The organism is Citrifermentans bremense, from assembly GCF_014218275.1.
Lineage (GTDB): Bacteria > Desulfobacterota > Desulfuromonadia > Geobacterales > Geobacteraceae > Geomonas > Geomonas pelophila.
Genome location: NZ_AP023213.1, coordinates 970,001 through 1,421,791, shown reverse-complemented (window position 1 = coordinate 1,421,791; position 451,791 = coordinate 970,001). Strand labels below are relative to the sequence as shown.

General features: G+C 60.8%; 418 protein-coding genes, 4 tRNA genes, 2 rRNA genes, 1 other RNA gene and 1 pseudogene (2 of these 426 only partly in view). 130 read left to right on the top strand and 296 right to left on the bottom strand.

What is annotated here, in order from left to right; translation table 11 throughout:
- The 3 genes from GEOBRER4_RS06275 to GEOBRER4_RS06265 all read right to left on the bottom strand — a co-directional run.
- On the bottom strand, positions 1 to 1,396 hold the 5' portion of the coding sequence (locus GEOBRER4_RS06275; RefSeq protein WP_185244684.1) for a cation-translocating P-type ATPase. Its footprint begins 1,448 nt before the window's first position; 1,396 of the gene's 2,844 nt are visible here — the first part of the coding sequence; it begins with the start codon at positions 1,394 to 1,396; its stop codon lies beyond the left edge, outside the window.
- Positions 1,397 to 1,707: 311 nt separating this feature from the next.
- Positions 1,708 to 3,462: a two-component system histidine kinase PnpS gene (pnpS, locus tag GEOBRER4_RS06270; protein WP_185244683.1), complete on the bottom strand. Its 1,755-nt coding sequence runs from the start codon at positions 3,460 to 3,462 to the stop codon at positions 1,708 to 1,710.
- Positions 3,459 to 4,136 carry a response regulator gene (locus tag GEOBRER4_RS06265; RefSeq protein WP_185244682.1) on the bottom strand — a complete coding sequence of 226 codons (678 nt, stop codon included), beginning with the start codon at positions 4,134 to 4,136 and terminating at the stop codon, positions 3,459 to 3,461. Before GEOBRER4_RS06265 ends, pnpS begins: the two co-directional genes overlap by 4 nt.
- 567 nt (positions 4,137 to 4,703) lie before the next feature.
- Here GEOBRER4_RS06265 and GEOBRER4_RS06260 point away from each other — a divergent pair.
- The 4 genes from GEOBRER4_RS06260 (at position 4,704) to GEOBRER4_RS06245 (ending at position 8,240) form a co-directional block, all read left to right on the top strand.
- Entirely contained in the window at positions 4,704 to 5,642 is a 939-nt protein-coding gene (locus tag GEOBRER4_RS06260) for a nucleoside recognition domain-containing protein (RefSeq protein ID WP_185244681.1), read from the top strand.
- 320 nt (positions 5,643 to 5,962) lie between these two features.
- On the top strand, positions 5,963 to 6,403 hold the full coding sequence (locus GEOBRER4_RS06255; RefSeq protein ID WP_226377904.1) for a peroxiredoxin: 441 nt from the start codon (positions 5,963 to 5,965) through the stop codon (positions 6,401 to 6,403).
- Between the two features lie 74 nt (positions 6,404 to 6,477).
- On the top strand, positions 6,478 to 7,911 hold the full coding sequence (locus tag GEOBRER4_RS06250; RefSeq protein ID WP_185244680.1) for a phytoene desaturase family protein: 1,434 nt from the start codon (positions 6,478 to 6,480) through the stop codon (positions 7,909 to 7,911).
- A gap of 80 nt (positions 7,912 to 7,991) precedes the next feature.
- Complete coding sequence (locus GEOBRER4_RS06245) at positions 7,992 to 8,240, top strand: hypothetical protein (protein WP_185244679.1); 249 nt, start codon at positions 7,992 to 7,994, stop codon at positions 8,238 to 8,240.
- Here the strand turns inward: GEOBRER4_RS06245 and GEOBRER4_RS06240 are convergent.
- Positions 8,237 to 9,079, bottom strand: coding sequence for an SDR family NAD(P)-dependent oxidoreductase (locus GEOBRER4_RS06240; RefSeq protein WP_185244678.1), 843 nt, complete (start codon positions 9,077 to 9,079; stop codon positions 8,237 to 8,239). The two genes, GEOBRER4_RS06245 and GEOBRER4_RS06240, sit on opposite strands and share 4 nt — an antisense overlap.
- Before the next feature lie 145 nt (positions 9,080 to 9,224).
- The gene (locus GEOBRER4_RS06235; protein ID WP_185244677.1) at positions 9,225 to 9,698 is read right to left on the bottom strand and encodes a VOC family protein; all 474 of its coding nucleotides are present in this window, start codon (positions 9,696 to 9,698) and stop codon (positions 9,225 to 9,227) included.
- A 635-nt stretch (positions 9,699 to 10,333) separates the two neighbouring features.
- Here GEOBRER4_RS06235 and GEOBRER4_RS06230 point away from each other — a divergent pair.
- Positions 10,334 to 12,943 (top strand): CHASE domain-containing protein, encoded by a 2,610-nt coding sequence (locus GEOBRER4_RS06230; protein WP_185244676.1) that lies wholly within the window; start codon positions 10,334 to 10,336, stop codon positions 12,941 to 12,943.
- An 80-nt stretch (positions 12,944 to 13,023) separates the two neighbouring features.
- Here the strand turns inward: GEOBRER4_RS06230 and GEOBRER4_RS06225 are convergent, their stop codons facing one another.
- Positions 13,024 to 13,449 carry a rhodanese-like domain-containing protein gene (locus GEOBRER4_RS06225; protein WP_185244675.1) on the bottom strand — a complete coding sequence of 142 codons (426 nt, stop codon included), beginning with the start codon at positions 13,447 to 13,449 and terminating at the stop codon, positions 13,024 to 13,026.
- Positions 13,450 to 13,796: 347 nt separating this feature from the next.
- On the opposite strand from GEOBRER4_RS06225, the gene GEOBRER4_RS06220 reads away from it, so the two are divergent.
- Positions 13,797 to 14,237 (top strand): hypothetical protein, encoded by a 441-nt coding sequence (locus GEOBRER4_RS06220; RefSeq protein ID WP_185244674.1) that lies wholly within the window; start codon positions 13,797 to 13,799, stop codon positions 14,235 to 14,237.
- A gap of 786 nt (positions 14,238 to 15,023) precedes the next feature.
- On the opposite strand, the gene GEOBRER4_RS20340 is transcribed toward GEOBRER4_RS06220, so the two are convergent.
- From GEOBRER4_RS20340 to GEOBRER4_RS06145, 15 genes are all read right to left on the bottom strand, one after another.
- A complete protein-coding gene (locus GEOBRER4_RS20340; protein WP_226377945.1) occupies positions 15,024 to 15,209 on the bottom strand; it encodes an organomercurial lyase in 186 nt (61 codons plus the stop codon).
- An 18-nt stretch (positions 15,210 to 15,227) separates the two neighbouring features.
- Positions 15,228 to 15,446, bottom strand: coding sequence for a hypothetical protein (locus GEOBRER4_RS06210; protein ID WP_185244672.1), 219 nt, complete (start codon positions 15,444 to 15,446; stop codon positions 15,228 to 15,230).
- Between the two features lie 505 nt (positions 15,447 to 15,951).
- Complete coding sequence (locus GEOBRER4_RS06205; RefSeq protein WP_185244671.1) at positions 15,952 to 16,899, bottom strand: transposase; 948 nt, start codon at positions 16,897 to 16,899, stop codon at positions 15,952 to 15,954.
- A 330-nt stretch (positions 16,900 to 17,229) separates the two neighbouring features.
- Positions 17,230 to 17,811, bottom strand: coding sequence for a hypothetical protein (locus GEOBRER4_RS06200; protein ID WP_185244670.1), 582 nt, complete (start codon positions 17,809 to 17,811; stop codon positions 17,230 to 17,232).
- A gap of 296 nt (positions 17,812 to 18,107) precedes the next feature.
- Positions 18,108 to 18,683, bottom strand: a complete 576-nt coding sequence (locus GEOBRER4_RS06195; RefSeq protein WP_226377903.1) for a transposase — start codon at positions 18,681 to 18,683, stop codon at positions 18,108 to 18,110.
- A gap of 379 nt (positions 18,684 to 19,062) precedes the next feature.
- Positions 19,063 to 19,551: a hypothetical protein gene (locus tag GEOBRER4_RS06190; protein WP_185244669.1), complete on the bottom strand. Its 489-nt coding sequence runs from the start codon at positions 19,549 to 19,551 to the stop codon at positions 19,063 to 19,065.
- On the bottom strand, positions 19,512 to 19,985 hold the full coding sequence (locus tag GEOBRER4_RS06185; protein ID WP_197971395.1) for a type II toxin-antitoxin system HicB family antitoxin: 474 nt from the start codon (positions 19,983 to 19,985) through the stop codon (positions 19,512 to 19,514). Before GEOBRER4_RS06185 ends, GEOBRER4_RS06190 begins: the two co-directional genes overlap by 40 nt.
- Positions 19,982 to 20,230 (bottom strand): type II toxin-antitoxin system HicA family toxin, encoded by a 249-nt coding sequence (locus tag GEOBRER4_RS20335; RefSeq protein WP_185244668.1) that lies wholly within the window; start codon positions 20,228 to 20,230, stop codon positions 19,982 to 19,984. Before GEOBRER4_RS20335 ends, GEOBRER4_RS06185 begins: the two co-directional genes overlap by 4 nt.
- A gap of 299 nt (positions 20,231 to 20,529) precedes the next feature.
- A complete protein-coding gene (locus tag GEOBRER4_RS06175; RefSeq protein ID WP_185244667.1) occupies positions 20,530 to 22,299 on the bottom strand; it encodes an ATP-dependent nuclease in 1,770 nt (589 codons plus the stop codon).
- 230 nt (positions 22,300 to 22,529) lie between these two features.
- Positions 22,530 to 23,240: an HNH endonuclease gene (locus GEOBRER4_RS06170; protein ID WP_185244666.1), complete on the bottom strand. Its 711-nt coding sequence runs from the start codon at positions 23,238 to 23,240 to the stop codon at positions 22,530 to 22,532.
- Between the two features lie 566 nt (positions 23,241 to 23,806).
- A complete protein-coding gene (locus GEOBRER4_RS06165) occupies positions 23,807 to 24,298 on the bottom strand; it encodes a transposase (RefSeq protein ID WP_185244665.1) in 492 nt (163 codons plus the stop codon).
- 343 nt (positions 24,299 to 24,641) lie between these two features.
- Positions 24,642 to 25,184 carry a hypothetical protein gene (locus GEOBRER4_RS06160; RefSeq protein WP_185244664.1) on the bottom strand — a complete coding sequence of 181 codons (543 nt, stop codon included), beginning with the start codon at positions 25,182 to 25,184 and terminating at the stop codon, positions 24,642 to 24,644.
- A 149-nt stretch (positions 25,185 to 25,333) separates the two neighbouring features.
- Positions 25,334 to 25,831, bottom strand: coding sequence for a hypothetical protein (locus GEOBRER4_RS06155; RefSeq protein ID WP_185244663.1), 498 nt, complete (start codon positions 25,829 to 25,831; stop codon positions 25,334 to 25,336).
- Positions 25,832 to 26,010: 179 nt separating this feature from the next.
- Complete coding sequence (locus GEOBRER4_RS06150) at positions 26,011 to 26,376, bottom strand: hypothetical protein (protein ID WP_185244662.1); 366 nt, start codon at positions 26,374 to 26,376, stop codon at positions 26,011 to 26,013.
- Between the two features lie 67 nt (positions 26,377 to 26,443).
- Positions 26,444 to 26,875: a hypothetical protein gene (locus GEOBRER4_RS06145; protein WP_185244661.1), complete on the bottom strand. Its 432-nt coding sequence runs from the start codon at positions 26,873 to 26,875 to the stop codon at positions 26,444 to 26,446.
- 607 nt (positions 26,876 to 27,482) lie between these two features.
- Here GEOBRER4_RS06145 and GEOBRER4_RS06140 point away from each other — a divergent pair.
- The 7 genes from GEOBRER4_RS06140 (at position 27,483) to GEOBRER4_RS06110 (ending at position 34,848) form a co-directional block, all read left to right on the top strand.
- On the top strand, positions 27,483 to 29,393 hold the full coding sequence (locus GEOBRER4_RS06140; RefSeq protein ID WP_185244660.1) for a sulfurtransferase: 1,911 nt from the start codon (positions 27,483 to 27,485) through the stop codon (positions 29,391 to 29,393).
- Positions 29,394 to 29,465: 72 nt separating this feature from the next.
- Positions 29,466 to 30,305 (top strand): hypothetical protein, encoded by an 840-nt coding sequence (locus GEOBRER4_RS06135; RefSeq protein WP_185244659.1) that lies wholly within the window; start codon positions 29,466 to 29,468, stop codon positions 30,303 to 30,305.
- 222 nt (positions 30,306 to 30,527) lie between these two features.
- Complete coding sequence (locus GEOBRER4_RS06130; protein WP_226377902.1) at positions 30,528 to 31,244, top strand: TVP38/TMEM64 family protein; 717 nt, start codon at positions 30,528 to 30,530, stop codon at positions 31,242 to 31,244.
- Positions 31,241 to 31,951, top strand: coding sequence for a glycosyltransferase family 2 protein (locus GEOBRER4_RS06125; RefSeq protein WP_185244657.1), 711 nt, complete (start codon positions 31,241 to 31,243; stop codon positions 31,949 to 31,951). Before GEOBRER4_RS06130 ends, GEOBRER4_RS06125 begins: the two co-directional genes overlap by 4 nt.
- Before the next feature lie 54 nt (positions 31,952 to 32,005).
- Complete coding sequence (locus tag GEOBRER4_RS06120; protein ID WP_185244656.1) at positions 32,006 to 32,887, top strand: sulfurtransferase; 882 nt, start codon at positions 32,006 to 32,008, stop codon at positions 32,885 to 32,887.
- A gap of 6 nt (positions 32,888 to 32,893) precedes the next feature.
- Positions 32,894 to 33,376, top strand: a complete 483-nt coding sequence (locus GEOBRER4_RS06115; protein WP_185244655.1) for a hypothetical protein — start codon at positions 32,894 to 32,896, stop codon at positions 33,374 to 33,376.
- Positions 33,376 to 34,848: a glycosyltransferase gene (locus tag GEOBRER4_RS06110; protein WP_226377901.1), complete on the top strand. Its 1,473-nt coding sequence runs from the start codon at positions 33,376 to 33,378 to the stop codon at positions 34,846 to 34,848. Before GEOBRER4_RS06115 ends, GEOBRER4_RS06110 begins: the two co-directional genes overlap by 1 nt.
- Here the strand turns inward: GEOBRER4_RS06110 and GEOBRER4_RS06105 are convergent.
- Both GEOBRER4_RS06105 and GEOBRER4_RS06100 read right to left on the bottom strand, forming a co-directional pair.
- On the bottom strand, positions 34,826 to 36,079 hold the full coding sequence (locus GEOBRER4_RS06105; RefSeq protein ID WP_185244654.1) for a glycosyltransferase 87 family protein: 1,254 nt from the start codon (positions 36,077 to 36,079) through the stop codon (positions 34,826 to 34,828). The two genes, GEOBRER4_RS06110 and GEOBRER4_RS06105, sit on opposite strands and share 23 nt — an antisense overlap.
- 324 nt (positions 36,080 to 36,403) lie before the next feature.
- Positions 36,404 to 36,835 carry a hypothetical protein gene (locus GEOBRER4_RS06100; RefSeq protein WP_185244653.1) on the bottom strand — a complete coding sequence of 144 codons (432 nt, stop codon included), beginning with the start codon at positions 36,833 to 36,835 and terminating at the stop codon, positions 36,404 to 36,406.
- Positions 36,836 to 37,113: 278 nt separating this feature from the next.
- On the opposite strand from GEOBRER4_RS06100, the gene smpB reads away from it, so the two are divergent.
- The 8 genes and pseudogenes from smpB to GEOBRER4_RS06065 all read left to right on the top strand — a co-directional run bounded on the left by smpB (position 37,114) and on the right by GEOBRER4_RS06065 (position 42,681).
- Positions 37,114 to 37,587 (top strand): SsrA-binding protein SmpB, encoded by a 474-nt coding sequence (gene smpB, locus GEOBRER4_RS06095; protein ID WP_185244652.1) that lies wholly within the window; start codon positions 37,114 to 37,116, stop codon positions 37,585 to 37,587.
- 37 nt (positions 37,588 to 37,624) lie between these two features.
- Positions 37,625 to 37,975, top strand: a transfer-messenger RNA (tmRNA) gene (ssrA, locus tag GEOBRER4_RS06090).
- Between the two features lie 770 nt (positions 37,976 to 38,745).
- Positions 38,746 to 38,952 (top strand): annotated as a pseudogene (locus GEOBRER4_RS20420) (NAD(P)H:quinone oxidoreductase); the annotation flags it as partial.
- The gene (locus tag GEOBRER4_RS20330; RefSeq protein ID WP_442778117.1) at positions 38,859 to 39,257 is read left to right on the top strand and encodes an MFS transporter; all 399 of its coding nucleotides are present in this window, start codon (positions 38,859 to 38,861) and stop codon (positions 39,255 to 39,257) included. The pseudogene GEOBRER4_RS20420 and the gene GEOBRER4_RS20330, both read left to right, overlap by 94 nt.
- 1 nt (position 39,258) lies before the next feature.
- The gene (locus GEOBRER4_RS06080) at positions 39,259 to 39,951 is read left to right on the top strand and encodes a VIT1/CCC1 transporter family protein (RefSeq protein WP_185244651.1); all 693 of its coding nucleotides are present in this window, start codon (positions 39,259 to 39,261) and stop codon (positions 39,949 to 39,951) included.
- 149 nt (positions 39,952 to 40,100) lie between these two features.
- Positions 40,101 to 41,000, top strand: a complete 900-nt coding sequence (locus GEOBRER4_RS06075; RefSeq protein ID WP_185244650.1) for a YceI family protein — start codon at positions 40,101 to 40,103, stop codon at positions 40,998 to 41,000.
- A 197-nt stretch (positions 41,001 to 41,197) separates the two neighbouring features.
- On the top strand, positions 41,198 to 42,268 hold the full coding sequence (locus tag GEOBRER4_RS06070; RefSeq protein ID WP_185244649.1) for an ADP-ribosylglycohydrolase family protein: 1,071 nt from the start codon (positions 41,198 to 41,200) through the stop codon (positions 42,266 to 42,268).
- A 20-nt stretch (positions 42,269 to 42,288) separates the two neighbouring features.
- Complete coding sequence (locus GEOBRER4_RS06065) at positions 42,289 to 42,681, top strand: M20/M25/M40 family metallo-hydrolase (protein ID WP_226377900.1); 393 nt, start codon at positions 42,289 to 42,291, stop codon at positions 42,679 to 42,681.
- A 6-nt stretch (positions 42,682 to 42,687) separates the two neighbouring features.
- Here the strand turns inward: GEOBRER4_RS06065 and GEOBRER4_RS06060 are convergent, their stop codons facing one another.
- The 7 genes from GEOBRER4_RS06060 to GEOBRER4_RS06030 all read right to left on the bottom strand — a co-directional run bounded on the left by GEOBRER4_RS06060 (position 42,688) and on the right by GEOBRER4_RS06030 (position 50,505).
- Complete coding sequence (locus tag GEOBRER4_RS06060) at positions 42,688 to 43,944, bottom strand: amidohydrolase family protein (protein WP_185244648.1); 1,257 nt, start codon at positions 43,942 to 43,944, stop codon at positions 42,688 to 42,690.
- Positions 43,945 to 44,138: 194 nt separating this feature from the next.
- Entirely contained in the window at positions 44,139 to 44,543 is a 405-nt protein-coding gene (panD, locus tag GEOBRER4_RS06055) for an aspartate 1-decarboxylase (protein ID WP_185244647.1), read from the bottom strand.
- 5 nt (positions 44,544 to 44,548) lie between these two features.
- Complete coding sequence (gene panC / locus GEOBRER4_RS06050; RefSeq protein WP_185244646.1) at positions 44,549 to 45,388, bottom strand: pantoate--beta-alanine ligase; 840 nt, start codon at positions 45,386 to 45,388, stop codon at positions 44,549 to 44,551.
- Entirely contained in the window at positions 45,385 to 46,188 is an 804-nt protein-coding gene (gene panB / locus GEOBRER4_RS06045; RefSeq protein WP_185244645.1) for a 3-methyl-2-oxobutanoate hydroxymethyltransferase, read from the bottom strand. The genes panC and panB overlap by 4 nt, the downstream gene beginning before the upstream one ends.
- Before the next feature lie 335 nt (positions 46,189 to 46,523).
- On the bottom strand, positions 46,524 to 48,515 hold the full coding sequence (locus GEOBRER4_RS06040; RefSeq protein WP_185244644.1) for a methyl-accepting chemotaxis protein: 1,992 nt from the start codon (positions 48,513 to 48,515) through the stop codon (positions 46,524 to 46,526).
- A gap of 114 nt (positions 48,516 to 48,629) precedes the next feature.
- Complete coding sequence (locus GEOBRER4_RS06035; protein ID WP_185244643.1) at positions 48,630 to 49,715, bottom strand: 6-phosphofructokinase; 1,086 nt, start codon at positions 49,713 to 49,715, stop codon at positions 48,630 to 48,632.
- Between the two features lie 136 nt (positions 49,716 to 49,851).
- Positions 49,852 to 50,505: a peroxiredoxin-like family protein gene (locus GEOBRER4_RS06030; RefSeq protein ID WP_185244642.1), complete on the bottom strand. Its 654-nt coding sequence runs from the start codon at positions 50,503 to 50,505 to the stop codon at positions 49,852 to 49,854.
- A 183-nt stretch (positions 50,506 to 50,688) separates the two neighbouring features.
- Here GEOBRER4_RS06030 and GEOBRER4_RS06025 point away from each other — a divergent pair, with 183 nt between their 5' ends.
- The 3 genes from GEOBRER4_RS06025 to GEOBRER4_RS06015 all read left to right on the top strand — a co-directional run bounded on the left by GEOBRER4_RS06025 (position 50,689) and on the right by GEOBRER4_RS06015 (position 52,015).
- Entirely contained in the window at positions 50,689 to 50,913 is a 225-nt protein-coding gene (locus GEOBRER4_RS06025) for a hypothetical protein (protein ID WP_085813369.1), read from the top strand.
- Between the two features lie 77 nt (positions 50,914 to 50,990).
- On the top strand, positions 50,991 to 51,449 hold the full coding sequence (locus GEOBRER4_RS06020; protein WP_085813370.1) for an iron-sulfur cluster-binding oxidoreductase: 459 nt from the start codon (positions 50,991 to 50,993) through the stop codon (positions 51,447 to 51,449).
- A gap of 2 nt (positions 51,450 to 51,451) precedes the next feature.
- A complete protein-coding gene (locus GEOBRER4_RS06015) occupies positions 51,452 to 52,015 on the top strand; it encodes a hemerythrin domain-containing protein (RefSeq protein ID WP_085813371.1) in 564 nt (187 codons plus the stop codon).
- Positions 52,016 to 52,195: 180 nt separating this feature from the next.
- Here the strand turns inward: GEOBRER4_RS06015 and GEOBRER4_RS06010 are convergent, their stop codons facing one another.
- The 8 genes from GEOBRER4_RS06010 to GEOBRER4_RS05975 form a co-directional block, all read right to left on the bottom strand.
- Positions 52,196 to 53,506: a homoserine dehydrogenase gene (locus GEOBRER4_RS06010; protein WP_085813372.1), complete on the bottom strand. Its 1,311-nt coding sequence runs from the start codon at positions 53,504 to 53,506 to the stop codon at positions 52,196 to 52,198.
- Between the two features lie 96 nt (positions 53,507 to 53,602).
- A complete protein-coding gene (gene nusB / locus GEOBRER4_RS06005; RefSeq protein ID WP_012531453.1) occupies positions 53,603 to 54,040 on the bottom strand; it encodes a transcription antitermination factor NusB in 438 nt (145 codons plus the stop codon).
- Positions 54,041 to 54,508, bottom strand: coding sequence for a 6,7-dimethyl-8-ribityllumazine synthase (gene ribH / locus GEOBRER4_RS06000; RefSeq protein ID WP_085813374.1), 468 nt, complete (start codon positions 54,506 to 54,508; stop codon positions 54,041 to 54,043). It abuts the gene before it with no gap.
- A 148-nt stretch (positions 54,509 to 54,656) separates the two neighbouring features.
- Positions 54,657 to 55,859, bottom strand: coding sequence for a bifunctional 3,4-dihydroxy-2-butanone-4-phosphate synthase/GTP cyclohydrolase II (locus tag GEOBRER4_RS05995; RefSeq protein WP_185244641.1), 1,203 nt, complete (start codon positions 55,857 to 55,859; stop codon positions 54,657 to 54,659).
- Positions 55,860 to 55,967: 108 nt separating this feature from the next.
- Positions 55,968 to 56,612 carry a riboflavin synthase gene (locus GEOBRER4_RS05990; protein WP_185244640.1) on the bottom strand — a complete coding sequence of 215 codons (645 nt, stop codon included), beginning with the start codon at positions 56,610 to 56,612 and terminating at the stop codon, positions 55,968 to 55,970.
- Between the two features lie 12 nt (positions 56,613 to 56,624).
- Positions 56,625 to 57,734 (bottom strand): bifunctional diaminohydroxyphosphoribosylaminopyrimidine deaminase/5-amino-6-(5-phosphoribosylamino)uracil reductase RibD, encoded by a 1,110-nt coding sequence (gene ribD, locus GEOBRER4_RS05985; protein ID WP_185244639.1) that lies wholly within the window; start codon positions 57,732 to 57,734, stop codon positions 56,625 to 56,627.
- A gap of 9 nt (positions 57,735 to 57,743) precedes the next feature.
- Positions 57,744 to 58,196 carry a transcriptional regulator NrdR gene (nrdR, locus tag GEOBRER4_RS05980; RefSeq protein ID WP_085813378.1) on the bottom strand — a complete coding sequence of 151 codons (453 nt, stop codon included), beginning with the start codon at positions 58,194 to 58,196 and terminating at the stop codon, positions 57,744 to 57,746.
- Positions 58,193 to 58,648, bottom strand: a complete 456-nt coding sequence (locus tag GEOBRER4_RS05975; protein ID WP_185244638.1) for a deoxycytidylate deaminase — start codon at positions 58,646 to 58,648, stop codon at positions 58,193 to 58,195. Before GEOBRER4_RS05975 ends, nrdR begins: the two co-directional genes overlap by 4 nt.
- Positions 58,649 to 58,829: 181 nt before the next feature.
- Here GEOBRER4_RS05975 and GEOBRER4_RS05970 point away from each other — a divergent pair, with 181 nt between their 5' ends.
- Complete coding sequence (locus GEOBRER4_RS05970; RefSeq protein ID WP_185244637.1) at positions 58,830 to 61,094, top strand: Tex family protein; 2,265 nt, start codon at positions 58,830 to 58,832, stop codon at positions 61,092 to 61,094.
- An 82-nt stretch (positions 61,095 to 61,176) separates the two neighbouring features.
- Here the strand turns inward: GEOBRER4_RS05970 and GEOBRER4_RS05965 are convergent, their stop codons facing one another.
- The 21 genes from GEOBRER4_RS05965 to tssJ all read right to left on the bottom strand — a co-directional run bounded on the left by GEOBRER4_RS05965 (position 61,177) and on the right by tssJ (position 83,080).
- Complete coding sequence (locus GEOBRER4_RS05965) at positions 61,177 to 61,623, bottom strand: hypothetical protein (protein WP_185244636.1); 447 nt, start codon at positions 61,621 to 61,623, stop codon at positions 61,177 to 61,179.
- 243 nt (positions 61,624 to 61,866) lie between these two features.
- Positions 61,867 to 62,451 carry a phosphatase PAP2 family protein gene (locus GEOBRER4_RS05960; RefSeq protein ID WP_226377899.1) on the bottom strand — a complete coding sequence of 195 codons (585 nt, stop codon included), beginning with the start codon at positions 62,449 to 62,451 and terminating at the stop codon, positions 61,867 to 61,869.
- Between the two features lie 173 nt (positions 62,452 to 62,624).
- The gene (locus GEOBRER4_RS05955) at positions 62,625 to 62,915 is read right to left on the bottom strand and encodes a DUF2325 domain-containing protein (protein ID WP_085813383.1); all 291 of its coding nucleotides are present in this window, start codon (positions 62,913 to 62,915) and stop codon (positions 62,625 to 62,627) included.
- A gap of 58 nt (positions 62,916 to 62,973) precedes the next feature.
- Positions 62,974 to 63,717, bottom strand: coding sequence for a DUF3793 family protein (locus tag GEOBRER4_RS05950; RefSeq protein WP_185244634.1), 744 nt, complete (start codon positions 63,715 to 63,717; stop codon positions 62,974 to 62,976).
- Between the two features lie 195 nt (positions 63,718 to 63,912).
- On the bottom strand, positions 63,913 to 64,317 hold the full coding sequence (locus GEOBRER4_RS05945) for a hypothetical protein (protein WP_185244633.1): 405 nt from the start codon (positions 64,315 to 64,317) through the stop codon (positions 63,913 to 63,915).
- 21 nt (positions 64,318 to 64,338) lie between these two features.
- Positions 64,339 to 64,872, bottom strand: a complete 534-nt coding sequence (locus tag GEOBRER4_RS05940; RefSeq protein WP_185244632.1) for a DUF4123 domain-containing protein — start codon at positions 64,870 to 64,872, stop codon at positions 64,339 to 64,341.
- A 35-nt stretch (positions 64,873 to 64,907) separates the two neighbouring features.
- The gene (locus GEOBRER4_RS05935; protein ID WP_185244631.1) at positions 64,908 to 66,959 is read right to left on the bottom strand and encodes a type VI secretion system Vgr family protein; all 2,052 of its coding nucleotides are present in this window, start codon (positions 66,957 to 66,959) and stop codon (positions 64,908 to 64,910) included.
- Positions 66,923 to 67,843 carry an ankyrin repeat domain-containing protein gene (locus GEOBRER4_RS05930; protein WP_185244630.1) on the bottom strand — a complete coding sequence of 307 codons (921 nt, stop codon included), beginning with the start codon at positions 67,841 to 67,843 and terminating at the stop codon, positions 66,923 to 66,925. The genes GEOBRER4_RS05935 and GEOBRER4_RS05930 overlap by 37 nt, the downstream gene beginning before the upstream one ends.
- Positions 67,844 to 67,907: 64 nt before the next feature.
- On the bottom strand, positions 67,908 to 68,678 hold the full coding sequence (locus GEOBRER4_RS05925; RefSeq protein WP_226377898.1) for an ankyrin repeat domain-containing protein: 771 nt from the start codon (positions 68,676 to 68,678) through the stop codon (positions 67,908 to 67,910).
- A gap of 61 nt (positions 68,679 to 68,739) precedes the next feature.
- The gene (locus tag GEOBRER4_RS05920; protein ID WP_185244628.1) at positions 68,740 to 69,846 is read right to left on the bottom strand and encodes a hypothetical protein; all 1,107 of its coding nucleotides are present in this window, start codon (positions 69,844 to 69,846) and stop codon (positions 68,740 to 68,742) included.
- A gap of 48 nt (positions 69,847 to 69,894) precedes the next feature.
- Entirely contained in the window at positions 69,895 to 70,932 is a 1,038-nt protein-coding gene (gene tssG, locus GEOBRER4_RS05915; RefSeq protein WP_185244627.1) for a type VI secretion system baseplate subunit TssG, read from the bottom strand.
- A gap of 14 nt (positions 70,933 to 70,946) precedes the next feature.
- Positions 70,947 to 72,719, bottom strand: a complete 1,773-nt coding sequence (gene tssF, locus GEOBRER4_RS05910) for a type VI secretion system baseplate subunit TssF (protein ID WP_185244626.1) — start codon at positions 72,717 to 72,719, stop codon at positions 70,947 to 70,949.
- Between the two features lie 7 nt (positions 72,720 to 72,726).
- The gene (tssE, locus tag GEOBRER4_RS05905; RefSeq protein WP_185244625.1) at positions 72,727 to 73,209 is read right to left on the bottom strand and encodes a type VI secretion system baseplate subunit TssE; all 483 of its coding nucleotides are present in this window, start codon (positions 73,207 to 73,209) and stop codon (positions 72,727 to 72,729) included.
- A gap of 2 nt (positions 73,210 to 73,211) precedes the next feature.
- Positions 73,212 to 73,709, bottom strand: a complete 498-nt coding sequence (locus GEOBRER4_RS05900) for an Hcp family type VI secretion system effector (protein ID WP_185244624.1) — start codon at positions 73,707 to 73,709, stop codon at positions 73,212 to 73,214.
- A 13-nt stretch (positions 73,710 to 73,722) separates the two neighbouring features.
- Positions 73,723 to 75,210, bottom strand: coding sequence for a type VI secretion system contractile sheath large subunit (tssC, locus tag GEOBRER4_RS05895; protein WP_185244623.1), 1,488 nt, complete (start codon positions 75,208 to 75,210; stop codon positions 73,723 to 73,725).
- An 11-nt stretch (positions 75,211 to 75,221) separates the two neighbouring features.
- On the bottom strand, positions 75,222 to 75,752 hold the full coding sequence (gene tssB / locus GEOBRER4_RS05890; protein WP_185244622.1) for a type VI secretion system contractile sheath small subunit: 531 nt from the start codon (positions 75,750 to 75,752) through the stop codon (positions 75,222 to 75,224).
- Between the two features lie 23 nt (positions 75,753 to 75,775).
- On the bottom strand, positions 75,776 to 77,092 hold the full coding sequence (tssA, locus tag GEOBRER4_RS05885) for a type VI secretion system protein TssA (RefSeq protein ID WP_185244621.1): 1,317 nt from the start codon (positions 77,090 to 77,092) through the stop codon (positions 75,776 to 75,778).
- 11 nt (positions 77,093 to 77,103) lie between these two features.
- Positions 77,104 to 80,508, bottom strand: coding sequence for a type VI secretion protein IcmF/TssM N-terminal domain-containing protein (locus GEOBRER4_RS05880; protein ID WP_185244620.1), 3,405 nt, complete (start codon positions 80,506 to 80,508; stop codon positions 77,104 to 77,106).
- Between the two features lie 15 nt (positions 80,509 to 80,523).
- On the bottom strand, positions 80,524 to 81,183 hold the full coding sequence (locus GEOBRER4_RS05875; protein WP_185244619.1) for a DotU family type IV/VI secretion system protein: 660 nt from the start codon (positions 81,181 to 81,183) through the stop codon (positions 80,524 to 80,526).
- A gap of 20 nt (positions 81,184 to 81,203) precedes the next feature.
- On the bottom strand, positions 81,204 to 82,592 hold the full coding sequence (gene tssK, locus GEOBRER4_RS05870; protein WP_226377897.1) for a type VI secretion system baseplate subunit TssK: 1,389 nt from the start codon (positions 82,590 to 82,592) through the stop codon (positions 81,204 to 81,206).
- Positions 82,592 to 83,080: a type VI secretion system lipoprotein TssJ gene (gene tssJ, locus GEOBRER4_RS05865; protein ID WP_185244617.1), complete on the bottom strand. Its 489-nt coding sequence runs from the start codon at positions 83,078 to 83,080 to the stop codon at positions 82,592 to 82,594. The genes tssK and tssJ overlap by 1 nt, the downstream gene beginning before the upstream one ends.
- Before the next feature lie 280 nt (positions 83,081 to 83,360).
- Here tssJ and tatA point away from each other — a divergent pair, with 280 nt between their 5' ends.
- Positions 83,361 to 83,558 (top strand): twin-arginine translocase TatA/TatE family subunit, encoded by a 198-nt coding sequence (gene tatA / locus GEOBRER4_RS05860; RefSeq protein ID WP_185244616.1) that lies wholly within the window; start codon positions 83,361 to 83,363, stop codon positions 83,556 to 83,558.
- A 54-nt stretch (positions 83,559 to 83,612) separates the two neighbouring features.
- Entirely contained in the window at positions 83,613 to 84,113 is a 501-nt protein-coding gene (mobB, locus tag GEOBRER4_RS05855) for a molybdopterin-guanine dinucleotide biosynthesis protein B (protein WP_185244615.1), read from the top strand.
- A 96-nt stretch (positions 84,114 to 84,209) separates the two neighbouring features.
- On the opposite strand, the gene GEOBRER4_RS05850 is transcribed toward mobB, so the two are convergent.
- The gene (locus GEOBRER4_RS05850) at positions 84,210 to 87,068 is read right to left on the bottom strand and encodes an MASE3 domain-containing protein (RefSeq protein WP_185244614.1); all 2,859 of its coding nucleotides are present in this window, start codon (positions 87,066 to 87,068) and stop codon (positions 84,210 to 84,212) included.
- A 319-nt stretch (positions 87,069 to 87,387) separates the two neighbouring features.
- On the opposite strand from GEOBRER4_RS05850, the gene nifV reads away from it, so the two are divergent.
- The 12 genes from nifV (at position 87,388) to GEOBRER4_RS05790 (ending at position 100,437) form a co-directional block, all read left to right on the top strand.
- Positions 87,388 to 88,533 carry a homocitrate synthase gene (gene nifV / locus GEOBRER4_RS05845; protein WP_185244613.1) on the top strand — a complete coding sequence of 382 codons (1,146 nt, stop codon included), beginning with the start codon at positions 87,388 to 87,390 and terminating at the stop codon, positions 88,531 to 88,533.
- 32 nt (positions 88,534 to 88,565) lie between these two features.
- A complete protein-coding gene (gene modA / locus GEOBRER4_RS05840; RefSeq protein WP_185244612.1) occupies positions 88,566 to 89,318 on the top strand; it encodes a molybdate ABC transporter substrate-binding protein in 753 nt (250 codons plus the stop codon).
- A 69-nt stretch (positions 89,319 to 89,387) separates the two neighbouring features.
- Positions 89,388 to 90,071 carry a molybdate ABC transporter permease subunit gene (gene modB, locus GEOBRER4_RS05835; protein ID WP_085813403.1) on the top strand — a complete coding sequence of 228 codons (684 nt, stop codon included), beginning with the start codon at positions 89,388 to 89,390 and terminating at the stop codon, positions 90,069 to 90,071.
- Between the two features lies 1 nt (position 90,072).
- The gene (modC, locus tag GEOBRER4_RS05830; protein ID WP_185244611.1) at positions 90,073 to 91,140 is read left to right on the top strand and encodes a molybdenum ABC transporter ATP-binding protein; all 1,068 of its coding nucleotides are present in this window, start codon (positions 90,073 to 90,075) and stop codon (positions 91,138 to 91,140) included.
- Between the two features lie 368 nt (positions 91,141 to 91,508).
- On the top strand, positions 91,509 to 92,378 hold the full coding sequence (gene nifH, locus GEOBRER4_RS05825) for a nitrogenase iron protein (protein ID WP_085813405.1): 870 nt from the start codon (positions 91,509 to 91,511) through the stop codon (positions 92,376 to 92,378).
- Between the two features lie 142 nt (positions 92,379 to 92,520).
- Positions 92,521 to 93,966, top strand: coding sequence for a nitrogenase molybdenum-iron protein alpha chain (nifD, locus tag GEOBRER4_RS05820; RefSeq protein WP_185244610.1), 1,446 nt, complete (start codon positions 92,521 to 92,523; stop codon positions 93,964 to 93,966).
- A 190-nt stretch (positions 93,967 to 94,156) separates the two neighbouring features.
- Positions 94,157 to 95,626, top strand: a complete 1,470-nt coding sequence (nifK, locus tag GEOBRER4_RS05815; protein ID WP_185244609.1) for a nitrogenase molybdenum-iron protein subunit beta — start codon at positions 94,157 to 94,159, stop codon at positions 95,624 to 95,626.
- A 127-nt stretch (positions 95,627 to 95,753) separates the two neighbouring features.
- Positions 95,754 to 98,510: a bifunctional nitrogenase iron-molybdenum cofactor biosynthesis protein NifEN gene (locus tag GEOBRER4_RS05810; RefSeq protein WP_185244608.1), complete on the top strand. Its 2,757-nt coding sequence runs from the start codon at positions 95,754 to 95,756 to the stop codon at positions 98,508 to 98,510.
- Between the two features lie 18 nt (positions 98,511 to 98,528).
- Positions 98,529 to 98,918, top strand: a complete 390-nt coding sequence (gene nifX, locus GEOBRER4_RS05805) for a nitrogen fixation protein NifX (RefSeq protein WP_185244607.1) — start codon at positions 98,529 to 98,531, stop codon at positions 98,916 to 98,918.
- Between the two features lie 92 nt (positions 98,919 to 99,010).
- On the top strand, positions 99,011 to 99,274 hold the full coding sequence (gene fdxB / locus GEOBRER4_RS05800; protein ID WP_185244606.1) for a ferredoxin III, nif-specific: 264 nt from the start codon (positions 99,011 to 99,013) through the stop codon (positions 99,272 to 99,274).
- Between the two features lie 28 nt (positions 99,275 to 99,302).
- Positions 99,303 to 99,632, top strand: coding sequence for a NifB/NifX family molybdenum-iron cluster-binding protein (locus GEOBRER4_RS05795; RefSeq protein WP_185244605.1), 330 nt, complete (start codon positions 99,303 to 99,305; stop codon positions 99,630 to 99,632).
- Positions 99,633 to 99,642: 10 nt separating this feature from the next.
- The gene (locus tag GEOBRER4_RS05790) at positions 99,643 to 100,437 is read left to right on the top strand and encodes an NAD(+)--dinitrogen-reductase ADP-D-ribosyltransferase (RefSeq protein ID WP_185244604.1); all 795 of its coding nucleotides are present in this window, start codon (positions 99,643 to 99,645) and stop codon (positions 100,435 to 100,437) included.
- A 1-nt stretch (position 100,438) separates the two neighbouring features.
- Here the strand turns inward: GEOBRER4_RS05790 and draG are convergent, their stop codons facing one another.
- The gene (draG, locus tag GEOBRER4_RS05785; protein ID WP_185244603.1) at positions 100,439 to 101,338 is read right to left on the bottom strand and encodes an ADP-ribosyl-[dinitrogen reductase] hydrolase; all 900 of its coding nucleotides are present in this window, start codon (positions 101,336 to 101,338) and stop codon (positions 100,439 to 100,441) included.
- A gap of 366 nt (positions 101,339 to 101,704) precedes the next feature.
- On the opposite strand from draG, the gene GEOBRER4_RS05780 reads away from it, so the two are divergent.
- Entirely contained in the window at positions 101,705 to 102,583 is an 879-nt protein-coding gene (locus tag GEOBRER4_RS05780) for a radical SAM protein (RefSeq protein WP_185244602.1), read from the top strand.
- A gap of 2 nt (positions 102,584 to 102,585) precedes the next feature.
- Positions 102,586 to 103,386 (top strand): GNAT family N-acetyltransferase, encoded by an 801-nt coding sequence (locus tag GEOBRER4_RS05775; protein ID WP_185244601.1) that lies wholly within the window; start codon positions 102,586 to 102,588, stop codon positions 103,384 to 103,386.
- A gap of 75 nt (positions 103,387 to 103,461) precedes the next feature.
- Here the strand turns inward: GEOBRER4_RS05775 and GEOBRER4_RS05770 are convergent.
- A tRNA-Gly gene (locus GEOBRER4_RS05770) sits at positions 103,462 to 103,536 on the bottom strand.
- Positions 103,537 to 103,670: 134 nt separating this feature from the next.
- Between GEOBRER4_RS05770 and GEOBRER4_RS05765 the strand changes: the two genes are divergently transcribed.
- From GEOBRER4_RS05765 to GEOBRER4_RS05755, 3 genes are read left to right on the top strand one after another with little or no spacing between them, the layout of a single operon-like run.
- Entirely contained in the window at positions 103,671 to 104,294 is a 624-nt protein-coding gene (locus tag GEOBRER4_RS05765) for a hypothetical protein (RefSeq protein ID WP_185244600.1), read from the top strand.
- Entirely contained in the window at positions 104,294 to 104,728 is a 435-nt protein-coding gene (locus tag GEOBRER4_RS05760) for an acyl-CoA thioesterase (RefSeq protein ID WP_185244599.1), read from the top strand. The genes GEOBRER4_RS05765 and GEOBRER4_RS05760 overlap by 1 nt, the downstream gene beginning before the upstream one ends.
- A complete protein-coding gene (locus GEOBRER4_RS05755) occupies positions 104,725 to 104,934 on the top strand; it encodes a hypothetical protein (protein WP_185244598.1) in 210 nt (69 codons plus the stop codon). The genes GEOBRER4_RS05760 and GEOBRER4_RS05755 overlap by 4 nt, the downstream gene beginning before the upstream one ends.
- A 34-nt stretch (positions 104,935 to 104,968) precedes the next feature.
- Here the strand turns inward: GEOBRER4_RS05755 and gluQRS are convergent, their stop codons facing one another.
- From gluQRS to GEOBRER4_RS05735, 4 genes are all read right to left on the bottom strand, one after another.
- Positions 104,969 to 105,901, bottom strand: coding sequence for a tRNA glutamyl-Q(34) synthetase GluQRS (gene gluQRS, locus GEOBRER4_RS05750; RefSeq protein ID WP_185244597.1), 933 nt, complete (start codon positions 105,899 to 105,901; stop codon positions 104,969 to 104,971).
- Between the two features lie 95 nt (positions 105,902 to 105,996).
- Positions 105,997 to 106,308 (bottom strand): pyrimidine/purine nucleoside phosphorylase, encoded by a 312-nt coding sequence (gene ppnP / locus GEOBRER4_RS05745; RefSeq protein ID WP_085813419.1) that lies wholly within the window; start codon positions 106,306 to 106,308, stop codon positions 105,997 to 105,999.
- A 27-nt stretch (positions 106,309 to 106,335) separates the two neighbouring features.
- Positions 106,336 to 106,683, bottom strand: coding sequence for a hypothetical protein (locus GEOBRER4_RS05740; protein WP_085813420.1), 348 nt, complete (start codon positions 106,681 to 106,683; stop codon positions 106,336 to 106,338).
- Positions 106,684 to 106,915: 232 nt separating this feature from the next.
- Entirely contained in the window at positions 106,916 to 107,455 is a 540-nt protein-coding gene (locus GEOBRER4_RS05735) for a PEP-CTERM sorting domain-containing protein (protein WP_185244596.1), read from the bottom strand.
- Positions 107,456 to 107,830: 375 nt separating this feature from the next.
- Between GEOBRER4_RS05735 and GEOBRER4_RS05730 the strand changes: the two genes are divergently transcribed.
- Positions 107,831 to 108,427, top strand: a complete 597-nt coding sequence (locus tag GEOBRER4_RS05730) for a PEP-CTERM sorting domain-containing protein (RefSeq protein ID WP_185244595.1) — start codon at positions 107,831 to 107,833, stop codon at positions 108,425 to 108,427.
- Between the two features lie 273 nt (positions 108,428 to 108,700).
- Here the strand turns inward: GEOBRER4_RS05730 and glnA are convergent, their stop codons facing one another.
- The 3 genes from glnA to GEOBRER4_RS05715 form a co-directional block, all read right to left on the bottom strand.
- Complete coding sequence (glnA, locus tag GEOBRER4_RS05725; protein ID WP_085813423.1) at positions 108,701 to 110,113, bottom strand: type I glutamate--ammonia ligase; 1,413 nt, start codon at positions 110,111 to 110,113, stop codon at positions 108,701 to 108,703.
- A gap of 40 nt (positions 110,114 to 110,153) precedes the next feature.
- Positions 110,154 to 110,492: a P-II family nitrogen regulator gene (locus GEOBRER4_RS05720; protein WP_012531513.1), complete on the bottom strand. Its 339-nt coding sequence runs from the start codon at positions 110,490 to 110,492 to the stop codon at positions 110,154 to 110,156.
- Positions 110,493 to 110,875: 383 nt separating this feature from the next.
- Positions 110,876 to 112,957 (bottom strand): glutamine synthetase III family protein, encoded by a 2,082-nt coding sequence (locus tag GEOBRER4_RS05715; RefSeq protein ID WP_226377944.1) that lies wholly within the window; start codon positions 112,955 to 112,957, stop codon positions 110,876 to 110,878.
- 381 nt (positions 112,958 to 113,338) lie between these two features.
- Here GEOBRER4_RS05715 and GEOBRER4_RS05710 point away from each other — a divergent pair, with 381 nt between their 5' ends.
- Positions 113,339 to 114,049: a M23 family metallopeptidase gene (locus GEOBRER4_RS05710; protein WP_226377943.1), complete on the top strand. Its 711-nt coding sequence runs from the start codon at positions 113,339 to 113,341 to the stop codon at positions 114,047 to 114,049.
- Between the two features lie 182 nt (positions 114,050 to 114,231).
- Here GEOBRER4_RS05710 and hrpB read toward each other — a convergent pair whose 3' ends face one another.
- The 9 genes from hrpB to GEOBRER4_RS05665 form a co-directional block, all read right to left on the bottom strand.
- Positions 114,232 to 116,712 carry an ATP-dependent helicase HrpB gene (gene hrpB, locus GEOBRER4_RS05705; protein ID WP_185244592.1) on the bottom strand — a complete coding sequence of 827 codons (2,481 nt, stop codon included), beginning with the start codon at positions 116,710 to 116,712 and terminating at the stop codon, positions 114,232 to 114,234.
- 7 nt (positions 116,713 to 116,719) lie between these two features.
- Positions 116,720 to 117,394: an HAD family hydrolase gene (locus tag GEOBRER4_RS05700; protein WP_185244591.1), complete on the bottom strand. Its 675-nt coding sequence runs from the start codon at positions 117,392 to 117,394 to the stop codon at positions 116,720 to 116,722.
- Positions 117,395 to 117,417: 23 nt separating this feature from the next.
- Complete coding sequence (locus GEOBRER4_RS05695) at positions 117,418 to 118,176, bottom strand: phosphatase PAP2 family protein (protein ID WP_226377896.1); 759 nt, start codon at positions 118,174 to 118,176, stop codon at positions 117,418 to 117,420.
- Positions 118,177 to 118,387: 211 nt separating this feature from the next.
- A tRNA-Glu gene (locus GEOBRER4_RS05690) sits at positions 118,388 to 118,462 on the bottom strand.
- 43 nt (positions 118,463 to 118,505) lie between these two features.
- A tRNA-Gln gene (locus tag GEOBRER4_RS05685) sits at positions 118,506 to 118,579 on the bottom strand.
- A 41-nt stretch (positions 118,580 to 118,620) separates the two neighbouring features.
- The gene (locus tag GEOBRER4_RS05680) at positions 118,621 to 119,172 is read right to left on the bottom strand and encodes a 2-oxoacid:acceptor oxidoreductase family protein (protein WP_185244590.1); all 552 of its coding nucleotides are present in this window, start codon (positions 119,170 to 119,172) and stop codon (positions 118,621 to 118,623) included.
- A 75-nt stretch (positions 119,173 to 119,247) separates the two neighbouring features.
- The gene (locus GEOBRER4_RS05675; RefSeq protein ID WP_085813430.1) at positions 119,248 to 119,988 is read right to left on the bottom strand and encodes a thiamine pyrophosphate-dependent enzyme; all 741 of its coding nucleotides are present in this window, start codon (positions 119,986 to 119,988) and stop codon (positions 119,248 to 119,250) included.
- 19 nt (positions 119,989 to 120,007) lie between these two features.
- Positions 120,008 to 121,078 carry a 3-methyl-2-oxobutanoate dehydrogenase subunit VorB gene (locus GEOBRER4_RS05670; protein WP_185244589.1) on the bottom strand — a complete coding sequence of 357 codons (1,071 nt, stop codon included), beginning with the start codon at positions 121,076 to 121,078 and terminating at the stop codon, positions 120,008 to 120,010.
- 111 nt (positions 121,079 to 121,189) lie between these two features.
- On the bottom strand, positions 121,190 to 121,393 hold the full coding sequence (locus tag GEOBRER4_RS05665; RefSeq protein ID WP_085813432.1) for an indolepyruvate ferredoxin oxidoreductase subunit alpha: 204 nt from the start codon (positions 121,391 to 121,393) through the stop codon (positions 121,190 to 121,192).
- A 194-nt stretch (positions 121,394 to 121,587) separates the two neighbouring features.
- Between GEOBRER4_RS05665 and GEOBRER4_RS05660 the strand changes: the two genes are divergently transcribed.
- Positions 121,588 to 122,097 carry a MucR family transcriptional regulator gene (locus tag GEOBRER4_RS05660; protein ID WP_185244588.1) on the top strand — a complete coding sequence of 170 codons (510 nt, stop codon included), beginning with the start codon at positions 121,588 to 121,590 and terminating at the stop codon, positions 122,095 to 122,097.
- A gap of 185 nt (positions 122,098 to 122,282) precedes the next feature.
- Here GEOBRER4_RS05660 and GEOBRER4_RS05655 read toward each other — a convergent pair whose 3' ends face one another.
- Positions 122,283 to 123,083 carry a pseudouridine synthase gene (locus GEOBRER4_RS05655; RefSeq protein WP_185244587.1) on the bottom strand — a complete coding sequence of 267 codons (801 nt, stop codon included), beginning with the start codon at positions 123,081 to 123,083 and terminating at the stop codon, positions 122,283 to 122,285.
- Positions 123,084 to 123,323: 240 nt separating this feature from the next.
- Between GEOBRER4_RS05655 and GEOBRER4_RS05650 the strand changes: the two genes are divergently transcribed.
- Positions 123,324 to 124,589: a DUF445 domain-containing protein gene (locus GEOBRER4_RS05650; protein ID WP_185244586.1), complete on the top strand. Its 1,266-nt coding sequence runs from the start codon at positions 123,324 to 123,326 to the stop codon at positions 124,587 to 124,589.
- 245 nt (positions 124,590 to 124,834) lie between these two features.
- On the opposite strand, the gene GEOBRER4_RS05645 is transcribed toward GEOBRER4_RS05650, so the two are convergent.
- The gene (locus GEOBRER4_RS05645) at positions 124,835 to 125,794 is read right to left on the bottom strand and encodes an acetyl-CoA carboxylase carboxyltransferase subunit alpha (RefSeq protein ID WP_185244585.1); all 960 of its coding nucleotides are present in this window, start codon (positions 125,792 to 125,794) and stop codon (positions 124,835 to 124,837) included.
- A 140-nt stretch (positions 125,795 to 125,934) separates the two neighbouring features.
- Positions 125,935 to 129,405 carry a DNA polymerase III subunit alpha gene (dnaE, locus tag GEOBRER4_RS05640; protein ID WP_185244584.1) on the bottom strand — a complete coding sequence of 1,157 codons (3,471 nt, stop codon included), beginning with the start codon at positions 129,403 to 129,405 and terminating at the stop codon, positions 125,935 to 125,937.
- A 399-nt stretch (positions 129,406 to 129,804) separates the two neighbouring features.
- On the opposite strand from dnaE, the gene GEOBRER4_RS05635 reads away from it, so the two are divergent.
- From GEOBRER4_RS05635 to GEOBRER4_RS05625, 3 genes are read left to right on the top strand one after another with little or no spacing between them, the layout of a single operon-like run.
- On the top strand, positions 129,805 to 130,035 hold the full coding sequence (locus tag GEOBRER4_RS05635; RefSeq protein WP_185244583.1) for a CDGSH iron-sulfur domain-containing protein: 231 nt from the start codon (positions 129,805 to 129,807) through the stop codon (positions 130,033 to 130,035).
- Positions 130,036 to 130,088: 53 nt separating this feature from the next.
- Positions 130,089 to 130,271: a hypothetical protein gene (locus GEOBRER4_RS05630; RefSeq protein ID WP_185244582.1), complete on the top strand. Its 183-nt coding sequence runs from the start codon at positions 130,089 to 130,091 to the stop codon at positions 130,269 to 130,271.
- Positions 130,272 to 130,289: 18 nt separating this feature from the next.
- Positions 130,290 to 130,988, top strand: coding sequence for a pirin family protein (locus GEOBRER4_RS05625; RefSeq protein WP_185244581.1), 699 nt, complete (start codon positions 130,290 to 130,292; stop codon positions 130,986 to 130,988).
- A 112-nt stretch (positions 130,989 to 131,100) separates the two neighbouring features.
- On the opposite strand, the gene hisS is transcribed toward GEOBRER4_RS05625, so the two are convergent.
- The 3 genes from hisS to GEOBRER4_RS05610 all read right to left on the bottom strand — a co-directional run bounded on the left by hisS (position 131,101) and on the right by GEOBRER4_RS05610 (position 136,346).
- Positions 131,101 to 132,351, bottom strand: coding sequence for a histidine--tRNA ligase (gene hisS, locus GEOBRER4_RS05620; protein WP_404813877.1), 1,251 nt, complete (start codon positions 132,349 to 132,351; stop codon positions 131,101 to 131,103).
- 209 nt (positions 132,352 to 132,560) lie between these two features.
- Positions 132,561 to 133,937, bottom strand: a complete 1,377-nt coding sequence (locus GEOBRER4_RS05615) for a GGDEF domain-containing response regulator (protein WP_085813442.1) — start codon at positions 133,935 to 133,937, stop codon at positions 132,561 to 132,563.
- Between the two features lie 75 nt (positions 133,938 to 134,012).
- A complete protein-coding gene (locus tag GEOBRER4_RS05610) occupies positions 134,013 to 136,346 on the bottom strand; it encodes a DNA internalization-related competence protein ComEC/Rec2 (protein ID WP_185244579.1) in 2,334 nt (777 codons plus the stop codon).
- 397 nt (positions 136,347 to 136,743) lie between these two features.
- Between GEOBRER4_RS05610 and GEOBRER4_RS05605 the strand changes: the two genes are divergently transcribed.
- Positions 136,744 to 137,202 (top strand): hypothetical protein, encoded by a 459-nt coding sequence (locus GEOBRER4_RS05605; protein ID WP_085813444.1) that lies wholly within the window; start codon positions 136,744 to 136,746, stop codon positions 137,200 to 137,202.
- 35 nt (positions 137,203 to 137,237) lie between these two features.
- Here the strand turns inward: GEOBRER4_RS05605 and GEOBRER4_RS05600 are convergent, their stop codons facing one another.
- From GEOBRER4_RS05600 to sppA, 13 genes are all read right to left on the bottom strand, one after another.
- Positions 137,238 to 138,125 (bottom strand): radical SAM protein, encoded by an 888-nt coding sequence (locus GEOBRER4_RS05600; protein WP_185244578.1) that lies wholly within the window; start codon positions 138,123 to 138,125, stop codon positions 137,238 to 137,240.
- A 141-nt stretch (positions 138,126 to 138,266) separates the two neighbouring features.
- Positions 138,267 to 138,794, bottom strand: a complete 528-nt coding sequence (locus tag GEOBRER4_RS05595) for a hypothetical protein (protein WP_185244577.1) — start codon at positions 138,792 to 138,794, stop codon at positions 138,267 to 138,269.
- A 341-nt stretch (positions 138,795 to 139,135) separates the two neighbouring features.
- On the bottom strand, positions 139,136 to 140,383 hold the full coding sequence (glyA, locus tag GEOBRER4_RS05590; RefSeq protein WP_185244576.1) for a serine hydroxymethyltransferase: 1,248 nt from the start codon (positions 140,381 to 140,383) through the stop codon (positions 139,136 to 139,138).
- Positions 140,384 to 140,477: 94 nt separating this feature from the next.
- Positions 140,478 to 140,933 (bottom strand): ribose 5-phosphate isomerase B, encoded by a 456-nt coding sequence (rpiB, locus tag GEOBRER4_RS05585; protein ID WP_185244575.1) that lies wholly within the window; start codon positions 140,931 to 140,933, stop codon positions 140,478 to 140,480.
- Between the two features lies 1 nt (position 140,934).
- Positions 140,935 to 142,167, bottom strand: a complete 1,233-nt coding sequence (fabF, locus tag GEOBRER4_RS05580) for a beta-ketoacyl-ACP synthase II (protein WP_185244574.1) — start codon at positions 142,165 to 142,167, stop codon at positions 140,935 to 140,937.
- An 86-nt stretch (positions 142,168 to 142,253) separates the two neighbouring features.
- Entirely contained in the window at positions 142,254 to 142,487 is a 234-nt protein-coding gene (gene acpP / locus GEOBRER4_RS05575) for an acyl carrier protein (RefSeq protein ID WP_085813450.1), read from the bottom strand.
- A 139-nt stretch (positions 142,488 to 142,626) separates the two neighbouring features.
- Complete coding sequence (gene fabG, locus GEOBRER4_RS05570) at positions 142,627 to 143,367, bottom strand: 3-oxoacyl-[acyl-carrier-protein] reductase (protein ID WP_185244573.1); 741 nt, start codon at positions 143,365 to 143,367, stop codon at positions 142,627 to 142,629.
- On the bottom strand, positions 143,364 to 144,299 hold the full coding sequence (gene fabD, locus GEOBRER4_RS05565) for an ACP S-malonyltransferase (protein ID WP_085813452.1): 936 nt from the start codon (positions 144,297 to 144,299) through the stop codon (positions 143,364 to 143,366). Before fabD ends, fabG begins: the two co-directional genes overlap by 4 nt.
- Positions 144,300 to 144,367: 68 nt before the next feature.
- Positions 144,368 to 145,348: a beta-ketoacyl-ACP synthase III gene (locus GEOBRER4_RS05560; RefSeq protein WP_185244572.1), complete on the bottom strand. Its 981-nt coding sequence runs from the start codon at positions 145,346 to 145,348 to the stop codon at positions 144,368 to 144,370.
- Positions 145,345 to 146,403, bottom strand: coding sequence for a phosphate acyltransferase PlsX (gene plsX, locus GEOBRER4_RS05555; protein WP_185244571.1), 1,059 nt, complete (start codon positions 146,401 to 146,403; stop codon positions 145,345 to 145,347). The genes GEOBRER4_RS05560 and plsX overlap by 4 nt, the downstream gene beginning before the upstream one ends.
- Before the next feature lie 54 nt (positions 146,404 to 146,457).
- Positions 146,458 to 146,640: a 50S ribosomal protein L32 gene (gene rpmF / locus GEOBRER4_RS05550; protein WP_015721360.1), complete on the bottom strand. Its 183-nt coding sequence runs from the start codon at positions 146,638 to 146,640 to the stop codon at positions 146,458 to 146,460.
- A gap of 14 nt (positions 146,641 to 146,654) precedes the next feature.
- Positions 146,655 to 147,191, bottom strand: a complete 537-nt coding sequence (locus GEOBRER4_RS05545; RefSeq protein ID WP_185244570.1) for a YceD family protein — start codon at positions 147,189 to 147,191, stop codon at positions 146,655 to 146,657.
- A 105-nt stretch (positions 147,192 to 147,296) separates the two neighbouring features.
- Complete coding sequence (gene sppA, locus GEOBRER4_RS05540; RefSeq protein WP_185244569.1) at positions 147,297 to 148,178, bottom strand: signal peptide peptidase SppA; 882 nt, start codon at positions 148,176 to 148,178, stop codon at positions 147,297 to 147,299.
- A 223-nt stretch (positions 148,179 to 148,401) separates the two neighbouring features.
- Between sppA and GEOBRER4_RS05535 the strand changes: the two genes are divergently transcribed.
- Entirely contained in the window at positions 148,402 to 148,866 is a 465-nt protein-coding gene (locus tag GEOBRER4_RS05535) for a metallophosphoesterase family protein (RefSeq protein WP_085813457.1), read from the top strand.
- On the opposite strand, the gene GEOBRER4_RS05530 is transcribed toward GEOBRER4_RS05535, so the two are convergent.
- From GEOBRER4_RS05530 to GEOBRER4_RS05475, 12 genes are all read right to left on the bottom strand, one after another.
- Positions 148,863 to 149,252, bottom strand: coding sequence for a hypothetical protein (locus GEOBRER4_RS05530; protein ID WP_085813458.1), 390 nt, complete (start codon positions 149,250 to 149,252; stop codon positions 148,863 to 148,865). The two genes, GEOBRER4_RS05535 and GEOBRER4_RS05530, sit on opposite strands and share 4 nt — an antisense overlap.
- A 146-nt stretch (positions 149,253 to 149,398) precedes the next feature.
- Positions 149,399 to 149,788 (bottom strand): response regulator, encoded by a 390-nt coding sequence (locus GEOBRER4_RS05525; RefSeq protein WP_185244568.1) that lies wholly within the window; start codon positions 149,786 to 149,788, stop codon positions 149,399 to 149,401.
- A gap of 16 nt (positions 149,789 to 149,804) precedes the next feature.
- On the bottom strand, positions 149,805 to 150,734 hold the full coding sequence (locus GEOBRER4_RS05520; RefSeq protein WP_185244567.1) for an ABC transporter substrate-binding protein: 930 nt from the start codon (positions 150,732 to 150,734) through the stop codon (positions 149,805 to 149,807).
- Between the two features lie 49 nt (positions 150,735 to 150,783).
- Positions 150,784 to 152,958, bottom strand: coding sequence for a porin family protein (locus GEOBRER4_RS05515; RefSeq protein WP_185244566.1), 2,175 nt, complete (start codon positions 152,956 to 152,958; stop codon positions 150,784 to 150,786).
- 18 nt (positions 152,959 to 152,976) lie between these two features.
- Positions 152,977 to 154,002 (bottom strand): DmsE family decaheme c-type cytochrome, encoded by a 1,026-nt coding sequence (locus tag GEOBRER4_RS05510; RefSeq protein WP_185244565.1) that lies wholly within the window; start codon positions 154,000 to 154,002, stop codon positions 152,977 to 152,979.
- A 1-nt stretch (position 154,003) separates the two neighbouring features.
- Complete coding sequence (locus GEOBRER4_RS05505; RefSeq protein WP_185244564.1) at positions 154,004 to 154,834, bottom strand: ABC transporter ATP-binding protein; 831 nt, start codon at positions 154,832 to 154,834, stop codon at positions 154,004 to 154,006.
- 184 nt (positions 154,835 to 155,018) lie between these two features.
- The gene (locus tag GEOBRER4_RS05500) at positions 155,019 to 155,447 is read right to left on the bottom strand and encodes a hypothetical protein (protein ID WP_185244563.1); all 429 of its coding nucleotides are present in this window, start codon (positions 155,445 to 155,447) and stop codon (positions 155,019 to 155,021) included.
- 54 nt (positions 155,448 to 155,501) lie between these two features.
- Positions 155,502 to 155,906, bottom strand: coding sequence for a CoA-binding protein (locus GEOBRER4_RS05495; protein ID WP_185244562.1), 405 nt, complete (start codon positions 155,904 to 155,906; stop codon positions 155,502 to 155,504).
- 22 nt (positions 155,907 to 155,928) lie between these two features.
- A complete protein-coding gene (locus GEOBRER4_RS05490; protein WP_143424266.1) occupies positions 155,929 to 156,024 on the bottom strand; it encodes a twin-arginine translocase TatA/TatE family subunit in 96 nt (31 codons plus the stop codon).
- A 17-nt stretch (positions 156,025 to 156,041) separates the two neighbouring features.
- Entirely contained in the window at positions 156,042 to 156,983 is a 942-nt protein-coding gene (locus GEOBRER4_RS05485; RefSeq protein ID WP_185244561.1) for a tetratricopeptide repeat protein, read from the bottom strand.
- 13 nt (positions 156,984 to 156,996) lie between these two features.
- Positions 156,997 to 157,812 carry a hypothetical protein gene (locus GEOBRER4_RS05480; protein WP_185244560.1) on the bottom strand — a complete coding sequence of 272 codons (816 nt, stop codon included), beginning with the start codon at positions 157,810 to 157,812 and terminating at the stop codon, positions 156,997 to 156,999.
- Positions 157,790 to 158,947: an acetoin utilization protein AcuC gene (locus tag GEOBRER4_RS05475; RefSeq protein ID WP_185244559.1), complete on the bottom strand. Its 1,158-nt coding sequence runs from the start codon at positions 158,945 to 158,947 to the stop codon at positions 157,790 to 157,792. Before GEOBRER4_RS05475 ends, GEOBRER4_RS05480 begins: the two co-directional genes overlap by 23 nt.
- 237 nt (positions 158,948 to 159,184) lie before the next feature.
- Here GEOBRER4_RS05475 and GEOBRER4_RS05470 point away from each other — a divergent pair, with 237 nt between their 5' ends.
- The 3 genes from GEOBRER4_RS05470 (at position 159,185) to GEOBRER4_RS05460 (ending at position 162,000) form a co-directional block, all read left to right on the top strand.
- Positions 159,185 to 160,405, top strand: a complete 1,221-nt coding sequence (locus GEOBRER4_RS05470) for an ammonium transporter (protein WP_185244558.1) — start codon at positions 159,185 to 159,187, stop codon at positions 160,403 to 160,405.
- Between the two features lie 135 nt (positions 160,406 to 160,540).
- Positions 160,541 to 161,392 (top strand): response regulator, encoded by an 852-nt coding sequence (locus GEOBRER4_RS05465; RefSeq protein ID WP_185244557.1) that lies wholly within the window; start codon positions 160,541 to 160,543, stop codon positions 161,390 to 161,392.
- A gap of 335 nt (positions 161,393 to 161,727) precedes the next feature.
- Complete coding sequence (locus tag GEOBRER4_RS05460; protein WP_085813470.1) at positions 161,728 to 162,000, top strand: PilZ domain-containing protein; 273 nt, start codon at positions 161,728 to 161,730, stop codon at positions 161,998 to 162,000.
- Between the two features lie 57 nt (positions 162,001 to 162,057).
- Here GEOBRER4_RS05460 and hypE read toward each other — a convergent pair whose 3' ends face one another.
- The 15 genes from hypE to GEOBRER4_RS05385 all read right to left on the bottom strand — a co-directional run bounded on the left by hypE (position 162,058) and on the right by GEOBRER4_RS05385 (position 178,799).
- A complete protein-coding gene (gene hypE, locus GEOBRER4_RS05455; RefSeq protein ID WP_185244556.1) occupies positions 162,058 to 163,068 on the bottom strand; it encodes a hydrogenase expression/formation protein HypE in 1,011 nt (336 codons plus the stop codon).
- A 78-nt stretch (positions 163,069 to 163,146) separates the two neighbouring features.
- Positions 163,147 to 164,238, bottom strand: a complete 1,092-nt coding sequence (gene hypD / locus GEOBRER4_RS05450) for a hydrogenase formation protein HypD (RefSeq protein WP_185245287.1) — start codon at positions 164,236 to 164,238, stop codon at positions 163,147 to 163,149.
- A complete protein-coding gene (locus GEOBRER4_RS05445) occupies positions 164,238 to 164,468 on the bottom strand; it encodes a HypC/HybG/HupF family hydrogenase formation chaperone (protein WP_085813472.1) in 231 nt (76 codons plus the stop codon). Before GEOBRER4_RS05445 ends, hypD begins: the two co-directional genes overlap by 1 nt.
- Before the next feature lie 125 nt (positions 164,469 to 164,593).
- On the bottom strand, positions 164,594 to 166,870 hold the full coding sequence (gene hypF / locus GEOBRER4_RS05440) for a carbamoyltransferase HypF (RefSeq protein WP_185244555.1): 2,277 nt from the start codon (positions 166,868 to 166,870) through the stop codon (positions 164,594 to 164,596).
- A gap of 7 nt (positions 166,871 to 166,877) precedes the next feature.
- Positions 166,878 to 167,732: a hydrogenase nickel incorporation protein HypB gene (gene hypB / locus GEOBRER4_RS05435; RefSeq protein WP_185244554.1), complete on the bottom strand. Its 855-nt coding sequence runs from the start codon at positions 167,730 to 167,732 to the stop codon at positions 166,878 to 166,880.
- Between the two features lie 132 nt (positions 167,733 to 167,864).
- Positions 167,865 to 168,032, bottom strand: coding sequence for a twin-arginine translocase TatA/TatE family subunit (locus GEOBRER4_RS05430; protein ID WP_185244553.1), 168 nt, complete (start codon positions 168,030 to 168,032; stop codon positions 167,865 to 167,867).
- Between the two features lie 17 nt (positions 168,033 to 168,049).
- Positions 168,050 to 168,529 carry a HyaD/HybD family hydrogenase maturation endopeptidase gene (locus tag GEOBRER4_RS05425; protein WP_185244552.1) on the bottom strand — a complete coding sequence of 160 codons (480 nt, stop codon included), beginning with the start codon at positions 168,527 to 168,529 and terminating at the stop codon, positions 168,050 to 168,052.
- Positions 168,530 to 168,646: 117 nt separating this feature from the next.
- Positions 168,647 to 170,326, bottom strand: a complete 1,680-nt coding sequence (locus GEOBRER4_RS05420) for a nickel-dependent hydrogenase large subunit (protein ID WP_085813477.1) — start codon at positions 170,324 to 170,326, stop codon at positions 168,647 to 168,649.
- 36 nt (positions 170,327 to 170,362) lie between these two features.
- Positions 170,363 to 171,703: a Ni/Fe-hydrogenase cytochrome b subunit gene (hybB, locus tag GEOBRER4_RS05415; RefSeq protein WP_185244551.1), complete on the bottom strand. Its 1,341-nt coding sequence runs from the start codon at positions 171,701 to 171,703 to the stop codon at positions 170,363 to 170,365.
- A complete protein-coding gene (gene hybA / locus GEOBRER4_RS05410; protein WP_185244550.1) occupies positions 171,703 to 172,632 on the bottom strand; it encodes a hydrogenase 2 operon protein HybA in 930 nt (309 codons plus the stop codon). The genes hybB and hybA overlap by 1 nt, the downstream gene beginning before the upstream one ends.
- Positions 172,616 to 173,722 (bottom strand): hydrogenase small subunit, encoded by a 1,107-nt coding sequence (locus GEOBRER4_RS05405; RefSeq protein WP_185244549.1) that lies wholly within the window; start codon positions 173,720 to 173,722, stop codon positions 172,616 to 172,618. Before GEOBRER4_RS05405 ends, hybA begins: the two co-directional genes overlap by 17 nt.
- Before the next feature lie 221 nt (positions 173,723 to 173,943).
- On the bottom strand, positions 173,944 to 174,276 hold the full coding sequence (hypA, locus tag GEOBRER4_RS05400; protein ID WP_185244548.1) for a hydrogenase maturation nickel metallochaperone HypA: 333 nt from the start codon (positions 174,274 to 174,276) through the stop codon (positions 173,944 to 173,946).
- Positions 174,277 to 174,346: 70 nt separating this feature from the next.
- The gene (locus tag GEOBRER4_RS05395) at positions 174,347 to 175,219 is read right to left on the bottom strand and encodes a sensor histidine kinase (RefSeq protein ID WP_226377895.1); all 873 of its coding nucleotides are present in this window, start codon (positions 175,217 to 175,219) and stop codon (positions 174,347 to 174,349) included.
- A gap of 342 nt (positions 175,220 to 175,561) precedes the next feature.
- Positions 175,562 to 176,938 carry a sigma-54-dependent transcriptional regulator gene (locus GEOBRER4_RS05390; protein WP_185244546.1) on the bottom strand — a complete coding sequence of 459 codons (1,377 nt, stop codon included), beginning with the start codon at positions 176,936 to 176,938 and terminating at the stop codon, positions 175,562 to 175,564.
- Between the two features lie 16 nt (positions 176,939 to 176,954).
- Positions 176,955 to 178,799: an MEDS domain-containing protein gene (locus GEOBRER4_RS05385; protein WP_185244545.1), complete on the bottom strand. Its 1,845-nt coding sequence runs from the start codon at positions 178,797 to 178,799 to the stop codon at positions 176,955 to 176,957.
- 290 nt (positions 178,800 to 179,089) lie between these two features.
- Between GEOBRER4_RS05385 and GEOBRER4_RS05380 the strand changes: the two genes are divergently transcribed.
- On the top strand, positions 179,090 to 179,320 hold the full coding sequence (locus GEOBRER4_RS05380; protein WP_226377894.1) for a hydrogenase maturation nickel metallochaperone HypA: 231 nt from the start codon (positions 179,090 to 179,092) through the stop codon (positions 179,318 to 179,320).
- A 100-nt stretch (positions 179,321 to 179,420) separates the two neighbouring features.
- Here the strand turns inward: GEOBRER4_RS05380 and GEOBRER4_RS05375 are convergent, their stop codons facing one another.
- The gene (locus GEOBRER4_RS05375) at positions 179,421 to 180,125 is read right to left on the bottom strand and encodes a spermidine synthase (protein ID WP_085813486.1); all 705 of its coding nucleotides are present in this window, start codon (positions 180,123 to 180,125) and stop codon (positions 179,421 to 179,423) included.
- A gap of 15 nt (positions 180,126 to 180,140) precedes the next feature.
- Positions 180,141 to 181,061, bottom strand: coding sequence for a ribosome small subunit-dependent GTPase A (rsgA, locus tag GEOBRER4_RS05370; RefSeq protein ID WP_185244543.1), 921 nt, complete (start codon positions 181,059 to 181,061; stop codon positions 180,141 to 180,143).
- A gap of 282 nt (positions 181,062 to 181,343) precedes the next feature.
- On the opposite strand from rsgA, the gene GEOBRER4_RS05365 reads away from it, so the two are divergent.
- Positions 181,344 to 181,781 (top strand): GSU0071 family protein, encoded by a 438-nt coding sequence (locus GEOBRER4_RS05365; protein WP_085813488.1) that lies wholly within the window; start codon positions 181,344 to 181,346, stop codon positions 181,779 to 181,781.
- Positions 181,782 to 181,789: 8 nt separating this feature from the next.
- Here the strand turns inward: GEOBRER4_RS05365 and GEOBRER4_RS05360 are convergent, their stop codons facing one another.
- From GEOBRER4_RS05360 to buk, 5 genes are all read right to left on the bottom strand, one after another.
- Positions 181,790 to 182,404 carry an HAD family hydrolase gene (locus tag GEOBRER4_RS05360; protein ID WP_185244542.1) on the bottom strand — a complete coding sequence of 205 codons (615 nt, stop codon included), beginning with the start codon at positions 182,402 to 182,404 and terminating at the stop codon, positions 181,790 to 181,792.
- 46 nt (positions 182,405 to 182,450) lie between these two features.
- A complete protein-coding gene (locus tag GEOBRER4_RS05355) occupies positions 182,451 to 184,655 on the bottom strand; it encodes an alpha/beta fold hydrolase (RefSeq protein WP_185244541.1) in 2,205 nt (734 codons plus the stop codon).
- Positions 184,652 to 185,404, bottom strand: a complete 753-nt coding sequence (locus GEOBRER4_RS05350) for a glycerophosphodiester phosphodiesterase (RefSeq protein ID WP_226377893.1) — start codon at positions 185,402 to 185,404, stop codon at positions 184,652 to 184,654. The genes GEOBRER4_RS05355 and GEOBRER4_RS05350 overlap by 4 nt, the downstream gene beginning before the upstream one ends.
- 283 nt (positions 185,405 to 185,687) lie before the next feature.
- Positions 185,688 to 187,196, bottom strand: a complete 1,509-nt coding sequence (locus tag GEOBRER4_RS05345) for a phosphate acyltransferase (protein WP_185244540.1) — start codon at positions 187,194 to 187,196, stop codon at positions 185,688 to 185,690.
- Positions 187,180 to 188,265 carry a butyrate kinase gene (gene buk / locus GEOBRER4_RS05340; RefSeq protein ID WP_185244539.1) on the bottom strand — a complete coding sequence of 362 codons (1,086 nt, stop codon included), beginning with the start codon at positions 188,263 to 188,265 and terminating at the stop codon, positions 187,180 to 187,182. Before buk ends, GEOBRER4_RS05345 begins: the two co-directional genes overlap by 17 nt.
- Positions 188,266 to 188,726: 461 nt before the next feature.
- On the opposite strand from buk, the gene GEOBRER4_RS05335 reads away from it, so the two are divergent.
- A complete protein-coding gene (locus GEOBRER4_RS05335; protein ID WP_185244538.1) occupies positions 188,727 to 190,784 on the top strand; it encodes a methyl-accepting chemotaxis protein in 2,058 nt (685 codons plus the stop codon).
- 116 nt (positions 190,785 to 190,900) lie between these two features.
- Here GEOBRER4_RS05335 and GEOBRER4_RS05330 read toward each other — a convergent pair whose 3' ends face one another.
- A complete protein-coding gene (locus GEOBRER4_RS05330) occupies positions 190,901 to 191,365 on the bottom strand; it encodes a pyridoxamine 5'-phosphate oxidase family protein (RefSeq protein WP_185244537.1) in 465 nt (154 codons plus the stop codon).
- Between the two features lie 201 nt (positions 191,366 to 191,566).
- On the opposite strand from GEOBRER4_RS05330, the gene GEOBRER4_RS05325 reads away from it, so the two are divergent.
- The gene (locus GEOBRER4_RS05325) at positions 191,567 to 192,061 is read left to right on the top strand and encodes a chemotaxis protein CheW (protein ID WP_085813495.1); all 495 of its coding nucleotides are present in this window, start codon (positions 191,567 to 191,569) and stop codon (positions 192,059 to 192,061) included.
- A 165-nt stretch (positions 192,062 to 192,226) separates the two neighbouring features.
- Here GEOBRER4_RS05325 and GEOBRER4_RS05320 read toward each other — a convergent pair whose 3' ends face one another.
- The 4 genes from GEOBRER4_RS05320 to GEOBRER4_RS05305 all read right to left on the bottom strand — a co-directional run bounded on the left by GEOBRER4_RS05320 (position 192,227) and on the right by GEOBRER4_RS05305 (position 194,997).
- Complete coding sequence (locus tag GEOBRER4_RS05320) at positions 192,227 to 193,105, bottom strand: Rossmann-like and DUF2520 domain-containing protein (RefSeq protein WP_185244536.1); 879 nt, start codon at positions 193,103 to 193,105, stop codon at positions 192,227 to 192,229.
- Positions 193,106 to 193,254: 149 nt separating this feature from the next.
- A complete protein-coding gene (locus GEOBRER4_RS05315; protein WP_185244535.1) occupies positions 193,255 to 193,482 on the bottom strand; it encodes a CPXCG motif-containing cysteine-rich protein in 228 nt (75 codons plus the stop codon).
- Positions 193,483 to 193,639: 157 nt separating this feature from the next.
- Positions 193,640 to 193,894 (bottom strand): DUF3553 domain-containing protein, encoded by a 255-nt coding sequence (locus GEOBRER4_RS05310; RefSeq protein WP_185244534.1) that lies wholly within the window; start codon positions 193,892 to 193,894, stop codon positions 193,640 to 193,642.
- Between the two features lie 236 nt (positions 193,895 to 194,130).
- Positions 194,131 to 194,997: a L,D-transpeptidase gene (locus GEOBRER4_RS05305; protein ID WP_185244533.1), complete on the bottom strand. Its 867-nt coding sequence runs from the start codon at positions 194,995 to 194,997 to the stop codon at positions 194,131 to 194,133.
- Positions 194,998 to 195,205: 208 nt separating this feature from the next.
- Between GEOBRER4_RS05305 and mobA the strand changes: the two genes are divergently transcribed.
- Positions 195,206 to 195,823 carry a molybdenum cofactor guanylyltransferase gene (gene mobA / locus GEOBRER4_RS05300; protein ID WP_185244532.1) on the top strand — a complete coding sequence of 206 codons (618 nt, stop codon included), beginning with the start codon at positions 195,206 to 195,208 and terminating at the stop codon, positions 195,821 to 195,823.
- Between the two features lie 40 nt (positions 195,824 to 195,863).
- Here the strand turns inward: mobA and GEOBRER4_RS05295 are convergent, their stop codons facing one another.
- Both GEOBRER4_RS05295 and GEOBRER4_RS05290 read right to left on the bottom strand, forming a co-directional pair.
- A complete protein-coding gene (locus GEOBRER4_RS05295; RefSeq protein ID WP_185244531.1) occupies positions 195,864 to 196,532 on the bottom strand; it encodes a hypothetical protein in 669 nt (222 codons plus the stop codon).
- A gap of 130 nt (positions 196,533 to 196,662) precedes the next feature.
- A complete protein-coding gene (locus tag GEOBRER4_RS05290; RefSeq protein ID WP_185244530.1) occupies positions 196,663 to 197,580 on the bottom strand; it encodes a PLP-dependent cysteine synthase family protein in 918 nt (305 codons plus the stop codon).
- 211 nt (positions 197,581 to 197,791) lie between these two features.
- Here GEOBRER4_RS05290 and GEOBRER4_RS05285 point away from each other — a divergent pair, with 211 nt between their 5' ends.
- From GEOBRER4_RS05285 to GEOBRER4_RS05275, 3 genes are all read left to right on the top strand, one after another.
- On the top strand, positions 197,792 to 198,289 hold the full coding sequence (locus tag GEOBRER4_RS05285) for a nucleoside 2-deoxyribosyltransferase (RefSeq protein ID WP_185244529.1): 498 nt from the start codon (positions 197,792 to 197,794) through the stop codon (positions 198,287 to 198,289).
- Between the two features lie 109 nt (positions 198,290 to 198,398).
- Entirely contained in the window at positions 198,399 to 198,836 is a 438-nt protein-coding gene (locus GEOBRER4_RS05280; RefSeq protein WP_185244528.1) for a hypothetical protein, read from the top strand.
- A 169-nt stretch (positions 198,837 to 199,005) separates the two neighbouring features.
- Positions 199,006 to 200,235 carry an MFS transporter gene (locus GEOBRER4_RS05275; RefSeq protein WP_185244527.1) on the top strand — a complete coding sequence of 410 codons (1,230 nt, stop codon included), beginning with the start codon at positions 199,006 to 199,008 and terminating at the stop codon, positions 200,233 to 200,235.
- Between the two features lie 172 nt (positions 200,236 to 200,407).
- On the opposite strand, the gene GEOBRER4_RS05270 is transcribed toward GEOBRER4_RS05275, so the two are convergent.
- The 4 genes from GEOBRER4_RS05270 to GEOBRER4_RS05255 all read right to left on the bottom strand — a co-directional run bounded on the left by GEOBRER4_RS05270 (position 200,408) and on the right by GEOBRER4_RS05255 (position 207,942).
- Complete coding sequence (locus GEOBRER4_RS05270; RefSeq protein ID WP_226377892.1) at positions 200,408 to 200,911, bottom strand: DUF4124 domain-containing protein; 504 nt, start codon at positions 200,909 to 200,911, stop codon at positions 200,408 to 200,410.
- Between the two features lie 67 nt (positions 200,912 to 200,978).
- On the bottom strand, positions 200,979 to 201,479 hold the full coding sequence (locus GEOBRER4_RS05265) for a zinc ribbon domain-containing protein (protein ID WP_185244526.1): 501 nt from the start codon (positions 201,477 to 201,479) through the stop codon (positions 200,979 to 200,981).
- A gap of 245 nt (positions 201,480 to 201,724) precedes the next feature.
- A complete protein-coding gene (locus tag GEOBRER4_RS05260; protein WP_185244525.1) occupies positions 201,725 to 206,179 on the bottom strand; it encodes a translocation/assembly module TamB domain-containing protein in 4,455 nt (1,484 codons plus the stop codon).
- Positions 206,176 to 207,942: an autotransporter assembly complex protein TamA gene (locus GEOBRER4_RS05255; protein ID WP_185244524.1), complete on the bottom strand. Its 1,767-nt coding sequence runs from the start codon at positions 207,940 to 207,942 to the stop codon at positions 206,176 to 206,178. Before GEOBRER4_RS05255 ends, GEOBRER4_RS05260 begins: the two co-directional genes overlap by 4 nt.
- Positions 207,943 to 208,520: 578 nt before the next feature.
- Here GEOBRER4_RS05255 and GEOBRER4_RS05250 point away from each other — a divergent pair.
- Positions 208,521 to 209,033 (top strand): GNAT family N-acetyltransferase, encoded by a 513-nt coding sequence (locus GEOBRER4_RS05250; protein ID WP_085813510.1) that lies wholly within the window; start codon positions 208,521 to 208,523, stop codon positions 209,031 to 209,033.
- Positions 209,030 to 210,241 (top strand): M20 family metallopeptidase, encoded by a 1,212-nt coding sequence (locus GEOBRER4_RS05245; protein ID WP_185244523.1) that lies wholly within the window; start codon positions 209,030 to 209,032, stop codon positions 210,239 to 210,241. Before GEOBRER4_RS05250 ends, GEOBRER4_RS05245 begins: the two co-directional genes overlap by 4 nt.
- A gap of 12 nt (positions 210,242 to 210,253) precedes the next feature.
- Here GEOBRER4_RS05245 and GEOBRER4_RS05240 read toward each other — a convergent pair whose 3' ends face one another.
- Both GEOBRER4_RS05240 and GEOBRER4_RS05235 read right to left on the bottom strand, forming a co-directional pair.
- On the bottom strand, positions 210,254 to 210,970 hold the full coding sequence (locus tag GEOBRER4_RS05240; protein ID WP_226377891.1) for a c(7)-type cytochrome triheme domain-containing protein: 717 nt from the start codon (positions 210,968 to 210,970) through the stop codon (positions 210,254 to 210,256).
- A 141-nt stretch (positions 210,971 to 211,111) separates the two neighbouring features.
- Positions 211,112 to 211,414, bottom strand: a complete 303-nt coding sequence (locus GEOBRER4_RS05235; RefSeq protein WP_185244522.1) for a hypothetical protein — start codon at positions 211,412 to 211,414, stop codon at positions 211,112 to 211,114.
- Between the two features lie 279 nt (positions 211,415 to 211,693).
- Between GEOBRER4_RS05235 and GEOBRER4_RS05230 the strand changes: the two genes are divergently transcribed.
- Positions 211,694 to 212,860 (top strand): exo-beta-N-acetylmuramidase NamZ family protein, encoded by a 1,167-nt coding sequence (locus tag GEOBRER4_RS05230; protein ID WP_226377890.1) that lies wholly within the window; start codon positions 211,694 to 211,696, stop codon positions 212,858 to 212,860.
- Between the two features lie 99 nt (positions 212,861 to 212,959).
- The gene (gene murB, locus GEOBRER4_RS05225; RefSeq protein ID WP_185244520.1) at positions 212,960 to 213,943 is read left to right on the top strand and encodes a UDP-N-acetylmuramate dehydrogenase; all 984 of its coding nucleotides are present in this window, start codon (positions 212,960 to 212,962) and stop codon (positions 213,941 to 213,943) included.
- Here the strand turns inward: murB and GEOBRER4_RS05220 are convergent.
- The 12 genes from GEOBRER4_RS05220 to GEOBRER4_RS05170 all read right to left on the bottom strand — a co-directional run bounded on the left by GEOBRER4_RS05220 (position 213,915) and on the right by GEOBRER4_RS05170 (position 227,311).
- Positions 213,915 to 216,356 carry a response regulator gene (locus GEOBRER4_RS05220; RefSeq protein WP_185244519.1) on the bottom strand — a complete coding sequence of 814 codons (2,442 nt, stop codon included), beginning with the start codon at positions 216,354 to 216,356 and terminating at the stop codon, positions 213,915 to 213,917. The two genes, murB and GEOBRER4_RS05220, sit on opposite strands and share 29 nt — an antisense overlap.
- A 167-nt stretch (positions 216,357 to 216,523) precedes the next feature.
- Positions 216,524 to 217,201, bottom strand: a complete 678-nt coding sequence (locus GEOBRER4_RS05215; RefSeq protein WP_185244518.1) for a PilZ domain-containing protein — start codon at positions 217,199 to 217,201, stop codon at positions 216,524 to 216,526.
- Positions 217,202 to 217,328: 127 nt separating this feature from the next.
- Positions 217,329 to 218,024, bottom strand: coding sequence for a lipid-binding SYLF domain-containing protein (locus GEOBRER4_RS05210; RefSeq protein ID WP_185244517.1), 696 nt, complete (start codon positions 218,022 to 218,024; stop codon positions 217,329 to 217,331).
- Between the two features lie 124 nt (positions 218,025 to 218,148).
- The gene (locus tag GEOBRER4_RS20205; protein ID WP_264177098.1) at positions 218,149 to 218,274 is read right to left on the bottom strand and encodes a hypothetical protein; all 126 of its coding nucleotides are present in this window, start codon (positions 218,272 to 218,274) and stop codon (positions 218,149 to 218,151) included.
- Between the two features lie 274 nt (positions 218,275 to 218,548).
- The gene (locus GEOBRER4_RS05205; RefSeq protein ID WP_012531618.1) at positions 218,549 to 218,749 is read right to left on the bottom strand and encodes a cold-shock protein; all 201 of its coding nucleotides are present in this window, start codon (positions 218,747 to 218,749) and stop codon (positions 218,549 to 218,551) included.
- 204 nt (positions 218,750 to 218,953) lie between these two features.
- The gene (locus tag GEOBRER4_RS05200) at positions 218,954 to 219,733 is read right to left on the bottom strand and encodes a hypothetical protein (RefSeq protein ID WP_185244516.1); all 780 of its coding nucleotides are present in this window, start codon (positions 219,731 to 219,733) and stop codon (positions 218,954 to 218,956) included.
- 143 nt (positions 219,734 to 219,876) lie between these two features.
- Entirely contained in the window at positions 219,877 to 220,635 is a 759-nt protein-coding gene (locus GEOBRER4_RS05195; protein WP_185244515.1) for an NADH-quinone oxidoreductase subunit B family protein, read from the bottom strand.
- A 60-nt stretch (positions 220,636 to 220,695) separates the two neighbouring features.
- A complete protein-coding gene (locus GEOBRER4_RS05190; RefSeq protein WP_185244514.1) occupies positions 220,696 to 222,207 on the bottom strand; it encodes a hydrogenase large subunit in 1,512 nt (503 codons plus the stop codon).
- Positions 222,204 to 223,637 carry a proton-conducting transporter transmembrane domain-containing protein gene (locus tag GEOBRER4_RS05185; RefSeq protein ID WP_185244513.1) on the bottom strand — a complete coding sequence of 478 codons (1,434 nt, stop codon included), beginning with the start codon at positions 223,635 to 223,637 and terminating at the stop codon, positions 222,204 to 222,206. The genes GEOBRER4_RS05190 and GEOBRER4_RS05185 overlap by 4 nt, the downstream gene beginning before the upstream one ends.
- A 4-nt stretch (positions 223,638 to 223,641) precedes the next feature.
- Positions 223,642 to 224,283 carry a hydrogenase gene (locus GEOBRER4_RS05180; protein ID WP_085813524.1) on the bottom strand — a complete coding sequence of 214 codons (642 nt, stop codon included), beginning with the start codon at positions 224,281 to 224,283 and terminating at the stop codon, positions 223,642 to 223,644.
- Positions 224,284 to 224,287: 4 nt separating this feature from the next.
- Positions 224,288 to 225,196 carry a respiratory chain complex I subunit 1 family protein gene (locus tag GEOBRER4_RS05175; protein ID WP_185244512.1) on the bottom strand — a complete coding sequence of 303 codons (909 nt, stop codon included), beginning with the start codon at positions 225,194 to 225,196 and terminating at the stop codon, positions 224,288 to 224,290.
- A 135-nt stretch (positions 225,197 to 225,331) separates the two neighbouring features.
- A complete protein-coding gene (locus tag GEOBRER4_RS05170; RefSeq protein ID WP_185244511.1) occupies positions 225,332 to 227,311 on the bottom strand; it encodes a proton-conducting transporter transmembrane domain-containing protein in 1,980 nt (659 codons plus the stop codon).
- Between the two features lie 416 nt (positions 227,312 to 227,727).
- On the opposite strand from GEOBRER4_RS05170, the gene GEOBRER4_RS05165 reads away from it, so the two are divergent.
- Genes GEOBRER4_RS05165 through nrfD form a run of 3 tightly spaced genes read left to right on the top strand, consistent with a single transcriptional unit; the run spans position 227,728 to position 230,224 of the window.
- Positions 227,728 to 228,204 (top strand): cytochrome c3 family protein, encoded by a 477-nt coding sequence (locus GEOBRER4_RS05165; protein WP_085813527.1) that lies wholly within the window; start codon positions 227,728 to 227,730, stop codon positions 228,202 to 228,204.
- Positions 228,201 to 228,983, top strand: coding sequence for a 4Fe-4S dicluster domain-containing protein (locus tag GEOBRER4_RS05160; RefSeq protein ID WP_185244510.1), 783 nt, complete (start codon positions 228,201 to 228,203; stop codon positions 228,981 to 228,983). Before GEOBRER4_RS05165 ends, GEOBRER4_RS05160 begins: the two co-directional genes overlap by 4 nt.
- A gap of 5 nt (positions 228,984 to 228,988) precedes the next feature.
- Positions 228,989 to 230,224 carry an NrfD/PsrC family molybdoenzyme membrane anchor subunit gene (nrfD, locus tag GEOBRER4_RS05155; RefSeq protein WP_143424334.1) on the top strand — a complete coding sequence of 412 codons (1,236 nt, stop codon included), beginning with the start codon at positions 228,989 to 228,991 and terminating at the stop codon, positions 230,222 to 230,224.
- An 83-nt stretch (positions 230,225 to 230,307) separates the two neighbouring features.
- On the opposite strand, the gene GEOBRER4_RS05150 is transcribed toward nrfD, so the two are convergent.
- The 7 genes from GEOBRER4_RS05150 to GEOBRER4_RS05120 form a co-directional block, all read right to left on the bottom strand.
- Entirely contained in the window at positions 230,308 to 232,308 is a 2,001-nt protein-coding gene (locus GEOBRER4_RS05150; RefSeq protein ID WP_085813530.1) for a proton-conducting transporter transmembrane domain-containing protein, read from the bottom strand.
- A 2-nt stretch (positions 232,309 to 232,310) separates the two neighbouring features.
- Complete coding sequence (locus GEOBRER4_RS05145; RefSeq protein ID WP_085813531.1) at positions 232,311 to 232,988, bottom strand: PTS sugar transporter subunit IIA; 678 nt, start codon at positions 232,986 to 232,988, stop codon at positions 232,311 to 232,313.
- A gap of 243 nt (positions 232,989 to 233,231) precedes the next feature.
- Complete coding sequence (locus GEOBRER4_RS05140) at positions 233,232 to 234,755, bottom strand: NapC/NirT family cytochrome c (protein WP_185244509.1); 1,524 nt, start codon at positions 234,753 to 234,755, stop codon at positions 233,232 to 233,234.
- 338 nt (positions 234,756 to 235,093) lie between these two features.
- Positions 235,094 to 235,987 carry a GTPase Era gene (gene era, locus GEOBRER4_RS05135; RefSeq protein WP_185244508.1) on the bottom strand — a complete coding sequence of 298 codons (894 nt, stop codon included), beginning with the start codon at positions 235,985 to 235,987 and terminating at the stop codon, positions 235,094 to 235,096.
- A 210-nt stretch (positions 235,988 to 236,197) separates the two neighbouring features.
- Entirely contained in the window at positions 236,198 to 237,229 is a 1,032-nt protein-coding gene (locus GEOBRER4_RS05130; protein WP_185244507.1) for an elongator complex protein 3, read from the bottom strand.
- Entirely contained in the window at positions 237,226 to 237,924 is a 699-nt protein-coding gene (gene rnc, locus GEOBRER4_RS05125) for a ribonuclease III (protein WP_185244506.1), read from the bottom strand. Before rnc ends, GEOBRER4_RS05130 begins: the two co-directional genes overlap by 4 nt.
- 201 nt (positions 237,925 to 238,125) lie before the next feature.
- Positions 238,126 to 239,778 (bottom strand): methyl-accepting chemotaxis protein, encoded by a 1,653-nt coding sequence (locus GEOBRER4_RS05120; protein WP_185244505.1) that lies wholly within the window; start codon positions 239,776 to 239,778, stop codon positions 238,126 to 238,128.
- A 286-nt stretch (positions 239,779 to 240,064) separates the two neighbouring features.
- Here GEOBRER4_RS05120 and tmk point away from each other — a divergent pair, with 286 nt between their 5' ends.
- From tmk to metG, 4 genes are all read left to right on the top strand, one after another.
- Complete coding sequence (gene tmk / locus GEOBRER4_RS05115; RefSeq protein ID WP_185244504.1) at positions 240,065 to 240,742, top strand: dTMP kinase; 678 nt, start codon at positions 240,065 to 240,067, stop codon at positions 240,740 to 240,742.
- Positions 240,743 to 241,705 (top strand): DNA polymerase III subunit delta', encoded by a 963-nt coding sequence (gene holB, locus GEOBRER4_RS05110; protein WP_185244503.1) that lies wholly within the window; start codon positions 240,743 to 240,745, stop codon positions 241,703 to 241,705.
- Positions 241,706 to 241,840: 135 nt separating this feature from the next.
- Complete coding sequence (locus GEOBRER4_RS05105; protein ID WP_185244502.1) at positions 241,841 to 242,776, top strand: PSP1 domain-containing protein; 936 nt, start codon at positions 241,841 to 241,843, stop codon at positions 242,774 to 242,776.
- Complete coding sequence (metG, locus tag GEOBRER4_RS05100) at positions 242,773 to 244,302, top strand: methionine--tRNA ligase (RefSeq protein WP_185244501.1); 1,530 nt, start codon at positions 242,773 to 242,775, stop codon at positions 244,300 to 244,302. Before GEOBRER4_RS05105 ends, metG begins: the two co-directional genes overlap by 4 nt.
- A 188-nt stretch (positions 244,303 to 244,490) precedes the next feature.
- On the opposite strand, the gene GEOBRER4_RS05095 is transcribed toward metG, so the two are convergent.
- Positions 244,491 to 245,081, bottom strand: coding sequence for a YdcF family protein (locus GEOBRER4_RS05095; protein WP_185244500.1), 591 nt, complete (start codon positions 245,079 to 245,081; stop codon positions 244,491 to 244,493).
- 106 nt (positions 245,082 to 245,187) lie between these two features.
- Here GEOBRER4_RS05095 and rpmB point away from each other — a divergent pair, with 106 nt between their 5' ends.
- Positions 245,188 to 245,379 (top strand): 50S ribosomal protein L28, encoded by a 192-nt coding sequence (gene rpmB / locus GEOBRER4_RS05090; RefSeq protein WP_012531640.1) that lies wholly within the window; start codon positions 245,188 to 245,190, stop codon positions 245,377 to 245,379.
- 72 nt (positions 245,380 to 245,451) lie between these two features.
- Here the strand turns inward: rpmB and GEOBRER4_RS05085 are convergent, their stop codons facing one another.
- From GEOBRER4_RS05085 to GEOBRER4_RS05055, 7 genes are all read right to left on the bottom strand, one after another.
- Positions 245,452 to 245,835 (bottom strand): RidA family protein, encoded by a 384-nt coding sequence (locus GEOBRER4_RS05085; protein WP_185244499.1) that lies wholly within the window; start codon positions 245,833 to 245,835, stop codon positions 245,452 to 245,454.
- A gap of 32 nt (positions 245,836 to 245,867) precedes the next feature.
- Positions 245,868 to 248,018 carry a RelA/SpoT family protein gene (locus tag GEOBRER4_RS05080; protein WP_185244498.1) on the bottom strand — a complete coding sequence of 717 codons (2,151 nt, stop codon included), beginning with the start codon at positions 248,016 to 248,018 and terminating at the stop codon, positions 245,868 to 245,870.
- A gap of 123 nt (positions 248,019 to 248,141) precedes the next feature.
- On the bottom strand, positions 248,142 to 248,348 hold the full coding sequence (gene rpoZ, locus GEOBRER4_RS05075; RefSeq protein WP_085813544.1) for a DNA-directed RNA polymerase subunit omega: 207 nt from the start codon (positions 248,346 to 248,348) through the stop codon (positions 248,142 to 248,144).
- A gap of 28 nt (positions 248,349 to 248,376) precedes the next feature.
- Positions 248,377 to 248,985, bottom strand: a complete 609-nt coding sequence (gene gmk / locus GEOBRER4_RS05070) for a guanylate kinase (protein WP_185244497.1) — start codon at positions 248,983 to 248,985, stop codon at positions 248,377 to 248,379.
- Between the two features lie 55 nt (positions 248,986 to 249,040).
- Complete coding sequence (locus GEOBRER4_RS05065; protein WP_185244496.1) at positions 249,041 to 249,919, bottom strand: YicC/YloC family endoribonuclease; 879 nt, start codon at positions 249,917 to 249,919, stop codon at positions 249,041 to 249,043.
- Positions 249,920 to 249,949: 30 nt separating this feature from the next.
- Positions 249,950 to 250,939 carry a UDP-glucose 4-epimerase GalE gene (gene galE / locus GEOBRER4_RS05060; protein WP_185244495.1) on the bottom strand — a complete coding sequence of 330 codons (990 nt, stop codon included), beginning with the start codon at positions 250,937 to 250,939 and terminating at the stop codon, positions 249,950 to 249,952.
- A 308-nt stretch (positions 250,940 to 251,247) separates the two neighbouring features.
- Positions 251,248 to 251,613 carry a hypothetical protein gene (locus GEOBRER4_RS05055; protein ID WP_185244494.1) on the bottom strand — a complete coding sequence of 122 codons (366 nt, stop codon included), beginning with the start codon at positions 251,611 to 251,613 and terminating at the stop codon, positions 251,248 to 251,250.
- Between the two features lie 318 nt (positions 251,614 to 251,931).
- On the opposite strand from GEOBRER4_RS05055, the gene GEOBRER4_RS05050 reads away from it, so the two are divergent.
- A complete protein-coding gene (locus GEOBRER4_RS05050) occupies positions 251,932 to 252,096 on the top strand; it encodes a hypothetical protein (RefSeq protein ID WP_185244493.1) in 165 nt (54 codons plus the stop codon).
- Positions 252,097 to 252,185: 89 nt separating this feature from the next.
- Positions 252,186 to 253,163, top strand: coding sequence for a CHAD domain-containing protein (locus GEOBRER4_RS05045; RefSeq protein ID WP_185244492.1), 978 nt, complete (start codon positions 252,186 to 252,188; stop codon positions 253,161 to 253,163).
- On the opposite strand, the gene GEOBRER4_RS05040 is transcribed toward GEOBRER4_RS05045, so the two are convergent.
- The 10 genes from GEOBRER4_RS05040 to GEOBRER4_RS04995 form a co-directional block, all read right to left on the bottom strand.
- The gene (locus tag GEOBRER4_RS05040; RefSeq protein ID WP_185244491.1) at positions 253,075 to 253,995 is read right to left on the bottom strand and encodes a M28 family peptidase; all 921 of its coding nucleotides are present in this window, start codon (positions 253,993 to 253,995) and stop codon (positions 253,075 to 253,077) included. The two genes, GEOBRER4_RS05045 and GEOBRER4_RS05040, sit on opposite strands and share 89 nt — an antisense overlap.
- A gap of 22 nt (positions 253,996 to 254,017) precedes the next feature.
- The gene (locus GEOBRER4_RS05035; RefSeq protein ID WP_185244490.1) at positions 254,018 to 254,596 is read right to left on the bottom strand and encodes a DUF4124 domain-containing protein; all 579 of its coding nucleotides are present in this window, start codon (positions 254,594 to 254,596) and stop codon (positions 254,018 to 254,020) included.
- A 350-nt stretch (positions 254,597 to 254,946) separates the two neighbouring features.
- A complete protein-coding gene (locus GEOBRER4_RS05030) occupies positions 254,947 to 255,108 on the bottom strand; it encodes a DUF6290 family protein (RefSeq protein WP_185244489.1) in 162 nt (53 codons plus the stop codon).
- Positions 255,109 to 255,149: 41 nt separating this feature from the next.
- Complete coding sequence (gene sucD / locus GEOBRER4_RS05025) at positions 255,150 to 256,022, bottom strand: succinate--CoA ligase subunit alpha (protein ID WP_185244488.1); 873 nt, start codon at positions 256,020 to 256,022, stop codon at positions 255,150 to 255,152.
- A gap of 12 nt (positions 256,023 to 256,034) precedes the next feature.
- Complete coding sequence (gene sucC / locus GEOBRER4_RS05020) at positions 256,035 to 257,204, bottom strand: ADP-forming succinate--CoA ligase subunit beta (RefSeq protein ID WP_185244487.1); 1,170 nt, start codon at positions 257,202 to 257,204, stop codon at positions 256,035 to 256,037.
- 497 nt (positions 257,205 to 257,701) lie between these two features.
- Positions 257,702 to 259,021: a dicarboxylate/amino acid:cation symporter gene (locus tag GEOBRER4_RS05015; RefSeq protein ID WP_185244486.1), complete on the bottom strand. Its 1,320-nt coding sequence runs from the start codon at positions 259,019 to 259,021 to the stop codon at positions 257,702 to 257,704.
- Positions 259,022 to 259,372: 351 nt separating this feature from the next.
- Positions 259,373 to 260,776, bottom strand: coding sequence for a sigma-54-dependent transcriptional regulator (locus GEOBRER4_RS05010; RefSeq protein ID WP_085813555.1), 1,404 nt, complete (start codon positions 260,774 to 260,776; stop codon positions 259,373 to 259,375).
- Positions 260,777 to 260,778: 2 nt separating this feature from the next.
- Positions 260,779 to 262,641 (bottom strand): transporter substrate-binding domain-containing protein, encoded by a 1,863-nt coding sequence (locus tag GEOBRER4_RS05005; protein ID WP_185244485.1) that lies wholly within the window; start codon positions 262,639 to 262,641, stop codon positions 260,779 to 260,781.
- A gap of 220 nt (positions 262,642 to 262,861) precedes the next feature.
- Positions 262,862 to 264,847 (bottom strand): heterodisulfide reductase-related iron-sulfur binding cluster, encoded by a 1,986-nt coding sequence (locus GEOBRER4_RS05000; protein WP_185244484.1) that lies wholly within the window; start codon positions 264,845 to 264,847, stop codon positions 262,862 to 262,864.
- Positions 264,848 to 264,895: 48 nt separating this feature from the next.
- Positions 264,896 to 265,846: a YbgA family protein gene (locus tag GEOBRER4_RS04995; protein ID WP_185244483.1), complete on the bottom strand. Its 951-nt coding sequence runs from the start codon at positions 265,844 to 265,846 to the stop codon at positions 264,896 to 264,898.
- Between the two features lie 353 nt (positions 265,847 to 266,199).
- Between GEOBRER4_RS04995 and GEOBRER4_RS04990 the strand changes: the two genes are divergently transcribed.
- Positions 266,200 to 270,084 (top strand): hybrid sensor histidine kinase/response regulator, encoded by a 3,885-nt coding sequence (locus tag GEOBRER4_RS04990; RefSeq protein ID WP_185244482.1) that lies wholly within the window; start codon positions 266,200 to 266,202, stop codon positions 270,082 to 270,084.
- A gap of 17 nt (positions 270,085 to 270,101) precedes the next feature.
- Here the strand turns inward: GEOBRER4_RS04990 and fusA are convergent, their stop codons facing one another.
- Positions 270,102 to 272,186, bottom strand: coding sequence for an elongation factor G (gene fusA, locus GEOBRER4_RS04985; protein WP_185245285.1), 2,085 nt, complete (start codon positions 272,184 to 272,186; stop codon positions 270,102 to 270,104).
- 342 nt (positions 272,187 to 272,528) lie between these two features.
- On the opposite strand from fusA, the gene GEOBRER4_RS04980 reads away from it, so the two are divergent.
- Positions 272,529 to 272,984 carry a BON domain-containing protein gene (locus tag GEOBRER4_RS04980; RefSeq protein WP_185244481.1) on the top strand — a complete coding sequence of 152 codons (456 nt, stop codon included), beginning with the start codon at positions 272,529 to 272,531 and terminating at the stop codon, positions 272,982 to 272,984.
- A gap of 449 nt (positions 272,985 to 273,433) precedes the next feature.
- On the opposite strand, the gene GEOBRER4_RS04975 is transcribed toward GEOBRER4_RS04980, so the two are convergent.
- Positions 273,434 to 273,736, bottom strand: a complete 303-nt coding sequence (locus tag GEOBRER4_RS04975; RefSeq protein WP_185244480.1) for a YkgJ family cysteine cluster protein — start codon at positions 273,734 to 273,736, stop codon at positions 273,434 to 273,436.
- Between the two features lie 262 nt (positions 273,737 to 273,998).
- On the opposite strand from GEOBRER4_RS04975, the gene GEOBRER4_RS04970 reads away from it, so the two are divergent.
- A complete protein-coding gene (locus tag GEOBRER4_RS04970) occupies positions 273,999 to 274,433 on the top strand; it encodes a pyridoxamine 5'-phosphate oxidase family protein (protein WP_085813561.1) in 435 nt (144 codons plus the stop codon).
- 293 nt (positions 274,434 to 274,726) lie between these two features.
- Positions 274,727 to 275,575 carry a DUF3943 domain-containing protein gene (locus tag GEOBRER4_RS04965; protein ID WP_185244479.1) on the top strand — a complete coding sequence of 283 codons (849 nt, stop codon included), beginning with the start codon at positions 274,727 to 274,729 and terminating at the stop codon, positions 275,573 to 275,575.
- A 44-nt stretch (positions 275,576 to 275,619) separates the two neighbouring features.
- Here GEOBRER4_RS04965 and GEOBRER4_RS04960 read toward each other — a convergent pair whose 3' ends face one another.
- The 7 genes from GEOBRER4_RS04960 to GEOBRER4_RS04930 form a co-directional block, all read right to left on the bottom strand.
- On the bottom strand, positions 275,620 to 276,171 hold the full coding sequence (locus GEOBRER4_RS04960) for a dihydrofolate reductase family protein (protein ID WP_185244478.1): 552 nt from the start codon (positions 276,169 to 276,171) through the stop codon (positions 275,620 to 275,622).
- A gap of 1,141 nt (positions 276,172 to 277,312) precedes the next feature.
- Positions 277,313 to 277,642, bottom strand: a complete 330-nt coding sequence (locus tag GEOBRER4_RS04955) for a hypothetical protein (RefSeq protein ID WP_185244477.1) — start codon at positions 277,640 to 277,642, stop codon at positions 277,313 to 277,315.
- Positions 277,643 to 277,921: 279 nt separating this feature from the next.
- Entirely contained in the window at positions 277,922 to 278,158 is a 237-nt protein-coding gene (locus GEOBRER4_RS04950; RefSeq protein WP_185244476.1) for a hypothetical protein, read from the bottom strand.
- Between the two features lie 8 nt (positions 278,159 to 278,166).
- Positions 278,167 to 278,562, bottom strand: coding sequence for a hypothetical protein (locus GEOBRER4_RS04945; protein WP_185244475.1), 396 nt, complete (start codon positions 278,560 to 278,562; stop codon positions 278,167 to 278,169).
- 190 nt (positions 278,563 to 278,752) lie between these two features.
- Positions 278,753 to 279,505 carry a hypothetical protein gene (locus GEOBRER4_RS04940; RefSeq protein ID WP_185244474.1) on the bottom strand — a complete coding sequence of 251 codons (753 nt, stop codon included), beginning with the start codon at positions 279,503 to 279,505 and terminating at the stop codon, positions 278,753 to 278,755.
- A 115-nt stretch (positions 279,506 to 279,620) separates the two neighbouring features.
- Positions 279,621 to 280,424 carry a DUF2971 domain-containing protein gene (locus GEOBRER4_RS04935; protein ID WP_185244473.1) on the bottom strand — a complete coding sequence of 268 codons (804 nt, stop codon included), beginning with the start codon at positions 280,422 to 280,424 and terminating at the stop codon, positions 279,621 to 279,623.
- 170 nt (positions 280,425 to 280,594) lie between these two features.
- Complete coding sequence (locus GEOBRER4_RS04930; RefSeq protein ID WP_226377889.1) at positions 280,595 to 280,945, bottom strand: hypothetical protein; 351 nt, start codon at positions 280,943 to 280,945, stop codon at positions 280,595 to 280,597.
- A 246-nt stretch (positions 280,946 to 281,191) separates the two neighbouring features.
- On the opposite strand from GEOBRER4_RS04930, the gene mobF reads away from it, so the two are divergent.
- Together mobF and GEOBRER4_RS04920 are read left to right on the top strand one after the other, a co-directional pair.
- Positions 281,192 to 284,380, top strand: a complete 3,189-nt coding sequence (gene mobF / locus GEOBRER4_RS04925; protein WP_185244472.1) for a MobF family relaxase — start codon at positions 281,192 to 281,194, stop codon at positions 284,378 to 284,380.
- 304 nt (positions 284,381 to 284,684) lie between these two features.
- A complete protein-coding gene (locus GEOBRER4_RS04920) occupies positions 284,685 to 285,071 on the top strand; it encodes a DUF6290 family protein (protein WP_185244471.1) in 387 nt (128 codons plus the stop codon).
- Positions 285,072 to 285,313: 242 nt separating this feature from the next.
- On the opposite strand, the gene GEOBRER4_RS04915 is transcribed toward GEOBRER4_RS04920, so the two are convergent.
- Complete coding sequence (locus GEOBRER4_RS04915) at positions 285,314 to 286,015, bottom strand: hypothetical protein (protein ID WP_185244470.1); 702 nt, start codon at positions 286,013 to 286,015, stop codon at positions 285,314 to 285,316.
- Positions 286,012 to 286,524, bottom strand: coding sequence for a hypothetical protein (locus GEOBRER4_RS04910; RefSeq protein ID WP_185244469.1), 513 nt, complete (start codon positions 286,522 to 286,524; stop codon positions 286,012 to 286,014). The genes GEOBRER4_RS04915 and GEOBRER4_RS04910 overlap by 4 nt, the downstream gene beginning before the upstream one ends.
- Positions 286,525 to 286,755: 231 nt before the next feature.
- Here GEOBRER4_RS04910 and GEOBRER4_RS04905 point away from each other — a divergent pair, with 231 nt between their 5' ends.
- Positions 286,756 to 287,034 (top strand): helix-turn-helix transcriptional regulator, encoded by a 279-nt coding sequence (locus GEOBRER4_RS04905; protein WP_185244468.1) that lies wholly within the window; start codon positions 286,756 to 286,758, stop codon positions 287,032 to 287,034.
- Positions 287,035 to 287,107: 73 nt separating this feature from the next.
- Here GEOBRER4_RS04905 and GEOBRER4_RS04900 read toward each other — a convergent pair whose 3' ends face one another.
- The 15 genes from GEOBRER4_RS04900 to GEOBRER4_RS04830 all read right to left on the bottom strand — a co-directional run bounded on the left by GEOBRER4_RS04900 (position 287,108) and on the right by GEOBRER4_RS04830 (position 301,749).
- The gene (locus GEOBRER4_RS04900) at positions 287,108 to 288,352 is read right to left on the bottom strand and encodes a tyrosine-type recombinase/integrase (protein WP_185244467.1); all 1,245 of its coding nucleotides are present in this window, start codon (positions 288,350 to 288,352) and stop codon (positions 287,108 to 287,110) included.
- A 181-nt stretch (positions 288,353 to 288,533) separates the two neighbouring features.
- Positions 288,534 to 288,620, bottom strand: a tRNA-Leu gene (locus GEOBRER4_RS04895).
- 18 nt (positions 288,621 to 288,638) lie between these two features.
- Positions 288,639 to 288,920, bottom strand: coding sequence for an integration host factor subunit beta (locus GEOBRER4_RS04890; protein ID WP_085813564.1), 282 nt, complete (start codon positions 288,918 to 288,920; stop codon positions 288,639 to 288,641).
- 50 nt (positions 288,921 to 288,970) lie between these two features.
- Positions 288,971 to 290,725 (bottom strand): 30S ribosomal protein S1, encoded by a 1,755-nt coding sequence (locus GEOBRER4_RS04885; RefSeq protein ID WP_185244466.1) that lies wholly within the window; start codon positions 290,723 to 290,725, stop codon positions 288,971 to 288,973.
- Positions 290,726 to 290,793: 68 nt separating this feature from the next.
- Entirely contained in the window at positions 290,794 to 291,645 is an 852-nt protein-coding gene (locus GEOBRER4_RS04880) for a 4-hydroxy-3-methylbut-2-enyl diphosphate reductase (RefSeq protein WP_185244465.1), read from the bottom strand.
- A gap of 2 nt (positions 291,646 to 291,647) precedes the next feature.
- The gene (cmk, locus tag GEOBRER4_RS04875) at positions 291,648 to 292,349 is read right to left on the bottom strand and encodes a (d)CMP kinase (protein WP_085813567.1); all 702 of its coding nucleotides are present in this window, start codon (positions 292,347 to 292,349) and stop codon (positions 291,648 to 291,650) included.
- Positions 292,346 to 293,635, bottom strand: a complete 1,290-nt coding sequence (gene aroA / locus GEOBRER4_RS04870; RefSeq protein WP_185244464.1) for a 3-phosphoshikimate 1-carboxyvinyltransferase — start codon at positions 293,633 to 293,635, stop codon at positions 292,346 to 292,348. The genes cmk and aroA overlap by 4 nt, the downstream gene beginning before the upstream one ends.
- Before the next feature lie 196 nt (positions 293,636 to 293,831).
- Positions 293,832 to 294,692, bottom strand: coding sequence for a prephenate dehydrogenase (locus GEOBRER4_RS04865; protein ID WP_185244463.1), 861 nt, complete (start codon positions 294,690 to 294,692; stop codon positions 293,832 to 293,834).
- A 12-nt stretch (positions 294,693 to 294,704) separates the two neighbouring features.
- On the bottom strand, positions 294,705 to 295,784 hold the full coding sequence (gene pheA, locus GEOBRER4_RS04860) for a prephenate dehydratase (protein WP_185244462.1): 1,080 nt from the start codon (positions 295,782 to 295,784) through the stop codon (positions 294,705 to 294,707).
- Positions 295,785 to 295,891: 107 nt separating this feature from the next.
- A complete protein-coding gene (locus tag GEOBRER4_RS04855; RefSeq protein WP_185244461.1) occupies positions 295,892 to 296,635 on the bottom strand; it encodes a hypothetical protein in 744 nt (247 codons plus the stop codon).
- A gap of 175 nt (positions 296,636 to 296,810) precedes the next feature.
- Entirely contained in the window at positions 296,811 to 297,968 is a 1,158-nt protein-coding gene (locus GEOBRER4_RS04850; RefSeq protein ID WP_185244460.1) for an ABC transporter permease, read from the bottom strand.
- Between the two features lie 342 nt (positions 297,969 to 298,310).
- Positions 298,311 to 299,477 (bottom strand): ABC transporter permease, encoded by a 1,167-nt coding sequence (locus GEOBRER4_RS04845; protein WP_185244459.1) that lies wholly within the window; start codon positions 299,475 to 299,477, stop codon positions 298,311 to 298,313.
- Positions 299,478 to 300,167, bottom strand: a complete 690-nt coding sequence (locus GEOBRER4_RS04840) for an ABC transporter ATP-binding protein (RefSeq protein WP_185244458.1) — start codon at positions 300,165 to 300,167, stop codon at positions 299,478 to 299,480.
- Positions 300,168 to 300,169: 2 nt separating this feature from the next.
- Positions 300,170 to 301,387 carry an efflux RND transporter periplasmic adaptor subunit gene (locus GEOBRER4_RS04835; RefSeq protein ID WP_185244457.1) on the bottom strand — a complete coding sequence of 406 codons (1,218 nt, stop codon included), beginning with the start codon at positions 301,385 to 301,387 and terminating at the stop codon, positions 300,170 to 300,172.
- Positions 301,388 to 301,467: 80 nt separating this feature from the next.
- The gene (locus GEOBRER4_RS04830) at positions 301,468 to 301,749 is read right to left on the bottom strand and encodes a DUF503 domain-containing protein (RefSeq protein WP_085813575.1); all 282 of its coding nucleotides are present in this window, start codon (positions 301,747 to 301,749) and stop codon (positions 301,468 to 301,470) included.
- Positions 301,750 to 302,198: 449 nt separating this feature from the next.
- On the opposite strand from GEOBRER4_RS04830, the gene rdgC reads away from it, so the two are divergent.
- Positions 302,199 to 303,389: a recombination-associated protein RdgC gene (rdgC, locus tag GEOBRER4_RS04825; protein WP_185244456.1), complete on the top strand. Its 1,191-nt coding sequence runs from the start codon at positions 302,199 to 302,201 to the stop codon at positions 303,387 to 303,389.
- A gap of 163 nt (positions 303,390 to 303,552) precedes the next feature.
- Here the strand turns inward: rdgC and mnmA are convergent, their stop codons facing one another.
- Positions 303,553 to 304,620, bottom strand: a complete 1,068-nt coding sequence (mnmA, locus tag GEOBRER4_RS04820; RefSeq protein WP_185244455.1) for a tRNA 2-thiouridine(34) synthase MnmA — start codon at positions 304,618 to 304,620, stop codon at positions 303,553 to 303,555.
- Between the two features lie 221 nt (positions 304,621 to 304,841).
- Between mnmA and GEOBRER4_RS04815 the strand changes: the two genes are divergently transcribed.
- Positions 304,842 to 305,669: an HDOD domain-containing protein gene (locus tag GEOBRER4_RS04815; RefSeq protein WP_185244454.1), complete on the top strand. Its 828-nt coding sequence runs from the start codon at positions 304,842 to 304,844 to the stop codon at positions 305,667 to 305,669.
- Positions 305,670 to 305,693: 24 nt separating this feature from the next.
- Here the strand turns inward: GEOBRER4_RS04815 and GEOBRER4_RS04810 are convergent, their stop codons facing one another.
- The 8 genes from GEOBRER4_RS04810 to GEOBRER4_RS04775 all read right to left on the bottom strand — a co-directional run bounded on the left by GEOBRER4_RS04810 (position 305,694) and on the right by GEOBRER4_RS04775 (position 315,570).
- Positions 305,694 to 306,119, bottom strand: coding sequence for a (deoxy)nucleoside triphosphate pyrophosphohydrolase (locus tag GEOBRER4_RS04810; protein WP_185244453.1), 426 nt, complete (start codon positions 306,117 to 306,119; stop codon positions 305,694 to 305,696).
- A 100-nt stretch (positions 306,120 to 306,219) separates the two neighbouring features.
- Positions 306,220 to 307,350 carry an ABC transporter permease gene (locus GEOBRER4_RS04805; protein WP_085813580.1) on the bottom strand — a complete coding sequence of 377 codons (1,131 nt, stop codon included), beginning with the start codon at positions 307,348 to 307,350 and terminating at the stop codon, positions 306,220 to 306,222.
- A 10-nt stretch (positions 307,351 to 307,360) separates the two neighbouring features.
- On the bottom strand, positions 307,361 to 308,494 hold the full coding sequence (locus GEOBRER4_RS04800; RefSeq protein ID WP_185244452.1) for an ABC transporter permease: 1,134 nt from the start codon (positions 308,492 to 308,494) through the stop codon (positions 307,361 to 307,363).
- Positions 308,491 to 309,645 carry a hybrid sensor histidine kinase/response regulator gene (locus GEOBRER4_RS04795; protein WP_185244451.1) on the bottom strand — a complete coding sequence of 385 codons (1,155 nt, stop codon included), beginning with the start codon at positions 309,643 to 309,645 and terminating at the stop codon, positions 308,491 to 308,493. The genes GEOBRER4_RS04800 and GEOBRER4_RS04795 overlap by 4 nt, the downstream gene beginning before the upstream one ends.
- Positions 309,642 to 312,407 (bottom strand): PAS domain S-box protein, encoded by a 2,766-nt coding sequence (locus GEOBRER4_RS04790; RefSeq protein ID WP_185244450.1) that lies wholly within the window; start codon positions 312,405 to 312,407, stop codon positions 309,642 to 309,644. Before GEOBRER4_RS04790 ends, GEOBRER4_RS04795 begins: the two co-directional genes overlap by 4 nt.
- 192 nt (positions 312,408 to 312,599) lie before the next feature.
- A complete protein-coding gene (locus GEOBRER4_RS04785; protein WP_185244449.1) occupies positions 312,600 to 313,559 on the bottom strand; it encodes an ABC transporter ATP-binding protein in 960 nt (319 codons plus the stop codon).
- 72 nt (positions 313,560 to 313,631) lie between these two features.
- Positions 313,632 to 314,555, bottom strand: coding sequence for an ABC transporter ATP-binding protein (locus GEOBRER4_RS04780; RefSeq protein ID WP_185244448.1), 924 nt, complete (start codon positions 314,553 to 314,555; stop codon positions 313,632 to 313,634).
- Between the two features lie 13 nt (positions 314,556 to 314,568).
- A complete protein-coding gene (locus tag GEOBRER4_RS04775) occupies positions 314,569 to 315,570 on the bottom strand; it encodes an HlyD family secretion protein (protein WP_185244447.1) in 1,002 nt (333 codons plus the stop codon).
- A 122-nt stretch (positions 315,571 to 315,692) separates the two neighbouring features.
- On the opposite strand from GEOBRER4_RS04775, the gene GEOBRER4_RS04770 reads away from it, so the two are divergent.
- From GEOBRER4_RS04770 to GEOBRER4_RS04760, 3 genes are all read left to right on the top strand, one after another.
- Positions 315,693 to 316,268 carry an ANTAR domain-containing response regulator gene (locus GEOBRER4_RS04770; RefSeq protein WP_185244446.1) on the top strand — a complete coding sequence of 192 codons (576 nt, stop codon included), beginning with the start codon at positions 315,693 to 315,695 and terminating at the stop codon, positions 316,266 to 316,268.
- Between the two features lie 229 nt (positions 316,269 to 316,497).
- Positions 316,498 to 317,340, top strand: a complete 843-nt coding sequence (gene htpX, locus GEOBRER4_RS04765; protein ID WP_185244445.1) for a zinc metalloprotease HtpX — start codon at positions 316,498 to 316,500, stop codon at positions 317,338 to 317,340.
- Between the two features lie 12 nt (positions 317,341 to 317,352).
- Positions 317,353 to 318,276, top strand: a complete 924-nt coding sequence (locus GEOBRER4_RS04760) for a TerC family protein (RefSeq protein ID WP_185244444.1) — start codon at positions 317,353 to 317,355, stop codon at positions 318,274 to 318,276.
- A 134-nt stretch (positions 318,277 to 318,410) separates the two neighbouring features.
- Here the strand turns inward: GEOBRER4_RS04760 and GEOBRER4_RS04755 are convergent, their stop codons facing one another.
- The 6 genes from GEOBRER4_RS04755 to GEOBRER4_RS04730 form a co-directional block, all read right to left on the bottom strand.
- Positions 318,411 to 319,718 (bottom strand): hemolysin family protein, encoded by a 1,308-nt coding sequence (locus tag GEOBRER4_RS04755; RefSeq protein ID WP_185244443.1) that lies wholly within the window; start codon positions 319,716 to 319,718, stop codon positions 318,411 to 318,413.
- Positions 319,719 to 319,901: 183 nt separating this feature from the next.
- Positions 319,902 to 320,402 carry a chemotaxis protein CheX gene (locus GEOBRER4_RS04750; RefSeq protein WP_085813590.1) on the bottom strand — a complete coding sequence of 167 codons (501 nt, stop codon included), beginning with the start codon at positions 320,400 to 320,402 and terminating at the stop codon, positions 319,902 to 319,904.
- 84 nt (positions 320,403 to 320,486) lie between these two features.
- The gene (locus tag GEOBRER4_RS04745) at positions 320,487 to 321,692 is read right to left on the bottom strand and encodes a methionine adenosyltransferase (protein WP_185244442.1); all 1,206 of its coding nucleotides are present in this window, start codon (positions 321,690 to 321,692) and stop codon (positions 320,487 to 320,489) included.
- A gap of 157 nt (positions 321,693 to 321,849) precedes the next feature.
- A complete protein-coding gene (locus GEOBRER4_RS04740; RefSeq protein ID WP_185244441.1) occupies positions 321,850 to 322,245 on the bottom strand; it encodes an FxsA family protein in 396 nt (131 codons plus the stop codon).
- 11 nt (positions 322,246 to 322,256) lie between these two features.
- Positions 322,257 to 323,633 carry a sigma-54-dependent transcriptional regulator gene (locus tag GEOBRER4_RS04735; protein WP_085815145.1) on the bottom strand — a complete coding sequence of 459 codons (1,377 nt, stop codon included), beginning with the start codon at positions 323,631 to 323,633 and terminating at the stop codon, positions 322,257 to 322,259.
- A gap of 41 nt (positions 323,634 to 323,674) precedes the next feature.
- Positions 323,675 to 324,868 (bottom strand): pyridoxal phosphate-dependent aminotransferase, encoded by a 1,194-nt coding sequence (locus GEOBRER4_RS04730; RefSeq protein WP_185244440.1) that lies wholly within the window; start codon positions 324,866 to 324,868, stop codon positions 323,675 to 323,677.
- Positions 324,869 to 325,046: 178 nt separating this feature from the next.
- Here GEOBRER4_RS04730 and GEOBRER4_RS04725 point away from each other — a divergent pair, with 178 nt between their 5' ends.
- Complete coding sequence (locus GEOBRER4_RS04725; RefSeq protein WP_185244439.1) at positions 325,047 to 326,330, top strand: O-acetylhomoserine aminocarboxypropyltransferase/cysteine synthase family protein; 1,284 nt, start codon at positions 325,047 to 325,049, stop codon at positions 326,328 to 326,330.
- A 168-nt stretch (positions 326,331 to 326,498) separates the two neighbouring features.
- Here GEOBRER4_RS04725 and GEOBRER4_RS04720 read toward each other — a convergent pair whose 3' ends face one another.
- Together GEOBRER4_RS04720 and GEOBRER4_RS04715 are read right to left on the bottom strand one after the other, a co-directional pair.
- Positions 326,499 to 326,993: a YchJ family protein gene (locus tag GEOBRER4_RS04720; RefSeq protein WP_085813595.1), complete on the bottom strand. Its 495-nt coding sequence runs from the start codon at positions 326,991 to 326,993 to the stop codon at positions 326,499 to 326,501.
- 37 nt (positions 326,994 to 327,030) lie between these two features.
- On the bottom strand, positions 327,031 to 327,321 hold the full coding sequence (locus GEOBRER4_RS04715; RefSeq protein ID WP_085813596.1) for a Dabb family protein: 291 nt from the start codon (positions 327,319 to 327,321) through the stop codon (positions 327,031 to 327,033).
- 203 nt (positions 327,322 to 327,524) lie between these two features.
- Between GEOBRER4_RS04715 and GEOBRER4_RS04710 the strand changes: the two genes are divergently transcribed.
- Positions 327,525 to 328,259 (top strand): DUF4350 domain-containing protein, encoded by a 735-nt coding sequence (locus GEOBRER4_RS04710; RefSeq protein ID WP_226377888.1) that lies wholly within the window; start codon positions 327,525 to 327,527, stop codon positions 328,257 to 328,259.
- 23 nt (positions 328,260 to 328,282) lie between these two features.
- Positions 328,283 to 328,657 carry a desulfoferrodoxin gene (locus GEOBRER4_RS04705; RefSeq protein WP_085813598.1) on the top strand — a complete coding sequence of 125 codons (375 nt, stop codon included), beginning with the start codon at positions 328,283 to 328,285 and terminating at the stop codon, positions 328,655 to 328,657.
- Between the two features lie 80 nt (positions 328,658 to 328,737).
- On the opposite strand, the gene GEOBRER4_RS04700 is transcribed toward GEOBRER4_RS04705, so the two are convergent.
- Both GEOBRER4_RS04700 and GEOBRER4_RS04695 read right to left on the bottom strand, forming a co-directional pair.
- Complete coding sequence (locus GEOBRER4_RS04700; RefSeq protein WP_185244437.1) at positions 328,738 to 330,204, bottom strand: DEAD/DEAH box helicase; 1,467 nt, start codon at positions 330,202 to 330,204, stop codon at positions 328,738 to 328,740.
- Between the two features lie 170 nt (positions 330,205 to 330,374).
- The gene (locus tag GEOBRER4_RS04695; protein ID WP_185244436.1) at positions 330,375 to 330,947 is read right to left on the bottom strand and encodes a hypothetical protein; all 573 of its coding nucleotides are present in this window, start codon (positions 330,945 to 330,947) and stop codon (positions 330,375 to 330,377) included.
- Positions 330,948 to 331,161: 214 nt separating this feature from the next.
- Between GEOBRER4_RS04695 and GEOBRER4_RS04690 the strand changes: the two genes are divergently transcribed.
- The 3 genes from GEOBRER4_RS04690 to GEOBRER4_RS04680 all read left to right on the top strand — a co-directional run bounded on the left by GEOBRER4_RS04690 (position 331,162) and on the right by GEOBRER4_RS04680 (position 335,308).
- Positions 331,162 to 332,607 (top strand): ATP-binding protein, encoded by a 1,446-nt coding sequence (locus GEOBRER4_RS04690; RefSeq protein ID WP_185244435.1) that lies wholly within the window; start codon positions 331,162 to 331,164, stop codon positions 332,605 to 332,607.
- A complete protein-coding gene (locus tag GEOBRER4_RS04685) occupies positions 332,604 to 333,275 on the top strand; it encodes a response regulator (RefSeq protein ID WP_185244434.1) in 672 nt (223 codons plus the stop codon). The genes GEOBRER4_RS04690 and GEOBRER4_RS04685 overlap by 4 nt, the downstream gene beginning before the upstream one ends.
- A 374-nt stretch (positions 333,276 to 333,649) precedes the next feature.
- Positions 333,650 to 335,308 (top strand): methyl-accepting chemotaxis protein, encoded by a 1,659-nt coding sequence (locus GEOBRER4_RS04680; protein WP_185244433.1) that lies wholly within the window; start codon positions 333,650 to 333,652, stop codon positions 335,306 to 335,308.
- A gap of 91 nt (positions 335,309 to 335,399) precedes the next feature.
- Here GEOBRER4_RS04680 and GEOBRER4_RS04675 read toward each other — a convergent pair whose 3' ends face one another.
- From GEOBRER4_RS04675 to GEOBRER4_RS04660, 4 genes are all read right to left on the bottom strand, one after another.
- Positions 335,400 to 335,720, bottom strand: a complete 321-nt coding sequence (locus GEOBRER4_RS04675; RefSeq protein ID WP_318842566.1) for a hypothetical protein — start codon at positions 335,718 to 335,720, stop codon at positions 335,400 to 335,402.
- A 1-nt stretch (position 335,721) separates the two neighbouring features.
- Positions 335,722 to 336,372 (bottom strand): CBS domain-containing protein, encoded by a 651-nt coding sequence (locus tag GEOBRER4_RS04670; protein ID WP_185244432.1) that lies wholly within the window; start codon positions 336,370 to 336,372, stop codon positions 335,722 to 335,724.
- A 90-nt stretch (positions 336,373 to 336,462) separates the two neighbouring features.
- Positions 336,463 to 337,053: a DUF4124 domain-containing protein gene (locus GEOBRER4_RS04665; protein ID WP_185244431.1), complete on the bottom strand. Its 591-nt coding sequence runs from the start codon at positions 337,051 to 337,053 to the stop codon at positions 336,463 to 336,465.
- Positions 337,054 to 337,194: 141 nt separating this feature from the next.
- On the bottom strand, positions 337,195 to 338,070 hold the full coding sequence (locus tag GEOBRER4_RS04660) for a methylenetetrahydrofolate reductase (RefSeq protein WP_185244430.1): 876 nt from the start codon (positions 338,068 to 338,070) through the stop codon (positions 337,195 to 337,197).
- 276 nt (positions 338,071 to 338,346) lie between these two features.
- Between GEOBRER4_RS04660 and GEOBRER4_RS04655 the strand changes: the two genes are divergently transcribed.
- Entirely contained in the window at positions 338,347 to 339,981 is a 1,635-nt protein-coding gene (locus GEOBRER4_RS04655) for an ABC-F family ATP-binding cassette domain-containing protein (protein WP_185244429.1), read from the top strand.
- A gap of 84 nt (positions 339,982 to 340,065) precedes the next feature.
- On the opposite strand, the gene GEOBRER4_RS04650 is transcribed toward GEOBRER4_RS04655, so the two are convergent.
- The 9 genes from GEOBRER4_RS04650 to GEOBRER4_RS04610 form a co-directional block, all read right to left on the bottom strand.
- Positions 340,066 to 341,529, bottom strand: a complete 1,464-nt coding sequence (locus GEOBRER4_RS04650) for a B12-binding domain-containing radical SAM protein (protein WP_185244428.1) — start codon at positions 341,527 to 341,529, stop codon at positions 340,066 to 340,068.
- Positions 341,526 to 343,490, bottom strand: a complete 1,965-nt coding sequence (locus GEOBRER4_RS04645; RefSeq protein WP_185244427.1) for a tetratricopeptide repeat protein — start codon at positions 343,488 to 343,490, stop codon at positions 341,526 to 341,528. Before GEOBRER4_RS04645 ends, GEOBRER4_RS04650 begins: the two co-directional genes overlap by 4 nt.
- Positions 343,491 to 343,505: 15 nt before the next feature.
- Entirely contained in the window at positions 343,506 to 344,255 is a 750-nt protein-coding gene (locus tag GEOBRER4_RS04640) for a class I SAM-dependent methyltransferase (protein WP_185244426.1), read from the bottom strand.
- Positions 344,252 to 345,376, bottom strand: a complete 1,125-nt coding sequence (locus GEOBRER4_RS04635) for a DegT/DnrJ/EryC1/StrS family aminotransferase (protein WP_185244425.1) — start codon at positions 345,374 to 345,376, stop codon at positions 344,252 to 344,254. Before GEOBRER4_RS04635 ends, GEOBRER4_RS04640 begins: the two co-directional genes overlap by 4 nt.
- Positions 345,377 to 345,590: 214 nt before the next feature.
- Positions 345,591 to 346,982 (bottom strand): NDP-hexose 2,3-dehydratase family protein, encoded by a 1,392-nt coding sequence (locus GEOBRER4_RS04630; RefSeq protein WP_185244424.1) that lies wholly within the window; start codon positions 346,980 to 346,982, stop codon positions 345,591 to 345,593.
- Entirely contained in the window at positions 346,972 to 347,925 is a 954-nt protein-coding gene (locus tag GEOBRER4_RS04625) for a glycosyltransferase family 2 protein (protein WP_185244423.1), read from the bottom strand. Before GEOBRER4_RS04625 ends, GEOBRER4_RS04630 begins: the two co-directional genes overlap by 11 nt.
- A 739-nt stretch (positions 347,926 to 348,664) precedes the next feature.
- On the bottom strand, positions 348,665 to 349,273 hold the full coding sequence (locus GEOBRER4_RS04620; RefSeq protein ID WP_085813616.1) for a MarC family protein: 609 nt from the start codon (positions 349,271 to 349,273) through the stop codon (positions 348,665 to 348,667).
- Positions 349,274 to 349,431: 158 nt separating this feature from the next.
- Positions 349,432 to 350,421: an NAD(P)H-quinone oxidoreductase gene (locus GEOBRER4_RS04615; RefSeq protein ID WP_185244422.1), complete on the bottom strand. Its 990-nt coding sequence runs from the start codon at positions 350,419 to 350,421 to the stop codon at positions 349,432 to 349,434.
- Between the two features lie 101 nt (positions 350,422 to 350,522).
- Complete coding sequence (locus GEOBRER4_RS04610) at positions 350,523 to 350,861, bottom strand: hypothetical protein (RefSeq protein ID WP_226377941.1); 339 nt, start codon at positions 350,859 to 350,861, stop codon at positions 350,523 to 350,525.
- A gap of 176 nt (positions 350,862 to 351,037) precedes the next feature.
- Here GEOBRER4_RS04610 and GEOBRER4_RS04605 point away from each other — a divergent pair, with 176 nt between their 5' ends.
- The 5 genes from GEOBRER4_RS04605 (at position 351,038) to GEOBRER4_RS04585 (ending at position 355,090) form a co-directional block, all read left to right on the top strand.
- Positions 351,038 to 351,781, top strand: coding sequence for a YebC/PmpR family DNA-binding transcriptional regulator (locus tag GEOBRER4_RS04605; protein ID WP_185244420.1), 744 nt, complete (start codon positions 351,038 to 351,040; stop codon positions 351,779 to 351,781).
- 111 nt (positions 351,782 to 351,892) lie between these two features.
- A complete protein-coding gene (ruvC, locus tag GEOBRER4_RS04600) occupies positions 351,893 to 352,387 on the top strand; it encodes a crossover junction endodeoxyribonuclease RuvC (RefSeq protein WP_185244419.1) in 495 nt (164 codons plus the stop codon).
- A 95-nt stretch (positions 352,388 to 352,482) separates the two neighbouring features.
- Complete coding sequence (ruvA, locus tag GEOBRER4_RS04595; RefSeq protein WP_085813621.1) at positions 352,483 to 353,082, top strand: Holliday junction branch migration protein RuvA; 600 nt, start codon at positions 352,483 to 352,485, stop codon at positions 353,080 to 353,082.
- A 105-nt stretch (positions 353,083 to 353,187) separates the two neighbouring features.
- Positions 353,188 to 354,201, top strand: coding sequence for a Holliday junction branch migration DNA helicase RuvB (ruvB, locus tag GEOBRER4_RS04590; protein ID WP_085813622.1), 1,014 nt, complete (start codon positions 353,188 to 353,190; stop codon positions 354,199 to 354,201).
- 184 nt (positions 354,202 to 354,385) lie between these two features.
- Positions 354,386 to 355,090, top strand: a complete 705-nt coding sequence (locus GEOBRER4_RS04585; protein ID WP_185244418.1) for a DnaA/Hda family protein — start codon at positions 354,386 to 354,388, stop codon at positions 355,088 to 355,090.
- A gap of 193 nt (positions 355,091 to 355,283) precedes the next feature.
- On the opposite strand, the gene ettA is transcribed toward GEOBRER4_RS04585, so the two are convergent.
- The 9 genes from ettA to trpB all read right to left on the bottom strand — a co-directional run bounded on the left by ettA (position 355,284) and on the right by trpB (position 365,353).
- Entirely contained in the window at positions 355,284 to 357,185 is a 1,902-nt protein-coding gene (gene ettA / locus GEOBRER4_RS04580) for an energy-dependent translational throttle protein EttA (RefSeq protein WP_185244417.1), read from the bottom strand.
- Positions 357,186 to 357,394: 209 nt separating this feature from the next.
- On the bottom strand, positions 357,395 to 358,345 hold the full coding sequence (locus GEOBRER4_RS04575; protein WP_185244416.1) for a hypothetical protein: 951 nt from the start codon (positions 358,343 to 358,345) through the stop codon (positions 357,395 to 357,397).
- A 72-nt stretch (positions 358,346 to 358,417) separates the two neighbouring features.
- Positions 358,418 to 359,044 carry a hypothetical protein gene (locus GEOBRER4_RS04570; protein WP_185244415.1) on the bottom strand — a complete coding sequence of 209 codons (627 nt, stop codon included), beginning with the start codon at positions 359,042 to 359,044 and terminating at the stop codon, positions 358,418 to 358,420.
- 65 nt (positions 359,045 to 359,109) lie between these two features.
- On the bottom strand, positions 359,110 to 360,681 hold the full coding sequence (locus GEOBRER4_RS04565; RefSeq protein ID WP_185244414.1) for a hypothetical protein: 1,572 nt from the start codon (positions 360,679 to 360,681) through the stop codon (positions 359,110 to 359,112).
- Between the two features lie 60 nt (positions 360,682 to 360,741).
- Positions 360,742 to 361,116 carry a hypothetical protein gene (locus GEOBRER4_RS04560; protein WP_185244413.1) on the bottom strand — a complete coding sequence of 125 codons (375 nt, stop codon included), beginning with the start codon at positions 361,114 to 361,116 and terminating at the stop codon, positions 360,742 to 360,744.
- Between the two features lie 65 nt (positions 361,117 to 361,181).
- A complete protein-coding gene (locus GEOBRER4_RS04555) occupies positions 361,182 to 362,216 on the bottom strand; it encodes a hypothetical protein (protein WP_185244412.1) in 1,035 nt (344 codons plus the stop codon).
- Between the two features lie 401 nt (positions 362,217 to 362,617).
- The gene (locus GEOBRER4_RS04550) at positions 362,618 to 363,115 is read right to left on the bottom strand and encodes an LEA type 2 family protein (RefSeq protein WP_185244411.1); all 498 of its coding nucleotides are present in this window, start codon (positions 363,113 to 363,115) and stop codon (positions 362,618 to 362,620) included.
- 118 nt (positions 363,116 to 363,233) lie between these two features.
- Entirely contained in the window at positions 363,234 to 363,923 is a 690-nt protein-coding gene (locus GEOBRER4_RS04545; RefSeq protein ID WP_085813631.1) for a transglycosylase SLT domain-containing protein, read from the bottom strand.
- Between the two features lie 239 nt (positions 363,924 to 364,162).
- Complete coding sequence (gene trpB / locus GEOBRER4_RS04540) at positions 364,163 to 365,353, bottom strand: tryptophan synthase subunit beta (RefSeq protein WP_185244410.1); 1,191 nt, start codon at positions 365,351 to 365,353, stop codon at positions 364,163 to 364,165.
- Positions 365,354 to 365,619: 266 nt separating this feature from the next.
- On the opposite strand from trpB, the gene GEOBRER4_RS04535 reads away from it, so the two are divergent.
- Together GEOBRER4_RS04535 and GEOBRER4_RS04530 are read left to right on the top strand one after the other, a co-directional pair.
- Positions 365,620 to 366,096 (top strand): tRNA (cytidine(34)-2'-O)-methyltransferase, encoded by a 477-nt coding sequence (locus GEOBRER4_RS04535; RefSeq protein ID WP_185244409.1) that lies wholly within the window; start codon positions 365,620 to 365,622, stop codon positions 366,094 to 366,096.
- A gap of 12 nt (positions 366,097 to 366,108) precedes the next feature.
- A complete protein-coding gene (locus GEOBRER4_RS04530; protein ID WP_185244408.1) occupies positions 366,109 to 366,432 on the top strand; it encodes a cupin domain-containing protein in 324 nt (107 codons plus the stop codon).
- A gap of 10 nt (positions 366,433 to 366,442) precedes the next feature.
- Here GEOBRER4_RS04530 and GEOBRER4_RS04525 read toward each other — a convergent pair whose 3' ends face one another.
- Positions 366,443 to 367,027 (bottom strand): exopolysaccharide biosynthesis protein, encoded by a 585-nt coding sequence (locus GEOBRER4_RS04525; protein WP_185244407.1) that lies wholly within the window; start codon positions 367,025 to 367,027, stop codon positions 366,443 to 366,445.
- Between the two features lie 225 nt (positions 367,028 to 367,252).
- Here GEOBRER4_RS04525 and GEOBRER4_RS04520 point away from each other — a divergent pair, with 225 nt between their 5' ends.
- Positions 367,253 to 367,753, top strand: coding sequence for a rubrerythrin family protein (locus tag GEOBRER4_RS04520; protein ID WP_085813636.1), 501 nt, complete (start codon positions 367,253 to 367,255; stop codon positions 367,751 to 367,753).
- Between the two features lie 76 nt (positions 367,754 to 367,829).
- On the opposite strand, the gene GEOBRER4_RS04515 is transcribed toward GEOBRER4_RS04520, so the two are convergent.
- The 11 genes from GEOBRER4_RS04515 to GEOBRER4_RS04465 all read right to left on the bottom strand — a co-directional run bounded on the left by GEOBRER4_RS04515 (position 367,830) and on the right by GEOBRER4_RS04465 (position 378,665).
- Positions 367,830 to 368,567, bottom strand: coding sequence for an alpha/beta hydrolase (locus GEOBRER4_RS04515; protein ID WP_185244406.1), 738 nt, complete (start codon positions 368,565 to 368,567; stop codon positions 367,830 to 367,832).
- Between the two features lie 33 nt (positions 368,568 to 368,600).
- Complete coding sequence (locus GEOBRER4_RS04510) at positions 368,601 to 370,280, bottom strand: sensor histidine kinase (protein ID WP_185244405.1); 1,680 nt, start codon at positions 370,278 to 370,280, stop codon at positions 368,601 to 368,603.
- 208 nt (positions 370,281 to 370,488) lie between these two features.
- Entirely contained in the window at positions 370,489 to 371,382 is an 894-nt protein-coding gene (locus GEOBRER4_RS04505) for a sensor domain-containing diguanylate cyclase (protein ID WP_185244404.1), read from the bottom strand.
- Between the two features lie 175 nt (positions 371,383 to 371,557).
- Positions 371,558 to 372,397, bottom strand: a complete 840-nt coding sequence (locus GEOBRER4_RS04500) for a formate/nitrite transporter family protein (RefSeq protein ID WP_185244403.1) — start codon at positions 372,395 to 372,397, stop codon at positions 371,558 to 371,560.
- 16 nt (positions 372,398 to 372,413) lie between these two features.
- Positions 372,414 to 372,713, bottom strand: a complete 300-nt coding sequence (locus GEOBRER4_RS04495; protein WP_185244402.1) for a hypothetical protein — start codon at positions 372,711 to 372,713, stop codon at positions 372,414 to 372,416.
- A 76-nt stretch (positions 372,714 to 372,789) separates the two neighbouring features.
- On the bottom strand, positions 372,790 to 373,710 hold the full coding sequence (locus tag GEOBRER4_RS04490) for a TerC/Alx family metal homeostasis membrane protein (RefSeq protein WP_185244401.1): 921 nt from the start codon (positions 373,708 to 373,710) through the stop codon (positions 372,790 to 372,792).
- A 219-nt stretch (positions 373,711 to 373,929) separates the two neighbouring features.
- A complete protein-coding gene (locus GEOBRER4_RS04485) occupies positions 373,930 to 374,733 on the bottom strand; it encodes a substrate-binding domain-containing protein (protein WP_185244400.1) in 804 nt (267 codons plus the stop codon).
- Between the two features lie 128 nt (positions 374,734 to 374,861).
- Positions 374,862 to 375,602, bottom strand: coding sequence for a succinate dehydrogenase/fumarate reductase iron-sulfur subunit (locus GEOBRER4_RS04480; RefSeq protein ID WP_185245282.1), 741 nt, complete (start codon positions 375,600 to 375,602; stop codon positions 374,862 to 374,864).
- Between the two features lie 23 nt (positions 375,603 to 375,625).
- Positions 375,626 to 377,539, bottom strand: a complete 1,914-nt coding sequence (locus GEOBRER4_RS04475; RefSeq protein ID WP_185244399.1) for a fumarate reductase/succinate dehydrogenase flavoprotein subunit — start codon at positions 377,537 to 377,539, stop codon at positions 375,626 to 375,628.
- Between the two features lie 9 nt (positions 377,540 to 377,548).
- Positions 377,549 to 378,214 carry a succinate dehydrogenase cytochrome b subunit gene (locus GEOBRER4_RS04470; RefSeq protein WP_085813645.1) on the bottom strand — a complete coding sequence of 222 codons (666 nt, stop codon included), beginning with the start codon at positions 378,212 to 378,214 and terminating at the stop codon, positions 377,549 to 377,551.
- Between the two features lie 238 nt (positions 378,215 to 378,452).
- The gene (locus GEOBRER4_RS04465) at positions 378,453 to 378,665 is read right to left on the bottom strand and encodes a hypothetical protein (RefSeq protein ID WP_143424273.1); all 213 of its coding nucleotides are present in this window, start codon (positions 378,663 to 378,665) and stop codon (positions 378,453 to 378,455) included.
- On the opposite strand from GEOBRER4_RS04465, the gene tgt reads away from it, so the two are divergent.
- The 3 genes from tgt to mazG all read left to right on the top strand — a co-directional run bounded on the left by tgt (position 378,655) and on the right by mazG (position 381,018).
- Positions 378,655 to 379,761, top strand: a complete 1,107-nt coding sequence (gene tgt, locus GEOBRER4_RS04460) for a tRNA guanosine(34) transglycosylase Tgt (RefSeq protein WP_085813646.1) — start codon at positions 378,655 to 378,657, stop codon at positions 379,759 to 379,761. The two genes, GEOBRER4_RS04465 and tgt, sit on opposite strands and share 11 nt — an antisense overlap.
- 4 nt (positions 379,762 to 379,765) lie before the next feature.
- Positions 379,766 to 380,125, top strand: coding sequence for a c-type cytochrome (locus GEOBRER4_RS04455; protein ID WP_185244398.1), 360 nt, complete (start codon positions 379,766 to 379,768; stop codon positions 380,123 to 380,125).
- Between the two features lie 98 nt (positions 380,126 to 380,223).
- A complete protein-coding gene (mazG, locus tag GEOBRER4_RS04450) occupies positions 380,224 to 381,018 on the top strand; it encodes a nucleoside triphosphate pyrophosphohydrolase (RefSeq protein WP_185244397.1) in 795 nt (264 codons plus the stop codon).
- Between the two features lie 218 nt (positions 381,019 to 381,236).
- Here mazG and GEOBRER4_RS04445 read toward each other — a convergent pair whose 3' ends face one another.
- The 16 genes from GEOBRER4_RS04445 to GEOBRER4_RS04370 all read right to left on the bottom strand — a co-directional run bounded on the left by GEOBRER4_RS04445 (position 381,237) and on the right by GEOBRER4_RS04370 (position 401,074).
- Positions 381,237 to 381,836: a methylated-DNA--[protein]-cysteine S-methyltransferase gene (locus tag GEOBRER4_RS04445; RefSeq protein ID WP_185244396.1), complete on the bottom strand. Its 600-nt coding sequence runs from the start codon at positions 381,834 to 381,836 to the stop codon at positions 381,237 to 381,239.
- Positions 381,833 to 383,401 (bottom strand): murein biosynthesis integral membrane protein MurJ, encoded by a 1,569-nt coding sequence (gene murJ / locus GEOBRER4_RS04440; protein ID WP_185244395.1) that lies wholly within the window; start codon positions 383,399 to 383,401, stop codon positions 381,833 to 381,835. The genes GEOBRER4_RS04445 and murJ overlap by 4 nt, the downstream gene beginning before the upstream one ends.
- Before the next feature lie 89 nt (positions 383,402 to 383,490).
- Positions 383,491 to 384,657: a class II aldolase/adducin family protein gene (locus GEOBRER4_RS04435; RefSeq protein WP_185244394.1), complete on the bottom strand. Its 1,167-nt coding sequence runs from the start codon at positions 384,655 to 384,657 to the stop codon at positions 383,491 to 383,493.
- Between the two features lie 19 nt (positions 384,658 to 384,676).
- Positions 384,677 to 386,416, bottom strand: a complete 1,740-nt coding sequence (locus tag GEOBRER4_RS04430) for an aldehyde ferredoxin oxidoreductase family protein (RefSeq protein WP_185244393.1) — start codon at positions 386,414 to 386,416, stop codon at positions 384,677 to 384,679.
- A gap of 118 nt (positions 386,417 to 386,534) precedes the next feature.
- On the bottom strand, positions 386,535 to 387,608 hold the full coding sequence (locus tag GEOBRER4_RS04425; protein ID WP_185244392.1) for a mannose-1-phosphate guanylyltransferase: 1,074 nt from the start codon (positions 387,606 to 387,608) through the stop codon (positions 386,535 to 386,537).
- Between the two features lie 139 nt (positions 387,609 to 387,747).
- Positions 387,748 to 388,905 (bottom strand): Na+/H+ antiporter NhaA, encoded by a 1,158-nt coding sequence (locus GEOBRER4_RS04420; protein ID WP_185244391.1) that lies wholly within the window; start codon positions 388,903 to 388,905, stop codon positions 387,748 to 387,750.
- The gene (locus tag GEOBRER4_RS04415) at positions 388,906 to 389,280 is read right to left on the bottom strand and encodes a phosphomannose isomerase type II C-terminal cupin domain (RefSeq protein WP_185244390.1); all 375 of its coding nucleotides are present in this window, start codon (positions 389,278 to 389,280) and stop codon (positions 388,906 to 388,908) included.
- Positions 389,281 to 389,303: 23 nt separating this feature from the next.
- A complete protein-coding gene (rfbD, locus tag GEOBRER4_RS04410) occupies positions 389,304 to 390,137 on the bottom strand; it encodes a dTDP-4-dehydrorhamnose reductase (protein ID WP_185244389.1) in 834 nt (277 codons plus the stop codon).
- A 24-nt stretch (positions 390,138 to 390,161) separates the two neighbouring features.
- A complete protein-coding gene (gene rfbB, locus GEOBRER4_RS04405; RefSeq protein ID WP_185244388.1) occupies positions 390,162 to 391,229 on the bottom strand; it encodes a dTDP-glucose 4,6-dehydratase in 1,068 nt (355 codons plus the stop codon).
- Between the two features lie 169 nt (positions 391,230 to 391,398).
- Positions 391,399 to 393,453, bottom strand: a complete 2,055-nt coding sequence (locus tag GEOBRER4_RS04400; RefSeq protein WP_185244387.1) for an LPS-assembly protein LptD — start codon at positions 393,451 to 393,453, stop codon at positions 391,399 to 391,401.
- A gap of 70 nt (positions 393,454 to 393,523) precedes the next feature.
- A complete protein-coding gene (locus GEOBRER4_RS04395) occupies positions 393,524 to 394,798 on the bottom strand; it encodes a bifunctional folylpolyglutamate synthase/dihydrofolate synthase (RefSeq protein WP_185244386.1) in 1,275 nt (424 codons plus the stop codon).
- A 308-nt stretch (positions 394,799 to 395,106) separates the two neighbouring features.
- Entirely contained in the window at positions 395,107 to 395,955 is an 849-nt protein-coding gene (gene accD, locus GEOBRER4_RS04390; RefSeq protein WP_185244385.1) for an acetyl-CoA carboxylase, carboxyltransferase subunit beta, read from the bottom strand.
- A 133-nt stretch (positions 395,956 to 396,088) separates the two neighbouring features.
- Complete coding sequence (gene trpA, locus GEOBRER4_RS04385; protein WP_185244384.1) at positions 396,089 to 396,895, bottom strand: tryptophan synthase subunit alpha; 807 nt, start codon at positions 396,893 to 396,895, stop codon at positions 396,089 to 396,091.
- Positions 396,896 to 397,114: 219 nt separating this feature from the next.
- On the bottom strand, positions 397,115 to 399,319 hold the full coding sequence (locus GEOBRER4_RS04380; protein ID WP_185244383.1) for a methyl-accepting chemotaxis protein: 2,205 nt from the start codon (positions 399,317 to 399,319) through the stop codon (positions 397,115 to 397,117).
- A 4-nt stretch (positions 399,320 to 399,323) separates the two neighbouring features.
- A complete protein-coding gene (locus GEOBRER4_RS04375; RefSeq protein WP_185244382.1) occupies positions 399,324 to 399,683 on the bottom strand; it encodes a cytochrome C in 360 nt (119 codons plus the stop codon).
- A gap of 74 nt (positions 399,684 to 399,757) precedes the next feature.
- Positions 399,758 to 401,074: a cytochrome C gene (locus tag GEOBRER4_RS04370; RefSeq protein ID WP_185244381.1), complete on the bottom strand. Its 1,317-nt coding sequence runs from the start codon at positions 401,072 to 401,074 to the stop codon at positions 399,758 to 399,760.
- A gap of 261 nt (positions 401,075 to 401,335) precedes the next feature.
- Between GEOBRER4_RS04370 and GEOBRER4_RS04365 the strand changes: the two genes are divergently transcribed.
- From GEOBRER4_RS04365 to GEOBRER4_RS04355, 3 genes are all read left to right on the top strand, one after another.
- Positions 401,336 to 403,183, top strand: coding sequence for a cytochrome c3 family protein (locus tag GEOBRER4_RS04365; RefSeq protein WP_185244380.1), 1,848 nt, complete (start codon positions 401,336 to 401,338; stop codon positions 403,181 to 403,183).
- 7 nt (positions 403,184 to 403,190) lie between these two features.
- Positions 403,191 to 403,721 (top strand): epoxyqueuosine reductase QueH, encoded by a 531-nt coding sequence (locus GEOBRER4_RS04360; protein WP_185244379.1) that lies wholly within the window; start codon positions 403,191 to 403,193, stop codon positions 403,719 to 403,721.
- A gap of 98 nt (positions 403,722 to 403,819) precedes the next feature.
- Complete coding sequence (locus tag GEOBRER4_RS04355; RefSeq protein WP_185244378.1) at positions 403,820 to 404,032, top strand: DUF2905 domain-containing protein; 213 nt, start codon at positions 403,820 to 403,822, stop codon at positions 404,030 to 404,032.
- Positions 404,033 to 404,168: 136 nt separating this feature from the next.
- On the opposite strand, the gene hpnI is transcribed toward GEOBRER4_RS04355, so the two are convergent.
- Genes hpnI through GEOBRER4_RS04340 form a run of 3 tightly spaced genes read right to left on the bottom strand, consistent with a single transcriptional unit; the run spans position 404,169 to position 408,578 of the window.
- Positions 404,169 to 405,323, bottom strand: coding sequence for a bacteriohopanetetrol glucosamine biosynthesis glycosyltransferase HpnI (hpnI, locus tag GEOBRER4_RS04350; protein WP_185244377.1), 1,155 nt, complete (start codon positions 405,321 to 405,323; stop codon positions 404,169 to 404,171).
- Positions 405,317 to 405,904, bottom strand: coding sequence for a class I SAM-dependent methyltransferase (locus GEOBRER4_RS04345; protein WP_185244376.1), 588 nt, complete (start codon positions 405,902 to 405,904; stop codon positions 405,317 to 405,319). Before GEOBRER4_RS04345 ends, hpnI begins: the two co-directional genes overlap by 7 nt.
- A gap of 22 nt (positions 405,905 to 405,926) precedes the next feature.
- Complete coding sequence (locus GEOBRER4_RS04340; RefSeq protein ID WP_185244375.1) at positions 405,927 to 408,578, bottom strand: MMPL family transporter; 2,652 nt, start codon at positions 408,576 to 408,578, stop codon at positions 405,927 to 405,929.
- A gap of 233 nt (positions 408,579 to 408,811) precedes the next feature.
- Here GEOBRER4_RS04340 and shc point away from each other — a divergent pair, with 233 nt between their 5' ends.
- From shc to GEOBRER4_RS20325, 6 genes are all read left to right on the top strand, one after another.
- Positions 408,812 to 410,854 (top strand): squalene--hopene cyclase, encoded by a 2,043-nt coding sequence (gene shc, locus GEOBRER4_RS04335; RefSeq protein WP_185244374.1) that lies wholly within the window; start codon positions 408,812 to 408,814, stop codon positions 410,852 to 410,854.
- Between the two features lie 13 nt (positions 410,855 to 410,867).
- On the top strand, positions 410,868 to 411,863 hold the full coding sequence (gene hpnA, locus GEOBRER4_RS04330; protein ID WP_185244373.1) for a hopanoid-associated sugar epimerase: 996 nt from the start codon (positions 410,868 to 410,870) through the stop codon (positions 411,861 to 411,863).
- A gap of 94 nt (positions 411,864 to 411,957) precedes the next feature.
- Entirely contained in the window at positions 411,958 to 413,865 is a 1,908-nt protein-coding gene (dxs, locus tag GEOBRER4_RS04325) for a 1-deoxy-D-xylulose-5-phosphate synthase (protein ID WP_185244372.1), read from the top strand.
- A 119-nt stretch (positions 413,866 to 413,984) separates the two neighbouring features.
- Positions 413,985 to 414,983: an adenosyl-hopene transferase HpnH gene (gene hpnH / locus GEOBRER4_RS04320; protein WP_185244371.1), complete on the top strand. Its 999-nt coding sequence runs from the start codon at positions 413,985 to 413,987 to the stop codon at positions 414,981 to 414,983.
- Positions 414,984 to 415,483: 500 nt separating this feature from the next.
- Positions 415,484 to 416,053, top strand: coding sequence for a PEP-CTERM sorting domain-containing protein (locus GEOBRER4_RS04315; RefSeq protein ID WP_226377886.1), 570 nt, complete (start codon positions 415,484 to 415,486; stop codon positions 416,051 to 416,053).
- A gap of 30 nt (positions 416,054 to 416,083) precedes the next feature.
- Positions 416,084 to 416,284, top strand: coding sequence for a GSU3473 family protein (locus GEOBRER4_RS20325; RefSeq protein WP_404813875.1), 201 nt, complete (start codon positions 416,084 to 416,086; stop codon positions 416,282 to 416,284).
- 391 nt (positions 416,285 to 416,675) lie between these two features.
- Here the strand turns inward: GEOBRER4_RS20325 and GEOBRER4_RS04310 are convergent, their stop codons facing one another.
- Entirely contained in the window at positions 416,676 to 417,098 is a 423-nt protein-coding gene (locus tag GEOBRER4_RS04310; protein ID WP_085813677.1) for a cupin domain-containing protein, read from the bottom strand.
- Positions 417,099 to 417,270: 172 nt separating this feature from the next.
- Between GEOBRER4_RS04310 and GEOBRER4_RS04305 the strand changes: the two genes are divergently transcribed.
- Positions 417,271 to 417,825, top strand: coding sequence for an NADPH-dependent FMN reductase (locus tag GEOBRER4_RS04305; protein WP_185244370.1), 555 nt, complete (start codon positions 417,271 to 417,273; stop codon positions 417,823 to 417,825).
- A gap of 83 nt (positions 417,826 to 417,908) precedes the next feature.
- Here GEOBRER4_RS04305 and GEOBRER4_RS04300 read toward each other — a convergent pair whose 3' ends face one another.
- The 3 genes from GEOBRER4_RS04300 to GEOBRER4_RS04290 form a co-directional block, all read right to left on the bottom strand.
- The gene (locus tag GEOBRER4_RS04300; RefSeq protein ID WP_226377885.1) at positions 417,909 to 418,523 is read right to left on the bottom strand and encodes a C40 family peptidase; all 615 of its coding nucleotides are present in this window, start codon (positions 418,521 to 418,523) and stop codon (positions 417,909 to 417,911) included.
- A gap of 476 nt (positions 418,524 to 418,999) precedes the next feature.
- Positions 419,000 to 419,209, bottom strand: a complete 210-nt coding sequence (locus tag GEOBRER4_RS04295; RefSeq protein ID WP_085813680.1) for a hypothetical protein — start codon at positions 419,207 to 419,209, stop codon at positions 419,000 to 419,002.
- A gap of 196 nt (positions 419,210 to 419,405) precedes the next feature.
- Positions 419,406 to 419,618 (bottom strand): GSU3473 family protein, encoded by a 213-nt coding sequence (locus GEOBRER4_RS04290; RefSeq protein ID WP_185244368.1) that lies wholly within the window; start codon positions 419,616 to 419,618, stop codon positions 419,406 to 419,408.
- 474 nt (positions 419,619 to 420,092) lie between these two features.
- On the opposite strand from GEOBRER4_RS04290, the gene GEOBRER4_RS04285 reads away from it, so the two are divergent.
- The 4 genes from GEOBRER4_RS04285 to GEOBRER4_RS04270 all read left to right on the top strand — a co-directional run bounded on the left by GEOBRER4_RS04285 (position 420,093) and on the right by GEOBRER4_RS04270 (position 425,487).
- On the top strand, positions 420,093 to 422,750 hold the full coding sequence (locus tag GEOBRER4_RS04285) for an OmcA/MtrC family decaheme c-type cytochrome (RefSeq protein WP_185244367.1): 2,658 nt from the start codon (positions 420,093 to 420,095) through the stop codon (positions 422,748 to 422,750).
- A gap of 159 nt (positions 422,751 to 422,909) precedes the next feature.
- Entirely contained in the window at positions 422,910 to 424,211 is a 1,302-nt protein-coding gene (locus GEOBRER4_RS04280) for a porin (protein ID WP_185244366.1), read from the top strand.
- Positions 424,211 to 424,645, top strand: a complete 435-nt coding sequence (locus GEOBRER4_RS04275) for a cytochrome C (protein ID WP_185244365.1) — start codon at positions 424,211 to 424,213, stop codon at positions 424,643 to 424,645. The genes GEOBRER4_RS04280 and GEOBRER4_RS04275 overlap by 1 nt, the downstream gene beginning before the upstream one ends.
- A complete protein-coding gene (locus GEOBRER4_RS04270; RefSeq protein WP_185244364.1) occupies positions 424,633 to 425,487 on the top strand; it encodes a cytochrome C in 855 nt (284 codons plus the stop codon). Before GEOBRER4_RS04275 ends, GEOBRER4_RS04270 begins: the two co-directional genes overlap by 13 nt.
- 117 nt (positions 425,488 to 425,604) lie before the next feature.
- Here GEOBRER4_RS04270 and GEOBRER4_RS04265 read toward each other — a convergent pair whose 3' ends face one another.
- The 3 genes from GEOBRER4_RS04265 to GEOBRER4_RS04255 form a co-directional block, all read right to left on the bottom strand.
- Positions 425,605 to 427,218: a glycerol-3-phosphate dehydrogenase/oxidase gene (locus tag GEOBRER4_RS04265; RefSeq protein ID WP_185244363.1), complete on the bottom strand. Its 1,614-nt coding sequence runs from the start codon at positions 427,216 to 427,218 to the stop codon at positions 425,605 to 425,607.
- 244 nt (positions 427,219 to 427,462) lie between these two features.
- On the bottom strand, positions 427,463 to 428,950 hold the full coding sequence (gene glpK, locus GEOBRER4_RS04260) for a glycerol kinase GlpK (protein WP_185244362.1): 1,488 nt from the start codon (positions 428,948 to 428,950) through the stop codon (positions 427,463 to 427,465).
- 17 nt (positions 428,951 to 428,967) lie between these two features.
- Positions 428,968 to 429,561, bottom strand: a complete 594-nt coding sequence (locus GEOBRER4_RS04255; protein ID WP_226377884.1) for a hypothetical protein — start codon at positions 429,559 to 429,561, stop codon at positions 428,968 to 428,970.
- Between the two features lie 341 nt (positions 429,562 to 429,902).
- Between GEOBRER4_RS04255 and GEOBRER4_RS04250 the strand changes: the two genes are divergently transcribed.
- Genes GEOBRER4_RS04250 through GEOBRER4_RS04240 form a run of 3 tightly spaced genes read left to right on the top strand, consistent with a single transcriptional unit; the run spans position 429,903 to position 432,705 of the window.
- Positions 429,903 to 431,252: a hypothetical protein gene (locus GEOBRER4_RS04250; RefSeq protein WP_185244361.1), complete on the top strand. Its 1,350-nt coding sequence runs from the start codon at positions 429,903 to 429,905 to the stop codon at positions 431,250 to 431,252.
- Positions 431,249 to 431,725, top strand: a complete 477-nt coding sequence (locus GEOBRER4_RS04245; RefSeq protein ID WP_226377883.1) for a cytochrome C — start codon at positions 431,249 to 431,251, stop codon at positions 431,723 to 431,725. Before GEOBRER4_RS04250 ends, GEOBRER4_RS04245 begins: the two co-directional genes overlap by 4 nt.
- 14 nt (positions 431,726 to 431,739) lie before the next feature.
- On the top strand, positions 431,740 to 432,705 hold the full coding sequence (locus GEOBRER4_RS04240; protein ID WP_185244360.1) for a CxxxxCH/CxxCH domain c-type cytochrome: 966 nt from the start codon (positions 431,740 to 431,742) through the stop codon (positions 432,703 to 432,705).
- A 93-nt stretch (positions 432,706 to 432,798) separates the two neighbouring features.
- On the opposite strand, the gene GEOBRER4_RS04235 is transcribed toward GEOBRER4_RS04240, so the two are convergent.
- The 3 genes from GEOBRER4_RS04235 to GEOBRER4_RS04225 all read right to left on the bottom strand — a co-directional run bounded on the left by GEOBRER4_RS04235 (position 432,799) and on the right by GEOBRER4_RS04225 (position 437,873).
- Positions 432,799 to 433,527 (bottom strand): Lcl domain-containing protein, encoded by a 729-nt coding sequence (locus GEOBRER4_RS04235; protein WP_185244359.1) that lies wholly within the window; start codon positions 433,525 to 433,527, stop codon positions 432,799 to 432,801.
- A 147-nt stretch (positions 433,528 to 433,674) separates the two neighbouring features.
- The gene (locus GEOBRER4_RS04230) at positions 433,675 to 435,798 is read right to left on the bottom strand and encodes a multiheme c-type cytochrome (RefSeq protein WP_185244358.1); all 2,124 of its coding nucleotides are present in this window, start codon (positions 435,796 to 435,798) and stop codon (positions 433,675 to 433,677) included.
- A gap of 896 nt (positions 435,799 to 436,694) precedes the next feature.
- Positions 436,695 to 437,873, bottom strand: coding sequence for an MFS transporter (locus tag GEOBRER4_RS04225; RefSeq protein WP_185244357.1), 1,179 nt, complete (start codon positions 437,871 to 437,873; stop codon positions 436,695 to 436,697).
- 170 nt (positions 437,874 to 438,043) lie between these two features.
- Here GEOBRER4_RS04225 and proC point away from each other — a divergent pair, with 170 nt between their 5' ends.
- From proC to GEOBRER4_RS04210, 3 genes are read left to right on the top strand one after another with little or no spacing between them, the layout of a single operon-like run.
- Positions 438,044 to 438,847 (top strand): pyrroline-5-carboxylate reductase, encoded by an 804-nt coding sequence (gene proC, locus GEOBRER4_RS04220; RefSeq protein ID WP_185244356.1) that lies wholly within the window; start codon positions 438,044 to 438,046, stop codon positions 438,845 to 438,847.
- On the top strand, positions 438,844 to 439,128 hold the full coding sequence (locus GEOBRER4_RS04215) for an acylphosphatase (protein ID WP_185244355.1): 285 nt from the start codon (positions 438,844 to 438,846) through the stop codon (positions 439,126 to 439,128). The genes proC and GEOBRER4_RS04215 overlap by 4 nt, the downstream gene beginning before the upstream one ends.
- On the top strand, positions 439,121 to 439,624 hold the full coding sequence (locus GEOBRER4_RS04210; RefSeq protein ID WP_085813696.1) for a DsbC family protein: 504 nt from the start codon (positions 439,121 to 439,123) through the stop codon (positions 439,622 to 439,624). The genes GEOBRER4_RS04215 and GEOBRER4_RS04210 overlap by 8 nt, the downstream gene beginning before the upstream one ends.
- 171 nt (positions 439,625 to 439,795) lie before the next feature.
- Here GEOBRER4_RS04210 and GEOBRER4_RS04205 read toward each other — a convergent pair whose 3' ends face one another.
- On the bottom strand, positions 439,796 to 441,136 hold the full coding sequence (locus GEOBRER4_RS04205) for a radical SAM protein (protein WP_185244354.1): 1,341 nt from the start codon (positions 441,134 to 441,136) through the stop codon (positions 439,796 to 439,798).
- 162 nt (positions 441,137 to 441,298) lie between these two features.
- Here GEOBRER4_RS04205 and GEOBRER4_RS04200 point away from each other — a divergent pair, with 162 nt between their 5' ends.
- Together GEOBRER4_RS04200 and GEOBRER4_RS04195 are read left to right on the top strand one after the other, a co-directional pair.
- Positions 441,299 to 442,972, top strand: a complete 1,674-nt coding sequence (locus GEOBRER4_RS04200) for a B12-binding domain-containing radical SAM protein (RefSeq protein ID WP_185244353.1) — start codon at positions 441,299 to 441,301, stop codon at positions 442,970 to 442,972.
- Positions 442,973 to 443,162: 190 nt separating this feature from the next.
- Entirely contained in the window at positions 443,163 to 443,426 is a 264-nt protein-coding gene (locus GEOBRER4_RS04195; RefSeq protein WP_185244352.1) for a hypothetical protein, read from the top strand.
- A 4-nt stretch (positions 443,427 to 443,430) separates the two neighbouring features.
- On the opposite strand, the gene GEOBRER4_RS04190 is transcribed toward GEOBRER4_RS04195, so the two are convergent.
- The 6 genes from GEOBRER4_RS04190 to GEOBRER4_RS04165 all read right to left on the bottom strand — a co-directional run.
- Entirely contained in the window at positions 443,431 to 444,885 is a 1,455-nt protein-coding gene (locus GEOBRER4_RS04190) for an aminoacyl-histidine dipeptidase (RefSeq protein WP_185244351.1), read from the bottom strand.
- Between the two features lie 106 nt (positions 444,886 to 444,991).
- The gene (locus GEOBRER4_RS04185; protein WP_185244350.1) at positions 444,992 to 445,798 is read right to left on the bottom strand and encodes a M48 family metallopeptidase; all 807 of its coding nucleotides are present in this window, start codon (positions 445,796 to 445,798) and stop codon (positions 444,992 to 444,994) included.
- 42 nt (positions 445,799 to 445,840) lie between these two features.
- On the bottom strand, positions 445,841 to 447,211 hold the full coding sequence (locus GEOBRER4_RS04180; protein ID WP_226377882.1) for a DUF3943 domain-containing protein: 1,371 nt from the start codon (positions 447,209 to 447,211) through the stop codon (positions 445,841 to 445,843).
- Positions 447,212 to 447,758: 547 nt separating this feature from the next.
- A complete protein-coding gene (locus tag GEOBRER4_RS04175; RefSeq protein ID WP_185244348.1) occupies positions 447,759 to 449,450 on the bottom strand; it encodes a methyl-accepting chemotaxis protein in 1,692 nt (563 codons plus the stop codon).
- A 163-nt stretch (positions 449,451 to 449,613) separates the two neighbouring features.
- A 5S ribosomal RNA gene (gene rrf, locus GEOBRER4_RS04170) occupies positions 449,614 to 449,730 on the bottom strand.
- A 136-nt stretch (positions 449,731 to 449,866) separates the two neighbouring features.
- Positions 449,867 to 451,791: ribosomal RNA gene (locus tag GEOBRER4_RS04165) — 23S ribosomal RNA — on the bottom strand (it continues 1,032 nt past the right edge of the window).

Below are 451,791 nucleotides of genomic sequence, written 5' to 3'. Positions count from 1 at the left end.
CCCCCTCCCCCTCCCGGTGCACGGTCGCCATTCTCTTTCTCTGCGCATCGAAAGGGATCTCGCGCAGGCGCGGCAGGCGGGCCGACTCCGCTTCGAGGTCGACACCTCCCTTTCTAGCCGCAACCTTCAGGGCGGCCTCGGTCGGGTCCCCGACCACGGTCCATGCCGAACCCTCGACGGCGGGCGCTACCACGCGGGCGTCGTTGCAAAGCCCGGCGGCGACGAGCAGGCGGCGCATCGCTCCGCGTGCCGGCCTCTCCACGAAACCGTCCCCAGCGACTATCTCGCCTGTCGGGGCGTATCCCGCTCCGGTGACGGTATAGGCCCCTGCCGGAAGCCAGATCTCGCGCACCGTCATCTCGTTCTGGGTAAGGGTGCCGGTCTTGTCGGTGCAGATCACCGTGCAGCAGCCGAGTGCCTCCACCGAGGAAAGCCGCTTCACCAGCGCGTTCCTTTTGGCCATCCTCTGCACCGCCATGGCGAGCGAAAGGGTCACCGTCGGCAAGAGCCCCTCCGGGACGAAGGCGACCACCATCCCCACGGCGAAGATGAAGCCGGCGTGGATCTCGCGTTTCAGGATCATAACGGAGAGGAGGAAGAAGACGACGCCGATGGCGAGCGCCAGGAAGGAGATCAGGCGGGTCATCCGGTTGATTTCCTGCTGCAGGGGAGAGGGGGTGTCTGCGGTGGCCGAGGTGAGGCGCGCGATCCCGCCGAACTCGGTGTGCATGCCGGTGGCGAAGACTACGCCGCGGCCGGTGCCGGAGACAACGCTGGTCCCGGCGAAGACGAGGTTCGGGGACTCGTTTCTGGAAATGGACTCGTCCGGCACGGGGTCGGCCGTCTTTCGCGCCGGGTGCGACTCGCCGGAGAGGGTCGACTGGTCCACCCTCAGGTCCCATTCCTCGACGAGCCTGAGATCCGCCGAGCAGCGGTCACCCTGGGAGAGGAGCACCAGGTCCCCGGGGACCAGTTCCTCGGCCGGGACCAGCCGCTCCTCCCCGTCGCGCAGGACGGTCACCTGGGCCGGCAGGAGTCTCTTCAGCGCCTCCACCGCCTTCTCGGCGCGGGACTCCTGCCAGAAGGAGAAGACCGCGTTGATCACCACCACCGCCCAGATCGCCCAGCCGAGTTCCGGCATCCCGCCGACGAACGCCATGGCGCCGCCGGCCCAGAGAAGGAGCGCCATCAGGTGGGTGAAGTTGTCCAGAAGCCTCAGGTAGAGCGACCTTCCGGGAGGGACGCTGATGGCGTTTGTGCCGTAGCGCAAAAGACGCGCCGCGGCCTTCCCAGAGCTGAGACCCTTTGGATCCGAGTCGAGCGTCCGGTACAGTTCGGGGAGGCGCAGCCGATGCCAGAGGAAATCCTCCTGTGGCTGGGGATCTGCCTGCTTCATGGGACTGTCCCGGCCGACGGCGAAAGCGCCCCGTCCGCGCAGTGCAAGAAATGGCTGCCCTAGAGGCAGCATCCACAAGGACCCAACTACTGTAATAGGAATTAAAAGGGAGTCAAACGCGCTTTAATGGGTCGGGGAACGGCACAAACACCGAAGTCAAAACCTCTCACGCGGAAAAGGCAAAAAAGACACGGATTGTGCGGATCAACCTTTAGGATTTCCGTCTTGCAGGCGTTATCCGTGAAGTTTCCGTTTGATCCGCGTGATCCGCGTGAATGCCTTTGACTCTAAAACAAAAGCGATCTCCAACCCTATTGCTTCAGGGGCAGCGTGAAGCTGAACACCGAGCCCTTTCCCTGCGTGCTCTTCACCTCCAGCGTGCCGCCGTGGGCCTGCACGATGTGCTTCACGATGGAGAGCCCGAGCCCGGTCCCACCGTTGTCGCGGCTTCTCGCCTCGTCCACCCGGTAGAAGCGCTCGAAGAGGCGCGGCAGGTCCTTTTCCGGAATCCCGATCCCAGAGTCCCGCACCGAAACCCGCACAAGGTCCCCTTCCTGCGCCGTCTCCACGCTTACCGAGCTCCCGGCCTCGCTGTACTTGATGGCGTTGTCCAAAAGGTTGATCAGCACCTGCTCCAGGCGGCCGCGGTCCGCCTGTACGGTCAACCCAGCCTCCCCCGCCGGCTGCTCCAGTTCGACCCCCTTTTCCTCCCCGCGCTGCCCCACCAAAAGGAGCGCCTGCCGGATCGCATCGTCGAGCGCCACGGGTTTCAGCTGCATCCCCATCTCACCGGACTCAAGCTCAGAGAGGGTGAGAAGGTCGCGGACCAGGCCGGAGAGTCGGTCGGCGTGGTTCTGGATGATCTGCAGGAAGCGCTCGGCCCGCTGCGGGTCGGCCGCCAGCGCCCCGGAGAGAAGCGTCTCGGCGTACCCCTTGATCACCGTAACCGGCGTTCTCAACTCGTGCGAGACGTTCGCCACGAAGTCGCGGCGGATCTTCTCCACCCTCTTGAAGGCGGTGATGTCGTGGAACACCGCCACCGCCCCCTGCAGCCTCGCCCCCTCTTTCAAGGGGACCCAGTGCACCAGCACCGTCTTCCCCCCGGCAAGTGCTATCTCCTGGTGCCGCTCCTGCCGCTCCGAGAGTGCCTCCCGGCAGGCGGCGTAAAGGTCTGGGTGGCGGGTGATCTCCAGAAGCGGCCTTCCCTGCACCTGCGCGCTAGTGGCGAACATGGCGCAAAAGGCGGGGTTCACCAGGGTCACCACGGCGTCCGGGTCGGTGACCATCACCCCTTCCCCCATGCCGTTCAGGATCGCGTCCAGCTGGTTCTTTTCCGAGGAGATCAATTCCAGCTGCTGCTCGATCCGGCCGGACATCTCGTTCAGTACCTGGGCCAGTTCGCCCATTTCGTCCTGGCTCTGCACGGTGATCCGCGCGCCGAACTCCCCGCGCCCGATGCGATGGGCTCCGGTGGCAAGCCTCCTCAGGTTCCTGGAGTTGAGGTTGGAGAGGAAGTAGGACAAAAGGAGCGAGGCGAGGACCGCGACGGCGAGGGCGGCGCCGAGACTTCTCCTCAGGCGCTCCTTGGCCTGCTCCAGCTCCGAGAGCGGAAGCGCCAGCCGGACCACCCCCTGGTTCCCGAAGGAAGCGGCGACGTAGAGCATGTCGGTGTGCAGCGTCGCGGAGTAGCGGATGGCGCTCCCGATCCCCTCCTTGAGCGCCTGCCGCACCTCGGGACGGCCGCCGTGGTTTTCCAGCTTTTCCCATTCGCCCGGGGTCAGGTCCGAGTCCGCGACGACGACGCCGTCTCCGGCTATGACCGTCACCCGCGACCGAATCGCCTTCGACAGCGCCCTCGTCAAAGCCGGCGCGTCCTGTTTCAGGTCCCGGATCTCCTTTTGCGCCATGAGCGAAGCGATGCGGGCCTCGTCCTCCAGATGCTGCCGGGTCCCCTGGGTCATCGAGGTCTCCTGGCTCGCGGCGAGGTAGAGGTAGAGCCCCGCCCCCAAGAGGAGCACGAGCAGCAGGTAGGAGCCCATCAGCTTCCAGCGAAAGCCCCCCTTCATGACTCCTCCAGCTTGTAGCCGAAGCCGCGGACCGTCTTGATCAGCTCCCCCGCGGCACCAAGCTTCGTACGCAGGCGGGTCATGTGCGTGTCCACGGTGCGCGTGTCGCCGAGATAGCTGTACCCCCAAACATTCTGCAAAAGGAGCTCCCGGCTCTGCACTCGCCCGATGCGCTCCGCCAGGTTCATCAGGAGCTTGAATTCAGTAGAGGTGAGCTGCACCTCCTCCCCGGCCACCCGCACCAGGTGGCGCTCCACGTCGATTAAGAGGGTCCCCAGCGTGATGGTGGCCCCTTCGGCAGCGGGAAGCTTGCGCCTCAAGACGGCCCGCACCCTCAGCATCAGCTCGCGGGTGGAAAAAGGTTTCACCACGTAGTCGTCGGCCCCCATCTCGAACCCTACCACGCGGTCGATCTCCTCCCCTTTCGCGGTGAGCATGATGACCGGGATCCCCGCTGTATGCTCGGCCCTCTTCAGGGTGCGGCAGACCTCGGTCCCCATCATCCCCGGCAGCATCAGGTCCAAAAGTATCAGGTCCGGCTTGCTGCGGCGCGCCTCGGCAAGCCCGGTGGCGCCGTCATGCGCCACGAGGCAGGAATATCCCTCCTGCTCCAGGTGGAACACCACCAGTTCGGCAAGGTCCTTCTCGTCCTCTATCACCAGTACGGTCGGCATTGAAACGTCCTTTCGTCAGCGACTTCCGTCGCCAGGCACTTTAAAAGGGGGATTTACAGGATTTGCAGCCCCTATGCAAAGCTGAGGCTATTACATTGCCAAGCCGAGGCTATTACCTTTCCCCTTTGCTAGGGCGCCCCCATTACGACCCCCCCTTTGCGACAGGCCTGCGCGCCGTAGCGCTTCGGTCTGCGAAGGTGCGAGGGGGGACAGGGGGGATTTGCTCCTTGTTGCCACATTCGAAATCTCTCTCCCAGGATCGAAAACCGTCTCCAATATTTCTTTCGTTACCACCGGAAGATTATTTCTAACTGGCCTGAATGTATTGCTTTGTTGGCGAATAGGCAAGCTGAAAAGCGCCGTATTACCTTATGCGCGCCTGCAAGCTATGTGGGCTCAGTTCAGCGAGGTGTGGCAAGAGTTTTGGAGAGCGCGCGGCAAAGGGAAAGAATCGCCGACACCATAAGCGCTATCGAGCCGATCTTGCTGGCAAAACGGGACGATTTACCGTATATTCCCAAAACTTTTCTTTTAATGATGATCCTTCCCTCATCGTGGAGCGACTGCATGGAAGTAGCGATACGGATCATACTGCTCTCGGGCAAGTCGGCGCTGGATCTGGCGCTTTACACCCTGTTGCCGGTCCTTGTGGTCATGATGGCCATGATGAAGCTCGCGGAGGCGCGGGGTCTCCTCGCCCTGGTCGCCAGGTGGCTTCGCCCCGTGCTCAAGATCTTCGGCGTCCCCGGTGCCGGGGCGTTCGCCATGCTGCAGCTCCTTTTGGTGAGCTTCGCCGCGCCGGTCGCCACCTTCTCGGTGATGGAGAAGGACGGGACCACCCGGCGCGCCATCGCGGCCACGCTGGCCATGGTGCTCACCATGTCCCAGGCGAACGTGGTTTTCCCCATGGTCGCCGCGGGACTCGACCTTGCGACCATCATGATGACCTCGCTCGTGGGTGGACTCGCGGCGGCGGCGCTCACATATTACCTTCTCACCCGTTCGCTGGGAAACGAGGGAGGGGAGCATGAAGACCACGGCGTCCCGGCCGCTGCCGGCAAGAAAAGCACCGCCCTGAACCTGATGATCGTCGGCGGCCAGGAGGCGGTACAGGTCATCATCGGCGCCATCCCCATGTTGATCCTGGCCATCTTCCTGGTGAACGCGTTGAAAGAGATAGGCGCCATAGCGCTTTTGGAAGCGGCGCTGCGCCCCTTTTTCGCCCTGATCGGCTTCCCCGCGGTGGCAGTACTCCCCTTGGCCACGAAATACCTGGCGGGAGGGACCGCCATGATGGGGGTGACCCTCAACCTGGTGAAAGAAGGGGCCATCACCGTCGCCGAATTGAACCGGATGGCGGGTTTTCTCACCAACCCCTGTGACATCGTCGGCGTCGCCGTCCTCGCTTCCGCCGGCACCCGCTGCAGTTCCGTGGTCCGTCCCGCCGTCATCGGCGCCCTCTTCGGGATCCTGCTGCGCGGCGTGCTGCATCTCCTTATCTTCTAGATCCCGGGGCGGCATCTTGCCGCTTCGTTTCCCCCTCCCCATGCCGCCTCTGGCGAGTCCAGGGCAAAGGGGCCTCGCCCCTTCCAGCCTTGACTGGGCCACAAAGACCGTTACATTCTAATAATATTTTAACCCTGCCATCCTTCATGCAGTGTCCGCGTAGCACCCGTCGGCAACAGCGCGCCATATGCCAGGGGGCGTCTTTTCCTTTATGCCCCTTTCGTTCTGTGCTAGGCTGACCAGTATTCGGCTGCAAATTTAAAGCGTTACCGAGGTCACCCGTGTGAAAATCGATTCTGGGAACCCTGGCCACCTCCGCCATGGTGGCACTGGGAAGCATCGGCACCAAAACCCCGGCAGCAGGCGATCCGGCGCCCCCTTTCGAGGCGCCTTCCACCGTGGGCCAGATCAGGCTCACCGACTTTCAGGGGAAGAAGCACGTGGTCCTCGCCTTTTATTTCGCCGACTTCACCCCCGGCTGAACCACCGAAGTACAGGCTTTTCAGGACGGGATCGGCCGTTTTGAAGAGCTGGGCGCCCAGGTCCTGGGCGTGAGCAGTGACGACCTCGAAACGCACGCGCAGTTTGCCAGGGAGCATGGGCTCTCATTCCCGCTGGTCTCCGACCGGGGGGGAGCGGTGCAGAAGCTGTATGCGCCGGGGAGGGTGACCTTTCTGATCGACAAGAAAGGAGAGATCCGCCAGGTCCAGGCCGGGCAGCCCGACATCCCCCGCTTGCTGGAGGAACTGGAGAGGCTTTGACCTGAAACCGAAAGGCGGTGCTTTGATTTTGGTTTTGTAAGTGCTTTCGATTCTGGTTTCAACTGGAGGAGATCATGCCGCCAAACACTTCCCCCGATGCCGTCGTGGTCGGTTCCGGTCCCAACGGCCTCGCCGCCGCAATCACCCTGGCGCGCGCCGGACTCTCAGTCACCGTCTTCGAGGAATACCCCACCATCGGCGGCGGAACCAGGACCGAGGAACTCACCCTCCCCGGCTTCTGGCACGACGTCTGCTCCGCCGTCCACCCTCTGGGCGTCGCCTCACCCTTCTTTTTATCGCTCCCCCTCCACGAACACGGGCTGGAATGGATCTACCCGGAGGTTCAGCTGGCGCATCCCCTCCCGGACGGGACCTCCGCCCTTCTCTACCGCTCCCTCGACAAGACCGCGGAACTCCTGGGTAGCGACGGCAGAGCCTACCTGCGGCTCATGTCCCCGCTGGTCAGGCAGTGGACGGAGCTTGCGCCGGACCTCCTGGCGCCGCTGCATTACCCGCAGCACCCGCTTGAGATGCTCCTCTTCGGCCTGCGCGGTCTCATACCGGCAAAGCGGATGAGCGAAGAATGCTTCAAGGAGCCCGCAGCGCGTGCCCTTTTCGCCGGGATGTCGGCGCACTCCTTCCTGCCGCTTACCGAGCCTTTATCCTCCGCGTTCGGCCTCATACTCGGCGCACTGGGGCACGTCGCCGGGTGGCCGGTGGCGAAGGGTGGCTCCCGCATGGTGTCCGCGGCCCTTGCCTCCTATTTCCGCTCTCTCGGAGGGGAGATCGTGACCGACGCCTGGATCGCCTCGCTGAACGACCTCCCCAAGTCCCGTCTCACCATGCTCGACCTGGCGCCGCGGCAGCTGCTTAAGATCGACGCCCCATGGCCTGAGCGGTACCGGCGCAAACTGGAGACCTTCCGCTACGGCCCCGGCGTCTTCAAGATCGACTGGGCTCTGGACGCTCCCATACCTTGGGCCTCGGAAGGGTGCCGCCTGGCGGCTACCGTGCATGTGGTGGGGACCCCGGAAGAACTTTCCCGCGCCGAGCGCGAAGTCTCGGAAGGAACGCATCCGCAGCACCCCTTCGTATTGCTCGCCCAGCCGACGCTTTTCGACCCCGGCCGGGCCCCATCGGGAAAGCACGTGGGGTGGGCCTACTGCCATGTCCCCCACGGCTCCACCGTCGACATGACCGAGCGCATTGAAGCGCAGGTTGAGCGCTTCGCACCCGGCTTCCGCAGCCTCGTGCTGGCCCGCCATACTTTCAACTGCATGGAGCTTGAGCGCTACAACCGCAACTTGATCGGAGGGGACATAAGCGGCGGGGTACAGGACCTGCGCCAGTTCCTGGCGAGACCGATGCTCTTCTCGCCGTACCGGACGCCGCTCAAGGGGCACTACCTCTGCTCTTCGAGCACCCCGCCGGGCGGAGGGGTCCACGGCATGTGCGGCTACCATGCCGCAACACTCGCCCTGGAGGACCTCAAGACAGCGCGGGGATAAAGAAGTCCTGAAGCTGGAGTTTGCGCGCACGAACGGAGCCTTGGCGCCTGAACCGGCTGATGGGAGAAGGAGACGGTGCTATGTCAAAGACGGAAGAGATAACGGTCAACTGTTACGCCGGCTACAAGGCCGACGAGAGGCCCACTTCGTTTGAACGAGGCGGGACCGTCCACGCGGTGGCCGAGGTACTGGACCGCTGGTACGACCAGGACGGCAACTACTTCAAGGTACGGGCCGAGGATTCAAAGGAGTACCTGCTGCGGCACGACCTGGACCAGGACCGCTGGGAACTGGTAACGGACAAGGAAGAAAGCCGGGATCAGCCTTAGCCCCCGGCCCCGGTCCATTTGAAGCTGAGCTCACGCAGGCGCCTTCTGGCTTCGAGGTCGTAGGCCTGCTCCGCGACACGCGACTCCCTGCCCTGATCGAAATAGACCCCGCTGACCCCTTTCAGATCCTCGGTGAGCACCAGGCGCTCCACGTGAGCCGCCCCTTCCTCCACCGTGGTGCGCGCGGCACCGAACCACTCCCGCACCATGTTGGTGTCCATGAGCGAGGCGGGGTGCAGGACGTTGGCCGTCACCCCGGTCCCGGCCAGTTCTTCAGCCAGGTCCATGGTGAACATGATCAGGGCCTGCTTACTCTGGGCGTAAGCGCGCATGCCGTCGTACTCCTTTTCCAGCATCACGTCGTGGAAATCTATGTCCCTTTGCGCCACCGAAGCGACGTTAACGATGCGCGCCTCTCCCGCCTCCGTTGCCGTGCGGCGCAAAAGCGGCAGGAGCCTGCGGGTGAGAAGGAACGGCGCTAGGTAGTTGACGGCGAAGCAGAGCTCGAAGCCGTCGGAGCTTACCTGGCGGTGCGAAGGGTCGGGGCCGGCGCCGGCGCCGGCGTTGTTGATCAAGACATCCAGCCGGGAACACCTCTTCAACACCAAGGCGGCAAGGGCGTCTACCTCGTCCAGCGAGGAGAGGTCCGCATTGTAGTAGTAGAGGCGGTCGTTGCCGGTCGCCTTGTGTATCTTCGCCTGCACCATCCGCCCCTTGTCCCGATCCCTGCCGTGCAAAAGCAGCGTCGCCCCCTTCCCCGCCAGATCGGTTGCGACCTTTTCCCCCAGACCGTCGGTGGCGCCGGTTACCATGAAAACCATGTCTTTTATCTCTCGCATGCTACCTCCAAAGGCGGCCAAGAATAGTGATGACAGCCCGGCTCCATCACCTGATGGAGTATAGCGCCGGAATGAAAAAACGCCCACGGCCGGCATGCGAAGCGCACGGCCATGGGCGTCCTTTTGCAGCGGCAAAGGAAAGCTCTTACCCTTTAGACATCTCCGAGAATGCCGCCTTTGCCCCCTCGCTGATCTCTTCCGGGGTGAGGTCCCTGGTGTGAGTCGCGAGCATCCAGTTGTAACCGAACGGGTCCAGCAGCGACCCGGCGCGGTCCCCCCAGAACATTTCCTGCACCTCCATTTCGACCGAGGCTCCCGCTTCCACTGCCCGCCTGAAAGCGGCATCCACGTTCTCTACGTAGATGTAGAAGCTGACCGGAGAGCCCCCCATGCTTTCCGCACTCTTACAATTTTGCTGCGGGAATTCGTCCCCCATCATGATGATGGAGTCGCCCACCTGCAGCTCCGCATGCATTATCCCGTTTCCGTCCGGGCCAGGCATGGCGTACCTTTCCTTGGCGCCGAACGCGTTTTTGTAGAACTCGATCGCCTTGCGGCAATCCTTGAACATGAACATCGGTGTTACGCTATGATAACCTTCCGGAATGGGTCTTACCATGACAAACCTCCTGTTTCTTGACGGTTTTGCCTCATGCCACCATTCAAGGATAGGTCTTACGACGTGACGATGTCAAGGGAGGCATCAGAGATAGATTAAATTATTTTAAATTTTCAAGTTGACATCTCGACATTTGATTTTATACTGGGTCCCTCAGCGCCGGCATCGATGACCGCCGAACAAACAGCTAAACGAGCCCAAGGCAGTAAGGAGCAGATCATGACAAAATGCCCGGAATGTGAAGGTAAGAAGGTAGTTGCATGTGCCAAATGCGACGGAAAAGGGAACAAGTACTTCGTGCCCGTGCTCGACATATGGGAATACGACTGCGATTGCTACGGAAGCGGCGTGGTGACCTGCTCCGTGTGCAACGGGCTGGGTTACGTTACCCACAATGAGATGGTACTCCCCCACTCGCCTCGCGTTGATCTGAGCTACTTATCTCACTGAATCCCGTCGGGTCCTCGAGGATCTGTTTTACATACCAAAGCCCCTGCTTCCTTCATGGAATGGGGGCTTTGCTTATACCGTTTCTGTCCGGATAGCAGTGGTATCATTGTATTTCGCGCCTGTTCCAGTAAAATTAGTCGGCAACAAACTCCCCAGGCAGCAGCCGTGACCACAGGGAAAAACGCATGCCGATGCCCCCACCCCCAGCCGACACCCCACCTTCTGAAACCCTTTGGGCGAAGACCGTTCATGTTTTGCCGTACCTGGTCATGGCCCTTTCCTTTCTCATGACCTTCTTCTTCTGGCGCCAGTACGATCATTCCCTGAACGTCAGGTCCCAGGTCGTGTTCAAGGACCGGGCCGACGAGATCATGGCCAAGTTCTTCACCAGGATGACGGATGACGAACAGATCCTCAGGGGAGCGGCGGGGCTCTTCAACGCCAGCGAGAACGTGACGCGCGACGAGTGGCGGCGCTATGCCCTGTCGCTTTCGCTTGATAAGCACTTCCCCGGCTTCCAGGGATTGGGCTTTACCGAAGTGGTACATCCAAAGGACCTGGAGCGCCATATCCAGCGGGTAAGGGGAGAAGGGTTTCCTGATTACAGGTTGTGGCCGGAGGGAAAGCGGCGGGAATACACAGCCATCATCTACCTTGAGCCCTTCGACTGGCGCAATCAGCGTGCCTTCGGCTACGACATGTTCTCCGATCCGTTACGGCGAGAGGCGATGTCGAAAGCCCGCGACCTGGGAGAGGCAGTGACCACCGGTCCGGTGACGCTGGTGCAGGAAACGAAGGCGGACAAGCAGACCGGGGTGCTGATGTACATCCCCGTGTACCAGCGGGGCCTCCCCTTGGAGACGGTAGAGGAGCGGCGGAGCGCGGTGCAGGGTTATGCATTCAGCCCCATCAGGATCAAAAACTTTCTCTCAGCGACCTTCCCCAAGATGCCGAATGACATAGGCTTCAGGATATACATCGACAAGGAGCCGACACCTGCGCGGCTACTCTATGACTCCGTCGCCGACTCCAACATGGAGCTGCCGGAAAGCTACCGGGGCGAACTGCAGACTACCCGGTCTTTTCAAAGGTTCGGCCAGAACTGGCTGTTAACCTTCCAGTCGCTGCCGCAGTTTGCGCAAGAGCAGAGAAAAAGCCAGTCAAGGGGCTACCTGATCGTCGGCATCACCGTCAGCATCCTTTTGTCGGTGATCGCTTTCATGCTCCGTTCCGCCCATGCCGGCGCCATTGCCGCAGCGCAGGCGCTTAAGGAAAGCCGGGAACTGTATCGCAGGATCTCGGAGGACAGCCCGGCGTATATCGCCACCTTCCTTCCCGACGGCGCGCTCACCTATGTTAACCCCGCCCTGGCAAACGACCTGCGCCAGCCCCAGGAAGAGCTTGTCGGCAGAAGCTTTTTCGAATTTATCCTCCCCGAATACCAGGGGCCGGTCCGGCAGGGACTGAACACTCTTTCGCCACAACACCCGACCCAGACCATGGAACAGGCGCTTAAAGGCCCCAACGATGCGGTGATCTGGCATGAATGGACCCATCGCGCGGTGTTCGACGAGCACGGGGGGATAGCCGAGTTTCAGGCGGTGGGGCAGAACATAACCGAGAGGAAGAAAGCGGCCGAAGAGCGCGCCCGCCTGGAACAGCAGATGCTGCACACGCAGAAAATGGAAAGCCTGGGAGTTTTGGCCGGCGGCGTGGCGCATGATTTCAACAACATCCTGATGGCCATCATAGGGAACGTGGACCTGTCGCTGATGAAGATAGAGGAGGCCTCCCCCATCACGGCGAACCTGCGCAACATCGAGAAGGCAGCGATGAGGGCGGCGGACCTTGCCAAGCAGATGCTTGCCTATTCCGGCAAGGGGAGGTTCGTCATAGAAAAGGTGGACCTGAACCGGCTGATCGAGAAGCTGCACCCGATCCTCGAGCCGTCGCTGCCGGACAACGCCGTCCTTACGCTGAAGCTCCACAAACCGCTCCCGGTGGTCGAAGCCGACGCCAACCAGATGCGGCAGATACTGATGAACCTGTTCATGAATTCAGTGGAGGCGCTGGGCGAGAACGGCGGCGAGATAACCATCCGCACCGATGACCGCGAGTTGGACCGGGAAAGCCTGAAGGATCTGCTGTTGGGAGAAGACATGGCCGAAGGGCGCTACGTGGTGCTGGAGGTTGCGGACACCGGCTGCGGCATGGAAAAGGAGGTACTCGACAAGGTCTTCGACCCCTTCTTCACCACCAAGTTCACCGGCCGGGGGTTGGGTCTTGCCGCGGCCCTGGGCATAGCCAGGGGTCACAAGGGGGGGATAAGGATAACGAGCGAGCCCGGCAAAGGAAGCGTCTTCCAGGTGCTGCTCCCCACCTCCGAGGCGCCCCCACAGGAGGCTTCGGTCCCGGAGAGGATCGAGGATGGCTGGAGCGGCGCGGGAAACATCCTGCTGGTCGACGACGAGGAGGTGGTAAGGACCATCGGCTCCGAGCTCCTGAAAGAGCTCGGCTTCACCACGGTTCTTGCCGAGAGCGGCGCCGAAGCGATAGAGATCTTCAAGGGGAACCGGGACCTCCGCGCCGTGATCCTGGACCTGACCATGCCGGGGATGGACGGCGAGGAATGCTTCCGGGAACTGCGGCGGATCGATCCGGAGGCGAAGGTGATCGTGTCCAGCGGGTTCAGCGAACAAGACGTGGTGCAGAAATTTCCCGGCAAAGAGCTCGCAGGGTACATCCAGAAGCCGTACACCCTCAAGGCGCTGAAGGAAGTGATGCGGAAGGTGTAGCATCCGCCCCCAGGGCGTCAGTCCCGCCAGCGAACCGGCTTTGTGGCCGAAGGCAATCCGGCCACAAAGCTCGTTCTTTTTTACTTTTTGGTATCGTCAAGCGTCAACTGCTTGAAGGGCCACCCCTGCATCCCGTCTTCCAGGATGAAAAGGCGCTTTTCTTCGATCCCCTTCCCTTTCAGATGGTCGTAGGTGTTTTTCGCGCCACCGCCGCCACGGGGGCAGACGATGACTATGTCTTCCCGCCCGGCGGTAAGCTGGGGCAGCACTGCATCGAGCTTCTTCTTGTCCTCGGCGCTTTTCACCGGGTAGGCGTTTGTTTCCAGCGAGTTCTTGAAGTGGTGTTTCCGGAACTCCTCGGGAACCTGGATGTCGACGATCTTCACCGGTTTGCTGCCCTCCAGCCACGTTTTAAAAACGGTGGGCTCCACGTAGTTGTAACTCGCAGCTATGGCCGTCGACACAAGTGCCAATGACAAAGCAGGGTAAATCAGCAGTCTTTTCATACTCTCTCCTCAAGTTTATTTGCAGCGTGCAGCGCAGCCCAACATAGACCACGCTCTATCCGCTTGCTCACCCCAACAAAAATAGATAAGGCTCTGGAAATATATTGAGCTTGCGCAATGAGGTCAAGTTCATATTATCGATACTTTATCTGCATTTTATCGGTTTTATTAATACCTAGATTTGTTCAGGAGAGATTTTCAGAGCTACCAGGAGTCGGCCGAGTTTTCTGCCCTCTGAGCTTGCATTGCGTGTACGGCGATGTATGCTCAACGGGTCTTTTAAATTAGCGATGTTTAATTCAACCCCAGAATCCTACGCTTCGCTATTGCGAAGGAAGGAGGTGCACGTGAGTCAAGGAATCTTACGGAACTACAGGAATGTCCCACCTACGAAATTTCACTCGTTCAACCAGAAGGTGGCAACTGCTCTGGCTGACAAAACCAGGATTCCGGATTCGACTTGGGCAGCGAACCCGTCGTTGCTCCAATCGTATCTCGCCGTATCGGCGAAGCACGATGCCGTCTATCATGAGTCCATGTTGGGCAGTAAGCTGGTGATCGCGGAACGCGAAGTCCTCCAGTCACAGCTTGTGATTTACCTTGACGAGATCGCCCTTATCCTGGAAATGGCCGCGGTGCACACTCCCGATATCCTTATCGCATCGGGGTTCGAATCCGTCAAAGACAGGAGGTTGCACAACAGGGGCAGGGCGGTTCCGGCAACTCCCGAAGCCCCTAACGCAACGCCAGCGGAACATGGTGAAGGTGGGGACGGTACAGCAACCTGATCCCTCTTCGATTGCGACAAGTAACACGCTTTTAGATGACAAAAAAGCCGGGGCGCTGTCAGGCGCCCCGGCTTTCCTTTTTCCCAATTTCCCCTCTGGAATCGGCCATCCCTTGTGCCGTAGGTGTTGCCGCCCCACCCTTTTCCCGCCTCACGTGGACTACAAGTCCTGACACGAGTCGCACAACTTGTCGATCGCGACATACAAGCGGCAAACTGCGAGTTGTAACTTATCAACTGCGATCTGTAAGCTGTAAACCGCGATAGATTAAATACAAGGAGCGATTTACAACTTGTAAACCGTAGTTTATTAAATGTGAATCGCAATTTGTAACTTATCGATCGCGATTTGGAAGTTATGAATTGCGATTGAAAACTTACCAACTGCAATATACAAGTTGTAGCTCGCGATTTATAAATTGTTGATCGCGGTTTAGAAGTTGTCGATCGCAGGTTACAAGTTGTAGATCGTGATTTAGAAGTTACAGACAGCGATTTGGAAGTTATCGGCCGTTTCGGGTGATAAGGGCCGTTTCCTGCGCCTTTGCCCTACTCATTCCGGCATCCAGAAGGGGCCCTCTTTCCCCAGTTTCTTTAGCGACGCTACCAATTGGCTGGCGTGCTCGTGGATACGGGAGAGATAATCAGGCTGCAGGCGACTCGTGCAAAGGGGGCCACTGAAGACTTCCGCCCAGGTGGACAAGGGCATGATGGAGTCAGCCGAATCTGGATTGTAAAGCGCCCAATTCTTCACATGATCTTCCGACCGGAAGAGGTTCATGCGGCTTCAACCCGCGCCCCAGCTCACTGCTCCCGTCAAGACCTTCGCAAAGGGGAGATTCATGTGTCCGACGGCGGTAGGGGGATCAACCTCGAGGATCTCGTCGTCACGCATGCGGATGCGGATCGGGTCCCCGCAATCGAGGCATCTGGTTTCGATGTGGATCTCTTTACGAGGGAAAAGCCAGCGCACGGCCAGCACTTCGAGCCCTCACTGGCCGTACCATTTCTGTTCCCCTTCGATGGTCACGAGGTATTGGGTCGGCAGGTTGGAGAAAGGGGCCCAGGACTCGACGTAGTCCGTGTCTTTGGCAAACCAGCAGCCGATGGAAGATTCCGCGGCCTGGTGCTGCGCCTGTCTGGCTTCTTCAGGTGACACTCCGAGAATTGCAGCGAGCTCCGTATAATGAGGAGCCCGTCCGCTCTTCATGAAATGCTCCAAGACAGCAGTGTATGCTCGTTGCACCAATGTAGCGTCCATGCTGTTTCCTCCCATGTGTCGGTGAATGATGGCAGAACGGATCAGTCCACGTGTCTGTGCCAACCGAAGCCTTGGCGAGGTTATGAGTTTATCACAATGCGAGGGCGCCGCTTGAGTGTGGGTGTAGAAGAACGCGGAGAGCGTCCGATGGAGGTCCAGAGAGATCAGTAGAGGGGGCAATCTTTCGTCTGTTATCGCTTTTTGAAGCAGCTACGTGTGGGCCCGTCCGCCCAGGTTTTTCGGGCGGCAGGTCGGCGTCCATGAGGCATGGCTGGCAACTCTGGCTGACAACTAGAGCACCAAAGGGGTCAGAGCTTGAATTTGCCCCTACCGAGTTCATGAAGGATCTCGCGCATAATGAGCTGCAATTCTGAGTTCGACATCAGCAATTTTTCCAACTTGGTACTAACCTTTGAGACCCCCGAATAGCTTAACTCAAAGAGCACCAAAGGGGTCAGAGCTTGAATTTGCCCCTACCGAGTTCACAAAGGATCTCGCGCACAATGAGCTGCAATTCTGAGTTCGACATCAGCAATTTTTCCAACTTGGTACTAACCTTTGAGACCCCCGAATAGCTTAACTCAAAGTAGCCACCGATTTCGGACAATCTGGCGCCGGAATAACGGTGGCAAAGGTGGATCGCAACCTGCCTGGCCAGCTGTGGCGCCAAACCTTTCTCATCCACTTTGGAAATTATATTCTCGATGCCATATCGATGGTGAAGTGCTTTGACTGCCGGTAGATCTGCCCTTGCACGCTCATTATCTACATAATCAGCCATTATCTCTTCAATGAAGTCGGGACTTCCCAAGACTGCACAGGCGACGGCACCAGCCAACGGGGAAACGTACTCCTTCCCAAGCAGGTCCTCAACAAACTCACGGTATCGGTTGGCGGCTTCACTGCTTTGGCAAAGAAGGCCACGGATGAATCTGCAGGTAAGCCAAGCGGGCTCAGGAATTTTGCCGATATAGGCGAGGTAGCTCGACCACTGATAGGTTGCCGGCTCCTTTGTCATACCAGCACGGACAGGGTTGAGATGCATATACCGCGACAACTCTAGAGCATACTGATCAGCTTCAACGAGGATGGCTTTAAACCTGCCTTGGAAGAGATGCCCTGCCCTTTTGCGTTTAACATTGAAGTAGGTGGTGTAGGACCCATTTAGAAGGTGCAGGATCTGTGAGAGATTAGCATGGGGAGTTTCGAGAAGAAGATGGTAGTGGTTAGTCATGAGGCAATAACCGTGAATGACTGCGCCATGCCGATCTACAGTGGAAGCCAAGTATTCCAAAAATTTGAGGCGGTCCCGTGCACTTTTGAAAATGTCGCACTTCTCATCACCTCGAGAGGTAACGTGGTAGAAAGCTCCAGGAAAGTCGATACGGAGTGGTCTTGCCATGGCCAGCCTCCTCTATATGAGGAGTTATACATTTATCCACGGCAAATTCAAGCTCTGACCCCTCTGCCCCCTTGGTTGCAATCGCGATATTGGTTGAACACAGTCGAGGTGGATGCAAAACCAGTAAGTAACGTCTCAAGCTCTCTCCAGAATGGCGGAAAATCCATCATGATCATTCATCCTTCCTCTGCGGTAACGGTGCGGAAGTTGACGGAGCGGATCGTCCCGTTCGAACTGCCTTGGTACCTTTGTTGCTGAAATATCACTAAGTTGAACCTGCCCCCTCTCCCCCTTTTACTGGTTAAATTCATCAATCCAGTATCGCAAGGCTCACTGTGCAGTTATAATGGGAAGATGCTGTTTGAGAATTTCAGCAAGTGACTCAATGTACTTGTTCTGATGCCCGTTGCCAGGGAATGGTAGAGTATACGTTTCTGTGTGTATTCCGGATTTGTCGATCGCCTCCAGTACCTGCGCTTCAATTCTCTTCAGTACAGTAACAACCACGACCGGCTGCATCTGCTTGATACGTTCGGACAAGTGAGGAATGCTAGAGTGGAGCAACTGTTCTCTATCGATACATGGTAGCTTGTTTACTGAGGTCTTTGTCAGGTCGTCTAAATAACAGCCACAATCCTTAAAGTATTCAAGAAAATGTCCAGTGCTGTCGAATTTGAGTCCGAACGCGTTCTCAAATGCCCTCCTTGTGTGGCGCGTCATACCACTACCCGTATAGAAGAATTTGCAGCTTGATGGTGGTGATTCAGCAACCAGCAGAATCCTCACATTTGATGGCAGATACGCTCTCCGTATTTCTTCATTACTCATTTTCTTTTCCAGCTGACGAGATATCTTCTGGCTGATAAGACCCGGTGCATCTTCATGGTGTGTCTCTGAGGTGGCCTGTGTCATCGGGACATCGCCTCCTTAAAGTGCATGAATGAAAAGTAGAGTAAGGTAGGGAAGAAGTGAGGGTTGGTTACGCAACTTTTATACTATCCGCTTCCTTTGAAACCGCAAGCCTTGAGGCCATACAATTCAAGCGGCATTGACCCTTGAATTGCCTCCCTGACAAAATCATAATTTCTGCATCATCCTCAGCAGACCAAGGGCCGTCATTCCCGTGTCCTTGTAATACCAGTTCCGTGCCTAAGCCTGGGGGTCAGGTCTTGTTTCTTGATTTTGCCGAGCAGCCTAAACAAACTAATTCAAGAATAAAGACCTGACCCCCAGGCCCCGGAAAGTCGATACGGAGTGGTCTTGCCATGGCCAGCCTCCTCTATATGAGAAGTTATACATTTATCCACGGCAAATTCAAGCTCTGACCCCTCTGCCCCCGGAATTTTGCCGATATAGGCGAGGTAGCTCGACCACTGATAGGTTGCCGGCTCCTTTGTCATACCAGCACGGACAGGGTTGAGATGCATATACCGCGACAACTCTAGAGCATACTGATCAGCTTCAACGAGGATGGCTTTAAACCTGCCTTGGAAGAGATGCCCTGCCCTTTTGCGTTTAACATTGAAGTAGGTGGTGTAGGACCCATTTAGAAGGTGCAGGATCTGTGAGAGATTAGCATGGGGAGTTTCGAGAAGAAGATGATAGTGGTTCGTCATGAGGCAATAACCGTGAATGACTGCGCCATGCCGATCTACAGTGGAAGCCAAGTATTCCAAAAATTTGAGGCGGTCCCGTGCACTTTTGAAAATGTCGCACTTCTCATCACCTCGTGAGGTAACGTGGTAGAAAGCTCCAGGAAAGTCGATACGGAGTGGTCTTGCCATGGCCAGCCTCCTCTATATGAGGAGTTATACATTTATCCACGGCAAATTCAAGCTCTGACCCCTCTGCCCCTCTGACCCCTCTGCCCCTTTGGTAGAAAGCTCCAGGAAAGTCGATACGGAGTGGTCGTGCCATGGCCAGCCTCCTCTATATGAGGAGTTATACATTTATCCACGACAAATTCAAGCTCTGACCCCTCTGCCCCTCAAAAAGCGTCAGGTGACAAAGCAAAAAGGCTCCGGCTGGCTCTGGCGAGCCAACCGAAGCCTTGGCAAACGTTGGTGGAAGCGGTCGTCCATCGCTTTCAAGCGCTAAACGCCTATCTTACAACAATAATCCTGGGAAGCCCAAAGATACTCTCAAGCCCCCCCACAGGACGCATCAAGATTTAGCCTTGCCTCTTGCTCTTTTCTTTTTAGGTGGATCTTCGACTTCTACAAATCTTGCTATTTCTGCTGGTGGAACAACGATATCACGGAGGCCCATCTTTGCAAGGGTGTCCGTAATGTATTGAGAGACAATAGGACTGATCTGGGAAAATGGCAAAGCCCAGAATCTGATGTCCTCAACAACGGCAACTTCTGTGTCATTAGAAGGAGTAACCGAAAATAGACCTTCGAACATACATTCACAGAAAAAAGCGACTTCTTCCGTATCTTTGAGTTTACCTACAACCTTCATACCTAACCGCAGAGTATATTTATCTCCAGGCTTAAGTGTTTTTATATCAGAAGGTGCATGCAACTCATTGGTGATCTGAAGATCACCACCCGAATCAGGTTCGAGTTCAAGAACTCTCTCCGCGTTGCAACTCCGCAACGTGTAACTAACTAGTGAGACATCCGGGCCGAGATGTTTTTTGCCGTCCATTCGTCTCCTCCAGAAGAAAAAGTAAAGGGCATAGATTTCTGTTCACTATGGTAATGATTGTGGGTATGGCTATGGTGTTCAATAACCGTATTGTTTGTGTTGGTAAGGTATGTTTCGATTGACTTCGAAACAAGTTCATTCAAAGAAATTTTTTCCGTAAAGGCCCTTATAGAAGCTTTACGATGCAGCTCTGATTTGACTCTCACGTTAAAAGAACCCTTAAACGGATGATCTGGCTCTTTTCCAATCTCTTTACATGTTTCTATATAGTCATTGACTGCTGATATAAATTCGTTTTTCAATTCTTTGATGTTATCTGCTTCATATGTGATAACATCATTGATGAAAAGAATTTTCCCGAACAGGCAATTATCCTTAACACTAATTTGAATTGACCCTGAATACCCTTGATATTCAAAAATATCGTTCATCATAGAAATCCTCCATCCTCAAGGCCGGTGATAATTAGATCTATAACATACTCCTTCAGTATGTTACCAGGGTGAGGTTTGTGCACTGTAATTAATACCTTTTTTGCCTTGTGATAAAATTTTCGGCGTGAGCCGTCCCCTTTCAACAATTCAAACTCGAAATGTTGCAGTAGAGAAGTAGCCTCAGACCACGTGAAATCTTTCGGCTTGGCTTTCAGCCGCTTTAGGAGTTTTTCATATCTTGACATGAAGGACCTTTCGGGGACGGAGTGTCATTATTACACCATAATACAACTTTTTTGCAACTGAATTATAGTTGCTACCTCACATCCTTGAACCTGAACGCTGTAAGTATCTATAATTACAACACCTGATCGCCACTACCATAGGTTTTTCCCAAAGACTTCCCCGTGCTGCGAAGAGTGACCTTGCCGCAGACTTGAATCATTGCATAATGCGCAAGTTGGTCTGGAGTAGCTCTGACAAGCTTGTTAAAAAAGCCCAAAGTGCATGTATTTTTTTGAATGCCATGTTTAGTCAAATCATTCTATCCATTTCTAAAATCTTCGAGAGATTCTAATAGCTCCACCAGATCTGGAGCTATCTCGTCTTTATGCATAGCTTCGATAATACGCGAATCAGTAAGAGATATGCCCAACAGCGACTGTATTTGATCACGCAGCATTCTTAGCACCTCCTTCCCGGGGAGAAGAACCAGCCTAAGGGATAAATCATTCCACTTGGGTGTGAACCGGGCGATGGTTTCAAGAGTAATATCTGCCTGATCTTTACCGTTAGCGCGTAGGAAGACGTTTCGGCGTGCAATAATCTGTGATTGGATTTCATCCTTCAGCGGATCTGTCAGCTTTTGTAACAACTCATAGGTATCTGGTAGCGAAGGAATTTCTTCACCATCACGCGCGACACGCTCAAGCACTGCTCGTTTGATGGCACGATCAAGTGCCGAAGGAACAAGTAGATAGTTCTCAATTTCCTTGTACTGGTGCACATGTGCAAGACTGAGATGTTGTGATAGACAAGACTTTACCTTTTCGATTTCTTCATCACAAAAGTAATCTCGGTCATAAACAGCTCCGATTATCAATGGGGCACCAAGCGCATCAGCAATCCCAGCGGCGAGGGTTGTTATCCTAGACCAAGATCCAAAACCTCCTGATTCTAACGGAGTGATACCCACTCCAGCGCTCAATTCCAAAAGGCCAAGTTTTCGGGCAAACCTGCGTAGCAGGCGAAAGTCATCTGTCCCTTCAAGAAATAGAACATGTCTATTGCGAGCAAGAGCTGTTAGCGTGATGTTCTGGACCGACCCGACTGCTTCCAAGGCACGTTGTACTCCGGTCACGTCTCGGAGTCGCTCGCCTGATCTTTTGTTTTTGTCTATGAACACAAGCTCACTAGGGTCAGCCTCTGCCATAATCTCGGTTGAGTGTGTTGCCAACAAGACATCAGGCCCTGCATCTCTTAACACAGCCAATAGCTGGCGTTGAATATCAGGATGGAGATAAACTTCAGGCTCATCAACTACAACCAACGACGTTCCCCTTGCACGAGACAGATGTGTCAAAAGTTGACACCATATCTGGAAGCCAAAGCCCACCCAATAGAGTTCTCTGGTCATTCTATCTTCAATGCAAAACATACTCAATTCGCCGACCATTTTGTCGCCGATTTCAGGCGGATTTATAGTCATTCCTGGCCATGTCGCGCTAACAAGACCGGCGAATGCATCAAAGTCCTCTGGAAAATAATGCCAATAGTTTCTAAAATGTCTTGAAGCGCGATGAGTGGAAAGCCCGCTTACAATCGTACTTTTCTCGCGCAGTTGCTCTCTATGTTCAACGGGCCCAAGAACAGGCACCACAGTTAAAGTTATGGGAAACTTTCTCTTGAATATTGAAACAGATGTTATTGGGTATCCTTGCGCATCAGGAACGAGGAAACAACCACCATCTTTTGGAAAGACTAGGTGAAGTTTGTTTCCGTTGCTCAGTTTGAAAGTAACTTGTGAATCATCTAGTGAATAATCTGTATGAACATTTTCCAAGGATATTGGCAAGCTATCTTCAGGGACATTATAGGCTAACCTCCGGCCGGACTCGAAATCTACAGGACTCGGAGTTTTGGTTCGAGCGATTCGGAGTCCGCTTGCCAGCGCACGTAGGGCACCGATTATTGTTGACTTGCCAGAATTGTTTTGACCGACCAGTATGTTGATTTGATGGAGATTTAAAGTGAATTGTTTTAATGCTTTAAACTGCATGAACTGAATGGTTACAATGCGAGCATCATTATTCACTGTTTTTTCCTTATGCTGTTCGGTGTGGGAAGACTGGGGGGCACCCATTAAAAAGGCTGTCCGTTATGTGGCAATCCAGCATTGCCAACAATGGTTTTGTCTCTTGCTATGCCAGGAGGTGCCTTTTTGATGATTATCAGGTCTTATTTCTTGAATTTAGAAGCCCGCTGGTGGTGGTAATGTCAAGATTCAAGACCTGCCCCCCAGGCCACGTAACCGTACCTACTAACTCATTCGTCACACAATGGCCCAAAAATTTTCCTCTTGTGCCTCTTGATGTATGAAACAAACTCCTTATGCTCCTGGACCCATTCATCACTTTTAACGCTTCTGATTTTTTTGATATAAAACCTTTCGGATGTCCATGATTTCTTTGAATTGCAGCTTTTACATGCTAAAGCAATGTTCGCTGGCCAGTGAGAGCCACCTGACGATAGCGGCATAAGGTGATCTATGGTAAACTTCTCAGCACCCGAACTATATATTGGACACATGCAGTAATAACACAATCCTACTTGCAGCTTATATATTATCTCCAAGTCTGTTGTGTCATATGATCCAGAGGCCTCATTCTCTAGAAGAATTCGAGTTTTCCTAAGCCTTCTGAGCTTTATCCCATTTTTAATTTTCTTAAAAACATTATCCACATCTATCCAAAGTTCATCAGAGATGAAACAACGGAAATTATGACGATCAGGAACAGTTTGATAACACTTACACAAGCCTCCGCTGACTATAAATGGGCCGCCACAAACAAGACAGGCAATGATTCTGTTGTTGTTGCATGCCTCTAGTAGATTCATGCGGATAATGTATCGCATAAAGCCATTGGCAATTTCCTCGTTAAAAACGATATTCATCCCTTGGTCAGCAAACATCATCTCATAGCTATCCAGTCCTTTGCGGTCAAACCACTCTGTGAAATCTAAGGTCGGTTCCATGCCTTGCACCCAGTAAGCTCATCGTATCGGTCAAGAAGCCTGGGGGTCAGGTTTATTCTTGAATTCCAGCCATCGGCAAATGGGAAAATCAAAAACAAGACTTGCCCACCCTATTCACGGCTCTTAGTCTCCCCACCTGGGGCCTGGGGGTCATGGGGCCTGGGGGTCACCCATTAAAAGGCTGCCGGTCAAGGGCAAAAACGTCCCGTAAGCAAGAAGGTGTTTCTTCAAGCCCTGCTGTTGTCGGTCGTCGCCATCCGTACATTGCCGTTATTTCGTTCACTTCGGATGTCAGCCTTTGCTGCACCCAGTCACCCATCAGGATCAAGGCCACTTAGGAAGTATGCGAAGCTTGGCCCCTTCCGCTTTTTGCGGACCAGAAAACCTTCGGTTCCAGGCCGTGTCCAATCGATTGTTTCAGGTCTAATGGTTGTTAACCAGCCCCTTGCTGGCTCACGGCATGGCAGTAAAGACGTCGATAACCTAGTATGTCTGGGAGGAGCGGCTGCCAATCAGGTCTCGTGGTTTTCCCAACCCCTAGGCGGGCTCACCGCTCCAGCCAGTTCCTATGTGAATATCTTTTCCTGCACAAATTCGACTTGGTCCCGCATGATGTGGTACGCGGCCCTCGCCAGTTTGTGTGCAAGCGCTGTATGGGCTACCATGAAGTTGGTCTTTCTCAACTTGCGGTTGTAATAGGCTCTGGCTCTTTCATCATAGCGTCGTGCAAATTCAGCAGCTTCAGAAAAGGCCCAAGAGAGGTACTTGTTGCCGTTCTTCTTGTTGCCTTTTCCTTTTGTCTTTTCGTTGCTAGTCCACCGTGAGGAGACAAGTCGACAGTATGAGGCATAGTTGCCGACATTTTGAAACCGATCCACCGGACCAGTTTCGAGCATGATGGTTAAAGCTATGATCTTGCCGATGCCAGGAACAGTGAGTAACAGTTTGTACCTGTCCTCCAGTTTAAGCTTTCTCTCGATCACAGCCTCGATGCTGTCCCACTCCTTGTAGAGTGCCAGCGAATAACTCAAGTCGTTGGACAATCGTTGTGATGTCATTAGGCAGCTTCTCATGGAAGATGCGCTTCCCCTTACCGTCGATGATTGCCAAATAGCTGTTGGTTGAATGGAGATCTATTCCAGAGTACAGTTTCATCGGGCACCTCCTGATGTTACGAGATTGGCGTCTCGGTAACAGCATATCAGGAAGATGTTTGCTCTCTTGCTATGCAAGGAGGTGCCTTTTAGATGATTATCAGGTCTTGTTTCTTGATTTTGGGTGCTGCCTAAACAAAACAATTCAAGAATAAAGACCTTCCCCCTGCCCGTACAACATTGGCTTAAAAAAAAATGGAGATTGATTCCTCCCGTCCGGATTGTCCAACAAAATGAATTAACTTCTCTAGACTCTATGATATTCATTGTAGTGAATATTAGAAGGCATGGGCTCTATAGCCCAGTCACATCTGACCCCTCTACCTATATTAATAGCATCATTAAATGCTAACCTTGGGAGATATTCGTGATCAATTCTCGCGTACTCCATTTGTTTGTTTTTTAAAGGAGCAAGACCAAATTTGTCTTTAAATGCATGCAACATCGCCGCTTCAGTGTCCTTATGTCTACAATGATTGTTGCCTGTGCATTTTGGAAGACAAAAGGCTATTTCCAAGGGGAATTCACTCATAATCTCTGACATATTACCGAGCCAGTTCCGGTGCTGCTCTATTCTGGTTTTAAAATTGCCCTCACCGATGTAGAGAACTGGAGATATGGCCTTAGGATATTTTATTGCAAAGTACCCAGCGACCCTTATTACATACACAGAACTAGACAGGTCCGATTCTGATATTTCCAATTTTCCCAACTGGGGCAGTACATCTTTTTTCCACTTAGATCCTATTTCATATGTTATCCAATGCCAGTTGATATTTATTTGTGCCATTTCTCCCCCTTTCAGTGTGTTTTGACCAACGAAGCTTGGGGGTCAGATCTTGTTTCTTGAATTTTTGAGCCAGCTTGGCTAACGGCATTGTTTAGATTAAAGACCTGCCCCCAGGCCTCCACTCTACTCTGCCCATCCCTGGTCCGAAACTATTGTGAGGTACATTCAGCTTGAGCAGCCTTGACAGCCTCGGTTATGTCAACAACTTCTGGATCATCCCAAACAGAATCCCTAAGGTGAACAATTGTAGCATTTACATGCTCTCGAAATTTGCCGAATTGATGCACAGAACTATGTGGTATTAAACAGGCTTTTAGGACTGTAAAGTCCTCCCTGAACAGGACTCCAGCAAGGAAATCGAAGTGGCAATGAGATAGGCCTCTTATAGCACTTAATTGCCTAGATTTGTTGAGGTGAGTAACACGGCGACCCTTTATTTCATATTTTCTGCCTTCTGTGTCAACGGCATCATATCCTGTGGTTGATTTAGGTGCCAACGAAAGACTCAAGGCTGTTGAGACAAGACGTTCAGCGTAATCGGCAACGGGATTGTTTGTGCTTCTTATCAGACCTCGTTCCTTAAGCAAGTGGAGAATTTCACAGTACATCGTGAAAAGCTGTGGCGATCTTACCTCACTTATATCCACATTAAACTCCTATACCAGCTAAATTGCGAAAGCTTGAGGTCAAGTTTCGCTTCTTGCTCATTTACAACTACGGAGAGAGCGAAGTGGACACGTATAAGTTTATAAAATTCAGTAAGAAGAAACTTGTAATCTTATACGCTTCCCCCTGGTTTCCCTGGTCCCCTGACTCGCTTAGTTTTCTATACCTGCTCCATCAGTAGAACTCCAACAACATCAGAACGACCTGACGCTCTAATGTATGGCTCCATTTCTCTAGGGATTGTAAGGTAGCGTAGGGCTTTATATCTTCCTACATATTCCCAAGCATTGACGGCCCGCTTCATGAATATAGGAATAGGTGAAAGCTGTTGTCCTAGCATCTTGCCAGCACTTTCTATGATCGGTCCTTGTCCCACTAAGATTACCTTGGGAGCATTAGGATTGTATTTATCCGTAAGGCATGCGGCAACAACTTCACCACCTTTGGTAGGTAGGTATGACTGCACGCTGCCTCCTAAAACCGCATTTATTTCGGCCCTGGTATATTTCGTACCTTCTTTAAACATATAACCTCCTGACTACCAGCAGTTTTTGCGAGCCTTAGGTTCAAGCCTGCTTCTTCCTCTTTTACAACTACGGCACGGCCCATTCAAAACTCTGCATCCAGTTTTCGCCTCCGTCGCCTCCGTCGGAACCTTTGTACTTGTAGGTGAACTTCAGTACCATGCCTTGTTCCACTGGAATCGGAAGTTTTACGCTGAAGGGAAATATCACATCCTGTTTGACCTGGTACGGGATGAAGCACACATTACGCGCTCTCGTCTTGCCCGCGGCATCGACTGCTGCAACCCAAATCTCGATCCCGTCCATGAATGCGTAGCGGAGATTTTTTGCTACACCATCTACAACCGTCTCCATTCCCGCCTGTTTGATCTCCCAGGCCAAGGCCATGTCGAACTGCGAATAATGGTACGGCAGCGACTTCAACCGTTCACTGTTCACATCGCTGTGCGTCGTGCAACCGCTGCAAAAGATCGTCAACAGAAACAGCCAAAGCTTTCGCATTTAATCCACCTCGGGACACAACTTCTCTGCTTCTATATCGGCCTCACGCGAACGACAATCTGTAAACACTATGAGATATACCCCGGCGATTAACCCTCTGGAATATTTTTAATATTAAATATTTCTACTACTTATAATTGTTCATGACAGGGAGCGCCTGCACTTCGTGAGGAAGAGATAGCTATTCGATAAAGTGCTTCCTTTTTCCTGCGATGGCATTCAGCTTATAGTCGATGCCAATCCCACAGCCATCCGACTGAATCCCAACTACCACGGGAAAGTTGCGATTTCGTCCCCATTGCTCTAGGGCTAGGCTTCCACTGTCTCCCTCCTTAGCTAAACGCAGCCCGCATCTTAGCAAAGCATTATAATCATTTCCGAGGTCAGGGGCCGGCTCGGCTCCTGTCGTCGATCACCAGAGCTGGCTCGTTTGCCCCAACTTTATCCAGCGTTATGGGAAAAAACGATAACATTGTCATTGTTTTACAAATATATCAATTTGACATTGTTAGGGGGCCTTGATAGCTTCGCGCCGCACGAGATGGGCACGTCGGTTTGTTCTTCGCAGTTACTGCGATTTTATGGATTAATTCTGAGGAGGAAGGTAATGAAACATGTAGTGAAGAGCATGCTGCTCATGATGCTCTGTGTGCTGCTCCTTGCCGGGTGCGGCAGCAGCGTCACGGACAAAACCGCCAACAAGGCGAAACTCGCCGCCGCGGCAACGGAGTTTCCCAACGCTGATCTTCTGGTCTCCGCCGATTCGGTGCAGCAAAGCCTGCAGGCCGCCGACCTCCTGATCATCGACGCGCGCTCGGCTTCGGCCTACGCGGCAGGACACGTCCCAGGTGCCATCAACCTGCAGCACAGCGCGTTCTGGACCAAGGGGGCCGGCCTCAAGGATACCGACACCCTGGCCGCCCAGCTGGGTGCTGCCGGCATCACCAGAGAGCAAAAGATCGTCATCTACGACAACACTACGGCCTCGTGGGGGGCTGCCGGGCGTCTCTTCTGGATGCTCGAATACTTGGGGAGCACCAACGTCCACATCCTCGACGGCGGTTGGGACAAGTGGGCCGCCGACGGGCGTCCCACCCAGAGCGCCACGGTAACCCGCGCCGCCGCGACCTTTATCCCCAGCGTGCAGAGCTCGCTCAAGTCGACCTCCTCGAAGATCGCGAGCCGCCTCTTCGACAACGATTTCGCCGTGATCGATACCCGCACCGATGAGGAATTCTCCGGGTGGCAGCTTTACGGCGAGACCCGCGGCGGACATATCCCGCGCGCGGTGAACCTCCCGTATGCCTGGTACTACAACACCGACAAGTCCACCATCCGTTACCAGCAACTGAAGTCGATGCTGGAGTCCCGCGGCATCACCCCCGACAAGGAGGTGACCGCCTACTGCACCGCGGGTATCCGCAGTGGCTATGCCTACTTCCTGCTCCGCCTTATGGGTTACGGCAAGTGCTCCAACTACGACGCATCGGCCTGGGACTGGGCAGACAACACATCGTACCCGATGGAGAAGGCGACCAACTACGCCGATGCCGTCTACCCGGCATGGGTCAAGGCGCTGATCGACTACCATAAACCCGGGAGCACCTCGGCCGCGCCGCCGCAGTACTCTTACGACCGCAACCACAAGTACGTGATTTTCGAAACCCAATGGGGGAGCTTCGAGGACATGGCCAATGGGTGGGCCGACAACTCTTACCTCCTCGGACACATCCCCGGCGCCATCCACTCGAACTCCGACGTCTATGAAAACGGCTACCCGCGCTGGTTCCTGCTTCCCGACGCAGAGCTGAAAACCGCGCTTGGGAGCATGGGGATCACCCCCGACACCACCGTCGTCGTCTACAGCGACTCGAACATCTTCGCGGCGCGCCTTTGGTGGATCCTCAAGTACGCGGGGGTCACCGACGTACGCTTCTTGAACGGCGGCATCCAGGCGTGGCAGGCCGCAGGGTACCCGACCGAGACTACCATCAACACCCCGGTCGCCACCACCTACACCGGCGCAACCAAGCCTGCGCTCCTCGCCACCACCTCGTATGTGGAGTCGGTCTACAACACGACCGCGAAGATGGTCGACGTGCGCGCCGGCAGCGAGTATGCCGGCATGATCAGCGGCTACGGCTATGTGGTGAACAAGGGACGCATCCCGGGGGCTGTCTGGGCCTACAACGCGGACGACTCCGCCGGGATCTACGTGGACGGCGACGCCACCCTGAGAAGCTACGAGGAGGTCAAGTCGCTCTGGAGCGGCCTCGGCATCGACTTCGGCCAGGAAACCATCTTCTACTGTGGCAGCGGCTACCGCTCCGCACTCGCCTACCTCTACGCCCACCTGATGGGGTACACCAACATCCGCAACTACTCGGACGGCTGGGAAGGGTGGTCCACCAACTACGTGAAAGATGACGCCTACCTGGCGAGCCCGTCCGTCCCGGGAAGTACCGACGGCTGGCGGCAGGACCCCTCCGGCCGTCCCGTCGCGACCGGCGGACTGTAAGACGAACCCGTGCATCTTCAGTAGGGAAGGCGCCGCTTTCGGCGCCTTCCTTTTGAGAACAGGAAGGAAATCATGAAAACGCTTCTCGCATCGCTGGCCGTAGTCGCACTTCTGGGCGCCTTCCAGGTGTCGTCCTGCTTCGCAGGGGCCTGGACCGCCAACAAGGGGGGCTTCTACGAAAAAGGCTCATTCAACTTCTACTACGCGGACAAGAACTTCGACCGGGACGGCAACCGCAGGGATCTCTCCGACCGCGGCGAGTTCACCGACTACAACCTGAGCAACTACTTCGAGTATGGCATTACCGACAGCCTCACCGTGCTTAACTCCATCTCCTACAAATGGCTGGAGAACGACAACGACCTGAGCCGCGCCACGGCGCACGGCATCGGCGACGTCGACTTGGGCGCGCGCTACCGCCTCTTCCAGAACGACGCGGTCGGCGTCATCTCTACGCAGCTCCTCGTGAAGGTTCCCGGCGGCTACGACAGGAACGACCCTCTTCCCATGGGCAACGACCAGTACGACACCGAGCTGCGCCTGCTCTACGGTCGCTCGCTCTACCCGAAACTGCCGGGCTACGCGAACCTCGAGATCGGCTACCGCCTGCGCGCCGGCGACCCCTCCGACGAACTCCGCTACCTCGTCGAGATCGGCTTCGACCTGGGCAAGAACTTCTTCACCCGCGCGAAACTCGACGGCATCTACAGCATCGACAACGGGAGCAAGGTGGACGGCTCAGGCAACCCGACCACGACCAACAACTTCGACCTGGGCAAGCTCGATCTGACCCTGGGCTATCAGGTCACCCCGTCGATGGGCGTCGAGCTCGGCTACCGCCCCGACCTCTACGGTCAGAACACCGCGGCCGGAGCAAACTACTCCGTGGCGCTCTACTTCAAGACGCCGTAGGGGGGGCGCCATGGCGACGGGAAAAACGGCGGTCCGTCCGGGCCTTGTTAAACTGCTTGCCGAAACGAAAAGCGGTTGTACCAACTGCGGCGTCTGTGTTGGGGATTGCACCTTCCTGAAAAAAGAAGGGACCCCCGGACAGATCGCCGGACCGGCGGCCTCCTTACCTACGTGAACCGCCTACTGCTCAAGAAAAGCTTCAAACAAAAGGAGGGATTTGCCGTGTCGCGGGAACGTAACCATGCCGTGGCAGCGGGGGGGCGCGGGAAGACCCCCTGGCAGCCGGTTGTGCTGATTGCCCTGCTTACTGCCGCCGTAGCGGGCGTTCAGCTGTCGGGAGCGAGCGAGTATCTCCAGCAGGACCGCCTGAAGGTCTTGATCGCCTCATACGGGACCCTGGCCCCGTTCATCTACGTCCTGATCTACTCCTTGGCGCCGGTCCTTTTCCTGCCTGCGCTGCCGCTCACCCTGGTAGGGGGGATCGTGTTCGGCCCCGTCTGGGGCGTGGTCTACACCATCGTCGGCGCGACCATAGGGGCCTCGCTTGCCTTCCTGGTCGCTCGCTACGCGGCGCGCGACTGGGTAGCGTCAAGGCTCACCGGTCCCAAGTGGGAGAGGCTCCAGAGCGAGGTGGCGCTGCACGGCTGGAAGGTAGTCGCCTTCACCCGACTGATCCCGGCCTTTCCCTTCAACCTTTTGAACTACGCCTTCGGGCTTACGAAGATCCGCTTCGCCCACTACGTGCTGGCTAGCTTTGTCTGCATGCTGCCGGCGACCGTCGCCTTCATCGTCTTCTCCAGCTCGCTGCTCGATCTTCTGAGCGGCCGCGTTTCCCCCGCGGCCCTGGCGGGGATTGGCCTCGTTTTGGCTGTTGTCCTGGTTCCGGTGTGCTATCGCCGCCGCAAGGCGAGCCAGGGAGGTTTGGCAGCTACCGAATGAGGGATGCAACCGAAACAGCTTTGGTGATACCGGCCCGGAACGAGGAGGCTGCGCTGCCGGGTGTGCTGGCCCGGGTTCCTGCCGGGATCTGCCGCGTCATCGTGGTCGATAACGGCTCCAGCGATGCGACGGCGCAGGTTGCGGCCTCCTTCGGAGCGTCGGTGGTGTACGAGCCGGTGCCGGGTTACGGCCGGGCCTGCCTCGCCGGGCTGGCCGCTTTGCGCGAAAACCCGCCGGCCATAGTCGCCTTTGTCGACGCGGATGGCAGCGATGATCTGTCGCTGTTCCCGGAACTGCTCGCCCCGGTCTGTGCCGGGGAGGCCGATCTCATGCTGGGGGGGCGCGTCCCGGTGGAAAACGGTGCGCTCAGCTTCCAGCAGCGCTTTGGTCACCTCCTGGCCACCTCGCTGATCCGGCTTTTCTGGGGGCACCGTTTCCGTGACCTGGGGCCCATGCGGGTGATCAGCTGGGATGCATTGGAGAGGCTGTCCATGCAGGACAGGGCATTCGGCTGGACCGTCGAGATGCAGGTCAGGGCGGTGCGCCACGGGCTGAATATCGGCGAGGTTGACGTACCGTACCGCCGGCGCAGCGCCGGCGTATCTAAGATCAGCCGGACCGTGAGCGGCACCGTGCAGGCAGGTTGCACCATCCTTTGGGTGATAGCGCGTGAACTTCGCGCGGAGCTTGCTGGAAGAAAAAGATAAGGGATTTAACCGCATCGGCGACGCGTGCGGGTACAGGAGACCAGGAGATAGTCGATGTCTAAAATCATTCGGATGATACAGACGGTGCGTAGTCCGCGCCTTGTGACCGCTGTTTTGGCGGTAATTCTTGTGCAGGTCTTTCTCCCTTTGTCCGCAAAAGCGGCGGACCTGGGGCTCATCGATGCCTCCCGACTGAAGGGGAGCGCCGGCAACTGGGTCATTCTCGATGCCCGTCCCCGCTCTGAGTGGCTGGCCGGCCACATCCCGGGTGCCATCTCCTTTTCCTGGGACGAATACACCCGTACCGACGCGCGTGGCGTGAAGTACAGCTCCTTTCCACCCAACGAGCTGGCCGCCCTCCTGGGGGCGATGGGGATTTCCGAGCGCACCCCGCTCGTCATCTACGGTGATGCGGACAAGAGCTGGGGAGGCGAAGGGTACGACGCCTGGCTGTTCTCGTGGCTCGGGCACAAGGGGCCGGTCCGCCTGTTGAACGGGGGCATCCAGACATGGCGCGGAGTGGGACTCCCGCTGGTCGCGGGAGCGGAGCAACGGCAGGCCAAGAGGGTCCCCTACCAGGTCCAGGTCAAGCCGCGGACCGTAATCTCGACCGAAGAACTGCAGGGACAGAAGGATGCCTGCACCGTGATCGACGTACGTTCCACCTTCGAGTGGCTGAAGGGGAGGATCCCCGGTGCGGTGCATATCCCCTGGGACGACTTCTACACCGGGAAGGAACGCAGGCCCCTGAACGCGACTGAGCTGCGGAAGCTTCTGACCAAACAGGGTGTTGACCTCAAAAAGCCGGTCGTGTATTACTGCCTGGGCGGCGTTCGTTCCGGCTATGCCTGGACTGTGCACCAGTTGGCGGGGCTCCCCGAAGCGAGAAATTACAAGGGGGGATGGGAGGCCTGGGATAAGAGAGAAGGGCGCTAGCTCATTTTGCGTATGTTTTCACTGACTAGACCGATGATGCTGCCGGCGCTATTGCTGCTCTTCTGGACCGGTACCGCCGAGGCGGCGTCGGGCCAGAAGAGGCTGCTCCTCTTCGCCAAGGACCCCGCCACCTGGTCCATCGTCAAGGGTGGTGCCCACGGCACGATGAGCTACCGCGAGGCGAGCGGCGCCTTTACCCTGACGGCATCCGGTCTCGCACCGCGCTCCCCCTACGCCTTGGTGCGCTACCAGGAGGCCCAGTCCCGCGGCGAAATCCTGGGCAGAGGCGCTAGCGACACGGAAGGGAAGCTCGCGCTGCAGGGGATCTGGCACACCTGGGTCGGCAAGTTTTGGGTGGTCTCGGGAGAGGATGTGGCCGGCGCGCCCGGTTCCGCCGCCTCCCCGAGGGCGTGGAGGCCCGAGCGCTACCTGTTTGAGGAAAAGCCTCTAGGCGTCCCCTGCGTCTGCCACGAACCTGAGGAACCCTGATGCCGCTGCTTCCCCCCATTTTGACCGCACTGCATTTCTGCGCCCTGCTAGGCCTCTGCCTGTACGGCGCGCACCGGCTCTGGCTGCTCAAGTGCCTCTGTTTCGATACTCACGACGTTGCGCCCCCTCCGCCACCGTTCACGACGCAGGAAGGTTTTCCTCGCGTCACCGTTCAGCTCCCCCTCTACAACGAGCGTTTCGTGGTGCGACGCCTGATCGACGCCGCCGCCTCGCTGCACTGGCCTGCCGACCGGCTAGAGATCCAGGTTCTGGACGATTCGAGCGACGACACGCGGTCCCTGGTGGACGAGCGGGTTCTTTACTGGCGTGGGAGGGGAGTGGACATCCAGGTGCTGCGGCGCGCCCACCGCGCAGGCTTCAAGGCGGGCGCCCTCGCCGAGGGGATGCGTCATGCGCGCGGGGAATTCCTGGCCCTGTTCGATGCCGATTTCATCCCGGCCCCGGACTTCCTGCAGCATACCGTGCCATGGTTCCGCGACGGCAGGGTCGGCATGGTTCAGGCGCGTTGGGGCTTTTGCAACGCCGATCATTCCTGGTTCACGGGGGTGCAGGCCCTGCTGCTCGGGCCCCACTTCAGCATCGAGCACCGGGTTCGCTACCTGAAGGGGCTCTTCTTCAATTTCAACGGTACTGCCGGGGTCTGGCGCAGGAGCGCCGTCGAAGAGGCCGGCGGGTGGCAGTCGGACACCGTCACCGAGGATCTCGACCTCAGCTACCGGGCCCAGCTTGCCGGGTGGCGCTTCGTCTACCGCGAGGAATGCACCGTTCCTTCCGAGCTTCCGATCACTGTCGGCGCTCTGCGCAGCCAGCAGCAGCGCTGGGCCAAAGGGTCGATCCAGACCGCCCGGAAGATCCTGCCCCGTCTGCTCGCCTCGAAGCTTCCCGTAGCCGTCAAGCTCGAGGCTGTTGCCCATCTTACCGCCAACTGCTACTGGCTCCTGGGCGTCGTGGTCATGCTAACCCTGTACCCGGCGGTAACCTTCCGGGTCGGCATTGGGCTGCATCAGATCCTGCGCATCGATCTCCCGCTTTTCCTCGGCACGAGCGGCGCCATCACGGGATACTTTCTCTATTATGCCGCCCGTAGCGGGACGCTCAAACCTGGGCAGCTCTGCCTGCTCCCGGCGCTTGCCATAGGCCTCGCGCCGAGCATCTCGCTGTCGGTACTGAAGGGGATGGTCTCCTTCGGCGGCAGTTTCGAGCGCACCCCGAAGTTCGGTGTGCGTGGGCGGGAGCGGGTCCCGGGGCTCGCCTTTCTCTACCGTCAGCGCAGCCTCCCATACCTTGTGCTGAACGTGCTCCTGTTCAGCTTCTCCCTGCTGCCGGTCGCCTTCGCCTGGGAACGCGGTGCCCTCGGCGCCATCCCGCTGTTTCTCCTGTTCCCGGTAGGTTTCGCTCTCGTGCTCCTGAAGGACCTGGACGAGCTGTTCATCTCCCGGCGGGCAAGCTGACCTGGCGGCTGCTCGATAGTAATTTCCCCATGCCCCACGCCGTGACCGGTGCCATGAACACCGCGGCGGTCACCCATCCGCTCTCGATCCACTGTCCCAAAATGAAATACGGGAGCTGCACCCAGTAGGTGAGTAGTACCGCCCAGCAAAAGACGATTCCCGCCGGTCCGGCTGCGAAAGGAAGCAGGGTCGCGAGGGTAACGGCGTACCACGGCTGCAGGGTCGGGGTGGTGAGCAAAAGAGCCATGGTGACCGCGTAGCAGGTGTAAAGGGCGCGCCTAGCCCGCGTCGCCAGAGGGGACGCGTCCTGCGCAACGGCCGCGCGCCAGGTCAACGCGGCAATGCAGCCCAGCAAAAGCGCCACCAGTGCGAGCCGCGCGAGGCTCCCGGACCCGGTGGCGCTGCGCAAAACGTTGAAGGCGAAGCCGGCGAACTCCCAGTTCTTCGCGTAGGCACCCAGGCTGTCGAGTATTCTCACGAGGTCCGGCAGGAACGGGACCGAGAGCAGCGCAAATCCTCCGCAGAACCCGGCCAGGAAGTGCGGGCGTCGGGGGCGCGGAGCAAGCAGGATGAGCACCGGCCCCAGTACCAGCGGGAAAAGTTTGACGAGGGCCGCCGCGGCGAAGACGGCCCCGGAGCCGGCCGCGCCCGTCCGCCTCCCGCCGTAGCTGAGCAGCAACAAAAGGGCCGCCAGAAATAGTGCCATGCCGGCCCCGTCCACATGCCCGGATCCTGCGATCTCCAGTACGGGCAGCGGATTCCAGGCGTACAGCACCGCTCGCCAGATCGGCAAATCCAGCTTCTGCAAGAGGAGGATCATCATTGCGCAGAGAGCGAGGTCGATCAGCACCAAGAACGCCTTAAGGCCGGTTACCGTTCCCCCCAGCGCCGTGCCCGCCGCGAAGACGAATTGCGCGGCAGGCGGGTAGATGGTGGTGTACTCCTTGTGGTTGATGGCGGCGTGGATCGGTTTCAGTTTCGCCGGCGGTACCACGGCGGCGGGAGCGGCGGCATAAGGGTTAATCCCGGAGAGGACATTGTGGCCGTCCCAGACGTAGCGGTAGATGTCGTCCGACAACTGCGCCGGGGCCAGCACGAACATGAGCCGCAGGATGAGGGCTACCCCCAAGATGAGAGCCGGCGACCAGGCATACGGACGCTGCTCCCCCCGGTACAATACAAACGCGAGCACCATGGTCGCTGCAGCAGAAATCCCTACCAGTAGCGGCACTGCCAGTCGCAGTTCTGGCTCCTGTGCCAGAAAAAAAAGTAGGGTAGCCAGCGACAGGGGGATTGTCACGCTGGTAATGAGAGGGGGGCTACCTGTTGCTGCAGTCTTTGTGGGATTATCTGTTTTTTGCTGTAACAACAGGAGCACCTTAGTATGTGATTGGTGGGGTTCAAAGCAGTAACGGCAGCATTTTGTTTGATGGCCAGCGGTTAACTGCTGAAGATGAGGTGCTGGAGGCTGCATTGGCAGCCCGGCAGCTTAACTCTCCGATGCCACCATAAATCGGAGCCTCGGGGTCAAGTCTTGCTTCTTGCTCATTTACAACTACGGCACAGCCCATTCGAAACTCTGCATCCAGTTTTCACCTCCGTCGCCTCCGTCGGAACCTTTGTACTTGTAGGTGAGCTTCAGTACCATGCCTGGTTCGACTGGAATCGGAAGTTTTACGCTGAAGGGAAAGATCCCATCCTGTTTGACCTGGTACGGGATGAAGCATACGTTACGAGCTCTCGTCTTGCCCGCAGCATCGACTGCAGCGATCCAAACCTCAACCCCTTCCATGAAGGCGTAGCGGAGATTTTTTGCCACACCATCTACAACCGTCTCCATTCCCGCCTGTTTGATCTCCCAGGCTAAGGTCATGTCGAACTGCGAATAATGGTACGGCAGCGACTTCAACCGTTCACTGTTCACATCGCTGTGCGTCGTGCAACCGCTGCAAAAGATCGTCAACAGAAACAGCCAAAGCTTTCGCATTTAATCCACCTCGAGATACACATTACTGCGTCTACATCGGCCTCACGCGAACGACAATCTGTAAACACACTATGAGATATACCCCGGCGATTAACCCTCTGGAATATTTTTAATATTAGATATTTCTATGTTTTTAATCCACAGGCACAGACGTGGCAGGTGATGATTCTCCGGGCGGTACTTAGCGGTGTGGGCAGCTTGGGATCTGGAAGGGCCGGTAAACGTCCACAGTTTTTACCCCTGTCTTTTTGTCCGGTGATCTGGTAGTATCTCACTTTATGGGTGAGAAGCTGATCTGCAACAACAAGAAAGCCTTCCACGATTATTTCATCGAGGAGCGTTACGAGGCAGGGATGGTGCTGCAGGGGACCGAGGTGAAGTCCCTGCGTAATGGCAAGGCGAACTTGAACGACTCCTTCGCCATGGTGAAAAACGGCGAAGCCTTCCTGCACAACTTCCACATCAACCCCTACGATTTCGGGAACCGGGAGAACCACGACCCCGACAGGATGAGGAAGCTTTTGCTGCATAAGAAGGAGATCGTGAAGCTTTTTGCCAAGATCCGCGAGCAGGGGTACACCCTGATCCCCTTGCGGGTTTACTTCAAGGACGGCAAGGTGAAAACCGAGTTGGGGCTGGCCAAGGGTAAGAAGAACTACGACAAGCGCGAAGTCATGAAAGAGAAGGACATGCAGCGCGACATAGTCCAGGGGCTGAAAGACAGAAACAGGGGTGCGAGAGACAGGGAGTAACGGCTGTCCAAGAGATGCCGATTTTAAAAAGATTTATGGGGGTGTAAAGGTTTCGACGGGGGTAATAAGCAAAGGTTGCATGCCGAGGTCCGGGTGGCTCGTTAAACAATCCGGGACGCATTAAGCGCCGACAATTACGATTACGCTTTAGCAGCTTAATAACCTGCTAACGTTCTACCTCGCTTCTCCCACGGGGGAGGATAGAACGTCATTCAGTGGGATAGTTTCAGGGAGAGTCCGTGGCCCTGCGGCGAAATTTAGCGGAACCGCCGATCAGGAATCCCGGCCTGTGGAGTCCTGAGAGGTTAAATTAAAAACAGGTATAAGCATGTAGACGCCTTTTGTGTACGACTTTCGGACGCGGGTTCGATTCCCGCCACCTCCACCAATTGAAGGTCCACCAAGGACCGGAGCAGTACGAAAAGCCCTGATAATTTCAGGGCTTTTTCTTTTTCTATTATCCAGGATAGTGCACTGGTGTATCCTGAAATCCTGTGCTTTTTGGGGTATGTAAAGACTATACATACCCCAAAGGGAAATCGGATCCCCCATAAGGTGAGGTAAGTGCCAGTGCCGAAAAGAATTGTCCCCCTTTCTGAGCAGCAAGTACGTAAAACGAAACCGAGGGTATCAATAGGCACGCTTACAGGCCTGAAACAATGGAGCAACAAACTCTCAGCAGAGTTTGAACAGCTAACTTACTAGAGTTGCCGCCCGCACGCGCCAGGCGGAAGGCGGAAACATCCGCAAAGCAAGGCTGCTCGTCGCTCCAAGGCAATCAATTGCCCTCTTCCAAAGGGAAACCACCCGCAACAACTGCTCCAGTGCCTAGTTACGATGTCAAACAGATTTTTGGGCTATGCAACATTCGTCAGAAATCGCTGCAAAAACCCGAAGTCCAGAATCCGTACCCTCCTCGACCGAAGGTTTACGGATGGTATAATCCATATCCGTTAACCGTCTATGTTTTGCCCATACTGCAGTCAAACATCTAATGATCGGAGGAGACCATGAAAGTACTCGTGGTTTACTATTCAATGTACGGTCACATACACCGGATGGCAGAGGCGGTGGCCGAAGGGGTCAGGGAATTGCCAGGAGGGGGTGGCTGTATTAAAGCGTGTACCTGAAACCCTCCCTGATGACGTGTTGGAGAAAATGGGAGCAATAGAGGCGCAGAAGGCATTTGCTCATGTACCCGTCTGCACAGTTGAGGTACTCCCCGACTACGACGCGATAGTCTTCGGGACCCCGACCCGTTTTGGCAACATGTGCGGACAGATGCGGCAATTCCTCGACGCTACTGGCGGTCTCTGGCTGCAAGGGGAGCTGGTCGTGAAGGCAGGAAGCGTCTTCGCCAGCTCGGCTACCCAACATGGCGGCCAGGAATCGACTATTCTTACGTTCCATACCTTCCTCCTCCAGGTCGCGACGGAGCGTTTTTCTGGAGTGTCTTCTATGACCCCGCCGTTCCCGGCCGTTTCGTCGAAACCTTCAGCAATGAAACCTGGGTTGAGCACCTGAGGCAGCATGACCGCATAACCAAGGCCGATCGTCAGGTGGAGGACGCGGTGCGGGCGTTCCAGATTGATGGGGAACCGCCCAAAGTTGAGCATCTGATCCATGCGGATTTAGACGATGGAGCCAATTACAAAACCACAGGTGGGTAGGATGCCTAAACATCTTGAGCAGCACTATGCAACCAGAATCGGTTGGCTGCGGGCAGCGGTGCTGGGCGCAAACGACGGCATTCTTTCTACGGCAAGCCTCGTTGTGGGGGTGGCAGCCGCCAACGCAGTGCGCGGTAATGTGTTCTTAGCGGGGGTAGCGGGCTTGGTGGCAGGTGCCATGTCAATGGCGGCGGGAGAGTATGTGTCCGTCAGTTCACAGTCCGACACCGAGAAGGCCGACCTTGACCGTGAGCGACGTGAGCTTAAGACGGACATTTTGACTGAGTGCCAGGAGTTGGCGGCCATATATGTCAGGAGAGGACTTGATCCCTCAATCGCAAGGCAGGTCGCCGAGCAGCTTATGGCACACGATGCGCTAGAGGCACATGCGCGCGATGAACTGGGAATTTCGGAAATAGTCATCGCCCGTCCCCTGCAGGCGGCACTGGCCTCTGCAGTAACTTTTTCAGTGGGTGCAGCCTTGCCGCTACTCATCGCCTTGATCAGTCCATCTGCCCATTTCATTCCCGTGGTGGCAGGCGGCTCACTTTTGTGTCTGGGGATTCTGGGCGCTTTGGCCGCACGAGTCGGGGGGGCAAGCGTTGTTGTCGGGGCAGTTCGTGTTGCTCTGTGGGGAGCCCTGGCGATGGCGGTCACGGCGGCAATAGGCGCCCTTTTCGGCACGGCGGTCTGATTGTCACCTGCTGTTCGCAGCAATTCACGGTCATTTTTTTTGCGGGCCCCTTCCTGAAACAGAAAGGCCCCGGAGAGGATGTTGTCTATGTGACGACCTGGCTGACCTACAGGTTCTAGTCTAACATCGCGCGAGAAGGAGCGAGTGCCATGAGCCATACCTTGTCATCCAACCAAATGATGCTGCGCCTCCAGAACGGTGCTGTGGTGATCGATGTGATGACGCCGGAGGATTATGCCGCCTGTCATGTGGCCGGTGCCCTGAACGCCTGTGTCTATGAGGTTGCCTTTATCGATCAGATCGCCGAACTGGTCCCTGATCGAAATCGGGAACTGATCCTCTACGACGCTACCGGCACGACCCGATCTGCAGAATTGGCCTGCGAACGACTGCAGCAAGCCGGTTACGCCAAGGTCTCGGTGCTGGCCGGCGGGCTTGCCGCTTGGCGCAAGGAAGGACTGCCGCTCGAGGTGGAAGAAACGGCGGCCTCATTGGGGTTGCGGGATGGCCCCTACCGGGTCAACACAGAAAAAAGCACCCTGGAGTGGATCGGCCGAAACCTGAACAAACGGCACTACGGCAGCATCGGCATCAAGGCGGGAGAACTGTCCATCACGGGTGGAAAGCTCTCCCGAGGGTATATCGAACTGGACATGACCAGCATTTCCAATCTGGATCTGCAGGATGGCGGTTGGCGCGATGTGTTGATCCGCCACCTTAAATCTGACGATTTCTTCGCTGTGGATCGTTTTCCGACAGCTTCGTTCACCTCGACGGGATGGGAAACCAGGGAAGAGAATTCGTTAAACGCAGTCAAAGGGATTGTCACAGGAAAGTTGAAAATAAGAGATATCACCCGGGAGATCCGCATCCCTGCGACCATCGCTCCGCAAGATGACGGCAGCATCCAGGCTCATGCAGCCTTCGATCTCGATCGTACCCTCTGGAATGCCTGCTACGGATCGTGCAGGCTGTTCGAGCGACTTGGCATGCATTTCGTGGATGACTTGATCAGCCTTGAGCTGTTTGTAGTGGCGGGTGCATGGTGAGAGTCGGGGGCAACATGCGAGGAATTTAGTACTTGACGACTCCATGATTCGGCAGGGAATAAACTGTTGCCGGAATGCCGTAACATGCTAAATTTACGACTGTTAAAATGCGCAAGGAACATTGACTCTTTGCTTATAATTGGTATTTTTCGCCAATATGGTCCGAACACATGTCCTGGTAGAATGAGGTGTTCACTATGCCTGAAACAACTAAGGATCGCGCGGCTGGTGCCATCATGGGCGCCTTTATTGGGGATGCCCTTGGGCTCGGGCCGCATTGGTATTACGACCTTGCCGAACTGCGCCGCGATTACGGCGAATGGATAACCGGGTACACCGATCCCAAACCCGGTCGCTACCACGCCGGACTAAAGGCTGGCCAGCTCTCCCAGGCGGGGTTCATCCTCAAGTTGTTGCTGGCCTCACTGGTTTCCTGCGGAGGCTATGACGAGGCTGACTTTTGTCGCCGCATGGATAAGGATCTGCTGCCGCTTCTTGATGGCACCCCCATCAGCGGCCCGGGCAGCTACACCAGCCAGTCCATCCGCGAGCTGTGGCGGCAAAGGGTCGAGCAAAGACTGCCTTGGGGGCAGACCGGTGGACATGCTGACACTACCGAAGCGATAGAGCGCACCCTTGCCCTGGCGGTGCGTTACGCGGCTGCCCCAGCGCAGCTTGCCGCCGCCATTACCGGCAATACCCTCCTCACCCAAAACGACGACGTAGTGGTATCCATGACCGTAGCCTACGGCGCTGTGCTGGGGCAGCTGGTACAGGGACACCCCCTGGACGCGCACCTGTCCAACCGACTGATGAAACTGGTTAAAAACGGGGCGCTCCCGTTTCATGCCGTCACCAGCGACAACTTGGGGCCGCCGCGACCCGGTGCTCCGGACCCGCCACGCGCCGGACGATTCGCCTCACCCGATGCCCTGCTTACACCGTCCTACATGGCCGCGGCTGCTGCCGATCCCGCGATCCGCATCGAACCGGCCTGGAAGGTATCGATCGTCTACGGCATGCCGTGCGCCATCTATCATCAGTTGCCGGCGGCCTATTACCTTGGGGCGCGCTACAGCGACGATTTTGAATCCGCCCTGCTCCATGCGGTGAACGGCGGCGGCCAGAATCAGGCGCGCGCCATCCTGACCGGTGCGCTGGTCGGCGCGCAGGTGGGTCTCTCGGGCATTCCACAGCGCTTCCTCGACGGTTTGGAAGACTGCGCCACACTGTCCGGGTTAGCGGCAGAGCTAGGTGCGCAAGCCTAAAGTTCAGGAGTATTATATGGGTGTCGGCAAAACCGGCGTTGTCGGCCTGCTCCGCAACGGCGATGGGCCTACGGTCATGCTGCGAGCCGATATGGACGCGTTGCCGGTCGAAGAAGCCGGATCTGCCGTATGCCAGCAAGGTAACCGCCACCGATCGAGAGAGTAATACCGTTCCGGTCTCGCATATGTGCGGCCATGACATGCATGTGACGTGGCTCTGTGGTGCCGCGAAATTGCTGGCCGACGCACGCTCAACCTGGCGCGGTACCTTGATGGCGGTATTCCAACCCGGAGAAGAAACGGCGGAAGGTGCGCAAGCGATGACGCCTGCACCCGCGTTCCGCCAGCGCAACCTGATAAACGAAAAGCCCCCGTTTCCCGAGGGCTTTTCTTATTTTCAAGTGACCAGCTAACTGCGACTACGGTTTCGGGTACTGCTCTCCTGCGACGTAGACCTGCTCCAGGCGCCCTTTGGTGAGGAGGGCGGTGTGGATGGTGGCCTCGCTTGCGCTGCCGCAGGAAAGAACCTGGAAGTCGGCGCGCTTGCCGACTTCGAGCGAACCGGCGCTCCCCTCTATCTGCAACGCGCGGGCTCCCCCGATGGTGGCCATGGCAATCAGCTCCTCGGGGCTGAAGACGCCTGGGGCCTGCTGCTGCAGGTAGCGGAGCTCGTCCCAAAGGGAAAGGGAGTCGTTGCTGGCGAGCGAGTCGGTCCCAAGGGCGAGGGAAAGTCCGGCGCTCTTCAACAGCTTGTGCGGGGCAGAGCCTACGAAAAGACGGTCGTTGCTGCGGGGACAGAGCACCACGCTGCACCCCTTTTCCTTCAACACCCTCACATCGTCCGGGGTGACGTGCACGGCATGGACCGCGAGGGTGGAGGGGTCGAGGACGCCGAGATCGAGAAGGAAGCGGGTGGAAGTTGTGTGCATCGGGTGCGGCAGGTACTGTTCCCAGTGTGCCATGGGGTAGATCAGTTCGGCGATATCCCCCGTGGTGTCATGCATGAAGGAGGCTTCGTCCGCCGTCTCCGAGAGATGGATCGCCTTGGGAATGGCCCTCTTCACCGCCAGCGCGTGCAAGTCCTGCAAGAGCTGCGGCGAGACGGTGTGCGGGGTGTGCGGAGAGATCGCCGGCAGGAGCGTCCCGGAAAGTGCGTCTAGCGTGGCCTCGATGCGCCGCAGCAGGTTTTCGCCCTGCAAGGGGTCGTGCCCTATCGCCTCCAGGAACACCCTGCCGGAAAGCTGCGTGTCGCGGTAGAGGGGGGCCAGGGAAAAGTCGGAGAGGATGTCGCCGACCGAGGTGGTGCCGGATTCCAGGCAAAGCCGAATCCCCTCCCGGACCGAGTGCTCCATTTCGCCGGGCAAAAGGGCGCGCTTGATCTTCACCACCTGCTGGATCCATTCGACGTAGCGCTTCGGGAGGTAGTCCAGGTCCTTGCGCAGCTTCCAGGCGGGGAAATGGGTCAGCTCCAGGTGCGTGTGCGCGTTGACGAGCCCCGGCATGATCACGCACCCCGGCAGATCGGTGACCGGGGCGGAGCAGGCGGCCTGAACCTCGTGCAGGGTCCCGACGGCTGCTATCACCCCGTTCTCCACCGCGACGGCGCCGCCGGCGACGGGAGGAGAGGATACGGGGATAAGGTATGAGGCGGCGTATATTCTCTTTTTCGAACCCAAGGAGAGACCCCCAAAAGCGTTGACTGCAGACGTGACCTAAAGGAAATGGAGCCGCGCAAGCCTGCGACTGAACAATAGGATGCTGAACCAATAAAAATGGGGACGCCGACGGAAACGGGCAGTCTCTTTTAAAGCAGACCCCACAGATTCTATCAGCGTCCCTGTTTTTTGCTTCGGGTGCCCGGGAAATTACCCTAGTTCTTCCAGTGCACGCTCTTCAGGGTCGCCTGGCCGGCCACTTCCTTGCGGCTTTCGAGCATACGGTTCTTGTCGTCCACGAAGACGAGCTTCGGCTCGTGGGCCATGGCCTCGGCGTTGTCCATGTTGACGAAGCTGGCGATGATGACCAGGTCCTGCGGGGCCACGAGCCTTGCGGCGGCGCCGTTGATGCAGATGACGCCGGAACCGCGCTCGCCCTCGATGGCGTAGGTCTCGAAACGGCTCCCGTTGGTGACGTCCCAGATGCAGACGGCCTCGTACGGGATGATGTCGGCCGCTTCCATGAGGTCGAGGTCGATGGTGATGCTTCCCTCGTAGTGAAGGTCCGCGCCGGTTACGGTGGCCCTGTGGATCTTGCTCTTCAGCATCTTCCTGTCCATATCTTCTAATCCTCCCCTAGTATGCTGTTGTCTATCAATCGTACCGAACCCACCCGCACCGCCAGTGCGAGGAGCGTCCTCTCATCCGCCTTATCCAACGGGAGCAGGCTGTCCTGGTCCCTGAACTCAAGGTAGTCGATCTGCGGCGACTTCTCTGCCTCGATCACGGCGACGGCGGCCTTTTTCAGCGCAGCGACGTCCCGCTCCCCTCCCCTGAAAGCCTTCTTCGCTGCAGCTATGGAACGGGAGAGGCAAAGCGCCTGTTCCCTTTCCGCGGGGGAGAGTTTGGTGTTCCTGGAGCTCATGGCGAGCCCGTCTTTCTCCCGCACGATCGGCATCCCCACGATCTCGACGTCGAAGTTGAAGTCCTGCACCATGCGCCTGATGACGGCGAGCTGCTGGAAGTCCTTCTTGCCGAATAGGGCGACCTTCGGGGCGACGATGTTGAACAGCTTGGCGACCACGGTGGTGACGCCGCGGAAATGGCCCGGCCTGCTGGCGCCGCAAAGGTGCGCGGTGATCTCCTCGACGTTCAGGTAGCTCTGGTACCCCGCGGGGTACATGTCGGCGGCGGTGGGTGCGAAGATGACGTCGACGCCGGCCTTCTCGGCTATCTCCTTGTCGTGCTCGAGGTCCCGCGGGTAGCTGTCCAGGTCCTCGTTGACGCCGAACTGGGTGGGGTTGACGAAGATGCTCGCCACCACGAACTTAGCGCGCTTGCGCGCTTCCACCATGAGGGAGGCATGCCCCTCGTGCAGGTAACCCATGGTGGGAACCAGGGCGATCTCGCCCCGCCTTTCCCTCGCGTACTGCTGCATCTGCGCGACCGAATGGATGACTATCATTTGAAACCGTGCCTTTCTTCCGGGAATGTGCCGCCTTTTACCTCGGCTATGTAGTTGGAGCAGGCCTCGCCGATCAGGGGGGCGAGTTCCGCGTAGCGCTTGACGAACTTCGGGGAGTACTTGCTGCAAAGGCCCAGGATGTCGTGGATCACCAGCACCTGGCCGTCGCAGTGCGGCCCCGCCCCGATGCCGATGGTCGGGATGGTGAGCTCCGCGGTGATCTTCTGCGCCAGCGACATGGGGATCCCTTCCAGCACCACGGCGAAGGCCCCGGCACGCTCGACGGCCAGGGCGTCGGCCATGAGCTTCTCGGCCTGCTCCTCCCCCTTGCCCTGCACCTTGAAGCCGCCCATGCGGTGCAGCGACTGCGGGGTGAGGCCGATGTGCCCCATGACCGGCACGTCCATGTCGGTGATGGCGCTTATGGTTTCCGCCACGTTGACGCCCCCTTCGAGCTTTACGGCCGCGGCGCCGCCATCCTTCACCAGGAGGCCGGCGTTCAGCCTCGCGCTCTTCAGATCGGTCTGGTAGGAGAGAAAGGGAAGGTCCGCCACCACGAACGCCTTGGGGCGCGCCCGCATCACGGCGCGGGTGTGGTAGATCATGTCCTCCATGGTGACCGGCAGCGTGTTGTCGTACCCTGCGACCACGACCCCCACCGAGTCCCCCACGAGGATCATGTCGATGCCGCAGGCATCCATGATCCCGGTCATGGGGAAGTCGTAGCTGGTCAGGACCGCTATCTTTTCCCCTTCAGCCTTCATCCTTTGAAAATCGAGGATGGTTTTCTGCTTCTGCATCTATCCGCTACCCCCGCGGGTTTCCCCGCCCCGTTTCTGCACGGGCAAAATGGTATACGCTGCTTCAAAACAAGGTGTCGCCGCAGCCGGCAATCGCCTGCAAGACAAAAAAAAACGCCTTCTGGTAGGAAGACGCTGTCAAATAGCGGGATGCGCGCAAAAACGGCGCAAGACGCTCTCCAAGCTATCGCTTCCCGTACCGGTTCCTTGCGAAATCCAGGCGGTATGTATCTTATTCCGGTGTCCGTCGCGGCTCCACTTGACTATAGCGGGCCAAACACCGTTAGTGAATTAACACAGGGACATATAAATGTCCAGTCATTTCTCTTTGCGGCCTATTCCGCGCTGGCCCTCATCTGTTCGAGCTCGTTCACAACGGCGCCGCTTTCGTTCTGGCGCTGCTCGATCCCGTCGAAGATGCCATCGGCCATCCTGGCGACGTAATCTATCGCCCCCTTGATCTCGTTGCTGTCGGCGGTCTGCCTGCCGACCGACGAGGCGACGCTGTGGCTCATCTCCTTCACGTCCTCGAGAGCCCGCGCCACGGTCTTGGTCGCCTGCGCCTGCTCCTTCGAAGCCTTGAAGATCTGCATGGTCATGGAGCTCACGTCCTCGATGGAGCGGCTCACCAGTTGCACCGAGGTCGCCTGCTCCTGGGTGGCGAGCTTGATCTGCTGGGTCATGTCCAGCGCCTTCTGCGAGCTGTCCAGGATGCTCGTCAGGGAGGCGCCGGTCAGCTGGCCTAACTTCACCCCTTTCTTCACCAGGTCCTTTGTGGCGGTGACGTTGTCCGCGGCGGTCCTGGACTCGGTCATGATCTCCTCGATGATCCCGGTGATCTCGCCGGTGGAGAGCCCGGTCTGCAGGGAGAGGTTCCGGATCTCGTCGGCGACGACGCCGAAGCTCTTGCCGTATTCCCCCGCCTGGGCCGCGATGATGGAGGCGTTCAGGGCCAGGAGGTTGGTCCTCTTGGTGATGTCGTTGATGACGCTGACGAACCCTTCGATCCTGCCGCTGTTGGCGCTGAGCCGCTTGATCCCCTGGTAGGAAAGGTCGACCGAGCGCTGGATCTCGGCGAGGGCATCCACCGTCTCGCGCACGATCTGCGTCCCCTGCTCGGCATGTTCCTTAACCCGGACGGAGAGGCCGTGCGAGTGCCCGGTGCTCTTTTCCACCTGCCTGAGCGTGGTGGTGATCTGCTCCATGGCGGAGACCGACTTGTAGACCGAGTCGGAGAGCGCGTCCATGTTCTGGGTGATCTGGTCGGTGGCGATGGAGATCTCCGCGGCGGAGACGCTGGCGCCGTCCACCGATTCCATCATCCCGTGCGCGGCGGCGTCGATCTTCAGCGCCCCGTTCGCCAGGGAATCGGCGGCGCTTTTGAGGCGGAAGAGGTTCGAGGAGTAGTTCTCCCTCTTCATCAGGGTCTCGGAGAAGGTCTTACCCAGCTCCAGGGTGAGGAGGTCTATGGACTGGAGCAGGCTGATCCGCATCAGCGCGGCGGCCGCCTGGTCCGCAAAGAGCCGGATGGTGTCGACGTCGGTGTCGTTCAGAGCCCGGTGGCTCTTCTTGTTGTCGAGGCCGAAGACGCCTATGGTCTCGCCCTTAAGGACGATGGGGCAGAGGATGAAGGTGGTGGAGCGCAGAGGCTCGATCCCGTTGAAGGGGGGCTGCAGCATGAAGTCTGCGGGGTAGTCGGTGATGTTCTCTATGAAGTAGACCTGCTTGTCCTGGAAGCTCTTGAAGATGACGCCGGATCGGCCGTCCAGCGGGATGGTCACCTCGGGCCCGACCGGCGCCTCGTTCCCCGCGGTCACTGCGAAGTAGAGGTTCTTTCGCTCCGGGTCCGCCATCAGGACGTTGACTCGCTCGTAGCCGAGCACCTCGTGCAACCCCTCGACGCAGAGCGCCAGCACGTCGTCCTTTTGCACCGCCTTCTGGATCCGGCTGCCGATCTTGTGGAAGTTCTTTATGTTGTTGTCCAGCACCTTGTAACGGTTCTCGAACAGCTTCTTCTGGGCGTCGACTTCCTGCACCAGGGCGTCGAGCCTCTCCCCTTTTTGGTGCAGTTCGTCCACGGCGCGGCCGATGAAATGGCCGAACACGGCGAGGACGCAGGCGGTGCCCCCGCCCATGTAGATGTAGAGCGCCATACCCTGCGCGCTTTGCTTCATCTCGGCAAAGGCCTGGACGGCTAAGGGGACGTTGGGGTCGGAGAAAAGCATCAGGCGCAGCAGTATCCAGCCAAGCGGTGCCGATATGCCAAGGAAAAAGCCGATGAGCGCGTATTTCACACTTCTGTTGGCATCGGCGAATGGGTTCTTCATGTTCAGGGCACCTCTTTGCTCCCGCTCGACGCACAGGGGCGCGATGCGGGATTTTTCACGGTCTGCTCCAGGTTCCGCAGTCTAGAGCAGACATTAGTCAAAGTCAACAGTAACTTACCTCCCCAGCATGATGCCGAGCGCCTCGGCGTGGCGCACCATCTCGCCCCCAGGATCGATGAGGTTGAGGCTCCGTATCGCGTCCTCGATCGGCACCGAGGTGATGTGGCGCCCCTTGAGGCAGACCATGTGGCCGAAGGCCTCGCTCTCGATCAGTTCCACCGCCTTCACCCCGAAGCGGCTTCCTATGCAGCGGTCGAAGGTCGAGGGAGACCCGCCGCGCTGCAGATGCCCCAGCACCGTGACCCTGATGTCCATCTCCAGCACCCCGCCGAGCTCCCGGGAAAAGGCTTCCCCTACCCCGCCCAGGCGCTCCACGACGGATTTCCCCCCCGCGGCCTCCTTGACCACGCGCCCGCCTCCCTTGGGGAAAGCGCCTTCGGCCACGACCACCACGCTGAAGCGGCGGCCGCGGCGGCCGCGCTCGAGGATCGCCTGGGAAACCTTCTCGATGTCGTAGGGGATTTCCGGAACGAGGATCACGTCGGCGCCGCCGGCTATCCCGGACTCTAGGGCGATCCATCCGGCGTAGCGTCCCATGACCTCCAGCACCATGACCCGGTGGTGGCTCTCCGCGGTGGAGTGGAGCTTGTCGAGCGCCTCGGTTGCGGTCTCGAGCGCCGTGTTGTAGCCGAAGGTGACGTCGGTTTCCAGAAGGTCGTTGTCTATGGTCTTCGGGACCCCCACGATGGGGACGCCCCGGCGCATCAGCTCCTGGGCGATCTTCAGCGAGCCGTCCCCCCCGACGACGACCAGAGCCGAAAGCCCCAGGTGCTTTATGCGGGAGCAGACCTCGTCGGAGACGTCGACCAGTTCCACTTTCCCTTCGCGCACCATCGGGAAGGCGAAGGGGTTTCCCCTGTTGCTGGTGCCGAGTATGGTGCCCCCCAAGGGGAGGATGCCGCGCACCTCTTCGAGCCCGAGACAGCGGCACTTCTCCGGGTGCAGGAACCCGTCGAAGCCGTCCTCTATACCGACCACCTTCCAGCCGCGGCCGACCGCCGACTTGACCACCCCCCTGATCACTGCGTTAAGCCCGGGGCAATCCCCTCCCCCGGTGAGTATTCCGATTCTTTTGGACACCTGGCCTCCCCCTTCGCTGAAGCTACGGGGGACATGGCCCCCCTTCAAAAAAAATACAGCCCCCAACTCTTCCCAACTCGCCCTCTCATCCAGCTCTCCCTCGCCCTCTGGGAGAGGGGTGGGGTGAGGGATAGACTTAAGCGTGCTTCGCCCCCAGCACATCCAGTATTGCCTGCGGCTCCAGACGGTTCCTAGGGTCGCTGTCCACGTAGCTCAGGATGACACGCCGGTTTTGCCCGATCACGAAGGTTCCCGCTAAAGGAAGCTCCCACGACTGGTCGGCGTTGTACTCTGGAAGGTTCACCCCCAAGGAGATGTAGAGCTCGCGCACCCAGTCCGGAAGCCGGTACACGAGCCCGTAGCTGCGGGCGACCTGGTTTCCCAGGTCGCTCAAGACCTCGTACTGCAGGAAGTTCTTCAAGAGCGTCGCCTGGGTCTTGTCCGGGCTCTGCGGCGAGACCGCGATGAGCGCCGCCCCAAGGTGCAACACTTGCGGGAGGATCTTCTGGTAGGCCCTCAACTGAAGGCTGCAGTATGGTCACCAGATCCCCCGGTAGAAGGTGAGCACCACGGGCCCGTTGGTAAGCGCATCGGAGAGCCTGACCGGTATCCCCACCGCGTTGGGCAGGGTGAAATCGGGGGCCTCGCCGCCGGCCTTTGGGGCTCCTGCCGTGCTGGCACAGGCGGCAATATCCCGGTACGCCTTGTCGAGGAGTTCCGCCTTTTCTGGGGAATTCGCGCGGTAGGAATGCTCCAGCGCAGCTATCTGCGATCTCAGGTCATGTTCCATCGCCGCCTCCATTTTTTGTTTTAGCCACCAATTCTACGCGCATTCATGAAGAGGTCAATGATTCTCCGATCATAGAGCCATTTTCCAAGGCATGCGGAGAATCGTATATTTTTGACCCATGTCATAAACAATTTTCCTTGGCGGCGCTATCTTCAGTTCAACGAAACGCACAGGAGGGAGCAGATGGAATTCAAAAACGGCTTAGGAGATGCGGCGATACAAAACGTGATAGCAAGCCACCCCGGGATCGGCGAGATCCTGAACCGCTACGAGATCGGTTGCGTCACCTGCAAGGTCGGTATCTGCCTTCTGAAGGACGTGGTATCGATCCACGGGCTGACCAAGGAGCAGGAAGCCTCGGTCGAAAAAGAAATAAATGACTATTTGGATCAAAAAGCGGAAAATTAGCCGGTGCCTGAAGGACTTGGGCACCATCGACATAACCGGCACCATTCAAAATAATTACAATAACAGGAGATAAGAACATGGCACATGCAGGATGCGGCTGCCCGGGCAGCATGGCAAGGGTTATCGAGAGGAACGAGGCAAACGAGCAGGAGACCACGGTTAAGGCGGCTTCGGAATTGCGGCAGTGGCCGGTGCAGCTGCACCTGGTCCCCCCCACCGCCCCCTGGTTCCAGGACAGCGACATACTGATCGCGGCGGACTGCGTCGCCTTCGCGCTGGGAAGCTTCCACAGCGACCTTTTGAAGGGAAAGGCACTGGCGATAGCCTGCCCGAAACTCGACGACAGCACCCCCTACGTGGAAAAACTGGCGACGATCTTCAGGGAAAACGAGGTAAAGAGCATCACCGTTGCCATCATGGAAGTCCCCTGCTGCCGCGGTCTGGACATGATGGTGCGTCAGGCGCTCACGCTCTCCGGCAAGGAGATACCGCTCGAGACCGCGGTGATCGGCATCAACGGGGAGAGGAGGAACTAGGGATGAAACGGGACATCACCCAGAGGCTCAAGGACGAACACCAGCTGATACTGCGCATGCTCGCCCTTTTGGAGCAGAACGCGAAACGCACTGAAGAGGGCACCTTCAAGAATTACCGGTTCTACCTGGACGGGGTCGACTTCATCAGGAATTACGCCGACCGTTTCCACCACGCCAAGGAGGAGGATGTCCTGTTCGAAGCCCTGGTGGCAAACGGCATGCCCAAGGCCAACAGCCCCGTGGCGGCAATGCTGATGGAGCACGACCTGGGAAGGGCCTTCGTGAAGGGGATGGAGGAGGCGGCGACCCGCGCCTTAGCCGGCGAAGCGGGACAGGAAGAGGCCATAGTCGCCAACGCGAGGGGGTACCTGGAGCTTCTGCGGGATCATATCGCCAAGGAGGACGACATACTCTACCCCCTGGCGGAGCGGGTGCTCCCGGAGGAGATGCGCGAGGACATCGTGGCGGGGTACCGCGCGGCCGAGGAAAAGTCGGCAGCAGGGTTCGAGGCGCATTACAGGAGCGTGGTGGAGAAGTACGAGGCGGAAGCGAAAAACCAGGCCTAAGGCAAGGCAAAAGGCACTCACCACAGAGGTACACAGAGGAACCACTGAGGCAAGACAAAAGCAAAAACCTTCTGAACGCCGTTCCGAGTCTTTTTGAGCTACGGGTTTAGCGGGTTTGAAACAAAAAAGGGCGGGGTCAATTGACCCCGCTCTTTTTGCTTTTGCACTCGCCTTCTTTATCTATTCGAGGTTGTCCTCAATCCTGATGAAGGTGCTCTTGCCGCGGATGACCTCGAAGGTGTCGATCTCGGCAAGGGAGCGGCGTACGTCCGCTTCACGCGCCTCGTGGGTCATGATGACGATGGGAACCACTTCGCTGGCGCTCCTCGCGCTCTGCAGCATGGAGGCGATGCTGATGCCGCTGGCGCCCAGGGCTCCGGCGATGCGCGCCAGCACGCCGGGACGGTCCAGGGCCTGGAAGCGGATATAGTACTTGCTGACGATCTCGCCCATGGGCTTGATGGGGAGGTTGCTTACCTTCTCGTCGAGGTAGCCAAGAGGCGCGCAGCGGCGGGAGATGCCGACGCCCATGTTGCGGGAAAGATCGATGACGTCGCCAACGACGGCGCTCGCGGTGGCGTCCATCCCGGCGCCCCTGCCGTAGAACATCACCGGGCCGATGAAGTCGCCGGTTAGCCTGATGGCGTTGAACACGCCGTGCACGTCGGCCAGCGGGTAGTCGATCGGGATCATGGTCGGGTGCACGCGCGCCTCGATCTGGCCTCCGTCCATCTTCCCTATCGCCAGGAGCTTGATCCTGTAGCCGAAGGACTTGGCGAAGTCGACGTCCTCGGAGGAGATCGAGGTGATCCCTTCGGAGTAGATGTCCTTCAGGTCGATCTTGGTGCCGAAGCAAAGCGAAAGCAGGATGCAGAGCTTGTGCGCCGTGTCGACCCCCTCGATGTCGAAGGTGGGGTCAGCCTCGGCGTAGCCAAGCTCCTGGGCGCTCTTCAGCACCTCGGAGAAGTCGGCCCCGTCGTGGGTCATCCGGGTCAGGATGTAGTTGCAGGTGCCGTTCACGATGCCGAGCACGGTGGAGAAACGGTTCCCGGCGAGGTTCCCCTTGATGGCGGAAAGGACGGGGATCCCGCCGCCCACCGCTGCCTCGAAGAGGACCTCGACGCCGTTTGCCTTGGCGGCAGCGTAGATCTCCTCGCCGTGCACGGCGAGAAGCGCCTTGTTGGCGGTAACCACGTGCTTGCCGTGGGAGATGGCCTTAAGGACGAAGCTGCGGGCGGGCTCGTAGCCGCCGATCAGCTCGATGATTATGGAGATTTCCGGATCGGTCAGCACTTCCTCGGCGTTGCGGGTGAGGACGATCCCTTCGGTGCTGACGCCGCGGTCGGTGGTGATGTCGAGGTCGACGATGCTCTTCAGGGAGATCCGGGTGCCGGTTTTCTCCGTCAAGAGCGCGCTGTTCGCGGCAAGAAGCTTTACCACACCGGCGCCGATGGTGCCGAAACCGAGAAGGCCAATCTTTATCTCTTTCATAATCCCTCGTTGGTCAGTACATGATAATTTTTTACAGCTGGCTAAACAGAGGAGGTCGCGCATCGCCCGCACCCTTTCGGCGCGGACTCGCTGCGGCTACTCTTTGTCCGTCACAGTCGAGGCGATCTCGTCGAGAATGCCGTTGACGAAGGAGGCGGAATCGTCGGCGCCGAACTTCTTGGCGACCTCGATGGCCTCGTTCATGGTGACGTTCTTCGGAATGTCCGGGCGGTACAAAAGCTCGAACACGGCCAGGCGCAGGATGTTGAGGTCCACGCGCGCCATGCGGGCCATGCTCCAGTGCTTGGACTTCTCCGCGATGCGGCTGTCGATCGCCTGCAGGTTGCTCACCACACCGTTCACCAGCTCGGAAGCGAAGGCGTAAGCCTTGGAGTTGACCGAGAGGGTCGGCTCCTCACCCTCGCTGAAGCTCTCGGTGATCCTCTTCAGCGTGGTGTTGGCATCCTGCAGCACCAGGTCCTTGGAATAAAGCGCCTGCAGCGCAAGTTCTCTACCTTCTCTGCGTGTCGTCAATTATTTCATCTCCTTGAAGACGTTGGCGGTTTCGATCACGGTCATGGCGGCGTCGAAGCCCTTGTTGCCGGCCTTGGTCCCGGCGCGCTCGATCGCCTGCTCGATGGTGTCGGTGGTCAGCACTCCGAAGGCCACGGGGACGCCGGTGGCAAGCGATACGTGGGCGATCCCCTTGGAGACCTCGGAGGACACGTAGTCGAAGTGGGGGGTGGAGCCGCGGATCACGGCGCCCAGGCAGATGAGGGCGTCGTAGTTGCCGGTAGCGGCCATCTTCTGCGCGGTGAGCGGGATCTCGAAGGCCCCGGGGACCCGGACCACGGTGATCTGCGCGTCGTCGGCGCCGTGGCGCAGCAGCGCGTCGAGTGCCCCTTCGAGCAGGCGCTCGCCGATGAAGCTGTTGAAACGGCCGACTACGATACCGAACCTGAGCCCCTCGGCGTTGAGTTTTCCCTCTACATATTTTGGCATAGTCACTCCTGGTAAATCCAGATTGAGATTAAGATTAAGATTGAGTTGAGACTAGAAAACAAGATTGAGACTAAGATTAAGATTGAGCCTAAGCCTTTTCTAAATCTTAATCTTTATCTGCTTTATCTCTTTTGCCTTATCTCTGCCTTTAAATATTCTCCAGCAGATGCCCCATCTTCTCGCGCTTGGTCTTCAGGTACTTCTCATTGCACTTGGAAGCCGGGATCTCGATGGGAACGCGCTCCACGATGTTGATGCCGTACCCCTGGAGACCGATGAGCTTCTTCGGGTTGTTGGTCATGAGCCGGATCTTCTTCACGCCCAGGTTCACCAGGATCTGCGCGCCGATGCCGTAGTCCCTGAGGTCCGCCTTGAAGCCGAGCGCCAGGTTCGCCTCCACGGTGTCGTGCCCCTGGTCCTGCAGCGCGTAGGCCTTCAGCTTGTTGGTGAGCCCGATGCCGCGCCCTTCCTGGCGCATGTAGAGGATGACCCCCTTCCCTTCCTTCTCGATCCGCTCCATGGCGCTGTGCAGCTGGTCGGCGCAGTCGCACCTGACACTGCCGAAGACGTCCCCGGTGAGGCACTCGGAATGGACCCGCACCAGCACCGGCTCGTCACCCTTGATGTCCCCCTTGACCAGGGCCAGGTGCTCCAGCTTGTCGATGTCGTTTTCGAAGGCCACGGCGCGGAAGCTGCCGTACTGGCTCGGGAGCGCGACGTCGACGGAGCGGCGCACCAGCGACTCGTGCTTCAGGCGGTAGGCGACGAGGTCGGCCACGGTGCAGACCTTGATGCCGTGCTCCTTGGCGAACTTCTTCAATTCGGGCATGCGCGACATGGTGCCGTCGTCGTTCATGATCTCGCAGATGACGCCGGCAGGCTCCAACCCGGCCAGACGCGCGAGATCGACCGAGCCCTCGGTCTGCCCGGAGCGGACCAGGACGCCGCCGTTGCGGGCCCTGAGCGGGAAGATGTGGCCCGGCCTGGCGAGGTCGGCCGCGGTGGCATCGGGTGCCACGGCGGTGAGTATGGTATGGGCGCGGTCCGCCGCCGAGATGCCGGTGGTGACCCCCTTCTTCGCCTCGATGGAAACGGTGAAGGCGGTGCCGAAGGATGAAGTGTTGGTCTGGACCATCGGCTGCAGGTCGAGACGGTCGCAGCGCTCCGAGGTCATGGTAAGGCAGATCAGGCCGCGGCCGTATTTCGCCATGAAGTTGATGGCCTCCGGCGTGACGCACTGGGCCGCCATGGTGAGGTCGCCCTCGTTCTCGCGGTCCTCGTCGTCGGCGAGGATGACCATCCTGCCGGCCCTGATCTCCTCAATCGCTTCCTCTATGCTTGCAACAGACATGTTTTTTAACCTCTCTTACTCTGAGCGGGAATGGATGCACCAGCTCCGGTAACTGAATCTAGATCGTCGACCATAACAAAAAAAGGGGCAAAGTGAAAGAGAAAGCCGTTACAGGAACCCTGTTTTTGCCAGCAGGTCCAGCGTCACTCCTTCGCCGCTCCCCTCCCTCCCCAAGAGCAAGCGCTCGAGGTAGCGGCACAAAAGGTCCGTCTCGATGTTGACCTCGTCCCCCACCCGCTTGGAGATGAGCGTGGTCTTTGCCGCGGTGTGCGGTATCACGTTGATGCTGAAGCTGTCGGGGCCGGCCGTGTTCACGGTGAGGCTGATCCCGTCGATGGCGACCGAGCCCTTGGAGGCTATGTACTTGCCGAACTCGCGCGGGAAGCGGAAGGAGAAGACGATGTTGCCTGCGACCTCCCGGCGCTCGATCACGGTGGCGACGCAGTCGACGTGCCCGGAGACCAGGTGCCCGTCCAGTCGGTCGGAAAGCCTCATGGCGCGCTCCATGTTGACCGGAGAGCCGCTTTTCAGGTTCTTGAAGCCGGTGCGGTCGATGGTTTCGGGGGAGATGTCGAAGGTCACCGCGCCCCCCCCTTTGCGGACCACGGTGAGGCAGGCGCCGTTGACTGCGATCGAGGCGCCGATGGGGACTTCGTCCAAGGGGAGCGACGTCTTAACCGTGAGGCTTCCCGAGGCGCCCCGCTTCTCGATGGAGACCAGCTCGCCAACCGTTTCTATCAAACCTGTGAACATGAAGAAAAACCTCTAATGGTTCTGACTTTTTGGTTTTACCGGGATGCCTTCCACCAGGAGGTCGACCCCCACCCGCTTTACCCTCACCTCTTCGAGAGCGATGGCGTCCGCCATGAGGAACGCCCCCTCTCCTGCGAAGAGTCCCATGCCGGCCCCTCCCACGAGCTTCGGCGCCAGGAAGATCATGCATTTGTCGATGAGCCCGGCACGAAGGGTTGCGCCCGCCAGGTGACTGCCACCTTCGAGCAGCATGGACTGCACGCCGCGCGCCCCCAGCTGCGCGAAAAGGTCGGTGAGATCGACACGTCCATCTGTCTCGCGGCAGCTGAGGACCTCGGCGCCGCGCGCCCTGAGCGCCTCCATCTTCGCCTGGTCCGCGCTGCAGGTGGCTATGACGGTTCCGGCTTTCGACTGCACATCGAGGATCGCTGCATGAAGCGGTATCCTCAGGGTCGAGTCGACGATCACCCGCAGCGGGTCCTTGCCGCCGGGGACCCTGCAGGTCAGAAGGGGATCGTCCTTCACCACGGTTCCGACGCCGACCATGATGGCGTCGAGGCGCCCGCGCAGCCGGTGCACCTCGCGCCGGGCACGGTCGCCGGTCACCCACTTGGAATCGCCGCTTACCGTCGCGCTTTTGCCGTCCAAAGTCAGCGCGCTCTTCAGCACTACGAAAGGGAGCCTGGTCTGGATCCACTTGATGAAGGGGAGGTTCAGCTCGCGGCTCTCCTCTGCCAAAAGCCCGACCTCGACCGCTATCCCCGCCTCCCGGAGCATCTCTATTCCCCTGCCGGAGACCCGCGGGTTGGGGTCGACCATGGCCACGAAGACCCGGGCCACTTTCGCCTCGATGAGCGCCTTGGCGCAGGGAGGTGTCTTGCCGAAGTGGGAGCAGGGCTCGAGCGTCACGTAGGCGTCGGCACCGGCCGCCTTCGCGCCGGCGGCGGCAAGTGCATGCACCTCGGCGTGCGGGGTCCCCGCCTTCTTGTGCCAGCCGCGCCCGACCACCTCGCCGTCGCGGACAATGACGCAGCCGACGGCGGGGTTGGGGGCGGTCTTGCCGACTCCCTTTCTCGCCTCGGCAAGCGCGAGCCGCATCATTTTAAGGTGTAGGTCAGACATCTCTCCCCCCTACTTCTTCAAAAGGTCCTGCAGCTCTTCCATGAACTCGTTGATGTCCTTGAAGGAGCGGTAGACCGAGGCGAAGCGGACGTAGGCGACCTGGTCGATGCCGTGCAACTCCGACATGATCCACTCGCCGAGCGTGGTGGTGGGGATCTCCCTCTCGCCGCTTTCCTGCAGGCGCGTCTCCAGGCGGTCGACCATCTTCTCGATGGTCTCCACCGAGACCGGACGCTTCTCGCACGCCTTCTGGATCCCGTTGACGAGCTTCATCCGCTCGAAGGGCTCGCGCCTGCCGTCCCTCTTGGTGACCAGGGGGAGGACCTCCTCGACCCGCTCGTGAGTGGTGAAACGCTTGCCGCACGACTCGCACTCGCGCCGGCGCCTGATGGCGGCTCCCCCCTTGTCGGGTCGGGAGTCGACTACCTTGCTGTCGGAGAAATTGCAGAACGGGCACTTCATGACTGGGGCTCCTCGTATTTCTCGACGAGGATACCGGACTCCCGGATCATCTCCTCGGCAAGCTGGTCCGGGTACCCCGAGAGGTACACCACGCGCTTGATCCCGGAGTTGATCACCATCTTCGAGCAGATGATGCAGGGCATGGTGTTGCAGTAAAGGGTCGCCCCCTCTATGGAGGTGCCGTGCTTCGCCGCCTGGATGATGGCGTTTTGCTCGGCGTGGAGGCCGCGGCAGAGCTCGTGGCGCTCGCCGGACGGGATCCCCATCTTCTCCCTGAGGCACCCTATGTCGAGGCAATGGGCGGTCCCGGATGGTGCACCGTTGTAGCCGGTGGCAAGGATGTTCTTGTCCTTGACCAGCACCGCCCCCACCTGCCGCCTGAGACAGGTGGAGCGCTTGGCTACCAGGCGTGTGATTTCGATGAAATACTCATCCCAACTCGGACGGCCCATAAATAGTCCCTCTCATTTGAAATTTGGCCAGAATAGCCGTTTTCACCGGTCCGGTCAAGAAGCGTGAGAGGGGCGCCGGGCGCTTGCAGCCGTGAAAGCACGGCGTTACGGGAAAGTTCTTGCCCGATGCTCGCAAAGAGTGTTAGAAGTACCCTCTTTTTCGGGAGGAGAAACAGTGAGCATGCACGCAACAGACACACCTCAACTGCTTGAAATCATAGTCGAAGAAAGCGGGCTGCCGCGCGGCGGCGTGCTCCAGACGGTGGCGCTTTTGAACGAGGGGGGGACCGTCCCCTTCATCGCGCGCTACCGCAAGGAGCAGACCGGGGAGCTGGACGAGGTCCAGATCCGACAGATCGAGGACCTGCTGATCTACCACCGCGAGCTTGCCGAGCGCAAGGCCACGGTGCTGAAAAGCATCGAGGAGCAGGGAAAACTGACCCCGGAGCTCTCTGCCCGGATCGCAGCCTGCCGCAAGAAGACCGACCTGGAGGACCTGTACCTCCCCTACAAGCCGAAGCGCCGGACCAAGGCCACCATCGCGCGGGAGAGGGGCCTGGAGCCCCTGGCCGAGCTGATCTCGGCGCAGGAGTTGACGGCGGGAAGCCCCGCAGAGGCGGCGGCCCCCTTCGTCAACGCCGAGCTGGGGGTGCCCGATGCGGAGGCGGCCCTGGAAGGTGCTGCCCACATCATAGCCGAGCAGCTTTCCGAGAACGCGGAGCTGCGCGGCATGGTGCGCGACCTGACCAGGGAGCAGGGGATATTCGGCTCGCAGCTGATCGGCGAAGGTGCCGACCGGGACGGAAAATTCCAGATGTACTACGACTACCAGGAGCCGCTGAAGTCGATACCGTCCCACCGCATGCTCGCCATGCGGCGCGGCGAAAAGGAAGACGTGCTGAGGCTCACCCTGCTCGCGCCGGAAGAGGAGATCGTCGGGAGGCTCAAGGGGGCGCTGGTCAAGCGGGAGAGCATCTTCAAGGGGATCCTGGAAGCGGCGGCCGCCGACGCCTACAAGCGGCTCATCGCCCCCTCTATCGAGGTGGAGCTGAGACTGGAGGCGAAGACCCGCGCCGACGAGGCGGCCATCGCCGTCTTCGCGCAGAACCTGAAGAACCTGCTGCTCCTTCCCCCGGCAGGAGGAAGGCGGGTGCTCGGCATCGACCCGGGGCTAAGGACCGGCTGCAAGCTCGCCGCGATCAGCGAGACCGGGCGCTTTTTGGAGCATGTCACCATCTACCCGCATACCGGTGGGGCCAAGGCCGAGGCGGCAGGCGCGGAGCTTATCGGGATGGTCAAGCGCAACGACTCACTTCTCATCGCCATCGGCAACGGCACCGGGGGGCGCGAGACCGAGATCTTCGTGCGGGACGCCTTGAGGAAGGCGGGGATAAAAGCGGACACCGTGATGGTGAACGAGGCCGGTGCCAGCATCTATTCGGCCTCGGAGATCGCCAGGGAAGAGTTCCCCGAACTCGACCTCACCGTCCGCGGCGCCATATCCATCGGGAGGAGGCTCCAGGACCCGCTCGCCGAGCTGGTGAAGATTGATCCCAAGAGCATCGGGGTGGGACAGTACCAGCACGACGTGAACCAGACCCTGCTGAAAAAGGCGCTGGACGCGGTGGTGGAATCCTGCGTCAACTTCGTCGGCGTCGACCTGAACAGCGCGTCCTGGGCTTTACTCTCCTACGTCGCCGGCCTCTCCGAGAGCCAGGGGCGGGCCATAATGCGGCACCGGGACGAGCATGGGGCGTTCGCGTCGCGGCAGGCGCTTTTGAAGGTGGCGCGCTTCGGCCCCAAGGCCTTCGAGCAGGCGGCGGGCTTTTTGAGGATCAGGGGGGGCGAGAATCCGCTGGACAACACGGCGGTGCACCCGGAGAACTACGCGGTGGTCGAGAAGATGGCGGCCGACCTGGGTGTGAGCCTGCCACAACTGGTGGCGGACCCGGGGCTTTCGGCCGGTATCAAAATCGAGCGCTACGTGACCGACACCATCGGCATCCCGACGCTGCGGGATATCCTGGCGGAGTTGAAGAAACCCGGGCGCGACCCGCGCGAGCAGTTCCAGAGCGCTAGCTTCCGCGAGGACGTCGTGACCATCGCCGACCTCAAGGAGGGGATGATCCTGCAGGGGGTGGTGACCAACGTGGCCGCCTTCGGCGCCTTCGTTGACATAGGGGTGCACCAGGACGGGCTGGTGCACGTAAGCCAGCTCTCGCACCGGTTCACCAAGGACCCCAACGATGCGGTAAAGGTCGGAGAGATCGTGAAGGTGAAGGTGCTTTCGGCCGATCCGGAGAGAAAGAGGATCTCGCTCTCGATAAAGCAGGCGGAACCGGAGAAAGCGCCCAAGGTCCCGGAGGCGAGAAGGCCACAGCAAAAGGAAAAGCCGGCGAACGATCAGTCGGCGTGGGAGAAGGCGGGTTTCCGGGTGAAGAAGTAAGCACGGAAGCTAGTGCCGGGAAAAAGGAAAAGGGGATGGAGCCTGGAGGGCTCCATCCCCTTTTTACTGCGTGCAGGTTGATCTAGCAGGCGCTTCTCAAAAGCTTGCGCCCGGTCTTGAAGACGACCTCGATCTTTCCTGCCTGCGACGAGGCTATGACGCCGATCCCGAAGGTGGAGTGCGCGATAAGGGTGTTGGCCCGGAATTTCCCCTCCATGTTGTAGGGGACGGCGAGATCCGGGTCGAGCGGGCTGATCATCTCCTCCCAGACCGCCTCGTCGGAGATGGCCGGCGCCTTGACCGCCCTGGCGCGAGGCGCTTTGGCCTCTTTGGCCGCCTTGGGTGCCTTCGCCGCGGTAACCTTGGGCTCTTTGGCAGGACGATGGTTGTGCTCGCTGCCGCAGGTATTGCACTTTACCCTGACCACCTGGCCGTCAACCATGGCGATGATGGTGTGGTTGAGAAGTGCCTTGCACCGCGTGCACTGCGAATCGACCATGTCTCCTGCCGCTAAAACTCTTTTTTGCATTGGGCCTCCCTGACCTTTGTTGCTCAAACAAAAAGGGCTTAACCGTCGGCGGCTAAACCCTTTCCATTGCGTTATAGGAACACGGGCCCGGCTTGGATCCCGCATCTGTACGAATCGTTGGTTTAAGCGTTTTATGTCGTTGATGTGCTGTTGAAATATAGGGGAATTCGGCAGCAGATGCAAGGAAAAAGCTGCCGGTGCGCTGCTGAGAGGTGCGCCGGGCGGGCCTGCGGGGAGCCGTCATTAGCGATCGCACGGGAGCTGCAGGGGGTCACGGATCAGCAGACGGCAGCATGCCGCCTCGAGCGCGACGCCGAAGCAGGTGCCGGCGATGACGTCGCTCAGGAAGTGGTAGTTGGTCGCCACCAGGGCGCAGCCGAGGAGGGCGGCCGTCAAGAGGCAAAAGGGGCGGGTCTTCGGGTAGAAGCGCCAGACCGCCGCGATGATGGCGACTATGACCAGCATGTGCCCCGAAGGGAAGCCGTCGTACCTCTCCCGCATCTGGAAGAAGTAGAAGCCGTAAAGATCAGGGTGCTGCAGCCAATACCTGGTGTTGATGCGGCCGAAGGCGATCTTCAGCACCATCTTGGACAGGTAGGACAGGGGGGCCACCCAGAGCACCAAGTAGCAGAAGAAGGTGGTCGCGTCGTAAATGCCTTTCCTGGACCGGACCAGGTACACCGAAAGCGAGGCCAGCATGGATAAAAGCACCACCACCAGCAGCAAATCCGGCATCTCGGAGGTGAGCTTCGACCAAGAGGTGTTGGCGTAAAGATGGTTCTTTACGAACAGCGCCAGCGGCACATCGAAGTACAAGATGGCGAGCATGGTGATCGATGCAGCGCCAATGCCCCATCCGAGCGTTTTTTGAAATGTGCCGCACCGGCTTGTATGCATGTAACCCCGGGTAGCTTAGGATTCGACAACCACATACTCGTACCACAACCTGCGGCAAATATGAAGTCAAACTCGGCAAATACCGCTGCCGGGACGGGGAGCCACTACTGTTCCCGGTTCGCGATGCACTTCAGGCAGTTTCTGAAGGTGCAGACTCCGCAGGCATGGTGCATGAAAACCGGTATGTCCATCGCCTTGGCCACCTGCATCGCCTCGATCTTCACCCGGTGCGACACTTTGTTGGTGAAGATGACCATGGCGTCGGCTTTCCTGAGTTTCGCCGCGATGTTGGTCTGCGAGCTGCTGAAGACCTGCAGCGACACTCCGGCCCGCTCCGCCTCTTCCTGATAATGTTTACCTAGGCGGTCCATGCCGCCAATGAGAGCTATACACATATCGTCCTCCTTCGTAAAAGCACGCGCCGGTGCCACGGAACGGTTCTGACGTTCACTTTCAAGCTGCCGACAAAAAAAGCTGCTGCGCCTGCGTCGATTCACCGCAGCCGTTGTTCTTTTTCAGGCAGTCGAGCGGGTTGCAACCCGAGGCGAGCTGCAGCGACATCTCACAGCGGCATTTGCGGTGGTTCTCCGCCAGCTCCAGGCTCGGCGCAGGGTTGCCGAAGATCTTCCACGGGCCCTGGCAGGTGAAGGAGAGCGGCGCCCACCCCATGAACCCCACCACGTCCTTCAGCGGGTACCCCAGGAACACGCCGATCTCATGGGGGAACCCTTCCACCTCGAGGCGGTGCTCCAACTCCGAGAGCACCGCCTCGAAACGGTCGGGCTCGGCGTACCCCGCCTTGCGCAGAATGACCCGCACACTTTTTTGCGCCAGCAAGGAACCCAGCGCGTCCCGGGAGTAGAGAAGAAGAAGCACAGAGGTCCCGCGGTCAGCAAGCACCCGCACCTTGAGCCCGCTTGCCTCGATGAGCGCTGAACCATGCTCCTTCCAGAGCAGGTAAAGGTTGCGGCCGCAGGAGCGGCGCTTGTTGGCCAGGCAGACGAGATTGGCGGGCTTGGCTCCCCGTAACACCTCGGCCAGTTCGAGGGCGAGGAAAGAGGCGAGACAGTCGCGGTCTTCGGTATAAAGCCTGGAGAAATCCTGCCACCCCGGCCTTGCCCCGCGTGCAGCAACCGCTGGTACAGTTGCTTCACTCCTGTCCAAAGGATGGTTTTCCCTATTACCTATTGCAGCCATAACCCCTCCACCGATTCTGCCCAAGTCATAGCAACCTACCGCACCGATCAAAGTTGCCGCGGCCCGGGTCAATCCCTTAAGCCGGCGTGCATTTTCTGCGATAATGAAAACTGTTATCACTTATAGTGGGGTTTTGTTTCGGTGTCAAGATGTAATTGTGAGGGAGTCGGAGAAAACATGACTGGGACTACTGGATCAGTGCGATCTGGCCCAAGGCACACTGAGCTTTAGGGCCTGCAACAGTGCCTTGTCGGCTGACGCTGTGTTTTCGGGGTCGCCTATCAAGGTTTCCACCCACTTGTTCATCGCGTGGACTTTGCGCACCTCTGGCAAGGAACCGGCAAGCAGTGCCTGGAGCTCGTCGCTTTTTTCTTCGAAATCGGCGCCGAGATACCACAAGGCCAGGGCGTAGGAGGCTATCCCCTGCTCGGTCACCAGTCCTCTCGCCCCGGCCATTGCCATCGCGAGGGATAGAAACTGGTGGCGCTCGGATTGGTCTATCAGCACGTAGTCCTGCAGGTCCCGTGAGAATGCGGCATCCAGTTTCGCCAGGAAAGCAGCACGTGCCAGTTCATCTATCTTGTCGGATCTGATGTCCATGCCCTATCCTCCCATTCACAGCTACCCCAAGGATACCGATTCCTTGCGCAGTTCGTCGTCGACCAGCTGCATCCTGGCCAGGCTTCCAAGAACGACATCCTCGACCAGGTACTGCTGCACCGGCCCAAAGCACTCTCGCAACTCTTTCCTGCTGCATCCTGACAAGTAGATTGCCAGCAGCTTCGGGTCGTAGAAGCGAAAATACAGCGGACGCCCTGTGGCCTCATCAGCGACCTTGGCCAACCGCCGGAAGTGGCACCGAAGCTCCGTGAAACGGCTGCCGGTTTTCCCGTAAATCCCCCAGCCCCTTCCCCACCCGTTGCCCAGAAGCCAGTCGGTGAACGGTGCATCCCGCTCGAGTAAGGCGAGACGGGGGGCCACCTCCGCCATATCAGGCGCCAACTCTCCGGCATAGAGGCAGACGTGCCGAGGTTGGAAGGATGCCAGATATCGGGTCAGGCCCGTTACCGTCGCGCCGTCGACGATGGCAAAGACGGTTGTGGGCTCACCGGAGAAGAGCTCGTTTTTCAGTGCGGTAATAGTGGAATTTGTCATCTTTTCCAGTCTCACGGACCGGCAGTTTCCGGCTCTCAAACGGTACAGAACATCTTGTGCTCCCTTGCCGCCGATTTCAGCGACGCCGCCTGGGGACCCGCCGTTGGCGGCTTGCCTTGCATCGTGCAGTCGGCTTTTGCGCCACTCCCCCCGTCGGCTTCCTTCGGCGGCTGCGGGAGGTCAGGCGCGGCTCCCGAACCGAACCCAGCCGTCCCACCCTGATTGATAAGGACGCAAGGCCCGACAATGCTGACACCGGCCGGACCGATGTCGATGAAACTGGCACCGACCTTGAGCGAGATCCGGGCCCCTGACTCGACGATGAGCCTGGTTCCCGCCTTCAGGTGGATCTCCTCTCCCGCGGCCAGCGCATGCTTCCCGCCCACCTTCTGCTGCAGGTCTGAGCCGACGGTGAGTGAGACGGTTCCGGTCACCTTCTCGTTGCGGTCTCCCGCCACGGTGAGATGCTGGTCTCCCGACACTTTCCGATACTGATCCCCCACGACGATCTGGTGTCGATCCTCCCCCACCCATTCCAGGGAGTCGCCATTCACCCGGTTGTCCTGCCTCTTTTCGGCGTGGATGAAGAGCTGCTCTTCACCCTTTTTGTCCTCGAAACGGATCTCGTTGAACCCCTCCCCCTTGGGGGAGGATTGAGACTTGATGCAGCTTTTGGTCTTGTGTGCGGGAAGGGGGTACGGCGGCAGGTTCACCCCGTTGTAGAGCTGTCCCACTATTATGGGTCGGTCCGGATCCCCTTCCAGGAAATCAACGACGACCTCCTGCCCTACGCGAGGCAGCTGGAGCGCACCCCACCCGTTTCCCGCCGACAGCTGGCTCACCCTGATCCAGCAGGAACTTTTGTCGTCGCTCTTTCCGGCGCGGTCCCAGTGGAACTGAACCTTCACCCTGCCGTACTCGTCGGTGTAGATCTCCTCACCGGGCGGCCCGACAACCATCGCGGTCTGGGTCCCATTTATCACCGGCTTCGGGGTGTGGCGGCGCGGACGGTAGGGGGTCTTGTGGGGGAGACACTGAAAGCTGTTTCCATAGACAAACCCGCCGTCGTCGCCATAACCTTCACTTGCCTCATGATGCACCGACGCCAGGAGATAATCCTGTGCGTTCAGATCCTGGCGAGGATGTCCCTCGAGGGTAAATCTGAAACCTGAGGCAAAACCGCGGCAGTCACTGGTGCCGGTGATCCCGATTGAGTGGGCTTCGTCTTCTTCCATGCGTACTTTTGCCAATGAGTCGCCAGCGGCTTTGTTGTCATAGCGCCCGGGGTGTTCATAGATCTCGCGATTTCCGATCTGCCTTTTGTCCCTTCCCTGCGCTTCCACCACCAGGCTCGCTTTGGGGATTTTAAAGTTGAAGTCGCCGGCGATGTACCTGGAGGCTCCGATCTGCCTGCTGATTTCAAAGGAGGTGATCACGTCCTTCTCCCTGACAGCACCGGCGCTTAGTTGACAAGACGCGGTCTTTTGCCCGGGGCATGGCTTGTGCGCTCCGGGGGCGTCGGCAAGCACCAGGGTATGCTTGTCGTTCTCGTGCGCGAAGAAATAGAAGATCCCCTCCTCTTCAAGCAGGCGGGAGACGAAATCGTAGTCGGTCTCACGGTACTGGACGCAGAATTCACGAGGGGTGTAGCTGGAGATGAGCTCGAGACGGAAGTTGCCGAAACCGTGCCCCTTGAATACCTCCTCAACGATCTCGACTGCAGACCGGTTCTGGAAGATCCTGCAGTCGGATCTTTTGGTCAAAACCCACAACCACGGGACCAGGGTGGCACGGTAGGAGCTGAACCTCGCGTCGCTCCCCTCTTCGCCACCGCCTCTGCCTTGCGAAAAGCTGGAGATGATTCCGTTCAGGTACCTCTTTCCGCCGTCTGCCAGCCGGATGGTAACGGTCGCGCCTTTGCCGATTATGCGGTCGAAAGGTACCGCGTGGTTCTCAGAGAGCATCGAGAGCTCGAAGCTGAACATCTTCGAGAGCCCTTCAGCGCCGCTTATTGCCGTCAGTAACAATACGTCAGGCCCAAGCGGAGTCGCTATCGAGATGAGCTTTTCCTGCTGAGTGTAGGGCATAGGCGTTCCGAGTTGGGCCGGGGGTAATTGTGGATCCTGGCTGCGGGGCGAGCTAGTGCTGATACATTCTCGCATCCGCGTCTGTTTTCCCATTGCGCCCTCACTTCTTCCGGGGATTGCGGAGGGAAAACGGCGCCACGCGCTTGCATCAGTTCCTTCAGGCGCAGCACCTTCTCGTAGGCGGGGCTGCCGACCTTGTACTTGTTCAGGTGGGACTGCACTGAATAAGCGGGCGTCATACCGTCATGAGCCTCGACTTTCACGGAGGCACCGCGCCAGACAAGCCAGTGAGCCAAGTCGTAATCCTTGGCATCCATAGCCCGCATCATTACGGTGTAGTCGGCATTGTCAGTACAATCGATCGGTGCTCCGCGGTTAAGAAGAAGATCCAGACAGGCGGGACGAGGCTGGATCACGAAATGGAACATCATCTTTTTCAATATGCTTTTCGACAAAGTAGGGACAGGTCTAAGATCAAGGAGAAACTTCATCATGGTGACATCGTCGAGCGTGATGGCAAATTGAAAAGCCGCTCCGTAACCCAGTGCGGCTAGTTCAGGGTCGGCCCCAACGTCCAACAAAGTACGTACGGCATCAGGGTTCTTAGCTGCGATAGCATAGTGCAGCAGCCTCAGACGATAATACGAACTTATCATGGGACCTTCATCATTTGGATCAGCTCCCTTTTGAACCCATTCTTTTGCTTTAGACGTGTTACCTGTCAGCGCTGCATCCAGCAATGATATCGTTTTTGGATTTTCAAAGTAGTATTCAGGTGGTCTCAAGTTAAACGAAGGCTCCGTGCTCGCACGAGTTGAGATCATAAATATGATTCCGATTATTTTGAAAATAAAAATTTCACTACCAATTAAAGCAGGGAGCATTTTTATTTCCTCCTGTTATGGCGGCTCATCTTGCTTTTCAAGAAAGCAGCCAATGCTGCAGGAGCTAGTGTTGGTACAAACTTGGATCGTCTTTTATTCCCCGTTTTGCCCTTACTTCAGCAGGGGTAGGTGGAGGGAAAACAGCACCACGTTCTTGCATCAGTTCCTTCAGACGCAGCACCTTGTTGTACGTGGGGCTGCCTACCTTGTACTTCTTCAGGTGAAACTCCACAGAATATGCCGGTGTCATGCCGCACCTTGTCTCGATGTGGACAGAAGCGCCACGTAACAAGAGGGACTCCACCATGTCGTAATTCTCTGCATCCATCGCCCGCATCATGGCTGTGAAATCGGCGTCATCGGGGTAATCAATTGGTGCACCACGATCGAGTAAAAGATCAAGACAAGCAGACCGATTATGAGTTGCTGCCACGAGCATCATATCTTTGAGTGTTTCGCTGCTCAAAGTTTTGACTGGACGGTGATCCAGAAGCAATGACATCATCTCGACATCTTGATGTGTGATCACGAACAGAAAAGCAGGGCCAAATCCTCGTACACTCATTTCAGGATCAGCCCCCACATCTAGTAAGATACGAACAGCAGCAGGTTTTTTCGCAGCGATGGCGTAGTGCAGCAATCGCAGACGATTGTACTCACTGTCTAACGGCCCTTCATCGTTCGGATCTGCTCCTTTTGTCACGTAGTCTTTCGCAGCGGTTGCATCACCGGACATAGCTGCAGTCAGCAGTTTGAGAGTCTGAAGATCTTCAAAATAATACTGAGGCGACCTCAAATTGAAGGAATTTTCTGAGTTTGCGCAGTTTGTCATCATCGAAAAAGCTCCTATTATTTTGACAGAACACCACAGGCAGCGCACTAGAGATTGCATTATTTTATGCCCTCCTGTTATCGCTACAGTTTTTCAATGTGGCTTCGTCGGAAGTCTTGCCCTTTTCCGTCGCAGCTATTACCTCATCCATTCCGTGAAGATAGCTGTCATAGCTTTCCGAACCGAGTATTTTACCCTCAGTTTTCAAACTCCTGTAAGCGGCCTCGTCATGAAATGGCGCCAAATCTCGTTTGGTTCCCACTGCCTCATTGGCAAGGAGTGACAAACCTCTGGACTCCACAAAATTCTCCTGTGTTTTGGTCAGCACTTCATCTTTTACTCTAACCGCCGTAATTTTTTCAGCCTCGGCCGCCGTGTGTTCGGAGTCCTTGGAATACCGGGCAACTGTGGCAGGATGAAGACCCGCTGCGTTGTACGTAGATGCTGAAAGGCCACTCCCACCTTGGACGGCACTGGCTAAACCACCACCTAACGAATGTCCGACTATATGAATACTAACTTTCATTGCAGCCAACAGATTACCCATCTGCACTGCCTTCTGGTAGTAAAGCGACTTATGGTTAGCATCTTGGCTGAAATTGTTGTTCCAATCCTCTTCTTGGGGTGTTGACCCTCTTAAAGCCAGCACTGCCTTAGGTGCGGCATTACTCCCCCATACCGTGGGGTCTTTCAAATAGATTGCAGCTCTAAAGTTGCTGTCAGGCGGCGCTAGTATCTTATCGTGAAGTCCCATCTCCTTAAGTTGCTCTGGTGTTGGCCTCAAAAACCCCGGGGGTGGGTTGGCGCGCAGCTCGGCAGGCGCCTTAGGATCATTGGCGAGATATACGTGCTTCGCGCAGCGCATGTATTCAACCTCGTCCATATCCTTCCGCAGCCTGGCCGCCTCGGTCGCGTGCTTCGGGCAGGCGACTAATTCTCTGCTCACCAAATCAAGGCGCTCCTTGCGTCGCGCCGCCTTAGCATTAGTGATGCACTCCTGCGTGGTTGAAACCGGCATAGATGAAAGATCTCCCAGGATCGATTCGCGCGCTACCATGTATTCGTGCTGACGCATGGCGGCGGTTTTGCCCTGCTCCGCTTTCTGGAGGTCGCGGGACATCATCCTTGCGAGATGTGGCGCCGCAACTCCTTTTATCGCATCTACAAGCATGACCGCTCCTCTTTCGCGACTTGCTGTTGGCCTTAGGTAGGTTCTTTACTACCGGACATGGGAGCTCTGTGGCTGCTCCCGAAGTGTCACCAGAGGATCGACAGGCAGCGTCGTCCCCGGTGTCTTCATCCACATCGACCAGCCAAGCCTCGGAGCCTCCTGCCCCGCAGCCCCGAGAACCAGAGGCGGTACTTCTTCCTTTTTCAGCACCAGCCGCACCTCGAACTCGTACTCCGCGCCAACCAGATACCTGACCAGTGCGACCAGTGAAGCCAGCCTCTCGCTGCCGGGAAGCAGATCGTTGAACTCCCGGAAGGACATAGGACCAAGACAGAGGCGGAAGGTCGCCTGGGCCTCCCAAACTGCGCCGCCACAGCAGGCATTCTTGCCAAGCTCGCAGTTGTATTGCCCGATGATCGGCCGGTCCTCCGGTTCCAAAGTGATGAGCCGGGGCACGAACTGCTCCACTGCCACAGCAAGGCCTGACTGGTACTGAACCACCGCGGCGAGCATTCCCGCGGTCGGGATCCTTCGGGCTATCTGCCCGCAAAAGAAAAGCGGTGCCCGCTCAACGGAGCAAGCTCCGGCTGACCCCGGCATTCCAAGCCCGATGAGACTGAGCAGATAGTTGGAAAAGCGGTCCGTGTTGTCGCGTTTCTTCCCCGCCATGACATGGCTTACCTTCCATGCCAGGTAAAACAGCGAGATGAGCCGGTGATGGAAGAGATCGTAAAAGGCGGTCATTGCCGGATCCTTCGCCCGGTTCCGCTCCAGCGCCATTTCGTGGTACCAATCGGGGAGCGCTCCTGCCGGGCCGACCACCCCCAGAAACGCCACTTCCATCTGCGGGGGAACTCCGTCCCTCCCCTCCTCCAGGTTCGCTATGTCGCTGGCTGGAAACGAAAAACCGGTACTGGCGCAGAACCGGACCGGCTCAACTTCCGGACTGAAGACGTGCCCGAGGTCGCCGCCTGCAAAACGGCTGCGCTCCAGGTAATTAACGGCCTGGAAAAAGGAATAGCGGTAGAACTCCCGGAACAGGCGCCTTCTAGCTTCGGGGCGCTCTTCGGACCCGGCAGGATGCATGGTCTGACCTCCCGTTACAGCAGCACCCGGTCCCCGTTCCTCGGCGCCCATTTCTTGATGACTTCCTTGCGCTGGCGGCTTTTGGCCACCAACTGCACGAAAGAGTTCAGCGAAACGTACTCTCCCAGGAACCGCTCCAGGACCGAGGCGAAAAGGTAGACACCGCTCCCGACGAACTGCCGCTCGTCGAACTCGATGGTCACTTCGACGCCACGGCAAAACAGTGCGCCGATTCTCCTGGTGACGTGCCTTGATGCTACCGAGACGATTCCGCTTACCTGTTGCCGCGTCGTAAGGGAATCTTCGATGTCGTAAAGCCTCAGCATCTCATTGAGCGCAGCCCCGTCCGATTCCAGAAGCGAAAGGTGGTTGAGGCAAAGATGCGAGAGGAGGCGCCACTGCAAAGCCCCGGACAGCTTCGGGCGACGCGCTGCAGTCGGTCTCACCATGGTGTGAATCGACTCGATCGGCGCAGCTGCCTCGGTGTCGAAATCGCCCGCCGGATCCCCCCAGGGGAGCGTGCCAGGAAGATCGCGGTTGCTGCAGGTTGCCCGCACGGTCACAGTTTCATCGGGCGGGTCAGTGGGATCGGAAGCGAAATCGCAAAAGGAGAGAAAGACCTCGGTCCCGCTATCCCCTACCTTCCCCGAAGGCCTGCGCTGCATCTGCCACCACAACCCCTCGATGCAGCCGACGTCTCCTCCCTCGGGACGGGTCATTTCGTAGAGGGGCCAATACACCCTGGCCTCCGGAAGGGCTGCATCAGAGACGCCACTAACCCGGTCGATGCTGAAGATCTCCACAGATTCCGGGCTCCGCAAATCGGGGACCACCCGGTACTCGGTCTGACGGTGTTCGATCCGGATCGGCTCGGCTATCTTGCTGAAAAGGTTGACAGCTGGGGTGGCATGGAGACAGAAGGTGTCGGCGCGGACAGGGAGGGAAGCTTCCGCCGGGCGGCCCAGGTATATGTTCAGATCCAGGGTGTCCCCGAAATCGGCGAGGGCCGTGGACGACAGCCCAGCCACATCGAAGAAGAGGTACTTCTCCGGAAAGGTGAAGTACTCCAAGAGCAGGCGGTAACCCTTGAACGACTGCCTTGGGAAAGGAAGCAGCATCTCGTCTTCGCCAAATCCCACCGGGCGAACGGAATTCTGCGCCAGCGCCACCGGGGGAACCTTTTTACCGACCGCGACGCATTCGATGCGGGAGACGTTGTTGAGCAACTGCTCGTAGAGTTGAAAGGTGTGCTGGCGCTGGCCGTTGAGGTAGAAACGGACAGTTTCGGAGGGAAAAGTGGCGAAGGTTAGCTTGTAGTGCAGCTTGAGCCTGATGGTAATGGCCTGTTCCACGAACGTGGCGCTAACCACTTCCATAGGCCAGAGCGTCACCGGATAGGCGGTGGCGAACCGGCAGCGAACACCATCAACCGGCCGCGAAAAGAGGTGTGTCCCTTTCGGGATCAGGTACCCCGCATCCGGGATGTTCTTCAGCAGGGGCAAAAATCTAACCACCGAAAGGGAAGGTATCGGGTTCGTGCAGTGCGGGTAAAGAACGTTCAGAAGGGACTGCGTGATCTCGGGCAAATCGTCGTCGAGCTTTTTGTGCATCCTGGCGCAGATAAGGGCAAACGCCTCGATCAGCCTCTCGACATGCGGGTCCTCGCACCGGTCCGGCTCCAGCAGAAGTCTTCCCGCAACGGCCGGGTATTTCCGGGCGAATTCGCCCCCCATCTCCCGGATGAAGCTGAGTTCTCTTTCGTAATAGTCGAGGAAATCATCATCCATCTCTTGCTCACTTGAACACGGAATAGGCGCCGCTGTTGATGTCGAAGCAGGTGGCGAAGGTCACAGGGGAAGGGTGCGGCTCGATCAGCAAGAGCCCCTCAACCCTGAACTGCAGGGTCCGGCCCGCATCAGTCAGGTCATCGACCCGGACCACGACCTCTCTGAGACGAGGTTCGAAAGAGAGCAGCAACCTCTGTATCTCCAGCCGGATCTGTTCCCTGGCGACGGCGGTGCGGGGATTATGCGTGCTGAAATCCCTTGTGCCATAGCTGAGAATGGAATTCTGCGACTGTCGCCTGCGGTCCGGCGCGAGCGGGATACTCCTCCTCGTGTTGAGAAGGTTTTCCAGGTCGCGCAGCAGGGAGTCCAGCACTTCCACTGGAAGTCCGCGCCGATTTCGGACAGGCCCATCGCCCGCCGGGGCGGCAGCGACGAGCCTGTCCAGCAGCGATCGCTTGAGATAGGGGATGCTTCCCCTGCGGGCCGGCAACTTCAGACCTTCTTGTTGGTTTCGAGGTTCCAGCCGGCCGCGATCTGGCCGCCGCCCGAACCGTCGGCGCGGTTTTGCTGGGTGTAGGCCAGCTCGATCTTGCCGTAATTGAATGATATTTCTTCAAGGGGGAGGCTTTCGTCGGCGTGCGAAGTGCCGCCGGGGCGGTTCATGCTGATGATGACGTTGCTGAGCTTGTACTCCATGTATTTCAGCTTGTCGCCTCCGGCCCGGCAGAGTTCCAGCGTCACTGTGGGGATGTGCCTACCGGTGGCGCAGGCTTCGAAAAGTTTCGGGGAGGCCTTGTCCAGCGCCTTCACGATGTTGAAGTCCGAAAAGTTCGCCCGCTCGGATGAGGCGCCGCCGGCAGTGCTGGCGGAACCGCTCGGGCGCTGCATGACGGAGAAGTTGTAGGAGAGGATCTCGATCCATTCCTTGTGCTTGTCGTCCGTGCTCTCTCCGGGTATCCCTTCTATCTTCAGGAACGCGTCAAATGCCATGGCTGCATCCTCCTCATTGCCTTGCCGGTGCCGGCAGGCTGGCCACAAGCCTCAGGGAGACGGTGAGCTCGTCAAGCTGAAAGTGCGGCTTCAAAAATGCGACGGCGCGGTAGGCGCCTGGCTTGGCGGGATCTTCGAACACCTCCACCCTGGCCTCCCGCAGTGGGTAGCGCGATTTCATCTCCTGGCCGGCATCGTCGTCCAGTAGCACGTAATTGCTGATCCAGCGGTTCAGGTAGTCTTCCACGTTTTTCCTGGTGTCGAAGCTACCCACCTTGTCGCGCATCAGCGCCTTCAGGTAATGGGCGAAGCGGGAGACGGCGAGGATGTACTGCAACTGGGCCGACAGCCGTGCATTCGCGTTAGCCGCGTCGGAGTCGTAGGTCTTGGGACGATGGGCGCTTTGGGCGCTGAAGAACGCGGCGTTGTCGGTTCCCTTGCAATGGACCAGCGGAACAAACCCAAGGTCCGCCAGTTCCTTTTCGCGCCGGTCGGTGACGGCGATCTCCGACGGACACTTCTGGGCCAGTTCCCCCTCACCGGTCTTGAAGCAGTGGACGGGAAGGTCGCTGACGAGCCCGCCGCCCTCCACCCCCCTGATCGCCGCGGCCCAGCCGTATCTTGCGAAGGCCTCGGTCACCCGTTCCGCCAGCCTGTATGCCGCATTGCCCCAGAGATACTTGCAGTGATCGGTGCCGTCGACATCCTCCTCGAACTGGAACGATTCCACCGGCTCGCCATCTTGACCGTAGGGGAGCCGCATCAGCACCCGTGGCAGGCAAAGCGCCACGTAGCGCGCGTCTTCGGAGATCCGGAACGATTTCCACTTGGCGTACTCCGCCCCCTGGAAGATCTTCGCCAGGTCCCTGGGCCTGTCCAGTTCGCCGAAGGCTTCCATGTTGAAAAGCGAGGGAGATGCGGCGGTCAAAAGCGGTGCATGTGCGGCAGCCGCGACTTCCGACATCCGTGTCAGCAAAGAGAGATCCTGAGGCGTGTTGCCGAATTCGAAGTCGCCCACAAGGCAACCGTAGGACTCTCCCCCGTAGCTGCCGAACTCCTCCTCGTAAACCTTCTTGAAGAGAGCGGACTGATCGAACTCCGCCGCCTTCTCCATGTCCTGCACGAGGTCCTGGCGCGAGACGTTCAGGACCCTTATCTTGAGGTTCGCTCCGGTTTCGCTCTGGCGCACCAGGTGTTCAAGCCCGCACCAGGATGCTTCCAGCTTCTGGAAATCGGGATGGTGGATGATCTCGTTCACCTGGTCCGAGATGAGCGCGTCCAGCTGGGCGATCCGCCGGTTGATCATCTCTTCCGTGTCGCGGGTTACCGTCATTTCCCCCTGAAGTACCTGCTGCGCCAGCTCGCCCACGAGGTCCGCCGCGTGCTCATGGCGGCAGACGCCGCGGGCAAGGCGTCCTTCCTCTATGATGAGCTCCAAAAGCCCTTTTCGGGGTGTCTGCTCCGCGTACTGCACTTCCGGCTCCCTCACTTGTTCTCCCATGGTCTCCCCCTTTATCCGGCGCTTTCGGTGTCGGGTCCCTTGGCGGTCTTCGCCTCCTCGCAGATCAGCTTCAGCCTCTCCGGGCTGGAAAGCGCATCCTGCAGCAGCTGTTCCAGTCGGTCGTTTCCGTCCAGCCTCCCGAGGAGATCCGAGAGCCTGTTGCGCGCCTCGATGAGCCTCCTGAGCGGTTCCACCTGCAGGGCCACCTTCTCGGGATGAAAGTCATCGAGGCTTTTGAAGCGGAGGTCGACGGCGAGCTGGGACCCCTCTACAGCCAACCGGTTCGTGACGCGGAACGCCGCTCTGGGCCGCATCCCCTCCAGCACCGAATCGATGTTGTCGCGGTCCACCTCCACGAAGCTCCGCTCCTTCAGCTTCGGCAAAGGGTGCTCCGGCTTTCCCGACAGGTCGGCGAGGACCCCCACCACGAAAGGGATCTCCTTCGTCTCCATGCCGCCGCCGGTCTCTACGTCGTAGGTGATGCGGACCCGCGGCGCCCGCACTCGTTCCAGCCTGTGTTGCAGGCTTTCGGATTTTGTCATGGTCTCTCCTTTTGCCTGAAAATTCAGATCCGGTAAGGGATCCCCTTGGTGACGTCGAGGGAACAGATCCGTTTGAACAGGACCCGCGACAAGGTAAGGTCTTCATCAGGGAGCCCGCCCGCCTGCAGGCACTGGTAGTAGGCGTGCAGCACCTCGGCGATCCACACCGGCGATTCCCAGCGCTCCAGCTTCAGCTCCTCGATCATGTCGTGCAACTCCTCCACGATCGGCCTGGCGAGGTCAGCCCTTCCCGCTCTCAGGCAGAGCTTCACCATCAGCAGGCGGACCCGGTTGCGGTCACGGGTGGATTCGCAGCCGTTGCCGGTGTAGAGCAGCATGCTCAAGGCCGCTTCAAGACGTCCCCCCTCCAGCATGGCGAGGCTCTCACCCCACAAGGAGGTCTCCAGTTGCTCCGGGGCGCGGGACAGGGGGGCGGCGTCGACACCGCAGAGTTGCCGAAGCGCCGGTGCGGCGACGCTTTCCTTCTCCTTCTCTTCTGTGCCATGCGCTTCGCTCTCCAGTGCTTCTGCCTCCTTGGCGCAAGGGGCATCCTCGCCGTAGCACTTGCGCGCCAGCATCAGGCAGCTGTTCATGGCGCCCCCCAAGGAGGATAGGCTCGGGGCCGAGGAGGGGAGCCACTTCGCCTCGATCTCCCATTCCAGCGCCTGGAGGCTCTCCTGGCAACGCTGCAGGCTTTCCAGCAGTTTGTCCGAGAAGGGGCCGCGGGATTTTTCCACCGCGGCGTCGAACTCCTCTGCGGTGAGGGCCCCCTCGGAGATGCGCGTGTCCCGTCGGCTCTTCCTTTCTTCCTCCACCTCGCCGTAATCGTTCCTGGTATCCGCCTCATAGCCAACACCCCGCGACTGGTTCCATTTGAGCCACGAGTACCCGGGCGTAACCAGCGGATCGGTGAGAGGGATCTTCTTCACATGCGTCGCCACCTTCTCGTTGAGAAAATCGAGCGGGGCTGCCCGGTATTCCAGTTCCTCGTCGCTGCTCAAAGGGTAAATCGAGTCCCAGTACTGCTCCATGAGCTCCCTGAGCAGGCGCAGCCCCGCATCGAAACCGGGAAACCCGTCCACAACGATAAGCGACTCGCAAAGCCATACCGCTATCTGCAGGTCTTTGCTCTTGCTGGAAAGGGCGGGGACGCAGAGCTTGATCACCTTGTTCCAGTCCGCAGCTTTTACATCATGGCGCCAGTCCCCGTGGGCCACTGCATCATCGCTGCGGCGGGCTTCCATTATCTCCTCGTAGAAGGAGGTGTAGCGCAGATCGGTTCCCGCCGGTGCCTTTTCGCTGATGGGAGCAAGCAGCTCGTCCAATGCCAGGTCTTGCATGATTGTTCCTCCTAGTCCCAACACTCCGCCACCTTGCGGGGTACCCGTTCCGGGAGCGCCTCCTCCTGTCCCGACAAGACGTCGCCGATGCCGAAGATCTGGTAATTGACCTTGATGAACCGGATCCCCATCTTCTCCAGGGCCTGGCGCTCGGCGGGAAACTGGCTGGGGTAAAAGGTGCGCCTGCCGCCGTGGAAGTCCTTTAAGAAAGCGGCAAACCCGCGGGATCCCGGGTAGCGCCTGGTGAGGACCGTGTCGCCGACATCGATCTGGAACAGCACCTCCCCGCAGCTGTCGGGCGACCAGACGAAGGGCCTGCTCACCGGGTAGTTCATGTTCGACATCACCTGTGATCCCGACGCGCATTGCAGTTCGAGCCGAGTTCCCTGCGGCTTCACGAGTGCCTCCGCGTTGGCGTCGGTGGGAAGCCCCTTGATGGTTACCTGGTAGCTCGCCTTGGGCGCGGCTGAGGCTGCAACCCTGGTCTTCGCTCCCTTGGCAAGAAAGGTGTAGAACTCGGAGCTGAACGGGACCGAGCCCCCGAGGACGGCCCTCGCGTAGTAACCGCGCCCAGGGCTCCACCCCAGGAAAGGATCCGCGAACTGGCCGACGTAGCGCCACACCGGCCCATCCTTCCCCAGGAGGTACTGCAGCGTCTGCTCATCGCTTGTCCCCTGCACTTCCCTCAGCACCTTCTCTTCCCACTGTGCCTGCAGCTCGCAGGCGGTTTCCATCCTCACGAAGGTCCCGTAAAAGGCTATGGGGCCGGAAACCAGCCGCAAGAAGGTGTCGTCGCCGTCGGCCTGCACCAGGAGTGCGTTAAGCCGCTGCGCGGCATCGGCGGCAAGAAACAGGGGAGACTTGTTGACCTCGCGTGAGTTCGCGAACGCCTCGCGCGCCATCTGGAGCGCGAGCGATCTGGATTTGGCGACGGGTGCTACACGAGCCAGCGCATCGAAGTACTCCTTGGCCACATCGGCGCCTGGAACCCCTTCAGGGCCGCTCCTCTTCCCGTTCGCCAGTCTCTTCAGCCGCTCGGCTACACCACCGGTTGGGTCCGCAGTTGAAGATGCAACGCCTGCAGCCGGTCCCGCTGCCCTTAAGAGCTGGAAACGGTAAAGCTGCATGATCCAGGCGGGAAGATGGCCCCCTCCGGCCAGAGGCTGAAGCTCCGCCAAAGCCCTCTTCATGAAAGAGAGGTAGGGGCCCTTGTCACCCGCCATGTTGGCTGCCGCGAAACGCCACTCCTTGGACGCCAAGAGGCGCTGGTCCCCTTTGGGGAACTCCCAGGCGAAGCGCCGCCAGGCGTTGAAGCAGGCCGCTCGGTACTTCGCCTCGAATTCACCCTTCTCCCGCGCCAGTACACCCGGCTCGGGATGGGCTGCCGATATCTGCGCCAGCAGCAGACGGAGCTCCTCCCTACCCTTCCCGGTCAAAGACGGAGGGATGAAAGGCTCTTGCGGCAGCTGCCTCGACCCTGCCCAAAACTGCTGCAGCGTGACCGCCGCCTCGGGGTGCAGACGGTCTACGAATTCCAGCAGCCAGGAGAGCCCGCTCCCGTTTACCAGGTACGCCTGCTTCAGCAGCGTTTGCAGCCAATCCAGCTCCTTTTTGATCCCATCGCGGTCGGCGCGCCAGTTGAGGTAGTCGAGGTAGAGGCTTCCAAACGAGGGGCCGCCGGCGTGCTGGGACAGCAGTAGCAGCGGGTTGTCGGGGAGAGGCCGCGACGCCAGCGCCCGGGAGTTCTCTCCCTCGAGCCGCCCCTTCAGCAGGTTGCAGCGGCGGCTGAGGTGCAGGACGCAGGTTCCAAAGAGCTGGTCCGTCGTGCCGGGGGAAAAACTGGAAACGGTATCGGCAAGGCTGCGGTCGAAAAAGACCAGGAAACGGTCCCGGAAACCGTTGCAGAAGCGAACTTTAAGCTCCGACTCGAGCTCCTTGCTGCGGTTGAGCCCAAAGCGCGGGATCCACCACTTGCGGTTTTGCTGCTCCACCTGGGTAATCATGCTGCTCAACCGTCCCATTGCGGCCAGGTCGAGCGGGACAGCTCCCTGCAGCTGCGGCGCACGCGACACGAGCTGTGACGCGTCCCGGATCACCCTCATGTTCTTCGCGAAGGAGTAGCTCAGCATAAGGCAGAGTGCCACTCCGGTCAGGCTCCAGGCAACCAGCGCCAGGTTGACCGCCAGCCTCTGCCGCCTTAATGCCAGCGCTCCCGGACTCCACAGCCCCCGGTCGCCTGGAAGCACCCTCTCGAAGAAATCGTGCAGGAACAGCGGGGGTGCCGATGGGGAGAGGTCTCCTGCCGGCAAGGAAGCGCCGGCAGCGTTGGCGCTTGAAAAGTAGATGCCGCGCAGAAGGGGAGTCTCCTGGTAATGGTTGGCGCCAAAGGCCGTCTGCACGAAGGCATTTAGAGGGGCGTACAGGGCCCGGACCCGGTCGGGGAAGAGCAGGAAATCCGCGTCTTTTTCTCCCGGTTCCCTTTGCTGCAACAGGATCAGGCGCAGGTGCCTCAGCTCTTCGTCGAGACCCTGGAAGAAGCGCTCCATGAAAAGCGGGAGCTCAGTCGCCAGCTCCCCCCTTGCCAGCCCCATGGGTTGATCGAGGGCCGAGGCGGGGAGCGCCGCGCAAAAAGGCGCCATCCCCGGGATCAGGTCGGACTTGGTGATCAGGAGATAGACCGGGAAGCTGATCCCCAGCACGCGGATCATCTCGTCGACGCGTGACCGGAGCGCACGGGCATACTTCTCCAGCTCCTCTTGTGAGCCCCCCGCCAGCTTGTCCGCCGGAAGGGTCAGGATCACGCCGTTCAGAGGGTCTTTGTGCCGGTATTTCTTCAACAGCCGCAGTAGCCGGCGCCATTCCGCCTCACCGCGCTCCGCCTCCACCGGGACGGCGTACCTCCCGGCCGTGTCCAGCACCACCCCCTGCTCGTAGAACACCCAGCGGCAACTCCGGGTCGGAGCTGCCACGTGCTCCGCCTCAGCGAACGGGGAACGAAGGCGCGCATGCTTCAAAGCCGCGCTTTTCCCGGAACCGCTCTCGCCCAGGACCAGGAACCAGGGAAGCACGTAGAGCGGGTTTCCCTCCTGGCTCAGATGCGACCGCCTCAAGGTCTCCACGCCGCTGGCCCAGTTCTGCTGCAGGTCCTCGAGCAGATCCTGCGCCACAGCCTCTTCGGGTGGTTGCGGAGGGCCCGCCTCTGCCGGCGCCTCCCGCCGGTCCCTCACCATGAGCACCGCCTTCTTGAGCAGGACCAGGATGCCCCAGACGGCAAGGACGATGAAGGGAAGAAAGACGCCGATGCGCCAAGACCAGGTCAACAGCGGAAACATGACGAACGAGATCATCAGGAAGGGGAAGAGGGCCGCGGCGAAAAGGACGTACTTGCAGCAGACGAGGATGGTCTCTTTCTTCAAGATGCACCTCCTCTCCTAAAGATACGGAAGGACCAGGCCGTTTAACAGGTGGCGGTAGATGAGAAACAACACCGCGAACAGGATGACGGGCGCTGCGATCAGCATGGCGGTCACAGGGGCCACGCCGGTCGGAGTCTTTCCGGGGGAGGCCGCGCGGCTGGGGGGGGTGGCACCTGGGAAAAGCTCCCGCTGTTCCAACGACGGAACGCCAGACGGGGTCCCCAGCAACAACTTCAGATTCTCCTGCTTCAGGTGCTCGAGCCTCGCGTCGTCTCCAGGCCCGATATAGCGCCCCTTGAAGCCCAGGGCCAGGCAGAGGTAATAGACTTCCCGCACCTCACACCGCGCCCCCAGGGCCTGCAGCCGCTCGAAGAGCTCCACCCCCGCCTCAGTGGTTCGGTAATAAAGCCGCTGCAGCTGCTCCCTCTGCCAGAGTTGCTTCTCCTGCCAATCGGAGGCGAGGAGCGTCTCGTCAACCCAGGCGCAGACCGCAAAACGAGCGAGGTCGTAATCCTCACCCTGCGCCGCCTGCCTCCCGCAGCCTTGCTCCGACTGCAGAAGCAATTGCGCTATGTCCGCCTTCACCTGCCGGTAGCTCTGGGGCGTGTCACTGCAGGCGGCGCGGAAGTCGACCACGTAGGCTACGAGAGGCATGAAAGAGTCGATCAGTCGCATGGCGCATCCTTTCGAAGCCTTTAGGACCTCGCAACGATCATTAGCTGCACCTGTAGGTCGGCTGGGGCCTGGTCCCAACTGAGCGCTATGTTGCTGTACTTTCGCACCTGCTCCCACTGTTCGCAGCGACTGTCTATGCTGAAAAAGAGAGAGCAGGAACGGTGCGGCAATTCGCGGGGAGGATCTACGAGATGCTCGAGGGCGATACCAGGTAGCGCCTGGGAGATCAGCAGCGGCAGCCGCTCCCGCGCGCTCAGCTTCGCTGCGGTCGCGACTGAGGAAAGGACCAGCTTCGGGTCCTCGTCCGTGTTCAGCACCAGGTAGAACCTGCTGTGCCCCTCGAAGTGCGAGGGCTTCAGGGTGCAAGCGAACCAGGTCCCGTCAAAGGTGAGGGTCAGGGCGTATTCCGGCCCCGCGGTCACCTCGTTCAAAAGCGTCAGGATCAGGTCACGCCCCTGCCGGAAGGTGGCTGCTAGGTCGCGGTGCCGGTACTGCGGCATGACCGCGCCCAGGGCTGCCGGTTCACCGAAGGAACCGACGGTTTCGGAGAAGCAGGCAAGCTCCGCCGCCAGTTCCCCCAAAAGCCCGTAAACCTGCCAGGGGTGCACCTCGCGCGCCTGGATCCAGTGGCTGAGCCTCGCGAGATGACGGCTGACGGTCCTGAGGGCGAGGAGGAAGACTAGGTCTTTGGAGCCGAACTCGGCCGACTGGATCCCCCTCTCTTTCTTGTACCCTTCCAGCCAGCGGCAGCGGGAGGCAAGTTGTTCCCGTATTTCCTGGAGCAGGTCAAAGAGAGCGGATGAGCCGGCCACGGTGATGCAGGGGGGGATGAAGTCGCCGGAGAGTGCGGCGGTTTGCCCCTGCTGCACGAGTCGGCCAACCGGTATGAGCAGGTAATCCCCCAGCGCCTCCAACTCGCTCTCCCAGAAAAGCTTCAGGGCGAGGCTCATCTGCCGCACCTCGGCCTGAGTTCCACCTGCGTGCAGATCTGCACAAGGCGCGGCGTCGGCCTCGACGACGAAGCGCGTGGCGACCTGCGAGAGGGGTTCACCGGTGAGCAAGGTGGTGACATTATGGCCGGCAGGGCTCCATTTTTTGAGGCCGAGGTATACAGTGCAGGCATCTTTTCCCCGCAAGGCCTCTTCCAGTACCGGCCTCGACTCCACCCGAGCGTTTTCCTGGACAACGGCGTAGGTGCCGTCGGGAAAAAGGAAGGCACCGGTGATCTTGAGGCTCGTTATCCCGCCGTTCAGGCACCTGATCTCCATCCGCTGCACGCCCCAAAAGTCGGGCATGAGAGCAAACTGGTACGGAGCCAGCTGCGACTGCAGCGCGCGCTCTGAGAGCTGGAAATGCTGGGGATGCAGAAACAGTCCCTGGTGCCAGAATACCGGTCTCTCTATTGCCATCATTCCACCCTCACCTGTCGTATTTCCTGTGCCCCCAGTTCGATATGCAGCACGCTCTCTCCCCCGGTCTCCGGGATGGCCGCCAGTGCGGTCACATTTCTCCTGCCTGTGCTGTAGTAGCCGGTCGCGATACCTAAGTAACGTGCGCCGGGAAGCCTCTCGCGCATCTCCGTGAGCCGCTGCCCAGGCTGCACCACGACCTGCCGTGCGTTCAGCACCGCAGCGTCGAACCTGCCGCATTCAAGGAGTTTCGGCACCCCCCCGCTTCCCTGGGCCAGGCGCGTGAAACTCTCGGGATCGTCCAGCTGGTATAGGCAAAGCACGAGGGCATGGGAATTCTTCTCGTAGCGGTTAAGTTGTGGGTCAGAAGCGATCTGGACCCGGACAAGGTTCTTCGCGACGCTTGTCCGAGCGCCGGTTGCTCCCCCCCGTACCGAGCAACCGCTACCAACTAAGAGCATGATCACCAGAACGAAGATCCTTTTCATGATCACTCCATCGGCCGTCAGGGCCGAGACAACGGAGCCCGCATCTGCAGCCCTGGAAATAAATGCTGTATTATCGAGATGTTGAAGCACAATTCCAGCTCCGCGCCCGACGTCAGAGAAAGATTAGCATAAATTTATTAACTGCAAACTTCACGCTGTCATTTTTATTTGGGGAAAATTGGAGGGAAAGAGCCAGATTCTGCTGCCTCAACGCGCCTTAATTGTGGTATAAACGGTGCTGTCTCAGAAACCACATGAGGAAGCAATCGGGAGGTGTCAAATGTTTGGATTCGGCATGCCGGAGCTCATCGTCATTCTGGTCATCCTGCTGGTGGTTTTCGGCCCCGGAAAGCTGCCGCAGTTGGGGGCGTCGTTGGGAGGGGCAATCAGGAATTTCAAGAAGGCTCAGCAAGAAGACGGCAAGGTGATAAACCCGCCGGGTGAAGGGAAGCAGGATCAGAGCGAAAAGGACCAGTAACAGCGTCCTGCAGCCGGTCCGGGAACGACGGGCTTGGGTCCCGGAGGAGTATTCATGGTAAAGGCAGTTTCATTCGTCGCGAAATCCGGGACGGGCAAGACCACTTTGCTCGAAAAGGTGATCGTGCATCTGAAGTCGCGCGGCTACAAGGTGGGCGTCATCAAGCACGATGCGCACCGCTTCGACATCGACCATCCCGGAAAGGACAGCCACCGGCTCACCGCGGCAGGCGCCGACACGATGCTGATTTCGTCGCCGGAGAAACTGGCGCTGGTGAAAAAGCACAGCCAGTCTCCTCCCATAGAGGAACTGATCGAAACCTATTTCTCGGACATGGACATCGTTCTCACCGAGGGGTTCAAGAAGAGCGGGATGCCGAAGGTAGAGGTTAACCGCCAGGAAAGAAGCGCGGCCCTTCTCTGCCGGGGCGAGTCCCACGACCCGACGCTCGTGGCGGTCGCAAGCGACGCGAAGCTGGAACTCGACGTGCCGGTCCTCGACCTGAACGACGCCGGGGCCGTTGCCGATTTCATCGAGGCGACCTTCCTCAAGTGAAAGTTGCGGCGTGACAGGAACAAACGACAATAAGAAACCCGACAGCCAGATGACTGCCGGGTTTTTTCTTTACTGCCCGTTAACCAGCGGGGTCGATCACTCGCTAATCAACCCCTTCACCTTTTCGATGCACTCCCTGAAGTCGATGGGCTTCGAAATGTAGTCGTCCATCCCTGCGTCGAGGCAGCGGCGCTCGTCCTCTTTCATCGCGTGAGCGGTCATGGCGATGATGGGGATGCGCGCCCCCTGCTCCTGCTCACGGATGGCGCGGGTGGCCTGGAAGCCGTCCAGGCGCGGCATCTGCACATCCATCAGTATCAGGTCGTACCCCCCCTGCCGCCACATCTCAACGACAGTTTCGCCGTCCTCGGCGAAGTCCACGGCGAATCGCAGCCTCTGCAGCATCGTCGCCAGTACCTGCCTTATAGTGGCATCGTCTTCTGCGATCAACAGACGCAACCGGCTCAACTCAGAGTTACAAGTACCCGGTACTACAGTATCGCCGCCGACTGCCTCAGTGCCTGCCACCTCGGCAGGTTCGTCACAGGCTTCTGCAGTACCGAGGCGCACGGTGAAGGTGAAGGTGCTCCCCTCCCCCTCTCCGCTTTCGAAACCGATGCTCCCCCCCATCCGCTGGACGATCTCCTTGCTGATGGCAAGGCCAAGACCGGTCCCCCCATAGTGGCGGGTATTGGAATCGTCGACCTGGCTGAAAGCCTGGAAGAGCAGGTGCCTCTTCTCCTTGGGGATGCCGATCCCTGTGTCGCTCACACTGAAGCGTACCAGCGGTTCTCCCTCGGGCGTTTTACCCGCCGGCTCGACCTGCACCGTCACGCGCCCCCGGTCGGTGAACTTCACGGCGTTGCCGACCAGGTTGGTCAGTACCTGGCGCAGCCGGACCTGGTCGCCGACCACATGCCGGGGGAGGTCTTGCGCCAGTTCGAGAACCAGCTCGATCCCCTTGCGTTTCGCCTCGGGAGCGAGGATATCGACCGATTCGTTCACGCAGCCAGCCAGGGGGAAAGGATGCTGATCCAGCGAGAACTTGCCCGCCTCCACCTTGGCCAGGTCCAGGATGTCGTTCAGCATCCGCAACAGCGAGCGACCGCTGCGGTAGGCGGTCCGGATGTAATCGCTTTGCCGCGGGTCGGAAGGGGCTTGCAGGGCCAGGTCCAGCATTCCCAGCACCCCTGTCATCGGGGTTCTGAGCTCGTGGCTCATGTTGGCGAGGAACTGGCTCTTGGTCCTGCTTGCCGCCTCTGCCGCCTGCTTGGCCTGGTGCAGTTTCTCCTCGGTAGTCTTGCGCTCCATGGCGATGGAAACCTGGTCCGCCACCGCCTTCATGAGCGAGAGGTCGTCATCGCTGAAGGTGTTCCTGGTCCTGGTCCCGAAGGAGAGGGTCCCCAGGACCCGCCCGTGCGACATGAGGGGATGGCAGGCATAGGCCTTGATGCCGAGCGCCCGCACCAGTTCGGTGCGCGGATCGGGCACGTCCGGGATGTTCTCTGCCACGATGCGGCAGGCATCCCTGGCAGCGCAGCCGCAGACCGCCACCCCGTATTCCAGCGACTGCAGGGTCTGAGCCACCTCGGAGCTGATGCCGGCGCAGGAATTCAAGAGCAGGCATCCGGCATCGTCGTCTACCAGGAAGTTGAAATAGGCCTCGCATTCTACATAGGACATGACCTTCTGACACAATTCGTCGACCAGTTGCTGCGGCGCGTCGCTCTCAAGGAGCCTGCTTGCGTTGGAGGCCAAAAGGTCCAGGCGCAGGTTCCCTCTTTGCAGGGCGGCCTCACTTTCCCTGCGCTCGGTTATATCGACGGCCATGCAGACCACGAAGCGCCGGCCGTCCACGAGGCTTCCCGGCGAGGAAGCGCTGATATTCCAGTAACGGGAGCGCCCGTCGCGGGTGAGGATAGGCATCTCCCACCTGATGCTCTGCCTTTTCCCGGCGTAGAGCTCACTCACCGCGGCGCGAACAGCGTCGCCGTCGGCGCCCGGGACCGCGCGGTCGAGCCAGGCCGCGAGGGTCGGAATATCTTCCAGTGCGTAGCCGGTGAGCTCGGTCCAGGAACCGCTCACCTGCAACACCTCGCCATCCTCCGCGTGCATGATGACGGGAATGGGCGCGTCCGCTATGGATCTGCGAAACTGCTCTTTGCTGAGCTCGAGGCTCCGGAACAACAGGGCTGCGGGGTCCTTGATCCCGGTCACGACGATGGCCCGATACACCAGAAAGGCAGAGAGGAGGAGAAAGAGATGCCCCAAAAGGTTTGCGGGACCATAAACACTGACGTACTTGGTGAAGGCCACATCAGCCGCAGCCGCAGCCGACAGCGACCAGATGAGGGCCCGCAGGACGCGACTATCGAAGAACTTCTTCTTGGCAAGCAGGAGCATGATGGCAGCTGCCAGGACGGCGATTATGACGTATTCGCTGTAAACCTTGAACGGCGTCAACCCTGCTCCTTCTATGAAGCAGTCAGGGAAGTTGCCCGTGAATACGGCGCTGACCATCAAGGCGGTGATGCCGGTGAATGCAATCAGCGTAGCTGCCACATTAAGCCTGCGGGCAATGAACACAGGGGCGATGAGGAAGGAGAGGCTGAACACGTAGCGCGAAGCTATCCAGAACTGGGTGGGGAGGTTGGCGTTATATCCCGGGAATATCGACAACCCCTTGTACGCCAGAGTGTGCAAAAGCTCAAAGGTACTGGAAGAGAGAAAGGATATGGCGAGAAACAAGAAGTAGTGATTGTCCAGCTGCCGGCGTGAGTTCCATGCCACCACGAAAGAACCTAGCAGTACCAGGATGCAGAATATTTCCACCAAGGCATGAAACAAGAGGTAGGAACTAAGACTGCTGACATAAAGTCCGCAGGCTGCAAACGCGAACACAAAGAAAGGAATTGCCGTCTCTCTCTGGGAGCTATCTTGTGTCCTTGTTGCCATGCCATACCCCGTTTTTATAGTTCCTGCTGCGTTGAATACCGAAGAAGATTAAGACAAGGGAAATAGAATGTCAAAGGATTCCGGGCTTGTTTGCAGTGTAGCCTCCTGTTCCGATTGCCCTTCTGCCACTACTTTAAGCTGACAGCCCACAGATGCATCGGTCCGGAACAGACGGCGCGGCTTTGCCCCGGCTCCTGCGCCACTAAAAAAGCCTTATTCCACGCCGCTTTACCCGAACTCAGCTTCGCAAAGCAGATCCGCTGGCATACCTTCTGCTATCCCTGCCCCAAAGGGAACCACGGACCTTCGGGAGGCGACGATGAATGTACTGCCAGCAAAACCCGTCTTCATTGGCGACACCACCCTCCGGGATGGCGAACAGACCGCCGGTGTCGTCTTCAGCGCCAAGGAAAAGATAGCCATAGCCAGAAAGCTCGACGCCATGGGGGTCCACGAACTGGAGTGCGGCATCCCGGCCATGGGTAAGGAAGAGCGCAGTTCGATACGGGCCCTGGTGGACCTGGGGCTCTCCGCAAGGCTCATCACCTGGAACCGGGCGCTGATCCCGGACATCGACGCCAGCATCTCCTGCGGCATCACCGCCGTCGACATTTCCCTTTGCGTCTCCGACATCATGATCGAGAACAAGATCAACAAAAGCCGCGAATGGGTAAAGGAGCAACTCAGGCGCGCGCTTGGCTTCGCCAAGAGCCGCGGGCTCTACGTCTGCGTCGGCGGCGAAGACGCGAGCCGCGCCGACCTCTCCTTCCTTGGCGAGCTCATGCAGATCGCCAAGGAAAACGGCGCCGACCGGTTCCGCTTCTGCGACACGCTCGGGATTCTCGACCCCTTCACCATGCAGGAAAAGGTGGCGGCCCTTACGGCAGCAGTACCGCAGTTCGACGTCGAGGTGCATGCCCACAACGATCTCGGGCTGGCGACAGCCAACGCACTGGCGGGGTTCAGGGGTGGGGCGAGCTACATAAGCACCACGGTGAACGGCCTCGGTGAGAGGGCGGGCAACGCAGCTCTCGAAGAGGTGGTCATGGCGCTCAAGGTCGCTTGCGGCATCGACGTCGGCATCGACACCAGGCGCCTGTCCGCCATCTCCCGGCTGGTGGGAAAGGCGTCGAACCGCGGAGTTCCCGCCTGGAAAGCGGTGGTCGGGGAGAGGGTTTTTTCCCACGAATCAGGGGTGCATGCGGACGGAGTCCTGAAGAACCCGGCCATTTACGAAGTGTTTCCGCCGGAGGAGGTAGGGCTCAGCCGGCATATCGTTGCCGGCAAACACTCGGGGACTAACGGCATCGTCGAGTGTTATCGGCAGATCGGCATCCCGCTTTCGATCGAGGAGGCGCAGAAGCTGATGGCCAGGGTGAGGAGCGCCTCGCAGCTGATCAAGGGGCCGCTACAGCCACAGGATCTGATCCGATTGCACGAAACCCTCACCCTAGCCGCGGCCTGACGACCAAGACAGTGCTGCAAAGGAGCCCAACCATGGGAAATTATCGTCTGGTATTTCTGTCGCTTGTCACTCTTGCGGCCCTGGTATTTGCCTCAAGCGCCTCGGCGGGGGAGGTTCATCTCTCCGTCGCCGCCAGTTTGAAGGAGGTCATCGATGAGCTTGCCGACGGCTTCGCCAGGAACAATCCCGGGGTGACATTCCGGAAAAATTTCGGTGCATCGGGTGCTCTGGCCAAGCAGGTCGAGAACGGCGCTCCTGTCGACATCTTCATCTCCGCCAACCTGGAATGGATGGAGTACCTCAAGAACAAGGGAGTCACCGACAAAGCCACCGTCGCAACCTTCGCCTACAACAGTTTAGTCTTTGCTGGCGACCCGGCGCTCAAGGTGCGCGGCATGTCGGATCTCCCAAGGCTCGCGAGGATCGCCATCGGCAGCCCGAAGAGCGTTCCTGCCGGCGCCTATGCCGGTGAAGCGATTAAAAGAGCCGGCCTCGAGAAACAGCTTTCGCACAAGCTCGTCATGGCAAGGGATGTGCGGGATTGCCTGATGTACGCCGAGCGGGGAGAAGTCGCGGGGGCTTTCGTGTATCGGACCGATGCCATGCAGGCTAGCGCGGCAAAGATACTGTTCACTGTTCCGCAAAGCCTGTACCCCGAGGTGACATATCCGATGGCCCTCACAGTGGCCGGTGCCGCAAACAGAGATGCCGCCTCCTTCTTCAAGTACCTGCGCGGCGATGTTGCCAGGGAAACCCTCAGGAAGTACGGGTTCGCCCTGAAGTAACGCCAGCAGAGGCCATGAAATGACGCAGCCTTAACCGCTCTCCGCACAGGAGGGGCAAAGGACAAGATCATGTTTTTGCTATCTCCTTCGGATTTTGAGGTCATCGCGCTCTCGCTCAAGGTCTCCTTGGCGGCCATGGTCGTATCGCTTCCTTTCGGGATGATCGCCGCCTATCTCCTCTCCTTTTACAACTTCCGGGGCAAGGTTCTTTTCGAGGTCCTCATCAACCTCCCGCTGGCGCTGCCGCCCGTCGTGGTGGGGTACCTGTTGCTGATCCTGCTCGGGAAAAAGGGGTGGCTGGGGCAATTGCTGGATTCGATTGGCCTTCAGCTCATCTTCACCTGGAAAGCAGCGGTCATAGCCTCCGCGGTGGTAGGTTTCCCGCTCCTGGTACGGTCGATACGCCTCGGCATGGAGTCCGTTGATCGCCAGCTGATCCTTGCCGCCCGCTCTCTTGGGGCCTGCCGGTTCGATGCCCTGTGCAGCATCATCCTCCCACTCTCGCTGCGCGGCATTCTCGCCGGTTGCGCCCTCACGTTCGCCAGGAGCCTGGGAGAATTCGGCGCTACCATCATCGTGGCCGGCAACATACCCGGCGTCACCCAGACCATTCCACTGGCCATCTACGATTACGCCGGTTCGCCCTCCGGGGAGCCTCCGGCCCTGACTCTGTGCGTGGTCTCGGTGGCCATTTCCCTGGTCGTTCTTTGCCTGCACGAGGCTGCCAGCGGCAGGCTGTCAGGGAGGGCGTGACGTGGAACTCCGTATGGCCGCGGTCAAGCAACTGGGAAGTTTTTCGCTTTCGGTCGATTTCACCCTGGTCGGCGAACGCACCGGCATCTTCGGCGCGTCCGGAAGCGGGAAATCCACACTGGTCGCGCTGCTTGCCGGGTTGCAGCAGCCGGACCGGGGAGAGATCGTCCTCGATGGCGAGCCCCTGTTCAGCAGCAGCAAAAGTATCGACCTGCCGGCGGAGCGGCGACGGGTCGCGGTGGTCTTCCAGCACCCCTGTCTCTTTCCCCACCTGAGCGTGAAGTCCAATCTCCTCTACGGCCTTAGGCGCTGCCTCCCCGAAAACCGCGTGACGGATTTCGGCCTGCTGGTCGAGATACTGGAACTGAAAGATCTCCTGAAAAGAGGGGTCAACCTCCTCTCCGGCGGGGAAAGGCAGCGCGTCGCCCTTGGGCGCGCCCTCCTGGCCAACCCGCGCCTGCTGCTGATGGACGAGCCGCTCTCCGCACTCGACGACGGGCTCAGGTTCCAGATCATCCCTTACCTAAAAGCGGTGAGCGAACAGTTCGGCATACCCTACCTCTTCATCTCGCACTCCCTTACCGAGATGCGACTGATGGCGGAGGAGGTCCTGGTGCTATCCCGGGGCGAGGTGGTCGAGCGGACCAGCTCGGAACAGGTCGCGCGCTCCCGCATGGGGCAAAGCAAGATCGGTTACATCAACCAGCTGAACCTCCAGGACGCCTGCTCCAGCGGCGACCTGTTCTCGTACCGTTGGGGAGACGACCGGCTATTGATATCGGCAGGAAGCGATGAAAAGCAAGCGGTGTTCCAACTCTCCTCCAAGGACATCATCCTTTTCAGGAAGCATCCCGAGGCCATCAGCGCCAGAAACCTGCTGAAGTGCAATGTGGCCGGCATCTTTACCTCCGGCAACCGGGTCGGCGTCGAACTTGCGTGCGGCACCAACCGCCTGGTGGCGGAACTGGTGCAGCAAGCCTTGGAGGAACTGCAGATAGCCGTCGGAAGCGAGGTGTACGCAGCGATCAAAGCCTCGGCTTTCCGCCGGGTGCGGGGTGACGGCCGGTAAAAGCTAGCTGCGGGCGCGATGATTAAAAGATGGGCAGTTGCCCCCGTATACGAGGCCATAGGGTAGAACCGGAAGAGAACGATAAGGAGTTTCAGCAACTTAGAAGTTGGCACGGTAGCTGCTAAACAGGTAAGACAAAACCGAATAAGAATACATCGACGTATTCGACCAGACGTATCAGGCAAAGGCGCCCCGGAAATCAACGGAGCGCCTTTTTTTATTTGGGGCCCGCAACCACCAACAGCCCTGCACCTCATCTCGATCCGTACGGAGCCCATGCCGGTGACACTCTTCGCCAGGTTGGCCGGCGAAGCGGCGGCGCGACTCCGGCAGTGGGAGGGGGAAGTGGGGCAAAAAGGAGAGAAAAAATGAGACAGATCGCGATCTACGGCAAAGGCGGCATCGGGAAATCGACCACGACCCAGAACACCGTGGCGGGGCTGGCATCGCTGGGGAAGAAGGTGATGATCGTGGGGTGCGACCCCAAGGCGGACTCCACCCGGCTGATGCTCCACGCCAAGGCGCAGACGACGGTAATGGACCTGGTGCGCGAGCTCGGCACGGTCGAGGACCTTGAGCTGGGCGACGTCCTGAAGGTCGGCTACGGCGACGTGAAATGCGTGGAGTCCGGCGGGCCGGAGCCCGGCGTCGGTTGCGCCGGCCGCGGCGTCATCACCGCCATCAACTTCCTGGAGGAAAACGGCGCCTACACCGACGACCTCGACTTCGTCTTCTACGACGTCCTGGGCGACGTCGTCTGCGGCGGGTTCGCCATGCCGATCCGGGAGAACAAGGCCGAGGAGATCTACATCGTCTGTTCCGGCGAGATGATGGCGATGTACGCCGCCAACAACATCGCCAAGGGGATCCTCAAATATGCCACATCCGGCAAGGTCCGCCTCGGCGGGCTGATCTGCAACTCCCGCAACACCGACCGCGAGGCGGACCTGATCGAGGCGCTGGCAGCGAAACTCGGGACCCAGATGATCCACTTCGTCCCCCGCGACAACCAGGTGCAGAGGGCGGAGCTCAGGAGGATGACGGTCATCGAATACTCTCCGGAGCACAAGCAGGCCGACGAGTACCTGGACCTCGCCCGGAAGATTTCCGAGAACAAGAAGCTGGTGGTGCCGACCCCTCTCACCATGGACGAGTTGGAGGAGCTCCTGATGGAGTTCGGCATCATGGAGGCTGACGACGAGTCGGTCGTCGGCGTGGCGGAAGCGGCAGCCAACTAACGCGGCGGGGGAAAGGGGTGCCGCCCCCCTCGGCCCGCCCCCTTCCCCCTGCCGGATACCCCATACGTTACTGAAGGCGATTGCTGTGGTGGGGAAAGCTTGGCCTCCCTTTAGCCGACAGCTTCAGCCAAAGGAGTTTTGCATGTCCAAAGAGATCACGAAAGTTGAAGGGATCACCAAGGAGTCGACCCAGCAGATGATCGACAAAGTCCTTGAGTCATACCCCGAGAAGGGAAGGAAGAAGCGTGCGCCGCACCTGGCGCCCAACGACCAGGCCTCCGGCTGCGCCTGCGTCAAATCGAACAAGAAGACGGTGCCCGGGGTGATGAGCGCCCGCGGCTGCGCCTATGCCGGCGCCAAAGGGGTCGTCTGGGGCCCGATCCGCGACATGGTCCACGTCTCCCACGGGCCGGTCGGGTGCGGCTGGTACTCCTGGGGCACCAGGAGGAACCTGATGAGCGGCATCAACGGCGTCACCAACTTCGCCATGCAGTTCACCTCCGATTTCCAGGAAAAGGACGTGGTCTACGGCGGCGACAAGAAGCTCTCCGTGCTGCTCAGGGAAGCCAAAGAGCTCTTCCCGCTCGCCAAGGGGATCTCGGTCCTCTCCGAATGCCCGGTGGGGCTCATCGGCGACGACATCAACGCCGTAGCCAAGGCCTCCGCCGCGGAGCTGGATCTCCCGATCATCCCCTGCAACTGTGAGGGGTTCCGCGGGGTGTCCCAGTCCCTGGGGCACCACATCTCCAACGACACAATCCGCGACTACATCATCGAGACCCGCGAGTTCCCCGAGCCGGTCGGCCCCTACGACATCGCCCTGATCGGCGAGTACAACATAGGCGGCGACGCCTGGTCCACGAAGCCCCTTCTCGAGGAGTGCGGCTTCAACGTCAAGTCCGTCTGGACCGGCGACGGCGAGATGGAGAAGATCGCCGCCACCCACCAGGTGAAGCTCAACGTGATCCACTGCTACCGCTCCATGAACTACATGTGCAAGGTGATGGAGGAAAAATACGGCATACCCTGGATCGAACTCAACTTCTTCGGCCCGAGCAAGATCAGGGAGAGCCTGAGAAAGCTCGCCGAGCTCTTTGACGACTCCATCAAGGAGAAGGTCGAAGCAGTGATCGCCAAGTACGACGCCCAGATGCAGGCCGTGATCGACGAATACCGCCCGAGGCTGGAAGGGAAGAAGGTGATGCTCTACGTCGGCGGGCTCCGCCCCCGCCACACGATTAACGCCTACGAGGACCTCGGCATGATCTGCGTCGGCTCCGGGTACGAGTTCGCCCACAGCGACGACTACGACCGGACGGCGCCGGAGATGCCGGACGCCACCGTGGTCTACGACGACGCTTCGGAGCTAGAGCTGGAGCAGTTCGCCCACGTTCTCAAGCCGGACCTGGTCGCCTCCGGCATCAAGGAGAAGTACCTGTTCCAGAAGATGGCGATTCCCTTCCGCCAGATGCACAGCTGGGACTACTCCGGCCCCTACCACGGCTACCTGGGGTTCCCGATCTTCGCCAGGGACATCGACATGGCGATCAACAGCCCGACCTGGAACCTGGTACAGGCCCCGTTCTAGCAGCAGCCCCACGATATCTTCCTCCCCCTTATGCGTCCCCTCTCCCCAACGGAGAGCGGGGTGAGAGAAGCTCGCACTTCGTGGCAGTGCCCTACCCCCGCCCTCTTCCAGGGGGCGAGGAAGCAGTCGGCCTGCCTTCAAAACCACCTGGTGGTGTGACGGATGAGTCTCCCACCGAAGGAGATACGCAATGGCTAACAATCTTGGACTAGCAGTCAAACCTGTCACCGAGACCCCCGAGGCGGAGGTGCGGAGGGTTGCGGCCTGGATCAATACCGAGGAGTACAAGGAAAAGAACTTCGCCCGTACCGCGCTCACCATCAACCCCGCGCACGCCTGCCAGCCGCTGGGGGCCGAGCTGGCGGCGCACGGCTTCGAGGGGACCCTTCCCTTCGTGCACGGCTCCCAGGGGTGCGCCTCCTACTACCGCTCCACTTTGAACCGCCACTTCAGGGAGCCGGCGCCGGCGGTCTCCGACGCCATGACCGAGGACGGAGCGGTGTTCGGCGGCCAGAGCAACCTGCACGAGGGGCTGGAAAACGCCTACGCGCTCTACAAGCCGAAGATGATCGCCGTTTTTACCTCCTGCATGCCCGAGATCATCGGCGACGACCTGACCGCTTTCATCAGGAACGCCAAGCAGAAGGAGCTCATCCCCAAGGAGTTCCCCGTCCCCTACGCCAACACCCCGAGCTTCAACGGCTCGCATGTCCACGGCTACGATGCCATGCTCGTCTCCATCCTGCAGACGCTGACCGAGGGGAAACAGGTGGAGGGGCGCTGCACCGGAAAACTCAACCTCATCGCCGGCTTCGACGCCAACACCGGGAACTACCGCGAGTACAAGAGGATCCTTGAGGCTTTCGGCATCCCCTTCACGCTATTGGGTGACATCTCCGATGTCTTCGACTCCCCCAACGACGGCGTCTACCGACCTTATCCTGGCGGCACCAGGCTCGACGACGCCGCCGACTCCATCAACGGGAAGGCCACCGTGGCGCTCGGCACCTATTCCACCAGCAAGACCTTCGCCTGGATCAGGGACAACTTCGCCGGCAAGCACGCGGCCCTGCCGATGCCTTTCGGGATCGCCAAGACCGACGCCCTGCTGATGCAGATCTCGGAGCTCTTCGGAAAGCCGGTCCCGGAGTCCCTCAAGGCCGAGCGCGGCAGGGCGGTCGACCTGATGACCGACGCGCACCAGTACATGCACGGCAAGAAGTTCGCCCTCTACGGCGACCCGGACTACCTCCTGGGGTACGTCTCCTTCCTCCTGGAGATGGGGGCGAGGCCGCACCACATCCTCTGTTCCAAGGGGAGCAAGAAGCTTGAGAAGGAGCTGAACGCCCTTTTGGCCGCATCCCCCTACGGCCAGGGGGGAACGGTCTACATCAACAAGGACCTTTGGCACCTCAGGAGCCTGGTGATGACCGACCCGGTGGACGCGGTGATCGGCGATACCCACGGCAAGTTCCTGGCGCGCGACGCGAAGATCCCGCTGTTCCGTTTCGGCTTCCCGGTCTTCGACCGGGTGAACCTGCACCGGGTGCCGCTTATCGGCTACCAGGGGGTGCTGAACATAGTCTCGACCATCTGCAACCAGTTCATAGACATAGTGGACGAGACCTGCGAGGAAAGGCACTTCGAGATGATGAGATAGACACCCAAACCATTAGCCACGGAGTACACAGAGAACATCGGGGTTCCCCCCAGAGGGTTTTCTCAGAAGTTCTCAGATTTTCTCCGTGGCTAATGGTTTTAGGCCCCGGACTCCAAAGGAGGCTCCAATGGCGAAGCCAGACTGGTACGACACAACCGAATGTGAAACACACGACGCGGGAGCCCCGAAGTTCTGCAAGAAATCGGAGCCGGGCGAGGGAACGGAAAGAAGCTGCGCCTACGACGGGGCGCGAGTGGTGCTGATGCCCATCACCGACGTCATCCACCTGGTCCATGGCCCCATCGCCTGTGCCGGCAACTCCTGGGACAACCGCGGGGCGCGCTCCAGCGGGTCGCAGCTCTACCGGCGCGGCTTCACCACCGAGATGCTGCAAAACGACGTCGTCTTCGGCGGCGAGAAGAAGCTTTACCGGGCCATACAGGAGTTGGCGGCGCGCTACCCGGAGGCGAAAGCGATCTTCGTCTACGCCACCTGCGTCACCTCGATGACCGGGGACGACATCGAAGCGGTCTGCAAGGCGGCCCGCGACAAGGTCCCGATGCCGGTGATCCCGGTGAACACCCCCGGCTTCATCGGCGACAAGAACATCGGGAACAGGCTGGCAGGCGAAACGCTCCTGAAATACGTGATCGGGACCGCGGAGCCGGAATTCACCACGGACTACGACATCAACCTGATCGGCGAGTACAACATCGCTGGGGACCTCTGGGGGATGCTGCCGCTTTTCGAACGGCTCGGCATCAGGGTGCTCTCCTGCATCAGTGGGGACGCCAGATTCGAGGAGCTTCGCTGCGCCCACCGGGCCAAGCTGAACGTCATCATCTGCTCCAAGAGCCTCACTAACCTCGCCAAGAAGATGCAGAAAGACTACGGGATCCCCTATGTCGAGGAATCCTTCTACGGACTGACCGACGTGGCGAAGGCGCTGCGCGACATCGCCCGGGAACTGGACGACGCGGTGAACGGCATGGAGAAGCGGACCATGCAGGACCGGGTGGAGAAGCTCATCGCCGAGAGCGAGGCGTCGTGCCGCAGGGAGCTCGCACCGTACCGGGAGCGGCTGGCCGGGAAGCGGGCGGTCCTTTTCACCGGGGGGGTGAAAACCTGGTCCATGGTGAACGCGCTCTCCGAGCTGGGGGTGGAGATTCTGGCGGCCGGGACCCAGAACTCGACGCTGGAGGACTTCTATCGGATGAAGGCCCTGATGCACGAGGACGCCTCCATCATCACAGACACCAGCACCGCCGGGCTTCTCTCGGTCATGTACCAAAAGCTGCCGGACCTGATCGTGGCGGGGGGAAAGACGAAGTTCCTCGCCCTGAAGACCAAGACCCCTTTCCTCGACATAAACCACGGGCGCTCCCACCCCTATGCCGGATACCAGGGGATGGTCACTTTCGCGAAGCAGCTCGACCTGACCGTGAACAACCCGATCTGGCCGCTTTTAAACGGGAAGGCGCCCTGGGAGAAGGAGCAGGACGAACTCGAGGTCGATCTGCTGGAGACCTCCGGACACGCGGAGCGGATTGCCGCCGAGGAGATGAGGTCGTCGCGCGTCAAGGTGCCGGCGAAAAACGCCACGGTGAACCCGCAGAAGAACTCGCCGGCATTGGGCGCCACGCTCGCCTACCTCGGCATCGACGGGATGCTCAGCCTGCTGCACGGGGCGCAGGGGTGCTCCACCTTCATCAGGCTGCAGCTCTCCCGTCATTTCAAGGAGTCGATCGCTCTGAACTCGACCAGCATGAGCGAGGAGGCCGCCATCTTCGGCGGCTGGGAGAACCTGAAGCTCGGTCTCGACAGGGTGATGGAGAAATTCAAGCCGGCCGTGGTGGGGGTGATGACCTCGGGCCTCACCGAGACCATGGGGGACGACGTGCGAAGCGCCATCGTCCACTTCCGCGAGGCGCATCCCGAGCACGACGCGATACCCGTCATCCACGCCTCGACGCCGGATTACTGCGGCTCGATGCAGGAGGGTTACGCCGCTGCCGTCGAGGCGATCGTGGCTACCCTCCCGGAGGGGGGGGAGACCGTCAAGGGACAGGTCAATCTCCTGCCGGGATGCCACTACACTCCGGCCGAGGTGGAGGAAATTGCAGAGATCTGCAGCGCGTTCGGTCTCGACCCGGTGGTGATCCCGGACATCTCCAACGCCCTGGACGGGCATATCGACCCGACCGTTTCCCCCCTCTCGCTGGGGGGGGTGACCGTGGAGCGGATCCGGTCCGCCGGGCGAAGCGAGGCCACCCTCTACTTCGGCGATTCCCTCGCCGACGCGGCGCTGACCCTCAATACGCGGTTCGGCATACCCTGCTACGGCTTCACCTCCGTCACCGGGATTGCCGAGAGCGACCTGTTGATGACAACCCTCTCTGCGCTCTCCGGGCGCCCCGTACCCGAAAGATTCCGCCGCTGGAGGAGCCGCCTGATGGACGCCATGGTCGACAGCCATTACCAGTTCGGCCTGAAGAAGGTCGCCCTGGCGCTTGAGTCTGACCACCTCAAGGGGATGACCGTCTTCCTCGCCGGTCTCGGCTGCGAGATCCAGGTCGCCATAGCCGCCACGAGGACGCGGGGGCTGGACCGGCTCCCGGTGCAGGATCTTGTCGTCGGCGACCTGGAGGATCTGGAGCAAAAGGCTGCCGGAGCCGATCTGCTGGTGGCCAACTCCAACGGGAGGCAGACAGCCAAGAAGCTCGGCATCGACGCCCATCTCAGGACAGGGATGCCGGTCTTCGACCGGCTCGGCGCTCATCACAAGATGTGGGTGGGTTACCAGGGGACCCTGAACCTGGTCTTCGAGGTGGCCAACATCTTTCAAGCCAACGCCAAGGAAGCACAGAAGCTCTCGCACAACTAGGCATTAAAAGGAGCCCATATGAAAATCGCTTTTACATCGCAAACAGGTGAGATGGTAGATCTGCATTTTGGCCAGACGGAATCGTTTCAGGTCTGGGAAGTGGGGCCGGACCAGGCCAGTTACCTGGAGACCCTCACGGTCCGTGAGGCAGGAGGAGATGAGGAGGATCGGATCGCGGCTCGCGCCGACCTGCTGTCGGAGTGCGCGGTGGTCTACACCATGCAGATCGGAGGGCCGGCAGCCGCCAAGCTGATCGCGCGGCGCATTCACCCCTTGAAGACCAACGTCGAGGTGAGTCTCAGAGATTCGGTCGAGCGACTCCAGGAGGTGTTGCGGGGGAACCCTCCCCCCTGGCTGAGGAAAGCGATGAACAAGGATACGGTCGGGTCATTTCTCGACGAGGATTGAGCGGAGCGCCCGGCCCTCTTCCTCTGGGAGAGGGCGAGGGTGAGGGTGAGGGAAAGCTTCTAAATTAAATAAGTACGAAGGGAGAAAGAAACATGGCTTACATCACCGGTTTGACCAAAGACAAGAAAGAGTGGACCCCGCAGTTCATCGTATCCATCGACGCAGAGACCTGCATCGGCTGCGGCCGCTGCTTCAAAGTTTGCGCCCACGACGTTTTGACCTTCGAGGAAGTGGACGAGGACGATTCGGCCAAGATGTTCATGACGGTATCCAATTCCGGCAACTGCATCGGCTGTCAGGCGTGCGGCAGGACCTGCTCCAAGAAGTGCTTCACCTTCCAACCGGTTAGCGCCTGACAAGAGCCGCTAACAATCCGGAGGTCTTATGCTAATTGCCGTAGCTTCCAAAGACGGTATCGAGATAAACCAGCACTTCGGCCACGCCGAGCGCTTCCTGATCTATGAGGTGGAGGATGTTCAGGTCCGCCTGGTGGAGCAAAAGGCGGTTGAGAAGTACTGCCGATTAGATCCCGATCATCCACTGCGCGGCGACACGCTCAAGGAAACCGCAGACGCTCTGAAGGGGTGCCGGGCCCTCGTCTGCGCCATGATGGGTGAAGCGCCGAAGCTTGAGCTGGAGAGGCTCGGCATGGAGACCTTCGTGGTTGAGGGGAAGATCTGCGATATCCTGCCCGATCTGGCCAAGGTGCTGTAGGCGAGGGCCCATGGAGAACTCCTTCAATCACTGCAACCTTCCCCCATGGGTCATCGCCTCCCGCCATTTCAACGACAACCCGCACCACTTGGAGATCCAGGGGGTGCGCGCCGCCAACCGCTTCTTCTTCGAAAAGCTCGAATCCGTAAGCTCGCCCGAGGAGCGCGCCGCCATCTTCAACGATTACATGTCGGTCAAGTTCCAGCTGCATCAGTGGCAGAACCAAGTCACGCCGACGGCGCGCAAGAGCCTGAAGAACAGTTATCTCCGCTTCCTGCGCGGCTGGATGATGGACTCGAATTCGGTGGAGGGGGCCGTTTTAAAAGGGTGGGTGGAGAGCCGGATGGGGCTTGCTCCCACCTTCCACAACGTGCGCATCGGGGGGATCCATGACGAAGAGTACCTCAGGTACGCCATGGACCGTACCAAGGGGAGCGCGCGCACCTCTGCCATCAACTCCCAGTTGGACCTCCTCTACGAGTACTGCCAGTACGAGCTCGCGAAAAGGTACCCGGACCGCAAGCACCTGACGCTCTACCGCGGGACTTTCGAGCGGAGCGAGCACGACGCCTTGGAGGTCCTTTCCAAGCGGGAGGAACTGGTGCGCCTCAACAACCTGAATTCCTTGACCACCGACGAAGAGCGCGCCTGGGAGTTCGGGTACATCGTCTGGGAGGTGCGGGTTCCCCTGGCGAAGATCTTCTTCTTCAGCGAGTTGCTGCCGAACTCGATCCTCAAAGGAGAAGGGGAATGCCTGGTAATTGGAGGCGAGTACCGCGTGAAACGCCTGATGTGCACCGTCTGATTTATTTGTTGAAGGGCGACAGCAAAACCAGCTCTTCCGACAGGTCGGCTATCTCGGAGACGACTTTGTTGTCCAGCCTCTTGAGCCACCTTGCCGGTATGCTCTCCTCGCCGAAGTAGGCCCCCGCCAGCGCTCCGGCAATGGCTCCGGTCGTGTCGGCGTCCCCTCCCTGGTTAACCGTCTCCACCAGGCACCGCTCGAAAGAACGCGCCCTGAAGAAGCAGTGAAAGACAGTCTGCATGGTGTCGACCACGTATCCGGTGGCGAGCCCTTTGTAAGGGTCGAAGCTGAAGGTCGGGTGCTTTTGCACCAGTTCGGCAGCCTCGCGCCGCATCCGGTGCAATGAGCGCCCGGTGAGCGCCAAGTGCAGGAGCCTTCCAAAGCAGATGGAGGCGGCATCGGATAGCGGGTGGTTGTGCGTCAGGTGGGCTTGCTGCAGGGTGCAATGCTCCAGCAGGGCCTGATCCCCCAAGGTGAAGAGGGCCACGGGAACCATCCGCATGGCGGCACCGTTGCCTCCGTCCCATTCGTTCAATGGGGTCTCCAGTGTCCCTTTGAGCAGGTAATTCCTGATGCCACGGGAACAGGTGCTTCCCACGTCGACAGGCTTCGACTTAAGCCAGGCCGCCAGGTTGTCAGCGATACAGGTGAGCGACCAGGCACCGGCTGCGGCCAGCGCCCGTCCTATGCAGAGCGACATCTCGGTGTCGTCCGTCACCTGCCCCGGCTTCAGCCTCAGCCAACCTCCGCCGACCATCTCCTTCAGCACGCCGAACTTCTGCTCGATCTCCATGCGGGTCAGGAACTCCGCGGGGGCGCCGAGCGCGTCGCCGACTGCCAGCCCGAGAAAGGCGCCCCTTGCGCGTGATATGACTTCGTCTTTTGTCGGGATATTGTGCATGGCCGACGGGATGCAAGATGCAATCCTTCCACGACTTCATCTGAAACAGGCGCTTTATCTCGAGGCTTCATCCACAGACACCCTTCGGTGCACAAAAAATAGACTGATACTCAGAATGCGATGCAGCTGAACGAGCCCCAACCTCCTCAGGAAAGGGAAAACCTGCCGTTTTCGCAGCGATCGGCGCGGCGCGCCATGCTGGCACGCAAAGTGCTGATGGGACCACTGTAGATACAAAGGAGTATCTGAGAAAAGGCAATGGAGCCCGGCCGAGACGAAAGAGATTTCGCGGCCGGGCTTTTTGTTTCTGGACCAGCTCAAATCTTTGAAGGCCCGCAGAATCACAACAGGAACAGGAGGTCAATCATGGCTAAACGGTGCGGCAGCATGTCGAACATCCAAGGGCACCCATGCTTCGGCGGGAATCATCACAAAAACGGCAGGATGCACCTCGCCGTGGCGCCCAGGTGCAACATCAAATGCGGCTACTGCAACAGGCGCCATGACTGCGCCAACGAATCCCGTCCCGGCGTCACCAGCAGGCTCCTCACCCCCGGCGAGGCGGCCGCCAAGGTGCGCGAGGTGATGGCGAGTCCGGCAATCGGCCCCCTCATCAAGGTAGTCGGCATCGCGGGCCCCGGCGACCCGCTCCACAACGAGGAGACCTTCGAGACTTTCCGGCTGATCGGGGAAGAGTTCCCGCACCTGATCAAGTGCCTGAGCACCAACGGGCTGCTCCTTCCGGAGCGGATGTCGCTTCTGGAGGAGATCGGGCTGCACAGCCTTACCGTGACGCTCAACGCGCTCGATCCCAGGGTGGGAAAAAGGATCTATTCCCACGTCTGCCACGACGGCGCCATCCACCGGGGGGAGGCGGGCGCGGCCCTGCTGATCGCGAACCAGCTCGATGGGATCCGCCAGGCGGCGAAGCTCGGTCTCACCATCAAGATCAACACGGTCCTCATCCCCGGGGTGAACGACGACGAGATCCCCGCCATCTCCAGGAAGGTCCGCGAACTGGGCGCGTTCGTGATGAACATCATGCCGCTCATCCCGCAGGCCGACTTCGCCAACCTAGCCCCCCCTACCCCGGAGCGGCTCGACGCCCTGCGCCAAGAGAACGAGAAGACTATCGGCCAGTTCAAGCATTGCAGGCAGTGCCGCTCGGACGCGGTAGGGCTCATCGGGCAGGATCTTCCCGTCGCCCAGCCGACTCAGGAACTACTGTTCACCCAGACGGCCTAGCCGTGGTGACTCCATTTCTCGATACCGATATCCCCCCCTTTCTGTCCATGGCAAAAGAGGAGGGTTGGATCTGCCACCGCTGGGAGTTCGACTTCCTGCTGAAGAATTTTGCGCAGGGGTGCCTGGTCAAGCGAGACGGGAAGAGCGCCCTGGGGTACATCACCTCCGTCCAGTTCGGCAGGAGCGGCTGGATCGGGAACCTCCTGGTGCAACAGGAGTTCCGCAGGAGCGGTATCGGCAGAGAACTGATGCAGGGGGCAATCTCCGCTCTGCTCAAAAGCGGTGTGGAGACGGTCTGGCTCACCGCATCTGAACAGGGGGTGGAGCTCTACCGCAGGCTTGGCTTCGTGCCGACAGACCACATCTGCCGCTGGAGTGGAGAGGGCGCCGGCAAGGGCCTTTTGCAGCCCGGGGTTCCGGATTTCGAGCTTGTAAAAGCGGTGGACCGCGAGGGGTGGGGGGAAAGGCGGGATTCGTTGCTTGTGGCCACCTGCAGCCGCGGGAGCTTATTCTCGAGCTCAGCCGGCTTCATCTGCTGCCAGCCTTGGGAAGACGGAACCCAGATCGGCCCGTGGGGCTGTCTGGTCGCGAGCCAGGCCTGGCCGCTCCTGGACCAGGCGCTCTCAGGCGTGAAGGGGCGGGTGTTCCTGGACGTGCCGGCCTCGAATCTCGCCGCAAGTGCGCTTCTCGGGCAGAGTGGGTTTTTCGTGAAAGGGCGCAGCACCTTGATGCACCTGGGGACCGAGCCGCGCTATCACCCCGGGAAGGTATTTGCCCTGGCCAGCATGGGGAGCATGGGATGAGCTCCATTTAGCTCATTAAGTGACGGGAAAAGAAAAAGGGCCTAGCTGCAGTCAGCTAGGCCCTTGAATTTTTGTTGGAGCGGGAAACGGGATTCGAACCCGCGACTTCAACCTTGGCAAGGTTGCACTCTACCACTGAGTTATTCCCGCTCAATGGAGATCCTGTTTATAGCAAAGACGCCTCTCTCAGTCAACCCATTTTTTTAATGACACGATAAAATTTCACCTTTGCTCCCAAGCCAAATGTCGTATGATATCGTGCATCGTCGGCTATACTCTCCATCATGAGAAAAACCGACAAGCTACGGAGCCTGATAGCCCGCGAGGCCGCGAGACTCATGTACGAGGACGGGGTGAGGGAATACCGCGACGCGAAGAGGAAAGCGGCGAAGCGGTTCGGGCCGGAAAAGGCGCTTTCCCTTGGTTCGCACCTGCCGACAAACGCCGAGATCCACGAGGAACTGGCCAGGCTCATCGCCACCAACGAGGAAGACGTCCTGCCTGAACGGCTGCTGCGGCTCAGGCTGACCGCGCTCTCCTACCTCGACCTCTTCGCCGGCTTCTCACCCTACCTGGTGGGGTCGGTCCTCTCGGGTGCTGTAACCAGCAAAAGCGACATCGACATCCACCTCTTCCCAGATTCCACAGAGGCGGTCGAGAACCTCCTGGAGGAGCGCGGCATCGCATTCCAGACCGAGACGGTACCGGTGAGAAAAGGTGGCATCGTCAAGGATTACACGCACATCTACCTGGAGGACGCGGGGGTGGTGATAGAATGCTCGGTCTACCCCGCAAATGAAAAACGCAACCGCACCGTCAGCAGCATCACCGGAAAACCTATGGAGCGCGCCGGGGCCTCCCGGCTGAAAAAGATCATCGCCGAGTCGCTGGGCGAAGAGGAGCGATAATGGAGAACCGCAAGGCAGAACTGATCGAGACGCTGCTTCCCAAGGACACGAACTCCTACGGCAACATCTTCGGCGGCGTCATCATGAGCATCATGGACAAGACGGCAGGGGTTGCCTGCTGGCGCTACGCCAGGAAAAGGGTAGTGACCGCCTGCGCCCACCGCATCAACTTCCACGCCCCCATAAACGTCGGAGAAGTGGTCTACTCAAGGGCGACCATCATCCATGTCGGACGATCCTCCATGGAGGTCGAACTGGAGGTGGAGGTGGAAAACGTCATCGACGGCTCCAGGCGCCGCGCCGCCAGCGGGCTTTTCACCATGGTGGCTGTCGACGAGAACTGGCACGCCTCACCAGTACCTCAATGGCAGCCGGTGACCGAGGCCGAGATCGAGAAATGGCGGGAAGTTGAGAAGAGGAGAAAGGATGCGTGACCGGTAAGCTGTTTCTGCTGTGCGCGCTCGTCGTGCTGCCAGGATGCGAATCGCTGAACGAGACGCTGGTGCGGCAGATGTTCATCGATCGCGGGGTGAGCCGTGAAGTGAGCGACCAGATCAAGGAGGGGCTCAAGCGGAGAGAGAAGACTCCCCCTGCGGAGCTGCCGAAGCAAGCTGCACCGCCGTTTCTTGACTTGGGCTAGATCATGCGGCTGAGCGGCTTCGTTTCCGAAATGATCAGAGCGGGAAGGGGCCGGGCTTTCGCGGGATCGAGGCGAGGTCCAGGTGAGACACACCCCACTCCAGAACCTCGGCCGGGGGTGCTTTTTCCAGCGCGGCGGGGGGAGACTGTCCCAGGAACCTGAGCGCGCAGGCCAAAAGGTGTCCACCCTCCCGCGCCAGGTCGCGACCGTGCGCCAGGGAAACGGCATGGTCGCGCTTGCTTAGTTTTGCGCCGTCGGGGCCGGTCACGAGCGGCAGGTGCCAATAGCTCGGCGTGGGGTAGTTGAAGAGCCGCTGCAGGTAGATCTGGCGCGGAGTCGAGCTCAAAAGGTCCGCACCTCGCACCACCTGGTTCACCCCGGTGGCCGCGTCATCTATCACTACCGCCAGATGGTAGGCGTAAGGGCCGTCTGCGCGATGGATGACGAAGTCCCCGCAGGACGCCGTCAGATGCTGGCCATAGAGCCCCATGATCCCGTCCTGGAACGAGATCACCTCGTCGTAGACCTTCACCCTGAGCGCCCTCTCCACCTTCTCGGGCGGCAGTCCCTCGCGGCATAGACCGGGATACACCAGCCCGTCCTCATGGGGTGCGGAAGCTATTTGAGCAATCTCGCTCCTGGTACATCCACAGGGATATGCGAGCCGCCGCCGCACCAGTTCCTCGGCGGCTTCCCGGTAATAATCGGTACGCCTGCTTTGGTAGAGAACCTCGCCATCCCACTGAAAACCGAGCGTTTCCAGCGTCGAGAGCATGTCGTCTGCAATGCATGGAACCACCCGCGGGAGGTCCAGGTCCTCCATGCGCAGAAACCACAGCCCGCCCTCTCTTCTTGCCAGGATGTAGCTACCCACAGCAGCAACCAGCGACCCGACATGCAGCGGCCCGGTGGGCGACGGGGCGAAGCGCCCGATTACCTTGGTATTTTCAGTCGAACTGTTTTTCATACGATGAGAACCGTTTCGCCACGGAGAACTTCTGAGGGAATCAGCGGATCGACCGGACTTTCTCAGATTTTCTCCGTGGCAGAGGTTTGCAAGGTTTAGAGGAAGGAGCAGATGTAATCGGAAACGGCGGAGACGTTCACCTTGAAGCTCGCGTTTTCCGGTACTTCGAAGGCCTCTCCGCCCTTGATGGCGACCGGGTCGGGGGAGCCGGGCAGCACTACGGTCATCTCGCCGGAAAGGATCTCCATGAGCTCTGCGGAACCGGTGTTGAAGGTGTATTCACCGGGGAGCATAACACCCAGGGTCTTCCTGGACCCGTCGGGGAAAATAACGGTGCGGCTGGTGACCCTGCCTTCGAAATAGATATTGGCTTCTTTTACCACCGTTACGTTGTTGAACTCGGACACTGCACACCTCCTTGTTTTATCGAATTTCTATTTGTTCCAATCACCGGAGTCCCAGCGCTGCAAAGCGGATTGCGCACGGAACCCCATCAATCCGGGAAGCGCGGAAAGCCGTACCAGCACCTCACGGCAACGCCCCGGCTCGTCCCGCATGGCGTACACCGCAGCCATGCCGGCGATCCGCTCGTCTTCATCGTCCAGCAGCGTGAGAAAAAGGTCCAAGGCCCCTTCGCGCAGCACTGCCGCGTAAAACCTGTTCAGCTCCCCTACCTGCGCGGCGGCAAGCTCTTCCTGCAGGTCTTCCATCGCCTCGGCATGCCTGACCGATGACTTGCGGAACCAGTCGATCAGTTTCGCCACCTTCTCTTCACGCAGCACCTGCTGTCTCCTCGCCTGTCTACCCTCTACGATTTGTGAAGTCTGTAAAATCGGAACAGTAGCAGTTTTTGGGACCCCCATCAAGCCTAAAGCACCCGGAGCTATAACTGAAGGTGCGCACAAATCCAGCCAGGACGATATCGAAGATCCGGAAATAAAAAACCGCGAACTCTCGCTGTCAGATTACCCTCTCATATATCCGATTTTCCGGAACAGAACTCCCCCCTGTGGCTCAGTTATGATGCTTCCACCTGCACAAGGCCAGCGTACCAACTCCTGCGCCGAGCAGGAACACGCTTGAGGGCTCAGGAACCGCGGCTGGCGTTACCGCGGCAAAGTCCGCCTTAGCCGATCCTTCGAAGAGATCTGGAGCCGTAGCCGTCACGAAAAAGGTGAACGTATGCGTCCCGGCAGTCAGCGCCAGGTCGTCGTACTCTCCGTGGAAATAACCGGAACCGTCATGGTAGGTAGAGGTCCAGCCGGTAAGGACATTATCGAGGTAGAAAGCAAATTCGTCCCCCACCGAATAGGCATCGAACGCCGTGATCCGCGGCATGACGCAGTCGCTGCTTGTAGTGATGCTCCAATCTGAGCTCCACCACTCATCCTCGTTGGGCGTGGTGATGAACCCGATCGGTCCAATGCCGCCAAACCAGGCGAACTCCCCGCTCCACCCCAAAGCGGGGTCAATGACCACGGTTGCCTGGCAGGGGACTGATGAAAGAGTCAAAAAGGAAGTGAAGGCGAGTGCAGCAAGAGATTGTCTCAACATGATACACCTCCAAAGGTTACCTGCGGTACTGGATTCTTCCGTTTGAGTTACAGCTTCGCAGCTGAGATTAGTCATCTCCCATAATTAAAAATTTAAGAGTTTGCAATTTTTCTGTCAATTCTTTCCCCTACGGCAGATGCCCCGTGGGTGACCACGACTGTTGAAGATTGGAACATCTGTCTGCGTGTTTAGCAGTGCATCACCTCACGTAACTGCTCCAACCTGCTGAAATTACTAACCTGCCCCTCGACTTGCTATTGGCCCATAATTTGAATGCATGTTAATTAAATAATTGAAAATTTTATTTATTTCGAACCAGCTTAGTGTTATGCTCTGCCCGTACCAGTGACAAGCCGCAGTTTGAGGAGGTAGACCATGAAAAAGTTAGTCGCTGTCCTGATCATGTTGGCAACACTGGCATTCGCCGGTACTGCACAAGCAACGATGCTAAACGTAGCAGATATGAAAGGAAGTCTTAACTTCGCGACGGAACTGCAATCTGTTGAATTCAACATTGGGAACGATTACATGTATTGGGGGTTTGGACTCCCGTTTCTGGACCCGAAGCAATCGGTCTACCATGTTGGAGATTCCATCTTCTATGACACCTTCCTGTCATGCCTTACAAGAACATACACACCATTCAGAAATAGCGACGGCACACTGGACGACTCCAATGGCTGGAACTATGCGTATCAGTCGAAGGCTGTCACCTTCTACGCAATCTGGTGCGGGATGGACCAGGTCGAGGTAAGCATGCTTTACGTTCCTATCGTTGACCTGACAGGGTATGTCATCAACGACTTGTACTTGTACACCGACATACTTCAGAAGGACGACACACTCTCTTACCGGTTGAATATCGTGGCCGACGCGAAGGCTGTACCCGAACCGTCGACGGCATTACTCTTCCTGGCAGGAATGGCAGGGGTGATCGGAGTTGCGGCAATAAGGAGAGAAGCGCTCCGTTAAGCATCGACACGAGAATACACGCAGAGCGAGGTACAACGGTTTTAGTGCCGAGCCGAGCGGTTTGGAGCGGCAGCAGAATCAAACTGGTGAAACTGGGCGAATGGCTGGAGGCGAGATCCTTCAGCCATTTTTTTGTGCAGGGATCGATGCTGTTGCGGCTGGCGAATTAAAGGACGGCCGCTAAGGCGAATTGGGGCACAGTAGCGGCGCTACTGGCAAAAGAAAAGGCGGGGTCTCCCCCGCCTTTCCATGCTGCCTTGATGTTTGAAGCTGTTAGATATCGAAGTACAGTGCGAACTCGAGCGGTACCGGGCGCATACGGACCGGGTTGACTTCCGCTTCGGTCTTGTACTCGATCCACTTCTCAACCACGTCCGGGGTGAAAACGTCGCCCTTGTAGAGGAACTCGTTGTCCTCAGCCAGCGCCTTCAGAGCCTCCTCGAGGGAGCCCGGTGCGGACGGGATGGTGGCGAGCTCTTCGGGGGACAGGCCGTAGATGTCCTTGTCCAGCGGCTGGCCCGGATCGATCTTGTTCTCGATGCCGTCGAGGCCTGCCATCAGGAGCGCTGCGAAGGCGAGGTAGCCGTTGCAGGACGGGTCCGGAGTACGGTACTCGATCCTCTTCGCCTTGGGGTTCGAGGAGAACATCGGGATGCGGAGAGCTGCGGAGCGGTTACGGCTTGAGTAAGCCATGTTCACCGGAGCCTCGAAGCCCGGCACCAGGCGCTTGTAAGAGTTGGTGGTCGGATTGGTGAAGGCGCAAAGAGCACGGGCGTGCTTGATGATGCCGCCGATGTACCACAGAGCCATCTGGGAAAGCCCGCCGTATTTGTCGCCGGCGAAGAGGTTGGTGCCGTCCTTCCAGAGGGACATGTGGCAGTGCATACCGGAACCGTTGTCGCCGTAAAGCGGCTTCGGCATGAAGGTTACGGTCTTGCCGTTGCGGTTCGCCACGTTCTTGATGACGTACTTGAACCACTGCAGCTGGTCAGCGATGTCGACCAGCGAGGAGAAGCGCATGTCGATCTCAGCCTGGCCGCCGGTGGCGACTTCGTGGTGCTGGCACTCGACGCGGATGCCGACTTTCTGCAGCTCCAGGACCATCTCGTTGCGGAGGTCGTTCTGGGAGTCGGTCGGGGCAACCGGGAAGTAGCCTTCCTTGTGACGCGGCTTGTAGCCGAGGTTCGGGAACTCTTCGCGGCCGGTGTTCCATGCGCCCTCGACGGAGTCGACGGCGTAGAAGGAGGAGTTGGCGGTGGAGTCGTAACGAACGTCGTCGAAGATGAAGAATTCCGCTTCCGGTCCGAAGTAAGCGGTGTCGGCAATGCCGGTCGACTTCAGGTAGTTCTCAGCTTTCTTGGCGATGTTGCGCGGATCGCGGGTGTAGTCTTCTTTGGTGATAGGGTCGAAGATGTCGCAGATAAGCGAAAGAGTGGGTATCGCGGTGAACGGATCCATCTTCGCGGTCTTCGGGTCCGGAATGATGATCATGTCGGAGGCGTGGATCGGCTGCCAGCCACGGATGGAGGAGCCGTCGAAGCCCTGCCCCTCTTCGAAGGTGTCCTCGCCGAACTCGCTCATCGGCACAGTGAAGTGCTGCCAGATGCCGACGAAGTCCATGAACTTGAAATCGACCATAAGCACGCCGTTTTCTTTGGCAAACTCCACTACTTGTTTTGGTGTCATCTACTATCTCCTTTCAAATTGAGTAAAGAATCGAGGCTAATTAGAGAGCGTCCTCGCCCCTCTCACCGGTCCTGATCCGAACTACTTCTTCCACTGGAGTTACGAAGATCTTGCCGTCGCCAATACGCCCGGTTTTCGCAGCCTGCTCGATGGCGTCGACAACCTTGCCGACGACCTCGTCGGATACGATGATTTCCATCTTTATCTTGGGAATGAAATCGACCACGTACTCGGCGCCGCGGTAGAGCTCGGTATGCCCTTTCTGGCGACCGAAGCCTTTCACCTCACCGATGGTGATCCCCTGGATGCCGATCTCATTGAGTGCTTCTTTCACTTCATCAAGCTTGAAAGGTTTTATGATTGCTTCGACTTTTTTCAAGGCAGTTATCCTCCGCTTGTTGTTCAGTGCGCTGCGAATTATAAATAGCTTGCCATCTAATTGCAAGGCTAATAAATCCCGGGCTGGTGGTTTAGCAACTCCACTGCAAGAGCCCGGCCAATCGGTAAAAGCTGCTTTAGCTGCTAGACATTCCGGCAGTTTAGCCGAAAAGCGCCGCCTTCAGATGTTTAAAGACTAAAAGCCAGCTGCCTAAAAGTTAGGCAACCTCCGACCTGCATCTGCACGGTGAGATTCTCATCTTCAGCAGCAAGCTCTCAGGAAAATCAATTAGGCACCTGTTATTAAATTTGCAGTACCTTCACTGCGACAAACTGTTGAACAGGAGCCCGCCAGTGGGCTCCTGTTTCAGGCAAACAAAATCCTTACAGGACGAAAAGCATTTCCCTGTAAGTCGGCAGCGGCCAGTATTTGGCTGCTATGATTTTTTCCAGAACATCACCGGTGGCACGCAGTTCAAGCATTTTTGCAAACACCTCTTCCCTGAACGCAGCGGCCTGTTTTTCGACATCGGCGATATTCATTGCGCTTTCAAGCGCCTTCTCCAGAACTTTGGCATTGACGGTCATCGAGACCACCTTATCGCAGAGTTCTTCCAGCAATTCCTTCTGTGTCGAAACGTCCAGCTTGCTGGACACCGCAGTAATCGCGTTGACAGAGTTTGCCACGGTTGTCGAATATTCAATGGCGGCAGGTATTATGCTGTGGTTCGCCATGTCGATCATGGTCAGTGCTTCGATGTTCAGGGTCTTGATGTACTGCTCAAGCATTATCTCATAACGCGCATGAACTTCTTTTTCCGAGAAAACGCTATGAGCGGCGAACACCTCGAGTGCTTCCTTGGATACCAGCTCCTTAAGTGCCTCAGGAGTGTTGGGAAGATTCGGCAGGCCGCGTTTGGCTGCTTCCTGAACCCACTCGTCGGAGTAGTTGTTGCCGTTAAAGATCACGCGCTGGTGTTTTTTCGCGGTTTCCTGAAGCAGTTTGTCGAGGTCAGCGTCGAAGTTGGTGGATTTCTCCAGCACGTCAGCGAATTCCTTCAGCGCCTCGGCGATGATGGTGTTGATGATGATGTTGGGCCCGGAAATCGAGAAGGAGGAGCCGAGCATCCTGAATTCGAACTTGTTGCCGGTAAAGGCGAACGGCGAGGTCCTGTTCCTGTCCGTGGCGTCTTTGGGGAGCGAGGGAAGGGTGTTGACACCCACATCCATGTGGCCGCTCAGGGAGGACGATTTTGCTACGCCGGCCACGATCTGGTCGATGATGTCGGAAAGCTGCTCGCCAAGGAAGATCGAGATGATCGCGGGAGGTGCTTCGTTGGCGCCCAGGCGATGGTCGTTGCCTGCGTTGGCGCAGGAGCAGCGCAAAAGGCCGGCATAGGTGTCGACGGCTTTGATGGTCGCCATGAGGAAGGTCAGGAACTGGGCGTTTTCATGCGGGGTGTGACCCGGCTCAAGGAGGTTCTGTCCGTCGTTCGAGCTCATGGACCAGTTGTTGTGCTTGCCGGACCCATTGACGCCAGCAAACGGTTTTTCGTGCAGCAGGCAGACCATGTCATGCCTGAGGGCGACCCGCTTGAGAACTTCCATGACCATCTGGTTGTGGTCGGTGGCGATGTTGGTGTTTTCGAAAATCGGCGCGAGTTCAAACTGTCCCGGTGCTACCTCGTTGTGCTGGGTCTTCGCAGTAACGCCAAGTTTCCACAGCTCTTCGTTTACTTCCTTCATGTACGACAGCACTCTTTCCTTGATAGTGCCGAAGTAGTGGTCTTCCATTTCCTGCCCTTTTGAGGACATGGCGCCGAAAAGGGTTCTCCCGGCCATCATCAGGTCAGGTCTTTCCAGGTAGAAAGACTTGTCCACCAGGAAGTATTCCTGCTCAGCTCCGACGGTTGAGATAACCCTGGTGACACCGGCATTTCCGAACAGTTTGAGAACACGCACCGCCTGCGTCGAAAGCGCTTCCATGGAACGGAGCAGAGGGGTCTTCTTGTCCAGTGCTTCGCCGGTGTAGGAGCAGAAGGCGGTAGGGATACAAAGAGTGATGACGTCAGCCTCTTCTTTCAGGAAAGCAGGCGAGGTGCAGTCCCAGGCGGTATACCCCCTGGCTTCGAATGTCGCTCTCAAGCCACCGCTGGGGAAGGAAGAAGCGTCCGGCTCACCCTTGACCAGCTCCTTTCCTGAGAAGTCCAGCAGCACCCCATTGTCAGTCGGCGAAATAAAAGAGTCATGTTTTTCCGCTGTGATACCTGTCATCGGCTGGAACCAGTGGGTAAAATGGGTTGCGCCTCTTTCGACGGCCCACTCTTTCATCGCCGTTGCGACAACATCTGCGATGGAGGGGTCCAGCGGCAGGCCTTCGTCTATGGTCTTCTTGAGGTTCTTGTAAATCCCTTTCGGCAGCCTTTCTCTCATGACGGACTGGTTAAACACGTTTTGCCCAAACATCTCCACGGTACAGCCTCCTTTTTATGCAGCGGTGTCTAAAAAATAAGCAGTTTGCTTGTCGAAGCGATCGAGGTTCCGATGACTTACAGAATCATCGCGTTGTACCTCCAATATGAAGCAAGAGAAATGCCCAGCACAACTCCCGACCGATTAATCTTTCCAAACCCAGAACAGCCCCCACGTGCGACAACTGGCACAGTCAGTGCCTGGTCTGCAGGGTCGTCTCGGGGATCGGCTACAGCAGGTAATGAACAGCCAACAGGCCAACAGCAGCTGCCACTTGAAAAGCACCGGCCATCATACTATAGTACGGGCGGCTTCAGGATCAGGGAGCCCGGAAGTTTGGGCGGAGGATCGACGGTGAGGAAAAGGGCAATCGCAATGCGGTGGAAGGGAACATCATGGCTGGCACGCACAACGCTCCTGCCTGCTGCGGTGTTTTGCGCGCTTTGCGTCTCGCCCGCGCAAGCCGATTTTTTCCGCTACACAGGGGAAGACGGGGTGCAAACTTTCACCAACATCCCGACCGGCGGCGGCGCGGTCAGAATTCTGCGCGAGGGGAAGCCGAAAAAGACGGCGAAGATCCAACCGGACGAGGCACTGAAGAGGGATCCGGGTTTTTCCGGGAAAGACCAACGGATGCCGGTCCAGGGAACCATCACCTCCAACGTGGGGCTTCGCCACGACCCAATTGACGGCGGCGTGAGGCATCATAACGGGGTCGACATCGCCGTCCCGACCGGCACCAGGGTGAAGGCTATCGCGGCAGGCAAGGTGGTCGAGAGTGCTGCGCGCGGCGGATACGGTAATCTGGTTACCATCGAGCACGGAGGGGGAATGGTTTCCCTGTACGGGCACAATGCACAACTGGAGGTGAAGATCGGGGACCGGGTAGAGGCGGGGCAGACGGTCGCGCTCTCCGGCTCCACCGGGAGATCCACCGGACCGCATCTGCACTTCGAGCTCTGGAAGGACGGGGTTAACGTAACGCAGACTTACCTGGAGAACGGGATGGGAATCCCCGAGGTTGAGGACAGCATCAGGAGCTACCTCTCCAAGGACGGCTCGCTGGTATTCACCAACATAAGGTGAAAACCAATTGACAATTGACAATTGAAAATTGACAACTAAACCTACTCTCTACACTCGCCGCATACAACTTTATTTCAGCTTACAACGAACAGGCCAAGCCTTACACACCCACAACTGACAAAGACCAGTATTAGGTTCATTCATTGTCAATCGTCAATTGTCAATTATCAATTGCCTCTCAATTACATCCTCTTTTTCACATGCCTCGTAGCAGGCGCGTTCCAGGGGTCGTCCGGCCACGGGTGCTTGGGGTAGCGCCCCTTCAACTCCTTGCACACCTCCCGGTAGGCGCCGTTCCAGAAGCTCTTCAGGTCCGAGGTCACCTGGATCGGGCGGCGGGCAGGCGACAGCAGGTGGATCACGACCGGCACCCTCCCCCGCGCTACCCTGGGGGTCTCGGCGAGCCCGAACATCTCCTGCAGTTTCACGGCAAGAAACGGGTCCCCCTCCGCCGGGTATTCCAGGGCGATGCGGGAGCCGCTGGGGACCTTGAGATGCGTCGGAGCCTCATCGTCGACGAGCCTTTGCTGCCGCCACTCCAGCATCCCCTTCAAAGGTTCCCGGAGGTCCACCCGCGCCAGGTGGACTAGCGACCTCACCCCGTCGAGGTAGGGAAGGAGCCAGCGATCCAGGCTCTCCGCCAGCGCCCGGTCCGACAGGTCCGGCAGCCCCTCCTCCGGCAGCACGCGGCGCAGGAAGTTGACCCGGTTCTGAAACTGCCGTGCCTCGTCGTTCCAGTTGAGCCCGGACAGGCCGGGACCGGACAAGATGCCGCCCAAAAGGGCTTGGCCTATCTCCCCTTTTTCCGGAGTCACGACCCGCTCGGAGAGGACGACGGCGCCTAGACGTTCCTCCTCGCGGGCCACCACCCTCCCCTCACGCTCATCCCAAAAGACCCGGCGCTCGCGCGCAACGGCGCCAGCACATCCTGCCCGCACCGCTTCTAACGTCACGGCGCTCGCCATATGTATCTCACCTTCCGCTCCGCCACCCTCGACCTCGACCGCCACGATGAAGGGTTGCGACCTCAGGTTGCTTCTGCGCGACAGGCGCGCGCCGCTGCCGTTGGCCATCAGGTAGCGGCCGGAGCCGGGGCTTCTCTCCCGCGCCACGCGGTCCGGATAAGCCATCAGCAGAAGCTCTCCCACGGCTGAAGCATCGCCGTGCCCGCCTGCCCCATCAACTCCGAGGGCGTTCCTGAAATAGGTGGCGAGCCTTTCCACGGTGCGGGACGCCTGCGGGTCCCGGCGCTCGGCCAGGGCGTCAAGACGGTCGAGGAGATCGCTGTCGGAAACGGTTCCGCTGCCGCGCGGCAAGAGGTCGCGCTCGGAGAGGATGGCCGCCAGGGTGCAGGCAAGGGCAGCTTGCCCGCTCGCCAGCGACCCGACCAGCATGGCGGACAAGCGCGGGTGCATGGGAAGCGCCGCCATCCTCTTTCCGAGGGCGGTGATGTTCCCGCGAGGATCCACTGCGCCCAGGGATTGCAAGAGCGCCCTCCCCTCGGCGAGATGGGCTGCCGGCGGCAGATCGAGAAAGCTAAGCGAAGCGGGATCGGCCACACCCCACTGGGCGAGGTCGAGGGCGAGCGGCGCAAGATCGGAAACCTTAATTTCGGGGGGAGTGAAAGGGAGGAGCGTCTTTTGGGTGTGCTCGGTCCAAAGGCGGTAGCAGACGCCGGGCGCGACCCTGCCGGCACGGCCGGCGCGCTGCTTCGCTGAGGCAGCCGAGATCCTCATGGTGTCCAGGCGGTTCAAGCCGGTCGAGGGATCGAAGCGAAGCTGCCGGGAGAAGCCGGAATCCACCACCACCCGGACCCCCTCTATGGTGAGGCTGGTCTCGGCGATGTTGGTAGCGAGGACCACCTTGCGCCGGTCCGCCGGCAAGATGGCGCGCTCCTGCGCGGCAAAGGGGAGGTCTCCGTAGAGAACGGCAACCATGACTTGGGGGCCGAGTTTTTGCTGCAGCAGGGTTTCGCAGCGCCTGATGTCGCCGGCGCCGGGGAGGAAAACGAGGATGTCGCCTTCGGTCTCGGAGAGGGCACGGACTACGGCGTCGCAGGTGGTTTCCGCCAGCCGCCCCGAAGGCTCGTTATTCAGGTACCTGACTTCCACCGGGTACTCCCGCCCGGAAGTGGTTATGAGCGGCGCGCCGCCAAGAAGCTTAGCCACCGGCTCGGCGTCGAGCGTAGCCGACATGACCAGGAGACGGAGGTCCTCGCGCAACCCGAGCTGCACGTCCCGGCAAAGCGCCAGGGAAAGGTCGCAGGTAAGGCTCCGCTCGTGGAACTCGTCGAAGATCACCGCCGACACCCCTTCCAGCAGCGGGTCGCTTTGCAGCCTCCGGGCTAGGATACCCTCGGTGACAACCTCGATACGGGTGGCGGAGGAAACCTTGCGCTCGAACCTGATGCCGTAGCCTACGCGCCTCCCCACCTCTTCGCCCAGACACTGCGCCATGTAACGGGCGGCGTTGACGGCGGCCAACCGGCGCGGCTCGAGCATGATGATCTTTCCACCCTTGAGAAAGGGGGCGTCCATGAGTGCAAGGGGTACGCGCGTAGTCTTTCCGGCACCCGGCGGGGCCTGAAGCACGGCCACGTTGCGCTGCTCCAGCGCCTCGGCCAGTTGCGGCAGGACGGCATCTATGGTGGCGGGTTTAAGCATGGCGGCGTCAGACGAGGAGGCGAAGCCCCTCGAGGTCGACTCCCGACAGGGAATTGAGCACCCGGCAGGCGCCGGTGAGCCGCTCCCTGGGATAGCTGTTGGTCACGGCCAGCACCTTGAGCCCTGCGCCCGTCGCCGAGGCGATTCCTGCCGGGGTGTCCTCGATGGCAATCGAGGCCGCGGCGTCCACCTTGCCGGGGAAGACCTCCTGAAGCCGCTTTACCGCCAGCCGGTAGCTTTCCGGGTCGGGCTTGCTGGCCGCCACCTCGTCCGCGGTCACCATCACGTCGAAGGAGTCGGAGAGGCAGAGCTGGGCCAGGATCGGATCGATATCGCTGCGCAGTGCGCCGCTGCAAAGGGCAAGCGGCAGGTTCCCGGATATGGAGCGGATCAGCTCCACCACCCCGGCATACGGGGCTACGCCTACCGAGACGATACGCAGAAACGCCTGTGCCTTGCCGTGAATCAGCGCCTTTAGTTCTTCGTCCGAGAGTTGACGCCCGGCGACAGCGAAGGCCTCGCGGAAGGCGTCCCGGTCGTCGAAGCCGATGTAGCGGTCCAGGTATTCTTCCCAGGAATACCCAAGGCCAAGCGGCACCAAAAGTTCCTGGAACGCCTTGTAGTGCAGCGGCTCGGTATCCACGATGACGCCGTCAAAGTCGAAGATCACTGCGTTAAGCATGCAAAGCTCCTTTTACGTCTTGCCTAGAATTTTCCCATCAGCGCCAGCGCCGGGTTGCCGTCTATGGTCATGGGGGCGATGCTCACCTTGCCCGGTTGCAGGGCGCGGTACCTCGTCACCGCGTCCCCGGCGAGTTCGCCGATGGCGGCCCCGACCAGCACGTCGCTCGCCCAGTGCTTCCCCTGGTAGACCCTGGAGAAACCGGCGACGCCCGCCGCGGCGTAACAGGCGAGCTTCGCCGAGAAGCTTTCGCTGTGGGAGGCGGCCACGTGGGCCAGGGCGAAAGAACTCGCCGTGTGCATCGAGGGGAGCGAGTCGTATCCCCCGCGGTACTGGAAGGGGCGGAAACTGGACTTGCTCTCGGTCTGGTAGGGGCGCCCGCGGCCGATGGCCCCCTTGAGCACGAAAGTGGCACTATCGGCCAGCACAAGCGCCTCCCCCATCTCCTCCCCAAGCTCCATCACACCGTCATTGCCGGAAGCGGCCCCGGCGGTATAGACCGCCGCAGCCACCCCCAGGTGGAGAAAGGGGTTGCTTGCGTCGCTGCCGACGTCGGTGATACCCCTAAGGACGCCGTGGTGCGTGCCGTTCGAGCTAAGCTGTTTGTCGAAGATGTAGGCAACTGTAAAGAGGCCGGCCGCGGCTCCGGTCTGAACCAGGTAGGGGTCGACTGGGGCTTTCAGGAATAGCTTTCCTTCCGAGCCCAGGCGCCCCAGTTCCTCCTTGATCGCCGCTCCGCTGTTGAAGAGGGTTTCCCCGGCATACAGCGGGGATGGGAACATTGTGCAGCAGCAAGATATCAGGAGAAAAATGAAGGCAAGCGGGACGGGGAATCCTCCGGCAGTGACGGACGCAAAGGCATTGCCCGACGTCCGGGAGGATCTAGTACAAGGGGTGGTTACTGTCATGCGGCGCTCCGACCGTGGTTCAGTGTCACTAAGCACAATGCAGATAAAAAAAAACAGCGCCCTGCTTCAAGGCGCTGTCTTCAGATGGTGATCCCAAGGGGACTTGAACCCCTGTTACCGACGTGAAAGGCCGGTGTCCTAACCACTAGACGATGGGACCAGATATGTTCAGCTTGCAGCATCGCTAGCTCGAAAGGAGAAGTTGGCTGGGGTGCGAGGATTCGAACCTCGGATGACGGAGTCAGAGTCCGTTGCCTTACCGCTTGGCGACACCCCATCGAAGGAGACCAGTTTAATACCAGATTCCGCTTTAGGAAGTCAAGCTGTTTTTTCCAGTGCGATCCGGGCGCCTGTTTCGATCGCCTTGACGTTGGCCGGGATGTACTTGTGGTTTCGCTCCGGCAGCGCCTCCTTGAGCGAGCCCGCCAGGGTGGCGAGCTCTACCGCGCCGGAAACCGCGACATAGGCGCCAAGTGCCACCATGTTGACCATCCTGGGATCACCGAGCTCGGTGGCGATCTCGTTCATCGGGATCGGGATCACCCGTATGTCGTCCCTCCCGAGGGTCGAGACGTCGACGAGCGACGAATTGACGATGCAGACGCCGCCCGGGCGGACACGGGCGCCGAAGCGCTCCAGCGACGCCTGGTTCAGCACCACGAGCATCGAGGGCTGCCCGACCACGGGGGAGCCTACCGAGCCGTCAGCGATGACCACGGTGCAGGTGGCGGAGCCACCGCGCTTTTCGACCCCGTAAGCGGGGAAATAGCTGACGTTTTTTCCTTCTTCTATCGCGGCATAGGAGAGCAGGTTCCCGGCCAAGAGCACACCCTGGCCGCCGAAGCCCGCTATCAACACATCTTTACGCATCGATCCTCCAAACAGTGAACGCCCGGCGTCCATTCCTGCATTCAAAGTTAAATCACACCCCAGGGCGTCGAAGAGCTACGCCTCTTCCTTCTTGAAGACGCCCAGCTGGAAATAAGGGATCATCTCCTCGCCGACCCTTGCGTTCGCCTTCAGCGGGTTCATCCCCCAGTTGGTCGGGCAGGCGGAAAGGACCTCCACGAAGGAGAAGCCCTTACCCTGGACCTGGTAGCCGAACGCCTCCCGAATCACCTTCTTCGCCTCCAGGACATGCTTGGGAGAATCCACAGCGACGCGGGCCGAATACGCCACCCCGCCCAGTTGCGCCATCAGCTCCGCCATCTTGATCGGAGAGCCGTCCTTGGACTTGTCCCTGCCGTAAGGGGAGGTGGAGGTCTTCTGCCCGACCAGCGTGGTCGGAGCCATCTGGCCGCCGGTCATGCCGTAGGTCGTGTTGTTGACGAAGATGACCGTGATGTCCTCGCCCCGGTTGGCGGCGTGGATGATTTCGGCGGTCCCGATGGCAGCAAGGTCGCCATCCCCCTGGTAGGTGAAAACGAAGTTGCCGGGCTTGGCGCGCTTGACGCCGGTGGCTACCGCGGGCGCGCGCCCGTGGGGAGCCTCGACCACGTCGATGTCGAAGTAGCCGTAGAGAAAGACGGAACAGCCGACCGACGCCACCCCGATGGTCCGCTCCTGCACGCCGTGGAGGTCCATGGCGTCTGCCACCAGGCGGTGGATGGTGCCGTGATGGCACCCGGGGCAGAAATGGGTCTGCACGTCCTTCAAGCTTTGCGGTCTCTTGAAAACCTGTTGCATGTGGATATACCTCTTGGGCCTACTTGGCCGCCTGGTCGTAGTTCTTCCTGATGACGTCGAGGAGCTCCTCCGGCGAGGGGAGGGAGCCAGCCCCCGGCGGCCTGCCGTAGAAGGAGACCTGGGCCGCAGCGCCTACGCTCAGGCGGACGTCTTCGACCATCTGTCCGGTGTTGAGCTCGATCACCAGCACGCGGCCAGCACGCCCGGCAGCCTCGGCCAGCGCTTTCTCGGGGAAGGGGAAGAGCGTCACCGGGCGGAACAGTCCTACCTTGAGCCCTTCTTCACGCGCCATGGCGACCGCGGTCTGGGCGATCCTCGAGACGGAGCCGAAACCGGTCACGATCAGTTTCGCGTCGGCGGTCTCGAACTCCTCGGAGATGCACTCCTTCTCCTTCATCACCTGGTACTTCGCGTGCAGGCGCCAGTTGTGCGCCTCAAGTTCTCCGTCTCCAAGGAACAGGGACTTCACCACCCTCTGCTCCTCGCTACCCTTGCCCCGGACCGCCCATCCTTTCTCGGGAAGCTCGCGCACCGGGCGCGGGTTGGGAACGAGGGCCTCCTTCATCTGGCCTACCACCGAATCCCCCAGGATCATGACCGGTGTGCGGTAAAGGTCCGCCAGGTCGAAGGCGTGCAGGGTCAGGTCGTACATCTCCTGCACCGAGTTAGGGGCGAGCACCGGGATGTGGTAGCCGCCGTGCCCTCCTCCTTTTACGGACTGGAAGTAATCGGATTGCGAGGCATCGATTCCGCCCAAGCCCGGGCCGGAACGGGAGATGTTGATGATGACGCCGGGAAGCTCCGCGCCCGCCATGTAGGAGATCCCCTCCTGCTTCAAGGAGATGCCGGGGCTGGAAGAGGAAGTCATGGCGCGCACGCCAGTGGCGGAGGCGCCAAGGAGCATGTTGATGGCACCGATCTCGCTCTCGGCCTGGATGAACTCCCCGTTCAGCTTGGGGAGCTCCCGCGAGAGGTATTCCGGGATGTCGCTTTGCGGGGTGATGGGATACCCGAAGTAGTAGCGGCACCCTGCAGCTACGGCCCCCATGGCGGCGGCCTCGTTACCCTTTACAAAGAGTCGTTTTGACAAGTGTCCCTCCAGAAAATCCTGCTGACCAGGCGCGGGGAGCACCCCCCCTACCCTGCAACCGGCTCGCGATTGCTCAGTCAGGATCAACGAATCTCACTGCGGAAGTAAAAATTATTTGAAGACAGTTATGGCTACGTCAGGACAAATCTCGGCGCAGAGAGCACAGCCAGTGCAGAGTTCCTGATTGGGAGCCTCAGCGGGGGCGTACCCCTGGATATTGACCTTCTCGCACAGCCTGATCAGCTTTCTTGGGCAAGCAATGGTGCAGATACCGCATCCTTTGCATCTCAATTCGTCTATTACAATTCGTCCCATTCTAAGTCACCCTCATAGTCTGGCGGCCGCCTTGCGGCCATGCAATCAGCCGTGAAAACCTAGCAGAAAGTTAAGTTGGCAGTCAACTTTTTTGTTTACGTTTAACATTTAAGGCTTGATTTTAAATGTGTATGTAGTTTAATAATACACGGCTAATGTTTCCACCTCAAAACTATGAAAGGAGGAGCGAAAAGATGGCATCATCACTGCTCGAATTGACGGCCAACATTGTCTCTTCACATGCCTCGGTAACAGAGATGTCCGGTGAAGATCTGCTTCTTGAGCTGCAGAAGGTGCACGTAGCATTGCAGAAACTGGAAGTGGAGGCTGGTGAAGGAATGGAGAGGGCCGATGCTAAAGGGCCGGCCATCTCCCTGAAGAAGGCTTTCCAGCCGGACCAGGTAAGCTGCATGCTCTGCGGCAAGAGCGGCATGAAGACGCTCGCCCGCCACCTGGCCCAGGTCCACGGCATGAAGCCAGGCGAATACAGGAAGTTGTTCGGCATCCCCAGCGGTCAGGCGCTGACCGCGCGCAACTTCTCCGAGGCGCGCAGGAGGATGGCGCAGGAGAAGGGGCTGGCGGACAACCTGGCCAAGGCCCGTGCGGTGCGCGCTGCCAAACTGGCCGCCAAGGGGGGACCCGTCGAAAAAAAGCCTCCCAAGGCACCGCGAGTGCCCAAGCAGAAGCAGCAGATGAGCGCCTGATGCCACAAATTACCGGCGCCGCCCCCCCGCCCGCCTGAGCCACAGCTCAAGCGCCCTGAGAACTGCCCCTGCCCGGTCCCCCCCAGGGAAAAAGCAGGCATTGCACTCATATAAAAAAAGCCGCCCCAAAGGGTGGCTTTTTCTTGTCTGGTCTTGTTTCTGCCGCTGCCCAGGCTTTTGCTTTGTCAGCGTGTCCGCCTCCCCGTGCCTGTCGAGCCCCTCCGCGCCACCACTCCGGTCTTGCGTGGGCCGCGCCCGGTCCCTACCGGCGCCATCTTCCTGTTGAGCCGGGTCACTTCTTCGGGCGCCAGGTGCCTGTACTCCCCGGGCTTCAGGTCCCCTATCTCCAGGAAGTCGTAGCGGGCCCGCTTCAGGCGCACCACGTTCAGCCCCACCGCCTCGCACATGCGCCGCACCTGGCGGTAGCGCCCCTCGTGGATGGTGATCGAGATCCAGGAGTTGTTCTCGCTCTCGCTCACCGGGGTCACCTTGGCGGGAGCGGTCATGCCGTCCTCCAGCTTCACCCCCTCGGAGAGCTTCTTGATCTGGAGCTCAGACACCTTGCCGCTCACCCTTACCAGGTATCCCTTGTCGACCTCGTGGCTTGGGTGCATCAGTGAGTTGGCGAGCGCGCCGTCGTTGGTCAGAAGGAGCAGCCCCTCGGTGTTGTAGTCCAGGCGCCCGATAGGGTACACCCGCTCCTTCACCCCCTTCAAAAGGTCGCTCACGATGGGGCGCCCTTCGGGGTCCTTCATGGTGGTCATGTACCCGACCGGCTTGTAGAGCAGGATGTAAACCCGCTTCTCCTCGATGCTGATGGGCTTTCCGTCCAGGGTTATGGTATCGGTGTCGGGGTCGGCCTTCGTACCCAGCTCCGTTACCACGGTGCCGTTCACGGCCACCCTGCCCGCGGCGATTATTCCTTCCGACTCGCGGCGGGAGGCGACCCCTGCCTGCGAGAGTATCTTCTGTAAACGTTCCAGCATTATTTCTCCTTACCTGGGTTCTCCCCGGTGACTGATAGCGTTCAGTCTTACCATAGCAGCGACAGTTACCGCAACCTTTAACGGCGGCAGCGGAGTCAGCCGCGACAGATGAGACAGACAGTCTGACGGCTTTGTCATTTGCGCTGACATATTGCCTTGTACGTCACAAACTGATAAAAAGAAGGGCTCGTCCGGATCAGTATAGGCAAAAGCAGAAAACGCAAGAAGGAGTAGACGCTGATGTTGGATGAGAGAAGAGCCGCACTGAGAAAGAACAAGATGATCGCCCTGGCACTTATGGCCGGCGCAGCCGTCCTTTTCGTCGTAGCCCGCCTGCAGCAGGGGGCCGGCGGCTGGGGATGGGTTGCCGCGTTCGCCGAGGCCGCCATGGTCGGCGCGCTAGCCGACTGGTTCGCCGTGGTGGCCCTGTTCAGGCACCCGATGGGACTTCCCATTCCCCACACCGCCATCATCGCCGACAAGAGGGAGACCATCGCCGACAACCTGGCCCGCTTCATCCAGGAGAAGTTCCTGACCACCGAGACCCTGGTGGAGAAGATGAGGGGATTCGACCCAGCCCGGCAGCTTTGCCGCTACCTCACCGCAAGGGACAACGCGGAGGGGCTGGCACGGGGAGTGGCGCGAGTCCTTTCCGAATCCATAGGTTTCCTGGAGGACGAGCGGGTCAGCAGGATCGTGGTGGCCGCCATGAGCGACCGCATCGGCAAATTCGACCTTGCCGGCTCCGCCGCGGGTTTACTCGAATCCCTGAGAAAAGACGACCGCCATCAGGCCGTTCTCGACGAAATCCTGAGGCGGCTGGGCGCATGGCTGGAAACGCCCCAGTCCCAGGAGAAGATCGCCCTGGCGCTGGACAACTGGGTCGACACCGAATACCCGCTCCTTAGCAAGTTCATCCCGAACCGTCCGCAGTTCTCAAGGAACGCCGGCGAAAAGATCATAGGGAAGGTCAGCGGCTTCCTGAACATGGTCAACGCCGACCCGAACCACGAGTTGCGCCAGGAGTTCGACCGGGCTGTCGCGGACTTCATCGTGAAGCTGAAACACGACTCCGGCACCAGGGAGAAGGTTGACGAGCTGAAGCGGGAGGTGATCGACAACGAGCAGCTCTCGCAGTACGCCAAGAGCCTCGTCTCCGACCTGAAGCAGTGGATGGTGGAAGACCTGGACCGGCCGTTGTCCAGCATCCGCGCGAAGATTGCAGACGCGGCCGTCGGGCTTGGAAGGACCCTTACCGAGAATCCCGACCTGACAGAATCGGTCAACGAGCACCTGGAGCGGCTGGTGATAAAGTACGCCGATCCCCTCAGGGAAGGGTTCTCGCGTCACATCGCCGGGACCGTGCGGGAATGGAAGGAAGAAGAGTTCATCGAGGAGATCGAACTCAGCATAGGGAGCGATCTGCAGTTCATCAGGATGAACGGGACGCTGGTAGGCGGCATGATCGGCATCCTGCTGCACGCAGTGTCGCTGGCTATAGGATAAAGCTCCACCCCAGCCATAGTGCTCCTCCCCCCGGAGGGGGGAGGCTGGGAGGGGGTACTTGGCAGGCATGAGCCGCTGCGCGCCCCCACCCTGACCCTCCCCCTCCGGGGGAGGGAACCGGACACCGAGCCCTCGTAACAACAAAAAGGGGGCATGGCTGTCGCGGCCATGCCCCCTTCTCTTTTATCTTCAACCACCCATGAAGAAAAAGGGGACAGGCTACTAGCCTGTCCCCTTTTATTTTGTTACTCGGCGAAGCGGCTCATCTTGCGGAACTTCTGATAACGCTGCTCGATCAGATCCTCTGCCGGGACCGCCTTCAGCTCCTTCAGGTTCCTGGAGAGCGCCTCGTGCAGGTTCTTGGCCATGGCCTCGTGGTCGCGGTGGGCACCACCGGCCGGCTCGGGCACGATCTCGTCGATGACCTCGAGCTCCTTGATGTCTTTCGCGGTCAGTTTCAGCGCCTCGGCGGCCTGGGCCCCCTTGGTGCCGTCGGACCAAAGGATCGCGGCGCAACCCTCGGGGGAGATGACGGCGTAGACGGAGTGCTGCAGCATGAGGACCCTGTCGCCCACGGCGATGGCGAGTGCGCCGCCGGAGCCACCCTCACCGGTGATGACAACGATGATGGGCACGGTCAGCCGGGACATCTCGCGCAGGTTGCGGGCGATCGCCTCGGCCTGGCCGCGCTCCTCGGCGCCGATGCCGGGGAAAGCGCCCGGGGTGTCGACGAAGGTGATGATGGGAAGCTTGAAGCGCTCGGCCATCTCCATGAGGCGCAGCGCCTTGCGGTACCCTTCCGGATTGGGCATGCCGAAGTTGCGGAACACCTTCTCCTTGGTGTCGCGCCCCTTCTGGTGGCCGATCACCATCACCGGCTCGCCGTCCAGCCTCGCCAGCCCGCCCACGATGGCGTGGTCGTCGCCGAAGTTGCGGTCGCCGTGCAGTTCCACGAACTCGGTGAAGATCAGCTCCAGGTAGTCGAGGGTGAAGGGACGGTTGATGTGGCGCGCCACCTGGGCGGTCTGCCAGCGGGAGAGGTTGGCGAACATCTCCTGGCGCATCTTCTCCGACTTTTGCTCCAGCTTGGCGATCTCAGCCGACAGGTCCACCCCTTCGGTGGAAAAGCCGTGCAGTTCCTGGATCTTCTTGTCCAACTCGGCCAGCGGCTTCTCGAAATCCAGATAGCTTTGTTGCAATGCCATATATTTTCATCTCCTTGATTTCAGATTAACTTGCAGAAGCGGCATTCCAGACGCGACTGCTGTAGCAGAATCACGGCTGGAATGCCGCTCCTACGAAAACTCATATATTTTACGGACCTATGCCGGGAATAGAAAAAAGGTCACTCGAAGGACACGGCATTATAGCCGAAGAGGTTGCTCACTTCCACTGTTAATTCTTCACTTGCAGCGACTTTGTAAACATCGGGAAGCTTGATGGTCACTCTAGAGCTGTTCTCTATGTCAAGGTGCAGGAAGCTGCGACAGATCCCCTGGTAGCGGGAGATGATGTCTTTGAGAGTCTTGAGCTTCCCTTCGTCGGCCTCTTTTGCGTCTATGGTGAAATTCACCTTTCTCGTTTCACGCTCCACCAGGTCGCGCAGGAGGATGATGTCGCTCGCCATCACCTTGGCCCCCTTCTCGCTCAATTCCACCGTGCCGGTGACGTGGATGGGGTCGTCGCCCCTGAGCACCTCGGAGCACTTGGCGTAGGTCTCCGGGAAGACCACCACCTCCACCGCGCCCACCAGGTCCTCCAGCGCGAGGAAGGCCATCCGGTCACCCTTCTTGGTGATCAGCTCCTTGATGCTGGCCGGCACGCCGCAGATCCTCACCTCGCTCTTCTCCTTGGCGTCGAGGATGGTGGAGCAGTCCACGCTGGAGAAGCGCCTCATGTCGGCGACGTAGCGGTCCAGCGGGTGTCCGGTGATGAAGAAGCCGATCGCCTCCTTCTCGCACCCCAGGCGATACTTCTCGTCCCACTCGGGGATGTCGGGAAGCCGGTTGCCGCCGCCGTTGCCGCCGCGCACGATCTCGGCGGCGCCGAAAAGCGACGCCTGCGCGCTCTCGCGCTCCTGCTGCACTCTCTGCCCAGCAGCCGCGGCATCCTCCAGCCCCGCCATGAGCTGGGACCGTTTCGCGCCGGTGCAGTCGAAGGCGCCGCACTTGATCAGCGCCTCTATCACCCTTTTGTTGACCCGGCGCAGGTCGACGCGCTCGCAGAAATCGAAGAGGTCCTTGAACGGCTCGTTGCCGCGGGCCTCGATGATCGCTTCGATGGCCCCCTCCCCCACGTTCTTCACCGCGCCCAGACCAAAACGCATCGCCTTGTCCAGCACGCGGAAGGAGCGATCCGACTCGTTGATGTCGGGGGGGAGCACCTCGATTCCCATCTCGCGGCAGTCGCCGATGCTCTTGATGACCTTGTCGGTGTTCCCCATGTCCTCGGTCAGAAGGGCAGCCATGAACTCGACCGGGTAGTGGGCCTTGAGAAAAGCGGTCTGGTAGGCGACCAGGGCGTAGGCGGCGGAGTGCGACTTGTTGAAGCCGTACTCGGCGAACTTCGCCATCAGGTCGAAGATGGCGGCGCACTTCTTCCCGTCGAGGCCGAGCTTCTCGGACCCCTCCAGGAACTTGTCGCGCTCTTTCGCCATCTGCTCGGCGTCCTTCTTACCCATGGCGCGGCGCAAGAGGTCCGCGCCGCCGAGCGAGTAGCCGGCGAGCGATCGGGCGATCTGCATGACCTGTTCCTGGTAGACGATGACGCCGTAGGTGTCTTTAAGGACCGGCTCGAGCTGCGGCAGGTCGTAGACGGTCTGCTTGCGGCCGTGCTTTCTTTCGATGAAGTCGTCCACCATGCCGCTGCCCAACGGGCCCGGACGGTAGAGGGCGCAGACCGCGATGATGTCCTCGAAGCAGGAGGGCTTCAGCTTGACTAGGAGCTCCTTCATGCCGCTGGACTCGAGCTGGAAGACGCCGGTGGTGTTGCCGGCCTGCAACAGCTTGTATGACTCCGCGTCGTCGTCGCGCAAAAGCGTGATGTCGAAGTTGGGATCCTTGCCGTTTCTGATGTGCTTGCAGGCGTTGTCGATGACGGTCAGGTTCTTGAGCCCCAGGAAGTCGAACTTCACCAGGCCGATCTTCTCCACGTACTTCATCGAGTACTGCGTGGTCAGGGAACCGGTCTTCTGGTCCTTGTAGACCGGGCAGAACTCCTCCATCTGCTTGGGCGCGACCACGAGGCCGGCCGCATGCGTCGAGGCGTGGCGGGCAAGCCCCTCCAGTCTGAGGGCGACGGTCATGACCTCCTTCACCTTCGGGTCGGCTGCCATCAGCTCCTTCAGCTTCGGCTCCTGCTCCAGCGCCTTTTCCAGCGTGATGCCGAGCACCTCCGGGACCAGCTTCGCGATCCGGTCCACCTCGCCGAAGGTGAGGTCCAGGGCGCGCCCTACGTCGCGAATGACGCCGCGCGCGGCCATGGTGCCGAAGGTGATGATCTGGCAGACCTTCTCCCGGCCGTACTTCTCGACCATGTACTGGATCACCTCTTCGCGGCGATCCTGGCAGAAGTCGACGTCGATATCAGGCATGGAGATACGTTCGGGGTTCAGGAAGCGCTCGAAAAGGAGGTTGTACGGCATAGGATCGATGTCGGTGATCCTGATGCAGAAGGCGACGAGGGATCCCGCCGCGGAACCCCTGCCCGGGCCGACGGGGATGCCGTGGTCTTTCGCCCAGTTGATGAAGTCGGCGACGATCAGGAAGTAGCCCGGGAACCCCATCTGCTTGATGCAGTCCAGCTCGATGCGCAGCCGGGCGTGGTAGGCCTGTTCCTGCTCCTCGGTGAGGTTGTACTTGATGCGGATCTTCTTCAGCCGCTCGACGAGGCCGACCGTCGCCTCGCGCTCCAGCTGCTGGTCCAGCGTCTCCCCTTCCGGGGCCTCGTAGGCGGGGAAGTAGTAGGTCTTGAAGTCGAACTCCAAGTTGCAGCGCTCGGCGATCTTGACCGTGTTCTCGATCGCGTCCGGCGCGTAGTGGAAAGCCTGCGCCATCTCCTCGGGGGTCTTCACGTAGAACTCATCCACGGAGAACGCCATGTGGGTCGGGTCGCTCATGGTCTTGCCGGTCTGGATGCAGAGGAGGATCTCGTGGGCCCTCGCGTCCTCGCGGTTCAGATAATGGCAGTCGTTGGTGGCGACCAGCGGCAGGTCCATCTCCCGGGCGATCTCCATGAGCCGTCGGTTGGCGACGTCCTGCTCGGGGAGTTTGTTCTCCTGCAGCTCGATGTAGTAGCTTCCCGGGAAGTTCTCGGCGTACCAGGAGGCCGCGGCGCGCGCCTCGTCCATCTTGTTGCGCCCGGCGAGATACGCCACCTCACCCTGCAGGCAGGCGGAGAGGACGATGAGCCCCTCCTTGTGCTTTAAAAGGAGCTCCTTGTCGATGCGGGGGCGGCGGTAGAACCCTTCCTTGTACCCCGCCGAGACGAGGTAGGAGAGGTTCTTGAAGCCGGTCATGTTCTCGCACAAAAGGATCAGGTGATAGCTGGAGGCCTGGTCGGGGCTGGAGGGTGCCTGCTTCAAGAACCTGTCCTGCGGCGCTATGTACACCTCGCTCCCCAGGATGGGCTTCACCCCCTTGTCCTTGCACTTGAGATAGAACTCGAGAGTGCCGAACATGTTGCCGTGGTCCGTCATGGCGACGGCCGGCATGTGGCAATCCTTCACCTTCTTTATCAGGTCACCGATGCGGATCGCCCCGTCCAGGAGCGAGTACTGGGAGTGGAGATGGAGGTGAACGAAATTTGCTGAATCCATAGGGTCAACGTCCTGGCAAAGAAGCAGAGGGAACTACCTGAATCGAAACAATAAAAGGAGCCATTGCCTTGCGGGGCTCCTGTCTCTGTAACGGCGGAAAAATCGGCGCTAAATATGCCACGAATGGAGCAGCTATGTCAATGAGACACCGCTGGTACCTCCTCTAATTTCTCTCGGGATGCACGTGGATGGGCGGGGCGAAGTCAGGGCAAGAAAGGTGGTGTAAAAAGCCCTTGACTCGCCGCCGGAAATCAGTTTAATATCAAGCTATAAAAATTCAAACTGATCCAGCGGACGACCCGAGCGCGTATCCTGAAGCTCGGGAATTATTTTCCGGGAATAGTTTGACATTAAGCCGGTTAATCTTAAACAGGATCTCAAGAACAGGAGGAGTAACGAATGAATCAGACCACCACCAAAGGACCCATTGTCGTCGATCTCGAGCCGGGCACCTACTACCGCTGCACCTGCGGCAAATCGGCGACCGCACCCTTTTGCGACGGTGCGCATGTAGGTAGCGGCAAGGCGCCACTGGCGTTCGAGGTCAAGGCAAAGCAGCAGGTGTACCTTTGCAACTGTGGGAAAACCGCCAACGCGCCCTACTGCGACGGCAACTGCCAGAAGGCATAGAAAGGACGTCGAAGTGTCAGGGTTGCCGGAGAAGAAAACGAGAGGTTGAACAGATGTTGAAATCGATACTTTTCATATTGCTGCTGGCAGCCCTGGCATACGCGGCGTGGATCGAGTGGTCCATTCTCAGCAGCGCAGGCTTACTGTGGGGGATCTTTTTCGGCTTCTTCATCGTTCCCTTTGCTCTCTTCGCTGTTCTGGGTTTTGCTCCGAAGAAAATAATGGCGCGCGAGTAAGGCATAAAAGGAGACATCATGATCACGATCAGAAAATCCGAAGACAGAGGGCATGCCGATCACGGCTGGCTCGACACCTACCACAGCTTTTCCTTCGCCAGCTACTACGACCCCAGGCACATGGGTTTCAGTAACCTGCGGGTCATAAACGAAGACCGGGTCGAGGCTGGAGCGGGATTCCCCACCCACCCGCACCGGGACATGGAGATCATCTCCTACGTTCTGGAAGGGGCGCTGGAACACCGCGACAGCATGGGGAACGGATCCGTGATACGGCCGGGAGAGGTGCAAAGGATGAGCGCCGGCACCGGCATCACCCACAGTGAGTTCAACCATTCCAAGGACGAGGGGCTTCACTTCTTCCAGATCTGGATTCTGCCGCAAAGAGACGGGATCACGCCGAGCTACGAGCAGAAGCTGTTTCCAGAGCAGGAAAAAAAGGGAAGGTTGCGCCTGATCGCCTCGGCAGACGGCGCCGAAGGGTCCGTCACCATCAACCAGGACGCGAAGATGTATGCGAGTCTTCTCGGCCAAGGCCAGGAAGTGGTGCACCACCTGGCGCGTGGGCGCCACGCCTGGGTTCAAGCGGCACGCGGAAGCATCACCGTAAACGGTCACCTGCTTGAAGCGGGAGACGGAGCGGCGGTAAGCGACGAGGACCTGGTGCGCCTGACCGCAAGGCAACCAAGCGAGGTGCTGCTTTTCGATCTCCCCTAATTAACACCGAGGAACGTTGCTAAAAAAAGAACGCGGCAGGAAGGACCCAGATCTGGGCATTTCCTGTCGCGTTTTCTTTTGTCGATGGAGGGGGGGGGCCGGAGGAGCCGGTCTACTGCGTCTTCATAGCGGACAAGATGGCATCGGCGCTAAGCGGCACCTCGGACTGGGTGCCGCCGTCCATGTTCTTCAGGGGGGCGGTACCGCTGGAGAGTTCGTCCCCGCCGATGATCAGGGTGAAGCGGGAGTTGCACTTGTCCGCGCGCCTCATCTGGCTCTTCAGGCTCTTACCTTCGTAGTCGATCTCCACCGCCGCGCCGCCTCTCTGCAGCGCCGACATGAGGCGGAACGCCTCGGCGTGAGCCTCCTCCCCCATGGCCGCGATGAAGAGGTCGGGGCGGCGCGAGAATTCCTTCTCGGCCAGAAGCAGCGCTACCCGCTCGACCCCCATGGCAAAGCCGATACCAGGAATCTGGGGGCCTCCGATCTCGGCGATCAGGCCGTCATAGCGCCCCCCAGCCGCCACGGCGCTCTGCGCGCCCAGAAGCGTCGTCACCATCTCGAAGGTGGTCCGGGTGTAGTAGTCGAGACCTCGCACCATCCTCTTGTTGATGGCGTAGGGGGTGCCGGCGAGCTCCAGGTACTTCCTGGTCTGGTCGAAGTGGGCGCCGCAGTCGCCGCAGAGGTAGTCGAGCATGGAGGGAGCGCCCTGGGTAGCCTCCTGGCAACCTGCGGACTTGCAGTCCAGCGCGCGCAGCGGGTTCGTGTCGTAGCGGCGCTTGCAGTCCTCGCAGAGGCTGTCGATCCGGTCCAGGAGGAACTTCTTGAGCGCCTCGCGGTAGACCGGGCGGCAGCAGGGGCAACCCAGCGAGTTGATCTGCAGGGAGGGTTCGGTGAGTCCCAGTTCGTTGAAGAAATGGGTCAGCATGGTGAGCACCTGGGCGTCGACGCTCGGCGCGGCCACCCCGGTGATCTCGGCCCCGATCTGGTGGAACTGGCGGTAGCGCCCCTTTTGCGGACGCTCGTAGCGGAACATCGGCCCCATGTAGTAAAGGCGCGCGACCGGGTCAAGGGCGTGCATCTTGTGCTCGACGTAGGCCCGCATCACCGACGCGGTCCCCTCCGGGCGCATGGTCACCTTGTTCTCCCCCTTATCGACGAAGGAGTACATCTCCTTTTCCACGATGTCGGTCGCGTCTCCTATGGAGCGGCAGAAAAGCTCGGTCTTCTCCAGGATGGGGATCCTGATCTCGGAGAGCCCGTATAGTTCGAAAACCCGGCGCGCAGTCGCCTCGATGTACTGCCACTTCTCGACTTCGCCCGGGAGGATGTCGTTGAAACCCTTGATGCCTGTTATCGCCACGTCAGTAACTCTCCTTGTGCGCATTATAAAAAAACAAAAGAGCCGAGAGGCTCCAAGACCATAACCAAGGCAAATCCCACCTGTCCCCCTACCGCTTTCGCGGACCGAAGCGCTACGGCGCGCAGGCCCGTCGCAAAGTGGAGAACGTGAGTCTTAGTGCAGCGCTTGATGGGCAGTAGACCCCAGGTTCCCCCTGAATTCCTTAGCTCTTAGGGGGGGCTGGTCAGCCGCTGGGCGTGGAAAGCCTTGTTCTTGCCGGCGGTCTTGCCACGGTACATCGCCTGGTCCGCCATCTCGAGGAGCTCCGCCTTGGTGCCGGCGTCGTCCGGGGAGCAGGCGTAGCCGAGACTGACGGTGAGCTTGATGGCAAGCCCGTCGGCCTTGGCGAAGGTATGCCCTTCGACCATCTTCCTGATACGCTCGGCAACTATCGCCGCGCCGTCGAGTCCGGTCTCCACCAGCACGATGGTGTATTCGTCGCCGCCGTAGCGGATCACGGCGTCAACGTCACGGACGCTCTTTCTGAGCAGGGTGCCGATCTCCCGCAGCACGCGGCTGCCGATCAGGTGGCCGAAGGTGTCGTTCACCGACTTGAAGAGGTCGATGTCAAGGAAGAGCACGGAGAGGTTGGAGCCGTAACGCTCGGAGCGCTTCAGCTCCCGCTCCAGCACCACGTCGAGGTAGCGGTAGTTGTAAAGGCCGGTCAGCTCGTCGATGTAGAGCAGGTCCTTGGCGAAGTTGTAACGTGCGGCATTTTCCAGGGCGAGCGAGGCCTGATCCAGGAGGAAGGTGACGTGCTTGCGGTTGACCTCCCTGGGGAGCGCGGCGGCGGGGTCGTTGAACAGGATGATTACCCCCTCCAGCGTGCTTTTCTGCCGGATGTAGAGGCAGATCGCCTCCCGGACGTCGCCATAATCCGCCCCATCGGGGAGAAAATCTTTGAGCATCACCAGGTTGCTGACACCGTCGTCATGCAGGTCGCACTCGGCAATCACCGCCTGGCCTAGCAGGGGGGCTTTCAGCTCGTCGATGCCCTTCAACTCGCGCAGCACCAGCTGTCCGCCGTCGCTGAAGTAGCCCAGCCCCCGGCTGGCGCCGATCTCCTTGGAGAGCGCCTCCATCAAAAGGGGATAAATACGCTCCAGTTCCAGGCAGTTGGCGATGTTCTGGCTCACCTGAAACAGGTTCACCAGCCCCTTCAGTTCGAGGTTTTCATCCAGAAGCTTGCGCTGCTCCATGCAGTGCGCGACTATATGGCGGAATTCATCGTGGTTGATCGGCTTGATGAGGTAATCGGTGGCACCGTTTTTGAGCGCGTAGATGGCGGTTTCCACGTTGGCGTGCCCGGTCACCATGATGACCGCGGTAGCCGGGTCCAGCCTCTTTACCGTCGACAGAATGTCCAGCCCGCTCACGTCGCGCATCACCAGGTCGGTGACAACCAGGTGATACCCGCCCTTCCCGATCATCTCCAACGCCTCTTCACCGGAGACGGCCACCTCGACGCTATAGCCATCTTCCTTGAGAAGGTCCGTGAAGATCTCTCTGAAGAAGCTGTCGTCTTCGACTAAAAGAATCCTTTCCATGCAGCGGATCTCCAGTGAACGCCGGGTATATTCGGGATAATGCCCGCATAAACTATCAGATTGAAGTCAGAAGTGTCAATTAAAATGCCCCCAAGGTACTGAGACAGTAACCTTGCCATCTGGTGCCATGACAGCCTCGATTGTGCCTTCCTGATCTGTGCGATAGACCCGGACGCCGTGCCTTTGCAGACGGGAGATAGTACTTGGAGCCGGAAGCCGGAACACGTTGGCGTATCCCGACGATATCACGGCCTCTTTGGGCGAGAGCGCGGCGAGAAACTCTTCGCAGGTCGAGTGCCTGCTGCCGTGGTGCGCCACCTTCAAAAGCGAAGAAGGCGACAGCGTGCCGCGCGCCAGGAGCGCCCGTTCCCCGTTTTCCCGCAGGTCCCCGGTGAGAAGCACCGAAGCACCCCCATGGCTTAACCTGAAGACCAGCGACGAGTCGTTGGCATCATCGGAAGCAGGCTGGCCGGCCGCCAAAGGCCAGAGCGACTGCACCACAGCGCCTCCGGCCGCAAAGACTGAGCCCTCGCCGTCCAGCCTGCGCACCGGCACCCCGCGCGCCGCCAGTATCCACTTGAGCTGCCGGTAGTCATGGGCGCTCGAAGGGAGGGCGCTCTCCCAGAACTCCCCCACCTCGAAACGGGCAGCAAGGTAGGAGACACCCTGCAGATGGTCCGGATGTTCGTGGGTGAGCACCAGGTAATCGATCCGCCGCACCCCAAGGGCCCGCAGCGCCGGTAGCAGCAGGCGCGGTCCCACGCGGGCCGAGGTATCATTCGCATTCCCTCCGCCGTCCACCAGCATCCACTTGCCGTCGGGGAGATGGGCAAGCGTCGCGTCCCCCTGCCCCACACTCAGAAAGTACAGGTGCATCAGTCCGCTGCCGGTGGCTCCTGACGGAACAGCCCGCCACACAAGGGCCAGGAGCAGGGGAGAGAGCGCCGCCAGTCGCTTGATTCTTGATTTGGGGAAGGTGACGGCGCAAAGCGCCAGGCAGGCAAGCAGCAAATCCAGCTTTCCCGGAACGTACCCGGTCAGCACCGGAGCCAGGGAGAGGTATTCGATCACCCGGTCCGAGACGCGAACGAGCAGCGCCGCTAGCTGAAGCAGCGCCTGCGCCGCGGGCTCGTAAATATGGCTCAGGCAAAGCGAGGCGAAACCCGCGACCACTGCCCCGTATCCCATGAGCGGCACGACCAGGAGGTTCGCGACCAGCCCGATCAGGCTCACCCGCTGGAAGTAGTAGGCGACGGGAACCAGGGTGGCCACGACCGCAGCCAGCGAGGCGACGGCAAGAAGCAACAGCCAGCGCAGCAGCGCAGGGACCCCGGCAAACCGTCCCGCCAGAGGGGGAGCGAGGACAGCGAGTCCCCAGATCGCCAGAAAGGAAAGTTGGAACGACACCTCGAAAAAGATCTGGGGGGAGACAAACAGGATGGCGCAGGCGGCAAGCATCACGGTGTTGATTGGATCCAGCTCGCGCCTTAGGTGCAGGGCAGCCACCACGGCGCAGATCATCAGCACGCTTCTCAGCGTGGCCGGAGCTGCCCCGGAGAGCAGCAGGTAGAAGAGCAGCACCGGCAAGACCGAGAGCGGAAGCAGCTGCTTCAGGTTCAGGCGCAGCGCCAAAGTCTCGCTGCGTCGCGCGGCGAAGTACATGAGATGGAACACCGCCAGGAAGACGATCCCCACATGAAAGCCCGAAATTGAGAGTATGTGGTTCACCCCGCTTCTGGCGTAGGCATCCTGCAGCTGTTCGGGGACGTCCCCCTTGTCTCCCAAAAGCAGCGCCTTGAGTACTCCCCCCTCGCTGCCGGGTACCTCCTTCTCTATGAAGCGACCAAGCGAAGCGGCCAGCCGGTCCACCCGGTGTGCTAGTCCCGCCCCTGACCGCAGCAGTACGATCTCACTTGCCTCCAGTACGAAGCCGGTGGCGAAAATGCCCTGGTAGGCAAGACGGCGCGCCTGCTCAACCTCTCCGGGCAACCCGAAGTCGCGCGGTTGGCGGATCCTGGAGCGGAAAACGACCCGGTCGCCGCTGCAAAAAGGCACCCTCCCCTCTCTGACGTAAACCAGCAGACGACCATGTGCCGCTGTCTCGCCCGATCCGATCCAAAGCCGCTCCACCTGCAGGTACAGTTTCGCTCCTCCGGTAACCGTCCCCTCCGGGCGCTGGTCCACCACCCCCTCGACAAGGGCCGGTTCGTCGCCGGCGACCGCGACGAGATGATCGACAGGGCGCAGAAAGGGAGAGAGCGAGAGGGCGCCCCAGACGAAGAAGAGCAGCGACAGCGAGAGCTGGAAGGGGAACCGGCTCCTGACGAAGCAGGCGGAGAGGGCGACGGCAAGTAGCGCCGGAAGGGCCCAGGGAGAAGGGAGCGCATCAGCGAGATCGGCGCTGACCAAGCCGGCGATCAGAGAGGCAAGCGGTACCAGCAGGGGTCTCTCCAGAGGTGCCTCCTCTTTTCATGATTTCCGCGCGGCTACCTGGCATGGCCGCAGGCTCGACCACCGTCGTTTTATATCACAGCGCACCCCCGCCACAAGCTATCCGCAGCTGGACAGCCGCTGTTCACAGTTCGCCACCACTCTAAACACCTGATTCGCCGATGATTGATCACTGACTGAACCGTTTGATGTGCATCTTTAGCACAGCCGCAACAGGAGATACCACAGCGGCAAAGGGTGTGGTCGACGTTAAATATGATCGCAATTTCAGCATCTTGCAGCAAAAGATGGAGCTCCAATCATTTTGGTACGCCGGTTGAAAAGAAGAGACAAATGGAAAAACGGGGGTGACACGATGGGATACCGAGATCGCAGCACTGACGACAGGTCTGGAGCACATGGCTACTGCATCATGGAGGTTCGGCTCAGGAAGAAGAACGCGCCTGCCGGCACGAAAGACGATCTGCGGTTCATGACCGTCGACAGCCACTGGGAAACGCTGCGCTTTGTCCAGGACAACATGGACGAGTGCGTGGGGAACGTAGTGCGCCTCAAGCGCATGGAGCGCAGCCCCGAACAACAGGTGGACGAAAGCGCGGCGCTGTTCCAAAGGAACCTGGAGCCGCTGGTCTCTTCGCTGGCAGCGACCCAGGGGCAGGGTGTGATGGACAAGCTCTCGACATCCTTGAAAAAAGCACTCTTGCTCATGGTCATGGAGCGCTATCAGAGCGACCGGGAAAAGGCCTGCCAGGTGCTGGGGATCACCCGGGAGAAACTCGAAAGGGAACTGCAACTCTGCGGCGTGCCCCGCTAAGGGAGCCGCGCCGCTTACGTCTGGCGTGTCACCGCCTAATAATATTCTTCCTGATAAGAAGGGATCTCCGCACACCAGCGGGGGTCCCTTTTTGCTTGATCCAAGGCGGCATCCACCGTCGCAATCAGGCGCTCCCGGTCCTTTGGATAGCTGCCGGCCAGGTTCAGGAAGTTCGAGACATGGTTGGAGCGCAGGATGGTGCCCTGGGGCTCGAGGCGCTCCAGGAGGGCCCGCGTTTCCAAAAGGATCTCGCCATGGCTCAAAGGCTCGATCAGCTTCAGGAAATCGTCGTTGTGACGCTGGAACATGGTGAGAAGCGAGAAGTACTCAGGGGAGAGCGCGCTCACCCACTTGGCCGTGGCTGCGGCATGCTCGGCGCTCCGTTTCCTGCCGGCGAGCCCCAGGATAGCGGTTACCGAGAGCTTCATCCCCGCAGCTTTTGCCTTGCGGCACAACTCCAACATCTCAGTCGGCTCAAACCCCTTGTCCACCAGTTTGAGCGTCTCCGCATCGCCGCTTTCCAGCCCGAAGTAGAGGATGCGCAATTTCTTGCCGCGCAGGACGGCAAGGTCCTCGCCGCTCTTGGTGCTCAGGCTGTTCGGTGAGGCGTAGCCCCCCACCCGGGTGAGCGCCGGAAAGGTTTCGGCAAGCAGATCGAGGATCGCCTCCAGCCCCTTTTGCGGGTAGATGAGCGCGTCGCCGTCGGCAAGAAAGACGCGCCTGACCTGTCCGCGGTAGCGCGGCGGCAGGGAGAGGATCTCGGCGCTGATCTCGTCGAGGCTGCGAACGCGGAAGCGCTTCATCTTGTACATCCCGCAGAACCTGCACCTGTTCTGGGAGCAGCCGATGGTGATCTGAAAGATCAGGCTCCCCGCCTCTGAGGGGGGGCGAAAGAGCGGCTCGTCGTAGTTGAAGAAGTACATGCGTCAGGTCCTCTCCATTCCGTTGTTGAGCCCCGCAATGGGGCCCGCCAACCATACCGGAGTCCCCCCGTCCCTTTCCACAAAAAAGTGCTGATAAAAGAAAATCCCCCTGCAGGAGGGAGATCTGTGCCGGGAGAAGGACTACTCGACGAGGCGCAGCCCTTTTAGCTGTGCGGTAAAGGGAGCCGATACCCCGACCTCCCCCTTCTCCACCGAGGCGAGATCGGTGACCCTCGCAAGAATCCAACCGTCCCCGCTTTGATCCCTTACCACGACCAGCGCACCCGGACGCAGATCTCCGGGGGATGCGGGATGACTCTTCCAGTAGTGCGACCCCATGACCACCGTGCCGTCAGGCTGCCTGACGCAGCTTGTAGGCGCCTCCGGCTCGTCGGGCACGGCGACCTCTTCGGTGCAGGGCCTGACGCCCAGCCACCCGTTGGAGCCCAGCTCCTCGTCAGCCACGAAGTACAGGTGGTCGTCCGCGGGAAGCCTCAGCGTGGCGGCTTCAGCCAAGGCTGCTTCCACGCTGCGGTTTTCCTCTCGCACTTTCAGGGTTCGCTCCATGGTGCTCAGTGCGTCGGCGACGGAGTTCAGGGACTCCAACGGATCTTCGGCGCGGCAAGGGACGGCAATGGCAATAAAAAGGAACATGGCAAGAACACGCATGGTCCACCTCCTCAAACGATCTCCGCCCAACATTATCATCCATTAACTTTCATTGCAACAGAGTTAAGTGAATTATTTTTCATACTCAAGCAAGAACATGAGCATACTCATTCATGGGCAAAGCGTTGAGTGTGTCTGTATTAAGGGGGGAACTGTCTAGACAAAGAGGCAGAGCAGGAATGCAGCCACTCAGCGTGACACTGGAAGAGAAGCTGGGCTTTACGGTCTATGACACAGGCGGGAATACTACTGAGGGGATCTGCTTGTACCAGAACGGTATAAAAAAAAGGGGGGCGATGCAGATCGCCCCCCTTCCTCTTATAACCCCGGTTGCCGCTCCTCTAGGCGAGGCGGTCGGCGTACATGGGGAAGCGCTTCATCAGCGCGTTGACCTGGGTCTTCACGGCCGCGAGCTTGGCGTCGTCGCTGACGTTGCCGAGAACCTCGGCGATGAACCCTGCCACCTGCTCCATCTCCGCCTCTTTCAGCCCGTGGCTGGTCGCAGCGGGGGTGCCGATGCGGATGCCGGAGGTGATGAAAGGCGAACGGGTGTCGAAGGGGATGCCGTTCTTGTTGACGGTGATCCCGGCGCGGTCGAGCGCCTCCTCGGCCACCTTGCCGGTCAGCTCGGTCTGGGAGAGGTCAACCAGCATCAGGTGATTGTCGGTGCCGCCGGAGGTGAGCTTGAAGCCGCGCTTCATAAGCCCTTCGGCAAGCGCCTTGGCGTTCTTGACGATCTGCCCCTGATACTGCTTGAACTCGGGGGTCAGCGCCTCCTTGAAGGCAACGGCCTTGGCGGCTATGACGTGCATGAGCGGCCCGCCCTGGATGCCGGGGAAGATGTTGGAGTTGAGGGTCTTGGCCCAGTCCTCGCGGCACATGATCATGCCACCGCGCGGCCCGCGCAGCGTCTTGTGGGTGGTGGTGGTGACGAACTCGGCGTAGGGAACCGGGCTCGGGTGCAGCCCAGCCGCGACGAGACCGGCGATGTGCGCCATGTCGACCATGACCACGGCGCCCACCTTGTCGGCGATGCGGCGGAAGGCCTCGAAGTCGATGATGCGCGGGTAGGCCGACGCGCCGACCACGATCATCTTCGGCTTGTGCTCGAGGGCGAGACGCTCGGTCTCCTCGTAATCGATGGTCTGGGTCTCCTTGGAGACGCCGTAGGGGACGATGTTGAAGAGCTTGCCGGAGAAGTTCACCGGGCTGCCGTGGGTCAGGTGGCCGCCGTGGGCGAGGTTCATCCCGAGCACGGTGTCGCCGGGCTTCAGCACGGAGAAGTAGACAGCCATGTTGGCCTGGGAACCGGAGTGCGGCTGCACGTTGACGTGATCGGCACCGAAGAGCTCCTTGGCGCGGTCGATGGCGAGGTTCTCCACCACGTCGACGCAGTGGCAACCCCCATAGTAACGCTTGCCGGGGTACCCTTCCGCGTACTTGTTGGTAAGGACCGAGCCCTGCGCTTCGAGCACCGCCGGAGAGACGAAGTTCTCCGAGGCGATAAGTTCGAGGTTGTACTCCTGGCGCTCAGTCTCGTGCCTGATCACCTCCGCGACTGCCGGGTCAAATGTTTCCAGTACTGACATTTTTGTTTTCTCCTAAAAAGCGAGTTGAAATGAGAAAACGGGACTCCGGAGAGTCCCGTTGTTGCTGATTACGGATGCTGCTATGTGGCGGAAATCAGGAAAGCCTGGTCCCCAGTTCGCGCTCGACTGCGGTGATCTTGTCCAGGCGCCCCTGGTGCCTTCCCGCGGCGTAGGTGGTATCAAGCCAGGCGGCCACCATCTCGCGGGCGAGCTTGGTTTCCAGCACGCGTCCGCCGAGAACCAGGATGTTGGCGTTGTTGTGCTCCTTCGCCATGGTCGCCATGAAGACGTCCGTGGCGAGCGCCGCGCGCACTCCCGGGAACTTGTTGGCCACGATTGACATGCCGATCCCGGTGCCGCAGACCAGGATCCCCTTCTCCGCGCTCCCTTCCGAGACGCGGCGAGAGACGGCCACCCCGAAATCGGGGTAGTCGACCGAGTCGCCGTTGTGGGTGCCCAGATCCTCGCAGGGAATCCCCCGCTCTTCGAGCAGCTTCTTGATCGCGTTCTTCAGATCGAGCCCGCCATGATCACTACCGAGGACTATCATGCTACACCTTCTTGAACAGCAGCGACGCGTTGGTGCCGCCGAAGCCGAAGGAGTTGCTCATCGCGTACTCGATGTTCGCCTCGCGCGCGCTGTTCGGGACGTAATCCAGGTCGCACTCGGGGTCCGGGTCGGTGTAGTTGATGGTCGGGGGGACCACGGAGTTCTTCATCGCCATGAGGGAGAACACCGCCTCAACGCCGCCGGCGGCGCCCAGGAGGTGGCCGGTCATCGACTTGGTGGAAGACACCATCAGCTTGTAGGCATGGTCGCCGAAAACGGTCTTGATGGCCGTGGTCTCGCCGACGTCGCCGTACGGGGTAGAGGTGCCGTGGGCGTTGATGTAGCCGACCTGCTCCGGGTTGATGCCTGCGGTGCGCAGCGCCATCTTCATGCAGCGCGCCGCGCCCTCGCCGCCGGGGGCGGGAGAGGTCAGGTGATAGGCGTCGCCGGAAAGGCCGTAGCCGACAATCTCGCCGTAAATCTTGGCGCCGCGTGCCTTGGCCGCCTCGTACTCCTCGAGCACCACGATGCCGGCCCCTTCGGAGAGGATGAAGCCGTCCCTCCCCTTGTCAAAGGGCCTGGAGGCCGCCGTCGGGTCGTCATTGTTGGTGGAGAGCGCCTTCATCACGGAGAAACCGCCGATCCCCAGGGGGGTCACGGTCGACTCGGTGCCGCCGGCGATCATGGCGTCGGCATCGCCGCGCTGGATCATGTGGTAGGCGTCGCCTATGGAGTGGGTACCGGTGGCGCAGGCCGAGACGGAAGAGACGTTGGGTCCCTTGGCGCCGTACTTGATGGAGATGTGCCCCGGAGCAAGGTTGATGATCAGCATCGGGATGAAGAACGGGGAGATCTTCTTGTAGCCACCCTCCTGCAGCGCCGTGTGGTAACGCTCGATGGCGGGGAGGCCGCCCAGGCCGGCGCCGACCAGGACGCCGACGCGCTCGGCGTTCTCTTCGTTGATCACGAGGCCCGAGTCTTCCATGGCGAAATGGGCTGCGGCAAGCCCGTACTGGATGAAGAGATCCATCTTCTTGATCTCTTTCTTATCGATGAAATCCTCGGGGACGAAGTCCTTCACCTCACCCGCGATCTTCACCGGCAGGTCAGAGGCATCAAAACGGGTGATCGGGGCGATACCGGACTTGCCGGCCACCAGTGCATCCCAGTTCTTGCCGTTTCCGGTACCAAGCGGGGAAACCACACCGACTCCCGTAACAACAACTCTTCTCATACTCTCAGCTCTCCTTGAAAAACTGTCTCAAACATCGCCGCCGATCGGCGGTATGAAAAAGGGGAAGTAAAACTCCCCCCTTCCTACTAGGTATGCTCGGTGATGTAGTCGATTGCGTCCTGTACCGACTGGATTTTCTCGGCGTCTTCGTCGGAGATTTCAATTTCGAACTCTTCTTCGAGGGCCATTACCAGTTCCACGGTATCCAGGGAGTCGGCGCCCAGGTCGTCCATGAAGGAAGACTCATTGGTCACCTGTGCCTCGTCCACACCGAGCTGTTCGGCAACTATTTCTTTGATGCGTTTTTCGATCGAAGCCATCTATACCACCTCCATTTGATTGAAACGTTCAGACGATTTTGATTTTGTTCTGGTGAAGCCTGCTATTTCATAGCATGAAAAGTTAAATTTGCAAAAGGTATTTTTGGCGCTGAAACTAAAAACAATGCCGTTAGCCGGCTCACATGTACATACCGCCGTTGACCGAGAGGACATGCCCGGTGATGTAGGCCGCCGCGTCCGAAACCAGGAACAAAACGGCCCCTGAGATGTCGTCGGCCGAGCCCAGCCGCCCCATGGGGATCTGCTCCTGGAGCGACTCGCGGGTCTTTTCGGAGAGCTCGCTGGTCATGTCGGTCTCGATGAAGCCGGGGGTGACCGCGTTCACCGTGACGTTCCTGCGTGCGAGTTCCTTGGCCACCGACTTGGTGAGGCCGATCATACCCGCCTTGGAGGCGCAGTAGTTCGCCTGCCCCGGGTTCCCCATCTCGCCCACGACCGAGGAGACGTTGACGATCCTGCCGTAACGCGCCTTGGACATGATCTTCGCGGCCTCCCGGGTGCAGTTGAAGCTTCCCTTCAGGTTCACGTCGAGCACCGCGTCCCAGTCCTCTTCCTTCATCCTCAGAAGCAGCCCGTCCTTGGTGATCCCTGCGTTGTTCACCAGGATGTCGACCTTGCCGAAGGCGGCTACGGCCTCCTTGAAGAGCGCCTCCACCTCGGAGACGACGGAAACGTCGACCTTCACCGCGAGCGCCTTGCCGCCTGCAGCCGTGACCTCGTCCGCAGTGCGCGCCGCCCCCTCTTTGGTGGTGGCGGTGACAACTACGGCAGCACCCTGCTGCGCGAGTCTCAGCGCGATGGCGCGGCCGATGCCGCGGGAGGCGCCGGTGACTATGGCTACCTGTCCGTTCAAGCTCATATCGCCCCTCCTGTCAAAGCCTTCACGCCGGCCACGTCCTGGACGTTGAAGCTGACGGTTTCCTTGTTGATCCGCTTCACCAGGCCGGCGAGAACCTTGCCCGGGCCGATCTCGACGAAGTTGGTAACGCCGGCGGCGATGATCTGCTGCACGATCTGGTCCCACAGGACCGGGGCGCAAACCTGCTCCACCAGAAGCGGCTTCACGCGGGCTGCATCGGAGTTCGGCTTCGCCTCCACGTTGGTGACCACCGGGGTCGCAAGGGGGTTCACCTGCACCGGCTGAAGCGTCTCGGCAAGGCGCTCGGCCGCCTTCTGCATCAGTGCGCAATGAAAGGGGGCGCTGACCGGAAGGAGCATCGCCTTCCTGAACCCTTTCGCCTTGGCGATCTCGATGGCACGGTTGACCGCTGCGGTATGGCCTGCTACCACGATCTGTCCCGGCGAGTTGAAGTTGGCAGGGGAGACCACCTCACCCTGCGCCGCCTCGGCGCAGATCTCCGCGAGCTGGTCGGCCTCGGCGCCGAGGATCGCCGCCATGGCGCCCACGCCGACGGGGACCGCGTCCTGCATGAAGCTGCCGCGCGCCCTTACCGTCCTCAGCGCGTCGGCGAAGTCGAGAGCACCCGAGGCAACCAGCGCGGAGTATTCGCCCAGCGAGTGGCCGGCGAGAAACGACGGGGTGAGCGGACTCTCCTCCCTGAGCACCCTCAAGGCGGCGACGCTCGCCGCGAGGATCGCGGGCTGCGTGTTGGCAGTGAGCTTCAGCTCCTCCTCGGGCCCTTCGAAGCAAAGGCGCGAAAGGGAGAAGCCCAGCGCGTCGTCCGCCTCTTCGAAGCAGATCCTGGCGCTCTTGAAGTTATCCGCCAGTTCCTTGCCCATCCCGGCATGCTGAGACCCCTGCCCGGGAAAGATGAATGCATAAGATTGCATAGGTAACCTCTTTTCTCTTAGTTAACCAATCCACCTTCGCTGAAGCTTCGGTGGACACGGCCTGCGGCCTACCAGCGCACCAGCGCGGCGCCCCAGGTGAGTCCGCCGCCGAAGGCGTCCAGAAGCAGGATATCCCCTTCCTTCAGCCTGCCGGCACGCACCGCCTCGTCCAAAGCGATCGGGATCGAGGCCGCCGAGGTGTTGCCGTAGTGGTCCAGATTGACGAAGACGCGCTCGCCGGTTATGCCGAGCCTCTTGCCGATGGAGTCGATGATCCTCTGGTTGGCCTGGTGCGGGATGAACAGGGAGACGTCGTCGGGGGTGAGCCCGTTGGCCGAAAGCGCCTCCTGAGCAACCTCGCCCATGGCGCGCACCGCGAGCTTGAACACCTCGTTCCCCTGCATACTCAGGTAGACCAGTCGGTCGTCCAGGTTCTTCTGCGTCGCCGGGTTGCGGCTCCCCGCACCCTTCTGGTACAGGATCTCCCAGTAGTTGCCGTCGCTGTGCATGTGGGTGGAGAGAACGCCGCTCTCACCTTCCACCGCCTCAAGGACCACGGCGCCGGAACCGTCGCCGAAGAGCAGGCAGGTGTTGCGGTCGGTCCAGTCCACGATACGGGAAAGGACCTCGGCGCCGATCACCAGTGCCTTCTTGACCTTGCCGGAGAGGATGTACTTCTCGGCGGTAGCGAGGGCGTAGATGAAACCGGAGCAGGCGGCTGATAGGTCGAAGCAGAATGCGTTGGGGGCTTTGATGATCTGCTGGACGATGCAGGCGGTAGCGGGGAAGGGGAAATCGGGGGTCAGGGTGCCGACCACGATCAGGTCGAGTTCCTCAGGGGCAACGCCTGCAGCCTCCAGCGCCCTTTGCGCCGCGAGAGCCGCGAAGGTCGAGGTGTACTCCCCTTCCGAGGCTATGCGCCGCTCCCGGATCCCGGTCCGGGCGACGATCCATTCGTCGCTGGTGTCCACCATCTTTTCAAGGTCGAAATTGGTCAGTACTTTCTGCGGCACGGCAGAGCCGGTACCGGTGATCTTCGGACGAATCATGAAGCAACCCTTTCTGTTCCTGCGTCGGGCGCCTGGGCACCCTCACGCTCGCGTGCGTCGCCGGGGAAACTCTCGTTGAGCTTCTCGGCCATGCGGCCGTTCACCCCCTTGAGCGCATATTCATGAGCAAAGCGGATCGCGTTTTTAATCGCCTTGGGATTGGAACCGCCGTGGCAGATCATGCCGACGCCGTTGATCCCGAGGAGCGGCGCGCCGCCGTACTCAGCGTAGTCTACGGTTTTCTTGAAGTTATTGAAGGCCTTGCGGCTTAGGAGGTAGCCGATCTGTGACAGGAAGCTGCTTTTGATCTCGGCCTTGAGCATCTTGCCCACGGCCTCAGCGAGCCCTTCTGAGAGTTTCAGCGCCACGTTGCCGACGAAGCCGTCGCAGACGACCACATCGACCGAGCCGTTGAAGATGTCGCGCCCCTCGACGTAGCCGATGTAGTTGATCGGCTTTTCGCGCAAAAGCGCACTGGTTTCGCGGGTGAGCTCGTTGCCCTTGCTCGCCTCCTCGCCGTTGGAGAGCAGGCCAACCTTGGGGTTGTCGACACCCATGACGAACCTGGCGTACACCTCGCCCATCACGGCGAACTGCACCAGATGTATCGGCTTGCAGTCGACGTTGCCGCCGACGTCGAGTACGAGGGTCTTGCCGGAGACGGTGGGAAAAAGCTGGGCGATCGCGGCGCGGTCGATCCCTTTCATCCTTTTCAGCACGAACATGCCGGCCGCCATGGTGGCGCCCGAGTTGCCCGCGCTTACCACGGCGACGGCCTCGCCACCCTTCACGAGCTCGAAGGCGACGCGGATGGAGGAATCCTTCTTCTTGCGCACCGCGTCGGAAGCGGAGTCGTGCATGCCGACCACTTCCGAGGCATGCCAGACCTCGATGTCGAGCCCTTTGCAGTTGTGGCGGGCGAGTTCGGCTTGGACCTTTTCGACGTCTCCGACCAGGGTGACCGGCACGCCGAACTCCCTGGCCGCAGCTACTGCACCTTCCACTTCAACATGAGGGGCGTTGTCGCCCCCCATTACATCGACAGCAACTCTCATATTTCCCCTGGGGAACGTATTCCGTACAGTCACGACAGTGTGAAACCGGGAAGACTAGAGTTCTTCGGCTTTCAGCACCTGGCGTCCCTTGTAGGTGCCGCAGGAAGGGCAGACGCAATGCGGGAGCTTGGGGGCTTTGCACTGGGGGCAGGTCGAGACAGTGGGAGCGGTCAGGAAGTCGTGTGCACGCCTCATGTTCTTGCGCGACTTGGAGGTCTTCTTCTTAGGTACAGCCATGGTAATTCTCCTTTTTACTTTTCTATCTTGATCTTCTTCAGAGCGGCCATCTTCAAGTTAATCCCGCCGCGATCGCAGCCGCATTCTCCGGCGTTCAGGTCAGCGCCGCACTGCGGGCAAAGCCCCAGGCACGACTCTTTGCACAAAGGCTTGTAGGGTACTTCCAGCATCACCTGTTCCGCGATCTCGGGCGCCAGGTCGATCTCGTCTCCGGTGTAGCTGGCGGAGATCAGTTCCTCGTCGGAGAGTTCAACCTCCTCGTCGAGTTCATCACCCTTGGCTTCCGTATAGAAGATGGTGAACTCAGAGGAGATGGGGGACTCGTACTCGGCAAGGCAGCGCGAGCAGGTAAGCTTCACCGCAGTTTCCACCTTGCCCGTCGCCCTCACATGGTCGTATTCCCAGATCGCCGAGACCTGGGCTGCCACCGGCGTGGTGAAGCTGCACTCGCCCGCTTTTTCCATCTCCATTAGAGCTGGAAAGTGTGAGGCGGGCTCCACTTCGGAGAGATCGACCTGCTTCTTCTTAACCTTCTCGATCTCTATCTTCAAGACGGTCTCCCCCTTTTTCAAAGTTTCCCAGTATATAGATGGCGACTTTTTTGTCAAGGCAAATCTGAGGAACAACAAGCCTTCCCCAGTGCATGTAGACGCCCTTTACCAGCCCAACCGGTAGTCGAGAGAGACGCCACTGTCTGAGCCGGAAAACTGTTCCAGACGCTGCTCGGCCCGCTCAGTCAGAACGCTGAAGATCCTGGTCTTTTTCTTGGGAGGACGTATCAGCTCCGGCTCCCCCTTGATCCCGCCAAGCCTTCCCGCCTCCTCGACCGCATCCTGCAGGGTGCCGATCTTATCCACCAGTTTTTCAGCCAGCGCCTGCTCCCCGGAGAAGATCCTGCCGTCGGCGATGGCGCGCACCTTTTCGACAGGCAGCCTCCTCCCCTCGGCGACCGCCTTGATGAACTGCTGGTGCGTGCTGTCGATCACCCCCTGCAGCATGCTTCTCTCTTCGTCGCTCATGGGACGGACCGGGGAGCCCACGTCCTTGAACTTGCCGGTCTTGATGGTGAAGGCCTTCAACCCTACCTTGTCCATCAGCCCCTCGATGTTTGAGAACTTCATCAAGACGCCGATGCTCCCGGTGATGGTGCCGGGGTTGGAGTAGATGAGGGTGGCCGGCGCCGCCGCGTAGTATCCCCCCGAAGCTGCGACGCTCCCCATGGAGACCACCACCTTCTTCACCTTCGCGAGCCCCTTCACCGCCGCGTAGATCTCCTGCGACGGGCCGACGACGCCTCCCGGCGAATCTATCCGCAAGACGACCGCCTTCACCCGATCGTCCTTTTTCAGCTCACGCAGCTGCCGCACCGTCTCCTGGCCGTCGACGATCATCCCCTTCAGCTCGACTAGGCCGACGCCGTCGCCTCTCAAGCTCTCCCCGTCGTTCAACACCGCCTTGACGATGGCGACGCAGGCCAGAAAGAGCAGCAACACGCCGACTATGAACAATGATCCATAGAGCATGCATCCTTTCTTCATTTCTTCCTCCCAAACCTGACCGCAGTCAGCGGCAAATCAGCCAGTGCTTTGTGTAAACCGAAAGAGAGAGTTTTTTCCTTGTCATGCGCTTGGACGTTATCCTATATCTGTAATGGGCGCATGACAAAGCCAGGCTGCCGGCGCCAACAACTCTACACCATGAACGGTAGCGCGCAAAAATAAAATCAGCCGGCGCGAAACCGCAGCAACGATAAGAGGAACTATGAGATTACTTGTTATCTCCGACAGCCACGGCAATTACGCACATGCTTTCAGGGCGCATCAGATGGCCGGCGATGTCGACGGGATAGTCCATTTGGGTGACGGCTCCGAGGATGCACGCATGCTGGAAGAGGTGCTGGGAGTGACGGTGCACAAGGTGGCTGGAAACTGCGACTTCGACCGGTGCCTGCCGGCGGAGCTCACCCTGGAGCTGGGGGAGTGCCGCATCCTGGCGACGCACGGCAACAGGGAGCGGGTGAAAAGCGGGTTGAAAGAGCTCATCGGCAAGGGGGTCGCGGCGAAGGCGTCGGTGGTCCTCTACGGACACACGCACCTTCCCGCGGTCGAAGCGGCAGACGGCATGCTGCTGGTGAATCCCGGTCCGCTGAAGGAAGGCTTACCCGGAAGCTTCGCCATCGTCACCGTCCACGGTGCCACGGCCAGCGCCGAGATCTACCCGCTCTAGCAGCCGCAGCCGCAGTTATGGCAGACCTTGCGGTTCTCGCTGTCGGGGGCGACCGTTTCAGGGGCAAACGCGATCCGGTTCACGGCGCGCCTTATGTCCTCGAGCGGGTCGAGGTGGGGGCTTTGTCCGATGACGTGTCCCACGCAGACGTTGCTGATCCCGTCGGAGGGGGAGGCGATACGGACCGAATTCAACAGGTCGCCGTAGCTCTTCACCTCTATCACCTCGCCGCAGGCAACCCCCTGCTGCAGCGTGATGCCGAAGCGCTCCAGTTCCTGCGCCAGTTCCGCGAAAAACAGATCGAAGGTCACCCCGGTCAGGGGGCTTTCCCACTCAGGCCTGCTTTGTGTCCGCCCGTAGCAAGTCAGCCTCATATGTTTTGCCATTCTTTAACCCCAGAAGAAACAGGGACTGGGGGCTAGGGGCTGGGGGCTGGCAAAATCAAAAAGCCAAACCCGTCCCGCGGCGCCTCATCCCTTATAGATATTGTTCAACTGCTAGTCCCTAGTCCCTAGCCCCTAGCCCCTTGCCTCTAGCCCCTAGCCCCTGCTTTGCGATGCATGGAGCTGAAGATCATGTCCAGCACCGCCTTTTGCTTCGCCTCGTACTTATTCAATACGGCAAGGCAGGTCCCCATAGGGAACTGCTCGTGCAGGTAGTCCGAATCCCGCCCCGACAGGATCACGATCCTGTTCTTGTCCATCCCCAGAGAGAGCGCGAAGTTGAGGATCTTGGTCCCGTCCAGCATCGGCATTTCCAGGTCGACCAGCAGCAGGTCTATCTCCTGCTCCTTGAGCGCTGTTAGCGCCTCCAAGGGATCAGTACATCCGACCACCTCCAAAAGCGGATAGAGAGCCCGGATCTTGTCAGTCAACGCCCCGATAAACGGGGCATCGTCATCCACAATAAGAATCTTTCCCATCAATACCTCAACCTATCTATTTAAGAACCCTGGTCGCTGCCGTGAGGACCGGGAAGGGAACGTTCAGGTCAATCGACTTGGCCGCCTTCATGTTGACGATCAGGTCGACGCGCTTGGGGGTCACCACCGGGAGCTGGGACGGCTTCTTCCCGCCCAGGATGCGCGCCACGTAATCGGCCGCCACCTGACCCTGCTCGACCGGGTCCGCCTCCAGCGAGATGGTCGCCCCCCTGTGGGCCGCCCCGGGCATCTGGGAGATCACCGGGATCTTCAGATCGCTGGCCCGGTGCACTATCTTCTCGAAATTGCGGCCGCCGGAGGTGCACTCGGTGACGTAGATGCAGTCGACGCGGGAGGCGAAAAGGGACGCGAGCGCGGCATCGAAGCCGGCTGCGGAGGACAGGTTCGCCTCGACCAAGGTGATCCCGGCTTGCGCGGCTATCCTGCGTGCCTCCTTCAACTGCACCTGGGCCCCCTCCTCCCTGCTGGCGCACACGACGCCCAGGGACCGGATCGGCTTGAGCCCCATGGCGGTCTTGATCAGGGTGACCAGGGGGACCTTGGAACTTATCCCGGCGGCGTTGCGGCCGCTCGAAGCCATGCTTTTGGCCACCCCGGTCTCGACCGGCCCGTAGACGTCGGCATACACTACCGGGATATCGTGGGATTCCCGAAGGGCGGCAAGTGCGGCGGAAGTCCCGTAGGCGACGATGACGTCGGCCCCGATGGCACTGAACTTGCGCACGCTGTTGGACCAGGAGATGAGGTCGGGGTTGGGGGTCTGGGTGATCACCTCGACGTTGCTCTGGTCGTACCCCTTGAGGACGAGCGCCTTCACGAAAGCCTTGTGGGCCTCGCGGTAGCGCGGCAGGTCACAGGTCAGAAGCGCCGCGACCAGTTTTCCGGCCGCGCGGGAGTCCGACGCCGGGACCAGGGCGCATATCATAATCAGCAGGAGTATGAAGCGGATAAGTTTCAGGGTACCTGCTCCTTGGCTACCACTTTGCCGCGACCACGGCTACTATTGCATGAGCCGAGCCGTCGAAGATGCTGTTTTCCGGATTCTTGTCGTCGTAATCCCTGAAGGTGTACTCAAGCGAGGTCGACAGCACCTGGCTGAAGCGATATTCTCCCCGCGCCGAAACGGTGCGCTGCACGGCCCGGAATTGGCTCAACTCCCCGATCCCGGTGGTGCTCCCGGGAATGCCGACCGTAAAGACGGCGGATTCGGGGGTGAAGGTCGAGGTCGATTCGCTTTGCTGCAGCGAAAGCGAGAGGTCGAGCTTCTCGGTCGCAGCGTATGAGGCGTTCAAGGAATAGACATGGGCCCGGCTCAGATACTCCGCCCCGGCCTGGCTGGGGACGAAGACACCGGTGAAGAGCACTGGCTGGTCGATCTTGTTGCGCTGGTAAGAGTAGTTCACCCCCAGGGTCAGCCGGTGCAGGGGAACGAACCATGCACCCAGGTTCGAGTTCCCACTGCGCTTGTCCCTGTAGGTCAGCGGCGAAGAGACGTAGCTCACCGGGTCGGGGTTCGCCCGGTCCAGCAGAATCAGGTAGTGCGGGACCTCGTCGTTCTTGTCATGCCTGAACATGGCATGCGCGGTCAATCCCCACACGTTGCTGCGCGTGTAGTTCGCCAGAAGCTTCCCCTCGCGCCTCTCGCCGAATGACGCACCGTAGGAGGGATGGTCCGTCGCTGCGTAGGTCAGGTGGGCGCTGGTGCGCAGTCCCTTGATCGGGCGGTAGTGCGCCGCCAGCGAAGCCGTATTGGTGTTGGAGTTCTCAGGCAGGGCCCAGGTGCTGTCGCTCGGGAACAGGGAGACGTGCTTTCTCTGCAGGAAATCGCCGCGGTACTCGCCCACAAGCGACAGGTCCAGTCGCGGCCTGTAGGAGACCGTGGCGATGACGATGTCCTTGACCGTGTCGACGGGCGGGCGGGACGGGGTTGCGGGAATGAGCAGGTTGCTGCTCAGGACCGCGCCGCGGTTGCCGTGGTCCACTTCCTGGCGCCGGTACTTGACCGAGAAGGTGTACTCGCGATTGGGGGTGTAGACGAAGTCGCCGGCGGCGTTTTGCAGGTAGGTCCTGGCGTGCTGCACCCCGGTGGTGTCGGTCAAACGGGAGAGGTTTTCGCGCTGCTCCACGGCATAGGAGGCGCCGGCGACGAGCCCCCCGGACATCGAGCTGTGCAGCTTTACCGTGTGAGAGTAGAAACGGCTGTCGGGGTTATCGTTGTGCTGTTGCATCCCGGCGAGGGTGACGGGGTTCCCGGCCAGGTCGTCGCGCGCCTGGTACAGCGCCACCGGGGTGGAGAGCCTGTCCTCGAAAGAGCGGAACTTGAAGTCGTAGATCAGGTCCACCGGGCCCAGATGCGCGTCGAAACCCAGGCGCCCTTCCTGGACCTGCTGGCTCACCGGCCTCGCCTCGGCAAAGACCCGGTTCACCATCCCCTCGAACGATGTGTCCGCGAAGATCTGCTGCACGGTCCCTTCCTTCTGGTAACGCCAGTACCCAAGGTTCAGGTGCAGGGGGAAGTTGTGCAGACGGTAGCGGAAATCGGCCCGGTCCTGCACCACGCTGACGCCGTAGTCGGCGCCGGCGTCAAGCTGGCTGGGCGCGTAGTTCGCGATGACCGGAGGATCGCCCGGGTTGGCGGGGGGGCTGTTGCTGAAAAAGTCAAAGGGCTGGGTGAAAAGGAGTTCTCTGTCCAGGTTGTGGTAAAGGGACTCGGTCCTCAGATGCAGGCGGTAATCGCCGCGGTAGTCGAGGAGCAGGTCGCCGTGGTAGTCGTTCTCGTTTAAGTAGAACCCTTCCAGCTCGAGGTTGCTGTCCTTTTCCATGTGCCGGTAAAAGACGCCGCCGGCGCGGCTTGAGTCTAGAAAGCCGTATTCCAGGGCGCGCCCGGCGTTTCCGTTTTTGAAGAGAAAGCTGTACCCCAGCGAGCCTCCCTTTTTTTCCAGCACGTCGACATGCCGGTCGTACTCCGGAAGCTGGCCCGGGTCTATGAGGAGCTCCGGTTCCGGCTCCGCGGGCGCCTGCAACAGCTCGGCGTCTGCCGCCGGCACCTCGACGATGTCCGCTTCCGCCGCGCAGACGCTACCGGCCGCCAACAGCAGCAAGATAAGAGGCGAGATTACGGTTGATACAAGATCAAGCGGCTTGTTCACCTTCCGGCTCCTTTGGCGTTACTGGCGCAGCGTGCCCCTGCCAGTCAGCGCCTGGGAGGGGGTATCGGTGCCGTGCACCTGGGAATGGCAGTCGGTGCAACGGTTGTTGAAAAGGTTCTTCAATCCGGGCGCGGGTGCCCCGTTGGCGCCCAGGTCCGATGCAAGATGGCCGGTGTGGCACTGCAGGCAGAGAAACGGCATGCTCGCGCGCAACAGGTTGTTGTTCACCGAGCCGTGGGGGGTGTGGCAATTGGTGCAGGTCTCGGTGACGTCACCGTGCTCGAAGGCAAAGGGCCCCTGCTTCTCCATATGGCACCTGGTGCAGGTCTCCTTGAGGGAGTTCCCCTTGAGCAGGCGCTCCTGAGTCGAGCCGTGCACTTCATGGCAGTCGACGCAGAACATCTTCTTCTCCCGCAGCGGATGGTGCGAAAAGAGCGTGTTTTCGGCCTGGATTTGCGGGTGGCAGCCAAAGCACATCTCCGACATCTGGTCGTGGTTCACCTTCTGCTGGGGTCCCTGATGCAGCTTGTGGCAGTCGAAGCAGCTCACGTCGTTCAGGGCATGGACGCTGGAGCGCCAGTGTGCCAGGGCGGGGATGGACGCGGCGGAGTGGCATTTAAGGCAGATCAGGGACTGGGCCTGCGGGGGGAGATTCCTGATGTCGAGGAACTTCGAGGTGTCACACTTTTTCTTGAGCTTGGTGTTCTCTTCAGGGTCGTCCGGCAGGTGCGCTATGGCGAGGCTTCCCGGACCATGGCACGACTCGCAGTTCACCAGCGGGAGCCCGGTCTCGGGCTTTATCTGCTCGCCGTGGATGCTGTGACTGAAGTCCTCGTTGATCTTGTCGTGGGCGTGGCACTTGGAGACGCAATTGCTGGTCCCCACGTACTCGGCGTCGAGCCGACCCACGATCATCTTTTCGTAGTCGCGGGTGGGCAAGAGCGGTTTGCTCTGTTTTAGTTCGGCGCAGGAGACTGAGATAAGGGGAACGAGCGCCATGAGGACAAACAACTTGATGCGGCGCTGGAGGCGTGCCGGTGCCATGCTATTCCCCCCTTATCCCCTTTGTGGTGGTGTAGATGAAGCCGCGCACGATCGGGTTCTCGCTCCGTTTGATCTCGCGTGGCGTCCCGACCTCGACGATGGTGCCGCCATGCATCATCGCGATGCGGTCGGAGATGTATAGCGCGAAGTTCAGGTCATGGGTGACGATCACCGTCGTGTTCCTGGTGCTTTCCTTGAGCTTGATGATGGTGTTCGCCAGTTCGTCCGTGGTCACCGGGTCCAGCTCCGCGGTCGGCTCGTCGTAGAGGATCAGGTCCGGGTTCATCGCCAGGGACCGGGCGATGGCCACGCGCTTTTTCATCCCGCCGGAAAGCTCGGAGGTCCTGAGCTCCTCCTTGCCGATCAGCCCTACCATCTCCAGCTTCTGCTTGATGATCTCCCGGACCTGCGCTTCCTTGCAGACCCTCTTCTCCCTTAGCCACAGCCCTACGTTCTCCCCCACGGTCAAAGAGTTGAAGAGCGCCGAGGACTGGAACACCATGCTGTAGCGGTAGTCGCGCGCCACGGCGCCCTGGCTCTGCGCGAAGATGGGCATCTCGTCTATGAAGATCTCGCCGGAATCGGGGGTCTCCAGCTTGACTATGTGTTTGAGCAGCACGCTCTTGCCGGTCCCCGAGGGGCCGATGATGCAGAAGGTCTCGCCGGCGTAGATCTCCAGGTTGATGTCCTTCAGCACGTGGTTCGGGCCGAAGAACTTGTTCAACTGCTCGATCCGGATGCCGACTCCCCTGGTATCCGCCAGGTTTACCGGGCGGTGGCTATCTTGGTAAAAAAAGGAGGCGGAAAGCCCGTGTTTTATCTTCTCGAACATCCTTCTCCTTTGAGCGCGCCATGGCCTTGCCGGCGGAAGGCATCCCTCGCCTTGACAGGAGCCTTAAGTTCCCGAGGGCTGGGTGAAACGCGCCACATACTAACAGAGATGGGCGCTTACTGGCAACAGGAATGTTTATGGTAGGTTACGATTTGGTAACGATGAAAAGGCGCTTGCAGCGGGGTTAAAAGAGATAGAGAGAGCGGTTGTCGAACTGGCGCCTGATACGGAAGAGGTAAAGGTTCAAAAGGACGAGAATGACAGTGACGAAAAGGGTGTTGAAGCGGAGGTCGTCCTCGGAGACAGCAACAACGGCGAGCCTTGCGTATTCGTCGAAGGGGATGATGGCGAGGTTGATCCAGGCGTTGCAGATGTCGAAGAGGTTGTAGGCCATCAGGAGCCAGACGGTGAGCTGCTGCCGTTTCAGCACCCCGATCAGCAGGTACAAAGAGATGAGCGAGTCCGCGAAAGCGAGCGCCTTTGCCGCCCCCCCCTCGTAGATGACCCCCAGGAACGGGAAGGGAGCGCCGTAGTTGGAGAAGGCCATCAGCATCGAGAACCCCGCCACTACGGCCAGGGGCAAAAGTGCTAAGCGGGGGCGCTCACCGGACATCGGCGCCCCCCCGCTTCTGCTGCCGCTCTGAAGACCCCGTCCGAGATGCAGCAATCAACGATGCACCACCTTGACATGCTCCTTCAACATGCAGCGGTTCATCACCACCTCTAGCCCTGCGTCCATCGCGGTCCGGGCAGCGGCCTCGTTGACGATCCCCTCCTGCATCCAGACCACCTTGGCCCCCTTCGCTATCGCCTGTTCCACTATCTCCGGCAGGAATTCCGAGCGGCGGAAGACGTCGACGATCTCGATCTCGCCCGGGATGTCGGCGAGTGTCGGATAGCAGCGCTCCCCCAGGACCTCCTGGCAGGCGGGGTTCACCGGGATGATCCGGTAGCCGGCCTTCTTGAGGTAGTGGGCCACCTCGTGGCTCGGCTTGCCGGCATCGGGGGAGAGCCCGACCACGGCGACGGTGCGGTACTTGGTGAGTATCTGCTTCAGGTCCGGTACTGACATGATGCACCTCCGAAGGTCCGATTTACCTCTTGCGCATGCCGCTTAGCGCGACAAAGAAGAAGATTACCACCATTACGCCGGCAATGAAGATCCAGTCGGCCGGGGAAAATCCGAACATAACGCGCTCCCTATTTATTATTGCTGCAGTTTCTCAAGGAGGCTCTTCGCCTCGGCAAACTCGGGGTTCAGCCTCAACGCCTGGCGCAGGTAGGTCCGGGCATCCCCGGCGCCCCCCATGTCCTTGCAGCAAAGGGCCAGTAGATAAGGGATCTCCGCCATGGGGAACTCCAGCGTGAACCAGGCGTCCGCCATGACGTCGTTGAGAATGGCCGCAGCCTCCTGGAACGCCCCTTCTTCCCTGAGCGACATGGCGCAGGCGATCGCCTCCAGGTAGTCGACCGCGGGAACCTTGGGAAGCTCCCCCTTCTCGATCCGCTCCAGCCGGGCGTTCAGTTCCGCAGCGCTCTCCCCCCCCAAATCCGGGAGGAGTCCGCGCCAAAGCGCCGCTGCCTTGTCGTATTTCCCCAGGAGAAAATAAACCTCCGCCAGGGTCGACTTCGCCTTGAGCAGATCGGGGGCAAGGCGCAGCGCCTTCTCCAGGTACGCCTCGGCCTTGTAGAGCGTCACCGTGGAGAGGTGCAGGGCCGAGAAACGCAGCCCCTGTTCCAGGAGCGTCGCCCCTATCTCCAGGGGGAAATTGGCGTCTTCGGGCTCCATGAGGGCGAGAACCCTCAGGAGCTTCACCCGCCGCTCCAGGTAGGGAACCTCAACGTCCTTCTCCCCCAGCATGAGCACATTGGTGGCGAGCTCCGAGAGGTAGTGGGGGTAACCCTTGAGCATCTCGGCGTAGCGCTCGCAATGGCGGCACCCCGGATCGGAGCGGAGCGCCTGGTAGATGCCCCGCCCCACCTCGTCATAGCCCGGCGGCTCCCCCGCGAGCTTTTGCACGTCCTCCTCCAGAAGCGGCAGGGGCTCGGGTCCAAGCGGCAGGACCACCTTGCCGTCCAGGCCGGTTACCTGGCTGCCGGAGGGAGGCTCGTAATAGACAATCCCGGGAATGGGTGTCGTTTCTTCCATATCTGTTCTCCTTCTAAAGTACCTGTGACTCGCGCCCCGGGAAGGTGTTCACCCCGGCATGCACGCCGATGCTCTTGTAGATCCTTACCCCGTCCCACGGCTCGTCCATGATCCCGTCGTGAATGGCCCAGCTCCGCCCCATGACGGTCTTCTCCATCCCGGGCCTGCGGAAGGGGGTGGAGCCGTCCAGACGCCGGTAAAGCACCCCGCCGGGCTGAAACCCCTCGTCGATCTCCTGCATCAGCCTTTTTCCCACCAGATAGTCGAAGCCGTATTTCTCGTAGCGGATCGCGTTGTCGTAGGTGAGCGGCTCGGCCATGATGAGGTCCATGCCGAGCCTCGCCGTGAAGAGCTCCAAAAGCGGCAGGAACTCCCCGAACATCCTCAGACCGCTGCGGGTCTGGTTGGGGAAGAGCCCCGCCACCATGGCCCTTTCTTCCTCGGCCAGGTTCCTCCCCATGGTGGCGAAGACGTTGTTGCGCCCCTGCGGGTCGAGATCGACGTCGAAGCGGGGGGCGGCCGGGTCGGCGATGACGCAGAAACAGAGCTCCATCTGCCCGTGATGGGTGTCGCAAAGCTCGAGGAAGAAGACGGGATCGGGGTCGCCGGGGGACCGCCTGGCCTGAAGCCGCACAAAGCGCAGCCCGTTAGGGGCGATGACCTCGACCGATCCTCCCCATTCCCTGAGCATCTGCTTCAGGCGCGCGGGGAGAAGCGACCGGTAGATCTCCTCCTTCTCGGGAGGGTCCAGCCGGTTTATGTCGTACAGGGAGAAAAGCTGGGTCCCCCCGCTCTCAAGCTTGAGTTCAGCTGCTCCGTCTAGTGCCATAGTCGCCGATGAGAACCGGGAAGATCTGTTCACGCAGGTAGGCGATGCTCTTCTCCACCGCGTCCAGCGCCCGGTTGCGGTCGTCCTCCTGGGCCCAGTGCATGGCGTCCAGGAGCATGCGGTGCGGGTAGCCAAGTTCCGAGATCAGTTTGACGAAGGCCGCGGGAAGCCGGGGCGAGAGCACCCGGTCGTTCATCACCCCCCAGGCGATGGTCCAGGCTCGGGCTACGTTCATCATGTCGTATCCCCCTCCCCCCACCGCCACCCACGGGATCTGCAGGGCGCGCAGCTTGCGCAATATATAAGAATAGGCGTGGGTGGTGACCTCGAGCCTGGTGAGCGGATCGGTCCTGAAGGTGTCGGCGCCGAGCTGGGTGAAGAGCACGTCGGGGTCGAAGGCCGCTATCAGCGGGAAGGCCACCTCGTCGAACGCTTTCATGAAGAGCGCGTCGTCAGTGTGGGCCAGAAGCGGTAGGTTCACCGAGTACCCAAGCCCCTCCCCCTCCCCCGCCTCGCGCTCGAAGCCGGTGCCGGGGAAGAAATAGACGCCGCTTTCATGCAGCGAGATGCACAAAACCCGGTCGCTCTGGTAGAAGGCGTTTTGCACCCCGTCGCCGTGGTGGGCGTCGAGGTCGAGGTAGACCACCCTTTTCCCCTGCTGCACCAGGTGATTTATGGCCACCACGGCATCGTTCAGATAGGAGAACCCCGAGGCGCGGCTTCTCTGGGCGTGGTGATAGCCGCCGAAGGGGTTGAAGGCGGCGGCGTACCCTTCCTCGGTCACCAGGCGCGCCGCCTCCATGGTGCCGGAGACCCCGAGGCAGGCCCAGTCATAGACCCCCGGAAAGACCGGGTTCTCCAGGTCCCCCAAGCCGAAGCGGAAGTCGGCTCTGGGCTCGGCGGAAGCGCTGAACTCCCGGAGCCGGTCCAGGTACTCGCGGCTGTGCGCCGTCAAAAGCTCAGACTCGCTGACAGGCCGAGGCCGCACCAACTCCATCCCCGGCAGCTCCAGAAGCCCGTAAGCCTCCATGAGGTCGTGGGCCAGGCGGTAGCGCTGCACCTTGAACGGGTGGTGCTCGCCGTAGCTGTAACCTGCGAGATCGGTGCAGGCGATGAGAGCGGTTTTGCGGGACAAGGCTACCTCCGGCCGAATAGGCGACAAATTTACCTGCTCGCTTCCGGCAGGTCAACCACTAATTCCTGCATAGCGCTTAGGCAGCTTCGCTCAATTACTAGGCAGCGTACGGCGGCGTCCGCGCCAGGGAGAAAGGAAGATCTCTCTGTTTCTAGATAGATACCGGTTTGGCAAAGTGCTTGCTACCTTTGGGCGCTTCCCCAGCGAAGGGGGGCACTTACCAACGGAGGTAGCCAAATGAACGGGATGTCAGCGGCGACGGGGCTGGCCAGCAGCAGCGATGTACTCTTCCTCATGCTCGGAGCGGTCATGGTTTTCGCCATGCACGCCGGCTTCGCCTTCCTTGAAGTGGGAACGGTGCGCCGAAAAAACCAGGTCAACGCCTTCGTCAAGATCCTCACCGACTGGTCCGTGTCGACAGTGGTCTACTTCCTGATCGGCTTCCCCATCGCCTACGGCATCAGCTTCCTGAAGCCGGTGAAGCAGATCCTCGGAGACAACCAGGGGTACGACATCACCCATTACTTTTTCCTGCTCTGCTTCGCGGCCTGCATTCCAGCCATCATCTCAGGCGGCATCGCCGAGCGCGCGAAGTTCTGGCCGCAGGTAACCGCAGGCGCCATCTTCGCCGGGATCACCTACCCGGTCTTCGAGTCCCTCATCTGGGGGCAGAGCAGCGCCGGCCTCCAGGGCTTCTTCAAGCAGGTCGGCGGCGCCGAGTTCCACGACTACGCAGGGTCCGTGGTGGTGCACTCGATCGGGGGATGGCTCGCGCTCCCGGCGATTCTCATCCTCGGCCCGCGCATGGGGCGCTACTTCAAGGGGAGGTCGCACCCGATCCCCGTCAGCAACATCCCTTTCCTGGCCCTGGGCTCCTGGATCCTCGCCGTCGGCTGGTTCGGCTTCAACGTGATGAGCGCCGGCCACCTGGAGAAGATCTCCGGCATCGTCGCCGTCAACTCGCTGATGGCCATGGTGGGCGGGGTGCTGGCGGCACTCGTCGCCGGCAGGAACGACCCCGGCTTCGTGCACAACGGCGCGCTGGCCGGCCTCATCGCCGTGTGTGCAGGCTCCGACCTGATGCACCCGATCTTCGCCTTCGTCACCGGCGCCATCGCCTCCGTCATCTTCGTCTACGGCTTCCACATCGAGCAGGAGAAGCTCAAGATCGACGACGTGCTCGGCGTCTGGCCGCTGCACGGGGTCATCGGCTCCTGGGGCGGCATAGCAGCCGGCATCTTCGGCCAGGAAGCTCTTGGAGGGATGGGCGGGGTCAGCTTCGTCTCCCAGGCCCTGGGGAGCCTCACCGCCATCGTCTTCGCTCTCTGCAACGGCTTCCTGATCTACGGCATCCTCTCCAAGACCGTCGGCATAAGGCTCGAGCAGGAGGACGAGTTCAGGGGTGCAGACCTCTCCATACACAGCATCGGCGCCTATCCCGAGGAGCACGTCCGGTAGCGGCTTCGCATTCAGAGCAAAAAAAAGGGGGTTCCGGTGCCGGAACCCCTTTTTTTGTTTTGAAATTTGCACGGAAGAATGTATTATCTCTCAGTGTTAACAAACTCTAATAACCCTTATAAGGCGTACTCTATCATGAAGATACCCTTGGGACAGATCCTGGTGCAGTCCGGCATCATCACGGTGAAGACACTGGAACGTGCCCTGGCCCGGCAAGAGGGATCCGGCAAACGGCTGGGGGCGATTCTCGAGGAGATGGGTGTGATCACCCCGGAAGAGCTGCTCGAAGCCCTGGCACAGCAGTCGGGGATGGAGATGGTGAAGAGGATCACCGCGCAAAACGTACCCGGCGAGCTCCTCGAACTGGTACCCGGCGAAATCGCCATCAACAAGCTGGTCTTCCCGCTGAACCGGCAGGAGGGGGTGCTGGCCATCGCCGTGAGCGACCCCATCGACGAAGAAACCCTTGGCCTTTTGGAAAGGCATAGTTGCAACAAGATCGTGCAGGTGCTGGCCGCCCGTGAAGAAATCCTGGGCGCGGTCAAGCAGCATTACCTCCGGAACGAGGCAGCTGACAACGTCTCCTTGAAGATCCTCCTGATCGACGACAGCACAGGCATGAGCTGCGACGTCGAGGGTGCCCTGAAAAACGAGGGGTATCAGGTATATACGGCACGCGACGGGGTTGAGGGGCTGAAGATCGCCTTTTCGCAGAGACCGGACCTGATCCTTTGCGACGCAGGAGCCCCCAAGATGGACGGCTACGCCTTGATGCGCGCCATCAAGGCCAACCCGGCCAGCGCCGGGACTCCCATGATCCTTTTGACCTCGAAAGCCTCGCCGGAGGAGGAGCACCGTGCGCTGAAGGCGGGCTTCCACGACTTCATAGCCAAACCGATGATGACCATCCGCGTGGTTTCCCGCGTCAAACGTGCCTTCCAGATTTTGGACAAGGGGAAAGAGCAGCAGGCAGCGGCTTCGCTGTGACCTCTGGCGACGACTCGGGCTGATCCGGCCCCGCAGCCGGTGCGCCGGGCTCCCTGCCGCTGCCCTCTCCACCTTTTCCGGCCGCCCCCCCAGTTACTATAGGACACATATCACCCCGTCCCAGGCGCCCCGCCGTCCCTCCTCCAGCACTCCCATTAGATCCTCTTCACATGAAAATCCAAAGGTCGAAGTAAACGACTGGGACGGTGCGATCCCTCCTCCCTTTATTTACAGAAGTTTTCTCGAACTTTGTTGCAATCGAAAAAGATTAGACTAGACTAACATTTGTAAAAAATACAAGGTCAGAAAAAATTAATGAGGGAAAAGGAGGGGCGATGTACAAGGAAAAAAGAAACTTCGCCAGATTGGCCTTACACGCAAAAGCCAACATCCATCAAGATGATCTGACCATCGAGGGGGAAGTGGAGAACCTCAGCATGAAGGGGGTTTTCGTTACCGTGGCAAAGAAGCTGGAGCTGAACGATTACGTCGCGGTCACCATCTATCACACCCTCACCCCGCAGGTATTGTGCGACCTGAGGGCCAAAGTGGTCAGGGTTACCGATAAAGGGATGGGGCTGCAGTTTGAGAAGACCCTCCTGGATTGACCTGGATCCGAGCCAGTCACCTGAACGGGGAGTGGCACGGATCCGCCGGGCGCGACCTCAGCAGATGCGGGGCAGCTGCTCTCCGGCGAGCATCTCCACTCCCCTCACCCCACCCACCGCAGTCTCCATCACCACCCGGCCGGCCGATGCTTCGGTCACCTCGCCTATGACAGCGGCATCCTTGCCCAGCGGGTGGCGCCGCATGATGGCCAGCGCCTCCTCGGCCCGCTCCGGCGCGACCAGGGCCAGCAGTTTCCCCTCGTTCGCGACGTAAAGCGGATCCAGCCCGAGTATCGAACAGACCCCCCTCACCCCCGGATTGATCGGCAGGCTTTCCTCGCTGAGCTTCACGGTCACCCCGGATTGCAGCGCTATCTCCTTGAGCGTCGTCGCCACCCCTCCCCTTGTCGGGTCTCGCAGCACGTGGAGCGCCTCCCCCAGCGGGAGGAGTTCGGCGACCAGGCCGTTCAGCGGTGCGGAATCGCTCTTGATGCCGCTGTCGATCTCCAGCCCCTCGCGGGCGGAGAGGACCGCGATGCCGTGGTCTCCGATGCAGCCGTTGACGATGACCTTGTCACCCACGCACGCTGCGGCGCCGTTGATGGCCAGGTTGTGCTCCAGGGCCCCGATGCCGGAGGTGTTGATGAAGATGCGGTCCCCCTTTCCCCTGGGGACCACCTTGGTGTCGCCGGTCACGATGGCGACCCCAGCAGCGTCGGCGGCCTCCCTCATCGAGGTGACGATGCGGGCCAGTTCGCTCTTAAGGAACCCCTCCTCCAGGATGAAGCCGACGCTCAGGCAAAGCGGGCGCGCCCCCATCATGGCGAGGTCGTTCACCGTACCGTTCACCGCGAGATCGCCGATGTTTCCGCCCGGAAAGAAGATGGGGTCGACCACGTACGAGTCGGTGGTGAAGGCGAGTTTGACGCCGCCGATATTGAGCAGGGCCGCGTCGTTTTGTCCCGCAGCCGGGACCCCGGAAAGGTTAGGGATGATCAGCTCGTCCAGAAGCTGGTGGGAAAGCTTCCCGCCGCTGCCGTGTCCCAAGAGGATGAGGTCGTCGTTCAATGCGTGCTCCTTATAATTGTCGGACCAGTCTGACTGGTCTGACTGGTCTCACCTGTCCGACTGGCTTCGTCGGTGTCTTTAGCGTCCGTACTTGAAGGCGGCGGCGCAGGTCCCCTCGGATGAGACCATGCAGGCGCCTACCGGCGACTCGGGGGTGCACTTGCCGCCGAAGAGCGGGCAGTCCCCGGGCGCCACCTTACCCTTGAGGATCTCCCCGCAAAGGCAACCCTGGTGCTCCTTCAACTCCTCCACCTGCACCGGGATGGCAAGCTCGGCGTCGAACTCACTGTAGGCGTCGGCGATCCTGAGACCGCTTCCGGGGAGGACGCCGATGCCGCGCCACGGCGCGTCGAAGGGGGTGAACACCTCCGCCAGCACGCCCTGCGCCTTGGCGTTTCCCTCCCGGCTGACCACTCGGGAATACTGGATCTCCACCCGGCTCTCCCCTTGCAGCGCCTGGCGCGCCAGCATCTCCACCCCCTGCATCACGTCGGTCGGCTCGAACCCCGTGACCACGCAGGGGACTTGGTACTCGGTGCAGAGGAAGCGGTAGGCGTCAGCCCCGATGATGGCGCTGACGTGGGCCGGACAGATGTAGCCGTCCACCGAGAGATCGGGGTCGGCCGACAGGATCGCCATCGGCTGCGGCATGGTCTTGTGCGAGGCGAGCACGAAGTAGTTGGAGAGCCCTTGCGCCTTGGCGGCGAGGATGCTCCCCGCAACGGTGGGCGCTGTGGTCTCGAACCCCACCCCCAGAAAGACCACACGTTTCGCCGGGTTGGCAGCGGCAATCCGCACCGCGTCCAGCGGCGAATAGACGACACGGATATCAGCACCCTTGGCGCGCTCCACCATCAGCGAGGAAGTGGACCCTGGGACCCGTAGCATGTCGCCGAAGGTGGTGATGATGACGTCAGGTAGCCGGCTCAGGGCGATGGCCCGGTCCAGGTAGCCGTTGGGGGTGACGCAGACGGGGCAGCCGGGCCCGGAGATGAGCTTCACCTCCGGCGGCAGCAGGCTCCTCAAGCCGTACTGGTAGATCGCCATGGTATGCGTGCCGCAGACCTCCATGAACACCAGAGGCTTCTCCCGCCCGCGGACAAGCTCGGCGATGCGCCGCGCGAGCCCCTGCACCAGCTCCTTGTCGCGAAAACTGTCCAGGTAGTTCATCATCCCATGAGCTCCGGCGCGAAAGCCTCCCGCATCAGCTCCAAGGTGGCTTTCGCGTCCTCCTCGTCCAGCTTCGAGATGGCGAAGCCGGCATGGACGATGACGAAATCACCCACCTTGACCTCCTGGTCCAGCAGCATGAGGCTCGCCTCGCGCTTTACCCCGTCGACCTCGGTGAGCGCCTGGTCGCCTTCGATACTGATCACCTGCATGGGTACACCGACACACATAAAAGCTCCTTCGCTTCGCTCAGTCGCAGATTAAGATTGAGATTAAGATTAAGACTTCTCCCCTCTCCTTTTGGGAGAGGGTGGCCGGAGGCCGGGTGAGGGCGACGCCACGGGAACCGGCCTTCCTAGCCCCGCGCCTGCATCGCCCCTGCTATCGCCGCCTGCCCGAGAGCGAGCCCCCCGTCGTTCGGGGGGACCAGACGGTGACAGTAGACCTGGAAGCCTTCGTCTGCCAGCAGGTCCGCCACCTCTTCGGTCAGGAGCCGGTTCTGGAATACCCCGCCGGAGAGCACCACCCTCACGTAGCCGGTCTCCTGCTTAAGCCTCCGGCAGACCTCAAGGACGCCGCGGGCAACGGTGCGGTGAAAAGCGCGCGCGATGTCGGCGCGGCTCCTCCCACCGGCAAGGTCGGCGCAGATGGCGGCAACGGCGGGTGCGAAATCAAGTACCTGCCCCCACTCTTCCAAAACCCGGTACGGGTAAGGCTCCACCTCCCCCCCCTGTTCGGCCAGGGCCTCAAGCTCTATGGCCGCCTGACCCTCGTAGCTGATGCGGCGGCGCACACCGATGAGGGCGGAGACCGCATCGAAGAGCCGGCCGCAGCTCGAGGTGAGCGGGGAGTTGATCCCCTTCTCCAGCATCTTCAGGAAAAGCGGCCGGTCGGCCAGCGCCACCTCGGAGACAACCGGCAGCGGCTGATCGAAAAGACGGTCGCCGTGCAGGGAGTAAAGCGCCGAGAGCGCCATGCGGTACGGCTCCTTTACGGCGGCGTCCCCCCCCGGCATCCTCATCTGGGCGAAGTGCCCACGCCTTTGGAAGGCGCGATACCCCCCCACGAGGAACTCACCTCCCCAGATGGTGCCGTCGGCCCCGTAGCCGGTCCCGTCCAGGATGACACCGATGACGTCCCCCTCCAGCCCGTTCTCCGCCATACAGGAGGCCATGTGGGCGTGGTGGTGCTGCACCGCCACGGCCGGAAGCCCGAGAGCAGCGGCGTAGCCGGTGGAGAGGTAGTCCGGGTGCAGGTCATGGGCCACCAGCGCAGGAGTAATCTCCAGCAGGCGCTGCAAATCCGACGCGCTCTGCTCCAGCGATGCCAAGGTCGCCGCGTTCTTGAGATCGCCGATATGCTGGCTCATGAACGCGCGGTCCCCGCGGGTGAGGCAAAGCGTCGCTTTCAGTTCGCCCCCAACTGCCAGAACGCTTGGCTGCTCGGTCGGCAGTTGCACGGCGCGCGGCACGTAGCCGCGCGAGCGGCGCAGGAAAAGCGGCTCGCCCCGGTAGAGGCGGAGCACGGAGTCGTCGGTGCGGGTATGGATCTCCCGGTGGTGGGTGAGGAAAAGGTCCGCAATGCCGGAAAGCATCTCAAGGGCCTCTGCGTCCCGGTAGGCGATCGGCTCGTCTGAGAGGTTGCAGCTGGTCATCACCAAGGGGGCGTCGAAGCCTCTGGCCAGCAGGTGCTGCAGCGGGTTTCCAGGCAGCATGAACCCGAACCAGCCGTTGCCCGGTGCGACGAGTTCGTTGATGGACGTGCCGGCAAGCTTCCTCATCAGCACGATGGGGCGCTCCACCCCGAGCAGCAGCCGTCCTTCCAGTTCTGAGCAGTGGGCGTGGCGGCTCACCGCGCCTAGGTCGGCGGCCAGCATTGCAAAGGGCTTTTCATCGCGCCTTTTGCGCTGCCTGAGCCTCTCCAGCGCCGCCTGGTTGGTCGCGTCCACCGCGAGGTGGTATCCGCCTACCCCTTTCACCGCGACGATCTTCCCTTGGGAAAGCGCCTCCAGCGTCCGTTTAAGCGCATCTCCACTGACCTTGGCGCCGCTTGGCTCCATGAGGGTCAGGCACGGGCCGCAGACCGGGCAGGCGTTGGGCTGCGCGTGGAAGCGCCGGTTGCCGGGATCGTGGTATTCGGCGAGACAGTCGTCGCACATGGCGAAGCCTGCCATGGTGGTGGCGGGGCGGTCGTAGGGGATGCCTGTGATGATGGAGTAGCGCGGGCCGCAGTTGGTGCAGTTGATGAACGGGTAGCCGTAGCGGCGGTTATCGGGGTCGAAGAGTTCGGCGAGGCAGTCGTCGCAGACGTCGCAATCAGGGGAGACCTCGCCCCCGGCGGCGCTCCTGGCGCTCTCCAGGATGGCGAACCCTTTTCCCCCTGTGGCTGGGACCGGCTGCGCGCGCAGCTGGCAGATCACCGCCAAAGGGGGCGCCTCGTCGCGCACGGCGCGGCGGAACTCGTCGAGTTGCAGGGCTTCCCCCTCGACCTCTATCTCTACCCCCTGCCCTGTGTTGCGCACCCACCCGGAGAGGCCGAGGCGAAGGGCGAGCCGGTAGACGAAGGGGCGGAAACCCACCCCCTGCACTATGCCGCCGATCTCGATGGCGGCACGCACCGTTTCGCTCTGCACGGCGCCGTCACGCTCCAGGGGAGCCCCCGGCTGCCTGCTCCATCTGTTCTTTCAGCCAACCGTACCAGGCGTCCATCCCGGCCCCGGTCTTGCTGGAGACCTCGAAGATCCTGATCTGGGGCGACACCCGCCGCGCCATCTCCTTGCACGCCTCGACGTCGAAATCGAGATAAGGAAGGAGATCGACCTTGTTGAGGAGCATCACGTCCGCCGCATGGAACATCTGAGGGTACTTGAGCGGCTTGTCCTCACCTTCGGTCACGCTCAACACCACCACCTTGTGGTGCTCGCCCAGATCGAAGGAAGCGGGGCAGACCAGGTTGCCGACGTTCTCGATCAGCAAGAGGTCCAGGCGGTCCAGGTCGAAGTGCTCCACGGCGTGCAGTACCATGTGCGCGTCGAGGTGGCAGCCAGCCCCCGTATTCACCTGCTTTACCGGGACCCCGGTAGCGGCGATCCTCACCGCGTCGTTGTCCGTCTGCTGGTCCCCTTCGATCACCGCGGGGCGGCAGGAGCCGGCGAGATCCTTCAGGGTCCGCTCCAGGATGGTTGTCTTGCCGGACCCGGGAGAGCTGACCAGATTCAGCACGAAGAGCCCCTTGTCGCGGAAGAGCGCCCGGTTCCCCTGCGCCATGCGGTTGTTCTTGGCGAGGACATCGGTCTCTATCACCACTTTCCTGGCGGGCTGCGCCTGGTCATGGTGGTGATGATGGTGCTTGTGCCCGTGATCACGGCTGTGGCCGTGGTCATGGTCGTGCCCATGGTGGTGGTCATGGCCGTGGTGGTGCTCGTGGTCGTGCTCATGATCATGGTCATGGGCGTGTTTGCCGTCAGCCGGGCCGCACCCGCAGTCTACACACATATTAGTCGAACCTCCATACCTGGCTCATGAGCTTTGATTCTACAGAGCAGCAAGTATACCTGAAAAGCTCGGCATGGGGAGCATAAAGCGCCGCTTCCCACTCCGCTGGGACAAGCGCCGGTCGCGCCCCCCTTACCTCTTTTCTTCTATCTTCACGCTATCGTCACTGTTCAGGGCTTTCTTGAATCCCCTGATGCTGCTCCCGAGCGCCTGGCCGAACTGCGGCAGTTTCGACGGTCCTGCGACGACCAGCAGTATCGCCGCCACGATGCAAAGTTCCGGTAACCCGAATCCGAACATATCCTTCTCCTTGGGCGCTATTTGCGCTCGATCTGTATTCCTACTTTGTCCAGCTCCTCGATCACCAGCTGAGCTACCTTCTCCAGCCCAGCCTGGAGCGGCGGGGTGAGCTGGTCGCCGGGCTCCAGCGAGCCGGCGACGATGCCAAAGAAGGTGAGATCCGGCTTCGGCGCGTCGCGCATCTCGGAGATCAGCAGCATCTCCTGGAGGCCGATCTGGTGCGGGGACATCTTCACCGGGATGTTCTTCAGCATGATGTCTTCGCGTTCGTAGCGGAAGATGTCGCCCGGCTCACCCTCCGCCTGGACCACGTCCACCAGGATGACCCTGTCGGCCTCCTCGAACTTGAAGTGCACCATGATCCCCAGGGTGCCGCCGTCGTAGAGTTCGACGTTCTCCGGTATCCGGTACGTCTCTTCCATATGCCTGACGAAATGGACGCCGAACCCCTCATCGGAAAGGATGAGGTTCCCGGCGCCGTAGATAAGAACCTGCATGTTTTCTCCTAAAGGCGGGGCTAGGGGCTGGGGATCAGGGGCTAGCAAAAGCGGGATAGTCTTCTCTCTCCCGCCGTTCTGCCAGCCCCCAGCTCCCCAGTCCCTAGCCCCTGTTTTTTACAGCACCTTCACCTTGGTGATTTCCTTCCCTTCGGGATCCACCGTGTGCACGGCGCAGGCGATGCAGGGGTCGAAGGAGTGGATGGTCCTCAGGACCTCAAGCGGCTTGCTGCTGTCCGCGATGGGGTTGCCGACGAGCGACGCCTCGTAGGGGCCGAGTTCCCCCTTGTCGTTTCTGGGAGCGGCGTTCCAGGTGGAGGGAACGACCGCCTGGTAGTTCTCGATCTTCTTGTCCTTGATGACGATCCAGTGGCTCAGGGTGCCGCGCGGCGCCTCGTGGAAGCCCACCCCGCGGTACTCCCCTTTGGGGATCTCGGTGTGGTTCGCGTAGCTCTGGTCGCCGGTGGCGATGTTGGCGATCAGCTTGTCCAGGTTCTCCAGCGCGATGTCGGCCATGATGTGGGCGCGCGCGCCGCGGCAGTAAAGGCGCCCCATGGTGGAATGGATGTCCTTCATTGAGAGGCCCAGGGTGGAGACTGCGCCGTCGACGAGTTTCTTCACCTTCGGGTTACCCGCGGCGTAGGCGGCCATGATCTGGGCCGGGGGGCCTACCTGCACCGGCTTTCCGTCGAGGGTCGGCGCCTTGCACCAGGAGTACTTGCCGTTTTCCTTGAAGTCGGTGTAGTCGGGCTTCGTCTCCCCTTCCCAGGGGTGCAGCGTGCCGTTACCCTCGTACCAGGCGTGGGTGACGTTCTCCTTGATGTTCTTGATCAGGTACTCGTCGCGGTGGTCCTTGACCGGCCTTATCCCGGCGATGTTCCCCGCCATGACGACCCCGCCGGGGAGCGAGAACTTGCTGTTCTTCGAGTCTTCCGGGAACTCGGGGACCGCCATGTAGTTGGTGACCCCTGCCCCGTACTTGAACCAATCCTTGTAGGCGCCGGCAATGGCGAGAAGGTCCGGGTAGTACACCTTCTGCACGAAGTCGCGGGTCTCTTCCATCAGGGTACGGAGGTAGATGAGGCGCTCCATGTTCAGGGTGGCGATGTTCTCGGTGTTGATCGCGGTGGCTACGCCCCCCACCACCAGGTTCTGGATGTGCGGGTTCTTCCCACCCAGGATGGCGGTTGCCTGAGACGCCTTTCTCTGGTAGTCGAGCGCCTTCAGGTAGTGCGCCACCGCCATCAGGTTCACCTCGGGGGAGAGCTTCATGGCCGGATGCCCCCAGTAGCCGGAGGCGAAGATGCCGAGTTTGCCGCCGGCGACGAAGGCCTTCAGCTTGTCCTGGACCGCCTTGAACTCCTTCTCGGAGTTCCCCGGCCAGTCGGAGATGCTCTGTGCGATCTGCGCGGTCTTCTTGGGGTCGGCCTTGAGCGCCGAGACGATGTCGACCCAGTCGAGAGCCGAGAGGTGGTAGAAGTGGACGATGTGGTCCTGCACCGAGTGCTGGGCGATCATGATGTTGCGGATGTACTGGGCGTTTACCGGCACCTCGACGTTCAGGGCGTGCTCTACGGCGCGGATCGAGGAGATGGCGTGCACCGTGGTGCAGACGCCGCAAAAGCGCTGCACGAAGCTCCAGGCATCCTCCGGGGCGCGCCCCTTGAGGATGACCTCTATGCCGCGCCACATCTGGGCCGAAGACCAGGCGTTGGTGACCTTGCCGCCGTTGGCTTCGACGTCTATCCTGAGGTGCCCTTCGATGCGGGTGATGGGATCAAGCGTGATTCTAGACATTTATTTCCTCCAAAAGCTGAATTGAATTAATAGGGTTCAGTGCGCTTCGACCGGCGCGTGCTGGACCTCGATAGAGGCTTTCTTCCCCTTTTGGGCCGCCGCCTTTTTCGCCGGGGCGTGCCCGCCGCCGTGGGCAGAGGTGTTGGGAAGCACCGGGAAGAGTGCCACGAACACCTTGTACCCCAGCACCTCCAGCGCCACGATGCCGACCGTGATCATGACCTCGGCGAAGGAGGGGAAGTACCTCCACCCCTGCCCCGGGTTGAAGCCGATCAGGTAGACGTTGAAGCGGTAGAGCGCTCCCCCAAGGACGATCAGCGAGGCGCTGGTGAAGAGCCAGCGCGGCGACTTCCTCAGTTTCTTGAAGAAAAGGAGCAGCGAGCCGCTCGCCACCAGCAGGAACTCGGTCATGAACCAGCCGGAGTAGAAGTCCCCCTTGAGGGCGGCGCCGATCTGGCCGCGGTAGGCCAGGTCCCCGATCACGACGCTGAGCCAGATCACGGTGACGAAAGGGATCAAGGCGGCCAAGCCCGAAAGCTCCTCGGTCTCGAAGGGCCTTCTGAAGGAGTAGCTGGAGATGATGGACTCCAGGATCGCTATGGCGTAACCGATGAAGACGCAGTTCAACAGGAACAGAAGCGGCAGGAAGCCCGTGTGCCAGAGCGGGTGCAGCTTGGTCGAGGCGATGAGGAGCAGGCTTCCCAAGGACGACTGGTGCATGGTCGGGAGCGTGATGCCGAGCACGATGAAGAAGATGAGGACTTTGTTCAGGCGCGGCTTGAGCCAGATGGCCCCCAGGCGCACCATCTCCAGCTTGTCCTGCATGCTCTTCTGGTCCGGGGCGATTTTCGGGTGCAGCCAGTTTCTGACCGCGTTCATCCGCTCCCACTTGCTCTGCTCGATGGAGGTCAGGATGGCCGGGAGGAATTCCAGGATCAGGACCGTGGAATAAGCCATGACGCAGAGCGCCACCTCGAACATGGCGGAGTTCGCCTGCCACTTGCTCGGGATGAAGAAGTTGTAGGCGTTCCAGGGGCGCCCGAGGTCCACCATGACCGAGAAGCCGGCCAGGCCGTAGCCGAACATGGAGGTGAGGATCGCCGAACGGATCATTGGGTGGTACTGCATCCGGTTCCGGATGTAGACCAGGATCGCGACCGCGTAGCCGCCGCAGGCGATGGCGGTGCCGGTGGCGACGTCGTAGGTGATCCAGATCCCCCAGGGGTAGCCGTCGCTCATGTTGGAGACCGCGCCGATCCCCTTCACGTAGCGCACCCCGACGAAGTAGAAGCCAAGCAGCACAACAGACAGGAGGATGAAGAAGGACTTGGTAAAGATCTTGCCTTCAAGTTTCTGGTATTCTTCAGGGTTTCCCATTACTTCTCCTCCTTATTATGATCGTGGCCGTCGTGCCCCTGGTGCTTCTTCATGTTCTTCACCGCGATGAAGCAAAGGGTGCTGTAGAGCGCGACCGGGGCGATGAACCCCTTATAGATAGTGTGCTGGATCTTCTCGGAGAACTCGGCCGGCGCCTCGGGCTTGATGTCGGGAAGCCCCAGCTTGTTGAACGGCATGCTGGCCAGGTAGAGGTGGTTCGTCCCCCCTCCCTCGTGCTCGCCGTAGACGTGCGGCAGGTACCGGTCCGGGGTATCCTTGAGCCTTTGGTGCGCCTCGGCAAGGAGATCCTTTCTCTTGCCGAACTTGATGGCCCCGACCGGGCAGACCTCGGCGCAGGCGGAGATCCCCTTCTCGCGCAGGTTGGTCGCCTTGCAGAGGTCGCATTTGACGATCTGCGGCAGCGCCTTCTCCCACTGGAACTTCGGGATGTTATAGGGGCAGGCAATCTGGCAGTAACGGCAGCCGATGCAGGTGTTCTTGTTGTAGTCGACGATGCCGGAGACCTTCTCCTTGGTCATGGCGGAAACCGGGCAGACCGAGACGCAGGAAGGCTTCTGGCAGTGCATGCAGGAGTACTTGACGTAGCTCCAGCGCTGCTCGCTCTCCTTGAAGAGCTTGATCAGGGTCCGGGTGGAACCGGAGAGATCGCTCGGGGCGTCCCAGAGCCCGTCGCTGTCGAACTTGGCCTTTTCGTAGGAGAGGGAGCCGTAGTCGCTGTTCACCCTCTTGCAGGAGGCCATGCACGCCTTGCAACCGACGCACTTGGTGGCGTCGTAGAGCATCCCCAGTTCCTCGTTGTTGATCTGGGTCCCCTCGTTGGCGAGCGCGCTCCCGGCGCCGCAGGCCAAGAGCCCCGCCCCGGTCGCTCCCGCCAGCTTCAGGAAGTCGCGTCTACTCGGATTTTTCATCGCCACCCTCCTGCGTGTTGCCCGGAAGCTTCTTGGCGAGCATGGCGCCCGCGCCAAGGGCCGCGCCTGCGGCAAGCCCCACGAAGCCGGTGGTGAGCGGATCCGGTCCCTTCCCCTTCTCCTTCAGGTCGACCGGCGCGTAGCTGTCGAACGGGGTGGGCTCGTGGATCTGCACCTTCTCGGCGATGGCGGTCTTGAACAGGATGTCAGGCTCAGTGCAGCCGATGCAGGGGTGCCCGATGGATACCGGCCACGCCCCGACGTCGTTGAAGCGCTGGACGGAGCAGTTGGCGCTGGTCGCGGGCCCCTTGCACCCCAGCTTGTACAGGCAGTACCCCTGGGCATGGGTTGGGTCGCCGTAGGCCTTGGCGAAGCGGCCGGCGTCGAAGTGCGGGCGCCTTTCGCAATGCTCGTGGATCTTCCGGCCGTAGGCGAACTTCGGGCGCCCCAGGTTGTCCAGCTCGGGGAGCTTCTTGAAGGTCAGGTAGTAGAGCACGGTGGAAAGGAAGTTGTAGGGGTTGGGGGGGCAGCCCGGGATGTTGATCACCGGCTTGTCCTTGACGATGTCCCTGACGCCTACCGCACCGGTGGGGTTCGGGGCCACGGACTGGATGCCGCCGTAGGAGGCGCAGGTCCCGATGCTGATGATGGCGGCAGCCCCCTTGGCCGCCTCCTGCAGCGATTCCATGGCGGTCTTGCCGGAAACCTTGCAGAAGATCCCGTTCTGCTTGGTGGGGATGGCCCCCTCGACCACCAGGATGTACTTACCCTGGTTCTCCTTCATCGAGTCGTGCAGCGACTTCTCGGCCTGGTGCCCGGCGCCTACCATCAGCGTCTCGTGGTAGTCCAGCGAGATCATGTCCAGTATCAGCGTGGAAATGGTCGGATGGCTCGAGCGCAGAAGCGATTCGGAACAGCCGGTGCACTCCTGGAAATGGAGCCAGATCACCGCCGGGTTGCCGTTTTTCTCGATCGCCTCGACAACCTGCGTATGCATGGCGAAGGGAAGCCCCATCATGGCCGTCGCGGTGACGCAGGCCTTCATGAAACTCCTCCGGGTTACCCCCTCGCAGAACATCTCTTCTTTCATAACACCCCTCCCTCGGAATAAATCACAAAAACCGCACGTATACGGCAACACCCGTGCCAATCCCGTAAACAAAATCCGAGCGCGAAAGATGCTGAATTTACAGGAACAAAAAAAGCGGCCACCGTGGGGTCATCCCGACGGTGCCGCTTTTGTCCCAATTTGCCTGGGTACTTCTGTCCCGCGATTGTATCATTTTGTCCCACGACCAGGGGTACCGGTACTCATTCCAGCTCCAGTTCCTTGACCCGCAACTCCTCTCCGGAGACGATGCTGAGGCCAAAGGCGCCGCATCCGGGGCAGGCGGCGAACAGGGTGGAGATGGGGAACTCGCCGTGGCAGGCGGGGCAGTTGCCGACCCCTGGCACGAGTTCCAGTTGCAGGCGCGCTCCCTCCAGCAGGGTCCCCTTGGTGCACGCCTCGAAGCAGAACTCGACGCTCTCGGGCACCACCCCCGAAAGCTCTCCGATAAGCAGCACCACCTCGGTAACCTTGCGCCCCGCGGCGTGCCCCTCGCAAATCTCCACCACGCTCTGTGTTATCGACATCTCGTGCATCGCCCGCCTCCTTGCTGGTCAAGGCGCGGATGATAGCAGATAACCCGCCGCCGCAAAAGCACTCATTTTCCTAGGTAATGCAGGACTGCAGGGTGAAGTAGAAGGTCGCCCCCTTGTCCACCTCGCCTTCGGCCCAGATCCTGCCGCCGTGGCGGTTGATGATGCGCTGCACCGTGGTGAGGCCGATGCCGTTGCCGGGGAACTCGCTGCTTGGGTGCAGGCGCTGGAAGGCGTGGAACATCTTGTCGGCGTTTGCCATGTCGAAGCCGATCCCGTTGTCTTTCACGAAGCAGGTCCTGTCCGCGGCGACCTCGCGGGCGCCGAACTCGATGCAGGCAACCTCCCGCATCTGGGTGAACTTCCAGGCGTTTCGGAGCAGGTTCTTCATCGCGATCTCCAAAAGGCTCGAGTCGCCGAAGGTGCGGATGCGCGGCTGGATGATGAACTCGGCCTTCCGGTCCGGGGTGCTCTGCTGCAGGTCGCTCGCCGTCTCGCTCACGATCTCGGAGAGGTCGACCACCTCCCGCTTCAGGTTCAGGTAGGAGAGCTGGGAGAGCTGCAAGAGCGCCTCGATCAGCTCGTTCATGTGCTGCGAGGACTTGAAGATCCGCTCCAGGTAATCCATCCCCTCAATGTCCAGCCTGCCGGCATACTGCTCCTGCAGGGCGCGGGTGAAGCCGCAGATCCTTCTGAGCGGCGCGCAGAGGTCGTGGGCCACCGAGTAGTTGAACGCCTCCAGGTCGCGGTTGATCGATTCCAGCCGCTCGGTCTGTTCGGTCAAAAGGCGCTCGACCTGCTGGGTCAGCACGCTGATCTCCTCGTTGTTGGGCCTTTCCAGCAGCATGTTCCTGATGGTTTCCAACGAGCTGTGTACCGCGGATTTCAGGTCCACCGCGTAGGAGGCGTTCAGCATGCTCGATGCTGCTTCCTTGTCTATGCTCAAATACCTGCCCTCCCCGTTCGTCTTCCGTTCCCTGAACATACCGGTCATCGGGCACCCCCTTTTATGACCTTCGTTCCCCGTCGTGTTCCTTTGTCCGTGGCAGGCTTACCTCACCTGCCTCCGCGATTTTTGTGCCTGCAGTGACTACAGCAGTAACCATGCCCGCCCCCGCTCCTTGGATCTTTGGCTACGATTCCGGGCACTTGTTCCAGAACAGGGAGCTTGGATGGAGCAGCGGGAGCCGCAACAAATCTTTCTTTTTCCGGCGCGGGAGCGCGGACGGCTGCCTAGGGCGGGTTTAGGTCGGACAACATATGTGGCAGGTGCAACGCTTGTTGCGGTTCAGGGCATACCTGCCTTTCTCCTGAGCCTGTTGTTGAGAGCCTGTCGTGAAATTCCTAGCAGCGAGGCGGCTTCGCCCTGGTTTCCGTTGGACATGCGCAACGCCTCGCTGATCAGAAGCGTCTGCGCCTCCTTCATGCTGGGAAAGCCGTGAAAGGTGACAGTGACGCTTTCTTCTTCGGCGGTGAGGCGCGCGTCCCCGGAAGACGCGTCGATCCTCTTTCTGAAGCTGGAGAGCGGCAAGGAGCCTTTTTCGTGCAGCGCTACGGCATCGTAGACCATTGCCTGCAGTTCGCGCACGTTGCCCGGGAAGTGATAGCGCTCCAGCATGCGCGGCAGCTCAGGCGGGTACGATGGTTTCGCCTTGCCCATCCGTCGCGCGGCCTGGGCCACGAAGTGGTCCAAAAGAAGCGGTATGTCGCCGCTGCGCTCCCGAAGCGGAGGGACATGGATCTGGTGGCAGCAAAGCCGGTAGTAAAGATCCTCCCGCAACCTCCCCTGCTCCAGGAGCCTTTTGAGTTCGCGGTTGGTGGCGACGACGATCCCCGCGTCGCTGAAGGCGGGTGTGTCGCAGCCAAGCGGCAGGTACTCGTGTTCCTGGATCAGCCTGAGCAGCTTGATCTGGGAAAGCTCCGGCAATTCCCCGATCTCGTCCAGAAACAGCGTCCCTCCCGCCGCCCTTCTGATCAGGCCGTCCCGGTTTTGCTGCGCCCCGGTGAATGCACCCTTGCGGTGCCCGAAGAGGGTGTCGGAGAAGACGGCATCGTCAAGACCCGCGACGTTGACCGTGACGAATTCACCCCGGCTCCCGCCAAACCGATGCACCGCCTCCGCGAAGAGCTCCTTCCCCACGCCAGTTTCCCCCGTCACCAGCACCGGCTGCCCGGAACGCGACACGGCTTTGGTGCGCCGTAAAAGGGCCAGCATCTGACGGTTCTCGGTGATGATCTCGGGGAAAGCGGTTTCCCTTTCCCAGTGGTGGGCCGGCCCGCGTGCGAGCCCCAGGGCGCGGTCTATCGCCGCGAGGAAGACCAGATTGTCGATGGGCTTGACCAGGTAGTCGCAGGCGCCTGCGCGCATGCAGGAGACGGCCTGTCCCACCTCGGCGGCCGCGGTGCTGACCATTACCGGCAGCTGCGGAAATTCCTCCACCACACGCTCCAAAAGCTCCTTGCCGTTTACGGTGGGAAGCGACAGGTCCAGGACCACGGCCGCAGCCTCGTTGCGCCTGAGAAACGGCAGCAACTGGGCCCCGTCGTCAAATGCCATGACCGGCCCGATACCGTGCCCTTTGAGGAGCATGGCGTACACCATGAGCATCCCTTCGTCGTCATCGACCAAGACGACGGGAAGCGGCGTTGCGCGACCACTTTTCATGACAGTGCCTCTTCCGCTACACCTGGAAGTACAGGGTGCCTCCCCTGCCCGTTTGGTCGGCGCACCAGATCCGGCCGCGGTGCAGGTTGATGATCCTTTGCACGGTGGCAAGGGCGATGCCGCTGGAGATCCGCTCCTGCCCTTCACCCTTGCCAGCTAATCCCTTGCCCTGCTGCTCGCCCTGCCTCGGTCCGTTGTCGGAGACGTAGAAGCTCCGCTCCCCCTTCACCTGTGCCGTGCCGAACTTGATCACCGGATGTTTGACCCCGGCGGTGCAGTTGAAGGCGTTCTCCAAAAGCTGTTCCATGGCGAGCCTCAGCATCTCGCGGTCGCCGGTCACGGTCACCCCCCCCTCGATCCTGAAGGTAACCGGCCGGGTCACCGTGTCGGAGAGCTTCTCGGCTATCTCCGACGCCATGGCGCTCAGGTTCACCTCTTCGGGCTGCAGGCCGGCGGCGGTCAGTGCGGTCAGACGCTGCATCGCGTCGATGGGGCCGGCCAGTTCCAGCGCGGCGACCGATACCTTCTCCAGCAGCCTTCGGCAGGGGGTGGAGAGTTCGCCGCCGTAGAGTTCTTGCATCTCGCGGCAGTCCTCGCCGAGCCCGGCCAACCGGGCGCTGAGGTCGTGGGAAACCGCCTCTCCGAAGGCCTCCAGTTCGGCGCTTCTCGCCTCCAATTCGTCCCGCAGCCCCTTCAGGGCGTTCTCCGCGTGGTGCCTCGCGGTCATGTCGAGTCCCACGATCCAGTTGCTCCACCCCCTGATCGGGACGTAGCGTGAGATGTTGGACCAGGCGACCGTCCTCACCGACCCGTCTCTGCAGCGCAGGTTCCACTCCCTGCCCCGGTAATCCCCCCCCTCGCGCGGGTGCGCCGAGACCACCTCTTTGCGCAGCTCTCCTTCCACGTGAAGCAGCTCCAGCATCGGCTTGCCGATCACCTCTTCCACCCTGAACCCCGTGGCCCTTTCGAACTCGTGATTGCAGGCGGCCAGCCGGTCGCCGCTATCGAACGCCATCAGCAGGGCCGGGATATGCTGCAGGATGGTCTGCAGTTTCCTCTTGTGTTCCAGAAGAGCCTCGTCCTTTTCCTGCATCTCCTTTTCGCTCGCCCGCAGCGTGTCCTCCTCCTGCCAGTTTTCATAGATCTTGCGCGCGAGCGCGCCGTAGGCCTGTTCCAGCTCCTGCTTGAGCCGGTCGCTCTCGGCCGTAAGCGCCGTCATTTTCTGGGCGGTGGTCAAAAAGACGTCGAGCTCGCAGCGTGCCGTCCTGGAGTGGCTCTCCGAAGCGAGAGGAAAATAGAAAGGATTGCCGCAGGTCCTGCCGTCGACGATCACCTGCGGGTGCAGCTTCGCCAGCTCCAGCCCCCCCTCAGCGGCAAAAAGGTCGCGGCTGTACAGGCAAAGGAGCGTCACGTCGTTTTGGGAAGCGAAGGCGGTCAGCTCCCTCTCGAATCGCTGCAGCAGCTCCTGCCTCTTAGGCTCCCGTGCCGCCCACCCCATGTCGCAGATGACCCTGGTGCCGCTGAAGCCGTCGTCGATGGCTGCGGCACAGATTTCCTGCAAGAGTTTCAGCACCCTTTCCTGCTTGAACGAGCCGTCCTTGAGCCAGACTTCCTTGAGCGGGAACAGTATCAGGGCCCCGGAGTCGTCCTGTTGTGAGGAGAGCGCACTCAGCAGCAACCGCTCCAGCCGCTCCTCCGCCGCGTGCAGATAGACGCAACGCTCCCCGATGGCAATTCCCCTCTGGATGAAGGGGAGCACCGGGTGGTAAATCTCGGTTTCCCCCTGGTAGACGAGGCAGATGTGGTCATGGCAGTTGACTGCGCCTATGTCCGCGAATTCAAGTTCTTTTGTCTCTTCCATCTGGCCCCTCTCCTCGTCGCCCGGAACCGGGTTAAAAAATCCTAAGACAATATACTGGAATAAATTCTCATTGCAATTCCGGCGCGGGAGGAATTTGAATCCGGCAACGGCGCTCTGTATGGGGAAAAGCGGGTTGGCTATGCATGTTTTTTGACCAAGATCAAGGAGCGTAGGCAGAGGAAACGGTAGGCTTCGAACCTGCTGAGAAAGCTCAAAAGGAGGAGAGCATGTGCGACTGCGGATCAGGTAGTTCAAGGGGGAAAGGCCCTTACGCAACCGGGAGGGAACTGGTGGAATTCGTGTTGGCGGCCCATGGAGGACAGGTGGCTGGCTCTGCGCTGCCTCGCGGCGCATTGCAGGTGACCTGCCAGGAATGCGGCGAGGGATTCGAGCTGCGGACCTTCGTCCAGGGATGCCCCGCCTGCGGCGGGGTGCACGCGGTTTCCCCCCCCAGGGCCGACGATCCCGGCGCGGTGCAGTACGCCGGAGCCGGTTTCGGGGCGTTCCCCGGGTCGAGATAGACGTTCGCTGTCAACCGGACAGGGCCGGGCGCCGGCATGAAAAAGGCCCGCCGATGAGGCGGGCCCGGAGTAGGGTGTGCGCTGCTGTGCAGGTTTCGGGTCAGCGTTTCCCCTGCCGCCCCGCTTCCGGTCGCTGCTGCACCCGGGCGAGGTAGACCACGTGGCGCAGCCCGCCGCGGCCTGGGCGGTCGCAGGTGACGGAGAAGCCCGCCGCGCGCAGCCGCTTGTCGAACCCCTGGTCGTAATTCTCGCCCCACACGGCGAAGACACCGCCCGGCTTCAGCGCGGCACGGGTCATCTCGATGGCGATGGCGCCGTAAAGAGGATCCTCGATCTTGTGCGTCTTCGCATGCGGCCCGGTGTACAGGTCGAGCACGATGGCATCGAAGCGCGACCTCGCCATGGCGTTCTTCCTGATGGTGTCGGCCACGTCGGCTATCTCCACGACCACCCTGGGGTCGCTCGCCGCCCCGCCGGTGACCGGGGCCAGCGGCCCGCGGCACCACTCCAGCACCACGGGGTTCAGCTCCGCCACGACGACGATCGCCTTGGGGGGGAGGTTGTCCAGGACCGCCCTCAGGGTAATCCCCATCCCCAGTCCCCCCACCAGCACCCGCGGCGCCTCCTGCTGTTTCAGGTGTCCGCAGGCGAGCTCCCCGAGTGCAACCTCCGAGCGGTGCAGCGAGCTGTTCATCAGCACCAGCCCGTTGACGGTGATCAGGAAATCGCTCTCGCCGCGCTGTCTCAGTTCCAGCACGCCGTCTGCGGTCTTTACACTTTGCAATACTTGCCAGGGCTGGGCCATGGTTGCTAACTCTCCTTATTTCTTCCAGTTGCGCCGTTGCGCCGCCTCTTCGATCGCCTCCACCTCGGTGAGCAGGGCGAGGTAGGTCTGGTAGCGGTCGTAATTGATCTCGCCGGAGTCGACCCGCTCCCTCACGGTGCACCCGGGCTCCTGGCGGTGCCGGCAGTTGTGGAAGCGGCAGGCGTTTTGCTCCAGCGCCTCGAAACCGGGAAAATGGGCCACGAGTTCCGTAGTGGAGATGTCCACCAGCCCGAAGTCCCTGAAGCCCGGGGTATCCACCAGTTCACCGCCGCCGGGAAGGGCGTGCAGCGAGGAAACGGTCGTCGTGTGCCGGCCGGTCCAGTTCTGGTCGCTCAACTCCCCGACTTTAAGGTTGATGTCGGGGCAAAGGGCGTTCAAAAGGGAGCTTTTGCCGACGCCGGTGGTGCCGACGAATGCGCCGCGGTGCCCCTCGTGCAGGAAGTCGCGCAACGGTTCCAACCCCTCGCCGGTGACAGCGCTCAGGGTAAAGAAGCGGAGGATTCCGCCGTAGATGCCAGAGAGCCCGGTGCTTTGCGCGCGCGCCTCGGGGAGGTCGCACTTATTGAAGACGATGAACGGGAGCAGCCCGGCGGCCCGCGCCGCTACTATGGCCCGGTCCAGGAAACCGCCAGGGGTTCCAGGCGCCACCACGATCCCCAAGACGTCGAGGTTCGCCGCCACCATGTGGATCCCGCCGCGGGCGTCGCTGCGGCGCAACTCGGTCTTTCTCGGCAGCCGCTCCAGCACCTCGCCAACGACGCGGACCTCGTCCCCCACCACGTGGCCCGAGTTCCTCTTTACCCGCACCATGCGGCGTTCCTCGTTTTGGAACAGCACCTCGACCGCCACCCCGAAATGGGAGACGATCACCCCGCTTGCCGCCTGCGCCTTCCCCTGCTGCGACCTTTTAATCATATTCCGGCCCGATCTCCCGTCCTTAGTCGCCCCCCGCTTGCGGCGGCCAGGGATGGAGAGTACGGCAGGAGCGGAAAGTTGTCAACAAAACCCTAATTACAACGGCAAATGGGGACGATAGGGACAACTGGAGAGTTGACACGAAGAAGCTTTTGTCTGATAGTTTGCCTTATGCGAAGCTACTGCAGACCACTCTTGCTGGATTGAGCCGGGTCAGAGAGAAGGTCTGTGAGAGAGCTTGCCCGGCAAAGGGTACTGGCAGGTACCCGAAGGATGGCAGCCATGAGCAAAGAGACAGTGGACGAAGCGATCGACCTGTATCTCACGGAACGGATGCAACATGGAAAACAGTTGGCTATCTCGCACTTTCTAGCCTGCCTGTACCTGAAGCAGCAAAGAGACGATATCGTGGAGTCGATGAGGAGGGTGCGCGGCATGACCCGCTACTACATCGACCTCACCAAGGTGATGCTGAACCCTTTCAAGGGTCCGGAGATCGCCTGGCTCGCCTCCATGATCAACATCGCCATCTACGGCGCGGTGCTGATCTCGGTCGAGGAGCAGAGGATGCTCGGGATCGCCCTTTTATCCGGCACGCTCGCCAACGGTCTTTACCTGGTCCGCAGCGTGTTGAAAAAATGGTGCGACCTGCATGTCAAGCTGGCGATCTACGACGAGATCGTGCAGATCGCCGACAGCGAGCTGAAGGCGCTCGCCTGAGCCAACCCTTACGACAGCGCCAAGGCCAGCTCGGCCAGGCTGCCGACCGCGATATCGCTTAGCTCGGGCCACCGAAAACTGCGCGCGGGGTCGACATGGATGGTCCCCGCCCCGGCAGCGCGGCCGGTGAGCAGGTCGAAGGCATAATCACCAACCATTACCAGTGCCGCCGGGGAGACTCCCCAGCGGCACGCTAGTTTCAGGATCCCGTCAGGGTCGGGTTTCGCCAATGCATCCTCGCGGCCGAGCACATCGTCCGCCGCGATGAAAGGCGAAAGCCCGATCCTTCCCAGCGTCGTCAGAGCGATCTCCCGAGTGTTCCGGGTCAGCACCCCCAGCCGCGCGCCCCGCAGGTGCAGCAGCTGCACCAGTTCCCTAGCCCCCTCCGCTGGTTCCGTCCGTGCCGCCAGCTCCTCCTCGATGCTCACCAAAAGCGCCTTGGCAGTAGCCGCTTGCGGCTCGGGGAGAGCGTCCAGGTGCCCCAGGATGTCGCACCCTTCCGGGACTCCCAAAACCGAGCGGATCTGCGCGAAGTCGTGGATGGCTACGGTTAGGGTCCCGTCCAGGTCGAAGACCCAGTGCTGGCTTCGCAGCAGGTTCATTTTCAGGGATGAATTTTCCATAGGAAGTTTTGTAGCAGATATGCGCCGTTATGTGAACCCCGGGAGTTCAGAGGGTCGTCGCCTCTGGGAGCTTGGGCGCTTCCAGGGCCGGATGCGACGTGGCTCTCGCCAGGATCTCCTCCACGAAAGAGCCCAGGGCCGCATGCACCTCGTGCGAACCTGAACCCGCCAGGATGCCGTGGCGCTGCAGGGGGAACATCAGGTACTTCTTACTGGCGCTCCCCAGCATCTCGAAGAGCCGCTGGGAGCCCTGGGGGTCCACCACCGGGTCCCATTCCGCCTGGGCCACCAGCACCGGCACCCGGATCCCGGAGAGCTTGGGCTCAAGACCCCTCATGAACCGCTCCATGGCGCGCAGCCCCGACACCGGAATCCTGGTGTAGTTGAGATCCGGCCGCTCGGGCACCGACTCCACGAACTCCTTCTTGGCCCACTGGTACTTGATGGCGTCCATGACCCGGTTCCAGACGGTAACCGCCGGCGCGAAGCGCGAGGAGATGTCCAAAAGCCGCTGCGGGGGACAGACCGCGAAGACCCCGGCAACCTGCGGGATGCGGCTGGCGCAGTCGAGAGCCACGCCGCCGCCGAAGGAGAATCCTCCCAGCACCACCCGGTCGCATAGCGCGCTCATCAGGGCGTATCCCAGGTCCACCGATTCCACCCACTCCCTTCCGATCCTCACGGCAAGGTCCTCCGGCGAGGTGCCGTGTCCCCTAAGACGCAACAGGTAGACCCAGTAACCGCGCTCCTGCAGGTAGCGCCCCAGTTCCAGCATCTGGGCCGGAACCGAGAGGAAACCGTGCACGAGGACCACCCCCAAACTGCGCGAGCTCCCTTTAAGCAGGATCGGCGCCCCCACCTCGGCAGGCTTGCTTTCCTTTTCCAGATAAAACTGCGCGTAATCCCTTGCGAACTCCTCCTTGGCCTGCCGTTCCAAAAGCGCCGCGACCCGGCTTTTCACCATGCGGCTCGGGAGCCAGGCGGTCAGGTGCACCTCGCGCTGCAAGACGGTGAGCGGAAGCACCTCGTTGGCTATGACACCTAGCGGGTTGTCGATCCTGGCCCGCTGCAGCTCGAAGGGAGCGGAGAACTTCGAACGGTCCTTGACCAGCTCGCCGTCCCGCAAGACGACCACACCCTTTTCCTGCGCGATCTGTACGAACTCGCTGTACTTGTGGTAGCGGTCGTCGGTGAGCAGCGAGACCTGGTCTGTGGTGAGGCTGTGGTGGCGGTGGCAGTCGGTGGAGTTAAGGCACTGGGTGGCGAGCAGGAACACTCTGCGGCGGAAATCGTCCTCGGCTATGGTCTTGAACGGGTAGGCCCTCAGCATCGAGGCGAAGAGGTGGTCGTGGTTCACCGTGGTGAGCTGGTAGATGGAGGACATGCAGCGCTCCATGAGCTTCACAGACTCCCGTTTCATGTCGTCCAGCGAGGGGAGCCTGTCGTCGAACCCGATCGGAGCCGTGGAGAGGATGTCGGCCTGGATCGCCCTACCGCGCAGGTAAAGCGCCGGGTCGATCGCCTCGCCGAAGCGGATGTCTATGTCGACCCCGGAGAGGAGCATGCTCCCTTCGGTCAGGATCTCTTCCCTAAGGCGCAGCGACATCTCCTTCATGAAGAGCCCCGCCAGCGTGCTCAGCGCGTTTTCCCGCGCCCTCAGAGGGTAGTAGGTGATGTTCACCGGGACGATCCAGCACTTCCCCTCGACCACCGGGGCCAGATCAGCGATCTGGAAAAGACCCTTGAGTCGCGACACCTCTTCCGGCGCGGCATGCTCCAGTTGTGTCATCCTCTGCCGGTAGAATTCGGTGCGCAAGGCGAGCGTCGCGGCCCCCGAATGGGGGCGCACCCCGATGGCGGGGAGCAGCCTGCGCTGCTGGAACAGCTCCTTGTCCTTCACCATCCGCCCCTCTGGGAAGATGATCCAGTTGGCCTCCCCGGTCAAAAGCGTCTTGACGATGACCCGGTCACGGTCGGGGTTTCTGGTGGAGACGGCTCCCATCATGTCGAGAAAGCGCCCCAGGGGGCCGGCGAACAGCGAGGCGTGGGCCAGCGACCAGACCGGCACGCCGGTCAACTGGTGGATATGGTAGGGGAGAAGCACCGTCTCGATGCGGGTGAAATGGTTCACCGCGAAGATCACGGCCCCCTTCGGGATGTTCTCCTTGCCGTGCGCGTGCACCCTCAGCTTGGAGAATCCCTCCAGGAGCGCGATCATGCGGCCGGTGGCGAGGTAGGCCTGGCGGTTCATGGCTTGTCCTCCAGCGCTCTCCTGAGCCATCCGGGGCGGTTGGTCATGATAGAGTCCACTCCCAAAAGCAACAGCCTGCGCGCGGCAGATACCCTGTCCACGGTCCAGACGTGAACCTCCAGTTCCCTTTGCCGCAGCTCTCCGACCAGCGCGGCATCGAGCGCTCCCTTGTCCCTGCTCGCCAGCCCGTCGGCGCCACAGTCTGCGAGCGTGGCCAGAATCTCCTGCTGCGACGGGTGCCATCCGTTTCTCCAGCGGTAATCGGTGAGCCAGCAGGCACGGTAGCCCGGAAGACGCCCCTTCACCGCCTTGATGAGCGCGGCGTCGAAGGCGAGGAAACGGACCTGATCCGCCGGCACCCCTGAGGCCGCGAGATCCTCCTGAAGCGCGGGGACGATCTCTTGCCCGCTTTTCAACTCGATGTAGATCCTCTTTCCCTGGGGCAGGAGCTCTAGGACCTCGCGCAGGGTCGGGATGCGCTCACCTCTCCACGCCGCCCCCTTCCAGCTGCCGAAGTCGAGCCGCTCGAGCTCGGGGAGGGTCGCCCGCGCCACGTCGAGGTCCGCATCCGCGGTGCGGGCTGTGCGCCCGTCGTGCAGGCAGACGATCCGGCCGTCGCCGGTCAGGCGGAAATCGGCCTCGATCCCGTCCACCCCTTGCTCGAAGGCGAGCCGGAACGAGGCGAGCGTATTCTCCGGCGCGTCCCTGGAGGCGCCACGGTGGCCGATTATGAGCGTGTTGCCGATCATGCGTTTTCCACCTCATTAGTGGCTGAGACGTTCATTAGCATACGCGCGCCCAGAACTGAAATCAATAGCAGCGCCAGGCGGTTGACTCTTCCCTCTTCCCTCTTCCCTCTTCCCTCTTCCCTCTTCCCTCTTCCCTCTTCCCTCTTCCCTCTTCCCTCTTCCCTCTTCCCTCTTCCCTCTTCCCTCTTCCCTCTTCCCTCTTCCCTCTTCCCTCTTCCCTCTAGCCTCTAGCCTCTAGCCTCTAGCCTCTAGCTCCTAGCTCCTAGCTCCTAGCTCCTAGCCCCTAGCCCCTAGCCCCTGCCTCCTGCCTCCCCCTGAGGAAATGGCTGTAGAGGGCGCTCGCGCAGATGGTGAGGAACTTGGTGAGATCGCTGTCGCTTCTGGAGGTGAGTATGATGGGGACCCGAGCCCCCAGCACCACGTTGGCGACCTCGGCCCCCATGGTGAAGACCCAGCTCTTGTAGAGGAAATTACCCCCCGAGATGTGCGGCACCACGAGAATGTCGGCGCGCCCGGCCACCGGGTTTCCCGCCATCCCCTTCTTGGCCACCGCCTCCGGGTAGAGCGCGAGGTCGTAGGAGAGCGGTCCTGAGACGTCGGCCCCCTCCCATTCCCTTTTCGAGAGCGCCTGCTCCAAAAGCGTAGTCGGGATCTTCTCCGACGGCACCTCGTTCGCCTCCAAGAGCGCAACCTTGGGGCGCTCCACGCCGAGGGCGCGGGCCACCTCTATGGCGTTCTCTATGATGTCCACGCCGGAAGCCGCTTCGTCGTGTGCGAAAAGCTCCGGGTTTATTGCAGGATCGGTGAGGAAAACCAGCCGCTCCACACCGGGGAGCTCGAAGATACTCACGTTGGAGAGGCGCCTGCCGGTCCCGATCCCCCCTTCCCTGGCTAGCGCCGCCTTGACGATGACGGCGGTGTTCAACCCTCCTTTCATCAGCATCTCGCCCGCACCCGAGCGAACGAGATCCACGCCGACCCGCGCCGCCTCCCGCTCATGCTCCTCGCCCGGCTTCAGGTCCACGAAGCGGTAACGCTCCGGGAAAAGAAGGTCGCGGCCGCAGTTCTCTTCCAGCCTGGCACGGTTTCCCACCAGGTAGGCCTTATCCAGTATTCCTTCCTCTATCCCCTGGTTCACTGCGCGCAGGGAGGTGGAGTCGGGGCAGACCAGCACCAGGCTCAGCCCCCGAATCAGCCGAGCCGCCTCGATCACGCTCTTCATGCCGTGCCCCTTGGTGAGCTGAAGCATCGAGGTCCCCTTGTAGATGACGGCGACCAGCCGGGAGCGCTCGCTCAGGGAGATGAGAGAATGCGGCAGCTGCGAGTCAAAGTAGAGCGAGTCCCCAGCTTCGAGACGAAACTCCTCCCCGTCGACCGTAACCTGAAGCTTGCCGCTCAGAAGAAAGAGAAACTCCTCCCCCGGGTGCCGGCTCACGTCCTCGTTCCCTTGAGCGCCAGGGTAAAGCTCGACCACGAAGGGCTCGAGATGCCGTCCGGCAAAGGCGGAGGCGAGGCTTTCGTAGTGAAGGAAATTCTTCCGGTCCACCCCGACCCGCTCGTTTGCTCCGGTCTTCACCGCCTTTTTACCACTCTGCTCCGCCCCCCCCAGAAGCTCGGAGATGCCGACCCCGAGAAAGGTGGCGAGCCGCAGGAGCTCGGAAATCCCCGGCGAGAGCCGGTCCGACAGCACCCGGTCCAGCGTCTCCTGGTCCCATCCCAGCGCCTCGCGCACGCTCTCCGGCGGGACTCCCTTTGCCTGCACAAGCGCCTGCAGATTACCCCCGATCTTCATGCCGCTCCCCCGTGTACTCCTTCGCCTGTTCCTCACCGTTCAAAACCCGGAGGGCCGCGGCGAGAAGCGCCTCGATCTCGTGCTCCCCGGGACGCAGGTGCACCGGCGCGATGAAGCGCACCTTGCGGGTCAGCTGCTCCACGAGGCTCGCGCTGAAGGCGACCCCGCCGGTGAGGATGATGCCGTCGACCTCCCCGTCCAGCGCCGCCGCCAGGGCGCCTATTTCCTTGGCCACCTGGTAGATCATGGCCTCGACCGCGACTCTCGCCCTGACATCCCCCTGCGCCGCCATCTGCTCCACCTCGCGCAGGTCCGGCGACCCGAGATAGGAGAAGAGCCCACCCTTGCGCGCCACGATCACCTTGAGTTCCTCCGGGGTGTGGCTCCCCTGCTCGATAAGCTCGAGGACGCCGATCACCGGGAGCCCCCCGCTTCTTTCCGGCGAGAAAGGTCCGTCGCCATTCAGGCCGTTATTGACGTCGACCACTCTCCCCTTCCGGTGCGCCCCTGCGGTGATGCCGCTCCCCATGTGCACCACGATCAGGTTGACCTCGTCGTAGCCGCGTCCCATCTTTTGGGCCACGTCCCGCGCCACGGCCTTCTGGTTCAGGGCATGGAACATGCTCTTGCGCTCTACCCCCTCAAGCCCGGAGAAGCGGGCCAGCGGCCACATCTCGTCTATGACGGGGGGGTCCACCACGAAAGCGGGAACGCCGTGGCGCTCGGCGAAACCGAGCGCGAGCACTCCCCCCAGGTTCGCCGCGTGCTCTCCGCTCACCGCATCCCGGAGGTCGCGCACCAGGAGGTCGTTCACCCGGTAAATCCCCCCCGGCACCGGCCGCACCAGCCCTCCTCGTCCCACGACCGCGTCGAAGCGGCAGGCCGTGTAACCTTCCCGTTGCAGGTACTGCCGGACGGCCTGCATCCGGTAGTCGAACTGCTCCATCACGGAGGCGAAACGGCCGATCTCCGGGCGCGGGTGCTCGATCCCCCCTTTTTGGGTGCGCCCGTCCTGGTAAACGCCGACTTTAGTGGAGGTGGAGCCGGGATCGATGGCCAGAATAATCATAGGAACCTCATTGCCTGAAAATTGCTCTAATTCAAACGTCGACAGTACATGGCTAAATATTTGTAATTTTGTGGCCAATAATTGGAACATTTAGAGCTTTGTTACAATATACATGTGTCATGCCTATTGTATTTAATTTCAAAATTCATGTTAACAATGCATCAACAATACATTTTAAAGCTGCAATTAACTTTATGCTGTTAGCCAGTTTTTACATTATAAACTGGCAATATTGCGTGAAAATCTTAAATTTTCCCATTTGTTGTCGATATATTCAATCACCGAAGCCAAGGTTCACCCGCAGCAGGCGTTCAGGCTGATCGGTCCGATCACAGACAGCAGCAGCGAGATAGCCATGACCGTCGAGACTCTTAAGGAAACCATACTGTAACTGACTTTCAAGCTGGAACAATCCTGTTCCTGATGAATGAAACGAAATAGCAACAAAGGAGACTGCAACAATGAACTGGTTCTACGACATTAAGATCGGCACGAAGCTAATGAGCGGTTTCATCGCCGTGGCGTTGATAGCCGGCGTGATCGGCGCCTTCGGCATCACGAGGATCAATCAGATCAAGCAGGGAAGCGACCTTTTGTACCACAGCGTGACGGTGCCGCTCTCCGACCTCTCCGACATCTCCACCTCGTTCCAGCGTGTCCGCATCAATGCAAGAGCTCTGGTGGAAGCAGAGACCGCCGCTGACAAAACAGAGGCGGTGGAAACGGTCAAGAAACTGCGGGACGAGATAACGGAGCGGACCGCCACTTTCGAAAAGACCATCATCTCAGAGGAAGGGAGGAAGCTTTTCGAGGAGTTCAAAAAAAGCAGGCAGGGGTACACGCAGGTGCTGGACCGTTTGGTCCCGCTGGCGCAGGCGGACAAGGACGCCGAGGCGATGGCGCTTTTGAACGGCGAGGGGAAAAAGGCCGCCCTGGCGGAGCAGGAGGCGCTGGATAAACTGCAGGCGAACAAGGTCAAGCAAGCAGAGCAGGCAAACCAGGACAACACCGCCGTGGCGGCAAGCGCCGCAAGGCTCATGACCGGGCTTGCCGTGGCCGGGGCACTCCTCGCCATCGCGCTCGGGATCTTCATCAGCCGCAGCATCACCCGACCGATCAACGCCTGCGTCGAGGCGGCGAACCGGATCGCCGCCGGCGACACCGATGTCGCCCTCGACACCACGAGAAGCGATGAAACCGGGGTCCTGCAGGGCGCCATGCAGAGGATGGTGCAGGCGATCAACGCTCTGATCAGCGACGTGAACCTTCTCGCGGAAGCCGCCATAGGCGGCAAGCTCTCGACCCGCGCGGACGCGGGGCAGCACCAGGGGGATTTCAAGAAGATCGTGACAGGGGTTAACGCGACCCTGGATGCGGTCGTCACCCCGCTCAAGGTGGCAGCCGGCTACGTCGACAGCATCTCCAGGGGGGACACCCCTCCCAAGATAACCGATGAGTACCGCGGCGACTTCAACGACATAAAGAATAACCTGAACACGCTGATCGCCGCGACGGACAGCATCACCGCCGCGGCAAAGGAAGTAGCAGGCGGCAACCTGACCGTGACCATAACCGAGAGAAGCCCAAGCGACGAGTTGATGCGTTCGCTGGCTAACATGGTGACGCGGTTGTCGGATGTGGTGAACGACGTGAAGGGGGCCGCGGACAACGTCGCAGCCGGGAGCCAGCAGATGTCGGCCAGCGCTGAGGCGATGTCCGAAGGAGCGACCGAGCAGGCATCGGCGGCGGAAGAGGCATCCTCCTCTATGGAAGAGATGTCCGCCAACATCAGGCAGAACGCTGACAACGCCATACAGACCGAGAAGATAGCGGTGAAATCATCCGCCGACGCACTCGAAGGGGGGAAGGCGGTGGCCCAGACGGTCGCGGCCATGAAGGAGATAGCAGGAAAGATCTCCATCATCGAGGAGATCGCGCGCCAGACGAACCTCTTGGCGTTGAACGCGGCCATCGAGGCGGCGAGGGCCGGCGAGCACGGCAAGGGTTTCGCCGTGGTGGCGAGCGAAGTGAGAAAGCTCGCCGAGAGAAGTCAGAAGGCGGCGGCGGAGATTTCGGAGCTTTCCTCCTCGAGCGTGCAGGTGGCGGAGAAGGCGGGGGAAATGCTCACCTCCATGCTCCCGGACATCCAGAAGACCGCCGGCCTGGTCCAGGAGATATCGGCCGCGTCCAGGGAGCAGGACTCGGGGGCCGAGCAGATCAACAGGGCGATCCAGCAGTTGGACCAGGTGATCCAGCAAAACGCCTCGGCTGCGGAGGAGATGTCGGCGACCGCCGAGGAACTGGCCGCGCAGTCCGAGCAGTTGCAGGAGACCATCAGCTTCTTCACGGTGGCCAACACCGTCGCCGGCGCCAAAGCCCCTGCGGTTAAGGAAAGGGTATCGGCAAAGCAGAAGAAGCCGGGCGTTGCGGCGGCGAAGGGGCAACGCCTGACCCATTCGGGTACACTACAGCCGGCAGTCGACCTGAAACTCTCCGACGAGGCTTTCGAGAACTACTAGAACTCCACCAGTTCCCGCCAACGAGGGCAGCAGCATCGATCTCCGATGCTGCTACTTTTTTTGCCCGGCATTCGTCCTGCCCCCCTTTCCGCGAGGCAGGAACGCAAGCGGCCGTTTCAGTAGTTGCTCTTGCCGGAGAGTTCCTCGATATCTACCGCGAAGACAGTCGTCTTTGCCAGAACAGCCTCAGGAAAGGCGAAATCACCCGCTGCGTACTGGGCCATGATGATGGAAAGGCCCCGGTGCTTCTCCTCTGGGTCCTCGATGACCCGCACCGCACCGTAACCCACCACGCTTTCGTACCTCGTGCTGAAGTCACACGCTTTTTCTGCCGTCAAGAGTTCATGGCGCGGGACGATGGTAAAGCAGACACGGCTGCCGGTGCCGAGAATCCCCATCTTCCGCCCTGCCACGGCACAGTGGAAGTACATCGTGGAGTCACGGTAGCCGTAGTTCAGGGTGACGATGTAAGGCTCCCCATGGTCCACCATCGCCAGGTGGCATATCTCACCCTTTTCCAGGAGTGCATGGGCATGGGCCTGGTCCAGTTGCCGATCTTTTCTTCTTATCTCGTGGCGCATCGATCCTCCTTGAGGCGCTCAAAACCAGGAAAAAACCGCACGTGACCAGGTATAGAGCAGGTTTTGGATTATATCTGAATAATGTGGAAAAAACTTCTCAAATTTTGTTTGTATCTGTCGATACTTAGTACAGAAAAGATAACCGGGCTGTTGACGGGCCTCAAGTCCTATAGCATCAATCCCTGAGAGAGGAGAACAACTATGGCAGTCGAGACTATCACTGAGACTACACAGTACCTGACGTTTAAACTGGAGGACGAGCTCTTCGCACTCGACATTGGGAAGGTGCGCGAGGTGCTCGATTTCACCACGATCACCAAGGTACCCCAGACGCCGGATTACATGCGCGGCGTCATCAACCTGCGCGGCAGCGTGGTGCCGGTAGTGGACCTCCGCTTGAAGTTCGGCATGGTTATGGCTGAGCAGACGGTGAACACCTGCGTCATCATCGTTGAAGTCGAGCTCGAAGGGGAGCGCGTGGTGATGGGCGCAATGGCTGACGCGGTACAGGAAGTGCTCGACCTCGAGCCGGACCAGATCGAGCCGCCGCCGCGCATCGGCACCAAGCTCAACACCGAGTTCATCAAGGGGATGGGGAAACACAACGATCAGTTCATCATCATCCTGGACATCGACAAGGTGTTCACCTCCAGCGAACTGGAGCTGGTGCACGAAGTGGAAGGCGCCGCAGCTTAAGGCGGCAAACACAGCAGCATCGATCAAAGGCAGCCGGCTGAATCAGCCGGCTGCCTTTTTTGCGTCCGCCGGAAGGTGCGGCCGTATCACCCGGTGGAGGGGGAGGTTTTCCCAGGGGGTGCTGCCAGTCTTCAAAGAGCGGTAGCCTTCATGTCTGTCGGACTGCTATCTCTGTTCCTTATCGAGCAACCTTGCCACGGCCGCAAGGCCGGCCTCGGAGGCCTGCCCTCGCCTGCGGGAGAGATCGAGAGCGACGCCTGCCAGGGCGCGGTAGAGCTCGGCCATCTCCCCGTCCCAGGCCTTGAGTGCTTCGAGTTGCGCCGACACCACTGCCGCGTCTCCGCGCGCGATGGGCCCGGTGAGAGCCTGAACCGTGCCGGAACGGAAGATGTTCTCCACCGTTTCGCGCACCAAAGGCTCCATGACCTGGAACGCCTGCTCGCGGGGGACGCCTCCCTTCTCGTAGGCCTTGGCGCCCGCCTCGATGAGCGCGGTGAGGTAGTTGCAGACCAGCACGGAGCCGGCGTGGTAGATGGTCTTGAAGCGGGGGTCGAGGGCGAAGATTTCCCCCCCGATGGCGCGGAACGCGCCGCTGAGAAATTCCACCGCCGCCGGGTCTCCTTCGATGCCGCACCAGGTGCCGGAGAAGTCCTTGATGCAAAGCTCAGGGTGCGCGAAGCTCTTCACCGGGTGCACGCTGGCAACCGCGGCCCCCAGGCGGGCGACCGGCTCCAAGGCGGCGCTCGAGAGGGCGCCGCTCAGGTGGCAGACGACCGCACCAGGCTCAACCACCCCGCTCTCCGCGAGTGCCCTGGCGCTGGTGGCGATGGCGTCATCAGAGGCAGCCACGAGATACAGGTCAGCCTGGCGCAGGTCCTGCCATACAGCCAGCGGCCTCCCCGCCCCGATGAATTCGGCGGCGCGGGAAGCGCTCTGCAGCGAACGGGTCAGGATATCCCGCGGCTCGAGGATGCCCATGTCATAAAAAAGGCGGCCGACCGTCTTGCCGACGGCGCCGCAACCGATGATGCTGAACGATTTCATGCCGAACCACCCCTTGCCGTGAACAATGTGGTCAGGGTACAGCAAACCTTTACGCGGTGTCAACGCTGCGACAAAAACAAACCCCCGCCGGGGAGGGCGGGGGTTCGAAGGGAGCAAGGGACAGCGGCCAACCGGCGCGGGGTGGGGGGTCAGTGTTTTTCGCCGTTGGGGTTCAGGCTGTAGTCGTCCCCCTCGACGCACTCGCTTTGCGCCTGGAGAAAAGAGTCGACTTGCGGGTCTTTCACGATCTCGGTGACGCCGTGGTTCACCGACCAGGCAGCTCCGCAGATGCTGCACTCGGTGATCCCTTCCTTGAAACCGTCGGAGTGAAAATCGGTGCTTACCTGCTGATGGTTCCTGCATACCGGGCATTTCATGGCTCTCCTCCTCTCATGTAAACGGCAGGCACTGTCCTTTCATGAGATTATGACGGCAAATTTGTGCTCCGCAACTGCAAATGAGCTTCCTGATGCTGCCGGCCCACCGGCCGGTTCTTGAGCTTCATTGCGCTCCCGGTGGTCGCGCGGGCGCAAGCTAGAGGCTCGGTTTCTTCGCCTTGGGGCTCGCTGCTCTTCTCCTCGGCTTCACAGCGGGAACTTCTATTACCGGCGCCTGGTAAGAGGCCGGATCCGCGGGCTTCAGGCTCCGGAAGTGCGAGGAGGTGATTTTCCTGATGCTGCCGTCATTGAAACGGATGGTCGCCCTGATCTCGTTTACCTCAACCACCTTGCCGATGCCCCATTCCTTGGCTATCGCGTGACTCACGACGCTACCACGTTTGACGATCATTGTTCTTCCCCTTGAGGTACTGGATTAATTTCCGGACGCGTCTTAACAGCTGGCCTGGAAACAGGTCGAACCGGAGAAGCTGGGCGGATTTGGATCTCGTGTAATGAAAACGGGTGCAGCAGAGATATGACGAACAGCGTGGAGCGTGCCATCAAAGGCACGAACGAAACTATACACCCCAAAACGAAAATGGACAGCGGCAGACGGGATATTTCCTTTTCCGGGAGGCACAAAGGCTACGGGTGCAGCCCCGGAGGCGCCGTGGCGGGAAGCTGCGGAGGAAGCTCAACCGGCTTCAACTGCTCGGGTGGAATCTGCGGTTCGCCCATGATGATCACCGCCGGCCCCCTGAATCTCTGCAAGGCGCCGGTGTCGTTGTCGCCCACCACCCACTGGTAGAGCTTTTTCGCGTCCATGAGCAGGGGGCGTTCCGGCTCGCCGTAGTACTCCGCCTGCATCTCCTCGTCGTAAAGGCCGATGCAGCCGTGGGAGGCGGGATACCCCGGGAGGTCCCTTCCGTGGATCCAGTACGAGGTCCAGCCGTCCTGCCGCTTGTCGATGTGGAAGCGCAGCCCGTAGTGCATCGGGTAGGCCCGGTCCGTCCCTTCCACGGGGTACAGGCTCGATTCGTGGACCGGATCCACCGTGTCGATCCGGTAGCTGCCGTTTTTGAGACGGAACTCCTCGACACCTACGGCGACCGGCGCCGAGAAGACCAGGCTTCCATACTCATAGGCCCCCAGGAACATCTCGTTTTGATCGATGAGGATGAGCTGCGGATCCTTCTCCGCCTCGTAGTAAAAGGGAGGCATCGGGTTGAAACCCCTGATTTCCTCCATTCGCTTGGGAACCTTGATGGAGATCCCGGCGATGAAGTGGCGCCGGTCCATCCTGTTGAAGCGCAATCCGTCCTGCCAGAGCTTTCCGAATATCTTGTAGGGTGTGTCCTTGGAGGTCAGCTTTACGCAGTCCCACTCATAGAGATAATCAGTGGGGTAGTGCAGATCGCATAGTGATTGGAGTTTTTGGGCTGCGGCAGAGGGGAGAGAGCAGATGCCCACCATGACTACGACAAGGATGCATGTCCGTATCAAGAGTCTCATCACAGATGCCTCGTCCCGAGACAGAAAAGCTGGAGACTTCCTATGGTAGATACATTCTATCAAACGGTCCCACAAAGAGAAAGATAGTTCAGCCTGTTTTCACTTGACCCGTCGAATCTATCCGCTTATACCTTTTGTTGCCTGTATCTTGGAAGGGGCTAACAAACAGCAGGCGGGGTGCTGTACAGAAAGAAGAACGGAGCGGAGTGTGTCTAAGGCGGTGCGCGGCGACATAACCGGCGTGATCCTCGTGGGGGGCAAGAGCCGTCGCATGGGGGTGGACAAGGCGTTTCTGGAACTCGGGGGGAAGCCTCTTTTCCAGCGCATCCTGGAGCTCTTCCTGGAGAACTTCTCCCGCGTGATCCTTGCGGGAGGCGACCCTGAGCGTTTCGCGGAGTACGGTCTTCCTCTGCTGCCCGACCTCTATCCCGGCTCTCCGCTGGGGGGGATCTATACGGCCCTGAGCCAGGCTGATACCGAGGCCGTCTTCGTCTCCTCGTGCGACCTTCCTTTCCCTAACCCGGCCGTCCTCCGTTACCTCTGCTCCCTGAAAGACGGCTTCGATGCGGTAGTGCCCGAGACGCCAAAGGGGTACGAGCCGCTCTTCGCGCTCTACGGCAAGAACTGCCTGGACCCGATCCGCTCGCAGTTGGAAAGCGGTGACTTCTGCGCTTACGCCTGGTACAGCCAGGCCAGGGTAAGGGTGGTTTCCCCCGCGGAACTGGCGTCCCTGGACCCGGACGGCACCGCCTTTTGCAACGTAAACACGCCGGAGCAGTTTGCGGAAGTAGCAGCGGGGGCCGCTAAGCGACGCCCCGCGGAGTGAGAAGCAACAAGAGAGGATCTGTGAGAGGGTAACGACCGGTTCAGGATAGGGAGCGCAGGAAACGGTTGACCTTCCCCCACCCGCCGTGCAACCCGCTCGCCTCCATGAACTCCTTGGCCCAGGGCTTCACTTCCTTGGCTACCTTGCTCACCTCGTCATCGAGGTGCAAAGCGCCCTTCCCTTTCACCGGGCCCTGATCCCCATCCGGGGTAAGGGAGAAGCTGAAACGGGTGCTGGTCAACTCTGCCGCCACCCCGGCGAAGCTGAGGGAAATCCCTCCCTCCCCCGCCTTGAATCCGGCCGACGCGGCTGACAGCTCGGCGTGCTGATAACTGAGGTCCAAGCTGAAGCCGATGGTCTTGCCGTCCTTGGTGTTCAGTGTGCCGCTCACCGCGAGCGAGACCGACTCGCCCGAAAGCACCGCCTCGGTCGTGTCCGCGGAAACCTCGCCACTTGGCAGCAGGGACACCTCACCGGCTTCCCGCCCGGTGATCAGGCCCAGCATGTCATGCAGGAGCTGCCACGTCGGGTTGGATGACTCCACCCCCTCGCCGGCCGCCTCAGCCGATGCGGCGAGCGCCTGGTCCGAGATGGTAACCTGGTCTTTTGGCGCCTCGGTCTGCGCAGGCTCAGCCGCCGGGACCATGATCTCGAACCACTGGCTGGAAAGGGAAAGTGATTTCGAGCTTTGTTCGATCGATATCTGCATACCCCACCTCCTTTAGTCGAGCTACTAAAGAGCTTAATCGGCATTAACCGCACAACCCTTTAGAAAATAAAAACAAAAAAGCCCCGGCGAAGTACCGGGGCTTTTATTTTCTTCAGGCGCGGAGAGAGCGTCAGGGGGGGCATTGGGCGCACATGGACTTGAAGAGATTGGTGCTGAGGTAGCGATCGCCGCGGTCCGGAATGATGACCACGATGACGCCGGATTCAAGTTCAGAGGCGAACTGCAGCGCCCCGAAGACCGCGGCGCCGCCGGACATGCCACAGAAGATCCCCTCGTGTGCCGCCAGAAGCCGCGCGGTTTCGAAGGCATCGTCGTCTTCCACCACCAGGTTGCGATGGTAGGCGGCGCAGTCGTAGATGGGGGGGACGATCGCCTCCTGCATGTTTTTCAGCCCCTGGATCTTGTGCCCCAGGGTCGGTTCGACGCCGACCACCTGGACCGAGGGCTTGGTCTCCTTGAAGTACGAGGCCAGCCCCATGAGCGTGCCGCTGGTCCCCATCCCGGCTACCACATGCGTCACTTCTCCACCCGTCTGGTGCCATATCTCGGGCCCGGTGGTCTTGTAGTGGGCCAGCACGTTGTTGGGGTTGGCGTACTGGTTGGGCATGTAGTATTTTCCCGGATCCTCGGCCAGGATCTTGTGGGCGAGCCTGATGGCGCCGTCGGTCGCCTCGCAACCGGGGGAAAGGACAATTTCGGCGCCGTAAGCCTCTAACACGCTTCGCCGCTCGACGCTGACGCACGCCGGCATCACCAGCTTGATGCGGTACCCTCTCGCCGCCGCGATCATCGCCAGGGCTATCCCGGTGTTGCCCGAAGTCGGCTCCAGGATGACCTTGTCCGGCGTCAGTTCGCCGCTAGCCTCGGCAGCCAGGATCATCTGCCTGGCAGGACGGTCCTTTACCGAACCGCCCGGGTTGTTCCCTTCCAGTTTTGCCAGTATGCGGACCGAAGGGTTCTTGCACAGGGAGTAAATTTCAGCGACCGGTGTACCACCGATTGAATCTAATAAACTTTGACCTCTCACTGTCAGCCTCGCTTCCTCTCCGTAACGGCAACGGCACCATTTAGGAAAGATATTTCACAAAACGTCCGCAGCATATCACGCATCGCTGACCGTCAACAATCAAATATTCAGATTTTTGTAACTGCCAAGCCACATTCTATGAGATGCTTTCGTACGCCGACAGGCCCCGTTGAGGGCGAGATGACACTACGAAACGAAGGAGGCATCGTCTATGACAGAAAAATCACCCGGCGCGTTACCCGGCAATGGGCTCAAAGTCTATCTCGCCTCGCCCCTGGGGTTCAGCCCGGAGAATGACCACTACCGCGAGAAGGTGAAAAAGCGCCTGAACCAGCTGCACTGCACCGTGTTCGACCCCTGGGAGCAGGAGGAAGTCGGGCGGCGCATCCAGGAGGCGCTTGGCATAGCCGACGGCGTGGAACGCGCCTGCGCCATCAAGGAAGCAGCCTCGTTCACCGGCCAGGTGAACGCGGACGGCATACGCGCTGCGGACCTGGTCCTGGCCGTCCTGGACGGGACCGAGCCGGACAGCGGCACCGTCGCGGAGGTGGGTTTTGCAGCGGGGATCGGCAAGAAATGCTTCGGTCTCAGGACCGACTTCCGCGACTGCGGCGACCTTCCGGGGCTCCCCCTCAATTTGCAACTGCTCCATTTCATCGAGTACAGCGGCGGCGGGCTTTTCAGAAGCATTGCGGCGATAAAGTTTTAGGCCTGCACTGTCACAGTGACCTTTACCATTGACAAAGGCGCATAAAATAACAAAAATGCCTATGACTCAATATCGCGCTGAGAAAGAAAACCTGTTTGGGAGGCACGGCATGATACAGGCGCTCACAGCATATAAAGCCATCATGGAGGCATCAGCCATTGTGAAGCCTGCCAAGAGAGAGGACAAAGCTGCCTCTGGTGTCGATGCTCTCTCCGCCCTTCTAGGCGATGTCGCCGGCGTGGGCGACGCCGCCTCAGCCGGCCCCGAATTCGTGAACATCTCCACCTCCCAGGACGTCTTCAGCGCCGTAGACAGCTTCTTCAACCTGGGGAGTTCCAGCAGGTTCGACGGCTTCCACAACCTCTCCCGCGAGGACAAGGAAAGCTTCGTGAAGATAGTCGCCGAACTGGCGAAGGCCGGCTACATGGGTTACGAGGAACTGCGGGTCGACAACAAGCTGGAAAGGCACGAGATCGCGAACCAGATGGGCGACCAGCGCCTGCGCGGAGCCAAGGTTTACGACGACGCCGTCAACCGGCGCCGGTAACTGCCCGTCGCCAACGAGATCCCCCCCCACCCGTCCGCTCCTTGCGGCGTCCCGCCAGCAGCAGCTCGGGACGCTGCACCTCATCGTCCCTTTTTGTTTCTGTAGCGACAACAGGCGACAACAAATTGCTATTGACACCCCTCCCCTGCGGCGCTAGTTTTGCCGGATCATGAGCGAAGGCAATAACCCACACGAACAACACAAGAGTCCCGGACAGCACCAGGCGGCGCAGGTACTCATCTGCTGCGCGATCGGCTTCGTCTGTTTCCTCGGGGCGTACATGCGGATCCCCGTGCTGCCTCTTCTGGCCAGCGGCATCGGCGCCAGCACCACCCAGATCGGCCTGATCAACGCCGCCTTCATGCTTTCAGCGGGTCTCTTGGCCGTCCCCTCCGGGTTGCTGTCCGACAGGATCGGCATCACGCCGGTGCTCCTTGCGGGACTGGCACTGATGAGCAGCGCGTCCCTGCTCATTCCGATGAGCGGCAACTGGATCGCCCTGGGCGCGATCTACCTCGTCTTCGGCGTCGGGCTCGCCGCCTTCACCCCCACCATGATGTCGTCGGTCGCAAGGATCGTCCCGCGCTCACACGTCGGCCGCGCCTACAGCTGGTACACAACCGCCGTCTACCTCGCCATGACCATCGGCCCGGCCGCCGGCGGCTGGTTCGGGCACAGGCTGGGGTTCAGGCAGGTCTTCTTCGTTTCCGGCGTGCTGATTGCCGTGGCGCTTTTGGCGGTGCTCTGCTTTCTCCCGAAGGACACCCACGCCAGCCACTCCTCGCACGCCGAGGGACCGGAGCACCCGCCACGCTGCATATTTTCCAACGGCCGGCTCATGGCCGCGCTGGCGGGGACCCTGGGGGGGTGCTTCGGCTTCGGGATGTACCTCTCCTTTCTCCCCCTGCATGCCCGCGCCGCGGGGCTCAGCGTGGACCAGATAGGGATCGTCTTCGCGGCCCAGGCGCTGGTCAACGTCCTCCTGCGCATCCCTTTCGGTCACTTGAGCGACCGGATCGACCGGGGTGCCATGTCCGGCATCGGCCTCGTCGTCTGCGCCGTCGCCCTGGGACTCACCGGCGCCAGCCACTCTCTCGCCGCGATGATCCTCAGCGCCTGCCTTCTCGGGGCCGGGATGGGGACCAGTTTCACCGCCTTGAGCTCGCTGGTGGCGATCGTGATGCCCGCAGGCCAGCGCGGCCTGGGGATGGGGCTTTACAACAGCTGCATCTACCTCGGCATGATGCTTAGCTCCGCCACCATGGGCGTGGTGATAAAAAAGACCGGCTTTGGCACCGGGTTCCTCACCGCCGGTTGCATCACCTTTGCCGCAACCTTGCTGTTCCTGGTCCTTTATCGCGGCAGCACCGTGCACCTGGAAACCGGGGCAAAACGATGAAAGCCGGTGGCCCAGGCGATGCTTAAATCCGAAATGCGCAGCAGCACCTAAAATAACGGGAAAGTGCCACAGAAAAGGGGCAGGCTACTGAAAGGCAGCCTGCCCCTTTTGGTTCCTCCTGATCCCTGCTCCTTCTTTACTGCATATGGGACGCCCCCAACCCGCCAGGTCATTACCTGCTGTTGTTGAGGTAATACTCCAGGTTCTCCTGAGAGAAGCCGTTCATCTTGTTGGAACCGATGATGATGAGGGGGACGCCGCGCCCCCCCAGCTCTTTGTGCCTTCTATTGGCAGCGCTGTCCTTTTCTATGTCGTAGGCAACGTAGGCGATGCCGTTGCTCTTCAGGTAGCTCTCGGCCTTTTTGCAGTAGCCGCACCAGCTGGTGACGTAGAGCTCGACCGTGCCGGAAAACCGTGAAGTCTTGCCGGAGGCGGCCTGCGATGCAGAACTGACCTTGCTCGTGCCACTTTTTCCCGCCGCCGCTGGTTGAGTGGGAGGAGCGGGAGCGAAGTCGTAGTCGTTGTAGACCTTCACCTTCTTCCGCTTTTTCGATGAGGGAGGCGGCGTGTCCTTGAAGGTCACCACCCCTTTCTCATCCACCCACTTGTACATCTCGGCCAGCGCCGGCGAGCACCCTAGCAGCACGGATAAGACAACCAACAACGCCTTTGCCAAAGCTTGCCTCCCTGGTAGTTATCTTGCCTTTGCCGGTTGTTTCCGCGTCATGTTCTGGAGCGAGATGCTAGCGCATGAAGTTGTTCTGGACCAGGGCCGCGACCAGGGAAATGGAGACCGTCGCGATCAGGAACCTGAGCAGGTTCGTCATGGTGAGGTACTCGCGCTGAAATTTTTTCCATGGGCTGAGCAAGGCCGCCTTGCAAAACGGGCAGGTATGCGCCGATTTGCTTACCGGTGCGCTGCACGATGGGCAGTTGGTCAAGTTGGAGGTGATACGCCGCTCAGCCGGGGCCTTGCTCGTTGCGCTCCCCTCCATCTTCTGGTCCTTGGCCTTGCTGGCATAGCTGACGGAGCAGGTGATGGTGTGGTACATCCTCTCGATGATCTCCAGCTGCTCGCGAGCCGCCTCCTTGATGCTTGGGTCCAATGAATTGAACTCGGCCTTGTACTTCCGCACCAGGCGCTCATATGTTTCTTGGATTCGCTGAGGGGAGTCGCTGATACTGACTCCCAACGCCATATAGCATAGGCTGGTGTCGAGGACCTCCTCGTTTTGTGCGTACATGAAACGTCTCCTTTAGGCATAAAAGTGCATCATAGATAAGGGTAAGAGCCCTATCATTCAATAAAGTTCAGCGAATATACATAAATGTTTACAATTAGAAAAGAAAAATTTGAAATGTGGCAGTTCAGCGGGGACATGACGGTTATGAAAATGCTGCGGAGATCTTTTTAGGGAACCCTTTACGGCTTATTCCTCCGTGTCCACCGTGTACCTCCGGGTCCTCTGTGTTCCGATTTTCAGAATCCCTAATCGAATTCCAGCTTGTAGTAGAGGTCCGCGCCGCTTTCGCTGCCGCTTTGGGTCTCTATCTGCCAGCGCCGGTGGATGTCGTAACGGAGCCTGAAGAGGTTCTCCCCGGTAACCAGCGAGCGACCGTAGCTTAGGTAGAGCTGCGGGGTCAGGTACTTGCCGACGGTGAACAGGGACTGACCGCCTGCAGGCTCGGCGGCTGCACTACCGGGGGTGGTGGGGATCTCCTTGTACCCCATCCTTCCGGCCTTCGAGGTATCCACGGTCTCGAGCCCAAGCGTGCTCAACCCCAGCCGGTCCTTCACCTGCTCCTGCACCGATTCGGACTTGCCTAAGGAGAAAAGCGACGCTGCTGCGGTGGCAAGCAGGGCTCCCTGCTCTCCGCTGGCGCCTAGCGGATGGCCCAGCACCATGTAGGCGAGGATGTCTACCTCGGGCATGGGGGGCTCGGAATAGAGCTTCACCACCGGGTTGTTCAGGAATCCCCCCACCGTAACCCCGGCCTTGACGTCGCCCACCGTCCGCAGCGCAAGGATGTCGAGCGTGGGGCGGTTGACCGGGTCGTTCACGTAGTAGATGCGCCCGCGCACGATCTCGAGATCCATGCCGTAGGCGCGGTAGCGCCCCTCCACCACCCGAATCTCGCCGGAGCTGTCGATGTTGTCGATCCCCTTCAGCACAAGGTCAATATCCCCCACAAGGCGCGCGTCTATGCCCGAGGCCTGTACGCGGACCTTGTCGCCCAAAACCACCTTGACCCGCCCGTCGAGCACCAGCGGAAACGGCTTGCCCTCGCTTTCGGCCGGCGCCCCCTCCAGGATGACGTCGGGGCTTGCAGTCTCCACCTCGTGCGCCGGCGACCCCAGGATCAGCATCTCGGGGACCCCGATCTCCCCCTGCAGGGTCACCCGCTCTCCCTCCCCCTTGAAGGTCAGCTGCGGCGAGGTGACCATCTGCAGTTCCGGCAGGTAGACGGTCTGGAAGCGCTGCCCGCTCAGGGTGCCGGTGTACCCGGCGATCTCCCGGCCGTTCAACCGCACCAGGAGGTTCCCCACCAGCTCCCCGTCTCTGGAGCGGGCCCGCAGCCGCTCTACGCGTATCTGGTCGCGGGTGAGCAGTGCGGAGAGCTCCACCCCGGTCAAGTGGATCCCGGCGCTCGGGAGGTACGCGGCCGCGTCCGCTACCTGGACCCTTCCGACGAGGGTGGGATCGCCCCAGGTGCCGCCGAGGGTGACGTCGAGATCGAGGGTGCCGTGGGTTTCCTGGAGGAGCCCCGGGGAAAGCGCAGTGAGGAAACCCTTTTCCTTCACCTTCCCGGAGAAACTCCCGCGCACCGCGCCCCGCGGGTCCGGCGCCACGGGGAGCCGGGCGGGAACGGGGAGCAGGATGCTCCCCCTGGCCTGCCCGTAGTCGGCCAGGGCCAGCGCCAGGTCGCCGGTCAGGGTCTCGCCGCGCCAGGCGAAGGTCAGCGTGGCGGAACGGACGTTGGCGCCGATCTCGCCGTTGCCCCCCTGCCAGTTCGCCCTCCCCTGGGAGAACCCTGCCTCGCCGGTGAGCTCCAGACGCTGCCCGGGCATGAGCCTGCCGTTTGCCTGACCGTTCAGCTCGCCCTTCAGGTCGAGCGTCGCCGGCAGCCACGGCTTCAACAGCTCGGGGCGGATGCCGCTCCAGCGCGCCGAGAGGTCGCCGGTTTCCGGGATGCTGAAACCGGCCGGGGAATTGGAGAAGAAGGTGGCGGTCAGGCTTCCCCCCTGGTCCAGGGTGAGATCGACGGCCGCTCTGCTCCCGGTCCCGTCCGCATCCAGGCGCAGGATGCTCTTCGCCACGAGCATCCGCTCCCCGTTCGAGGTATAGGTTCCCGTGGCCGCGGCACGGGCGCTCAGGGTCAGCTCTCCGCGCCTGCCCTTCTCTGAAGCGATCCGGCCGCGCCAGGCAAAGCCGATCTCGGCCTGATCCAGGGTGGCGTCGAACTCCTCCCCCTGCGAGAGCCAGTTCAGGTGCCCCTGCGAGACGCCCCCTTGTCCCTTGAGGTCGGCCCTGCCGCCGGGGAGGAGGCTCCCAGACACCTCCCCCGCCACCCTGCCGTCCAGCAGCGTCCCTTCCGGGAAGAAGGAGCGCAAAAGCGCAAGGTCGAGCCCGGCGAGACGAAGGGATAGATCGCCCCGGGTCGGGAGCGAAAGCGTGGCGGGATCGCTGGAATGGAAATCGAGACGGGCTGCACCGCGCCCCTCCTTGAGCGCCAGGTCGACCAGGGCGCTCACGCCGTCCGCGCCTCCGGTGACGCCGGCCGAAAACCTCTCCAGGTCGAAGCGTTGCCCGTCGATCAACACCCCGCCGTCCGCCTCGGCATGCCCGGAGATGTTGATCCGCCTGCGGCGCAGGAAGGCGACCTCGACCTCTCCCGAGCTTGCGCCGTTTACTTCGCCGCTCTTAAGCCAGTAGTTGACGCGGGAGAGGTTCAGCCCGCTCCAGCGGGCCCGCAGGAATCCAGTCTTGTCCCGCTCCAGGTTCCCGGCCAACTCCACGCGCTCCCCCTGCGCCCCGACGAGGACCAGCGGCGAGAGCGTGAAGCGGCCGTCTGCCAGGACCAGGGTTGCCGGAGCCGCCAGGGCGAAGGGGCCGACGCTGTCGGCGCCGGTAAAGCGCAGCAGTTGGCCGCGCCACTCACCGTTGCCGTACCCCCCCGAGAGGCTCAGGTCGGCGTGATTCTCCCCAGAGGCAAGCCGCGCCTCCAGCTGGTGCCGCGCCAGGGTCCCCTTGAGAGAGAGGCGCGCGGTCTCCACCTGCGCCTGCCCGAAGGATACCCCCATCAAGGCCGCATCCAGCTGCAACGGGTAACCCTTCTCCTCGCCGAGGCTCGCCTTCATCTCGAAAGAGCCGACGCGGCCGCCGGAGGCAGAGAGGTTGCGGCCGTTGCCGCTCAAGGCGCCGCTCAAGACGCCGTCACGCCACCTGAACCACCCCTCCGCCTGAAGCTCGCCCGAGGCGGCCGGCACCAAGCCGGAGAGATCGCTCACCTCGGCGGCGAAATCGAAGCGGCGGTCTAGCTGTCCCGACCCGCTGGCGCTGAAGCCTTTTCCGGCCAGGGCCAGGCGTTTGACCAGCATCGTCTTGCCGAGGAAGCTCCCCTGAAGGTCGCCCCGCAGCTCGTGCCCCTGCAGCCTGCTCTCCAAAAGGCGTGCATCCAGGCTCCCGCGGGGCTCCCCCTGCTCCGGGACGCTGACGCTGCCGGCCAGGTCGAGGTTGACCACCCCCTGCCAGCTTGCTGCCAGCTGCGACGGCTCGAGCCTTCGCCCCGCGAGCTTCCCGCTCACCAGCAACCCCTTCTCCCAGCCGATCTCCAGCGCGCCGCGCACCCCTCCCCCAAGCCACTGCCCGGAGAGCGGGGCAAGGTTGATCCCGTTTTTGCCGCCCCGGTAGCCGGCGGCAAGCGCCGCCTGGCGCCACCCATCCCCGCGGTTTTCAAGGGAGAAGTCGCCCCGGTAGCTGGACGGGGTCCCGGTGAAGTTGAGCCTGCCGGAGATCAAAAGGGGAGTGTCGAGTTCCCTGGAAAGGTCGAGTTCCTTCGCCTGCAGGGCGAGAGTGAAGATGGGCTCGCTCTTGGTGAGCGTCATGCTGCCGTTGCCGGACAAGGTGCCGCGACGACCCGGCCGCACAAGCTTGAGGTTTCTGAGGTTGAAACCGGTGCTGGTGACGCCTACTACCCCGTCAAGCTCCAGGCGCCGCGCGTCACCGCGCCTCCCCGCAAGCGTGAGCGGACCTGCTATCTGCTCCGGCCCCTTTCCCGGCCAAAGCCGCGCCTGCACGGAGAAATTGTCCATGTCCGCCACGGCTGCAGACGGGGCGAGGCGCAGGTCGAGCGAAAGCGATGGGCGCCAGAGCCCGGCGGCCAGGGAGCCGGAAGCGGTCCCCTGGGACGCCGAGACGCTCGCGCCGGTGAGAGTCAGGGTTCCCTGCCGCAGCGCGAGCGAGGCCGCGAGCTCTTTTAGCTCGGAAGGGGGCTGCTGCAGGTGCCGGTAGCTCAGCTCCCTGACCGAAAAGCGTGTGACCTCCGCGTCGATCCTGCGTACCACCTCGCTCACCTTTGGCCAGCCCAGCTCCGGGGCCTTCCCGCTTAGCGGGGTGTCGTCCTGGATCTGCACCCCGCGAAGGGCGAGCTCGCGCACGAGGAGCCTCCCCCCGAAAAGGCGCTCCGGGTCCCAGTCCAGGCTCAGCTCCTGTATCCGGACCAGCATCCGCGGCCGCGAAACGGTGACGCCGCGCAACTGCAGGCGGTCCCTAAGCCGGCCCTCCACCTTCTGCACCGTGAGCTCGACGCCGGCAAGCCGGTCCAGCGTGGTGAGCGCGAAGCGGGCGCCGGAGCTGGTGTCGACGAGCCAGATAAGGCCCGCGCAGATGACCAGGGCCAGGGCGAGGATCCCTCCGCCTATGTAGAGCGGGACCCGTCTCATAGCTGGAACCCCACGGTGAAATGGATGCGGAAGCTTCCCGCGCCTGTGGCAAGCGGCTTGGCGAGGTAGAGGTTCAGCCCCCCGACCGCGGTGTAGTAATGGATCCCCACTCCGGTCCCGTCTTTGAGGCGCATGTCGGCGTAGTTGTTGAAGGCGTTGCCTATGTCGTAGAACACGGACACCCCCCAGTCCTTGTACAGGGAGCGCAAGAGCTCGAGGCTGCCGACCAGCAGGTGCTTGCCACCCACCACCTGCCCCGAAGCGTCGCGGGGGCCGAGGCTCTGGTAGGAATAGCCACGCACGCTCTGGTCGCCGCCGGCGAAGAAGCGGATGGAAGGGGGAAGTTCGGAGAAGGGGTCATCGAGCAGGCTGTACGCGACGTCGCCCCGGCTTTGCAGGGACAGGCGCCAGGGGAGCGGGAACAGCAGGTTGGCATGGGCGATCCCCTGGATGAGCCCGGAGTCCGATCCAAGGTACGGGTGGGCGCCGCGCAGCTCCAGCGTATAGGCATAGCCGCGCCTGGGGCGTACCAAGTCGTTGAAGGTTTCCTTGGAGAAGCGAAAGCCCGGGAGCACCAGCCTCGAGTTCGCGTTCTCGTCACCGACGGTGAAGACTTCCTGCAGCAGCCTCACGTACGCCGTCGCCAGTTCCCCGCGCCCAAGGCCTATGTTCCGGTCCAGCTCCAGCGCCACGATCTTGCTCAGGTAACTGGTGACGTCTTCCTTTTGCAGGTTCAACTGCAATGAAGTGGAGCTTCTGTAATCGCTAGTGCTCGGTATGGTGTAGCGCCCGGCAAAGCCCTGCAGGCGCTGCGCCGCGTAGAGGCTCAGGTCGAGGTCGTGCCCCTTGTGGAAGAGGTTCAGGTCCCGGTAGTGGGTGGAGAACCTGGCGCCGGTATCGGTCCCGTAGCCGACGCCGGGGCGCACGGTGCGGCGCGGCGCCTCGGTCAACTGCACCACGACAGGTACCCGGGCGTTCTCGGCGCGCTCGCGCTCGGGTGTTACCACCACCTGCCGGAAGCGCTCGGAATTGGCGAAGTTGAGCTGGGTCTCTCCGACCTTGGCGTAGGAGAAAGGTTCCCCCTCCTTGAAGGCCACGAACCGCTTCAGGTAGGAGTCGGGGTAATCCGGCGCCCCCTGGATCACCGCCTGGCCGAAATAGAACCTGGGTCCGGTGTCCAGCACCAGCGCGATGCGCGCCTTGGAGCGGTCCTCGGAGATGCGGATCTCATGGCGGGGGAAAGAGGCGTCGAGGTACCCCATCTTCTGGGCCAGCGCCTGCAGCGCCCCCTTGCCCCGCTCGTAATCCGGTTGCAGCAGCACCTCGCCCGGTCGCACCGGGAACGCATCCCGCATCCGCCGCAGCCTTCTTCCCTCCGCCCCGGCTCCCTTCAACTCCACCGTGACCTCGGTGACCCGCACCGGTTCCCCCGGGTTGACGACGACCTGCAGGTTCAGCTTGCCATCCCTTGTCTGCCCCACCCGGGCCGAAACCTCGGATTTGTAGTAGCCGTAAGGCTGCAACGCCTGGCGCACCTTTTCCGGCGCCTGTTTGGCGAAGCGCTCCAGCCAGAGCCGGTCCACTTTACCGTCCCGGACCAGCCCGTAGGGAAGTGCCAGCGCCTGCCGGGCGTTCTCCAGCGCATCACCTTCGACACCGGCCACCGCGATCTCGACCGGGTCCGCCGCGAAGACCGCAGGCGCGCAGTGGAAAAGCACCGCCAGGCAGGCAAGAGCCAGGTATATGGGGAACCGCTTGGGCATCGAAATTTCGCCTCTGTCAGTGTCGGCAACGAAGCCGCGCCGCATGGGGCGCGGCGAAAATGATCAATTGTCGCCGGCGTGCCCCGGCAACCCGGGGGAAAGCTCCCACAGAGGTTTGCGCGGACGGCGGGACGGCGTAAACTGGACACTGCTTTTTCGGGGATGGGTTCTGCCGAAGGCGCCGCGGATCGGTTGAGGCGGTCCCGCGAACCCGTGAATTTTACCATGTCGCGCCGCAATAGTTAGCAGTGGGGACGCAATAACTGCAACGGCTAATGGGACAGGTTCAGGAGGCTCTGGCTGCGAGGCTGTCAAAGCGTACCCAAACTGCTCACTCGGGAGTTGCCGCCGCCCGCGCTGAGGATGTTTCAAGCTGCCCCTTGGTCCGCGTCAGTCACGAAATAAGACACCCCTTGTCACAGCGTTCCCGCTTATCTCTATCTCGCAAAGCGGGCGAGCCGAAAGAAGCGAACCCTGCACCTTCAGGACAGAACCGGGAACAAACAGTCGACAGGCTGGCAGTCATGGAACCTGCTATAATGTCTGTGAGGAAAATAAACCGTGTCACGAGGTACGCGATGCTGCCACAAAACCAGCACGACGAAGAGACTCCACGTATCAGGGAGATGATGATAGACGACCTGCCGGAGGTGTTTCACATCGGCGAAGAACTCTTCACCGCCGAGTATTCACAAAGCCTCTACAGAACCTGGGACGAGTACGAGATCACCACGCTCTTTAACAGCGACAGCGAGCTCTGCATCGTGGCGGAGCACGAGGAGCGCATACTGGGGTTTGCCCTGGGGACCACGGTGAAAAAGCACGGCTCCCCCTGGAAGTACGGCTACCTCGTCTGGCTCGGGGTGAGGCGCGACCTGCAGAAAATGCACGTCGGCGAAAGGCTTTTCAAGGAGCTGAAGCGGCGCTTCAAGGAACAGGGGGTGCGCATGATCATCATCGACACCTCGGCAGACAACAAGCCGGCGATCAAGTTCTTCCAAAAGCACGGCTTCGACAACATACAGGAGCACGTGTACATGACCCTGAACATGTCCAAGCGGGCGAAGAAGAAACCGGTGAAAAAACCATGACCGCGCGCCTGGAAGAGGTCTTCGCCGCCGTTGATGCGGCAAGGCTGCGGCGAAACCTTTTGGAGATGCTGGACGTCTACTCCCCATCGGGGAAGGAAGAGGACATACAGCTCTACCTCGAGGACCTCCTGTCGTCGGCCGGCTTCTACGTGGAGCGGCAGGAGGTGGAGGAGGAGCGCTACAACCTGCGGGTGACCATGGGCGAGGACGAGCCGCTGCTCTACCTCGTGGGGCACGTGGACACGGTCCCGGCGTGGGACCTGGAGGAGTTCGGGGCCAAAGAGGAAGGGGACCTGATCGGGGGGCTTGGGAGCGCCGACATGAAGGGGGGGTGCGCCGCCATGATCGAGGCGTGGCTCGCCATGGCGCAGGCGCTAAAGCCCGGCCGGCGCCCGAGCGTCGGGCTGCTCCTCGTCGTGGGAGAGGAGGAAAACGGCGACGGCAGCGCCGTCTTCCTGAAAAGCTGCAGCCCCGCCTGGGCGGTAATCGGGGAGCCGACCGGCCTATCCGCCTGCTTCGCCCACTACGGCTACCTGGAGGCCGGATTCGTCACCCACGGGGTGAGGAGCCACTCGTCGCTCCCCGAATTGGGTCACAACGCCGTGGAGTCCATGCTGAGGGTCCTGCTGCACCTAAGCAAGGACCCGCTCTTCAACCGGGAGCAGGGGAACATCGTCTACTCCATCCGCGAGATGCACTCTTCGCAGAAGGGGTTCGTGGTCCCGGACCGATGCGAATCCTGGATCGACCTGCATCTGCCGCCCGAGCTCGACCCTGAGTCCGTGCAGCAGGGGATACGCCGCATCGTCTCCAGCGCTGGTCAGTACATACCGGGGCTCGACCTCAACGTCGCCTTCAATTTCGCCTCGGCCGGCTACAACCTCGGCACCGACAACGCTCTCGCCTGCATCCTGGAGCAGGTGTACCCGAGGCTTGGGCGCACCTTGAAGTTCGACTCCTTCCGCTCGCACTCCGACGGCAACCTCTTCTACGCTGCCGGCTGCCGCCCGCTGATCCTTGGGCCGGGCGCTTTGGAGATATCGCACACCCCCGAAGAACAGGTCGACTTCGCCGAGGTGCTGGCGGCGGCGCGCATCTATGCCGCGCTTTGCCTGGGGCTGGACCGGTACGCGGTGTTGAACCTGGAGCGTTGCGGTTCCTGGACGTCGTTCGACAGGCAGGCGACTTGGGTGGGGTGCAGGGATTAGGCGGGCCTTCGATCAGTAAGAGGAGTTGTTGTTCATCCCCTTGTGACAGCGCCTGCAGTCGTTCATGGGGAAGGCGACCAGCATGTGGCAGACGCCGCAAAAACTCCCGTAAATGTTGCTGTCCATGGTGAAGGCTTCCGTGGACTTTTTCTTGATGTTGAAGATGTCGGGATGGCAGCTGGAGCAGTCCAGTTCGGCGAAGTGCTCTTCGTGGGAGAAGCTGACGTCGCTGCGCGGCGAGGCAGTCCCAAGCTTCAGGGGAGCTTTCAGCTTTTCCGGGAAGGGAAGCACCACTACGGACCCTTTCAGCGAGTTCGCAGGGGTTATCAGCCCTTCGTTCAGGGCCGCGGCCCAGTCTATCCCGTTGCCGAAGCCGGCCATGGGAAGGCTTTGGGAGAACTCGTCGAAGAGCGCCTCCAACTGCTGCGGATTTTTCATGTGGCACCTGCCGCACTGCGCGCCAGGCCCCGCCTGCACCGTGAAGGCCGTTATGCCGTTATGGCATGCGCCGCAGAACTTGCCTGAGAGGTACTGGCCCCTGGTGATGCCGGAATCGCCGCGCCGCATCCCGAAGCCGAGTTCCTGGTGGCAAACCCGGCAGGTATAACGGGCCCGGTGGCTCCAGTGAGGGAAGACGACCGGGTCCATCCCCGCCTCTTTCGACCTGATCCGCATGGTGACGTTGCCGTACTTCCAGAAGGGCCCGTTGGGGGGAATGGTCTTCAGCACCTTGCCCAATTCAGAGCGCGGTCCATGGCAAAGCCGCCGGAGTAGACCGATAGCACGATCAAAATCGGCGCCGTGCCCCATTTCAGTACTCCCTTGACCTTTTCCAGCAACCGGGTCATCTATCCCCCCCCGCCTCTCGGATCATTTCCCCGCTTCTCCGTTTTGCCTGTATTCCAGCATGTAGGCGTACAGGTTCTTGCAAAGCTGCAGCCGTTTCAGGTAAACCTTGCGCACCGACGGCTCCTGCTTCTCGATCACCTTTTCCAGTGCGTTGCAGCTCTCCACCAGGGCATGCAGCTCCTCGACCGAGAGGGTCATCGCTTCGTTGCTCCTGGAGCAGGTCTTATCGAAGGTCTCCTGCCACGACTCCCCATTGGCCGGCAGGGAGAGGGCCAGGAGCAGCAGGGCCGACAGGGCCGTTACTCTTGTTCTCAGGGCGCTCATCGTTTTAGGCCCCGACCGGTTTCGCGTGGCAGCGCTTGCAATCGGGCTGGGGGAAGGCTACCTTGTCGTGGCAGACCCCGCAGTACTTCCCGCTTCAGTATTTCGTTTCCGAGCCGATACCAAACCCAGGAAGGCTCTGCTGAAAGATCAGCGTCGAGCCGGTTCCAATCACAATAAAGGCGGTACCTATAGTTGCGACTGTTTCGCGTTTTGCCCTACCTGTTGTCCCTATCCCTGATGCTGATCCTCATCTTCCCCGCCCCCTCAAATGGAGCCCTGGTGAAAACCGGGGCGGAGGTCCTAAGCGAGCAGGACTTCCTGCCGCTAAAGGGTAAGAACTTCGCCCTGGTGACCAACCACTCCGCCTTGGTCGGGGAAGTCCACCTGCTGGACCTTATGAAAAAGAAGGGGATCATGCCAACGGTGATCTTCACCCCCGAGCACGGCCTGAAAGGGACCGCCGAGGACGGGGTGCAGCTGGCTGACGACACCAGCGGCGGCGTGCCGGTGATAAGCCTCTACGGAGCGGTGAAGCAGCCCCGCCCGGAGGACCTCAAGGGGATCGATCTGGTCGTCTTCGACATCCAGGACGCCGGGGTGCGCTTCTATACCTACATCTCCACCATGGGGCTTGCCATGCAGGCCGCCGCGCGGGAGGGGATACCCTTCATGGTGCTGGACCGCCCCAACCCGCTGGGAGGGGAATACGTCGGCGGCTTCGTAAGAGACGGGCTTCCTGCGAGCTTCACCTCCCTCTACCCGGTCCCGATAGCCCACGGCATGACCGTCGGCGAGTTGGCCGGGATGATCAAGGGGGAGGCGATGCTCCCGGGGCTGACGCAACTGGACCTGAAAGTGGTGCGGATGCAGGGATGGCAGCGCTCCATGCGCTGGCCCGACACCGGCCTTTTGTGGGTAGCCACAAGCCCCAACCTCGCCTCTTTCGAGTCGGTGCTCCTTTATCCGGGAACGGGTCTTTTGGAGGGGACCAGCGCGTCGGAGGGGCGCGGCAGCACCATCCCTTTTCAGCTGGCGGGATGGCCCGGGATCGATCCCCTGGCGCTGGCGGCCCGGCTGAACTCCGAACAGCTGCGCGGTGTCCACTTCGAGCCGGTGCAGTTCACGCCGTTGAGGATGCCTGGCGTGTCGAGCGCTCCCAAGTACCGTGACCGCGAGGTGGGCGGGGTGAGGATCGACATCACCGACTACCGCAAGGTGTCGCCGGTGGAGACCGGGGTCGCGGTCCTGAGTGCACTGCACGCCCTGGTGCCTGAGCCCGTGCGCCCTTCCTTTTTCAGGGGCGGGTTCGACGACATGGCGGGTTCCGCGGAGTTGCGCAAGGCGGTGGAGCGGGGAGAGAGCGCTCAAGCGATCGCGGCGAGCTGGAACGCCGAGCTTTCCCGGTTCCTGGCGCTGCGCGAGGGGTACCTGCTGTACGGCGAGTGACAGGACACTTCGCTGCAGCTCTTAACGCCGCGCGCCACAGCTTGAGCAGAAAACATCACTCTCATTGGCTTGGGCGCCAACTGTTGTATCATATGGGCCATGTTCACAGACCAAGGAAAAGACAACGATACGATCGAGCTGTCGCGGGACGTCTCCCTCGCCCCCTTCACCTCGTTCCAGGTCGGCGGCCCGGCCCGCTTATTCACCACGGTCCGCACGCTGGAGCAGCTGAAGCAGGCGCTTTCCTTCGCCCGGCGGGAGGAGGTCCCCTTCCTCATCGTCGGCGGGGGCTCGAACCTGCTGGTGAGCGATCGCGGGTTCGACGGCATCGCGATCAGGTTGCTACTGAAGGGGATCAGGGTCGAGGGGCGCCGGATCGAGGCGCAGGCGGGGGTCGACCTCATGGCTGTCGTAGAGCATGCAGCACACTGGGGGCTGGGAGGAATAGAGCGGCTGGCGGGGATTCCGGGTCTTTTCGGCGGGGCGGTGCGCGGCAACGCCGGCGCCTATGGCAGCTGCATCGGCGACGTCATCGAGACGGTCCACGCGCTCAGGGCGGACACCCTGGAGCTGGTCACGCTTACCCGCGACGCCTGCCAGTTCCAGTACCGCAACAGCCGGTTCAAGAGGGAGCACGGGCTGGTGGTGGTGGCGGCAGGCATGCTCCTTGAGCCGGGGGACCCAGAGGAGATCCTGCGCCGGGGGGAGGAAACGGTGAGGAAACGTCAGGCCCGCCAGCTGCAATGCGACTTAAGCGCGGGCTCTTTTTTCATGAATCCAGTGGTAGGCGACCCGGAGCTGATCCGCAGGTTCGAAACCGAGCAGGGGACCCGCTGCAGGGACGGCAGGATCCCCGCCGGATGGCTCATCGACCAGGCCAGGCTGCGCAGCCTCAGGGTCGGGGGAGCCATGGTCAGCCCCAGACACGCCAATTACCTGATCAATACCGGCAACGCCAGCGCCAAGGAGATCGTCAGCCTCGCCGGGATGGTGAAAGCCCGGGTGCTGGCGTCCCTCGGGGTGCAGTTAGAAGAGGAGGTGAGCTGCATAGGCTTCACTGAGGCTGCGCCGCCTCCCTCCTGAACTCGGCGAACGCCTCTTCGAGATTGCCGTAAAGTCTCTCCATCCCTTCTACGTCTTCCTGCTGCGCCGCCTTCTTTTCCATCTCGTACGCGATGCCCCGCATCACTTCGGCGCCTATGCTGGCCGCGGCCCCCTTGATGCTGTGGGACTGCAGGTGCATAGCGTCACGATCCCCATTCGCGATCGCCTGCTGCAACAGCCCCAGCAACAGCTCAGTGCTCGCCAGGTACTTCTCCACGAAGATGTCGAGGAACCCGGGGTCCCCCAGCCGGTACAAAAGGCCGGCCCGGTCGAACACCGGCGGCTCGTCCACGGCCGAAGCCTGTACGGATTCCGCGGGCAAAGCGGCCTCATCGGCCGTGGCTGCGGCGTCAGGCTGGACCACCCTACCCGGCAGCCAACGCTGCAGGACGGCGCAAAGCTGCTCGGCCGCAAACGGCTTGCTCAGGTAATCATCCATTCCTGCCGCGAGGCAGATCTCCCGGTCGCCGGTCATGGCGTTGGCGGTAAGGGCCACAATCGGGACGTGCCCCCCTTCCCCTGTCTCCCACTCCCGTATGCCTCTGGTGGCGGCAAACCCGTCCATTTTGGGCATCTGGCAGTCCATGAACACCAGGTCGAAGCCCCCCCGGCGCACCCCGCTCAGGGCCTCTGCGCCGTTGTCGACTGACTGCACCGTGCACCCCAGCCTGCCGAGCATGTGCCGCACCACGTCCTGGTTCACCGGGTTGTCCTCCGCCACCAGGATCTGCGCGGCAAAGCGCACTTCCCCCTGCGGCATCGTGCGCTGCCCGGAGGGCGCCACCCCCTCCGGCAGTTCGGCGAGCACCTTGAGCCGGACCGTGAACCAGAAGGTGGAACCGATTCCGAACTCGCTCACCACGCCGAGCTCCCCCCTCATGAGCTCGGCCAGTTGCCGCGCGATGGCGAGTCCCAGACCGGTGCCGCCGAAAGAGCGGGTCGCGGAGTAATCAGCCTGGGTGAAACTGTCGAAGATGTGCGCCTGGGCCTCTGGGCGGATGCCTATCCCGGTGTCCACTACCTCGAAGCGGAGCACCCGCTCCTCCCCCTGCTCTTCCAGCGCAAAGGCGCGTAGCAGCACCTCTCCGCGGCTGGTGAACTTCACCGCGTTCCCCACCAGGTTCACCACGATCTGACGCAGCCTCACCAGGTCCGCTTCGACGTAGCGCGGCACGCCGGAGGCGATCTGGCATTTCGTCGCCACCCCCTTGCTGCCGGCGCCGGCGGCGAACATCTCCAGCACCTCCTGCATCATGACGTGCAGGTCCATCGGCGCCGGGTCCAGCTGCATGCGCCCTGCCTCGATCTTCGAGAAGTCGAGGATATCGTTGATGATGCACAAAAGCGACGCCCCGGAATTGCGGACGGCCTCGGCGAAGCAGCGCTGTTCGCCGTCAAGCCCGCTGTCCAGCAGCACGTTCACCATTCCCAGGACGCCGTTCATCGGGGTACGGATCTCGTGGCTCATGTTCGCCAGGAACTGCGACTTGGCGAGGTTCGCAGCCTCGGCAGCTTCCTTGGCGACACGCAGTTCGGCGACAGTCTGGCTCAACTCACGGTTGGCCGCCGACAGTTCGCGGGTACGCCTTTGCACCACCTCCTCGAGTTCAATCCGGTGCGCCTCCAGCTTCCCGTCGCGGTCCTGGATCTGCACAAGCATCTCATTGAAGCCGTCGATCAGCGTCCCCAGTTCATCATCTCCCTGCTTTCGCGCCCTCAGGTTGTAGTTCTTGTCACTGGAGACCGCTTTCATGACCTGCACCAGGTGCGAGATCGGCTCGGAGATGATGCGTTGCAGCCTGGTGGCGAGGAAGTATCCCAGGGAAAGCGCACCCAGCAGCACGCCTGCCAGCAAGAGGAAGAACCGCCCCAGGCGGTGGTTCAATTCGGTGCAGTCGGACTGGATCACCACTGTTCCCAGCTGCTGCCCGTCAAGGACGATGGGAGCGGTGCCGAAGATGTGGTCGCCTAAGGTAAGCGGGAAGCTGGAGCGCTCAAGTTCCGCGCCTAACCTCCGGCCGTCCACCCGCGCGCTCGCGCCGGAGCCGTTGACGAAGCCTAGATACTGCAGCCTGGAGCCCGGCGCCGTGTAGCTAGCGAAGACCGTGTGGTCCTTCAGCACGACCAGTGCGTTCAGGATGTAAGGCTTGGCCCGCAGCGCAGCCAGCGTCTCGGCCGCCGATTTGCGGTCGTTGAAAGCGACTGCTGCGGAGCTATTGCTTCCCACGATCTCCGCCAGCGCGCTCAGCTCGGTCCGCATGCCGCTACGAAAGTCTGCTACCTCGTTGAAAACAAAAGCGGTGGAAACCAGGGCGAGCACCACTGAGCTGGTAAGAAGCAGTATGGCGATCAGCTTTCGCCTGATTGATAGGTCGCGGAAAGGTCGCAGCATTAGGGTTTTTTCCCTTAAAGACGTTGCCGCAAGCGGCAGGGTCGAAAGTGAGCTCTGCCCGAAGCGATCCAGGCAAAACCGGTGACACATCACTTCTCGGAGTGTCGCGGGGGAACTTGAATCCTAATGATGGGGGAATTGAAGGATAAGTGCGCGAGGAAAGGGTGTCAGCCAGCGCTGACTTGCTGCAGCCACGCTCCCTGCTCATCGGTGAGGCCGTCGAACATGACCCCGATACCGGGGATGCTGCTGCATCCGCCCCAAGGGATGCTCCAGCAGACCACCGCCTCGACGCTCCCAACCGACGGGTCTGGGACCGTCAAGCTGACCCGGTCCCCGTTTCGATGCGGATCTGTGGTGTGGATGAAGGCTCCCCCCTGGGAGATGTTGACCGTGAAGGTCTTAACCCCTGCGGCAGCGCCGTTTTCTCCGGTGAGGACCAAGCTCAGGTAGCGGTCCTTCCTGTTGAAGCGGCGCAGCGACCTGGCGCTGAAAGATTTGCAGCGCCTCTCCATGAAATACGTCAGGGCCCCCTCGGCCCCGGGGGCGACGCCTTGCTCCAGCGGGCTGAAAGAGATGCACTTAAGCCTGCTGTCCCATTTCAGCCGCAGCGTGGGATAGAAGTTGATGCAGTCGTAGGCGATGGTTTTTTCCTCTTTGCTGCTGCGGATCAAGGTCAGCAGATCGATCAGCAGACCGTTGTAGGCGCCGTCGATGGTCATGCGCAGCAGCTCCCTGAAGCCTTGGGCCACCTCGTAGCTGATGCCGCAGGCCCGAAGCGCCTCCTCGTAGGCCTGCCTCGCCTCGGGCTCGTTTACCACCATCACTATCCTGGCTTCTTCCATGGCACCTTAACCCGTTGAAGCTCAAGGCTTCGTCCGCTGAAAATTTCGTCATCAGGTGAGTATGAAAGGTGCCCGGGACGGATCCCGGGCACCGGTTGTTGCGGCAAGTCGTTCGTCGAAAGGCGGGCTACTTGATGGTGGAATACTTCGTCAATGCCTTTTGCAGGTTCACCGTCGCCGGCGCCTTTTTCAACCCCGTGCCGGCCAGAATATCCTTTGCCGTCAGCTCGCTCTTGCCGTAGTAGGCGTGGTTGGCGTCGTCGTCTACGAGCAGCGCCGCACCTTCCAGCGAGACCCCGGCGAACAGGCCGCGGCTGCGCGAGTAGGAGAGGATCCCGGTCTGGAAGGTTACATCGGTAGCCGCACTTGCCTTGCGTCCCACCGGACCGGCCGCGACCGCCGCATCCGCTCCCAGGGTGAACTTGCCCTGCAGCAGTTTGTCCACGTCCTTCACCTCTTTGAAGACCAGGATCAGGTCTGTGGAGGTCGCTCCCACCTGCCAACCAATACTCCCCCCGGTGATGCTCACGAAGACCGGGTCGCTCCAGCTGTCGTCCTGGTTGCGCACCGAGAGGACGCCAGTACCGTGCCTGCCGCCTACGACGAAGGCCCCCTTGATGACGCCTGGGATGATGGCGATGGCCTTGGCGTCACGCAAAAGGACCGGGGGGATCCCCTTCTCTGGGATCTTCATGATGGTGGTAAGCACATCGGCGGACTCCTGGACCTTCTTGGCCTCGTTCCTGGCGAAGGCGGTGACGCTCCACAGGCAGAGCAGCATTGCTGCAACCGTTGCGATGGAAATGATCTTACCGGTTTTCATGGTCTAACCTCCTCTGGTTGATCCCGCAGATAGGGGTGACAGTTCCCGCCGTTGCTCCGGCCTCGGCGCTACCTTCTGTTGTGACGCGCATTCGGGTTTAGCCTTCCCCGTCGAGGACCGGCATCTACTGCTGCTCCGCCGCGCTCTCCGGGGTAGCCGTAAGCTCTGCCGACAGGGTATAGTCGACCACCCCCAATCCGGCGATGACAACCAGGATGCAACAGAATCGCTTGAACCTGCTGATTTCCATGTGGCACCTCCAGCTTTTGATTAAATTTGACCAATAATGAATAGCACAGGGGAAATTATTGTCAATGAAGCCTGGGGGGACAGGGCGTTAACAATATGCGCAGCAGGAAGGACGGTGATCACCATCTGTAGCGTAGCGAAATGGGGCGGGGCGTAGGCAGCGAGTGGAACGAGCTGTAAAAGCTGCGCAAAGAGGAGAGTGCGGCTGATTTCAGACAAAAAAAAATCCCCGGATCATCTCCGGGGACTCATATCAGCGCTGAAACTGAACTTGATTACTGCCTTGCGACGTTGGCGGCCTGAAGCCCTTTCGGTCCTTTTACCACGTCGAAGGTGACGCTATCGCCTTCAGCAAGGGATTTGAACCCGTCGCCGGTGATGGCAGAGAAATGGACGAACACGTCGTCGCCATTGTCCTGCTCGATGAAACCAAACCCCTTGCTGTCGTTAAACCATTTTACAGTACCATTTGCCATTTACTTTTACCTTCTCCATGTCTTTCTACTTAGTTTTGCTCCGGTCATCCGGAACCTTCGACACCTTAGCAGAGTTCATATCGCCAAAGCAAGCTATTTATTTTCCGTTATTTTTCGCGGCGCCATTTTGCAACCACATGCTCGACGCTTTCTCCGCACGGTCAGCCATAAGGCCAAGTCAGGGGTTGGCGAACTCCCCCTCTATTAAGGCGTTAGATTCACCTTAATATCGACCCCGTCTATGGTCAGCGTTGTAATGGCCCCGTTCTTAACGCTGTCTATGAGATTTCTGACGAAAATGCGCCGGTTGTTAAGGAGCACAGTCCGGGACAAGTTGCTAAATTCGGAGTCGATGGGGACGGTATCTGTATCGCTGATGGCATACTGGGCGCCATTGTTGGCAGTATCCTTGATGCTGATGGTGTGCACCACTGGGACAGTATCCTCGGATGTAAAAGTTCCTTGAGCGCGATAATAGAATCCTGCCTCCACTGGTGCGCTAAATTCTATGTTCTTAGTCGTGCTGACGAAATCGGCACTGACATTCCCTATAGTCAGAGTGGTTTTGGTAGTCGTTCCCAAAGTAGCGGCCGACGTATGACTTACCTTCACCTTGTCGTTGTTTTTTACCGTTCCGGGTGCACTGGTGGCGGCGCCGCCGTTTATGGAGTACTTGCTATCGCTCCCGCTGGAACCGGTGACGGAGATGGGACTAGAATCCGCGGTGAGACCGGAGACGGTTATCTCCTCTGAGGTGACGGGAACCCCCTTGTCGGTGCCGGTCTTGGGGGCGAAGGTGAACTGGTCCGGGGTGGTGCCGAGACGGACGTAGGGGGGAAACCACACGATGTCGCCGCAGCCGGCCAAAAGCAGGATGCTCGCGAGAAGGAGCAGCCGGCAGGCGGCCGAGGTTAATCTTGTGGAGCGAAGTTCAGTTTTTGCCAAGCGACGCGCGCCGGCGACAATGGCGCCTGGAGTTGTCATGACGGCCCTCCTTGGGTGATGACATCGGAAATTCGGATACTACCTCAAAGCATGCGGTTCCACAAGCTTCCAGGCGTTTGTCGCCCTCCCCTTTCCAGCTTCCGGTACGCAGCGCGCCGCGGCTGCAGTTTTGTCGCTTAGGGCTAGGGCATCCGGTCCAGGAGCCTCAGCAGACCGTCAAGGATGGTGACCGGGTGCGGCGGACACCCCGGGATGAAGAGATCGACCGGCAGTATCCCCTCGACGCCGTCGTGGGCCTCAGGCGAGCCGCGGAAGGGACCGCCGCCGATGGCGCAGGCCCCGCAGGCGACCACAATCTTCGGCGCCGGGATCGCCTCGTAGGTCATGAGGAGCGCCTCCCGCATGTGCTCGGTTACGGGTCCGGTGACCCAGAGACCGTCTGCGTGCCTCGGTGAGGCGACGAACTGGATGCCGAAGCGCCCGATGTCCCAGCCGATGGTGGAGAGGACGTTGGTGTCGGCCTCACAGGCGTTGCAGCCGCCGGCTACCACCGAGCGGAACTTGAGCGACCGGCCGAAAAGCGACAGCATCTTCGCCTCAAGCGCCTGTGCCAGCCGGTGCTCGTCCCCGGGCCTGATTACCAGATCCTCCCGGTTGTTCGCGGCCAACATCGCGTCGGCTGTGTGGCTGATGGCGCCGTGGGGGCAGGCATTTGCGCACTCGGGGCAGAAGAGGCATTTGCCGAGATCAAGCGAAAGCTCGGGCTGGCAGCTGAGCGCCCCGACCGGGCAGGCGTCGGCGCAGATCCGGCACTCGTCCGGGCAGAGCCCGCCCTTTAGCTCCGGGTAACCGCGGAAGCGCTCCGGCAGGGAGAGAGGCTCCCTGGGGTAAGCCATGGTGCGGTGCCCCTGCTTGCAGCGTGCGATGATGGCCTTGAACATGATGCAACTCCTGTTTGATCTCGAACTGCCGCGCCGCATGCACGCGGCGCGGCAGAGGTGCTAAAGGTCGAACCCGCAGTAGGAGAGGTTGAAGCTCTTGTTGCAGAGCGGGAAGTCGGATATCTGCCCCCCGCGCAGCGCCATGGCGAGTCCGCTCCAGTTGTGGAAGGAGGGGTCGGTGATCTTGTAGCGCTCCAACTCCCCGCGCCCGTCGGTAAGCGCGACATGGCAGACCTCGCCGCGCCACCCCTCGACCAGGGAGAGCGCCATCTGGTCTCCCCCGACCTGCGCCGCGGGCGAGGCGATGCTACCTCCGGGAAGCTGAGCCAGCTGCTCCTCTATGAAGTGGAGCGACTTCTCTATCTCCAGCCAGCGCACCAGGGTGCGGGCATAGACGTCCCCCCCCTTCGCTGTTTCCACCGGGAGCTGAGCCACGTTGTAGATGCCGAAGGGGTGGTCCCGGCGGATGTCGCGGTTAAGTCCGCTGGCCCTGGCCGCAGGTCCTACCAGCCCCAGATCCAGCGCGTCCTTCTCGCTCACCACCCCGGTCCCCTCCAGCCTCCCCATCACCGAGGGACTGTCCCAGAGGAGGTCAACGGCGTTCGTCACCTCACGGCGCGCCACGTCGATCCTCTTTCTCAGCTTCTCGGCCAGTTCCCTCCCCACGTCGAACTGGACCCCGCCCGGGGTCACAAGCCCGCGCCCGAAGCGGCTGCCGCAGAGCTCGGCGCTCATGTTCAGGAAGTCGCCGCGGATCCTGCCGCAGAACGAAGCGGTGGGAAGGTAGCCGACGTCGCCGGCTATGGCGCCCAGGTCCCCGGTGTGGTTCGCCAGGCGCTCCAGCTCGAGCGCGATGCCGCGGATCGCCTCGGCCTTGGCCGGGACCCGCACCCCGCAAAGCGCTTCCATCGCCATGGCATAGGCGGTGCCGTGGCCGATGGTGGTGTCCCCGGCTACGGTCTCCATGCACTTCAGGGTGCGCAGCCCAGGTCGCCCGAGCACCATGCGCTCGACGCCGCGATGCTGGTAGCCGAGCGAGATCTCCAGGTGCAGCACCTCCTCGCCGAAGCACTGGAAGCGGAAATGCCCCGGCTCGATGATCCCCGCATGCACAGGCCCGACAGCCACCTCGTGCACCTCGTCGCCCGCCACGCGGTAGAAATCCATCACCCCGACCTTCTCGGGGGCCCTCGGGGGAACCGCGGAGGTCGAGGCGAGAGGCGCCGCAAACCGGACCGGCTTCAGCCAGGGGTGCCCCTCGAACGAGATGCCGAACTGCTCGGCGATCTCGCGCTCGAACAGGTGCAGCTGTGGGGCTTCCGCGACCAGCGAGGGGAAGCTCTTGCCGCTGACGGCGGTGCTCATGATGCCAAGCGCCGCGTGGCTTTTGAAGGAGAGGATGCAGTAAAGCCTCACCAAGTGGGCCTCAGGAGCTCCGAAGTAGGAAACCACCCGCCATCCCCCTTGGATGGCTGAAACGAGCGTCTCCAGGAAGCGCTCGCCCGAATGCTCAGGTATCTCGTTGCGGTTGACCGCGCTCCCGTTTTGAGTGAAGAGCAGACCCGGCGTCATGCGCCACCTCCCAGTTGCCCGGCCGCGTCACGCAGCAGTTGCTGCAGGGGCGCCGGGAGCCAGAGCCCCATCATCAGGACGATGCCCATGAGCAGCAGGGGGGGAAGCACCGTCGGGAGCGCGTCGCGGTACCTGGTCCTCTCGAGGTCGGCCGGCACTTCGCCCAGCACAACGGGAAGCACCGTGGAGGCCATGCCGATGAAGATCAGCGCCAGGAAGACGAGAAAGAGCGCGCCGGTCCAGAAGTTACCCTCTACGAAAGCGGAGGAGACGATGAGGAACTCGCTCACGAATGGGGAGAAAGGGGGCGATCCGGTGATGGCGAGGAAAGCCGCCAGAAACAGCGCCCCCGACCAGGGGGTGCGCCTGAGCGCCCCGCGCACAGCCGCGGTGCTCTTGGAGTTATAGGCCCGGTGGATGTTGCCGCAGGAGAGAAAGAGCACCCCCTTGGTCATCGAGTTGTTGATCATGTGCAGAAGTCCCGCGAAGAGCGCGCCCTTCCCCAGTCCGAGCGCCACGGTGATGATCCCTATGTGCTCGACGCTCGAATAGGCGAGCATCCTCTTGAAGTCGCTTTGCCGAGCCATGAAGACGGCGGCGAAGGCCATGGAGACGAGCCCCATGACGAGGAGCACGTTCTGGAACAGGGCGCCCTCGGTCGAGGCGACGGCGATCTGGTACACCCTCAAAAGCGCCAGGAGAGCGCAGTTCACCAACCCCCCCGCCAGAAGCGCACCAACAAGCCCAGGCGCCTCGCCGTAGGCGTCCGGCTTCCAGGTGTGCAGCGGGGCAAGCCCCATCTTCGAGCCGAATCCGACCAGAAGGAAGATGAAGGCCGCATGGCGCCAGCCGGGGTGGAGCGCCGCGGCGTCGGAGATGAGCGAAGGGAGCAAAAGCGTCACGTCCTGCTTGGCCACTATGGTGGAATAGGCGAGGAAGAAGAGCCCCAAAAGCGCGATGGCGATCCCCACCGAGCAGATCAGCAGGTACTTCCAGGTGGCCTCGATGGAGCGGGCGTTGTGGTTGAAATAGATCAAGGGCGCCATGGTGAGGGTAGTCGCCTCAAGGGCGATCCAGAGAAGCCCCAGGTGCTGCGAGATGGCGACCAGGGTCATGGCCGAGAGGCAGACCAGGAGCGCCGCGCAAAGGACCCGGTTTTGACGCCTCCTGCGGTAGGCGAGATAACCCACCGCGTAGAAGGCGCAGACCGCGAAGAGGACGCTATTGCTCAAAAGGGCGAGCTTCCCCAGCGGGTCGAGCAGGATCCAGCCGGCCGGAGAGACCGGGGGGGTGTCGATCAGCAGCGCCCCTACCAGGAAAAGCTGCGCCAGCGCGAAGACCGGCAGCACCAGGGGGCGCTTCCTGTTGTCGGGGATCAGCCAGGCGATCAGGGCCCCCGCAAGGGGGAGAAGGACCAGGGCCCACATCATGTCGTTATTCCTCCCTGAGCGCGCTGAGCCTCGAGGTGTCGATGCTCGAGAACTCGCGGCTTATGTGATTGATGACGATCCCCATGACGAAGATGCCGACCAGGAGGTCCAAAAGCGCCCCCGCCTCGACCATGACCGGCATGGCGTCGGCCAGAAGGAGGCCGAACAGGAAGATCCCGTTTTCCATGAGGAGGTACCCCAAGACCTGCGAGATCGCCTTGCGCCTTCCCATGAGGACCAGGAACCCGCACATGAGGGTCGCAAGCGACGCCGGGACCACCAGGAGCCCCGAGTGCTCGGGAGCAAGCGGCAGCTTCGCCGCGAAGATGAAGGCGAGCGTGGTGAAAAGCGCCCCCAAAACCAGCGAGGGGATGTAGCCGATGAAGGGCTGGAACTCCCGCTCGATCTCGGCCCTCTTGATGGCCCGGATGATCAGGAACGGGATCAGCGCCCCCTTCACCAGCACGATGCTCACCACGATGAAGGCAAGATGCCAGGAGATCGGGTGCACCAGCGCCGGGAGAACGCCCAAAAGCACCCCCTGCAGCGCCACCGCGCGCACGGAGAAGTTGAGCCTGCTGGTCCCAAGGACCGCGAAGTTCAAAAGCAGGCAGAGCACCAGGAATTGGTCGGCCAGGGAGTTCATCTCGTCACCTCACTACCAGTACCAGGGAAAAGGCGGTCAGTATCATCGCCGCCACCAGAAGCTGCGGCACGCGGATCAGCCTCAGGCGCGCCATCACCGATTCCACCACGCCGATGGCGACGGCCAGTACCAGCATGGAGAGCGCGAAGAGGGCCCAGTCGACAAGGGTGTTTCCCGAGGCGAATGGGACGGCGATGTTCACAAAGAGCGCGCCCAGAAGGTAGAGCTTCAGCGCCGCGCCGTAGAGGATGCAGCCGAAATAGGGGCCGCTGTGGTCGAGCACCATCACCTCGTGGATCATGGTTAGCTCAAGGTGCGTGTTGGGGTCGTCGAACGGGATGCGGCAGTTCTCCGCCAAAAGGACCACGAAGAGCCCGGCCAGAAGCAGTATCAGCGAGGCGCCGGCGGCAAGCCACACCGGGGAGGTGACGTGGTTCAGCATAGGCGTCAGGCTCATGGTCCCGGAGAGCCTGGTCAGTGTGATCAGGGCGAAGAAGAGGGCCGGCTCGGCGAGGCAGGAGAAGGTGACCTCGCGGGCCGCCCCCATACCCTCGAAGCTGGAGCCGGTATCGAGGGCGGCGACCGTGGTAAAGAAGCGCCCCAGGGCGAAGAGATAGGCGAAGAGGATCATGTCCCCCTCGAAGGAGACCGGTGCGGCGTGCTTGCCGAGCGGCACCAGGAGCGCCGCGAAGAGCGTGGCCGCCAGGGTGACCGCGGGGCCGGCACGGAAGATCCAGGTGGTCGTGTCGGAGATGACCACCCCCTTGCGCATCAGCCGCGACAGGTCGTAGTAGGGCTGCAGAAACGGCGCCCCCACCCGGCCGGCGAAGGCCGCCTTGGTCTTGCCGATCACCCCCAAGAGCAGCGGGGGCATGGCTAAGACCAGCACCACATGTAAGAGCGTGTCGATCATGTCGAGTCTCCTGAACCTAATCAATTGCACTGCTATCGTCCCCTCCCCCGGAGGTGAGGGTTAGAGAGGGGGCGCAAGCCGGAACACAGCAACCCCCTCCTGGCCTCCCCCCTCCAGGGAGAGGGAATTTTTATCCTAATGCACCCACAACATCAGCAGCAACAGCGTGGCGAAGATGTAGAGGATGTAGACGTGCACCTCGCCATGCTGCAGGCGCCGCACGAAGGCAAAACCTACGCCTATGATGCTTATGGCCGGCAGCAAGATCCGCTGCAGCACGGTCTCCTCCGGGGTGTAGCTGAGTTTCGTTGCGGCCGGGGCCACGCCGGTCACCTTTCCCGCCCAGATGCGCGTGCGGATCACCGGCGCTGCAAGGGAGCCGAACAGGGCGCCGAAGGAACTCCCGGTGTACTGAATGCTGGCAGCAGGACGGAGATAGCCGCACCCCCAGGTCGGTCCGGTGGCTGCGGAAACCGCCTTCGACCTCCCCTTGAGGAAGAGAAACAGCGCCACGGACAAAAGGAGCAGGCACCCTCCGGCGACCGCGAACCAGACCGGCGCGATTGGCAGCGCCACGGCGTCGGCGCCCGGCCCGGCCAGTGCCGCAAGCGCCGGGTTTACCAGTGCCAGGAACAGCTGCGGGAAGAGCCCGCCGAGCATAGCGAGCAGAGCCAAGAGCCCCATAGGGGCCAGCATGCTGAAGGGTGCCTCGTGGCTTTGGGCGGAGCCTTCGGTGCGCGGTGCTCCCAAAAAGGCGATGCCGTAGAGCTTCACGAAGCTGATCACGGCGACCCCGCCGACGAGCGCCAGCACCGGCGCGCCCAGGGCGAGGTAAGGCGCCCCTGCCTGCGCCTCTCCGAAGAAGCCTAGGTACAAGAGCATTTCGCTGGCAAAGCCGTTGAATGGGGGTAGACCGCAGATGGCGACAGCCCCGCAAAGCGAGAGGAAAGCGGTCTTCGGCATGCGCTTGGCGAGCCCCCCCATGCGGTCGAGCTCGCGGGTGCCGGCGGCATGGATCACGCTCCCGGCCGAGAAGAAGAGCAGCGGCTTGAAGATGGCGTGGTTCAAGACGTGAAAGAGAGCGGCGGCGAGCCCCAGGTAGGCAAGCAGCCGGTTGCCGCTTGCCGCGGCGAGTAGGTAGACGCCGATGCCGGTGCAGATGATGCCGAGGTTCTCAATGCTGCTGTAGGCCAAAAGGCGCTTGATGTCCTTTTGCGCCGAGGCGATGCAGATACCCATGAGGGCCGAGGTGAGGCCGGCAGCGGTGAGAAGCGCGCCCCACCAGAGGGGGGGATGGGGGAAAAAGGAGATGACCCGCAAAATGCCGTAGATGCCGACCTTCAGCATCACACCGGAGAGAATCGCGGATACGTGGCTCGGGGCGTTGGCGTGGGCGGAGGGGAGCCAGATGTGCAAAGGCATGAGACCCGCCTTGGAACCGAAGCCGGCCAGGGCGGCGCAAAACACGAGGGCGGAAAGCCCGGCAGAGAGCTGCAGCGAGCAGGCAGCCGGGAACTGAAAGGCGCCGGTGGAAAGAAGCAGCGTCGAGAAGAGAACCATCAGGGCTGCAGCCCCCAGGTGGCTTGCCACCAGGTACACCGTCCCCGCCCCCCTCACCTCTTCCTCGGCGTGCTCGGCCACCAGCAGGAAGTAGCCGGAAAGCGCCATCACCTCCCAGGCGATCATGAACAGTGCGCCGTTTCTGGCCACCACCACCAGCGCCATGGCGCAGGCAAGAAGGCCGTAGAAGAAGGTGACACTCCTTTCCGAGGTGCTACGGGAGACTGCGGGCCAGTAACCCAGGGCGTAGAGTGAGCCTGCCGGGAAGACAAGGAAGATGGGGATCAGGAAGAATGCAGAGAGAGGGTCTAGAGCGATTTCGCAGGGGCCGAAAGGGAGGTTCCAGTCGAGGGTGAAGCTGGATGTTTGTCGCCAGAAGAGCAGATAGATGAGCGACGGTAACGCAATGAGCGAGGAGAGCAGCGCGGCTGCCGAGGCTACTCGCTGTCCTAGCGGGCCGTGCCTTAGCAAAAGCCCTGGAAATCCGGAGCAGCCGGCAAGAGTTATGGCGCAGAGGACCAAGACGGCGGGGTCCCGCAACATGTCAAAAAACATAGCCAATCCTTTCGAAACGGATCGTCACGCCGCTCCATGGGGAGCGGGATTCTCTCATCAAGTTTCAACCTCTCCCGCGACCAGGCGTGCCCGGTCCGGAAAGGGGAGCGAAAAAGTTACTGCGTGACAGCGGTGGTGGCACGGCGCGGACCGGCCTATGGCGGCCCCAGGGGCCTACGAAAGGCTCAACATACTCCCTGCAAACTGATTTGTCAAAAAAAGATTTCTAATATTAAAGGGCTCGGTAAAACAATACTGTAAGACAATATGCCTCAAGTTACTTGTTTTAACGCCGACAACAGTTATCATTAGAAGTAAAACGACGAGACATTGAGAACAGTGTTATACTACTTTAGAATTTTCGCAAGCCTAGATGGCATGGAAGGCTCCCGTGACAAATTTATGGAGGAACGGCTGTGAATAATCATGTTTGGCGCCCCCTCTACGTGGTGCTGGTGGTAGTGGCCCTGGTGCTTGTGGCCAGGAAGGTCCTGGTCCCGGCGGATTTCGGCATCGGGCCACGCGGCTACATGTACGGCTGGCACCGCGCCGGAAACGAGCAGCAGTGGAAAGAGGTGAAGGTGAAGTACAGGACCGCGGGCTACTGCATGGAGTGCCACCGGGACAAGTACGACGAGATGAAAGAGTCCCCGCACCGCAACATCAACTGCGAGAACTGCCACGGCCCGGCGCTGAACCACCCGGAAGACCCGCGCTCCCTCAACATCGACCGCAGCCGCGAGCTCTGCGCCCGCTGCCACACCCGCCTCCCCTATCCCAGCAGCAGCCGCGGGGTGATGAAAGGGGTCGATCCCAAGACGCACCACGTGGGCCTTGACTGCGTCACCTGTCATTGGCCGCACGACCCGAGGAAGGAGGGGCACCAGAGATGATGAACAGGAGATCTTTCTGCAAGAAGACGTTGCTCGTCGCCGGGGGGCTCGCGCTCCCGCTCTCGGCCCTGGAGCTCTTCGACCCGAAGCGGCTTCTGGCCGAGAAGGATGAAAAAGGGGCGCGCTGGGTCTTTCTGGTCGACACCCGCAAATGCGTCGGCTGCGGCTTCTGCGTCAAGGGATGCAAGGTGGAGAACGAGATACCCTACGACGCCAACGTGACCCGCACCTGGGTGGAGCGCTACCTGGTCACCAGCGACGGCAAGACCCACATCGACTCACCAAAGGGGGCGCGCGACGGCTTCCCCGAAAAGGGGATCGAGATCGGACACGGGAAACTCGAGGAGGTACGCGACGAGGATATCGAGAAGGCCTTCTTCGTCCCCAAACTCTGCAACCAGTGCGACAATCCCCCCTGCGTCCAGGTCTGCCCTGTGGGGGCGACCTACCAGACCGAGGACGGGGTGGTGCTCGTTGACCGTAAGTGGTGCATCGGCTGCGGCTACTGCATCATGGGGTGTCCCTACGGGGTCCGCTTCTTTCACCCGGTCCACCACGTGGCAGACAAGTGCAACTTCTGCTACCACCGGATCAGCAAGGGGATGCAGACCGCCTGCGTTGATAGCTGCGCCTTCGGCGCCAGGCGCATCGGGAACCTGAGGGACCCGGAGGATCCTGTCACCAAGGTGATCATGACCGAACGGGTCAACGTGCTCAAAGAGGAGTACGGCACCAAGCCGCAGGTGTTCTACCTGGGACTTTCCAAGGAGGTGAAGTAGCCATGATGGTGCACGGAGAGGCCTGGACCCTCAAAGAATTCTTCACCTACCCGAACGAATACATCTACTGGACCATCCAGATCGTGATGTACCCCTTCATGACCGGCCTCGTGGCCGGCGCCTTCGTGCTCTCCTCGCTGTACCACGTCTTCGGGGTCAAGCAGCTGAAGGGTATCGCCCGCTTCTCGCTGGTCTTTTCCTTCGCGCTGCTGCCGGTCGCCATGCTCCCCCTCATGCTGCACCTGCAGCAGCCGCTAAGGGGGATCGAGGTGATGCTGACGCCGCACTTCACCTCGGCCATCGCCGCCTTCGGCATCGTCTTTACCACCTACGGCATGATCGTCGCCTCCGAGCTCTGGTTCGTCTACCGCAAGCACTTCGTCGAAACGGCCTTGAGCCTGAAAGAGAAGGAGCGGCGCACTCCGGGGGAACAGTTCGCTTATCTGCTTTTCTCCGCGCTCACCATGGGGGCTTACGACGTGAGCCACGAGGCGCTGGAGGCGGACGAGCGTGCGGTGAAGAAGCTGGCCGCCGCGGGGATTCCGGTCGCCTGCTTCCTGCACGGCTACGCCGGGTTCATCTTCGGCTCGGTTAAGGCCAACGCACTCTGGATGACGCCGCTCATGCCGGTCATCTTCATCTGCTCCGCCGTGGTCTCGGGGATCGCGCTCTGCATCCTCACCTACATCATCACCATGGAGATCAGGAAGGCGCTGGCGGCCAGGCGCCCGGAGCTCCCCAGCAAGGAGGAGCTGAAGAGCGCCGAGAGCCAGGTGGTGGTGATGACCTCGCGCTACCTGCTCATGTTCATGGTCGCCGCCATCACGCTGGAGCTGCTCGACCTGGTTTTCCGGGGGTACACTGCGGTGAAATCGTGGGACATCCTGAGAAGCGTCATCTACGAGCGGGATTTCGTGAACATCTTCGTGGTGCAGTACGGGCTGGGGAACCTGGTCCCCCTGGTGTTGTTCCTCGTGCCGGGGCTAACCATCCGGCGCGCCATCCTTGGGACGGCGCTGGTGCTCCTCGGTGTGTTCATGATGCGCTGGAACGTGGTCATCGGCGGCCAGGCCTTCTCCTCGTCGTTCTCCGGCTTCATGCACTACACCCTCCCGGTCTGGCCCGACAGCATCGAGACCTTCAAGGAAGGGCTGGGGGGCGCGCTGCTGGTGGCGGTGGTCCCGTTCTTCCTGTTCTGGATCCTGAACAAGGTGATGCCGGTGTTCAAGGAAACCCACTGATTGCTTATTGCGGCCAAGGGTAGGCGAGGCTACAGCGTCCCCCCCTTTGCGAAGGGGGGGGACAGGGGGGATTTCCCTAAGCCTTACTGGCTGGTGGCCGCCAGAAGCACCACCAGGGTGATGAAGGTGTAGAAGATGTAGATGTTCAGCTTGCCGTGCTGCAGCCTGCGGACCGGCAGCGTCTTTTCGAAGAGGTACTCCAGGAAGGGGAGGTAGATCCGCTCCAGCACGGTCTCCGGGACGTGGCTTTCCAAGCGGGCACGCCCCGGGAAGAGCCCCGCCGCCTCCTCGCGATGCACCTCGGGGCGGAGCACGATCTTGAACCAGCTCACCAGGGTAGCGCCGAAGGAACTGGCGGTGTATTGCATCGAGCTCGAAGGCCTCAGATAGCCGCAGCCCCAGGTGGGACCGGAGGGAACCGGGAGCCTCGCGGCGCGGCGCCCAAGCAGATAGGACACCAGCAGTGCGGCCAGCAAAAGCCCCGCAGCCAGCAGCGAGATCCAGCTGAAAGGTACCAGGTTCTCGATCCATTCACCGGACAGGGAGGTGCGGTAGGCGGAGAGCGCGTTGTTGAGGGGGCTTATGAGCACTCCCGGCGCGACCCCTATGGCCGCGCAGCAAAGGGCCAGCACCCCCATCGGCGCCAGCATCCCCCCCGGCGCCTCGTGCCCCCCCGCATGCGCCTGCGAACGCGGCGCTCCCAGGAAGACTATCCCGAACACCTTGACGAAGCAGGCAACGGCCAGCCCGCCCACCAGCGCCAGCACCGGTGCTGTGAGCGCGGGAAACATCCCCGAGAGCCCCCCCGTGGAACTGATCGCTGTAAATGAGCCCAGGTAGATCATCAGCTCGCTCACGAAGCCGTTCAGGGGGGGGAGCCCGCATATCGCGACCGCCCCTGCCAGGAAGAAGAGCGCGGTGTACGGCAGGCGGCGCGCCACCCCGCCCATCAGGTCGATCTCCCTGGTGCCGGTGGCGTGGATCACCGAACCGGCGGAAAGAAAGAGCAGCGCCTTGAACAGGGCGTGGTTCACCACGTGCAGCAGCGCCCCCGCAACTCCCAGCGCCGTCAATGCCGGGTTCCCCTGGCTCTCCCCAATGAGTGCTATGCCGATCCCCATCATGATGATGCCGATGTTCTCGATGCTGTGATAGGCGAGGAGCCTTTTCATGTCGTGCTGCGCGATGGCGAAGGCAACCCCCAGCACGCCTGAGACAAGCCCCAAAACGAGCACCGTCGCCCCCCACCAGAGGGGGGGATCGGAAAAGGCCGAAAATACCCGCATCATCCCGTAGATCCCGGTCTTCAGGACGATGCCGGAGAGGATGGCGGAGATGTGGCTCGGGGCGTTGGCGTGCGCCGAAGGGAGCCAGATGTGCAGCGGCATCGAGCCTGCCTTGAAACCGAAGCCGATGATGGCGGTGAGAAAGATCGCCGCGGCGGCCCCGGCGTGTGAGGAAAGCGTGCCGGCCGCGGGGAAGAGCCACTCGCCGGTTTCCCCTTTCAGCAGCGAGAACATGGCGAAAAGAGAGAGCGCGCCCAGGTGCGCCGTGATGAGGTAGAGGGTCCCCGCCTCCCGCACCTGGGGCTTTTCATCCTCGGTGGTGAGGGCGAAGTAGGCAGCGAAGGCCATCACCTCCCAGGCAAGCAGGAAGAGGACGGTGCTCTTCGCGATCAGAAGCGTGGTGAGCGACGCCGCCAAAAGCCCCAGGAAGAAGGTGAGCTTGCCGCAGTTGCCTGCATGGTCAGCGGCGGGCCAGTAGCTGACGCCGTAGAGCGCCGCGCAACCGGTCACGATGAACATCGGGAGCAGGAAGAATCCCGAAAGGGGATCTACGCCGGCCTCGAAGGTGCCAAAGGGAAGGCCCGAGGAGATGGTGACGGTGGCGCCGGAGGGATTGAAAAGGGCGATCAGGGCGCCGGAGAGGCCCAAGAGGGAAGCTGAGACGAGAAGTGCTGCGGATAAGCGCTGGGCCCGGTCGGAGCCGGGGATAAAAAGAAGGGGGAGGCCCGAGAACGCCTGGCAGGCGACGGCGAGCAACAACAGGTAGATACAGGTCGCAGGCTCGCCGGAAAAGATCATGATCAGCTCCTCTTGCCGCGCTCGAAGCGCCGGGCGGCTTCCAGGATGGCCGCGGGGTCGCAGGCGTGGTTCAAAGTGGCCCTGAACTCCGCGTCATGCAGGGCGTAGGCCAGCCGGGACAAAAGGTGCAGGTGCACCTTCACGGTAGGGCTTGTCAACATGAAGAGAATGCGCACCGGCTCCCCGTCGAGCGCGCCGAAATCGACGGGGTGCTCCAGGAAACAGAGGGAAATGGCCGGAACCGGCTTGTCCTGCAGGAGGATCGGGTTGCGAACGTGCGGGATGGCGATCCCGTCCCCGATGGCCGTGGTCCCCAGGGCCTCCCGGGCCAGAAGCACCTGGAGCAGGAACTCCGGGTCCATCCTGGGGGGGAGCTTCATCAGGTTCACCACGTTTCTCAACACCGAAAGCTTGTCGTCCCCGGGGACCCCGCAGTGCACCCCGCCCGCCTCCAGTGCCTGGCTCAGGGGCGGCAGCACGATGTCAGCCTGCGCCGCCTCGAAGAGCTCGGGCGGCACCTTGATCCCGTGGTCGGTCGCCCACTCCAGGAGATCGACCCGGTTGATCCGGTAGCTCCCCTGCACCATGGTGGCCGGCAGCTTCTCCTTCTTGATCCATTTGGCCACCACGCTCTCGTCCACCTTGAGCAGCGTGGCCACTTCCGACGCCTTCATCAACATCTGTCACTCCAGTGTAGGGACTGGAAAAAATTTATAGCACCCTTAGTGCCAAGAAACAAGATCGTTAATGTAGAAAAAGCATCAGTGTTACTGGCGGGTTGCCGGATCGCCCTTCTAATAATGTCGAAGTCTCCCCCTCACCCTCTGGGAGAGGGGGAGGGGGAGGGATGTGCTCAGCCGGAACGACCACAAAAAAAGCCCCCGGATTTCCCCGGGGGCTTTTTCTAGTTCCTGCTGAAGAAGCTAGTGCTTCGCGTGCTGCTCGCCGCCGGGGACGTCCTCCCCGCCTGCTGCGTGGCAGTCGCTGCAGTTGGCCTTGAAGAGCTCGTCGCCGATGTCGACCGGGTGCACGAACTCCTTCACCTGGGTGCCGGCCGGGATGTTCTCCTGCTTCTGGCTCAGCACGGTGTGGCACATGTTGCAGTCCTTGGAAATGACCTTGCCTGCCGCGGTCTTGTGCTTGCCGTCGTGGCAGCGGAAGCAGCCCGGGGTGTAGAAGTGCCCGATGTGGTTTGGATAGGTGTTCCAGGAGACCTTCATGCTCGGGAAGAAGTTCCTGTTGTAGATGTCCTGAACCACTACGACCGCGTGCTCGATCTCCTTCTGCTTGCTCTTGGCGATCGCCGGGTAGTTCTTGGCGTAGTACTCCGGAAGCTCCTTCGCGATGGTGGCCTTGGCCTCTTCCTTCTTGGCGTAGGGCCTGGTCACGATTTCTACGGCAACCTTCTTCAGGTACGGCAGGCTGCTATCGATCCTTCTTGCGGCAAAGGCCTCGTCCATCTCGATGCCGGGGGCGCGGTAGATATGGGCCGGGCGGTTGTGGCAATCGAGGCAGTCCATGACGCGCTTCTGGGACTTGGCCACCTCATCCTTGCTCAGCGGCTTCTCGGTATCCATGTACTCGGTGATCCTGCCGTCCTTCTCCTTGACCGCGATGTAGGGGATGTTCATGCGCTGCTTGTCGGTGGCGATGTATGTGACCTCCTGGCCGATGTGCCAGTGGATCCCCTTGGCATGCTCGCTCTTGGGGGTGCCGCCGATGTTGATCAGCATGTTGATCTCGCGCGGGGAGTTCTCCTCGTTGGGCGCGTAGTGGTAGAACACCTTCTGGCGCCCGGCGTAGAACTTCTCGGGCCAGTGGCAGTGTTCGCAGGTGTCCCTGGCCGGACGGAGGTTGTCGATCGGGGTGCCGATGGTCTCGGGGTAGGTCTTGAAGAGCACGGCGTAGAGCTGCCTCATGCCGGAGATCTTCGCCTTGACGTACCAGGCCGCTCCCGGACCCACGTGACACTCGACGCATTTCACCTTGGCGTGCGGCGAGTTGCTCCAGGCGACGTGCTCCGGTTCCATAACCACGTGGCAAAGCTCGCCGCAGAAGGTGGTTGACTCGGTGAACTCGTACCCTTTGAGGGAGGCGACCGACACTATGAGTACGAACCCGATGCTGGCAACCACGAAGAAGAGGAACATGTGACGCTTGTGCGGCTCGTTGAAGTCGACCTTCGGGAACGGATTGATCTGCGCCTCGGGATGCTTGCGCCTCTTCTCCCGCACCAGGTACGCACCCAGCGGGACCAGGATCAGGCCCACGATGAGCATCCCCGGGAAGAGGAAGTAGGTCATCAGACCGAGGTAAGGTTTCTCCACCCCGGTGATCCCCTCGTAAGAAAGGAAACCGATGATGAGACCGGTCGCGGTGACGGCCAGTATCATGCCAACCAAGCTGATCAGGTTCCAGGCGTAGCCGGCATATTTCTTTAGTGCCATGTTCTCTTCTCCTTGCCGTTCATTATAGTGTCAGCCATTTAGCGAAAAAGCGCCGCGATATGGCGTAGCGATAATAGCGGAGCACATTACACGCGGACATGACCTTTGTCAAAAAAAAGAAATCTAATATTTTAGAACGTTTATCTGTACAAAAACCACAGTACTTACGGGACAATAGTATATGTATACGAGAACAGAGCCCATTTTCCATAAACAACGTTATATTTCACAAGAACAGCGGCGGCACGAGAATTTTTGACCGGCCGGTTGGGAGAGACCCGCAAAATGGCACGCTCAGGGGGCGAAAGCCGCGCCGCAACGGGTCCCGCGGCAGCGCCCTACTCGTAGCCGAACTCCTTGAGCATCCGGCTGTTGTCGCTCCACTCGCCGCTCACCCGCACGAAGAGCTCGAGAAACACCTTGGTGTCCAGCAGGCGCTCGATCTCCTGCCGGGACTGGGTGCCTATCCGCTTCAGCATGTCACCCTTCTTGCCGATGATGATTCCCTTTTGCGACTCCCGCTCCACGTTGATGGTGGCGGAGATGGCCACCACGCCGTTTTCGCGCTCCTTGAAGCTGTCGACGACGACCGCTGTGGAATAGGGGACCTCGTCGTGGGTGAGCCGGAAGATCTTTTCGCGAACGATCTCGGCGACGATGAAGCGCTCCGGGACGTCCGTCAGGATGTCGTCAGGGAAGTAGCAGGGCCCCTCGGGGAGCAGACCGTGCACCAGTTTTACCAGCTGCTCCACTCCGTCTCCGGTCCCTGCGGAAACGGGGATGATCTCCTTGAAAGGATAGGTGTCGCCGTAGCAGGACATCCGCCCCAGCAATTCGCCCTTGGGGATGAGGTCGATCTTGTTAAGGACCAGTATCACCGGTGCGTCGACCCCGGAGAGCACCTCCTTGATCATGCCTGATTCCTTTTCCGGATCGACCGCGCCGTCGACCAGGAAGAGGATCAGGTCCACCCCCTGTACCGAGGAGAGGGCCTCTTCGACCATGAACTTGTTGAGGCGGCTCTTGGCGCGATGTATCCCCGGGGTGTCGATGAAGACGATCTGCCCCCCGGGCACGTTGTGGATCCCCTTTATGCGGTTCCGGGTGGTCTGCGGCTTGTCCGAGGTGATCATCAGCTTCTCACCCAGGATCCGGTTCAACAGCGTGGATTTACCTACGTTTGGGCGCCCCACTATGGAGACGAACCCGGAACGGAACTTCTTCTCTGACATTTCCATGCCTCCTGATTCTATTGCAACTGATCGAAGCGGTACAAGATACGGGAAAAGGTGCTGAAAGGAAAGCTCTTTGCACGCAGGACCTGGGTTTGGACACAAGGAGAGAGTATACACCGAAGCTTAATTTTGCACAGCTGGACGAAAGCGAATAGGGAAGAGTGCGGCCTCGGAGGAAAAACGGCTAGATTTCGTGTCGCCGACCTGTCACAGGCCGATGCTCATTGACCTTCCTTCCCATTCGAGCAACAGGGAGCCGGGCGCAAGAGATGAATCCTCCCGCACCGCGACCACCTCGGCCGCGAAGAGCCGCGAGACCCGGGAGAGGTTCTCCCGTTTCTGCCCCACGAGATCGGAGGTCTTCCCGCGCGGCACCACGAAGCTGACCCGGCTGCCGCGGGGAACGTCCGACAGGAGCCGGCTCATCTGGTCGAAGCGGAGCTCGCTCTCCACCAGCTGGCGAAACGCCGGGTGGTAGGGACCGGCAAGAACCACTCCAGGCGCCTCCAGTTCGGCAGTAGGCTGCAGTCCCATCCTTATCACCTGGACGCTCTCCCGGTTCGCCGCTACGAGCATATCCTTGCACAGGTTCACGGCCTGCGGCAGGGAGAGGGGCGTGTAGCTTCCCGCGAGGTACATGCGGGAAAGCTCGGTCCCCGAGATGACCAGCGTGGGGTAGATGCGCAGAAAGGAGGGGGAAAGCGCCAAAACGCGCGCCAGCGAGTCGAGCGAGAGCGCCGGGGAATCGCCGGGAAGCCCCGGCATGAGCTGGATGCCGACCGCGATGCCGGCTTTTTTCAGCGCCGCGACCGCGGCCTCAACGTCGGCGGCGTCATGGCCGCGCCCGGAAAGCCCCAGAACCTCTGCGTCCATGGACTGCACCCCGAGCTCAACCGTGTCGACGCCGTGCTCCTTGAGAAAGGAGGCTGTGTCGTCGTCGACCGCGTCGGGCCTGGTGGAGACACGCAGCGAGTTCAGCGTGCCCGCCGCCAGTAGGGGCTGCAGCGGGCAGAGGAGCCGCTCCTGGTCCGGGCGGGGCAAAGCGGTGAAGGTCCCGCCGTAGAAGGCGGCCTCCAGCTCCCTCCCCCGGGCCTTTTCCGCGTACTGCGCGACGCGCGCCACGAGCTCGTCCGGGGAAGGAAGCCCTCCGGTGGAGCCGGCCACTTTTTCCTGGTCACAGAAGACGCAGCGGTGCGGACACCCAAGGTGCGGGATGAAGAAGGGTACCACCACGCTCATTCCTCCCCCTTCAAAAGGAGAAAGGCGGCGCGCGCGGCGTCCTGCTCCGCTTCCTTCTTGGTCCTCCCTACCCCCTCCCCCATCAGCTCCTCGCCCAGGTAGACCTCGACAGTGAAGCGCTTGTCATGGTCCGGACCGGTGACCTGCTTCAACTGGTAGCGGGGGAGCTCGCCTTTCAAGAGCCTTCCCTTTTCCTGCAGCTCGGTCTTCGCGTCGCGTCCCGAAAGGAGGTCGCGGCAGGACAGAAACGGCGCGAAAAGCGCCTCGACCACACGGCGCGCCGGATCGAGACCGCCGTCGAGGTAGAGCGCCGCCAAAAGCGCCTCGAAGGCGTCGGCCAGAAGCGAGCGTTTCAGCCTCCCTCCCCCCTTCTCTTCGCCGCGCCCAAGACGCAGCGCCTGCCCCAGGTCCAGCTCGGAGGCGATCCTGGCCAGGCTCGCCTCGTCCACCAGCGCCGCCCGGATCCGGGTCAGCTCCCCTTCTCGGCTCTCCGGAAAACGCACCAGCAACATGTCGGAGAGCAAAAAGTCCAGCACGGCGTCGCCGAAGAACTCGAGGCGCTGGTTGTCCCTCCCCCCCGCCTCGTTGACGTAGGTGCGATGGGTCAGTGCCTCCACCAAAAGGGCGCGGTCGCGAAACCGGTAGCCCAGGCGCCCTTCGATCCCCTCCAAGGGGTCATGCTGCATGTCGCTCATAACGAAAACCTGCTCTCATGGTTTTAATGGGCGTAACTATAAGGCAAAGGGTTGCGGCAGGCAATAGCCATCTGCTGCGAGGGATCGTGTCAGGAGTAAAGGGAAGTAGTGTCGGGATGACGAGAGAAGGGAACCGGCGGGACAAGACAGGCTGAAAGGCCGTGCAGGAGCCCCTGCCCGGCCTTTCGCTGTCGCTTCGTTCTAGCGGAGCCTGAACTGCCCCACCATGCGCTGCAGGTCCTCGGCGATCAGGCTCAACTGGCGGGCGGCTTGCGCCGATTCATGGGCTCCACGCGCGGTCCCCTGGACCACTGCGGTGATCTGCATCATGTTGTTGCTGATCTCACTGGTGGTCGCGGTCTGCTCCTCGGCCGCGGTGGCGATCTGATTGATCTGGGTGGTGACTTCACCTATCTGATCGAGTATCGCCTGGATGGAGGCGCCGGAACGGTCGGATTCGGCGCGCCCGCTTTCCACGTTTTGCACGCTCTCTTCCATGGCCACGACGGCCGCCCTGGTCTCGCTTTGGATCGCCTTGATCATGTCGCCGATCTCGCGGGTGGCGCGGGTGGTGCGTTCAGCCAGTGCACGCACCTCGTCGGCGACCACGGCAAAACCGCGCCCCTGCTCGCCCGCCCTGGCAGCCTCGATGGCGGCGTTAAGCGCCAGCAGGTTGGTCTGGTCGGCGATGTCCTCAATGGTTCCGATGATCGCTCCGATTTGGTCCGAGCGCTCTCCCAGGCTTCCTATGGTGGTGGAGGTGCTTTTCACGCGCTCCGCGATGCGGTTCATGATGGTTACCGTGCCCTGCACGACCGCGGCGCCGTCCGTCGCCTGGCTACTGGCATGACGTGACGCCTCTGCCGCCATACCACAGTTAACCGCGATGTCCCCCGAGGTAGCCGACATCTCCTCGCCGGCCGTGGCGACCGTGGTTGCCTGGGACGCCACCTGCTCGGCGCCGGCAGCCATCGCCTCCGAGGTGCTGTGGACCTGGGAGGCAGCAGTGGCTATGCGTCCGGAAGTCTGGGCGACTTGGTCGATCATGCCACAAAACGCTTCGGACATGGCGTTGAACGCGGTGGCGATGCGCCCCATCTCGTCCTTGGCCATCCCGTCGATCCTGGTCGTAAGGTCACCCCCGGCCATGCGGTCGACTGCCTCCGCAAGCCTGCCGCTTGAGCGGGTGATACCGCGGATCACGAAGAAGGCAACTACCGCTCCAAACCCGATGGTCAGCACCAGCAGGGATATCGTGGTGGTCACCGAGCGACGGTAGGCAGCTTCGGCTTTTTTATAATGAATCCCTGCATTTTTGTACTGCGCGTCGACCAGCTTATCCGCCAATGCCGTGGCCTCTTTCGCCAGAGGATTGATCTTCGAAAGGGTGACGAGCACCGCCATATGAAAGTCACCCGCCTCGACGGCAGCCATGCATGGCTTCAACCCCTCCCTAACGAACTGCCCCCTCTTCGCCGCGTACTCCTCTGCAAGTTTCGCCTCCTCCGGGTCGTTCTTGTCCATCAGTTTTACATGCGCAGCCCAGATCTTCGTGATCTCCTCTATGTTCTTTTTCACCGGATCGAGGTGCAGCGTCACGGGATGATCGTGCAGCTTGCTTGTCTCAAGCAAGGGGTCGTGCTGGATGGCCAGCAACAGTTGTATCCTGTTTTCCCGCATCAGCACGCCCACCTTGGCGAGGTAGTTCATGCCCACCATGCTCTCCTGGTACATGACCTTCGCTATCTCGTTCTCGCGTCGCAACTCTATCAAGCTGTTTACCGCGATCAGTGTCATGAAGATGGCGGTCAATGCAACCAATGCAATCAATCTCGCCTTGATAGTCTGGAACATGCTGTGCTCCTCCTTGGACTTGTACGCCAGAACGCTTCACTAATGTTCCAGTCCCCATTCGACATATGCAGTCGCTGTCTTTAGCAGAAAGTTGGCATGCCGGTCTAAAATCTCTCCGAGCTGTCGCCTGCAGCATCAGAAGCCCGCGGTCGGAAGGCTCGACGCACCTGTGCGAAATCTGCGGCCAAGGCGCCATCCGGGCGGTTTTGAACCCAGATATATGTTGCATATTCATCACCCCTCCCCTATAATTCAGTGATTTTATAAGGATCATGAGAACGGCGCTATGGGCTTTTTCATTACATTTGAAGGTATAGAAGGGTGCGGCAAGACGACCCAGTTGAGGCTTTTGAAGGAACGCCTCGAGGCGATGGGCGAAAAGGTGACCGTGACCCGCGAGCCGGGGGGCTGCCCGGTTGCAGACCAGATGCGCGCCATCCTGCTGGATGCGAAAAACAGCGCCATCACACCCTTGGCGGAACTGCTTCTTTACGCCGCGGCCCGGGCGCAGCACGTGCAGGAAGTGATCGTGCCGGCGCTTGAGCGCGGCGAGACCGTTCTTTGCGACCGCTTTACCGACGCTACCGTGGCCTACCAGGGGCACGGCAGGGGGCTCGACCTGGCCGTCATCGAGGAGCTGAACAGGCTCGCCACCGGGAGCGTGCAACCGGCGCTCACCGTGCTGATCGACTGCCCGGTGGAGGTGGGTCTGTCCCGCGCGCTGGCGCGGATCGAGGCGACCAGCGGGGACAAGGAGGAGCGCTTTGAGCGCGAGTCGCTCCTCTTCCATCAAAAGGTGCGCAACGGCTATCTGACCCTGGCCGCCGCCTTTGCGGAGCGCTTCGTGGTCGTCGACGGTTCCGGTGACGTACAGCAGACCGGACTGCTCGTGCAGGAAGCACTTTGCCAGAGGATTGAGAGCCTCTCCAGGGCGGGGCTCACCCCGATCAAGGCAGGGTGCTAGATGCCTTTTTCCGAGGTAATCGGCCAGGATCTTGCCGTATCCGTGCTCAGGCGCTCCATCGCCATGAACCGCGTTTCCCACGCCTACCTCTTCTCCGGGATCGAGGGGTGCGGGAAGAAGAAGACCGCCCTGGCCTTCGTGCAGGCGGTTTTCTGCGGCCGCGACGAGGCCTGCGGTGTCTGTTCCTCCTGCCGCAAGATCGCCTCGGGGCAGCACCCGGACCTGCACCTGCTGGAGCCGGACGGGGCGTTCATCAAGATAGACCAGGTGCGGGAGCTGCAAAAGGAGCTCTCCTACCGACCCTTCGAGGCCCCCAAGAAGGCGTGCATCATCGACGGGGCCGACAAGTTCAACCTCGCCTCCGGAAACGCGCTTTTGAAGACGCTGGAGGAGCCGCCGGGCAACGCCCTGATGATCCTGATCACCACGGAGCGCTCGACGGTGCTGCAGACCATCCTGTCGCGCTGCCAGGCGCTCACCTTTCACCCCCTTCCGGCCGCGCTCATCGAGGAGCGCCTGGTGAGGGATCAGTTCCCGGCCCAAGCGGCGCGGCTGGCGGCTACCCTTTGCGGCGGGAGCCTGAAAAGGGGGATCGAGATCGCCACCGACGGCGTGCTCGAAGGAAGGGTGAGGTTCCTGGAGCGGGTGCTGGCGCTGGAGCTGAAAGATATCGCCAAGGTTTTTGCCGCGGCCGAGGAGTTCGCCGCCGACAAGGAGGGGCTTCCTGGGCTTTTGGAACTGCTCCTCTCCTTCTTGAGGGACGTGCTGATCTACCGCTCCACCCCGGAGGCCCTGGCCAACGCCGACCTCGCGCTACTGGTGGAGCGGGAGGCGTCCCGCTGCCGCGAGGTACGGGTGATGGAGCTGATCGAGCAGTTGATGAACATGCGCCGGATGCTCGCCCGCAACGTGAACGCGCGGCTCGCCCTGGAGGTTTTCTTCATGAAGCTTGCGGCGCGCTAGCTTGCGGCAGCTTCAGATAGCGATTGGAACTTGACGATGCAGCAGAACCGCCGGCATCGGCTAGCAGGCGGGCAAAGCAGTACCGACACAGCAAACGACAGGACTCTCAGCCCTGTTTCTCTTTTGGAGGATTTTTTGGCTAAGATCGCAAGGATACAATTCAACACAGCTGGCAAGCTCTACGACTTCGCCCTCGGCAAGACCACGGTCAAGCCGGGCGACCGCGTCATCGTGGAAACCGAGCGCGGCAAAAGCATAGGGCAGGTCGTGGCAGGCCCGATCGAAGTGGACGACGCGCTGATCCCGGAGGGGATCAAGCAGATTCAACGCCTGGCGGAGGCCGCCGACCTGGCGACCTTGGCGGCCAACACGGCAAAAGAGAAGGAAGCGCACAAGTTCTGCCTGACCCGGATCAAGGAACGGGGCATGGACATGAAGCTCGTTCGGGTCGAGTACCTCTTCGACGGTAGCAAGGCGATCTTCTACTTCACCGCCGACGGCCGGGTCGACTTCCGCGAACTGGTGAAGGACCTGGCGCATGCCTTCCACACCAGGATCGAGATGCGCCAGATCGGCGTCAGGGACGAGTCGAAGATGGTGGGCGGGATCGGGATCTGCGGGCGCGAACTCTGCTGCTCCTCCTACCTGCGCGAGTTCGAGCCGGTCTCGGTGAAGATGGCCAAGGAGCAGAACCTGGCGCTCAACCCGAGCAAGATCTCCGGGCAGTGCGGCAGGCTCCTTTGCTGCCTCTCCTACGAGTTCGACACCTACTGCAGCCTCAGAAAGGGGCTCCCCAAGTGCGGCAAGAGGGTCCAGTGCGGCTGCGTCGACGGCGAGGTGGTGAAGGTGAACGTCTTGCAGCAGACCGTGACCGTCAGGACCGGAGACGACTCGATGGTCACGCTGAACGGCGACGAGATCAGCCCCGAGAACGTCAGCGACCGCGTCAAGAAGCCGCAGGGCAAGGGAGAGCAGCAGGGCGACAAGGGCAAAGGCCCGCAGGGCGCCGGCAAGCAGCGCCGCAACAGGCCCCAGGACGTCAAGGAAAGAAAAAAGGAGAAACCACAATGAAGCCCGCCTACTACGTCACCACCCCCATCTACTACGTAAACGACGTCCCGCACATAGGCCACGCCTACACCACGCTGGCGGCTGACGTGCTGGCGCGCTACAAGCGGCTCAAGGGCTTCGACGTCTTCTTCCTGACCGGCACCGACGAGCACGGGCAAAAGGTGGAGAAGGCGGCCATCGCCGCCGGCGAGACCCCGCTGGAATTAGCCGACCGCGTCATGAAGCGCTTCCAGTCGCTTTGGGAGAAGCTGGAGATCTCCAACACCGACTTCATCAGGACCACCCAGGAGCGCCACAAGAAAGGGGTATCGGTGCTCTTCGAGAGGGTGATGGAGAAAGGGGACATCTACCTCGGGGAATACGAGGACTGGTACTGCACCCCGTGCGAGACCTTCTGGACCGAGACCCAGTTGATCGACTACAAGTGCCCCGACTGCAACCGTCCGACCGAGAAGCTCAAGGAGGAATCGTACTTCTTCAGGATGAGCAAGTACCAGGACCAGCTCCTGGCCCACATCGAGGCGAACCCCGACTTCATCCAGCCGAAAAGCCGCCGGAACGAGATCATCTCCTTCGTCAAGGAGGGACTGCGCGACCTCTCCGTATCCCGCACCACCTTCCAGTGGGGGATTCCGGTCCCGGGCAACGACAAGCACGTGGTCTACGTCTGGTTCGACGCGCTCACGAACTACATCACCGCGCTCGGCTACCCCGACGAAGCTGGTAACTTCGGCAAATACTGGCCCTGCGACGTGCACCTGATCGGCAAGGACATCCTCAGGTTCCACACCGTCTACTGGCCCACCTTCCTGATGGCGGCCGGGCTCCCGATCCCCAAGAAGGTGTTCGCCCACGGCTGGTGGACCGTCGAAGGGCAGAAGATGAGCAAGAGCCTGCAGAACGTGGTCGAGCCCAACATGCTGGTCGACAAGTACGGGGTGGACGCGGTGCGCTACTTCCTGCTGCGGGAGGTCCCCTTTGGTCTGGACGGCGACTTCTCGCACCAGGCGCTCGTCCACAGGATCAACTCGGACCTTGCCAACGACCTGGGGAACCTGTTGAACCGCTCCACCGCGATGCTGGGGAAATACTTCGGCGGCGTGCTGCAGGCCCCCGGCGAGGAGACCGAGCTGGACGCGGCCTACCGCGAGAAGACCGTCGCCATGATCGAGCAGGTGGACGGCTTCATCGAGGACCTCGCCTTCAGCCGCGCGCTGCAGGCTATCTGGGAGGTCATCTCAGCCGGCAACAAGTACATCGACGAGACCGCCCCCTGGACCCTCGCCAAGGACCCGGAGAAAAGGGAGCGCCTGGCGACCGTCATGTACTATATGCTGGAGTCGCAGAGGGTGGTCTACTCACTTCTCTCCGCCTTCATGCCCAAGACCTCCGAGAAGGGGCTTTGCTGTCTCGGTTGCACGCAGGCGCCCGAAGCCAGCGACCTTGCCTGGGGCGGCCTCAAGCCCGGCACCCCGATCGCCAAGGCCGAGGCGCTCTTCCCCAGGATCGAGGAAAAAGCGGAGTAAACCCTAGACCCAATTGATAATTGACAATTGATAATTGACAATTACAAACCTCAGCCCTACACATATCAACGAACTAAAAGGCGCCTTGACACAGTTAATCTGTCAGGCGCCTTTTTTTGCAGCTGTTATCGTACAGAGAGTTGAGCCGGCAATCTCGGGTTTCGTTGTCAATTGTCAATCGTCAATTGTCAATTGGTTATAGGGATCGGCCTCAGCTCGCCGGGCGCGAAGAGGAAGAAGAGCCGCAGGATGCAGTACTTGTAGAACTCGGAGAAGAGGAGCTTGAAGCTCCCCTTGTGGTTCCACCACTCCTCCTTCAGGTTGCTGGAATCGACCGGATGGGGGTAGATGGCGACGTCCTTGGGGAGCGCGTTACGGAACAGGATGGTGGAGCGCTTCATGTGGTAGCGCGAGGTGATCAGCTTGATGGAGTTCACCTTGTGCTTCATGATCATGTCCCGGGCGTAGATGGCGTTCTCCAGGGTGTTCCTCGACGTCTTCTCCAGATAGACGTTCTCCGCCCCCGCCCCCTGGTAGAGCTCGTGCTTTTTCACCAACGGGTCGACACCGATGAGAAAGAGGAGCTTCCCCTGGCCGGCGCGGTACAGCTTGATCCCTTCCTCGACCCGGCCGCGGCCGCCGGTCAACACCACGATGGCGTCGGCTTTGACGTCGCGCTGCGGCAGCGAAAAGGTCTTATAGACGAAATCCACGAACAAAACGCTCAGCACGATCAGGATCAGCACCATGAGCGAAAACAGCCCTTTCAATAAAGCCATGATTTAGCACCCGAAAAAAGCGCAGTGTGCGCCACTTTTTGCTTGCATCGAAAGTGCGACTCTGCTATTAATTACGACTTCAGTAACCACCGGAGGGTAGAAAGAAATGTCCAGAATATGCGAGATTTGCGGTAAAGGCCCTAGCTTCGGGAATAATGTCAGCCACGCTAACAACAAGACCAGCAAAATCTGGCGCCCGAACCTGCAGAAGATCAAGGCCGTTAAAAACGGTACCGTCAGGAGCATCAAGGTCTGCACCCGCTGCATCCGCTCCGGTCACGTCACCAAGGCCCTCTAGTAGATCTTCCGCAAAGCAATTAAAGCCGCGGCGCTCGATGCGTCCGCGGCTTTATTTTTGCCTGCCGGCAATCTAGCCGCAGAGGGCAGTCACCTCGATCTCGACCAGCGCGCCGCGCGGCAGCCCCTTCACCTCGACGGTGACCCGTGCCGGAGCCGCTGCCTCGAAGAAGCGGCCGTAGATCCCGTTCACCGTGGCGAAATCGCCCATGTCGGCCAGGTAGATCACGGTCTTCACTACGTCGCCAAAGCCTACGCCGGCCGCATCCAAGAGCGCGCCGATATTCTTCATCACCTGCTCGGTCTCGGCGACGATCCCCCCCTTGACTATCTCCCCCGATGCCGGGTCGAGCGCGATGGCCCCGGAAAGAAAGAGGAACCCTCCCGCCTTCACACCCTGGGAATAAGGACCGATCGCCTTGGGCGCCTGGTCCGTCACGATGATCTCCTTTTTCATGCTCTCCCCCTTGCTGCTCCTGTATGTTTTTCCTAGCTTTTCAGCCTTTCCACCTTGATGACCCCCTTGACCTTCATGATGGCGGCGAAGACCTTCTTCAGGTGGTCGAGGTCGGTCACGTCCACCTCGAAGAGGTTCTCACCCCGCTTGTCGAGGGTGCTCTGGATTGAGGCGCTGGATATGTTCGCCTCGCAGTTGGTGATGGCGGTGGCGATGTTGGCCAGGATCCCCTTCTCGTCGTTGCAGACGACGCGGATCTTGACCGGGAGCGCGCTCTTTCTCCCCTTGTTCCAGGCTACATCGATGCGACGCTCGGGCTCCAGCGCCAAGGCGAAGGGGCAGTCCGCCGTGTGCACGGTGACCCCGCGCCCGCGGGTGATGAAGCCGGTGATCTCGTCGCCGGGAAGCGGGTTGCAGCACTTGCCGAAGCGCACCAGCACGTCTTCCACGCCGCTGATCTGGATCGCCGATGAGGATTTCCCCTTCAGCTTCTCGATCACCTTCCCGATCCGCGTTTCCTTCTGCTCCTTGGCGGCGTCGAGTTTGTCGGCGGGAACCAGCTTGGAGAGGATCTGGTTCACCGAGAGCTTGCCGTAGCCAACCGACGCCATCAGGTCGTCCTCGGCGATGAAGCCGAACTCCTGGGCCACCTTCTTCAGCTCGCCTGCCTTTTGCAGCTTGCCGAAGTTGAGCGAGAAGCGGCGGAACTCCTTCTCGCAGATCTCGCGCCCAAGCGTGATGCTCCGCATCCGCTCCTCGGTCTTCACCCAGGCCCGGATCTTGTTGCGCGCGCGGGAGCTCTTGACTATCTTCAGCCAGTCCTTGGAGGGGGTGTGGTGCGGCGAGGTGATCACCTCTACGATGTCGCCAGTCTTCAGCTCGTACTTGAGCGGGACCAGCTTGCCGTTCACCTTGGCGCCGACGCAGCGGTGCCCCACGTCGGTGTGGACCGAGTAGGCAAAGTCGATGGGGGTCGACCCCTTGGGGAAACCCTTCACGTCCCCTTTCGGGGTGAAGATGAAGACGTCCTCCGGGAAGAGCTCGACCTTGACCGTGTCCATGAACTCCTTGGAGTCGTCCAGTTCCTGCTGCCATTCGAGGAGCTGCCTGATCCAGGTGAAGCGCTTGACGTCCTTGTCGTCGTACCCCTTCCCTTCCTTGTACTTCCAGTGCGCCGCGATCCCCGATTCCGCCACGCGGTGCATCTCGAAGGTGCGGATCTGCACCTCCATGCGCTCTCCGTAGGGACCGATCACCGTCGTGTGCAGCGACTGGTACATGTTCCCCTTGGGCATGGCGATGTAGTCTTTGAAGCGCCCGGGGATAGGCTTCCAGGTGGAATGGATGACCCCCAAAACCTCGTAGCACTCGCGGATGTCGTCCACCGAGACGCGGATCGCGATCAGGTCGTAGATCTCGTCTATGTCGACGTTGCGGCTCTGCATCTTGCGGTAGATGGAGTAGAGATGCTTCGAGCGCCCGGAGACGTCCCCCTTGATGCCGTGCTCCTCCAGCTGCTTCTTGATGATCTCCTTCACCGTCGTGACGTAGCTCTCGCGCTCCTGTTTCTTCTTCGCCACCTTGCCGGCCAGGTCGTAGTAGAGCTGGGGCTCCAGGTAGCGGAAGGACAGGTCCTCCAGCTCCCCCTTGACCCAGGAGATCCCGAGCCGGTTGGCGATGGGTGCGTAGATGTCGAGCGTTTCCTTGGCAATGGTGCGCTGCTTGGGCTCGGGCTGGTACTGCAGGGTGCGCATGTTGTGCAGGCGGTCGGCGAGCTTCACCAGGATGACCCTGATGTCGGTGGCCATGGCGAGGAGCATCTTGCGGAAGTTCTCCGCCTGGCTCTCCTCCTTGGTCTTGAAGTGGATCTTGCCGATCTTGGTGACGCCGTCGACGAGCCTTGCCACCTCGGCGCCGAAAAGCGACTCCAGCTCCTCGTGTGTCGTCAGGGTGTCCTCGACCGTGTCGTGCAAAAGCCCGGTGACCACGGCTGGAAGGTCCAGACGCAGGTCCGCGAGTATCCCGGCCACCTCCATGGGGTGGATCAGGTACGGCTCGCCCGAGAGCCGGGTCTGCCCCTGGTGCACCTTGGCGCAGAAGACGTAGGCCTTGCGGAGCAGATCCAGGTCGCAGCCGGGGTTGTAGGAGGCGACCTTCTCCAGTATGTCGTTGAGTCTTATCATCGCGCCTGTCTTTGCTGAAAAAGAAGGGGCTAGCGGCAACAGGTCCTGATTCCCCTTTAGCCGTTAGCCCCCAGCCTGAGTGAAAAAAAGGAGGACCGCGCAGCGAGTCCCCCTTCCTGTCTCTTAACGACCTTTCTTGCCTATTTCACAGCCGATCTTGCCCGCGGCGATCTCCCTCAGGGAGACGACCACGTTCTTGTTGGCGCCCCTGTTGTCGATGAGCGGTTTTGCCCCTTTGAAAAGCTGCTTCACCCTTTTCGAGGCGAGCATGACGAGAAGGAAGCGGTTGTCCACCTTCTCGAGACAATCTTCTACGGTTACCCTTGCCATAACTTGAATCCCCTTTGTGGTTAAACTTTTAGATCTCGAAGGTCGTGGAAAGACCCTGGATGAGTCTCGTGGTTCTGCACCGCTCTGCTATCAGCACGCTTTTAAGCTGCTCCACGGCTTCGCTGAACCGGTCGTTGACGATGATGTAGTCGTACCAGCGCGCTTCCTTGATCTCGCCGGCGGCGTTGTTGATGCGGCGCTCGATCACCTCCGGCGAGTCGGAGGAACGGTTGTCGAGGCGGCGACGCAACTCCTCGATGTTCGGCGGGAGCACGAAGATGTAGACCCCACCTTCGAAGCGTCCCTTGAGCTGCCGCGCTCCTTGACAGTCGATATCCAGGATCAGGTCGACCCCGTCGGCGCGGGAATCTTTCAGCGTGGCAAGCGAGGTGCCGTACAGGTTGCCGTGAACCTCGGCCCACTCGGCGAACTCACCCGCGGCGACCATGCGGTTGAACTCTTCCTTGCCCACAAAAAAATAATCACGCCCGTGCACCTCTCCGGTACGGGGAGGGCGCGTCGTGTGGCTGACAGAATGCCGTAGGTTCGGGAAAATGTCAATTATTTCCTTACAGAGCGAGGTCTTGCCTGCCCCGGACGGGGCCGAAATCACGTACAGTACGCCTTCTCGTTTCATGGTTCTCCAATCCAGTTACCGTTATGGCCGCCGGGGACCCGGCAAGGCCCAAGCCCTACTCGATGTTCTGCACCTGCTCGCGGATCTTCTCCAGCTCAGCCTTGAGCTCCACCACCAGGGCCGCCATCTGCGCGTCGTTCGCCTTCGACCCGGTGGTGTTCACCTCGCGGTTTATCTCCTGGAGCAGGAAATCAAGCTTGCGCCCCACGGGCTCGCTGCTGTTCAGCGTCTCGTCGAACTGCCGCAGATGGCTCTCCAGGCGCACCAGTTCCTCGGTGATGTCGCACTTGTCCGCCAAAAGCGCCACCTCGAGCGCCAGGCGCTCCTCCGGGACGTTCCCCTCGGTGAGGAGCTGGGCGACCCTCTCCTTCAAGCGCTGCGCGTACTCCTGCACCACGAGCGGCGAGCGCGCCGCGACCTTGGCGATCAGCTGGGCCAGCACCTCGCGCCGCTTCACGAAGTCGGCGTGGAGCGATTCACCTTCGAAAAGCCGCATCTCGTCCACGCGTCGCAGCGCGTCCTCCAGGGCCTGGACAAGCTCCGGCGGGATCTCCTCCAGGGTCGCCTCCGCCTCGGCGGCCACGGTGACCACGTCGCGCTGGGAGGCGATCAGCGAGAGCTTCACCTCCCCTTCCAGCCCAAGCGCCTCCTTGATGCTGTTGAACGCCTTGAGGTAGCCGCGCGCAAGCGGCAGGTTCGCGGTCGGCACCCCGAGCGACACCGCGTTCTCGACCTGGATGAAGACGTCGATCTTGCCTCGCACGAGCCTCTCGGCCACCCGCTTCTTGATCTCGTTCTCGAACTGCATCAGCGCGCGGGGTAGTTTTACCGTCACCTCGCCGTAGCGGTGGTTCACGCAGCGCACCTCCACTACGAACCTTCCCCCCTCGTGGGTGGACTCCCCCTTGCCGTAACCCGTCATGCTCTTGATCATGCGCTCTCCTTCAATGAAAGCCGTTTGCGGCTATTTCTGCTTCTCGAACAGCTTCTTCTCCCAGCGCCAGGCATCCTCTATGATGGTACGCAGGTTGTTGTAACGCGGCGTCCAGCCGAGTACGGTGCGAATGCGGTCGGCGACCGCAACGAGGTCAGCCGGGTCGCCGGGTCTGCGCGGCACCTCGACCACCTTGAAGTCCACGCCGCTTACTTCCTTGACCACCTTGATCACTTCCCGGACGCTCCCTCCCTGGCCGTAGCCGACGTTTATGGTGCTGGAGGCGCCTCCCTTTTCCAGGTACTTGAGGGCGTAAAGGTGGGCGGCGGCCAGGTCCTCGATATGGATGTAGTCGCGGATGCCGGTCCCGTCAGGGGTGTCGTAGTCGGTGCCGAAGATGGAGACGCTGTCGCGCATCCCGAGCGCCGCCTGGCAGGCGACCTTGATCAGGTGCGTCGCGTCCGGGGTGCGCTGCCCCATCCGGGCCTGGGGGTCGGCGCCCGCCACGTTGAAGTAGCGCAAGGCCACGTAGGAGAAACCGTGGGCGAAAGCGGCGTCCCTCAGCATCCACTCGCTCATCAGCTTCGAGGTGCCGTAGGGGTTGATCGGGACGGTGGGGCTGTCCTCCGCGGCGCGCCCCCCCTCGGGGATGCCGTAGACGGCGGCGGTGCTGGAGAAGATGAAACGCTCGACTTTGTTATCGACACAGGCCTTGATCAGGTTCAGCGTATTGCGGGTGTTGTTGGAATAATACTTGAGCGGGAGCTGCACCGATTCCGGGGCCACGATGGCCGCGGCGAAGTGCAGCACCGACTTGGCCCCCGTTTCCCGCAGCACCTCGCCTATCTTTCTTTCATCCGAAAGATCGCCGACGATGAGTCGCTCACCGTTGATCAAGGCATCGGCGCTCCCGGTCGAGAGGTTGTCGAAGACAATCACCTCGTGGCCCGCCTCGGACAGCTGCCTTACCACATGGCTTCCTATGTAGCCAGCCCCACCTGTAACGAGAATCGCACCCATAAGAGGCCTCCATTGCTTCGGATAATGAAAGAGGGTCTAGCCCTTGGACTAGACCCTCGATACTTCGGCGCTTCTGCCGGCAAGGCCCCATGTGCAACCCCGAAGCCACTGCCGCAGCGCGGACGGTACCACCAGCCAATCAGCCGGATATTTATAGCATCTACCCAGGCCCCGCGCAACGATTAATTCTGTCCAAGAACCGATTGAACCGGCGCTGCTCGCAGCCGCAACGCCCTGGAAAAGGCAGATGCGTTACGTAAAAAGGCCGCATCGTACGACGCGGCCTTTTTGCCTCAGGAACTGAAGCACTACTGTCCGGCGCCGCCAGTTCCCGCGCCGCCGGCGCCTGGCCCACCGTCAGTGGTGCCCGGTGTCCCCATCGTCCCGCTGGGGCCGCCCATGGCAGGGGTGCCGTAATTGGGCTCGGTACTGTTGGTGCCTGTAGACCGGCGCATCGATTTCTTAGACTTCCTGGATTTTTTCTTTTTCTTTTTCTTCGTCGTGTCCTTGGTCTGGGTCTTGGTCGTCCCGTCCGCAGTCGGGACGTCGTAGGGGGGTTGACCTTTGGTGTCCATGGTCTCCGCCGGCACGCTGGGACTATCCACGGCCGAGACTATACCTGCAAACGAAACGGCAACCAGGGCGCTAACGATGATGGACAGCACTCTTTTCATGGTGAGCCTCCACTTGTTTATTAAACAACCGCCCCACTATACCATAAAATTAAAAAATACAAATTTTGTCGCCCCATTTTTAGGCGCGCGTCTCAAACTCAAAAGCACTCACCACAAAGGGACACAGAGAACCAAACCAAGCAGCGCAGGCTTTGACACATCTATTTTCTTCGTTTTTTAAATTCTCCTCTGTGGTTTCTCTGTGGACCCCTTTGGTGGGGCTTTTGAAAAGCAGCCGACTGCGCCACGGCACCTTGACACCGGAAGAACAATGGTTATATTTCTCTAACCTAAAATACGGACAAAGGAGGAAAGGAGTTGAAAACACCGAAGCCGCTTGACCTCGTAATCGACCAGTACCAAATCCTGATGGCAAAGCTGAAGTCTACCCGAGACGTCCAGGAGAAGAACAAGCTCTTCCGCAGATTGACCAACCTTCTTGCCGTGATGGAATTCCTCCTGTCAGTAAACAAATCGTCCTGAAGCACAAGAAACACAAGCCTTCATGTTCATGAAGATGGTGCTATAATCCTGCCAATCCCAGAATCCGTCCTCACATGAAAGGCTAAACCATGGCCAGCTCCACCCTCAGCAGCGGCGAACCAGGCTCCATTCGGCTCTGGTTCGCCTCCCGCACCATACTAGCCGCCGCGGGAAAGCTCTTCTTCGCGAACTGGAAGAACGCGTCCCAAAGGCTTGAAGAGGAGCAGCTCCACGACCTGCGCGTCGCCTCGCGCCGCCTGCGGGAGGGGCTGACGCTTTTCAAAACCTGCTTTTCGAAGGATGAAGTCAGGAAGCTGTCCAAGCGGGTTAGAAGGGTGACGCGGGCGCTAGGCCCGGTACGTAACGCCGACGAGGCCCATCTTTTCTTTTCGGAGTTGAAGGAAGGTCAGGCCTTGGCCGAAAAGGCGGTGCTGGACGAGCTTTTGACCGGACTGGAGCAGGAGCGCGAGCTGGCGCGCAGCGAACTGGCTACGACATTGCGCCACCCCCGCGAGCTCCGGCAGACGGCGAGGCTTGCGGGCGCACTGCAGAGCGGGTTCAACCTCTTCCGGGACCAGCAGACAAATCCCTTCCTCGGCTTCCGCGCCTTCGCCGGCGAGGCGCTCGCGGAGCGCGCCGAACTTCTCGCCGAGCTCGTCCCTGCGGCGATGAACGAAGAGGCACCCCTCGCGCAGCACAGGCTGCGGATCGCGGTGAAGAAGCTGCGGTACCGGGTGGAAATCATGGAGCCGCAGCTGCAACCGCTTGGCGCATTGAAGGACAAGTTGAAGAGCTACCAGGATGTGCTGGGGAAACTGCACGACCTGGATGTCTTTTCAGGTATGGTGCGGGAACGGGTGGCGGATGGGCCGGGCAAGGAGGACCTGCTGGGCGTGATTGATCTGCAAAGGCGCGAGCTCTTCGGCCGGTTTCTGGAACTGCTTAAGTCGATGCCGCTGGCGGCTCTTCCGGAGGAGGTCAGGCTTCTCTTTCCTCCGCCCCGCCGGCCAGGTCCATCAGGCAGCCGGCAGTCGCGCGGCAGACCTCTGCCGCGAAGGAAAGGTTGAGGGTGTCGAGCGTGTCGCTCGGCTCATGGTAGTGGGGATTTCTGAAGTTGGTGGTGTCGGTGAGCATCACGGCCTGGAAACCGTGGTCCCAGAACGGGGCATGATCCGACCTCCTGGTGTCGCGAAGCATCTCGCCGTTCCCCGGAACCGCCAGGGGGACGACGGGAAGAGCGGCCCCGTGGCGCTTGACCGCCTGAGAGAACGCCTGCAGCAGCCCGTTTGAGCTCTCGTTGCCGATCGCGGCCAGGAAGTTCCCCTTTGAAGGGACCTCCAGCGGCAGCCCTGCCGGAGTCGTCTGTACAGCGGTTTCGGAAGCAAACGCCACCGACTCCAGGACCAGCACCCCGTCGATCTCCCACCCTTCCTCTTTGGCACGCGCGGCAAGCGCCCGGCTCCCCCTGAGGCCAGTGCCGGAGACCGCTTCGTCGGCATTTTCCTCCAGGTTAACCGCCACGAACTGGACCGTCTTTTCCATGGAGAGCGTACTGAGAACGGAGGCTATCTCCAGAAGCACCGCCACGCCGCTTGCGTTGTCGTCGGCCCCGGGGGAATTGGAGACGGTATCGTAATGGGCAACCACCAAAAGCCGCCGTTTAGGAAAAAGCCGGCCTCGCCTGGTGGCTATCACGTTGCTGAACTCGCTGTCGTTATCGAGGAAGCGGTGCTGTTCCATGCTGTACCCAAGCGTCTTCAGGACGTCGCTCACATATACGCGGGCCTGCTCCAGGGCGGCGGGGGCCGACACCGGGTGCCTCACCCCTTCCAGCACCTCGACATGCTTCCTGATGCTCTCCACCGAGATCTTCGCCAACGCCTGCCGAACCAGTTCCATCCTCACTCCTTGTTGCCTGCCGCTATCTCCCCTGCGCCTGCAGTTGCTCTTCCAGTTGCCGGATCCGCTCCTCGTCCTTTTGCACCTCTTCCAGCTTCTTGAAGTAGGCGATCCGGGCGGGAATGGGTGAGGAAAGCGGGGATATGTTGACGTAGGGGTTGTCCTTGTAGGTCGCCTTCCCCGCAGCCTGCTTCTCCTCGAACTCCTTTATCTCTTTCGCAGAAGGGTTGCGTCCTTTGGCCAGCTTCCACTTGCGCCGCAGGCGGGCCAGTTCGGCTTTCTTTGCCGCTAGGTCCTCCCTGAGTTTGTTCAGTTCCGCGTTCGCGCGCTCCTGCTCGGCCGATTTCGGCGCGGGCGCCGCACCCGGCGCAGCCTGTGCGGCGGTTGCCGCGCCAGAGGTGGCCGCGGGGGCACTCTCCTTCTTTTCCCCCGCAACCGATCCTATCTCCCGGGCCCGCTCCAGGTACTTGTCCGGGATCCGGTCCGGGTCGTCGGTGAAATGGGTGACGCCCTGGTCGTCGCGCCACTGGTAGTTCGCGGCAGAGGCGATGGCCGGCGTCGAAACAAAAAGAAGCAGGGTCGCTATCAGGATTTGTCGCATCTGTCTCCCCCAAGAGACGAACCGTTAGCCAATGAGAAAATTCGAGACCGTCGCTATTTTCTGCCACCAAGCCGCCTGACCAGGCACCCGAGGCAGGGACGATAATATTCATATCGACACGATTGTCAATTTTCTTTTGAAGTATTTCATGGGCTTCGGTGCATTCGGGTGCAAAGAAGCGCGGACATAAAAAAGCCGGGGGAGTATCCCCCGGCCTTCATAGATGCAGATTGCGACCAACTCGCGACAGCGCCCCCTCCCGCTAAGCCACAGGCGACGAAGCCCTCACCCCTGCTACCTTGTCCCCCTCCCCCAGCGGGGGGGGGCCGGGGTGGGGGAAAGGCGCCGGTTCAGGGACGCTCCTTCGCCGGGACCGCCAAAAGCGCCTCACGCATCAGGTCAGAGACCTTCATATTGGTCTGCTTCGACAGGTATTCCAAGGTCTCGCGGTCCTCATGGCTTACCCGGACCGAAACCACGTGATAGCGCACGTTCTCCTTTTTCCGTCTCATCCGCACTCTCCACTGCCACCTGCCGTGGCGCCTGATTAAAGTTACGGCCGGTACACCTGCAACAGCGCCTGGGCCATCTCGGCGGGGCTGTCCGCCACGCTGATGCCGCATTCCCTCAAGACGGCGACTTTCTCGGTCGCGGTCCCCTTGCCGCCGGAGATGATGGCGCCGGCATGCCCCATCCTTTTCCCCGGGGGGGCGGTGACGCCGGCGATGTAGGCCGCCACCGGCTTTTTCATGTTCTCCTTCACGAAGCGCGCGGCCTCCTCCTCGGCGTTGCCGCCGATCTCCCCGATCATGATCACCGCGTCGGTGTCGGGATCCGCCTCGAAGAGCCTCAAGCAGTCGATATGGCTCGTACCGTTCACAGGGTCGCCGCCGATGCCGACGCAGGTCGATTGCCCGAGCCCTATGGAGGTGAGCTGCCAGACCGCCTCGTAGGTGAGGGTGCCGGAGCGCGAGACCACCCCGATCCTCCCCGGCTTGTGGATGTAGCCGGGCATGATGCCGATCTTGCACTCGCCCGGGGTGATCACGCCGGGGCAGTTCGGCCCCACCAGACGCGTCCTCTTCCCCACCAGGTACTGCTTCACCTTCACCATGTCGAGAACCGGGATCCCCTCGGTGATGCAGCAGACAAGCTCCACCCCGGCGTCCACCGCCTCCATGATGGAGTCAGCCGCAAAAGGGGGCGGCACGTAGATCACGCTCGCCGTGGCGCCGGTCTCGTGAACCGCCTCGGCCACCGTGTCGAATACCGGGAAGCCGTCGATGACCGTCCCCCCCTTCCCCGGGGTCACCCCCCCCACCATCTGCGTGCCGTACTCGCGCGCGCCCTGTGCGTGGAAAAGCCCCGTGGCGCCGGTGATCCCCTGGGTGATGACTTTGGTATCCTTGTTGATCATTATGCTCATGGTCATCCCCCCCTAGGCCGCGGCCGCTACGGCCCGCACTATTTTCTGCGCCCCGTCGGCCATGCCGTCGGCCGCCACGATGTTCAAGCCGCTCTCGGCAAGGATGCGCTTGCCGAGCTCCACGTTGGTGCCTTCGAGCCTCACCACGAGCGGCACCTGGATGCCGACCTGCCGCGCCGCCTCGATGACCCCGGTGGCGATGACGTCACACTTCATGATCCCACCGAAGATGTTGACCAGGATACCTTTCACTTTCTTGTCGGAGAGGATGATCTTGAACGCCTCGGTGACGCGCTCGATGGTGGCGCCGCCCCCTACGTCCAGGAAGTTCGCCGGATCGCCGCCGTAGTGCTTGATGATGTCCATGGTGGCCATGGCGAGCCCGGCCCCGTTGACCAGGCAGCCTATGTTGCCGGAGAGAGATATGTAGGAGAGGTCGTGCTGGGATGCCTCGATCTCGTTGGGGTCCTCCTCGTCGAAATCGCGCATGTCCCCTATCTGCAGGTGGCGGAAGAGCGCATTGTCGTCGAAGCCGAACTTCGCGTCCAAGGCGATCATCTCCCCTTCCTCGGTGACGACGAGCGGGTTGATTTCCAAAAGCGAGCAGTCGGTGGCGATGAAGGTGTTGTAGAGGGAGGTGAAGACCTTGACGGCCTTGGCGGTGAGTTTACCCCGAAGCCCGAGGCTGAAGGCGATCTTGCGGCACTGGAAGGGAGTCAGCCCCACCAGCGGGTCGACCGCCTCGGTGAAGATCTTCTCCGGGGTCTTCGCGGCCACCTCTTCGATGTCCATCCCCCCCTCGGTGGAGGCCATGACCGTCACCCGGGAGGTGGCGCGGTCCACCAAGAGGCTCACGTACAATTCGCGGCCTATGTTGCAGCCGCATTCCACGAGGACGCGGTGCACCACCTTACCTTCCGGGCCGGTCTGGTGCGTCCTGAGGGTCATGCCGAGCATGTCGCGCGCGATCATCTGCACCTCGTTCGCGGAGCGGGCAAGTTTCACTCCCCCGCCCTTGCCGCGCCCCCCGGCATGGATCTGGGCCTTCACCACCCAGGGCCCCTCGCCGAGCCTCTTGGCCCATTCCCTGGCGCTGGCGCCGTTGTAGCATACGTGGCCGTCGGGAACCGGCACGCCGAACTTGCGCAGAATTGCCTTAGCCTGGTACTCGTGGACGTTCATACTCCCTCCTTGAAGATCGGGTTCTGACACATATCACCAGCAAACTGCCAACAGCATTAACCATCGCTTGTTTTATTTTGGCTCAAAAACGGGCAGGAAAGAATGGGGCATAGCATAATATGACATAGTGGTTTTAGCAAACAGTTTTATAAATTATTTGCGAGAAAATTGGTCAGGCCAAGCACGTCCCACAAGACCACTTTTAACCCAACAAATCCGGTCGAAATTTTTGACAATTTAACAATAGGTTACAACAGACAACCAGTGCAGATGCTGCATTCGGCACTAACTGCACCTGGGATTGAGATCACCTGGATATTTGGTAAAACATCGCCCCTGAGACAAGAAACCCCTAAACGAGCTTAATCCCAAAATAAAACACACTGTAAACAAAACCATCCGAAACGTGCTCAGGCATAAAAAAACCCCCATCCCTGCAAGGGGGATGGGGGTTCGACACGAGGGTCAGAGGATCTAAGAAGGGATTACAACACGCCCTAAGCCTCTTCCGGCTCCGGGTCCATCATGAGCAGATCGGCCTCGCCGGCAGCCTCTTCCACTTCCTTGTTGAGCACCTGCGACATGCGGGCCACGTTCAGCTCGTTCTCCCAGCGGGAAACGACCACGGTTGCGACGCCGTTGCCGACCAGGTTGGTAAGGGCGCGCGCCTCGGACATGAAGCGGTCTATCCCGAGGATGAGGGCGAGGCCCGCGACCGGGATGGTAGGGATTGCGGCGAAGGTCGCGGCCAGAGTGACGAAACCGCTCCCGGTGACGCCGGCGGCCCCCTTGGAGGTCAGCATCAGCACGCCCAGGATGGTCAGCGTCTGGGTCAGATCCAGCGGGGTGTTGGTCGCCTGCGCCACGAACACCGCGGCCATGGTGAGGTAGATAGAGGTGCCGTCCAGGTTGAAGGAATAGCCGGTGGGGATCACCAGGCCGACCACGGACTTGGAGCAGCCGAGGTTCTCCAGCTTCGCCATCATGCGGGGAAGCGCCGATTCGGAGGAGGAGGTCCCCAGCACGATGAGGAGTTCTTCCTTGATGTAGGAGATGAACTTGAAGATATTGAAACCGCACAGCTTTGCGATGGTGCCGAGCACCACGAAGACGAAGAGCAGGCAGGTCAGGTAGAAGCTTCCCATCAGCATGCCGAGCTTGGTCAGCGACCCGAGCCCGAACTTCCCGATGGTGAAGGCCATGGCTCCGAAGGCGCCGAGGGGGGCGAACTTCATGATGATGTTCACCACGCCGAACAGGGCATGCGCCACCTCGTCGATCAGGCGGTACACAGGCTTGCCCTTCTCGCCCATCGCCGACAGCGCCAGTCCGAACAGGATGGCGAAGAAGAGCACCTGGAGGATCTCGCCCTTGGCGAAGGCGTCGACCACGCTGTTCGGGATGATCCCGAGAGCAAAGTCAGCGAAGCTGTGGGACTTGGCGGCGGTAGCGGTGTAGGTGGCGAGCCCCTTGGTGTCCAGCTTGGTGACGTCGGCGTTCATGCCGACCCCCGGCTGGATCACGTTGATGATCACGAGCCCGATGGCGAGAGCCAGGGTGGAGACCGCCTCGAAGTAGAGGAGCGCCTTACCGCCGACGCGGCCGACCTTCTTCATGTCGTCCATGCCGGCGATGCCGGTTACGACGGTACAGAAGATGACGGGTGTGATGATCATCTTGATCATCTTTATGAACCCGTCACCCAGCGGCTTCATGGCGGTACCGGTGTCCGGCAGGTAGTAACCTAGCGCCACGCCGATGGAGATGGCGGTCAATACCTGGAAGTACAGATGCTGGTAAAACTTCTTTGTTTTCATGGGCTCTCCTTTAACTGTGACTATTTCAACTTCAATGAAGTTCGGCATCGCTTCAAAGTCGCAGCTGCTCTCGACACCTCATATCAGCAAGAGGAGTACCAATCATCTGTTTACATTTACAAGTTATCGGAAGGAAAAAGAAAAATGGTGTTCTAGAAGAAAAGGGGCATCCCAATGGTATTAACCAAAGTGAATCCCATTGAAAGATACCGGGAAAAGGGACATGAAAGCCGAAGGATAGGGGTGTTAACCATAGTTAAGGCCTTAACCATGGTTAACACCATTGGGGGATGTAACTGATATTACGTGAAAACTGGTTAAATCGTGCGCAGAGGTGAGGGAAGAATGAAACTACTTCCGCTGCTTGAGACGCTTGTTAAGCGCCGGGGCCGAGATCCCCAAAAGTCTCGCGGCGATGGCCTGTACGCCGTTGGCGCGGGAGATCGCCTCCTCCACCAGCAGTTCGGCCGCTTCGGCGAAGGTGGGGATGCGCTCGAACGACTGGAACGGGTTCTCGTGCAGGGCGGGAAGCGGCTGCTCGACGCGGGAGCGGCCGATCGCTTTCAGGAAACTGTCCATGGAGAGGATCCTCTCCTTGTGGAGGCTGACCGCGTTGTAGACCATGCCGCGCAGTTCGCGCACGTTGCCGGGGAAGCTGTAGGTGGCGAGGATCTGGGCCAGCTCCTTTGGGGGGGTCGGCTTCTTCTTGCCGAGCGACTGCGCCGCCTGCTCCAGGAAGTAGTCGAGCAGCAGCGGGATGTCGGCGGTCCGCTCCCTGAGCGGCGGGATCTGGATGCGGTGCGTGCAAAGACGGTAGTAAAGGTCGCGCCTGAAAGTCCCGGCGGCCTCCTTTGCGGCCAGATCCCGGTGCGTCGCGACCACGATGCGCGCGTTCATGCGCTTGGGACGGTCGCTTCCGAGCTGGAAGTACTCCCCTTCCTGCAGCAGGCGTAACAGCTTCACCTGAGAGGCGATGCTCAGGTCCCCGATCTCGTCGAGGAACAGGGTCCCGTTGCCGGCCTGCTCGATCATCCCCGGGCGCGCCTGGTCCGCGCCGGTGTAGGCGCCGCGCACGTGCCCGAACAGGGTGTCGGCAAAGACGGTGTCGTCGAGTCCCGCCACGTTGACGGCGACCAGCGGTCCCTGGCAGCCGCTGAGAGCGTGCACCGCGCGGGCGATCAGTTCCTTTCCGACGCCGCTTTCGCCGGTGATAAGCAGCGGTTGATGGCTGGGCGACACAGCCTCAACGTAGTTGAAGAGGTCGTGCATGGCGCGGTCGCTGGTGACGATGTCGGCGAACGCCTCAGGGTGCTTCAACTCGCGCGAGATCATCCGGTCGGACATGGCGCGGAATTCCTGGTGCAGCTCCAGCATCCGGATCGCCCTCATCGCCCCCCCAACAAGGCGATCCTCCTCGTCGGTCTTCACGATGTAGTCGAAGGCGCCGAGCTTCATGCAGCGCACCGCGGTGTCGAGCTGGTTCATCCCGCTCACGATTATGGTCATGATCTCCGGGTGGCTCTCAGCGATCTGCTGCAAGAGCGTCTCGCCGGAGATGTGCGGCATGGTGAGATCGAGGAGCACGAGCCCCACTCCCCCCCGGTCCAAGATCCCCATCACCTCGCGGCTGTCCTGGCAGATGAGCACGTTGTTGATCCCAGCCCTGCTCTTCAGCGTGAGCGAGAAGGACTTGAGCCAGGCCGGCTCGTCGTCGACAAGCAGTATGCTGAAGCTGGGATAAGGCGTCGACTTCATTTTCATGACCTCCTGGAAGTAACGGGAAGGGAAAGGGTGACCGTGGTCCCCTCCCCCGGCGTCGACGCGAAGCGGAGCGTTCCGCCATGTTCCTTGACGATACCCGCCGACACGGAGAGGCCGAGCCCGGTCCCTCCGCTCTCCCTTTTGGTGGTGAAGAAGGGATCCACGAGTTGCGCCAGGTGCTCCTGCGCTATCCCGACCCCCTCGTCCCGCACCTCGATCACCACGCTGCCGCTTTCGCCGTCCAGCGAGGTGGCGAGGGTGATCCCCTTTTCGCGCCCGGGGAGCGCCTGGCAGGCGTTGAGCACCAGGTTGACGATGACCTGCTCGATGCGCTGGGCGTTCCCCAAAACCGGCGGCAGGTCCCCGGCGTAGAGCGCCTCGAAGCTCCCTGTCGCGGAGCGAATTGTCGGCTCGACCAGGCGCACGGCCCTCTTCACCGCCGCCTCCACGTCGATCGGTTCCTTATGCCCCACATCGTCGCGCCGCGCGAAGTCCTTCAGGTCGTTCACGATCCTCTTGATGCGCTGCGCGCCGTCCTGCATCTCCTCCAGGATGCGCGGGATCTCCTCGCGCATCTCCGAGTAGGGGACCCCTCCCAGCATGAAATCCCCCACCTCCTGGTAGCGCTCCTCGAAGATCTCCTCCGCGTCCTCGTGCACCCGTTTGAGGATCGGGATGTCGAGCAGCAAGAGCCCGTTCGGGTTGTTGATCTCGTGGGCGACGCCGGAAACCAGCGTCCCGAGAGAGGCCATCTTGTCGGCCTGGATCAGCTTGTCCTGGTGGCGCCGCAACGCCTCCAGCGCCTTGTTGCGCTCGGTAACCTCCTGCGCCAGTTCCGCGGTGCGTTCGGCAACCCTTTTGTGCAGCGTCTTGTTCCAAAGTGCGGTCCCGGCCAGGACGAGCAAAAGCGGCACCAGGATCATGGCGCCGTACTTGAGCGCCATCTCCCTGGTGACCCGCGGGGGCTCGTGCACGCCGAGCCAGCGGTTGTAGATCTGGGCGTACTGCCCCGTCTTGATCACGATGGCGAGCCCCTCGTTGAAGCGGGTCAAAAGCTCCCGGTTCCCCTTGGCGACCCCGTAGCCGTACTGCTCGCTCACCACGGCCTTGGCCACCGGGACCAGGTTGCGGAGTCGGAGTTCGCGGATCAGGTACATGCCCGGGAGTTGCGCCACCACCGCATAATCGTACTGCCCAGAGGCCAAAAGCCTCAGCGCCTCGGCCGGCGTCGGGGTGAGCACCAGGTCCTTCTCGAACCCCATGAGCTTCAGGCGCTCGTGCATGATGCCGTCCTGGAAGACGATCACCTTCTTCCCCTTCAGTTCCTCCAAGCTTCGCACCGGCTTCGTGTCCCTGCGGGCGAAGATGGCGTGGTGCACCATGGCATGGGGGGGCGAGAAGTCGACACTGTGCGAGCGCTCGTCCGAGTAGGAAAGTCCCTGCAGGATGTCTATCTTTCCCTGCTGCAGCCCGGCGCGCATCTCGGCCCAGCTCCCGAAGCGGAATTCTACCTTCATCCCCATGACCTCGGCGATGGCCTTGGTGAGATCCACGTTGTAGCCGGCGGGCTGGCCGTCCTTGTCGATGAATTCGTAAGGGGGGTAGGAGCGGTCGCCACCGACGACGATGGTGGTTGTGGGGTTGTAGTGACCGGGGGCGGATTCCTGCGCCCGGGCCGGCGAGGTAAAGGTCAGCAGCAGGACCAGCAGGACCAGCAGGACCAGCAGGACCAGCAGGACCAGCAGGACCAGCAGGAAAAGCGCCCGTGTGCCTGCGTGGAAAGGGTTCGCGCTGAAATGAGGGAGTAAACGAAGCCTGGTTGCGGGTTTTTGTATGCCAGTGAAGGCGCCGTGAAACACTGTCAGTCCTTATCTGATAATGGTGCCCACTGCCGAAGGGGGACTTGGCTTGTCTGCCCTCGCCCTCCGGGCCTTCGCCCACCGTAGGCTACGGTCCGCAGGTGGGAGAGGGACGGGGGTGAGGGGGGCCTTGCAGTTGCGGTGAGGGTGGCCCCCCTAGGCACAATATAATATGCGCCAGTACAAGTCAATGAAGCTCATGAGAAGCGGGCAGCGCCGCTCAGGCGATGCGCTCGGCGAGAATCTCCGCGAGATCCCTCGCGGCGACGCTCCCCTCCGCGCCGCCGGTCTTGATGCCGTCCTCGAACATGGTGAGACAGAACGGGCAGTTCGATACCAGCACCGGGGCTCCCGTCTCCTGCGCCATCTGCACCCGCGCCACGTTGATCCGTGTGCCGCGCTTCTCCTCGGCCAGGATGCGCCCGCCGCCGGCGCCGCAGCAGAAGCTCTCCAGGCGGCTCGCCCCCATCTCGGCGATGTCCCCCCCCGCGCGGTAAAGGAGCTCGCGGGGCTCCTCGAAGATATCCATGTAGCGCCCGATGTAGCAGGAGTCATGATAGGTGCAGGCAAACGGCTCCGGCTTCAGCTTCAGCCTTCCCTGCTGCACCAGGTCTTGGAGGAAGGTGGTGTAATGCTCAACCGGGACATCGAAGCCGAGGTCTCGGTAATCCCTGGCCAGGGTGTTGAAGCAGTGCGGACAGGTGGTCACCACCCGCTGCACCCCGTACCCCTTCATCTTCTCTATGTTCTCCTGCGCCATCCCCTGGTACAGGTACTCGTTCCCGAGCTTGCGGGGCGGCTCGCCGCAGCACTTCTCCTCTTTGCCCAAGATGCCGACCTTCACGCCGGCGGCGTTGCACAGCTTCACGAAGGCGCGGGCCACCTCCTGGTTCCTTCGGTCGAAGGAAGCGTAGCAGCCGACGAAGTAGAGGACGTCGACCGCGGCGCCGCTCTCCATGACGGCGACATCCAGCCCCTCGGCCCAGGCGCCGCGCTCGGCGTACGCCATGCCGAAGGGATTGCCGTTCACCTCGTAGTTGCTCATCGCGGCGCGCACCTCGTCGCCTGGAAAGGCGCCTTCCATGAGCGCCAGGTTCCTGCGCATCTCGAGGATCTTGTTCACGTGCTCGATCTCCGCCGGGCAGATCTCCTGGCAGGCCCGGCAGGTGGTGCAGTCCCAAAGGACCTCTTCGGTGACGGTGCGGCAAAGGTCGGCCTGCGGCGTCGCTGCCGCCACCTCACCTATCTGCAGCACCACTTTCATGGGGGAAAGCGGCTTTTCCGTGTTCCAGGCCGGGCAGCGGTCCTGGCAGCGCTTGCAGACCGTGCAGGCGTCGGGGTCGTAGAGGTCCTTCCAGGAAAAATCCTTCACGGTGGCGACGCCGAACTGCTCCGCCTTCTCGTCCTCCAGGTCGATGGTGGCGATAGCCCCCTTGGGCCTCAGGTCGGTGAAGAGGTAGTTGACCGGCGTGGTGAAGAGATGCCGCAGTTTGGTCAAGGGAATGGCGACAATAAAGGACAAAGCCAGGAACAGGTGCCCCCACCAAAGTGTCTTGTGGATCAGGGAAATCCGTCCCAGGTCCATCCCTACGAACGGCCGGGCGAAAATCCCCCCCACCGGGGACCAGCGGGCCAGTTCCGGGTTGATCCCGATCTCGGTAGAGGCCATCCGGAGCCCCTCGACCACGAATCCCGTCAGGAGGATGGCGAAGAGCAGGGCATGCGCCAGGTAGTCGTCTGCGCTGGTCGGAAGTCCCTTTGGTTTCACGAACCAGCGGCGCACCAAAAGCCCCCCCAGCATGACGATCGCCGCGAGCCCCGCCAGGTCAAGCACCAGGGAGTATCCGCGGTAGAAGTTCCCCTGCAGAAATACCCTGTTGAACAGCGGTGCGGTGAAGTCTGCCTGCAGCATGATCAAAAGGGTGCCGATGAAAAGGAGCAAAAAGCCCCAGTAGAAAAAGGCATGCAGCGTCCCCGGCACTGGAACCCGCAGCACCTTCGCCTGCGAAAACATCCCCTTCAGGAAGTGCTGGACGCGTTCGGCAAGACGGTCCAGCCGGTCAAGGCGCTGCCTTCCCTGCCGGTACATGGGAAGACGCCGCCAAAAGCCCCAGGCGCAAGCCCCAATGGCAAGAAAGGCGAAGAGGTACATCACCCAGATGAGGGAGTGGTTTACGTTCCAGTATATTTCCCGCGTGGCTTCCATGATGAGATCCCTCTGGCTTGGTAGGATGGGTCATTCTTTTGCGGATGGTCAAGCGTGGTTGCGCAGCATCAGCTCCGCCGGGTGGGGGGAGAGGTAGACCTGCTGCTGCAAATACTGCTGACGGTACTTGTAGACGTAGTGCTTCAGGAGGGTGACCGGCACCACCAGGGGGACCAGGCCGTCGTGGTACTGCCCGATCAGTTCCAAGAGCTCCTGTTTCTCGTCCCCCCCAAGCTCCTTTTTGAAGTACCCCATGATGTGCATCAGCACGTTGGTCTGCTTCTTCACCGTGGCCTGCAGCTCCAGGGCCCGCATGAAGAGCTCCTGGTAGCGCTCCTCGAGCTCCGGCCAAGCCATCTCCTTGCCTCGGGCGACCAGCGCCCCCATCTCGCGGTAGAGCTGCGTGCTGTGGGACATGACCAGGAGCTTTTGCCGGGTGTGGAACTGAACCAGTCCTCCCAGGTCCGGGCGCCCCGCAAGGAAATCCTTCCAGCGTCGGTAGCTGAAGACCCGCTCGATGAAGTTCTCCCGCAGGCGGGGATCGGCGAGCCTCCCCTCCTCCTCCAGCGGGAGGTGCGGGAAGCGCCTTGCCACCGCGGCGGCGAAGAGACCGCTGCCGGTTTTCGAGGGGACGCCGGCCTCATCGTACACCTTGACCCGGAAAAGGCCGGAACTGGGGGAACCCTTCTTGAAGATGAAGCCGCAGAGATCCTCCAAGGCCAGTTCCTCCACCTTGGTGCGGCAAAACGCCAGCATCTGTTCGGTCTTGTCCGCCCTGCTCTTGTGGGTGACAAGCCTCGGCGCCGCAGGGTCCCCCTCCAGCCGCATCGCCTCGCGCGGCACCGGCATGCCGCACATCACCTCTGGGCAGACCGGGACGAATTGGAAGAACCTGCCGAGCACGTCGGTTACGTAGCGGTCATGCTTGTGCCCACCGTCATAGCGGACTTTCTCACCCAGAAGGCAGGAACTCACACCGATCTTTATAGGCGATGTCATCGAACTCTCCTTGCACGGCAGATGAGCCGAAGGCACATGATACCACAGTAGTGGCCGCTGCGACAGGATCAGACAGGGGAATTACGTCATGCTTTGTCTGCAGTTGCTATAACCAGGGCAGCGCTGCCTGACATTTGTCTAACTAATATTAACTAAAGATGCATTGGTACCTCGCCGATAAGGTGCTAAGTAACATGATTCGCCGCTGGACGTTAGATACAGTGTCGAATGTGTATCAGAAAGCTGCTCTGACACAAGACGTTGAACAATCACCTGGATCTGTTATAAGCATCGATAGAGTTCAGCCATCTGCTGACAGTGCCGGGCTTTTTCCACCTTTCCTAGGAGGGCAGATGTTCAATTCGCTTCAGAACTGGCAAGCGTTGTTCGACAACATGTCCCAGGGCATGTTCTGCCAGGACGCTGACGGAAAGCCCGTCGAGGCAAATGCATCCGCACTCTCCCTCCTGTGCCTTGACCGCGCCGAATTCATGGCGCATACCCCGCAGACGCCGCGATGGCGCCTCCTCTCGCCGGCGGGAACCGAGCTCCCCCCGGAACAGCACCCGGCCGTTATAGCGCTTCAAAAAGGGGAGCCCGTTCGCGGCGTCGTCAGCGGGATCTATACCCCTCACAACGACGCCACGGCCTGGGTAAAGATCGATGCCATCCCGCTTAAGCAGGGTGTTGCCTGCATCGTTCTCAACGACATCACCCAGGAAAAGCTGATAAAGGAGCAGGAACACCAGGCCGCACTTCAGTACGAGCTTCTCGCCAACACCTCCATGGACGGCTACTGGATCACGGACACCGAAGGAAGAATCCTCTCGGTAAACGACGCAGCCTGCCGCATGTACGGCTACAGCCGCGACGAGTTAACCTCCATGTTCATCGACGATTTCGAGGCATGGGAGAACCGCCACGAGATCACGGAGCACACGGAGAAGATCGTGGCCACCTGCTACGACCGCTTCGAGACCGCTCACCGAAGGAAAGACGGGACGCTTATCGAGGTGGAGGTTAGCACCACCTTCATTCCGGAGAGCGGGCGCTTCCTCGCCTTCCTGCAGGACATAACCAGCAAGAAGGTGGCGGAAAGGGCCCTGCAGCAAAGCGAAAAGCGCTACCTGGCCGTCATCAACAACCAGCTTGAGTTCGTGGACCGCTATCTCCCCGGGGGGATCATCACCTTCGTCAACGACGCGCTCTGCGACTACGTCGGCGCCGGCAGGGAAGAGCTGCTGGGGCAATCCTTCTACCCTTTCATCCACGAGGACGACCGAGAGCAGCTGGTAATGGCGATCGAGGCGCTGGATGCCGAACATACCTTCTTCCACACCGAAAACAGGGTGGTCCTGAAGGACGGCAGCGTGCGCTGGCACCACTGGAGCCACCACGCGCTCTTTGACGAAAAGGGGCAGATATACGAATACCAGTCGGTCGGGCGCGACATAACCGAGCGCAAAGAGGTCGAGGACAAGCTCCAGGAGAGCGAGGCGCGTTTCCGCAACCTCCTGGAGTCGATCCCCAACGTCGCCGTCCAAGGCTACGGCCCCGACGGCACCGTCCACTACTGGAACCGGGCCAACGAGACCATCTACGGGTACAGGCAGGAAGAGGCGCTCGGGCACAACCTCGTCGAACTGATCATCCCCCCGGAGCTGCGGGACGAGGTCCGGCGCGCCATCAAAGAAGGCGCCGAGACCGGCGTTATGCCGCCGGCCGGCGAGATCACACTGATGCGAAAGGACGGCTCGCCGGTGCCGGTCTTCTCCAGCCACGCCGTGGTCCGCATCCCCGGCCTGCCGCCGGAGCTATTCTGCATCGACGTCGACTTCACCGAGCGCAAGCAGGTGGAGGAGGCGCTGCGCTCCAGCGAACGGCGCTATCGCGCCATCGTGCAGACCCAGGCTGAATTCGTGGTTCGCTACCGCCGGGGAGGCTATCTTACCTTCGTCAACGACACCTTCAGCAGGTACATGCAAAAACACGTCGATGAGCTGCTGGGACAGAGCCTGTACCAGTATTTATTCCTGCAGGACCGCGAGCACCTGATCCGCACCGTGGAGTCTATGGACGCTGAGCACCAGGAGCAGGTGCTCGAGGTGCGGGCCTGGCTTCCCGACGGCCGCCTGGTGTGGCAGAAGTGGAACAACAGCGTCATCCTCGACGACGAAGGACAGGTGGTCGAGTTCCAGGCCAGCGGCATGGACATCACCCGGAGCAAGCACGCCGAAGAGTGCCTGCGCAAAAGCGAGGAGAAATACCGCTCGCTGTTCGACAACATGCTGAACGGTTTCGCCTACTGCAGGATGATCCTGGATTCGGAGCTCCCCATGGACTTCGTCTACCTGGAGGTGAACGAGAGCTTCGAGAGGCTGACGGGGCTTCGCGGGGTGAAGGGAAAGCGCATGAGCGAGGTGCTGCCGGGGGTAGGGAAGTCGGACCCGGATCTCCTAGCCGCCTTCAGGCGCGTCGCCCTAAGTGGCAAGCCCGAACAGCTGGAGTACTTCCTCTCCGCCATCGGCGAATGGCTCGCGGTTTCAGTGTACAGCCCTGAGCCAGGGTGTTTCGTCTTGGTATTCGACGTCATCACCAAGCGCAAGAGGACCGACGAGTGCCTTGCTTTCCTGGCCCAGGCGGTCTCGGAGCCGGGAGAGCAGTTTTTCAACCGCCTGGCGAAATACCTGGCGCAGTCCCTGGACATGGAGTTCGTCTGCATCGACCAGCTGGAGGAGGGGAACCAGTACGCGCGCACCCTGGCGGTCTACTTCGACGGCAGCTTCGAGGATAACATCCGCTACACCCTGCGGGACACCCCCTGCGCCGAGGTGGTGGGGAATACCGTATGCTGCTACAGGCAAGGGGTGCGCCACCTTTTTCCGACCGACACCCTGCTGCAGGAGATCAAGGCGGAGAGCTACGTGGGGACGGTGCTTTGGGGTTCCAACGGCGTGCCGATAGGGCTGATCGCCGCCATCAGCAAGAAATCGCTGGGAAACAGGGACCTCCCTGAGGAGATCCTCCAGATGGTGAGTCCGCGCGCCGCCGCGGAAATGGAGCGGAGCCTGCACGAAGATGAGCGGCTAAGGCTGGAGCAGCAGCTTCTGCACGCGCAAAAGCTGGAAAGCCTCGGCATCCTCGCCGGCGGCATAGCGCACGACTTCAACAACATCTTGACCGGCATCCTTGGCAACTCAAGCCTCGGCTTGATGCGCATAAATCCAGACTCCCCCGCCACAGAGAACCTTCAGAACATCGAGAAAGCCGCCGTCAGGGCAGCCGATCTCGCCAAACAGATGCTCGCCTATTCGGGCAAGGGGATGTTCGTCGTGGAGCCGGTGAACGTCAACCTGCTGCTGGAGGAGATGATCCACCTTCTTGAGGTCTCGGTGTCCAAGAAGGCCGAGCTTAAGCTCTCGCTCGCCCCGAGTCTCCCCTCGGTGCAGGCCGACCCCACGCAGTTGCGCCAGATCGTGATGAACCTGGTCATCAACGCTTCGGAGGCCATCGGAGAACAAGGGGGGAGCATATCGATCAGCACCGGGTACCGGTATTTCGATCAGAGCTACCTCAAAGAGGCCTGGTTCGACTGCGAGTTGGTCGAAGGTGAGTTCATCTTCCTGCAAGTGGCGGATACCGGCTGCGGCATGGACGAGGGCACCCTTTTGCGCATCTTCGACCCGTTTTTCACCACCAAGTTCACCGGTCGCGGGCTCGGCATGTCGGCGGTGCTCGGTATCATCAGGGGGCACAGAGGCGCCATCAAGGTGCAAAGCAAGCCCGGAAAGGGAACCACCTTCACCGTGCTGCTGCCGGCCAGCGACCTCCCGGTGCCGGTGAAGGAAGCCGAGCAGGAGCAGGAACATTGGCAGGGGAGCGGGACCATTCTTCTTGTCGACGACGAGGAGACCATCTGCGACATCGGGGCGATGATGCTGGGGCAATTGGGCTACGAGGTGGTGACGGCTCTTTCCGGCGCGAGCGCCCTGCAGATCTACCGGTCGCGGCCCGAAATCAAGTTAGTGATCCTGGACCTCACCATGCCGCAGATGGATGGGGAGCAGACCTTCGTGGCGCTGAAGGCGCTCGATCCCGAGGTGAAGGTGATCATGTCCAGCGGCTACAGCGAGCAGGAGGTGACAGGGAAGTTCACCGGTACCGGCCTGCTCGACTTCATCCAGAAGCCGTACAGCATGCAGGCCCTTACCGAAGTGATGAAGAGGTGCGACAGGTAGGCAGGGAGGCGAAGCGCTCAGCTGTGGAAACTACCTCTAAGCCCGAACTGCTCCTGCACCTGGAGAGGCGCCTCCTCGAACCCCTGGAACTCCATGGTATAGCTTCCTCTTCCCTTGCTCGCGCTTCTGAGCTCGGTCATGTAGCCGAACATCTCCGCCAGCGGCACCGTGGCCTTCACCAGCTCCAACTCCCCCCGCCGGTCCAGCCCCTCCACCCTCCCGCGCTTTTGCTGCAGCCCTCCCAGCACCTTTCCCAGGTACTCGGCCGGTGTCTCCAGTTCCAGTTTCATGATCGGTTCTAGCAGGTAAGGCTCCGCTTCCCGCGCCGCGAGCGCCAGGCCCCGTTGCGCCGCAGCCCTCAGCGTATTCTCGCCTGGCGCCGGCATCCCCGGATCAACCGGCAGCTCCAGCACCTGCACCTCCAGGTCGGTGAGCGCATACCCGGTCCGTCCGCCTCCCTGACATCCCTGCAGAAGGCTCTGTTCCAACGTCGCAAGCAGCTCCGCCGTTAAAGGCGGTTTCGGCTCCGGCAGGACGATGCGTATCCCGCTTCCGCGTGACAGGGGGACCAGGCGCAGCAGGATCTCCGCCCTCTCCGGACGCTTCTCGGTCAGGGCCTGAAACACCTCGCGCCGCTCGACCTCGCGTCTTAGCGCCTCACGGAACACCACCCGCGGTCTCCCCGTCTTCACCTGCACCCCGTACTCGCGGCGCAGCCGGTCTATGATCACCTCCAGATGCAGTTCCCCCATCCCGGTCAGTATGGTCTGTCCCGTCTCCTGGTCCTCGTGCACCCGGAAGGTCGGGTCCTCCCACTGGAAGTACTCCAGGGAAGTGAGAAGCCCGGCCCGGTCCTCAATCCCCTTGGCCTCCACTGCGATCGACACCACCGGTTCGGGAATGGTCATCCCTTCGAGGACCAGCGGATGCGCCTGATCGCAAAGGGTGTCGCCGGTGAGGGTCGACTGGCAGCCGGTGACGGCGACGATGTCCCCCGCTGTCGCCTCGGCTACCTCCTCGCGTTTGTGTGCGTGCATGTGGAACAGGTGCCGGACCCGCTCGGTGTTCCCCCGGGTAGCGTTGAGAAGCGATGCCCCGGCCTTGACGGTGCCGCTGTAGATGCGCAGGTAGGTAAGCCGCCGCCCCTCCTCCGCCATCACCTTGAAAGCGAACGCGGCCAAGGGACGCCCCGGATCGCACAGGACCGGCTCAGGGTCACCGCCGCCGGGCTTGCGGGCCACCAGCGACGCTACCTCGATGGGCGAGGGAAGATAGAGGCATACGGCATCCAGCACCGGCTGCACCCCCTTGTTCCTTAGGGCAGAGCCGAAGAGGACGGGAAAGATCTGGCAGGAAAGGGTCCCCTGCCGCAGCGCCTCTTTCAGCAGCGCCGTCTCCACCTTCTTACCCTCCAGGAAAGCCGCCATCACCCGGTCGTCGAAATCCGCAGCCACCTCCGTCAACTCAAGCCGCGCTTCACGCACCGCCTCGACGGCGTCCTGCGGCACCTCCCCCCTCACCACCGTCCTTCCCTGGTCCTGCTCGGAGAAGGTCAAAAATTCCTCGGAAAGGAGGTCGATCACCCCGGAGAAGGAAGCTTCGGCGCCGACGGGAAGCTGCAGCAGCACCGGCCTGGCCCCAAGACGCTGCCCCATCTGTGACAGGACGTTGCTGTAATCGGCCCCCATGCGATCCATCTTGTTGATGAGACAGACGCGCGGGACACGGTAGCGGTCCGCCTGGCGCCACACCAGTTCGCTTTGCGGCTGTACCCCCTCGACCGCACTGAAGATGGCGACAGCCCCGTCCAGAACGCGCACGCTTCGCTCCACCTCGATGGTGAAGTCGATGTGCCCCGGGGTGTCGATCAGGTTGAGCCGGTAATCTCCCCAGCGGCAGGACGTTGCGCTGGCGGTGATGGTTATGCCGCGCTCCTGCTCCTGCGGCATCCAGTCCATGACCGCCTGGCCGTCATGCACCTCCCCCATCTTGTGCGTCTCCCCGCTGTAGAAGAGGATACGCTCCGTAACGGTGGTTTTTCCTGCGTCGATGTGGGAAATGATCCCGATGTTGCGGGTATGGGAAACGTCGATGGATGAAATAACCTTCTCCTTTCTCGATGTAGCAAGACTCCAAGAAAAGTCCAATGATATCCAACCCTCCGCCGAAGTCAAAACTGGTTCAGCGAAAGCAAGCTACCTCTGACGCCGCTTTTGCTGACACAGCCACAGGTTTCAGCAGCTGAAGGCGAACGAATTCCAGCCGCAAGCGGTAACCTGAGCTATTGACAAAGACAGATATCGTATTAGCTTCTTCTTATCTTTCTACCCCTGCAGTCATCCCACCGCAGGAAACAGAGATAAACACTCAGGTTACGGCAAAGCCAAACAGCAAGATCACAAGGGAGCAATCCCTATCAACCGGAGAAGGAGGCAAACCAAGACATGAAAAAGGTAAACCTGCTGTTCGTTCTCGCACTGTCAGCCGCTGTTCTTATCAGTGCACCGCCCTTAGCCACAGCCGCCCAGGATTCCACCGCCACAAAGGCTGACAACGCGAAAAAGAAAAAGGAAGAGAACAAGGGAGTCACGGCCGAGCAGCAGAAGGAAAGCAAGTCCGACCGGGAGACCACCAGGAAGATAAGAAGGGCGGTGGTAAAGGATAAATCGCTTTCCATCAGGGCCCACAACGTAAAGATCGTGACCACCGATGGCAAGGTCACGCTGAAGGGACCGGTTAAAACTGAAACGGAGAAAACGACCATCGAGAAGATCGCCGAGGGGATCGCAGGCAAGGGGAACATTACCAACGAGCTCGAAGTCCCGCAGCCGGCTGATAAAGGCAAAGACAAGGAAAAGTCCAAGAGCGACAAGAAGAAAGAGATGGAGAAAGGGAAGTAGACGTTCCAGGGAATGGGCACCCCTTCCTTTAGGTTCAAACGATCAAAAAAGGCTAGACCGCTCGAAGCGGTTTAGCCTTTTCTGTAGCTAGTGTCCCCGTTCCTCATCTTTTACGTTTTTGCTTTTGCGCCAGGTACGCCTCCCATTGCTCCTTGATCTCGTCCGGTGCATAACGCTGAAAAAAGCGCGGGAAGCACCTGGCAATGATCTTGTCCTGCCAGGTAAAGGTGGTAATCCACCGCTGCGCCGGATCTGGTCTGGGAGGTGTTTTCATGCCCCTATTGTACCTTCAGGGCGGATAAAAACTATCGCACATGGATCAAGCGGAAAACACGGAGAACGGCAGATTGAACCTGAAGAGAATCACATCTTAGAGATGTAAGGCTTTCACGGATAGTTTGATCTGCTGTTATCGTTTTTGTTTCCGTGTCATCCGCGTGCGACTTGGTTTAATCGCTGCGGCAGATGAAACGCCGGCAGATCTCCGGCCGCTGCTCGTAGATGCCGCACCTGTTGTCGACCAGGAACTCGCAGCCGTTTTCGATGATCAATTTGTGCGGACCGTAGAGGGAGAAATGAAGGCGGGTCGCACCCAGCCTCTCCAGAAGCTGATACTCGCCCCAAGAGAGGTCGACATTGGGAAAGGAGCGGCAACACAAGGCTGCACAGACGGTGCAGCAGGAAGGGGCGTCCAATGGATGATCCAGCAGCAGCCCATGTCTTTTGTCATTGACTCGTCTATGAAATAGCATCGTCTGGCCTCCCTTGTGCAAAAGCAGCAACAAAACGAGACGCGGCAGAGTCAGAGGTACAGAAATCCTACTGCCGTATACACAAAGCTGTCAAGATGAAGGTTGTAACAGTCAGGATTCACGGGTAGTATGGCCGATTCAACCACACCAGCTTGCGTGACGGAGATTAGTTGTATATATTCACTTGGCGGTGAAGCAAAGATCAAGTTCCTCCCAGCGGCGAAGAAGCCCGTGCGCAGGAACTTCAGATAAGGAGGCAGCTATGAAAGTAGAGATGAATAAGCAACAGATTTTGGAGTTCCTGAACGCCAACCCTATTTTCCACATGGCGACCGTTGACGGCGACACCCCTCACGTGCGTGGGATGCTTCTGTTCAGGGCGGACGACGAAGGCATCGTGTTCAATACCGGGAAGATCAAGGACCTGTACCGGCAGCTGAGCGTGAACCCCAAAGTGGAGATGTGTTTCACCAATGGGATCTTCGAGAACCTGATCCAGGTGAGGGTGACCGGGACAGTCGAGGCGCTGGAGGACCTGGAACTGAAGAAGGAGATCGTGCAGAAGCGTGATTTCCTGAAGCCGTGGATAGACAAGGTGGGATACGAGCAGCTGGCCGTGTACAGGTTGAGAAACGGCGTGGCGACCATCTGGACCATGGCGACCAACACCGAGCCCAAAGAGTTCATCCAGCTGTAATTACAGAGAGTACAACGGGTAACGAAATGGCCGCCATAGAGCGGCCTTTTTATTGCCGGCTAGCACCTTCCACCACCGTTCGCTCTCCCCTTTGCAAAACCGTGGAGCCAGGGTCATGTTCCCTCGAAGACGCGGAAGAGCACCGAGGGAGAATTGTCAGGCATCCGGGGTGAAGCGGCGGTATAATGAAGAACGCCGACAGATGCTGTCAATCCTTTTCCGACGCAATACAACTGGATCTGGGTCAATTCAAGTAGCACCTGCGGGAGTTTCTCCAGAACTGAGAGGCATACATGCTCCCCGATGCGGTAATTGCTTCATATAGTACACGGTTTAGGCAGCTCCAGCTTTTTCTTCTGATTATCACCTTTATCGTGATGGCTGGAACATCTCAAGCCACAGAGCTTCCTGTGGGTATTTATCTCCCCTCCCCTGTTTCCACTGAAGTTCCTGTACCGGACCAAGTGCGCAGATCCTCCAGCGCATCGAGCGAGGGAGAAAGTGCAATCCAAGATACTACGGCGGCGATTCCACGGTCTTACAACAAGAGCAAGGACCAGGGCGGGCTCTGGCGCGATACCGGAATCATCGTCGGAGCACAGGTCGCGGCAATCGGAGTTCTTTATGTCATGCCTGAGAGCGTCTCGGGCTGGAGCCCCCAACAGAAGAAGAACAGCTTGAGGAACTACGAGCAGAACGTTAAGAACCCCGGGATAGATAAAGACAAGTTTTATCTCAACTACATCCTGCATCCATACTGGGGAGCGGCATATTACACGAGGGCAAGAGAGCGAGGGTTCGAAGAAGGTCAATCTTTCCTCTACTCGGCTGCGCTATCCACCCTATACGAATTCGGGGTTGAGTGCTTTTTCGAAAAACCCTCCATACAAGACATGTTCGTCACCCCAGTCGTAGGATCAGTGATAGGGAAGTACCTGTTCGAGCCGGTACGTAAAAACATCAGGCAAAAGGCAGAGCGCGACTGGTATGACGAAGCGTTGATGGTAGCCACCGACCCGATTGGAGTCTTGAGCAACAGCTTTGAGAAGATGTTCGGGATCAAGTCGCAGCTCGAAGTGAATTACACGGCCCCCGCCGGAAGCCCCAAAGTGGATGTAATGGTGAAATTCCAGCTGCGCTAGCTAAATCAGGGGCTCCTCAAGCACAGTCCCAACTACGCATGATGCTATTTCCCTACCTCATACCGCAGTTCAACCATACCGGCCCCCATCTGGCGGACGGAAGTAAGGCGCAGGATCGGGCTCAGAACACGGCGCGGAAACAACTGCTTCCCTCGCCCCAGGGTGACAGAGCCTATCTGAACGATGAGTTCGTCCAGAAGCCCTGCATCATGAAACTGCCCCGCCAGGTCTCCGCCCCCGACAATCCAGATGTTTTTCGTCCCTGCCGCCGCACGCATTTCCTCGTGAACCTGGCGTACATCACCTTTGACGAACCTGATATCTGCGCCTTCGATTGCCGATAGTGTGCGACTGGTGAATACCCAGGCAGGCTGGGTGTAGGGCCAAGGCGATCCGGTCTCGGCGGCAACCGTGGCGGCATTGCGGATCATCCACTCGTAGGTGGCGGATCCCATTGCCAGTGCGCCAACCTCGGCAATGAATTCCGGATAGCTCGAGTCCTCCAGATTCGCAAGAGGAAACAGCCACTCCAACGAGTCGTCCTCTGTCGCAATAAATCCATCAAGACTAGATGCCGTATAATATTGGGTCTTCATAACCTAAATACCTCTCTGGGGGGATGGGCAGAAAACTGTCTATCCCCCTGCAACCCAACGTTGACTCCTTCCGACAACTGCCAACGCTGTGATGAGATGAAGTTGCCTGAACAATTTCTCTCGACACGAGGGCAAGAGGACGTCACCTCTGCAAATAAAATTGTACCAATGTACCTGAGGCCAAGGCATCGGTCAAATTATCTAATGATTTGAGGGGACCGTCATGCGAAGCGAGGCTGGTCATGTGCATCTAGCGCAAAAATTCGACAGTTTATCCAGGTTTGGCAATTCCTGTTCCGGGAAATGCAAAAGTTGCGTTGGGAATAGTAATTTCCGCTCTGCGAAATACAAAAGTTACTCAGAAAATGCCAATTCCGCTCTGGAAAATGCAAAAGTTGCTTTGGTAATGGCAATTTCCGCTGAGGGAAATACAAAAGTTACTCGGGAAATGCCAACTCCGCTCCGGGAAATGCAAAAGGTGCTCTGGAAATTGCAATTTCAGCTCCGGGAATTACCAAAGTTGCTCGGAGAATGCCAACTCTGCTTCGGGAATTGCAAAAGTTGCTTTGGGAATGGCAATTTCTGCTCCGGGTAATACCAAAGTTGCACCGGAAATGACAGCTCCCGCTTGGGAAATGCAAAAGTTGATGAGGGGAAATATTTCTGGAGCTCGGGAATGCAATTCCCCTCCCGAGAAATGCATACCCACTGGATAATAGGAAGAGCTGTAAAGCGGGTTGTGCAAGTGGCACCGGGTTTAGCCGCAAACAGCAAAAAGGGCCACGCTATCGCGTGGCCCTTTTTTATCGGACTTCAATCTTCTGCTGTTTTCGTGGTGCCCGGAGCCGGGGTCAAATCGTAGACTTATATATATGATATTGTTATATTTTTAAATTTGGGTATACGTAAAAAATATACCCAAAGTATACTAAAAAACAGTCGTTAGCAGGGTTCGACCCCGATTCACCGGTTATAGGCGCCCTTTGCCAACGGCGGAAGTTGACCGGCCGGTTTTGATCCGGTCCAACTCCTTGGTTGGAATTTACCCCTTATGCCTCCAATCGACATTAATAAGTTACATAAATTACCAGCGGCAAGCCTTCTTGTCTGCGTCCCCGCTAAGGCCGCCACCCCCCCCTCACTATATGTTGTTGCTTATCTCTGCAACCTGCTTGAGTTTGTTAGTTAGACTTTGAATTTTATCTTTGTCCTCTCCTCTAGTCTTTTCAAGTTCGCTCAAGCGATTAATTTCGCTGACAATTGCCTCGAAATACATTTCCGGCATTTCGATACTTCCGAATTGCTTATGACATTTGATACACCTCTTTATGCGAACGCGGTAATTTGGCATGAATACAGGGAAATTATTATCAGGGATACACGTAAGGTTACCAGGATCCCGTTGAGTTTGTTCAACTTCATGGCCGCCATAGTGTCCACACTCTGGGCATTGCAGTTCAAGAGCACTCATCTACTTTCCTCCTACCTGGGCTCGAAATCAACCTTGTTGAGTTGGTTGACTTGCTGGGTAACGCTTGCGTGACCGGCGTAGCGCTCAACTCAATCCTACCCTTCCAACTCTCATCGGTCGCGGAGTCCGTCTTCGCGCTTTGTTGGCGCTTGCAGTTTCTTCAACTCTCTTGGCTGATCTCGGCCTTTCACCAGCTTCCATCAACTGAATCAGCCGAGTCTTACCGCAAAATTTATATCCTGATCAAGAACTAGTTTCCTCAGCCCCTTTAGCACCGGTCTACTTCACTTTACTTTTGGTCAGCATGGCCTTTGCGACTCCTCCGGCTTTCCTGGCTTCGCGGATAATGGTTTCTACCGCTTCATCAATCTCCCTATCTGTTTGCAGTAGTGGCGATATCATGATGCCTGTCTCGCAGTTGCCCATGTACCCGGTCAGCTTCAACTGCACAACGGTCGGGCCTGGTAATTCCGGCGTGCCCTTGGACACGGTAATCGCGCTTATCTCGGCTGGCATGTGACCTCCTATTTTTGCTGCGGGCAGCTGTAGATATTGGCCCGGACATAGCTTGCGGTGGTTTCGATGAGCTGGTAATTTGTCGCCCCCATTTTCACGCCGAGCGCCTTCATTTCCTCGAAATCTTTACCTCGCACCTCGCCCATCGCGGTACAGTTTGCAAATGGATTTCTTTGCTGATATTCGATCTGCCTGTTGCGCTCACTGATTGCCTCCTGTTCCTGCCTTTTAAGCTCTATTACCGCTCGAAGGTTCATCTCGTCATACGCTCGCTGGCTGTCGATGACGCTTTGCATCTGTTGGGGAGTCAGGCCCATGTAATCGCTAGGTCCCAGGGCAAAGGCCTTAACACCTACAGCCACTGTAAGCAACGCGACGGTTACCGGTAGAATATGTTTACGCATACTCCCTCCCATGCACAATAAAATCAAAGGGTAAAGCTACAAAGGTCCGATGGGTTCTGCCAACGTGGTGGAAGTTGACCGGCAGGGTTTTCGGCCGGTCCAACTTTCTGGTTGGGAACTTCCTTTTTAAAGTCCATAGTCCGGTTTGGCCCCCACGGGGACCAGTCACTGGAGCTTTCCGCCTTATAAATCACCTTGTTGCTATAGATTTAATCTGGTCGTTCTGCATGAAAACAAGTTTTTGTGAAGAATAGGTGAAAAAGGTAACTTTGTCGTAGCTTCTAAGTATGTTGGCTTTTATCTTTGGAGAGGTGGCGTCCTTAAGAGTTATTTCATACTTGTATTCCTTTGCCTCAATTTCGCTTCTTGCGTTTGTGTAACCAGAGGTAATGAAATATATAAGTATGTTTGCGGAAAGCATTGCACCAATATAGACACCATCCGAATATTTACCCTTTTTTATAAAAATTTCTGAGAAAATAGCCGCAATATACTGAATCACATAAAACAATATCCATGCCAATGATGAAATAAAGAAATAGTTTGGTACTTTTATAAGATAGAGGATAATAGAGACAATGGTAGAGAGTACAATTAGTGATATCGGTACTACATGCAGGTTTCGCTTTTTATACGATACAGGCTCAATACTGTTATCTGAGGCAGAGCTAACCTTGCTTGGCTTTTCCTTAGCTTTCAATACCAAAATAGTTAAAAAGGCAGATGCTATCATAGCAATGGCTATAGGTAGCCACATAAAACAAGCCTTTAAATGATCACTCATAGCTGTGGGAATCTTAGGGATTGGAATTCCAGCTCCCAGTCTGTAATAGCCAAATTCGTATAACACGGAGAGCAGCACACTCATGGCTGAAGTTACAGCAACAAGGCTACCAATATTGCTAATCAATTTTGAATTATATTCTGCAGGCTCTTTTGCCATAATATCCTCGAACCAATGCTACATAGCGCTCCGCCGTTACATTTCTCGCTTATTCGTCTTTAAATCAACGACTGGAAGATCACCTGATGTTTTTTGGTCAGGTGCATCTTTCTGGTTATACCAACCCCATCTCTTTCGCTTTTACATGGGGGGTATAGTCCACCTTTGCGAATTCCACTTTAAATTCCGACTTACTGAGATGGCCTCGCCAGAACTCGACTTGGGGATTCTGGCCCTGGATTATGAGACATAGTATTTCCATCATTTCATCTTCGATGTTAGGTCCAAAATAAATACCTTTCAGAGCCTCCGGAGGGTATATGTAAGAAGTTCCAGCTTTTTGGTGAATGAGTCGCCACTCTTGTTCGTACTGCCAGTTTATGGACTTTGTGCAATATAATTTTGCCATATGATCAAAGTCTTTCTCAATCAAACATGCCGCAACATCCAGGCGTGGAAGTTCTGGACTGTAGTTGACTTGCATCAACTTGTTGAACATCTCGAAGCCCGTCCTAAACTCTAGACAGAAGCCGCGATAGCATCCACCGTAATGCGCCCACATCAGTAAATCATCTTTTTTTTCGGAGAAACATGATACGCCGCGAAGGTCTAGAAACTGCTGCACGGTGTGGTCTATCGCTGATTTGCTTGCTTTAGACAACATCGCCTTCAGCCCATCTTTACTCGCTGAAAGAAACTGTTTCTTCACCGGGTCCGGCACATCTTCCTGTTCGACGTAGAATGAAACCAACCTCTCCAAGTCCCCATCTGATATCTCTTTCATCACAGTATGTAGCGCACAGTCAAAAGGATCATTGAACGAGAGCGGCGAAGCCATATAAATCGCTTGGGCTTTCAAATTTTTAAGACTATATGTATTCACGCTTTCATACTTGTAAACGTAGTCAGGTATTGCCATCTTTCCCTCCCGCATAACATTGTTATTGACCGGTTAGAAAAGTTACCTATATAGGTTACCGGTTACCTATATAAGGTACTTGCTACCTATATAGGTAACAAGTATTGGTTCCCTATATAAGCAACTTTTGTGTTAGAAACATTCTCTACATCTTCTCATTGAAGAGGCTACTACTCCTTCAGGATCCTCGCTTCCAACTCCGTCCCCTGGACGGAACAAAACGGAACACGCCAGACCTTCTCAACCGGGTCCCACCTGCCTCCTACGGCTTTCAGTTTGGCGCGGAGAGCCTTTTCCGCGTATCCCACACGCAAAGCAATCATGTCCCCATCCCCATGCTCAGGGGGAAAGGGCCAGGCCTTCTCCTCCACGATGATCTCGACGGTCTTCAGCCTGACCCGTCGGACCTTATCGTACCGGTAACGCACACACACCAGCGACTGACCGTATTCCGCTACCAGCCGTTTGGTCCCCTTCTGCCCCGGTTTCAGATGGGTCTGCGTCTTCATGTTCTTGAGCAAGAACCCTCCTATGGGGCTGCTCGAACGGTCGCCCCGCACCTTAACACGCATGGTTAGTCCCAATCAATGTAATATTTCTCGTTGAAATATTAGCATCTTGCAATAGTCTGTGAAGGGCTGGAAGCGAGGAAAAGCCGTAGTTCGTCTACCAGAGCAGCTTGTCCAACGGTATGCCGAGGTCAAGGAACCGAAGAGCCCACTCGTTTTTAAACCGCAGAATGATAAAGCCGCCACGGGAGCAAGGCCATGATGACCCTATCCAGAGGGATGACAGCAGGGCACGCGGGAGGGTACTTCTCCAGGGAGGACTACTACCTGGGGGGAGCCGAAGAACCCGGAGCGAGCCTTTGGTGCGGCAAGGGAGCCGAGGCGCTGGGGCTAACGGGGCCGGTCTCACCCGAGGATTTCCGGGCCGTTTGCCGGGGCGAGTCGCCGGGCGGGGGGACTTTGGTCGTTTCTGGGCACGGGAGGGACCCGAAGACCTCTGAGCTCATCGAAGTGCGGCGGGCGGGGAACGACGCCACCTTCTCCGCCCCCAAGTCGGTATCCATCGCCTACGTGGCTGGGGTGCAGGGGGTGAAGGAGGCCCATGACGCGGCGGTGCTCTCGGTGCTCGATCATATCGAGCAGCACTACTGCCACTACCGGCACGCCGGGAGGGCGGCAAGCGGCGAGCTGGTGGCGGCCAAGTTCGACCACGCCACGTCAAGGAGCGTAGACCCGCAGCTGCACTCGCACGTCTTCCTGGTGAACGCGGTGAGGACACCGGACGGAAGCTTCAGGGCCAATACGACCGACCTCTTTTTCAAGAACCAGAAGTTGCTCGGCCGCCTGTACCGGCAGGCGCTCTCCCGCGAGCTCGCGGACCGGGGGTTCCAGGTGACGGTGAAGGACCGCTCCGAAATGTACATCGAGCTGAAGGGGGTAGATCCCGCGCTAATAGACCACTTCTCTACCAGGCGCAAGCAGATCGACAGGCAGGTGGAAGAGTGGCAGGCAGAGGGGCTCTTTGCCGGGGTGCCCCATGCCCGGCTTTACGAGATGGCGGCGCTGGAGACCCGCGACCCGAAGCGCGCCATCACGAAGGAGGAGCTGGCCCGGTACTTCAGGCAGGGCTTCGAGGTCTGCGGCGCCTCGATGGACGGCGTACGGCTCGACCTGGAGCAGGAGCACGGAACCGCTGTGCAGCGGGAGGTGTCTGATGCCTCGAGGGCCGTGGCATTGGCGGTCCGGGACCTGACCGAGCGGGAGGCGGTGGTCGACCGGGCCAAGCTTCTGGACCAGGCGGTGCGCATCTCGGGTGGGGAGCATGCGCTAGCGGAGCTGGATGCCGCCATCGACGGCGGGACCGAAGGCGTGTTCAAGGTCGGCCGCGACGCGTTTGGCCGGGAGTTCTACAGCACCAAGGAGATGATGGAGCTCGAGGCCAGGAACCTGGAACGGATCAGGGCCCTCCCCTCTTTCCAGAGCAGCACCTCCCCCCCAGACCTCAACTGGTTCCTTGAGCGGGTTGCAGAAGAGGAGGGCCGGACGTTCACGGCCGGGCAGACAGCCGAGCTCTACAACGAGTTGACCGGGAAGCATGGGATGACCTTTTCACTCGGCGATCCGGGCACCGCGAAGACCTCGACCTTGGAACTCGTGGAGCGTTACAACGAAGAGGTGCTGCGCCACTTCTGTCAGGAGCACCTCTCCATCAACTTAGCCTACACCGGCAAGGCCGCCCGAGAATTATCGCTTGCCACCGGCAGACCCGCCTGCACCATCCACAGTTTCGAAAACGCCAATCCGGCTTCCAAATTTGACCTACAGAGGCAAAACGGGGAGCCGCCCATGGTAACGGTAAGGGGTGAGAAGATTTTCATCCCCACTGAGCCTGGGACGCAGGTGGTGATTCGTGTGGACGAGGCGGGCTTTCTGGGGGCGAGGCAGACGGCGCGGCTCCTCGACGTGGTGGAGGAACTGCAGAAAAGTGGCGCCTGGGTGAAGCTGCACCTTCTGGGGGACGCGAAGCAGATGCAGGGGATCCAGGCGGGGAACCTGCTCGCCCCCTTGAGGGAGCTGGGGGAGAGGGGGGAGATCGACTACGCTCACCTGACCGAGATTTTAAGGCAGAGGGACCCGGGGCTGTTGCAGATCGCGCGCGGCTTGAACCGGGAGGACCGCCTCTTGGCCCAGAACGCGCGCGAGGCGCTAGGTCTTCTGGAAAAAAGGCGCGAGCTGGTCGAGTTGCCCGAGCCTGGGGCGCTGCGAGATGCGGTGGTTAAGCATTACCTGGAAGAAAGCCGCAAGCCCTCGCAGCTTCCCGAGCGGGAGGCGGCGGGGGAGTCTCGGCAGGTGCTCCTTCTCACCACCACCAACGCGGCGCGCAGGGAGCTAAACCTGGAGATCCGGCAGGCGCGTGTCCTCTCCGGCGAGATCGCCGAGGGAAACTCCTTCCCTGTGCTCGCCCCGGTGCGCCAGGGGGTTACGGTGGAAGGGTACCAGATAGGCGACTCGGTGCTCTTTACCGGGACGAGGCGCGCGGACGGGCAGATGGAGCGTTGGGGAGCGCGGCTGAACACCGAGGCTAAGGTGACCGGCATCGACCGGGAGCGGAACCTGGTCCAGGTGACCTACTCCTTCCACACCAAAAAGCGCGGCGGGCGGGATCTCTCCCGCACCGTGACCAAACAGTTCTCCGCCGCCGAGATGGCGGGGAAGACCATGCTGTACCGGGAAGAGGAGCGCAATTTCGCCGTGGGAGACCGCGTCGTGCTCTTGAAGAACGATGCGAAGCTCGACCTGCAGAACGGGGCCATGGGGGTGATCGGGGAACTGGATGAAAGGGGTCGCGCCCTCGTCGACCTGGGGGACCGGAAGGTGGAGCTCGACCTCGCCCGCTACCGGCACCTGGACCATGCCTACGCGGTCACCGTGCACAAGAGCCAGGGGAGCACCGTGGAGCACTCGATCCTGTACGCGCCGGTCCACCCTAGACGGGAGGAGACCCTCCCCTCCGGGGCCGAGCTCCCCTCTCCGGAGCAGTACGGCAAAGCGAGCTTCAACGCGCTCAACGTCTCCCTGACCCGCGCCCAGTTCGGCACCCGCGTCTTCACCAACTCGGTCGAGGGACTCACACGCTCGGTGGAAACGGTGGACGAGAAGACCACCACCCTCGCCGGGGAGAGCTACCGGGAGAAGCTTACGGAAAAGGGGCGCCCGGTTCAGGAAACGGTTCGGCAGCTGGGGGACAAGATCGGGGAGCTGGAGCAAATCGTGCGCGGCCCGAAGGCGGCTCACGTGCGAAGTCAGGCGGAGAAGGATTTCGCCTCAATGTCAAAGCCCCTCCAGATACCGGGACCGGCACGGGTAGTAACGCCGGTTCCCAAGGGTCCGGAACGCGAGCTGGAGCTTACCCTCCCCAGGGGGTTCGACCGCGGGTTCGAGAAGTGAGTTCTTGGCGTCGAAGAGGCGTAGCGCGCGCCCTTCGCGGATGTTGAAAACCACAAGGCGGGCCTCGCTTCGCTCGTCAGACGTTTTTTCTTTCACACCTCATGCAGCCCCGCTATCGGGGGCTAAAATGTCCGACATCGGCAAGCCTCGTCTTTCCAGCCTGTTGCGCGGTGGCGCGCGGTATCACGCTCGCCCCCAGAGGCGCCGTAAAAGAGGCCTAAGCCTTCGGAATGACAACTGGACCGGCCGGGGCCGAAATGTCGCACGGGCGCCGGACAAAAATAAGGGGGCTGGCGGACGGCCTATGGACAGGATTTCGCTGCGACTTTCAGAGGAAGAAAAGGAGCTTTTGCGGCGCCAGGCCGAGGAGGCAGGAGTGAGCGTTTCCGAGCTGATCCGGGACCGGCTTTTCCCCCGGCAGCTCTCCGGGACACCTGCCACCTTCGGCCAAGTTTCAGGGCTCGCCGAGAAGGTCGCCATGCTTTCTGCAGCGGTGGAAAAGCTGTCCGAAAAGGCGGTAAATGATGATCCCGGCGAGCCGGTTTCGGAGTCGAAGGTGGAGATCCGCCTGGAGGAAATCGGGGTGGTGCTCAGGGGCCTGTCCGAGCATGTGGCCGGGCTCAGGGAGACTCTGTCAAAGCGGGAAAGCTCGTCTGCAGGTTGGACTTCCTGGCTCTCGCGAAACCGGTAGCGAGGCGATCTTTAGGACCGAAGCAGCCGGCGGGGAAACGCCGGCAGCTTCATGCGGCCCCAGCCCGTTCTGCGAGGTACGGCTGCTCCGTCCCCCTTCGAACCGGCCCTGCTTTTCGCGGGGAGTCCCCCGCCCCCCTCCCCTCATTTCGCCCTTTCGGTTCTGCTTCGGGACCTTGGAGCAGATGCGGAAAGTTCCGGATGCGCCGGCACCTTTTCTTGCTCAGAGAGCAGGGCTACCCCTCACAACCGGGCTATAGCGTTGATCCTTTCCAGTAGGATCGGGACTCTCCGCTGGCTGGCCATATCGGGCAGCAGGTGGCCGGGAAGGGCGTCGAGAAAGGAGCGGTGACTCAGGAACCTTGCGAACTCTCCCGCCAGGAATTCCTTTACATCCTCAGGGGCGGAGGCTACTTCTTCCACGATTTCCGGCCTCCCGTCCAGGAGGGTGACGATGTCCTCCATGTCGTGGCTCGCGTAGAAGTCCCACCTCCCCCGGTTGCGGAAAGCCTCGATCTTTGTGGCGAGAAAATAAGGGGCGGTGACCACCCGGATGGTCATGTCATCGCCTATGCTTTCCGTGGTTGCGTGCACCAGGGCGTCGGGGTACCACTGGTTGCTGAAGCCCAGGATCTCCTCGTTGGTGGGCATGACATCGAGGGCGATCCCCTCCACCTGCCACCGGCAAAGCGGCGCCCCCTCCTGGATATCCTCTGCGAAACCGGCGCTGCGAAGGTCCTCCGACAAGCGGTAGTAATCTCCTCTGGTGGCGATCTCGACGATCACGTCGACGTCCATGGTTATGCGCACGTCTGGGGCGGCGCTGTCGGTGATGAGCAGTGCCGTGGCGGCGCCGCCCAGGAACACCACCCGTTCCCGGATTTGGCCCAGGCGAAAGGCGACCCGGCGGATCATGGCGAGGTTGGTTTCGACGGTTCTTTTCATTGTGGAGTCAGCCTCCTGGTCAGTTCCTGCACGGCGAGTTCGCGTTCCCGAGCCTTGCCGTCGCGGACCGCGTCCACCAGGGCGAGCAGTTGGTATAGGGCGTCGTCTATAATGGCGGCCTGGGGGACGGAACGGTACAAGGGAGTGAATTCGTACCCCCTGACGCCCCCCTCCGGGCAGGGCCAGACAGGCGGCGGATCGTCCGATTGGGCGATCAGGCGGTTGAGGGGCGGGGCTGCGTACCCGGTCGGCACCCCGCGAGTGGGCGCGCCGCTCTTAGCAGGAAAGGCATATTTTACGCCATGGATCAGGAACTCCAGCAAGGACCTCAGGATGGGGACCTTTCTGTGCGGGTCGTAAAGCCTCGCGGCTGCGGCGCGCTGGATGCCGCCGTGCACCTCGGACGGGCTCATGGCCAGTTCGGTGGCGACGGAACTGAAGGACCAGGGGCGCTCGTCCAGGACAACGAGCTTAAGAAGGATGAAGATGTCTTGAGGTTTGAGGTTCATGCCGTATATTCTATTCGCGATTCGCGAATTGTGCAAGAAATTGTTCTCATGCTGCGGTGTACCTGCCTTGAACAGCGGCGTGTACTGTCCCAGGCCACATGAAAGGCAGAGGGATTGGCCGGTGCAATGATAACAGAGCTTTAAGATTGGCACACTCTAAGCTACTGTCCACCTGGCACCGGAAGCAGCCGCTGCCTCCCGCCTAACGAGAGGGAAACAGAGGAGGTCGCCATGAACTCAAGAAATGAGCTGCCCGGCGACGGGTACGTGAGGCTCCACCAGATCATCGGACAAAGGGAAATAACCGAGGAGCAGGCTGCAGCGAACAGGAAGGCAGGCCGGGGGCCAAGAGTGGCGAGGCCTGCCATCACCCCGCTTTTTCCCATCAGTCGCGCCGGCTGGTATGCCGGCATCAAGAAGGGGATCTATCCACCACCGGTGAAGCTCTCGGAGCGGATAGCGGCCTGGCCTGTCGACTCCATCAGGGCTCTCCTCGACCGGCACGCGTAGCGATAAGCTCGCCACCGCGCAGGAGCGGCGGAGATGTGGACACTGAGGGAGCAAGTATTACCTTCGGAACCCGTCACGCTCCGCCGCTCTCGGTTGCCTTTTTGAAGGGGAGCACCTTCGCGCCGGTTTTCAGCCCGTCGAGGTAGTCGGCCCAGGTCTGCATCATCTTGCGCCGTTCTGCGAGATGGCTGGTCCTGTTGTAGGCGCGTCCTAGCGGGTCTTTCACCTGGTGGGCGAGCTGGTGTTCGATCAACTCGGGACGGACCTGCAGCACCTCGTCCAGGATGGTACGCGCCATGGCCCTGAACCCGTGCCCGGTGATCTCGGACTTCTCGAAACCAAGGCGGCGCAGGCCGGCGTTGACCGAATTCTCGGACATGCAACGCTGCGTCGAGCGCGTGCAGGGAAAGACGTACTTGCCGTGACCCGTCAGCTGGTGCAGCCCCCTCAGGATCTCGACCGCCTGTTGCGGCAGGGGAACCAGATGGGGGTGCCCCATCTTCATCTTCGCGCCGGGGATGTTCCACTCGGCGGCCTCGAGATCGATCTCGGACCATTCGGCGTGGCGCAACTCCCCGGGGCGGACGAAGAGCAAGGGGGCCAGCTGCATGGCGCACTTCACCACGTAGGAGCCCTTGAAATCGTCTATTGCGCGCAGAAGCGGCGCCACCTCCTTGGGGTCCGTCGGGGCGGCGAAGTTCTTGTTTTTCACCGGAGGGAGCGCCCCTTTAAGGTCGGCCACCGGGTCCCGGTCGGCGCGTCCCTCGGCGACAGCGTAGCGGAAGACCTGGCCGCAGGCGATCTTGACCCTGAAGGCGGTTTCCAGCGAGCGCGCCTCGATCCGGCGCAGGACGGTCAGCATCTCGGGAGCCTTGATCTCGCCTATCGGCCTTGCCCCGATCCAGGGAAAGACATCCTGCTCCAGGCGCCGCAATATCTGCTCGGCGTGCTTTTCGGACCACTGGGAGTGGAACCGTGCGTGCCAGTCCCGCGCCACGGTCTCGAAGGTGTTTCCGGCCTGGGCGATCTTATCCGCCTCCTCGGCCTTTCTCGCCTCGACCGGATCGATCCCTTCGGAGAGAAAGTTTCGAAGCGTGGTCCGCTTGGTCCTCGCTTGCGCGAGGGAAAGCTCAGGGTAGCTCCCCAGGGAGAGTAGCTTGTCCTTGCCGGCGAACCGGTATTTGAACCGCCACAGCTTGCCGCCGGCGGGGCTGATGAGGACGAAGAGCCCCCCGCCATCGAAAAGGGTGGTCGGTTTGCCTTTGGGTTTCGCCCTGCTTATCTGCAGATCGGTTAAAGGTACGATACGCTTTGGCATTTTGGGTATATCTCCTGTTTTGGGTATATGCTGTGATCCCGAGATCGCGCATATACCCAAAAATATACCCAAAAAACTTTGCTTGGGGTAGATTTTGTTGGACCCCGTCGGACTTCAAAAAAGAAAAAGCCCTGATTTTTCAGGGCTTTTTCACTTTATTATATTCTGTTGTACTTACTACTGGTGCCCGGAGCCGGGGTCGAACCGGCACGTCCTTTCAGACGAGGGATTTTAAGTCCCTTGCGTCTACCAATTCCGCCATCCGGGCCGATTCCCGCTTTTACTGCTACAGGTTGTTCACCCGCTCCCTAAGATCCTTGCCGGTCTTGAAAAACGGGGTCTTCTTGGACGGGATGCTGACGATCTCGCCGCTCTTCGGGTTCCTTGCCTCACGCGGCTCGCGATCCCTGATGGTGAAGCTCCCAAAACCGCGGATCTCTACCTTGTCTCCGCTGGTGAGCGCCTCGCTCATGGCGTCGAACACCATGGAAACGACGGCCTCGGAGTCCTTGCGGGTCAGCACGCCACGTACTTCAACCAGCTTGTCGATCAGTTCGCTCTTAGTCATTTACATACCTCAGTTACTATTAAATTAATCAGTCGGCGAAGTGACTGGTTCTATTCCTCGGTGCTCTTCTTCAGCTTCTCTTTCAGCAGGTCGCCGAAGCTGGAGGTCGCCTCACCCTGGCTCCCCATGTAGGAGGCCATCTCCGCTTTCTCCATGGCGGTCTGCAGCGCCTTGATGGAGAGGGCGATCTTCTTCTCGACCATGTCCACGTTCAGCACTACTGCTTCGAGCTCGTCGCCCACGTTGGCGAAGTCCTTCGGAGAAGCGACCTTCTCGTAGGAGATCTCGGAAACGTGGATCAGCCCCTCGATACCTTCTTCGATCTCGACGAAGATGCCGAAGTCGGTCACGGAGGTGACGCGCCCTTTGACCTTGGAGCCCGGACGGTACTTCCTGGGGATCTCTTCCCACGGATCGGCTGCCAGCTGCTTGATGCCCAGGGAGAGACGCTCGTTCTCGACGTCGATGTTGAGAACGACTGCCTGCACGGTCTGCCCCTTGGTGAACATCTCGCCCGGATGCTTGACGCGGCGGGTCCAGGAGATGTCGGAGACATGCACCAGGCCGTCGATGCCGTCTTCGATGCCGATGAAGACGCCGAAGTCGGTGATGTTCTTGATCTGCCCTTCGATCTTGGTGCCGACCGGGTAACGCTCCCCGATCACGGTCCAGGGGTTGATCTCGGTCTGCTTGAGGCCCAGGGAGATCCTGCGGTTGCCCGGATCGACGCCCAGGATGACCGCTTCGACTTCCTCACCAACCTTGAGGATTTCGGACGGGTGACGCACTCTCCTGGTCCAGGACATCTCGGACACGTGCACCAGGCCTTCGATGCCGTCTTCCAGGGAGATGAATGCGCCGTAATCGGTCAGGCTCACGACTTTGCCGCGGACCCTCTCGCCTTCCTTGTAGCGGTCGCCGACGTTGAGCCAGGGATCGGGCACGGTCTGCTTGAGGCCCAGGGAGATCTTCCCTTTCTCGCGGTCGTACTTGAGGACCATCACCTTGAGGGTGTCGCCCACTTTGACCATCTCGGAGGGGTGGCCAAGACGGCCCCAGGACATGTCGGTCACGTGCAGCAGGCCGTCCACGCCGCCCAGGTCGACGAATGCGCCGTACTCGGCGATGTTCTTGACCACGCCGTCGGCGATGTCGCCTTCCTTCAGGGTCGCCAGGGTCTCGGTCCTTGCCTTCTCGCGCTCCTCCTCGAGCAGCACGCGACGGGAAAGAACCAGGTTGCCGCGCTTCCTGTTCAGCTTCAGGATCCTGAACTGGTAGGTCTGGCCTACGAAGCGGTCCATGTTGCCGCCGGGACGCAGGTCAACCTGCGATGCCGGCAGGAATGCCTCGACGCCGACGTCGACGGTCATGCCGCCTTTCACCTTGCCGGTGATCTTCCCTTCGATGACGCCACCCTCGCCGGCTGCGGCGATGGTCTCCCAGGCAACCTGGGAATCGGCTTTCTTCTTGGAGAGGACCATGTGGCCGCGGATGTTCTCGCCGCGCTCGAAGTAAACGTTCACTTCGTCACCGACCTTCACGTTCAGCTCGCCGTTCTCGTCGATGAACTCGGCGATGCGGATTGCGCCTTCGGACTTGTACCCGACGTCCACCAGCACCACGTCCTGCTCGATCTGAACCACGACGGCCTTGACTACCTCGCCACTCTGCGGCTGCCTCAGACTGTCCTGGAAAAGGTCGGCAAACTCACCACCCATTTCGGCCTGATCCAGCTCCTCGTCATTATCGTGTAACCGCCTGATAGGCATATCTTTTTTCTTGAACGTCCGTTTTTCTTCACCCATTGAAACGTGTACCCCCTCGTGTAATCTCCATATAAAATCGAGCTAATTTAGCACATTGTCGACAAAAATCAACTTATTTTATCTTTATCAATCGCCGAAATACGATTGATCACTTCGTCGATGATCCACTTCGGAGTGGAGGCCCCGGCCGTGACTCCGACCTTCTCGACTCCCTCGAACCACTGCGCGTCGATCTGGCAGGCGGTCTCGACGTGGTGGGTGCGCGGCAGAAGCTCCCTGCAGATCTGGGCGAGCCTCTTTGTGTTGGCGGAGTTGAAGCCGCCGATCACCACCATGCAGTCCACCGCGCCGGCAAGCTTCTTTGCCTCGTCCTGCCTGACGGCCGTGGCGTCGCAGATGGTGTTGTAGACCCGGGTCTCCCCTCCCCTGGCAAGACAGGCGGTCACGACGTCCTGCAGGTGCTCGAACGACTGGGTGGTCTGCGCCACGATGCCGATCTTCGACATGCGCGGCAGGCGCTCCACGTCTTTTCCGGAGCTGACCACGTAAACCCTTCCTGCAGCGTAGGAAACGATCCCCTGCACCTCGGGGTGCACCGCGTCCCCCACAACGACGATGTCGTACCCCTCCTTGGAAAGGGTCGCCACATGTTCCTGGGCTTTCTTCACGAAGGGGCAGGTGGCGTCCACCACCTCGAGGTTGGCACGTACCGCGGCCTCCAGCTCCTCGGCAGCGACACCGTGGGAGCGGATGATGATGGTGCCGCCGCTCTCCACCTCGCTCACGTTCTCGACCGGGATCACCCCCATCTCCTCGAGCCTTTGCACTACCTGCGGCGAATGGATGATGGGCCCGAGCGTGTAGGTTTCCCTTCCGATGTCGGCGGCTTCGAACGCGAGCTGGGTCGCCCTTTTCACGCCGAAGCAAAAGCCGGCATGCTTTGCCAGTATCACTTCCATGGTTACCCCTTACCCCCTTGGGCCAGGCGTTCTTTCACGGTCCGTTCCATCAGTTCCAGCACCTGCTCGATGGAGAGGCTGGTGGAATCGATGGGGACGGCGTCTTCGGCCTGCTTGAGCGGTGCGTGCTCGCGCCCCTCGTCCTGCCGGTCGCGCTGGATCACCTTGGCTATGGTCTCTTCGAGAGTCGCGCTCTCGCCGCGAGCGGCGAGCTCCAGGTAGCGGCGACGGCCGCGCTCCTCGGCGCTGGCGGAGAGAAAGAACTTCACCTCGGCGTCGGGAAAGACCACGGTGCCGATGTCGCGCCCTTCCAGGATAACCCCTCCCTTGGCGCCCATCCTGCGCTGCATTTCCAAAAGCGCCTGGCGCACGGGCTTGCGCGCCGAGATGGTCGAGGTCAAAAGCCCGATCTCCTCGGTCCTGATCTCGCTGGAAACATCTTCGCCGTTGGCGAGCACCCGGCAGGTCTCGCCGTCGCGGGCAAAGCTGATCTCGAGGCCTTGGCAGAGCTCCGCCAGCCCTTTATCGTCGTCGCTGGCGATGCCGGCGCGCTTGGCAGAAAGGGCCACGGCGCGGAACATGGCGCCGGTGTCGATGTGGATGTACCCCAGGCGTTTGGCGAGAAGCTTGGTGAGGCTGCTTTTGCCGGCCCCGGACGGGCCGTCGATGGCTACGATTACTCCGTTTTCCCTTACCGCGCTCACCGCTGCGCCACCCCCTCGAGGAGGCTTACGAAGCCGGGGAACGAGGTCGCGATGCACTCGGTGTCCGATACGCTGGTCTCGCCCTGGGCGACCAAGCCTGCGACCATCATGGACATGGCGATCCTGTGATCGCCGAAGCTGTCGGCGGCACATCCCTTCAAGGCGGCAACGCCGGTGATCTTCATGCCGTCCGGAGTCTCGACGATCTCGACGCCGGCGCGCCTCAAGTTGTCGGCCATGGCGGAGATGCGGTCGGTTTCCTTGACCCGGAGTTCCGCGGCGTCGCGCACGACGGTGGTCCCTTGCGCCAGCGAAGCGGCGACGCAGATGGCGGGGAACTCGTCGATGGCGCGCGGCACCACCTCCCCGGAGATCTCCATAGCGGTCAGTTTCGAGTGGCGCACCCTGATGTCGGCGACCGGCTCACCCGATTCGTCGCGCTGGTTCGTAAGTTCCAGGTCTCCCCCCATCCCCTTGAGCACGTCGATGATGCCGGTGCGGGTCGGGTTGATGCCGACGCCGCGGATCAAGAGATCGGAGCCGGGTACGATGAGGGCCGCGACCATGAAGAAGGCGGCCGAGGAGATGTCGCCCGGGACAACTATGTCGCGTCCGGTAAGCTCCGCCCCGCCGCGCACCTTGACGCCGCCGGGGAAGGTCTCTACGTGTGCGCCGAAAGCGCGCAGCATACGTTCGGAGTGGTCGCGGGAGAGATGCGGCTCGCGCACCACCGTCTCCCCGCCGGCGTAAAGCCCTGCCAGCATGATGGCGGACTTGACCTGGGCGCTGGAAACGGGGGAGTCGTAGTCGATTCCTTTGAGCTTAGAACCCTGGATCGCCAGCGGGGCCTTCTCACCACCGGCGCGCCCCGAGATGCGGGCGCCCATCTGGGCCAGGGGTCCCACAACGCGCTTCATGGGGCGGGCGCGCAGGTACTTGTCCCCGGAAAGGACCGAGAAGAAGTTCTGCCCGGCGAGCAGGCCGGTCAAAAGGCGCATCGAGGTCCCGGAGTTGCCGCAGTCGACCACGTCGGTGGGCTCGCTCAGGCCGTGCAGCCCCCGCCCCTGGATGGTGACCGTTTCCCCGTCGTCATCGATCTGCACCCCCATGGCGCGGAAGGCTTCCAGGGTGGCCAGGGCGTCCTCGCCGCGCAGAAAGCCGGTCACCTTGGTGACGCCGGAGGCGATGGAGCCGAACATGATGGAGCGGTGCGATATCGACTTGTCGCCGGGGACGCTGATTTCTCCCCGTACCGATTTTGCGGGTTGAACCGTATAGCTTTGCATGAGTACCCCTGAGAACCGGGGCTAGGGGCTGGGGGCTAGGGACTGGCACCCCCACCTCAACAGCACTTCCTTCCCAGTCTATCTTTCCTGATGTTGTACTGCGAAACCAACAGCCCGAGGCTGGACCCCGAATTTTCTTTTACTGTTCGCTAGTCGCCAGCCCCCAGTCCCTAGCCCCGGGTTTCCAGCCCCTGCCTTACAGAATAGCGTCGCGCTTTTCTTTCGAGTTGAGGAAGAAGCTGCGGAGCCCTTCGGCGTCACCCTCCGCGACCAGGCCGCGCAGCGTTTCCAGGTATCCCGAGAAGAAATCCATCATCTCCAGGATGGCGTCGCGGTTGGTGAGAGCGATGTCGCGCCACATGACGGGGTCGGACGAGGCGATGCGGGTGAAATCCCGGAAACCGCCGGCGGAGAAGGAGAGGAGATCCCCCCCGAAGCGGTCGTAGCCGTCGACGGCGTTGACCAGCGAATAGGCGACCATGTGCGGCAGGTGCGAGATCGCGGCCACGACGCGGTCGTGCTGGACGGGGTCCATGAGCGGAACCGTGGAGCCGGCGATCTTCCAGATCTCCACCACCTTCTCCAGCGCGAGGGCGTCGGTGTTGGCGGTCGGCGTCACGATGCAGCGCTTCCCCTGGTACAGCGTCGAGAAGGATGCCTCGACCCCGGAGTGCTCGGTCCCGGCGATGGGGTGTCCCCCTACGAAGAAGGTCCCCTCGGGCATGAGCTGCTCGCAAGCCTCGACCACGAATTCCTTGACGCTCCCGCCGTCGGTCACGATGCAGCCCGGCGCGAGAAACGGTGCGATTTCTGCCACCACCTTGGGGATGGCGCAGACCGGCGTCGCCACGAAGACCAGGTCGGCTCCGGCGACGCCTTCCTTGGCGTTCGTGGTGTAACGGTCCAAAACACCCAGCTCCACGCCGCGCTTCAGGTTTTCCTCGCCACGGCCGATGCCGACCACTTCCTTTACCGCACCCTTCTCGCGCAGGATGCGGGCGAGCGAGCCCCCGATCAGCCCGACGCCGATAACGGCCATCCGATTGAATACCAGCATGCTAGCTCTCCCTCATGAACGCGCCCGGGGATAGGAGCCAAGCACCTTGACGAACTGGCAGCAGCCGGAAAGTTCCTTGACCGCCTCGGCTACCTCCGGGTCGGAGATGTGGCCTGAGAGGTCGAGGTAGAAGATGTATTCCCACGCCTTGCGCTTCAGGGGGCGGGACTCGATCTTGGAGAGGTTGATGCCGCGCTGGGCGAAAGGCTCCAGCATCCGGTGCAGGATGCCGGGCTCGTCGCGGACCGAGAACATGAGCGAGGTCTTGTCGTCTCCGCTGCGGTCGGCCATCTTGCGGCCGATGACCAGGAAGCGGGTGAAGTTGTTCACCTGGTCCTCGATGCGGGCCTTGACCACCTTGAGGTTATAGATGGAGGAGGCGTACTCGCTGGCGATGGCCGCGGCGGTGTAATCTTCGGACACGATCTGCGCGGCGAGGGTAGTCGAGGCGACGTCGACCAACGGCACGTTGGGGAGGTTCTCGGCGAGCCACTTGCGGCACTGGGCCAGGGGCTGCGGGTGCGAGTAGACCTTCTTTATGTCCTCGAAGCGCCCGGTGCGGGAGAGGAGGAAATGGGAAACCTCCAGGAGCACCTCGGCGTTGATCTTCAGTTCGCTCTCCATGAACATGTCGAGCGTATGGGAGATCATCCCTTCGGTCGTGTTCTCGACCGGCACCACTCCGTAATACGCCTCCCCCTTCTCCACCGCCTCGAATACGGCGGGGATGGAGCGCTCCGGGGAGAGCGAGGCAGAGAGGCCGAAGTGCTGCATGGCGGCCAGGTGGCTGAAGGTGGCGCTGGGTCCCAGGAAGGCGACGTTCAGGGGTTTTTCCAGCGCCAGCGAAGCGGAGATGATCTCGCGGAAGACGCCCCGCACCGCGTCGGACGGGAAAGGCCCGGGATTGGCTGCGGTGAGGCGCTCGTAGATCTCCCTCTCGCGGCTGGGGACGTGGAAATCGCTGTGGCTTTTCGTCTTGACCGCGCCGACCTCCATGACGAGCTTGGCCCGCTGGTTCAAAAGGTCGAGGATGCGGTCGTCGACGGCATCTATTTCCTGACGGAGTTTTTCCAGAGTCTGCTTTTCTTTCAAAGCGTTCGGTCACCTTTCAGGAGGGGGATAGTGGCTCTCAGCGGAGCTGATACTTATAAGGCACAAGATGCAAATATGCAACTTTTTTCTGACTTTTTCGCCCTGCCTCAGGTCACCTCGGCATGCGCCTGCGGGTTCATCGGGTTCATCCTGACCGCCAGCGAAAAGAGGTAGGGGTAATCCTTTTGCAGGTGGGACATGTACGAGAGCCACTCGATGAGAAGGTGGTTGTGGGCCCTTTTCATGTCTCCGGCCAGGTGCTCGAGGTCGCTTGCGGGAAGGGAGGCGAGGCAGTGGCGTGCCTGGAGCTCCTCGATCAGGTGGAACACCGCCCAGAGCAGGTCGGTGAAGGACTCGTGCTCCAAAAGGTTCGGGTTCTCCATGAGCGAGAGCATGACCCCTTTCTTCTCCGACAGGAACTCCTTCAGACGGGGAAGGTCCCCCAGGCGTGCGTCGAGGCGGATCTCGTGGCTTTTGAGGAAGTCGCGGGCGGTGCGGTAATCATCCTCGCGCCAGCGCACGGTGACGTTGAGCCTTTGCCTCAGCTCCTCTCCGTCCGGGAAGAATTCGAGGAAGTCGCGCAAGAGCCTCGTGCCGACCTCGCTGAAGAAGATGCCGATCACCATGTTGAGCTTCTTGAGCATCGCCTCGCGCTCGCGCTCCCGCAGGACCCGCTCGATCATGAGCGTGACGAAGAGGACGTACACCGGGAGGAAGGCGACGTTGGACATGAAGCCGAAGCCGATTTCGCCGGCGCGGCCGAAGAGGAAATAATCCATGAAGTAGAGAACGATTGAGACCAGGAGCAGCAGGTAGACGATACGGTCGTGGGGCATGCGGATGAATCTCAAAAAAACCTCCTGAAAAACAAAAAAATCGCACACGGATTACACGGAAACAAAAACGATAACTGCAGATAACACCTGTAAACCTCACATCTATAAACTATTTCTCTTCAGACCTATCCGCCTTTATCCGCGTTTTCCGCCAAATCCGCGTGCGATGCCTTTGATCTTGCTCAATGTTTCAGCCTATACGTTTGAGCCCTTGGGCGATGCGGATGGTGGCGCCGCGCCAGGTTGGGAAAATCCCGGAAACGACGCCGACGGAAAGGGCGGCCAGCATCTCGTAGAGCAGGGTCTGCATCGATACGCTGAAAAATGGGAAGTACTGCGCCAGTTCCACTTCGATCCAGTGGGCGGCGGGGAAGGTCGCCGCAACCCCCAAGAGGCCGCCCAGCAGGGAGATGGCGACAGACTCGCCGAAGATGAGCCCCGCCAGGTGCCCGGCCTTGAACCCCAGCGTCTTAAGTGTCGCGTACTCGCCGATCCTCTCCCGCGCCGTCATAGCCATGGTGTTGGCCGCAACCACCATGATGATGGCGATGACCATGTAGGACACGATCTGGATCGCCACCATGATCGCCTCGGTCATGGCGATGAACCCCATGTGAAACGCCTTCTCGGTCTCGGTCAGGGTCTCCGCCAGCGAGTTCTTGAACATCGAGTCGACGGCAAGGGAAACCTCGGGCGCCAATTCCGGCCGCTTCACCCCGATCATGAAGAACCCGACCTGGTCCGCCCTCCTCGGGGAACTCTGGCGCACGCTCTCGTTCAGGTAGCTCCAGTGGAACAACATCAGCCGCTCCTCGGTGGCCTTCTCTGCGCCGTGGTAGATCCCGCGTACCACGAACTCCCAGTTGCCGGGGAAGATGGTCCCTTTGAGGGTGATGAGGTCCCCCACCTTCCAGCCGTAGGTCTTCGCCAGGCGCTCCCCGACGATGCACCCCTTGCGGTCGAGGATGAAGTCGTTCTTCTCCTTCTCCGGGAGGACGAACTCGGGGTAAAGGGCGAGGTAAGTGCGTGGTTCGACCGCATAGTTGGCGAAGAAGTTCTTCTCCTCGATGTAGACGCCGCCGAACCAGTTGCCGTAGGAGACCGAGCTCACCCCGGGGACGCCGCGGATGCGGTCAAGGTAGGAGAAGGGGAGCGGGAAGACGAGCGAGATGGCGTTGCGGGTGACGAGCCTGGTGTCGGAGGCGTGCTCCGCGCCGGCGTACCAGAGCCCGACCAGGGTGCGCAAGAGCCCGAAGGCGAGGACCGCCACGGCGACGCCGACGACAGTCAGCACCGAGCGGAGCTTGTGCCGGAAGAGGTTCCGTATGATGTATTTCAGTATGAACACCAAAACCCCCAAAAAACCAAGAAACCAAAAGCAAAGGCACTCACCACAGAGGACACAGAGAGGCACAGAGGAAAAACAAAAACGAGGAAAACCTCAAACCTTTTGAGGGGAAAAGCAAAGGCCAAAAAACAGAAACAAAAAAACTGCCCCTGAGGTCAACGGAGAAAAACAAGAAAAGCGCCAACGGATTTCGTGAAAAATCAAAGCCTTTTGCCTTTCCTCCGTGGTTCCTCTGTGCAGCCTCTGTGGTGGGTGCCTTTAGTTTTTCCCCTAAAAAAACCTCTGTGACCTCCGTGAACCTCCACGACCTCTGTGTTCCGCCTTTGTGTTCCGTTTTTAAGCTTATGTCGCCCGCAGGGACTCTACTATGTTCATCCGCGAGGCACGGAACGCGGGGAGCGTGCCTCCGACGAGCCCCATGACGGCGGAAAACAACAACGACTTCCAGACGATGGAAAAGTTGAGCGTGAAGGAAAAGGCAAGCTCGGAAAAGGAGGCCCAGTTCATGGTGGATATGGTGATGAGCTGCATGAAGCTGGCGGCGAAGATCCCCAGTCCCCCGCCGCAAAGCCCCAGAAAGAGCGCCTCAACGATGAAGGCGGAGAGGATGCTCTTCCTCTGGAACCCCAGCGCGCGCAGAGTACCGATCTCGGTGACCCGATTGGCGACGGCTGCGTACATGGTGATGGTCGCCCCGATCACGGCGCCTATGGAAAAGACGACAGTCAAAACCATCCCCAGTATGTTCAGGAATTTCGCCATGGCCTCGGACTGGTCCAGGTAATACTCGGTCTCGCGCTTGGCCTCGACGGTGAGCCTCGGGTCGCTCTCCACCCGCGTCTTGTAGGAGTCGAAGCTTGTGGAGTCGCGCAAACGGAAGATGATGGAGGAGTAGGCCTGCCTGCGGAAAGCCTGCATCAGCTGGTCGGCATCCCCCCAGATCTCGGAGGAAAAGCCGGTGGAACCGGCGTCGAAGACGCCGACTACCCGCCAGTCGCGCATCCCGAACCTGATGGTCTCACCCAGCCCGCCCCCCTTGAAGCGCCGGGCGATGCTCTCGCCGGCGATCACCTCGGCGGAACCCGGGCGCGGCATGCGCCCTTCCTTGAGCCTTATGGCGGGACGCAGCTTGAGCGAAGTCGGGGTCACCCCCCTGATTATGACGTTGGAAGGTTTGTCCCCCACCCGCTTTTTCAGGTTGATCAGCACCACCACTTCCTTGGCTAAAAGCGGCTCCCCGTCGGCGCCGATTGCTACCTCCGGCTGGCTCTCCAGAAGCGCCGCCTGGGAGCGCTCCACGCCGCTTTGCACCTCGGAGCCGGCGGCTTTTCTGAGCAGCACCACGTTGTCGGGAGATCCGGTCTGCACCAGGGTCTTCTGCAGCCCCTCGGTCAGCATCAGGGTCGCGGCGAAGACGAAGACCACGAGCCCCATGCCGCTTGCGGTGAGCAGCGTGGTAAGCCGCCGGGTCCAGAGGTTGCGGAAACTGTAGGAGTATGGGATTCCCATCTAGCTCACGCTCAACTCGCCCTTCTCGAGATGCCTGATGATATGGGCTTTTTCGGCGGCGCGCGGGTCGTGGGTGACCATGATGACGGTCTTGCCGAACTCGTGGACCAGGCGGTCCATGAGCTGCAGGATCTCTTCGGCGGAGGCGCGGTCGAGGTCGCCGGTCGGCTCGTCCGCCACCAGGATCTCGGGGTCGGTGACTATGGCCCGTGCGATGGCGACCCTTTGCTGCTGACCGCCGGAGAGCTGCGAGGGGTAGTGGTCCATCCGGTCGGCAAGCCCCACCACGGAGAGGACAGCCTCGACATGCTCGCGCCGCTCGCGCCTTTTCAGCGGGGTGAGCAAGAGGGGAAGCTCTACGTTCTCGAAAGCGGTCAGGACAGGTATCAGGTTGTAGAACTGGAAGATGAAACCGACGTTGCCGGCGCGCCAGCGCGCCAGCTCCCCCTCGCTCAGCCGGGTGATCTCCACCTCGCCGATGGTGATGGTGCCTTCATCGGCGGTGTCGATACCGGCGATCAGGTTCAAGAGCGTGCTCTTGCCGGAGCCGGAGGGGCCCATGAGGGCCACGAACTCGCCTTGGGCGATGTCGACGTTGATGCCGGAGAGGACCGGGATGGCCTGGTTGCCGCGGCGGTATCCCTTGGAGAGTTTGCGGATCCTGACGATGGGAGGGGTGTTTTCAGCCATGGCTATTTTTCCGCCGTCTTCACGCGGCTTTGGTCCTTGAGCTTGTCCAGGGGTTTGGTTGCGATACGGTCCCCGGCCTTGATGCCTGAAACCACCTCGACCATGTCGCCGAGCTTACCACCGAGCATCACCGGGGTCTGCCGCACGCGGTCGCCGGCGACCACGAAGACGAACTCCTTGCCGTCGCGCTTAACCACGGCGGCGGGAGGGATCGCCACCCGCGGCTTTCCCTCTCCCGGCTTCAGCTCCCGCTCCAGGAAAGCGACCTTGGCGCTCATCTCGGGAAGGATGCGCTTGTCCTCGTCGAGGAAGCGGACCTTCACCATGACGCTCCCCTTGCTGCGGTCGGCAGTCGGGACTATGGTATCGAGCGCCCCGCGGAAGCGCGCCTCGGGGAGGGCGTCCAGGAGGATCTCGCAGGGCTGTCCCACGCGCACCTTGCCGAGGTTCGCTTCGGAGACGTCCGCCTCCACTTCGAGCGACCCCATGTCGGCAAGGGTGACGACGGCTGCCTTGGCGTTGGCGGCGGCGGCAAGGGGGGAAACGATATCGCCCACGTCGGCGTTCTTGGTCAGCACCACCCCGTCGAAGGGGGCGCGGATCAGCGTGTAGTCTAGCAAGGCCTCGGCCCCCTGCAGCGCGCTGTGGGCACCCTTCAGGTTCGCCTGCGCCGCGGCGCTGGCAGCCACCGCCCGCTGGTAGCGTGCGTCAGCGGTGTCGAAATCGGCCTGGGCGACGATCCCCTGGGAAACCAGCTCCCTCATGCGCGCGAGGTTGCGGGACGCGTCCCTTTGCTCCACCCGGGCCTGTTCCAGGTTCTTCTCCGCCGCGGAAACGCTCGCCGCGGCCTCCCCCTTCTGCGCGGCTACGTCCCGGTTTTCCAGGCGAGCCAAAAGCTCACCCTGCCGCACCACACTCCCCTCCTGGACACCGAGCCATTCAAGGCGCCCGGTCGCCTTGGAGGAAACGGCGGCCTTGCGCTGCGCCACCACGTAGCCGCTCGCGTTCAAAAGGGAAAAGGTCTGGGAAGGGTAGACCATGGAAACGGTGGCGACCTCGATGTCGACGCTGCGCCGGGAAAACCAGCCGAAAACGACAAGGACCAGGAGTATCACCAGCGACGCCGCAATTATCCTGGAGCGCCAGGGGCTCCCGGCGCCGCTTGCCGGGGAATAGCGTTTCTTGTCGATGGTGAGCTTGTTAAGGTCTTCCTGTGCCATGCGGTTTCACCCCGGTTTACAAGATCATAACGAGCGGAAGCTAACACATTTCGCCTGGGCTGTATAGCGTGCAAATGAGGCTACAGCTCCTCCACCTGTACGTCGCTCACTTCCAGGTCCGGCCGCTCCGACACCAGCCAGGATTCGAGCTCCTGCAGTATCTGCCGCGCGCGGGCTGCGCTGGGGGCGACGGTCACGAAGCTGAGCTCGGCATCCATGGGCTGATCGTGAAGCTCGCTCTCGGTACAGGCTACGTTGAACCGGTTGCGCGCCCGGGAGAGAACGCTCTTCACGATGGCGCGCTTCTCCTTGAGCGTGCGGCTTGGCAGCAACAGCCTCATCTGCAACAGTGCCACGTGCATGTTCCCCTCCTACTGCAAGCTGCGAAGATTGGACAGAGCCATTCATGCAAACTTCACGATTCTACCATAGAGGGCGCAGAGACAGGAGCGGCGAACCGTATACAGGGAAGCGGGGCGCGAAGCCTTTACTTACTGTTGTCTTGCCGGCGCAACTCCGTTAAACTGCGCGCTGCCGAAAACGGAGGTGCCATGTACAGATATCGCCTGAAAAACCTTTTGCTCGCCGCCACCCTCATACCCCTCGCCGGATGCAGTCATGCGATGCAGGCACGCAAGGAGAAGGGTAAAGTGCTGGAAAAGATGAGGTGAAACAGAGAAATTTCCTCAGACGTTCTCCCTGCCAAGGGTTTTGTCTTTTAGTTTTTGACTTGCCCGCAACCGGCAAAAGGTGTATCCATGCTGTCCCGCCAAGGCGGACCAGATAAACGCAAAATCCGAAGGAGAAGAAGATGGGCATCCTCGCCAACACAGTAAGCGTCTGCCATTTCAAGGTCCAGGGGGAACTCCCGAACCAGGACCTCTACAGCTGGGTCACCAAGCAACTGGCAGCGAACCGGTTCAACCCGATTGACCAGGGAAGCGAAGAAATGTCGATCGGCTGGGTCCACCTCGACGACCCGAGAGTATCAGACTTCGACACCCCCGCGGCCTGCTGCCGCGAACACTACCTCATGTTCACCCTGCGCCGCGACAAGCGCTCGGTCCCTTCGGCCATCCTGAAGGCCCACCTGGAGAAGGCGCAGGACCAGTTCCTCGCGGAGAACCCCGGCTTCACCAAGGTGCCCAAGCAGAAACGGGAGGACCTGAAGGAAGCGGTGCAGGCGATGCTCCTTTCGCAGACGCTCCCGACCCCGGCCACCTACGACGCGGTCTGGGACACGAAAACCGGCATCCTCACCTTCACCTCGCTATCGCCCAAGGTCATCGAGCTCTTCGAGGAGCAGTTCAAGAAGACCTTCGAGGGGCTTCGGGTCTCCGCGTTCCACCCCTACGCCCGCGCGGAAAGCGTCCTGGACGAGGGGAACAAGGTGCTCCTCAAGCAGGCGAACAAGGCCGGCGGGGACAACTACCTGGAGCTGATCAAGGAGAACCAGTGGCTGGGTACGGACTTCATGCTCTGGCTCATGTACCAGACCATGAACGAGGCGAGCGAGTACACCGTGAACCAGGAAGGGATCCTGCTGGCGAAGGAGCCGTTCGTGGCCTACCTGGACGACCGCGTGGTGCTCCTCGGCTCGGGCGAGAACGGCGCTCAGATGATCACCGTGGCAGGACCTCAGGACCACTTCAACGAGGTGAGAAGCGCGCTTTTGAACAAGAAGCAGATCACCGAGGCGACGCTGCATCTTGAGACCGGCGACGATCACTGGAAGCTGACCCTGAAGGGCGAGCTATTCCACCTGGCATCGTTCAAGTCGCCGGCGGTAAAGCTAGAGAAGGACAGCAGCGTTGACGAGGCGATGGAGAGAGAGGCGGTATTCTTCGAGAGGATGATGCTACTGGAGAAAGGGATTCAGCTTTTAGATTCGGTGTTCGCCACCTTCCTGAAGCTCAGGCTCGGCAGCGAATGGGTCGAGCAGGAGCAGGCGATCCAGAAGTGGCTCAACGTCTGCAGCTTCTGCAACTCTCCGCTGGCTTAGACTGCCTTCCCCCACCCCACCCCTCCCCCGCTGGGGGAGGGAGCTGGTTCTTTAGTTCCAGATCCCTAAGAGAAAGCACACTACTGGCCTGACGGTCCCCTCCCCCCTCCGGGGGGAGGAGTTTATACGCTCCTTCGGGGGAGGAGCTCTACGCGCTCTCGCCCTACATCTTCCGGACGATACGGCCACCGCCCAGAAGCTCGTCTTCGCGGTAGAAGACTACCGACTGCCCCGGCGTCACCGACTTCTGCGGCTCGATAAAGAAGACCTCTCCCAGCCCCTCGCCCAAAAGCCTCACCCGGCACTCTATCGGCTGCTGCCGGTAGCGGATCTTGCAGGTCGTATCGATGGCGTCCCCCTCTACAGGCACCACCCAGTTCAGGTCGCATACCAAGAGCCCCTCGGCGAAGAGATGCCCGGCCTCGCCGACCACCACCTTCCCCTGGGCCGCATCGATCGACACCACGTACAGCGGCTCCTTCCAGGCGACGCCGAGCCCCCGCCTCTGACCGATGGTGTAACGGTGGGTGCCGTTGTGCCTGCCCAAAACGGCGCCGTCGACGTGGACGATGTCGCCGCTTTTACCCGCAACCCGCCCCCCCTTTTCCAGGAAAGCGACGTAGTCGTCGCCGGGAACGAAGCAGATCTCCTGGCTGTCGCTTTTCTGCGCCACCGGGAGCCCGAACTTTTCCGCCAGCCTGCGCACCTCGTCCTTGCTGGGCATATCCCCCAGCGGGAAGATCACGTGGGCGAGCTGCCGCTGGGTCAGTGTGTAGAGAAAGTAGGACTGGTCCTTGGCCAGAAAGGCCGCTTTCAAAAGGTGGTAGGTCCCCTGCTCGTCTCTGCTGGTTTTTACGTAATGCCCGGTCGCGAGGTACTCCGCCCCCAACTCCAGCGCCTTGTCCAAAAGCAGGCCGAACTTCACGTAGCGGTTGCAGCGGACGCACGGGTTGGGTGTCTCGCCTCCCAGGTACTGCGCGCGGAAGTCGTCCATGATGATGCGCGAGAATTCTTCCTCAAGATGCACCAGGTGGAACTCGATCCCAAGGTACTCGGCCACGACCTGCGCGTCACCCTTGGCCCCGGGGTCCTCGCCCTCGCGCGCAAAGAGCTTCATATTGATGCCGATCACCTCGGCGCCCTGCTCTTTCAGGAGCGCCGCGACCGTCGATGAATCAACACCGCCGCTCATGGCGACGGCTACTTTCTTGCCTCTAAAATTCGCTGACATAACTTCTCCGTATGCTTTACTCCAGGCGCAACCATAGTCCTTCAATTCGCCTTGCCAAGGCAACCTTTTTATCAGACAGTCTCTGCTCGCGTTGTCCGCTAAAGGGACAGAATGAGAGCGGAGCCAGAAAGTTCCAGTTGCGCAACAGTTTGCTGTTGTTATCTCTCAGGCAGATGCTTTAAACTGTCGTGTGGCTCGAATCCTCACTCAGGAGAACCGCTATGCCATTACCGCTCGCCATCAAGCGCCTGCTGGGTAACCAGCCGATCGACTTGCCGGTTTTCCACCCGGTAGCGCTCAGGCTGCAGCACCTCCTTGCTACCCCCGACTTCTCGATAGCACAGGTGATATCGCTCGCGAACGAGGATCAGTCGCTGGCGGGGCAGATCCTGAAGCTGGCCAACTCCCCCCTTTATATCGGACGCTTCCGCACCGAGACCATCAAGGACGCGGTGATCAGGCTGGGCGCCCAGCATGTGTGCAACCTGGCGATGGCGGCTTCGCAGGCGGGGCTCCATGTTTCGGAGAACCGGATCATCAACGGGTTCATGCAGTCGCTTTGGCTGCACAGCCACGCCTGCGCCATGGGGAGCCGGTGGCTTGCCCGCAGCGCCGGCTATCCGCAGCGCGCCGAACAGGCGTACATGGCGGGGCTTTTGCACGACATCGGGAAGCTCTACCTGCTGAAGGCCCTGGAGCGGCTGAACAAGGCGGATATGGCGCCGCCCCCGCTGGAGGAGGACCTGCTCGACATCTTCGAGGAGCTGCATGTTGAGCAGGGATGCCGCTTGATGGAGCACTGGAACATGCCGAAGGTGTACTACAACGTGGTGGCCAACCATCATGACGACAACTTCGATACCACTGACATCGTGCTGACGGTGGCGCGGCTGGTGGACAAGGCATGCAAGGTGAAGGGGATCGGGCTGATCAGCGACCCGACCATCGATCTCGAAACCGAGCCGGAAACCTCTCTTTTGCAGTTGTCGCCAGAAGAGATGGAAGGACTGATGAAGGTCCTGGACCACTCCCAGGAGTTCTCCCTGTAAAGCGGTTGTTCCAGCCCCCAGTCCCTAGCCCCTAGCCCCTGCTCTTAACTGCTGGTATTCGAGGATTATCGGCAGGTCCGCGTCGGCCCATTCCAGTTCCAGCATCCTGGCGGGGGAAAGCCATCTGGCCTCGGAGTGCTCGTAAAGGGTGACCTCGCCGGAGACGATTCGGCAGAGGAAGGGATAAAGGGTCACCTCGAAGCCGGGATAGCTGTGGGTCGCAGGCGTCAGGGGAGACCCCACCTCGATCTCCACCCCCAATTCCTCGACCAGCTCCCGCTTCAGGCAATCCTCGCGTCCCTCGCCCGGCTCGATCTTCCCCCCTGGGAATTCCCACCTGAGAGGAAGGTTCATCGACGCGCTCCTCAGCGCCGACAAAACCAGCCCGTTCCGCTCGACTATGGCGCAGGCGACGTGCACGTGTTTTCTCTGTTCTTCCCTATCGCTCATCCTTTTCCGCCTCATACACCTGAATTCACCGCAGGTTTCGTTCCCGCAAAACGGTACGCGAACGGGAAGTTACGGTCAAGGATTATTAAAAGCTCCGCGCCTACCCCAGGGTTTTCTTGAACCTCAGGACAGCGGTGGAGAGTATGGTGACGCCGAGCAGAAGCAGCGCCGCCATCTGCGGCCAGAGGATGTCGATACCGACCCCTTTCTGGAAGATGGCGCGGATGATGACCAGGAAAAAGCGCATCGGGTTCACCAGGGTGAACCACTGCACGACCTGAGGCATGCTCTCGATGGGGAAGGCGAACCCGGAAAGTAGAATGGCGGGGAAGATGACGAAGAAGGCGCTCATCATCGCCTGCTGCTGGGTGCGGCTGATGGTGGAGATGAGAAGGCCTATGCCCAGCGAGCTCATCAGGAAGAGGGCGGTGGCGAAGTAGAGAAGCGGAATGGACCCGCGCAGCGGCACCTCGAACCAGAAGACGGCGACCAGCGAGATGAGCGTCACGTTGATGAAGCCGATGAGGACGAAGGGGATCGTCTTTCCCAGGATGAACTCACCCTTCCCTATCGGGGTCACGATCACCTGCTCTATGGTCCCTATCTCCTTCTCGCGCACCACGGCCATGCTGGAGAGGAGCATGGTGATGATGAAGACGATGTTGGTTATGACCGCGGGGACGTAGTAATTGCGGCTTTCCAGGTTCTCGTTGAACCAGGCGCGGCTCACCAGCTCCACCCCGCCTGGAAAAAGGAGCGCCCCGCCGTGGCGCGCGCCCCACTCCTTTTGCAGGCGCTGGTTGTACCCCCCGACGATCCTGGAGGCGTAGTTGAGCGCGATGCCGGCGGTGTTGGAGTCGGTCCCGTCCAGGATCATCTGGAGTTGCGCCCCCCTCCCCCCGGTAAGCCGCTCGCCCAGGCCCCGGTTCATCCTGAGCACCGCCTTCACCTCCCCCCTGTCGATGAGCTCCTGCGAACTCTTGTCGTCGTAAACCCTTGCCGTGAGCCGGAAATAGCCGGATTTGACGAAGAGGTCGGCTATCTCCCGGCTCTGGTAGCTGTTGTCCAGGTCGTAGACGGCGGTCGCCACCTCGCGCACGTCCGTGTTGACCGCGTAGCCGAAGACGAGCGTCTGCACCACAGGGATCACGAACATCACGAAGCGCATGCGCGGGTCGCGCAGCACCTGGATGAACTCTTTGACCAGCATCGCCTTTAGCCGTTCGATCATGCCCGCCCCCTCACTCGATCTTCTTGCGCAGCTTGTGGTGCGCCAGGGTGAGCACCAGCGCGGCGAAGGCCAGAAGGAAGAGCGCCTCGCCGAAAAGGAGCCGCAGCCCCAGCCCCTTCAGGTAGATCCCCCGCAAGAGGGTGACGAAATAGCGCGCGGTGACGACGTGGGTGAAGAGCTGTATCGGGTACGGCATGTTGGCGATGGGAAAGACGAACCCGGAAAGCAGGAAGGCTGGGAGCATGGTGGCCACGAGCGCGATCTGGCTGGAGAGGAACTGGCTCCTGGTGACGATGCTGATCAGTATCCCGAGCGAGAGGGCGCCGACCAGGAAGACGGAACAGGAGGCGAAGATGAGCCAGAGTTCCCCGCGCAGCGGTATGTGAAAGACGAACTCGCCGACGAGGACAGCGAGCAGAAGGTCGAGCATCCCGATGCAGAAGTAGGGAATCAGCTTCCCAAGAATAAGCTCGCCGCAGGTGACCGGCGTAGCGATCAGCTGTTCCATGGTCCCCACCTCCCATTCGCGGGCAACGGTGAGGGAGGTCAGAAGCGCCGCGATGACCATCATCACCACCGCGATCAGCCCGGGGAAGATATAGTTGCGCGACTCCATGTCGCTGTTGAACCAGACCCGCGGCTCCAGGTCCAGCCCGCTTGCCGGCTGAGGCAAGCCCCCACGCCTGACGGCGTCGAGCGTGACCTCATTGCTGTAGGTGCGGGTCACCCCTTCCGCGTACCCAAGCGCATAGGAGGCGACGTTGGAGTCGCTGCCGTCGATGATGGCCTGAACCGAGGCGCCGCGCCCGGAGGAGATCTTCCCGGCGAAGTCGACCGGGACCACCAGCGCGATCACAGCCCGCCGGGCCTCTATGGCCCGCTCGATCTCGCCGTAGCCTTGAGCCTGTCCGACGAGCTGAAAGTAGCGCGAGGCGCTGAAACCGCTGACGAAGGAGCGGCTGGCCGGGGTCTGGCTCTGGTCCCAGACGACGAGCGGCACCCGGTCCACGTCGAGGGTGAGCGCGTAGCCGAAGAGAAAGAGCATCACCAGCGGGATGGCGATGCCGATCCCGAGGCTCCTCCAGTCCCTGAGGACGTGCAGGAACTCCTTGCGGGCTACTGCCGAGACCCTTTTCGCCTTCACTGTCCGGCTCCGTCCGCCTCCGCGACTGCCGCGCCGGGAGACGCCGGTTCAGGAAGCAGCAGGGGGATCTGCACCTGGAACATGGACCCTCCCCCTGGCGCGCTCTCCGCCCAGATGCTGCCGTTCATCAGCTCGGTCATGCGCCGGGCCAGGGTAAGCCCAAGCCCCAGTCCCGGAAAGGAGCGGGTAATGGAGCCGTCGGACTGGGTGAAGTCGCTGAAGACCCGCTCCAGATCCGCAGGATCGATGCCGATCCCGGTGTCGGCCACCGAGAACTGCAGCATAAGCTCTCCCGCCACCTCCTGGGGGCGCACCTCCAGCGAGACCTTGCCGGCCGGCGTGAACTTGACGGCGTTTCCCAAAAGCATGGAAAGGACCTTGTGCAGCATCCCCTGATCGCTGCTGACCGCTTCCGGAAGCGCCGGGTCCAGGGTGACCTGGAAATCGAGCCCCTTGCCCTCCGCCTGGCTCCGGGCCTCCATGGAGACCGTGTCCAGGAACGCCTTGAGCAGGAAGGGACGGTATTCGGGAGCGCTCCCCTCCCCTTCGAGCCTGCTGGTCTCGATCAGGTCCTCGACGATCCCCAAAAGGCGCAAGGCCGATTTCTGCACCATGCCCAGGTACTTGCGCTTGTTGTCGTCCTCCTCGCTGTCGAGCACGAGGTCGGTCATGCCGATGATGGGGGTGAGCGGGGTGCGCAGCTCGTGGCTCACGCTTCGCAGGAACTCCTTCTTGGCGCGGTCGGCGGCGCTGGCGAGCGTCTCCAGGAGGTCCCGGTACCTTTTCAGCTCCAGGTGGTTCTTCACCCGGGCGCGCACGATATGCGGGGAGATCGGCTTGGTGAGGTAGTCTATGGCGCCTAGCTCCAGCCCCTTGATCTCCTCCTCCTCGCCGATCATCGCGGTGACGAAGATGATCGGGATGTCGCGGGTGGCTGGGTCCCCCTTCAGGATGGAGCAGAGCTCGAAGCCGTCCATCCCCGGCATCATGATGTCCAAAAGGATCAGGTCCGGCTTGTCGGCGCGGATCAGTTCCAGGGCGTCGGCCCCGCTGGTGGCGAAGAAAAGCTCGTACTCCTCCCCCAGGGTCTCGCTCAGGATCTCGATATTGGCAGGGGTATCATCGACGATCATGACCGTCTGGCGTTTCATGGGCTCTCCCTTTGTTCCAAGTGCGGCTCCTGCCTGTCCGCCGGGAAGGCGGAGAGCAGTTGCCGTGCCTTTCTGAAATCAAGCTTTTCCAGGCAGCGCTCCAGCGCCTGGAGTTCTTCGGCGAATTCCCCCGCGGGGACCGCGCTGCAGAACTTCTCGAACTGCCTTTTGGCGTCCAGGCTGTTCTTGGCCAGCAGCCGCTCCAGCTTCGCCTTCTCGGCGGCGAGCTTCGCCGGCTCGAAGCTACCCGCCGCGGCCGCCGCTTTCCTGCGCCGGACAGCTTTCTGCGGCGGCCACGGTTCGACCTCCGGCCACAGCTTGCTGGAGCGCGCCAGCACCCGGACCAGTGTGTCGAGAAGAGAGGAGGGGCGCGCCGGAGCGCAAAGGACCGCCGCCACACCCCACTCGTCCGCCTGCTGCCGCACCGTCTCCAGATGCTCCCGACCCACCGTGGCAAGGACGGGAAGCAGGTTGCGGTACCGGCTCCAGATGCCGCGACAGATCTTCTCCATGCCGTCCAGTCCGGTCGTCGCGCCATCGACCACCAGCAGGTCGAAGGGAGGGTACTCCGGCGGGGCCTGGTCCTTGAGCGCGTCGAGGGCCTCGGGGAGCGTTTCCGCGTATTGAAGCGCGAAGGGCATCCCTTCCATGATCTCCTCGATGCCGGCGCGCGCTTCCTGGTCGCGCTCGACTACCAGCAATCTGAGGTCCGGCAGCTCCTGTTCCCGCGGTTCCCCGACCGGCTTTCCGGCGGCAGGAAGCGCGAGGGGAATGGTGAAGCAGAAGCTGCTGCCGGAGCCGGGCAAGCTCTCCACCTGCAGTCCCCCCCCCATCAGCTCCACCAGCTGCCGGCTGATGGAAAGCCCCAGGCCGGTGCCGCCGTAGCGGCGCGTGGTGGAGCTGTCCGCCTGGGTGAAGGGGGTGAAGATCTTCTCCATCTGCTCGGCGGCGATGCCGATGCCGGTGTCGAGGACGCAGAACTGGACCGCCACCTCTTCCTCATCGCGCCGGACCGGCTTGATGGCTACCACCACCTCTCCCTTTTCGGTGAATTTCACCGCGTTGGCGATCAGGTTGTTCAGCACCTGCGTCAGGCGCAGCGGGTCGCCAACGAGCTTCTTCGGAAGATCGGGGGCAAGGCGGACCCGGAACTCGATCCCCTTTTCCTGTGCCTTGGAGTGGTGCATGTCGGAGATGTTGGCCAGCACCTCGTGCAGGTTCAGCTCGGTCTTCTCCAGTTCCACCTTTCCCGCCTCGATCTTGGAGAAGTCGAGGATGTCGTTGATGATGTTCAGAAGGGTCCGGCTCGACGAGCCGATTTTTTCCAGGTAGCCGCGCTGTTTTGCGTCCAGCTCCGTCTTCAGCGCCAGCCGGCTCAGCCCCATCACCGCGTTCAGCGGGGTGCGGATTTCGTGCCCCATGTTGGCCAGGAACTGGCTCTTGGCGTGGCTGGCCGCCTGCACCAGATCGCGCTCGCGGCGCAGCTCCTCGGCCTCCCTCTTCGTGGTTACGTCCTCGATGACGCCGGCAAGGTACTTGGGCTCCCCCTTGGGACCGCAGACAAGCGACTTGGTCAGGTTCACCCAGACCACCGAGTCGTCTTTCCTCAACTGGCGGATCTCGATGCTGTAGTTGTCGATCTCACGCGCCAGGAGCCTTTCGGCCTGCAGCTGCTCTGCCGCCCGGTCCTCGGGGTGGAAGGTCTGCTCCAGCGACCACCCCAAAAGCTCCTCCTGTTCGTAGCCCAGGATGTCGCAAAAGCGCTTGTTGATGCGGATCAGCGTCCCGCTCAGGGAGAGGTGGCAGATGCCGACCGCGGCCTGCTCGAAGATGTTGCGGAACCGTTCCTCGCTCTCCTTCAACTGCTCCTCGGCGCGCTTTCTGAAGGTGATGTCGGTCAAAACGCCGAGCAGGCCGTAGACGCGCCCGTTGTCGTCCTTCAGGGGGACGAGGGCCTTGCTGATCCAGGCGCCGTCCCTCTCGCGCTGCTCGTCCCGCTCCACCGCCGCGCCGGCCGCCATCACCTTCTCGTCGTCCTCCTGGCGCTTTCTCGCCAAGGCGGGCGGGAACAGGTCGTAGTCGGTCTTGCCGAAGACGTCCCCGGGTTCGACGCCGAGCTCGCGGGCGAAGCTCGAGTTGCAGGAGAGGTAGACGGAGTTGCAGTCCTTCAGGAAGATGCGCTGCGGAAGGTTCTCGATCAGCCCGCGGTAGCGCTTCTCGAAGAAGAGGGCGTTTTCCGCCTCCTTCTGCTCGCTCACGTCCTGCACCACGCTCACCACGCGAAGGGCGGCCCCGGAATCGTCCCTGAACACCTCCCCCACCTCGAAAAGGAAGCACTCCTTTCCCCCGGGGCGCACCAGCGAGTATTCCACGGCAAAGGAGTCGCGTCCGGTGAGGGCCTCCTCGACCGCGGCGGCTACGGCGTCCTTGCCGCATTCAGGGAGGATCGCCAGAAGGCCGTCGTAGTTGTCCGGCGCCTCGTCAAGCGGCACCGAGAAGATACGGCACAACTCCTCGGAGCAGTCCAGCCTGCCGCTGGCAAGGTCCAGGTCCCAGCTCCCGATGCGGGCGATGCGCTGCGAGATGCGGAGCTGCTCCTCGCTGCGCCTTACCGCGTCGTCCGATTGCAGCCGCCACTTGAAGCGCATGGCGTGCAGCGCCCCGATGGCGAGCAAGATCAAGGCGGCCAGGAGCCAACGATGTTCGTAGAGAGCGACCGCGCAAAGAAGCAGCAGCACTCCCCCGCAGAGAAACCAGGCCATCCTGCCTTTGGTATGTGAGGTTGCGGGAGATCCCCGAAAACGCATCTGTCACCTGTGGAAGTGGAGCTTCAAACACCGCTTGGGCAAAGGCCCGGGCTGCGCGCAAGAGGCTTGCGGCAGCGGCTTAAGTGGATTTGGTTGCAGTATCTCTTTATCGGGCGGGTGCCCGGAAACATTAGGGAAAATCAGGGGCTAGCCGCGCGTTCCCTGCGCCTCCATGAAGGAAACGAACAGGTCCTCCAGGGACGGGGTGATGCGCTCCATCCTGAGATCCAGGTCGGGGACCTCTTTCTTGATCGCGGCAATCGCCTGCCCGGCGTTTTCCACCGCCAGGTGCAGCCCCGCCCCGAAGAGCGCCGCGCTCTTCACCCCCGGCAGGGACTCGATCCGCTGCAAAAGCTCGAAGGGGCGCTCGCATCCGACCTCGACGATCTCCCCTGGGAACTCCGCCTTGAGCTGCGCCGGGGTCCCCAGGGCGATCAGCTCTCCCCCGAAGATGAAGCCCAGGCGGTCGCAGCATTCGGCCTCTTCCATGTAATGCGTGGTGACGAAGATGGTGACCCCCTCGCCGGAAAGGCGGTAGATCAACTCCCAGAAGCTGCGCCTGCTGATGGGATCGACCCCCGAGGTGGGCTCGTCCAGGAAAACGATGGGGGGCTCGTGCAGGACGGCGCACCCCAGGGCGAGCCGCTGCTTCCACCCCCCGGAAAGGGCCGCGGCACGGGTTCCACGCTGCTCGGCGAGCCCTGCCATCTCGATGACCCATTCCTTGCGCTCCCTTTTCTTCTCGGCGGGGATGCGGTAGATGCCACTGTAAAAGTCGATGTTCTCCTCCACGGTCAGCTCCTCGTAGAGGGAGAACTTCTGGCTCATGTAGCCGATCTGGTTCTTGATCTGCTCCGACTGGGTGGCGATGTCGTAACCGGCCACGGTCCCGCTGCCGGAAGTTGGGGGGAGGATACCGCAGAGCATCCTGATCGTCGTGGACTTTCCGGCGCCGTTGGGCCCGAGAAAGCCGAAGATCTCGCCCCGCGCCACGTCGAGGGTGACCCGGTTAACCGCGGTGAAGTCGCCAAAGCGACGGGTCAGTTCACGCAGGCTGACTTGCGGCTGGGGGGATTGCGCGTTCGTAGTGGGTGTGTCACCGCTCACTGGTTCGAATTTCCTCCTCGGGAGCCCGCAGCATCAGGGAACCTGTGATCTGCTGGCAGGCCGGCAGAAGCTTCAACGCAAAAAAGAGACGAAAAGGTCTTCCAGGGTAGGCTCGACCTGTCTCACCCTTGAAGGCTCCAGACCCTCCGGCTTCAGGGTCGCCACGGCCCGCTCCCTCGCCTGCTCCGGGTCTTCATCGAAGTACAGGTGCACCTTTTCACCGAAAAGGGCCACGCTTCCTGACGGAAAGGCGCCGGACAAAAGCCGCACGGCTCTTCGAGGCTCCGCGGCTGTCAACTCCAGGACGCCCCCCTTCATGAGCTTCTTGAGCCCCTTCGGGGTGTCGCAGGCCAAAAGCCTGCCGCGGTGCATGAGGCCCACCCTGTGGCAGCGCTCGGCCTCGTCCAGGTACGCGGTCGCAACCAGGATGGCAACGCCTTGCCCCAGAAGGCCGTGGAGTATGCGCCAGAAGTCGCGGCGCGAAACGGGGTCGACGCCGTTGGTCGGCTCGTCCAAAAAGAGCACCCGGGGCCGGTGCACCAGCGCACAGGCAAGCCCTAGCTTTTGCTTCATGCCGCCGGAGAGCTTTCCCGCTAGCCGGTCCTTGAAGGGGGTGAGGTTGCTGAATCCCAAAAGCTCGTCGATCCGGGAGCCTTGCTCGCGTCCGGGGATCATGTGGATGTCGGCGTAGAAACGGAGGTTCTCCAGCACCGTCAGGTCGGGGTAGAGCCCGAAACGCTGGCTCATGTAGCCGATCTCGCCGCGCACCTCCTCGGCCCTTTGCGCCATGTTCCGCCCAAGTACTGTGGCCTCGCCGCCGCTGGGGTCCATGATCCCCGCCAGCATCCTGAGCGTGGTGGTCTTGCCGGCGCCGTCGGAGCCGACCAGGCCGAAGAGCTCTCCCGCCTGCACGGCAAGCGTGAGCTCCTCCACCGCGGTCACCTCGCCGAAGCGCTTTTGCAGCGCGCTGGTGCTGATCGCCTCACCCTGAGCCATCGCTCTCCCCCTGTCAGCGCGCTTGCGGCGCGCCGAGGTCGATCACGGCGTCCGCCGGCATCCCAGGCTTCAGATCCATCCCCGGGTTCGCCAAAGAGATCTTCACCCGGTAGACGAGCTTCACCCGCTCCTTCTCGGTCTGCACGCTCTTGGGGGTGAACTCCGCCTGGCTGGATATGAAGCTCACCCTCCCCTCGAAGGCCTTGCCGGGAAGGCCGTCGGTCGTCACCCGCGCCCTTTGCCCGAGCTTCACCCGCGCCAGTTCCGTCTCGGGGATGTACCCCTTGAGCCAGCAGTCCCCGAGGTCGCCCAGCGTGACCACCGGGGTCCCCGCCGCCACCTGCTCGCCCGGCTCGATCGCCTTACTGAGCACCACCCCGGAAACCGGCGCCGCCAAGGTGGCGTACCCCAGACGCTCCTTTGCCGTGGAGAGCCGCGCCAGCGCCCCCTCGTGGGCCGCACGGGCGGCTTGCACCCTTTCGCGCCGCGCACCCTTGCGCAAAAGCTGCAGCGCCTCCCTGCGCTCGCGCACGGAAGCTGCGGCCCCTTCGTAGGCAGCCTTGGCGGCGTCGAACTGCTGCCGGGGGATCACCTCCCTGGCGAAGAGGGCCTTGCTCCTTTGGAAATCGGCCGCAACCCGCGCGGATTCGGCCTCGGCGCGAGCTAAAAGCGCCGCACCCTGGGCCACCTCTTCGCTGCGGTTGCCCGCCTCCAGTTCGGCCAGCGAAGCGGCGGCGGCAGCCTCATCCGCCTGCGCCAGCTTCAGCGCATCGGCAAGCTCGCGGTCTTCCAGGCGCGCAACCACCTGGCCGCGGGCAACCTGCATCCCCTCGTCGACCAGCCGCTCCTGTACTCTCCCCGGAACCTTGAAGCTCAGCTGCACCTCGGTCACCTCGATGTTCCCGGAGATGCGCAGAGCCGTGGGGCTTTCCCCGTTGCGGCCGTGACGGAGGTAGAAAAAAACCGCCACCGCCGCTGCCACCAGCAATGCCGCAATGATTCCCTTCTTTTTCACAGGCACCTCCAATGATCTAGAACTTATAGCACCAGAATCTTTTTTTTGGAACGCTCTATGCTCTTACCACGGCAGATATGCCGCCACGCGGCTAGTCCAATCGTCGTAAGGAGGTGAAAGACATGGGAAAAGCGGTCCTGTACGTTCGCGACGAGGAGCTCCTGGAGAGCCTAAAAAAGAGGCTCGGCGAGCTGGGTTATGCTGAAATAATAGCTTCCGGGAGCACCGGCGGACTGTTGGGCGACGCCCTGGAGCTGCGTCCCGAGGTGGCGGTCATCGAATACGCCGACGAGGAGCAGGAGATGGGGGCCACGGTGAAGAGGCTCTGGGACCAGCTCGGCGTCCCGATCATCATGATCGCCCGGAGCTGCGAGCTGCAGCAGGTGCAGAAATGGGGGGAGTCGCTGCTGTACACCATCCTCGCCAAGCCGGTGCGGGAAGAGGAACTGGTGGCGGCGCTGGTGCTGTCCGTCGCGGCGGCGCGCCGGGAGGAGCGGCTCAAGGAAGAGGTATCGGCCCTGAAGGAGAGCATCGAAAGCAGGAAGGTGATAGAAAAGGCCAAGGGGCGCCTGATGGACCGCGACAAGCTCTCGGAGGCAGAGGCCTTCAGGAGGATGCAGCGGCTCGCCATGGACCGCAGGATCTCCATGCGCCAGCTGGCCGACGCCATCCTGCTGACCGACAGTATCGGGGGGTGAAGCTTTCTGGTTGACACGGTGCCAGTCATTACCTATATTTCTCAAGGTGTAAAGGGGAGTAGCAATCGGTTGCCACGGCAACCGACCCGTGTTCGTCAAGACGGCTGACAAAGCCCGGACACGGGGCGATGACAACTGTCAGAGCATGCAAGACCTTTATCCAGTGCCGACGCACCTGGGTAAAGGTCTTTTTATTTGAGCTGTCAGTCAACCTCAAGGGAGGTACGTCATGAACAGATTCAAGACTGCCGTTTTACTCACTTCTCTCACGCTGCTCATGATCGGGCTCGGCGCAGCGATCGGGGGACAGGGGGGGATGTACCTGGCGTTTTTCATGGCCCTGGCCATGAACGCTTTTTCCTACTGGTTTTCCGACAAGATCGTACTGCGCATGTACGGCGCACGGGAGATCAGCGAGATGGAGAACCCCGCTTTCTACGGGATGATCCGGCGGCTCACCGTGCAGGCAGGCCTCCCCATGCCGCGGGTCTACATCATCCCCTCGGAGAGCCCCAACGCCTTCGCCACCGGCCGGAACCCCGATCATGCCGCCGTGGCCGCGACCGAAGGGATCATGCGCATCCTCACCCCGGAGGAGCTGGAAGGGGTGATGGCACATGAACTGAGCCACGTCGCAAACCGCGACATCCTGATCTCGACCATAGCGGCCACCGTCGCCGGGGCGATCTCGATGCTGGCGAACATGGCGCAGTGGGCGGCGATCTTCGGGCACAGAAGCGACGACGAGGAAGGGGGAGGCGTCATCGGCACTTTGGCACTCGCCATCCTGGCGCCGATCGCGGCCATGCTGATCCAGCTTGCGGTTTCCAGGTCGCGCGAGTACCTGGCCGACGAGGGGGGAGCGAGGCTTTGCGGCCACCCCCGCTCGCTCGCCAACGCGCTGAGAAAGCTGGACCAGGCCTCACACCTGCTCCCGATGCAGGAAGCGCGGCCGGCCACAGCACACATGTTCATCGTCAATCCCCTCACCGCGGGGGGGATCGCCAGGCTCTTCTCCACCCATCCGCCGATGGAAGAGAGGATCGCGAGACTCGAGCAGATGGGGCGTTAAAAGGAGGTTTTTTTGTCTACCAGGGAATTGATGTGGGTTGCCTTCGCGGCCATCATCACCGTAATGTTCGTGCTGGACCTGTTCGTCTTCAACCGCAAGAGCCACGAGATCAAGTTCCGCGAGGCGCTCGCCTGGACCACCGTGTGGGTCGGGCTTGCCATGGCCTTCAACGCAGGGATCTGGTACTTCATGGGATCGGCGAAGGCGCTGGAATTCTTCACCGGTTACCTCATCGAGGAGTCCCTGTCGGTCGACAACCTCTTCGTCTTCATCATGATCTTCTCCTACTTCAAGATCTCGAAGGCACAGCAGCCCAAGATCCTGAAATGGGGGATCATCGGCGCGCTGGTTATGAGGGGGATCTTCATCCTGGTCGGGATCGAGCTGATCGAGCGGTTCCACTGGATGGTCTACATCTTCGGGGGGATCCTGATCTACACCGGGATCAAGATGGCCTTCGGGGGGGATGAGGAAGTCGAGCCGGAGAAAAATCCGCTGGTACGGCTGGTGCGGCGCTTCATGCCCATAACCAAAAGGACCTGGGGGGATCGGTTCTTCATCAAGAGGCACGGCGTCTGGGCCGCGACCCCTCTGTTTCTGACCCTGGTGGTGGTCGAATCGAGCGACGTAATCTTCGCCGTCGATTCGATACCCGCAGTTTTGGCCGTGACCCACGACCCGTTCATCGTGTACAGCTCCAACGTCTTCGCCATCATGGGGCTGCGCTCCCTTTACTACCTCTTGGCCCACGTGATGGAGATGTTCGTTTACCTGAAGCTTGGGGTCTCCTTCATCCTCGCCTTCGTGGGCGCGAAGATGCTTCTCGTCGACGTGGTGGAGATCCCGCTGCTGCTGTCGCTGGGTTTCATCGTCGGGACCCTCGCCATCTCCATCCTCACATCCATCCTGCTGGCGAAAAAGCCTCACAGAAGCTAAAAAAGCAGGGGCTAGGGGCTGGGGGCTGGGGGCTAACTTCATTCCCCCCAGTTCCCAGTCTCTAGCCCCCTAGTCCCTATTCCCTGATTTTCCAGTCCCTAGTCCCTACTCCCTGATTTTCCAGCCCCCAGCCCCTAGTCCCTAGGCCCTGTCTTTGCGATCTTCACCTTGGTGATGCCGGTACGGGTCACTTCCTCGCAGGTCAGGGTGTACTCGCCCAGCTGGAGCTGCTCGCCCTGCTCCGGGAAGCCGCCGATGCGGTCCAGTATCAGCCCGGCCAGGGTGTCGAAGGGGAGATCCTCGCCAAGGTCCATCTCCAGCAGGTCCTCCAGGTCGGAAACGGAGATGAGGGCGTCCACCAGGTAGCTCCCGTCCGCCAGGATCTGCACCGTGCTCGGCTCCCCGACGTCGTGCTCGTCCTCGATCTCGCCCACCAGCTCCTCGAGCAGGTCTTCGGTGGTGACTATGCCGCTGATGCTGCCGTACTCGTCGACCACGAACGCCATGTGCACGCGCGTTTTCTGCATCTCCTTCAGGAGCTCGCTCACCTTCTTCCCCTCGGGGACGAAGAAGGGGGGACGGACGATGGAGCGGATGTCGAAACCGGGCTCGCGCACCATCCTTCCCAGAAGATCCTTGCCGTGGATGAAACCGACCGTCTCCTCGATGCTCCCCACGTACACCGGGTAGCGGGAATACATGTTGTCCAGCACCCCGTTCAGGATCTCCTCGTTGGAGAGGTTCAGGTCGAAGGCGACCACCCTGGTGCGGGGGACCATCACTTCTCTTACGGCGGTATGGGTGAAGTCGAAGAGGTTGTCGATGAAGGTATGCTCGGTCTCGCTGAAGATGCCGCTTTCGTGCCCCTCGGCGACGATGTGCTGCACCTCCTCGCGCGTCATGAACGCCTTCCCCTCACCCTTGATCCGGAACAGGGCCAGCGCGGCCCTGGTGGAGTAGCTGAGCGCCGATACCAGTACCCCGGCGATCCTCGCCAGGAAGGTGATGGTCTTGGCGATCCTGAGCGCCACCGGGTCGGCGTACTGAAGCCCTATGGTCTTCGGGACCAGCTCTCCCAGGATGAGCAGCAGGTAGGAGATGACTGCGACCACGATGGTGAGGGAGAGAGGTTCGGCTGCATTACGGATCATGGCGAAGGGGGATACCTGCAGGATGGGGCGGATGTAGTCGACCGCTATCACGCCCCCCACCGCGGAGGCGGTCGATCCCACCACGGTCACCCCGATCTGTACGATGGCGAGCAGGCGATGCGGATCCTTCTGCAGGGATTCAACCAGCGCGGCCCGCTGGTCGCCCTGGGCTACCAGTTGCGCTACGCGGCTCTTTCTGATGGAGATGATGGCGAATTCGGCGCAGGAGAAAAACCCGTTCAGCAGTATGAGGATGGCGATGACCAGCAGTTCGACGAAGATTGTGTCCAATTACCCTCCACTTTAATTGTCGGGGCTTGCGGTGTCGATGGCGCTTGAAGCGCTGCGGCGCCGCCAGGTGCCCCCTAGTTTCAACAGGTGCTCATTTTTCACCACTAACCCGCCTTTTGTCAACCTTTTGTGCCGTTTAGCCTTCCGGCTCAGGTCGCGGCGCCGTCTTCGGGACCCGGAGCGCTACTTGCCGATCTTGAAGGAGAGCAGGAAGCGCTCCTCTCCGCAGACAAAGGGCATAACCAGCGCATCGGAGTTGGAGATGCTCTCCAGCGCATAATCGCTGCCGTAGATAACCGTCGGAATGGAAAGGTTAATGTCGGCCCCCTTGGGGGAGAAGATGTGCTTCACGTCGCCCCCCACCATGTTGGCTATCTCCCCCATGGCATCGTTTACGTCCTCGTCCACGTCGGTGACCTCCATCCCCAGCATGTTGGAAGTGACCATGAGGGCGAGCTTCTTGGGACAATGAATGGCAACTATGCCGGAGTGGCTCCCGGCGAGGCCGACCATGCTGGTAACAGTCTCATGAAAGTTCAGCACAGGCTCTTCGAGAGGGGGCTCATCGACTACGTCGAGCATCACCATGGTGGAAAAAACCCCCTTGGTGATCTCCGCTATGGTCTTGCGGACCTCGTCTTCCGTCGTGTTGGCCTCGTTCAGAATTGCCGGATCAAGCGCCATGTCCCCCCCTCCTCCTAATGAATTGATACAACAGTCTACCGTACCCTCTAATAAATGAAAGGCGGCCGCGCAAAATGTGCGGCGTCAACTAACAGGGAACGCACCCTTGGCAAGCAAGAGGCAGAAGGAATTTATCCCCGAAAACTCGCGCTCGAAGACCTCCTCGACCTCCCTCTCCACCTCCACCGCCCGCCGCCCCGGTTCCATGACCAGCTGGGCGTTGGCCATGTGCGGGCGGTCCACCGGGTCGCCGATCCGGCTCAAGAGCATCACCTGCGCCCCCTGCACCCCCGCCACGGAATTGCAGATCTCGCGCGCCATCCGGTGCGCCAGGATGTTGTAGATCTTCCCCACGTGGCTCATGGGGTTCTTCCCGGCAGCGGCCTCGGTGCCTATGGGTCTCGCTATGGGAATCACCCCGTTCACCCGGTTCCCCCTCCCCACCTGCCCCGAATCGGCGTCCTCGGCGGAGGTCCCAAGAAGCGACAGGTACACCCCGCCCAGCCCGCGGCCGGGCTCGTCGAGCGTGTTGTAGTGCAGGTCGACGCGCGCGAAATTCCGCAGGGCTCCCTGCAGAAAGCGCCTCATCTCATGGGCCACGGCTTCCTTTCGTTCGAAGTACTCCCGCTCCGACCCGACCCTTGCCGCCAGAAGCGGCATGGCCACGGTAAGGTCCAGCTCGTCACGCCGGCGCAGCCCCATGACCTTCACGTCCTCGCCGGTTTCGGGAAAGAGCTTCTTGAAGCGCTCCGAATTAAGCTCCCTCTCCAGTGAGAGGACCGTCTTCTCGGTCGGGCTCAGGGGATAGTACCCCACGGCCGCCGAGGTGTCGTTGGCTCCCCTCACCTCGCCTTGGCGCGCGAAGATGTCGGTCAACTCCTGCGACCCCGGCGCCAGCTTGATGCGGTACTCCAAGTGTCGCTCCGGATCGACGTTGCGCAGGTTCTTACCGATCCACTCTTTGGCCGCAGCCAGGGCGATCTCGCGTACCGGGATCTCCTTGCCGGCGAAACTGAAGGTGGCCCGGTCCCCGATGGTTAACTCCATCGGCTCTATCACCTCTCCGCCGCCAAAGCGCTTCTCCACGCGCCCCGCCGCGAGCAGCCCCTTGTCGATGTTGTGATGCAGCACCGTGCCGAACGCTTCCAGGTAGGCACGGGAAAGGGCTACCGATATGGCATCCATGACACAGTCGCAGATCTGGTCCGGATGCCCGGTCCCCTTGCGCTCTACCATCTCGACGGCCTGCTCGGTTACCAGACATCCTTTGTACTGCTCGACGAGGAACATGCTTGCGCTCCAGGCAGAGTTCGAGACCCTAATTAAAACGAGGCCCGTTCGCTATACATAAAAAGCGACAGCAGAAATTGTAGCCGAAAAAGGAATGGGTGCAATATTTTGGAGAGGTTACGGGTGAGAGGAGGTGCCGTGGCAATGCCGGGCGCGGTCAGCGATGGTGCCTTACCACGAAGCCCCCCCGGGAGATGCGGGACTGCAGCCAGAGCCCAAGCCACCCCTTGATGACGCGGCGGGTGGCCGGGATCAGGAAGAAGATCCCCAGGAAGTCGGTGAAGAAGCCGGGGGTGGCGAGGAGGACGCCGCCGATGAAGACGAGGGCGCCGTCCAGCATCCTTGCGGCTGGGAGCCTCCCCCGGGAGAGCTCGTCGCGGATCTCGGTGAGGATCCGTCCCCCCTGGCTCTTCATGAGCCAGGCCCCGAAAAGGCTGATCGCCAAAAGCGTCGCCACGGTGGCGACCCCGCCGATGACCGATCCCACCTTGATCAAGAGGTAGATCTCGATCACCGGGACGATGAGGAACAGCAGGAATAGTTTGAAGTACATGGACGCCCCTGCTACTTCTTCATGTCTATGCCGTAGCTCTTGATCTTGCGGTGCAGGTTGCTCCGCTCAAGCTCGATGGCCTCGGCCGTCTTGGAGACGTTCCAGTCGTTTTCCTCCAGCTTCTGGATGATGAACTCCCGCTCGAACTCCTCGCGCGCCTCCCTGAGGCTTGAGAGCTCCAGCACGCTGTCGAGCTTGCCACCGGCGGCGTCCTTCCCCGCGCCATCGCCTCGGATGTAGTCGGGGAGGTGGTTGACGGTCACCGTGCCGCCGGGGGTCATGATCACCAGACGCTCCACGATGTTCTTCAACTCGCGCACGTTCCCCGGCCAGTCGTAGCGCTTCAGGGCCTCCATCGCCTCGGGGACGATCCTTTTCGACTCCCTCCCCTCCCGCGAGCAGAAGGCCTCCAGGAAGTACCCGGCCAAAAGCGGTATGTCGTCGCGCCGTTCCCGCAAGGGGGGAACCTTGAAGGGGACCACGTTCAGCCGGTAGTAGAGGTCCTCGCGGAAGCCGCCGTTTCTGATCTCCTCCTCAAGGAGCTTGTTGGTGGCGGCGACGATGCGGACGTCCACCTCCAGGGTCCTCGTGCCCCCCACCCGCTCGAACTTCTTCTCCTGCAGGATCCGCAGCACCTTTGCCTGGGTCTTCAGCGACATGTCGCCTATCTCGTCCAGAAAGAGCGTGCCGCCGTCGGCGAGATCGAACTTACCCTTCTTCTGCGCCACCGCGCCGGTGAAGGCGCCGCGCTCGTGGCCGAAGAGCTCGCTTTCAATCAGCTCCTCGGGGATGGCGGCGCAGTTGATCTCGATGAAGGGCTTGTCGCGGCGCAGGCTGTGGAAATGGACCGAGCGGGCCACGAGCTCCTTGCCGGTCCCGTTCTCGCCGGTGATCAGCACCGAGGCGTTGGTCCGGGCGACGAGGCGGATCTGCTCGGATAGCTGCAGCATGGCCAGGGAATTCCCGATCATCTCGTGCCCCTGCTGCACCTGGTCGCGCAGGGCGGCGTTCTCCTCCTTCAGGCGGTTCATCGCCAGGGCGTTTTCCACCGTGACCACCACCTTCTCCAGCGAAAGCGGCTTTTCGATGAAGTCGTAGGCGCCGAGCTTGGTCGATTTCACCGCCGTCTCGATGGTGCCGTGGCCGCTCATCATGATGACGTTCAGGAACGGGTGCGCTTCCTTCAGGCGCTGCAGCGTCTCGATGCCGTCCATCTTGGGCATCCAGATGTCCAAAAGCACGAGCCCGGGCAGCTCCTTTGCGCAGAGCGCGAGCGCTTCGACGCCGTCGGCGGCGCAGACGGTCCGGTATCCCTCGTCTTCGAGGATGCCGGCCAGGGAGGAACGGATCCCCTCTTCGTCGTCAACTATCAGTATGGTCTCGGTCATGGTGGTCCTTGCCTCCGGGAGGGTGCTCCGCAGCGCAACGCTCAACCGGCGAGCCCCGCTTCGCGTGCGAGTTCCGCCCAGGCCGGGAGGCTCCGCTCGATCATCCCCTTGTCTACGCAGTAGGCGATACGGAAGTAGCCGGGGGCGCCGAAGCCTGCGCCGGGGACCAGCAGGATGCGGTGCTTCTGGGCCAGCTTCACGAACTCGATGTCGTCGGCAAGAGGCGATTTGGGGAAGAAGTAGAAGGCGCCGTCCGGCTTCACCATCTTAAAGCCGAGCTTGGTGAGCGATTCGTAGAGGAGGTCGCGCTTTTCCTGGTAGGCGTTGATGTCCACGGAGACGTGCTGCAGCCCGGCCACGAGCCGTTGCATCAGCGCCGGCGCGTTGACGAAGCCGAGCACGCGGTTGGAGAAGACGGCCCCTTCCATGAACTGCTCCACGTCCTTCATCCTCGGGTTCGCGGCGAGGTAACCTATGCGCTCGCCGGGAAGGGCCAAGTCCTTCGAGTGCGAGGTGACGATGACGGAGTTGGCGACGTAGCGGAAGATGTTTGGCACCCCCTTCCCCTCGTAACTGATCCGGGCGTAGGGTTCGTCGGAGATGACGCAGATCTGCCGCCCGAGTTCCTTCTCCTTGCCGGCCACCAGCGCGCCGAGAGCGGCGAGGCTCTCCGCGGGGTAGATGACCCCGGTGGGGTTGTTGGGGGAGCAGATGATGATGGCGCGGGTCTTCTCGTTGATCGCGGCGCCTATGGCGGCGATATCGAGCTGGAAGGTATCGCGGTCGGTCCAGACCTCGACCGGGACGCCGCCGTGGTTGTCGATGTAGAAGCGGTATTCGACGAAGTACGGGGTGAGGATGATCACCTCGTCGCCAGGGTTCAGGATAGTCTTCAGCACCACGTTGAGTGCACCCCCCGCGCCGCAGGTCATCACCACCTGGCTCCCCTGCACCGGGAGATCTGAGGCGGCGGAGAGCATGCGCGCGACGGCGTTTCTCGTCTCAAGGTACCCGGCGTTGTTCATGTAGCGGTGCATGCCGGGGACGGGCGCCTTGGCGAGCTTCTGGAATTCGTCGCGGAAGGGCTGCGGGGGCTCCACGTCGGGGTTACCCAGGGTGAAGTCGTAGACCTTGTCGGCTCCGAACTCGGCGCGCAGCTTCTCACCTTCCTCGAACATCTTCCTGATCCACGATGATTTCGCAATGAAACCGGATATCTTATCGGCGACGGGCATCATCCCCTCCTTGATTTTGATCTCAGCTTTATTAGCACATTACGGAAACAGCGGCAAGGCGTATTCCCCGCGCGGGGGCCTTGGCGGCGGCCGTCTTTAATATTTCCCTGCAAACGGCGGGGCAATCTGCTATGATACCGCCCTGCATTTCGGCATCTGATTTTCACAGGAGGGAAACATGAAAAAGGATTGGCGCATCGAGACTCAGGCGATCCAGGAGGGATACGCCCCCAAGGACGGAGATCCCAGGATCCTGCCGATCTACCAGAGCACGACCTTCAAGTTCTCCAGCGCGGAGCACGTGGCGAAACTGTTCGACCTCGAGGTGGGGGGACATTTCTACACCAGGCTCAGCAACCCGACCGCAGAGGGTTTCGAATCCAAGATAGCGGCCATGGAAGGGGGCGTCGCCGCCATGGCCACTTCCAGCGGACAGGCCGCCACCAGCATGGCCATCATGAACATCTGCCGCGCCGGGCAGCACGTGGTCGCCGCCAGCACCCTGTACGGCGGGACCTACTCGCTCTTCGCCAACACCTTCCCGAAGATGGGGATCGAGGTCACCTTCGTCGATCCCGAGGCCGACGAGGCCGCCATCGTGGCCGCCTTCCGCCCCGAGACCCGCGCCCTTTTCGGCGAGACCATAGGGAACCCCGGGCTGAACGTGCTCGACTTCGAGAAGTTCTCCCGCATAGCCAAGAAGATGCAGGTGCCGCTCATCATCGACAACACCTTCCCGACACCCTATCTCTGCCGTCCCTTCGACCACGGCGCGGACATCGTCATTCACTCCGCCACCAAGTACATCGACGGCCACGCCACCAGCGTCGGCGGGGTCATCATCGACAGCGGCAACTTCGACTGGGGCAACGGCAAGTACCCCGAGATGACGGAGCCGGACTCCAGCTACCACGGCCTCAAGTACCTGGAGACTTTCGGCAAGCTGGCCTACATCGTCAAGGCGCGGGTGCAGCTCATGCGCGACCTGGGCTCCTGCCCGGCGCCGATGAACGCCTTTTTGTTCAACCTGGGGCTTGAGACCCTGCCTTTGCGCATGCAGCGCCACAGCGAGAACGCGCTTGCCATGGCCAAGTACCTGGAAAAGCACCCCGCGGTGAGCTGGGTGACCTACCCGGGGCTCGAGAGCCACAAAAGCTACGCCCGCAGCAAGAAGTACCTTCCCAAGGGGGCTAGCGGCGTCCTTACCTTCGGCATCAAGGGAGGGGCCGCGGCAGGAAAGAAATTCATGGAGAGCTGTCAGCTCGTGGCGCTGGTGGTGCACGTGGGCGACGCGAGGAGCTGCGTCTTGCACCCGGCGAGCACCACCCATCGCCAGCTGAACGAGGAGCAGCAGATAGCCTCCGGTGTCTCCCCCGACCTGATCAGGCTCTCGGTCGGCATCGAGCACATCGACGACCTGATCGAGGACGTGAACCAGGCGCTTTTGGAAAGCCAGAAATAGACGGAGAGGAATCCCCCCGCGTTCCCCCCTTCGCAAAGGGGGGAACGCGGGTTGTCGTAGCAGGGCTTCGCGGGCCAGGATATCCAAGCTGCCCGGTAAGCCTGGAAGAAAAAAAGGGGCGAGTGGTTTCCACTCGCCCCTTTTCATTTTGATAATGTTCCAGCTACGCTACTTGCCGCAGCACTTCTTGTACTTCTGGCCGCTGCCGCAGGTGCAGGGGTCGTTGCGACCGATCTTCGGGCCCTTCACGATCGGCTGCTGCGGCGCCGCGGTCACCGGGAGGCCGTCGGTGAAGAACCAGCGCGACTTCTCCTTCTTGAAAAGGGCGCGCTCGTGGTGCACCTTTTCCTCCCCCTTCTCCTTCCAGCGGGCGACGAACTCCACCTCGCCGGCGTTGTCGTCCTTGCCGCCGTCCTTGGTCGAGATGATCTGCAGCCCCAGCCACTCCGAGTTCGCGGCCCAGGCCCGGGTCCCGTCATGGTCGTAACCCTCGCGGTGCTTCGCGTGGGTGGATTCAAAGATAAAATCGGTCTCCACGTTGACATACGCCGCGTAACGCGCGCGCATCAGTGCCTCTGCCGTCTCCGCGGGGCGCTGGCCCTTGATGATGGGCTGGCAGCATTCAGCGTAGGCAAGACCGGTTCCACAGGCACATTGCTCCATTCTGGTACTCCTCCTCGTTTCTATTTGTTTTTGCTTTCTAGCAGTGGTAATCGGCGGCGACCACGGAAGAGCAGACGCTCCTCATGTAGGCGGCGACCGTGTCGGCGTGGTAGGGGTGCACCTGGTAGGCCTGGAGATCTTCCAGGGAGTCGAACCTTGTATAAAGGGCGATGTCCGCGGACCTGGGAGAGCGGATCACGTCCACCCCCACTTCAAGCTGGCGCAGCATCTCGACCTTCCCCTCCATGCTCAAAAGGAGCTCCTTTGCCTTCTCGATCCCCTCAGGAGTCGACTCCTTCAACGTGAACAACACTATGTGCGCAATCATCTCTATCTCCCCTGACTTGATGTTGTTGCCTCGGATACCATGTAATACATCGGCGCCAGCCTCCCTGTCAACGCCGGTAATCCCCTGACGGAAAAAAAGAGTTGCATGCCGGGGGCAATGCTGTTATAAGGACCAACAAGACCGGAATAGTCCTATTTAAAATTTCCTTCAAGGGGGATGTGATGACTGGCATTTTGAAATTAATGAGTATACTTGTACTGGCCTCCTTAATCTGGACCACCCCGGGAGAAGCGGCCCAGAAGGTCCTCTTCGACACCGGGCACGGGGAGCGTTTCCTGGTCAACAACCCGGGGCCTTTGCAGCTTTCGGGGCTGGCCGAGATACTGAAGTCGGCGGGTGCCGAGGTCGCGACCATTGACCAGCCCTTCAGCGACGCGACGCTTGCCGGTGCCCATGCCGTCGTGATCAGCGGCGCCTTCAACGCGCTGCACCCGGCTGAGATCGAAGCGCTGCAACGTTTCATGCAGGGGGGGGGCAAGCTGGCCGTGATGCTGCACATAGCCCCTCCCATGGCAACGCTCCTCGAAAGCCTTCATGTGACCTACACCAACGGCGTGGTCCAGGAGCGGCAGAACGTGATCGACAACGACCCAATCAGGTTTTACGTGCAGCAGATAGAGCCCCATCCGGCCCTCTCCGGGGTCACCCGGTTCAGCGTGCACGGTGCCTGGGGGCTTATGAACCTGGCCCACACCGCCCGCGTGGTCGCGGCTACGGGGCCGCAGGCCTGGGTGGACCTCAACATGGACAAGGTCCAGGAGAAGAAGGAGACGGCAAGCTTCGGCGTGGCCGTTGCCGGCGACGTGGGGAAGGGAGGCTTCATCGCCTTCGGCGACGATGCGCTGTTCCAGAACAAGTTTCTTGATGATGACAACAGGTACCTGGCCAGAAGCCTGGCCGGCTGGCTGAATAATTAATCAACCCAAAAGGAGGGAATGACATGGCAGAGGCATTGGAAATCTACAAGTGCGGGAGCTGCGGGAACATCGTGGAGGTATTTCATCCGGGTGCGGGCGAACTGGTCTGCTGCGGGGCGCCGATGACGCTGCAGAAGGAGAACACCGTCGACGCTTCCAAGGAGAAGCACGTGCCGGTTGTCGAGCGGGGAGAGGGAAGCATCACCGTGAAGGTCGGGAGCGTCCCGCACCCGATGGAGAGCGCCCACTACATCGAGTGGATCGAGGTGATAGCCGACGGCAAGGTTTACCGCGCCCAGTTGCAGCCGGGGCAGGCTCCCGAGGCGACCTTCCCGGTGACCGCCAAAGAGATCAAGGTGCGCGAGTACTGCAACCTGCACGGGCAGTGGTCGGCATAACAAAAGGCACCTGACGAAAACGAAAAGAGGGGGATGGGCCGTTGTGCCCATCCCCCTCTTTTTTTGCTTAAGTAACCTGGCTACCTGCCGCTGCGGCGGGCGGCGTGGTTGGCGGGGCGGTTGCCGCCGGGATGCTGATGCCTTTTCCCGCTCCCGCCCACGCCCTCACGTCCGCCAGCCGAAGCACCATTCCCCTCGGCAGGGCGGCCGGTGGCGCTGCGACCACCGGGCTCCGTCGCTTTAGCGCCGATTACCGGCATGGGAACGCTCCTCCTGCCGCCTGGGGCTGTCGCCGGCTTGGCGGAGCCTGGCTTTGCGCCCACCTTGGTTGCGGCGGGTTTCCCGGCACCCGGCTTGGCGCCGTCTTTGCGGCGCTGAGGTTCGCGGGGCGGCCGGGCGAACTCGGTGTCCTTTTGCGGCGCGGGGACCGCGTAGTCGAACCCCTCGATGCGCCGGCGCTCGATCTTCGTACCCAGCACCTTTTCGATGCTGCGCACCATATAGTCGTCTTCCGATGTCACCATGGTGAAGGCGTCGCCGGTCTTCGCGGCGCGGCCGGTCCGGCCGATCCTGTGGGTGTAGGCTTCCGGGGTGTCGGGGATGTCGTAGTTGATGACGTGGGAGATGAGCGAGACGTCGATGCCGCGGGCGGCGATGTCCGTTGCCACCATGATCTGGAAGGTGCCGTCCCTGAAGCCGTCGAGCGCCGCCTGTCTCCTGTTCTGGGAAAGGTTCCCCTGCAGTGAGGTCGCCTTGTACCCCGCCTTCTCCAGCTGCTCTCCTACCCTTTTCGCGCGGTGCTTGGTCTTGGTGAAGATGAGCACGCTCTCGGTGTCGGTATGCTTCAGCATCTCGAAGAGAAGCGGGGTCTTCAGGTGCTGTCCCACGGGGTAGAGCGCATGGGAAACGGTCGCTGCCGGAGCGGTGCGGCTCACCTGCACCGTGACCGGGTTGCGCAGGATCTCGTGGGCCAGCCTGCGGATGTCGTCGGGCATGGTGGCGGAGAACATCAGGTTCTGCCTCTTGCCGGGGAGCGCCCTGAGGATCTTCCTCACGTCGGGGAGAAAGCCCATGTCGAACATCTGGTCGGCCTCATCCAGCACCAGGATCTCGACCCTGGAGAGGTCGATGGTCCCCTGGGAGATGTGGTCCAGAAGGCGACCCGGGCAGGCGACCACGATTTCGGCCCCTTCCTTTAGTTTCTTGATCTGGGTGTTGATGTTGACCCCGCCATAGACGGTGACGCTTCTCAGGCGCGTCTGCTTCCCCATGCCGTTCAAGGCCTCGTTGATCTGCTCGGCGAGCTCACGGGTGGGGGCCAAGACCAGGCCGCGGACATGCCCGCGCTCTTCCTGCACCAGGCGGTGCAGCATGGGAAGGCCGAAAGCGGCGGTCTTTCCGGTCCCGGTCTGCGCCAGGCCGAGTACGTCCTGGCCGGTGATGACCGACGGGATCGCCTGCAACTGGATGGGGGTCGGGGTGACGTACCCCATGGCCTCGATGCCTGCCTGGACCTTGGGGTGCAAATTAAACTGTTTGAAATCCACTATTACTCCTGTCATTCGATGTGCATGCCACAAAAAACCCCAGAAGCTTAGAAGGCCTTGGGGTCTTTGCTAATTAGAGTATGAACTATAGCATGAAAGTATCGAAAGTAGGGAGATTTTATTTTCTTCGTCAGTGAGATTTCATCTCTTGCGCCTGATGCCTCTTCAGACTAGCGACGCTCCCTCCCCTCCCGGCGCTCGTCCCTTCCCTCGTTCCGCACGTAGTCCCTGTTGCCATCGCGGCCCCGGTGCTCGCCCCAGCGGCCATCGCGGCGGTCGTTGTCATGCATGGCCACCGGGCGATACCAACGGCCCCGGTAATGATCGCGGTCGTTCAGGTAGGCTCTGTACTCCCGGTCCCGGTAATAACCTATCTGGTTGTAGTCGTGGCGGTGCAACCGGTAGGGGAGCCTCTCCTGCGTGACATAGGCCCAGGGTCCGCCGTAGCTGCGGGACATGAACCAGCGGCCGCCCCGGTTCTGGTAGTAGCAGTTGTCCAGGTAGATCACGTCGTAAGGCGCCCCGACCGAAACGTAGAAGCCGAGGTTGGGAGAATAGATGAAGCCGCCAGGCTCGGCATAGGCGACCGGCTCGGCATAAGTCGGATAGGTAACCACCGTAGCTGCGGGTGGCGGCGCCACCACCACCGGCACCCCGATGTTCACGCTTACATCCATCCTCGCCTGCGCACTCGCCGCACCGGCAAGCACGATGAGAATTGCTGCTGCAAGATACTTTTTCATGATCTTCTCCTTGGCGGCCGAAGCCGCGCTGCCTTTGCGGTAGTTTGTCTTTTGGAGCCTCCGCTCCTTCCATGGTTTTCACATTAGCCGCGCAATGTGGAGAAAATATGCAGCAATTGTGGAATTTATCCTGCACCGGAAGATGCGATGGCGCATTGCCGGCATCTGTGTTAATAAAAAGGCAGCGTTACCAATTCTAATAGCGGGTTCACCCATGAAGATAATGATCAAATACAGGCTGCTGATCGCCATGCTTGCCGCGACCGGCGCCGTGGTGATCTCGATGTTCCTCATCATGCAGTGGAGCATCGGGCACGGCTTTTTAGCCTACGTCAACACCATGGAAAAAGACCGGCTAGAACGGCTGGCTCAGGTGCTGGAGCGGGCCTACCAGGCGAACGGGAACTGGGAGTTCGCCAGGAGCGACGAAGCCTGGTTCAGGCTCGTCGCCGCAAGCAGGGAGTCAAGCGACCTGGACCGGGCCGAGCGCGGCGAGCGGAGAATGCAGCCGCCCCCGCCGTTTCCCAACTTCTCCGGGCACAGCCGGCCACCGCGCTTCCAGTACCGGTTCGAGGGGAGGGTGCTGCTGCTCGACGCGCAGAAGGCGAAACTGGCAGGGCTTCCGAGCGTCCAAGAGGCGGTGCAACTGCACAAGATCACGATCTCCGGCCGCATCGTAGGGTACGTGGGGCTGCGCCCCAGGCAGCACCTCACCGACACCTACCAGCTCCTCTTCGTCAAGCAGCAGAAACTCACCATGGGCCTGGTCGCCGTGGTCATGTTCCTCGTTTCCGCGGCCATCTCGCTCCCCCTGGCCCACCGTCTGGTGCTCCCCATAAAGAGGCTCGCCGCCTCCATGCACCGCCTGGCCTCCGGCGAGTACGGGACGAGGGTGCCTGTCGGCCCCGAGGACGAGCTGGGACAACTGGCCCGCGACTTCAACACGCTCGCACTCAGCCTGGAGAACAACGAGCGGGCGCGCCGGCGCTGGGTGGCCGACGTCTCGCACGAGCTGCGCACGCCGCTTGCCATCCTGCGCGGCGAGATCGAGGCGATCCAGGACGGGGTGCGCCAGGCGGGCCCGGAGTCGATGCGCTCCCTGCACGGCGAGGTGATGCACCTAAGCCGCCTGGTCGACGACCTCTACCAGATCTCCCTCTACGACATCGGGGCGCTGACCTACCGCAAGGAGAAGATCGAGCTGAAGGAAGTGCTAGAGGATGCGCTGAGTTCCCTGGGGCAGGAATTCATGCAAAAGGGGATCAGCCTCTCCATCGAGCTCCCCCGGGCCGACGGCTGCACCGTCTTCGCCGACCCGGATCGTCTGCACCAGCTTTTCTCCAACCTTTTGGACAACTCGCTCAAGTACACCGACGCCGGCGGCCAACTCTCGGTGAAGCTTCACTGCGGGCAAAACCTCGCGCAGGTGGAGTTCGCCGACAGCGCGCCGGGAGTGGCGCCGGACCAACTGGAGCGCCTTTTCGACCGGCTGTACCGGGTGGAAAGCTCGCGCAACCGCGCCAAGGGGGGGGCGGGGCTCGGCCTTGCCATCTGCAAGAACATCGTCGAGGCCCACGAAGGAACCATAGACGCCCTTCCCTCCCCGCACGGCGGGGTGCTGATCAGGGTGGAACTGCCGCTTACCGGGAGCAGGACATGACACAGAGAATATTGATCGTAGAGGATGAGGAGAAGCTGGCGAGCCTTCTGGCGGACTACCTGAAGCAGTCGGGATTCGAGACTTCGTGGATTGCGGACGGAGCCGAGGTGCTGCCGCGGGTCAGGGAGCAGCAGCCGGACCTGGTGCTCTTGGACCTGATGCTCCCGGGGCGCGACGGTCTCGAAATATGCAAGGAGATCAGAACCTTTTCACAGCTCCCCATCATCATGATCACGGCGCGGGTCGAAGAGATAGACCGCCTGCTCGGCCTGGAGCTTGGGGCCGACGACTACATCTGCAAGCCCTTCAGCCCCCGCGAGGTAGTGGCGAGGGTTAAGACGGTGCTGCGGCGGGCCGGGGAGCAGGCCCCGGTGCAGACGCCAGGCCTCACCCTCGACGCCGAGCGCTACTCGGCGCGCTTCGAAGGGCGCGACCTGGAGCTCACCGTGGTCGAGTTCAAACTCCTGCACTTTCTCTACCAGAACCCCGGCCGGATCTACTCCCGCAGCCAGCTGATGGACCGCATCTACTCGGACCAGCGCATCGTCAGCGACCGGACCATAGACAGCCACATCAAGAAACTCAGGAAGAAGATCGCCGCAGTAGCCCCCGACCAGGAGATCATCCACTCGATCTACGGTGCAGGTTACAAATACGAGCCGGCGTGACCGCAAAACACGCGGCTCATCCGGCTTCAAGCCTCTTTTCCTGCGACATCTCACCTTCCCCGTCAAGGCCCGCTTAAAGGCAGTGCCGCACCAACTCCTTCCCCCAAAAGCGTCAGCAAATAGATCAGGATCCCAGCCCCTCTTACCCCCTCAAACTTTATGAGGAGCCTGAGCGATTGGCCCTCTCCGGTTCCCTGAAGAGGAATGTGCAGGGTGCCCCTCCCGCTCTCCTAGGGGAAAACATTCGACGTTTACGAAATTTCCCCTAAACCCATGAAGAATATGGTCGATAGATCTTAATGTGATCAAACCGCTTTAGAGTCAGCGGCCTAGATACCCTTAACTAGAGCAACACCAAATCATGGAGGAGCAAGATGTTAAACAACATGAAGATAGGGACGCGGTTACTGCTGAGTTTTGGACTGGTATTGCTGCTCCTGATGGTGGTAGCAGGAACCGGCTATTGGGGTGTCCAGTCGGGCGAAAAGACGATTGTGACGCTCCTCGATAGCGAAGGGCGCCTGGCAGAGCACTCGGCAAGGGCGCGGGCCAACGTGCTCGGCCTGCGACGTTACGAGAAAGACATGTTCCTCAACATCGAGGACATGAAGAAGGTGGACGGGTATTACCAGAAATGGCAGGAGGAAACTGAAAAAGTCCACGAGCGTGTAACCGACCTGGAAAAAGTGGCAACTCAACCGGACGACGTGGAGAAGGTGAAGGCGGTTAAGGAGAACCTGGTCCTCTACAAGGCCGGCGTGGACAAGGTGTTCGCCGCCATCAAGGAAGGCAAACTCAAGACGCCTGCCGAGGCAAACGCCGCCGTAGGAGCATACAAGGACGAGACCCACAAGATGGAGGATGCCGCCACCAAGCTGGCGACGGACGCCAACAAGAGCATGCAGGGGGCAAAAGCGGTCATAATGAGGGCGACCCATGACGTGGTTATGATGCTGGTAGCTATCTCCCTGGTGGCGGTCCTCGTAGCTATAGGCTTAAGCCTCCTGGTGACCCGCAGCATCAAGCGTCCGCTCCAGATCGGGGTGGAAACGGCAGACCGGCTGGCGGCAGGAGATCTCACCGTCGAAATCAGCGAGACCAGCAAGGACGAAACGGGAATGCTGTTGGCGGCGATGAAAAACATGGTCTACAAGCTGAGGGAGATCGTGGCCGAGGTGCAGGCCGCAACCAAGAACGTCGCCTCGGGAAGCCAGGAGCTCTCCTCCGGCTCGGAGGAGATGTCGCAGGGCGCCAGCGAGCAGGCCGCCGCCGCGGAAGAAGCTTCCGCCAGCATGGAGCAGATGACCTCCAACATCCGCCAGAACGCGGACAACGCGCTGCAGACCGAGAAGATAGCGGTCAAGTCCGCGGAGAATGCCAAGGAAGGTGGCCAGGCTGTCCAGGAAACGGTGCAGGCCATGAAGGACATCGCCGGCAAGATCAACATCATCGAGGAGATCGCGCGCCAGACCAACCTTTTGGCGCTGAACGCGGCCATCGAGGCGGCCCGGGCCGGCGAGCACGGCAAGGGATTCGCCGTAGTCGCGAGCGAAGTGAGGAAACTGGCCGAGCGCAGCCAGAAGGCGGCGGCGGAGATCTCGCAACTATCCAGCAATAGCGTCGACATAGCGGAGAAAGCCGGAGAGCTGCTGTCCAAGATGGTGCCCGATATCCAGAAGACGGCCGAACTGGTCCAGGAAATCAGCGCCTCCAGCCGCGAGCAGGACACCGGTGCGGAGCAGATCAACAAGGCGATCCAGCAGCTCGACACCGTCATCCAGCAGAACGCTGGCGCGTCGGAGGAGATGTCCTCGACCGCGGAAGAGCTCGCCTCGCAGGCGGAGCTTTTGGCAAGCTCCATCGCCTTCTTCAAGATTGGCGAAGAGGCAAGCTCGAAGCCCCAGGCAAGGCGCGCCAAGTCGGGAGTGAAGCCGATGAGCTTCAGCCGGCAACCGGTAAAATCCGGCGCAGCGGTCACGAACGCAGTGGGGACAGACCTCCACTTGGACGACGACCAGTTCGAGCACTTCTAGGAGCCACCGCTTCTAAACGGCAAAAGCCGGATTCCGCCTGGACCTAACGGTCCGGCGGAACCCGGCTTTTTTTGTTTGCTGGAAACTAAATTTACAACAGCTCGATTTCGCTGCTTCTAACGATCAGGATGTCCTGGCGGAAGTCGGCGGCCAGCTGCTGCCGGTACCTTTTCCACCAGGCGCGGTCCAGTTCTGCCGCCATCACCTCGTAGATCACGATGTCGTCGTGCACCGTGGTTTCCCTGGTCTCCTTCCAAAGGCCGCGCGCCGGCGAGCGCATGTAGGTGGTGATGCCGCCGAAACGCTCCGAAAGCGAGTCGCGCACCTTTAGGAACTCGTCCTGGGTGAACGGGATTCCTTCGTTGTCGTAGAGCGGCAAAAGGATCTGGATCAGGTACATGTGGCCTTCCATTTCAGGTCTCGCGCACGTCCTTGATCTCCCGCACGTGGGGGCGGATCGCCTCTACCAGCTTGTCCTTGTCCACCCCCTGCACCTTGAAGGTGTTCACCCAGGTGTCGCTGGTGCCGCCTTCCACTTCGCTGAAGCCAAGGCCAACGATGTCTCCTCCGGCCTGGTAGATGGTCTGGGCCACGTCGGCAAGGGTTCCCTTGGCGCCGGTGGTGGTGACCGTGAGGCGCACCCCCTTCCGCCGGCCGCCCAAAAGTTCCAAAAGCGCCTGGAACAGGTCGCTCTCGGTGATGATGCCGACCAGCGCGTCCCCCTTCATTACAGGGAGGCCGCCTATCCTGCGGTCGACCATGATGCGGGCCGCCTCTTCCAACGGCGTCTCCTCGGTGACCGTGATGACCTCGGTGGTCATGGTCTTGTCGACGGTCAATTTCGCCAGCAGGTCGTGGATCTCCCAGATCGCCAGAGAGGTAGCCGGCGAGGGGGAGGCTTGGAACAGGTCGCGGTCGGATACGATACCCACGAGCTTTCCGTTGCGCTCGACCACGGGGAGGCGCCGGATCTTCTTGTCGCCCATAAGGCGCAGCGCTTCGGTCACCGAAATATCCGGCGTAATGGTTATGGGGTTTGGAGTCATCCGGTCTCGAACAAGCATGGTGCACCCTCCTGTTGTTTTGTTGTCCTGCCGCATCCGGCCAAAGCCGGTTTCATTGCACGATCTATTACCCCGGACTCGACGCTCAGGTCAGCGCTGCGTGGGGATCCGTCCCTCATCGGGCTCGGGAAGCTCCCGGTTCGATGAGTTCTTCATGATGTTCACCGCGTTTTCCTTGATCCTGGCGGAACTGGTCACCACGTATTCGGCGTAAGCCTTGTACAGGAAGACGAAGACGCCCAGGAAAAACGAGAGGTAGATGACTTTAGAGAGCATGGGGCCAAGCTGGGAGGCCACCTTGATGACTACGACGAACAAAGCGACGCCACCCATGACGTACAGAAGCGGCTTGAGCCAGACAAAGCGTCCGCAAAGCCTTGAGAATGAACTTTCCGGTTTCTGCTCCGGCTCAGGGACCGCCTGCTGTTCCAGTGCGGGAGCCGCCTGCTGTTCCGCCCCGGCCGTGCTTTGCAGCTCGGCCGCGGGAGCCTTCTTTTTTTCCTCGCGCACCACCTTCATCGTGGAGCGGTACCTTGAGGGAACCGATTCCAGCTTGTTGGTTATGTTAACGGTGCCGCGGTTGTCGGTGTACTTGTAGTAATCGGCGCTCGAAAGAGCTGGCGTGAGCCAGGTCAGTCCGACGACGGCAAGGAGCATAAAATAAAGCAGAAAGCATTGCATCGAAAAATCCCCTTCCTCAAAAAACGAGATTTAGCCAACGACGTCGCCGTGAGTCGCCTTGTCTCCCCGTCCCTCCCCCGTCCTTCCCCCGTCCTTCCCCCTCCCCCTCCGGGGGCGGGAATTTAGAGATTCATCGTGGTACTACGAGGGGAGCAGGCCGTCCACAAGCTCCAGCACGGCCTGATCGCGGTTCAGGGTGTAGATGTGGACACCTGGAACTCCAGCGCCCAGAAGCTCTTGAGCCTGCCGCCTGGCATAGGCGATGCCGACTTTCTGGACCGCGGCCGCCCCGCCGCTGCGGTCGGCAGCTTCCAATTCGGCAAGGTAGGCGGGGGGGAGCGTCGCGCCGCACATGGAGATGATGCGCTGGATCACCTTGAGGCTGACCACGGGGATGATACCGGGGATGATAGGCTTGTCAATCCCAGCTGCACGTGCCTTCGCGACGAAATCGAAGTAGAGCCGGTTGTCGAAAAACAGCTGGGTGATGACGAAATCGCCACCTTGGTCCAGCTTGAGCTTGAGGTATCCCAGGTCGCATTCGGTGTCCGTCGCCTCGGGGTGCGTTTCCGGGTAACCCGCCACCCCGACCCCCATCTCGGGATGCGATTCCCTGATGAAAGCGGCGAGGTCGGAGGCATGCAAAAGAGTCCGGCAGGCGGAGAACTCCGGGGGCTCGTCGCTGGGGAGGTCGCCGCGCAGCGCCAGGACGTTCTTGACCCCGGCGAGCGCCAGGTCGTCTAAAAAGCGCTGCAGGTCTCCGCGATAGGCGCCGACGCAGGTTAAGTGCGCCATGGTGTCAAGGCCGTTGCCGCTTTGAAGCGTCTTTACTATCTCCAGCGTATCGCCCTTGGTGCTGCCGCCGGCCCCATAGGTGACCGAGGCGAAAAGCGGGTTTATCTGAGACAACCGGTCGACAGTCTTGAAAAAGGCGGGCCATTCGTTCTTGTCTTTGGGGGGAAAGAACTCAAGCGACACGAACTGCTGCGCCTGGTTCATCTTTTCCACTATTTTCACTTCAATCTCCGACGCTTCTATTGGGCTCCCAAAGGCCACACCTTGCCATATCGGTCGATGAAAATAAACTTTTTTGTCATGTCGACAGGGAGCGACAGCAACTTTAACTCTTTTTTATAAGAGGGGGCCTCGCTGAGACAGGGAGCGCAACGCCACAGACTGTGAAATGCAAAAATACGTTGCCTGGCTGACCATGGTAATGATATATATGCAAGGTTCATGACCACAGGGACGCTCCTTGTGGTTTTTTTCATTTTTCCAAAGGGAGCAGTTCACATGATCACCGCATCAAACGTCACCCTCTCGTACGGCAAGAGGGTCCTGTTCAAGGACGTAAACATAAAATTCACCCCGGGCAACTGCTACGGCCTCATCGGGGCCAACGGGGCGGGGAAGTCGACCTTCCTGAAGATCCTCTCCGGCGAGATTGAGGCGGACAAAGGGGATATCTCGGTCGGAAAGGGGCGCATCGCGGTCCTGAAGCAGGACCAGTTCGCCTACGACGAGCACACCGTGCTGAACACCGTCATCATGGGGCACAAGAAGCTGTTCGACATCATGGCGGAGCGCGAGGCGATCTATTCCAAGCCCGAGTTCAGCGAGGAGGACGGCATCCGCTCGGCGGAACTGGAGGCGGATTTCGCCGAGATGAACGGCTACGAGGCGGAGAGCGAGGCGGCTGTGCTTCTTAACGGGCTCGGCATCCCCGAGGAGATGCGCGGCAAGCAGATGAAGGAGCTGGAAGGGGGCGAGAAGGTCCGGGTGCTCCTGGCCCAGGCCCTTTTCGGCAACCCCGACGTGCTCCTCCTGGACGAGCCGACCAACCACCTGGATCTGAAGTCGATCTCGTGGCTGGAGGAGTTCCTGTTCCGCTTCCAGAACACCGTGATCGTCGTCTCCCACGACCGTCACTTCCTGAACCAGGTCTGCACCCACATAGCCGACATCGACTTCAGCCGCATCCAGGTCTACGTCGGCAACTACGACTTCTGGTACCAGGCGAGCCAGCTGCACCTGAAGCAGCGCCAGGACGACGCCAAGAAGACCCAGGACAAGGCGGCCGAACTGAAGGAGTTCATCCAGCGCTTCTCCTCCAACGCCTCCAAGGCGAAGCAGGCAACCTCCAGGAAAAAGCTCCTGGAGAAGCTGACCATCGAGGACATGCCGGTTTCCTCCAGGAAGTACCCCTGGGTGGTGTTCAAGCCGGAGCGCCCCTGCGGCGACATCATCCTCGAGGTTAAGGGGCTTTCCAAGACCGTGGACGGGGTCCAGATCTTCAAGGATCTCGACCTGATCGTCAGGAAAAACGACAAGATTGCTTTCGTGGGCGCCAACTCGCAGGCGAAGACCACACTGTTCCAAATCCTTGCCGGCGAGCTCGAGCCGGACGAGGGGAGCTTCCGCTGGGGCGTCACCATCACCAACGCCTACTTCCCCAAGGAGAACGGCGATTACTTCAAGAGCGACCTGAACCTGATCGAGTGGCTGGGGCAGTATTCCCCTCCCACCGAGGGGGAGAGTTTTGCCCGCGGGTTCCTGGGCCGGATGCTCTTCTCCGGCGACGAGGCGCTGAAAAAGACGAGCGTCCTCTCCGGCGGCGAGCGCGTGCGCTGCATGCTGTCCAGGATGATGCTGACCGGCGCCAACGTGCTGATCCTCGACGAGCCGACCAACCACCTCGACCTCGAGTCCATCACCGCGCTCAACAACGGGCTCATCTCCTACACCGAGGTGGTGCTCTTCGCCTCCCACGACCACGAGTTCGTCTCCACCGTGGCCAACAGGATCGTCGAAATCCACCCCAACGGCATCATCGACCGCGACATGAACTTCGACGACTACCTGGAAGACGCGGACGTCATAGCGGAGCGCGAAAAGCTTACCAACGGCCACGCGGAGCTTAGCTTGTAGTACCGCAGGGAGCACCCGCCAGGCACAAACGGAAGGGCCTTCCCCATAGGGGGAAGGCCCTTTTTCTTTGCAATCCCTCTCCTCCTACATCTTCCCCGTCGCGTACCACTTCAGGTAGGAGAACCCTGCCCGGGTCCAGTACCCGAGCTCCTCGCGGGAACGGATCGCGGCCAGCTGCCCCAGGACGTAGCGCGGACGGAGGTAAAAGGAGCGGGTGAACGACCTCTGGTACTCCAAAAGCTCTTCCGCGCTGAAGTTCGCGGTGCGCCAGCGCGGCTTCTTGCCGAAAATGACGTAATCCTCCCAGGGGATCCCCGGCTCGATCAACCCGGCGGCAAGCATCTTCTCCCTAAGCGGCGTCCCCGGATAGGGGACAACCACGGAAACCGAGACAAAAGTCCAGGGAAGCCCCTGGATCAGCCTCCGCGTCTGCTCCAGATCCTCCCTTGTCTCCGAAGGATCGCACCCGACGATGAAGTTCCCCTCGACATGCCTGATCCCCGCCTCCCTGGCCCAGCAGACCGCGCGCTCAACCTGTTCGACCGTGATCCCCTTCCCCATGGCCCCCAAGAGGCGCGGGCTGCCGCTCTCGACGCCGAAGGCCACCTTCTCGCAGCCGCAGCGCCGCATCAGCCGCAAAAGTTCCGGCGTCACCGTGTTCACCCTGGTGTCGCAATTCCAGGAACGGATGCCGCTGTTCAAGAGGATTTCGCAGATGCTTGCAGCGCGCTCGGCGTCAAGCGTGAAGGTGTCGTCGGCGATGACCACGTGGTTCACCTGCTGCTCGCGCACCATCCGCGCCAGTTCGTCGGCGATGCAGGCGGGGTCGCGGAAACGGACGCTCCTGCCGAAGGTGGCCTGGATGGCGCAGAAGGAGCAGGCGACCGGGCAGCCGCGCGAGGTGAAGAGCTCGCCGGAGCGAAGCGCGTTGGAGAATCCGCGGCTGGAATGGCCGGCGCGGGGGGAATAGTCGAGAAGGTCGCGGGCGGGAAAAGGTAGCGAGTCGAGGTCGGCGACCAGCTCGCGGGGCGGGTTCACCATGACACCTCCCCCGGACCGATAGGCGATCCCCCGGATGTCCCGGTCCGCTCCGCCGTCTTGCAGCCTCAGGCAAAGCTCCGCAAGCGTCAGCTCCCCCTCTCCCCGAACCAGGTAATCGAAGAAAGGAAACTCCTCCAGAGTTTCCCTGGGGAGGGCGCTGGCATGGCTCCCCCCGATGACGGTCACCGTATCGCCGCTCAGCCGCTTCACCGCCTGGGCCAGAAGGGCCGCGCTCCCTATGGTGGGGGTGGTGGCGGAAAGGCCGACTACCCCCGGAGAAAGCCGCTGCAAAAGCGTAGCAAGGTGCTCTTCGCTGTAGGGTAGCGCCTCGTAGTCGGCAATGGCGACGCGAAATCCCGCCCGGCGCAGGCTGGAGGCCAGGTAGGCGAGGTTCATCGGGCGGGTATGGGAGAGGAGCGCCGAGCCCTGGAAAGGATCGGGCGGGCGCACCAGCAGCACGCTTCCCGGGTCGGGAACCGGGGCCGCTCCTATGGGGGTGCAGTTCATCGCCCCTCCACCATGAACCTCAGTTGCGATATCTTCGGGCCGAGGTCGGGGCGGGGGGCGAGCTGGTTCGCGATCTCGTACTCTTGGAGCGCCTCGGCGTGCATCCCTTGGCGCAGGGAAAGCAGCGCCAGGAACAGATGCGGGTAGGGCTCTTGAGGGCTGAGAGATAGGGCTTGCTGATAGTGAAGACGTGCAGCCGCAAGATCTCCCCGGGCCTCGCTCAACTGCCCCAGGAACGCACGGTTCCTGGCGTCCTTTGGCTCTAGCGCAACGGCTGTCGCCAATGCGGCAGCCGCTTCCTCGAAGTTCCTTTGCACCATCAGCGCCGCACCGAGGAAGCCGTATCCGGGGGCCGACTTGGGGTCGAGCTTGGTCGAGGCCCGGAACTCCCGGACCGCTTCCGCCAGTACCTGGTTTTGGGCGGAGTCCATCGGCTGGAGCATCACGTTGATGTCGTCTGTGTGCCAGGCGGGTAGGGTATTGGCCAGCGCCAAGCCAAGGGAGAAGTGCGCCCTCGCCTTGCCCGGGCTCTTCTGCACCGTGTCCCGCCAAAGAGCCACCTGGGTCGTCCAGACCTCGTTTCGCTGATAGCAGGCTGCGGAACTGGCCAGGACCAGCAAAGCGAGAGCGGCGACCGCGGGGCGCGAGGTGCAGCGAGGGGTCCCGATGAACCGCTCGGGAAGCGAGAAGGCCGCGGCAAGCAAAGCGATGAAAAAACCGACCGAGGGGAGGTAGGCCCGGTGCTCGAAGATGACGTCGTCGATCGGCACCACGCTCGACTCCACGCTGAGCGTGATGAAAAACCACCAGACGCCGAAGCCGGCGAGGGCGCGCAGAGCTGCCCTCTCATCTCCCCTGCGCGACGTGGCCAAAAGCCAGGTCCCTGCTGCTGCCAGCGACAGCAGCAAAATAAGCGGCAAGACCACAGCCGGGGCAAGAAATACCGTTTGTAGCGGGTACTGGTAGTCGAAGTTCTGGTTGACCGGCAGGATGAGGAGCCTCAGGTAGGTCAGGATCACCCCGAACTGCGTCATCAGGTATTCCCAGGGGGAGGTGTGGTTGAAGTTGACCAGGTTAACCGCCCCGGAGACGGTGCCCTCCTGCCCCCCGACAGCCGGCGAGGAAAGGGAGGCCAGTTTGAGCGGAATGATGGCCATGGTGAGCAGGAACGGGACCAGCCGCGCGAGACGCTGCAACGTTACGGCACCCCGGAAGAAGACGAACTCGTAGAGGACGATCACGGCCGGAAGGGTGAAGGCGTTCTCCTTGCTCTTCATGGCGAGGACGCAGGCTAAAAGCGAGCCCAGGTAGCAGACAAGCCGCGCCCCCTTTGCCTCCGTGAGCCTCGCCGCGGCGTACAGCGCAACGGAGCCCAGGTAGAAAAAGGCGACCAGGGGGACGAAGCGCTGCACCACGTAGGTGACCGACTGCGTCTGCAGCGGGTGACAGACGAACAAAAGGCTCGCCAGAAAAGGGAGGTAAAAGTACTTCTCCCCAGGCGGGACGGTCTCCCCCCGCTCAGGCTGCAGCGCCGGGGTCTTCAGGGTAAGCCACAACACGAGGTACACCAGCAGGGCGTCGGCCAGGTGCAGCAGGAGGTTGACGATGTGGTACCCCCGCACGTCCAGCCCGTGCAGGGCGTGGTTCAGTGCGAAGGTGAAGTAGGCTACCGGTCGGAGCACGAAGTTGTTCTTCAGGTCCGGGTTGATCGGGAGAGCGAAGACCTGTTTCGGATCGGCGAAGAAGGAGAAGTCCTTGATGGCCGGATTGTTGACCAGGCAAGGAAGGTCGTCGAAAACGAACGGGGCGCTGATGATGTTCGAGTAGACGGCGAATCCTACAGCCAGTACCAGCAGGATATGAACCAGGGGGTCGCGCCAGAGGTTCAACTCCTCCGCCTCGGGGGGGGCCTGCTGCGCGGCTTGCTGCTCTGGCTTTAATAACTTGCGTCTTTTTTTCATGTTATCTCCAATCCGTCAGCCTTTTCTGGCCACGGCGAACAGGGAGGAACCGATCGGCAGCCGCAGGCGCCGCAGCAGGTGATTCTCCATCCGGATGAGTTTCAAGAGCGCCCGGTTCACCAGCGGCGAGGGGAGCGCCACGTCCGAGGCTCCAGCTTTGCCAGTATGGGCGGCACGTAACCTTTCACGCAGTAGTCGATAGCCTGCCACGAGCGGAAAGGGGAGGGTCACCCGAAAGCTCAACCGGCTGATGCTGAACCCGGCCGCGGCAAGCCTGTCACGCAGGGTGCGCTCGTCATAGCGCTCGCGGGTGTGAACCGCGAGGTCATGGGAACTCCTGAGCCATTCCAGGGCGACCAGATTCAGGATCAGCATCCCCCCCGGGCGCAGTGCCCCGAGGAAAGATTTCAGCACCTCCACGTCGTCCCGGACCCCCAGGTGGTAGAGGACGTCGATGGAGGTGATCAGGTCGTAGCGCTCCGGTTCCAGCTCGACCCGGTTCAGGTCGCCGACCATGGCGGCAACGCCGCGGCGGCGGCAGTAACGGATCGCCTCCCGCGAGGCGTCGATTCCCTCCACCTCACCGAAAGGGGCAAGCAGCTGGCAGAGCCTCCCGGTGCCGCAGCCCGCATCCAGGATGCGCAGGGGTCGCTTAAGGCGCGCCGCCTCCCGCTCCACCTGGGAGAGGATCAACTCGTGCAGCCCCACGTACCACCAGTGGGAGTCCTCCGCCTGATACATCCGGCCGTACTCCTCCGGGTTCATCGCCCCCCCCCGAAGAAAGCGCGCACCGCCTCGATCACCCTTTCCGCGTGGCGCCTGGGGAGCTCCGGGTACATGGGGAGCGAGAGGATGCTTGCAGCCAGGCGCTCGGTCACCGGCAGGTCACCTTCCCGGTACCCGAGAAAGGCATAGCCGCGCATCAGGTGCAGCGGGTGAGGGTAGTTGATACGGGTCTCTATCCCCTCGCCGCGCAGATATTCCTGCAGTTCGTCGCGCCGCCCAGTCCTGACGGTGTAGAGATAGAACTGGTGCCGGCATCCCTCGCGGACGGCGGGGAGCGCCAGGTCCCCGACGCCGGAGAGCCCCTGGTCGTAGAGCTGTGCGAGCTCGCGGCGCTTTTCGACCGCCTCCTCCACCCGGGGAAGCGCGAGGCTCAACAGGGCCGCCTGCACCTCGTCCAGGCGGGAGTTGAACCCCTCCTCTTCGGCGTAGTAGCCTCCCTCCATGCCGTAGAAGCGCAGTCTTCTTAACCGTGCCGCAAGCTCCGGGTCATCCGTGGTCAGCGCGCCGGCGTCGCCGAAAGCCCCCAGCACCTTGGTGGGATAGAAGGAGAAGGCGCCGATGTCGCCGACACTTCCCGCGCGCCTCCCCCGGTAGCTCGCGCCGCAGGCCTGGGCGCAGTCCTCGACAAGGTAAAGCCCACGCCGCCCGGCAATCTCGGCAAGGGGCACCATATCCGCCATCTGACCGCACAGGTGCACCGGAAGGATGCATCGGGTGCGCCCGGTAACGGCCCCCTCGACCAGTGAGACGTCGATCAGGAAGGTATCCTCTTCGACGTCGACAAAGACAGGGGTGGCACCGGCGGCGCGGATCGCCGCCACGGTGGGGACGGCGGTATTGGAGACCGTGATCACCTCGTCGCCCGCTCCTACCCCCAGCGCCTTCAGGGCCAGCATCAGGGCATCGGTCCCCGAGTTCACTCCCACCGCGAAGCTGGTGCCGCAGAAGACGGCAAGCGCCTCCTCGAATGCCGCCACCTCCCGCCCCATGACGAGCCTTCCCGAGGAAAAGACCCGGTCCACCACGCGCAGGTACTCGTCGCGCCGCGGCTCATAGGCGGCAAGGTAGTCCCAGTAACGGACCGGTTCAGCGCTCGACATGAGTTCCTCCTTTACGGATGCGGAGAGAGTTTCGGCTGGTTCATCCAAAGTCAAAATCCCCCCTGTCCCCCCTTCGCAAAGGGGGGAACGTTAGTTCACAGGCAGCACTTCGTGGGCCAATATCCCCGAACTCCCCGGAGTTCCGGATGAACCTTCGCAAAGGGGGGAACGCTACTGCCACGCCTGCTTCGATGCTTCCCTTCCCCTCAGCCTGCTAGAGCAAACAGGAGAGGATACTGCGGGCGCAGGAATTCACCTGTTCCCCCAACTGCACCATGAAAGCTACTTCCCGCAGGGAAAGCCAGCGGTAGTCGGGGGGAAGCTCCAGGACCGTTTCCTCGGGGAGCACAAGGACCCGGTGCAGGTTGTACTCGCGGTAAAAGCGTGCCCCCTCCTCGGTCTGCCGGCTCTCGTGGAGCACGGGAAAGCGCCCCGGGGCCGAGAATTCATCGAACAGAAACGGCTTTTTCAGCTTGGCGCTCTCCTCGTAGTTCTCCCTGGCGAACTGCGCCGTCGGCCCCAGCTGGACGGTGATGCGATTTCCCACCTCAGCTTTCGCCTGCATCAGGAGCTCCATCCCGGCGCTCCCCCTGCGGACCAAAAGGCCGATGATCCCGGGAGCCCGGTTCTCGATGATCGGCTGCCCCCACGACCCCACCTCCCTGGTCTCTGAGGAAACCCGCAACCCAACGATGCGGAAAAAACCGTGCGACAGGTGTGAGAAGTAGCCTTTTTCGTCCAGCGCCCATTCCTGCAAATCGTTGAGTCCGATGCGCCTGGTGAGGATGTGGGTATCCGCCCTGCGGTCGTCGAGCCACTGGAGCGTCCCCCGTACTCCCTCCAAGACCTGCGGGTCGTCGCCGGGAGCCCCGACCGGGAGCAGGGCGGAGAGGATGCTGCGCGTGCAGGCGTTCACCAGTTTGTCCCTGCGGATCAGCGCTGCTATCTGGCGCAGGGTAAGCCAGATGAACCCCCTGGGGAGCTCCACCGGCAATTCGTCCCCGGCGACCACCACCATGTTGCGGTTGGACTTGAAAAGAAACCGGCCGCCGTCCTCGGTCTGCAGGCGGGAAAACAGCAGCCGCGACGGGTGCGGTTCCATGAAATGCTCTAGAAAGAGCGGCAACCCTCCGCCATGGGCGCAGGTGTAGTTGCTGTAGGTCGCCTGCACCGTCGGGGAGAGCTGGATCCCGCCAAGGTTCCCCGGCTCCTCCTTGGCCTGCAAGCAGAAGTGGAGGGTGCCGCCAATGGGCCTGGCCAGGATGCCCAGGATACCGATCTCGGGCTGCTCGATGATGGGCTGGTCCCATTCCAGCTCGTGCCGCCCCACCCTGTGCCTTGCCCGCACACCTATGACGCTGAAGAAGCGGCCGGTGTGGTGGCGGATGTTGCCGGTGGCCGGGTCGCGGTGCCATCCCTGCACCGCGTCGAGCGGGACCTGCATGTTGTTCAGGGAACAGGCCTCGCGCGCCTGCTCGATCCAGTCGTCGACACAGGCGTCGTCATGCAGGGCCTGGCAGCCGTCGATGGAGCGGGCGACGCAGATTGCGTGCTCCGGGGGTATGGCCAGGCAGGCTGGAAGCGGAAAACTCAATTCAGGCGTCATGACGCTCCTCCCCTACTTTTGCCAGCAACTTCTCCCTCACGATGAACTGCGGCTCCTGGTTCAGTTTCAGATAGATCCGCCCCACGTACTCCCCTACTACGCCGGTCGCCAGCAACTGCACCCCGCGGAAAAACATGGTGATGGAGCTCATCTCCTCGAGGTCGCTCGGGTCGTTAAGCATGGGAAGCCACCCCCGGACCAGCATGTCGCAGACGGAATAGAGGCCGAGGCAGGTCAAAAGCGCACCGGCTGCCGCCACCAAGCGCAGCGGAATGAGGGAGTAGCTGACGAAGACGTTGCCCCAGAGATCGACGAGCTTCTTCATGGTATAGCCGCTTCGTCCCTCGCGCCGCAGATCGTGGCGGACCTCTACCGTCCCGATGTTGCGGGTGGTGCGCAGGATGAGGGCGTCGAGGTAGACGTTGGGGCTTCTGTGCACGACGAGATGGTCAACCAGGAAGCGGTTCATCGCCTTGAAACTGGAGAGGTAGAGGTTGGCGGGCTTGTCCAGCGTCACCCGCGCCAAGGTCCCGTTCAGGTAGCTGCCGAGATTGCGGTACCAGCTGTCGCTCTTCTTAGAGTACTGGCAGTACACGACGTCGTATCCCTTCTCAATCTCGGCCAGAAGCTTGGGCACCTCTTCTGGAGGATTCTGGAAGTCGTCGTCCATGACGACCACGTATTCGCCGCAGCTGTGGTTTAGTCCCGCCATCACCGCGTTGTGTTCCCCGAAGTTGCGCGACAGGGAGATGTAGGTGACGGTAAGTGGGAACTCCTCGCAGAGGCCGCGGCAGACGCTGGCTGTGTCGTCGCGGCTGGAGTCGTTGACCAGCACGATGTCGAGCCGGTAATTTTTCGACAGTTCGCAGACCAGGGCACGGCAGAGCGCCGCGATGGTTTTCTCTGCGTTGTAGACAGGAATAACGATCGAAATTAGGGTCATGGATTTCCAACGGCGCGTTTCCCCGCGCTTTGGGGGGACTATGCAAAACGGCAAATGGCGCAGGTCTGCCGGGGCGAACCGTAGGCGGAGCATCCTGGCTGAGGCTTAATGCCGGGGGGCGCCGAACTGGCTGCGGGCGTGACTGCGGGGGTGACTGTGGTGCATCCTGCTTTTTGGGAGGCTGGATCAACTTTGCGGCGTACAGGCGGCGTTGCTGCAGCCAGTTGATGACGCTACCTTGGCGGGTTGCAAGGGGTCAGAGGATCAGCAAAATGGGGGTGATCGACCGTGAAACGGATAGCGTACAGGGTCTGCGAGATGGGGAGCGAGATACTGCGTGGAGGCTACGGTCGTGTTCCAGACCGTTTTGCAGCATCCTAAGGAGGGGAGTTCAGCGTCCAAGGAATGGACAGGAGCGGTACCGCTGTGGTCGGCTGTACTTGGTGCTTTGGTGCCGCACAGGTTCAGGACGGCCCGGGGCTTCGGCTTGGGGCCGGGGTTGGGGTCAAGAAGAGTGATTCTCATCCCGGCGAAGACCAGGAAGAGCATCACTGCGGCTGCCGCCGCAGTTTTTATGATTCTGCTGTTGACCATGAGCGTTGGGGCGACTCCTAGGGCATCTTTCCTTACGAGGTCTCAAGGAGACCTAAGGGATCGCAACATAGCGTAAAAATGCTGGAAAAGTCAACATTAATTTGCTCAAGTACATGGTAGCGGCGGTCGCGGAGGAGAAGGCTGCTTACTTGACCAGTAGGAAGTTCCTGACTCCGGTGAAGACGATCTGGGCGGCAAGTGCCGCGACGAAGAGGCCGGTGAGTTTGCTGAGGATGGTGATCCCTTTTTTACCCACGATGTGTTCGATGAAGGAGGCGCAGACGAGGAGGATGCCGATGCAAAGGACCGCCGCGGCGAGCGCTGCGAGGCCGACGAACACCTGCCAGTTGTGCTGCACCTCGGCCCCCATGACCAGGAGCGCGCCGGTGGTGCCGGGGCCGACCGTCACCGGTATGGCGAGAGGCACCACAGAGATGGCGCCGCGCTTCTCGCTGGGGGGCGCGCTGTCGTCGCCGTGCACCATGTGCACCGCCGACAGGAACAAGAGGCTCCCCGCGCCGATCCTGAAGGAGTCGAGGGTGATGCCGAAGAGCGAGAAGAGGGTGTTGCCAAAGGAGTAGAGGACGAAGCAGGCAACGAGCACGGCGAGGGTGACCCGGAACGCCGTCGCGCGCCGCTCCGAAGCCGAGAGCTCCGGCGTCATGGCGAGGAAGGTGGAGAGGACGAAGAAAGGAGTCAGCAGGAAGAAAAACCTGATCCACACGGTGAAGAAAAACTCTGAATATGCTTCCATCCTGAGACTACTCTCCTTAAAGGCAGAAGCATTACCACAGAGGTCACGAAGGAGCACGGAGGTCTCAGAGGAAAAAGCGAAGAGAAGGTTTACCCTTCCCTTCGCCTTTCTCTGTGCCCTTCGTGAACCTCAGCGTACTCTGTGTTCCGCTTCGGGTTTTATTGCGCTATTTTCAAAACTATCTTTCCGAAATGCTTGTCTTCTTCCATCATACGGTGCGCTGCCACCACCTCTTCGATGGGGAACACCTTCTCGATGATGGGGACGATGGTGCGGTCGGCGAACTTCGGCATGGCGCGGCGCACGAACTCGGCCGCGATCTCACCCTTCTCGGAGACCGGACGGGAACGGAGCACGCTGCCGATGATCTGCTGGCGCTTCACCATCATGAGGGCCAGGTTCAGCTCCGCCTTGATGCCCGAGATGACCCCGATGATGACGAGCCTCCCCTTGTACCCCAGGGAGTTCATGTTGGGGGCCAGGTACTTGGCGCCCACGTGGTCCAGGATGACGTCGACGCCCTTCTTGTTGGTGAACTCCTTGACCGCCTCGGAGAAGTCCGGGGTCTCCTTGAAGTTGACGACGAGGTCCGCCCCCAGCTGCTTCACGCGCTCAAGCTTCTCGGGGGAAGCGGTGACGATCAGCTTGGACTTCGGCGCCAGGGCCTTGCAGAGCTGAATCGCCGCGGTGTTCACCCCACCGCCGCCTCCGTGCAGGATCGCGGTCTCGCCGTCCTGCAGCCCGCCGATCATGAACACGTTCAGGAAAGCGGTGATGTAGGACTCGCAGATGCAGGCGGCCTCCTCGAAGCTCACCGACTCGGGGATCGGCATCAGGTGGCAGGCGTAGGCAACTGCATACTCGGCGTAACCGCCGCCGCCCACAAGGGACACCACCCGGTCACCTTTCTTCCACCCGGTGACGCCCGCACCAAGCTCCTCGATAACGCCCGCGACTTCAAGTCCGAGAATTTCGGAGTCGCCCGGCGGGGGGGGATATTTCCCTTCGCGCTGCACCAGGTCAGGGCGGTTGATGGAGGTTGCATAGACCTTGACCAGCACCTCGCCTTCCTTGGGGACCGGCCTGTCCACCTCACCCAGCTTCAGAACCTCGACACCGCCAAAACCCTCCATCAGCACAGCCTTCATGGTTTCCCTCCGAAAAATTAAATTGATAGCGTATACAGGCGCACACTATCTCAAAAACAGGCGCCAATGATCAACGGAATTTTGTCGATGGAGGGAAAAAATCAGCGGAATTTTACCGCGACGCCCTTGGCCGTCATCTCGCTGACCGGGTAGAAGATGTAGGTGTTCCTCTCGACGCTTACCTCGGGAAGGATGACGGCGTCGGCCCCTATCTTCTGGGCCTCAGCGCGCAGGGCGTCGTAAGCCCAGCTGTAGTCGGCGGGGGTCAGGTCGGCCTGGGAGCCGTAGCGCGAGCGGCGTACCTGGATGTTGCCTACCTTGTAGTACGGGCGAAGCAGTTCGTCCTGAGTGAGCACCGGCGGTGCGTTGACGACGTTGAGTCTGGTAGAGGTGCACCCTCCGAAAAATACGGCGCACAGAAGCAGCAACACCGGCATCACTTTTTGCAAACAACCTCCCATACTCATCACCTCTCTCGACAGTCAGGGGGCACGCTCCCCCTAAGATCTCAAATCCGGTGACAGTTTAACTGTCATTTTCCCACTTTACAACCGTCTTTTGCCCGTGATAGTATTTCGCGTTTCAATCACCAAACTGATCGGAAAGGAAGCAACTCATGTCAGGCCACAATAAATGGAGCACCATCAAACACAAGAAAGGCGCCGCCGATGCCAAGCGGGGCAAGATATTCACCAAGATAATCAAGGAAATCACCGTTGCCGCTAAACTCGGCGGTGGGGACCCGGACGGCAACCCGCGCCTGAGAACCGCCATAGATAAGGCCAAAGGCGAGAACATGCCCAAGGACAACGTCGAGCGCGCCATCAAGAAGGGCGTAGGCGGACTGGAAGGAACCACTTACGAAGAGACCACCTACGAGGGTTACGGCCCCGGCGGCACCGCGGTCCTGGTCGAAGTCATGACCGACAACCGCAACCGCACCGTCTCCGAGGTGAGGAGCATATTCACCAAGTGCAACGGCAACATGGGCGAGTCCGGCTGCGTTTCCTGGCTTTTCGACAAGAAGGGGCTTTTGGTCTTCCCGAAGAGCATCGACTTCGACAAGCTGTTCGAAGCCTCCATCGAGGCGGGCGCGGACGACGTGACCGACGAAGAAGAGCAGTATGAAGTCCTGACCGACCCGACCGCGTTCCACCAGGTTAAGACCGCCCTTGAGGCCGCAGGCTTCAAGGCCGAGTCCGCCGAGATCACCATGATCCCGCAGACCATGGTGAAGCTCGACGGCAAGAACGCCGAGAACATGCTGAAACTGATGGACCGTATGGAAGACAACGACGACGTCCAGAACGTCTACGCCAACTTCGACATCTCCGAGGAGGAGATGGAAAAGATGATGTAGCAAAGGCAGGGTCTTTTGTGTTACTAAGAGCGCGGGGTTTTCCCCGCGCTTTTTTTTGAGTCAAAACCATTAGCCACAGAGAAAAGAAAATCTGAGAGAAGCATAAAAGAAATGATCATTCTCGGCATAGACCCAGGCTCCCGCAAGACCGGCTACGGCATCATCTCCCAACAGGGGAACCGCCTGATCCACGTCGACAACGGCGCCATCTTCACCCAAAGCGCGAAAGATTTCCCCGAGAGGCTGGAGAGGATCTTCACCGGGCTTTCCGAGATCATCGCGCAGTACCGCCCCGAGGTGGTCGCGGTGGAGGACGTGTTCCTGGCGAAAAACGCCCAGAGCGCCCTGAAGCTCGGGCAGGCGCGGGGTGCGGCAATCGTCGCCGCGGTGAACGTCGGCCTCCCGGTCCACGAGTACACGGCGATGCAGGTCAAGCAGGCGGTGGTCGGCACCGGGCGCGCCGAGAAAACGCAGGTGCAGCAGATGATCAAGGCGCTGCTGAACCTGCCGGAGGTGGCGCAGGAAGACGCCTCCGATGCCCTGGCAGTCGCCATCTGCCACGCCCACTCCGCAGGCGTCAGCGCCCTTTTGAAACAGATCAGGTAGTCCCTCATCTTCAACCATCGTCAATTGTTCAGCTTCACCATCGTCAATTGTCAATCGTCCATTGTCAATTGGTTCTAAATGGCTCCGAGGTTTCTATGATCGCCCTTCTTACCGGCAAACTCGCCTACAAGTCCCCCGACTTCATCATCCTGGACGTGAACGGCGTCGGCTACCAGGTGCACATCCCCTTCTCCACCTACTACACGCTGCCAGCCGAAGGGGGCCCGCTGTCGCTGCAGATCCACACCTCGGTGAAGGAGGACGCCATCAACCTGTACGGTTTCCGGACCCAGCAGGAGAAGGAACTGTTCCAGCTTTTGATCGGCGTCTCTGGCGTGGGGCCGAAGCTCGCCACCGGCATACTCTCCAACAGCGAGCCCTCCGAACTGGCTGATTCGCTGGTCAACGGCAACCTGGCCCGGCTCTCCGCCATTCCCGGCATCGGCAAGAAAACAGCCGAGCGCCTGGTGCTCGAACTGAAAGAAAAGATGAAGAAGCTAGGGCTCGCGCAGCCTCAGCCAGGCGCCGCCCCCACCCCGGCCAAGCAGGAGATCAGGGACGACGTGCTCTCCGCGCTCATCAACCTGGGATACAAGGAAGCCGTGGTGCAAAAAGCACTGGCCGAACTGAAGGTCACAGACGACACAACGGTCGAGGTCGTGCTCAAGCAGGCGCTGAAGATATTGATGAAGTAGGCGTTGCAACAGGCGAAATGCCTACGGCATCCCCCTTGACCTTTACCTCCAACTGTTATAATTTGGCCCCTTGCATTTTGCAGGATTGCCGCAGCAAGGAGAGCCATGACCCGCCTCATCAGCGCAGATAAATCTGAAGACGACCTCCTAGAGGCGTCGCTGCGCCCGCGGGCGCTCTCCGACTACGTGGGGCAGGAAAAGGCGAAGGGAAACCTGGGGCTTTTCATCGACGCGGCCCGCGGCAGGGGCGAGGCGCTGGACCACGTGCTCCTGTACGGCCCGCCGGGACTCGGCAAGACCACGCTGGCCAACATCATCGCCTGCGAGATGGGGGTCAACATCAAGTCGACCTCGGGACCTGTCATCGAGCGCCCCGGCGATCTCGCCGCCATCCTCACCAACCTGGAAGCGCACGACGTCCTCTTCATCGACGAAATCCACCGCCTCTCCCACGTGGTGGAGGAGATCCTCTACCCCGCCATGGAGGATTTCCAGCTCGACATCATCATCGGCCAGGGGCCGAGCGCCCGCACCATCAAGCTGGACCTACCGAAGTTCACCCTGGTCGGCGCCACCACCAGGGCCGGGCTCCTTTCCTCTCCGCTCAGGGACCGCTTCGGCGTCATCTCGCGCCTGGAATTCTATACCCACGAGGAACTCGCTTTCATCATCACCCGCTCCGCCCGCATCTTCGGGATGGCCATAGCCCCCGACGGCGCCATGGAGCTTGCGCGCCGCAGCCGGGGGACTCCGAGGATCGCCAACCGGCTTTTACGCCGCGTACGCGACTTCGCCCAGGTCCGCGCCGACGGCGTGATCACCCGCGAGGTGGCCGACCAGGCGCTGGCGCTTTTGGAGATAGACGAGATGGGGTTCGACATGATGGATCGCGCCATCCTGCTCACCATCATCGACAAGTTCGGCGGGGGGCCGGTGGGGCTCGACACCATAGCCGCCGCCATCAGCGAGGAAAGCGACACCATCGAGGACGTTTACGAGCCGTTTCTGATCCAGAACGGGTTCCTGAACCGCACCCCCAGGGGGCGGGTCGCCACCGCCGCTGCCTACAGCCACTTCGGCAGGATCGCGCCGGAGCCGCCGCAGGGAAAACTGTTTTAAACCAATTGATAATTGACGATTGACAATTGACAATGGATCTAGCTTCACGACCTTCCGTGATCATTGCCACCTTTGCAGTCACTGTCACCAGTTGAAAGGACTTTTGGTTTTAACTGTCAATTGTCAATTGTCCATTGCCAATTGGTTTTAGGGCGTCAATTGTCAATTGAAGTTATGAGGTTTTATGCAGTTCATCTTCGACTTCCCAGTGGTGCCGCGCTTTGGCTTTGAGAACTTCGTGGTCTGCGGCGGCAACAAGACCGCCTACCAGTTCGCGAAGAAGCTGGTCGAGGACCCGACTGAGAACCTTCTCTACGTCTACGGCCCGGAAGGCTCGGGCAAAACCCACCTCTTGACCGCCCTCTCAAATGCCATCGACGGCAGGTACTTCTCCTTCCGCGATGCCGGCTCACTCTACGGCGCCGGCGTCGGCAGCGAGGGCCCTTCGCGGCTTGCCGAGCACTTCCAGGACGCGAACGCGCTGGTGCTGGACGACCTGCACCTGCTCCCCAACCTTCAGGAAGTACGGGTCGAGCTTTGGGAACTGTTCAACGCCTTCTACAGTTCCGGCCGCAAGATCGCCATCTCCGGCTTGATGCCTCCGAAGGAGCTGCCGCACCTGGACGGGCACCTGACCAGCCGCCTGCTCTGGGGGCTCGTCGCGCGCATGGACGTCTCCGACGACGATTCCAGGAGGATGATCCTGAAGAAGCTTGCCGAGGACCGGCAGATGGCGCTTCCGGACGACGTCATCGACGAGATGCTCTTGAGGGTGCGGCGCGACATCCCGTCGCTTGTGTACGCGCTGGAGAACATCAACCGCTACGCCATCTCGACCAAGAGAAAGGTGAGCGTGAGGCTGGCGAAAGAAACTCTTAAAACCAATTGACAATTGACGATTGACAATTGACGATTGACAATTGACGACGAGAAGCGAAAGACAATTGACAACGAGAAACAACAACTGAAAAGGCTTCTGAAGCAACCTCTGTAGAGGAAGTTCAGAAGCCTTTTTAGTGTGTGGCGCCGGAGTTAGTGAGGGTTTACGTTGTCAATTGTCCATTGTCAATCGTCAATTGGTTCTAATTGCCTTTCTTCGTCTCCAGCTCTTCCCAGCGCTCGAACGCCTGCGCCAGTTCCGTTTCCAGCCTGCCGTAGTTGGCGGTGATGGCGGCGATACCGCCTTCGACGGTGCCATAGCAGGAAGGATCTCCCAACTGCGCCTCGACCTCGGCGAACTCCTGCTCCAGTTCGGCAATCCTTAGCTCCAGCTTTTCCAGTTCGATCCGCTCGGCGTAGGTGAGCCCTTTCTTGGGCTTCTCGGCCCTGGCAGCCTGAGCCGCATCCTTCTTCTCGACCCGCTGCGCCACTGCCGCCACGCGCGCGGCTTCCCTGCGCTCCCTGTAGTTGCTGTAGTTCCCCTCGTAAAAGGTCACCTCCCCCTCCCCCTCGAAGGCAAGGATGCCGGTGGCGACCTTATCCAGGAAGAAGCGGTCATGGGTGACCATGAGGACACATCCCGGAAACGCCGCTATCGAGGCGTCGAGAAGCTGCAGGGTGGGTATGTCGAGGTCGTTCGTCGGCTCGTCCAGCACCAAAAGGTTCGAGTCCTGCAGCATGAGCCTTGCGAGGATCAGCCTGCTCTTCTCGCCGCCAGAGAGGCTTCCCACCGGGCGCCGCCGGTCCTCCGGGGAGAACAGGAACTCCTCCAGGTACCCGATCTTATGCCGCTTGTCACCTGTCGCCGTGGCGACGTAGTCCCCCTCGCCGAAGAAGTCGTAGACGGTCTCGTTCGGGTCGATCACCTCGCGCAACTGGTCGAAGTAGGAGATCTTGGTTTTCTTGCCGACCACGACCTTCCCCTGGTCCGGATCATCCTCCCCCATGATCATCCGGATCAGGGTGGTCTTGCCGCAGCCGTTGGGACCGATCACGCCGACGCGGTCGCCGCGCTTCATGCCGAAGGAAAGTTTCTTGATCAGCTTCTTCTCGCCGAAACCCTTCCCCACACCGTCAAGCTCCAGGATGGTGCCGCCCAGCCCCTCCTCGGTGTTGAAGCCGATCTTCAGCTCCTTGCGCGCCGGGCCCGCCAGGCTCTCCTCGAGGGCATAGTAGCGGTCGATGCGCGCCTTCTGCTTGGTGGAGCGCGCCGGGGGGCCGCGCCTGATCCAGTCGGTCTCGGTGCGCAAGAGGTTCAAAAGACGCGAACGCCTGGTCGCCTCGTTCAGGAGCCGCTCCTCCCGCTGCTCCAGGTACCTCGAATATCCCCCCTGGTAGGAAATGACGGCCCCCCGCTCTAGCTCCAGCATCCGGGTCACCACCTCGTCCAGGAAGTAGCGGTCGTGGGTGATCAGCATCACGGCGCCGGGGTACGCCTTCAGGTGCTCCTGCAGCCATTGGGTGGTGTCGGCGTCCAGATGGTTCGTCGGCTCGTCGAGGAGCAACAGTTCCGGGGCCTGCAGCAGGAGCTTCGCGAGCGCCACCCGGCGCTTGGTCCCTCCCGAAAGGGTGCCTATCTTCTGGTCGCGGTCGGGGAGTTGCAGGTGGGTCATCATCTCGGAGACCCGGTGGTCGGTGTTCCAGCCGCCGTGGTGCTCGATCCAGGCGGAGAGCTCCCCCTGGCGCGTGAGGAGCCGGTCCATGTCGGGAGGGTTTTTCGCCATGCGCTCGGAAAGCTCGTTGAAGAGGGCCATCGCTGCGCGAATCTCCCTAAGCCCCCCCTCTATCTCGGCGGCAACAGTGGAGTTTTCGTCCAGCACTGGCTCCTGGCTCAGGTAGCCTACGCTCGCCCCGCGCTTCATGGCGATTGAGCCGCCGTCGTGGTCCTCGATGCCGGCTAAGATGGTGAGGAGCGTGGATTTCCCGGCGCCGTTGGCCCCGATGAGGCCGACCCTCTCCTCCTCCCCCACAGCGAAGCTGACCTGGTCCATAAGCTCCCTGGAGCCGAAACTTTTGCAAAGCCCTGTTACGTCTATTACGTTCATGCAAACTCCAAAACCGGGGGGAGGCGTGACTGACTCGACCCTCGGGGAATGTCGATACCGCTAAAGCGTCGCAGCCTTTGGCTGGCGAAGCGCCCTAGTATCGCATGACCCTTGGCAGTGAGGGAAGTCCGAAATTGAAAATAAAAAGGCAGTGGGCTCTTTCGGCCCACTGCCAGTACTGCTTCTCCGGGTGAATCCCCGCGGGATATCTACTTCAACACGAACGCGACCTTCGCGCCGGTCAGGAAATCCGATTTCTGTGCCGCGGCGAAGATGGCCACCGCGTCCTGGTCGGAGACCTGCAGGTCGGAGGCGGTCACGGTCCCAACCGCTTTCACCACCAGCGGGTTCTTCACCCCCCTAGCCTCGAGCGCCGCCTTTCCCTTCTCGACGCTGTTCACGTACTCGCCGCAACCCTGCTCCACCAGGACCTTTTGGCTCACCTTGGACGGGTCATAGAGGAGCTCGCTCTTCACGCTGAAGACGCGGTTGATCAGGGCGGCCCTGAAGTTCTGGTCCGTGGCGTCGATGACGAGCCCGTCGTAGGGAATAGCTGGGGGCTCCGGCTGCGGCTCGGCCTTCGGCTCGTAGACCGGCGCAGGCTTTCCTTCCACCTCGGTCACGCTCTTCTTGGCCTCGGGGTCCTTGAACAGCTTATCGTAGACGTTGGAGGCGAACCCTTTGGGTCCGTGCAGGCCGATCTTGATGAAGGCGATGGCGGTGTCCTTCTCCTTGCTGTAATCCTGGAACACGACCTGGGAGCCGCTGATCATCGCCTGCACCGCGGAGCGGATGCTGTCGCTTTGCAGCACGCCGTCCTTAACCAGCGTGTCCCCGACCAGGGCGAACCCGTTCAGGTACTCGGCGAGCGAGCGCTGCGCCACCACCACCGCGGCGCGCTTGGCCATCATCTCCCGCTGCGCCTGGCTCTTCATCTCAGGGTTCCCGACCGCCTCGCCGTAGAAGAGGATCACGTCCTGCTCGAAGGCGGCGCCGTCGTCGCGGGCAGCCCCCCCGCCGGTCACCGAGAGTTTCTGCGTGCTAAGCCAGGCTTTAGCCTTGGCGAAGGTGTCGTCGATCTGGTTTGCGCTCTCTTCATCGGCCCAGGCCGTGCCGGCGAGAAGCGCCAGCAGCAGGGCCGCCATTACTATCTTGTGCATCGCTTTGTCCTCCGTTGATCTTTTGCAGCTGCAGCGGGACCCCGATGCGCCGGTTAGTCCTGAGAAGCGGCTTTACTCGAAGCCTTCGATCCGGTCGGCGATCTTCTCAGCCAACTCCCTGGTGTAGTAATCGCCCCCCTTGCTCCCCTGCTCCTCCTCCCGGTATTCGGAGAGGATCTTCCCGTCGGAGACCCGCGCAAGCTTCAGGTCGGTCTTAAGGACCGTCTCGGCGTCGTCAGGGATGGCCGAGGGGGTCGGGGAGAGGATCGCGGTGTTCGCCAGGATGCCGGCCCTCTTGGCCCGGTCCACGGCTGCGGGATCGATGTAGCTGTCGAGCTTTCCGCCCACAAGGTAGTCGAGCCCCTCGCGGCGGGCTATGTCGATCTGGGAGCGGATGTTGTAGTTGTACGGGACGTCGAGCGGGACCACCACGACCTTCTTTTTCAGCTGCTTTTCGATGCCGCCGGCCAGCTCGGCCGCGAAGATGACTGGCATCCCGCGCTTGTTGCACCTCCCCGCCTCGTTCTTGGTCTCGATATCGTTATAACCGGTTTCCTTCAGGACCAGGTCGGGCCTGCACTGCTGAAAGCCCACCACCCCCACCTTGTACTCCCTCTTGGTCGAGGAGCACCCTGCAACAAGGGGGATCGCCATCGCCACGGAAACGAGAAACACCATCCTGGATTTTCTCAACGACATGCTTTTCCTCTCTGTCACCCGCTACCCGGCTTACCGGGCGCGGGGTAGTTAGCGCCACCGGCGCGCTACATCCTGTTGCCGGTGTCGAGCCTGTCCAAAAGGAACTTCGCCTGCCGGTCGTCAGGGGAGAGCCTGAGCGCCTCCGAAAGCGACTTCCTGGCGCTGCCGATATCACCCTTCTCGTACTCGAGGAGCCCCAGCGACTTCCAAAGCAGCGGGTCCTGCGGGAACTTGACGGTCCCTTCCAGGAGCGTTGCGGCGGCCCCCGCCTCGTCCTTCATCTCCTTCTGGCAAAGCCCGAGGTAGAAGTAGGTTTCCGGGGAAGGAAGTATCTTCAGGTTTTCGGCGAAGTATTCCGACGCCTTGCCGTAGTTGCGCTGGCGGAAGTTGCGGCCTGCCTCGATCATCGCCTCGGTGCTCTTGATGCGGCGCTCCTCGGCGGAGAGGTGGGCGTAGGGCCCCTCAGGGGGGGCTGCAGCTTGGGGAGCTGGAGCCGGAGCGGGGGCGGCCTGCGCCTGGATGATGCTGGTGAGGGTCATCCTGCGGCCGAGCGTCTTCTCGTCGATCGGGATGCTCAGGTAGAGCTGCACGAAGGTGTCGACGTCGACCGACTTCTCCACCACGGCGGCGGGACGGAACTGCTTGATCGCTGCGCGGGTAGCGTCGTCGAGGTTCCCGGTCACCGGGCAGTCGTAGCCGTGCAGGTAGAGCCACTGCTGCACGTTGTGGTTGCGCTGGAAGTCGTTCATCCGGTAGTAGCTCTTCTTGACGGCGGAGAGCACCACCTCGTCCGACTGGGCGTCGTCGTCGATCAGGCGCCAGTAGGGGATTGCGAGGTTCTTGCCCACGATCTGGATCATGCTCGCCTCGACCAGGAGCCTCACCGCGTTGTGCCGCCCCTGGACCTTCTTCACCGACCCCTTGCTCCCGAAGGTGGGGCCGAAGAGGGTGACGCCGATCTCCTTCTCGCTCAGCGCCTTGGTGACCTCCATGGAGTTCACCGTGTTCATCCGGGCGATGCCGGCCATGGTCCTGAAGTCGAGCAGGTTGAAATCTAGGGTGATCCGCGCCAGGCCGGTCTTCGTCTGATTGGAGTAGTCGAGGCCGATCCTGTTCGAGGGGACCGGGACCTTCAGGGGGACCTCCCCTTCCGCGCCGAGGTCGACGCCGGAGCCGCGGGTCTCTAAACCCCGGTCGAACTCGGTGATCCCACCCGAGACCACCACGTCAGGGATCAGCTTCTTGTCGAAGTTGGAGTACCCGGTGGCCATCTGGTTCTGGATGAAGGCCGGGTCGTAGGGGATGAACACCACGTTGCCCCCGATGGAGTTGAGGGCGCTTTTGATCATCTCCGTGATGTCCTTGGGGATCTCGCCGCCGGTCGCCATGGCGGTCCCGGTGTTGTCGCCGATGGGGTTGCTCTGGATCTTGAGCGCGCCGGTATCGTAGATCTCGGTCATGAGCCCCAGGTTACGAAGGGCCTGGGTGTAGCTGGTGATCTTCTGGACCGGGGCCGTCTCGGGCAGCTTCACGTCAACCTTCGACGGGCTGACCGAAGCGCACGCCCCGAGGAGTCCCGAGGCCACGAGCACCAGGGCGAGCCTTGCCCGCGTTGTTTTGAAAAGCACTGTCTTCATGTGTCCCTCTTGGCAATGAAATGATGGTGCCAACCGCAGATGCTGCGGGGCAATGGACTTCTAGCGCCCGATGACCTGGGTCTTGTCGCCGCGGCTTTGGTCGATGATGACGATGTCGCCACGCACGCTGCCGCCTATCCCCAAAACCACGCTGTTCAGGTTTCCCGTAGCGGGCGCACTGGGGGGTGCGCTCACGCCGCCGCGCACCGACGGCATCTGGCGGGTCGCGGCCTTGGCGGCGACGTCGGCCTGGCTCATAGCGTTGCGCCTGATGAAGCTGATGTTCCTGTCCTTTTGTCCCAGTTCGTCATCGCGCTCGATCGACTCGTCGTACGGCTTGGAGATGCCGTCGTCGAGATCGGAGGCGCAGGCGAAGCTGGAGGACCAGAGAACGAGCAGGCAAAGCGCGAGGAAGATCCTTGCCGTCTTTTCCATGTTTTCCTCCTGTGGCGTAAGCGGCACCGCCGGCAATCCCGGTGCCGGTGCCGCTTCGGCTTTCCCTACTTGACTACCACCGATCCCATGTTGGCTTCATTGCCGACGCCGACCGCGATGTTGGCCGAGCCCTGGTTGTTGGAGCCGTTGAGGATGGCGCCGTTCACGTTGGAGTTCTCCACGGAGACCGATCCCATGTTGGCCTTGTTGCCGTAGCCCACGGCGATGTTGGCGGCGCCCTGGTTGTTGGAGCCGTTGTAGACGACACCCCTTACATTGGAATTCTCGACGCTGGTGGAGCCCATGGTGGTCTTGTTGCCGACGCCGACCGCGATATTCGCTGCCCCCTGGTTGTTGGAGTTGTTGTAGATCACGCCGTTCACGTTGGAGTTCTGGATCTCGGTGGACCCCATGTTCGCCTTGTTGCCGTAGCCGACCGAGATGTTGGCGGCGCCCCTGTTGCTGGAGCCGTTCATCACGCCGCCCTGGACATTGGAGTTCTGGATGTCGGTGGAGCCGACGTTGGCCTTGTTCCAGCCGCCGACGGCGATGTTCGCAGCGCCCTGGTTGTCCGAGCTGTTGCTGACCCACCCCTGGACGTTGGAGTGCTTGACGGTGTTGGAGCCCATGGTGGCCTGGTTCCCGACGCCTACCGCGACGTTGGCCGCCCCCTGGTTGTTGGAGTAGTTGCTCACTCCCCCCTGAACGGTGGAACCGACGACGGCGGTGGAGCCGACACTGGCCCGGTTGCCGGCCCCAACGGCTATATTGGCGGAACCCTGGTTGTTGGAGTAGTTGAACACGGAGCCGTTCACGTTGGAACCGGTCACGGTGGTGGAGCCGACCGCGGCCTTGTTACCGGAGCCGACGGCGATATTGGCGGAGCCCTGGTTGTTGGAGAAGTTCTCCACGTAGCCGTTGACGCGGCTGTTCTGGATGGTGGTAGAGCCGACCCGCGCGGCATTGCCACCGCCTACGGCTATGTTGGCGGAGCCTTGGTTGCTGGAATTGTTGATGACGATCCCGTTGACGTCGGACCCGGCATGGGTCACCGCTGCGTTCAGCAATACCGCGGTCGTTACCACCAAAAGCTTTTTCATGTTTTTACCCTCCCTAATTAAATTACTGAGAAATATTACTGCATATCAATTTTTGGCGAATCGGCGCCTGGAAGCCTTTATTAGCGCAGCACAATACCAACTGGCTGTCTTTTTATCAACTTAAAAAACAGTTTTACTCTCAGTCGCCTCCATCTCACAGTGATATGTGCTTTCAGGTTTGACGGACATTATTTCAAAACTCTTCAAATAATTTTTTATGTCAGGAAGAAAAAGTGCAGAAAGACAAACGGCGGACATTGAGCCTGACAGTGGGGGGCAGGAAAACCTGAAGGACGGGCTAGCGCGGGATTAAGAGTATACGGGGCGGAAGAAAGCGGTCTTTATACAAGATCGCCCCCTCCCCTTGCGGGAGGGGGTTGATGGTGGGGGAAGCGCCTCGTTTAGAGGGCCTTGAAGAAGTCGCTGATCCTGCCGAAGAGCGCGGAGGGGCGGTACTCTTTCGGGATCGCGTAGGTGCCGGTGCGCTGCACGGGGACGGTCATCTCCCCCACCGGGGTCTCCATCTCGAGCCCTGCGGCCAGTTGGTACGGTATCCGGTCCGGGTCGGGCTTGCGCTTCAGGATCTCGATCAGGTCCTGGTAGCTGATCCTGATCGGGATGCGGAAATCGGCCTCCCCACCTGCCGGGAAATTCACCTTCTCTCGCGCGCCCCCCTTGGCCAAAGGGAGCGCCATCACCCTGAGATCGTAGCTGTACCCCTCGAGTTTCACGTCGAAGCTGTTGGGGTTCTTCACCTTGAGGTAGAGTTCCATCCCGGCGCCGGTGGGGTCCAGCGAGACCACGCTCAGATCCTCCACCGTCACCACCGGGTGGGTGACGAAGCTGGTGCAGCCGGAAAGGGCGACGACGGCCAACAACAAGAACAATATCTTTTTCAAAATCTGACTCCTGCTTTTCAACGGCGCTCGACACGCCCGCTGCTGGAAAGAAAAAGGGCGGACCCCAAAAACGGGCCCGCCCACTATAGCACAACCGAACTTCAAACGGCAAAAAGGACTAGCTGTTGCTGGCTACTTGCTGCAGCATCCCTTTTTCCATCTCGTGCAGGATCTCCGCACGGAAGCGCTTGCGGACTTTGTCGTAGGCCCTGGCCGCGGGCCCCACTCCGCAATAGAGCCTCTTGGCCCTTGCCATATTTCCCTTTGCCATGCCGAGCTTCTCCTTGAGCTCTTTCACCGCAGCCTCAGCGCACTTCTCGTCGTCCCACATGTCCTGCGGCGTGTATCCATGGCTTGCGGCCCTCTCCGGCATCAACTGCCAGACCCCCAAGGCTCCCTTGACGGAGACCGCTCTAGATGACAGCTTGTAGCTGCCGGTTTCCGCCAGGGCTATCTCAGCCAGGTCCAGCGGTGTGAATATGGTTCCCTCAGTCTTCTCGTAGCAGATCTCCGCGAGCCATTTGGCCCGGGCGGGGGTGGTTCTGCGTGCGAAGGTCGCGTAAATGGCGGGAACCAGTTTTTTCCTTCCGTCCAGTACTGCCTCCTTGGGCAATTCCATCTGCGTGGCGGGGGTGGAGGCGGCGGCGCTTTGCGCCGGTTTCTCGCTTCCTTCCGCCCAGGCAAGCAGCGCCCGGTCCGCCTCCGAAACAACCGGAGTGACCGGTACCTGCGCCTGTTGCAGGTGTGACTGGTCGCACGATGCGGTCAACATGAGCATCGCGACCAACAACAAAGATTTTCTTTTCATAGATCGCTTGTGAATGGCTTTTGCCGGCTTTAAGTAGCTTTACATAAATGTCGGTAGTGAAGCCTGCGCCAATCTCTCCTTTCATTAAAATGCAGGTGGCTCGTCGCCAACCTGAGTGCTCTAGTGTAGCCAAAACCGACAACATTGCAAGAAATACATTAGATTCTTGTAACAATAGTCGATAAAAAGGGAGACCCGCTCAGCGGCTCTCCCCCACTAAAACCTCAGGATTTCGTATATTAAAGCTGTACCCCCATAACGTCGGCCACGGTATGGATGTCCTTATCGCCCCTGCCTGAAAGGCAGACGACGATGCTCTCATTGGCTGACAGTGTCGGCGCCAGACGCAGTACGTGTGCTACTGCGTGCGACGATTCCAGCGCCGGGATGATCCCCTCCTCGCGGGTCAGTACCTGGAACGCGTCCAGTGCCTCCTGGTCGGTCACGGAGACGTAGCTGGCACGCCCGCTCTCCTTAAGGAAGGCGTGCTCGGGTCCCACGCCGGGGTAGTCGAGCCCGGCGGAGATGGAATGCGCGTGGGCGATCTGACCGAAATCGTCCTGCAAAAGGTAGGTCTTGTTGCCGTGCAGCACCCCCACGGTCCCGGCGCAAAGGGGAGCTGCGTGCTTGCCGGAGTCGATGCCGAAGCCTGCGGCCTCGACTCCGATCATCTTGACGCTCGCGTCGTCGCTGAAGGCGTGGAAAAGGCCTATGGCGTTGCTCCCGCCACCCACGGCCGCCACCAGGTAGTCGGGGAGCCTTCCTTCCGCCTCCAGGTGCTGCGCCCTCGCCTCGTTGCCGATGATGGCCTGGAAGTCGCGCACCATCGCCGGGTACGGGTGCGGCCCCGCCACGGTGCCGATGATGTAGAAGGTGTCGGCGACGTAGGTGACCCAGTGGCGCATCGCCTCGTTCATGGCGTCCTTCAGGGTCGCGGTGCCGGAGGTGACCGGGGTGACCTTCGCCCCCAAAAGCTTCATCCTGAACACGTTGAGGGACTGGCGCCGGATGTCCTCCTCGCCCATGAAGACCTCACACTCCATGCCGAAGAGAGCCGCCACCGTCGCGGTCGCCACGCCGTGCTGCCCGGCGCCCGTCTCGGCGATTACCTTCTTCTTCCCCATCTTCCTGGCGAGCAACGCCTGGCCGATGGCGTTGTTGACCTTGTGGGCGCCGGTGTGGTTCAGGTCCTCGCGCTTCAGGTAGACCTTTGCGCCCCCGAGCTTGCGGGTCAGCTTCTCGGCAAAGTAAAGCGGATTAGGCCGCCCGACATACTGGCGCATGTAGTAGGCGTACTCCTCCTTGAACCCCTTGTCGGTGCGGTAATGGTTGTACGCTTCCTCGAGTTCGAGGAGCGCCGGCATCAGGGTTTCGGAGACGTATCTGCCGCCGAAACGGCCGAAGTGTCCACTAGTGTCAGGCGTGCTCAAGTTGGCCTCCAGAAGGTGTTTGAAGGGGGGAGTATAGACTATCTGTCGATAAATTGCAAGCTTACAGAACCGGCGTCCCTGTCAAGCCCCCGGGGTTACTGGCTTTTAGCCGTTTATCTTTGCCTTATTTTCCGCTTTGAGATACAAATATCGGTTGCTTTTCAGGCACTGTTTCCGGGATGGAAAAGAGACATTTTCAAAGCTGTCATTGCCCGGCTTCCACCTGCTGAGAAAGCGGTGAATCTCACTGTCATAGAGGACGCCCCATGCCACAGACGAAACCTTTTCACATAGTCCTCGTCGAGCCGGAGATACCTCCCAACACCGGCAACATCGCCAGGCTCTGCGGAGCCACCGGCACCATACTGCACCTGGTGGGGAAGCTAGGCTTTTCCACCGAGGACCGCTACCTCAAAAGGGCGGGGCTCGATTACTGGAGCGAGGTGGAGATCCATTACTGGCCCGACCTCCCCGCCCTGCAGCAGGCCTATCCGGGGGGAAGGTTCGTCTACACCTCCAAGAAGGCCGAAAGAAGCTACCTGGGCTTCTCCTTTCTCCCCGGCGACTTCATCGTTTTCGGCAAAGAGACCAAAGGGCTTCCCGAGGAGCTGATCGATGCCAACCAGCAGACCGCCGTCCGCATCCCGATCCCCTGCAAGGTCCGCAGCCTCAACCTCTCCACCTCGGCAGGGATCGTCCTTTACGAGGCCCTGCGCCAAACCGGAGCGCTCGAAGGCGCCTGACAAGGAGTAAGCATGTTTGCAGAAGGGAACCCCGAAGGGTACCAGGAGGTGCTCGAGGGAATCAGGCGCAAGACCCTGGTTTACGGCGAAAAGACCCTGATGGTGGAATTCCTGCTGGAAGAAGGGGCACGCCTTCCGCAGCACGCCCACCCGCACGAACAGACCGGCTACCTGGTGCGCGGCAGGATGAGGCTCACCATAGGGGGAAAGGCGCGCGATTTGCGCGCAGGCGACAGCTGGTGCATCGGCAAAGGGGTGGAGCACGGCGCGGAGGTTATCGAGGAGTCGGTGGCCATCGAGGTCTTCTCACCGGTGCGCGAAGACTACCTCCCCTGACGACCTGCTCTCAGAGCGTGTTGTAGACGAACATCCCAATGCTGACCCCGATCACCACGAAGGCAATCAGGGCAAGCAGCCCGTCCCGCGCGATCAGGGCCAGGCCGAAGGCGGTGAGCGCCAGGCCCGCTGCGTGTGCCGAGAAGGGGACCAGTTCCATGACCGGCATTACCGCCCCGATGGCGACGCAGAAAAAGGAAATGAGGTGGATCCTCCACCCCTTGACGAAGGCGGGAAGCCGCGGCCTGAGCCAGCGGTCGACGAACCTGGCGGCCGGCCGCAGCCACCCGATCACCTTGGAGATCTTGCGCTGCTCAAAAGAGCGCTTGAGCACCCAGCGCGGCAACCAGAAATGGTCCTTGCCGAAGAGGATCTGGCCCGCGATCAGCACCACCAGTATCCCCATCGTGGTCGGGAGCCCCGGCATGCCGCTCAAGGGAGAGGTCATGATGAGCCCCACCAGGAGCAGCAAGGGGCCAAACGACCTCCCCCCCACCGACTCGACGATGCTACCCAAGGTGACACGCCCCTCCTCATCGGAGGATTCACCGATACGATCGAGCATCTCCTCCAGAGTGTTGATCTCCTGGGTCATTTGGGGCCTCTAGGACATCCTACCTTTCCAGCGCCTCGCTGCCTTCAGCACCACGAAGGTTACATTAGAACCGATGCATGTCAAGACTCATCCCCTTACCGCGCATCCCTCACAAAGCGCAAAAAACGTATACAAATCAGACAAATATAATCTTAAAGCACCCTTGACTGGTTCCACGCAGCCGCTATATTCAAGCATCACAAAAATCGTCTTAGGAGGAACCAGATGTCCACGAAAGAGAATCTTGCCGAGGCGTTCGCAGGGGAAAGCCAGGCCAACCGCAAGTACCTGGCCTTCGCCAAGAAGGCTGAGGCCGACGGGCTGCCGCAGGTGGCAAAACTGTTCCGCGCCGCGGCCCACGCCGAGACGGTCCACGCCCACGCCCATCTGCGCGCCATGGGGGGGATCAGGAGCACCGTCGAGAACCTGAAGGAGGCGGTCGAGGGGGAAGGGTTCGAATTCCAGAAGATGTATCCCCCCTTCCTGGAGCAGGCAAGGGCCGAGGGAGACCGCGCCGCGGAAAACTCCTTCAAATTCGCGCTGGCCGTAGAGGAAGTGCACCACGGCCTTTACCAGCAGGCGCTCTCCGCGGTCGAGGCGGGAGCCGATCTGGCGGAGCGGCCCGTCTACGTCTGCGAGGTGTGCGGCAACACAGTCTACGACGCCGCGCCCGATAAGTGCGAGGTCTGCCTGGTGCCTAAGGAGCGCTTCACGCTGATCGGCTAGCTCCAAACAATAAGGGGACAGAGTGCCCCAAGGCGGCCTGTCCCCTTTTACTCTCCCCGCCTGTCGTTTGCCCCCCTCAAGGGTTCCTGACTGCCACCCGCCCGGTGGCGGCCCAGTCGTTATGCCCCCCCTCGATTTCGCGGTAGATGGCCCCCGGCTTGCTGTCGGCCAAAGCCTTGGCGAACCTTGCCGGGATGACCTCGTCGCCCCGCATGGCGAATATGTCCAACCGCCCTTCGTACCCCCGCAAGGAGTCGACGTTGTCCCAGTCGTCGGCCAGAAGCAGGCGCACCGGCAGAAACGGGTAGTGGTAAGCGGCCACCCGGTGCAACTGGTCGAACGGCGCCACCAGCACGATCTTGTCCGGGGCCGGGTGCTCGCCGGCCAGGACCGAGGCGGAGCCGGTTCCAAGCGACTCACCAAGTACGCAGACCGGGATGCGCGGGAAGCTCTCCCTGAGCAGGTGGTAGGCCTGTCTCGCGGCGGCGTCGAAGCTCGCGCGGGAGGGAGCCCCGGGCCTTGTGCCGTACCCGGGATATTCCAGGATGTAAACCGAGTCGTCCGGCGAAAACGAGGCGAGGGCGTAGGCGCGGTCGCTGGCCTGGCCGCCGTTTCCGTGCAGCATGAGCCAGACGTTTTTCGGAGAGGGGACCTTGCGGGCGAAACCGATCAGCTCCTGGCGGTGGCGCCATTCGGAGAGGCCGTTGTTGCCGCTTCTATGTGTGGGGAAATAAAGGAGCTGCCTCTGCCAGGTGGCCGCGGCGAGAATCAGGGCCAGGAGGCAGACCAGCAGCAGTATCGCCAAGCGTAGCATTTGTGCCGCTCCTTGCAGTCGGGCCGGAATTTCTCAGGAAAGGGTAAAGTAGATGGTGGCTCCGGCGTCTATTTCCCCCTGAGCCCAGACGCTGCCGCCGTGCCGCTCCACGATCCGCTTCACCGTGGCAAGGCCGATGCCGGTACCCTCGAACTCCGAGCCGTGCAGGCGTTGAAAGGGCCCGAAGAGCTTGTCCTGGTAGGCCATGTCGAAGCCCACTCCGTTGTCCCGGACGAAGAACAGGTCCCGCTCCCCTGAGCTCGACTTCCCCACCTCGATCCTGGCAAGGTCCCTCCCCCTGGAATACTTCCAGGCGTTGCCGAGCAGGTTCTCCAGCAACTGCCCCAGAAGCACCCGGTCCCCATGCGCCTGAAGGCCAGGCTCGACCACCAGTTCGCCCCTGCGCGCCGGCTCGCTCTCCAGCAGTTCGTTGCCGATCACGCGGGCCAACTCGCTCAGGTTGACCGGGACCTTCCTAAGTTCCGACCTGCCGATACGGGAGAGTTCCAGCAGATCGTCGATCAGGTCCCCCATGATCCGGCTGGAATTGCGGATGCGGTCCATGTACTGCTTCGCCTCCTTAGGCAGTTCGTCGCCGAATTCCTCCTCGATGATGGCCGTGTAGCTGTTTATGTGGCGCAGCGGCCCGCGCAGGTCGTGGGAGACCGAGTAGCTGAAGCTCTCCTGTTCCCGCATGGCAGCCTCCAGTCGCACCGTCCGCTCGGCCACCCGCAGCTCCAGCTCCTCGTTCAGCTTCCTGAGCTCCTGCGCCATTCGGCGGCGCTCGGTTACGTCCCTGGAGACGCCGAAAACGCCGACGACGTTACCCTTGCCGTCCTGCAGGGGGCCCTTGATCGCCTCGAGGACCCTCGGCTCCCCGTCCGGCGACAAGATATGGAGCTCATGGGTGTAAGTCTCGCGGGTCTTGAGGATGAGCCGGTCCTTCTCCATTGCCTTTTGCGCCACCTCCGGGGTGAAAATGGCGGAGTCGTCGTTGCCCAGTGCCATGCCCGCGCTGACCCCCGTCATGACCTCGGCCGCGCGGTTGAAGAGCAGGTATTGCCCCTGCAGGTTCTTGACGAACACCGCGTCGGTGGTCCCCTCGATCACCGCGTGAAGCAGCTCGCGGTTTTGCAGCATTGAGCTCTCGACGCAGGCGCGGTCGTCGATGGTCAGGCGCAGTTCCTGGTTCAGCGCGAGCAACCGCCGCTGCTCGCGGTCGTACTGCTCCAACAGCACCCACAGCATGATCGAACAGCAAAGCGCGCTCGATACCAGCCCGACGGCCAGATCCGCCGTCCTGTCGGACGCCGCCCCATAGTGCACCACGGAGCCCGGGAACTGGAGCTCAGCCGCCAAGAGGAGTACCGCATCGCCGACCGCTATGAGTAGCAGCAGCCAGCGCGTCCTGCCCCGGAAAAAGATGGGAGCGTAGAGAAAGAGGCAGAAAAAGAAATAGCCGACACTCCCGCTGGTGCCGCCGCCTGGAAACCAGACCAGGTTCAGCAGAAAGAGCAGCAGGAAGAAGAAGGCCTTGACATGATGCGTTCCCCTGCAGGCGCGGCGCAAGAGCCAGAACGAGCTGAGGCCGAAGCACAAAAGCGCCGCGTTGATCTCGCCGGGGCGGTGGTGCAGGTAGTTTGTCGGGATGATGACGAAAAGGGAGATGACAGTCGCAGCAAGGCAGAGCAGCCGGAAGAGGGGCATTTCCATGCCCTGTTCGTCTATCCTCCAGATACAATTTCTGAGCCTTGCAACTAGAGATTCCATAGTGGTTTGTATGGCCTCACTCGAGTGCAGCAAGATTGCGGAACTTGAGAAAGGGACACACTAACACATGAAATCTTATTTACAAAGAAAAATTTTAATGGGACCTGCCTCAACAAGACGTGGCCGCATCGTTACCCTTGCGGCAGGCGCTCTAACGCAGGGTCACCAGGTTGCGCCCGCAGGCCTTGCTCCGGTACATCTGGGCGTCCGCCCTGGTGATGATGCTTTCGGCGGTGTCCCCGCTCTCGGCGATGGTCCCCCCGATGGAGAGGGTCACGCCGATCCTCTCTCCCCCTTCCATCAAGAAGGAGCGGGCCACCGCGGTCCTGACCCTTTCCGCTATCGTGGCCAGCGCGGGGAGCCTGATGGAGGGGAGAATGGCCACAAACTCCTCCCCCCCCCAGCGTGCCACGGTGTCTACCTTCCGGAATACGCTGGAGACGGTTTTCCCCACCATGCGCAGCACGTCGTCCCCGGTCTTGTGCCCGTAGCGGTCGTTGATGCTTTTGAAATGGTCCACGTCCATGAAGAGCACGCCGAAAGACCTGTAATGCGTCTGCCAGTCGTGCAGCCTGGAATCGAGCGACATGTCGGCCAGCCTCCGGTTCCCCACCCCGGTCAGCGAGTCGACCAGCACGTCCTGCTTAAGCTTCTCCAGCGCGGCGAGGATCTGCACCGCGTTCGAGTTGTCGGTGAAGATCTGGACCGCCCCAACTATGGCGCCCTCTTCGTCCCTTACCGGAGAGGTGCGCACCTGCACCGGGAGACGGTAGCCGTGCTTGTGGTGCACCAGCACGTTGGCTTCCCGGACCTTGCCGTCTTCCATGGTCGCCGACAACGGTGACCTGACCTCGCAGTCGTAGCCGTCTATCTCCATGTGACGCAGGATGGAATCGTGGCATTTAGAGCCCAGCACTTCCTCTGCGCTGTATCCGGTTATTCTCTGCGCGGCACTGTTCCAAAAGGAGATGCGCCGGTCCAGGTCGACGCAGTAAAGACCGTCGAAAAGGCTGTTCAGCAACTTGTCGGATGACACCCCTAGCATAAGCCACACGCTCCTTGAACAGGCGCCAGCATAGCGCCTTGATATTGCCGCTCATGACGAATATTATCGGCGCTTATGCAATTGACTTTAAGGATTTTATCTATGCACTGTTTTGCTAGGGAAGTGTCAGGCAGGATCCGGCCTTGAAGGGGGGAGAAAGGGACGCCGGTTAAGGCTAGGATGCGTCGCCTGGCCGGGACTGCCGGCTGCGCCGCCCGTCCACCTTGAGATGGACGTACCAGTAGGCGAAGGCGACGAAAAGCACGCCCCCTAGGATGTTGCCCAGGGTGACCGGGAGGAGGTTGTCGCGGAAGCAGGCGGTCCAGGTAAGGCCCGGCACCTCCCGCCCCTGGGCTGCGGCCAGGAGCAGACCGGTGGGTATGAAGTACATGTTGGCGATGGAGTGCTCGAAGCCGCTGGCGACAAAGGCCATGATGGGGAAATAACAGGCGAAAAGCTTACCGGGGATGTCCCGTGCCGCGGTGGCCATGAAGACGGCGAGGCAGACCAGCCAGTTGCAAAGCATCCCCCGCACCAGGGCCACGGTGAAGGGGAGCTGGCATTTCACGGCTGCGATTTTGATGGCGTGGTCGGCCACTCCGGGGGCGGTCCAAAGCTGCGAAGCGAACATCATGCCCGCGAAGATGAGCGATCCCGCCAGGTTCCCCAGGATCACGATGACCCAGTTCTCCAAAAGGTGCCCCCAGGTGATCTCGCCGTGCAGGGCGGAGCTGGCCAGCATGCTGTTGCCGGTGAAGAGTTCCGCCCCGCAGACCACCACCAGCATGAGCCCCAGCGAGAAGACGCTGCCGGAGAGGAAGGCGGCCACACCCCTGCCGGCGACCTGCGCCGCGTCGTGGCTCACCACCGTGGCGAGCTCTGCGCCGAAGCCGATGTAGAACCCTGCCAAAAGGCTCAGCACCAGGGTGCGCAGCCGGGACTGGGTCAGCACCCTTTTGCCGTTCTCCACGATCGACTTAACCGTCTCTGCTGGGGTCAGGTACTGCTTGTCCATCGAGGCTCCCGGCGGCTCAGCGCCCTCTTTTGTTCATCATCTTGCGGACGATGACCAGTTGTGCCGTGACGTCAACTGCCAGTACCGCGGTGGTGAAGTAGAGCAGCCACCAGCGCTGGTCGAAGAAGGCAAGGCAGTTGAAGAACATGTACAGGGCCACCACCCAGGCGAGGAGCCTGCGCACGCCGCGTACAGCCCCCTCGCCGGCGGAATCCGCCCCGGCCAGCATGGTGATGGAGGGGGCGGCGTGGTAACCGATGGTGGCGTCGATGAAGATGAGGAAGATGTTTGCGACGAAGATAAAGGTAAAGATCATCCCTTGATGCTCCTGTTGGTTCAGTGCGGAATCTAAAGGAAATCGCCTGCCGAATCAAGGAGAATAAAGGTCTGCCTCAACCCTTCTTCTTCACGGCGATGCTTGCCCAGACAGACGCCCCGATTATGGAAGCGATTATGGCGACGGAAAGCAGGGGGGGGAGCTTGAGCCACTGCGCGAAGACCAGCTTCAGCCCTGCAAAGGCGAGGACGCCGGAAAGGCCGTAGTGCAGGTATGGGAAGTCGCGCAGGTTATGCTCGAGCGCGGTGTAAAGGGCGCGCAGCCCGAGGATGGCGAAGATGTTGGAGCTGTAGACCACGAAGGGGTCGCGGCTTACCGCAAATACGGCTGGGACTGAGTCGATGGCGAACATGACGTCGGTGAGTTCGACGGCGATCAGCGCCACGGCGAGCGGGGTGAGGTAGAGCTTTCCCTCCCGGCGCACGTACCAGCGTCCCCCTTCGCTGTCTTTTGAGAGCGGGAGGTACCGGGAGAGCCGTTTTATCAGCTCGCTTTCGCTTTTCTGGGCAGGGTCCTCGACGGCCGCCCGGTAGGCTGTGAAAAGGAGCATCAACCCGAAGGCGATGGCGAGCCAGTGGAAACGGTTGATGGCGGCGATGCCGATGAAGATGAAGATGGCGCGGAAGACGAGGGCGCCTATGATGCCCCAGAAGAGCACCTTGTGCTGCTGCTTCGCATCGACCTCAAGGGAGCGGAAGATGATGAGGAAGACGAAGAGGTTGTCGACGCTAAGGCTTTTTTCCATGAGGTAGGCGGCCACGTACTCCTCGGCCCGCTCGGCGCCGAAAAACCGGTACACCACGACGGTGAAGAGAAGTCCGGCTGCGATCCAGACCGCGGACCAGAGGTAGGAACTTTTCCTCGAGGTCCCGTGTCCCCCCCGGTGCATGACGAGGTCGACGGCGAGAAGAAGCACCACGGTGATCCCGAAGAGGGTCCAGCCCCACTGGCCGCTCATGCCTGCAGAAATCCCCATCTCGCAACTCCTTGACCGGTACGGCCTTACACAGCTGGCGCCCCCTAGTGCCCGGACCCTACGCGTACGCCCCGGGCCGGACCAAGCAAGATTTTAGACGAAGTCGATGAGAAAACAACGGGGCCCTCCACAGGCTGGCCTTGCAGCCGTCCCGATAAAAAAACGGGCGGGAGTCTCTCTCCCGCCCACTGCCAAGGGCGCGTCGTCATGCTGCGGATGCTACATGTTGAACTTTACCGGGTTTGCCTTCTCCTGCCTTATGATCGCCTGCCCTTCCGGGGAGCGGACGAACTGGATGAACCTCAGGTCAGCCGCGCCGGGGTTCTTGTTGAGCACGAACTGGTAGTGGTGCTGGACCGGGCCGGTAATGGAGGAGGTGATGTCTTTGCCGTCCAGTTTCAGCGCTATGAATTTCCCACCGGCGTCAGCGTAGTTCACGGCGTCGACCATGCCGATGGCGTCGGGGGTGCTGGCAAGGGCGGTCATCATGTCTTTGGCCCGGAGCTTGGAAAGCACCGTCGCGGGTTCCTCGACCTTCGCGAACCCGTGGACCTGCTGGCGCATCACAATTTTCGTCGAATCCTTCTCCGGCCTGGTGAGCACCACGATGCGGGCGTCCTTGCCGCCGACCTGTTTCCAGTTGGTGATCTTCCCTGCGTAGATGTCACAGATCTGCGGGCTGGTGAGGCCGCGCACCGGGACGGAGGCGTTGACGGCAAAGAAACCCGCTACCGTGGCCACCTCATAGGACCTTACCTGAAGCCTTCTCTCTTCCTCTCCCAGCCTGCGGGCCGAGGTGGCGATATCGATGTACCCTTCGCTCACCGCCTCGACCCCGTTTTTCTGTCCCAGCGATTTCGGGTTCACTTCCACCACGTCGCCTGGGTGTTTCTTCATGTACGCCTTGCCAAGAGCGCTCGCCAGCGGAAGCATCTGTCCGGAGCCTGCGATCTTGATGGTATCTGCGTTGGCGTTGAGGAAGGAGCAAAGGACGACCGCTACTGCGGCCAGGATGCTTTTCATGGATAGTTCTCTCCTTTCAGGGTGGCTTCCCGGAGCCTTCTGATGGTCGAAGCCGACGCATCTAAAACGGGAAAGGGGCGAGAGGTTACCCTCCCGCCCCTGCTTTTATCTATCGGCAGTGATGCCTGTTACTTGAACAGCGCCTTCTGGTACTCGCGGTTCAACTTGGCGATGAACTTGACGTTGATCCCTTTCGGGCAGGCTGCCTGACACTCGTAGTGGTTGGAGCAGTTGCCAAAGCCCGCTGCCTGCATGGCCTCGGTCATGTTGCATACGCGCTCGGCGGCTTCTGCCTTACCCTGCGGCAGGGCAGCCAACTGTGCCACCTTCGCGGAGGTGTAGAGCATGGCGGAGCCGTTCGGGCAGGCGGCGACGCAGGCGCCACAGCCGATGCACTCGGCAGCATCCATGGCGTAGTCCGCGTCCGGTTTCGGTACGAGCAGGGCATTGCCGTCGGCAACGCCGCCGGTGTGGCAGGAGGTGTAGCCGCCTGCCTGCATGATCTTCTCCAGAGCGCCCCTGTCCACGATCAGGTCCTTCTGGATCGGGAAGGCGAGGGCACGCCACGGCTCGATGTAGATGGTGTCGCCGTCGCTGAAGCGCCTCATGTGCAGCTGGCAGACGGTGGTGCGCTCCTGCCCGCCGTGCGGAACCCCGTTGATGACCTGCGAGCACATACCGCAGATACCCTCGCGGCAGTCGTGGTCAAATGCGATCGGGTCCTTGCCGGCCTTGATGAGCTGCTCGTTCACTTCGTCGAGCATCTCCAGAAAGGACTGGTCAGGGCTTACGTTTTTGGCCTCGTACTGCTCCAGCTTCCCCGGCGCGTCAGGCCCGGCCTGGCGCCATACGTGTAAAGTAAGGTTCATTCCATGGCTTTCGTGGTGGCTCATTATTTATAACTCCTTACCGCCAGATGGACGTTCTCGAACGCCAACGGCTCCTTGTGCAGTTCGGGCTCCTTGTCGACACCTTTGAACTCCCAGGCTCCAACGTAGCAGTAGTTCTCGTCGTCGCGCTTGGCCTCGCCGTCGGGCATCTGGTGCTCGACGCGGAAGTGGCCGCCGCAGGACTCGTTCCTGTGGAGGGCGTCCTTCGCCATCAGCTCGCCGAACTCGAGGAAGTCCGCCACGCGGCCGGCGTTCTCCAGCTGCTGGTTGAGTTCTTCCCCCTTGCCGGTGACCTTGACGTTCTTCCAGAACTCCTCGCGCAGGACCGGGATCTTCTTGATGGCGTCCTTGAGGCTCTCCTCGCTCCGCGCCATGCCGACGTTTTCCCACATGATCTTGCCCAGCTCGCGGTGGAACTCGGACACGGTCTTCTTGCCGTTGATGTTGAGGAGGCGGTTGTTGTAGTTCTTCACGTCCTCGATCGACTTCTTGCACTCGGGGTGGTCGGCCTTGACCGCGCCCGGCTTGGTCTTCGCGAGGTAGTTTGCGATGGTGTAGGGGATGACGAAGTAGCCGTCGGCCAGACCCTGCATCAGAGCGGAGGCGCCCAGGCGGTTAGCGCCGTGGACAGAGAAGTTCGCCTCGCCCAGCACGAACAGGCCCGGGATGTTGCTCTCGCAGTTGTAGTCGACCCAGAGGCCGCCCATGGAGTAGTGCGGTGCCGGGTACATGCGCATCGGCTGCTTGTAGGCGTTCTCGTCGGTGATCTTCTCGTACATCTCGAAGAGGTTGCCGTAGCGCTCGCGGATGGTGTCCTCGCCCACGCGCTTGATCGCGTCGGAGAAGTCCAGGTTCACGCCGCGGCCGCCGGGGCCGACGCCGCGCCCGTCGTCGCACTGTTCTTTAGCGGCGCGCGAGGCGATGTCGCGGGGAGCGAGGTTGCCGAAGGAGGGGTATTTCCTCTCCAGGTAGTAGTCGCGCTCGTCTTCCGGGATCTCGTTGGGATGACGGTTGTCACCCTTCTTCTTCGGAGCCCAGCAGCGGCCGTCGTTTCTGAGCGACTCGGACATGAGGGTCAGCTTGGACTGGTGGTCGCCGGACTGCGGGATGCAGGTCGGGTGGATCTGGGTGTAGCAGGGGTTGGCGAAGAAGGCGCCTTTTTTGTGCGCGCGCCAGTTGGCGGTGACCGAGCAACCCATCGCGTTGGTGGAGAGGTAGAACACGTTCACGTAGCCGCCGGTGGCGAGTACCACAGCGTCGCCCACATGGGTGCGGATCTCGCCGGTGATCAGGTCACGAACGGTGATCCCTTTCGCCTCGCCGTCAACGACCACGAGGTCCAGCATCTCGGTGCGGGCGAAGAGCTTCACGGTCCCTGCCTTCACCTGGCGGGAGAGCGCGGAGTAGGCGCCCAAAAGGAGCTGCTGGCCCGTTTGGCCGCGGGCGTAGAAAGTACGGGAGACCTGGGCGCCGCCGAAGGAGCGGTTGTCGAGGTAGCCTGCGTAGTCGCGTGCAAAGGGAACGCCCTGGGCAACGCACTGGTCGATGATGTTGTTGGACACCTGGGCCAGACGCCAAACGTCCGCCTCACGGGCGCGGAAGTCGCCGCCTTTGATGGTGTCGTAGAAGAGGCGGTAGATGCTGTCGCCGTCGTTGGGGTAGTTTTTAGCTGCGTTGATGCCACCCTGGGCTGCGATGGAGTGGGCGCGACGCGCGCTGTCCTGGTAGCAGAAGGCTTCGACGTTGTAGCCGAGCTCGCCCAAGGAGGCGGCGGCTGCGCCACCGGCCAGGCCGGTACCGACAACGAGGATCTTGTACTTACGCTTGTTTGCGGGGTTAACCAGCTTCAGATCGAAGCGATGCCTGTCCCACGAGGTCTGAATCGGTCCTTTCGGACATTTTCCGTCGAGTATCACTTGAACCCCCTAAAGTTTCAATAAGCCAGCTAAGATGACGGCAGGAATCGAGATGTATGCGAGCATGAGAATGGTCGAGATAACCTTCCCACCGGTAGCGAACGTGGGAATGGTCTTCTCGTTGTTCCACCCCATGGTCTGCAGGAAGCTCGGGATGCCGTGGGAGAGGTGGAGGAACAGCATGACCATGGCGGCCATGTAGACGAGCGCGATCATCGCGTGGCCGAAGCTCGTCACCACCATCCTGAAGACGTCGGGACGGTTGAGGGAATCGAGCCCGATCACTATGTCAGGGGTCCCCTTGATGGTGAACTGGATCAGGTGGTACACGATGAAGCAGGCCAGAAGCAGGCCGGTCCAGATCATGTTCTCGGAAGCGAAGCTCTTCTTCAGGTTCTTTTTCACGGCATAGGCGCCGGGGTTGGCGGCCTTGTTTTCCAGGGTGAGCATCACGCCGTAGCAGATGTGCACTGCGATGGCGGCCAGCATGAAGAGGCGGAAGCCCCAGACCAAGGGCGGCAGGCTGTGCAGATGTTCTGCATAGGCGTTGATGCCGTTGGGTCCGAAGAATATGGTGGAGTTTCCGATCAGGTGGATGAGCACGAAGATGATCAGGAGCTGACCCGTGATGGACATCAGGATCTTTCTTCCCACAGAGCTAGTTAAGATTCGCATGTTTTTTGTCCCTTTGCGTTTTTTTCGATGTCGATGGTTTGAGTAGTTTGCGTACGCCGGAGGGGCTACAAGTCCCGGGAACCCTACTGGGATGGACTCGCGGTTTCCGCTGAGAAGTTAAGGGGGACCGCGCCACGGGCTCAGTGTCTGCATTTGGATCTCTCCTTTATTAATCGAGGTTTATCTGCAAGCGGATGCGAGATAGATCTTATAAATGGGAGGATGGTTGAGGCGCATATTAAATGCCGTTATACCAAAATGCAACTGTTTTTTGTATACAGCATACAATTAATATATCGGCAACCTTAGCCACCGCATAAGCGCAGTAACCATGTTTTGAAATCCCGCTTACACCCCCTTGCTGTTGCTTTTTCGCACCCGCTCTGCTAATTAAGATAGTTACCGCAACGACAAACTCAGTAAAATAGAACGGAAGGTCGATGATTTTCAAACTGCTCAAGAAGGATCCCACATCGGGAGCTCGCCGCGGCGTGGTTACCACCGCCCACGGCCAGATCCAGACCCCGATTTTCATGCCGGTGGCAACCCACGCCGCCATGAAGGCCATGACCCCCGCGCAGGTGCACGACACCGGCGCGCAGATCATCCTCTCAAACACCTACCACCTGCACCTGCACCCGGGCGAAGCCCTGGTGCAAAAGGCGGGAGGGCTGCACCAGTTCATGGGGTGGGACGGCCCCATCCTCACCGATTCCGGGGGGTTCCAGGTCTTCTCCCTTCCCAAAAAGCGGATCACCGAGGAAGGGGTATTCTTCCGCCACGAGGACACCGGTGAAGAGGTCTTCCTCGACCCGGCCAAGGCGGTCGCCATCCAGGAGGCGCTTGGCGCCGACATCATCATGAACTTCGACGAGTGCATCCCCTACCCCTGCGAGAAGTCGTACGCCGAGCGCTCCACCGAGAAGACCATCCGCTGGGCCAAACAGTGCCGCGACGCGCACAAAAGGGAGAACCAGTACCTGTTCGGCATCGTGCAGGGGAGCGTCTTCGAGGACCTGAGGAAGCGCTGCGCCAAGGAACTGGTGAAGATGGACTTCCCCGGCTACGCCATAGGCGGCGTTTCGGTCGGCGAGGGACTCGAGCTTTTGAAGCAGGTGGTGGGTTACACCGCTCCGCACCTGCCGGAGGACAAGCCGCGCTACCTGATGGGAGTGGGGCTTCCCGAGGACATCCTGGAGAGCGTCGAGCGAGGGGTCGACATGTTCGACTGCGTGATACCCACCCGCTACGCCAGGAGCGCAACACTCTTCACCAACCGCGGCCGCATCCGGCTCACCAACAAGAACTACCGGCGTGACTTCTACCCGGTCGAACCCAATTGCAGCTGCTACACCTGCCGCAACTTCACCAGGGCCTACCTGCACCACCTGTTCACCGCCAACGAGGTACTCTCTGCCATTCTTGCGAGCATACACAACGTGCATTTCTACCTGAACATGATGTCCGAGATCCGCACCTCGATCGAGGAGGGGCGCTTCAAGCAATACAAGGAAAAGTTCCTGGGATCCTACCTCAAGGGGAAGTAGCCGCATGAACCGAAGCCTGTACCTGATACCGCTTTTGCTCCTGCCCCTTTGGGCCTCATCCTGTTCCAAGGGGGAAGAGCAAGACAAGGCCCCTCAGGGGAGAAAGAGCATCCCGTTTCCGGAGAGGTTAACCGGGGAGCCGCTTTTCAACGAGTACTGCCTCAGCTGCCACAAGGTCAGGGGAAAGGGGGGGAGCATGGGACCCGACCTCACCGCCGTGGCGGACAGGCGCGACCCACGCTTTATCGAGCAGGCGATACGGGAGCCGTCGACCCTTTTCCCCGGCACCGTCATGCCGCCCTTCGACCGCTTTTCCAAAAAAGAGATCGACTCACTGGTCGACTACCTCTGGAGCCTGAAATAACAGCCGCCGTAAAGAATACGTGAGACAGACAAAGGGGACAGGCTGCTTTTTCAACTTACAAGCAGCCTGTCCCCTTAACTGCATTGGAGAATGGAGACATGGAAAACCCGAACCTGCAAAGCCGCTTCGAACGCCTCATGGAGATCATGCGCAAGCTGCGCGCACCCGGCGGCTGCCCCTGGGACGCCGAGCAGAGCCACGAGTCGCTCAAGCGCTACCTGCTGGAAGAGGCGTACGAGGTGATCGAGGCGATAGACGCCAAGGACCAGGCCCTGCTCAAAGAGGAGCTGGGCGATCTTCTTTTGCAGCCGGTTTTCCACGCCGCCATCGCCGAGGAAAACGGCGACTTCACCATGGACGAAGTGCTCGACGCCATCAACGAGAAGCTGGTGCGCCGCCACCCGCACGTCTTCGGGGACCTGGTGATCGAAACGAGCGAGGCGCAGGTGCAGAACTGGGAGAAGATCAAGAGCCAGGAGAAGAAGGTGGAGAGAAAATCGGCCCTCTCCGGCATCCCTCCCCACCTGCCGGCCCTGATGCAGGCACACAAGATCACAGAAAAGGCGGCGCGGGTCGGATTCGACTGGGAGCACACGGACCAGGTGTTCGCCAAGGTGATGGAGGAACTGCACGAATTCGAGGAGGCGATGCTTTCCGGGGACCAGCAGGAGATGGAGGCGGAACTGGGAGATCTGCTCTTCGCCATCGTCAATCTGGGGCGCTTCCTATCCATAGACCCGGAGGACGCGCTGAGAAAGACGATCCAGCGCTTCACCAAGCGCTTCGAACACGTGGAGCAGACGCTGCACGCCCGGGGCAAGGCGCTGCCGGATTCGACCCTGGAAGAGATGGACCAGCTCTGGGAAGAAGCGAAGAAACTGGAAAAACACTAATCTAGTTGATATTTTTTCCGGACCAAACTCTTATCCACACTTTTTGTGGATAAGCTGTGGAAAACGATGTTGACAAATAAATAAACCTGCGCGTTTTAAGCACTTTCCGCGTTCTGCATAAATATTGGCCACACCCGGATCTCCTGTGAGATCAACCACTTAGACTTCCACATGAAGAATCAAGCGTTTACGCGCCAATTAAAATTAAACCTAGCTAATTAGCCTTGCGCTCCGGTGGAAATCCTGTGCAAAACCCCGCCGCAACGCCCCTTAAACACGCCGCTGCCGCTCAAAACGACACCTTCCATCACCAGGAGTTCCCGCTTCGAAGCGACCCCGCCGGGCGCGGTAAATCCGGTCATCACACCGGACGCTCCCACTACCCTGTGGCAGGGGATCAGTATCGGTAGCGCGTTGCTCGCCATGGCGCCTCCGACGGCCCTTGCCCCTCTGGGCGAACCGCAGGCGGCCGCGACCTCCTGATAGCTTGCGACCTTGCCGTAGGGAATCCCGGCGACGAACCGGTACACCGCGACCTGGAACGGGGTGAACCCCTGCAGCTCCAGTGGGAGGTCGAAAGATACTGGTTCCCCCGCGAAATAGCGTGCCATGAGCTCAGCCGCGGCGCGGGTCAGCGTGCTCTCTTGCACCGCCTCAGGATGCAGTTCTGCGGCGAGTTCCAGGGCGTCGCCGGCGCAGGCGCAGCCGAAGGGGAGGTGATGGGCCACAAGCCCGTTGTCGTTGGCGGCCAGTACCCCGAAGCCGCAAGGAGCCTGGTAGATCGAGCGGGCTGTTGCCGCTGCATGGTTCTTCTTCATTTTCTGAGCACCTTTTTCCTGATCAGTCCCACGATGTCGTTTGCCTCCTCGCAGCGCAAGAGATGCGCTGTGACGAGGAAAATTGCCATCCCAGCCGCGACGGCCGCGCCAAGTACTCCTCCCTTCAAAAGCCGCCCCCCCGTCTGCGACCAGTCGATTGACTGCATGATCCAGTAGGCCGCGACCCCCATGGGGATGGAGGCGGCAACCCCTTTTACCCCTGCAGTCAGGATCGCCCGCCCGCCGAATGGACCTACCTTCTTGCGCAAGAACCAGAGCAGAAGCAGCATGTTCCCCAAGGCGGAGAGGGACGAAGCGAGAGCGAGCCCCCCGTGCTGCAGCGGCCCCATCAGCGCCAGGCTGAAAACGAGGTTGAGCAGGAAAGCGCAGAAAGCGGTGTAGACCGGCGTCTTCGTGTCCTTCAGGGCATAGAAGGCGGGGACCAGCACCCGCACCAGCGCCACGAAAGCGAGCCCGAAGGAGTAGTAAAGAAGCGCGATGCCGCAGTTGACAGCCTTGGCGTAGTCGAAGGCTCCCCCCATGAAGAGCAGCGAGAATATCGGGGTGGCGCAGATCATCAACCCGACCATGGCGGGAATGGTGATGAAGAGGGTGAGCCTGACCCCGTATGAGAGCGACTCCTTGAGCGCATCCATATCCCCCGCCGCGGCCTGCCTGCTCATGGAGGGAAGTACGGCCTGCGCCACCGAGACGGTGAAGATCCCCTGGGGGAACTCGAAGAGCCTTTGCGCGTAATAGAGATAGGAGACGCTACCCTCGGGAAGGAGCGAGGCGAGAATCGAGCCGACGGTTATGTTGAGGTAGTAGACCCCGACGCCGAAGATGGAGGGGCCCATGAGCAGGGTGATCCTCTTCAGCGCCGGGTGGGAGAGGTCGAAGTTTGGGCGGATCGGGAATCCCATCCGGTAGAGCACCGGGAGCTGCAGGACCAGTTGCAGCACGCCGCCGATCAGCACCCCTATGGCGAGCGCCACGATGGGGACCCGGAACTGGTCGTGCAGAAGCACCGCCGACAGGATCATGGCTATGTTCAGGAAGACGGTGGAGATGGCCGGGGTGAAGAAGTGGCGCAGCGTGTTCAGTATCCCCATGCAGAGGGCGACCATGCTCACGAAGAAGATGTAGGGGAACATGAGCCGGTTCAATAGGATGGTCACCGACATCTTTTCCGGGTTCGAGGCGAAGCCGGGGAACATCAGGTGCACAAGCTGCGGCGAGAAAACGATCCCGGCGATGGTGATCGCCGCCATCACCATGGTAAGGGCGGTGAAGCAGACGTTGGCGAGAGCGCGGGTCTCTTCCTCCCCCTTGGTCGCGTGCCACTCGGAGAAGGTGGGGACGAACGCCGAGGTAAGCGCCCCCTCGGCGAAGAAGCGGCGCAGCATGTTGGGGATCTGGAACGCGGCGAAGAAGGCGTCCGTGTACATCCCGGCGCCGAAAAGACGGGATACCACCATGTCGCGCACCATCCCCATGATGCGGGAGAGCATGGTCGCGGCGCCCAAAACGCCTGCGGCGCGGGCTATGTTCTTCTTTTCTGACAAACAACCTCCTACGTCTCAAGCAAAGACGCGGACAAAACCCAGAGAGGCTCAAGCCGTGCTCTGCATCGTGCGTCTTTGCGTGACCTGCTTTATGCCTTTGTTTCCAACTGCCGAAAGTACTCCTCGCGGCAGAAATTCTCCACATCGACCATGCTCTTGAAGGCCTCCGCGAACCCCGTCCGCCCCAGCGTGAAGACGCCGTGGCCGTAGACGATGGCGGAGCCGCTGGCACCTATGACCGGCGGCACGCGCTTCGCGAGCCCTCCAGCCCCGATCTCCCCCGCCACCACAGGCGTGCCGCCGAGGTCCCGCACGTGGGGGCACTCCTTCCAGCAGTCCTTGATGGCGCACTCCTTCTTTCTGTCGCAGAGCATGCTCATGATGACGGCGAACTTCGGGTGCCCGTGCAGGATGACCCTGGCCCCGGTCTCTTCGAAGATCTTCCGGTGGGCCAGGAGCTCGCTGGAGGCGGTGATGCCGGTAGTGGAGGAATTGTCGGCTGGCACCGGGTCGATGCATCCCCTGAGCTCGTCCAGGCTCGCCGCGGTCTGCGAGATGTAGATCAGCTCTCCCGCTTGAGCCGAGATGTTGCCGAAGAAGGAATCCACCAGCCCCCGCTCGACCGTGTAGCGCCCCACCCGCTCGATCTCGTCCAGGATCTCTTCCTTATTGAGGGAAAGGGAGTCACGGAAGTGAAGCCCCTCCGCGGAAAGGGGCCTCAGCCACTCGTTTTTGAAACTCTCGAACGCCTCGCGCTCCCCGGGGAGCTTGAACCCTTCGCTGAGAAGGTCCTGAAGGTATTTGACGAAGGTGGAATGGAACACCGAGGAATAGTTGATGAAAGCCTGCTCCACCGTGATGGCGCCGACCGCCACGATCCCCACCCCCTCGACGATGACCCCCTTGCGGCTTCCCAGAAGGCGGGCGAGCTCAGGCGCTGCGTCGCCGGAGACCTCCTCGCGGCGCAGAAACGGGATGTCGTGCAGGAAGGTGCGGGTCTCTGTGTCCTGCGGCAGGATGAAGGATTCCCCCTTCCCCGCCCGCTTTATCAGGAACTCCGCGAAGGGAAGCGAGGGGCGCGCTACAACGAGCGCCAGGGAGTTCAGGCGCGACAGCGTGTTGCCGGCGAGCTTCGCCAATTCCGGGTTCCCGCTTGCTATCAGCACGTCGTCCTGTGCCGCGATGGCGATGGCGCCGGGAGCGGCGGAGCGGTCCGCCAAGAGCTTCCCGATGTATTTCTCGATCTGGTCTTTCATGACTTAGGTTCCCGCCTTTTCAGGGGAGCTTTTGGAGGAAAGAGGCATCGGCAAAGGTGCCGTCCGGGGTGAGCCCGCGGATACGGTAATACTTCTGCAGCTCTTCCTGGAAACGCCCGCGGTCAAGGGGCGGGATCTCGATCCCCTCCCCTGCCGAACCGGGCTCGGTGTAGAACCGCTCGGGCAAGAGGTCGTCCTTCATGCTGAAGCCGTTCGCGCAGTTGTAGAACCGCTCGGTGAGGTAGATCCGCTCGCCGATCTCTTTCAGTTGCTCCGGGCCGTACTCTACCCCGGTGACCGCGGAGAGGAGTTCACCGTACTCCTCAAGGGTCGCGCCGAAGAAGGCGAACTTGCAGGCGACCAGCGAGTCGACCGCTGCGTTCACGTCCTCGGCGATCTTGATGATGCGGGCCTTCCCGGAGAAGGAGAAGCGGTCGGTCGGGACCGGCTTTCTCAGTATCTCGTGGGAGATGGGGTAGGCGCGCAGGTGGCACCCGCCCCGGTTGGAGGTGACGTAGGCGAGCGCCATGCCGTAGGCGCCGCGTGGGTCGTAGGCGGGAAGCTCCAGCGATTTCACGCTCATGGAGAGCCCTGCCTTGCCCAGGGACTCGGCTGCCCTGCGGGAGCCCAGGCTGAGGAGCTCGCCGTCGCCGCGCCTGAAGGCTATGTCAGAGAGGAGCCGGTCCACCTCCGCGGGGTCAGGGAAACGCCCCCTCGCCTCTCCAAAGGCGGACAGGGTCGCTGCGGCCGAGATGGTGTCGAGCCCCAGCTCGTTGCAAAGCGTGTTGGCCTTGACGATGGCGTGCAGATCCGAGATGCCGTTCAGGGCGCCGAAGTGGTTAACCGTCTCGTACTCGGGGAGCGGCTCACCCTTGGCGCTTGCCTTCTTGCACTGGATCGGGCAGCCGTAGCAACCTTCTTTCCTGGCGCCGCACTCCTTGCGGATGGCGGGGCCGGAGTAGTTCGCCGACTGCGCGAAGAAGGTCGACTTGAAGTTCTCCGTGGGCGCCATGCGCCGCTGGGCCATCAGGTCCACGAGGGCAGGGGTGCCGTACTCCGCGATCCCCAGTTCGCCGAAGATGACCGGGGAGGCGCGGAACAGGCGCATGACGTCTGCGCGGGCCGCGTCGAAGCGCTCCCGGTCGGCTGTCCCGGTGGTACCTTCCCCCTGCACCGTAATCGCCTTCAGCAGCTTGGCACCCATGACGGCGCCGAGCCCTCCCCGACCGATGGAGTTCCCCTCCCCCATCATGATGTTGGCGAAGAGGACGCCATTTTCCCCGGCGGGGCCGATGGCGGTCACGCTGCCGCGCTCCTTCAGGGCCGCCACCGTTTCCCGCACCCCCTTGCCCCATAGCTCACCCGCAGCCACGATCTCGGCGCGGTCACCGTCGATGGAGAGCACCGAAGGTTTAACACTCTTGCCGGTGATGAAGACGGCGTCAAGCCCAGCGGCCTTGAGGCGCCAGGCGAAGCGCCCGCCGGCGGAGCAGTCGTAGATGGTACCGGTAAGCGGCGAGCGGGAGACGCAGGCAAGGCGCGCCGCGGTGGGCGAGTTGGTGCCGCAGAGCGGGCCGACCGCGAAGATGAGCGGCATCTGGGGATCGAAGGGGTCGAGGCGGAAGTATTCCCGCATCAGCCTTACCCCGAGCCCGCGCCCGCCGAGGTAGGCGTGCAGGATCTCGGTCGGGATCTCCCTGCGCTCGCAGGTGCCGCTGGTTAAATCTACGTGCAGTAATTTTCCCGTCCAGCCGAACATAAGAACCTCAAAAACCTGTAGCCATGGAGGGCGCGGGGGAACCAAGGAAAGACAGTTGGTTTTCTCTGTGACCGCCTTGGCTTTTCCCCCTGTGACCTCTGTGATCCGCCGTTGAGACTTAAAGGTATTCCGTCTTGCCCCTGCGCTCCAGTTCCTCTACCACCTTCTTCACGTCCTGCGCCGCGGACTTGGCGCACACCAGGAGCGCGTCGGGCGTGTCCACGACGATCAGGTCCTGGACGCCCACCAAGGCTACCATTTTGCCGTTGCCGTAGGCAAGACACTCATTGGAGCCGACGGAGATGGAACCCTTGGCGGCGATGACGACATGGCCGTCTTCCCCGGGCTCGATCACCTCGGGGAGCGCGCTCCAGGACCCGACGTCGCTCCAGCCGAAGGAGGCGGGTATCACCTGCACACTTTCGGCCTTCTCCATGATCCCGAAGTCGATGGACTCACCCTTGATGCTGCCGTAGATCTCCGCTATCTGCGGCTTCAGGTCGGCGAGCTCCCATACGTCCGAGTCGAAGCTGAGCTTTGCCAGGGCGCCGGAGAGTTCCGGCATGTGGCTCGCGATCTGGTCCAGGATGGTGCAGGCCCCCCAGACGAACATCCCGGAGTTCCAGTAGAAACGGCCGGTCTCCAGAAACTCCAGGGCCCGCTCCATGTTCGGCTTCTCGACGAAGCGCTTGACGTCTACCGCCACACTGCCGCCTGCGGCCGCCGCCTCTATGTAGCCGTAGCCGGTCTCTGGCCGGGTCGGGGTGATACCCAGCGTCACCAGGCTCCCCGTTTGGGCTACCCCACTTGCCTGTTGCAGCGTGTCGCGGAAGGTATCTTCGTCCAGGATGTAGTGGTCGGCGGGAAGCACGGCCATGACGCCATCTGGATCGAAGCGGGCAATGATGGAGGCGGCAAGGCCGATGGCCGGGGCGGTGTTGCGTCCCACCGGCTCCTCGATCACGTCGACCGGTACCTCTTCGATGTAGGCGAGCTGGTTCCTGGTCTCGGCCGCCTGCAGCGCGTTGGTCACCACCAGTATCCGCTTCGGGTTGAGCGGCAGGACCCGCTCCACCGTCCTTTGCAGCATAGACTTTCCGCCGAAAACGGACATGAGCTGCTTCGGCGTGCTCTTGCGGGAAAGGGGCCAGAACCTGGTGCCGGAACCACCGGCCAGTACCACTATGTACATCGTATCCTCCTGTGGCTTTTACTTAACCTGCAAAGATCTCCAACTAAGCCATGAGCGTAATCAGGGAGTACCACCGGCCTCCCCCCTCTCGCCCCCCCCTCCAGGGGGAGGAGCTTGGGCGGGCGGCTAAGCTCTCAATTTAATGCCGGACGGCCTTGCCAAACCGGCGGCCGATCCGCTCGACCGCGGCGGCCGGCACGAAGGCGAAGAGGCTCAGCATCGCCCCCATCTTGGCGGCACCGCTAAGGTCGGGGTCGGAAAACGCCTCCCCCGCCACGAAGAGCGCCACGGTGAAACCTATTCCAGCCAACAAGCCAGTGGCGAGAAGCTCGCGCAGCCCCATCCCGGCGGGGAGCGGGAACCCTATGCCGCGCCCCAAAAGGGCGAAGGAAACGATCCCCACCACTTTCCCCCCGATGAGCGAAGCGAGGACAAGCCAGGTGGCAGTACCGACCGAGCCGAAGGATACGCCGGCGTTGACCAGCCCGAAGACGAAGAGTCCCAGGTCGACGAACAGTTTCCAGTCGTGCTCGAAACGGGAGAGCGGGGTGTGGTCGGCGGGGTCCAGTTCGAAGATATGCGCCGTTTCGCTGGAGGGATGCGGCAGGAATGGGATGACGAAGACCAGCGCCAGGGCCGGGTGCAGATGCGCCAGGAAAAGCCCGGACCAGCTCAGCACCCCGCCGAGGACGAGGTAGGGCCAGTAGCTGGTCACCCTCCGCAGGCGAAGCCCGTAGCAAACGGCCATAGCCGCCAAGGTGAGCAAGAGCCAGGCAGGTACAGCCGGGGTGTTCGGATCGCCGTAGAAAACCGCGATGATCGCGAGCCCCAAAGCGTCGTCGGCTATGGCGAGAAGCAGCAGAAAGGATATGGCGGGGTGTCCCTTGCCGAAGATGAACCGGGCGGCGAGCCAGGCGAGCGCGATGTCGGTGGCGGTGGGAATGCCCCACCCGCGGGCGAGCTCAGGAGCGCCGAACCACAGGTTCAAGATCAGGTAGACCGCCACCGGCCCGAGCACTCCGCCGGCGGTGGCCAAAAGCGGATTCACCGCGCGCTTCAGCGGATGCAGGTCCCCTCCGGGAAGGCAGCTCTGGGTGATCTCTACTGCCGCCATGCCGAAGAAGAAGGTCATGAACAGGTCGTTGGTTATGAAATGGAGGGAAAGACCTGCCAGGAAGGGGTCGTGCAGGAGGTGGTGGTACTGCTCCGGCGCGATGTTGGCCCAGGCGAGGGCAAGGACGACGCCGGCCACCAGCGGCAACGAGAATTCCTGCAACAGGCTCAGCTGTTTTCTCATTTAAAGGGCCGGGTTGTTAGGGTCGACGCTCTCCTCGACGCGCTGGTAGTCGTCCTGGAACCGGACGATATCGTCCTCGCCCAGGTACTCGCCGCTTTGCACCTCGATGATGATCAGCGGGATCACCCCCGGGTTTTCCAGGCGGTGGCTCGCACCGATGGGGATGAAGGTGGACTCGTTGATGTTGACGATACGGACGCTGTCGCCGCAGGTGACCTTGGCCGTGCCTGATACGACAATCCAGTGCTCGCTTCTGTGGTGATGCTTTTGCAGCGACAGGCGCTGGCCCGGCAGAACTTCGATGCGCTTGATCTTGTAGCCGCTGTTCTCGTCCAATACCGTGTATGTTCCCCAGGGACGCTCTCCGCGCTCCATATTCCCTCCAGATGTTTTTTCTGCTACCGTGCCGGCCGCTGTTCCAGGTACCGCTCCAGGGCTTGCTGCCAGGGCTGTAGCGTTACCCCCGCGTCCTGCGCGAGTTTGCTGCAATCGAGCGTCGAGTAGAGCGGACGCGGCGCGGGGCGCCCAAGCTCCTGCGTGCTCATGGGGTTCACCTTGATGTCCAGGCCCGCCAGGCGGAAGATCTCCTTGGCGAAGCCGTTCCAGGAGACGGAGCCGGAGTTCGCGGCATGGTAGGTCCCCGAGCATCCCTTCTCCAGGAGCGCCTTGACGGCGAGGGCGAGATCGTAGGCCCAGGTGGGGGAGCCTACCTGGTCGTCCACCACCGAGAGTTCGTCCTTCTCTGCCGCAAGCTTAAGCATGGTCTCCACGAAGTTCTTCCCGCCGTGGCCGTAAAGCCACTGGGTCCTCACGATCAGGTGGTCGGGGTTGAACCAGGCGTTCATCTCGCCGGCGAGCTTGGACTCGCCGTAGATGGAAAGCGGCGAGGCCAGGTCGTCCTCTAAATAGGGGGCGCCCTTCTTGCCGTCGAAGATGTAGTCGCTGCTGACCTGGACCAGCTTGGCCCCTATCTCCTTGGTCCCCAGCGCCAGGTAGGCTACCCCTTCGCCGTTGACCTGCATGGCCTTTTCCACCTCGGTCTGACAGCCGTCGACGTCGGTGTAGGCGGCGGCGTTGATGACGATGCGGGGCTTGAGGGTGAGCAGCACCCGCTGCACCGAGACGAGATCGGTGATGTCGATGTCGTCGATGTCGACCCCGCGTGCGGCGTCGCCGAAGACCTTCATCAGTTCCTGCCCCAGCATCCCTTTGCTGCCGACCACTAATATCATCAGTTCCCCCGCCCCCTGTACCTTTTACTGCTGCCCGTACTGTTTTTCGTAGTATTCGCGGTAGGCGCCGGAAACGACTTCCTCGACCCACCCCTGATTCGCCAGGTACCAGTCGATGGTCTCGGCGATGCCGCACTCGAAGGTGTAGCTCGGTTCCCAGGAAAGCTCTCGCTTGAGCTTCGAGGCGTCGATGGCGTAGCGCCGGTCGTGCCCCTTGCGGTCCTTTACGAAGGTGATCAGCCCCCTGCTCTCGCCTGCGGGACGCCCGAGCCTTTGGTCCATGAGGTCGCAGACCAGGTTCACGATGTCTATGTTCTTCCACTCGTTGTTGCCGCCGACGTTGAAGATCTCCCCCGGTTTTCCCTGCTTGAGCACCCGCTCGATGGCGGCGGAGTGGTCCTTCACGTGCAGCCAGTCCCGCACGTTCAGCCCGTCGCCGTACACCGGCAGCGGCTTCTTTTTCAGGATGTTGTGAATCATGAGGGGAATCAGCTTCTCCGGGAAATGGTAGGGTCCGTAGTTGTTGGAGCAGCGGGTGTTCAAAGTGGCGAGGCCGAAGGTCTCGGAGTAGGCGCGGACCAAAAGGTCCGCCCCCGCCTTGCTGGCCGAGTAGGGGGAGTTGGGCGCAAGCGGCGTTTCTTCGGTGAAATACCCCTGCGCGCCGAGGCTGCCGTACACCTCGTCGGTCGAGACCTGCAGGAAGCGGAAACCGGGCACGCCCTCGGCGTGCAGGCGGCTCGCCTCGAGGAGCGTCTGGGTCCCCAGGACGTTGGTCCTCACGAAGATGTCGGGGCCGATGATGGAACGGTCGACGTGGGATTCGGCGGCGAAGTGCACCACGGCGTCCACCTTCTCTTCGGCCAAAAGCCCCGCCACCAGGCGGGCGTCGCAGATGTCACCTTTCACGAAGCGGTAGTCGGGGTTACCCTCGACGGCGGCCAGGTTCTTCAGGTTCCCGGCGTAGGTCAGAAGGTCCAGGTTCACGACCCTGCAGCCTTTGTTGCCCGCCATGAAGTGGTTTATGAAGTTGGAACCGATGAACCCGGCGCCGCCTGTCACCAGGAGCGAAGTCGGGGTGAACAAATCCTGCATGGAGCCTCCAAAGCCAAGCCGTTTGCCGGCCGGCCTTACTAGCCGCTTCTTTCAGACGGCCTTCCTTGATACACCGGAAAAGACAGGCGTGTCAACTTCTCCGCGGTATGCGCCAACTTGGGAAGATGCAACGAGCACCGGTGGCGGAAGTCTGTCGCTGCCAGGTAATCTAGAACGCCCGCAAGGGGCCGAGCGAACCTATTCCGGCCAGCGTGAAGTTGACGCTGAACTGTTGCTCCCCGGGGACGTTGCGGCTGCTGACCCGCTCGCTATAGGTGAAGGTAACGCTCCAGCACTGGCGCCGGTACTCGACCGCGTAGCGGGACTCCAGAAGCTTTCCGCTGTCCGCGGAATAGCGCCACAGCATGTCGGTCGTGATGTCCCTTGCTGCGGGCAAGGTGAAGCCGGCCTCGAGGTAGTCGACTTCCCCGCGGCTGTGGCGGTATCCCAACTTCGCCTTGTCGCGCCCCTCTCCCTTCAGCTCGATAACCGTATTTGCCGTCGAGAAACTGCTGTCGGTCGTGTTGTACCGGGTATCGAGGGCCACCGAGAGTCGCTGCACCGGGGTGATCACCCCCTCCAGCATCAGGTCCGTGAGCCGGTGCCCCTCGTCCACCAGGGTGAGGAGGTCTCGACGCTGACCGGAAAACCAGTACCCCTGGGAGAGCTTCAGGTAGAGAAGATCGCGGTACTCGGGAACCCCGTCGGGCTCTGCGTACTTCCGGGTCACCACGTTGGTGAGCGACCACCTGGCGGCATTTTGACCGAGCACCCGGTCGTCGTAATCGAAGAAGGGAAGGTCCTCGTCGTGCCGCTGCTGTACGAAGCTGTACTCGACCGCAGGGATCAGAAGGTGCCGCAGCCGCCCGTCGTACACCCGCTCCAGCGGCAGAGAAAGCGTTCCCCCTGCGTCCGCCTGCCCCAGCTGCCGCCACCCGGTTTCGCTTTCCTCCCCTTGCGCGTTGTACATGCGCTGCTGATAGCCTCCGTAAAGGGAGAGGTCGAGGAAGCCGGCTGGCTTGGCGTACCAGGCGAGCCGGGGATGCAGCTGCAGGCGCTGGCCGGTGGCTCCCGCCTCCCGCTGAAAGTTGGTGAACCGGCTATCCATGGAAAAGTAAGCCGGCCCCACCTTCTCGCCGGCCTCGATGAAACCGACGGTGGGGAGCCTTTGCAAGGTGGTGTCGTTGTTGGGGGCCTCGAGGTCGTTGGTGTAGCGCAGCTCTCCGAACAGGGCGCTACGCTCCCAGCGCTGGTCGAAGGAGACCGTCGACTCCAGGTACTGCCGGTTGTACTCTCCGGAAAGCTCGCCGTAGTCCAGGAAATAGCGGCGGTCGGTGATGAGATGGATGTTGGAGGCCAGGGTGAGCCTCGGGGTGAGGAACTCCAGGTGCCGCTGGTCCACCTCGCCGCGGAACTCGGATTTCTGGGTATCGTAGATGCCGAAGGCCTGCAACCTCCCAGAGCTTCCGTGCGGCCTCAGGTAGCGGTAATCCACCCCTGCGCCGACCCCTCGTGAGCTTTCCAGGTCCAGGTCGAAGGTCGCCTCCTGGCTCGGATTTATGGCCCAGTAGTAAGGCTGGTCGTAATAGAACCCCTTCTTGGAGGAATAGCCGAGCCTGGGGAGCAAAAGGCCGGACTGCCTTTCGGTGTTGGCCGGAAAGATGAGGTACGGGGTGTAGAAGACGGGGACGTCGCCGGCGTAGAAGACGGCGTCCTTAGCGGTGGCGAAATCCTCAAGGGTGACTTTCACCTGCCTCGCCTCGAACCTCCAGCTGGGTTTGTCGCCGTCGCAGGTGGTGAAGCTCCCCTTGGTCATCTTGTAGTCGGCGGGGCCCGTCTTCTCCAGGCGCTCCGCGCGCAACCGCATGTTAGACCTCTTGACGAAAAGCTGCCCGTTTAGAAGCACCCCCTCCTGGGACAAGAGGTTCAGGGAGAGGCTGTCTCCCTTCATGGTGTCGCCGCTGCGCTCCATGAGCACGCCCCCCTGCGCCTTCGCCTCGCCGGTGAGCCGGTGGTAGACCACGCTGTCGGCGAGCAGGGAAAGCCCGTCCTGGGTGATGCGTACCTCCCCCTGGGCGCGGTAGACCTGTGTCGGAACGTCGATGGATAGGTCGTTGGCCTGCAGCGTCACCTCTTTATCGACGGGGACGGCAGGTTCGCCCATTGCGGGGGCCGCCAGTAACAGCAGGTATGTGAGAAGCCAGCCGGCTTTTGCAGCTTTCATTGCACTCCAAAAAACAGATCTTTAGCAGTGATCTTTCCGCAGAACCTCCGCGGCAAGCCCCCGTCCCCCGTCACCCGCGAAAGGGCTCGAAACGGCGCGCGAGCAGGTAGCCGCGGGCCTCGCCCACGGTGAATAGGGAACCGCAGACCAGTATCAGGTCTTCGTCAAAGGCGGCGCTTTGCGCCTGTTCCAGCCCCTGCATCACGGAACCTGCGTCCTGCGCCATCACTCCGGCGGCAAGGCAGAAGCGGGCGATCTCCTCGCCTGCAAGCGCCCTTTCCAGGGCGGGTGTCACGCAGAAAACTTCATCGGCCAGTGGAAGCAGCGGCCCCAGTATCCCGGAGAGTTCCTTGTCCCCCATCACCCCCACCACCACGAGGAGCCTCGCGCGCGGGATGTCGGCGAGCGCCTCGGCGAGGGCCTCGGCCCCGGCCGGGTTGTGGGCACCGTCCAAAAGCACGCGCGGCGCCCCTGGGAGGAGCTCCATCCTGCCGGGCCAGAAGGCGCGCGCAACGCCCGCCCTCATCGCCTGCGGCGGCAGCGGGAATCCGAGCCCCCCGAGAAGTTCGACCGCAGCCAAGGCCAGCGCCGCGTTGCCGCTTTGGTAGCGTCCGTAAAGCCCGACCTCCATGCCGTCCAGCGTCACCCCGATGCCGCGGTAGCAGAGCCTGCGCTCCTGCCAGAAGGCGTCGAAGGACTCCTTCTGGCGGTACAGGGGGGAACCGATCTCTTCGGCGCGACGCGCGATCGCCGCCTCGGCCTCGGGGTGCTGGGAGGCCGACACCAGCGGGGCGCCCGGCTTGCAGATCCCTGACTTCTCGCGGGCGATCTCCGCGAGGCTCTCCCCCAGGTACTCGGTATGCTCCAGCGATACCGGCGTCACCGCGCAGAGGATGCCATCCAGGGCGTTGGTTGCGTCAAGGCTCCCGCCCATCCCCGCCTCGAACACCGCGACCTCGACCCCCTTCTCCGCGAAGTACAAGACGGCCAGGGCGGTCACTATCTCGAAAAAGGTGCTCTCCGGCGGCGCGGCGGCCATGACGCGCGCGGTCAAGAGTACCACTTCTTCTTCGCTTATTTCGTTGCCGTCTATGCGGATGCGCTCGGTGAAGGAGATCAGGTGCGGCGAGGTGAAGAGCCCGGTCCGGTACCCTCCGGCGCTGAGTATGGAACTGAGAAAGGAGGCAGTAGATCCCTTGCCGTTGGTGCCGACCACGTGGACGCACCGGAACCGCTCTTGCGGATTTCCCAGGGCGGCGAGAAGCGGGGAGATCCGGGAGAGCCCCGGCTTCATCCCGAAACGCCCCAGGGCGTAGATATGGCTGAGCGTTTCGGCGTAGGTCATGACAGGCGGGGATTATAGGTAAAGTGCATGAAAAAGTCCATAAAATAGGGGCCGGCGGGCGGGCAGCGCTCCGGGCCGGGCGAGGTGCATCGAGAGGCAAATCCCCCCTGCCCCCCTTCGCAAAGGGGGGAACGTACACCACGCATGTTCATTAGTGGGAAGATAACTCTTGCTCCCCGGTATTCCTCTATGAGCCTTAGCGAAGGGGAACGTTAATTCTGGTGCAGCGTCTGGTGGGCGCAGCAAACAAAAAGGCGCCGGCCAGCCAACAGCTGATCCGGCGCCCGTGGTTCGGGTGACGCCTCCCTTTACGGGCGATAGAGCATCTTCAGGATGCTGGAGAGCTGCGCCTTCATCTTACTGCGGTCCACGATGACGTCGACCATGCCGTGATCCAGAAGGTACTCGGAGCGCTGGAACCCCTGGGGGAGTTTCTGCCTGATGGTCTGCTCGATGACGCGCGGCCCGGCGAAGCCGATCAGCGCCTTGGGCTCGGCCATGTTGATGTCACCCAGCATGGCGAAGCTGGCGGTGACCCCGCCGGTGGTGGGGTCGGTGAGGATGGAGACGAAGGGAAGCCCCTCCTCGCGCAGCTTGGCCAGCGCCGCGGAGGTCTTGGCCATCTGCATGAGCGAGAGGATGCTCTCCTGCATGCGCGCGCCGCCGGAGGCGGAAACGATGATGCAGGGGGTACGGTCGGAAATCGCGCGCTCGATGCCGCGGGTAATCTTCTCGCCCACGACGCTCCCCATGGAACCGCCCATGAAGGAGAAGTCGAAGACGCAGATCTGCACCGGGGTCCCCTCGATGCGGCCGGCGCCGCAGATGATGGCGTCCTTGCTCCCCCCCTTGGCGAGCGCTGCGTCGATGCGCTCCTGGTAGCTCTTGGAATCCTTGAAGTCAAGGAAGTCGACCGAGACCACGCCCGCGTCGAATTCGGTGAAGCTCCCCTCGTCCAGGAGGATTTCCAGCCTCTTCCTGGAGGATACCCGGTAATGGTGGTTGCACTTGGGGCAGACGTTGAGGTTGCTCTCGATGTCCTTTGTATAGATCGTCTCGCCGCAGCTGACGCACTTAGTCCAAAGCCCCTCGGGGACCTTCACCCTGGGAGCCGGTCCCTTAGCCTTCGGCGGATTGTCTCTTTTAAACCAAGCCATATGTGCCCTCTTCTGGGGTAAGCCCCTATTGTTTTAAAAAGTCGTAAATCTGGCGCTGATACTTACCAGATCGCACCAGCTATGTCAAATAAAACGGTGGATTTGGCAAGATAACCAGCCGAAATAAAAGCGGTTACTGCAGGGTCCCCTTCAGCACCCCTTGTTTTAGCGCGGCGACGAAGCCTCCCAGCTCTTTCAGGAGCTCGGCCCCCTGGTACTTCTCGAAATACTTGACCAGCGCGCTTCCCACCACCACGCCGTCGGCCATCCGTGCCACCTCCTGCGCCTGTTCGGGGGTGGAGATCCCGAAACCTACCACGAGCGGCAGCTCCAGGGCCCCGCGCACCTCGGTGACCCGGGCCGCCAGCGTGTCGGCCACAGCGCTCCTGGCGCCGGTGACGCCGGTGACGGAAACGTAGTAGATGAAGCCGCTCCCCTGGCGCCTGACGGACGCGATTCGGGATGCGTCGGAGGTCGGCGTGAGCAGGAATATGAGGTCTATTCCGCAGCTGTCGGTCGCTCCCTTGAGCTCCGCGGCCTCCTCCGGGGGAAGATCCACCACCAGCAACGCGTCGACACCTGCCTGTGCCGCGTCGAAGGCGAAGCGCTCGGAACCGTAGGCGAAGATGGGGTTGAAGTACCCCATCAGCACGATCGGGACCTGGGTCTTTTCTCTCAGCCTTGTCACCAGCTCCAGTATCGCCGGGAGCGTGGTGCCCGAGGCAAGGGCGCGGTCCGAGGAGAGCTGGATGGTCGGCCCGTCGGCCATGGGGTCTGAAAAGGGAACCCCCAGTTCGATCAGGTCGGCCCCCGCCCTCTCCAGTTCGAGCACCACCTTTTCGGTCGTTGCCAGGTCCGGGTCGCCGGCGGTGACAAAGGTCACCAGCGCCTTTTCGCCCCGCTCTTTCAAGCTTGCAAACCTATCTGAAATCCTGCCCATCAGGTTCCTCCTTTTGGTGAAAATCGCACGCCGGAACAGGTGAGGGCCGCAGCGGCCCATCCGGACAGCAGATTATTTAACGAAAAAACCGGGAAACTGCAAAAACAAAAAGTCCCCCTGAAGAAAAAGGGGGATGCGGATGGGGCTCTCTGGGCGGGTGAAATCCCCAGCCCCCGCGGGGAGGGCTGGGAAGGTTGCCGGTTTGCCTGGGGAAGGAATTCAGATCCTGAACGCTTCCACTTCCTTTTTCAAAAGCTCGGTCTGGCGGAACAGCTTGTAGACCGCCTCGTCCATGACCCGCGTCGCCTCGAGGTTCGCGTCGGTCGCCTGCTGGATGTCCTCCACCGAGACCACGATCTGCTCGCTGCCGCGGGTCTGCTCGTCGCAGGCGCGCTTTATGTGGCGGATCATCTCGGTGATGCTCTCGGTGGACTGGGCGATCAGGTTGCCGACCTTGTTCTGCTCGCGAGTGGAGGATAGCACCTGGGAGGTGAGCCCCTTCATGTGCTCCACCGCTCCCATGATGAGCTCGCTCCCCTGTCCCTGCTCCTTGGTCGCCTTGGCGATCTGCGCCACCATCTCGGAGACCTGCTCCATCGCCTCGCGGATCATCTGGCTTCCCTTGGCCTGCTCGACCGTGGTGCGGGCGATCTCCCCCACCTGGGCGGTAGCCTCGTTGACCCCGACGACGATCTTCGCCAGCGCCTCGCCCGATTTCTGGGATAGGAGCTCCCCGTCACCGATGGAGCGCTCGGCCTGATCGATCGCCTCGACGGCCCTGCGGGTCTCGTCCTGGACCGCCCGGATCACCTGGGAGATCTCGCGGGTGGAACTGGAGGTGCGCTCGGAGAGTTCCTTGATCTCGTCCGCCACGACGGCGAAGCCCTTGCCGTGCTCGCCGGCCTGGGCCGCGATGATCGCCGCGTTCAGCGCCAGGAGGTTGGTCTGCTCGGCCACCTCGTCGATGACCGACAGGATGTCGCCGATGTCCGCGGCACGCTCGGACAGGGTGGCTATCACCTCGCTGGTGATCAGGGAGGCGCGCTTTATCTCCTGCATCCCGTTGATCACCGCCTCGACCGCCTCGCGGCCGGTCTCGGCGTCCACGCGCACCGCCTTGGAGATCGCCGCGGTCTCGTTGGCGTTTCTCTCGACCTGCTTGATGGAGCTGTCCATCTCCATCACCGAGGAAGCGGTGGCGGTGGATACCTCCATGAGGCTCACTACGCCGTTGCCCACCTGCTTGATGGAAGCGCCCATCTCCACGATGGAGGAGCTGACCTCGTTCACCGACAGGGCCAGGTTCTCCATGTTCTGGACCACCTCCTCGACGCTCGAGGCCATCTCCAGGATCGAGGAGGAGCTCTCGGAAGCCGAGATGGAGAGGGAATCGACGCCGTGGGCGACCCCTTTCACCGAGGTGGTTATCTGCACGATGGCTGCGGAAGTCTTGGAGACGCTTTCCGCCTGGGTCTTGGCCGAAGCGACCACGGAGTGCGAGGCCTGGGCCATGGTGTCGGAGATCCCGGCCAGTTCCGCCGCGGAGCGGAGCACCTTCCCGATCATGCCGGAGAGCTTGTCCACCATCTCGTTGAAATTGCTTCCCAGCTTGCCGATCTCGTCGTGCGAGTCCAGCGAGGTGGTCGCGGTGAGGTCGCCCTCGGCCCCGCGGTTCACCGCTTCGCCGATGGCGCTGACCCTGGAGACGATGTTGCGCGTGATCATGATGCCGAGGGCCAAGGCCACGGCGACGGCCAGAAGAATTACCACCGCGAAGGTGACCCCTGCGGACTTCTGGATCTCGGTCACCTGGGCGTTGGCCTGGTTCATCTGGTTGCCGACCTCCACCAGGATGTCGTCCAGATCGGCCTTCGCCTTGTCGTTGGCCTCGGTGATCGCCTCGTTGGCCAGCTGGTTCAGCTTCTCGTCGGCCAGCGCGTCCTTGGCTGCCTGGTTCAGCACCCCGGGGGTTACCCCCTTGAAGAGCTGCTCCTTTCTGGCGATAAGCTCGTCCGCCACCTGCTCGAAGGCGGCCCAGCTAACCAGGAATTCCCTGGTCCGCTTCTCCACCACGCTCCCCTTTGCCGCCGGAAGCACGCCGAGCTTCTTGTTCCCGTCCAGGATGATCTGCGCCTGGCTCAAGAGGGTGTCCCGCTTCATGCGGTAGTCCTCGACGTATTCCTCCACCTTATCGGGGTCGGTACGCACCAGCGCAGCCTGCATCAGGCTCACGTGGCAGTACTTCTGGGTCACCCCCATGAGCAGCACCAGCTTCTGCTGCTTGGAGAGCTGCTCCAGGATGGTCTGGATCTGTCCGCCGACCCTTTTCATGCCCAGCGCGCCGAAACCGCCGGTGAACGCGACCAAAAGGGCCATGATCAGGAAGGCGATTATCAGCCGGGTACGCAGCGTGAGGTCTTTCATCGCGTTATTGCCCCGCTTCGCTCAGGAGGTAGTTCATCAGGTCGACCGTGGCCTTCACTTCCGGCTTGGACATGTTGGAGTCGGGCTTTCTGAGCATCTTGATGCCGTAGGCCTTGGTGGCGCTGCGGTCGAAGGGCTGCCCCGAGATGGGGGCGACGCCGGTCTGGATGGCGACGATGGTGCGCTCCAGGGTGTGGCACTTGACGCACCTCACTCTCATGATGTCGTAGTTCGCCTTCATCGCCGGCGGGTAGGAGGAGGGGTCGAGGCGCATGGCGTCCCCCCTGCCGACGACTTTGAGCCCGGCATGGGCAGTGGTTGCGGTCGCTGCGATAATAAGCGTGGTGACGAGGAACTTTTTCATTTTCTTTTTAAATCCTCCCGACGGTGAATAAACGGCGGCAATACCGCCATCTTTGGTTTTCTTCGGCGTCCCCGCTACAAACTGAAGGCGAGAGAGGCGAAGGCTGTGTTGCTGTTTCCTTCCGGCGCATTGCTGCGGATGTATTCCAGGGAAAGCTTCAAGTTCTGCAGCGGGGAGTAGGCCAGCGCGGGGATGAAACGCTTGGTCCCCCCCTCGCCGGTGTCCAGATGCTCGTAGCGGAAGAGCGGTACCAGGTTGATTGGCGCCCCCAGGTAGTACTCGCCTTCCAGCGTGTACGCCCGGCTGTCGACCTCCCGCCGCGCCACGGAGAATGTCGGGTTGGAATCCCTGCCGAAGCTGCCGCTCCCCTTCAGGTGCAGCCGCTTGTAAAGGATGTCGGCCTCGGCGCCGATGCGGCGGAAGTTGTTGAGGTTCTGGGCGATGCCGTTGTTGATCTCGCCGTTTTGCCCCCAGTAGCCAAAGACGCCGCAGGTGACGGACAGGAAGTCCCAGACGCTGTCGCTTTCAAGATCCACCTCGGGCTCCTCCCCTTTCAGGTTGGTCCCGCCGAACTTGTAGGAAATATGCCCGTAGCCGTCCTCCCGGTCCTGGCCGTCCCTGTCGACGACCCCTGCCGCGACGAACAGGCGGTTGCCCACCACCGCGTTCAGTTCCACCCCGTCCTCGGTCGCGTCGCTGCTGAAGGGCGAAATGCCCACCAGGTAGGTGGTGGAGGCATAGGACGGAACGGGGAGGATGCGGTTGCTCTTCTTCCAAAGCGACAGTTTGGGCTCGAAACGCCCCACCTTGAGGTTCACCGGCGAGTCTAGCGCGTGGCGCCAGACGAAGAACAGCTCGTCGATGTCGGGATCGTTGTTGGGCGGGTTGTTGGTGTTGCTGGCAGGGGTAAACGGCGCCGAGGTCGTGTGGAACCCACCCTGGGAATAGAGGTTGTAGGTGGCGAAGAAGCCTGCCACGTCCCGGAAAGAGCCGCCGGCGTGCAGCGTCAGAGACCTCGTGGAGAGGTTGAGCTTGTTGCCGTCGAAGGCGTCGTCGTCATAGGCCAAGTCGGCGGTCGCGGTGAGAGAGATGGGGACGTACTGGGGCAGGCCCGAGATGGTTGCCCATTCGTTGCCGGCCGGTTCGCCCCCTTGTGCCCCGGCGCTGGGCTGATTCGCGCCTTTTTTCTTGTGGGGCCAGACGTAGCTGTTCTTGAGGAAGGCGTCACCGAATTCGTTCAACTCCGGGTATATCGTGTGGCAGGTGGAGCACTCGGTCTTGTGTTGCCGGCTGAAGGCGGGTATCGCGTCGGCGTTTTCGGGAACAAGCAGAGGCGAAAGAACAAAGCCCAGGGTGAGCATGGCAGCTGCTGTTTGTCTCTTTAAGAACATGTTCGTCTCCTGCAGTATTAAAAAAATCAAAGTCAGATAAAAATAAACTAATAAATAACAATTCGCCTTATTCAAAAAATTGCATAGAAAGCGCAGGAAGCAGCGAGAGTAGATTATTACAATATTGCAGATGTGAAGTCAACTTAACAAAAGTCTATGAGAGTAAAAGTCTCCGCCTTGTGAGCTAATCTTCATTTTTGACTACATTTTTATTCTGGGAAATGCTATAAGGTAGCGTCTAAAATTCCCGGAGGTCATGCTATGCAGCTAAAAACTCTCCTTTTCCTCATCCTCGTGCCGGTGCTTTTCACCGGTTGCGGCGGCGGTTCCAACGAGAACGGCGCGCCGACTTCGAAGCTTGCGGCATCCCAGGGATGCATGAATCTGAGCTGCCACGGCACCTGGACCTCCCCGGGGACGGGGGCGCTCATCGCCGACGAATGGCGCGCTTCCGCACATAACCTCAAAAACGGGGCGGGATGCGCCGACTGCCATGAGCCCCACGCCGGCCATCCCAACTCCTGTTCCCAATGCCACGGCGGCGGAAGCGGATTGGCGACCAAGAACCCCGACTCCACCGGCAAGTGCGGCAAATGCCACGGGCTGTCACATCCGCGCGACGTGATGGTGGCGCAGGCGCCGCAGCACTTCGGCAACATGACCGCGAGCTTTGGCAACAGCGGGTACCGCGCCAGCTACGTCAGCTCCAACTACGTGGGGAACTGCCGCAACTGCCACAACCCCCACGATCCCACTTCCGCCATCAACGTGAACCGAGACTGGGCCACGACCGGCCACGCCGACGTCCTGACAGGGGCGAGGACCAGGTACGACTTCAAGACGCGCGGCAGCTACCAACCGGCGGAGAGCACCTTCGAGTACTACTGCGTGCGCTGCCACACCGCGACCGGCTACATCCACTTCGTGACCAGCAGCTTCCAGGACGTCCGCCCCTTCGCCGGCCCGGGATACCAGGTGGTGCAGAACTACCCCCGCACCGTCGCACCGGGAGCGGCGCAGCCGGCGGACACCCCCTCCCCGGATAAGACCAAGGAAGTGACCACCTGCAACGTCTGCCATGACAACGGCGCGGGCCGCGCCTACAGCTGGGCTACCCGCTCGGTGCCGCCGGTCACCATCTACTACAACTTCTCCTCGTCGAACAGCTCCCCCACGGTGAAGCTGAACAACAAGGCGACTCTCTATTCCGACGCGGCTGCTTCCAACGTCTGCATCCCCTGCCATAGCGGGCGCGGCATAGGCTCGATGATCTACGACGCAGTCCTCGCGGGGATCGATTTCAGCAACACCAACAGCCCGAGCGCCCACGACCGCGCGGCCGCAGCCAACCTCTTCAGAAAGGGGGGGTACGAGTTCCCGGGCAGAAACTACGTCCCGACCCTCTTCCTCCATGCAAAGATCGGCATAGCCAACGATCACGGCACCGGCTACGACGGTCCCTGCGTCTCCTGCCACATGAACAGCGACAACACGCACCTCTTCATGCCGGTGGCCGAGGACAGCACCGGGAAGATATCCTCGATAACCAGCCGGACCTGTGCCCGTTGCCATAACGGCCAGGTTTCCCAGGCACCGGCGATGAGCGCCAACTTCCTGCAGACCGAGAAAGAAGGGTTCGCCGCGGCGATCGCCATGCTGAACGTGCTTAAGACCGACCCGTCGCTGCCGGACGACACGCTGAACCCGACGCGTTCGAAGGTGCGTCCCCTGGCTAACAAGAACTCGGATTACAACGCCTTCTTCGCCGGGGGAGGCGCCAACACCATGGGCGCGTTCTTCAACTCGGGACTGCTCCAAAACGACCCCGGCGCCTTCGCTCACAACGGGATCTACACCAAGCGGCTCATCTACGATTCCATCGACTGGCTCAGCAACCATGCGCTTGACGACGACGTGGAAGACGCCATCACCAACGCCACCCTCGCCGTGAACAGCAAGACCGGCAAGGTGTCGCTCAGCAACCCCATCCTTGGCGGCAACTACATCGCGGCGCAGCTCCCTGGCCCCGGCTACGCGGCCGAGTTCGCCAAGGTCAAGGCAGACGCAATCAATTACCTCCTGGGTGGACCGGGCGGAGCGCGCCCTTAGGAAAGACATGAAACTGTTACTGCACATATGCTGCGGGCCGTGCGCCATCTACCCCGTGAAGGAGTTGAGGTCGAGCGGGGTGGATGTCACCGGCCTTTTTTACAACCACAACATACACCCCTACACCGAGTACAAGCTCCGGATGGAGGCACTGAAGAAGTACGCCGAGATGGTGGAGCTGAAGGTGCATTACCGGGAGGAGTACCAGCTCGAAGAATTCCTGTCGCAGGTGGCGGGGGAACCAGCGTCCCGCTGCGCCTACTGCTACCGCTCCCGGTTGGAGGAGACCGCAAAGGCTGCCGCCCTGATGGGTTTCCCCAGCTTCTCGTCCACCTTGCTTTACAGCAGGTACCAAAACCAGGAGTTGATCCGAGAGTTCGGCGATAAACTCGCAGAGCGCTACGGCGTGAAATTCCACTACCAGGACTTCAGGAGCGGCTGGCAGGAAGGGATAAACCTTTCCAAGGAGATGGGGCTGTACCGCCAGAAGTACTGCGGCTGCATCTACAGCGAGAAGGAAAGGTACGTCAGGAAGTAACAGGCCCGGCGACGGCTAAAAGGGGACTGGCTCCGCAGGTGCCCGTCCCCTTTTACTTTTCGTAGCCGTCAAAAAACACCCTTTATAGAGGTTAGACCATGCCCTCCTTCGGGAAATCGCTCATCATCCTGGGTCTGATCATCGCCGCCATCGGCGTGCTCTTCACCTTCGCCGGCCGCTTCCCGTGGCTTGGGAGGCTCCCCGGGGACATCTACGTGAAACGGGATAACTTCACCTTTTACTTCCCGCTTGCCACCAGCATCATCATCTCGCTGATTCTCTCGTTCATCCTCTGGTTCTTCCGCAGATAACATGCCCCCCGGCCACTCGTCACCCTGCTCACCGCTCCTCCCCCAGGAGGGGGGGAAGCAAAGCGGCCAGACCGTCCCCCTCCCCTACCCCCCCCCTCCGGGGGCGGGAGCATGGACGAGGGTGGGTACCTGGACGCTATCGTTCCGGAACGGCTCCCAACTCCACTATCTTTCCCCCCTTCTCAAGCAGGAACAGCTCTCCACGCCAGCGCACCCGGTTTCCCAGAAGCGACAGCGCCCACACCGCGAAAGCGAGCCCGTCGCGCAGCGGCAGGAGCCAAAGCCAGCGCGGCAGGAGCCGGTCCTTTACCAGAGACCTGCTGTAGCTCACCGACACCGCGCCCCGCACGAGATAAAGGAGGGCGGCTGCCGCAACGCCCCACGCTGAAAAGGCAGATACGATGAGCGCCAAAAGGGCCGCCGGGAACGGGAGCGTGATCCCTGATGCAAGATAGCCGCCGGGGCGGGAGACCCGCATGGTCCTCCCCCAGCGAAGCTGCCTCGCCATCACCTCCGAGACCGTCTCATCGCCGCGCATGGCGCTCTCCACGAAGTGCGGGGAAAGCTCCAGGCGGAACCCTTTCTTGTGGATCATGTTCCCCAGCTGGTAGTCGTCCGCCAGGTAGTCGACCAGCGCCTCGAACCCTCCTATCCGCTCCAGCGCCTCCCGGCGCAGCGCCATTGAGGCGCCCAGGGCAAAGCTCAGCCCTTCAAGCTTCACGGCAGCCATCACGTTCGGGACCATCTCGCAGCAAAAGCCGAGCGCCTCTATGGCGCAGCCGACCCCCTTCACGCTGGAGCTGCGGTAAAGCGATGTCACAAGCCCCACCTGGGGATCCGAAAATGGCGCGCAGACCCGGCGCAGATAATGGCTTTCGACCCGGATGTCGCTGTCGCAGACGATGAGCAGCGGGTACTTGGCTTTCGCGTAGGCATGCATCAGGTTGCACACCTTGTAGTTGGCGCCGTGGATGGCGCCGTCGACGACAAGGGATATGTCTACCTGCGGGAAGGCCGCCATGAGGCGCTCGATGATGGGGATGACGGGATCGGCAGCAGATGCCGCCGCGAAGACGATCTGGTACTGCGGGTAATCCTGGCGGCAGAAGGAGGCGAAATTTTCGAAGCTGTCGCCGTCCACCCCCTTGACCGGCTTCAGGATGGAGACGGGAGGTGCGTGGTCCGGAAGCGGCAGCTGCCCTGCGAAGAAGTTGCGGCCGCAGTGGAGCGTGAAAACGGCATAGCCGAGCGCCGGCGCAGTTATCAGGAATGGAAGTATATGCTCTAGCATGACCCTCCTCGTATCCGCTCCACCAGGACCAGGTACGGCGCCACCGGCGGCCGGTTCAACTGCCGGCTGCACCAGACGTTGTACTCCCTGGGGGAAAGCGAGGCGCCCCACTCGTGCACGGCCTGCGCCTCCTCGGGGCCCCCTTCGTGCCCGGTGTACAGGGCTACCGTGAGGATCCCCCCGGACTTGAGGAGCTTCGCCGCCTGCGCCAGCGCCGACACGGTCCGTACCGGGTCCGTGACCAGAGAAGTCTCGCCGCCGGGGAGGTACCCCAGGTTGAACACGGCCGCAGCGAGCCCGGCAGGGACGAACTCAGCCAACCTCTCGTGCCCCACCTCCAATAGGTGCACGGCCGCCAGGCGCCCTTCCCGCTCCAGGAGCGTGCGGGTCGCGGCGATGGCGCGGGGCTGGATGTCGAAGGCCCAGATCTGCCCCCCCTCCCCTGCAAGCTCCGCCAAAAGCAGCGTGTCGAACCCGTTGCCGCAGGTCGCGTCCAGCACCAGGTCCCCCGGGCGCACCACCTGTCTCAGGTAAAAGTGAGAGAGCGGCACCGCGCCGCGTAACGATTCCTTCTTCTTCATCGCCACCCCAAAACCGTTAGCCTCATTTTTTACCAGCCAGGGTAAGCACCGCCGGGAGCGTGACCATGAAGGCCAACTGGCAGGCGACCATTCCCAGGGACATGACGGCCCCGATGCTGAAGACACCCTGGTGGTGCGCCACCATGAGGGCCCCGAAGCTCGCCATGATGGTAAGGGTGTTGAGAAGCACGCCCACCCCGGTGCTGCTCAAAACAACCGCCGCGGCGCTCCCCTCTTCACGCCGGAAGCGGTTGATGATGTAGATGCCTGAGTCGACAGCGATACCGAGCACCAGGGGCATCACGATTATGTTCGCGGAGTTGAAGTCGATCCCGAAAAGCCACATGCCGCTCACCATGAACAGTACGCCGACGATGAGCGGGACGAGTCCTATGGCGGCGAATTTGACGCTCCTGAAGGCGACCAAAAGGATCACGACGATGGCGGCGAAGGCGTAGATGAAGGCGAGCCGGTAGGCGTCGCGCATGATGGTCATGGACTCGTACACCATCACCGGCTGCCCGGTTGCATGCGGATCGACGCTCTTCACCTGGCTCAGGAACTCCTCGAGCGGCTCGCGGTTGAAGATCTCCCACTTGGGAGCCACCTGCAGCAGCAGTCGCCCGCTCTTCCCGACGAAGCGCGCACGAAGCTGCTCCGGGATATCGGCCGCGGTGACCAGCGAGGCGTCCAGGCTCTGCTTCAGTGCCTCTATCTTCTGCGGCAGCTCCCTGAACATCCCCCCCTGGAACTCCTGCAGCATCCCTACGGCGTTGCGGTCCCGCTCCTTTTCCAGCCCGGCGAAGAACTTGTCCAGTATGGCGACGAAAGATGCTACCTGCGCCGCCTCGGGACGGCGCTCCTTTTCCAGCTTCCCCTTGAGCGCGACCGCAGCGTTCCTGAAATTTTCGAATACGGTCGGCAGTTCCATGAGCGAGAGCTCTTCCTCATAGGGGGAGGGCTTGACGTCGGCAAGCTCGCGCCTGATGGCGGCCAGTTCTGCTAACTTCTCCGGCTGGTGGTCAGGTACCAGGGTATGCAGGCTCACCACATGATCGACCGTCGGCAGCGCTTCCAGCCGCGCGCTCTTCTCCCGCGCCTCGGCCTCGTCTTTGGCGGTGACCACGGCGAAATAGCCGCTGTTTTCCTTGCTCTTCATCAGCTTGTAGGCGTAGGTGACCGATTCGAGCCCCTCCGCCTGGAGGTTCATCAGGTTGTAATCGAAGACGATCCGGGAAAGGGGATAAAGCGACGCGAGGCAGCAGAGAACGGTGAGGGCGATGACCAGCCTGGGGCGCCCGAAGAGGAGCCTTGGGATAAAGCCGTGCTCGGAGAGGTGCGTCACCCCTTGGCGCGCGTGCGGCTTCCTGTGCCGGGAGAGGAGCACCAGCATGGCGGGAAGAACGGTGAAGGTGACCAGGACGCAGATGGCAACGCCCCCCGCCGCGATGATGCCGAGCTCCGCGATACCTCTGAAGTCGGTGAGAACGAAGGTGAGAAAGGCTGCCGCCACAGTAGCTGCGGCCATGACGATGGCCCATACGTTTTTTTCAAGTCCGGTCCTGATGGCAGGCAATTCCCCCGCCCCCAGGTTCAACTCCTCCTGGTAGCGGAGCACGACCTGGATCCCGTACTCGATTCCTATCCCTATCAGCATTACGGCGAAGACCATGGAGAGGATGTTCAGGTGGCCTACGGCCAAGGTGGCGAAACCGAAGGAGAGCGAGATCGCGACCAGCAGCGACGCCATTGCCGCCAGCACGTTCAGCACGCCGCGGAAGGCGAAAAGCAAAAGGATCACCGTCAGCGCCAGGGAGACCGCAGTGGCAAGCGCGATGTCGTTCTGGCTCGTCGCCATCTCCTCATTTTCCAGCACCGGCGTTCCGGTCAGCCCGACCGTCACCCCCTTGAATTCCGGGAGCGCTTTCAGCCTCGCCACCTCGGCGCGCACCTTCTCTATCGCCTTCCCCGCCGGGACGAACCCCTGCAGATCCCGCACCGGGAGCGCGGTAAGGATCTGCTGTCTTCCCGCCTTGGCGAAGGAGGAGTCGGGGTTCATGAAGACCGTTTCCAGCGACGGGGGAGTCCCCTTCCCGCCGCCGAAGCTCTTGAAGCCTGCGCCCAGTTTGTCCAGCATGAAGAGGAGACTGGGCAGCTGCGAGTCGTCCCCTGCGACATAGCGCTCCATGCTCTTTGTCAGGTGCGTGAAGAGCGTCTGCACCGAGGGGGAGGCAGAGAGAGCTTTCAAGGCGGGCGCAGCTAGAGCGAGGTTATGGTGCAGTTCCTTTATGTCCTCTAGCGGCATGAAGAGCAGGCCGTTTTTCTGGAAAAAGGGGAGGGCGTAGGGATAGAAGACGTCGGAGAATACCTTGTTGTCCCTGGAGAGCGTGTCGTAAAGCTTGCTTCCGAAGGCGCCCACCCGCTCGGGGTCGTTCCCCTCGATGACGACCGCTATTTCCTCCATGTCGCCGAAATCGGCCTTGAACTTCTGGAAGTCGCGGTTGAAGGAGGTGTTCTGCGGCATGAGGTCGTCTCTGCCAGTCAGAAACTCCATGCGCTGCCAGGTGAGCCACAGGGAAAGCACAGTCAGCAGCAGCGCCGCCGCCAGTACCAGCCAGGGACGGCGGGAGGAAAGGGAGAAGAGGAGGCTGCCTTTTTTTGCCGTTTCTTTCATAGAACCTCGTCAGTTTTGTGTACAAAAGTTCAGGCGCTAGCAACCTAGCACACACAGCCACCACAATCAACACCCGGATCAAACTATTGTTTTCATTAGGAAAAAAATCTTTCACCACCAAAAAAACAGTGTACCTTTTAGGAAAACCATGTTAAGTTTCGCCACTTGTAAAGTATAAACAAAGCGGCTACACTCTATTAGTGCCCACCAATTCTGGCAAAAAGGAGTACGTAGTGACCTCCCCATTCAAGCACCCCATATCACACGCACTCACCTCGTTCAACGGTACCGTTGCTGAGCCGGAGCAAAGCGTCGAGCAACAGGTTGGAGCAAAGGTGCACCACCTTCCTGCTTCGATCTGGAAGCGTAAAACGGGCAGGGCAAAGAGCCCCTTGGATGTGGCCATTGAGGGAAGCCGCGACTTCTTCTTTAAGGAGCAGCTGCCTAAAGGTTACTGGTGGGCAGAGCTCGAATCCAATGTCACTATCACCGCCGAATACATCATGCTGTTCCATTTCCTGGGGCTCGTTGATCATGAGCGCCAGCGCAAGATGTCAAACTACCTGCTCTCGAAACAGACAGAAGAGGGTTTCTGGACCATCTATTACGGCGGCCCGGGCGACCTGTCGACCACGATAGAAGCCTACTTCGCCCTGAAGCTCTCCGGCTACCCGGCGGAGCACCCGGCCCTTGCCCGCGCGCGGGCCTTCATCCTGGAGCAGGGGGGGATCATCAAGAGCCGGGTCTTCACCAAGATCTTCCTGGCGCTCTTCGGAGAGTTCGACTGGCGGGGTGTGCCGAGCATGCCGGTGGAGCTGAACCTCCTTCCCAACTGGGCCTACATCAACGTGTACGAGTTCTCCAGCTGGGCGAGGGCTACCATCATCCCCCTTTCCGTGGTGATGCACAGCCGCCCGGTGCGCAGGGTCCCACCTTCGGCCCGCGTGCAGGAGCTCTTCGTGCGTCAGCCCACCCCGGCGGACTACAGCTTCGCCAAGGGCGGCGGCATCCTCACCTGGGAGAATTTCTTCATCGGGCTGGACCGCTTGCTCAAGGTGTACGAGAAGAGCCCGTTGCGGCCGTTCAAGAAGGCGGCGCTTGCCAAGGCGGAGGAGTGGGTGCTGGAGCACCAGGAAGCGACCGGCGACTGGGGGGGCATCCAGCCAGCTATGCTGAACGCCATCCTGGCGCTCAACGTGCTGGGGTACCAGAACGACCATCCCGCCGTGGAGCAGGGGTTGAGGGCGTTGGCGAACTTCTGCATCGAGACTGAGGACCAGCTGGTGCTTCAGTCGTGCGTCTCGCCAGTGTGGGACACGGCTTTGGCGCTCAAGGCGCTTGTGGATGCCGGTGTCCCCCCCGACCACCCTTCCCTGGCGAAAGGGGCCCAGTGGCTTCTGGACAAGGAGGTGACCCGGCCGGGGGACTGGCGCGTCAAGTCTCCCGACCTGGAGCCGGGTGGGTGGGCCTTCGAGTTCCTGAACGACTGGTATCCGGACGTGGACGATTCCGGCTTCGTCATGATCGCTCTCAAGGGTATCCAGGTGAAGGACCGCAAAGCCATGGACGCCGCCATCAAGCGCGGCATCAACTGGTGCCTGGGGATGCAGAGCAAGAACGGCGGCTGGGGGGCGTTCGACAAGGACAACACCAGGCACGTCCTGAACAAGATCCCCTTTGCCGACCTGGAGGCGCTCATCGATCCCCCGACCGCGGACCTGAGCGGCCGGATGCTGGAGCTCATGGGAACCTTCGACTACCCCATCACCTTCCCGGCGGCGCAGCGCGCCATCGAGTTCCTGAAGAAGAACCAGGAGCCGGAAGGGCCCTGGTGGGGGCGCTGGGGGGTGAACTACCTGTACGGCACCTGGTCGGTGCTTTGCGGGCTCGCCGCCATCGGCGAGGACATGGATCAGCCCTACATACGCAAGGCAGTGAACTGGATCAAGTCGCGCCAGAACATAGACGGCGGCTGGGGGGAGACCTGCCAGTCGTACCACGACCGGACGCTGGCAGGCGTCGGCGAGAGCACCGCTTCGCAGACGGGGTGGGCGCTCCTGGGTCTTTTGGCTGCCGGCGAGATGCACTCGGCGACCGTGGTGCGGGGGGTGCAGTACCTGATCTCGACCCAGAACAGCGACGGGACCTGGGACGAGCAGCAGTACACCGGGACCGGGTTCCCCAAGTACTTCATGATCAAGTACCACATCTACCGCAACTGCTTCCCGCTCATGGCGCTTGGGACCTACCGCACCCTCACCAGGACGCAGCCGTGACCGGAGCGCGCGGGTGAAAGCGTTCGTCACCGGAGCCACCGGGTTCATCGGCGCGAGCATCGTGCGCGAACTCCTGAAGGACGGCTGGGAGGTGCGGGTGCTGGCGCGGCCGGGCTCGGACCGCCGGAACCTCTCCGGGCTCGACATAGAAATCCGGGAAGGGGACCTGAGCGACCGCGAGGCTCTGGTGAAGGCGCTCGGCGGCTGCCAGGCGCTTTTCCACGCAGCCGCCGACTACAGGCTCTGGACACGTACCCCGCAGGCCATGTACGATGTCAACGTCAAAGGGACCCGGGCGATAATGTCGGCGGCGCTCGCCGTCGGAGTCGAGAAGGTGGTCTACACCAGCAGCGTCGGGACCCTGGGCAACCCCGGCGACGGCACCCCCGGCACCGAGAGCACACCCGTAGACTTCTGCCATATGGTGGGGGACTACAAGAAGAGCAAGTTCCTGGCAGAGCGGGCGGCAGAGTCCTTCCTGGCGAAGGGGCTGCCGCTGGTGATCGTGAACCCCTCCACTCCGGTTGGGCCGATGGATGTGAAGCCGACGCCGACCGGCAAGATCATCGTCGACTTTTTGAACGGCCGGATGCCCGCCTATCTCGATACAGGGCTGAACCTGATAGACGTGGAGGCGTGCGCCAGGGGACACCTCCTGGCGGCGCAGAAAGGGCGGGTCGGGGAAAAGTACATCCTGGGGAACCGGAACCTGACCCTGGCGGAGATCTTCGAGATCCTGTCAGGCATCACCGGGTTGAAGGCGCCGCGGGTGAAGCTCCCCTACTACCCGATACTGATGGCAGCCTACGCCAACCATGCGCTCTCAGCCGTCACCGGCAAAGAGCCGCTGATTCCGCTTGCGGGAGTGCAGATGGCCGCGAAGTTCATGTTTTTCGATCCGGGCAAGGCAGTGAACGAGTTGGGCTTGCCGCTGCCGCCGGTTGAAGGAGCGCTGGAGCGCGCCGTAGAGTGGTTCCGCGACAACGGCTACGTCAACCAGAACCGTTAGCCACAATACGGAACCATTCGGTTTGGCTCTTGGTTTTGGGTTCAAGGTTTTCTCTTTTTTGCATTGATATCGCTACGGGTTCTCAAGGAGATCCATGTACAGACTGCTAAGCAAGATCAACGGTCCCGACGACCTGAAGAAGCTCGATGCCGAGGAGCTGACTCCCCTTGCCGAAGAGGTGCGCGCTTTTCTCCTGGAGACGGTGACCAGGACCGGCGGGCACCTGGCCTCCAACCTGGGGGCGGTGGAGCTGACCATCGCTTTGCACTACTGCTTTGACTCCCCGAAGGACAAGATCATCTGGGACGTCGGGCACCAGGCCTACACCCACAAGATCCTGACCGGCCGCCGTGACAGCTTCCACACCCAGCGCTGCTACAAGGGGATCAGCGGCTTTCCCAAGCGCAGCGAATCCCCCCACGACGCCTTCGGCGTGGGACACTCCTCTACCTCCATCTCCGCCGGGCTAGGCATGGCGGTAGCCCATGGGCTCAAAGAGGATGACGCCCGCATCATCTCCGTGATAGGGGACGGCTCTCTTACCGGCGGCATGGCCTTCGAGGCGTTGAACCAGGCGGGGCATCTAAAGAAAAACCTGATCGTGGTTTTGAACGACAACGAGATGTCCATCTCCAAGAACGTCGGCGCCCTCTCCTCCTTCATCTCGCGCAAGATGACCGGCGGCTACTACAGAAGCCTGAAGAAGGAGATGGAGGCGGTCATGGCCAACATCCCGGCCATCGGCGGCAACATCCTGCACTTCGCGAAGAAGGCGGAGAATTCGCTCAAGGGCTTCCTCACCCCCGGCACCCTATTCGAGGGGCTTGGCTTCGAGTACGTGGGGCCCATCGCCGGGCACGACCTCCCCACCCTCCTTGGGGTGCTGGAAAACGTGAAACGGCTCGAAGGGCCGATCCTTTTGCACGTGATGACCAAGAAGGGAAAGGGGTACCCTCCTGCCGAGACCATGCCGGACAAGTTCCACGGTGTGGCGCCCACCAGGCCGGCGAGCGCCTCCCCGGCCAAGCTCCCTCCTCCCTCCTACACCAGCGTCTTCGGCGACACCATGGTGAAGCTGGGCGAGCTGGACCCGAAGGTCCTGGCCATCACTGCCGCCATGCCGGACGGCACCGGCCTCACCCCGTTCGCCGAGCGCTTCCCGGACCGTTTCTTCGATGTTGGGATAGCCGAGCAGCACGCGCTCACCTTCGCGGCGGGGCTCGCGGTGGAAGGGTTCCGCCCGGTCGCCGCCATCTACTCGACCTTCACCCAGCGCGCCTACGACCAGGTCTTCCACGACATCTGCCTGCAGAAGCTCCCGGTCACCCTCGCCCTCGACCGCGCAGGGCTCGTCGGCGACGACGGCCCGACGCACCACGGCAGCTTCGACATCTCGTACCTGCGCCACCTCCCGGAACTGACCGTAATGGCACCCAAAGACGAGAACGAGCTGCAGCACATGCTGAAGACCGCCCTCTACTCCGGGCGGCCGATGTCTCTGCGCTATCCGCGCGGCGCCGGCTTCGGTGTCCCCCTGGACCAGGAGCTGCAGGAGCTCCCCATCGGCAAAGGCGAGATCCTGGTCGACGGCGGCGACCTGACCATAGTCGCCATAGGCTCCACGGTCCATCCGGCGCTTGAGGCCGCGGCCCAGCTCAGGCAGAAAGGGATCTTTGCCTCCGTGGTCAACGCCCGGTTCATAAAACCGATCGATTCGGAACTGATCCTGGCCCAGGCCAAGAAGACCGGCTGCATCGTCACCGTAGAAGAGAACGCCCTCTTGGGTGGCTTCGGCAGCGCCGTCCTGGAAGTGCTTTCCGACGCGGTGCTGAACGCGGTCCGGATAAAGAGGATCGGCATCCCCGACCGCTTCATCGAGCAGGGGACCCAGGCCCAATTGAGAGCGGACCTTGGTCTTGACGCCGCCGGCATAGCCGCCACCTGCGAGACGTTCCTCAAAGGGGAGAGCGGGACTTCTCCGCAGCTCGCCGTGGTCAAATAGCTGCAAGTACCCCTGGATTCACCTGACGCGGGACAGGCTTAGAGGATCATTTTCACAGGCCTGTCCCGCAGCCTTGTCATCGTCCGCAAATCCACAGCCATAAAGGAAGCCTACCTATCATGCGTTTTCCAATGCGATTGAACTATGATCTGACCAGGTACATCGTTTCCAACAAGCTGAACAAGATCGAGAAGTACCCGCTGGTCCTGATGCTTGAGCCGACGCATCTATGCAACCTCGCCTGCTCCGGCTGCGGCAGGATCAGGGAGTACGCCGACACTATCCAGGACATGATGACGCTGAAGCAGTGCCTGGACTCGGTTGATGAATGCCCGGCACCGGTAGTCACCATAACCGGCGGAGAGCCCTTTCTCTATCCGCACATCTTCCAGCTCATCGACGAAGTACTGGCGTGCGGCAAGCACATCTACCTCTGCACCAACGCGCTGCTGCTCGAAAAGGCGCTGGACAGCATGAAGCCGCACCCGAACCTGGTCATCAACGTGCACATGGACGGCATGGAAGAGACCCACGACCGGATCCTTGAGCGCGCCGGCACCTTCAAGATCGCGATGTCAGCCATCCGGAAAGCGAAGCAGCTGGGCTTCAGGCTCTGCACCAACACCACCATCTTCAAAGAGACCGACCTGATCGAGATAGAGATGCTCTTCTCGCACCTGAAAGACATCGGGGTGGACGGCTTCCTGGTAGCGCCGGGATTCGGCTACGAGGCAGTAGGCGAGAAGCTCTTTTTGGAGCGGCGGGAAATCCAGAAGAAGTTCGAAGAAGTCTTCGAGATGAGCAAGCGTTTCCGGTTTTTCTCCACGCCCATGTATTTGCGTTTCCTCAAAGGGGCGAAGGAGCTCGACTGCACCCCGTGGGGGAACCCGACCAGGAACCCGCGCGGCTGGAAGGCGCCTTGCTACCTGATCACCGACGAGCATTACGGGAGTTTCGCCGAGATGATGGAAAAGACGCAGTGGGAGAAATACGGAGTAGGGAAAGATCAGCGCTGCGCCCAGTGCATGATGCACTGCGGCTTCGAGCCGACCGTCGTAGGCGAAATCGGCAAGAGCTGGAAAGATATGTGGGAAATGTTCTGCTGGAACTTGACCTAGACCTTTTCACCACGTTTCAGGACGTTTCACGCCGACTGAAAGATACATAAATACAAGCATTTACACGTGGCGCCCCGCAAAGAGCCCGCTATGATCTGAGACAGATTTAGCGGGCTTTTTATTCCTGGTCCTACCTAAATCGGGTTCTGGAAGTCTAGGTAGGACCAGAAGGGAGTCTGACATGGCGCATGATCGGATTCAGTTTCAAAAAATCCTGGGGCATGCCTCGACGGATCAGCAGTCGATACCTGCAGGGGGGCGTAAAGGTTCTCGACACAGCAGGGAACGACACAAAACACCCTGGCGTAACATGAAAGAGCTATATTACTGATAGGTTACCCTGCCACAGCCCCCACGATCAGGTGTCGAAATACTTTGCAACCCCTCTTCTTATATTTTTGCTTCTGCATAAGATTATCTTTAAAATCACATAGATACAGGTTTGGCAAAATATTTGCTGAAAGTTGCTGGTTGTCTATCAAAAACACAGGAGGCATAGCATGAAAAGAATTGCTGCGTTACTGGTGGGACTTGCGATGATGTCAGCAGTGAGTGCATGGGCGATTCCAACAACGTGGTCCGACAAGATAGACTTCAACCCTGACATCTTGATTCCTCCTGCCTACTCCTACACACATAGCATCGCTGACGACGGCTTCAAGAGTTTTTTCATGGGCGGCAACGACACTATCTCGTCCTACGACCTAAAAATTTCGCTCTACGATGACAATAAACCCACTTATTTTTTGGGTTTTATACCTATTCCGGACGGTAGCGAAGCTGCTACAATCTGGAGCACCGGCGGTATTTACTCCTATAATTTCGCCCTCACATCCAATACTTATACGGGCAATTTAGTGGGGAACGTTGATCTATGGGCTGATGGTAGTCTATGTGTAAATGTTTCCCAAGCGCCTTTTAGCTTTGGCGACTTCTACCTTGCGTCATCCGAACTAACTGCCTACGGCGATAGCGGCAGCGCCCCTGTCCCTGAACCGGGCACCATAATGCTCCTTGGCGCCGGCTTCCTCGGGCTCGCCGCCTATGGCAAACTGCGCAAAACCGCATAAGCCCTATTTTCATAAAACCTAGGAAGCGCTATGCTAGTTCAGGTCAAGTGGACAAACAATAGGTATGATTATGTGAATGATTTTATGCTCCACAGTTTGATAGAAGCAGGGGTTGTCGCCAGATTTCTGCGCAGTTCGGGATGGGTAACGGTAGGGGTGGACCCGGTGCGGGCCGCCACACCGAATCGCGAATATCGTGGCAGTGAAAGGAGATCGACGCCTAGCCACTGACTGACGGGCTATTGGTGATACTCTTGTCGACAAACTTTAGAGAGGCGATAGAGGGGGCGGGGCCGGATAGGCGCCGCCCCCTCTTCTATCAGCGATCGCTTTTACAGCTGGCTTTAGACTGGATTGCGGAATGTGCGTCAGCCCCCTCATTTTTCCCTTCTAAGAGCGCGACAGTATGTTAAACCCTCAAATGAGCGTGAAGCCATAACGCCGAATAAAAAATTAGCTGGCCAATAGACTACTCTTTCGCGTGAACTACGGTTCCCCAGTCCCTCAACAGTTCCGGAAAGAGGAGCGCAGGTTCTCCGTCGGCGACCGGATCGTCGCGCTGAAAGACGACGACAAACTCGATCTGCAAAAATGATGACTCGGCGCCAAAGGTCCCGGATCTTTATTTCATCCAGGACGCTTTGGTGGCAAGACGGTTGCCGTCCTCCAGTGTCGCCTGGCTGAGGCTTCCGGCTTCGGCCTGGATGCAGATGAAGTAAAGGTCTTCTTCGCCGGCCTTCCAGGCGCGCTCACCTGCCGGAGCCACACGGATCAGGCTTCCTTCGGTCACCGGGAACTCTTCTCCGTCTGCGTAAAAGGTGCCGCTGCCGCGCAGGATAATATAGAGTTCCTCGTTTTTCTTGTGACTGTGCACGAAAGGCATTCCCTTGCCTGCCGGCAGGCGGTTCAGCGAGACTTCACAGCCGGTCAGGCCCAGTTCCCCGCCGATGAAGAATTTGCCGGCAAACCCCATGAAGTCGCGCTGCAACAGGCTTTCGAAAGGACCCAGATCCATCGCGGTGAAGTTTTTCGCCTCGATCTTCATACTGACTTTCCTCCTTCAGGTTTTGTCTTACAAACAAATCACACTGCCAGTTCTCGCCGATGCCCCACCAGACACATAGGTTTCACACTGAAGGTCGCGCTGCGGCAGGTAACTGGTATAGTTGTAACCAAAGTACGGAAGTTATCAACTATAGCGATACGAGGAGATCGACATGAGCCAGTACCAGGTAGCGGTTATCGTTGGGAGCCTTCGCAAGGACTCGATCAATAGAAAGCTTGCCCAAGCGCTGATAAAGTTGGGGCCTGCTGAGTTCTCTTTCAAGCAACTTCAGATAGGTGACCTCCCGCTTTACAATCAGGACGACGATGCAAATCAGGCCGCATCGGTGATACGGTTCAAGAACGAGATAAAATCCGCCTCGGCCGTCATCTTCGTCACCCCTGAATACAACCGCTCGATTCCAGGGGTTCTTAAAAACGCCCTAGACAACGCTTCTCGCCCTTACGGAGACAGCGCCTGGACCGGCAAACCCGTGGGCATTCTGGGGGCGTCCATCGGAGCGATCGGTTCGGCTTTGGCGCAACAGCACCTGCGCAACTGTCTGGCTTACCTCGACGCCCCGACGATGGGGCAACCGGAGGTGTTCATCCAGGTGAAGGAAGGCTTCTTCGACGAGGCAGGCAACATCACCAGCGCTGACACCGTGCGCTTCCTGCAGGGATGGATGGATCGATACGTGCTTTGGGTGAAGCGCCAAGCCCAATAGGCCGCGACCAGAAGGGCAAAAAAGGGGCGGCACCTTTTTGGTGTCCGCCCCTTTTGCGTGCAAGGCATACCTCAGAGATGGCATCAGACTACGCGTCTGGCGCCGAGATACCGGTGTCGGTAATAGTCGCTGTTCAGGTCCGAGATGGTCACTTCTCCCTTTCCCGAGGAGGCATGGATCATCTTGCCGTCCCCAAGATAAATCCCGACGTGTGAAGGATAGGAAGCGTAGGTCTGGAAAAAGACCAGGTCGCCCTTGCGCAGGTCGCCCTCGGGGACATCAGTGCCGACCTGGATCTGCTCCCGGGCAGTCCGGGGGAGATCGACCTGATGTTCGCGGTAGACCTGCTGGACGAAGCTGGAGCAATCGATACCGGCAGCCCCTTCCCCGCCGAAACGGTAGGGCGTACCAAGGTACTGCGCCGCGGTCGCGCCGATGGAGTCGAGTTCGCCCGGGTCAACCGACATGGAAGCCTGCGGTGGCTCCACGGGTGCGGCGAAGGGCGCCGGAACGGCACATGCCTGCTTCAAGGAGGAATCCTTCGCGGCACCGAGATGCGCCAGGAAATTCCGCACGGCACGAGTTGAGTCCCCGGCGGGTGCGGCGGCATCGCCAGATATGGAGAGCGAGCTTTGCATCATCTCCATGCGGAGCAGTTCGGCCGCGGCCTGCGACGCCGCTACCGTCTTGCCCTCCAAAGGGCCGTCTATCGCATCAAGGAGTGCGCCGAAAGAGGATCTGTCGTGGCCCCGATGTTTGCTGCTGGGTATTCCTGAAGCTGTAGCGGGCGTCATCGCCCCCTGTAAAGGATCAATGCTCATATCTTCCCCATGAAAGGTGTAGCGCTACCTGCCTCACTGCCAGTTCTCGCAGTGGTGTTTTTGACAGCAAGTCAACGGGCCGTCACCGTGGAACTTTGTAACCGGCTAAAAACTCAGGGCATCCACTAGGGTAGCACCCTTGGGCGACCCTTTCCCGTGCAGAGAATGCAAAATAGCAGCCAAACAACTGTGGTCTTAGGCTGGAGAGTAGAACGGGAGGGACAACAGGCAGGAAGAGCCGGTGCCGTAGCGGGTTATGACCATGGCACCGGCCCTTTTAGCGATACAGGGTTTGCGCGAATCCCCTGAAGTCACAGGGGTGAGTCGGCGGGCAAGGCATCTGCAGCGGAAGTTCAGTCGCCGAAGGCCTCGCTGTCATATACCTCCGGGAGTTCCCGCGATGTCTTCACCACGGTCCCCTTGTAAAGAACATACTGTCTCTGGCACGCGCAGGTATATGCCAGTCGTACACTCCAGTGCGCCTGCACATAGCTTGGGTAATCGTTACGCATGCCACATTCACAGGTGAAACCGCTTTCGTCATGCTCTATATTCGTCGCCATGACATCCTCCTGCCGCACCAACCCACCATGTGACTGAAAAGTTCATTCGAAAAAAACCCATTACGATTCTATGCAGCATCCTATGAAAGTCAAACTCCCCCCGGAAGTTCTCCATGCTGCCCCTGATAATGGCTGCCCCCCGCGAGGAGCCTATGCTCATGGATTTTAAAACTGGTAGGGAGTCAGCGTTGCGGCATCAGGCCTGGTTCCTCTTGAAGAGGAAATCGCTCCATCTCTCGCCGGACCTGGTCAGCGGTTGCTGCGCCTTGCGTATGGGATCGCGCCCGATCTGGACCCATCCCGAAGACCTTAGAAATGCCACTATCTTCTTCTCCCGGATCAGGTAGTCGAGCATATATGACGGCACGTTCCTTTCTTCTCCGTTGTTGAAAATCACCAGTATTCCCATCTAAAACCACCCCTTTTAACTGCTTTTATAGTGTCGGCCACCTCCGTTTCGCATTTCATTGCCACCCCATCAAGCCGATTCTAGCCCAGCTCCCCCCTTAGCTCAAGACAATATTGGCCAATACTATAGCAGCCATCGGCCACAACGATTCAGCTTCCAGTGACCGCCCGCCCCCCCCTGTCTGCAGCCGCGCCGCCCGGCCCCTCTTACACATTAAGACCAGCTAAAAAAACTCGCCCTACGCCCTTGCCATTTCATGAACAACTGTTAAGTTACTGTACTGTGTTTGAAATGTCTAATAAAAATCAGGAGGTGGTCACATGATTGACGTGAAGTGCGATAGCTCATAAAGCATCCCCTCCCCGAAAGTCTCTCCCCTGAAACAGCACGATGCGCTCGCTACGGCTCTCTCTTCCCGGTTCAGCAGCAGCCTTCATGGCAACATAGGCATCTGACCAGAGACAAGGAGGAATTATGCAACGCACGCTTTGGAAGAAGTTTTCGACCTTTTTAATTGCCTCAACCGCGGCAGCCGCACTGTTTCTCGGTGGCTGTGAAGGGGACAAGGGTGAGCGAGGTGAACCCGGCCAGAATGCCACCTCATTCACCAACATAACGTCCCTTACCCCCCAGCAGCAGGCGGATCTCAGCTTCGATCAGACCAACAGCACGGTAACCAGCGTCTCCATCAGCAGCCCACCGGTGGTCAAGTTCAAGATCGTCGACAGCAACGGCAACCCCGTGGTCGGCATTGGCACCAAGAACTCGACAGGCCAACTGCAAAACCTCGGCTTCAACCTGGCTAAACTGGTACCCGGCGCCAACGGCAGTCCGTCTCACTGGGTGAACTACATCGTCACCACCGTTCCGGCCGCAGGCTCGACCACACCGGCGGCAGCCTCGCGCCCTACCAGCGATCGTGAAGGGACCCTTATCGACAACGGCGACGGCACCTACCAGTACACCTTCGCCCGCGACATCACCCAAATCCAGAGCCAGGTGAACGCCATGACCTTCAGCGGCAACAACCGCAGAAGCGACCTGGGAGACCTCACCTACCAGCCGAACCTTACTCACCGCCTGGTAATCCAGTATGGCGGGACCGTCCTCAACACCTCCCCGGCGATAAGGTTCAAAAATGCGATCAACATCGTCTACGACTTCGTTCCTGCAACCGGCCAAGTGGTCACCTCCTCGACCTCGGGCGCACAGGAACGCAACATCGTGCTCACTAAGTACTGCAACGAGTGTCACGGAAACCCGGGCGATCCCAACAACCTCAACGACAGGGGATACGGGCTCGGGATCACCACGCCACATTCCGACCGCGTCGACACCCGCTTCTGCACGATCTGCCATACCAGCCAGCGTGCCTACGGCCGCGCCATCTCGGTTCCCGTCAACGGTGGCTTCACCGGCAACGTCTATGTGACTGCTGACAGCGCAACCGCCGACGTGAACACCGGCGACGTCCAGGTCATGGGTGAGTTCGTAACCATGGTGCACAAGATCCACATGGGGAGCAACCTGACCCAGACCGGCTCGAACTATGCTGGGCTATCGTTCAACGAAATAGTCTACCCTCAGGATCCGGCTCTTTGCCGCAAGTGCCACAGGGGTGATACGGCTCAGCAACTGGCGGTGACGCCGCAGGGGAACAACTGGAACACCATGCCCAGCCGCAAGGCCTGCGGTTCCTGCCACGACAACGTCCATTTCTCGACCGGCCTGAACCACGACGGCAACCTGGTCCAGACCAACGACTCCGCCTGCACCGGCTGCCATACCCCGACGGGTATTCAGACGTCGCACGCGAGGGCGCTGGCGAGCCCGCTCACCCCGCAGCCGATCGCCGGGCTGACCAACTTCGAGTACCAGTTGAGCAGCGCGACCGTCAACGGGACTACCAACGACTTAACCGTCGTCTTCCGCATCCTCGGCAACGGTACCCCCGTCACGCTGGCCACAGCCGCGCCCGGCCTCACCGCGCCGCTTGCCGGCTTCACCGGCGGCCCCGCATTCCTTTTGGCCTATGCAAGGCCCCAGTTGGAGACCGGCGCCGCAGTACCGGCGGACTACAACAACCTTGGCAAAGCGGCAGCGCAGCCAGACTCGATTTCCATCGCATCGCTGCTGAACACGACCACGAACGCAGCCGTCGGCAGCATTTCGGGCCCGGACAGCAACGGCTTCTACATGGCGACCATCAAATCGGCGGCCGCCTTCCCGGTCGGAGCCAAGATGCGCGCCGTAGCCATGCAGAGCTATTTCACCCAGACCGGTTTTGATCCGTCGATCGCCGGACGCCACACCAAGGCGGTCATCATCCCTGTCACCGGCGACACGGCGCGCCGCACGGTTGTCGACCCCGACAAGTGCGCCAGGTGCCACGAGTTCTTCGAGGCCCACGGCGGCCAGCGGGTGTACCAGACCCAGGTCTGCGTAACCTGCCACAACCCGAACCTCTCCACCAGCGGCCGCATCATCACCGACGCAAGGCTTGCCGGCTTCACGGACCTGCAGCGCGAGATCCTGCTCCGCTGGGATCCGGCCTTCAGTGTCACCACCCCGGGATACGCTCTTCTCTTCCCGGAGACCTCTAACAACTTCAAGGACATGATCCACGGCATCCATGCGGGCGATTCACGCACCACGCCCTTCCGGGACGTGCGCGGCGACAGGCTGGCGGTTATTGATGCGGCAGAGATCGCATTCCCGAACCTTCTGTCCAATTGCGACGCCTGCCACTTAAGCGCTCCCGCGGGCACCAACCGCCAGACCTACAAGGCGAACCTGCCGGCCAACGTGCTGCCGTCCACCCACGTGACCAGGAGCGCCGCCGTCGTAGCCGGGGCGACCACGGCAAACATCACCGCGGCCCGCACAACCGTACCCAACGATGACGACCTGGTTGTTGGGCCCATCACCGCCTCCTGCGTCAGTTGCCACGACAGCGCACTGGCCAAGGCGCACATGCAGGCTAACGGCGCACAGCTTGGCGCCGCCCTGAACGGCCCGACCTACACCGATATGGGTGTGCCTCGCAATACCTTCCCCTCGGCGACCGAGCAATGCGCGCTCTGCCACGGCGAAGGGCGGGTAGCCGACGTGGTAGAGGTCCACCAGAGGTAACCAAAAGGCATCGAAACCGGCCGGGGCACGTTTGCCGTGCCCCGGCCGACCGCTCCTTGAAACACCTGCAGAACCGGGGGCCCATCTGCCCCCGGTTTTATTTGCAACTGCATTTCCCCACCAGCAACCAGAGACGGAATCAAGAAAGGAGGAAATGTCTTGAAAATCCAAAACAAAATAACGGGAGCCGTCCGGCCCTGTGCTTTGAAACTTGCGGGAGCGGTACTTCTTTCCTGTTCCCTGCTCGTCTTCGACCACGCGGCGGCTAACGCCACCTCGATTTCCGGTGATTCCCTGACCATCCTGCGCATGAGGGAAAACACGCGGGATGACCAACTTTTCCCGCTCTACGAATACCTGAACCTCTCAGCAAGCGACACCGGCAGCCAGGGGACCATATCGGTTCAGCTCGGCGGCTGGGGACGCATCGACCTTGGTGACAGAAGCAGCCAAAGAAGGAGCGATGGCGACATCCAGTACGGCTTCCTTAGCTACCGGGCCAACAAGAACAACCTTCAGTTCAACGCCGGACGCCAGTGGATCGTGGAGGGTGTCGCCACCGAAAGGCTGGATGGCCTGTACCTGAGGACGGACCTCGCCGCCGGCTTTACCGCGGCGACCTTCGTCGGCACCCCCGTCACCACCGACCCCAACTTCGAGGGGGGAGAACTCATGTACGGCGGCAGGATCGCCCACACGCTCCCCAAGTACTACTCGATCGGCCTCTCGGCTCTCAGAAACGAGAGCGACGCCGAAGGTCTGCGCGAGGAGGAGGGGGTGGACGTCTGGCTGCACCCGATACCGCAACTGGATATAAGCGGCCGCTCCAGCTACAACTCGCTCAGTAACGGCTGGGCCGAGCACGCCTACACCCTGAGCGTGACCCCCATGGACGCCTTGAGGCTGAGCGCCTCCATGCAGCGCATCAGCTATCGGGATTACTTCTACCATGTAACGACCAGCGCACTCAGCCTGACCAACGGCATTCTCGACCCCAACGAGGAACTCTGGAATGTCGGGGGGAGCGTCGGCTTCATGCCGACGAAGAACATAAACGTCGCGCTGGAGTACAACCGCTACGAGTACGAGATCGCCGGCAACGCCGATTACTACGGAGTGACAGCCAGCTTCACCACGCCCACCGCCCTGACCGCCGGCGCCTCCTTCCACCGCATGGACGGCGACACAGGCCCCTTGCGCTACAACCAGTACCGGGCCTGGGCCACGCAGAAGTTCGGGCCGGCCGACCTTACCCTCGATTTCTTCGACGTTGATTTCGACAGCAGCATCACCGGGAGGACCAATACCTACTCCCTGGCCGCCGCAGCCGGATACAACTTCAACCGGAGCCTGAGAGTCGCAGCGGATGTCGACTACCAGCGGAGCACCGACTTCGACAACGAATTGCGCGGCTTGGTGAAACTTAGTTATGCCTTTGGCTTCGGAAAGGAGGGGCAATAGTGAAAAAGATATCGTTGATGGTTCTGATGGGAGCGATGCTGTCCTTTCTTTACGCCTGCGCCAACACCAACAGCATAGCCAGGGTGCATCCCGAGGAGGTGACGGGACTCCCGCGGTGCGCGGAATGCCACACCGACAACTGGACCGCGCTGAACCACCAGGCACAGGACTTCTACCTGAAACATAAGTTCTACGCAGCACAGCAGCGGGCCGCCTGCTCCACCTGCCACAAGGAATCCTTCTGTGTCGACTGCCATGCCCACAAGGAGGAAATCAAGCCCAACGACAAGTACAAGGAGAGGCCCGAGCTGAACCTGCCTCACCGGGGCGATTACCTCAGCCGGCACAGGATCGACGGCAGGATCAATCCCGCCTCCTGCGTTAAGTGCCACGGGAGAGAAAACAACGAGAGGTGCAAGACATGCCATCGATAACCAGACCAGCTCAAGCTGTCATGCTTTGGTGCCTTTTGCTCCTGCTGCTCGCCGGTTGCGGGGATAACAACTCGCACACAAGCTACGACCCCGACCTCGGCGCGCATCCCGAAGACTGGCTTCCGGCCCGGCATGCGGTAGCCGCCTTCGGGCACCTTCAGGACTGCACCCCGTGCCACGGCACGGATCTGACCGGCGGCATCTCCAAGGTCGCCTGCACCAGTTGCCATCTTGGCAGCCCAACCGACGTGCACCCGCTCGAGTGGGATGGGCACGACTACGCACATCACGGTGAATGGATCCGGCAGAAAGTGCTGGTCACGGGGCGCACTCTGGCGGACATAGGGACACTGGGGGCAGGCACCCTCGGCACCACGCTGATCGGCCCGGCCACCCAGGTAACCGCTAGCTGCGCCACCGCCTACTGCCACGGCAGCGACTACCGCGGCGTCGCGAACTCCGGTCCATCCTGCTTCGACGACCAGCCCGGCGCCGTCGATTCCAGCTGCCACATCGGCAACGCCTTCTCGGTCCACCCGATAAGCTGGCTGCCGCCCAGGCTCACCGCCAGGGCCGGGATCCCCGTCCCGACCATCCTCCCGGCCCACGGCCAGTACGTCGAGACCTACGGACCCGCCGAGTGCTCGATACCGATCTGCCATGGCGCAGGCACCACCGAGACGATCCACGTAGGGGCGGGAAGCACCAGGATAACCGGAACCACCCCCACCACGCCCAACTTCGGCCAGACCGGGTTCGCCGGCTTCGCCATGTTCACCACGGGAACCGCGAGGGCCCAGGTCAGCAACACCGGACGCTCCTGCGCCGCGTGCCATTTCTGACGCCGGGCTAAAGATGAGGCAAGCCAAAGGGGGGCCCCGGAACCGATCCGGGAGCCCCCCTCTTGTTTGCAGATAAATCTCGCGCCTTTACTGGCGCGCAGAGGTGCAATCCCCTGATCAGCCGCGCTCCAACAGGTCGTTCAGCTCCGAACGTTCGTGTGCCACCCGCGCCTGGCTCCATCCCAGCTCCTGCGCCATCATTTCCAGCACCACCGGCGCCGCGACCTGCGCCCCCCTGCGGTCCAAAAGCGCAAGCGGAATCCGCCGCTCCAGGAAATCCAAAGGGGAGAGCGCCATCTCGTAACGCACCGCGTAAAGCACCTCCCCCTTGAGGTAGGGATGCGGCGGCACCAGCCGGTCCGCCAGTTCCCCCTGGCAAAACTGCGCCACATCCGCCGCGAGGGCCCCGTAGGAGCCGTACAGATGCAGTGCTACGTCGGGGGAAAGCCGAAACTTCCTCGCCAGCTCGGTCGCCCCCTGCTCCTGAACCCCCTCGCCCCCTTCCAGCACGATCCGGTCGGTGCGGCATTCGCAGTTTGCGGCGAGCCCGAGCGTGGCAACCGCGTAATCAACCGTGTCGAGCGCCATCTTCCGGTAGGTGGTCCACTTGCCACCAACGATGGTGATGAGGCCGGTTGGGGAACAGCTTATGACATGGTCGCGGGCAAGCTCCGCCGAGTCCGCGGTGTACGGGTCGTGCACCAGCGGCCTCAGCCCCGCCCAGCGCGCCATGATGTCCCCCTCGTCCACCTTCAGGTTGAAGTAACGCCGCAGGTGGCGCAAAAGGTACTCCACGTCCTTTTCCTCGGCGACCGGCGGGACCCCGGCCGTTGCCGGTTCCTCAGTGGTACCCACCAGGCACATCCCCTGCCAGGGAAGGATGAAGATCACCCGCCCGTCGTCGGTCTTGGGGATCATGATCCCGGTATCCGCCGGAGCGAACTTTCCCGGGAGCACTATGTGTGTGCCGCGGCTCACCCGCAAAAGCGGCGCCGCCGTAGGATCGTCCATCCGGCGCAGGAGGTCCGCGGAGGGGCCGCAGGCGTTAACCACGCAGCGGGCGCGGATCTGCCACGATGCCCCCCCCAGCGGGTCCCGCACGATTGCGCCGGCCACCCTCCCCTTTTCCCTGACCAGGCTGATCACCTCCAGGTAGTTGCTGAGGGCCGCCCCCTCCCTCAGAGCGGTCCGCGCCAGCGCGAGGTTCATGCGGGCGTCGTTGAACTGCCCGTCGTAGTAAAGGACCCCACCTTTGAGCCCCTCTCTCTTTATCTGCGGGAAACGCCGGAGCATATCCGAGGGAGAGAGGTAGCGGCTGTGACCCAGCCCCGCCCGGCGGGCCAGGAGGTCGTAGAACTTGAGCCCGGCCCAGATGTACGGGACCTGCGCCAGCCGGTACAGGGGCGTGACCAGGGTCAGGCGCTGGCACAGGTGGGGTGCTATCTTCAGGAGCACGCCGCGCTCGTGCAGCGCGTCACGCACCAGGTTGAACTGGACCTTGTCCCGGTGCAGGACAGCCGCCTCCAGGTAGCGCACCCCGCCGTGCAGAAGCTTCGTGCTCCTGCCGCTGGTGCCACCGGCGAAATCCCGCCGCTCGGCCAGCGCCACCTTCAGACCACGGCTTGCGGCGTCGAGCGCAATGCCACAGCCGGTGGCGCCTCCCCCCACCACGAGCAGATCGAAGATCTCCCCCGACTTCAGCCTATCCAGACGCTCTTTCCTGTCAGTCACCTAAACCTCCAAACATCACAATCATGCACCACAGAGGACACAGAGGGTCACAGAGGAGAAACAAAACCATACCAGCAAAGGCTTTTAAAACGGATGAAAAGGATTAGACCAGATAAGAGCTTCCGGTTGAACAATAAATTTTTGTTTCTTGCAGTTATCCCCTGTATCCCCTTCATCCCTGTTCAATGCTCATAGTTTTTGTCCTTCCTCTGTGTTCCTCAGTGCTCCTCTGTGGTGAGAGCCTTTAGTTCTTTTCCCACCCAAGCGAAAGCCGCACGCACTTCTGCCATCCCCGGTGCAGCTCCTCGCGCCGCTGCCGCTCCATTTCAGGCTCGAAGCGGCGGTCCAGCGCCCACTGCGCCGCTATGGCGGAGGTATCCAGCACCCCTGCCCCGATCCCGGCCAGAAACGCCGCCCCAAGCGAAGTGCTCTCGGTGCAGCGCGGGCGAAGCACCGGGACACCCAAAAGGTCGGCCTGGATCTGCAGCAGCAGGTTGTTCGCCGCCGCCCCCCCGTCCACTCGGAGCTCCTTGAGGGGGATGCCGCTCGCCTTCTCCATGGCGCGGATGGCGTCGAGGGTCTGGAAGGCGATCGCCTCCAGCGCGGCGCGCGCCAGGTGCGCCTTGGTGCTCCCCCTGGTAAGCCCGGCGATCACCCCCCTGGCGTAGGGGTCCCAGTAGGGGGTTCCCAGGCCTGAGAGCGCCGGGACGAAATAGACACCGGCCGAGTCTGGGACCGTCGCGGCGAGCGCCTCCACCTCCTTGGCGCTTCCGATCAACCCCAGCCCCTCCTGCAGCCACTGCACCGCAGCCCCCGCAATGAAGATGGAGCCCTCCAGCGCGTACTGCACCGCCTCGCCGGGGAGCTGCCAGGCGATGGTGCAAAGTGCGCCGTCGCTAAGGCCGGGGCGCACCCCGCTGTTCATGACCACGAAGGCTCCGGTGCCGAAGGTGGCCTTGGCCATGCCCGGGGCGAAGCACCCCTGTCCGAAAAGGGCCGCCTGCTGGTCCCCCGCCACCCCAGAAATGGGGATCTCGGCGCCGACCACCTGGGCCGATGCATGGCCGAACCCTGCAGCGCTCCCCCGGACCTCTGGAAGGAGCGCGCGCGGAATGCGGAAAAGCCGCAGCAGCTCTTCGTCCCACTCAAGCGTTTTTATGTTGAAGAGCATGGTGCGGCTGGCGTTGGAGATGTCGGTGAGGTGGCTTTTGCCGACGCTCAGCTTGAAGATGAGCCAGCTGTCGACCGTGCCAAAGCAGATCTCCCCCCTCTCGGCCCGCAGCCGCAGCCCGTCCACCCGGTCCAAAAGCCAGGAGAGCTTCGTCGCCGAGAAGTAAGGGTCGAGCAAAAGCCCGGTCCGCTCGCGCACCATGGACTCCAGCCCCTGCCCTTTTAGCGACTCGGTCAGCTCGGCGGTGCGGCGGTCCTGCCAGACGATGGCGCGGTGCAGCGGCCGGCCGGTCGCGCGCTCCCAGATGACCGTGGTCTCGCGCTGGTTGGTGATGCCGATGCCGGCCACCTGGGACGGCTCGACACCCGCCTTGGCGATGACCTCGCTGATGCAGGCGAGCTGCCCTTCCCAGATCTCCTGCGGGTCGTGCTCCACCCACCCCGGATTCGGGTAGTGCTGGGTGAGCGACCGGGACGCGGACGCGAGCGCTGCACCCGAGGCGGCGTAAAGGGTCGCCCTGCTGCTGGTGGTCCCCTGATCTATGGACAAGAGGTATTCCACGTCTCCTCCTTTTGGGCCTACTCGAACCGGATGATGAACCTGGTCCCGATCCGCTCCTCCTGATGCTGGTCGGTGAAGGACCAGCCGTCGAGGGGGTTCTGGTCGTAGTACAACATGAGGTCGGCCCGCGGCAACAGGCGGATGCCGACTTCCCCGGTCCACCGGACAGAGCTGCGCGAGGGGGCGATGAAATCGTAGCCGGTGCGTGTGTCCACATCGGGACGGATCCCCAGTTCCGCCCCGCCAGTAAGCCCCTTCTTCTCCACGGTCATCACGGGAAGCTTGGCCGCGGCCGAAAGGTAAAAACTGTCGGCAAGAGACAGGCGCCAACCGGCTTGGGCGTGCACCCGGTGGGTCGACTGTTCGACCCCGCCGTGGAACTCCTGCTCGCGAGAACTGTAACCGACGCCGAGTTCCGGTTCCAGGCTCACCTTTTCGGCCGCTGAGAATTTCACGCCTGCATGTGTGAGGAAATTGCCGGTATCAAACAGATCCAGCGAGGTCATCGGCTGTGACAGTTTCGGCGTCTCGATCGGCGAAGAAAGCTGCTGCAAACCGCCAGCTACTGCCTGAAGCGGCGCACAGACAGTCAGCAGCATCAACCCTAGCACGAATAGTCTCACATGTCTCAAGCACATAAAATTAATGCCTTGTCTCGATACCGGACCCCGAGGATCGTCCTCGCCATAGAAAGTCAATCGGGCTGCGCCCATTCTCAATTGGAATTGATTAATACAACAAATTTTGACAATCACAAGTTTTTACTTAATATAGTAACACTTTTGTAGTATATAAATTCGGTCCTTTGCCAGCAGCCATGACACCTGATACAGAAGATATGCCTGCGGCACCGCAATAAACCACCACAGCGTCATCTTTATACCGCTTCTATACAACAAAACCCAGAAATTAGTCCAACGATGTTTCTTTATTCCAGTGCAGGAGAGCTCCTATGAAAAAAACCGCTTGTCACCTGTTGTCAGCAGCGTTTTTCCTGTCCCTACCCGCAGCGGCATTCGCTGCGGATGGCTCGCTGAACTCCACCTCAATTCTGCGGGTCTACCAGGATGACCGCGCCGGGTTTGCCAGCAAGGACTTGGCACCGGTCACCGAGTTCCTGGCTCTCGACGCGGAGAAGCTTGGCGACGGCAACCTTTCCGCCCACCTCTACGGTTGGGGCAGACTAGACCTCGCCGACGACAGTTTCAACAACGGCAAGACCGATGCCAGCCTAACCTACGGCTACCTGATGTACCGCTTCAAAAACGCCAACGCGCAGGCACGCGCCGGCCGCTTCATGGTCACCGACGGGATCGTGAACGAGCACGTGGACGGCGTCAGCGCGAGCACCGACCTTCCCTACGGGTTCCGGGTTTCCGCCTTCGGCGGTGCGCCGGTGCACACCCAGCACCTTGCCAACGAGAACACCGACGGCAAGGGGAACGGCATTTTCGGAGGCCGCCTGGGCTACCGGTTCGGCGGGATGCTCGAGGTAGGCGTGTCGGGTGTCTACGAAAGCGGCGCCCCCTCGCTGGACCGGCCCGGCAACATCGCCCTTGAAAGAGGCGCACGGCTCGGCGACCACAGGCTCGTCGGAGGGGACATCTGGTTCAGCCCGGTGCGCGCGGTGGAACTGATCGGGCACACGAGTTACAACACAGAAACCAGCGGCATAGCCGAGCACACCTATCTTTTGAACCTGAAGCCGGCAAAGAAACTCTTGGTAGCCGCCGAGTTCAGCGAACACCACGAGCGCAACTACTTCTACAGCTCGGCCCTCTTCGCCAGCATGGTCGGGGACCTGAGCGAAAAGTCGCGCACCACCGGCTTGAGCGGCTCCTACGAGCTGGGGCAAGGGACGGAGGTTTCCGCCGACTACAAGCACTACTCCAGGGATATCGGCAGTGCCGACCGTTTCGGGGCTAACGTCCGCTTCACCCACATGGACAACACCATGAGAAGCGGCATCGGCTACCACTACCTCAACGCGGATTCCGGCTTCGCCATCAATCCGGCAACCGACGACTCCGCCTCCTTCCACGAGGTGCGCTGCTACACCATGAGGGACACCAAGACCTTCTTCGGCGCCCTCGACGCCATCGGCTACTTCTTCAAAGAGAAGATCAACAACGAAAAGAGCGCCTGGGAGACCATCGGTTCGGTAGGCTACCACATCACGCCGGCCCTGGCCCTCTCCGGCGACCTGAGCTACGGTCAGAACCCGCAGTATAACGACGACCTCAAAGGTCTGGTCCGTCTTACCTACAACATGAACTACAGCGGAAAAGGAGATGCGAAATGATACGCCCCACCAAGCTATTCCCGCTCCTGGCACTGGCCGGGCTGACGGTCATATTTGCTGCCTGCTCGCAGATGGGCACCATGGAAAGCCTCCCGGCCTCCCACCCTGAGGAACTCGGCACCGGCCGCGTCAGCTGCTCCGAGTGCCACGAGGACACCCAGAAGGGGTCGATGAAACCGCTGACCGCGTTCAACCACTCCTCGGAATTCGTCAAGAACCACAGGTTCTACGCCGCAACCGATGACAAGGTCTGCGCCACTTGCCACAAGCCCTCGTTCTGCGCCGATTGCCACACCCACAAGGTGGAGATGAAGCCGTCGGTGAAATTCGGAAACCGCCCCGACCGCGAGATGCCGCACCGCGGCGACTTCATGACCCTGCACAAGATCGAGGGCAAGCTCGACCCCGCCAGCTGCTACCGCTGCCACGGCAGGGCCAACAACCAACGCTGCGTAGTGTGCCATACGAGATAGATAGGAGAGACTATATGCAAAGTCGGATATCGTGGTTGAAAATGGCCTCCTTAACCGTTGCAGCAGCGGCCCTTGCCGCCTGCAGCGGGGCCAACGACAGCGCCCCCATGGTGGACAGCAACGGCAAGCACCCTGCCAATTGGGTCAAGGCGCACGGGGCGATAGCCAATGCGTCCCCGGCGCAATGCACCCAGTGCCATGGCGAGGACCTGACCGGCGGCATCACCAGGGTCGGCTGCTTCAGCACCCCCCAGACGGCACAGTTCGGATTCGTCTGCCATGCCACGAACCCCGTGGCTGCCGCAGGGTGCGACTCCTGCCACAGCACCCCGCCTGCCGGGGCCGCCGCGCCGAACCGCTCCGGCCTCCACACCCTGCATCTGCAGCTCTTGGGGACCAACTGCGCGTCGTGCCATACCGGCGCAGGTTTCGGCACAGACAATCACGCCAAGGCGACCGCAACAGGCGGCATTGCCGGCGCGACCGTGAACTTCCCCGCGTCGCTCAAGGCTAAGACCGCCCCAAGCTTCGGCTACGATGCCGCCAACGGGACCTGTTCCGGCGTAATCTGCCACGGCGGGAAAAACACGCCCAAGTGGTACGGCGGCTCCATAGACCTGGCTACCGACTGCGTCTCCTGCCACGACCAGGGTACCGCTGCCCAGACGCCGCAGTACAACAGCTATTTCTCCGGGACCTACAACGGAGCTAACCTGCACGAAATCCACCTGCACCTGCTGGTGCCGAACACCTCTACGCCCATCGTCTGCACCGACTGCCATAATACTGCCAGCCTGGCCAGCCACTTCACCAGCCTGGCCACTCCGGCTTTCGGCGCAGAGCCGTCAACTACCATCGGCGGCGGCAGCACGAAGATCACCAGCTACACGGCCTACACTGCTGTCGTTCCTTCCGGCAGCTGCACCAGCACCTGCCATGCGGCTAACGGCAACAACCCGCGCAACTGGATCAACAACTAGAACTAGCAACGACAAAGGCAGTAAAAAAGGCCCCTCTCGATTAGAGAGGGGCCTTTTATTTGTTCCTGGGTTAAGCTTTCAGCGCATCGGGTGTCATTTCTCCGAGCGCACCAGTATGACCTGGTGCTTAATCGTCTTCTGATCGTCGGAAACCTCTCCGGTGGCCATGTTGATAGCCCAGGCAAACTCCTTGTTTTCACCCTTGTCGTTGTCCGTCCAGTAGAAATCTGGCCTTACGTTGGTGAACAACTCGTCGTTGAGGGTTTCAAACGGTTTTGCCCCACCAGGCTTTCCCTTCGCAAATGCAGTAAGGGCTCTGAGCTCATCCTTAGTCGGCAGTCGCCAGTCGGAAAAGCCTGCGTAGTTGAAATTCTTCGGGAGCGCCATCGCGGCGTTCCAGTCCATCGCTCCACACTTTGAGGCATCCCTCACCCACAACACCCCCGAGATGGTATTGCGCACCAGGAGCCCGTCCTTGGTGGGCGCGAACAGGACCGGCAGCACCTGAGGCAGGATCATGGTCTGCCCCTTGGGCGCGGTCTTGAAGGTAAAGGAGCGCCCCTTGGCCTTGTTGCCCAGATACGGGATCAACTCGTAGTCGGCAGCTGCGTCTATCTTGGCGAACTGGAATTTGCCATCGGCTGCCGTTGTCGCTTCGTACTGTTCGCTGCCGCTTTTCACGTTCTTCGCCACGACCCGGACGCCCGCAAGCGGTTGCGCCTTGCCGTCCACCACGGTCCCCTCCAGCTTCGACTTCTCGCCGCACCCGGCGAGGGAAACGAGCAACATGCACCCCATAAGAACAGTCTTCATTTGCTTCATGGTCATCCCTCATTTCAGTAGTGATGTCACGGAAGGGTCACCCTCCGCACAAAAAAAAGCGCCTCAGGCTTGAGGCGTCGCATGGTTGGTAAGAGATGGGGCGGGCCTTGCGGCCCGCCCCGTTGCTGCCTCTTTAAGACTTACTTGTTAACGGCCACCGTTCTGCAGGAAGTGGTCGGTTGCGCCCGGCTTGTCGGCGTGGCAGCCTGCGCAGGAGTTCTGCGAAATGCTGGTTTTCCACTGGACGCCTACACCGGAGGTGCCGGTGTGGCAGCCGCTGCAGCGCGGTGCACCAGCAGCCTTGACGGTTGCGGTATCGGAGGAACGGAGCCCCTGCGGGTAGGAGACGTCCTTCCAGTCGATGCCATGCTTGTCGCCGGTGGCGGAAGCGGAGTGGATGGCATGTACACGGTTGTCCAGCGGGTCAGCATAGTTACCGGACTTGTCGTGGCAGGAGATGCACTCGTCGGTGTTGAAGACGACGGAGTGACGTGCGTTGTGAGCCTCCAGGAGGCCCGGGCCATGGCAGTCGACGCAGGTATTGCCGGAAATTTTCTGCTCTGCAGTCGCGGTGTTGATCTGGATGGTCTGGAACGCGGTGGAGTCGATCTTGTAGTCGCTGTCAGCCTTGTAGCCGTAATCTGCGATGGTTGCACGGACAAAGTAGGTTCCGCTCATGTCTGCGGTGACCGGGTTCAGCTTATAGACGAAGCCGGCCGAAGTGGTCTGAATGTTCGCGTCGGTTGCGTCTACGAACAGGGGCTGCGCCTGTTTCGGCACGCCGTTGGTGAGGGTTGCTGCTGCCTTGGTCAGCACCGGCTTGGCGTTGGAACGCGGGCCGTAGACGTAGATCTGTGCTTTGGAGAGGCCGCCGCCTGCGACAGCAACAGCGTCCTTGGCAGTGGTGTAAACGGTACCAGCGACTGCGGAGTTGTCAGATTTGTTCTTGAGGGTCACGGTAACCTTGGGAGTTTCGCCGGTCACGTAGTGAGTACCGTTTGCCGGTGCATCAAGGGTCATGGTCACGTTGTACTCACGCACGTCTTTCGCTGCAGGTGCCGGGGTGTGGTAGCCGTCGATGGCGGTGGTCGGGTGGCACAGAGCGCAGGCTGCGCTGTTGACCTGTGCGCCGCCTACATGGCCTGCGCCGGTGGTCAGGTCGAAGGTGGCGCTGTTGTGGCAGCTGCCGCAGGCTTCAAGGGTTGCAACTTTGTAGTTAGCAAGCTTGTCGCCGGTGCCAAGGGCAACACCAGCAGGGTTGCTGTGGCAGGCGACGCAGTCGCCCAGCGGGCGCGGGTAGGTTACCTGGGTGTAGCCGCCACCGAAGATGCGGGTGGGGAACTCGGCGACGTCTTTAGCAGCGTGAATCTCGTGGATGAACTTGGTGAAGTTGATCTCCGGAGCTGCCGGATCGTGGTACAGCGGCGAGTGACACATCACGCAGACCAGGGTGTTGCGGTAACCGTTCGGGTTGCCGTGAGCCGCCGCGAGCAGCGGTGCGCCGTGACATTTCTTGCAGGCGTCGACGGTGACGATCTGGTTCTGCGGGTTGGCTTCCAGTACCGCAGCAGTGTTCGCAGCCGGCTCGGCGGTCAGGTCGACGACGCCTACGCCGTTATTGACGTTGATCACGGAAGTGCCGAGCATTGCAGTACTCGGGTTTACACGAACAATGACGCGCTGCTGAAGGGTCGGATCGTAGTTCGCGTTTCTGTATCCGGCGGTAGGAGTGCCGAAGACGTTGGCAACGACAGCACTATAATTGCCGTTTCCAAGGTTGGTCAGAGTAAGGTCTGCGCCAGTCGCATAGGCCCAGGTCTCGATGTGGGCGTTGTCGAAGGTGCCCCTGTCGGTCGCGGTCCCGGCCGGGACGATGGTACCGATGTAGATACGTACATCTGCTGCAGTAACTGCGGTGAGTGCAGTGCTGCCTTTTTTGACCGTGAAGTTGATCACCGGATGGCTGGTTGCGTCAGCCGCAACCGTAATGGCGCTGAGGGCAAGGTCGGTGTCGTTGGACCTGGGCTTCAGGAAGCGGGTCCCGGTGGCTGCGTCGTACACGAACCCGTGCATTGCGACCTGGTCCGCCTCGTCACCTGCGCTGTGGCAGACGACACATGACTGCTGGGTCAGGGTTACCGGGCCTGCCGGGCCCTGCGGGCCGGTTGCGCCAGTTGCGCCGGTTGCACCGTCGTCGCCGCTGCAGCCGCTCATCGCGAGAGCGCCTGCAAGGAGAGAAACTGCGAAGAAACTTTTCAGATTGAATTGCATGTCCTTCCTCCTGTTGTTGTTGTTAACTGCAATTCCCACAATTCGTTACACCTGCACCAACTCCTCTACATCTCCTTTCATAAAGTATTCGATCGACCTGTAGCCTTCACAGTGAGAACAAATCGATCAGGTCTGACGGCAGGGAGACCTGCATCCCTTTCGAAGTGCCGACGATTGGACTGTTAGTTGGTGATGAAGTATTGACTATAGGAAAATTAGTCATCGTTAAGTTTTGGGCGGTGACAGCAGTTAACTCAACAAAGGTGACACTGGAGTTAACATTACAATACATTTTTCGCTGTGCAAGTTGCCTGATCAAAACATTTAACCAACTTATGTCAGTAGAAGCCGTTTCGTTAACGACATTTAATAAAAAAACAGACAACCTACAACATTAACTGAAAGTAACCAAACCGGAACATTGCATTTGCAACTATTGCAATCTCCTTACCAAGAGGACAAATGCCCGAAGTTTCGAAGAACTTGTATCTATCTGGAACCACTTCGTTCTGGCAGAGAGTATAAAAGTTGACAGTACCAGTAATTTTTTTGACAGTATCAACGTCAACTTTGACAGTTAAAGAGTGGTATTCACAGTACAGGTGACTATTTCGGCGGGCGTTCTGAGTTCTTTAGGAAAAAAAACCTCCGGCTGGAAAAAAACCCAAAGATCGATACGGGGGGAAACAGTGCGTGGAGAAATTTGGAGTTGATTGAAAAAAATTCCTTCGACAACACAGGCTGAATGACTTCATCACAATATATAAATTCGAATATTATTATTTGGCTGCATCATTGTTAAGCCCACCGCCACAGTTAATACAATTGTGTGAGGGTGAGCGCAGTGCACCACAAGGAATTTGGGATAAGCGGCGGCAAGGTGCTTCAGGCGGGGGCTAGCGGGCATTGGGTCCGGTTACGGCGGCAGGTTTTACCAGTACCAACAACAAGAGCATGGCCGCTCCCGACAGCGCGGCTCCGAAGATGAAGGGTGCGACGGCCCCGGAATGCTGCCAGATGAGGCCGAACAGCAGGCTTGCCGGAAGCGCCCCGGCGCCGACGGCGAAGTTGTACCAACCAAAGGCGGCGCCGCGCAGCCTCGCATCCGACATGTCCACGAGATACGCCTTTTCCACCCCTTCGGTAAGGCCGAAGAATAGCCCGTAGAACACGAACAGCAGCCAGACCTGCACCTCGTTGGTGGCAAAACCGAACCCGACGTAGGCAAGCGAGTACACGCACCATCCCGCGACGATCACCCCCTTCCTGCCGATGCGGTCCGACAGCGCACCGAAAGGCATGCTGGACATCATCTTCACCAGGTGAAAAAACGACCACAGGAGCGGTATCCTGTGGGGCGGAACCCCAAGGGTGCCCGCCTTTAAGAGCAAAAAGGCATCGGAAGAGTTGCCGAGGGTGAACAGGAACAGGACCAGCAGGTATCTCCGCAGCGGTCCGGCAGGGAGCAGGGTTAGTTGCAACTGCTCTTTAGGAAGTTCCGCCCTTTCGGCCTCCCTCACCTTCCAGGCGATGAGGAGCACGGCAAGGAGCCCGGGAATTGCGGCAAGCCAGAAGACAGTCCTAAGGTCGGTGACGAAGTAGCTCAACAGAAACGTTGCCACCAGGGGACCGACGAGAGCGCCCGCATGGTCCATGGAGCGATGGAAGCCGTAGGCCTTGCCGCGCAGGGAAGGCTCGACGGAGTCGGCGATGAGCGCGTCCCTTGGCGAGGTGCGTATCCCCTTGCCGATGCGGTCCCCGGTACGGATCAGCAGCACTGTGAAGGCTGAGCCGGCGCTGCCGATCAGCGGGCGCATCAGCGAGGAAAGGGTATACCCGATCAGCACCAGACGCTTGCGGCGCTTGACGCGATCCGAGACGATGCCCGATAGAAGCTTCAAAAGCGACGAGGTGGATTCAGCGATTCCCTCTATGGTGCCGAGAAAAGCCGGTCCCGCCCCCAGCACACCGGTCAGAAACAGCGGCAGCAGCGGGTAAATCATTTCGCTGGAGACATCGGTAAAGAAACTGACCAGCCCCAGTATCAGAACGTTGCCGGTGATGCCTTTGAACATCGCGAACCTCCAAGCCTTCAGTCTAGCCTGTGAAATCGCAGTGACAACTTGATACGGTCAGCCGGAGACATAATTAAAGCGACTCAATTCTATTGACATTTGGAGGCGGATTTATTACCTATCTTGAACTAAATACTTCCTGAAATGACAGAATAACTGGAGGCGCAGGCATGGACAAGAGAACAGGTTTCATCGGGGGCGGGAATATGGCCGAGGCGATCATCAAGGGTCTTCTCGCCGGCGGAGTCCCAGCAGGAGAACTGGCCGTGTCCGAGCCATCTGAACCGCGCAGGAAGCTGCTTGCAGACAGGTACGGGATCAAGGCCATCAACGACAACCAGGCACTGATCCAGATGAGCGACACCATAATCCTCGCCGTAAAGCCGCAGGTAGCGGGCCAGGTGCTGGGATCGGTGGGGGCCGGTTTTGTCGACAAGCTGTTCATCTCCATCATGGCGGGAGTGAAGAGCGCGGCCATCGAGGGCTTGCTTGGGACCGGCGCCCGTGTCGTCAGGGTGATGCCCAATACGCCTGCCCTGGTTCTTAGCGGCGCCTCCGCCCTATCCCGCGGCGACAACGCCACCGAAGACGACTTGATCCTTGCGCGCAGGATCTTCGACCTGGTCGGCACCACCTGCGTGGTCGACGAGAAACTGCTCGATGCCGTCACCGGTGTTTCCGGCAGCGGCCCCGCCTACGTGCTCACCTTCATCGAGGCTTTGAGCGACGCGGGGGTGAAGCACGGGCTGACGCGGGACGTGGCGACGCAACTGGCGACGCAGACCGTGTACGGCACGGCGAAGCTCCTTCTTGAGACCCACGAGCACCCGGCGGTGCTGAAGAGCAACGTGGCTTCCCCGGGTGGTACCACCATTGCCGCCATGCATTCCCTCGACCGGGACGGGTTCCGCGCCGCCACCATCAACGCCGTGGACGTCTGCGTCGCCAGATCGAAGGAACTGGGGCAAAAGTGAAGACAAGATCGACCGTCATAGTGCGGGGGAGAGTCCAGGGCGTCTCCTTTCGTTACCACACGATGCGCGCTGCAACGAGGCACAGGGTCTCGGGGTGGGTGGCTAACCTCTCCGACGGCTCGGTCAAGGCATGCTTCGAGGGGGAGTCGGACGATGTGGAGGCGATGGTTGAGTGGTGTCGGAGAGGGCCCGAACTGGCCCGGGTGGACGAATTGAGCGAGCAGAAGGGTGAGTATTCCGGAGAGTTCACCGGTTTCGAGATAAGAGGTGGCGATGAATAAGATAACTCTACATGGTCTGAAACAGCTGGTTGGAATGGCGGTCCTGATACTGGTGTCGCTGTTGGTGACAACAGCTTTCGCGCAAAGCGATCTGGATCTGGACAAGGCCGTGAAGGTGGGAAGTGGAAATATCATGGTGATCGAGTTTACCGATCCCGACTGTCCCTTCTGCCGTAAAGCCGAGGCGTATTTTCAGAAGAGAAGCGACGTCACCCGCTACATCTTCTTCATGCCCCTGGCCAGGCACCCTGACTCCAAGGGCAAGGTGCAGTACATACTTTCCGCCAGAGATAAGGCAAAAGCGATGCGTGAAGTGACCTCCGACGATTTCGATATGAAGAAGCTGTCTAAGATCACCGCGAAAGGGAAGAAACTACAAAAAGAGCACGAAGAGATCGCCCGCGCCAACAAGATGACCTCCACCCCCACCTTTGTCATCTACGGCAGGGTGGTGGAAGGCTTCGACCTGAAAAGACTGGAGCCGCTGCTGAAATGAGGTAGGGGCTAGGGGGCAGGGGCTAGGGGCTAGAAAAACCAATCCTCAGTCCCGCCTTTGCCTTTGCCTTTGCCTTTGCCTTTGCCTTTGCCTTTGCCTTTGCCTTTGCCTTTGCCTTTGCCTTTGCCTTTGCCTTTGCCTTTGCCTTTGCCTTTCCCTAGCCCCCAGTCCCTAGCCCCGCCTTTTGCCTTTAATCGGCCACCCCTTCTCATACCCTTCCGGATAGAACCTTTCTTTGGTGCGGTTGAAGTAGCCGTACTGGATCTTCGGAAACTCCTTCTTCACCTGCTGCAGCATCCGGTACATGCCGATCCCCCGCTCTTCAACTCCCATCCGCTCGTTATAGAAAGCGGGATCGATGGAGAGGTTCCTCATCTGCAGCATGTCCACGCCGGTCGCTTCGATGAATTTCAGCAGAGCCTCCACCTCGGAAGGGCTGTCGGTCACGCCAGGGGAGACCAGGTAGTTGATCATGGTGAAAAGCCCCTTCTGCTTGGCGGCCTTCACCGACTCGACCACGTCCGCGAAGCGGTACCCCGTTGGACGATAGTAGCCGTTGTAGAATTTCTCCTGGACCGAGTTCATGGAAAAGCGCATCGAGTCCATCCCCGCGTCGCAAAGCATCCTGACCCGCTCCGGCATGGAACCGTTGGAGTTGAAGTTCACCGTCCCGCGCGAACTCCCCGCCTTGAGCCTCCTCGTCGCCTCGGCCACCGTGTCCGCCTGCATGATGGGATCCCCCTCGCACCCCTGCCCGTAGGAGACGATCGGCTCGGGCGCTTCCAGAAGGTGCGGCAGCATCAACTCGACGATCTCCTCCGGCGTAGGCACAAAGGGAATCCGCTCGTGGTTCGAGGGGCAGCAGTCCGAGGGCTGGAGGCTGATGCAGCCAAGGCAGCGGGAATTGCAGACCGGCGAGGTCGGAATCGGCGCCTCCCATCTGCGGAAGAAAAGGTTCTTGGCGGCGAAGCAGTGATAGTCCACGGCACAGCGGGAGAGCTGCTCGATGAGCCTGTTTTTGGGGAACTGCGCCAGCATGCGGCGCACCAGGGGATCGAGCTTTCTATCGTCGTAGTTCTTGGGGAGCCAGTTCTCGTTGTCGTCCACCCGCGTCGCGGCCACCACGAAGCGCTCCGTCTCCTCGTCCCAGCCGACGGCAGTGTAGGACCAAAGCGGCAGGTGCACCTTCTTCTGGCTGTAGTCGCAGGCGGGCAAGAGCGTCCGCATGTACCCCGGCGCCATGAAGGCGGATACGGCCTGAACCGGGATGCTGCGCCTTCCCTCCTTGACGCGGCTCACGGTGACGAAGCTCCCCTGCCGCTCGTCCCAGGCGATCGGGGGGGTATCCGGTATGGTGAAAAGCCGGCTGTCCTCCGGCAGGGGGATCAGTTCCACCGATTCCGGGAGCACCGCTTCGTTGGCGCTCATCCCGGCCATGGTCAGGTACGGGTGATCGTAAATGTTCCCCTGGCCGTCGGCGTAGAGGAGCTTAGGAAGTCGTTTCGTTTTCATATCTATCCCGATGGAAGGTGCGCTGACAGCACCTCCGCCTTAATCTGTTGCAAAGAGGCACAGTAGCAAAAATCGCCTCCCCCGGCAAGAAGAAGGGGAACAAGAGCTTCATCTCGTACTTTCCGTGGCAAATATCTCCAGTATCGGCTACAATCCCCGCCCATGAAGATCCTGCTCTCCACGCTGCACGCAAAGTACGTCCATGCCTCGCTGGCCCTTCCCTATCTCGCCTCAGCCTGCGCCGACCTCCCGGGGATGGAGTTCCGAATCCTCGAGCTCACGGTGAACGAGCAGCAGGACCAACTCCTCGCGAAGCTGTTCGCCGAGGCGCCGGACGTCCTGCTCTTCTCCTGCTACATCTGGAATACCGATCTCACCTTGAAGCTTGCTTCCGACCTGAAGCAGCTTCTTCCCGGCACCTTCATCGTCCTGGGCGGCCCCGAGGTCTCCTACGGATCTTTCGAGATCATGGGGCGCAACGGCGCCGTAGACTGCATCGTGCGTGGAGAGGGAGAGGAGAGCTGCCGGGAGCTCTTGGAGGCCCTAAACGGCGGCATGCCGCTTGAGGATATACCGGGGATCACCTATCGGGATCATGACGAGGTGGTCGCCAACCCGGAGCGCGGAACGATAGCAAAGCTGGACTCCATCCCCTCCCCCTTTGCCTCCGGGCTCGTGGACCTAGGCAAGCCGCTGGTCTACTACGAGACTTCCCGCGGCTGTCCTTTCTCCTGCGCCTTCTGCATGTCCTCCCTGGAGAATGGGGTCCGCTCCTTTTCCATGGAGCGAATCGAAGCAGACCTGCGCCTGCTCATGGATAAGGAGGTCCAGACCGTGAAGCTTGCGGACCGGACCTTCAACTTCGACGCCCAAAGAGCCAACGCCATCTGGCGCTTGATCCTCGCCGAGAACAAGTCCAGCAAGTTTCACTTCGAGATCGCCGCCGAGCTTCTCACCGAGGAAAACCTGGCGCTCCTTGCGGAGGTGCCGGCCGGGATGTTCCGCTTCGAGATCGGCGTGCAGTCAGGTGGCGAAAAGACCCTCGCCAAGGTGCAACGGAAGTCGAGCCTGGACAAGCTGTATCGAAACGTCAGGGCAGTCATAGAGAGGACCAGGGTGACGGTCCACCTGGATCTGGTCGCGGGTCTTCCCGGGGAATCGCTGGAAGGTTTCCTGGAATCCCTGCAGGGGCTTTTCGAGCTGGGGGGAAACCACATCCAGGTCGAGCCGCTCAAGGTTCTGAAGGGGACAGCAATGCGAGGCATCGCCCGCAAGGAAGGGTATGCCTATGCCGAAGCGGCGCCCTACAAGGTGCTGCGAACACCGTGGCTCAGCTTCACCGACATTCGCCGCATAGAGGCCATCAGCCGCCTCCTGGACCTCCTATACAACAGCGGCAGGTTCGCAGCTTCGCTGCGTCAGCTGTGCGCCGGTAAGGAGATGGCACAGGTTTTTGCGGATGCCGCGGAGTTCTTCGAAAGCGAAGGTCTCTTGGCAAACGTGTCGCTGAACCTCTTGTTCGAATCCGTCTGGCGTTTTGGCTGCAGTCGGCTCGCGGGAGAGGAGCTGGAGCTCTTTCGTGACGCCCTCTGCTTCGACCACTGTATGATCGGCTATCCCGGCGGCCAGTGCCCCAGTTTCTTCACAGCCAACGTTGACAAGGGTGAACAGGGAGTACCCGCGGGGCTTGCGGCCAAGTCCGGGGAACGTGTCAGGTATTACCGGCGCCGGTTCGCCCGGGATTATCGCAGCACCCCCTGTGGCGAAGCCGCGGTAGAGTTCACCTTCATCTACCGTTCCGCCCCCGGCGAGGGGTTGAAGGTAGAAACCCTATAGCCCCGTTCCCCGTTCCCCGTTCCCCGTTCCCAGTTCCCAGTTCCCAGTTCCCAGTTCCCAGTTCCCAGTTCCCAGCCCCTAGCCCCTAGCCCCTAGCCCCTAGCCCCCGAAGTTGTCCCCTTGCACTCCCGAACCAGCAGGCGATACTGGATATTTAAAATTTTTCCAATATAAGCCCAAAGGAGTTGCCATGGAGTTCTTCACCGTCTCCTGTCTGCGCAGGGGAAGAGTCTCAGTCGACGGGCTGTACCAGGGGGAAAACAAAACCGGCGAGACACTGAAAGTTTTCCAGTGCCGCGCCGGCCTGCATGACGTCTCTTTGGAATGTAGAATCGGGCAGAGATGCCGGGAGATGACCCAGCGTGTGCTGATATCGGGCACCAACGCCATCGTCCCGCTGGTCATCGCCTTCGTCTGTGAGGTCAGGAACGGATCGGACCATGAATCCCGTTAGATTCTCACTGGGCGGTCTTCAAAATCTCCAACAGGAAGTTCCAGAACTTTGCCACGCTGTCGATGTAGACCTTCTCCTCCGGAGAGTGCACTTTTTCCATGTTGGGCCCCAGCGAAACCATGTCCATTCCAGGAATCCGCTCCCCGATGATGCCGCATTCCAGGCCGGCGTGGATGGCCTTAACTTCCGCGTCCCGGCCGTAGAGCGCCCGGTAACTATCCTGTGCCAGTTTCAGGATCGCCGAGTCGACGTTCGGCTGCCATCCCGGATACCCCTCGCTCACCTCCACCATCGCGCCGCCCAACTCGAATATAGACTCGACGCTCTCGACCACTTCCCTCAACCGTGAGGCAGAGGAACTGCGCTGGCTGGTGACCAGGGTGACGCCGCCCTCGCTGGTGCTGATCACGCTGACATTGGTGGAGGTTTCCACCAGCCCAGTGATGTCGTGGCTCATGCGCTGAACGCCGCTGGGGAGCGCGGAGACGGCCTTGAGGAGCTTCTCCTGCACCGCCGCCCCGATGACCTTCGCCCCCCCCAGATCTTCACGGCTTATGGTCAGCTTGACGCCCGGGTCGATCGTCCCCAGTTCCTTCCTGAATACCAGGTCCAGTTCCGACACCAGCGCCTCGGCCTGCGCCAAATTCGCTGCAGGCAGATAGAGCTTCGCCGCTGCCTCGCGGGGAATGGCGTTGCGCATGTTCCCCCCGTTCATAGCAACGACCCTAGCCCCCATTTCGGAGAGCCCGCAGAGCGCGCGGTTCAACAGCTTGATGGCGTTTCCCAGCCCCTTGTCTATCTCCAATCCGGAATGTCCGCCTCTTAGCCCCTTCACGGCGACAGCCAGCGCAACGGCATCCGCCGGTGCCGCCTCCGCGTCAAAACTCCAGCATCCCACCGTATCCTTGCCCCCCGCGCACCCGATGTAGAGGGCCCCTTCTTCCTCCGAGTCCAGGTTGAGGAGGGTCCTGCTACGCACCAGGGCAGGGCTCAGGTTCTTGGCGCCGGTCAGTCCCGTCTCTTCCTCCACCGTGAACAGGAATTCCAGCGGCCCGTGCCGCAGGGAACCCTCTTCCATGAGCGCGAGGGAGGCGGCAACACCGACCCCGTTATCAGCGCCCAGCGTGGTGCCGTTTGCCGTTATCACCTGATCCCTGCGTACCAGTTCGATCGGGTCGTTCAGGAAGTCGTGCACCTTGTCCGCATTCTTCTCGCACACCATGTCGAGGTGGGACTGCAGGCAGATGCCGGCGACCTTCTCCTTGCCCGGCGAGGCGGGTTTCCTCACCACGATGTTGCCGCAGTCATCCTGCACCGCTTCGAGACCCAGTTTCCTGGCCCGGTCCAGGATGAAGGCACCTATTCTTGCCTCGTGACCTGACGGCCTCGGGATCCTCGCTATTTCTGCGAAACAGCGCCAGAAGGATTCGGGTTCCAACCCACGGATTGCATCAGACATTTGATCTCCAGTTCTCGGTGGCAGTCCCGCGCAAGCGGTTAAAACAAATCCCCCGCAAGCCTCTACAGGGGATCTTTGAAGCTCAATCAAAACGGATAGCCGAAAGCTAGTATTTCTGGGCCCTCGCCTTTGCCTGGCTGAATGCCGAGGTCGAATCGGGCAGGTAGGTCTTGGGCGGCAGGGTGGATATCTCCCCCTGGATCGCCTTTATCCTCTCCACCGTCTCCGGGTGCGACGAAAAGAAACGCGCTATGCTGCCTGGATTGCTCTCACCCGTCGCGGCCAGCTTCTTGAAGAAGGTCACCATCCCCTGCGGGTTGTACCCGGCCTTGTACATGGTCTCGACGCCCAGGTAGTCAGCCTGGCTCTCCATCTCGCGGCTGTAGTACATGGTCCCGGCCTTCCCGAACATGTCTGCGGCCAGCTTGGAGAGCTCACCCTGGCTCCCCCCCAACAGCAGGCTCGTGACGAGCTGATAACCGTACTGCTGCGTCATCTGCCGGGTCGAATGCCTGGCGACCACGTGGTTTATCTCGTGCGCGATGACGGCTGCCAGCTCGGTTTCGCTTCCCGCGGCCTTGATGAGCCCTGTGTTGACATAGGTGTGCCCCCCGGGGATGGCAAAGGCGTTGATGGTCTCATCCTGCACCACCTGGAAGGTGTACGGGAATTCCACCGTCCTCACCCCAGTCAGCAGCTTCTTCCCCACGCCCTCGATGTAGCTCTGCAGTTGCGGGTCGTTTACCACCTTGTGCTGTTTTTCAATCTCGACAGCGAATTTGTCACCCAGCTGCTTCTCTTCCTCAACAGAAACGAGGTTGAAGCCGCCCACTGACGACTTGTTGACTGCACAACCTGACATGAGTGGAATTGTGACAAGCATGGAGAGAAGGAACGACTTAAGGAATTTCATCTGGTTACCTCGCTTCTTAAAATTGATATGGAGCACCCTGTGTCAGCGTTGGTAGGCATCTCGCCACTCAACTGCTCCCAGGTTAATGTCACTGAGAAAGGTGTAGACGAGGCTCAATGTGCCTTCGGACCGGTACCGCGACGGTATATTAGCATAGTTTGTGTCCCGGATCGACTCGGAATAGTGCAGCCCCACGGCGTGGTGACCATATATCCTTACGGTCAACGCAGCCGCCCCCCTGAAAACGAATTCGGACCCTTTCAATTTGTCAGGGCCCAGCGCGCTTACATAGTACCCCCGGCTGCTTACATCTAGGATCGTCTTGTCCCCAAGCAGCACGCCCAAAGCGAGGAGTCCTTGGGGAGTGGCGCCGAAGTGATAACCCCTTTCCTCGGCGACGTCTGTCTCTAGGCCGGTGGCCCCGAAACCGACCCCGCCCATGACCGTACCCTGGACGGCAATGCCGGGAGCGGCCCAATACTGCCCCGTCGTTCCTAGTGAAAGCGCAGTGCTGGAAACGCGAAACAGGTAGGGCGAAATGTAGTCATAGCTTCCGTACAGCCCCCAGATACCGCGGTAGTCTTCCCCTACGTGGTAATCGGTCCCTTTGAGCAGTCCCCTGATGGTGAGCGACTCGACCAGGTTGTGGGTTCTGGCGCGGGTGGAGATCTGGAAATCGAAATAGTCAAGCGGACGGTTGTAGCTGTACCCTGGTTTGCCGGGAAGTCCATACGCCATGGCGAACTCGGCAATGGCGTTGCCGTCCCGGCTCGACGGCTGGACGACTGGGCTCAGGTTGTGGGAGTGCACGTTGGCGCTTCCCCCAGCCATGCAGCGCCAGAGAGTCGCCGGCTGGTGATTCGGGTAGACCTCCTTGAACCTTTCCCCGAAGGCAAGACGGTTGAAAGCGGTGGGAGGCGATATTGCTGCCGCTGCGAGTTGGTGTCCCAGCGCGGGATTCGGGCCGGCGTCCTCCAGCACCAGTCCTGCCATGCGGAAGAGCGCCTCGCCCAGAAGACTACCTGCGTTGCCTGTGGTGATCTGGTCGTTTATGGATGGACGCGACGTTTCCCCTGCCATTTCCCAGAGAAAGCTCCCGACGTTGCTGTACACAAGCGACTGCCAGAAGTTAAGTCCAGACGAGCGTGCCAGCCCGTACATAGTGGCGCCCTCGTAAGGGTGCCCGAACTGGTTTACCTTGAATGAGTCCTGGTCGAAGGTCCAGTTCTGCCGGTGCAGGTGCTCCCAGATGGTGGAGAGGTTGGTGGAGTATACCTTTTTGCCGTCCTTCTCCTTGTCGTTGAGAACCAACCGGTCGAAGCCATTCAAGAGCACGATGAAACCCGGTATCTCGAGTGCCGGGACAAGGTAGCTCTTTCCCTCTCCGGTCTCCCAGGACAAAACCGTCTTCAACTGCCCCTTGGGCTCGGACGGATCCGGCCCTTGCAACTGCGCCAACACCGTTCGAGATTCGAACTGAGGTTCTCGCCAAAGAAACAGCGAACTCCCCTGCTGGGTGCTTGGGTTGGTGTTGCTGTTGCGGATACTATCTTGGCGTACCTGCACTGCAGCGTCTGTGACATCGCCAGTAGTAGCGCCTACCGTTGCAGGGAGATATGACAACAGTATCAGCACTGCCGCGGCAAGAAAAGTCGCTATGTCCTTTCGGCGCGGGTCCTTCATAACGCCCTCACTTACGACATTGACTAATGCGCTCTGCTGCTAGATAGCTTATTTTTGGCGGGAATCCAGAAAGAATGGAATTTGTGATTGTGGGGCCAGCAACATTGGCCTGTAATAATCTACAAGATGAGACTTCATTGTCAAGGCGCACCAAGAAGGCGAAGAGTCGCGTGGGAGGGAGCAGCAAAAGAGTGTCCCACCCAGCGGATGCAGACGCTAAAAAGCCCCGCCGGATCTCTCTGGCGGGGCTTTCAATTCGCTGAGACAGCCGCAGGTACTACAACTTCCTGAAGCTCTCCATTTCGCGGTGCATGTCGTTGATCAGGTTGCTGATGGTCTCGATCTCACCGAGCATCGTTTTTGCTTCTTCAGCGGTGCCTTCTATCAACTGGTCCACCTCGGCTACATCGTTGCGCAGCATTTCCCCGATGGCAATCTGCTCCATGCAGGTCTCCTTCAACCTTTTGACCTTGTCGTTGTCATCCTGGACACTCTTCAGGTATAGGCGGTTGCCTCGTGCCTGCTCGTCTGTTGAGTGGGTGATCTTTTCGGACAAGCTGCGCATCCGGTCCAGGCTGCGGACGATGAGCTGTGCTCCGGTCTCCTCCTCCTGGATGGCCCGCCTGAACTGCTTCACGCGAGACAGGTTCTTCTCGGCTTCTTCGGTTATCAACCTGCTTCCGGACGCCTGCTCGTCGGTGGCTGCGGCGATCTGCTGGACCATCCTGGAAGCCTCCGCCGCACTTTCTTCTATCCGGTGCAAGGCTGCATCAGCCTTTTCTGAGACCTTCACCCCTTCGGCGACCTTTTCCTTGCCAAGCCTGGCCGCGGTTTCTGCCGCAACTGTTTCTTTCTGTATGTTGCCTACCAACTCCTCTATTTCATCAGTAGATGCAGAAGTTCTCTTTGCGAGGGCGCGGACCTCTTCAGCGACGACGGCAAACGCCTTGCCGCGGTCGCCAGCCTGCGCTGCGATAATGGATGCGTTCAGGGAGAGAAGGTTCGTCTGCGTGACCACTTCCTTTATCACCTCCAGGAATTCTCCCACCCGCAAGGAATGCGAAGAAAGCCTGTTTATTGCATTGACGGACCGGTCGCTGTGATCCTCAATCTCGCCCATCGCAGCGAGAGTCGCAGCCATCGCCTCCATGCCTTCAACTGCCTGGACCCGAACCTTATCCGAGCAGTCAAAAGTGCGACGAGCCTTGTCGCGAATATCCGTGATGGAACTGCCAATGGCGTTGATGGAGTTAAAGGTCTGCTCCGTTGACGCGGTGAGCGCCTCGATGTTGGTCGAGGTCCCTTTGATGCTGGTCGCCATCTCCTCGATAGAAGCAGAGGTTTCCATGACGGATGCGGAATACTCCTGGATGCTGAGGGCAATGGCGTCGGTGGCGGCGCTCATTTCGGTCGATATGGAAGCACGCTCATCAGTTCGTGAAGCGATGTCCTTGATTTCGCGAAGCAGGTCCTTGAAGAAAGCATTCATGTCATCAACGGCCCTGATTGTCTCCTTCTCTTTGGCGGCCTGCTGCACGTTGTTATGCACTGTCCTGCTGAAATCAGAGCTAAGCCGTGCCTGCCTGGCAGATATGTCGGCGGCCAGCCGCGAGACATTTTCCACCATGACCAGCACCCTGTTCATCAGGGCCTCGTTGCAATCCATGAGCTGCGTGAGCTCGTCACCCTTGTCAAGTGTTACCTTAGTGGAGGCCTCGTTGGTGATTCTGCCAAGGATTTGCAGCTGATGCTCGACATAGAGCCTGAGTGCTTCTTTGATTATGTGGTAGCAAAAGCTGCCCACGATGAAACCGGCGGCAATGCAGCCAAAGACGTACAACGGCGCGAACGCCTGGCGACCAAAGAAGAACCACGAATAGAATGGGAATACGATCCCCATCAGAAGGCCGAAGCAGACCATGAAGATATGGGTGCTGCGCAAAGAAGAGAGGTATTTTCTGAAGAACATAGATTGCCCCGGATGCATGCAAATATTGCGATTGTTACATCATAAGTTGGCCTGTGTCAATGTAATCCCTCTATCTGAGCCAGCTGGGTCTATGACAGTCAGCACAGATTCCTGAACGCGAAAAGCCCCGCCAGGTATTCCTGACGGGGCTTCTCTATTAAATTCCCTGCGGCGACCTACTCTCCCACACCGTTACCAGTGCAGTACCATCGGCCCAGAGAGGCTTAACTTCCGTGTTCGGGATGGGAACGGGTGTGACCCTCTCGGCATAGCCACAGAGAAACTCTTAGCTCGAACCTTTACGGCTCTCGCAATATATTTCTCAACAATCGCATTTTCGTGTTTTTGTAGGTTTTACGCATCAGCAGTTTATGATCGGGGGGTGGGAGACCCACCCCCCTCTCCAAGAATTTTTTATGGTCAAGCCTCACGGCCGATTAGTACCGGTAAGCTGAATGCATTACTGCACTTACACACCCGGCCTATCAACGTTGTGGTCTACAACGGGCCTTTAGGGGATTGCTCCCAGGGATACCTAATCTTGAAGGAGGCTTCCCGCTTAGATGCTTTCAGCGGTTATCCTTTCCGTACATAGCTACCCAGCGACTGCTCCTGGCGGAACAACTGGAACACCAGAGGTACGTTCAACCCGGTCCTCTCGTACTAAGGTCAACTCTTCTCAAGTATCCTACGCCCACAGAAGATAGGGACCAAACTGTCTCACGACGTTTTAAACCCAGCTCGCGTACCGCTTTAATTGGCGAACAGCCAAACCCTTGGGACCTACTTCAGCCCCAGGATGCGATGAGCCGACATCGAGGTGCCAAACCTCCCCGTCGATGTGAACTCTTGGGGGAGATCAGCCTGTTATCCCCGGCGTACCTTTTATCCGTTGAGCGACGGCCCTTCCATACAGAACCGCCGGATCACTAAGACCTACTTTCGTACCTGCTCGACTTGTTGGTCTCGCAGTCAAGCTCCCTTATGCCTTTACACTCTACGGCTGGTTTCCAATCAGCCTGAGGGAACCTTCGCGCGCCTCCGTTACTCTTTGGGAGGCGACCGCCCCAGTCAAACTACCCATCAGACAGTGTCCCCGACCCGGATGACGGGCCTGGGTTAGACATCCAAACAAACCAGGGTGGTATTTCAAGGATGACTCCACCGAGACTGGCGTCCCAGCTTCAAAGTCTCCCACCTATCCTACACAAGCTTATTCGAATGTCACTGTCAAACTGTAGTAAAGGTGCACGGGGTCTTTCCGTCTTTCTGCGGGTACTCGGCATCTTCACCGAGAATTCAATTTCGCTGAGCCACTGGTTGAGACAGCGCGGAAATCGTTACGCCATTCGTGCAGGTCGGAACTTACCCGACAAGGAATTTCGCTACCTTAGGACCGTTATAGTTACGGCCGCCGTTTACCGGGGCTTCGGTTCAAAGCTTCACCTTGCGGCTAACAAATCCCCTTAACCTTCCGGCACCGGGCAGGCGTCAGACCCTATACGTCGTCTTGCGACTTTGCAGAGTCCTATGTTTTTAGTAAACAGTCGCTACCGCCATTTCTCTGCGACCCCCCCGGGCTAGGAGAGCAAGTCTCTTCACCTAAAGGGGCATACCTTCTCCCGAAGTTACGGTATCATTTTGCCGAGTTCCTTAACCAGTGTTCTCTCAAGCACCTTAGGACATTTATCCTCACCCACCTGAGTCGGTTTACGGTACGGTCACCTGCTGTCTGAAGCTTAGAGGCTTTTCTTGGAAGCATGGGATCAACGACTTTATGGGGATACCCCCTCGTCATCAGCTCTCAGCGTTAACAGAGAAAGGGATTTGCCTCCTTCTCCCGCCTACGACCTTAAACCAGGACAACCAGCGCCTGGATCGTCTACCCTACTCCGTCCCCCCATCGCAACAACAGGTGGTACGGGAATATTAACCCGTTTCCCATCAACTACGCCTTTCGGCCTCGCCTTAGGGACCGACTAACCCTACGCAGATTACCTTTACGTAGGAAACCTTGGGTTTTCGGTGACAAGGTTTCTCACCTTGTTTTTCGCTACTCATGTCAGCATAATCTCTTGTGATACCTCCAGCCGTCCTCACGGTCGACCTTCGCAGGCTTACACAATGCTCCCCTACCACTGGATCCTTAAGGATCCAATCCGCAGCTTCGGTACTACGCTTAGCCCCGTTACATTTTCCGCGCAGACCCACTCGACCAGTGAGCTATTACGCTTTCTTTAAAGGGTGGCTGCTTCTAAGCCAACCTCCTGGTTGTCTGGGCATTTCCACATCGTTTTCCACTTAGCGTAGATTTTGGGACCTTAGCTGGCGGTCTGGGCTC

Coding starts and splice junctions, on each gene's coding strand:
- pnpS (WP_185244683.1), bottom strand. CDS start 3,462: ATGAAGGGGGGCTTTCGCTGGAAGCTGATGGGCTCCTACCTGCTGCTC.
- GEOBRER4_RS06265 (WP_185244682.1), bottom strand. CDS start 4,136: ATGCCGACCGTACTGGTGATAGAGGACGAGAAGGACCTTGCCGAACTG.
- GEOBRER4_RS06260 (WP_185244681.1), top strand. CDS start 4,704: ATGGAAGTAGCGATACGGATCATACTGCTCTCGGGCAAGTCGGCGCTG.
- GEOBRER4_RS06250 (WP_185244680.1), top strand. CDS start 6,478: ATGCCGCCAAACACTTCCCCCGATGCCGTCGTGGTCGGTTCCGGTCCC.
- GEOBRER4_RS06245 (WP_185244679.1), top strand. CDS start 7,992: ATGTCAAAGACGGAAGAGATAACGGTCAACTGTTACGCCGGCTACAAG.
- GEOBRER4_RS06240 (WP_185244678.1), bottom strand. CDS start 9,079: ATGCGAGAGATAAAAGACATGGTTTTCATGGTAACCGGCGCCACCGAC.
- GEOBRER4_RS06235 (WP_185244677.1), bottom strand. CDS start 9,698: ATGGTAAGACCCATTCCGGAAGGTTATCATAGCGTAACACCGATGTTC.
- GEOBRER4_RS06230 (WP_185244676.1), top strand. CDS start 10,334: ATGCCGATGCCCCCACCCCCAGCCGACACCCCACCTTCTGAAACCCTT.
- GEOBRER4_RS06225 (WP_185244675.1), bottom strand. CDS start 13,449: ATGAAAAGACTGCTGATTTACCCTGCTTTGTCATTGGCACTTGTGTCG.
- GEOBRER4_RS06210 (WP_185244672.1), bottom strand. CDS start 15,446: ATGAAGAGCGGACGGGCTCCTCATTATACGGAGCTCGCTGCAATTCTC.
- GEOBRER4_RS06205 (WP_185244671.1), bottom strand. CDS start 16,899: ATGGCAAGACCACTCCGTATCGACTTTCCTGGAGCTTTCTACCACGTT.
- GEOBRER4_RS06200 (WP_185244670.1), bottom strand. CDS start 17,811: ATGACACAGGCCACCTCAGAGACACACCATGAAGATGCACCGGGTCTT.
- GEOBRER4_RS06195 (WP_226377903.1), bottom strand. CDS start 18,683: ATGGCAAGACCACTCCGTATCGACTTTCCTGGAGCTTTCTACCACGTT.
- GEOBRER4_RS06190 (WP_185244669.1), bottom strand. CDS start 19,551: ATGGACGGCAAAAAACATCTCGGCCCGGATGTCTCACTAGTTAGTTAC.
- GEOBRER4_RS06185 (WP_197971395.1), bottom strand. CDS start 19,985: ATGATGAACGATATTTTTGAATATCAAGGGTATTCAGGGTCAATTCAA.
- GEOBRER4_RS20335 (WP_185244668.1), bottom strand. CDS start 20,230: ATGTCAAGATATGAAAAACTCCTAAAGCGGCTGAAAGCCAAGCCGAAA.
- GEOBRER4_RS06170 (WP_185244666.1), bottom strand. CDS start 23,240: ATGGAACCGACCTTAGATTTCACAGAGTGGTTTGACCGCAAAGGACTG.
- GEOBRER4_RS06165 (WP_185244665.1), bottom strand. CDS start 24,298: ATGACATCACAACGATTGTCCAACGACTTGAGTTATTCGCTGGCACTC.
- GEOBRER4_RS06160 (WP_185244664.1), bottom strand. CDS start 25,184: ATGGCACAAATAAATATCAACTGGCATTGGATAACATATGAAATAGGA.
- GEOBRER4_RS06150 (WP_185244662.1), bottom strand. CDS start 26,376: ATGTTTAAAGAAGGTACGAAATATACCAGGGCCGAAATAAATGCGGTT.
- GEOBRER4_RS06145 (WP_185244661.1), bottom strand. CDS start 26,875: ATGCGAAAGCTTTGGCTGTTTCTGTTGACGATCTTTTGCAGCGGTTGC.
- GEOBRER4_RS06140 (WP_185244660.1), top strand. CDS start 27,483: ATGAAACATGTAGTGAAGAGCATGCTGCTCATGATGCTCTGTGTGCTG.
- GEOBRER4_RS06135 (WP_185244659.1), top strand. CDS start 29,466: ATGAAAACGCTTCTCGCATCGCTGGCCGTAGTCGCACTTCTGGGCGCC.
- GEOBRER4_RS06125 (WP_185244657.1), top strand. CDS start 31,241: ATGAGGGATGCAACCGAAACAGCTTTGGTGATACCGGCCCGGAACGAG.
- GEOBRER4_RS06120 (WP_185244656.1), top strand. CDS start 32,006: ATGTCTAAAATCATTCGGATGATACAGACGGTGCGTAGTCCGCGCCTT.
- GEOBRER4_RS06110 (WP_226377901.1), top strand. CDS start 33,376: ATGCCGCTGCTTCCCCCCATTTTGACCGCACTGCATTTCTGCGCCCTG.
- GEOBRER4_RS06100 (WP_185244653.1), bottom strand. CDS start 36,835: ATGCGAAAGCTTTGGCTGTTTCTGTTGACGATCTTTTGCAGCGGTTGC.
- smpB (WP_185244652.1), top strand. CDS start 37,114: ATGGGTGAGAAGCTGATCTGCAACAACAAGAAAGCCTTCCACGATTAT.
- GEOBRER4_RS06080 (WP_185244651.1), top strand. CDS start 39,259: ATGCCTAAACATCTTGAGCAGCACTATGCAACCAGAATCGGTTGGCTG.
- GEOBRER4_RS06075 (WP_185244650.1), top strand. CDS start 40,101: ATGAGCCATACCTTGTCATCCAACCAAATGATGCTGCGCCTCCAGAAC.
- GEOBRER4_RS06070 (WP_185244649.1), top strand. CDS start 41,198: ATGCCTGAAACAACTAAGGATCGCGCGGCTGGTGCCATCATGGGCGCC.
- panD (WP_185244647.1), bottom strand. CDS start 44,543: ATGGACAGGAAGATGCTGAAGAGCAAGATCCACAGGGCCACCGTAACC.
- panC (WP_185244646.1), bottom strand. CDS start 45,388: ATGATAGTCATCCATTCGGTCGCGCAGATGCAGCAGTACGCGAGGGAA.
- panB (WP_185244645.1), bottom strand. CDS start 46,188: ATGCAGAAGCAGAAAACCATCCTCGATTTTCAAAGGATGAAGGCTGAA.
- GEOBRER4_RS06040 (WP_185244644.1), bottom strand. CDS start 48,515: ATGAAGAACCCATTCGCCGATGCCAACAGAAGTGTGAAATACGCGCTC.
- GEOBRER4_RS06025 (WP_085813369.1), top strand. CDS start 50,689: ATGGAATTCAAAAACGGCTTAGGAGATGCGGCGATACAAAACGTGATA.
- GEOBRER4_RS06020 (WP_085813370.1), top strand. CDS start 50,991: ATGGCACATGCAGGATGCGGCTGCCCGGGCAGCATGGCAAGGGTTATC.
- GEOBRER4_RS06015 (WP_085813371.1), top strand. CDS start 51,452: ATGAAACGGGACATCACCCAGAGGCTCAAGGACGAACACCAGCTGATA.
- GEOBRER4_RS06010 (WP_085813372.1), bottom strand. CDS start 53,506: ATGAAAGAGATAAAGATTGGCCTTCTCGGTTTCGGCACCATCGGCGCC.
- ribH (WP_085813374.1), bottom strand. CDS start 54,508: ATGCCAAAATATGTAGAGGGAAAACTCAACGCCGAGGGGCTCAGGTTC.
- GEOBRER4_RS05995 (WP_185244641.1), bottom strand. CDS start 55,859: ATGTCTGTTGCAAGCATAGAGGAAGCGATTGAGGAGATCAGGGCCGGC.
- GEOBRER4_RS05990 (WP_185244640.1), bottom strand. CDS start 56,612: ATGTTCACAGGTTTGATAGAAACGGTTGGCGAGCTGGTCTCCATCGAG.
- ribD (WP_185244639.1), bottom strand. CDS start 57,734: ATGTCTGACCTACACCTTAAAATGATGCGGCTCGCGCTTGCCGAGGCG.
- nrdR (WP_085813378.1), bottom strand. CDS start 58,196: ATGAAGTGCCCGTTCTGCAATTTCTCCGACAGCAAGGTAGTCGACTCC.
- GEOBRER4_RS05975 (WP_185244638.1), bottom strand. CDS start 58,648: ATGGGCCGTCCGAGTTGGGATGAGTATTTCATCGAAATCACACGCCTG.
- GEOBRER4_RS05970 (WP_185244637.1), top strand. CDS start 58,830: ATGCACGCAACAGACACACCTCAACTGCTTGAAATCATAGTCGAAGAA.
- GEOBRER4_RS05965 (WP_185244636.1), bottom strand. CDS start 61,623: ATGCAAAAAAGAGTTTTAGCGGCAGGAGACATGGTCGATTCGCAGTGC.
- GEOBRER4_RS05960 (WP_226377899.1), bottom strand. CDS start 62,451: ATGCTCGCCATCTTGTACTTCGATGTGCCGCTGGCGCTGTTCGTAAAG.
- GEOBRER4_RS05955 (WP_085813383.1), bottom strand. CDS start 62,915: ATGTGTATAGCTCTCATTGGCGGCATGGACCGCCTAGGTAAACATTAT.
- GEOBRER4_RS05950 (WP_185244634.1), bottom strand. CDS start 63,717: ATGGCTGCAATAGGTAATAGGGAAAACCATCCTTTGGACAGGAGTGAA.
- GEOBRER4_RS05945 (WP_185244633.1), bottom strand. CDS start 64,317: ATGGACATCAGATCCGACAAGATAGATGAACTGGCACGTGCTGCTTTC.
- GEOBRER4_RS05940 (WP_185244632.1), bottom strand. CDS start 64,872: ATGACAAATTCCACTATTACCGCACTGAAAAACGAGCTCTTCTCCGGT.
- GEOBRER4_RS05935 (WP_185244631.1), bottom strand. CDS start 66,959: ATGCCCTACACTCAGCAGGAAAAGCTCATCTCGATAGCGACTCCGCTT.
- GEOBRER4_RS05930 (WP_185244630.1), bottom strand. CDS start 67,843: ATGCTCCCTGCTTTAATTGGTAGTGAAATTTTTATTTTCAAAATAATC.
- GEOBRER4_RS05925 (WP_226377898.1), bottom strand. CDS start 68,678: ATGATGACAAACTGCGCAAACTCAGAAAATTCCTTCAATTTGAGGTCG.
- GEOBRER4_RS05920 (WP_185244628.1), bottom strand. CDS start 69,846: ATGCTTGTAGATGCGATAAAAGGAGTTGCGGCGCCACATCTCGCAAGG.
- tssG (WP_185244627.1), bottom strand. CDS start 70,932: ATGCATCCTGCCGGGTCCGAAGAGCGCCCCGAAGCTAGAAGGCGCCTG.
- tssF (WP_185244626.1), bottom strand. CDS start 72,719: ATGGATGATGATTTCCTCGACTATTACGAAAGAGAACTCAGCTTCATC.
- GEOBRER4_RS05900 (WP_185244624.1), bottom strand. CDS start 73,709: ATGGCATTTGACGCGTTCCTGAAGATAGAAGGGATACCCGGAGAGAGC.
- tssC (WP_185244623.1), bottom strand. CDS start 75,210: ATGGGAGAACAAGTGAGGGAGCCGGAAGTGCAGTACGCGGAGCAGACA.
- tssB (WP_185244622.1), bottom strand. CDS start 75,752: ATGACAAAATCCGAAAGCCTGCAACACAGGCTGGAACGAGTGCGGGCG.
- tssA (WP_185244621.1), bottom strand. CDS start 77,092: ATGCAAGACCTGGCATTGGACGAGCTGCTTGCTCCCATCAGCGAAAAG.
- GEOBRER4_RS05875 (WP_185244619.1), bottom strand. CDS start 81,183: ATGCGACTGATCGACTCTTTCATGCCTCTCGTAGCCTACGTGGTCGAC.
- tssK (WP_226377897.1), bottom strand. CDS start 82,592: ATGGCAATAGAGAGACCGGTATTCTGGCACCAGGGACTGTTTCTGCAT.
- tssJ (WP_185244617.1), bottom strand. CDS start 83,080: ATGAAAAGGATCTTCGTTCTGGTGATCATGCTCTTAGTTGGTAGCGGT.
- tatA (WP_185244616.1), top strand. CDS start 83,361: ATGTTTGGATTCGGCATGCCGGAGCTCATCGTCATTCTGGTCATCCTG.
- mobB (WP_185244615.1), top strand. CDS start 83,613: ATGGTAAAGGCAGTTTCATTCGTCGCGAAATCCGGGACGGGCAAGACC.
- GEOBRER4_RS05850 (WP_185244614.1), bottom strand. CDS start 87,068: ATGGCAACAAGGACACAAGATAGCTCCCAGAGAGAGACGGCAATTCCT.
- nifV (WP_185244613.1), top strand. CDS start 87,388: ATGAATGTACTGCCAGCAAAACCCGTCTTCATTGGCGACACCACCCTC.
- modA (WP_185244612.1), top strand. CDS start 88,566: ATGGGAAATTATCGTCTGGTATTTCTGTCGCTTGTCACTCTTGCGGCC.
- modB (WP_085813403.1), top strand. CDS start 89,388: ATGTTTTTGCTATCTCCTTCGGATTTTGAGGTCATCGCGCTCTCGCTC.
- nifH (WP_085813405.1), top strand. CDS start 91,509: ATGAGACAGATCGCGATCTACGGCAAAGGCGGCATCGGGAAATCGACC.
- nifD (WP_185244610.1), top strand. CDS start 92,521: ATGTCCAAAGAGATCACGAAAGTTGAAGGGATCACCAAGGAGTCGACC.
- nifK (WP_185244609.1), top strand. CDS start 94,157: ATGGCTAACAATCTTGGACTAGCAGTCAAACCTGTCACCGAGACCCCC.
- GEOBRER4_RS05810 (WP_185244608.1), top strand. CDS start 95,754: ATGGCGAAGCCAGACTGGTACGACACAACCGAATGTGAAACACACGAC.
- nifX (WP_185244607.1), top strand. CDS start 98,529: ATGAAAATCGCTTTTACATCGCAAACAGGTGAGATGGTAGATCTGCAT.
- fdxB (WP_185244606.1), top strand. CDS start 99,011: ATGGCTTACATCACCGGTTTGACCAAAGACAAGAAAGAGTGGACCCCG.
- GEOBRER4_RS05795 (WP_185244605.1), top strand. CDS start 99,303: ATGCTAATTGCCGTAGCTTCCAAAGACGGTATCGAGATAAACCAGCAC.
- GEOBRER4_RS05790 (WP_185244604.1), top strand. CDS start 99,643: ATGGAGAACTCCTTCAATCACTGCAACCTTCCCCCATGGGTCATCGCC.
- draG (WP_185244603.1), bottom strand. CDS start 101,338: ATGCACAATATCCCGACAAAAGACGAAGTCATATCACGCGCAAGGGGC.
- GEOBRER4_RS05780 (WP_185244602.1), top strand. CDS start 101,705: ATGGCTAAACGGTGCGGCAGCATGTCGAACATCCAAGGGCACCCATGC.
- GEOBRER4_RS05765 (WP_185244600.1), top strand. CDS start 103,671: ATGAGAAAAACCGACAAGCTACGGAGCCTGATAGCCCGCGAGGCCGCG.
- GEOBRER4_RS05760 (WP_185244599.1), top strand. CDS start 104,294: ATGGAGAACCGCAAGGCAGAACTGATCGAGACGCTGCTTCCCAAGGAC.
- gluQRS (WP_185244597.1), bottom strand. CDS start 105,901: ATGAAAAACAGTTCGACTGAAAATACCAAGGTAATCGGGCGCTTCGCC.
- GEOBRER4_RS05735 (WP_185244596.1), bottom strand. CDS start 107,455: ATGTTGAGACAATCTCTTGCTGCACTCGCCTTCACTTCCTTTTTGACT.
- GEOBRER4_RS05730 (WP_185244595.1), top strand. CDS start 107,831: ATGAAAAAGTTAGTCGCTGTCCTGATCATGTTGGCAACACTGGCATTC.
- glnA (WP_085813423.1), bottom strand. CDS start 110,113: ATGACACCAAAACAAGTAGTGGAGTTTGCCAAAGAAAACGGCGTGCTT.
- GEOBRER4_RS05715 (WP_226377944.1), bottom strand. CDS start 112,957: ATGTTTGGGCAAAACGTGTTTAACCAGTCCGTCATGAGAGAAAGGCTG.
- GEOBRER4_RS05710 (WP_226377943.1), top strand. CDS start 113,339: ATGCGGTGGAAGGGAACATCATGGCTGGCACGCACAACGCTCCTGCCT.
- hrpB (WP_185244592.1), bottom strand. CDS start 116,712: ATGCTTAAACCCGCCACCATAGATGCCGTCCTGCCGCAACTGGCCGAG.
- GEOBRER4_RS05700 (WP_185244591.1), bottom strand. CDS start 117,394: ATGCTTAACGCAGTGATCTTCGACTTTGACGGCGTCATCGTGGATACC.
- GEOBRER4_RS05695 (WP_226377896.1), bottom strand. CDS start 118,176: ATGTTCCCATCCCCGCTGTATGCCGGGGAAACCCTCTTCAACAGCGGA.
- GEOBRER4_RS05680 (WP_185244590.1), bottom strand. CDS start 119,172: ATGCGTAAAGATGTGTTGATAGCGGGCTTCGGCGGCCAGGGTGTGCTC.
- GEOBRER4_RS05675 (WP_085813430.1), bottom strand. CDS start 119,988: ATGCAACAGGTTTTCAAGAGACCGCAAAGCTTGAAGGACGTGCAGACC.
- GEOBRER4_RS05665 (WP_085813432.1), bottom strand. CDS start 121,393: ATGGGACGAATTGTAATAGACGAATTGAGATGCAAAGGATGCGGTATC.
- GEOBRER4_RS05660 (WP_185244588.1), top strand. CDS start 121,588: ATGGCATCATCACTGCTCGAATTGACGGCCAACATTGTCTCTTCACAT.
- GEOBRER4_RS05655 (WP_185244587.1), bottom strand. CDS start 123,083: ATGCTGGAACGTTTACAGAAGATACTCTCGCAGGCAGGGGTCGCCTCC.
- GEOBRER4_RS05650 (WP_185244586.1), top strand. CDS start 123,324: ATGTTGGATGAGAGAAGAGCCGCACTGAGAAAGAACAAGATGATCGCC.
- GEOBRER4_RS05645 (WP_185244585.1), bottom strand. CDS start 125,794: ATGGCATTGCAACAAAGCTATCTGGATTTCGAGAAGCCGCTGGCCGAG.
- dnaE (WP_185244584.1), bottom strand. CDS start 129,405: ATGGATTCAGCAAATTTCGTTCACCTCCATCTCCACTCCCAGTACTCG.
- GEOBRER4_RS05635 (WP_185244583.1), top strand. CDS start 129,805: ATGAATCAGACCACCACCAAAGGACCCATTGTCGTCGATCTCGAGCCG.
- GEOBRER4_RS05630 (WP_185244582.1), top strand. CDS start 130,089: ATGTTGAAATCGATACTTTTCATATTGCTGCTGGCAGCCCTGGCATAC.
- GEOBRER4_RS05625 (WP_185244581.1), top strand. CDS start 130,290: ATGATCACGATCAGAAAATCCGAAGACAGAGGGCATGCCGATCACGGC.
- GEOBRER4_RS05615 (WP_085813442.1), bottom strand. CDS start 133,937: ATGGAAAGGATTCTTTTAGTCGAAGACGACAGCTTCTTCAGAGAGATC.
- GEOBRER4_RS05605 (WP_085813444.1), top strand. CDS start 136,744: ATGGGATACCGAGATCGCAGCACTGACGACAGGTCTGGAGCACATGGC.
- GEOBRER4_RS05600 (WP_185244578.1), bottom strand. CDS start 138,125: ATGTACTTCTTCAACTACGACGAGCCGCTCTTTCGCCCCCCCTCAGAG.
- GEOBRER4_RS05595 (WP_185244577.1), bottom strand. CDS start 138,794: ATGCGTGTTCTTGCCATGTTCCTTTTTATTGCCATTGCCGTCCCTTGC.
- glyA (WP_185244576.1), bottom strand. CDS start 140,383: ATGTCAGTACTGGAAACATTTGACCCGGCAGTCGCGGAGGTGATCAGG.
- rpiB (WP_185244575.1), bottom strand. CDS start 140,933: ATGATAGTCCTCGGTAGTGATCATGGCGGGCTCGATCTGAAGAACGCG.
- fabF (WP_185244574.1), bottom strand. CDS start 142,167: ATGAGAAGAGTTGTTGTTACGGGAGTCGGTGTGGTTTCCCCGCTTGGT.
- acpP (WP_085813450.1), bottom strand. CDS start 142,487: ATGGCTTCGATCGAAAAACGCATCAAAGAAATAGTTGCCGAACAGCTC.
- fabG (WP_185244573.1), bottom strand. CDS start 143,367: ATGAGCTTGAACGGACAGGTAGCCATAGTCACCGGCGCCTCCCGCGGC.
- fabD (WP_085813452.1), bottom strand. CDS start 144,299: ATGCAATCTTATGCATTCATCTTTCCCGGGCAGGGGTCTCAGCATGCC.
- GEOBRER4_RS05560 (WP_185244572.1), bottom strand. CDS start 145,348: ATGATTCGTCCGAAGATCACCGGTACCGGCTCTGCCGTGCCGCAGAAA.
- plsX (WP_185244571.1), bottom strand. CDS start 146,403: ATGAGAGTTGCTGTCGATGTAATGGGGGGCGACAACGCCCCTCATGTT.
- rpmF (WP_015721360.1), bottom strand. CDS start 146,640: ATGGCTGTACCTAAGAAGAAGACCTCCAAGTCGCGCAAGAACATGAGG.
- sppA (WP_185244569.1), bottom strand. CDS start 148,178: ATGAAGAAAGGATGCATGCTCTATGGATCATTGTTCATAGTCGGCGTG.
- GEOBRER4_RS05535 (WP_085813457.1), top strand. CDS start 148,402: ATGAGATTACTTGTTATCTCCGACAGCCACGGCAATTACGCACATGCT.
- GEOBRER4_RS05530 (WP_085813458.1), bottom strand. CDS start 149,252: ATGGCAAAACATATGAGGCTGACTTGCTACGGGCGGACACAAAGCAGG.
- GEOBRER4_RS05525 (WP_185244568.1), bottom strand. CDS start 149,788: ATGGGAAAGATTCTTATTGTGGATGACGATGCCCCGTTTATCGGGGCG.
- GEOBRER4_RS05520 (WP_185244567.1), bottom strand. CDS start 150,734: ATGATATGCGCCCTGGTCCCGGCGTCGGACTCCCGCGCGGCCGGAAAA.
- GEOBRER4_RS05510 (WP_185244565.1), bottom strand. CDS start 154,002: ATGGCACCGGCACGCCTCCAGCGCCGCATCAAGTTGTTTGTCCTCATG.
- GEOBRER4_RS05505 (WP_185244564.1), bottom strand. CDS start 154,834: ATGTTCGAGAAGATAAAACACGGGCTTTCCGCCTCCTTTTTTTACCAA.
- GEOBRER4_RS05500 (WP_185244563.1), bottom strand. CDS start 155,447: ATGTCCGGTGAGCGCCCCCGCTTAGCACTTTTGCCCCTGGCCGTAGTG.
- GEOBRER4_RS05495 (WP_185244562.1), bottom strand. CDS start 155,906: ATGTCAGTACCGGACCTGAAGCAGATACTCACCAAGTACCGCACCGTC.
- GEOBRER4_RS05490 (WP_143424266.1), bottom strand. CDS start 156,024: ATGTTCGGATTTTCCCCGGCCGACTGGATCTTCATTGCCGGCGTAATG.
- GEOBRER4_RS05485 (WP_185244561.1), bottom strand. CDS start 156,983: ATGGAAGAAACGACACCCATTCCCGGGATTGTCTATTACGAGCCTCCC.
- GEOBRER4_RS05480 (WP_185244560.1), bottom strand. CDS start 157,812: ATGGCACTAGACGGAGCAGCTGAACTCAAGCTTGAGAGCGGGGGGACC.
- GEOBRER4_RS05470 (WP_185244558.1), top strand. CDS start 159,185: ATGAACGGGATGTCAGCGGCGACGGGGCTGGCCAGCAGCAGCGATGTA.
- GEOBRER4_RS05465 (WP_185244557.1), top strand. CDS start 160,541: ATGAAGATACCCTTGGGACAGATCCTGGTGCAGTCCGGCATCATCACG.
- GEOBRER4_RS05460 (WP_085813470.1), top strand. CDS start 161,728: ATGTACAAGGAAAAAAGAAACTTCGCCAGATTGGCCTTACACGCAAAA.
- hypD (WP_185245287.1), bottom strand. CDS start 164,238: ATGAACTACCTGGACAGTTTTCGCGACAAGGAGCTGGTGCAGGGGCTC.
- GEOBRER4_RS05445 (WP_085813472.1), bottom strand. CDS start 164,468: ATGTGTGTCGGTGTACCCATGCAGGTGATCAGTATCGAAGGCGACCAG.
- hypB (WP_185244554.1), bottom strand. CDS start 167,732: ATGTGTGTAGACTGCGGGTGCGGCCCGGCTGACGGCAAACACGCCCAT.
- GEOBRER4_RS05430 (WP_185244553.1), bottom strand. CDS start 168,032: ATGTTCGGATTCGGGTTACCGGAACTTTGCATCGTGGCGGCGATACTG.
- GEOBRER4_RS05425 (WP_185244552.1), bottom strand. CDS start 168,529: ATGCAGGTTCTTATCTACGGCGCCGGGAACCTCATCCTTTCCGATGAG.
- GEOBRER4_RS05420 (WP_085813477.1), bottom strand. CDS start 170,326: ATGTCTAGAATCACGCTTGATCCCATCACCCGCATCGAAGGGCACCTC.
- hybB (WP_185244551.1), bottom strand. CDS start 171,703: ATGGGAAACCCTGAAGAATACCAGAAACTTGAAGGCAAGATCTTTACC.
- hybA (WP_185244550.1), bottom strand. CDS start 172,632: ATGAAAAATCCGAGTAGACGCGACTTCCTGAAGCTGGCGGGAGCGACC.
- GEOBRER4_RS05405 (WP_185244549.1), bottom strand. CDS start 173,722: ATGAAAGAAGAGATGTTCTGCGAGGGGGTAACCCGGAGGAGTTTCATG.
- hypA (WP_185244548.1), bottom strand. CDS start 174,276: ATGCACGAGATGTCGATAACACAGAGCGTGGTGGAGATTTGCGAGGGG.
- GEOBRER4_RS05390 (WP_185244546.1), bottom strand. CDS start 176,938: ATGAAAAGTGGTCGCGCAACGCCGCTTCCCGTCGTCTTGGTCGATGAC.
- GEOBRER4_RS05385 (WP_185244545.1), bottom strand. CDS start 178,799: ATGGAAGAGACAAAAGAACTTGAATTCGCGGACATAGGCGCAGTCAAC.
- GEOBRER4_RS05375 (WP_085813486.1), bottom strand. CDS start 180,125: ATGGCCCAGCCCTGGCAAGTATTGCAAAGTGTAAAGACCGCAGACGGC.
- rsgA (WP_185244543.1), bottom strand. CDS start 181,061: ATGATTAAAAGGTCGCAGCAGGGGAAGGCGCAGGCGGCAAGCGGGGTG.
- GEOBRER4_RS05365 (WP_085813488.1), top strand. CDS start 181,344: ATGAGCAAAGAGACAGTGGACGAAGCGATCGACCTGTATCTCACGGAA.
- GEOBRER4_RS05360 (WP_185244542.1), bottom strand. CDS start 182,404: ATGGAAAATTCATCCCTGAAAATGAACCTGCTGCGAAGCCAGCACTGG.
- GEOBRER4_RS05355 (WP_185244541.1), bottom strand. CDS start 184,655: ATGAACCGCCAGGCCTACCTCGCCACCGGCCGCATGATCGCGCTCCTG.
- GEOBRER4_RS05350 (WP_226377893.1), bottom strand. CDS start 185,404: ATGATCGGCAACACGCTCATAATCGGCCACCGTGGCGCCTCCAGGGAC.
- GEOBRER4_RS05345 (WP_185244540.1), bottom strand. CDS start 187,196: ATGAAGATCGGGGGTAATCTGCAGGCGCTTGTGCAGGCAAAGGGAGTC.
- buk (WP_185244539.1), bottom strand. CDS start 188,265: ATGATTATTCTGGCCATCGATCCCGGCTCCACCTCCACTAAAGTCGGC.
- GEOBRER4_RS05335 (WP_185244538.1), top strand. CDS start 188,727: ATGAACTGGTTCTACGACATTAAGATCGGCACGAAGCTAATGAGCGGT.
- GEOBRER4_RS05330 (WP_185244537.1), bottom strand. CDS start 191,365: ATGCGCCACGAGATAAGAAGAAAAGATCGGCAACTGGACCAGGCCCAT.
- GEOBRER4_RS05325 (WP_085813495.1), top strand. CDS start 191,567: ATGGCAGTCGAGACTATCACTGAGACTACACAGTACCTGACGTTTAAA.
- GEOBRER4_RS05320 (WP_185244536.1), bottom strand. CDS start 193,105: ATGAAATCGTTCAGCATCATCGGTTGCGGCGCCGTCGGCAAGACGGTC.
- GEOBRER4_RS05315 (WP_185244535.1), bottom strand. CDS start 193,482: ATGAAATGCCCGGTATGCAGGAACCATCAGCAGGTAAGCACCGATTTT.
- GEOBRER4_RS05310 (WP_185244534.1), bottom strand. CDS start 193,894: ATGATCGTCAAACGTGGTAGCGTCGTGAGTCACGCGATAGCCAAGGAA.
- GEOBRER4_RS05305 (WP_185244533.1), bottom strand. CDS start 194,997: ATGAGACTCTTGATACGGACATGCATCCTTGTCGTAGTCATGGTGGGC.
- GEOBRER4_RS05295 (WP_185244531.1), bottom strand. CDS start 196,532: ATGCAGATATCGATCGAACAAAGCTCGAAATCACTTTCCCTTTCCAGC.
- GEOBRER4_RS05285 (WP_185244529.1), top strand. CDS start 197,792: ATGACAGAAAAATCACCCGGCGCGTTACCCGGCAATGGGCTCAAAGTC.
- GEOBRER4_RS05280 (WP_185244528.1), top strand. CDS start 198,399: ATGATACAGGCGCTCACAGCATATAAAGCCATCATGGAGGCATCAGCC.
- GEOBRER4_RS05275 (WP_185244527.1), top strand. CDS start 199,006: ATGAGCGAAGGCAATAACCCACACGAACAACACAAGAGTCCCGGACAG.
- GEOBRER4_RS05265 (WP_185244526.1), bottom strand. CDS start 201,479: ATGTACGCACAAAACGAGGAGGTCCTCGACACCAGCCTATGCTATATG.
- GEOBRER4_RS05260 (WP_185244525.1), bottom strand. CDS start 206,179: ATGAGACGGGTCCCGCTCTACATAGGCGGAGGGATCCTCGCCCTGGCC.
- GEOBRER4_RS05255 (WP_185244524.1), bottom strand. CDS start 207,942: ATGCCCAAGCGGTTCCCCATATACCTGGCTCTTGCCTGCCTGGCGGTG.
- GEOBRER4_RS05250 (WP_085813510.1), top strand. CDS start 208,521: ATGCTGCCACAAAACCAGCACGACGAAGAGACTCCACGTATCAGGGAG.
- GEOBRER4_RS05245 (WP_185244523.1), top strand. CDS start 209,030: ATGACCGCGCGCCTGGAAGAGGTCTTCGCCGCCGTTGATGCGGCAAGG.
- GEOBRER4_RS05235 (WP_185244522.1), bottom strand. CDS start 211,414: ATGAGCGCCCTGAGAACAAGAGTAACGGCCCTGTCGGCCCTGCTGCTC.
- murB (WP_185244520.1), top strand. CDS start 212,960: ATGTTCACAGACCAAGGAAAAGACAACGATACGATCGAGCTGTCGCGG.
- GEOBRER4_RS05220 (WP_185244519.1), bottom strand. CDS start 216,356: ATGCTGCGACCTTTCCGCGACCTATCAATCAGGCGAAAGCTGATCGCC.
- GEOBRER4_RS05215 (WP_185244518.1), bottom strand. CDS start 217,201: ATGGAAGAAGCCAGGATAGTGATGGTGGTAAACGAGCCCGAGGCGAGG.
- GEOBRER4_RS05210 (WP_185244517.1), bottom strand. CDS start 218,024: ATGAAAACCGGTAAGATCATTTCCATCGCAACGGTTGCAGCAATGCTG.
- GEOBRER4_RS20205 (WP_264177098.1), bottom strand. CDS start 218,274: ATGGAAATCAGCAGGTTCAAGCGATTCTGTTGCATCCTGGTTGTCATC.
- GEOBRER4_RS05205 (WP_012531618.1), bottom strand. CDS start 218,749: ATGGCAAATGGTACTGTAAAATGGTTTAACGACAGCAAGGGGTTTGGT.
- GEOBRER4_RS05200 (WP_185244516.1), bottom strand. CDS start 219,733: ATGACAACTCCAGGCGCCATTGTCGCCGGCGCGCGTCGCTTGGCAAAA.
- GEOBRER4_RS05195 (WP_185244515.1), bottom strand. CDS start 220,635: ATGTTCAAGGCCATCATCGCACGCTGCAAGCAGGGGCACCGCACCATG.
- GEOBRER4_RS05190 (WP_185244514.1), bottom strand. CDS start 222,207: ATGACGCCGGGTCTGCTCTTCACTCAAAACGGGAGCGCGGTCAACCGC.
- GEOBRER4_RS05185 (WP_185244513.1), bottom strand. CDS start 223,637: ATGATGTGGGCCCTGGTCCTTCTCCCCCTTGCGGGGGCCCTGATCGCC.
- GEOBRER4_RS05180 (WP_085813524.1), bottom strand. CDS start 224,283: ATGAACTCCCTGGCCGACCAATTCCTGGTGCTCTGCCTGCTTTTGAAC.
- GEOBRER4_RS05175 (WP_185244512.1), bottom strand. CDS start 225,196: ATGATCGACACGCTCTTACATGTGGTGCTGGTCTTAGCCATGCCCCCG.
- GEOBRER4_RS05170 (WP_185244511.1), bottom strand. CDS start 227,311: ATGTTTTTTGACATGTTGCGGGACCCCGCCGTCTTGGTCCTCTGCGCC.
- GEOBRER4_RS05160 (WP_185244510.1), top strand. CDS start 228,201: ATGATGAACAGGAGATCTTTCTGCAAGAAGACGTTGCTCGTCGCCGGG.
- nrfD (WP_143424334.1), top strand. CDS start 228,989: ATGGTGCACGGAGAGGCCTGGACCCTCAAAGAATTCTTCACCTACCCG.
- GEOBRER4_RS05150 (WP_085813530.1), bottom strand. CDS start 232,308: ATGATCTTTTCCGGCGAGCCTGCGACCTGTATCTACCTGTTGTTGCTC.
- GEOBRER4_RS05145 (WP_085813531.1), bottom strand. CDS start 232,988: ATGTTGATGAAGGCGTCGGAAGTGGCCACGCTGCTCAAGGTGGACGAG.
- GEOBRER4_RS05140 (WP_185244509.1), bottom strand. CDS start 234,755: ATGGCACTAAAGAAATATGCCGGCTACGCCTGGAACCTGATCAGCTTG.
- era (WP_185244508.1), bottom strand. CDS start 235,987: ATGTCAGAGAAGAAGTTCCGTTCCGGGTTCGTCTCCATAGTGGGGCGC.
- GEOBRER4_RS05130 (WP_185244507.1), bottom strand. CDS start 237,229: ATGAGCGTGGTGGTACCCTTCTTCATCCCGCACCTTGGGTGTCCGCAC.
- rnc (WP_185244506.1), bottom strand. CDS start 237,924: ATGAGCGACATGCAGCATGACCCCTTGGAGGGGATCGAAGGGCGCCTG.
- GEOBRER4_RS05120 (WP_185244505.1), bottom strand. CDS start 239,778: ATGTTCCAGACTATCAAGGCGAGATTGATTGCATTGGTTGCATTGACC.
- tmk (WP_185244504.1), top strand. CDS start 240,065: ATGGGCTTTTTCATTACATTTGAAGGTATAGAAGGGTGCGGCAAGACG.
- holB (WP_185244503.1), top strand. CDS start 240,743: ATGCCTTTTTCCGAGGTAATCGGCCAGGATCTTGCCGTATCCGTGCTC.
- metG (WP_185244501.1), top strand. CDS start 242,773: ATGAAGCCCGCCTACTACGTCACCACCCCCATCTACTACGTAAACGAC.
- GEOBRER4_RS05095 (WP_185244500.1), bottom strand. CDS start 245,081: ATGGCTTTATTGAAAGGGCTGTTTTCGCTCATGGTGCTGATCCTGATC.
- rpmB (WP_012531640.1), top strand. CDS start 245,188: ATGTCCAGAATATGCGAGATTTGCGGTAAAGGCCCTAGCTTCGGGAAT.
- GEOBRER4_RS05085 (WP_185244499.1), bottom strand. CDS start 245,835: ATGAAAAAGGAGATCATCGTGACGGACCAGGCGCCCAAGGCGATCGGT.
- GEOBRER4_RS05080 (WP_185244498.1), bottom strand. CDS start 248,018: ATGATAAGACTCAACGACATACTGGAGAAGGTCGCCTCCTACAACCCC.
- rpoZ (WP_085813544.1), bottom strand. CDS start 248,348: ATGGCAAGGGTAACCGTAGAAGATTGTCTCGAGAAGGTGGACAACCGC.
- gmk (WP_185244497.1), bottom strand. CDS start 248,985: ATGAAACGAGAAGGCGTACTGTACGTGATTTCGGCCCCGTCCGGGGCA.
- GEOBRER4_RS05065 (WP_185244496.1), bottom strand. CDS start 249,919: ATGATCAAGAGCATGACGGGTTACGGCAAGGGGGAGTCCACCCACGAG.
- galE (WP_185244495.1), bottom strand. CDS start 250,939: ATGGGTGCGATTCTCGTTACAGGTGGGGCTGGCTACATAGGAAGCCAT.
- GEOBRER4_RS05055 (WP_185244494.1), bottom strand. CDS start 251,613: ATGAAAAGAGTGCTGTCCATCATCGTTAGCGCCCTGGTTGCCGTTTCG.
- GEOBRER4_RS05045 (WP_185244492.1), top strand. CDS start 252,186: ATGGCCAGCTCCACCCTCAGCAGCGGCGAACCAGGCTCCATTCGGCTC.
- GEOBRER4_RS05040 (WP_185244491.1), bottom strand. CDS start 253,995: ATGGAACTGGTTCGGCAGGCGTTGGCGAAGATCTCGGTGGAGAGCATC.
- GEOBRER4_RS05035 (WP_185244490.1), bottom strand. CDS start 254,596: ATGCGACAAATCCTGATAGCGACCCTGCTTCTTTTTGTTTCGACGCCG.
- GEOBRER4_RS05030 (WP_185244489.1), bottom strand. CDS start 255,108: ATGAGACGGAAAAAGGAGAACGTGCGCTATCACGTGGTTTCGGTCCGG.
- sucD (WP_185244488.1), bottom strand. CDS start 256,022: ATGAGCATAATGATCAACAAGGATACCAAAGTCATCACCCAGGGGATC.
- sucC (WP_185244487.1), bottom strand. CDS start 257,204: ATGAACGTCCACGAGTACCAGGCTAAGGCAATTCTGCGCAAGTTCGGC.
- GEOBRER4_RS05015 (WP_185244486.1), bottom strand. CDS start 259,021: ATGAAAACAAAGAAGTTTTACCAGCATCTGTACTTCCAGGTATTGACC.
- GEOBRER4_RS05010 (WP_085813555.1), bottom strand. CDS start 260,776: ATGAAGTCGACGCCTTATCCCAGCTTCAGCATACTGCTTGTCGACGAC.
- GEOBRER4_RS05000 (WP_185244484.1), bottom strand. CDS start 264,847: ATGGAAGCCACGCGGGAAATATACTGGAACGTAAACCACTCCCTCATC.
- GEOBRER4_RS04995 (WP_185244483.1), bottom strand. CDS start 265,846: ATGACATCGCCTATAAAGATCGGTGTGAGTTCCTGCCTTCTGGGTGAG.
- GEOBRER4_RS04990 (WP_185244482.1), top strand. CDS start 266,200: ATGTTCAATTCGCTTCAGAACTGGCAAGCGTTGTTCGACAACATGTCC.
- GEOBRER4_RS04980 (WP_185244481.1), top strand. CDS start 272,529: ATGAAAAAGGTAAACCTGCTGTTCGTTCTCGCACTGTCAGCCGCTGTT.
- GEOBRER4_RS04975 (WP_185244480.1), bottom strand. CDS start 273,736: ATGCTATTTCATAGACGAGTCAATGACAAAAGACATGGGCTGCTGCTG.
- GEOBRER4_RS04970 (WP_085813561.1), top strand. CDS start 273,999: ATGAAAGTAGAGATGAATAAGCAACAGATTTTGGAGTTCCTGAACGCC.
- GEOBRER4_RS04965 (WP_185244479.1), top strand. CDS start 274,727: ATGCTCCCCGATGCGGTAATTGCTTCATATAGTACACGGTTTAGGCAG.
- GEOBRER4_RS04960 (WP_185244478.1), bottom strand. CDS start 276,171: ATGAAGACCCAATATTATACGGCATCTAGTCTTGATGGATTTATTGCG.
- GEOBRER4_RS04955 (WP_185244477.1), bottom strand. CDS start 277,642: ATGAGTGCTCTTGAACTGCAATGCCCAGAGTGTGGACACTATGGCGGC.
- GEOBRER4_RS04950 (WP_185244476.1), bottom strand. CDS start 278,158: ATGCCAGCCGAGATAAGCGCGATTACCGTGTCCAAGGGCACGCCGGAA.
- GEOBRER4_RS04945 (WP_185244475.1), bottom strand. CDS start 278,562: ATGCGTAAACATATTCTACCGGTAACCGTCGCGTTGCTTACAGTGGCT.
- GEOBRER4_RS04940 (WP_185244474.1), bottom strand. CDS start 279,505: ATGGCAAAAGAGCCTGCAGAATATAATTCAAAATTGATTAGCAATATT.
- GEOBRER4_RS04935 (WP_185244473.1), bottom strand. CDS start 280,424: ATGGCAATACCTGACTACGTTTACAAGTATGAAAGCGTGAATACATAT.
- mobF (WP_185244472.1), top strand. CDS start 281,192: ATGATGACCCTATCCAGAGGGATGACAGCAGGGCACGCGGGAGGGTAC.
- GEOBRER4_RS04920 (WP_185244471.1), top strand. CDS start 284,685: ATGGACAGGATTTCGCTGCGACTTTCAGAGGAAGAAAAGGAGCTTTTG.
- GEOBRER4_RS04915 (WP_185244470.1), bottom strand. CDS start 286,015: ATGAAAAGAACCGTCGAAACCAACCTCGCCATGATCCGCCGGGTCGCC.
- GEOBRER4_RS04910 (WP_185244469.1), bottom strand. CDS start 286,524: ATGAACCTCAAACCTCAAGACATCTTCATCCTTCTTAAGCTCGTTGTC.
- GEOBRER4_RS04905 (WP_185244468.1), top strand. CDS start 286,756: ATGAACTCAAGAAATGAGCTGCCCGGCGACGGGTACGTGAGGCTCCAC.
- GEOBRER4_RS04900 (WP_185244467.1), bottom strand. CDS start 288,352: ATGCCAAAGCGTATCGTACCTTTAACCGATCTGCAGATAAGCAGGGCG.
- GEOBRER4_RS04890 (WP_085813564.1), bottom strand. CDS start 288,920: ATGACTAAGAGCGAACTGATCGACAAGCTGGTTGAAGTACGTGGCGTG.
- GEOBRER4_RS04885 (WP_185244466.1), bottom strand. CDS start 290,725: ATGGGTGAAGAAAAACGGACGTTCAAGAAAAAAGATATGCCTATCAGG.
- GEOBRER4_RS04880 (WP_185244465.1), bottom strand. CDS start 291,645: ATGGAAGTGATACTGGCAAAGCATGCCGGCTTTTGCTTCGGCGTGAAA.
- aroA (WP_185244464.1), bottom strand. CDS start 293,635: ATGCAAAGCTATACGGTTCAACCCGCAAAATCGGTACGGGGAGAAATC.
- GEOBRER4_RS04865 (WP_185244463.1), bottom strand. CDS start 294,692: ATGCTGGTATTCAATCGGATGGCCGTTATCGGCGTCGGGCTGATCGGG.
- GEOBRER4_RS04845 (WP_185244459.1), bottom strand. CDS start 299,477: ATGGGAATCCCATACTCCTACAGTTTCCGCAACCTCTGGACCCGGCGG.
- GEOBRER4_RS04840 (WP_185244458.1), bottom strand. CDS start 300,167: ATGGCTGAAAACACCCCTCCCATCGTCAGGATCCGCAAACTCTCCAAG.
- GEOBRER4_RS04835 (WP_185244457.1), bottom strand. CDS start 301,387: ATGGCACAGGAAGACCTTAACAAGCTCACCATCGACAAGAAACGCTAT.
- GEOBRER4_RS04830 (WP_085813575.1), bottom strand. CDS start 301,749: ATGCACGTGGCACTGTTGCAGATGAGGCTGTTGCTGCCAAGCCGCACG.
- rdgC (WP_185244456.1), top strand. CDS start 302,199: ATGGGCATCCTCGCCAACACAGTAAGCGTCTGCCATTTCAAGGTCCAG.
- mnmA (WP_185244455.1), bottom strand. CDS start 304,620: ATGTCAGCGAATTTTAGAGGCAAGAAAGTAGCCGTCGCCATGAGCGGC.
- GEOBRER4_RS04815 (WP_185244454.1), top strand. CDS start 304,842: ATGCCATTACCGCTCGCCATCAAGCGCCTGCTGGGTAACCAGCCGATC.
- GEOBRER4_RS04810 (WP_185244453.1), bottom strand. CDS start 306,119: ATGAGCGATAGGGAAGAACAGAGAAAACACGTGCACGTCGCCTGCGCC.
- GEOBRER4_RS04805 (WP_085813580.1), bottom strand. CDS start 307,350: ATGATCGAACGGCTAAAGGCGATGCTGGTCAAAGAGTTCATCCAGGTG.
- GEOBRER4_RS04795 (WP_185244451.1), bottom strand. CDS start 309,645: ATGAAACGCCAGACGGTCATGATCGTCGATGATACCCCTGCCAATATC.
- GEOBRER4_RS04790 (WP_185244450.1), bottom strand. CDS start 312,407: ATGGCCTGGTTTCTCTGCGGGGGAGTGCTGCTGCTTCTTTGCGCGGTC.
- GEOBRER4_RS04780 (WP_185244448.1), bottom strand. CDS start 314,555: ATGGCTCAGGGTGAGGCGATCAGCACCAGCGCGCTGCAAAAGCGCTTC.
- GEOBRER4_RS04770 (WP_185244446.1), top strand. CDS start 315,693: ATGGGAAAAGCGGTCCTGTACGTTCGCGACGAGGAGCTCCTGGAGAGC.
- htpX (WP_185244445.1), top strand. CDS start 316,498: ATGAACAGATTCAAGACTGCCGTTTTACTCACTTCTCTCACGCTGCTC.
- GEOBRER4_RS04750 (WP_085813590.1), bottom strand. CDS start 320,402: ATGGCGCTTGATCCGGCAATTCTGAACGAGGCCAACACGACGGAAGAC.
- GEOBRER4_RS04745 (WP_185244442.1), bottom strand. CDS start 321,692: ATGTTCCTCGTCGAGCAGTACAAAGGATGTCTGGTAACCGAGCAGGCC.
- GEOBRER4_RS04740 (WP_185244441.1), bottom strand. CDS start 322,245: ATGTACTTCAAACTATTCCTGCTGTTCCTCATCGTCCCGGTGATCGAG.
- GEOBRER4_RS04735 (WP_085815145.1), bottom strand. CDS start 323,633: ATGACCGAGACCATACTGATAGTTGACGACGAAGAGGGGATCCGTTCC.
- GEOBRER4_RS04730 (WP_185244440.1), bottom strand. CDS start 324,868: ATGCCCGTCGCCGATAAGATATCCGGTTTCATTGCGAAATCATCGTGG.
- GEOBRER4_RS04725 (WP_185244439.1), top strand. CDS start 325,047: ATGAAAAAGGATTGGCGCATCGAGACTCAGGCGATCCAGGAGGGATAC.
- GEOBRER4_RS04720 (WP_085813595.1), bottom strand. CDS start 326,993: ATGGAGCAATGTGCCTGTGGAACCGGTCTTGCCTACGCTGAATGCTGC.
- GEOBRER4_RS04715 (WP_085813596.1), bottom strand. CDS start 327,321: ATGATTGCGCACATAGTGTTGTTCACGTTGAAGGAGTCGACTCCTGAG.
- GEOBRER4_RS04710 (WP_226377888.1), top strand. CDS start 327,525: ATGAGTATACTTGTACTGGCCTCCTTAATCTGGACCACCCCGGGAGAA.
- GEOBRER4_RS04705 (WP_085813598.1), top strand. CDS start 328,283: ATGGCAGAGGCATTGGAAATCTACAAGTGCGGGAGCTGCGGGAACATC.
- GEOBRER4_RS04695 (WP_185244436.1), bottom strand. CDS start 330,947: ATGAAAAAGTATCTTGCAGCAGCAATTCTCATCGTGCTTGCCGGTGCG.
- GEOBRER4_RS04690 (WP_185244435.1), top strand. CDS start 331,162: ATGAAGATAATGATCAAATACAGGCTGCTGATCGCCATGCTTGCCGCG.
- GEOBRER4_RS04685 (WP_185244434.1), top strand. CDS start 332,604: ATGACACAGAGAATATTGATCGTAGAGGATGAGGAGAAGCTGGCGAGC.
- GEOBRER4_RS04680 (WP_185244433.1), top strand. CDS start 333,650: ATGTTAAACAACATGAAGATAGGGACGCGGTTACTGCTGAGTTTTGGA.
- GEOBRER4_RS04675 (WP_318842566.1), bottom strand. CDS start 335,720: ATGGAAGGCCACATGTACCTGATCCAGATCCTTTTGCCGCTCTACGAC.
- GEOBRER4_RS04670 (WP_185244432.1), bottom strand. CDS start 336,372: ATGCTTGTTCGAGACCGGATGACTCCAAACCCCATAACCATTACGCCG.
- GEOBRER4_RS04665 (WP_185244431.1), bottom strand. CDS start 337,053: ATGCAATGCTTTCTGCTTTATTTTATGCTCCTTGCCGTCGTCGGACTG.
- GEOBRER4_RS04655 (WP_185244429.1), top strand. CDS start 338,347: ATGATCACCGCATCAAACGTCACCCTCTCGTACGGCAAGAGGGTCCTG.
- GEOBRER4_RS04650 (WP_185244428.1), bottom strand. CDS start 341,529: ATGAACTGCACCCCCATAGGAGCGGCCCCGGTTCCCGACCCGGGAAGC.
- GEOBRER4_RS04645 (WP_185244427.1), bottom strand. CDS start 343,490: ATGAAAAAAAGACGCAAGTTATTAAAGCCAGAGCAGCAAGCCGCGCAG.
- GEOBRER4_RS04640 (WP_185244426.1), bottom strand. CDS start 344,255: ATGAACCCGGAGGAGTACGGCCGGATGTATCAGGCGGAGGACTCCCAC.
- GEOBRER4_RS04635 (WP_185244425.1), bottom strand. CDS start 345,376: ATGTCGAGCGCTGAACCGGTCCGTTACTGGGACTACCTTGCCGCCTAT.
- GEOBRER4_RS04630 (WP_185244424.1), bottom strand. CDS start 346,982: ATGACGCCTGAATTGAGTTTTCCGCTTCCAGCCTGCCTGGCCATACCC.
- GEOBRER4_RS04625 (WP_185244423.1), bottom strand. CDS start 347,925: ATGACCCTAATTTCGATCGTTATTCCTGTCTACAACGCAGAGAAAACC.
- GEOBRER4_RS04620 (WP_085813616.1), bottom strand. CDS start 349,273: ATGGAAGCATATTCAGAGTTTTTCTTCACCGTGTGGATCAGGTTTTTC.
- GEOBRER4_RS04615 (WP_185244422.1), bottom strand. CDS start 350,421: ATGAAGGCTGTGCTGATGGAGGGTTTTGGCGGTGTCGAGGTTCTGAAG.
- GEOBRER4_RS04605 (WP_185244420.1), top strand. CDS start 351,038: ATGTCAGGCCACAATAAATGGAGCACCATCAAACACAAGAAAGGCGCC.
- ruvC (WP_185244419.1), top strand. CDS start 351,893: ATGATCATTCTCGGCATAGACCCAGGCTCCCGCAAGACCGGCTACGGC.
- ruvA (WP_085813621.1), top strand. CDS start 352,483: ATGATCGCCCTTCTTACCGGCAAACTCGCCTACAAGTCCCCCGACTTC.
- ruvB (WP_085813622.1), top strand. CDS start 353,188: ATGACCCGCCTCATCAGCGCAGATAAATCTGAAGACGACCTCCTAGAG.
- GEOBRER4_RS04585 (WP_185244418.1), top strand. CDS start 354,386: ATGCAGTTCATCTTCGACTTCCCAGTGGTGCCGCGCTTTGGCTTTGAG.
- ettA (WP_185244417.1), bottom strand. CDS start 357,185: ATGAACGTAATAGACGTAACAGGGCTTTGCAAAAGTTTCGGCTCCAGG.
- GEOBRER4_RS04575 (WP_185244416.1), bottom strand. CDS start 358,345: ATGCACAAGATAGTAATGGCGGCCCTGCTGCTGGCGCTTCTCGCCGGC.
- GEOBRER4_RS04570 (WP_185244415.1), bottom strand. CDS start 359,044: ATGTCGTTGAGAAAATCCAGGATGGTGTTTCTCGTTTCCGTGGCGATG.
- GEOBRER4_RS04565 (WP_185244414.1), bottom strand. CDS start 360,681: ATGAAGACAGTGCTTTTCAAAACAACGCGGGCAAGGCTCGCCCTGGTG.
- GEOBRER4_RS04560 (WP_185244413.1), bottom strand. CDS start 361,116: ATGGAAAAGACGGCAAGGATCTTCCTCGCGCTTTGCCTGCTCGTTCTC.
- GEOBRER4_RS04555 (WP_185244412.1), bottom strand. CDS start 362,216: ATGAAAAAGCTTTTGGTGGTAACGACCGCGGTATTGCTGAACGCAGCG.
- GEOBRER4_RS04545 (WP_085813631.1), bottom strand. CDS start 363,923: ATGAAAAGAAAATCTTTGTTGTTGGTCGCGATGCTCATGTTGACCGCA.
- GEOBRER4_RS04535 (WP_185244409.1), top strand. CDS start 365,620: ATGCCACAGACGAAACCTTTTCACATAGTCCTCGTCGAGCCGGAGATA.
- GEOBRER4_RS04530 (WP_185244408.1), top strand. CDS start 366,109: ATGTTTGCAGAAGGGAACCCCGAAGGGTACCAGGAGGTGCTCGAGGGA.
- GEOBRER4_RS04525 (WP_185244407.1), bottom strand. CDS start 367,027: ATGACCCAGGAGATCAACACTCTGGAGGAGATGCTCGATCGTATCGGT.
- GEOBRER4_RS04520 (WP_085813636.1), top strand. CDS start 367,253: ATGTCCACGAAAGAGAATCTTGCCGAGGCGTTCGCAGGGGAAAGCCAG.
- GEOBRER4_RS04515 (WP_185244406.1), bottom strand. CDS start 368,567: ATGCTACGCTTGGCGATACTGCTGCTGGTCTGCCTCCTGGCCCTGATT.
- GEOBRER4_RS04510 (WP_185244405.1), bottom strand. CDS start 370,280: ATGGAAATGCCCCTCTTCCGGCTGCTCTGCCTTGCTGCGACTGTCATC.
- GEOBRER4_RS04505 (WP_185244404.1), bottom strand. CDS start 371,382: ATGCTAGGGGTGTCATCCGACAAGTTGCTGAACAGCCTTTTCGACGGT.
- GEOBRER4_RS04500 (WP_185244403.1), bottom strand. CDS start 372,397: ATGGACAAGCAGTACCTGACCCCAGCAGAGACGGTTAAGTCGATCGTG.
- GEOBRER4_RS04495 (WP_185244402.1), bottom strand. CDS start 372,713: ATGATCTTTACCTTTATCTTCGTCGCAAACATCTTCCTCATCTTCATC.
- GEOBRER4_RS04490 (WP_185244401.1), bottom strand. CDS start 373,710: ATGGGGATTTCTGCAGGCATGAGCGGCCAGTGGGGCTGGACCCTCTTC.
- GEOBRER4_RS04485 (WP_185244400.1), bottom strand. CDS start 374,733: ATGAAAAGCATCCTGGCCGCAGTAGCGGTCGTCCTTTGCTCCTTCCTC.
- GEOBRER4_RS04480 (WP_185245282.1), bottom strand. CDS start 375,602: ATGAACCTTACTTTACACGTATGGCGCCAGGCCGGGCCTGACGCGCCG.
- GEOBRER4_RS04470 (WP_085813645.1), bottom strand. CDS start 378,214: ATGCGAATCTTAACTAGCTCTGTGGGAAGAAAGATCCTGATGTCCATC.
- tgt (WP_085813646.1), top strand. CDS start 378,655: ATGATTTTCAAACTGCTCAAGAAGGATCCCACATCGGGAGCTCGCCGC.
- GEOBRER4_RS04455 (WP_185244398.1), top strand. CDS start 379,766: ATGAACCGAAGCCTGTACCTGATACCGCTTTTGCTCCTGCCCCTTTGG.
- mazG (WP_185244397.1), top strand. CDS start 380,224: ATGGAAAACCCGAACCTGCAAAGCCGCTTCGAACGCCTCATGGAGATC.
- GEOBRER4_RS04445 (WP_185244396.1), bottom strand. CDS start 381,836: ATGAAGAAGAACCATGCAGCGGCAACAGCCCGCTCGATCTACCAGGCT.
- GEOBRER4_RS04435 (WP_185244394.1), bottom strand. CDS start 384,657: ATGAAAGACCAGATCGAGAAATACATCGGGAAGCTCTTGGCGGACCGC.
- GEOBRER4_RS04430 (WP_185244393.1), bottom strand. CDS start 386,416: ATGTTCGGCTGGACGGGAAAATTACTGCACGTAGATTTAACCAGCGGC.
- GEOBRER4_RS04425 (WP_185244392.1), bottom strand. CDS start 387,608: ATGTACATAGTGGTACTGGCCGGTGGTTCCGGCACCAGGTTCTGGCCC.
- GEOBRER4_RS04420 (WP_185244391.1), bottom strand. CDS start 388,905: ATGAGAAAACAGCTGAGCCTGTTGCAGGAATTCTCGTTGCCGCTGGTG.
- GEOBRER4_RS04415 (WP_185244390.1), bottom strand. CDS start 389,280: ATGGAGCGCGGAGAGCGTCCCTGGGGAACATACACGGTATTGGACGAG.
- rfbD (WP_185244389.1), bottom strand. CDS start 390,137: ATGATATTAGTGGTCGGCAGCAAAGGGATGCTGGGGCAGGAACTGATG.
- rfbB (WP_185244388.1), bottom strand. CDS start 391,229: ATGCAGGATTTGTTCACCCCGACTTCGCTCCTGGTGACAGGCGGCGCC.
- GEOBRER4_RS04400 (WP_185244387.1), bottom strand. CDS start 393,453: ATGAAAGCTGCAAAAGCCGGCTGGCTTCTCACATACCTGCTGTTACTG.
- GEOBRER4_RS04395 (WP_185244386.1), bottom strand. CDS start 394,798: ATGACCTACGCCGAAACGCTCAGCCATATCTACGCCCTGGGGCGTTTC.
- accD (WP_185244385.1), bottom strand. CDS start 395,955: ATGGCTTGGTTTAAAAGAGACAATCCGCCGAAGGCTAAGGGACCGGCT.
- trpA (WP_185244384.1), bottom strand. CDS start 396,895: ATGGGCAGGATTTCAGATAGGTTTGCAAGCTTGAAAGAGCGGGGCGAA.
- GEOBRER4_RS04380 (WP_185244383.1), bottom strand. CDS start 399,319: ATGAAAGACCTCACGCTGCGTACCCGGCTGATAATCGCCTTCCTGATC.
- GEOBRER4_RS04375 (WP_185244382.1), bottom strand. CDS start 399,683: ATGAAAAAGTTCCTCGTCACCACGCTTATTATCGCAGCGACCGCAACC.
- GEOBRER4_RS04370 (WP_185244381.1), bottom strand. CDS start 401,074: ATGTTCTTAAAGAGACAAACAGCAGCTGCCATGCTCACCCTGGGCTTT.
- GEOBRER4_RS04365 (WP_185244380.1), top strand. CDS start 401,336: ATGCAGCTAAAAACTCTCCTTTTCCTCATCCTCGTGCCGGTGCTTTTC.
- GEOBRER4_RS04360 (WP_185244379.1), top strand. CDS start 403,191: ATGAAACTGTTACTGCACATATGCTGCGGGCCGTGCGCCATCTACCCC.
- GEOBRER4_RS04355 (WP_185244378.1), top strand. CDS start 403,820: ATGCCCTCCTTCGGGAAATCGCTCATCATCCTGGGTCTGATCATCGCC.
- hpnI (WP_185244377.1), bottom strand. CDS start 405,323: ATGCTAGAGCATATACTTCCATTCCTGATAACTGCGCCGGCGCTCGGC.
- GEOBRER4_RS04345 (WP_185244376.1), bottom strand. CDS start 405,904: ATGAAGAAGAAGGAATCGTTACGCGGCGCGGTGCCGCTCTCTCACTTT.
- GEOBRER4_RS04340 (WP_185244375.1), bottom strand. CDS start 408,578: ATGAAAGAAACGGCAAAAAAAGGCAGCCTCCTCTTCTCCCTTTCCTCC.
- dxs (WP_185244372.1), top strand. CDS start 411,958: ATGTACAGACTGCTAAGCAAGATCAACGGTCCCGACGACCTGAAGAAG.
- hpnH (WP_185244371.1), top strand. CDS start 413,985: ATGCGTTTTCCAATGCGATTGAACTATGATCTGACCAGGTACATCGTT.
- GEOBRER4_RS04315 (WP_226377886.1), top strand. CDS start 415,484: ATGAAAAGAATTGCTGCGTTACTGGTGGGACTTGCGATGATGTCAGCA.
- GEOBRER4_RS20325 (WP_404813875.1), top strand. CDS start 416,084: ATGCTAGTTCAGGTCAAGTGGACAAACAATAGGTATGATTATGTGAAT.
- GEOBRER4_RS04310 (WP_085813677.1), bottom strand. CDS start 417,098: ATGAAGATCGAGGCGAAAAACTTCACCGCGATGGATCTGGGTCCTTTC.
- GEOBRER4_RS04305 (WP_185244370.1), top strand. CDS start 417,271: ATGAGCCAGTACCAGGTAGCGGTTATCGTTGGGAGCCTTCGCAAGGAC.
- GEOBRER4_RS04295 (WP_085813680.1), bottom strand. CDS start 419,209: ATGGCGACGAATATAGAGCATGACGAAAGCGGTTTCACCTGTGAATGT.
- GEOBRER4_RS04290 (WP_185244368.1), bottom strand. CDS start 419,618: ATGGGAATACTGGTGATTTTCAACAACGGAGAAGAAAGGAACGTGCCG.
- GEOBRER4_RS04285 (WP_185244367.1), top strand. CDS start 420,093: ATGCAACGCACGCTTTGGAAGAAGTTTTCGACCTTTTTAATTGCCTCA.
- GEOBRER4_RS04270 (WP_185244364.1), top strand. CDS start 424,633: ATGCCATCGATAACCAGACCAGCTCAAGCTGTCATGCTTTGGTGCCTT.
- GEOBRER4_RS04250 (WP_185244361.1), top strand. CDS start 429,903: ATGAAAAAAACCGCTTGTCACCTGTTGTCAGCAGCGTTTTTCCTGTCC.
- GEOBRER4_RS04245 (WP_226377883.1), top strand. CDS start 431,249: ATGATACGCCCCACCAAGCTATTCCCGCTCCTGGCACTGGCCGGGCTG.
- GEOBRER4_RS04240 (WP_185244360.1), top strand. CDS start 431,740: ATGCAAAGTCGGATATCGTGGTTGAAAATGGCCTCCTTAACCGTTGCA.
- GEOBRER4_RS04235 (WP_185244359.1), bottom strand. CDS start 433,527: ATGAAGCAAATGAAGACTGTTCTTATGGGGTGCATGTTGCTCGTTTCC.
- GEOBRER4_RS04230 (WP_185244358.1), bottom strand. CDS start 435,798: ATGCAATTCAATCTGAAAAGTTTCTTCGCAGTTTCTCTCCTTGCAGGC.
- GEOBRER4_RS04225 (WP_185244357.1), bottom strand. CDS start 437,873: ATGTTCAAAGGCATCACCGGCAACGTTCTGATACTGGGGCTGGTCAGT.
- proC (WP_185244356.1), top strand. CDS start 438,044: ATGGACAAGAGAACAGGTTTCATCGGGGGCGGGAATATGGCCGAGGCG.
- GEOBRER4_RS04210 (WP_085813696.1), top strand. CDS start 439,121: ATGAATAAGATAACTCTACATGGTCTGAAACAGCTGGTTGGAATGGCG.
- GEOBRER4_RS04205 (WP_185244354.1), bottom strand. CDS start 441,136: ATGAAAACGAAACGACTTCCTAAGCTCCTCTACGCCGACGGCCAGGGG.
- GEOBRER4_RS04200 (WP_185244353.1), top strand. CDS start 441,299: ATGAAGATCCTGCTCTCCACGCTGCACGCAAAGTACGTCCATGCCTCG.
- GEOBRER4_RS04195 (WP_185244352.1), top strand. CDS start 443,163: ATGGAGTTCTTCACCGTCTCCTGTCTGCGCAGGGGAAGAGTCTCAGTC.
- GEOBRER4_RS04190 (WP_185244351.1), bottom strand. CDS start 444,885: ATGTCTGATGCAATCCGTGGGTTGGAACCCGAATCCTTCTGGCGCTGT.
- GEOBRER4_RS04185 (WP_185244350.1), bottom strand. CDS start 445,798: ATGAAATTCCTTAAGTCGTTCCTTCTCTCCATGCTTGTCACAATTCCA.
- GEOBRER4_RS04175 (WP_185244348.1), bottom strand. CDS start 449,450: ATGTTCTTCAGAAAATACCTCTCTTCTTTGCGCAGCACCCATATCTTC.